Origin of the sequence: Stenotrophomonas sp. STK16_22 (assembly GCF_051984505.1) — a bacterium.
Lineage (GTDB): Bacteria > Pseudomonadota > Gammaproteobacteria > Xanthomonadales > Xanthomonadaceae > Stenotrophomonas > Stenotrophomonas maltophilia_A.
Window position 1 is genome coordinate 1,443,441 of sequence record NZ_CP196972.1, and the last position, 446,880, is coordinate 1,890,320.

At 66.1% G+C, this 446,880-nt stretch carries 411 protein-coding genes, 17 tRNA genes, 1 other RNA gene and 1 riboswitch (2 of these 430 running past the window's edge); of the genes, 255 read left to right on the forward strand and 174 right to left on the reverse strand.

Going from position 1 to position 446,880, the window contains the following annotated elements:
- The 5 genes in view from ACSYAO_RS06575 to dapE are tightly spaced (at most 31 nt apart) and all read left to right on the forward strand, a layout consistent with a single transcriptional unit that may run on beyond the window.
- Positions 1-106, forward strand: the end of a protein-coding gene (locus ACSYAO_RS06575) for a [protein-PII] uridylyltransferase (protein ID WP_049399523.1). The gene continues 2,522 nt to the left of window position 1, outside the view; only the last 106 of its 2,628 coding nucleotides appear in the window; the start codon falls outside the window, past its left edge; it ends in the stop codon at positions 104-106.
- Positions 106-1,185 carry a 2,3,4,5-tetrahydropyridine-2,6-dicarboxylate N-succinyltransferase gene (gene dapD, locus ACSYAO_RS06580; RefSeq protein WP_032127931.1) on the forward strand — a complete coding sequence of 360 codons (1,080 nt, stop codon included), beginning with the start codon at positions 106-108 and terminating at the stop codon, positions 1,183-1,185. Before ACSYAO_RS06575 ends, dapD begins: the two co-directional genes overlap by 1 nt.
- Positions 1,186-1,187: 2 nt before the next feature.
- Positions 1,188-2,054, forward strand: coding sequence for a hypothetical protein (locus ACSYAO_RS06585; protein WP_197655696.1), 867 nt, complete (start codon positions 1,188-1,190; stop codon positions 2,052-2,054).
- Between the two features lie 31 nt (positions 2,055-2,085).
- Positions 2,086-2,457, forward strand: coding sequence for a Spx/MgsR family RNA polymerase-binding regulatory protein (locus ACSYAO_RS06590; protein WP_197655695.1), 372 nt, complete (start codon positions 2,086-2,088; stop codon positions 2,455-2,457).
- Positions 2,454-3,590: a succinyl-diaminopimelate desuccinylase gene (gene dapE / locus ACSYAO_RS06595; RefSeq protein WP_134952040.1), complete on the forward strand. Its 1,137-nt coding sequence runs from the start codon at positions 2,454-2,456 to the stop codon at positions 3,588-3,590. The genes ACSYAO_RS06590 and dapE overlap by 4 nt, the downstream gene beginning before the upstream one ends.
- 66 nt (positions 3,591-3,656) lie before the next feature.
- On the opposite strand, the gene ACSYAO_RS06600 is transcribed toward dapE, so the two are convergent.
- Positions 3,657-4,535, reverse strand: coding sequence for a tetratricopeptide repeat protein (locus ACSYAO_RS06600; protein WP_197655711.1), 879 nt, complete (start codon positions 4,533-4,535; stop codon positions 3,657-3,659).
- Between the two features lie 338 nt (positions 4,536-4,873).
- On the opposite strand from ACSYAO_RS06600, the gene asnB reads away from it, so the two are divergent.
- Positions 4,874-6,565 carry an asparagine synthase B gene (asnB, locus tag ACSYAO_RS06605; RefSeq protein ID WP_134952039.1) on the forward strand — a complete coding sequence of 564 codons (1,692 nt, stop codon included), beginning with the start codon at positions 4,874-4,876 and terminating at the stop codon, positions 6,563-6,565.
- Between the two features lie 100 nt (positions 6,566-6,665).
- On the forward strand, positions 6,666-8,051 hold the full coding sequence (locus ACSYAO_RS06610) for a cation:proton antiporter domain-containing protein (RefSeq protein WP_197655694.1): 1,386 nt from the start codon (positions 6,666-6,668) through the stop codon (positions 8,049-8,051).
- Between the two features lie 82 nt (positions 8,052-8,133).
- Here the strand turns inward: ACSYAO_RS06610 and ACSYAO_RS06615 are convergent, their stop codons facing one another.
- Positions 8,134-10,461 carry a penicillin acylase family protein gene (locus tag ACSYAO_RS06615; RefSeq protein ID WP_197655896.1) on the reverse strand — a complete coding sequence of 776 codons (2,328 nt, stop codon included), beginning with the start codon at positions 10,459-10,461 and terminating at the stop codon, positions 8,134-8,136.
- 123 nt (positions 10,462-10,584) lie between these two features.
- Between ACSYAO_RS06615 and bfr the strand changes: the two genes are divergently transcribed.
- A complete protein-coding gene (gene bfr / locus ACSYAO_RS06620; RefSeq protein ID WP_004151115.1) occupies positions 10,585-11,073 on the forward strand; it encodes a bacterioferritin in 489 nt (162 codons plus the stop codon).
- Between the two features lie 397 nt (positions 11,074-11,470).
- Here bfr and parC read toward each other — a convergent pair whose 3' ends face one another.
- Positions 11,471-13,714, reverse strand: coding sequence for a DNA topoisomerase IV subunit A (parC, locus tag ACSYAO_RS06625; RefSeq protein WP_134951891.1), 2,244 nt, complete (start codon positions 13,712-13,714; stop codon positions 11,471-11,473).
- Between the two features lie 60 nt (positions 13,715-13,774).
- The gene (locus ACSYAO_RS06630; RefSeq protein WP_005408765.1) at positions 13,775-14,656 is read right to left on the reverse strand and encodes a helix-turn-helix domain-containing protein; all 882 of its coding nucleotides are present in this window, start codon (positions 14,654-14,656) and stop codon (positions 13,775-13,777) included.
- 172 nt (positions 14,657-14,828) lie between these two features.
- Here ACSYAO_RS06630 and emrR point away from each other — a divergent pair, with 172 nt between their 5' ends.
- The 4 genes from emrR to emrB are packed head-to-tail and all read left to right on the forward strand — an operon-like array spanning position 14,829 to position 19,546.
- A complete protein-coding gene (gene emrR / locus ACSYAO_RS06635; RefSeq protein WP_099523437.1) occupies positions 14,829-15,272 on the forward strand; it encodes a multidrug efflux system transcriptional regulator EmrR in 444 nt (147 codons plus the stop codon).
- Complete coding sequence (gene emrC, locus ACSYAO_RS06640) at positions 15,269-16,762, forward strand: multidrug efflux transporter outer membrane subunit EmrC (RefSeq protein ID WP_197655897.1); 1,494 nt, start codon at positions 15,269-15,271, stop codon at positions 16,760-16,762. Before emrR ends, emrC begins: the two co-directional genes overlap by 4 nt.
- Before the next feature lie 11 nt (positions 16,763-16,773).
- On the forward strand, positions 16,774-17,952 hold the full coding sequence (emrA, locus tag ACSYAO_RS06645; protein WP_049399501.1) for a multidrug efflux MFS transporter periplasmic adaptor subunit EmrA: 1,179 nt from the start codon (positions 16,774-16,776) through the stop codon (positions 17,950-17,952).
- A 7-nt stretch (positions 17,953-17,959) separates the two neighbouring features.
- Positions 17,960-19,546, forward strand: a complete 1,587-nt coding sequence (gene emrB, locus ACSYAO_RS06650) for a multidrug efflux MFS transporter permease subunit EmrB (RefSeq protein ID WP_032127920.1) — start codon at positions 17,960-17,962, stop codon at positions 19,544-19,546.
- Positions 19,547-19,656: 110 nt separating this feature from the next.
- Here emrB and ACSYAO_RS06655 read toward each other — a convergent pair whose 3' ends face one another.
- The 3 genes from ACSYAO_RS06655 to ACSYAO_RS06665 all read right to left on the reverse strand — a co-directional run bounded on the left by ACSYAO_RS06655 (position 19,657) and on the right by ACSYAO_RS06665 (position 21,294).
- Positions 19,657-19,935, reverse strand: a complete 279-nt coding sequence (locus ACSYAO_RS06655) for a hypothetical protein (RefSeq protein ID WP_197655898.1) — start codon at positions 19,933-19,935, stop codon at positions 19,657-19,659.
- Positions 19,936-20,259: 324 nt separating this feature from the next.
- Positions 20,260-20,344, reverse strand: a tRNA-Leu gene (locus ACSYAO_RS06660).
- Between the two features lie 50 nt (positions 20,345-20,394).
- Complete coding sequence (locus ACSYAO_RS06665; RefSeq protein ID WP_121503834.1) at positions 20,395-21,294, reverse strand: LysR family transcriptional regulator; 900 nt, start codon at positions 21,292-21,294, stop codon at positions 20,395-20,397.
- Between the two features lie 99 nt (positions 21,295-21,393).
- On the opposite strand from ACSYAO_RS06665, the gene ACSYAO_RS06670 reads away from it, so the two are divergent.
- Positions 21,394-22,140, forward strand: a complete 747-nt coding sequence (locus ACSYAO_RS06670; protein WP_107433349.1) for a sulfite exporter TauE/SafE family protein — start codon at positions 21,394-21,396, stop codon at positions 22,138-22,140.
- Positions 22,141-22,218: 78 nt separating this feature from the next.
- Here ACSYAO_RS06670 and ACSYAO_RS06675 read toward each other — a convergent pair.
- Positions 22,219-22,303, reverse strand: a tRNA-Leu gene (locus tag ACSYAO_RS06675).
- Between the two features lie 163 nt (positions 22,304-22,466).
- Positions 22,467-22,551, reverse strand: a tRNA-Leu gene (locus tag ACSYAO_RS06680).
- A 128-nt stretch (positions 22,552-22,679) separates the two neighbouring features.
- On the opposite strand from ACSYAO_RS06680, the gene rnr reads away from it, so the two are divergent.
- From rnr to rlmB, 3 genes are all read left to right on the forward strand, one after another.
- Complete coding sequence (gene rnr / locus ACSYAO_RS06685) at positions 22,680-25,145, forward strand: ribonuclease R (protein WP_049421611.1); 2,466 nt, start codon at positions 22,680-22,682, stop codon at positions 25,143-25,145.
- A gap of 94 nt (positions 25,146-25,239) precedes the next feature.
- Positions 25,240-25,734, forward strand: coding sequence for a GFA family protein (locus tag ACSYAO_RS06690; protein ID WP_197655899.1), 495 nt, complete (start codon positions 25,240-25,242; stop codon positions 25,732-25,734).
- 93 nt (positions 25,735-25,827) lie between these two features.
- Positions 25,828-26,571 (forward strand): 23S rRNA (guanosine(2251)-2'-O)-methyltransferase RlmB, encoded by a 744-nt coding sequence (gene rlmB, locus ACSYAO_RS06695; RefSeq protein WP_005408775.1) that lies wholly within the window; start codon positions 25,828-25,830, stop codon positions 26,569-26,571.
- Positions 26,572-26,730: 159 nt separating this feature from the next.
- On the opposite strand, the gene ACSYAO_RS06700 is transcribed toward rlmB, so the two are convergent.
- From ACSYAO_RS06700 to ACSYAO_RS06710, 3 genes are read right to left on the reverse strand one after another with little or no spacing between them, the layout of a single operon-like run.
- A complete protein-coding gene (locus tag ACSYAO_RS06700; RefSeq protein WP_414574457.1) occupies positions 26,731-28,167 on the reverse strand; it encodes an efflux transporter outer membrane subunit in 1,437 nt (478 codons plus the stop codon).
- A gap of 2 nt (positions 28,168-28,169) precedes the next feature.
- A complete protein-coding gene (locus tag ACSYAO_RS06705) occupies positions 28,170-30,128 on the reverse strand; it encodes a MacB family efflux pump subunit (RefSeq protein WP_032127910.1) in 1,959 nt (652 codons plus the stop codon).
- The gene (locus ACSYAO_RS06710; RefSeq protein WP_032127909.1) at positions 30,125-31,366 is read right to left on the reverse strand and encodes an efflux RND transporter periplasmic adaptor subunit; all 1,242 of its coding nucleotides are present in this window, start codon (positions 31,364-31,366) and stop codon (positions 30,125-30,127) included. The genes ACSYAO_RS06705 and ACSYAO_RS06710 overlap by 4 nt, the downstream gene beginning before the upstream one ends.
- Positions 31,367-31,570: 204 nt before the next feature.
- Here ACSYAO_RS06710 and ACSYAO_RS06715 point away from each other — a divergent pair, with 204 nt between their 5' ends.
- The 3 genes from ACSYAO_RS06715 to ACSYAO_RS06725 all read left to right on the forward strand — a co-directional run bounded on the left by ACSYAO_RS06715 (position 31,571) and on the right by ACSYAO_RS06725 (position 36,919).
- Positions 31,571-32,299 (forward strand): response regulator, encoded by a 729-nt coding sequence (locus ACSYAO_RS06715; protein ID WP_005408779.1) that lies wholly within the window; start codon positions 31,571-31,573, stop codon positions 32,297-32,299.
- 6 nt (positions 32,300-32,305) lie between these two features.
- The gene (locus ACSYAO_RS06720; protein WP_440566711.1) at positions 32,306-33,715 is read left to right on the forward strand and encodes an ATP-binding protein; all 1,410 of its coding nucleotides are present in this window, start codon (positions 32,306-32,308) and stop codon (positions 33,713-33,715) included.
- Between the two features lie 177 nt (positions 33,716-33,892).
- Positions 33,893-36,919, forward strand: coding sequence for a ligand-binding sensor domain-containing diguanylate cyclase (locus tag ACSYAO_RS06725; protein ID WP_049422051.1), 3,027 nt, complete (start codon positions 33,893-33,895; stop codon positions 36,917-36,919).
- A gap of 95 nt (positions 36,920-37,014) precedes the next feature.
- On the opposite strand, the gene rnt is transcribed toward ACSYAO_RS06725, so the two are convergent.
- The 11 genes from rnt to pstS (ACSYAO_RS06780) all read right to left on the reverse strand — a co-directional run bounded on the left by rnt (position 37,015) and on the right by pstS (ACSYAO_RS06780) (position 46,692).
- Positions 37,015-37,665: a ribonuclease T gene (rnt, locus tag ACSYAO_RS06730; protein ID WP_014036542.1), complete on the reverse strand. Its 651-nt coding sequence runs from the start codon at positions 37,663-37,665 to the stop codon at positions 37,015-37,017.
- 169 nt (positions 37,666-37,834) lie between these two features.
- Positions 37,835-38,356 (reverse strand): HvfX family Cu-binding RiPP maturation protein, encoded by a 522-nt coding sequence (locus ACSYAO_RS06735; protein ID WP_121503829.1) that lies wholly within the window; start codon positions 38,354-38,356, stop codon positions 37,835-37,837.
- Positions 38,357-38,382: 26 nt separating this feature from the next.
- Positions 38,383-39,138 carry an HvfC family RiPP maturation protein gene (locus ACSYAO_RS06740; RefSeq protein WP_197655839.1) on the reverse strand — a complete coding sequence of 252 codons (756 nt, stop codon included), beginning with the start codon at positions 39,136-39,138 and terminating at the stop codon, positions 38,383-38,385.
- Positions 39,131-40,006, reverse strand: coding sequence for an HvfB family MNIO-type RiPP peptide maturase (locus ACSYAO_RS06745; protein ID WP_121503827.1), 876 nt, complete (start codon positions 40,004-40,006; stop codon positions 39,131-39,133). The genes ACSYAO_RS06740 and ACSYAO_RS06745 overlap by 8 nt, the downstream gene beginning before the upstream one ends.
- Positions 39,993-40,349 (reverse strand): HvfA family oxazolone/thioamide-modified RiPP metallophore, encoded by a 357-nt coding sequence (locus ACSYAO_RS06750; RefSeq protein WP_032127903.1) that lies wholly within the window; start codon positions 40,347-40,349, stop codon positions 39,993-39,995. Before ACSYAO_RS06750 ends, ACSYAO_RS06745 begins: the two co-directional genes overlap by 14 nt.
- A 259-nt stretch (positions 40,350-40,608) precedes the next feature.
- Positions 40,609-41,316, reverse strand: a complete 708-nt coding sequence (gene phoU / locus ACSYAO_RS06755; protein WP_008265615.1) for a phosphate signaling complex protein PhoU — start codon at positions 41,314-41,316, stop codon at positions 40,609-40,611.
- Between the two features lie 97 nt (positions 41,317-41,413).
- Complete coding sequence (pstB, locus tag ACSYAO_RS06760) at positions 41,414-42,244, reverse strand: phosphate ABC transporter ATP-binding protein PstB (RefSeq protein WP_005408788.1); 831 nt, start codon at positions 42,242-42,244, stop codon at positions 41,414-41,416.
- 19 nt (positions 42,245-42,263) lie between these two features.
- Complete coding sequence (gene pstA / locus ACSYAO_RS06765; protein WP_032127902.1) at positions 42,264-43,127, reverse strand: phosphate ABC transporter permease PstA; 864 nt, start codon at positions 43,125-43,127, stop codon at positions 42,264-42,266.
- Positions 43,127-44,095, reverse strand: coding sequence for a phosphate ABC transporter permease subunit PstC (gene pstC / locus ACSYAO_RS06770; RefSeq protein WP_008267250.1), 969 nt, complete (start codon positions 44,093-44,095; stop codon positions 43,127-43,129). Before pstC ends, pstA begins: the two co-directional genes overlap by 1 nt.
- An 82-nt stretch (positions 44,096-44,177) precedes the next feature.
- Positions 44,178-45,266, reverse strand: a complete 1,089-nt coding sequence (gene pstS, locus ACSYAO_RS06775; protein WP_049463601.1) for a phosphate ABC transporter substrate-binding protein PstS — start codon at positions 45,264-45,266, stop codon at positions 44,178-44,180.
- A 409-nt stretch (positions 45,267-45,675) separates the two neighbouring features.
- On the reverse strand, positions 45,676-46,692 hold the full coding sequence (pstS, locus tag ACSYAO_RS06780) for a phosphate ABC transporter substrate-binding protein PstS (RefSeq protein WP_049463600.1): 1,017 nt from the start codon (positions 46,690-46,692) through the stop codon (positions 45,676-45,678).
- 552 nt (positions 46,693-47,244) lie between these two features.
- On the opposite strand from pstS (ACSYAO_RS06780), the gene ACSYAO_RS06785 reads away from it, so the two are divergent.
- Positions 47,245-48,477, forward strand: coding sequence for a carbohydrate porin (locus ACSYAO_RS06785; protein WP_197655838.1), 1,233 nt, complete (start codon positions 47,245-47,247; stop codon positions 48,475-48,477).
- Positions 48,478-48,558: 81 nt separating this feature from the next.
- Here the strand turns inward: ACSYAO_RS06785 and nth are convergent, their stop codons facing one another.
- From nth to ACSYAO_RS06800, 3 genes are read right to left on the reverse strand one after another with little or no spacing between them, the layout of a single operon-like run.
- The gene (nth, locus tag ACSYAO_RS06790; protein ID WP_049463598.1) at positions 48,559-49,251 is read right to left on the reverse strand and encodes an endonuclease III; all 693 of its coding nucleotides are present in this window, start codon (positions 49,249-49,251) and stop codon (positions 48,559-48,561) included.
- A complete protein-coding gene (locus ACSYAO_RS06795; RefSeq protein WP_049399879.1) occupies positions 49,251-49,604 on the reverse strand; it encodes a hypothetical protein in 354 nt (117 codons plus the stop codon). Before ACSYAO_RS06795 ends, nth begins: the two co-directional genes overlap by 1 nt.
- 4 nt (positions 49,605-49,608) lie before the next feature.
- Positions 49,609-50,391: an enoyl-CoA hydratase/isomerase family protein gene (locus ACSYAO_RS06800; protein ID WP_032127897.1), complete on the reverse strand. Its 783-nt coding sequence runs from the start codon at positions 50,389-50,391 to the stop codon at positions 49,609-49,611.
- A gap of 167 nt (positions 50,392-50,558) precedes the next feature.
- Here ACSYAO_RS06800 and ACSYAO_RS06805 point away from each other — a divergent pair, with 167 nt between their 5' ends.
- The 3 genes from ACSYAO_RS06805 to ACSYAO_RS06815 all read left to right on the forward strand — a co-directional run bounded on the left by ACSYAO_RS06805 (position 50,559) and on the right by ACSYAO_RS06815 (position 53,099).
- Positions 50,559-51,260, forward strand: coding sequence for an FKBP-type peptidyl-prolyl cis-trans isomerase N-terminal domain-containing protein (locus ACSYAO_RS06805; protein WP_032127896.1), 702 nt, complete (start codon positions 50,559-50,561; stop codon positions 51,258-51,260).
- A gap of 136 nt (positions 51,261-51,396) precedes the next feature.
- Positions 51,397-52,200, forward strand: a complete 804-nt coding sequence (locus ACSYAO_RS06810) for a CoA pyrophosphatase (protein ID WP_032127895.1) — start codon at positions 51,397-51,399, stop codon at positions 52,198-52,200.
- On the forward strand, positions 52,197-53,099 hold the full coding sequence (locus tag ACSYAO_RS06815) for a sulfurtransferase (RefSeq protein ID WP_197655837.1): 903 nt from the start codon (positions 52,197-52,199) through the stop codon (positions 53,097-53,099). The genes ACSYAO_RS06810 and ACSYAO_RS06815 overlap by 4 nt, the downstream gene beginning before the upstream one ends.
- 169 nt (positions 53,100-53,268) lie before the next feature.
- On the opposite strand, the gene ACSYAO_RS06820 is transcribed toward ACSYAO_RS06815, so the two are convergent.
- Positions 53,269-53,835 carry an N-acetylmuramoyl-L-alanine amidase gene (locus ACSYAO_RS06820; RefSeq protein WP_197656003.1) on the reverse strand — a complete coding sequence of 189 codons (567 nt, stop codon included), beginning with the start codon at positions 53,833-53,835 and terminating at the stop codon, positions 53,269-53,271.
- Positions 53,836-53,907: 72 nt separating this feature from the next.
- Between ACSYAO_RS06820 and ACSYAO_RS06825 the strand changes: the two genes are divergently transcribed.
- On the forward strand, positions 53,908-54,435 hold the full coding sequence (locus tag ACSYAO_RS06825) for an alpha/beta hydrolase (protein WP_049399884.1): 528 nt from the start codon (positions 53,908-53,910) through the stop codon (positions 54,433-54,435).
- 145 nt (positions 54,436-54,580) lie between these two features.
- A complete protein-coding gene (rlmKL, locus tag ACSYAO_RS06830; protein WP_049423319.1) occupies positions 54,581-56,719 on the forward strand; it encodes a bifunctional 23S rRNA (guanine(2069)-N(7))-methyltransferase RlmK/23S rRNA (guanine(2445)-N(2))-methyltransferase RlmL in 2,139 nt (712 codons plus the stop codon).
- Positions 56,720-56,874: 155 nt separating this feature from the next.
- Here the strand turns inward: rlmKL and ACSYAO_RS06835 are convergent, their stop codons facing one another.
- From ACSYAO_RS06835 to ACSYAO_RS06865, 7 genes are all read right to left on the reverse strand, one after another.
- Positions 56,875-57,204, reverse strand: a complete 330-nt coding sequence (locus tag ACSYAO_RS06835; protein ID WP_049399886.1) for a DUF3325 domain-containing protein — start codon at positions 57,202-57,204, stop codon at positions 56,875-56,877.
- Positions 57,201-58,838 carry a PepSY-associated TM helix domain-containing protein gene (locus ACSYAO_RS06840; RefSeq protein ID WP_197656005.1) on the reverse strand — a complete coding sequence of 546 codons (1,638 nt, stop codon included), beginning with the start codon at positions 58,836-58,838 and terminating at the stop codon, positions 57,201-57,203. Before ACSYAO_RS06840 ends, ACSYAO_RS06835 begins: the two co-directional genes overlap by 4 nt.
- On the reverse strand, positions 58,835-59,149 hold the full coding sequence (locus tag ACSYAO_RS06845) for a DUF3649 domain-containing protein (protein WP_032127889.1): 315 nt from the start codon (positions 59,147-59,149) through the stop codon (positions 58,835-58,837). Before ACSYAO_RS06845 ends, ACSYAO_RS06840 begins: the two co-directional genes overlap by 4 nt.
- A 107-nt stretch (positions 59,150-59,256) precedes the next feature.
- On the reverse strand, positions 59,257-61,482 hold the full coding sequence (locus ACSYAO_RS06850) for a TonB-dependent siderophore receptor (protein ID WP_032969404.1): 2,226 nt from the start codon (positions 61,480-61,482) through the stop codon (positions 59,257-59,259).
- Between the two features lie 291 nt (positions 61,483-61,773).
- Complete coding sequence (locus ACSYAO_RS06855) at positions 61,774-63,060, reverse strand: DUF445 domain-containing protein (protein ID WP_049463589.1); 1,287 nt, start codon at positions 63,058-63,060, stop codon at positions 61,774-61,776.
- 118 nt (positions 63,061-63,178) lie between these two features.
- Positions 63,179-64,057 carry a plasmid replication/partition related protein gene (locus tag ACSYAO_RS06860; protein ID WP_197655851.1) on the reverse strand — a complete coding sequence of 293 codons (879 nt, stop codon included), beginning with the start codon at positions 64,055-64,057 and terminating at the stop codon, positions 63,179-63,181.
- 63 nt (positions 64,058-64,120) lie between these two features.
- On the reverse strand, positions 64,121-65,473 hold the full coding sequence (locus tag ACSYAO_RS06865; RefSeq protein WP_197655850.1) for an aspartate aminotransferase family protein: 1,353 nt from the start codon (positions 65,471-65,473) through the stop codon (positions 64,121-64,123).
- A gap of 104 nt (positions 65,474-65,577) precedes the next feature.
- On the opposite strand from ACSYAO_RS06865, the gene ACSYAO_RS06870 reads away from it, so the two are divergent.
- Entirely contained in the window at positions 65,578-67,074 is a 1,497-nt protein-coding gene (locus ACSYAO_RS06870; RefSeq protein ID WP_197655849.1) for an aldehyde dehydrogenase, read from the forward strand.
- A 229-nt stretch (positions 67,075-67,303) separates the two neighbouring features.
- On the opposite strand, the gene ACSYAO_RS06875 is transcribed toward ACSYAO_RS06870, so the two are convergent.
- A complete protein-coding gene (locus ACSYAO_RS06875) occupies positions 67,304-67,945 on the reverse strand; it encodes a hypothetical protein (RefSeq protein ID WP_134951121.1) in 642 nt (213 codons plus the stop codon).
- A 147-nt stretch (positions 67,946-68,092) separates the two neighbouring features.
- Here ACSYAO_RS06875 and ACSYAO_RS06880 point away from each other — a divergent pair, with 147 nt between their 5' ends.
- The gene (locus ACSYAO_RS06880) at positions 68,093-69,394 is read left to right on the forward strand and encodes an MFS transporter (RefSeq protein ID WP_032127882.1); all 1,302 of its coding nucleotides are present in this window, start codon (positions 68,093-68,095) and stop codon (positions 69,392-69,394) included.
- Here the strand turns inward: ACSYAO_RS06880 and ACSYAO_RS06885 are convergent.
- From ACSYAO_RS06885 to ACSYAO_RS06895, 3 genes are all read right to left on the reverse strand, one after another.
- A complete protein-coding gene (locus ACSYAO_RS06885; protein ID WP_004151683.1) occupies positions 69,375-69,836 on the reverse strand; it encodes a bacteriohemerythrin in 462 nt (153 codons plus the stop codon). The genes ACSYAO_RS06880 and ACSYAO_RS06885 overlap by 20 nt on opposite strands.
- An 85-nt stretch (positions 69,837-69,921) precedes the next feature.
- The gene (locus ACSYAO_RS06890) at positions 69,922-71,265 is read right to left on the reverse strand and encodes a diguanylate cyclase (RefSeq protein ID WP_032127881.1); all 1,344 of its coding nucleotides are present in this window, start codon (positions 71,263-71,265) and stop codon (positions 69,922-69,924) included.
- 95 nt (positions 71,266-71,360) lie between these two features.
- Complete coding sequence (locus ACSYAO_RS06895) at positions 71,361-72,914, reverse strand: MASE1 domain-containing protein (RefSeq protein ID WP_134951120.1); 1,554 nt, start codon at positions 72,912-72,914, stop codon at positions 71,361-71,363.
- Between the two features lie 517 nt (positions 72,915-73,431).
- On the opposite strand from ACSYAO_RS06895, the gene ACSYAO_RS06900 reads away from it, so the two are divergent.
- A complete protein-coding gene (locus tag ACSYAO_RS06900; RefSeq protein ID WP_262220668.1) occupies positions 73,432-73,890 on the forward strand; it encodes a hypothetical protein in 459 nt (152 codons plus the stop codon).
- Positions 73,891-74,049: 159 nt separating this feature from the next.
- Here the strand turns inward: ACSYAO_RS06900 and ACSYAO_RS06905 are convergent, their stop codons facing one another.
- Positions 74,050-75,678, reverse strand: coding sequence for an MASE1 domain-containing protein (locus tag ACSYAO_RS06905; protein WP_180845030.1), 1,629 nt, complete (start codon positions 75,676-75,678; stop codon positions 74,050-74,052).
- A 188-nt stretch (positions 75,679-75,866) separates the two neighbouring features.
- Positions 75,867-77,105 carry an NAD(P)/FAD-dependent oxidoreductase gene (locus ACSYAO_RS06910; RefSeq protein WP_262220678.1) on the reverse strand — a complete coding sequence of 413 codons (1,239 nt, stop codon included), beginning with the start codon at positions 77,103-77,105 and terminating at the stop codon, positions 75,867-75,869.
- A 200-nt stretch (positions 77,106-77,305) separates the two neighbouring features.
- Between ACSYAO_RS06910 and ACSYAO_RS06915 the strand changes: the two genes are divergently transcribed.
- The 3 genes from ACSYAO_RS06915 to ACSYAO_RS06925 all read left to right on the forward strand — a co-directional run bounded on the left by ACSYAO_RS06915 (position 77,306) and on the right by ACSYAO_RS06925 (position 80,662).
- Positions 77,306-78,067 (forward strand): gamma-glutamyl-gamma-aminobutyrate hydrolase family protein, encoded by a 762-nt coding sequence (locus ACSYAO_RS06915; protein WP_121503810.1) that lies wholly within the window; start codon positions 77,306-77,308, stop codon positions 78,065-78,067.
- Positions 78,064-79,461 carry a glutamine synthetase family protein gene (locus tag ACSYAO_RS06920; protein WP_049423285.1) on the forward strand — a complete coding sequence of 466 codons (1,398 nt, stop codon included), beginning with the start codon at positions 78,064-78,066 and terminating at the stop codon, positions 79,459-79,461. The genes ACSYAO_RS06915 and ACSYAO_RS06920 overlap by 4 nt, the downstream gene beginning before the upstream one ends.
- A 91-nt stretch (positions 79,462-79,552) precedes the next feature.
- Entirely contained in the window at positions 79,553-80,662 is a 1,110-nt protein-coding gene (locus ACSYAO_RS06925; protein ID WP_134951116.1) for a polyamine ABC transporter substrate-binding protein, read from the forward strand.
- A gap of 39 nt (positions 80,663-80,701) precedes the next feature.
- Here ACSYAO_RS06925 and ACSYAO_RS06930 read toward each other — a convergent pair whose 3' ends face one another.
- Positions 80,702-82,102, reverse strand: a complete 1,401-nt coding sequence (locus ACSYAO_RS06930) for a flavin-containing monooxygenase (protein ID WP_197655847.1) — start codon at positions 82,100-82,102, stop codon at positions 80,702-80,704.
- 272 nt (positions 82,103-82,374) lie between these two features.
- On the opposite strand from ACSYAO_RS06930, the gene ACSYAO_RS06935 reads away from it, so the two are divergent.
- From ACSYAO_RS06935 to ACSYAO_RS06950, 4 genes are all read left to right on the forward strand, one after another.
- The gene (locus ACSYAO_RS06935) at positions 82,375-83,511 is read left to right on the forward strand and encodes an ABC transporter ATP-binding protein (protein WP_032130239.1); all 1,137 of its coding nucleotides are present in this window, start codon (positions 82,375-82,377) and stop codon (positions 83,509-83,511) included.
- Positions 83,508-84,440 (forward strand): ABC transporter permease subunit, encoded by a 933-nt coding sequence (locus ACSYAO_RS06940; protein ID WP_049399899.1) that lies wholly within the window; start codon positions 83,508-83,510, stop codon positions 84,438-84,440. The genes ACSYAO_RS06935 and ACSYAO_RS06940 overlap by 4 nt, the downstream gene beginning before the upstream one ends.
- Positions 84,437-85,279: an ABC transporter permease subunit gene (locus ACSYAO_RS06945; protein ID WP_008267688.1), complete on the forward strand. Its 843-nt coding sequence runs from the start codon at positions 84,437-84,439 to the stop codon at positions 85,277-85,279. The genes ACSYAO_RS06940 and ACSYAO_RS06945 overlap by 4 nt, the downstream gene beginning before the upstream one ends.
- 83 nt (positions 85,280-85,362) lie before the next feature.
- Positions 85,363-86,727: an NAD-dependent succinate-semialdehyde dehydrogenase gene (locus tag ACSYAO_RS06950; protein WP_197655846.1), complete on the forward strand. Its 1,365-nt coding sequence runs from the start codon at positions 85,363-85,365 to the stop codon at positions 86,725-86,727.
- A gap of 74 nt (positions 86,728-86,801) precedes the next feature.
- Here ACSYAO_RS06950 and ACSYAO_RS06955 read toward each other — a convergent pair whose 3' ends face one another.
- The 7 genes from ACSYAO_RS06955 to ACSYAO_RS06985 all read right to left on the reverse strand — a co-directional run bounded on the left by ACSYAO_RS06955 (position 86,802) and on the right by ACSYAO_RS06985 (position 92,729).
- Positions 86,802-87,824: a magnesium and cobalt transport protein CorA gene (locus ACSYAO_RS06955; RefSeq protein WP_012510579.1), complete on the reverse strand. Its 1,023-nt coding sequence runs from the start codon at positions 87,822-87,824 to the stop codon at positions 86,802-86,804.
- A 6-nt stretch (positions 87,825-87,830) separates the two neighbouring features.
- Positions 87,831-89,081: a lipoprotein N-acyltransferase Lnb domain-containing protein gene (locus ACSYAO_RS06960; protein ID WP_100434371.1), complete on the reverse strand. Its 1,251-nt coding sequence runs from the start codon at positions 89,079-89,081 to the stop codon at positions 87,831-87,833.
- Positions 89,078-89,959: an HlyC/CorC family transporter gene (locus ACSYAO_RS06965; protein WP_005408827.1), complete on the reverse strand. Its 882-nt coding sequence runs from the start codon at positions 89,957-89,959 to the stop codon at positions 89,078-89,080. The genes ACSYAO_RS06960 and ACSYAO_RS06965 overlap by 4 nt, the downstream gene beginning before the upstream one ends.
- 64 nt (positions 89,960-90,023) lie before the next feature.
- Positions 90,024-90,611 carry a hypothetical protein gene (locus ACSYAO_RS06970; RefSeq protein ID WP_197655543.1) on the reverse strand — a complete coding sequence of 196 codons (588 nt, stop codon included), beginning with the start codon at positions 90,609-90,611 and terminating at the stop codon, positions 90,024-90,026.
- Complete coding sequence (locus tag ACSYAO_RS06975; protein WP_197655542.1) at positions 90,611-91,219, reverse strand: hypothetical protein; 609 nt, start codon at positions 91,217-91,219, stop codon at positions 90,611-90,613. The genes ACSYAO_RS06970 and ACSYAO_RS06975 overlap by 1 nt, the downstream gene beginning before the upstream one ends.
- A 41-nt stretch (positions 91,220-91,260) precedes the next feature.
- Positions 91,261-91,746: an rRNA maturation RNase YbeY gene (gene ybeY, locus ACSYAO_RS06980; protein ID WP_049399905.1), complete on the reverse strand. Its 486-nt coding sequence runs from the start codon at positions 91,744-91,746 to the stop codon at positions 91,261-91,263.
- The gene (locus ACSYAO_RS06985; RefSeq protein WP_197655541.1) at positions 91,743-92,729 is read right to left on the reverse strand and encodes a PhoH family protein; all 987 of its coding nucleotides are present in this window, start codon (positions 92,727-92,729) and stop codon (positions 91,743-91,745) included. Before ACSYAO_RS06985 ends, ybeY begins: the two co-directional genes overlap by 4 nt.
- Positions 92,730-93,212: 483 nt before the next feature.
- Here ACSYAO_RS06985 and ACSYAO_RS06990 point away from each other — a divergent pair, with 483 nt between their 5' ends.
- The 3 genes from ACSYAO_RS06990 to ACSYAO_RS07000 are packed head-to-tail and all read left to right on the forward strand — an operon-like array spanning position 93,213 to position 96,222.
- The gene (locus ACSYAO_RS06990; RefSeq protein WP_197655540.1) at positions 93,213-94,169 is read left to right on the forward strand and encodes an HlyD family secretion protein; all 957 of its coding nucleotides are present in this window, start codon (positions 93,213-93,215) and stop codon (positions 94,167-94,169) included.
- A gap of 20 nt (positions 94,170-94,189) precedes the next feature.
- Positions 94,190-95,113, forward strand: a complete 924-nt coding sequence (locus ACSYAO_RS06995) for an ABC transporter ATP-binding protein (protein WP_049399907.1) — start codon at positions 94,190-94,192, stop codon at positions 95,111-95,113.
- Complete coding sequence (locus ACSYAO_RS07000; RefSeq protein WP_049463571.1) at positions 95,110-96,222, forward strand: ABC transporter permease; 1,113 nt, start codon at positions 95,110-95,112, stop codon at positions 96,220-96,222. Before ACSYAO_RS06995 ends, ACSYAO_RS07000 begins: the two co-directional genes overlap by 4 nt.
- A gap of 79 nt (positions 96,223-96,301) precedes the next feature.
- Here ACSYAO_RS07000 and miaB read toward each other — a convergent pair whose 3' ends face one another.
- Both miaB and ACSYAO_RS07010 read right to left on the reverse strand, forming a co-directional pair.
- On the reverse strand, positions 96,302-97,720 hold the full coding sequence (miaB, locus tag ACSYAO_RS07005; RefSeq protein ID WP_049463570.1) for a tRNA (N6-isopentenyl adenosine(37)-C2)-methylthiotransferase MiaB: 1,419 nt from the start codon (positions 97,718-97,720) through the stop codon (positions 96,302-96,304).
- 202 nt (positions 97,721-97,922) lie between these two features.
- Positions 97,923-98,543, reverse strand: coding sequence for a glutathione S-transferase family protein (locus ACSYAO_RS07010; RefSeq protein ID WP_012510589.1), 621 nt, complete (start codon positions 98,541-98,543; stop codon positions 97,923-97,925).
- Between the two features lie 80 nt (positions 98,544-98,623).
- On the opposite strand from ACSYAO_RS07010, the gene ACSYAO_RS07015 reads away from it, so the two are divergent.
- From ACSYAO_RS07015 to ACSYAO_RS07045, 7 genes are all read left to right on the forward strand, one after another.
- Positions 98,624-99,592, forward strand: a complete 969-nt coding sequence (locus ACSYAO_RS07015; protein ID WP_197655539.1) for a helix-turn-helix transcriptional regulator — start codon at positions 98,624-98,626, stop codon at positions 99,590-99,592.
- Between the two features lie 46 nt (positions 99,593-99,638).
- Entirely contained in the window at positions 99,639-100,565 is a 927-nt protein-coding gene (locus ACSYAO_RS07020) for a lytic transglycosylase domain-containing protein (RefSeq protein ID WP_049463568.1), read from the forward strand.
- A 200-nt stretch (positions 100,566-100,765) separates the two neighbouring features.
- Positions 100,766-101,386 carry a ubiquinol-cytochrome c reductase iron-sulfur subunit gene (gene petA, locus ACSYAO_RS07025; protein WP_010486121.1) on the forward strand — a complete coding sequence of 207 codons (621 nt, stop codon included), beginning with the start codon at positions 100,766-100,768 and terminating at the stop codon, positions 101,384-101,386.
- The gene (locus tag ACSYAO_RS07030) at positions 101,386-102,645 is read left to right on the forward strand and encodes a cytochrome b (protein WP_032128877.1); all 1,260 of its coding nucleotides are present in this window, start codon (positions 101,386-101,388) and stop codon (positions 102,643-102,645) included. The genes petA and ACSYAO_RS07030 overlap by 1 nt, the downstream gene beginning before the upstream one ends.
- Positions 102,638-103,387, forward strand: a complete 750-nt coding sequence (locus tag ACSYAO_RS07035; RefSeq protein ID WP_032128878.1) for a cytochrome c1 — start codon at positions 102,638-102,640, stop codon at positions 103,385-103,387. Before ACSYAO_RS07030 ends, ACSYAO_RS07035 begins: the two co-directional genes overlap by 8 nt.
- A gap of 134 nt (positions 103,388-103,521) precedes the next feature.
- A complete protein-coding gene (locus ACSYAO_RS07040; protein WP_005408842.1) occupies positions 103,522-104,157 on the forward strand; it encodes a glutathione S-transferase N-terminal domain-containing protein in 636 nt (211 codons plus the stop codon).
- Between the two features lie 84 nt (positions 104,158-104,241).
- On the forward strand, positions 104,242-104,694 hold the full coding sequence (locus ACSYAO_RS07045; RefSeq protein WP_019659028.1) for a ClpXP protease specificity-enhancing factor: 453 nt from the start codon (positions 104,242-104,244) through the stop codon (positions 104,692-104,694).
- Positions 104,695-104,779: 85 nt separating this feature from the next.
- Here ACSYAO_RS07045 and ACSYAO_RS07050 read toward each other — a convergent pair whose 3' ends face one another.
- The 4 genes from ACSYAO_RS07050 to ACSYAO_RS07065 form a co-directional block, all read right to left on the reverse strand.
- Positions 104,780-105,130 carry a DUF3301 domain-containing protein gene (locus ACSYAO_RS07050; protein WP_049423257.1) on the reverse strand — a complete coding sequence of 117 codons (351 nt, stop codon included), beginning with the start codon at positions 105,128-105,130 and terminating at the stop codon, positions 104,780-104,782.
- A 67-nt stretch (positions 105,131-105,197) separates the two neighbouring features.
- Entirely contained in the window at positions 105,198-106,199 is a 1,002-nt protein-coding gene (locus ACSYAO_RS07055) for a DUF2272 domain-containing protein (RefSeq protein ID WP_134951966.1), read from the reverse strand.
- Between the two features lie 75 nt (positions 106,200-106,274).
- Complete coding sequence (gene nadC, locus ACSYAO_RS07060) at positions 106,275-107,126, reverse strand: carboxylating nicotinate-nucleotide diphosphorylase (protein WP_049463565.1); 852 nt, start codon at positions 107,124-107,126, stop codon at positions 106,275-106,277.
- Complete coding sequence (locus ACSYAO_RS07065) at positions 107,123-107,392, reverse strand: Trm112 family protein (protein WP_005408847.1); 270 nt, start codon at positions 107,390-107,392, stop codon at positions 107,123-107,125. The genes nadC and ACSYAO_RS07065 overlap by 4 nt, the downstream gene beginning before the upstream one ends.
- A 58-nt stretch (positions 107,393-107,450) precedes the next feature.
- Here ACSYAO_RS07065 and purE point away from each other — a divergent pair, with 58 nt between their 5' ends.
- The 3 genes from purE to ACSYAO_RS07080 all read left to right on the forward strand — a co-directional run bounded on the left by purE (position 107,451) and on the right by ACSYAO_RS07080 (position 109,553).
- Complete coding sequence (purE, locus tag ACSYAO_RS07070; RefSeq protein ID WP_005412808.1) at positions 107,451-107,954, forward strand: 5-(carboxyamino)imidazole ribonucleotide mutase; 504 nt, start codon at positions 107,451-107,453, stop codon at positions 107,952-107,954.
- Complete coding sequence (locus tag ACSYAO_RS07075) at positions 107,951-109,099, forward strand: 5-(carboxyamino)imidazole ribonucleotide synthase (RefSeq protein ID WP_032128885.1); 1,149 nt, start codon at positions 107,951-107,953, stop codon at positions 109,097-109,099. Before purE ends, ACSYAO_RS07075 begins: the two co-directional genes overlap by 4 nt.
- A gap of 112 nt (positions 109,100-109,211) precedes the next feature.
- A complete protein-coding gene (locus ACSYAO_RS07080; protein ID WP_004152082.1) occupies positions 109,212-109,553 on the forward strand; it encodes a carboxymuconolactone decarboxylase family protein in 342 nt (113 codons plus the stop codon).
- Positions 109,554-109,667: 114 nt separating this feature from the next.
- On the opposite strand, the gene ACSYAO_RS07085 is transcribed toward ACSYAO_RS07080, so the two are convergent.
- Positions 109,668-110,246, reverse strand: coding sequence for a superoxide dismutase (locus tag ACSYAO_RS07085; RefSeq protein ID WP_032128886.1), 579 nt, complete (start codon positions 110,244-110,246; stop codon positions 109,668-109,670).
- Between the two features lie 120 nt (positions 110,247-110,366).
- On the opposite strand from ACSYAO_RS07085, the gene grxD reads away from it, so the two are divergent.
- The 11 genes from grxD to ACSYAO_RS07140 all read left to right on the forward strand — a co-directional run bounded on the left by grxD (position 110,367) and on the right by ACSYAO_RS07140 (position 124,681).
- On the forward strand, positions 110,367-110,687 hold the full coding sequence (grxD, locus tag ACSYAO_RS07090) for a Grx4 family monothiol glutaredoxin (RefSeq protein WP_049463564.1): 321 nt from the start codon (positions 110,367-110,369) through the stop codon (positions 110,685-110,687).
- On the forward strand, positions 110,684-111,460 hold the full coding sequence (locus ACSYAO_RS07095) for an SDR family NAD(P)-dependent oxidoreductase (protein ID WP_049399918.1): 777 nt from the start codon (positions 110,684-110,686) through the stop codon (positions 111,458-111,460). The genes grxD and ACSYAO_RS07095 overlap by 4 nt, the downstream gene beginning before the upstream one ends.
- Before the next feature lie 232 nt (positions 111,461-111,692).
- Complete coding sequence (locus tag ACSYAO_RS07100) at positions 111,693-114,941, forward strand: TonB-dependent receptor (RefSeq protein WP_080355163.1); 3,249 nt, start codon at positions 111,693-111,695, stop codon at positions 114,939-114,941.
- A gap of 252 nt (positions 114,942-115,193) precedes the next feature.
- Positions 115,194-116,582, forward strand: coding sequence for a nucleotide 5'-monophosphate nucleosidase PpnN (ppnN, locus tag ACSYAO_RS07105; protein WP_197655538.1), 1,389 nt, complete (start codon positions 115,194-115,196; stop codon positions 116,580-116,582).
- 161 nt (positions 116,583-116,743) lie between these two features.
- The gene (locus ACSYAO_RS07110; protein WP_049399921.1) at positions 116,744-117,259 is read left to right on the forward strand and encodes a GspH/FimT family pseudopilin; all 516 of its coding nucleotides are present in this window, start codon (positions 116,744-116,746) and stop codon (positions 117,257-117,259) included.
- Positions 117,256-117,726 (forward strand): type IV pilus modification protein PilV, encoded by a 471-nt coding sequence (pilV, locus tag ACSYAO_RS07115; protein WP_049399922.1) that lies wholly within the window; start codon positions 117,256-117,258, stop codon positions 117,724-117,726. The genes ACSYAO_RS07110 and pilV overlap by 4 nt, the downstream gene beginning before the upstream one ends.
- A 53-nt stretch (positions 117,727-117,779) precedes the next feature.
- Positions 117,780-118,907, forward strand: a complete 1,128-nt coding sequence (locus tag ACSYAO_RS07120; RefSeq protein ID WP_440566734.1) for a PilW family protein — start codon at positions 117,780-117,782, stop codon at positions 118,905-118,907.
- Positions 118,908-119,007: 100 nt separating this feature from the next.
- On the forward strand, positions 119,008-119,406 hold the full coding sequence (locus ACSYAO_RS07125) for a pilus assembly PilX family protein (RefSeq protein ID WP_440566736.1): 399 nt from the start codon (positions 119,008-119,010) through the stop codon (positions 119,404-119,406).
- A complete protein-coding gene (locus ACSYAO_RS07130; RefSeq protein ID WP_134951441.1) occupies positions 119,403-124,094 on the forward strand; it encodes a pilus assembly protein in 4,692 nt (1,563 codons plus the stop codon). Before ACSYAO_RS07125 ends, ACSYAO_RS07130 begins: the two co-directional genes overlap by 4 nt.
- Positions 124,095-124,117: 23 nt before the next feature.
- Positions 124,118-124,531, forward strand: coding sequence for a type IV pilin protein (locus tag ACSYAO_RS07135; RefSeq protein ID WP_049399924.1), 414 nt, complete (start codon positions 124,118-124,120; stop codon positions 124,529-124,531).
- A 73-nt stretch (positions 124,532-124,604) separates the two neighbouring features.
- Positions 124,605-124,681 (forward strand) — tRNA-Asn (locus ACSYAO_RS07140).
- Between the two features lie 60 nt (positions 124,682-124,741).
- On the opposite strand, the gene ACSYAO_RS07145 is transcribed toward ACSYAO_RS07140, so the two are convergent.
- A complete protein-coding gene (locus tag ACSYAO_RS07145) occupies positions 124,742-125,266 on the reverse strand; it encodes a GspH/FimT family pseudopilin (RefSeq protein ID WP_197655537.1) in 525 nt (174 codons plus the stop codon).
- Between the two features lie 128 nt (positions 125,267-125,394).
- On the opposite strand from ACSYAO_RS07145, the gene uvrB reads away from it, so the two are divergent.
- From uvrB to ACSYAO_RS07160, 3 genes are all read left to right on the forward strand, one after another.
- The gene (gene uvrB, locus ACSYAO_RS07150; RefSeq protein ID WP_121503792.1) at positions 125,395-127,419 is read left to right on the forward strand and encodes an excinuclease ABC subunit UvrB; all 2,025 of its coding nucleotides are present in this window, start codon (positions 125,395-125,397) and stop codon (positions 127,417-127,419) included.
- Positions 127,420-127,526: 107 nt separating this feature from the next.
- Positions 127,527-127,601 (forward strand) — tRNA-Val (locus ACSYAO_RS07155).
- Between the two features lie 98 nt (positions 127,602-127,699).
- A tRNA-Val gene (locus ACSYAO_RS07160) sits at positions 127,700-127,774 on the forward strand.
- Positions 127,775-127,872: 98 nt separating this feature from the next.
- Here the strand turns inward: ACSYAO_RS07160 and ACSYAO_RS07165 are convergent.
- The gene (locus ACSYAO_RS07165; protein WP_197655536.1) at positions 127,873-128,205 is read right to left on the reverse strand and encodes a hypothetical protein; all 333 of its coding nucleotides are present in this window, start codon (positions 128,203-128,205) and stop codon (positions 127,873-127,875) included.
- Between the two features lie 182 nt (positions 128,206-128,387).
- Between ACSYAO_RS07165 and ACSYAO_RS07170 the strand changes: the two genes are divergently transcribed.
- Positions 128,388-128,528: a hypothetical protein gene (locus ACSYAO_RS07170; RefSeq protein ID WP_165929929.1), complete on the forward strand. Its 141-nt coding sequence runs from the start codon at positions 128,388-128,390 to the stop codon at positions 128,526-128,528.
- 44 nt (positions 128,529-128,572) lie between these two features.
- Here ACSYAO_RS07170 and ACSYAO_RS07175 read toward each other — a convergent pair whose 3' ends face one another.
- Positions 128,573-128,857, reverse strand: a complete 285-nt coding sequence (locus ACSYAO_RS07175; protein ID WP_032128898.1) for a hypothetical protein — start codon at positions 128,855-128,857, stop codon at positions 128,573-128,575.
- A 30-nt stretch (positions 128,858-128,887) separates the two neighbouring features.
- A complete protein-coding gene (locus ACSYAO_RS07180) occupies positions 128,888-129,655 on the reverse strand; it encodes a MipA/OmpV family protein (protein ID WP_049412592.1) in 768 nt (255 codons plus the stop codon).
- 145 nt (positions 129,656-129,800) lie between these two features.
- Here ACSYAO_RS07180 and ACSYAO_RS07185 point away from each other — a divergent pair, with 145 nt between their 5' ends.
- From ACSYAO_RS07185 to ACSYAO_RS07265, 17 genes are all read left to right on the forward strand, one after another.
- Positions 129,801-130,472 carry a response regulator transcription factor gene (locus tag ACSYAO_RS07185; RefSeq protein ID WP_032128900.1) on the forward strand — a complete coding sequence of 224 codons (672 nt, stop codon included), beginning with the start codon at positions 129,801-129,803 and terminating at the stop codon, positions 130,470-130,472.
- Between the two features lies 1 nt (position 130,473).
- Entirely contained in the window at positions 130,474-131,826 is a 1,353-nt protein-coding gene (locus ACSYAO_RS07190; protein WP_049462677.1) for a sensor histidine kinase, read from the forward strand.
- A 58-nt stretch (positions 131,827-131,884) separates the two neighbouring features.
- A complete protein-coding gene (locus ACSYAO_RS07195; RefSeq protein WP_262220670.1) occupies positions 131,885-134,290 on the forward strand; it encodes a DNA internalization-related competence protein ComEC/Rec2 in 2,406 nt (801 codons plus the stop codon).
- A gap of 3 nt (positions 134,291-134,293) precedes the next feature.
- Positions 134,294-134,956 carry a MotA/TolQ/ExbB proton channel family protein gene (locus tag ACSYAO_RS07200; RefSeq protein WP_019337175.1) on the forward strand — a complete coding sequence of 221 codons (663 nt, stop codon included), beginning with the start codon at positions 134,294-134,296 and terminating at the stop codon, positions 134,954-134,956.
- 3 nt (positions 134,957-134,959) lie between these two features.
- On the forward strand, positions 134,960-135,382 hold the full coding sequence (locus ACSYAO_RS07205) for an ExbD/TolR family protein (protein ID WP_032128903.1): 423 nt from the start codon (positions 134,960-134,962) through the stop codon (positions 135,380-135,382).
- Complete coding sequence (gene msbA, locus ACSYAO_RS07210; RefSeq protein ID WP_032128904.1) at positions 135,379-137,127, forward strand: lipid A export permease/ATP-binding protein MsbA; 1,749 nt, start codon at positions 135,379-135,381, stop codon at positions 137,125-137,127. Before ACSYAO_RS07205 ends, msbA begins: the two co-directional genes overlap by 4 nt.
- Positions 137,127-138,146 (forward strand): tetraacyldisaccharide 4'-kinase, encoded by a 1,020-nt coding sequence (gene lpxK, locus ACSYAO_RS07215; protein WP_032128905.1) that lies wholly within the window; start codon positions 137,127-137,129, stop codon positions 138,144-138,146. The genes msbA and lpxK overlap by 1 nt, the downstream gene beginning before the upstream one ends.
- Positions 138,147-138,220: 74 nt before the next feature.
- Complete coding sequence (kdsB, locus tag ACSYAO_RS07220; RefSeq protein ID WP_197655534.1) at positions 138,221-138,994, forward strand: 3-deoxy-manno-octulosonate cytidylyltransferase; 774 nt, start codon at positions 138,221-138,223, stop codon at positions 138,992-138,994.
- Complete coding sequence (locus tag ACSYAO_RS07225; protein ID WP_197655533.1) at positions 138,991-139,479, forward strand: low molecular weight protein-tyrosine-phosphatase; 489 nt, start codon at positions 138,991-138,993, stop codon at positions 139,477-139,479. Before kdsB ends, ACSYAO_RS07225 begins: the two co-directional genes overlap by 4 nt.
- Positions 139,476-140,888 (forward strand): hypothetical protein, encoded by a 1,413-nt coding sequence (locus ACSYAO_RS07230; protein WP_197655532.1) that lies wholly within the window; start codon positions 139,476-139,478, stop codon positions 140,886-140,888. Before ACSYAO_RS07225 ends, ACSYAO_RS07230 begins: the two co-directional genes overlap by 4 nt.
- Positions 140,885-142,729, forward strand: a complete 1,845-nt coding sequence (gene uvrC, locus ACSYAO_RS07235) for an excinuclease ABC subunit UvrC (RefSeq protein WP_197655531.1) — start codon at positions 140,885-140,887, stop codon at positions 142,727-142,729. The genes ACSYAO_RS07230 and uvrC overlap by 4 nt, the downstream gene beginning before the upstream one ends.
- A gap of 18 nt (positions 142,730-142,747) precedes the next feature.
- Positions 142,748-143,374 carry a CDP-diacylglycerol--glycerol-3-phosphate 3-phosphatidyltransferase gene (pgsA, locus tag ACSYAO_RS07240; RefSeq protein WP_012510614.1) on the forward strand — a complete coding sequence of 209 codons (627 nt, stop codon included), beginning with the start codon at positions 142,748-142,750 and terminating at the stop codon, positions 143,372-143,374.
- 237 nt (positions 143,375-143,611) lie between these two features.
- Positions 143,612-143,687, forward strand: a tRNA-Gly gene (locus ACSYAO_RS07245).
- 137 nt (positions 143,688-143,824) lie between these two features.
- Positions 143,825-144,931: an NAD(P)/FAD-dependent oxidoreductase gene (locus ACSYAO_RS07250; protein ID WP_197655530.1), complete on the forward strand. Its 1,107-nt coding sequence runs from the start codon at positions 143,825-143,827 to the stop codon at positions 144,929-144,931.
- A 157-nt stretch (positions 144,932-145,088) separates the two neighbouring features.
- Positions 145,089-145,406: a helix-turn-helix domain-containing protein gene (locus ACSYAO_RS07255; protein ID WP_049463689.1), complete on the forward strand. Its 318-nt coding sequence runs from the start codon at positions 145,089-145,091 to the stop codon at positions 145,404-145,406.
- Positions 145,399-146,682, forward strand: coding sequence for a type II toxin-antitoxin system HipA family toxin (locus ACSYAO_RS07260; RefSeq protein WP_197655529.1), 1,284 nt, complete (start codon positions 145,399-145,401; stop codon positions 146,680-146,682). Before ACSYAO_RS07255 ends, ACSYAO_RS07260 begins: the two co-directional genes overlap by 8 nt.
- Before the next feature lie 114 nt (positions 146,683-146,796).
- A tRNA-Gly gene (locus ACSYAO_RS07265) sits at positions 146,797-146,872 on the forward strand.
- A 67-nt stretch (positions 146,873-146,939) separates the two neighbouring features.
- Here ACSYAO_RS07265 and ACSYAO_RS07270 read toward each other — a convergent pair.
- Positions 146,940-147,287: a hypothetical protein gene (locus ACSYAO_RS07270; RefSeq protein ID WP_262220673.1), complete on the reverse strand. Its 348-nt coding sequence runs from the start codon at positions 147,285-147,287 to the stop codon at positions 146,940-146,942.
- Positions 147,288-147,477: 190 nt separating this feature from the next.
- On the opposite strand from ACSYAO_RS07270, the gene ACSYAO_RS07275 reads away from it, so the two are divergent.
- From ACSYAO_RS07275 to ACSYAO_RS07290, 4 genes are read left to right on the forward strand one after another with little or no spacing between them, the layout of a single operon-like run.
- Positions 147,478-148,941, forward strand: coding sequence for an efflux transporter outer membrane subunit (locus ACSYAO_RS07275; protein ID WP_134950606.1), 1,464 nt, complete (start codon positions 147,478-147,480; stop codon positions 148,939-148,941).
- Entirely contained in the window at positions 148,938-150,077 is a 1,140-nt protein-coding gene (locus tag ACSYAO_RS07280) for an ABC transporter permease (RefSeq protein WP_197655528.1), read from the forward strand. The genes ACSYAO_RS07275 and ACSYAO_RS07280 overlap by 4 nt, the downstream gene beginning before the upstream one ends.
- A gap of 10 nt (positions 150,078-150,087) precedes the next feature.
- On the forward strand, positions 150,088-150,816 hold the full coding sequence (locus ACSYAO_RS07285) for an ABC transporter ATP-binding protein (protein WP_032128913.1): 729 nt from the start codon (positions 150,088-150,090) through the stop codon (positions 150,814-150,816).
- Entirely contained in the window at positions 150,813-151,727 is a 915-nt protein-coding gene (locus tag ACSYAO_RS07290; protein ID WP_134950608.1) for an HlyD family secretion protein, read from the forward strand. The genes ACSYAO_RS07285 and ACSYAO_RS07290 overlap by 4 nt, the downstream gene beginning before the upstream one ends.
- A 10-nt stretch (positions 151,728-151,737) precedes the next feature.
- On the opposite strand, the gene ACSYAO_RS07295 is transcribed toward ACSYAO_RS07290, so the two are convergent.
- From ACSYAO_RS07295 to ACSYAO_RS07305, 3 genes are all read right to left on the reverse strand, one after another.
- Complete coding sequence (locus ACSYAO_RS07295; RefSeq protein WP_262220674.1) at positions 151,738-152,220, reverse strand: hypothetical protein; 483 nt, start codon at positions 152,218-152,220, stop codon at positions 151,738-151,740.
- Between the two features lie 64 nt (positions 152,221-152,284).
- Positions 152,285-152,728 (reverse strand): hypothetical protein, encoded by a 444-nt coding sequence (locus tag ACSYAO_RS07300; RefSeq protein ID WP_049463680.1) that lies wholly within the window; start codon positions 152,726-152,728, stop codon positions 152,285-152,287.
- Complete coding sequence (locus tag ACSYAO_RS07305; protein WP_049463679.1) at positions 152,721-153,122, reverse strand: hypothetical protein; 402 nt, start codon at positions 153,120-153,122, stop codon at positions 152,721-152,723. Before ACSYAO_RS07305 ends, ACSYAO_RS07300 begins: the two co-directional genes overlap by 8 nt.
- Before the next feature lie 130 nt (positions 153,123-153,252).
- Between ACSYAO_RS07305 and ACSYAO_RS07310 the strand changes: the two genes are divergently transcribed.
- From ACSYAO_RS07310 to ACSYAO_RS07320, 3 genes are all read left to right on the forward strand, one after another.
- A tRNA-Gly gene (locus ACSYAO_RS07310) sits at positions 153,253-153,328 on the forward strand.
- A gap of 142 nt (positions 153,329-153,470) precedes the next feature.
- Positions 153,471-153,546 (forward strand) — tRNA-Gly (locus ACSYAO_RS07315).
- Between the two features lie 66 nt (positions 153,547-153,612).
- A tRNA-Cys gene (locus ACSYAO_RS07320) sits at positions 153,613-153,686 on the forward strand.
- Between the two features lie 77 nt (positions 153,687-153,763).
- On the opposite strand, the gene ACSYAO_RS07325 is transcribed toward ACSYAO_RS07320, so the two are convergent.
- Entirely contained in the window at positions 153,764-154,168 is a 405-nt protein-coding gene (locus ACSYAO_RS07325; RefSeq protein WP_032128919.1) for an NUDIX hydrolase, read from the reverse strand.
- Between the two features lie 107 nt (positions 154,169-154,275).
- Here ACSYAO_RS07325 and ACSYAO_RS07330 point away from each other — a divergent pair, with 107 nt between their 5' ends.
- On the forward strand, positions 154,276-154,797 hold the full coding sequence (locus ACSYAO_RS07330) for a GNAT family N-acetyltransferase (RefSeq protein ID WP_049461948.1): 522 nt from the start codon (positions 154,276-154,278) through the stop codon (positions 154,795-154,797).
- Positions 154,798-154,807: 10 nt separating this feature from the next.
- On the opposite strand, the gene ACSYAO_RS07335 is transcribed toward ACSYAO_RS07330, so the two are convergent.
- A complete protein-coding gene (locus tag ACSYAO_RS07335) occupies positions 154,808-155,452 on the reverse strand; it encodes a flavin reductase (RefSeq protein WP_197655527.1) in 645 nt (214 codons plus the stop codon).
- A gap of 105 nt (positions 155,453-155,557) precedes the next feature.
- Between ACSYAO_RS07335 and ACSYAO_RS07340 the strand changes: the two genes are divergently transcribed.
- Together ACSYAO_RS07340 and ACSYAO_RS07345 are read left to right on the forward strand one after the other, a co-directional pair.
- Positions 155,558-156,262: an ArsR/SmtB family transcription factor gene (locus tag ACSYAO_RS07340; RefSeq protein WP_049399948.1), complete on the forward strand. Its 705-nt coding sequence runs from the start codon at positions 155,558-155,560 to the stop codon at positions 156,260-156,262.
- Between the two features lie 122 nt (positions 156,263-156,384).
- Complete coding sequence (locus tag ACSYAO_RS07345; RefSeq protein WP_032128923.1) at positions 156,385-156,654, forward strand: hypothetical protein; 270 nt, start codon at positions 156,385-156,387, stop codon at positions 156,652-156,654.
- A gap of 17 nt (positions 156,655-156,671) precedes the next feature.
- Here the strand turns inward: ACSYAO_RS07345 and ACSYAO_RS07350 are convergent, their stop codons facing one another.
- From ACSYAO_RS07350 to ACSYAO_RS07360, 3 genes are all read right to left on the reverse strand, one after another.
- The gene (locus ACSYAO_RS07350) at positions 156,672-157,436 is read right to left on the reverse strand and encodes a thioesterase family protein (RefSeq protein WP_134950610.1); all 765 of its coding nucleotides are present in this window, start codon (positions 157,434-157,436) and stop codon (positions 156,672-156,674) included.
- A 118-nt stretch (positions 157,437-157,554) separates the two neighbouring features.
- Complete coding sequence (locus tag ACSYAO_RS07355; protein WP_197655526.1) at positions 157,555-157,755, reverse strand: hypothetical protein; 201 nt, start codon at positions 157,753-157,755, stop codon at positions 157,555-157,557.
- Between the two features lie 88 nt (positions 157,756-157,843).
- The gene (locus ACSYAO_RS07360) at positions 157,844-158,920 is read right to left on the reverse strand and encodes an alpha/beta hydrolase family protein (protein WP_197655525.1); all 1,077 of its coding nucleotides are present in this window, start codon (positions 158,918-158,920) and stop codon (positions 157,844-157,846) included.
- Positions 158,921-159,181: 261 nt separating this feature from the next.
- Between ACSYAO_RS07360 and ACSYAO_RS07365 the strand changes: the two genes are divergently transcribed.
- Both ACSYAO_RS07365 and ACSYAO_RS07370 read left to right on the forward strand, forming a co-directional pair.
- Positions 159,182-159,694: an AAA family ATPase gene (locus ACSYAO_RS07365; RefSeq protein WP_107432313.1), complete on the forward strand. Its 513-nt coding sequence runs from the start codon at positions 159,182-159,184 to the stop codon at positions 159,692-159,694.
- Between the two features lie 96 nt (positions 159,695-159,790).
- On the forward strand, positions 159,791-160,624 hold the full coding sequence (locus ACSYAO_RS07370) for an AraC family transcriptional regulator (RefSeq protein WP_134950611.1): 834 nt from the start codon (positions 159,791-159,793) through the stop codon (positions 160,622-160,624).
- Between the two features lie 3 nt (positions 160,625-160,627).
- Here ACSYAO_RS07370 and crcB read toward each other — a convergent pair whose 3' ends face one another.
- Together crcB and ACSYAO_RS07380 are read right to left on the reverse strand one after the other, a co-directional pair.
- Positions 160,628-161,020, reverse strand: a complete 393-nt coding sequence (crcB, locus tag ACSYAO_RS07375) for a fluoride efflux transporter CrcB (protein ID WP_032128929.1) — start codon at positions 161,018-161,020, stop codon at positions 160,628-160,630.
- Between the two features lie 82 nt (positions 161,021-161,102).
- Positions 161,103-161,166: riboswitch (Fluoride riboswitch) on the reverse strand.
- A 22-nt stretch (positions 161,167-161,188) separates the two neighbouring features.
- Positions 161,189-161,590: a transcriptional regulator gene (locus ACSYAO_RS07380; protein ID WP_010486043.1), complete on the reverse strand. Its 402-nt coding sequence runs from the start codon at positions 161,588-161,590 to the stop codon at positions 161,189-161,191.
- 111 nt (positions 161,591-161,701) lie between these two features.
- Here ACSYAO_RS07380 and ACSYAO_RS07385 point away from each other — a divergent pair, with 111 nt between their 5' ends.
- Both ACSYAO_RS07385 and ACSYAO_RS07390 read left to right on the forward strand, forming a co-directional pair.
- Positions 161,702-161,911: a hypothetical protein gene (locus ACSYAO_RS07385; protein WP_032128930.1), complete on the forward strand. Its 210-nt coding sequence runs from the start codon at positions 161,702-161,704 to the stop codon at positions 161,909-161,911.
- Positions 161,912-162,264: 353 nt separating this feature from the next.
- Complete coding sequence (locus ACSYAO_RS07390; RefSeq protein WP_032128931.1) at positions 162,265-162,501, forward strand: hypothetical protein; 237 nt, start codon at positions 162,265-162,267, stop codon at positions 162,499-162,501.
- Between the two features lies 1 nt (position 162,502).
- On the opposite strand, the gene ACSYAO_RS07395 is transcribed toward ACSYAO_RS07390, so the two are convergent.
- Together ACSYAO_RS07395 and ACSYAO_RS07400 are read right to left on the reverse strand one after the other, a co-directional pair.
- Complete coding sequence (locus ACSYAO_RS07395) at positions 162,503-163,552, reverse strand: 4Fe-4S dicluster domain-containing protein (protein ID WP_197655524.1); 1,050 nt, start codon at positions 163,550-163,552, stop codon at positions 162,503-162,505.
- A complete protein-coding gene (locus tag ACSYAO_RS07400) occupies positions 163,549-163,836 on the reverse strand; it encodes a hypothetical protein (RefSeq protein ID WP_010486039.1) in 288 nt (95 codons plus the stop codon). Before ACSYAO_RS07400 ends, ACSYAO_RS07395 begins: the two co-directional genes overlap by 4 nt.
- A gap of 179 nt (positions 163,837-164,015) precedes the next feature.
- On the opposite strand from ACSYAO_RS07400, the gene ACSYAO_RS07405 reads away from it, so the two are divergent.
- The 3 genes from ACSYAO_RS07405 to ACSYAO_RS07415 all read left to right on the forward strand — a co-directional run bounded on the left by ACSYAO_RS07405 (position 164,016) and on the right by ACSYAO_RS07415 (position 167,055).
- Positions 164,016-164,456, forward strand: a complete 441-nt coding sequence (locus ACSYAO_RS07405; protein ID WP_049399954.1) for a group III truncated hemoglobin — start codon at positions 164,016-164,018, stop codon at positions 164,454-164,456.
- A gap of 44 nt (positions 164,457-164,500) precedes the next feature.
- Entirely contained in the window at positions 164,501-165,910 is a 1,410-nt protein-coding gene (hemN, locus tag ACSYAO_RS07410) for an oxygen-independent coproporphyrinogen III oxidase (protein ID WP_032128948.1), read from the forward strand.
- Between the two features lie 389 nt (positions 165,911-166,299).
- Positions 166,300-167,055 (forward strand): phage tail protein, encoded by a 756-nt coding sequence (locus ACSYAO_RS07415; protein WP_223224655.1) that lies wholly within the window; start codon positions 166,300-166,302, stop codon positions 167,053-167,055.
- Here the strand turns inward: ACSYAO_RS07415 and ACSYAO_RS07420 are convergent.
- The 5 genes from ACSYAO_RS07420 to ACSYAO_RS07440 all read right to left on the reverse strand — a co-directional run bounded on the left by ACSYAO_RS07420 (position 166,979) and on the right by ACSYAO_RS07440 (position 172,902).
- Entirely contained in the window at positions 166,979-168,223 is a 1,245-nt protein-coding gene (locus ACSYAO_RS07420) for an HlyD family secretion protein (RefSeq protein ID WP_049461940.1), read from the reverse strand. The two genes, ACSYAO_RS07415 and ACSYAO_RS07420, sit on opposite strands and share 77 nt — an antisense overlap.
- On the reverse strand, positions 168,220-170,337 hold the full coding sequence (locus tag ACSYAO_RS07425; RefSeq protein WP_149908622.1) for a peptidase domain-containing ABC transporter: 2,118 nt from the start codon (positions 170,335-170,337) through the stop codon (positions 168,220-168,222). The genes ACSYAO_RS07420 and ACSYAO_RS07425 overlap by 4 nt, the downstream gene beginning before the upstream one ends.
- 157 nt (positions 170,338-170,494) lie before the next feature.
- Positions 170,495-170,788: a hypothetical protein gene (locus ACSYAO_RS07430; protein ID WP_134950612.1), complete on the reverse strand. Its 294-nt coding sequence runs from the start codon at positions 170,786-170,788 to the stop codon at positions 170,495-170,497.
- 93 nt (positions 170,789-170,881) lie between these two features.
- Positions 170,882-171,043: a hypothetical protein gene (locus ACSYAO_RS07435; protein WP_157805894.1), complete on the reverse strand. Its 162-nt coding sequence runs from the start codon at positions 171,041-171,043 to the stop codon at positions 170,882-170,884.
- 1,772 nt (positions 171,044-172,815) lie between these two features.
- A tRNA-Leu gene (locus tag ACSYAO_RS07440) sits at positions 172,816-172,902 on the reverse strand.
- Between the two features lie 131 nt (positions 172,903-173,033).
- Between ACSYAO_RS07440 and ACSYAO_RS07445 the strand changes: the two genes are divergently transcribed.
- The 4 genes from ACSYAO_RS07445 to ACSYAO_RS07460 all read left to right on the forward strand — a co-directional run bounded on the left by ACSYAO_RS07445 (position 173,034) and on the right by ACSYAO_RS07460 (position 177,141).
- On the forward strand, positions 173,034-173,468 hold the full coding sequence (locus ACSYAO_RS07445) for a BLUF domain-containing protein (RefSeq protein ID WP_032128935.1): 435 nt from the start codon (positions 173,034-173,036) through the stop codon (positions 173,466-173,468).
- A gap of 142 nt (positions 173,469-173,610) precedes the next feature.
- Positions 173,611-174,897: a nucleotide sugar dehydrogenase gene (locus ACSYAO_RS07450; protein WP_032128936.1), complete on the forward strand. Its 1,287-nt coding sequence runs from the start codon at positions 173,611-173,613 to the stop codon at positions 174,895-174,897.
- Between the two features lie 55 nt (positions 174,898-174,952).
- Positions 174,953-176,575: an FMN-binding glutamate synthase family protein gene (locus ACSYAO_RS07455; RefSeq protein WP_049420983.1), complete on the forward strand. Its 1,623-nt coding sequence runs from the start codon at positions 174,953-174,955 to the stop codon at positions 176,573-176,575.
- A gap of 104 nt (positions 176,576-176,679) precedes the next feature.
- Complete coding sequence (locus tag ACSYAO_RS07460) at positions 176,680-177,141, forward strand: GNAT family N-acetyltransferase (protein WP_049399957.1); 462 nt, start codon at positions 176,680-176,682, stop codon at positions 177,139-177,141.
- Positions 177,142-177,241: 100 nt separating this feature from the next.
- Here the strand turns inward: ACSYAO_RS07460 and ACSYAO_RS07465 are convergent, their stop codons facing one another.
- Both ACSYAO_RS07465 and ACSYAO_RS07470 read right to left on the reverse strand, forming a co-directional pair.
- A complete protein-coding gene (locus ACSYAO_RS07465; protein ID WP_049461934.1) occupies positions 177,242-178,489 on the reverse strand; it encodes a TIGR03862 family flavoprotein in 1,248 nt (415 codons plus the stop codon).
- Positions 178,476-178,910, reverse strand: coding sequence for an FKBP-type peptidyl-prolyl cis-trans isomerase (locus tag ACSYAO_RS07470; protein ID WP_049421508.1), 435 nt, complete (start codon positions 178,908-178,910; stop codon positions 178,476-178,478). Before ACSYAO_RS07470 ends, ACSYAO_RS07465 begins: the two co-directional genes overlap by 14 nt.
- Before the next feature lie 71 nt (positions 178,911-178,981).
- Here ACSYAO_RS07470 and ACSYAO_RS07475 point away from each other — a divergent pair, with 71 nt between their 5' ends.
- The 4 genes from ACSYAO_RS07475 to ACSYAO_RS07490 all read left to right on the forward strand — a co-directional run bounded on the left by ACSYAO_RS07475 (position 178,982) and on the right by ACSYAO_RS07490 (position 182,166).
- Entirely contained in the window at positions 178,982-179,347 is a 366-nt protein-coding gene (locus ACSYAO_RS07475) for a DUF6164 family protein (protein WP_032128940.1), read from the forward strand.
- Positions 179,348-179,637: 290 nt separating this feature from the next.
- Positions 179,638-180,405 (forward strand): sulfurtransferase, encoded by a 768-nt coding sequence (locus ACSYAO_RS07480; RefSeq protein WP_049462709.1) that lies wholly within the window; start codon positions 179,638-179,640, stop codon positions 180,403-180,405.
- Between the two features lie 199 nt (positions 180,406-180,604).
- A complete protein-coding gene (locus ACSYAO_RS07485) occupies positions 180,605-181,600 on the forward strand; it encodes an LLM class flavin-dependent oxidoreductase (protein ID WP_049400370.1) in 996 nt (331 codons plus the stop codon).
- Positions 181,601-181,668: 68 nt separating this feature from the next.
- The gene (locus tag ACSYAO_RS07490) at positions 181,669-182,166 is read left to right on the forward strand and encodes a pyridoxamine 5'-phosphate oxidase family protein (RefSeq protein WP_049400371.1); all 498 of its coding nucleotides are present in this window, start codon (positions 181,669-181,671) and stop codon (positions 182,164-182,166) included.
- A gap of 92 nt (positions 182,167-182,258) precedes the next feature.
- On the opposite strand, the gene ACSYAO_RS07495 is transcribed toward ACSYAO_RS07490, so the two are convergent.
- Positions 182,259-182,918, reverse strand: a complete 660-nt coding sequence (locus tag ACSYAO_RS07495) for an exopolysaccharide biosynthesis protein (RefSeq protein WP_032128944.1) — start codon at positions 182,916-182,918, stop codon at positions 182,259-182,261.
- Positions 182,902-184,206, reverse strand: a complete 1,305-nt coding sequence (locus ACSYAO_RS07500; protein WP_049462710.1) for a hemolysin family protein — start codon at positions 184,204-184,206, stop codon at positions 182,902-182,904. The genes ACSYAO_RS07495 and ACSYAO_RS07500 overlap by 17 nt, the downstream gene beginning before the upstream one ends.
- A gap of 292 nt (positions 184,207-184,498) precedes the next feature.
- Between ACSYAO_RS07500 and ACSYAO_RS07505 the strand changes: the two genes are divergently transcribed.
- Positions 184,499-185,125, forward strand: a complete 627-nt coding sequence (locus tag ACSYAO_RS07505) for a DUF47 domain-containing protein (RefSeq protein ID WP_004152833.1) — start codon at positions 184,499-184,501, stop codon at positions 185,123-185,125.
- A gap of 13 nt (positions 185,126-185,138) precedes the next feature.
- The gene (locus ACSYAO_RS07510; protein ID WP_032128946.1) at positions 185,139-186,260 is read left to right on the forward strand and encodes an inorganic phosphate transporter; all 1,122 of its coding nucleotides are present in this window, start codon (positions 185,139-185,141) and stop codon (positions 186,258-186,260) included.
- A 379-nt stretch (positions 186,261-186,639) separates the two neighbouring features.
- On the opposite strand, the gene ACSYAO_RS07515 is transcribed toward ACSYAO_RS07510, so the two are convergent.
- The 3 genes from ACSYAO_RS07515 to parE all read right to left on the reverse strand — a co-directional run bounded on the left by ACSYAO_RS07515 (position 186,640) and on the right by parE (position 190,861).
- A complete protein-coding gene (locus tag ACSYAO_RS07515) occupies positions 186,640-188,136 on the reverse strand; it encodes a S10 family peptidase (RefSeq protein ID WP_049462711.1) in 1,497 nt (498 codons plus the stop codon).
- A 109-nt stretch (positions 188,137-188,245) separates the two neighbouring features.
- Positions 188,246-188,824, reverse strand: a complete 579-nt coding sequence (locus ACSYAO_RS07520) for a GNAT family N-acetyltransferase (RefSeq protein ID WP_049421510.1) — start codon at positions 188,822-188,824, stop codon at positions 188,246-188,248.
- 147 nt (positions 188,825-188,971) lie between these two features.
- On the reverse strand, positions 188,972-190,861 hold the full coding sequence (gene parE / locus ACSYAO_RS07525; protein WP_197655749.1) for a DNA topoisomerase IV subunit B: 1,890 nt from the start codon (positions 190,859-190,861) through the stop codon (positions 188,972-188,974).
- Positions 190,862-191,033: 172 nt separating this feature from the next.
- Here parE and ACSYAO_RS07530 point away from each other — a divergent pair, with 172 nt between their 5' ends.
- The 10 genes from ACSYAO_RS07530 (at position 191,034) to truD (ending at position 198,927) form a co-directional block, all read left to right on the forward strand.
- Complete coding sequence (locus tag ACSYAO_RS07530; RefSeq protein ID WP_005416022.1) at positions 191,034-191,267, forward strand: hypothetical protein; 234 nt, start codon at positions 191,034-191,036, stop codon at positions 191,265-191,267.
- Between the two features lie 400 nt (positions 191,268-191,667).
- Positions 191,668-193,332 (forward strand): CTP synthase, encoded by a 1,665-nt coding sequence (locus ACSYAO_RS07535; RefSeq protein ID WP_032130113.1) that lies wholly within the window; start codon positions 191,668-191,670, stop codon positions 193,330-193,332.
- Positions 193,333-193,421: 89 nt separating this feature from the next.
- Positions 193,422-194,252, forward strand: coding sequence for a 3-deoxy-8-phosphooctulonate synthase (gene kdsA, locus ACSYAO_RS07540; RefSeq protein ID WP_014036736.1), 831 nt, complete (start codon positions 193,422-193,424; stop codon positions 194,250-194,252).
- Complete coding sequence (locus tag ACSYAO_RS07545; RefSeq protein WP_049462712.1) at positions 194,249-194,596, forward strand: hypothetical protein; 348 nt, start codon at positions 194,249-194,251, stop codon at positions 194,594-194,596. The genes kdsA and ACSYAO_RS07545 overlap by 4 nt, the downstream gene beginning before the upstream one ends.
- A complete protein-coding gene (locus tag ACSYAO_RS07550; RefSeq protein ID WP_049400376.1) occupies positions 194,596-194,925 on the forward strand; it encodes a hypothetical protein in 330 nt (109 codons plus the stop codon). The genes ACSYAO_RS07545 and ACSYAO_RS07550 overlap by 1 nt, the downstream gene beginning before the upstream one ends.
- Before the next feature lie 96 nt (positions 194,926-195,021).
- Positions 195,022-196,314 carry a phosphopyruvate hydratase gene (eno, locus tag ACSYAO_RS07555; RefSeq protein ID WP_032130116.1) on the forward strand — a complete coding sequence of 431 codons (1,293 nt, stop codon included), beginning with the start codon at positions 195,022-195,024 and terminating at the stop codon, positions 196,312-196,314.
- 4 nt (positions 196,315-196,318) lie between these two features.
- Complete coding sequence (ftsB, locus tag ACSYAO_RS07560; protein WP_032130117.1) at positions 196,319-196,672, forward strand: cell division protein FtsB; 354 nt, start codon at positions 196,319-196,321, stop codon at positions 196,670-196,672.
- Positions 196,669-197,367 (forward strand): 2-C-methyl-D-erythritol 4-phosphate cytidylyltransferase, encoded by a 699-nt coding sequence (gene ispD / locus ACSYAO_RS07565; protein ID WP_049462713.1) that lies wholly within the window; start codon positions 196,669-196,671, stop codon positions 197,365-197,367. The genes ftsB and ispD overlap by 4 nt, the downstream gene beginning before the upstream one ends.
- Positions 197,368-197,401: 34 nt before the next feature.
- Positions 197,402-197,899, forward strand: coding sequence for a 2-C-methyl-D-erythritol 2,4-cyclodiphosphate synthase (gene ispF, locus ACSYAO_RS07570; protein WP_005409005.1), 498 nt, complete (start codon positions 197,402-197,404; stop codon positions 197,897-197,899).
- Positions 197,896-198,927, forward strand: coding sequence for a tRNA pseudouridine(13) synthase TruD (gene truD / locus ACSYAO_RS07575; protein WP_049400378.1), 1,032 nt, complete (start codon positions 197,896-197,898; stop codon positions 198,925-198,927). Before ispF ends, truD begins: the two co-directional genes overlap by 4 nt.
- Positions 198,928-198,996: 69 nt before the next feature.
- Here truD and ACSYAO_RS07580 read toward each other — a convergent pair whose 3' ends face one another.
- Positions 198,997-199,536, reverse strand: coding sequence for a Smr/MutS family protein (locus ACSYAO_RS07580; RefSeq protein WP_049462714.1), 540 nt, complete (start codon positions 199,534-199,536; stop codon positions 198,997-198,999).
- Positions 199,537-199,745: 209 nt separating this feature from the next.
- Here ACSYAO_RS07580 and surE point away from each other — a divergent pair, with 209 nt between their 5' ends.
- The 5 genes from surE (at position 199,746) to ACSYAO_RS07605 (ending at position 203,277) form a co-directional block, all read left to right on the forward strand.
- A complete protein-coding gene (surE, locus tag ACSYAO_RS07585) occupies positions 199,746-200,525 on the forward strand; it encodes a 5'/3'-nucleotidase SurE (RefSeq protein ID WP_049462715.1) in 780 nt (259 codons plus the stop codon).
- A complete protein-coding gene (locus tag ACSYAO_RS07590) occupies positions 200,522-201,199 on the forward strand; it encodes a protein-L-isoaspartate(D-aspartate) O-methyltransferase (RefSeq protein ID WP_010485977.1) in 678 nt (225 codons plus the stop codon). Before surE ends, ACSYAO_RS07590 begins: the two co-directional genes overlap by 4 nt.
- An 18-nt stretch (positions 201,200-201,217) precedes the next feature.
- Entirely contained in the window at positions 201,218-201,832 is a 615-nt protein-coding gene (locus tag ACSYAO_RS07595) for a YqaA family protein (protein WP_014036746.1), read from the forward strand.
- Positions 201,829-202,614 (forward strand): peptidoglycan DD-metalloendopeptidase family protein, encoded by a 786-nt coding sequence (locus tag ACSYAO_RS07600; protein WP_049462716.1) that lies wholly within the window; start codon positions 201,829-201,831, stop codon positions 202,612-202,614. Before ACSYAO_RS07595 ends, ACSYAO_RS07600 begins: the two co-directional genes overlap by 4 nt.
- Positions 202,615-202,788: 174 nt before the next feature.
- Complete coding sequence (locus ACSYAO_RS07605) at positions 202,789-203,277, forward strand: hypothetical protein (RefSeq protein WP_049462717.1); 489 nt, start codon at positions 202,789-202,791, stop codon at positions 203,275-203,277.
- 26 nt (positions 203,278-203,303) lie between these two features.
- On the opposite strand, the gene ACSYAO_RS07610 is transcribed toward ACSYAO_RS07605, so the two are convergent.
- Both ACSYAO_RS07610 and yhbY read right to left on the reverse strand, forming a co-directional pair.
- Positions 203,304-203,678, reverse strand: coding sequence for an Mth938-like domain-containing protein (locus ACSYAO_RS07610; protein WP_012510659.1), 375 nt, complete (start codon positions 203,676-203,678; stop codon positions 203,304-203,306).
- A gap of 13 nt (positions 203,679-203,691) precedes the next feature.
- Positions 203,692-203,997, reverse strand: a complete 306-nt coding sequence (gene yhbY / locus ACSYAO_RS07615; RefSeq protein WP_004152868.1) for a ribosome assembly RNA-binding protein YhbY — start codon at positions 203,995-203,997, stop codon at positions 203,692-203,694.
- Between the two features lie 65 nt (positions 203,998-204,062).
- Here yhbY and rlmE point away from each other — a divergent pair, with 65 nt between their 5' ends.
- The 15 genes from rlmE (at position 204,063) to ACSYAO_RS07690 (ending at position 219,419) form a co-directional block, all read left to right on the forward strand.
- Entirely contained in the window at positions 204,063-204,695 is a 633-nt protein-coding gene (gene rlmE, locus ACSYAO_RS07620; RefSeq protein WP_005409014.1) for a 23S rRNA (uridine(2552)-2'-O)-methyltransferase RlmE, read from the forward strand.
- Between the two features lie 69 nt (positions 204,696-204,764).
- Positions 204,765-206,699: an ATP-dependent zinc metalloprotease FtsH gene (gene ftsH / locus ACSYAO_RS07625; RefSeq protein WP_010485966.1), complete on the forward strand. Its 1,935-nt coding sequence runs from the start codon at positions 204,765-204,767 to the stop codon at positions 206,697-206,699.
- A 102-nt stretch (positions 206,700-206,801) separates the two neighbouring features.
- Positions 206,802-206,987: a hypothetical protein gene (locus tag ACSYAO_RS07630; protein WP_005409016.1), complete on the forward strand. Its 186-nt coding sequence runs from the start codon at positions 206,802-206,804 to the stop codon at positions 206,985-206,987.
- A 579-nt stretch (positions 206,988-207,566) separates the two neighbouring features.
- Positions 207,567-208,463, forward strand: a complete 897-nt coding sequence (gene folP, locus ACSYAO_RS07635; RefSeq protein ID WP_049461273.1) for a dihydropteroate synthase — start codon at positions 207,567-207,569, stop codon at positions 208,461-208,463.
- On the forward strand, positions 208,463-209,416 hold the full coding sequence (miaA, locus tag ACSYAO_RS07640) for a tRNA (adenosine(37)-N6)-dimethylallyltransferase MiaA (protein WP_049461275.1): 954 nt from the start codon (positions 208,463-208,465) through the stop codon (positions 209,414-209,416). Before folP ends, miaA begins: the two co-directional genes overlap by 1 nt.
- A 96-nt stretch (positions 209,417-209,512) precedes the next feature.
- Entirely contained in the window at positions 209,513-209,788 is a 276-nt protein-coding gene (hfq, locus tag ACSYAO_RS07645) for an RNA chaperone Hfq (RefSeq protein WP_004152891.1), read from the forward strand.
- A 14-nt stretch (positions 209,789-209,802) separates the two neighbouring features.
- On the forward strand, positions 209,803-211,113 hold the full coding sequence (gene hflX, locus ACSYAO_RS07650; RefSeq protein WP_032128411.1) for a ribosome rescue GTPase HflX: 1,311 nt from the start codon (positions 209,803-209,805) through the stop codon (positions 211,111-211,113).
- A 121-nt stretch (positions 211,114-211,234) separates the two neighbouring features.
- A complete protein-coding gene (locus tag ACSYAO_RS07655) occupies positions 211,235-211,729 on the forward strand; it encodes a CinA family protein (RefSeq protein ID WP_010484249.1) in 495 nt (164 codons plus the stop codon).
- A gap of 34 nt (positions 211,730-211,763) precedes the next feature.
- On the forward strand, positions 211,764-213,446 hold the full coding sequence (gene ubiB / locus ACSYAO_RS07660; RefSeq protein ID WP_049461320.1) for a 2-polyprenylphenol 6-hydroxylase: 1,683 nt from the start codon (positions 211,764-211,766) through the stop codon (positions 213,444-213,446).
- A gap of 213 nt (positions 213,447-213,659) precedes the next feature.
- Positions 213,660-214,295, forward strand: coding sequence for a transcriptional repressor LexA (lexA, locus tag ACSYAO_RS07665; RefSeq protein WP_032128412.1), 636 nt, complete (start codon positions 213,660-213,662; stop codon positions 214,293-214,295).
- A gap of 204 nt (positions 214,296-214,499) precedes the next feature.
- Positions 214,500-215,537: a recombinase RecA gene (gene recA, locus ACSYAO_RS07670; RefSeq protein ID WP_005412937.1), complete on the forward strand. Its 1,038-nt coding sequence runs from the start codon at positions 214,500-214,502 to the stop codon at positions 215,535-215,537.
- Between the two features lie 110 nt (positions 215,538-215,647).
- Entirely contained in the window at positions 215,648-216,139 is a 492-nt protein-coding gene (recX, locus tag ACSYAO_RS07675) for a recombination regulator RecX (RefSeq protein ID WP_005409024.1), read from the forward strand.
- Positions 216,140-216,248: 109 nt separating this feature from the next.
- The gene (gene alaS / locus ACSYAO_RS07680) at positions 216,249-218,897 is read left to right on the forward strand and encodes an alanine--tRNA ligase (protein WP_049461276.1); all 2,649 of its coding nucleotides are present in this window, start codon (positions 216,249-216,251) and stop codon (positions 218,895-218,897) included.
- A gap of 147 nt (positions 218,898-219,044) precedes the next feature.
- A complete protein-coding gene (gene csrA / locus ACSYAO_RS07685) occupies positions 219,045-219,248 on the forward strand; it encodes a carbon storage regulator CsrA (protein ID WP_004152909.1) in 204 nt (67 codons plus the stop codon).
- Positions 219,249-219,326: 78 nt separating this feature from the next.
- A tRNA-Ser gene (locus tag ACSYAO_RS07690) sits at positions 219,327-219,419 on the forward strand.
- 84 nt (positions 219,420-219,503) lie between these two features.
- Here the strand turns inward: ACSYAO_RS07690 and ACSYAO_RS07695 are convergent.
- Positions 219,504-219,959, reverse strand: a complete 456-nt coding sequence (locus ACSYAO_RS07695) for a DUF4189 domain-containing protein (protein WP_049461278.1) — start codon at positions 219,957-219,959, stop codon at positions 219,504-219,506.
- Between the two features lie 120 nt (positions 219,960-220,079).
- On the reverse strand, positions 220,080-222,410 hold the full coding sequence (locus ACSYAO_RS07700) for a TonB-dependent receptor (protein ID WP_197655748.1): 2,331 nt from the start codon (positions 222,408-222,410) through the stop codon (positions 220,080-220,082).
- A gap of 139 nt (positions 222,411-222,549) precedes the next feature.
- Between ACSYAO_RS07700 and ACSYAO_RS07705 the strand changes: the two genes are divergently transcribed.
- A complete protein-coding gene (locus tag ACSYAO_RS07705; RefSeq protein ID WP_049422688.1) occupies positions 222,550-223,488 on the forward strand; it encodes a helix-turn-helix transcriptional regulator in 939 nt (312 codons plus the stop codon).
- A 111-nt stretch (positions 223,489-223,599) separates the two neighbouring features.
- Entirely contained in the window at positions 223,600-225,771 is a 2,172-nt protein-coding gene (gene fauA, locus ACSYAO_RS07710; RefSeq protein WP_049461282.1) for a TonB-dependent alcaligin siderophore receptor FauA, read from the forward strand.
- A 17-nt stretch (positions 225,772-225,788) separates the two neighbouring features.
- Here fauA and ACSYAO_RS07715 read toward each other — a convergent pair whose 3' ends face one another.
- The 4 genes from ACSYAO_RS07715 to ACSYAO_RS07730 all read right to left on the reverse strand — a co-directional run bounded on the left by ACSYAO_RS07715 (position 225,789) and on the right by ACSYAO_RS07730 (position 231,860).
- Positions 225,789-226,895 carry a YdcF family protein gene (locus ACSYAO_RS07715; protein ID WP_049461284.1) on the reverse strand — a complete coding sequence of 369 codons (1,107 nt, stop codon included), beginning with the start codon at positions 226,893-226,895 and terminating at the stop codon, positions 225,789-225,791.
- Positions 226,895-229,390, reverse strand: coding sequence for a TonB-dependent receptor (locus ACSYAO_RS07720; protein ID WP_049461286.1), 2,496 nt, complete (start codon positions 229,388-229,390; stop codon positions 226,895-226,897). Before ACSYAO_RS07720 ends, ACSYAO_RS07715 begins: the two co-directional genes overlap by 1 nt.
- Before the next feature lie 86 nt (positions 229,391-229,476).
- Positions 229,477-230,634 carry an ROK family protein gene (locus ACSYAO_RS07725; protein WP_049461288.1) on the reverse strand — a complete coding sequence of 386 codons (1,158 nt, stop codon included), beginning with the start codon at positions 230,632-230,634 and terminating at the stop codon, positions 229,477-229,479.
- Positions 230,631-231,860, reverse strand: a complete 1,230-nt coding sequence (locus ACSYAO_RS07730; RefSeq protein ID WP_049461291.1) for an MFS transporter — start codon at positions 231,858-231,860, stop codon at positions 230,631-230,633. The genes ACSYAO_RS07725 and ACSYAO_RS07730 overlap by 4 nt, the downstream gene beginning before the upstream one ends.
- 189 nt (positions 231,861-232,049) lie before the next feature.
- Here ACSYAO_RS07730 and ACSYAO_RS07735 point away from each other — a divergent pair, with 189 nt between their 5' ends.
- Positions 232,050-232,532 (forward strand): hypothetical protein, encoded by a 483-nt coding sequence (locus ACSYAO_RS07735; RefSeq protein WP_049461293.1) that lies wholly within the window; start codon positions 232,050-232,052, stop codon positions 232,530-232,532.
- Between the two features lie 51 nt (positions 232,533-232,583).
- On the opposite strand, the gene aceE is transcribed toward ACSYAO_RS07735, so the two are convergent.
- Together aceE and ACSYAO_RS07745 are read right to left on the reverse strand one after the other, a co-directional pair.
- Positions 232,584-235,256 carry a pyruvate dehydrogenase (acetyl-transferring), homodimeric type gene (gene aceE / locus ACSYAO_RS07740; protein ID WP_049461295.1) on the reverse strand — a complete coding sequence of 891 codons (2,673 nt, stop codon included), beginning with the start codon at positions 235,254-235,256 and terminating at the stop codon, positions 232,584-232,586.
- Between the two features lie 244 nt (positions 235,257-235,500).
- Positions 235,501-235,800: a hypothetical protein gene (locus ACSYAO_RS07745; RefSeq protein ID WP_032128423.1), complete on the reverse strand. Its 300-nt coding sequence runs from the start codon at positions 235,798-235,800 to the stop codon at positions 235,501-235,503.
- A gap of 138 nt (positions 235,801-235,938) precedes the next feature.
- Between ACSYAO_RS07745 and ACSYAO_RS07750 the strand changes: the two genes are divergently transcribed.
- The 4 genes from ACSYAO_RS07750 (at position 235,939) to ACSYAO_RS07765 (ending at position 242,154) form a co-directional block, all read left to right on the forward strand.
- Complete coding sequence (locus ACSYAO_RS07750; protein WP_049400446.1) at positions 235,939-236,454, forward strand: RNA polymerase sigma factor; 516 nt, start codon at positions 235,939-235,941, stop codon at positions 236,452-236,454.
- Entirely contained in the window at positions 236,451-237,473 is a 1,023-nt protein-coding gene (locus tag ACSYAO_RS07755) for a FecR family protein (RefSeq protein WP_049461297.1), read from the forward strand. The genes ACSYAO_RS07750 and ACSYAO_RS07755 overlap by 4 nt, the downstream gene beginning before the upstream one ends.
- Positions 237,474-237,614: 141 nt before the next feature.
- Entirely contained in the window at positions 237,615-240,548 is a 2,934-nt protein-coding gene (locus tag ACSYAO_RS07760) for a TonB-dependent receptor (RefSeq protein WP_197655816.1), read from the forward strand.
- Positions 240,549-240,558: 10 nt separating this feature from the next.
- Positions 240,559-242,154, forward strand: coding sequence for an alkaline phosphatase D family protein (locus ACSYAO_RS07765; RefSeq protein WP_197655815.1), 1,596 nt, complete (start codon positions 240,559-240,561; stop codon positions 242,152-242,154).
- Between the two features lie 102 nt (positions 242,155-242,256).
- Here the strand turns inward: ACSYAO_RS07765 and ACSYAO_RS07770 are convergent, their stop codons facing one another.
- Both ACSYAO_RS07770 and ACSYAO_RS07775 read right to left on the reverse strand, forming a co-directional pair.
- Positions 242,257-244,365, reverse strand: coding sequence for a phosphocholine-specific phospholipase C (locus ACSYAO_RS07770; RefSeq protein WP_414574468.1), 2,109 nt, complete (start codon positions 244,363-244,365; stop codon positions 242,257-242,259).
- A gap of 8 nt (positions 244,366-244,373) precedes the next feature.
- Positions 244,374-246,752, reverse strand: coding sequence for a TonB-dependent receptor (locus ACSYAO_RS07775; protein WP_197655813.1), 2,379 nt, complete (start codon positions 246,750-246,752; stop codon positions 244,374-244,376).
- 150 nt (positions 246,753-246,902) lie between these two features.
- On the opposite strand from ACSYAO_RS07775, the gene ACSYAO_RS07780 reads away from it, so the two are divergent.
- Entirely contained in the window at positions 246,903-248,432 is a 1,530-nt protein-coding gene (locus ACSYAO_RS07780) for an OmpA family protein (protein ID WP_197655812.1), read from the forward strand.
- A gap of 12 nt (positions 248,433-248,444) precedes the next feature.
- Here the strand turns inward: ACSYAO_RS07780 and ACSYAO_RS07785 are convergent, their stop codons facing one another.
- Entirely contained in the window at positions 248,445-249,377 is a 933-nt protein-coding gene (locus ACSYAO_RS07785; protein WP_262220676.1) for a c-type cytochrome, read from the reverse strand.
- On the reverse strand, positions 249,374-250,720 hold the full coding sequence (locus ACSYAO_RS07790) for a c-type cytochrome (protein ID WP_049422673.1): 1,347 nt from the start codon (positions 250,718-250,720) through the stop codon (positions 249,374-249,376). The genes ACSYAO_RS07785 and ACSYAO_RS07790 overlap by 4 nt, the downstream gene beginning before the upstream one ends.
- A 185-nt stretch (positions 250,721-250,905) precedes the next feature.
- Between ACSYAO_RS07790 and ACSYAO_RS07795 the strand changes: the two genes are divergently transcribed.
- Positions 250,906-252,024: an alpha/beta fold hydrolase gene (locus ACSYAO_RS07795; RefSeq protein ID WP_197655810.1), complete on the forward strand. Its 1,119-nt coding sequence runs from the start codon at positions 250,906-250,908 to the stop codon at positions 252,022-252,024.
- Between the two features lie 82 nt (positions 252,025-252,106).
- Here ACSYAO_RS07795 and ACSYAO_RS07800 read toward each other — a convergent pair whose 3' ends face one another.
- Entirely contained in the window at positions 252,107-253,246 is a 1,140-nt protein-coding gene (locus ACSYAO_RS07800; RefSeq protein WP_197655817.1) for an MFS transporter, read from the reverse strand.
- A gap of 184 nt (positions 253,247-253,430) precedes the next feature.
- Here ACSYAO_RS07800 and ACSYAO_RS07805 point away from each other — a divergent pair, with 184 nt between their 5' ends.
- A complete protein-coding gene (locus ACSYAO_RS07805; RefSeq protein WP_197655809.1) occupies positions 253,431-254,126 on the forward strand; it encodes an alpha/beta hydrolase in 696 nt (231 codons plus the stop codon).
- 147 nt (positions 254,127-254,273) lie between these two features.
- Positions 254,274-256,478, forward strand: a complete 2,205-nt coding sequence (locus ACSYAO_RS07810) for a TonB-dependent siderophore receptor (protein WP_197655808.1) — start codon at positions 254,274-254,276, stop codon at positions 256,476-256,478.
- 115 nt (positions 256,479-256,593) lie between these two features.
- On the opposite strand, the gene ACSYAO_RS07815 is transcribed toward ACSYAO_RS07810, so the two are convergent.
- Positions 256,594-257,295: a pirin family protein gene (locus ACSYAO_RS07815; RefSeq protein WP_012510689.1), complete on the reverse strand. Its 702-nt coding sequence runs from the start codon at positions 257,293-257,295 to the stop codon at positions 256,594-256,596.
- A gap of 140 nt (positions 257,296-257,435) precedes the next feature.
- On the opposite strand from ACSYAO_RS07815, the gene ACSYAO_RS07820 reads away from it, so the two are divergent.
- On the forward strand, positions 257,436-258,356 hold the full coding sequence (locus ACSYAO_RS07820; protein ID WP_049400457.1) for a LysR family transcriptional regulator: 921 nt from the start codon (positions 257,436-257,438) through the stop codon (positions 258,354-258,356).
- 814 nt (positions 258,357-259,170) lie between these two features.
- Positions 259,171-260,085: an IS110 family transposase gene (locus ACSYAO_RS07825; RefSeq protein WP_107314970.1), complete on the forward strand. Its 915-nt coding sequence runs from the start codon at positions 259,171-259,173 to the stop codon at positions 260,083-260,085.
- A gap of 289 nt (positions 260,086-260,374) precedes the next feature.
- On the opposite strand, the gene ACSYAO_RS07830 is transcribed toward ACSYAO_RS07825, so the two are convergent.
- From ACSYAO_RS07830 to ACSYAO_RS07875, 10 genes are all read right to left on the reverse strand, one after another.
- Positions 260,375-260,451: transfer RNA gene (locus tag ACSYAO_RS07830), tRNA-Arg, on the reverse strand.
- A 32-nt stretch (positions 260,452-260,483) separates the two neighbouring features.
- Positions 260,484-260,560: transfer RNA gene (locus tag ACSYAO_RS07835), tRNA-Arg, on the reverse strand.
- Between the two features lie 69 nt (positions 260,561-260,629).
- Positions 260,630-260,706, reverse strand: a tRNA-Arg gene (locus tag ACSYAO_RS07840).
- On the reverse strand, positions 260,697-261,623 hold the full coding sequence (locus tag ACSYAO_RS07845; protein WP_049463691.1) for an alpha/beta hydrolase family protein: 927 nt from the start codon (positions 261,621-261,623) through the stop codon (positions 260,697-260,699). Before ACSYAO_RS07845 ends, ACSYAO_RS07840 begins: the two co-directional genes overlap by 10 nt.
- Positions 261,620-262,429 carry a bifunctional hydroxymethylpyrimidine kinase/phosphomethylpyrimidine kinase gene (thiD, locus tag ACSYAO_RS07850; RefSeq protein ID WP_049400932.1) on the reverse strand — a complete coding sequence of 270 codons (810 nt, stop codon included), beginning with the start codon at positions 262,427-262,429 and terminating at the stop codon, positions 261,620-261,622. The genes ACSYAO_RS07845 and thiD overlap by 4 nt, the downstream gene beginning before the upstream one ends.
- A gap of 64 nt (positions 262,430-262,493) precedes the next feature.
- On the reverse strand, positions 262,494-263,162 hold the full coding sequence (locus tag ACSYAO_RS07855; RefSeq protein WP_049463692.1) for a YoaK family protein: 669 nt from the start codon (positions 263,160-263,162) through the stop codon (positions 262,494-262,496).
- Positions 263,163-263,174: 12 nt separating this feature from the next.
- Positions 263,175-263,681, reverse strand: coding sequence for a hypothetical protein (locus ACSYAO_RS07860; RefSeq protein WP_197655993.1), 507 nt, complete (start codon positions 263,679-263,681; stop codon positions 263,175-263,177).
- Positions 263,678-265,078 (reverse strand): PhoH family protein, encoded by a 1,401-nt coding sequence (locus tag ACSYAO_RS07865; RefSeq protein WP_010484287.1) that lies wholly within the window; start codon positions 265,076-265,078, stop codon positions 263,678-263,680. Before ACSYAO_RS07865 ends, ACSYAO_RS07860 begins: the two co-directional genes overlap by 4 nt.
- A gap of 84 nt (positions 265,079-265,162) precedes the next feature.
- Positions 265,163-265,642: a peroxiredoxin gene (locus tag ACSYAO_RS07870; protein ID WP_049445310.1), complete on the reverse strand. Its 480-nt coding sequence runs from the start codon at positions 265,640-265,642 to the stop codon at positions 265,163-265,165.
- A 79-nt stretch (positions 265,643-265,721) separates the two neighbouring features.
- Complete coding sequence (locus ACSYAO_RS07875; RefSeq protein WP_005409051.1) at positions 265,722-266,282, reverse strand: glycine cleavage system protein R; 561 nt, start codon at positions 266,280-266,282, stop codon at positions 265,722-265,724.
- A gap of 164 nt (positions 266,283-266,446) precedes the next feature.
- Here ACSYAO_RS07875 and dapA point away from each other — a divergent pair, with 164 nt between their 5' ends.
- Together dapA and ACSYAO_RS07885 are read left to right on the forward strand one after the other, a co-directional pair.
- Positions 266,447-267,340, forward strand: coding sequence for a 4-hydroxy-tetrahydrodipicolinate synthase (gene dapA, locus ACSYAO_RS07880; protein ID WP_049423505.1), 894 nt, complete (start codon positions 266,447-266,449; stop codon positions 267,338-267,340).
- 32 nt (positions 267,341-267,372) lie between these two features.
- Positions 267,373-267,888, forward strand: a complete 516-nt coding sequence (locus ACSYAO_RS07885; RefSeq protein WP_006432432.1) for a hypothetical protein — start codon at positions 267,373-267,375, stop codon at positions 267,886-267,888.
- A gap of 242 nt (positions 267,889-268,130) precedes the next feature.
- Here ACSYAO_RS07885 and fdxA read toward each other — a convergent pair whose 3' ends face one another.
- A complete protein-coding gene (fdxA, locus tag ACSYAO_RS07890) occupies positions 268,131-268,454 on the reverse strand; it encodes a ferredoxin FdxA (protein WP_004153066.1) in 324 nt (107 codons plus the stop codon).
- A gap of 192 nt (positions 268,455-268,646) precedes the next feature.
- Between fdxA and ACSYAO_RS07895 the strand changes: the two genes are divergently transcribed.
- Positions 268,647-270,071, forward strand: coding sequence for a sugar porter family MFS transporter (locus tag ACSYAO_RS07895; RefSeq protein WP_071229267.1), 1,425 nt, complete (start codon positions 268,647-268,649; stop codon positions 270,069-270,071).
- A 111-nt stretch (positions 270,072-270,182) separates the two neighbouring features.
- Here ACSYAO_RS07895 and ACSYAO_RS07900 read toward each other — a convergent pair.
- Together ACSYAO_RS07900 and ACSYAO_RS07905 are read right to left on the reverse strand one after the other, a co-directional pair.
- A protein-coding gene (locus ACSYAO_RS07900) for an IS3-like element ISStma2 family transposase (RefSeq protein ID WP_197656034.1) occupies positions 270,183-271,534 on the reverse strand; the annotation gives its coding sequence in 2 pieces (ribosomal slippage) (positions 270,183-271,087 and positions 271,087-271,534; 1,353 coding nt in all).
- A gap of 486 nt (positions 271,535-272,020) precedes the next feature.
- Positions 272,021-272,095: transfer RNA gene (locus ACSYAO_RS07905), tRNA-Glu, on the reverse strand.
- 52 nt (positions 272,096-272,147) lie between these two features.
- On the opposite strand from ACSYAO_RS07905, the gene pcnB reads away from it, so the two are divergent.
- From pcnB to ACSYAO_RS07950, 9 genes are all read left to right on the forward strand, one after another.
- Entirely contained in the window at positions 272,148-273,527 is a 1,380-nt protein-coding gene (gene pcnB / locus ACSYAO_RS07910) for a polynucleotide adenylyltransferase PcnB (RefSeq protein WP_440566776.1), read from the forward strand.
- 3 nt (positions 273,528-273,530) lie between these two features.
- Positions 273,531-274,016, forward strand: a complete 486-nt coding sequence (folK, locus tag ACSYAO_RS07915; RefSeq protein ID WP_262220541.1) for a 2-amino-4-hydroxy-6-hydroxymethyldihydropteridine diphosphokinase — start codon at positions 273,531-273,533, stop codon at positions 274,014-274,016.
- 34 nt (positions 274,017-274,050) lie between these two features.
- Positions 274,051-274,866, forward strand: a complete 816-nt coding sequence (gene panB / locus ACSYAO_RS07920; protein WP_005416119.1) for a 3-methyl-2-oxobutanoate hydroxymethyltransferase — start codon at positions 274,051-274,053, stop codon at positions 274,864-274,866.
- Positions 274,863-275,702, forward strand: coding sequence for a pantoate--beta-alanine ligase (gene panC, locus ACSYAO_RS07925; RefSeq protein WP_197655953.1), 840 nt, complete (start codon positions 274,863-274,865; stop codon positions 275,700-275,702). The genes panB and panC overlap by 4 nt, the downstream gene beginning before the upstream one ends.
- A 66-nt stretch (positions 275,703-275,768) precedes the next feature.
- Positions 275,769-276,266, forward strand: coding sequence for a hypothetical protein (locus ACSYAO_RS07930; RefSeq protein ID WP_197655952.1), 498 nt, complete (start codon positions 275,769-275,771; stop codon positions 276,264-276,266).
- A gap of 87 nt (positions 276,267-276,353) precedes the next feature.
- A complete protein-coding gene (gene panD / locus ACSYAO_RS07935) occupies positions 276,354-276,734 on the forward strand; it encodes an aspartate 1-decarboxylase (protein WP_032128853.1) in 381 nt (126 codons plus the stop codon).
- A complete protein-coding gene (pgi, locus tag ACSYAO_RS07940; RefSeq protein ID WP_197655951.1) occupies positions 276,731-278,245 on the forward strand; it encodes a glucose-6-phosphate isomerase in 1,515 nt (504 codons plus the stop codon). Before panD ends, pgi begins: the two co-directional genes overlap by 4 nt.
- A 316-nt stretch (positions 278,246-278,561) precedes the next feature.
- Positions 278,562-278,768, forward strand: a complete 207-nt coding sequence (locus ACSYAO_RS07945) for a DUF6229 family protein (protein ID WP_010484314.1) — start codon at positions 278,562-278,564, stop codon at positions 278,766-278,768.
- A gap of 81 nt (positions 278,769-278,849) precedes the next feature.
- Positions 278,850-281,747, forward strand: a complete 2,898-nt coding sequence (locus ACSYAO_RS07950; RefSeq protein ID WP_197655950.1) for a type 2 lanthipeptide synthetase LanM family protein — start codon at positions 278,850-278,852, stop codon at positions 281,745-281,747.
- An 18-nt stretch (positions 281,748-281,765) separates the two neighbouring features.
- On the opposite strand, the gene ACSYAO_RS07955 is transcribed toward ACSYAO_RS07950, so the two are convergent.
- Together ACSYAO_RS07955 and ACSYAO_RS07960 are read right to left on the reverse strand one after the other, a co-directional pair.
- Positions 281,766-282,335, reverse strand: coding sequence for a response regulator transcription factor (locus ACSYAO_RS07955; RefSeq protein WP_012510702.1), 570 nt, complete (start codon positions 282,333-282,335; stop codon positions 281,766-281,768).
- The gene (locus ACSYAO_RS07960; RefSeq protein WP_032128856.1) at positions 282,332-283,558 is read right to left on the reverse strand and encodes an ATP-binding protein; all 1,227 of its coding nucleotides are present in this window, start codon (positions 283,556-283,558) and stop codon (positions 282,332-282,334) included. The genes ACSYAO_RS07955 and ACSYAO_RS07960 overlap by 4 nt, the downstream gene beginning before the upstream one ends.
- Before the next feature lie 114 nt (positions 283,559-283,672).
- Here ACSYAO_RS07960 and ispG point away from each other — a divergent pair, with 114 nt between their 5' ends.
- From ispG to ACSYAO_RS07975, 3 genes are all read left to right on the forward strand, one after another.
- Positions 283,673-284,938 (forward strand): flavodoxin-dependent (E)-4-hydroxy-3-methylbut-2-enyl-diphosphate synthase, encoded by a 1,266-nt coding sequence (gene ispG / locus ACSYAO_RS07965; RefSeq protein ID WP_414574493.1) that lies wholly within the window; start codon positions 283,673-283,675, stop codon positions 284,936-284,938.
- Positions 284,919-285,668 (forward strand): phosphatase PAP2 family protein, encoded by a 750-nt coding sequence (locus ACSYAO_RS07970; RefSeq protein ID WP_032128858.1) that lies wholly within the window; start codon positions 284,919-284,921, stop codon positions 285,666-285,668. Before ispG ends, ACSYAO_RS07970 begins: the two co-directional genes overlap by 20 nt.
- 201 nt (positions 285,669-285,869) lie before the next feature.
- Positions 285,870-286,517, forward strand: coding sequence for a response regulator (locus tag ACSYAO_RS07975; protein WP_004153112.1), 648 nt, complete (start codon positions 285,870-285,872; stop codon positions 286,515-286,517).
- Positions 286,518-286,849: 332 nt separating this feature from the next.
- Here the strand turns inward: ACSYAO_RS07975 and eda are convergent, their stop codons facing one another.
- From eda to zwf, 5 genes are all read right to left on the reverse strand, one after another.
- Positions 286,850-287,509, reverse strand: a complete 660-nt coding sequence (gene eda, locus ACSYAO_RS07980; protein ID WP_049460644.1) for a bifunctional 4-hydroxy-2-oxoglutarate aldolase/2-dehydro-3-deoxy-phosphogluconate aldolase — start codon at positions 287,507-287,509, stop codon at positions 286,850-286,852.
- Between the two features lie 205 nt (positions 287,510-287,714).
- On the reverse strand, positions 287,715-289,631 hold the full coding sequence (edd, locus tag ACSYAO_RS07985) for a phosphogluconate dehydratase (protein ID WP_099562576.1): 1,917 nt from the start codon (positions 289,629-289,631) through the stop codon (positions 287,715-287,717).
- A gap of 58 nt (positions 289,632-289,689) precedes the next feature.
- The gene (pgl, locus tag ACSYAO_RS07990; RefSeq protein WP_076739263.1) at positions 289,690-290,412 is read right to left on the reverse strand and encodes a 6-phosphogluconolactonase; all 723 of its coding nucleotides are present in this window, start codon (positions 290,410-290,412) and stop codon (positions 289,690-289,692) included.
- On the reverse strand, positions 290,409-291,416 hold the full coding sequence (glk, locus tag ACSYAO_RS07995) for a glucokinase (protein WP_005412971.1): 1,008 nt from the start codon (positions 291,414-291,416) through the stop codon (positions 290,409-290,411). The genes pgl and glk overlap by 4 nt, the downstream gene beginning before the upstream one ends.
- Positions 291,413-292,849, reverse strand: coding sequence for a glucose-6-phosphate dehydrogenase (gene zwf, locus ACSYAO_RS08000; protein ID WP_005409072.1), 1,437 nt, complete (start codon positions 292,847-292,849; stop codon positions 291,413-291,415). The genes glk and zwf overlap by 4 nt, the downstream gene beginning before the upstream one ends.
- A gap of 352 nt (positions 292,850-293,201) precedes the next feature.
- On the opposite strand from zwf, the gene ACSYAO_RS08005 reads away from it, so the two are divergent.
- Positions 293,202-294,284 carry an ABC transporter ATP-binding protein gene (locus tag ACSYAO_RS08005; RefSeq protein WP_076739262.1) on the forward strand — a complete coding sequence of 361 codons (1,083 nt, stop codon included), beginning with the start codon at positions 293,202-293,204 and terminating at the stop codon, positions 294,282-294,284.
- 127 nt (positions 294,285-294,411) lie between these two features.
- Here the strand turns inward: ACSYAO_RS08005 and ygfZ are convergent, their stop codons facing one another.
- Entirely contained in the window at positions 294,412-295,287 is an 876-nt protein-coding gene (gene ygfZ, locus ACSYAO_RS08010) for a CAF17-like 4Fe-4S cluster assembly/insertion protein YgfZ (RefSeq protein ID WP_076739261.1), read from the reverse strand.
- 39 nt (positions 295,288-295,326) lie between these two features.
- On the opposite strand from ygfZ, the gene ACSYAO_RS08015 reads away from it, so the two are divergent.
- From ACSYAO_RS08015 to ACSYAO_RS08060, 10 genes are all read left to right on the forward strand, one after another.
- Positions 295,327-295,497, forward strand: a complete 171-nt coding sequence (locus ACSYAO_RS08015) for a DUF1674 domain-containing protein (protein ID WP_005409075.1) — start codon at positions 295,327-295,329, stop codon at positions 295,495-295,497.
- 56 nt (positions 295,498-295,553) lie between these two features.
- Positions 295,554-295,946, forward strand: a complete 393-nt coding sequence (sdhC, locus tag ACSYAO_RS08020) for a succinate dehydrogenase, cytochrome b556 subunit (RefSeq protein WP_005409076.1) — start codon at positions 295,554-295,556, stop codon at positions 295,944-295,946.
- Positions 295,943-296,329, forward strand: coding sequence for a succinate dehydrogenase, hydrophobic membrane anchor protein (gene sdhD / locus ACSYAO_RS08025; protein ID WP_005409077.1), 387 nt, complete (start codon positions 295,943-295,945; stop codon positions 296,327-296,329). The genes sdhC and sdhD overlap by 4 nt, the downstream gene beginning before the upstream one ends.
- 31 nt (positions 296,330-296,360) lie before the next feature.
- Entirely contained in the window at positions 296,361-298,151 is a 1,791-nt protein-coding gene (gene sdhA, locus ACSYAO_RS08030; protein ID WP_005409078.1) for a succinate dehydrogenase flavoprotein subunit, read from the forward strand.
- Between the two features lie 66 nt (positions 298,152-298,217).
- Positions 298,218-299,003: a succinate dehydrogenase iron-sulfur subunit gene (locus tag ACSYAO_RS08035; RefSeq protein WP_005409079.1), complete on the forward strand. Its 786-nt coding sequence runs from the start codon at positions 298,218-298,220 to the stop codon at positions 299,001-299,003.
- Positions 299,004-299,100: 97 nt separating this feature from the next.
- Entirely contained in the window at positions 299,101-299,349 is a 249-nt protein-coding gene (locus ACSYAO_RS08040) for an FAD assembly factor SdhE (protein WP_049406791.1), read from the forward strand.
- Complete coding sequence (locus ACSYAO_RS08045; protein ID WP_076739260.1) at positions 299,300-299,749, forward strand: hypothetical protein; 450 nt, start codon at positions 299,300-299,302, stop codon at positions 299,747-299,749. The genes ACSYAO_RS08040 and ACSYAO_RS08045 overlap by 50 nt, the downstream gene beginning before the upstream one ends.
- Before the next feature lie 23 nt (positions 299,750-299,772).
- Positions 299,773-301,014: a lipoprotein-releasing ABC transporter permease subunit gene (locus ACSYAO_RS08050; protein WP_049395491.1), complete on the forward strand. Its 1,242-nt coding sequence runs from the start codon at positions 299,773-299,775 to the stop codon at positions 301,012-301,014.
- Complete coding sequence (lolD, locus tag ACSYAO_RS08055) at positions 301,007-301,720, forward strand: lipoprotein-releasing ABC transporter ATP-binding protein LolD (protein ID WP_076739259.1); 714 nt, start codon at positions 301,007-301,009, stop codon at positions 301,718-301,720. The genes ACSYAO_RS08050 and lolD overlap by 8 nt, the downstream gene beginning before the upstream one ends.
- Before the next feature lie 221 nt (positions 301,721-301,941).
- Entirely contained in the window at positions 301,942-302,400 is a 459-nt protein-coding gene (locus ACSYAO_RS08060; protein WP_060379931.1) for a DUF6491 family protein, read from the forward strand.
- Positions 302,401-302,496: 96 nt separating this feature from the next.
- On the opposite strand, the gene ACSYAO_RS08065 is transcribed toward ACSYAO_RS08060, so the two are convergent.
- The 3 genes from ACSYAO_RS08065 to ftsY all read right to left on the reverse strand — a co-directional run bounded on the left by ACSYAO_RS08065 (position 302,497) and on the right by ftsY (position 305,296).
- Positions 302,497-302,766, reverse strand: a complete 270-nt coding sequence (locus ACSYAO_RS08065) for an oxidative damage protection protein (RefSeq protein WP_005409085.1) — start codon at positions 302,764-302,766, stop codon at positions 302,497-302,499.
- Between the two features lie 5 nt (positions 302,767-302,771).
- Positions 302,772-303,896 carry an A/G-specific adenine glycosylase gene (gene mutY, locus ACSYAO_RS08070; RefSeq protein ID WP_065183333.1) on the reverse strand — a complete coding sequence of 375 codons (1,125 nt, stop codon included), beginning with the start codon at positions 303,894-303,896 and terminating at the stop codon, positions 302,772-302,774.
- Positions 303,897-303,979: 83 nt separating this feature from the next.
- Positions 303,980-305,296, reverse strand: coding sequence for a signal recognition particle-docking protein FtsY (gene ftsY / locus ACSYAO_RS08075; protein WP_012479774.1), 1,317 nt, complete (start codon positions 305,294-305,296; stop codon positions 303,980-303,982).
- Positions 305,297-305,425: 129 nt separating this feature from the next.
- Here ftsY and ACSYAO_RS08080 point away from each other — a divergent pair, with 129 nt between their 5' ends.
- On the forward strand, positions 305,426-305,725 hold the full coding sequence (locus ACSYAO_RS08080; protein ID WP_012479775.1) for a hypothetical protein: 300 nt from the start codon (positions 305,426-305,428) through the stop codon (positions 305,723-305,725).
- 139 nt (positions 305,726-305,864) lie between these two features.
- On the opposite strand, the gene htpG is transcribed toward ACSYAO_RS08080, so the two are convergent.
- Entirely contained in the window at positions 305,865-307,757 is a 1,893-nt protein-coding gene (htpG, locus tag ACSYAO_RS08085; RefSeq protein WP_076739258.1) for a molecular chaperone HtpG, read from the reverse strand.
- A gap of 670 nt (positions 307,758-308,427) precedes the next feature.
- On the opposite strand from htpG, the gene rsmD reads away from it, so the two are divergent.
- The 6 genes from rsmD to ACSYAO_RS08115 all read left to right on the forward strand — a co-directional run bounded on the left by rsmD (position 308,428) and on the right by ACSYAO_RS08115 (position 313,244).
- Complete coding sequence (gene rsmD, locus ACSYAO_RS08090) at positions 308,428-309,006, forward strand: 16S rRNA (guanine(966)-N(2))-methyltransferase RsmD (protein ID WP_099562575.1); 579 nt, start codon at positions 308,428-308,430, stop codon at positions 309,004-309,006.
- A 26-nt stretch (positions 309,007-309,032) separates the two neighbouring features.
- The gene (gene coaD / locus ACSYAO_RS08095) at positions 309,033-309,542 is read left to right on the forward strand and encodes a pantetheine-phosphate adenylyltransferase (protein WP_005409091.1); all 510 of its coding nucleotides are present in this window, start codon (positions 309,033-309,035) and stop codon (positions 309,540-309,542) included.
- Between the two features lie 60 nt (positions 309,543-309,602).
- Positions 309,603-310,094, forward strand: coding sequence for a hypothetical protein (locus ACSYAO_RS08100; RefSeq protein ID WP_005409092.1), 492 nt, complete (start codon positions 309,603-309,605; stop codon positions 310,092-310,094).
- Between the two features lie 132 nt (positions 310,095-310,226).
- Complete coding sequence (locus ACSYAO_RS08105; protein ID WP_004153175.1) at positions 310,227-310,508, forward strand: YfhL family 4Fe-4S dicluster ferredoxin; 282 nt, start codon at positions 310,227-310,229, stop codon at positions 310,506-310,508.
- Positions 310,505-312,235, forward strand: a complete 1,731-nt coding sequence (gene ggt / locus ACSYAO_RS08110; protein WP_005412983.1) for a gamma-glutamyltransferase — start codon at positions 310,505-310,507, stop codon at positions 312,233-312,235. The genes ACSYAO_RS08105 and ggt overlap by 4 nt, the downstream gene beginning before the upstream one ends.
- A 121-nt stretch (positions 312,236-312,356) precedes the next feature.
- Complete coding sequence (locus tag ACSYAO_RS08115) at positions 312,357-313,244, forward strand: MBL fold metallo-hydrolase (RefSeq protein WP_005412984.1); 888 nt, start codon at positions 312,357-312,359, stop codon at positions 313,242-313,244.
- Between the two features lie 308 nt (positions 313,245-313,552).
- On the opposite strand, the gene ACSYAO_RS08120 is transcribed toward ACSYAO_RS08115, so the two are convergent.
- On the reverse strand, positions 313,553-313,846 hold the full coding sequence (locus tag ACSYAO_RS08120; protein WP_005412985.1) for a PsiF family protein: 294 nt from the start codon (positions 313,844-313,846) through the stop codon (positions 313,553-313,555).
- A 60-nt stretch (positions 313,847-313,906) separates the two neighbouring features.
- Between ACSYAO_RS08120 and ACSYAO_RS08125 the strand changes: the two genes are divergently transcribed.
- Together ACSYAO_RS08125 and ACSYAO_RS08130 are read left to right on the forward strand one after the other, a co-directional pair.
- Entirely contained in the window at positions 313,907-314,332 is a 426-nt protein-coding gene (locus ACSYAO_RS08125) for an ArsR/SmtB family transcription factor (RefSeq protein WP_223846393.1), read from the forward strand.
- Positions 314,313-314,792 carry an SRPBCC family protein gene (locus tag ACSYAO_RS08130; protein ID WP_024956419.1) on the forward strand — a complete coding sequence of 160 codons (480 nt, stop codon included), beginning with the start codon at positions 314,313-314,315 and terminating at the stop codon, positions 314,790-314,792. The genes ACSYAO_RS08125 and ACSYAO_RS08130 overlap by 20 nt, the downstream gene beginning before the upstream one ends.
- A gap of 63 nt (positions 314,793-314,855) precedes the next feature.
- On the opposite strand, the gene upp is transcribed toward ACSYAO_RS08130, so the two are convergent.
- On the reverse strand, positions 314,856-315,488 hold the full coding sequence (gene upp, locus ACSYAO_RS08135) for a uracil phosphoribosyltransferase (RefSeq protein WP_005409099.1): 633 nt from the start codon (positions 315,486-315,488) through the stop codon (positions 314,856-314,858).
- Between the two features lie 216 nt (positions 315,489-315,704).
- On the opposite strand from upp, the gene ACSYAO_RS08140 reads away from it, so the two are divergent.
- Genes ACSYAO_RS08140 through ACSYAO_RS08155 form a run of 4 tightly spaced genes read left to right on the forward strand, consistent with a single transcriptional unit; the run spans position 315,705 to position 321,346 of the window.
- Positions 315,705-318,239, forward strand: coding sequence for a TonB-dependent receptor (locus ACSYAO_RS08140; RefSeq protein ID WP_194434587.1), 2,535 nt, complete (start codon positions 315,705-315,707; stop codon positions 318,237-318,239).
- A gap of 29 nt (positions 318,240-318,268) precedes the next feature.
- Positions 318,269-319,354: a phytase gene (locus ACSYAO_RS08145; protein ID WP_032966030.1), complete on the forward strand. Its 1,086-nt coding sequence runs from the start codon at positions 318,269-318,271 to the stop codon at positions 319,352-319,354.
- Between the two features lie 14 nt (positions 319,355-319,368).
- Complete coding sequence (locus ACSYAO_RS08150) at positions 319,369-320,718, forward strand: purple acid phosphatase family protein (protein WP_194434588.1); 1,350 nt, start codon at positions 319,369-319,371, stop codon at positions 320,716-320,718.
- A 13-nt stretch (positions 320,719-320,731) separates the two neighbouring features.
- Entirely contained in the window at positions 320,732-321,346 is a 615-nt protein-coding gene (locus ACSYAO_RS08155) for an inorganic diphosphatase (protein WP_065183328.1), read from the forward strand.
- Positions 321,347-321,365: 19 nt separating this feature from the next.
- Here the strand turns inward: ACSYAO_RS08155 and ACSYAO_RS08160 are convergent, their stop codons facing one another.
- Positions 321,366-321,950 carry a hypothetical protein gene (locus tag ACSYAO_RS08160; protein ID WP_076739255.1) on the reverse strand — a complete coding sequence of 195 codons (585 nt, stop codon included), beginning with the start codon at positions 321,948-321,950 and terminating at the stop codon, positions 321,366-321,368.
- Between the two features lie 109 nt (positions 321,951-322,059).
- On the opposite strand from ACSYAO_RS08160, the gene ACSYAO_RS08165 reads away from it, so the two are divergent.
- Together ACSYAO_RS08165 and ACSYAO_RS08170 are read left to right on the forward strand one after the other, a co-directional pair.
- A complete protein-coding gene (locus ACSYAO_RS08165; protein WP_060380712.1) occupies positions 322,060-323,475 on the forward strand; it encodes a cryptochrome/photolyase family protein in 1,416 nt (471 codons plus the stop codon).
- Between the two features lie 139 nt (positions 323,476-323,614).
- Positions 323,615-324,310 (forward strand): OmpA family lipoprotein, encoded by a 696-nt coding sequence (locus ACSYAO_RS08170; protein ID WP_005409106.1) that lies wholly within the window; start codon positions 323,615-323,617, stop codon positions 324,308-324,310.
- Positions 324,311-324,489: 179 nt separating this feature from the next.
- Here the strand turns inward: ACSYAO_RS08170 and ACSYAO_RS08175 are convergent, their stop codons facing one another.
- Positions 324,490-325,521, reverse strand: coding sequence for a LysR family transcriptional regulator (locus ACSYAO_RS08175; protein ID WP_005409107.1), 1,032 nt, complete (start codon positions 325,519-325,521; stop codon positions 324,490-324,492).
- A gap of 147 nt (positions 325,522-325,668) precedes the next feature.
- Here ACSYAO_RS08175 and ACSYAO_RS08180 point away from each other — a divergent pair, with 147 nt between their 5' ends.
- From ACSYAO_RS08180 to ACSYAO_RS08205, 6 genes are all read left to right on the forward strand, one after another.
- Entirely contained in the window at positions 325,669-325,896 is a 228-nt protein-coding gene (locus ACSYAO_RS08180; RefSeq protein WP_005409108.1) for a hypothetical protein, read from the forward strand.
- Complete coding sequence (locus tag ACSYAO_RS08185; protein ID WP_005409109.1) at positions 325,893-326,663, forward strand: SDR family NAD(P)-dependent oxidoreductase; 771 nt, start codon at positions 325,893-325,895, stop codon at positions 326,661-326,663. Before ACSYAO_RS08180 ends, ACSYAO_RS08185 begins: the two co-directional genes overlap by 4 nt.
- Before the next feature lie 91 nt (positions 326,664-326,754).
- Positions 326,755-327,978, forward strand: a complete 1,224-nt coding sequence (locus ACSYAO_RS08190) for an efflux RND transporter periplasmic adaptor subunit (protein WP_005409110.1) — start codon at positions 326,755-326,757, stop codon at positions 327,976-327,978.
- 112 nt (positions 327,979-328,090) lie between these two features.
- Complete coding sequence (locus ACSYAO_RS08195; protein ID WP_005409111.1) at positions 328,091-331,261, forward strand: efflux RND transporter permease subunit; 3,171 nt, start codon at positions 328,091-328,093, stop codon at positions 331,259-331,261.
- Between the two features lie 64 nt (positions 331,262-331,325).
- Complete coding sequence (locus ACSYAO_RS08200) at positions 331,326-332,063, forward strand: SDR family oxidoreductase (RefSeq protein WP_005409112.1); 738 nt, start codon at positions 331,326-331,328, stop codon at positions 332,061-332,063.
- Positions 332,057-333,478, forward strand: a complete 1,422-nt coding sequence (locus ACSYAO_RS08205; RefSeq protein WP_076739253.1) for an efflux transporter outer membrane subunit — start codon at positions 332,057-332,059, stop codon at positions 333,476-333,478. The genes ACSYAO_RS08200 and ACSYAO_RS08205 overlap by 7 nt, the downstream gene beginning before the upstream one ends.
- Before the next feature lie 41 nt (positions 333,479-333,519).
- On the opposite strand, the gene ACSYAO_RS08210 is transcribed toward ACSYAO_RS08205, so the two are convergent.
- Entirely contained in the window at positions 333,520-333,897 is a 378-nt protein-coding gene (locus ACSYAO_RS08210) for a VOC family protein (RefSeq protein WP_076739252.1), read from the reverse strand.
- Positions 333,898-334,036: 139 nt separating this feature from the next.
- Here ACSYAO_RS08210 and ACSYAO_RS08215 point away from each other — a divergent pair, with 139 nt between their 5' ends.
- Positions 334,037-334,300, forward strand: a complete 264-nt coding sequence (locus ACSYAO_RS08215; RefSeq protein ID WP_005409115.1) for a hypothetical protein — start codon at positions 334,037-334,039, stop codon at positions 334,298-334,300.
- Between the two features lie 19 nt (positions 334,301-334,319).
- On the opposite strand, the gene ACSYAO_RS08220 is transcribed toward ACSYAO_RS08215, so the two are convergent.
- From ACSYAO_RS08220 to ACSYAO_RS08245, 6 genes are all read right to left on the reverse strand, one after another.
- Positions 334,320-335,174 carry an endonuclease/exonuclease/phosphatase family protein gene (locus tag ACSYAO_RS08220; protein ID WP_076739251.1) on the reverse strand — a complete coding sequence of 285 codons (855 nt, stop codon included), beginning with the start codon at positions 335,172-335,174 and terminating at the stop codon, positions 334,320-334,322.
- 156 nt (positions 335,175-335,330) lie between these two features.
- Entirely contained in the window at positions 335,331-335,573 is a 243-nt protein-coding gene (locus ACSYAO_RS08225; protein WP_005409117.1) for a hypothetical protein, read from the reverse strand.
- 134 nt (positions 335,574-335,707) lie between these two features.
- Entirely contained in the window at positions 335,708-335,941 is a 234-nt protein-coding gene (locus ACSYAO_RS08230) for a hypothetical protein (protein WP_006433851.1), read from the reverse strand.
- Between the two features lie 87 nt (positions 335,942-336,028).
- Positions 336,029-336,733 (reverse strand): PA1136 family autoinducer-binding transcriptional regulator, encoded by a 705-nt coding sequence (locus ACSYAO_RS08235; RefSeq protein ID WP_076739250.1) that lies wholly within the window; start codon positions 336,731-336,733, stop codon positions 336,029-336,031.
- 5 nt (positions 336,734-336,738) lie between these two features.
- The gene (hchA, locus tag ACSYAO_RS08240) at positions 336,739-337,611 is read right to left on the reverse strand and encodes a glyoxalase III HchA (protein ID WP_059034103.1); all 873 of its coding nucleotides are present in this window, start codon (positions 337,609-337,611) and stop codon (positions 336,739-336,741) included.
- A gap of 84 nt (positions 337,612-337,695) precedes the next feature.
- Positions 337,696-339,717 (reverse strand): esterase/lipase family protein, encoded by a 2,022-nt coding sequence (locus tag ACSYAO_RS08245; protein ID WP_076739249.1) that lies wholly within the window; start codon positions 339,715-339,717, stop codon positions 337,696-337,698.
- A gap of 153 nt (positions 339,718-339,870) precedes the next feature.
- Here ACSYAO_RS08245 and ACSYAO_RS08250 point away from each other — a divergent pair, with 153 nt between their 5' ends.
- Positions 339,871-340,332 (forward strand): methyltransferase family protein, encoded by a 462-nt coding sequence (locus ACSYAO_RS08250; protein WP_024956434.1) that lies wholly within the window; start codon positions 339,871-339,873, stop codon positions 340,330-340,332.
- Between the two features lie 13 nt (positions 340,333-340,345).
- On the opposite strand, the gene ACSYAO_RS08255 is transcribed toward ACSYAO_RS08250, so the two are convergent.
- Positions 340,346-340,828, reverse strand: coding sequence for a hypothetical protein (locus tag ACSYAO_RS08255; protein WP_076739248.1), 483 nt, complete (start codon positions 340,826-340,828; stop codon positions 340,346-340,348).
- 154 nt (positions 340,829-340,982) lie between these two features.
- Positions 340,983-341,336, reverse strand: a transfer-messenger RNA (tmRNA) gene (gene ssrA / locus ACSYAO_RS08260).
- A 219-nt stretch (positions 341,337-341,555) separates the two neighbouring features.
- On the opposite strand from ssrA, the gene ACSYAO_RS08265 reads away from it, so the two are divergent.
- Positions 341,556-342,128: a hypothetical protein gene (locus tag ACSYAO_RS08265; protein WP_005409230.1), complete on the forward strand. Its 573-nt coding sequence runs from the start codon at positions 341,556-341,558 to the stop codon at positions 342,126-342,128.
- A gap of 125 nt (positions 342,129-342,253) precedes the next feature.
- On the opposite strand, the gene smpB is transcribed toward ACSYAO_RS08265, so the two are convergent.
- Complete coding sequence (smpB, locus tag ACSYAO_RS08270) at positions 342,254-342,757, reverse strand: SsrA-binding protein SmpB (RefSeq protein ID WP_005409231.1); 504 nt, start codon at positions 342,755-342,757, stop codon at positions 342,254-342,256.
- A 57-nt stretch (positions 342,758-342,814) separates the two neighbouring features.
- Here smpB and ACSYAO_RS08275 point away from each other — a divergent pair, with 57 nt between their 5' ends.
- On the forward strand, positions 342,815-343,240 hold the full coding sequence (locus ACSYAO_RS08275; protein ID WP_005409232.1) for a type II toxin-antitoxin system RatA family toxin: 426 nt from the start codon (positions 342,815-342,817) through the stop codon (positions 343,238-343,240).
- Positions 343,241-343,243: 3 nt separating this feature from the next.
- Positions 343,244-343,501 carry an RnfH family protein gene (locus ACSYAO_RS08280; protein ID WP_005413005.1) on the forward strand — a complete coding sequence of 86 codons (258 nt, stop codon included), beginning with the start codon at positions 343,244-343,246 and terminating at the stop codon, positions 343,499-343,501.
- A gap of 36 nt (positions 343,502-343,537) precedes the next feature.
- Here ACSYAO_RS08280 and ACSYAO_RS08285 read toward each other — a convergent pair whose 3' ends face one another.
- Entirely contained in the window at positions 343,538-343,930 is a 393-nt protein-coding gene (locus ACSYAO_RS08285; protein WP_005409234.1) for an outer membrane protein assembly factor BamE, read from the reverse strand.
- 103 nt (positions 343,931-344,033) lie between these two features.
- On the opposite strand from ACSYAO_RS08285, the gene fur reads away from it, so the two are divergent.
- Positions 344,034-344,441 (forward strand): ferric iron uptake transcriptional regulator, encoded by a 408-nt coding sequence (gene fur / locus ACSYAO_RS08290; protein ID WP_005409235.1) that lies wholly within the window; start codon positions 344,034-344,036, stop codon positions 344,439-344,441.
- Between the two features lie 75 nt (positions 344,442-344,516).
- Here the strand turns inward: fur and ACSYAO_RS08295 are convergent, their stop codons facing one another.
- Positions 344,517-345,782 (reverse strand): SGNH/GDSL hydrolase family protein, encoded by a 1,266-nt coding sequence (locus ACSYAO_RS08295; RefSeq protein WP_076739239.1) that lies wholly within the window; start codon positions 345,780-345,782, stop codon positions 344,517-344,519.
- 97 nt (positions 345,783-345,879) lie between these two features.
- Here ACSYAO_RS08295 and ACSYAO_RS08300 point away from each other — a divergent pair, with 97 nt between their 5' ends.
- Positions 345,880-346,797, forward strand: a complete 918-nt coding sequence (locus tag ACSYAO_RS08300; RefSeq protein WP_005409237.1) for a LysR family transcriptional regulator — start codon at positions 345,880-345,882, stop codon at positions 346,795-346,797.
- 109 nt (positions 346,798-346,906) lie between these two features.
- On the opposite strand, the gene recN is transcribed toward ACSYAO_RS08300, so the two are convergent.
- Entirely contained in the window at positions 346,907-348,568 is a 1,662-nt protein-coding gene (recN, locus tag ACSYAO_RS08305; protein ID WP_076739238.1) for a DNA repair protein RecN, read from the reverse strand.
- Positions 348,569-348,683: 115 nt separating this feature from the next.
- Here recN and hrcA point away from each other — a divergent pair, with 115 nt between their 5' ends.
- The 4 genes from hrcA to dnaJ all read left to right on the forward strand — a co-directional run bounded on the left by hrcA (position 348,684) and on the right by dnaJ (position 353,711).
- Positions 348,684-349,748, forward strand: a complete 1,065-nt coding sequence (gene hrcA, locus ACSYAO_RS08310) for a heat-inducible transcriptional repressor HrcA (protein ID WP_005409239.1) — start codon at positions 348,684-348,686, stop codon at positions 349,746-349,748.
- 63 nt (positions 349,749-349,811) lie between these two features.
- Positions 349,812-350,327: a nucleotide exchange factor GrpE gene (gene grpE / locus ACSYAO_RS08315; RefSeq protein WP_049460534.1), complete on the forward strand. Its 516-nt coding sequence runs from the start codon at positions 349,812-349,814 to the stop codon at positions 350,325-350,327.
- 182 nt (positions 350,328-350,509) lie between these two features.
- A complete protein-coding gene (gene dnaK, locus ACSYAO_RS08320; RefSeq protein WP_059034049.1) occupies positions 350,510-352,432 on the forward strand; it encodes a molecular chaperone DnaK in 1,923 nt (640 codons plus the stop codon).
- A gap of 154 nt (positions 352,433-352,586) precedes the next feature.
- Entirely contained in the window at positions 352,587-353,711 is a 1,125-nt protein-coding gene (dnaJ, locus tag ACSYAO_RS08325) for a molecular chaperone DnaJ (RefSeq protein ID WP_005409242.1), read from the forward strand.
- A gap of 60 nt (positions 353,712-353,771) precedes the next feature.
- Here dnaJ and ACSYAO_RS08330 read toward each other — a convergent pair whose 3' ends face one another.
- Entirely contained in the window at positions 353,772-354,569 is a 798-nt protein-coding gene (locus tag ACSYAO_RS08330; protein WP_005413009.1) for an AraC family transcriptional regulator, read from the reverse strand.
- A gap of 72 nt (positions 354,570-354,641) precedes the next feature.
- On the opposite strand from ACSYAO_RS08330, the gene ACSYAO_RS08335 reads away from it, so the two are divergent.
- The 3 genes from ACSYAO_RS08335 to ACSYAO_RS08345 all read left to right on the forward strand — a co-directional run bounded on the left by ACSYAO_RS08335 (position 354,642) and on the right by ACSYAO_RS08345 (position 358,442).
- Positions 354,642-355,841, forward strand: coding sequence for an MFS transporter (locus ACSYAO_RS08335; RefSeq protein WP_076739236.1), 1,200 nt, complete (start codon positions 354,642-354,644; stop codon positions 355,839-355,841).
- 571 nt (positions 355,842-356,412) lie between these two features.
- Positions 356,413-357,321: a pyridoxal kinase gene (pdxY, locus tag ACSYAO_RS08340; RefSeq protein WP_099562573.1), complete on the forward strand. Its 909-nt coding sequence runs from the start codon at positions 356,413-356,415 to the stop codon at positions 357,319-357,321.
- Positions 357,318-358,442, forward strand: coding sequence for a prephenate dehydrogenase (locus tag ACSYAO_RS08345; RefSeq protein WP_076739234.1), 1,125 nt, complete (start codon positions 357,318-357,320; stop codon positions 358,440-358,442). The genes pdxY and ACSYAO_RS08345 overlap by 4 nt, the downstream gene beginning before the upstream one ends.
- A 268-nt stretch (positions 358,443-358,710) precedes the next feature.
- On the opposite strand, the gene ACSYAO_RS08350 is transcribed toward ACSYAO_RS08345, so the two are convergent.
- From ACSYAO_RS08350 to ACSYAO_RS08370, 5 genes are all read right to left on the reverse strand, one after another.
- Positions 358,711-358,905 (reverse strand): hypothetical protein, encoded by a 195-nt coding sequence (locus ACSYAO_RS08350; protein WP_005409247.1) that lies wholly within the window; start codon positions 358,903-358,905, stop codon positions 358,711-358,713.
- Between the two features lie 70 nt (positions 358,906-358,975).
- The gene (locus ACSYAO_RS08355; RefSeq protein WP_005413014.1) at positions 358,976-360,748 is read right to left on the reverse strand and encodes an ABC transporter transmembrane domain-containing protein; all 1,773 of its coding nucleotides are present in this window, start codon (positions 360,746-360,748) and stop codon (positions 358,976-358,978) included.
- A complete protein-coding gene (locus ACSYAO_RS08360; protein ID WP_005409249.1) occupies positions 360,741-361,337 on the reverse strand; it encodes an IMPACT family protein in 597 nt (198 codons plus the stop codon). The genes ACSYAO_RS08355 and ACSYAO_RS08360 overlap by 8 nt, the downstream gene beginning before the upstream one ends.
- A 40-nt stretch (positions 361,338-361,377) precedes the next feature.
- A complete protein-coding gene (locus tag ACSYAO_RS08365; RefSeq protein WP_076739233.1) occupies positions 361,378-362,391 on the reverse strand; it encodes a hypothetical protein in 1,014 nt (337 codons plus the stop codon).
- Positions 362,388-362,906, reverse strand: a complete 519-nt coding sequence (locus tag ACSYAO_RS08370) for an RNA polymerase sigma factor (protein WP_229295586.1) — start codon at positions 362,904-362,906, stop codon at positions 362,388-362,390. Before ACSYAO_RS08370 ends, ACSYAO_RS08365 begins: the two co-directional genes overlap by 4 nt.
- A 292-nt stretch (positions 362,907-363,198) precedes the next feature.
- On the opposite strand from ACSYAO_RS08370, the gene ACSYAO_RS08375 reads away from it, so the two are divergent.
- Positions 363,199-365,997: a bifunctional diguanylate cyclase/phosphodiesterase gene (locus ACSYAO_RS08375; RefSeq protein WP_224481947.1), complete on the forward strand. Its 2,799-nt coding sequence runs from the start codon at positions 363,199-363,201 to the stop codon at positions 365,995-365,997.
- A gap of 19 nt (positions 365,998-366,016) precedes the next feature.
- Here ACSYAO_RS08375 and ACSYAO_RS08380 read toward each other — a convergent pair whose 3' ends face one another.
- Complete coding sequence (locus ACSYAO_RS08380; RefSeq protein ID WP_005409253.1) at positions 366,017-366,610, reverse strand: TIGR00730 family Rossman fold protein; 594 nt, start codon at positions 366,608-366,610, stop codon at positions 366,017-366,019.
- Positions 366,611-366,793: 183 nt separating this feature from the next.
- Positions 366,794-368,290, reverse strand: coding sequence for an aminotransferase class III-fold pyridoxal phosphate-dependent enzyme (locus ACSYAO_RS08385; protein ID WP_076739231.1), 1,497 nt, complete (start codon positions 368,288-368,290; stop codon positions 366,794-366,796).
- Positions 368,291-368,501: 211 nt separating this feature from the next.
- Between ACSYAO_RS08385 and queA the strand changes: the two genes are divergently transcribed.
- From queA to fabV, 6 genes are all read left to right on the forward strand, one after another.
- Entirely contained in the window at positions 368,502-369,569 is a 1,068-nt protein-coding gene (queA, locus tag ACSYAO_RS08390) for a tRNA preQ1(34) S-adenosylmethionine ribosyltransferase-isomerase QueA (protein ID WP_012479927.1), read from the forward strand.
- A 177-nt stretch (positions 369,570-369,746) separates the two neighbouring features.
- A complete protein-coding gene (tgt, locus tag ACSYAO_RS08395) occupies positions 369,747-370,877 on the forward strand; it encodes a tRNA guanosine(34) transglycosylase Tgt (RefSeq protein WP_005409256.1) in 1,131 nt (376 codons plus the stop codon).
- A 133-nt stretch (positions 370,878-371,010) separates the two neighbouring features.
- The gene (gene yajC / locus ACSYAO_RS08400; protein WP_005409257.1) at positions 371,011-371,355 is read left to right on the forward strand and encodes a preprotein translocase subunit YajC; all 345 of its coding nucleotides are present in this window, start codon (positions 371,011-371,013) and stop codon (positions 371,353-371,355) included.
- A 61-nt stretch (positions 371,356-371,416) separates the two neighbouring features.
- Positions 371,417-373,273, forward strand: coding sequence for a protein translocase subunit SecD (secD, locus tag ACSYAO_RS08405; protein ID WP_043035689.1), 1,857 nt, complete (start codon positions 371,417-371,419; stop codon positions 373,271-373,273).
- A gap of 16 nt (positions 373,274-373,289) precedes the next feature.
- Positions 373,290-374,270, forward strand: a complete 981-nt coding sequence (gene secF / locus ACSYAO_RS08410) for a protein translocase subunit SecF (RefSeq protein WP_005409259.1) — start codon at positions 373,290-373,292, stop codon at positions 374,268-374,270.
- Between the two features lie 686 nt (positions 374,271-374,956).
- Complete coding sequence (fabV, locus tag ACSYAO_RS08415; RefSeq protein ID WP_076739230.1) at positions 374,957-376,216, forward strand: enoyl-ACP reductase FabV; 1,260 nt, start codon at positions 374,957-374,959, stop codon at positions 376,214-376,216.
- A gap of 107 nt (positions 376,217-376,323) precedes the next feature.
- Here the strand turns inward: fabV and ACSYAO_RS08420 are convergent, their stop codons facing one another.
- The 3 genes from ACSYAO_RS08420 to ACSYAO_RS08430 all read right to left on the reverse strand — a co-directional run bounded on the left by ACSYAO_RS08420 (position 376,324) and on the right by ACSYAO_RS08430 (position 380,214).
- Positions 376,324-378,393 carry an EAL domain-containing response regulator gene (locus ACSYAO_RS08420; protein WP_005413024.1) on the reverse strand — a complete coding sequence of 690 codons (2,070 nt, stop codon included), beginning with the start codon at positions 378,391-378,393 and terminating at the stop codon, positions 376,324-376,326.
- 91 nt (positions 378,394-378,484) lie between these two features.
- Positions 378,485-379,669, reverse strand: a complete 1,185-nt coding sequence (locus ACSYAO_RS08425) for an NAD(P)/FAD-dependent oxidoreductase (protein ID WP_076739229.1) — start codon at positions 379,667-379,669, stop codon at positions 378,485-378,487.
- Positions 379,666-380,214 carry a YaeQ family protein gene (locus ACSYAO_RS08430; protein ID WP_005409263.1) on the reverse strand — a complete coding sequence of 183 codons (549 nt, stop codon included), beginning with the start codon at positions 380,212-380,214 and terminating at the stop codon, positions 379,666-379,668. Before ACSYAO_RS08430 ends, ACSYAO_RS08425 begins: the two co-directional genes overlap by 4 nt.
- A 125-nt stretch (positions 380,215-380,339) precedes the next feature.
- Here ACSYAO_RS08430 and ACSYAO_RS08435 point away from each other — a divergent pair, with 125 nt between their 5' ends.
- Positions 380,340-381,218, forward strand: coding sequence for a pseudouridine synthase (locus ACSYAO_RS08435; RefSeq protein ID WP_076739228.1), 879 nt, complete (start codon positions 380,340-380,342; stop codon positions 381,216-381,218).
- Between the two features lie 6 nt (positions 381,219-381,224).
- Here the strand turns inward: ACSYAO_RS08435 and ACSYAO_RS08440 are convergent, their stop codons facing one another.
- Positions 381,225-381,713 carry a YaiI/YqxD family protein gene (locus ACSYAO_RS08440; protein ID WP_076739227.1) on the reverse strand — a complete coding sequence of 163 codons (489 nt, stop codon included), beginning with the start codon at positions 381,711-381,713 and terminating at the stop codon, positions 381,225-381,227.
- Between the two features lie 301 nt (positions 381,714-382,014).
- Here ACSYAO_RS08440 and ACSYAO_RS08445 point away from each other — a divergent pair, with 301 nt between their 5' ends.
- The 4 genes from ACSYAO_RS08445 (at position 382,015) to ACSYAO_RS08460 (ending at position 385,952) form a co-directional block, all read left to right on the forward strand.
- Positions 382,015-382,224 carry a cold-shock protein gene (locus ACSYAO_RS08445; RefSeq protein WP_004153307.1) on the forward strand — a complete coding sequence of 70 codons (210 nt, stop codon included), beginning with the start codon at positions 382,015-382,017 and terminating at the stop codon, positions 382,222-382,224.
- Positions 382,225-382,407: 183 nt separating this feature from the next.
- Entirely contained in the window at positions 382,408-383,097 is a 690-nt protein-coding gene (locus ACSYAO_RS08450) for a glutathione S-transferase family protein (RefSeq protein ID WP_005409266.1), read from the forward strand.
- Between the two features lie 32 nt (positions 383,098-383,129).
- Complete coding sequence (locus tag ACSYAO_RS08455; protein ID WP_005409267.1) at positions 383,130-384,695, forward strand: protein adenylyltransferase SelO; 1,566 nt, start codon at positions 383,130-383,132, stop codon at positions 384,693-384,695.
- 720 nt (positions 384,696-385,415) lie between these two features.
- Entirely contained in the window at positions 385,416-385,952 is a 537-nt protein-coding gene (locus ACSYAO_RS08460; protein WP_005413028.1) for an adenine phosphoribosyltransferase, read from the forward strand.
- 174 nt (positions 385,953-386,126) lie between these two features.
- Here ACSYAO_RS08460 and dbpA read toward each other — a convergent pair whose 3' ends face one another.
- Together dbpA and ACSYAO_RS08470 are read right to left on the reverse strand one after the other, a co-directional pair.
- Positions 386,127-387,503 carry an ATP-dependent RNA helicase DbpA gene (gene dbpA / locus ACSYAO_RS08465; RefSeq protein WP_012479936.1) on the reverse strand — a complete coding sequence of 459 codons (1,377 nt, stop codon included), beginning with the start codon at positions 387,501-387,503 and terminating at the stop codon, positions 386,127-386,129.
- 152 nt (positions 387,504-387,655) lie between these two features.
- On the reverse strand, positions 387,656-388,735 hold the full coding sequence (locus tag ACSYAO_RS08470) for a YeiH family protein (protein WP_012479937.1): 1,080 nt from the start codon (positions 388,733-388,735) through the stop codon (positions 387,656-387,658).
- 102 nt (positions 388,736-388,837) lie between these two features.
- On the opposite strand from ACSYAO_RS08470, the gene ACSYAO_RS08475 reads away from it, so the two are divergent.
- Together ACSYAO_RS08475 and ACSYAO_RS08480 are read left to right on the forward strand one after the other, a co-directional pair.
- Positions 388,838-389,713 carry a LysR family transcriptional regulator gene (locus ACSYAO_RS08475; RefSeq protein WP_099490225.1) on the forward strand — a complete coding sequence of 292 codons (876 nt, stop codon included), beginning with the start codon at positions 388,838-388,840 and terminating at the stop codon, positions 389,711-389,713.
- Positions 389,714-389,863: 150 nt separating this feature from the next.
- Positions 389,864-391,747: an ATP-binding cassette domain-containing protein gene (locus ACSYAO_RS08480; RefSeq protein WP_005409272.1), complete on the forward strand. Its 1,884-nt coding sequence runs from the start codon at positions 389,864-389,866 to the stop codon at positions 391,745-391,747.
- A 181-nt stretch (positions 391,748-391,928) separates the two neighbouring features.
- Here the strand turns inward: ACSYAO_RS08480 and ACSYAO_RS08485 are convergent, their stop codons facing one another.
- Positions 391,929-392,390: a c-type cytochrome gene (locus tag ACSYAO_RS08485; protein WP_005409273.1), complete on the reverse strand. Its 462-nt coding sequence runs from the start codon at positions 392,388-392,390 to the stop codon at positions 391,929-391,931.
- Positions 392,391-392,399: 9 nt separating this feature from the next.
- Positions 392,400-392,789 carry a c-type cytochrome gene (locus ACSYAO_RS08490; protein WP_005413034.1) on the reverse strand — a complete coding sequence of 130 codons (390 nt, stop codon included), beginning with the start codon at positions 392,787-392,789 and terminating at the stop codon, positions 392,400-392,402.
- Positions 392,790-392,994: 205 nt separating this feature from the next.
- Between ACSYAO_RS08490 and ACSYAO_RS08495 the strand changes: the two genes are divergently transcribed.
- The 3 genes from ACSYAO_RS08495 to ACSYAO_RS08505 are packed head-to-tail and all read left to right on the forward strand — an operon-like array spanning position 392,995 to position 400,747.
- Positions 392,995-394,146, forward strand: a complete 1,152-nt coding sequence (locus ACSYAO_RS08495) for an efflux RND transporter periplasmic adaptor subunit (RefSeq protein WP_021204157.1) — start codon at positions 392,995-392,997, stop codon at positions 394,144-394,146.
- Entirely contained in the window at positions 394,143-397,664 is a 3,522-nt protein-coding gene (locus ACSYAO_RS08500) for an efflux RND transporter permease subunit (RefSeq protein WP_076739222.1), read from the forward strand. The genes ACSYAO_RS08495 and ACSYAO_RS08500 overlap by 4 nt, the downstream gene beginning before the upstream one ends.
- On the forward strand, positions 397,661-400,747 hold the full coding sequence (locus ACSYAO_RS08505) for an efflux RND transporter permease subunit (RefSeq protein ID WP_076739221.1): 3,087 nt from the start codon (positions 397,661-397,663) through the stop codon (positions 400,745-400,747). Before ACSYAO_RS08500 ends, ACSYAO_RS08505 begins: the two co-directional genes overlap by 4 nt.
- 140 nt (positions 400,748-400,887) lie before the next feature.
- On the opposite strand, the gene ACSYAO_RS08510 is transcribed toward ACSYAO_RS08505, so the two are convergent.
- The 6 genes from ACSYAO_RS08510 to ykgO form a co-directional block, all read right to left on the reverse strand.
- Positions 400,888-402,108, reverse strand: coding sequence for a TraB/GumN family protein (locus ACSYAO_RS08510; RefSeq protein WP_005409278.1), 1,221 nt, complete (start codon positions 402,106-402,108; stop codon positions 400,888-400,890).
- 4 nt (positions 402,109-402,112) lie between these two features.
- Positions 402,113-402,643 carry a GNAT family N-acetyltransferase gene (locus tag ACSYAO_RS08515; protein WP_005409279.1) on the reverse strand — a complete coding sequence of 177 codons (531 nt, stop codon included), beginning with the start codon at positions 402,641-402,643 and terminating at the stop codon, positions 402,113-402,115.
- A 14-nt stretch (positions 402,644-402,657) separates the two neighbouring features.
- Complete coding sequence (locus ACSYAO_RS08520) at positions 402,658-403,545, reverse strand: carbon-nitrogen hydrolase (RefSeq protein WP_049397762.1); 888 nt, start codon at positions 403,543-403,545, stop codon at positions 402,658-402,660.
- Between the two features lie 161 nt (positions 403,546-403,706).
- Positions 403,707-404,744, reverse strand: coding sequence for an agmatine deiminase family protein (locus ACSYAO_RS08525; protein ID WP_049397761.1), 1,038 nt, complete (start codon positions 404,742-404,744; stop codon positions 403,707-403,709).
- 39 nt (positions 404,745-404,783) lie between these two features.
- Positions 404,784-405,083 (reverse strand): hypothetical protein, encoded by a 300-nt coding sequence (locus ACSYAO_RS08530; RefSeq protein ID WP_227837998.1) that lies wholly within the window; start codon positions 405,081-405,083, stop codon positions 404,784-404,786.
- Between the two features lie 176 nt (positions 405,084-405,259).
- On the reverse strand, positions 405,260-405,385 hold the full coding sequence (gene ykgO / locus ACSYAO_RS08535; RefSeq protein WP_005409283.1) for a type B 50S ribosomal protein L36: 126 nt from the start codon (positions 405,383-405,385) through the stop codon (positions 405,260-405,262).
- A gap of 197 nt (positions 405,386-405,582) precedes the next feature.
- Here ykgO and cmk point away from each other — a divergent pair, with 197 nt between their 5' ends.
- The 8 genes from cmk to galU all read left to right on the forward strand — a co-directional run bounded on the left by cmk (position 405,583) and on the right by galU (position 413,869).
- Positions 405,583-406,260, forward strand: a complete 678-nt coding sequence (gene cmk, locus ACSYAO_RS08540; RefSeq protein WP_005409284.1) for a (d)CMP kinase — start codon at positions 405,583-405,585, stop codon at positions 406,258-406,260.
- A gap of 198 nt (positions 406,261-406,458) precedes the next feature.
- The gene (rpsA, locus tag ACSYAO_RS08545) at positions 406,459-408,144 is read left to right on the forward strand and encodes a 30S ribosomal protein S1 (RefSeq protein ID WP_005409285.1); all 1,686 of its coding nucleotides are present in this window, start codon (positions 406,459-406,461) and stop codon (positions 408,142-408,144) included.
- Positions 408,145-408,232: 88 nt separating this feature from the next.
- A complete protein-coding gene (locus ACSYAO_RS08550) occupies positions 408,233-408,538 on the forward strand; it encodes an integration host factor subunit beta (RefSeq protein WP_005409286.1) in 306 nt (101 codons plus the stop codon).
- 76 nt (positions 408,539-408,614) lie between these two features.
- Entirely contained in the window at positions 408,615-408,899 is a 285-nt protein-coding gene (locus ACSYAO_RS08555) for a LapA family protein (protein WP_076739220.1), read from the forward strand.
- 6 nt (positions 408,900-408,905) lie between these two features.
- Positions 408,906-410,084 carry a lipopolysaccharide assembly protein LapB gene (gene lapB, locus ACSYAO_RS08560; protein ID WP_049428020.1) on the forward strand — a complete coding sequence of 393 codons (1,179 nt, stop codon included), beginning with the start codon at positions 408,906-408,908 and terminating at the stop codon, positions 410,082-410,084.
- A 3-nt stretch (positions 410,085-410,087) separates the two neighbouring features.
- Entirely contained in the window at positions 410,088-411,077 is a 990-nt protein-coding gene (locus ACSYAO_RS08565) for an MraY family glycosyltransferase (protein WP_049397758.1), read from the forward strand.
- 3 nt (positions 411,078-411,080) lie between these two features.
- On the forward strand, positions 411,081-412,994 hold the full coding sequence (locus tag ACSYAO_RS08570; RefSeq protein ID WP_005413043.1) for a polysaccharide biosynthesis protein: 1,914 nt from the start codon (positions 411,081-411,083) through the stop codon (positions 412,992-412,994).
- Positions 412,991-413,869, forward strand: a complete 879-nt coding sequence (gene galU, locus ACSYAO_RS08575) for a UTP--glucose-1-phosphate uridylyltransferase GalU (protein ID WP_005409291.1) — start codon at positions 412,991-412,993, stop codon at positions 413,867-413,869. The genes ACSYAO_RS08570 and galU overlap by 4 nt, the downstream gene beginning before the upstream one ends.
- Before the next feature lie 637 nt (positions 413,870-414,506).
- On the opposite strand, the gene ACSYAO_RS08580 is transcribed toward galU, so the two are convergent.
- The 3 genes from ACSYAO_RS08580 to ACSYAO_RS08590 all read right to left on the reverse strand — a co-directional run bounded on the left by ACSYAO_RS08580 (position 414,507) and on the right by ACSYAO_RS08590 (position 418,880).
- Positions 414,507-415,715, reverse strand: a complete 1,209-nt coding sequence (locus ACSYAO_RS08580; RefSeq protein WP_019661304.1) for an acetyl-CoA C-acyltransferase — start codon at positions 415,713-415,715, stop codon at positions 414,507-414,509.
- A gap of 99 nt (positions 415,716-415,814) precedes the next feature.
- Positions 415,815-418,187, reverse strand: coding sequence for a 3-hydroxyacyl-CoA dehydrogenase/enoyl-CoA hydratase family protein (locus ACSYAO_RS08585; protein WP_012479946.1), 2,373 nt, complete (start codon positions 418,185-418,187; stop codon positions 415,815-415,817).
- A gap of 39 nt (positions 418,188-418,226) precedes the next feature.
- Positions 418,227-418,880 carry a TetR/AcrR family transcriptional regulator gene (locus ACSYAO_RS08590; protein ID WP_005409294.1) on the reverse strand — a complete coding sequence of 218 codons (654 nt, stop codon included), beginning with the start codon at positions 418,878-418,880 and terminating at the stop codon, positions 418,227-418,229.
- A 313-nt stretch (positions 418,881-419,193) separates the two neighbouring features.
- Here ACSYAO_RS08590 and ndk point away from each other — a divergent pair, with 313 nt between their 5' ends.
- The 7 genes from ndk to der all read left to right on the forward strand — a co-directional run bounded on the left by ndk (position 419,194) and on the right by der (position 425,825).
- Complete coding sequence (ndk, locus tag ACSYAO_RS08595; protein ID WP_005409295.1) at positions 419,194-419,619, forward strand: nucleoside-diphosphate kinase; 426 nt, start codon at positions 419,194-419,196, stop codon at positions 419,617-419,619.
- Positions 419,620-419,629: 10 nt separating this feature from the next.
- A complete protein-coding gene (gene rlmN, locus ACSYAO_RS08600; protein WP_005409296.1) occupies positions 419,630-420,835 on the forward strand; it encodes a 23S rRNA (adenine(2503)-C(2))-methyltransferase RlmN in 1,206 nt (401 codons plus the stop codon).
- A complete protein-coding gene (locus ACSYAO_RS08605; protein WP_005409297.1) occupies positions 420,822-421,607 on the forward strand; it encodes a tetratricopeptide repeat protein in 786 nt (261 codons plus the stop codon). Before rlmN ends, ACSYAO_RS08605 begins: the two co-directional genes overlap by 14 nt.
- 18 nt (positions 421,608-421,625) lie before the next feature.
- Entirely contained in the window at positions 421,626-422,498 is an 873-nt protein-coding gene (locus ACSYAO_RS08610; protein WP_005409298.1) for a RodZ domain-containing protein, read from the forward strand.
- A 65-nt stretch (positions 422,499-422,563) separates the two neighbouring features.
- A complete protein-coding gene (locus tag ACSYAO_RS08615) occupies positions 422,564-423,202 on the forward strand; it encodes a YfgM family protein (protein ID WP_005409299.1) in 639 nt (212 codons plus the stop codon).
- Positions 423,202-424,410 carry an outer membrane protein assembly factor BamB gene (bamB, locus tag ACSYAO_RS08620; RefSeq protein WP_005409300.1) on the forward strand — a complete coding sequence of 403 codons (1,209 nt, stop codon included), beginning with the start codon at positions 423,202-423,204 and terminating at the stop codon, positions 424,408-424,410. Before ACSYAO_RS08615 ends, bamB begins: the two co-directional genes overlap by 1 nt.
- Positions 424,411-424,427: 17 nt before the next feature.
- Positions 424,428-425,825, forward strand: a complete 1,398-nt coding sequence (gene der, locus ACSYAO_RS08625) for a ribosome biogenesis GTPase Der (RefSeq protein WP_005413118.1) — start codon at positions 424,428-424,430, stop codon at positions 425,823-425,825.
- Between the two features lie 135 nt (positions 425,826-425,960).
- Here der and ACSYAO_RS08630 read toward each other — a convergent pair whose 3' ends face one another.
- From ACSYAO_RS08630 to ACSYAO_RS08640, 3 genes are all read right to left on the reverse strand, one after another.
- On the reverse strand, positions 425,961-426,710 hold the full coding sequence (locus ACSYAO_RS08630; protein WP_049460623.1) for a hypothetical protein: 750 nt from the start codon (positions 426,708-426,710) through the stop codon (positions 425,961-425,963).
- Positions 426,711-426,804: 94 nt separating this feature from the next.
- Entirely contained in the window at positions 426,805-427,440 is a 636-nt protein-coding gene (locus tag ACSYAO_RS08635) for a LysE family translocator (RefSeq protein WP_049397574.1), read from the reverse strand.
- Between the two features lie 74 nt (positions 427,441-427,514).
- Entirely contained in the window at positions 427,515-428,330 is an 816-nt protein-coding gene (locus ACSYAO_RS08640; RefSeq protein ID WP_049460620.1) for a helix-turn-helix domain-containing protein, read from the reverse strand.
- A gap of 88 nt (positions 428,331-428,418) precedes the next feature.
- Between ACSYAO_RS08640 and moeB the strand changes: the two genes are divergently transcribed.
- The 7 genes from moeB to ACSYAO_RS08675 all read left to right on the forward strand — a co-directional run bounded on the left by moeB (position 428,419) and on the right by ACSYAO_RS08675 (position 440,224).
- Positions 428,419-429,555, forward strand: coding sequence for a molybdopterin-synthase adenylyltransferase MoeB (moeB, locus tag ACSYAO_RS08645; RefSeq protein ID WP_076739218.1), 1,137 nt, complete (start codon positions 428,419-428,421; stop codon positions 429,553-429,555).
- A gap of 249 nt (positions 429,556-429,804) precedes the next feature.
- Positions 429,805-431,637: a monovalent cation:proton antiporter-2 (CPA2) family protein gene (locus ACSYAO_RS08650; RefSeq protein ID WP_099562828.1), complete on the forward strand. Its 1,833-nt coding sequence runs from the start codon at positions 429,805-429,807 to the stop codon at positions 431,635-431,637.
- A gap of 691 nt (positions 431,638-432,328) precedes the next feature.
- Complete coding sequence (gene folD / locus ACSYAO_RS08655; protein WP_012479956.1) at positions 432,329-433,207, forward strand: bifunctional methylenetetrahydrofolate dehydrogenase/methenyltetrahydrofolate cyclohydrolase FolD; 879 nt, start codon at positions 432,329-432,331, stop codon at positions 433,205-433,207.
- 491 nt (positions 433,208-433,698) lie between these two features.
- A complete protein-coding gene (gene guaB, locus ACSYAO_RS08660) occupies positions 433,699-435,156 on the forward strand; it encodes an IMP dehydrogenase (protein ID WP_049483302.1) in 1,458 nt (485 codons plus the stop codon).
- A gap of 103 nt (positions 435,157-435,259) precedes the next feature.
- Complete coding sequence (gene guaA / locus ACSYAO_RS08665) at positions 435,260-436,825, forward strand: glutamine-hydrolyzing GMP synthase (RefSeq protein ID WP_076739215.1); 1,566 nt, start codon at positions 435,260-435,262, stop codon at positions 436,823-436,825.
- Positions 436,826-437,233: 408 nt separating this feature from the next.
- The gene (locus ACSYAO_RS08670) at positions 437,234-438,475 is read left to right on the forward strand and encodes a DUF4297 family anti-phage-associated protein (RefSeq protein WP_143578705.1); all 1,242 of its coding nucleotides are present in this window, start codon (positions 437,234-437,236) and stop codon (positions 438,473-438,475) included.
- Positions 438,476-438,484: 9 nt separating this feature from the next.
- A complete protein-coding gene (locus ACSYAO_RS08675; protein ID WP_414574451.1) occupies positions 438,485-440,224 on the forward strand; it encodes an ATP-binding protein in 1,740 nt (579 codons plus the stop codon).
- A 253-nt stretch (positions 440,225-440,477) separates the two neighbouring features.
- Here ACSYAO_RS08675 and ACSYAO_RS08680 read toward each other — a convergent pair whose 3' ends face one another.
- Both ACSYAO_RS08680 and ACSYAO_RS08685 read right to left on the reverse strand, forming a co-directional pair.
- The gene (locus tag ACSYAO_RS08680) at positions 440,478-440,834 is read right to left on the reverse strand and encodes a hypothetical protein (RefSeq protein WP_049427767.1); all 357 of its coding nucleotides are present in this window, start codon (positions 440,832-440,834) and stop codon (positions 440,478-440,480) included.
- Between the two features lie 542 nt (positions 440,835-441,376).
- The gene (locus tag ACSYAO_RS08685; RefSeq protein WP_076739212.1) at positions 441,377-442,300 is read right to left on the reverse strand and encodes a LysR family transcriptional regulator; all 924 of its coding nucleotides are present in this window, start codon (positions 442,298-442,300) and stop codon (positions 441,377-441,379) included.
- 98 nt (positions 442,301-442,398) lie between these two features.
- On the opposite strand from ACSYAO_RS08685, the gene ACSYAO_RS08690 reads away from it, so the two are divergent.
- The 3 genes from ACSYAO_RS08690 (at position 442,399) to ACSYAO_RS08700 (ending at position 444,622) form a co-directional block, all read left to right on the forward strand.
- Entirely contained in the window at positions 442,399-443,238 is an 840-nt protein-coding gene (locus tag ACSYAO_RS08690; RefSeq protein ID WP_076739211.1) for a type 1 glutamine amidotransferase domain-containing protein, read from the forward strand.
- Positions 443,239-443,336: 98 nt separating this feature from the next.
- Positions 443,337-444,068, forward strand: a complete 732-nt coding sequence (locus tag ACSYAO_RS08695) for a hypothetical protein (RefSeq protein WP_076739210.1) — start codon at positions 443,337-443,339, stop codon at positions 444,066-444,068.
- Positions 444,069-444,142: 74 nt separating this feature from the next.
- The gene (locus ACSYAO_RS08700) at positions 444,143-444,622 is read left to right on the forward strand and encodes a hypothetical protein (RefSeq protein ID WP_224481843.1); all 480 of its coding nucleotides are present in this window, start codon (positions 444,143-444,145) and stop codon (positions 444,620-444,622) included.
- Between the two features lie 126 nt (positions 444,623-444,748).
- On the opposite strand, the gene ACSYAO_RS08705 is transcribed toward ACSYAO_RS08700, so the two are convergent.
- Positions 444,749-446,125 (reverse strand): hypothetical protein, encoded by a 1,377-nt coding sequence (locus ACSYAO_RS08705; protein WP_076739208.1) that lies wholly within the window; start codon positions 446,123-446,125, stop codon positions 444,749-444,751.
- Positions 446,126-446,291: 166 nt separating this feature from the next.
- On the opposite strand from ACSYAO_RS08705, the gene ACSYAO_RS08710 reads away from it, so the two are divergent.
- Positions 446,292-446,771, forward strand: a complete 480-nt coding sequence (locus ACSYAO_RS08710; protein WP_158230118.1) for a tetratricopeptide repeat protein — start codon at positions 446,292-446,294, stop codon at positions 446,769-446,771.
- 60 nt (positions 446,772-446,831) lie between these two features.
- On the forward strand, positions 446,832-446,880 hold the start of the coding sequence (locus ACSYAO_RS08715) for a 3-hydroxybutyrate dehydrogenase (protein WP_076739206.1). The gene runs 734 nt beyond the window's last position; only the first 49 of its 783 coding nucleotides appear in the window; the start codon lies at positions 446,832-446,834; the stop codon falls past the right edge of the window.

A 446,880-nucleotide genomic window follows, 5' to 3' on the forward strand; every position in this document is an offset into this window, starting at 1 on the left:
CAGTGACGAACACGACCTCCCCCTGACTGAACCTGCCCGGCAGCAGCTGCATGACGCGATGCTGGCCTGCCTGGACCCTGATCGAAACGCCGGAGACCCCGCCTGATGGCCACCAAGCCCGCCAAGAAGACCGCCGCGACCCCCAAGAGCGCAGCGGCCCGGAAACCTGCTGCTGCCGCACCGGCCGCGAAGAAGACCCCTGCGCCGAAGAAGGCCGCTGCGGTGACGGCCCCGGCGAAGAAAGCGGCTGCGGTGAAGCGTGCTGTGAAGAAGCCGGCGCCGGCCAAGAGTGCCGAAGCGGTCCGCGCCGAAACCATCGCCCGCAAGTCGCTGCGCAAGCCGTCGGCCCCGGGCGTGGAAGAGCTGAAGTTCGGCATCGAGAGTGCCTTCGAGCGCCGCGCTACCTTGACCCTGCACGAGCTGGAAGGCTCGACCAAGCCGCTGGTCAACCGCGTGATTGACGGCCTGGAGAGCGGTGAGTTCCGTGTTGCCGAGCCGGACGGCCAGGGTGGCTGGAAGGTCAACGAGTGGCTGAAGAAGGCCGTGCTGTTGTACTTCCGTGTCAATGACATGGCCGTGGTCGACGCCCGTCCGGCGCCGTTCTGGGACAAGGTCGAATCGCGCTTCGCCGGCTATGACGAGGCGAAGTTCCGCCGTGGTGGCGTGCGCGTGGTGCCGGGCGCGATCGCCCGCCGCGGCACCTACTTCGGCAAGGACGTGGTGCTGATGCCGAGCTTCACCAACATCGGCGCCTACGTCGGCGAAGGCACCATGGTCGATACCTGGGCCACCGTCGGTTCCTGCGCGCAGATCGGCCAGCACTGCCACCTGTCCGGCGGCGCCGGCATCGGCGGCGTGCTGGAGCCGCTGCAGGCCAGCCCGACCATCATCGAGGACCACTGCTTCATCGGTGCGCGCTCGGAAGTGGTGGAAGGCGTGGTGGTTGGCCACCACAGCGTGATCGGCATGGGCGTGTTCCTCAGCCAGAGCACCCGCATCTACAACCGTGCCACCGGCGAAATCACCTACGGTTACATCCCGCCGTACAGCGTGGTGGTGTCCGGCTCGCTGCCGAGCAAGGACGGTACCCACTCGCTGTACTGCGCGGTGATCGTCAAGCAGGTTGATGCCAAGACCCGCAGCAAGACCAGCGTCAACGACCTGCTGCGCGGCCTGGCCGACTGAAGGTGACTGCGCCGGAGGATCTGGCGCAGTCCGCGATCTACCGGCATCCGTCCGACACCCTGGTCGGGCGGATGCTGCCGCGCCTGCTGCACGCCCCGCGCTGGACCCGGCTGCGCCGTGCACTGTCGCGGCGCTGGCCGATGCCGGCGCTGGTCAGTGACGTGCGCGATGTGGTCTACGTGAGCTGGTGGGTCGACGTGCGTCACGCACCAATGCCACCGCCGGGCCATCATTACGTGGTCCATGCCGGACGCACGCCTTACACCATCCTCAGCTACCGGCACGGACACTTCGGGCCCGCGCTGGCCGGGCCGCTGCGTTCCCTGATGCCGTCGCCACGGCAGAGCAACTGGCGCTGGTACCTGCGTCGTGACGACGATCCGGACGGGACGCCGGTGGTGCTGTTCGACCGCAACGTGATGGACCAGCTGGCCTTCGTCGCCGGCGCGCGCGTTTTCAGCGATGCCATGCAGCCGCACCTGTCGGTGCGCTTCACGCATGCGCTGGATGCCGAAGGCAGTGGCCACACGCGGATCGAGGGCCGGCAGGGCAGTGCCCCGGCGCTGCACCTGCAGTGGCAGGCCGCTGCGGGCTGGGACGTTGCCGGGTGGGCGGCGGCCTTCGGCAGCCATCAGGCCCTGCTGCGTTTCCTGACCTGCCAGGACGAGGCCATCGCCCGTACCTGCGACCAGCGCTGGGCCAGCACCCGCATCGCTCTGCCGGTGGACATCGCACAGCTGCAACCGCTGCAGCTGGAAGGCGAACCGCAGTGCCCGCGCCTGCAGGCGATGGGCGTGGCGCTGCACGAGGGGCTGGCCTTCCGGCTGCCACGGGTGCCGTTCCGGGTCGTGTCCGAGCGCCTGTTGTGAGATTCTGGCCCTCTGTTTTCCAGCATCACAGATGGCCATGAGCACCACTGTCTACGGTTTGAAGAACTGCGATACCTGCAAGAAGGCGACCAAGTGGCTGGACCGCTTCGGCGTGCCTTACACCTTCGTCGATTACCGCGAGAACAAGCCGAACCCGGAAATACTGCTGGCGTGGGCTGGGCAGCTGGGGGGCCTGGCCGCGATGGTGAACAAGTCGTCCACCACCTGGCGGCAGTTGCCGGACAACCGCAAGGCCGCCGACTCCGAGGCCGAATGGAAGCTGCTGCTGCGTGAATACCCGCAGCTGATCAAGCGCCCGCTGGTGGTCACGGCCGATGGCACGGTCAGCCAGGGCTTCAGCGACAACGGTTTCAAGGCCCGCTTCGGCGTGGGTGACGCATGAGTGCGGTCCTCGACCTGACCTGCGAACTGATCGCACGACCCTCGGTGACGCCGGATGATGCTGGCTGCCAGACACTGCTGGCGGCACGCCTGAAGCAGGCCGGGTTCCAGTGCGATCACCTGCGCCTGGGCGAGGTCGACAACCTGTGGGCGACCCATGGCCAGGGCGCGCCGGTGCTGGTGCTGCTGGGCCATACCGACGTGGTGCCGACGGGCCCGCGCGAGGCCTGGGCCAGCGACCCGTTCACGCCGCAGATCCGTGACGGCGTGCTGTACGGCCGTGGCGCCGCCGACATGAAGGGCAGCGTGGCGGCGTTCGTGGTCGCCGCCGAGCAGTTCGTCGCCGCACATCCCGATCACCCTGGCACGCTGGCGGTACTGCTGACCAGCGACGAGGAAGGCGATGCCATCGATGGTGTGCGTCACGTTGCACGGCTGTTCGCCGAGCGCGGCCAACGCATCGACTGGTGCATTACCGGTGAACCGTCGTCGACCGCGATCCTGGGTGACCTGCTGCGCGTGGGGCGTCGTGGCAGCCTGTCGGCCAAGCTGCGCGTGCAGGGCGTACAGGGCCACGTGGCGTACCCGGATAAGGCGCGCAACCCGATTCACCAGGCTGCTCCGGCCCTGGCCGAACTGAGCGCGCGGCGCTGGGATGACGGCTACGAGAGTTTCCCGCCGACCAGCCTGCAGGTCTCCAACATCCATGCCGGCACCGGTGCCAACAACGTGATTCCCGGCGAGCTGGAGGTGGATTTCAACATCCGCTACAACCCGCACTGGGATGCACCGAAGCTGGAGGCGGAGATCACCGCATTGCTGGGCCGCCATGGCCTGCAGTACACGCTGAAGTGGCACCGCAGCGGCGAGCCGTTCTACACCCCGGAAGGCACGCTGCGCGCCACCGCGCGTGCGGTGCTGGCCGAGCACATCGGCCGTGCGCCGGAAGAAAGCACCGGCGGCGGCACGTCAGATGCACGCTTCATCGCGCCACTGGGTGCGCAGTGCATCGAAGTGGGGCCGGTCAACGCCAGCATCCACCAGGTGGATGAGAACGTGCGCGTGGACGATCTGGAAGCGTTGCCGGGGCTGTACCAGCGCCTGGTGGAACGGCTGCTGGTGGGAACCCCATGACGGAATGAATCCCGCGAGGGTGGGTGCCGACCGTTGGTCGGCACGCCTCCCGCCGGGGCCGCTTCTCTACTCGGAAAAAATGAAGAACGGCGGCTCGACCGCTTTCTTCCAGTAACTTGGCGCGGCCATGTAGAAGTGTTGCGCCTCGGCCCTGGCGAACCAGCGCGCCGCCGCGTCGGTGTCTTTCTCCACACCCGGCGCACTGCGGCCCAGCAGCAGACCGGCGAAGTACTGGCCGAACACATTGCCCTTCTCACCGGCGCGCTGGTACAGCTGCAGCGCACGCACCGGATCGCGCGGCAGTCCCATGCCCTTTTCCAGCAGCGCGCCCAGGTCGACCTGCGCTTCGGCGTCGCCGTGCTCGGCACGACGCTGGATCTGCGCCACCAGCGGATGCACGGTGTCACCCTGTGCGGCCACCGCATCCGGCAGTCGCGACGACGAACTCGGGTAGCGCTTGTTGATCATTCCGCGCAGGTCCCAGCGCAGCGCCTGCTGCGCGTCGCCTCGCTGGCGATAGGCCTTGGCGAGCCCGTAGAACGCATAGGGATTGCCGTGGTTGGCCGCCGCCAGATACGCACGTTCACCGCGTTGCCAGGAGGCGCGCAGCACCGGAGCCGGATTGATGTGGGGGCTGTCGGCATGCTGCAGCGTGCCGGAGGTCCAGATCCGGCCCAGTGCTTCTTCCGCTTTGGTGTTGCGGAAGGTCCAGGGCGTGATCGCGGCAGCACGCTCGTAGTAGGCGACGGCGCGCGGATCGTTGAAACGTTCGAAGGTCTGCGCGGTGTCCCAGGCACCGTCGAAGCTGCCGTCGGTGCCGCGTTGTTCCAGTGCCTGCTGCTGCGCCAGCGGCAGCGTGGAAGGCGGAGGCAGGGTCTGGCAGGCCGCCAGGCCCAGGCAGAGCAGGGCGGCCAGCGCCGCGTTGCGTCCAGTGCGGTGTTGCATTTCCATTACACGTTTCACGGCGGGCCATTATGCGCGCCGGGGAGTGGTTGCCAACGCAACGGTTGCGCCGTGCCGGAAACCGGGGTAGGGTCGATGCCATGTCGATCCGCCTGGCCACCGCCGTCAATAACAACAACCGCAATAATCTGCGCGCGAATAATCGTGCGCGGCCGATGCGGGACTGCGCCCTGGGTAGATAGACAGCAACACACGCCCGGACACCAGAAAACCCGCATCAGCCGATGCGGGTTTTTTTGTGCCCGGCGCAGCCCCACCCGGGCCTGGATGGCCGGTCGAACACCCTCCCACCCGTGAAATCCCCCAACAGGAGCTCTCCCATGTGTTCGATCTTCGGAATCTTCGGCCTGCAGGCCGGTGACGATCTTCCCGCCCTGCGCCGCCATGCGCTGGAACTGTCGCAGCGCCAGCGCCACCGTGGCCCGGACTGGAGCGGCGTGTACCTCGACGAAGGTGCGCTGCTGGTCCATGAGCGGCTGGCCATCGTCGACCCGGCCGGTGGTTCGCAGCCGCTGCTGTCGGCCGATGGCCAGCTGGCGCTCGCGGTGAACGGCGAGATCTACAACCACCAGGCATTGAAGGCGGCGCTGACCACCGCCTACGACTTCCAGACCGGCTCGGACTGCGAGGTGATCAACGCGCTGTATCGCCAGGGCAGTTCGCCGGCGCAGTGGCTGGAACAGCTCAACGGCATCTTCGCCTTCGCGCTGTGGGACCGCGACAGCGGGCGCGTGCTGGTGGCGCGTGACCCGGTGGGCGTGGTGCCGCTGTACTGGGGCCACGATGCCCAGGGGCGCCTGCGGGTGGCCTCGGAAATGAAGGCGCTGGTCGATACCTGTGCCGACGTCGCACAGTTCCCGCCGGGTCACTACTTCGACAGTGCCAGCGGTGAGCTGGTGCGCTATTACCAGCAGCCGTGGCGCGACTACGCCGACGTGCAGGGCCGCCAGGCCGACCTGGCCGAACTGCGCCAGGCCTTCGAGCATGCGGTGGAGCGCCAGCTGATGAGCGACGTGCCGTATGGGGTGCTGCTGTCCGGTGGCCTGGACTCGTCGCTGGTGGCGGCGGTGGCCGCGCGCTATGCGCGCCGCCGCATCGAGGATGGCGGGCAGACCGAAGCCTGGTGGCCGCGCCTGCATTCGTTCGCGATCGGCTTGAAGGGCTCGCCCGATCTGGCGGCCGCGGCGATCGCTGCCGAGGCACTTGGTACCGTGCATCACGGCTTCGAATACACCTTCGAGGAAGGCCTCGACGCGCTGCCGGAAGTGATCCGCCACATCGAAACCTACGACGTCACCACCATCCGCGCCTCGACGCCGATGTTCCTGCTGGCACGGCGGATCAAGGCGATGGGCGTGAAAATGGTGCTGTCCGGCGAGGGCAGCGATGAGATCTTTGGTGGCTACCTGTACTTCCACAAGGCGCCGGATGCACGTGAATTCCACGACGAGCTGGTGCGCAAGCTGGACGCGCTGCACAACTACGACTGCCTGCGTGCCAACAAGTCGATGATGGCCTGGGGCGTGGAGCCACGCGTGCCGTTCCTGGACCGCGAATTCCTCGACGTGGCGATGCGCTTCGATGCTGCGCACAAGATGGTCGGTGCCGGGTTCGGTGGCCGTCGCATCGAGAAGGCGGTGCTGCGCGAGGCATTCGACGGCTACCTGCCGGACAGCATCCTGTGGCGTCAGAAGGAGCAGTTCAGCGATGGCGTCGGCTATGGATGGATCGACGGCCTGAAGGCGCATGCCGAGGGGCAGGTGAGTGACCGCGTGCTGGCGGCGGCCGACAAGCGCTTCCCGCACAACCCGCCGCAGACCAAGGAGGCGTATTACTACCGTCACCTGTTCGAGCAGTTCTTCCCCAGCCGTGCGGCCGCGGAGACCGTGCCGGGCGGCAAGTCGATCGCCTGCTCGTCGCCGGCCGCCATTGCCTGGGACGCCAGCTTCGCCGCGGCGGCGGACCCCTCGGGCCGCGCGATCGCCGGGGTGCACGAACAGGCACTGGCCTAAGCCCCCAAAAAGGGGACGGAGGGGATTAAGTCGTTTGTGCCACTAACGACTTAATCCCCTCCGTCCCCTTTTTGTATGATCGCCCCCTGCGCATTGGGGAATGTTCATGGACGTACAGGCAGGTGGCGACGTGCCGCCCACGAAATGGGGATGGCGTTATCTGGCCTGGGCCGGGGTGCCGTTGCTGGCTGGCGTACTGCTGGCGCGGTATGCCGGGCCGGCGGCGCCCGAGGCGGTTGCCCGCGCCACCGCCGCCGAAGGCAGCTGGGCGCAGCACCTTGCCTCACCGCTGGGCCTGTTCCTGCTGCAGCTGCTGGTGCTGCTGCTGGTGGCCAAGGGCGCGGGTGCGCTGCTCAAGCGCTTTGGACAACCGGCGGTGATCGGCGAGATGGCCGCTGGCCTGATGATGGGGCCGCTGGTGCTCGGCAGCCTGCTGCCGCAGCTGCATGGTGCGTTGTTCCCGGCCAGCTCGCTGGGTCCGCTGGGCATGCTCAGCCAGCTGGGCGTGCTGATGTTCCTGCTGGTAGCCGGTGCCGAGCTGGACCTGGCGGCGCTGCGTGGCCGCCGGCGCTTCGCCTTCACGGTCAGCCATGCCGGTATTGCAGTGCCGTTCGTGCTCGGCGTGGCGCTGGCGATCTGGCTGTATCCGCAGCACGGTCCGCAGGGTGTGGGCTTTACTGCATTCGCATTGTTCGTCGGCATCTCCATGAGCATCACCGCGTTCCCCGTGTTGCTGCGCATCCTTGCCGATCGTGGGATCACACAGACGCCATTGGGCCAGACCGCGATCGCCTGCGCGGCATTGGGCGATGCCACCGCCTGGTGCCTGCTGGCCTTGATCGTCGCCGCCGCCCAGGCCAGCGGCTGGTTGCCGGCCAGCCTCAACCTGCTGTGCGTGGTCGTGTTCGTGGCGCTGATGCTGGGGCTGGTGAAGCCGTGGTTTGCCCGCCAGCAGATCGCGCCGGGCCGTGAGGGACGTTGGTTGCTGGGTATCCTGCTGCTGTCACTGGCGAGTGCGCTGGTCACCGAGATGCTGGGCATCCACGCGTTGTTCGGTGCATTCGCTGCGGGCGTCGCGGTATCGTCCAACGCGCAGCTGCGCGACCTGTTGATGGCCCGCGTCGAACCGTTCGCGGTGACCCTGCTGCTGCCACTGTTCTTCGCCATGACCGGCCTGCGCATGCGCGCCGATGCGCTGCAGGCCAGCGATATCGTGTTGTGCGTGGTGGTGATCGCGGTGGCCACGGCCGGCAAGCTGCTGGGCACATTCAGTGCCGCTCGCAGCGCGGGCATGCCCACGCGCGAAGCGTGGCGGTTGGGGGCGCTGATGAACACGCGTGGTCTGATGGAGCTGATCGTGCTCAACCTGGGCTACGAGCTGGGCCTGCTCGGCGATCGGCTGTTCGCGGTGCTGGTGATCATGGCGCTGGTGACCACGGCGATGACCGGGCCGCTGCTGAACCTGATCGAGCGACGCCGGGGCTGAGCGCTGGACGGTAGTGCCGGCCGCTGGCCGGCATCCAGGCTGGTGTGTCCAGCATCATGAGGTTGCCGGCCAGCGGCCGGCACTACCTCGCTGGCACCAGCGTCATCGTGTGCTGCGCCTTGCCGGGCAGGAACGGTGTCGGCCGCCCATGCACCCAGTCTTCGTGGCCGGCGCCCCAGTACGGCGACAGCGGATGGCCGCTCTGGCCGCCGGGCATGTGCACGATGCCGTCGGCCTCATGTCCGGGCGAAACCACCATGCGTTCGGAGGCGCCGAAGTTCGGCGTCTGCACGCGCGGCATGTCACGGTCGCCGGGCAGCGGGTCGGCGGGCATGCACAGCCAGCGCTTGGCGATGTCCGGCAATGCACGCGCGATGGGATGGCAGAGCGCCGCGGTGTTGCGCTCTCCCCAGGTGCGCTGGGCCAGTGGGCCCTGCTTGGCCAGCTCGCTCTCGGTGCGGCGTGCGGCATCAAGCAGCAGCGCGTCCCAGCTGTCGTAGGCCGGTGGCAGCAGGTTGGCGGGGCGTTGCTGCAGCATCGGCCAGGCAACGCCTTCCAGTTGTGCCAGGCGCGGGTCCAGATAGTCATCGCCCAGCTGCGCGTTGGCCGGCGCCAGCAGTGCATCGGACAGGGTATCCATCACCTGCGTGCGGAACGCGCGCACCACCCGGTAGCTGACCGAGCCGGCCGAGGCCCGGCCGCCCCATTGATGGCTGACCGCCTTCAAGCGCTTCAGTGCTGGGTCGTCACTGCGTTCGATGACGTCATGCAGCAACGCCCACCAGCGCTGCAGAAACACGGCGCGATCATCGAGCTGGATCGCCAGCAGGTCGTGTTCGTCGAAGCGGTCCTGGATGGCGAGCAGGTCGCGGATCTGCTGCGCACGCGCGCCGAGGTCATAGCCACCGTTGCCGACGCTGGCCAGCGCCTCGCAGTCGAGGACGCGACCGTTGGCGGTCCACAGGCGATGGTTGGGGGGATCGATCAATGCCGGCGAGGCATCGCTGCGGATCGGCCACGGTGCGCAGTCCTGGTTGCTGGCGGCCGTGAAGCCGGCCGGCGCACAGCCGGGGCCTCGGTCGGGGCGGGCGCCGATCAGGCGCCAGGCGATGCGTCCGCTGCGGTCGCCGACCACCAGGTTCTGCGCGGGAATGCCGGCGCGGTCGGCGAAGTGCAGTGCACCGTCCAGGTCACCGGCGCGGGCCAGATCAGCGAAATCCAGGCGTACGGCGCCGGGCAGGTGTGCGACCCAGCGCAGGGCATCGCCACTGCCATCGGCATGGGTGTGCAGGATCGGCCCCCAGGCGGTTTCGCGTACCGGGAACAGCACGTCGGCCTGGCCGGCCACCGCAATGCGTTCTTCGTGCACGGTCACCGTGGCGTTGGCCGGTTCCGTGCGGTAGTCCGCCGTGTCGATGTAGCTGTTGGTGAAGCCCCAGGCGACGTGGCCGTTGCTGCCGACGATCACCGCCGGCAGGCCAGGGAGCGAGAAGCCAGTGACGTCGACCTGGCCGCCGGCAGCCTGCGGGTCCGGATAGCGCAGGCGCACCCGGAACCACAGCCCCGGCGCACGCAGGCCCAGGTGCATGTCGTCGGCAACGATCGCGCGGCCGTCGGCGGTGAGTGCGCCGGCCACCGCGAAGTTGTTGCTGCCGATGACGTCCGCCTCCTCCTGCTCGGTGCCCGGCTTTCCCTTCAATGTGCGCAGATCGAGCTGGCTGGCATCGGGCAGAATCGCATTGCCGGTGGCTTCGCCAAACAGCGGTGCATCCCATTCGGTGCCGTCGTGGGCAATCAGCGCGTACAGCGCCGGCGGCACCACCGCACGGATGCGGCTGAGGGCAAGCTCGGTCTGGTTGTTCGGGTCCTGCAGGTCGGCGTACATGGCCAGCCCGGCCAGCACGCTGTCGCTGGCCTGCCACGGTTGCGGTGACTGCCGCAGCAGCAGGTAGGCCCATGGCCGCACGGAGAGATCGGTAAGGCCTTCGTTGACGCCATCCACATAGGCGCGCACGACCGCGCCGTTGTCGCCCAGCGCGGTATCCAGATGCGCCTCGGTGCGGGCGCGCAGGCGGTGCACGCGCATGCGCTTGTCAGCTTCAATGGCCTTCGGCCCGAACAATGCCGACAGCTCGCCGGCGGCACTGCGGCGCATCAGGTCCATCTCGAAATAGCGTTCCTGCGCATGCACATGGCCGAGTGCGCGCATCGCGTCGGCCTGACTGCCGGCAGTGATGGTTACCACCCCCAGCGCATCGCGCTCGATGGTGACCGGCTTGGCCAGGCCCGGCAGCGCATGCTCGCCGTCCAGGTCGGCCAGGCTTCCGCGCAGCAGCAGCCACAGGGCCAGTGCGGTGACCAGCACGATGGCGACCAACACACCCAGCACCCAACGCCATGTACGTCGCATCGCACGTCCTTTCCGAACTCGTGGGCCGATTGTAGCCGCAGGCGCAACTGCGACTGATTCCGATTAGATCACCGCATTTTGAAATGCGGCACCCTATGCCACATCGATTCACAGGAGCCCCCCATGAAAGGCAACCCGGACGTCATCGCCTGCCTGAAGGAACTGCTGCGCGGCGAGCTTGCTGCCCGCGACCAGTACTTCATCCATTCCCGCCGCTACGAGGACCAGGGCCTGTTCGCGCTGTACGAACGCCTGAACCACGAGATGGAAGAGGAAACCCAGCACGCCGACGCGCTGCTGCGCCGGATCCTGTTCCTCGGCGGCGACCCGGACATGCGCCCGCATGCCACCGAGCCGGGCAAGACCGTGGAAGAGATGCTGCAGAAGGATCTGGATACTGAATACGCAGTCCGGAACAATCTCGCCGCCGGCATGAAGCTGTGCGAAGAGAAGGGTGACTACGTGAGCCGCGACATGCTGCTGGCGCAGCTGAAGGACACCGAGGAAGACCACGCCTGGTGGCTGGAGCAGCAGCTGGGCCTGATCAAGCGCATCGGCCTGGAGCTGTACCAGCTGAGCAAGATCGACGGCAACGGCGCCCCGGCGCACTGAGCCGGCACCGCGATCCGGTAGGGCCGACTGTTAGTCGGCCGCTCTCCAAACGGCAGCCGACTAACAGTCGGCTCTACCAGAGGCAAAAAGCAGCCGACCAGCGGTCGGCTCTACCAGAAGAAGCACAGCGTTCTGTCGCCCGCCAGCACCGGAGCATCGCCAGCCAGCCTTCGCCAGCCAGCTGCTCCATCGCCCGCCAGCCGACAACGAAAAAGCCGGGGAATGCCCCGGCTTTTTCGTGTCCGGGGTCGGATCCGTTTTCAACGAAAACGGCTCTGACCCCATTGGGATCAAAAACGCCAACCGAGGTTGGCGTTTGCCGGGGTAATGCGTGTCAACCAAGGTTGACACCCACCTCAACCAAGGTTGACACCCACCAGGGGCAGGGCCCAAGCCCTTATTCCACCGACAACCCTTCCACCTTCTGCCAGCCGCGCGGCAGCAGGTGGCCGCGGGTGGCGCGGGCGCCGAGGTAGGCGTCAAGTTCGTTGAACTTCAGGCCCATCGTGCGCTGGCCACTGCGCACCTGCAGGGTCTGCCCCGGGCTGATGGCCACGATGGCGACCACGCGTTCGGTGGCGAGCTTGGCCTTGGGGATCTCGATGATCTTGTTGCCCTTGCCCTTGTCCAGTTCCGGCAGGTCGTTGGCGGCGATCGCCAGCAGGTTGCCCGAACTGGTCACCGCCACGATGCGGTCGGTGGCGACGTTGGCCACCACCGACGGGGTCAGCACGGTCGAACCGGCTGACAGGTTCAGCATCGCCTTGCCGGCCTTGTTGCGGCCGATCAGGTTCTCGAAGCGGGTGACGAAGCCGTAGCCGTGGGTGGAGGCCAGCACGAAGCGGGTGTCCGGCTCGGCGCTGGCCAGGGTCACGAAGCTGGTGCCCGCTGCCGGCGAGAAGCGGCCGGTCAGCGGCTCACCGTTGCCACGCGCGGAGGGCAGGGTGTGCACCGGCGTCGAGTAGGCGCGACCTTCGCTGTCGAGGAACGCGACCTGCTGGGTGCTGCGCGCACGCACCGCGCCCTGCAGGGCGTCACCATCGCGATAGGACAGGGCGGACGCATCGACGTCGTGGCCCTTGGCGGCACGGATCCAGCCCTTCTCCGACAGCACGACGGTCATCGGCTCGCTCGGCACCAGCTCGGTCTCGTCGATGGCCTGCGCGGCCTGGCGCTGCACCAGCGGCGAACGGCGCGCGTCGCCGAACTTCTTGGCGTCGGCCGTCAGTTCGTCGCGGATCAGCTTCTTCAGCTTGGCCTTGCTGTCGAGGATGCCGAGGATCTTCTCGCGTTCCTTGGCCAGCTCGTCCTGCTCGCCGCGGATCTTCATCTCTTCCAGGCGGGCCAGCTGCTTCAGCTTGGTTTCCAGGATGTACTCGGCCTGTTCCTCGGACAGGCCGAAGCGCGCGATCAGCGCCGCCTTCGGTTCGTCCTCGGTACGGATGATGTGGATCACCTCGTCCAGGTTGAGGAAGGCGACCAGCAGGCCTTCCAGCAGGTGCAGGCGGCGCTCGACCTTCTGCAGGCGGTGCTGCAGGCGGCGGGTGACGGTGTTGCTGCGGAAGGTCAGCCATTCGCTGAGCAGCATCTTCAGGTTCTTCACCTGCGGACGGCCGTCCAGCCCGATCACGTTGAGGTTGACGCGGTAGCTGCGCTCCAGGTCCGTTGTCGCGAACAGGTGGCCCATCAGCTGGTCGGCGTCGACGCGGTTGGAACGTGGCACCAGCACCACGCGCACCGGGTTGGCGTGGTCGGATTCGTCGCGGATGTCTTCCAGCCACGGCAGCTTCTTGGCGCGCATCTGCGCGGCGATCTGCTCGATCACCTTCGACGGCGACACCTGGAACGGCAGCGCCGTCACCACGATGTTGTTGGCTTCCTTGTTGAAGGTCGCACGTGCGCGCACGCTGCCGTTGCCGGTTTCGTAGATGTTCCGCAGATCGTTGGCCGCGGTGATGATCTCGGCGCTGGACGGATAGTCCGGGCCCTGCACGTGCTCGCACAGGTCGCGCACGCTGGCATCGGGGTTGTCCAGCAGGTGCAGCAATGCGCTGACGATCTCGTTGAGATTGTGCGGCGGCACGTCGGTGGCCATGCCCACGGCGATGCCGGTGGTGCCGTTCAGCAGCAGGTGCGGCAGCCGTGCCGGCATCCAGGTCGGTTCCTGCAGGGTGCCGTCGAAGTTCGGTGCCCAGTCGGTGGTGCCCTGGCCCAGTTCGCCCAGCAGCACTTCGGCAATCGGGGTCAGCTTGGATTCGGTGTAACGCATCGCCGCGAACGACTTCGGGTCGTCGCTGGAGCCGAAGTTGCCCTGGCCCTCGATCAGCGGGTAGCGGTACGAGAACGGCTGTGCCATCAGTACCAGCGCCTCGTAGCACGCGCTGTCGCCATGCGGGTGGTACTTACCGATGACGTCACCGACGGTGCGCGCGGACTTCTTCGGCTTGGACGCGGCATTCAGGCCCAGCTCGCTCATCGAATAGATGATGCGGCGCTGCACCGGCTTCAGGCCGTCGCCGATGAACGGCAGGGCGCGGTCCAGGACCACGTACATCGAGTAGTCGAGGTAGGCGCGTTCGGCGTACTCGCGCAGCGGCAGTTGTTCGAATCCGTGGAACACGGGGCGGGCAAGTTCGGTCATGCGGCGTTGTTACCTGTTGTCGGGAGGCGGCGACGGCGGTCGCCGCTCGCAATCCTGTGATTATCCGGATGCGGCGGGGGATGCCAAGCCACGTGCAGGGTCCAGCCCGGTTTCGAGGCCATGCCCGGCCCGCGCCAGATAACGCCCCGGTGGCAGCCCGAAGTGGCGGCGGAACACGGTGACGAAGGCACTGGCGCTGCTGAAGCCCAGTGCATGGGCGATGTCGGCCACGCTGCGGCCATCGGTCAGCTGGCGCAGGGCTTCGGACAGGCGGGCCTGTTGCCGCCACTGGGCGAAGCTGAGCGTGGTCTCGTCGCGGAAGTGACGGGTCAGGCTGCGCGGCGACAGGCCGGCCCAATGCGCCCATTCGGCCAGGCTGCGCTCGTCGGAGGGGTCGGCCAGCAGCTGCGAGGCGATCTTCAGCAGGCGCCGGTCGTGCGGCATCGGCAGGTGCATGCGCTGGCGCGGCGCGGTGCGGATCTCGTCCAGCAGCACCTCGATGATGTGCTGGCGCTCGGGTGTGGTGTCATAGCCCAGCGGCCATTCGCAGATGCGGTCGGCCAGCGCCTGCGCCAGCTTGGACAGGCCCAGTACGCAGGGATCGGCGGGGAGGGTGGCGCAGGCCGGCGCGGCCAGCGCCATGCCCCAGCCGCGCAGCGGACCGTCCAGGGTCACCGTATGCGGCTCCAGCGGCGGCATCCAGCCGGCCGAACCCGGCGCCAGCGACCACGTCCCGTGCGAGGTGCGGGTGGTCAGCAGGCCACGCTCGACACAGATCAGCTGGGCGCGCTGATGGTGGTGCCAGTCCACTTCCCGGACCAGCCCCTGCGGGCTGTCGAAGCGGAAAGCGACCACCGGTGGGCCATCGTTGCGCTCGAACCAATCCAGTGCGTCGTCCCTGAGCAGGCGCTTGGGAGCGGGAATTTCTGCCTTGTTCATCATGTCCGCTGGCTGAAATGTGTCATCCATTGGCTGAATTGTACTACCGGGCCACCTGACCAGATCATTAAGGTAGGCGCCTTCATTGATCCAGCCCACTGCTGCAACACAGCATTCGATGCCAGATCGAATATTTCCATTGAGAAATATTTTTTTTGGAAGAGAATGCTCCCCCATGATCTGTCCTGCAACCACTCCCCCCAGCTTCGGCCTGCTGCTGCGCCAGGTGCGCGACGGCCTGGTCCGGCAACTCGACGCGTCCATGGCTGAAGAAGACCTGGGTATCGGCTTCACCCACTACATCGGGTTGAAGGTGCTCTCGCACATGGCCCCGTGTACGGCCAACGAACTGGCCCAGGCCATCGACCAGGTACCCAGCGCAGTCACCCGCCTGCTGGACAAGCTGGAGTCGCTGGGCTGCGTCCGCCGCGAACCGCATGCGCAGGACCGGCGTGCGCTGCAGATCGTGCTGACCGATGAAGGCCGTGCATTGTGGGCGCGGTTGAAGCTGCGTGGCGACGCGGTGATGGATTACGCCCTGCGTGATCTTTCCGCCGACGAGCGCACGCTGCTGCTGTCCCTCCTTACCCGAATCCGCGATTCCCTGACGACCCCATGAACCCGATCCCGCATTCCACTCTCCGCCGGTCCGGGCGCGCGCTGCTGGTGTCAGCGCTGGCCCTGGCCCTGGCCGCCTGCGCCAGCAGTCGTGGCCTCAACCCGCAGGGCCACATGCTTGACGTGGACAGCCTGCACAGCGAACGCACCCTGGCCGACACCGACCTCAGCGCCACCGGCTTCCCGGCGCAGGACTGGTGGAAGGCGCTGGGCGATGCGCAGCTGGACGCGCTGGTCGCCGAGGGCCTGGCCGGCCACCCGAGCCTGGACGCTGCCGATGCGCGCCTGCGCCAGGCGCAGTCGCAGGTCGGTACCGCGCGTGCCGATCGCCTCCCCAGCCTGTCGGTGTCCGGTGGTTACACCGGTCTGCGCCTGCCCGAGTCGATGGCCGGCAGCGAGATGGGTGGCCATTACGCTGGCAGCAGCCAGGTCGCGTTTGATTTCAGCTATGGCGTGGACCTGTGGGGCGGCAAGCGCGCTGCCTGGGAAGCGGCCGTGGACGGCGCCCATGCCGCCACTGTCGAAGCCCAGGCTGCACGCCTGAACCTGTCCACCGGCATCACCCAGGCCTATGCCGACCTGGCGTATGCATGGCAGCTCAATGACGTGGCCGAAGAAGAGCTGGGCCGCTCGCAGAAGTCGCTGGAACTGACCCGCCAACGCCGCAGCGCCGGCATCGACAGTGATCTGCAGGTGCGCCAGGCCGAGGCCCGCGTGCCCGCCGCGCAGCAGCAGGTGCAGGCCGCGCAGCAGCGCATCGATGCGGCCCGCACCGCGCTGGCCGCGCTGGTCGGCAAGGGTCCGGACCGTGGCCTGTCGATCCAGCGCCCGCAGGCGTTGAATCCGATGGCGCTGCAGCTGCCGGGCGTGCTGCCCAGCGAACTGTTGGGTCGTCGCCCGGACATCGTTGCCGCGCGCTGGCGCGTGGAAGCGGCCGACAAGCAGATCAAGGTCGCCAGGACCAAGTTCTACCCGAGCTTCAACCTGACCGCACTGGCTGGCGTCGTCGCACCGAACGTGGGCGATCTGCTGAAAAGCAGTTCGACCTTCGCCTACATCGGACCGGCGCTGAGCCTGCCGATCTTCGAAGGCGGCAAGCTGCGCGCCAACCTGGCCAACACCGATGCGCAGTACGACCTAGCGGTGGCCAACTACAACCAGACCGTGCTCGATGCACTGCGCGACGTGGCCGACCAGGTCAACGCGGTGCGTTCGCTGGCACAGCAGGCGCATTCGCAGCAGCAGGCGGTGGATACCGCACGTTCGGCCTTCGACCTGGCCCAGCAGCGCTACCGCGCCGGCATCGGCAGCTACCTGGACGTGCTGACCGCGCAGTCCACCCTGCTGCAGTCGCAGCAGCAGCTGGCCGGCCTGCAGTCGCAGCAGGTGCAGACCTCGGTGCGCCTGAGCAAGGCGCTGGGCGGTGGTTTCCAGCCCTCTGACGCCGACCGCGCACCGATCGCCTCCCATTCCGATTCCTCGCATTCCTGAAGACTTCCGCCATGAGCCAGACCCAAGACACTGCGGCCCCGGCCGCCCCCAACCGCCGCGGCAACCTGCTGCGCGGCCTGTTCGTGATCGTCGTGCTGCTGCTTGCCGCACTGGCGCTGTGGTACTTCATGTTCGGCCGTTGGTTCGAAGAGACCGACGACGCCTACGTGCAGGGCAACCAGGTGCAGATCACCCCGCTGGTGGCCGGTACCGTGGTCGCCATCAACGCCGATGACGGCATGCGCGTGGAGCGCGGCCAGCTGCTGGTGCAGCTGGACCCGTCCGACACGTCGGTGGCGCTGCAGCAGGCCGAAGCCAACCTGGCCAAGACCGTGCGCCAGACCCGTGGCCTGTACCGCAGCGTGGAAGGCGCACAGGCGGATTTGAACGCCCGCCAGGTGACCCTGAAGCGGGTGCGCGACGATTTCGCCCGCCGCAAGGATCTGGCCGCCACCGGCGCCATTTCCAATGAAGAACTGGCCCATGCCCGTGACGAGCTGGCCGCTGCCGAAGCCGCCGTGGCCGGTTCGCGCGAGACCGTCGAGCGCAACCGCGCGCTGGTCGACGACACCGTGATCGCCACCCAGCCGGACGTGCAGGCGGCCGCCGCGCAGCTGCGCCAGGCCTTCCTCAACAATGCCCGCGCCGGCATCGTCGCGCCGGTCACCGGTTACGTCGCCCGTCGTTCGGTGCAGGTTGGCCAGCGCGTGCAGCCGGGCAATGCCCTGATGGCGGTGGTGCCGACCGAGCAGATGTGGGTCGAGGCCAACTTCAAGGAAACCCAGCTGCGCCACATGCGCCTGGGCCAGGAAGTGGAGCTGAAGTCGGACCTGTACGCCGGTGACGTGAAGTACAAGGGCCGCGTCCAGAGCCTGGGCCTGGGCACCGGCTCGGCGTTCTCGCTGCTGCCGGCACAGAACGCCAGCGGCAACTGGATCAAGATCGTGCAGCGCGTGCCGGTGCGTATCGCCATCGATGCCAAGCAGCTGGCCGAACATCCGCTGCGCATTGGCCTGTCGATGAAGGCTGAAGTGAGCCTGCGCGACCAGAAGGGCGAAGTGCTGCCGAGCACCCCGGCCAAGGGCACGGTGTTCGACACCGACGTGTATGCCAAGCAGCTGCATGATGCCGACGAGGTGATCCACACGATCATCCAGGGCAACCTGCCGCAGCAGGCGAAGGTGGGCTGAGGTCGCCATGTCCGCACAAGCTCCAGCCGCGCCCGGTGCTCCGGGTGCCCCGGCGGCGCCGGGTGCGGCCTCCGGGTTCCTGCCGCCCAGCGTCGCCCTGTGCACCGTGGGCCTGGCGATGGCGTCGTTCATGCAGGTGCTCGACACCACCATCGCCAACGTCTCGCTGCCGACCATCGCCGGTAACCTCGGCGCCAGTTCGCAGCAGGCGACCTGGGTCATCACCTCGTTCGCGGTCAGCACGGCCATCGCGCTGCCGCTGACCGGCTGGCTCAGCCGCCGCTTCGGCGAACGCAAGCTGTTCGTCTGGGCCACGCTGGCCTTCGTCATCACCTCGCTGCTGTGCGGCCTGGCGCAGAGCATGGGCATGCTGGTGCTGTCGCGTGCGCTGCAGGGTTTCGTGGCCGGCCCGATGTACCCGATCACGCAGTCGCTGCTGGTCTCGATCTATCCACGGGAGAAACGCGGGCAGGCACTGGCGCTGCTGGCGATGATCACGGTGGTGGCGCCGATCTGCGGCCCCATTCTCGGTGGCTGGATCACCGACAACTACAGCTGGGAATGGATCTTCCTGATCAACGTGCCGCTGGGCATCTTCGCCGCGCTGGTGGTAGGCAACCAGCTGAAGGGGCGCCCGGAGCACATCGAGAAGCCGAAGATGGACTACGTCGGCCTGGTCACCCTGGTGATCGGTGTCGGTGCGCTGCAGCTGGTGCTCGACCTGGGCAACGACGAGGACTGGTTCTCGTCGATGAAGATCGTGGTGCTGGCGTGTGTGGCCGTGGTCACGCTGACGGTGTTCCTGATCTGGGAACTGACCGACAAGGATCCGATCGTCGACCTGAAGCTGTTCCGGCATCGCAACTTCCGCGCCGGTACGCTGGCGATGGTGGTGGCCTACGCGGCGTTCTTCAGCGTGGCGTTGTTGATTCCACAGTGGTTGCAGCGTGACATGGGCTACACCGCGATCTGGGCGGGCCTGGCGACAGCGCCGATCGGCATCCTGCCGGTGATCATGACCCCGTTCGTGGGCAAGTATGCATCGCGCTTCGACATGCGCATGCTGGCTACGATTGCGTTCATTGTGTTGTCGATGACCAGCTTCCTGCGTTCGAACTTCAACCTGCAGGTGGACTACAACCATGTGGCGGGCGTGCAGCTGATCATGGGCATCGGCGTCGCGCTGTTCTTCATGCCGGTGCTGCAGATCCTGCTGTCGGACCTGGATGGGCGCGAGATCGCGGCGGGCTCAGGCCTGGCCACCTTCCTGCGTACGCTGGGCGGCAGTTTCGCGGCGTCGCTGACGACGTGGCTGTGGGCGCGGCGCACCCAGGTGCACCATGCCGACCTGACCGAGCACATCTCGGTCTATCAGCCGGGCATGCAGGACCAGGTGACAGCGATGGGGCAGGGCGACCTGCAACATGGCGCAGCGGTACTGAACAACATGATCAACCACCAGGCATCGCAGATGGGCTTCAACGACATCTTCTTCCTGCTGGGCTGGATCTTCCTGGCGATCATCGCGTTCCTGTGGCTGGCCAAGCCGCCGTTTGGCGCAGGCGCAGGTGCGGCCGCCGGTGGCGGACACTGAAACTCCCTGGAAACACGTGCTGTATTTTGACCCCGCCGCAAGGCGGGGTTTTTGTTTGTGCACCGCGGGTCGCACGGGCCCTGCCGTTGGGATCGTGCCGCGGCGCAGGTTCAGCGGGTGCGATAGACGCGCTTGAACACCACCCGATCGCAGAACAATCGGGTGGTGGCCCACATTCCCGCCACAAGTACGGCGCCGCATGTGAGCCAGCCAGCAGTGGCCTGCAATCGGCTGCCGACCAGTGCGCCGCAGATGATGGCGGCAACAAAGACCAGCATTACGGCCTCCTTCGATGCGCCGTAGTGGACCTCGGCCTGGCATCCCACGCATACGCGTACGCCGTGGTTCGAGCCGGTATGGCAGTGAGGGCAGATGATGCTGCGCTGCATGGGTGCGTCCTTTGGGGAAGGGGGAGGGCGCTGGTCAGGTCGTGGCGATACACCTGCAACCGGCTTCTGTAAATCTGCCTTCCACCGAAAAGGAATCGGGTAAATCTCGACTAGGAAAAGTACGAATTGAACGGCTAACGTGAAACTCGACCCAAAAGGGGGCCGTTCAAGGTCTGGTAACGACGCGCCGGGAGGAGATATGCAGCAGCAGGCGACTGCCGGGTGGTGCGAGATACGACAGTTCCAGCGGTAGATGCGATGCCAGGCTCGCCAAACCCCGGAAACGAAAAAACCCGCTTTCGCGGGTTTCATCATCTTGAGTCATGGTGCCCAGGAGAGGACTCGAACCTCCACGGTTTTACCCGCTAGTACCTGAAACTAGTGCGTCTACCAATTCCGCCACCTGGGCGACTCAGGAGATGAATTGTGCGGTACGGCAGAGGATGTGTCAACAACATTTCACACCTTTTTCTGCGGCTGCACGCCCAGGTGAAGCAGCAGGCTGCGCATTGCCGATGACAACTGCGCCCATTCGGCAAAACAGGCGCACAGGCGGCGCTGTGCCCATGCATCGGCGAGCGGTACGGCGACGGTATGCGTGCTGCGCCGATGCTGGCGGGCGATGGTCCGCGGCACGATGCCGACACCAATGCCGTGGCCGACCATGATGCATACGCCTTCGAAGGTCTTCATGCGGATGCGTACATCCAGGCGGCGCCCGATGTCGCGCGCCTGGTCCTCGATGTAGGTCTGCAGTGCATTGCCATCGGCCAGTGCGACGAAGGTCTCGCCGGCAACATCGGTGAAGGCCACGCTGCGCCGCGATGCGAAGCGGTGGTCTGCGGGCAGCAGCATCACCAGCGGATCTTCGGCGACCACATGCTGCTGCAGGCCGGCAGCGTCGACGGCATCGCTGATGATGCCGGCCTCGGCCTGGCCAGCACTGATCGCACGCACGACTTCAGGGCTGGTGCGCTCCAGCAGTTCCACGTGCAGGCGCGGGCGTTCGGCCAGCCATGGTGCGAGCCGCGAAGGCAGGTAGTTGGTCAGCGCTGCGGTGTTGGCATACAGATGCAGGGTGCCGCGCGCACCGTGCGCGAACGCCTGCAGTTCACCGCGCAGCTGTGCCTGCTGCTGCAGGATCAAGCGTGCATGGTGGGCGAGCGCGGCACCGGCTTCGGTCAGGCTGACGCCGCGTGGGTGCCGGTTCAACAGCGGGGTACCGGCATCGGCTTCGATCGTGCGCAGGCGCTCACTGGCTGAGCCCAGTGCCAGGTTTGCCTGCGCGGCACCGGCCGTGATGCTGCCCGCCTCGGCAATGGCCAGGAACAGGCGCAGGTCGGCGATATCCATCCGCATGTGATGCCCTCATCGCAACGCCTGCGCCTTCGGATCAGCCGAAGGCGAGGCCGGGAAGACCGCATTGTGCGCCGAGCGGCCGGCCGATCCAATGAAGGCATGAATGAATCGATGTACTTCTACGTGCTGCTGGTGGTGGTGTTCGTGCTGGCCGGTGTGGTCAAGGGCGTGACCGGCATGGGGTTGCCGACAGTGGCGATGGGTCTGCTCGGTGGCGCGCTGTCGCCGGTGGCGGCGGCATCGATGCTGTTCATCCCCACCTTCGTCACCAATGCGTGGCAGCTGTTGTCCGGCCCCTCACTGGGCCACATCGTGCGGCGCCTGTGGCCGATGATGCTGGCCGTGGTGGTGGTGACGCTGGGTTCGGCGGCGCTGCTGGTGCGGGTCGATCGCACCTGGTCGCGTGTTGCGCTGGGCGTTGCGCTGGTGGTTTATGCGGCCTATGCCCTGCTTGCGCCGGTGTTCCGCGTGCCGCAGCGGCGCGAGCGATGGCTGGGGCCGCTGGTGGGGGCGTTGTCGGGTGTGGTGACCGGCGCCACCGGCGTGTTCGTGATGCCGGCGGTGCCGTACCTGCAGTCGCTGGGGTTGCAGCGCGAGGAGCTGGTGCAGGCGCTGGGACTGGCGTTCACTGTGTCGACGATTTCGCTGACCACTGGCCTGGTGCTGCACGGCGCATTCGGCATCCAGCAGCTGGGGCTGAGTACGCTGGCGGTGCTGCCGGCATTGCTGGGCATGTGGCTGGGGCAGGTGATCCGGCAGCGCATCAGTGCGCGGGTGTTCCGCGCCTGCTTCCTGGGTTTCCTGCTGCTGCTCGGGCTGGAGCTGGTGCTGCGGCCGCTGTTGTGATGCCGGCCGCCGGTCGCGGCGATGCCGAATCACGGGCATGAAAAAACCCGCTTTCGCGGGTTTTTCTCATTCTCGACGTGGTGCCCAGGAGAGGACTCGAACCTCCACGGTTTTACCCGCTAGTACCTGAAACTAGTGCGTCTACCAATTCCGCCACCTGGGCGTCGAGGAGCGAGATTATGGGGTGTTGTTACGGGGGTGTCAACACCCTTGTGAAGATCATTGCCGATACCGGGTCGGAGTTCCTTCCTGGAGGAGTAAGAGTCGAGCCTCAGGGCCGGATTACAGGCAAAAAAAATCCCCGCCGAAGCGAGGAGTTTTTTCGTTGGTGCCCAGGAGAGGACTCGAACCTCCACGGTTTTACCCGCTAGTACCTGAAACTAGTGCGTCTACCAATTCCGCCACCTGGGCGTTCCAGAGGCGCAATTGTGAAGATGAATCCGCAGGCTGTCAACGACTTCCTGAATATTTTTCATGCAAGGCCTTCAAGACAGCCGCTGACCCGTTCTGCACGCCGTCAGCGGCTACCATGTAGGGCGATGACTACCAAAAAACCAAGCAAGGGCGGGAGCACCTCCCGCAGCCAGGCCCCGAAGAAGGGCGCCAAGGCGGGCACGGCCCGCACCACCAAGCCGGGCAAGCCGTTGCCGGGCTGGTTCCCCGAATTGAATGAAGGCGGCGCACCACCGCGTGGTCGCAAGGTCCGCAGCGCCGATGCCGCCGCTCCGGGCCCGGCCCCGGGCCGCAAGCTGCCGCCGACCGGCAAGGTGATCGACGATCCCTATGCCGCCCGCGAAGCCGAGAAGTACGAACAGCCCATCGCCAGCCGCGAGGCCATCCTGGCCCTGCTGGAGCGCTGCGAAGGGCCGCAGACCGCCGAAGAACTGGGCGCGCGCCTGGGCCTGACCGCGCCGGACCGGGCCGAGGCGCTGTCGCGCCGGCTCGGTGCCATGGTCCGCGACGGCCAGTTGGTGCAGAACCGTCGCGGCGGTTTCGCCCCGATCCAGACCCTGAATCTGGTCACCGGCGTGGTGATTGCCAACCCGGAAGGGTTCGGTTTCCTGCGCCCGGTCGAGGGCGGTGACGACCTGTTCCTGCCGCCGTATGAAATGCGCAAGGTCATGCACGGCGACAAGGTGCTGGCCCGTGTGACCGGCATCGACCATCGTGGCCGTCGCGAAGGCAGCATCGCCCGCGTGCTCGAGCGCGGCATGACCCGCCTGATCGGCCGCTTCAGCATCGAGATGGGCATCAACTACGTGGTGCCCGACGACAAGCGCGTGCAGCGCAACGTGCAGGTGCCGCCGGACCAGACCGGTGGTGCGCGCGATGGCCAGCTGGTGGTCTGTGAACTGACCCAGGCGCCGGACAGCCGCCGCCCGCCGATCGGCCGCATCATCGCCGTGCTCGGCGACAAGCTGACCGCCTCGCTGGTGGTGGAAACCGCCATCCACGGTCATGAGCTGCCGTTCGAGTTCCCGCAGGAAGTGCTGGACGAAGCCGCCTCGGTACCGCTGGTGGTCGAACCGGCGATGATCGGCGACCGCGTCGACCTGCGCAGCACGCCGCTGGTCACCATTGACGGCGAGGATGCGAAGGACTTCGACGACGCGGTGTATTGCGAGCCGAATGCCGAGGGTTTCCGCCTGGTGGTGGCGATCGCCGATGTCTCGAACTACGTGCGCCCCGGCACGCCGCTGGATGAGGAGGCGCAGAAGCGCGCCACCTCGGTGTACTTCCCGGGCTTCGTGGTGCCGATGCTGCCGGAGACGCTGTCCAACGGCATCTGCTCGCTGATGCCGAAGGTCGACCGCATGTGCTTTGTCTGCGACATGCAGATCGACCGCGACGGCCTGGTCACGCATTCGCGCTTCTACGAAGCGGTGATGAACTCGCACGCGCGCCTGACCTACACCCAGGTGTGGAAGGCGGTGGGCGAGGACGATGCCGATACCAAGGCCTGGATGGGCGACCTGCTGCCGCAGGTGCAGCGCCTGCACCAGCTGTACAAGGTGCTGTCCAAGGCACGTGCCAAGCGCGGCGCCATCGAGTTCGAAAGCAGCGAAGTGCGCTTCGTGCTGGACAACCGCGGTGAAGTCACCCAGGCCGGCATGCTGGTGCGCAATGACGCGCACAAGCTGATCGAGGAATGCATGATCGCGGCCAACGTCGAGGCGGCCAGGTACCTGCTGTCGCGCCATGTGCCGGCCCCGTACCGCATCCACGAGAAGCCGCCGGAAACCAAGTACGCCGACCTGCTGGAATTCCTCAAGGAGTTCAAGCTGAGCCTGCCGCCGTGGTCCAAGGTGCGTCCGGGTGATTACACCAAGCTGCTGAAGAAGATCCGCGACCGCCCCGATGCCACGCTGCTGGAATCGGTGCTGCTGCGCAGCCAGAGCCTGGCGATCTACAGCCCGGAAAACCACGGTCATTTCGGCCTGGCACTGGAGGCGTACGCGCACTTCACCTCGCCGATCCGCCGTTACCCCGACCTGCTGGTACACCGCGCGATCAAGCACGCGTTGTCCGGCAAGCCGCTGGACAAGTTCACCTACAACGCGCGCGAAATGGCTGCACTGGCGCTGCAGTGCTCCGAGCGTGAGCGCCGTGCCGATGAGGCCGAGCGCGAGGTCGACGAGCGCTACCGCGCCGCGTGGATGGAAAAGCACGTAGGCGGGCAGTTCGACGGTGTGATCAGTGGCGTGACCAGCTTCGGCCTGTTCGTGGAGCTGGACGAGTCGAAGGTGCAGGGCCTGGTCCATGTGACCCAGCTGCCGCAGGACTATTACAAGTTCGACGCGACTCGCAAGACGCTGACCGGCGAACGCCGTGGCAGCAGCTACCGGCTGGGGGATCGCGTGCGCATCCTGGTGCTGAAGGCCAGCATGGAAGAGCGCAAGATCGACTTCCGCCTGGTCGAGCATAAGGGTGAGGATGAAGGCGATGGCCTGCCGCCGCTGCCCGAGCGTGGCAAGCCGGCCAAGCGGAAGAAAGAGAAATACTGATGACCGTGGTAGTGCCGGCCGCTGGCCGGCATCCATGGCACCCTCGGCACCGACGGGTTGCCGGCCAGCGGCCGTCACTACCAGGAGACATCGCATGCAGGGCCAACCCGAATACAGCGGCGGCTGCCAGTGCGGCGCGATCCGCTTCCAGGCGCGAGGCGAGCTGACCGACAGCTCGATCTGCCATTGCCGGATGTGCCAGAAGGCCTTCGGTGCCTACTATGCGCCGCTGGTGTCGGTGCGCGGCGTGCAGTTCAGCTGGACCCGCGGCCAGCCACGCTATTTCCAGTCGTCCAACGTGGTGCGGCGTGGCTTCTGCGCCGACTGCGGAACGCCCCTGACCTACGAAGCCCCGGATGGCGTGGCCGTGGCCGCCGGTGCCTTCGACGAGCCGGAACGCCTGCCACCGACCATCCAGTACGGGGTGGAGCGCAAGCTGCCGTTCGTCGACAGTTTGTCCAGCCTGGCGGCGCGACGTACCGAGGAAGACGTCGCGGCGCTGGAGTTCCTGGCCACCATCGTGTCCCACCAGCATCCGGACCACGACACCCCGCACTGGCCGCCGCGCAGCCGCTCCGCCGAAGGCTGAGCGGCGGGTAGCGCCGGGCCGTGCCCGGCGAGCGCGCAGCGCGGTCGGCGCCGATGCTCTACCATAGCCACCCCCTTTCCGGTCCCCGCCCGCATGAGCAAGAACAGCCAGTGGATTGTCGGCGTCAACGCCGTCGCCTCCTCCATCGAGAACGACGCCGAGAACGTCCGCGAAGTGCTGGTCGAGGCCGGTGCGAAGAACCCGCGCCTGACCGAGATCGAGGAAAACGCCCGCCGCAAGGGCATCGACGTGCGCAAGGTGAACAGCCAGGCGCTGGACGGTGTCGGCGGTTCGGTACGCCACCAGGGCGTGGCCGCGCGCTATGCCGCCGCCCGCACCTACAGCGAGAACGAGCTGGAAGGCCTGGTCACTGCAGCCGAGGGCAAGGCCCTGCTGCTGGTGCTGGACGAGGTGCAGGACCCGCACAACCTGGGCGCCTGCCTGCGCTCGGCCGCTGCCGCCGGCGCGACTGCCGTGATCATCCCCAAGGACAAGTCGGCCACGGTCAATGCCACCGTGCGCAAGACCTCGGCGGGTGCCGCCGATCTGATCCCGGTGGTGGCGGTGACCAACCTGTCGCGCTGCCTGAAGGACCTGCAGAAGCAGGGCGTGTGGATCTACGGCCTGGCCGGCGAAGCCACCGCCTCGCTGTACCAGCTGGACCTGAAGGGCAACATCGCCCTGGTGCTGGGCGGTGAAGCCGATGGCCTGCGCCGCCTGACCCGCGAGAACTGCGATGGCCTGGTCAAGATCCCGATGCCGGGCGAGATCGAGAGCCTGAACGTCTCCGTCGCTGCCGGTGTCAGCCTGTTCGAGGCCGTGCGCCAGCGCGGTTGATCGGCTTTCCGGTAGCGCTGGGCCATGCCCGGCGGATTGCTTCGCCGGGCATGGCCCGGCGCTACCGGCGATCCGATTCACGCATGGCGTGGATCGGCCGTGTCGACCAAGGTCGACACCTACCGGTAGTCGCCAACCTTGGTTGGCGCTCTTGCCGCCTCACCCCGCGCTGCCGCCCAGTGCCTTGAACAAGGTGACGTCGTTGTTCAGCTGGCCCTGGCGCACGCGCGCCAGCGACAGCTCGGCATCGCGCCGGGTCTGCTGCGCTTCCAGCCAGGTGCGCAGGTCGGTGGCACCCACGCGGTAGCGCACTTCCTGCGCCCGTTCCACTTCCACCGCTTCGTCGTACGAAGCCTGCGAGGCCGCCACCTGGCGCGCCAGCTGCTCGCGTGCCGACAGCGCGTTGTCCACTTCCGAGAGCGCGGTATACAGCGTCTTGCGGAAATTGGTCGCGGCGATCTGGTAGGCGGTGCCGGCGATATCGGTATCCAGCTGCGCGCGCTGCAGGTTGAGGAACGGAAGCGACAGGCCGGCGCCCAGCGTGGCCACCGGGTTGCGCAGCACGTCACCCAGCGACGTTGCACTGGAGCCGAGGCTGCCGGTCAGGCTCAGCGCCGGGTAGTACTGGGTAGCGGTCACCTTGATGGTCTTCAGGCTGTTGCGCAGGCGCAGTTCGGCCGCGCGCAGGTCGGGACGGCGACCGAGCAGGTCGGTCGGCAGGCCCTCCGCGATGCTGGGGCTGCGTGCGCCGAGCAGGTCCTGCGGTTCGTCCTGCTGCGGCCAGGGCGTGCCGTCCAGCAGCACGGTCAGTGCATTGCGGGCCTCCACCCGCTGCTGTTCCAGCGCACTCTGCGAGGAACGCTGCGACTGCAGGTTCTGCAGTGCCTGGCGTACTTCCAGTCGCGATACTGCACCGGCGTCGAAGCGGGCCTGGACCAGTTCGCGGGTACGTTCCAGCCGCTCCAGGTTGGCCTGGCCGGTGGCGATGGACTGGTTGAGATAGGCCAGGTTCCAGTATTGGTTGATGGTGTCGCTGATCACCAGCAGCGCGGTGTTCTGCCGGTCTTCCTCGCTGGCCTCGGCTTCCCAGCGGGCGATGTCGCGCTGGGTGCGCAGGCGGCCCCACAGGTCCACTTCCCAGCCCAGCGAGACGCCGGTGGAATAGCTGCGGCGCCAGTCGTCGGCCTGGTCGGTGGCGCGACTGGCGTTGCCGCTGACGCCGGATGACGAAGGCTGCGGCCACAGCGCGTTGCTGGCCAGGCCGGCCTGCAGACGCGAACGCTGCACGGCCAGGCCGGCGGCGGCCAGATCGCTGTTGGCCGCCAGTGCCTGCGCCACCAGGCGGTCCAGGCGTTCATCGCCGAAGCCGGTCCACCAGGTGTCCTGGCGGATGTCGCGGCCGGGCGTATCCAGGCTGCTGCGCGGATCGTCGGCCGGGGCGTTGAGGGTGGCATCGCCGCGCCCGTAGCGGGCCGCCACGTCGGGATCCTGCACCGGATAGCGGCCGACCGACGCACAGCCGGACAAGGCGAGCAGTACAGCACCTGCCAGCAGCAGGCGCGGGGAAGCAGGGAAGGGCAGTCGGATCATCATCATCTTCATTCGCGGGCCAAGGCCTCCACCGGGTCGAGCTGCGCGGCATTGCGTGCGGGCAGGAAGCCGAACGCCACGCCGATCAGGGTCGAGCAGGCAAAGGCGGCGACGATCGAGGCGGTGGAGAACAGCACCTGGAAGTCGCTGGCGAAGCGGCCGATCATCGAGCCCAGCAGCAGGGCCAGGCCGATGCCGAGCACGCCGCCGAGCAGGCACACCAGCACTGCTTCGATCAGGAACTGCTGGCGGATATCACTCTGCCGTGCACCGACGGCCATGCGCACGCCGATCTCACGGGTACGCTCGGTCACCGACACCAGCATGATGTTCATCACACCGATACCACCGACCAGCAGTGCGATGGCGGCGATGGCGCCGATCAGCAGGGTCATCGTGCGCGTGGTCTGCTCGATGGTCTGGCGGATTTCGGCGCTGTTGCTGAGGAAGAAGTCCTCGGTGCCATGGCGCATGGTCAACAGTCGGGTGATCGCTTCCTGTGCGGCATCCATCGGCGTGGCGTCGTCCACGCGCACGGTGATGCTGGACACGTGGCTCTGGCCGAGCATGCGCGACATCACCGTGGTGTACGGCAGCCACACGCTCAGGCTGGTGCTGCCGCCGAACCCGAAGCTCTGGCGCTTGGCCACGCCGACCACGCGCGCCGGCACGTTGCCCAGCAGGATCACCTGGCCGATCGGATCGACATCGGGGAAGAACTGGGTCTGGGTGTTCTCGTCGATCACCGCCACCTGGCCGAGGCCCTTCACTGCATCGGCATCGAAGAAGCTGCCGCTGAGCAGGGTCACGCCCTTGACCCGGAAGAACTGCTCGCCGACGCCGCTGACCTGGGCGGTGGAGGACTGGTTGCGGTAACGCGCGGTGACCGAGGTCGACACGCTGGGCGTGGAGCTGTCGACGTAGCTCTGCCGGGCCAGCGCATCGGCATCACTGGCTTTGAGCGTCTGCACGCGGGCCGAGCGCATGTCGCCGAAACCACGGCCGGGGTAGACATCGATGGTGTTGGTGCCGAGCGCGCTGATGTTCTGCAGGATCTGCTGCTGCGAGCCGTTGCCCAGCGCCACCACCGAGACCACCGAGGCGATGCCGATGATGATGCCAAGCATGGTCAGGAAGGTGCGCAGCCGATGTGCATTCATCGCCAGCAACGCCATGCGGAATGCTTCGGTGAAGCGGTCGCGCGCGGCTCGCCAGCTGTTGCCGCGGGCGACGCCGGTGCTGGCCTCGCGCTGCGCGCGGTAGGTCGGTGCATTCGGGTTGGCGCGGTCGGCGATGATCTCGCCGTCGCGGATCTCGATGATCCGCTGCGCGTGTTCGGCCACGCTCATGTCGTGGGTGACGATGATGATGGTGTGGCCTTCGGCGTGCAGCTCGCCGAGGATCGCCATCACTTCCTCGCCGGATTTGGTGTCCAGCGCGCCGGTCGGTTCGTCGGCCAGGATCACCTCGCCGCCGTTCATCAGGGCACGGGCGATCGACACGCGCTGCTGCTGGCCGCCGGACAGCTGGCCCGGCTTGTGGTGCATGCGGTCGCTCAGGCCCAGCCGCTGCAGCAGCTGCTCGGCACGCGCGTTGCGCACCGGGCCGGGGCTGCCGGCGTACACCGCCGGCACTTCCACGTTGCCGCGCGCATCGAGGTCGCCCAACAGGTGGTAGCGCTGGAAGATGAAGCCGAAATGCTCGCGGCGCAGTTCGGCCAGCTCGTCCGGCTCCATCTTCCCGGTTTCGCGGCCGGCCACCTGGTAGCTGCCACGGGTGGGACGATCGAGGCAGCCGAGGATGTTCATCAGCGTCGACTTGCCCGAGCCGGACTGGCCGACGATGGCCACCATCTCACCGGCGTGGATGTCCAGGTTGACGTCGCGCAGCACGGCGATCACATCGTCGCCGGCCGGGAATTCGCGTCGCAGGTCGCGCAGGCGCAGCAGCGGCGCCGTCGTGCTCATCGGCGCCCCATGCCCGGGCCACCGACCCGCATCTGCATGCCGCCGCGGTTGCCGCCGCCGGCGCTGGCACCGGCCGCACCGGCTTCGCCGACCACCACGCGCTCGCCTTCCTTCAGTCCCGACAGGATCTCGGCCGAGGCGCCGTTGTTGATGCCCACGGTAACCTTGCGCGGCTGCGGCTGGCCCTTGTCGTCCAGCACCCGCACCATGCGCTCGTCGCCACGGCGCTTCGGCCCCAGTGCCACTGCCGGCACCATCAGCACGCCCTTGGCCTGCTTCAGCAGTACCGAGACCTGTGCGGTCATGTCGATGCGCAGGGTGCCATCCGGATTCTCCACGTCGAACAACGCGTTGTAGTAGACCGCGCTGCTGGAACTGGAACTGGACGAACTGCTGGAACTGGACGAACTCTCGTTGGCGATCGAGGCCGGCGCCGGATTGATCTGGCGCAGCGTGGCGTGGTACTTGCGGTCCGGGTCGCCCAGCGTGGTGAAGTACACCGGCATGCCGGCCTTGATCTTGACCACGTCGGCCTCGGAGATCTCGGCATTGACGGTGACCACGTCCAGCCGTGCCAGCATGACGATGGTCGGTGCGGTCTGGTTGGCGTTCACGGTGCGACCTTCCTCGGCCACCACTGCCACCACGGTGCCGTCCATCGGCGCGGTGATGCGGGTGTAGGCCAGGTTGGCGCGGGCGGTGCCCAGCTCGGTTTCGCGGCCCTTGATCTGCGCCTCGTAGGACTGCAGCTGGGCACGGGCGGTCTTCAGCTGCGCCTCGGCGGCATCGTATTCCTGGCGCGAGGTGGCCTCGGCGGCCAGCATCTGCTGCTGGCGCGCGAATTCCAGTTCGGCCTGGCGCAGGGTGGCCTGCTGCACGGCGCGCTGGGCGGTGACCTGGTCCAGCGAGGCCTGCGCATTGAGCACCTGGTTCTGCTGGGTGGTGGCGTCGATCTCGGCGATCAGGTCGCCTTCCTTCACGGTGTCGCCTAGCTGCACCTTCAGCGACTTGATCTGGCCCGAGGCCTGGGCACCGACGCTGACCAGCTTGTAGGCGTCGATCACGCCAGTGGCTTCCACCGTCTGCTCGATGTCACCGCGGCTGACCGGCGTGGTCGCCACCGCCGGGGCGGCGGGCTTGCGCAGCAGCCACCAGGCGGCTGCGGCAACGGCAAGGGCGAGCAGGGCGATCAGTATCAGGCGACCCCGGCGGGTCGCGGGCAGCAGGCGGAACGTCACGTCGTGGCTTCACTCTCGGGGCCGCGGTGGCGGCGTTGGTGGGCATTGTGAAGACCGGGCGATGGGCGGCTCAATCCTCGGGGTATGTCTCTATGTAACACTGTCGGTGAATACGCGTAACCACAGGTATCCCGCCCATGGCTGGATACACTGGTACGCATTGCCCCGGATGCGGTTCAGCTGCCGACACGGGATGATCGCGACATGGAGACTGAAAACACGATGCATCGACTGCTGATCGTCGACGACGACAACGACATCCGCACCCTGCTGGCCGAACAGCTCGGCCGGGCCGGCTACCAGGTGAGCACGGCCGCAGACGGCACCGCCATGCGCCAGCTGCTGGACCGCGAACACGTGGACCTGATCGTGCTCGACCTCAACCTGCCGCGCGAGGATGGCCTGACCCTGTGCCGCGACCTGCGCGCGCGCTCGAACACACCGGTGATCATGCTGACCGCGCGTGCCGAGCCGATCGACCGCGTGCTGGGCCTGGAAATGGGCGCCGACGACTACCTGGCCAAGCCGTTCGAACCGCGCGAGCTGCTGGCACGCATCCGCAACGTGCTGCGCCGGACCGAGGCGCTGCCGGCGAACCTGGAGCCGCTGGCGGTGCGCCGTGCGCGCTTCTCGCGCTGGGTGTTCGATCTGGAGCATCGCCACCTGGTCGATCCGGACGATCGCGTGGTGGTGCTGTCCGGCGCCGAGTTCCGCCTGCTGCGGGTGTTCATCGCCCACGCCAACAAGGTGCTGTCGCGCGAGCAGCTGGTCGCGCTCAGCAGCGGCCGCAACTACGAGGCACAGGACCGCGCCATTGATCTGCAGGTCAGCCGGCTGCGCAACAAGCTGGGTGACGACGGTGGCCCGGACGGACTGATCAAGACCGTTCGCAACGAAGGCTATGTACTGGCCTCCTCGGTGAACCTGGAATAAGCCGCGATGAAGCGCCTGCGCCATTTCCTGTCCTCGATGGTCGGGCGGTTGTTCGTGATCCTGCTGCTGGGCATGAGCGTGGCCGCGATCGGCGCGACCATGCTGGCCACCTCCAAGCGCCAGCAGGAGTTCGAGCGGCAGAACCTGAACCGCATCGCCGACCGCCTCCAGGGCTACGTCAACCTGCTCGACGGCAACCCCGAACTGCGCGAGCGCCTGCTCGAAATCGGTGGGCGGAGCGTGCGTGCGCTGCAACCCGGCGCACGCCTGGGGCGGGCCGATACCGCGTTGATGGAAGTACTCGATGACCGGCCCGGGCCGGTCGCACGCGCGCATGTGCACTTCGCTTCGTTCCGCTCCTGCATTCCCAAGCTGCAGGACCTGCTGCCCCCGCCGCCACCGGGGCATCGAAAGCATCCGCGCGAACGTGATCCGGCGTTCATCCCGCCCAAGTGCCGTGCGGTCGACGTGACCCTCAACGACGGCACGCTGCTGAAGCTGGCGCTGGATTCGCCGGCGGTGGCACACAACGGGATCCTCGCCGTGGACCCGTGGTTCCTGACCCTGCTGGTGCTCGCGATTGCGGTGCTGGCCTATATCGTCGCGCGCATGGCCAGCGCGCCGCTGCAGGAACTGGCCGCAGCCGCCGAAGACCTGGGCGACGACCTGCAGCGCGATCCACTGCCGCTGCGCGGCCCGCGCGAAGTGCAGCGCGCCGCAGAGGCCTTCAACGCCATGCAGCATCGCCTGCAGCGGCACCTGGCCGAGCGCACGCAGATGCTGGCGGCGATCACCCATGACCTGCAGACCCCGCTGACCCGGCTGCGCCTGCGCCTGGAGAATGTCAGCGACGAGGTGCTGCGTGAGCGCCTGATCGGCGATCTGGCCGCGATGCAGGCGTTGGTGCGCGAAGGCCTGGAGCTGGCGCGCAGCGCGGAGAGCGCCGAGCAGCGCGCCGCACTGGACCTGGATTCGTTGCTGGAGAGCATCGTTGAAGACACGGCCGAGGGCGGCGGAGATGTCGTCTTTGAAGGTGGCAGCGGAGCGGTGTTGATGTTGCGTCCGCTGGCCATGCATCGCCTGTTTTCCAACCTGGTGGACAACGCGGTGATGTATGCCTACCGGGTGCGGGTACGGGTCGAGCGTAGTGGTGGCGCGATCACCGTGGTGGTGGCCGATGACGGCCCGGGCCTGGCCGAGGATCAGCTGGAAGCCGTGTTCGACCCGTTCGTGCGGGTGGAAACCTCGCGTTCGCGCGAAACCGGCGGCGCGGGTCTGGGCCTGACCATCGCCCGCGCCCTGGCTGAGAAAGACGGGGCGCGGCTGTGGCTGCGCAACCGCGTCGAAGGCGGGCTGGAGGCGGTAGTGCAGTGGCCGGCCAGTGCACAGGTGACGCCGCCGGGCCGCGCGGGCTGAGCCTTCGCGGCTGGCGATGGTGACGCCGTGGGCCGGGTTTGGCCTATCATCTGCGCATCTTCCCAGTTCCCCCCCGATGAGCCAGCCCGTTCCCGCCGGCATGCCGTCCCGCGCTGCCCGGCAGTTCCCGCATGCTGCCAGGCCCGGCAGCCCTGCCTGGCCGCCGCCGCTGCACTGATGGCCGGACAGGGGGACATCGGGCGCTGGGTGGAGCGCTGCGGATCAGATATCGGTCGATGGCTGCGACAGGGCCTGCTGTGGCTGCTGCTGGCCCTTGCACTGCCGGTGGCAGCGCAGGAGGGGGCTCCGCCACTGCGCGACTACGCCATTGATGTATGGACGTCGCGCAACGGCCTGCCGCACAACTCGCTGCGCGACATCGCGCAGACCCCCGAAGGCCACCTCTGGTTCGCCACCTGGGAAGGCCTGGTGCGTTACAACGGGCTGGATTTCACCGTGTTCGACCGCAGTACCCGCCCGGGCCTGCGCGACAACGGCATCGGCGCGCTGTTCGTCGACCGCCAGGGTGGGCTGTGGATCAGTGATTCGCGGGGCAATGTCAGCCATCGCGGCAATGACGGCCAGTGGCGGGTCTGGGAGCACCAGGCCGATACCCCGCAGGTCCTGATCCAGTCCATGCAGATGGACAGCCAAGGCCGCCTGTGGCTGCTGTATGAAGGCAAGGGCATCGGCTATCTGACGCCGGACACCGGCATCGTCTACCAGGCTCCGGCCGCCGACCTGCCGATGGCGATGAGCTTCACCAAGCTGGTGGTCGACGCGCAGGACCGGGTCTGGGCCGGCACGTTGGATGGACTGGTGCTGCGCGACAACGATGGCGTGCTCAAGCGGGCGCCCGCGGCGTGGGGGCTGGGCGCCGGCAGTGGCCTGTCGTGGCCGTACCGCGCTCCGGATGGCGCGCTGTGGATCGTCGCCGGCGAGCGCCTGTACCGGGTGGAGGATGATCAGCTGGTGCTGATGCACCGCCTGCCGGGGCAGCTGCACCTGACCTCGATGCTGCAGGATCGCCATGGTGACCTGTGGCTGGGCACCGAGAACCAGGGCCTGCTGCGGATCTCAGCGCATGGCCTGGAGCGCCTGCCGGCGGGCCTGAACCTGCCGGGTGGGCGCGTGGTCAGCCTGCGCGAGGATGCCGAGGGCAGCATCTGGGTGGGTGCCAACGGTGGCCTGTACCGCCTGCGCGAAACACTGTTCAGCAGCTACACCGAGCGCGATGGCCTCAGTGGCGACTATGTGCGCACCGTGTTCGAGGACCGCGATCGCCAGCTGTGGGTCGGCAGTGCCAGCGGCCTCGACCTGCAGACTGCTGATGGCCGCTTCCGCGCGATGCCGCTGCACAACCGCGGCGGCAAGGCACCTTCGGTGCTCAGCCTGGCGCAGGGCCCGGACGGTGACCTGTGGGTCGGAACGTTCGGTGATGGCGTCTACCGTCTTGGCCCCGATGGCCGGCTGCGGCACAACTATGCCGCCGCCGATGGCATGCCGGGCGGCAACATCCGCGCGATCAGCGTGGACCCGCAGGGTGTGGTCTGGGCCGGCACCCAGAAGGGCGTGGTCCGCATCGACGGCGACCGCGTGCAGGTATCAAGCGTTGCGGGTATGCCCAGCGGCCTGATCACCGCGCTTGAGCACGATCACCAGGGCAACCTGTGGATCGGCACCATCGAGGGCATCCGCGTACTGCGCGGCGATCACGTGCAGTCGATCGACCTCGCGCCGATGGGCGGTGGCCGCAGCGTGTTCGGCTTCCATCAGCTGGGTGACGCGATGTGGATCAGCAGCGACCGTGGCCTGTACCGCTGGCGCAACGGCACGCTGGCACGGGTGGGGCTGGAGCAGGGCATGCCGGTGGATGCGGTGTTCCAACTGGTGCCGGATCGCCTTGGCAACGTGTGGATCAGCAGCAACCGCGGCGTGCTGCGCACCGACATGGCCACCCTCAACGCCGTGGCCGATGGCCGCGCACCCCGGGTGGTGGTGGAGCGCTACAACGAGATTGACGGCATGGCCAACGCGCAGGCCAACGGCAGCTCCGGGCCATCGGCGATCCTGCGCCAGGACGGCACGTTCTGGGTGGTCACCGCCGGAGGCCTGAGCACCGTCGATCCGCAACGCCTGCAGCGTTTCCGCGAGCGTCTTTCACCGCCGGCAGCGATTGAAAGCGTGCAGGTGGATGGCGCACCGGTGCATTGGGAAGGCCCGGACCGCAACTACATTCCCGGCGGCCGCCGCTTGGCGGTGAGTTATGTCGGCCTGAGCTACCTGATGTCTGACCGGATCCGCTACCGCACGCGGTTGGACGGCCTGGATACGGGGTGGGTCGAACGCGGCCCGCAGCGCAGCGTGGAGTTCGTTGGCCTGCCGCCGGGCGACTACACCCTGCACGTGGCCGCTGCCCATCCGGGTGGCAGCTGGGGCCAGCAGGAAGCGGTATGGAGCTTCACCGTGGAGCCGTTCTGGTGGCAGCGACGCAGCGTGCAGGTGCTGGGTGGCCTGTTGCTGCTGGCCGGGCTGGTGGCGCTGTACCGGCTGCTGCTGCAGCAGCTGAAGGCCAGCAACCTGCGCCTGGCACGGCGCGTGGACGAGGCGACCTTCGACCTGCAGGCCAAGACCGTGCACCTGCAGGCGCTGAACCAGGAAAAGACCGAACTGGCCGAGCGCCTCGCACGCCAGGCCGAGGCATTCGAACGGCAGGCCCGCGAGGATGCACTGACTGGCCTGGCCAACCGCCGTGCCTTCGATGAAACGCTGGCGCGCGACTTTGCACGTTCGCAGCGCAGCGGTCATCCGCTGTGCCTGGTGGTGCTGGATATCGACCACTTCAAGGACGTCAACGACCGCCACAGCCACAGCATCGGCGATGCCGTGCTGGTGCAGGTGGCGCGGTTGATCGCCGCCGCCAGCCGCGACTCGGACCTGCCGGCGCGCACCGGCGGCGAAGAGTTCGCGCTGCTGCTCAACGACACCCGTCTGGAGGAAGCCGCACAGCTGTGCGCGCGCCTGCGCGGCCTGTTCCACGACCACCCCGACTGGGCCGGCGTGGACGGCCTGCGCGTGACCTTCAGCGCAGGGCTGGTGGAGCTGGATGCCGACGACCGTACCCCGGCGTTGCTGTACCAGCGTGCCGACCGCGCGTTGTACCGCGCCAAGAGCGATGGCCGGGATCGAACGAGCATCGGTTGATTGCATCCACGCATGGCGTGGATCTACCGTCCGGTGAGTGGTGGGTGCGGACCGTTGGTCCGCACTGCGTGGATGCGGTTGCGCCGTTGGCTGGCTTACCGCGGCCAGGCGTTGGCGATCGTGCAGAACAACCGCGCGGTCTGCTCGGTGTCATATACCGCGCTATGCGCCTCGTTGGCATCCCAACCCAGCCCGGCGGCGGTGGCCGCACGCGCCAGCACGGTCTGCCCGTAGGCGATGCCGGCCAGGGTCACCGTGTCGAACACGCTGAACGGATGGAACGGGTTGCGCTTGTGCCCGGTCCGCGCCACCGCCGCGTTGACGAAGCCCAGGTCGAAATGAGCGTTGTGGCCGACCAGGATCGCGCGCTGGCAGCCGTACTTCTTCATCGCCGCACGCACCGGGGTGAAGATGTGGTCCAGCGCGGCCTTCTCTTCCTTGGCCAGCCGGAACGGATGGTCGAGGATGATGCCGGTCACTTCCAGTGATTTCGGGTCGATCTCCAGGCCCTCGGCCGGCACCACGTGGGCGCTGGCGGTCTGGCCGGGGTAGAGCAGGCCGTTCTCGTCCATCTCGATCGGCACGGCGGCGATTTCCAGCAGTGCGTTGCGCTGGCTGTCGAAGCCGCCGGTTTCCACGTCCACCACCACCGGCAGGAAGCCGCGGAAGCGTTGTGACATCGCGCGCTGCGCCTGGGGGACTGCGGAATCGGGAGCGGCGGCAGGTGCGGGGGTGGGGTCAGTCATGCGTGAATTCTAGCAGAGCGACCCTGAGCGCCCGGCCAGCCTTCGGTGCATGCGTTCCCTGCGCGGGCGTGTGTCGACCAAGGTCGACACCTACCGGGACACCGCGCGCTCAGAATTCCGGTAGGTGCCAACCCTGGTTGGCACACGGTGCGCCGACCAGGGTTGGCGATTACCGGACTGCTGGCCGTGCAGGCGTGGCCGAGGGAGACCACCGCGCCAACCACGCATCCACGCTCAGCCTGCCGGCGCCGGTGAAGATCAGCGGCAGCAACATGGCCATGAACAGCACCGGCAGCTTGAAGTTGCCGAAGCCCTGGTCAGTGATCGCGTAGCCCATGGCCAGGTCGGCCAGCGAGTTCCACTCCATCGGCCAATGCACCGCATAGGTGGCCACTACGGTCAGCACCAGCAGGCTGGCGGCGGCAAACCGGGTGCCGAAGCCAACCAGCAGGCAGGCCGCGCCAATCAGCTCGAACCAGGTGGCAAGCTGCCAGTTCAGGGTGGCCGGCAGCTGGTCGAACGGGAACGGGAAAGCGTCCTGCAGGTCGGCGAACCAGTTCTGGCCGTGCAGCTTTTCGCGGCCGGATTCGAAGTATTCCCAGGCCAGCAGCAGGCGCAGGCCGAGCGGGGCCAACCAGGGGGCGAGACGGTCCAGCTGGCCGCGCGCGGCGGCCAGGGTCGGAAGGTTCATCGGTGGTTCTCCGGGGGGAAGGGGCGTCAGCCAGGGACTGTGAGCGGGCCGATCACGCCGGCCTGCAGGAACTGCTGCAGCAGTGCAGCACCGGGTTCGGCCAGCGCCTCCTCAGCCAGGCCGTGCGCGGCGGCCAATTGCCGCAGATAGGCATGTCCATCGAGGCCGGGTTGTTCGCCGATGCTGGACAGCAGGTATACCGCCAGCGGGCTGAGTGCGGCGAAGCGCACTTCGCCGTCAGCCTCACGGCGCACCAGCAGGCCGGTCGGCTCGGTGGGCGGCTGCATTGGTGCATCCTCGGCACCCAGCCGGTGAACCGGCCACTGGTACAGCAGCGGCCACGCCAGCGGCGAGCGCTGCAGTGGTACCTGCAGCGGATCGATGTTGCCCGGCGCCGGCAGCGGCTCGGCAGGAAGCTGGTACAGCGCGGTTTCCACCCACTCGTAGTGGGCCAGCTCGGCCAACGCCGGGTGCGACAGCTGCGGCTGTGCCTGCAGCCACTGCACGAATTCGGCGGCCAGTTCGGTGAACAGCGGCGTCTGGCAGCGATGGGTGGCGAAGTAGTGGCGCACCAGGTCGCTCCAGGCCGGTTCGCCGAGCAGGCGCACGCAGACCGGGAAGCCGTTGCTCAACAGGCCCAGCAGATTGTTGAACAGCAGCCGTTGGTACACCGCGACCCGGCGTGGCTCCAGCCCGACCGGCGGTGGCACACCCTGCGGATCGCGCAGGTGTGCGGTGAACGCATGCTGCTGTGCGCGCAGAGTGTGGGAGGTATCAGCCATGGGCGATACCGGCATGGCTGGACTGCAGGCGGCGGATGGTCTGCAGTTCGCCCTGCAGCTCGGCGTACGGGGGGAAGTTGAAATCGCGTTCGAGCAGGGTGGGGCGTGGGCCGATGCGCGCGTAGGTACGCGCCAGCAGCTCCCAGACCGGGTCGATCACCGCGCTGCCATGGGTGTCGATCTTCAGGTCCGGTGCCTCGTCCAGGTGCCCGGCCACGTGCAGGCAGACGATGCGCTCTGCGGGTAGCCCGGCAATGAAGCTGTCGGCATCGTAGCCGTGGTTGCAGGCGTTGACGTAGACATTGTTGACGTCCAGCAGCAGATCGCAGTCGGCTTCGGCAAGCACGGCGTTGGTGAAGGCCAGTTCGTCCATCGCCGGTTCCGGCGCCAGGTAGTAGGACACGTTCTCCACCGCGATGCGGCGACCCAGCAGGTCCTGCACATGGGTGATGCGTGCGGCGGTATGGCGCACGGCTTCGTCGGTGAACGGAATCGGCAGCAGGTCGTACAGGTGGCCGTCGTCGCTGCAGTAGCTCAGGTGCTCGCTGTACAGCGGCACGCGGTGCTTTTCCAGGAACTGGCCGACCTGTTCCAGCAGCTGCGTATCCAGTGGCGCGCTGCCGCCCAGCGACAACGACAGGCCGTGGCAGCTCAACGGGTGGCGCTGCGCCAGTTCGGCCAGTGCATCCCCGGCGGGACCACCGACATGGATCCAGTTCTCCGGCGCGCATTCGAGGAAATCGAAGTCACCGGCCGGTGCATCGCGCAGATCCTGCAGCAGCGCCCGGCGCAGCCCCAACCCGGCGGCCGCCGCACGAAGCGGCGACCGCAGGTGGACGGCGCTGGCGCGGACGTCAGTGCTTGGCACCGCACTTGCCTTCGCCGCACTTGCCCTCGGCCGACTTCTTGTCGCCGCTCTTGGCCTTGGCGCCTGCCGCAGCACCGGCGGCCTTGCCCTTGTCGGCGCCGCATTTGCCTTCGGCACTCTTGCCGTCGGCACCACATTTGCCTTCGGCGTGCTTGGTCGCGTCCGCGGCCATCTTGGTGTCCGCTGCCTTGGCATCGGTGCTGGCCTTGGCGGCCTGACCAGCGACCAGATAGCCCTGGGCCAGGTCGCTCATGCTCAGGGCCGAGGCACTGGCGGTCATGCCCAGGCCGGCGGCCAGGGCGGTAGCAGTCAGCAGGGACAGGGTCTTGTTGGAACTGCTCATCGGTGGTGCTCCTGGGTGGTGTGGGCGGCTGCCCGGGTCGCCGGCAGGGTTGCCGGTGGAAACGATGGTGCAGCGATCCTACTCAACGAATCCTCGCCAAGACCTCAAATTTTCGTGAGGTTTGTTACAGAAGGGGAACACGGTTTCCGGTAGATCCACGCCATGCGTGGATGAATTGCCGGAATGCCCAGAAACAAGAAGGCCGCTGTCACCAGGACAGCGGCCACCTTGGAGTCAACTCCGGTGTTGCAGTGCAGCGTCAGGGCTGTCCGGTGCTGGAGGTCTCGTCGCGTTTTTCACGCGGCGGCAGTGGCTGCTCGCCATGCACCAGGAACCACACGTTCTCGGCGATGTTGGTGGCGTGGTCGCCCACGCGCTCCAGGTTCTTGGCCATGAACAGCAGGTGGGTGCACGGGGTGATGTTGCGCGGGTCTTCCATCATGTAGGTCAGCAGCTCGCGGAACAGCGCGGTGTACTGCGCGTCCAGGCGGGCGTCGTCCTCGCGCAGCGCCAGCGCAGCATCGGCATCGTTGTCGCGGTAGGCGGCAATGGCGCGGCGCACCTGCTGCGCGGCCAGGCGGCCGAGCGCCCGCAGGCCCTGGATCTGCGGCAGCGGCGGTACCTTGCCCAGCGCGATCGAGCGCTTGGCGACGTTGGCGGCGTAGTCACCGATGCGCTCGATGTCGGCCGGGATGCGCAGGCCGGCCAGGATCTCGCGCAGGTCGCGTGCCATCGGGCCACGCAGCGCCAGGCGCATCACGTCGTGGCTGATCTGCTGCTCCAGCGCATCGATCGCTTCGTCGTTGGCGATGATGCGATGGGCGGCGTTCTCGTCGCGCTTCTCGATCACGTCCATCGCCGCTTCGAGCTGAGCGACGGCCATCTCGCCCATGCGCACGATTTCGGCCACCAGCCGCTGCTGTTCTTCGTCGTAGCTCTTGACGATGTGGTCGTTGGGAAGATTCATGGTCTGCAATCCGGGTAGAGCCAGGCCATGCCTGGCTGGCGTGATTTGTAGAGTCGAGCCATGCTCGACTGACATTGTCTGTCTGTCGACTGCCGTTTCAGCCGAAGCGACCGGTGATGTAATCCTCGGTCTGCCGCTGCGACGGCTGCGAGAAGATCACTTCGGTGCGGTCGTGCTCGATCAGGTCGCCCAGGTACATGAAGGCGGTGTAGTCGGACACGCGCGCGGCCTGCTGCATGTTGTGGGTGACGATGACGATGGTGTACTCGTGCTTGAGCTCTTCCACCAGCTGCTCGATGCGGCTGGTCGAGATCGGATCCAGCGCCGAGGTCGGCTCGTCCAGGAGCAGCACCGACGGGCGCAGGGCCACGGCGCGGGCGATGCACAGACGCTGCTGCTGGCCACCGGACAGGCCCAGTGCGCTCTGCCCCAGCTTGTCCTTCACTTCGTCCCACAGCGCGCCCTGGCGCAGCGCCTGCTCGACGCGGTCGGCCATGTCGGCCTTGCTCAGCTTCTCGTGGTGCCGGATGCCGTAGGCCACGTTCTCGAAGATGGTCATCGGGAACGGCACCGGCTTCTGGAACACCATGCCGACCTTGCTGCGCAGGCGGTTCATCGGGTACTTCGGCGACAGGATGTTCTCGCCGTCCAGCAGCACTTCACCACGCGCCTCCAGCTTCGGGTACAGCGCGTAGATGCGGTTGAAGATGCGCAGCAGGGTCGACTTGCCGCAGCCGGAGGGACCGATCAGCGCGGTCACGCGCTTTTCCGGGATCTCCAGGTTGATGCCCTTCAGGGCATGGAACTTGTCGTAGTAGAAGTCCAGTCCACGCGCAGCCAGCTTCACCGGCGACGGCGTGTGCAGGCTCTCGTGCGAGGACGGCACGGCGATGCGCTGCATCGGCACGGCGTTGGAAAGGTCGTTCATGGCGTTATCCACGGAAAGGTCAGTCATGGGAGATACGGTTGCGCAGCAGGATGCCGCGGGCGGCAAGGCTGACCAGCAACACGAAGACAGTCAGCACCAGGGCACCGGCCCAGGCCAGCACCTGCCAGGATTCATACGGGCTGCCGGCGAACTGGTTCATCACTACCGGCACCGAGGCCATCGGCTGGAAGATGTTGTTGTTCCAGTACTGGTTGCCGAAGGCAGTGAACAGCAGTGGTGCGGTCTCGCCGGAGATTCGGGCCAGCGCCAGCAGGATGCCGGTGATGATGCCGGCCGAGGCACTGCGGTACAGCACCTGCACGATCACCTTCCACTGCGGGATACCCAGCGACAGGGCTGCCTCACGCATCTGCGAGGGCACCAGGCGCAGCATTTCGTCGGTGGTGCGCACCACCACCGGCAGCACGATGAAGGCCAGCGACAGTGCACCGGCGAACGCCGAGAAGTTGCCGCCGGTCTGCATCACGTACAGCGTGTAGACGAACAGGCCAAGCACGATGGATGGGGCCGACAGCAGGATGTCGTTGACGAAGCGGACCACGGTGCCGGCCTTGCGGGCGTTGCCGTACTCGGCCAGCCAGGTGCCGGCCAGCACGCCCAGCGGGGTGCCGATGCCGATCGCCAGCGCACACATCACCGCACTGCCGAAGAAGGCGTTGGCGAGACCGCCTTCCTGCATCGGCGGCGGCGTCATCTTGGTGAACAGATCCCAGTTGATGCCGGCCAGGCCCTTGGAGGCCAGGGTGAACAGGATCCAGCCCAGGAAGAACAGGCCGAACAGGGCGGTGGCGCAGGAGGCGGTGATCGCAACGACGTTGCCGATGCGACGGCGCAGGTACAGCGAATCAGCGGTGGTGGACATCAGTTGCCCTCCTTGCGGGACAGGCGCATCAGCATCAGGCGGGCGATGGCCAGCACCACGAAGGTGACGATGAAGAGGACGAAGCCGAGCAGCAGCAGGGCCGAGCGGTAGGTTTCAGTGGCTTCGCCGAAATCGTTGGCGATCAGCGCGGCGATGGTGGTGCCCGGTTCCAGCAGCGACGGCGACAGACGCACGCTGTTGCCGATCACGAAGGCCACCGCCATCGTCTCGCCCAAGGCGCGGCCGAGGCCGAGGAAGATGCCACCGATCACCGCCGAGCGGGTGTAGGGCAGGACGATGTCCCAGCTCACTTCCCACTTGGTGGAGCCCAGTGCATAGGCCGATTCCTTCAGGCGGGTCGGCACGGTCAGGAACACTTCGCGCATCACCGAGGAGATGAACGGAATGACCATGATGGCCAGCACGAAACCGGCGGTGAGCATGCCGATGCCCAGCGGCGGACCCTGGAACATCGGGCCGATGATCGGCCATTCGCCCAGCGTCTCGTTGAGGAACGGGGTGACGTACTCGGTCATCACCGGCACCAGCACGAACAGGCCCCACATGCCGTAGATGATCGAGGGAATGCCGGCCAGCAGTTCGATGGCGGTACCGACCGGGCCACGCAGCCAGCGCGGCGCGACTTCGGTGAGGAAGAAGGCGATGCCGAAGCTGACCGGCACGGCGATGACCATCGCGATGAGGGCGGTGACCAGGGTGCCGTAGATCGGGGCGAGGGCGCCGAACTTGTTTTCGACCGGATTCCAGTCGGCGGAGAAGAAGAAGCTCAGGCCCTGCATCTGCAGGGCATGGCGGCCGCCCCACAGCATCGACAGCGCGGCGCAGGCCAGCGCGATCAGGACGAAGATGACGGTGCCGACCAGCACCCATCGGAACAGTTTGTCGTTGCGGGCATCACGCGCATCACGCGTGGACGGGGCGGCTACAGGCTGGGCGATGGCATTCATGGGGACGGCAGGGCCAGGAAGGGGCGGGGCGGCACGGCGTGGAAGAAGCGGTGCCCGCTCGGGGCGGGCACCGTCGTGTCCATCACTTCAGGTCGGTCGCCCAGTAGGCCTCGATCTGCTTGACCAGTTCGGCCGGCAGCGGCACGTAGTGCAGCTCGTTGGCCTGGGCCTGGCCGTTCTCGAAGGCCCACTTGAAGAAGGCCAGGGTGTCCTGGTTGCGCTTGGCGTCCTTCGGCTGCTTCTGCATCAGCATGAAGTTGGTGGCGGTGATCGGCCACGCCTGCTCGCCCGGGGCGTTGGTGATGACCAGGTTGAAGTCCTTGGCGCTGGCCCAGTCGGCGCTGGCGGCCGCAGCGCCGAAGGTTTCCGCGCTCGGCTCGACCCAGTTGCCGGCCGCGTTCTGCATCGCGGTGTACGGCATGCCGTTCTGCAGCGCGTAGGCCAGTTCGACGTAGCCGATCGAGCCCTTGATCTGCTTCACGTAGGAAGCGACGCCTTCATTGCCCTTGCCACCGACGCCGTCCGGCCACTGCACCGAGGTGCCTTCGCCGACCTTGCTCTTCCACTCCGGGCTGACCTTGGACAGGTAGTTGGAGAAGTTGAAGGTGGTGCCCGAACCGTCCGAACGGTGGACCAGGGTGATCTTGCCGTCCGGCAGCTTCACGCCCGGGTTGGCGGCGACGATGGCCGGGTCGTTCCAGGTCTTGACCTTGCCCAGGAAGATGTCGGCCAGCAGGGCGCCGCTCAGGCGCAGCTTGCCGGTTTCCAGGCCTTCGATGTTGACCACCGGCACCACGCCGCCGATGGCGGACGGGAACTGGGCCAGGCCGGCCTGGGCCAGCTCTTCGCTGCTCAGCGGCTTGTCGGAGGAACCGAAGTCGACGGTGCCGGCCTTGATCTGGGCGATACCGCCACCGGAACCGATCGACTGGTAGTTGATCTTGGCGCCGGTGCTGGCGTTGTAGTCAGCCGACCACTTGGAGACCAGCGGGAAGATGAAGGACGCGCCCGCGCCGGACACTTCGGCGGTCACCTTGGCACCGGCAGCGGCCGGGGCGGCGGCACCGTCGGCAGCCGGCTGCTGCGCGGCCTGCTTGTCGCCACCGCAGGCCGACAGGCCCAGGGCGATGGCCAGGGAAAGGGCGGCGAGGCCGGCCGAGTGCAGTTTCATGGTCACTCCATAGCGGGGTAGAGCCGACGGCGTCGGCGGATGCGGCTATGAAATGATGTTTTTGTTACAGCCGTATTACGACCATGACAGAGGTGTCCTGGATCACGTTCTGACAAGGGTTTCACGGGGTTGGCCACGGTCCGGGAGACCCCCGGAGACCCCGGATCTGCGCACCGATATGACCGCCGGTTGGCCGTGCAGCGTCGAGCTTGCTCGACTGCCTTTGGCCCTTCGTAGAGTCGAGCTTGCTCGACTGATGTCCACCGCGAGCAGTCGAGCAAGCTCGACTCTACACGCCCGTGCGCCGCAAACGAGAAAGGCGCGAGATCTCGAGGATCTCGCGCCCGGGGTGGGATCGGCGGGGGAGAGAGGACCCGCCGATCCCGTTCCTGCGGGGGAACGCGCTTGCTTACTTCAGGTTCTGCGACCAGTAGGTCTCGATCTGGCGGACCAGGCTGTCCGGCAGCGGCACGTAATCCAGCTGGCGGGCCTGGGCATCGCCGCTCTTGTAGACCCAGCGGAAGAACTCCTGGGTGGCCTTGCCGTTGGCAGGGTTCTTCGGCTTCTTGTGCACCAGGATGAAGTTGGTGGCGGTGATCGGCCAGGACTCGGCGCCCGGGGCGTTGGTCATCACCAGGTAGAAGTCCTTGGCGCTGGCCCAGTCGGCGCTGGCAGCAGCGGCGGCGAACGAGGCGTCGCTCGGCTGCACGAAGCGGCCGGCGGCATTCTTCATCGCGGTGTACGACAGCTTGTTCTGCAGCGCGTAGGACAGTTCGACGTAGCCGATGCCGCCCTTGATCTGCTTCACGTAGGCAGCAACGCCTTCGTTGCCCTTGCCGCCGATGCCGGCCGGCCACTGGACCGAGGTGCCTTCACCGACCGAGCTCTTCCACTCCGGGCTGACCTTGGACAGGTAGTTGACGAAGTTGAAGGTGGTGCCCGAGCCATCCGAACGGTGCACGACGGTGATCTTGGCGCTCGGCAGGGTCACGCCCGGGTTCAGTGCGGCGATGGCCGGGTCGTTCCAGGTCTTGATCTTGCCCAGGAAGATGTTGGCCAGCACGGTGCCGTCCAGCTTCAGCGCGCCCGGGGCGATGCCGGCCACGTTGACCACCGGCACCACGCCGCCGATCACCGACGGGAACTGCGCCAGGCCCGCAGCGGCCAGTTCTTCCGGCTTCAGCGGGGCGTCGGATGAGCCGAAATCAACGGTCTTGGCCTTGATCTGGGCGATACCACCGCCGGAGCCGATCGACTGGTAGTTGACCTTGTTGCTGGTGGCGGCGTTGTAGTCGGCCGACCACTTCGACATCACCGGGTAGATGAACGAGGCGCCCGCGCCGGTGATTTCAGCGGCGTTGGCGGCGAACACGGACGACGCTGCGAAGACGGCAACGGCAACGCGCGACTTGAAGGCGTGGATCACGGGGTGGCTCCTGGGTTGATTGGGATGCGGGGTTACCCGCCCGGCGCACATTCCATAACGGTTCGATGACAGCGCAGGGACCGTTGTATGACGCAACCGTTACAGCGCTGCCCGGCGCCCGCACAGCCAGGGGCGTGAAGGTTCTGAGTGCTGCGGGCAACGTGATGACCATGCGCCGGAGACGGACGTGGCCCGGTTGCGATCACGTTCTACATGTCGCTGATGGACTGCCCGGTGTGGTCGTCAATGCCATCCCGGCCTGGCATTCCGCAGTGATGCCGCGTCATCCACACGAAACCATCAATGCAGGTGAGCGCTGCGCGGCGGTCGGCCCGGGCCGGGACGCTGATACGTGACGCCATATGCGGCAAGGGATCGACAAGCATGTGGCGGCAAATGAGTCGTACGCATGACCGCACGAAGAAATCTGTGGTTGGTGCTCAGGTTGTCATTCGGCTGTCATGGTTTTAACGGAATGTTCGCAAAACGCTTGACCGGCCAGCCGGCGTGGCGTTCTGCCCAAGCCATTCCAACCCTCTGGAGAAATCCAAAATGCGTTCCCATTTGCTCGCCGCCGCGGTCGTTGCAAGCCTCGGTCTGGTTTCCGCCGACGCCTTCGCAGCTCCCGCCAGCACGGGCGTATCCCAGGCACAGCTGCAGCAGCTGCAGGCGCAGATCGCTGCCCTGCAGGCCCAAGTCCAGCAGTTGCAGAACGATTCGCAGGCGCTGCAGGCACAATCTGACGCGCAGTCCGAAGTGAACATCACCCAGGCCCAGGCCCTGGAAGGTGCACAGAAGACCCAGACCAGCGTCGACAAGCTGGCCAAGCTGGTCAATGACAACAAGATCGGCGGTCGCATGTTCTTCGACCTGACCAACATCGACAAGACCAGCAACGGCAAGGACACCGCCGCCAGCGGCACCGGCCTGGACGTCAAGCGCTTCTACCTGACCGTCGACCACAAGTTCAACGACATCTGGTCGGCCAACCTGACCACCGACTTCCAGTACAGCTCGGCCATCGGCAACACCGAACTGTTCGTCAAGAAGGCCTACGTGCAGGGCAGCTTCGACCCCGCCTTCAACCTGCGCGTCGGTGCCGCCGACATGCCGTGGATTCCGTACGTCGAGAAGTTCTACGGCATGCGTTATGTCGAGAACACCCTGACCGATCGCCTGAAGTACGGCAACTCGTCCGACTGGGGCCTGCATGGCTTCGGCAACCTGGGCAACAACTTCAACTACGCGGTCTCGGTCGTGTCCGGCGCCGGTTACAAGAACCCGACCCGCAGCAAGGGCATGGACGTGGAAGGCCGCGCGGCCTATACCCCGAACGAGAACTTCGTGGTTGCCGTCGGTGGCTACAGTGGCAAGCTGGGCAAGGAAACCGACATCCAGAGCGCCGAGAACACCTACACCCGCGCCAATGCGATGGTGGCCTACGCCAGCAGCGACTTCCGCGTCGGTGGCGAGTACTTCCAGGCCAAGAACCTCAACAACGTGATGACCGTTGCCACCGACAAGACCAGCGGCTGGTCGGTGTGGGGCAGCGTGCGCGTCACCGACGGCGGCATCAACGTGTTCGGTCGTTACGATGACACCGACGTCAGCAAGACGCTGGACCCGACCCTGAGCGACAAGTACTGGAACGTCGGCATCGAGTTCCCGGTCATGAAGAACCTCAAGCTGTCGACCGTGTACAAGTACACGCACCTGGCCAACGCCAGCGACAAGAAGAACGACAAGACCAAGGAGTTCGGCGTCTGGGGCGACCTGTCGTTCTGATGTCCTGAAGCACTCTTGTCTACAAGCAAAGACGGCGGGCCCTGTGCCCGCCGTCCTTGTTTTGTCACACCACGAACGCGTTCACGCCTCGGCCGTGGTCTTTTCCTTGAACCGGCACAGGTCGGCGATCACGCAGCCCGGGCAATCCGGCTTGCGCGCCTTGCACACATAACGTCCGTGCAGGATCAGCCAGTGATGCGCGTCGAGCAGGAACTCGGCCGGAATCACCTTCACCAGTTTGTCTTCCACTTCGCGCACGTTCTTGCCCGGGGCCAGGCCGGTACGGTTGGAGACGCGGAAGATATGCGTGTCCACCGCCATCACCGGCTCACCGAACGCAGTGTTGAGCACCACGTTGGCGGTCTTGCGGCCCACGCCCGGCAGCGCTTCCAGTTCATCGCGATCGCGCGGCACTTCACCGCCGTGCTTCTCCAGCAGGATCGCGCAGGTGGCGATCACGTTCTTCGCCTTGGCGTTGAACAGACCGATGGTGGCGATGTACTGCTTCAGCCCGTCCTCGCCAAGCGCGAGGATCTTTGCCGGGGTATTGGCCACCGGGAACAGCCGGCGCGTGGCCTTGTTGACGCCCACGTCGGTGGCCTGCGCCGACAGCGCGACCGCCACCAGCAGTTCGAACGGCGAGCTGTACTCCAGTTCGGTCTTCGGGTGCGGATTGAGTTCGCGCAGGCGGGTGAACATTTCCACCACATCGGCGCGCGGCATGCTGCCACCGCGTCGCGCCGGCGCGCGCGGGGTCTTCTTCGCAGCGGCCATTACTGCTCCTTGCCGGTGGCGCGGGCCTTGGCCCGGGCGAGAATCGCGGCGGCGGCCGGGGGCAGGGCGGGCTTCACGTCCGGCGCCGGGGCTGGCGTGCGTCGCGCATCGCGTTCGGCCTCGCGGCGCGCCAGGCGCACGGCACGGGCACGGTAGCGTTCGCGTGCGGCCCAGGCCGCGTGCAGCTGCTGCTGGGCCTGCTGCAGGCGTCGTGGAAGGTCCGGGTGGCCGGGCAGCAGCTGTTCGTCGCCGGCACGGGCAACGTAGTCCATGAGACCGGCCTGCAGGGCGCCATCGAGATCGTCTGCCTGGACCCGGGCGAACAGCTGCGCGGGGTTGGGTCGGGATGCCATGGCGTCAGCGGTTCTGGAAGGCCGGCGGGCGGCGCTGCAGGAAGGCGCTGGTGCCTTCGCGCATGTCTTCGGTGGCGAACAGCAGGCCGAACTGCGCGCTTTCGTACTCCAGCCCAGCCTCCAGGCTGCATTCGCCACCCACGTGTACCGCGTCGAGCAGGCCACGCAGGGCCAGCGGGGCCGAGCGTGCCAGCTGGCGCGCGATGTCCTGTACACGGTTGTCCAGCGCATCGGCGGGCACCACCTCGTTGACGATGCCCAGTTCCAGCGCACGCGCGGCGTTGATCGGTGCGCCCAGCAGGCACAGCTCCAGAGTGGCGGCGCGGCCGCACAGGCGCAGCAGGCGCTGGCTGCCGCCGAAGCCGGGAATCAGGCCGAGATTGATCTCAGGCTGCCCGACCTTGGCCGTATCGGCAGCGATGCGCAGGTGGCAGGCCATGGCCAGCTCCAGCCCGCCGCCCAGGGCGAAGCCGTTCACGCGTGCGATCACCGGCTTGGGCATGCGCTCGATCTGGCGCATCAGGGCTTGGCCGAGCAGGGAGAAATCACGTCCCTGAACCGCACTGAGTGTGTTCATCTCGGCGATGTCGGCCCCGGCCACGAAAGCCTTCGGACCGGCACCGGTCAGCACCACCACGCGCACGTCCGGGTCGGCTGCGGCGGCGCTGAACGCCTCGGTCAGCGCCTGCAGGGTCGCGGCATTCAAGGCGTTGAGCTTGTCCGGGCGCTGGACGGTCACGGTGCGGATGGCGCCGTCGTCGGCGACAGCGATCAGGGCATCGGCCACGGGGAAACTCCTGAAACGTTAAAAAAAAGTGAGATTGAACTCCGCAAACGCAGACGGGTCTTAGCCTGCATCGTGAGTAGCGGTTACACGTTGTGCCCGTTATCCTAACCCGTCGCCTCAGGGCGGCGCAGAACGTCCCTGAGTTACCACCCCTGGAGAACTGTTTGATGAAGTTGCGTTCTATCGCGGTCGCCGTCGCGGCCCTGGCCCTGACGGGCAATGCCTTCGCCCAGGACGTCTCGTCCGAAAAGGGCAAGCTGAGCTACTACTTCGGTTACGACTACGGCAACAACCTGGCGGAGCTGACCGGTCGTGGTGAGCAGCTGGACATCAACTCGGTGGTGAAGGGTCTGCAGGACGCCTACGCCAAGAAGCAGCCGGCGATCACCGCCGACCAGCTGAAGCCGGCCGTTGAAGCGTTCCAGAAGCGCGAGCAGGGCCGTGCCCAGGCTGCCAAGGCCGAGTACGAAAAGGCTGCTGCCGAAAACAAGACCAAGAGCGATCAGTTCATCGCGGCGAACAAGGCCAAGGCCGGCGTGCAGTCCCTGCCGAGCGGCGTCCAGTACCGCGTGATTGAAGCCGGCAAGGGCGCCAAGCCGACCCAGGCCAGCACCGTGCAGCTGGAAGTGGCCGGTCCGTTCCCGTACGGCCAGCGCCCGACCGAAGCCCGCCCGGCCCAGCAGATTCCGTCGATCAAGGTCAGCGAAGTCGAAATGAAGGCCATGCGCGAGACCCTGCTGCAGATGCCGGCTGGCTCGAAGTGGGAAGTCACGCTGCCGCCGGACCAGGCCTACGGTGCCGACCCGCGCACCCCGTTCCCGCCGAACGTGGCTGTGCAGTTCGAGATCAAGCTGGTCAGCGTCAAGTAAATCGAAGCGGTAAACGAAACGCGCCGGTGATCCCACCGGCGCGTTTTTGTTTGCGCGGAGCGCGACGCTGCCGTGCACTGCATATTGACCCCGCGCAAGTTCAGCCCGATCGCGCTACTGTTGTCGGGTGCAAACAATGGAAAAAACGGCGCGTGTTGTCGCAAGTCCCTGCATCGGAGTGTGCACGCTGGATCCGCACCGGCAATGCACCGGCTGCGGGCGGCATATCGATGAGATCGCGCGGTGGTCGTCGATGAGCAACGAGGAACGCAGCCGCATCCTGCATCGCGTGCAACCTCTGCGGGAACAGCTGCAGCAATCACTGCGCGGCTCGCTGGCTGATCACGAGCGCCTGATGCGCGCGCTGCATCCACTGGCCGAGCCGCCGGCCGGCGACGGCTGGAACCGCAGTGAACTGATCGATCTGCTGCCGCCCGGGCCCCCGGTGGAAGCCGCCGTACTGGCCGGCATCGTGCCGCGCGCCAACGGCGCACAGGTCATTCTCACCCGTCGCACCGAAACCCTGCGTACCCATGGTGGCCAGGTCGGTTTCCCCGGTGGCCGCACCGAACCCGATGACCGCGATGCGTTGGCCGCTGCACTGCGCGAGAGCCAGGAGGAAATCGCATTGGCGCCCGGCCAGGTGCAGGCGCTGGGCTATCTCGATCCCTTCGTGACGATCACCGGCTACCGGGTCACGCCGGTGGTGGCCGTGGTCGATCCGGATTTCGTGCCGGTGCCACAGCCCAGTGAAGTGGCCGAAGTGTTTGAAGTGCCGCTCGATTACCTGATGGCAGCCGACAACCTGCACCAGGTCGAAATCAATCATCGCGGCCGCGTCCGCCACGTCCTCGAATATGGCTGGCCCGGCCAGCGCATCTGGGGCGCCACCGCCGCCATCCTCTACAACCTGCGTCGCCGCCTGGAGCAAGTGCAATGAAGCCGATCGATCCGCCGTGGACCACCCTGGTCGATGTCGCCACCCTGGCCGCTGCATTGGGCGAGGGCGTTCGCGTGGTCGACGCACGTGCTACTGCCAGTACCGCCGTACGCGTGGTCGATGCACGTTCCTCGCTGGCCGATCCGCAGGCGGGTAACGGCCAGTATCTGGCGGGGCATGTTCCGGGCGCGGTGTATGCCGACCTCAATCGGGACCTGTCGGATCTGACCCGCAGCGGCCACGGCCGTCACCCGCTGCCGGACAGCGATGCCTTCGCCGCGAAACTGGGCCAGCGGGGCATCGGTCCCGACACCCAGGTGGTGGTCTACGACGGCAGCGATGGCAGCATGGCCGCCTCGCGCCTGTGGTGGCTGCTGCGCCTGATCGGGCACAGCAAGGTGGCCGTGCTTGATGGTGGCATCGCCGCATGGCAGGGCGCAGGGCATCCCTTGGCGACGGGGCAGGATGAGGTGACCGCGCTGCCGGTTTACCCGGGCCGTTTCGACACCACCCAGATCGCCAATGCCGAGGAAATCAGCGCACGCCTGAAGCACGCGCCGGGCTGGTTGGTCGACGCACGCGCAGGCGAGCGCTTCCGCGGCGAAGTGGAGCCGCTGGACCCGGTCGCCGGCCACGTGCCCGGCGCGGTCAACCGTCCGTTTGCGTTGAACGTCGCCGACGGCCGCCTGCGTGATGCACAGGAACTGCGCGCCGAACTGCAGGGTGTGATCGGCAACCGTGAGCCGCAGCAGGTGGTGCTGATGTGCGGCTCCGGCGTCACCGCCTGCCACCTGTTGCTGGCGATGGAAGCGGCCGGTCTGTCCGGCGCACGCATCTACGCCGATTCCTGGAGCGGCTGGGTCAGCGACAGCAGCCGCCCGGTGGCGACCGGCGCCTGAGCCGCGCGGGGTCGGATCCGTTTTCCAACGGAAAACGGATCCGACCCCATCGAGCGTAAATCGGGGTCAGAGCCCGTTGCGTAGCAACCGGACCCGCCCCGCCATCCTGCGGAATGCCAGCTCTTGACGTTGATGTTGCTTCTGCGGGTGCAGGGCGCAGCCCTGCCGCTTACCCAAACGGCTGCAACGGCACCTTCGCCAGCACCCGCGCCCACGGGAACAACGGCCCCGGATCACGCTTGCGCGCCACCATCAGCGCCGGGTCATCGCTGGCCGGCACCTGCTCCAGGTCCAGCTGGTCATGCCCGGCAATCCGCCGCAGCGACGGATAGTGCGCCACCAGCGCCTGCAGCAGGCCTTCCAGCGCCTGCAGCTGTGCCTCGGTGTAGGGCTCGTCCATCGCCTGCTGGCGGCTGTCGAACCAGTGCGGGTAGCGCCCGGTGTTGACCAGCTCGATGCCCAGCGTATGCGCGTTCATGCCGCGCACGTGATGCGCCACGCGTTCCGGTGCCACGTACTGCACCACGCTGCCATCGCGGTCGATGTAGAAGTGGCCGCTGTTGCCGGCACCGCTGTCGTACAGCACACGCTCACCGTACTCGCGGGCCATCGCCAGGTCGGGCAGCTCGGTGCAGTGGATCACCACCATCTCCAGCGTGGCCGGGTCGCGCAGTGGCAGACGGTCTTCGTAGGGCAGGGGCTGCAGCTGCAGGCCGGGCAGGAGCGGGTTGGGCATCCGGCGATGCTAGCATTGCGGCATGAACCTGCCTTCCCTTTCCTCGTCGGCCTGCTCCCATGGAGCGCGCGCATGAGCCGCGGCCACTGCATCCTGTCCCACGGTTTCGAGAGCGGCCCGGAGGCGACCAAGGTCACCGCGCTGGCCGACGTGGCGCAGCGCCTGGGCTGGACCCATGAGCGCCCGGACTACACCGACCTGGACGCGATGAGCGAGGTCAGCCGGGTGGGCGATGTGCCGACCCGCCTGCGCCGCCTGGTCGAACGCACCGCCATCGCTGCCCAGCAGGGCCCGGTGGTGCTGGCCGGCTCCAGCCTGGGTGCCTACATCTCTGCCATCGCCTCGCTGCAGGTGCCGGTGGCCGGCCTGTTCCTGATGGTGCCGCCGACCACCATGGGCCCGATGCCGGCGCTGGACGCCGCCGCCGTGCCGACCACCGTGGTCCAGGCCTGGCATGACGATGTGGTGCCGGCCGCTGGAGTGATCGCCTGGGCCCAAGCGCGTTCGGCGCAGCTGCTGCTGGTCGACGACGGCCATCGCCTGGAGCACCACGTGGAGGCCTCCGCGCAGGCCTTCGAGCGCTTGCTGCGGCAACTGTGAAGCCCGGGCGCACGGCGCGCCCGCCCGCATTGACTACAATGGCAGCCCCGCCGCCCCCGGCGCGGGCCTGCCGGCCGTGCCTACGGCCCTCCTTTCCGACTGGCCCGGCCCCTGTGCCGCGCCCGACCACCTGCGAACCGATCCTGTGAAATTCTTCGTCTCCTGCGCCAAGGGCCTGGAATACCTGCTTGCCGATGAACTGTCGGCCCTGGGCCTTGGCAAGGCCACTGCCACCATTGCCGGCGTCAACGCCGAGGGCGAACTGGAGCAGGCGCTGCGGATCGTGATGTGGTCGCGCCTGGCCAGCCGCGTGCTGTGGCCGATCGACGAGTTCGACTGCCCGGACGAGCAGGCCCTGTATGACGGCGTGCGTGCGCTGCCGTGGCACGAGCACATCAAGCCGGAGATGACCCTGGCGGTGGACGCGCACGTGTCCGGCGACAAGATCACCCATGCCCGCTTTGCCGCGCAGCGGATCAAGGACGCCATCGTCGACCGCATGCGTGATGAAGGTCTGGAGCGTCCGTCGGTCAACACCGACCTGCCGGATGTGCGCGTCAACCTGTCACTGCGCAAAGGCCGTGCCTCGCTGTCGATCGACCTCGGCGGCGGCCCGTTGCATCGCCGTGGCTGGCGCGGCGCCGCTCACGAGGCACCGCTGAAGGAAAATCTGGCCGCCGCGCTGCTGCTGCGCGCGCAGTGGCCGCGGCTGCACGCCGCCGGTGGCGGCCTGCTGGACCCGATGTGCGGCAGCGGCACGCTGCTGATCGAAGGCGCGCTGATGGCCGCCGACGTCGCGCCCGGCCTGATGCGCCACGGCAGCTTGCCGCCGAGCCGCTGGCTGGGCTTCGACAAGGCCGCTTGGAAGAGCATCCAGAGCGAGGCGCGTGACCGCGAAGCGGCTGGCCTGGCCGCGCTGAAGCCGGTCATCCACGGCAGCGACATCGACCCGACCGCGATCCAGGCGGCACGCGAGAATGCCGAGGTGGCCGGTGTCGCCCACGCGATCCGCTTCACCCGCGCCGATGTGGCCGACCTGGCCGCACCGGAGCAGGAGATCGGTGCGGTGGTCTGCAACCCGCCGTATGACGAACGCCTGGCCGCCGACCCGGCGCTGTACCGCGCACTGGGCAATGCCCTGCAGAAGGCGGTGCCGCAGTGGCGCGCCAGCCTGCTGTGCGGCAACGACGAACTGGCTTTTGCCACCGGCCTGCGTGCGGGCAAGAAATACCAGATGTTCAACGGTGCGCTGGAATGCGCGCTGATCGTCTGCGACCCGATCGCCGTGCCGGGCCGCGACCCGGCGCAGCCGCGCGAACTGAGCGAAGGCGCGCAGATGGTGGCCAACCGCCTGCGCAAGAACCTGAAGAAGTTCAAGAGCTGGCGCGCCCGCGAGGACATCACCTGCTTCCGCGCCTACGACGCCGATCTGCCGGAGTACGCGGCGGCCATCGATGTCTACGAGGAAGACGGTGGCAAGCGCCGCACCTTCCTGCATGTGCAGGAATACGCTGCACCGGCGGCGATTCCGGAGAACGACGTGCGCCGCCGCCGCAACGAGCTGCTGGCGGCCGCGCGCGAAGTGTTCGGCGTGCCGCCGGAACAGGTGTCGATGAAGTCGCGCGAGCGCGGCAAGGGCGGCAGCAAGTACGGCCGCTTCGAGCAGCGTGACGAGTTCATCGTGGTGCGCGAGAACAACGCGCTGCTGCAGGTGAACCTGTTCGACTACCTGGACACCGGTCTGTTCCTCGATCACCGCCCGCTGCGCCGGATGATGGCCGAGCAGGCGCGTGGCAAGCGTTTCCTCAACCTGTTCTGCTACACCGGCGTGGCCAGTGTGCAGGCGGCGGTGGCCGGTGCGGCCAGCACCACCAGCGTCGATCTGTCGGCCACTTACCTGCAGTGGTGCTACGACAACCTGGCGTTGAACGGGCAGGGCGGCAACCAGCACCTGCTGGTGCAGGCCGATGCGATGGCCTGGCTGGAAGGCGACCGTGGCCAGTACGACGTGATCTTCTGCGACCCGCCGACGTTCTCCAACTCCGCACGCGCCGATGACTTCGACGTGCAGCGCGAGCAGTTGAAGCTGCTGCGCGCGGCGGTGGCGCGGCTGGCGCCGGGTGGCGTGCTGTACTTCTCCAACAACTTCCGCCGCTTCAAGCTGGAAGAGAACGCCATCGCCGAATTTGCCCAGTGCCGCGAGATCACCGCACGCACCATCGGCCCGGATTTCGAGCGCAACGCGCGCATCCACCGCGCGTGGGAACTGAAGCGGTTGGGGTAAGTCCGGTAATGCCGGCCGCTGGCCGGCAAGGGTGTCAGATCCGCAGAGGGTTCATGGGATGCCGGCCAGCGGCCGGCACTCCCCATATCTGGCCGGTACATCCACGCCATGCGTGGATGGCTGTTCAGTAGATCCACGCCATGCGTGGATGGCGGTTACAGCAACGCCACCAGCAGCCCGGCCACGGGCAGCGCGATCGCCAGCGGCGCGATCCATTTCGGCCGGTACGGGTACAACCCGAACGACAGCACCACGCCGCCCACGGTCATCACGCCCAGCCACAGCACCGGGCCCATCGCCCAGCCGTGGTCGACCACGCACAGTGCAAACGCTACCGTCAGCAGCACCCAACCCAGCACCCGCCACTGCGTGCGCCGTGCCGGGGTGGCTGCAGCCTTGCCGTGCAGGTCGTGCTGGTGCTTCTCCATCGCCAGCGACAGCGCGGTGAACGCAGAGAACGACAGGGTCAACGCCAGCAGCATCATGCGCTGGCCTCCGCTTCGGCGGTTTCTGCAGCGTCCACCGGGGTCTTGGGCGCCGCCGCGGCAGCCGCACGTTTCTTTTTCTCGGCCGCGCTCAACGGTGGCGTCCAGCGCTGCATGCGCCAGCCGCACAGCGCCAGCATCGCGCCGAACGCGATCATCGACAGATCAAAGCCAGCCAGCACCCAGTCCCCGTTGCGCAGGGTGATGCCCAGGTGCGCATGCGTGGTCAGCGCATTGACCACCGGCACCAGCGCGAACGCGGCTGCGCCCAGGTACAGCTGCCAGGCCCACATCATCCGCTTCGGCCAGATGAAGGCGGCCAGCAGTGCCGCGCCCCAGGCGTAGAAGAACACGTTGGCCTCGGCGCTGGAGCGTTCGGCGATGTCCAGCGGCAGCAGGCGGTTGCCCCAGAAGTACGCTGCAAAGGCGATCGGCAGGCCGGCCACGGTACCGATGTTCAACGCATCGACCAGGCGCAGGCCGAAGCCTGTGCGGCCACTCTTGGCGTGCTTGGGCCGTTCCTTCACCGCCCACAGCACCACGCCGCTGGCCACCATCAGGCAGCCGACCAGGCCGGACAGGAAGAACAGTGCGCGCAGGCCCCAGTCGGCGAAGCGCGCCAGGTGCAGGCCGTACAGCACGCCGCGGGTGGCGGTGGCGCCACCGGAAGGCGGTGTTTCTTCCAGCAGCGTGCCGTTGACCATGTCGTAGCGCACGGCCGGGGTGTCGGTGGACAGGCGCTTGCCGTCACGCTGGCGGATGTCGATCACTGCATTGGCCGCGCCCGGGTTGGACACGGTGAAGCCGGCCACTTCCACGCCGTGCCAATGCGCTCGCGCGCTGTCCAGCAGCTGCGCGATCGGCAGCGGGGTGGCGCGGCCTTCGGCAGGTGCAGTCACCTCCGGCATGCCACCGAAGGCCTCGCTGTAGAAGGCATCCTCGTCCTGCGGGTAGGCCACCTTCACGCCCCACGGCAGGTACATGATCATCAGGGTGACGATGCCGGTGTAGGTGATCATCGCGTGGTAGGGCAGGGCCATCACCGCGCTGACGTTGTGGAAATCGAGCCAGGACCGCAGGCCCTTGTCCTTGCGGAAGGTGAAGAAGTCCTTGAAGATTTTCTTGTGGGTGATGACGCCGGTGATGATTGCCACCAGCATGAACATCGCGCAGAAGCCGACCAGATAGCGCGCCCACAGCACCGGGATGTAGTGCAGGTCGAAATGCAGGCGGTAGAAGAAATCACCGCCGCGGGTCTCGCGGGCCTTCAGTGCCTGCCCGGTGTTCGGGTCCAGTGTTGCGTCGCCGAAGCCCCCTCGACGGCCACGGCTGGGGTCGGCCAGCTCCGGCGGCAGCCGCCAGAACATCTGCATGGCGGGATTGCGCGGCTGCGGCAACGTTACGAACCAGTTCTCGGCCTGCGCGGCATTGGCCTGCAGGTAATCCACGGCACGCTGCGCGGCGACGTCGATGCTGACGTTGCTGGAGGGCAGCTCAGGACGCATCCAGCGGCTGATTTCCTCGCGGTAGTAACTGGCCGTGCCGGCCATGAAGATCAGCAGCAGCAACCAGCCGACCAGCAGGCCGGTCCAGGTGTGCAGCCAGGCCATCGACTGGCGGAATCCGTTCTTCATGCCCAAGCCCCCAGCATGCGCGCGATGACTGCCATCAGCAGGGTGGGGGCGAGGATGCCGACCCACGCACGCAGCGCACTGCGGGTGGCGAACGCCCACAGCGCCGCGCAGGCGGCCACCAGAATGGCCAGCAGCATGCCGGTCAGCACGGTCTGGCCACGTGCGCCGGGCAGCGCCACCGCGCAGAATACGCTGGTCACGGAAGCCAGCGCGTAGCCGCCGAAGATCGCCGCCAGCGAGCGTGACAGCACGCCCCAGCGCGGGTTGGAGAAGAAGGTGCGGGGGCTGGCGGTTGCGGGCGAGCGGTCCACGGCGTTCCTGCAGGTTTCAGTGAAAAGGAACCGGCGCACCGCAGCGCGCCGGGGTTGGCCATCCGTGGCCGGGCACCGGTCGCAGAACCGGTGCCATCCATCGAGGGTCAGAGCTTCCAGCGCAGTGTCATCGTCACATTGCGCGGTTCGCCCCAGAACACGCCGTCATAGAAACCGACGCGGTTGTAATACTTCTTGTCCAGCAGGTTGTTCACGTTTACCTGCGCGGTGAAGTTCTCGTTGAAGCGATAGCCCGCCGACAGATTGAGCAGGTAGATGTCGCCCTGTTCGATTGCCACGCGGTCGCGCTTGCCGCTGGTCAGGAAATCCGCACGCGGCTTGTTGCTCAGGCTCCAGATTCCGCTCTGCCAGGTGGCGCCACCGCCCAGCCAGAAGCGGCCTTCAGCACCGCCCGGTCGCCAGCTGGCGTTGAGGCGGAACAGATCGACCGGGACGACGGTGTTCTGGCGCACGCCCTGCGCATTGCGGCTGACGGTGTGGGTGAAGCCGGCCGCCAGGTTCCAGTTCTCACCAAGGCTGCCTTGTGCTTCGATCTCCCAGCCCTTGACCTTGTTGCCCTTGCCGGTGGAGCGGTAGGCACTGACCCCACCCGGCAGCGAGTTTTCCGGCACCGAGTCGTCGAGCTCGGCAACGTTGTCCTTCTGGCCCTTGAACACGGCCGCGGAAGCATTCAGCAGACCGTCGAAGAACTCGGCCTTGACGCCGGCCTCCCACATGTCACCGACCACCGGTTCGAGGTAGTTGTTGTCCCGGTCACGGTAGTTCTGCGGCTGGAAGATGTCGGTGTAGCTGACGTAGCCGCTGAAGTAGCGGTTGAAGTCGTAGATGAAGCCGGCATACGGAGTGAGCGAGTCGTCCGGCTTGTAGCCGCCGCGACGCGTATCGGTCAGGCGACCGGCGGCGTCATGGGTGTAGTTCCAGGTGCGCGTTTCCCAGCTGCCGTAGCGCGCGCCGAGCACCGCGGTCAACGGATCGGCCAGCTGCAGGCGCGTCGCCAGATAGGCCGCGCGCTGGCGCAGTTCGTCTTCAGAAGCCAGATAGCCCAGGCGGGTGACCTGCAGCGGCGCGACGTCGCCGTTCCAGCGATGCCAATCCGGTACACGGGTGTAGCTGTCCGGGTAGGCAGCAGTGTCGGTGGCAGGCACTTCACCCTTGCGCACCGATTGGCCGAAACCGAGCACCAGCTCGTGTTCCCGGCCGAACAGCCGGAACGGACCGCCAACGTTGAAGTCGAACACCTGCATGTCGCCGTTCTCGCCGAAGCTGCCGACGAAGGCGCTGATGCCGCTGCCATCGGCATTCGGGTAGCCGGAGGCCCCGTACCACACCGCACCGTCGGTTTCGCGCTTGGAGCGGGTATAGGCGGCCTTGGCGGTCCAGCCGTTGCCCAACTGCTGCTCAAGGCGTGCGAATGCGCTCTTTTCGATGATCGGCCAACTGCTCCAGCGGGCGGACAGGTTGGTCGAGCGCGGCAGGTTGGCGGGCTGGCCATCGGACCCCCAGTACGGCACCACGCCCCAGGTCACGCCTGTGGTGCGCGGCGACTGGTATTCGTAGCCGGCCTCGAGCAGGGTCGTGTCGGTGATGTCGGCCTGGACGATGCCGTAGAACACGTCCTTGTCCAGTTTGTAGACATCGCGGAACGAGTCACTCTGTTGTTTGGCCGCCACCACGCGCGCGCGGATGCGGCCGTCGAGCGCAACCGGGCCACCGAGATCGGCCTCCAGGCGCTGGTTGCCCCAACGCCCGAGGGTCAGGTTGGCGCTCATCTGGAAGCTGTCGGTAGGACGCTTGCGCACGAAGTTGATGGTGCCCGAGGGATCGCCGGCACCGGTGGTCAGGCCGGTTGCGCCGCGCACCACTTCGATGCGGTCATAGATCACGCTGTCGGTGTTGGTCTTGATGTACCCACCGAAGGTATTGAGCATCCCATCGACCTGGAAATTGGTGATGTTGTAGCCGCGCGAGACGTAGTTGATGCGCTCACTGTCGGTAACCGATACCGCCACGCCGGTGACCTGGCCCATCACATCGGACAGCGAGAACAAGCCCATGTCATCCAGGCGCTGGCGGGTGACCACGGTCATCGACTGCGGCGTCTGGCGCAGCGACAGGCCGAGCTTGGTGGCCGTGCTGGCACGCTTGACCGTATAGCTGTCGACGATATCGCCGTCAGCGGTGACCTGGACCGTATCCAGAGTGCGCGCGGAAGGATCGGCAGTGCCGTCGGCATGGGCCAGCGGGGCGATCATCAGTGCGGTCACGGCCAGGGCCAGCAGAGTGGGACGAGGGTGGTTCAACGGCATTGCCATCGGTGCGATTCCATGCAGGACGAAACAGGCGATGGAATGCGCAGACACAGCAGCCATGCGCTTCGCGCACGTCGCCCAGCGAGTCCCATCGACGGTGCGCCACCCGCTTGGTGCGGGCGACCCGGTAGTCGGGGGATGTACACGGGCGAAGGGGCGGGTGGGTGCGTGCTTCCGTGCCCCGCTTGGCTAAGCGTACAACCGATCGGCAAATGATAGGCATTCGCATTTCGTTAATCAAGCGTGACGAATTCCGTCTCCACGCAGAGCGTGGATCGACTGCCGGATGGGGGCCTAGAACCTGAACACCACCGTCGCGGCGTGCAGCAGCAGGCCGATCAGGCCGCCCACCAGGGTGCCGTTGAAGCGGATGAACTGCAGGTCGCGGCCCACGCTCAGTTCCAGCTGTTCGACCAGATGCCGTTCGTCCCAGCTCTTCACGGTCTGCGCGATGTGCGCGGTCACGCCTTCGCGCAGGCGGCCGGTGAGGCGCTGGGCGCCCTCCAGAAGATGCTGGTTCAGCGCGTCGCGCAGGGCCGGGTCGGCCTGCAGGCTGCTGCCCAGTGACGCGAGGCTGCGCTGCAGGTGCCCGACCAGCGCCGAATCCTCACGCTGCAGGTCGGCACGCAGGCTGGCATGGATGCGCGCCCACAGCCCCTGCACGTACTCCTGCAGGGCGGGGTGATCGATCATTTCCTGTTTGAGCTGTTCGATGCGCTCGGCCAGGGCCGGGTCCTCGCGCAGGCGCTGCACGTAGTTCTGCAGCCAGCTCTCGTAGTCCTGGCGCAGCGGATGCTGCGGCTCGGCCAGCACCTGCTGCAGTTCTTCCAGCACCGCCCGCGCCAGTCGCTCGGCCAGGCTGTCGCCGATCTCGTCGATCGGCTTGACCCAGTTCACCGTGCTCGACAGCGTCGGCCACTCGCGCTGGATGTAACGCACGATCAGCTGCGAGGCGCGCTCCTTCACTTCCGGCTGCTCCAGCCAGCGCCCCAAGCGCTGCAGGCCCTCGTCCAGCACGCGCTGGTGGCGCCCATCGGCGGTCAGCAGGGCCAGCAGCTCACCGGCGGTGGCGGCGGCATTCCACTGCCGCAGCTGCTGCACCACGAAGGCGTGCAGCTGCCGACGCACCGCGGTTTCGTCGAAGAAGTCCAGTGCCTGCAGGGCCCAGCCGCGGGCCATGTCGGCCAGCATCCGCGAACGTGCAGGGTCGGCCAGCCAACTGCCGAGACGGCTGGCCGGGTCGAATACCTGCAGCTTTGCCAAGAGGACCTGTGGTTCAAGGAACTGGTCGCGCACGAACAGGGCCAGGCTGTCGCCGATGCGTTCCTTGCTGCGTGGGATGATTGCCGTATGCGGGATCGGCAGGCCCATCGGCCGCCGGAACAGCGCGACGACCGCGAACCAGTCGGCCAGTGCGCCTACGGCCGCTGCTTCGCAGAAGGCCGAGACCCAGGCCCAGATGCCGCGCTCGCCCTGCCAGTGGCTGACCGCGAAACCGGCCAGCATCAACAGCAGCAGTCCCAGCGCGAGGGCTTTCAGGCGCCGCAGCTGTGCGCGGCGCGGATCGTTGGCAGACGTCATGCCGGAAGTCTAACCGGCACGGCATGAGCATCTGGTAGTGCCGGCCGCTGGCCGGCATCCGCAACGCACCCGGAACGTCCATGGGGTTGCCGGCCCGCGGCCGGCACTACCCGTTGGTTCAGAGCGCTTCGAGCTGCTTGCGCAACGCCGCCAGCTGCGCGCGCAGGGTGTCGTTCTCGCGGGTCAGCGCGACCACGCGGCGGCGCAGCGCCGGGGCATCCTCGCCCAGCTGCTCCAGTGCCGACAGCACCTCGGCGTCGCGGCTGGCGATCTGCTCTTCGTCCGCTTCCTCGAAGTCCATCTCGGCTGCTTCCGGCTTCGGTGCGCGCGGCTTGCGCTTGGACTCGCGCACGCGCTTGGCGGCCTGCTTCAGCTCATCCTTGCCACCGGCGGCGGCGGCGCGCTGCTCGTCTTCCGGCAGGTCGGCCACGGCAGCAGCAGCGCTGATCGAGATCACGCCGGCCTTCACCGCTTCCACCACCTCGGCCGCGGCCTGGGCGTGGATGCGTTCGATCATGCCGACCTGGCTGGTGCTCAGCTTGGCCTCGCGGGCCAGCTCGGCGCGGCTGATCTTCGGTGCCGGTTCCCACGGCGGGCTGTCCTCACCCGCGTCCTCGATGGCTTCGGCGGTGCCGTCGCTCTCTCGCTGCAGCTGCGCCTGCTCGACCTGCTTGCGGGCGGCCAGGATGTCGCGCTTGCGCAGCGCCAGCACACCGCGCTGGAAATCGGACACGCTGCGGCGGCCCAGGTGCTGCTCGATCATCCACAGGTGCACGTCTTCCATGCTCTGGAAGCGGGTGTTCTGCACGGTATTGAACGGCAGACCGTGCTTCTGGCAGATGCCGAAACGGTTGTGGCCATCGACCAGCACATCACCCCACAGCACCAGCGCATCGCGGCAGCCTTCGGCCAGGATGCTGCGCTCCAGCGCGTCATGTTCGTCCGCGGTCAGCGGGTCGATGTAGGCCTTGAGTTCTTCTTTGACGACGATATCCATGGGCACGGCAGCGAGCAGGAGCGGAACCGCCCATTGTACCCGCTCGCCACCGCCGGCCCGGGCTCAGGCGGTGGCCCGGATCATCTCGCCCAGAGTGCCGGTTATCTGGTCGATCTGCGCCTTGTCCACGATCAGTGGTGGCGACAGCGCGATGATGTCGCCGGTACAGCGCACCAGCAGCCGGCCGTCCTGGAAGCAGCGCCGGAACACTTCGTAGCCGCGGCTGCCGGGGGCATCGCGGCGCGGCGCCAGCTCGACCGCGCCGACCAGCCCGAAGTTGCGGATGTCGATCACGTTGGGCAGGCCCTGCAGCGCATGCAGCCGTTCCTGCCAGTATTCGCCCAGCTCGATGGCACGCTCGAACAAGCGCTCCTCGGTATAGACGTCCAGCGTGGCCAGCGCCGCCGCACAGGCCAGCGGATGCCCCGAGTAGGTATAGCCGTGGAACAGCTCGATGGCCTGTGGCGGTGCCTGCATCAGGGTTGCATGCACGGCGTCGCTGGCCAGCACGCCACCCAGCGGCACCGCGCCGTTGCTGACCGCCTTGGCGAAGGTCAGCAGGTCCGGGGTGACCCCGAAGCGCTGCGCGGCGAAGGGCATGCCGACCCGGCCGAAACCGGTGATGACCTCGTCGAACACCAGCAGGATGCCGTGGTGGTCGCACAGCTCGCGCAGGCGCTGGAGGTAGCCGGGCGCGGGCAGGATCACCCCGGCCGAACCGGCAATGGGCTCGACGAACACCGCCGCGATGGTCGAGGCGTCGTGCAGCGCGATCAGCCGTTCCAGGTCGTCGGCCAGTTCCGCGCCCTGGCGTGGCAGGCCCTTGCTGAACGCATTGCGCGGCAGGTCCAGGGTATGCCGCAGGTAGTCCACGCCGCCCAGCTGCAGGCCGAACGCCCTGCGGTTGTTGGGCAGCCCACCCAGCGCCATGCCGCCGAAACCGACCCCGTGGTAAGCCTTCTCGCGGCTGATGAAGCGGGTGCGCTGGCCCTCGCCACGCTGGCGGTGATAGGCCAGCGCGATCTTCATCGCGGTATCCACCGCCTCGGAGCCGGAGCTGGTGAAGAACACATGGTTGAGCGGGGCAGGCGCCAGTGCGGCCAGCCGCTGCGCCAGTGCGAAGGCCGGCGGCGAGCCCATCTGGAAGGCCGGCGAATAGTCGAGCGTGCGTGCCTGCTCGACGATGGCCTCGACGATGCGCGGGCGGGCGTGGCCGGCGTTGCAGCACCACAGGCCGGCGGTGCCGTCGAGGATCTGGCGGCCGTCAACGTCCTCGTAGTGCATGCCTTCGGCGCGTACCAGCATGCGCGGCGCGGCCTTGTACTGGCGGTTGGCGGTGAACGGCATCCAGTACGCGTCCAGTGACTCGGGACGCTGGGTGGCCAGGTCGTGCAGGTCGCTTTCGGGACGCTTCATGCCAGCTCCATCGGGTCCGATGCGACGAATGTAGCGCAGCCGCGTCACGGTGGAGTCGCGGCGGTCCCGGTATAACCAAAGCTCGTTGACCGCTGGAGCTTCCCATGGCCGATTTCCCCGACCGCAGCCACTGGCAGGCGCTGTCCCTTCAGCTCTCGATGCCGGGCCAGGCCTTCATCGATGGCCGTTATGTCGATGCCGCCAGCGGCGCCCGCTTCGACTGCATCAGCCCGATCGATGGTCGCGTGCTGGGCGCGGTTGCCGACTGCGACGCGCAGGATGTCGAACGCGCGGTACTGGCCGCGCGGCGCAGCTTCGAGGCGGGCCACTGGTCGCAGGCGAGCCCGGCGCATCGCAAGCGCGTGTTGCTGGCGCTGGCCGCGCTGGTGGAAGCGCACGTCGATGAACTGGCGCTGCTGGAAACCCTGGACATGGGCAAGCCGGTGCGTGACGCACGCCGTATCGACCTGCCCGGTGTGGTGCGGTGCCTGACCTGGACCGCCGAAGCGGTGGACAAACTGTATGGCGAGATCGCGCCGACTGGCCCGCACGAACTCGGACTGGTCACCCGCGAAGCCGCGGGCGTGGTGGCGGCCATCGTGCCGTGGAATTTCCCGTTGCTGATGGCCTGTTGGAAGATCGCGCCGGCGCTGGCGATGGGCAACTCGGTGGTGCTCAAGCCTTCGGAGCGGTCGCCGCTGAGTGCGCTGCGGCTGGCGGCGCTGGCCGCCGAGGCGGGCCTGCCGGAGGGCGTGCTGAACGTGCTGCCGGGCCATGGCGCGCGCGTTGGCGAACCGCTGGCCCTGCACATGGACGTGGATGTGTTGGCGTTCACCGGTTCCACTGCCACCGGCGCGAAGCTGCTGGAGTATTCCGGGCGATCCAACCTCAAGCGGGTCTGGCTGGAATGCGGCGGCAAGAGCCCGCACGTGGTGTTCGCCGACGCTCCCGATCTGGACGCGGCGGCCAAGGCCGTGGCGCAGGGCATCTTCTTCAACCAGGGCGAAGTCTGTACCGCCGGGTCGCGCTTGCTGGTGCAGCGCTCGATCCGTGAGGATTTCATGCACCAGGTGGTTGCTTATGGCCAGCACATGCAGCCGCAGCATCCACTGGACGCCGACGCGCCGATGGGCGCGCTGGTGGACGCCGCGCATCTGGACAAGGTGATGCGGGATATCGCACGCGCCGAAGCTGAAGGTGCTCGCCTGCTGCTGGGCGGGCATCGTGCCGAGGTGGAGGCGGGTGGCAGCTATGTGCAGCCCACGGTGTTCGACCAGGTGCGCCCGGAGCAGGCCTTGGCACGCGAGGAAGTGTTCGGGCCGGTGCTGGCGGTGCTCGGTTTCGACGACGAGGCCGAAGCCGTGCGCGTGGCCAACGACAGCCGCTACGGACTGGCCGCCGGTCTCTGGACACGCGATCTGGGCCGCGCGCATCGGGTTGCGCGCCAGCTGCGCGCCGGCAGCATCTGGGTGAATGGCTGGGACGGCGGGGACATGACCGCACCGTTCGGCGGCTACAAGCAGTCCGGCAACGGCCGCGACAAGTCACTGCACGCCTTCGACAAGTACAGCGAGATCAAGGCCACCTGGATCCAGTTGTAACGACGTGGCTGCTTGACCGCTGTTCGCTCTTTGTAGAGTCGAGCCATGCTCGACTGCTTTTCGTTCTTCGGTAGAGCCGAGCCATGCTCGGCTGCTTCTCGTTCTTCGGTAGAGCCGAGCCATGCTCGGCTGCTTCTCGTTCTTCGGTAGAGCCGAGCCATGCTCGGCTGCTTCTCGCGAAGAGCAGTCGAGCATGGCTCGACTCTACATAAAGCATATAGCTGTCGAGCTACCGGCAGCGGGCACTCACCTGCAGCACTGCCGCACGCAGCATGTCGCGGTCGGCTTCTTCGACGGCATTCTGGAAGTAATCCATGTCCTGCCGGCCCAGCTCGCAGGGGTCGACGATGTATCCCGGTGGCCACAAACCCAGCAGTTGCGCTACGCCATGCACGATCTGCTCCGGCGTCATCTGCCGGCGGATCCGGAAGTAATTGCGGCGCGGCGCGAATGCCGGGTGTATCTCGCGGCGACCAATAAGGCGCGGAGCGACACCCGCAGCGCTGATGCCGTCGCCACCGTCGATGCTGCCCGCCGGGAGGCCCAGGATCAGCGGCGCCGCAACGGCCGTTTCCTCTGCGGCTGGTAGGGTGGAATCTGTCTGGGCAGCCGGGGCAGGACGTGGCATCGCCGACGCGGACGGACGCGTCACCGGTGCGGAGCGCAGGGTAGGCTGTAGAGGCGCCAGCGTCGGCGGTTCCGGTGGCAGCCAGCGCAGCGAGATCCTTGCGCCTTCGTCGCTGCGCAGCGTCATCCTACCGCTGCCCAGCAGCCACACTGCCATCAACCCATGCACCAGCAGCACCACCAGCCATGCCGCCATGCGCGGCAGCTTCTGCGAATCGGACCACGACAGCGCGACTGCAGTCATCGGCAAAGCATCCATGCAGGGACCGGTGGCGCAGCCTAGCGGGTGGCCCGAAAAATTCCGTTGGCATCGGTGTCGGCTGAAACCATCGCCCCGTGCGGCCACCGGCCCGTGGCAGAATCGGGCGATCCGCCGTTACCCGTGTTGCCGATGTCGACGATCACCGCTGCCGCGCCGTCCGTGAATTCCCCCAGTCGAGTCCTGCTGGCCAGCCTGATCGGCACCACCATCGAATTCTTCGATTTCTACATCTACGCCACGGCCGCGGTGCTGGTGTTCCCACACCTGTTCTTCCCGGACAGCAGCGAACAGGCGGCGCTGCTGCAGTCACTGGCGACCTTCGCGGTCGCGTTCATCGCGCGTCCGGTGGGCTCGGCAGTGTTCGGCCACTTCGGTGACCGTATCGGCCGCAAGGCCACGCTGGTGGCCGCGCTGCTGACCATGGGCCTGTCCACGGTGCTGATCGGTTTGCTGCCAACCCACGCGCAGATTGGCTTATGGGCCCCCGCGTTGCTGGCGCTGTGCCGCTTCGGCCAGGGCCTGGGGCTGGGCGGCGAGTGGGGTGGGGCAGTGCTGCTGGCCACCGAGAACGCACCGCCGGGCAAGCGCGCCTGGTACGGCATGTTCCCGCAGCTGGGTGCGCCGCTCGGCTTCCTGCTGTCGGCCGGCATTTTCCTGGTGCTCGGCCGCTGCCTGAGCCAGGACGACTTCCTGCAGTGGGGCTGGCGTATCCCGTTTGTGGCCAGCGCACTGCTGGTCGGCCTCGGCCTGTGGGTGCGCCTGAACATCCACGAGACGCCCGATTTCAAGAAGGCGCTGGAGCGCAAGGCGCCGGTGCGGCTGCCGATGTGGACGGTGCTGCGTGACCATCCGGTACCGATGCTGCTGGGTACCCTGGGCGCGTTCGCCACCTTTGTGCTGTTCTACCTGATGACGGTGTTCAGTCTCGGCCATGGCACCGCGGTGCTGGGCTACAGCCGCGAGCAGTTCCTGCTGATGCAGATGGCCGGCATGCTGTTCTTCGCGCTGGGTATCCCGCTGTCGGCGCGCTATGGCGACCGTTGGGGCACGCGACGCACGATGATCGTCGCCAGCGTACTGATCGTCGGTTTCGGTGTGCTGTTCGCGCCGCTGTTCCAGCCGCACAGCCCGTGGCTGGTCACTGGCTTCCTGTGCCTGGGCCTGTTCCTGATGGGCCTGACCTACGGCCCCTGCGGCACCTTCCTGGCCGAGATCTACCCGGTGGAGGTGCGCTATACCGGCGCGTCGCTGTCTTTCAACCTGGCCGGCATCCTTGGCGCGGCACCGGCGCCGTACCTGGCCACCTGGCTGGCCGAACGCTTCGGCCTGGTCGCGGTGGGTTACTACCTGTGCCTGACTGCGGTGGCGACCCTGTGCGCGCTGGTGGCACTGCACCGGCGCGCCCTGAGGCTCAACCAAAGAAGCGCTTGAGCGTACGCCCCAGCCAACCGCCCCCTTGGTGCTCGCGGGCGAACTGGTTCAGGTGCGCCTTGACCTGTTCGGCATAGGCCTGGTCATCACCGCGGATGTGATTGAACAGCCAGCGTGAGAGCATGGTGCGCAGTTCGTCGCTGATGTCCTCGCCGGCCTGGAAGCGCATGCGGTATTCCGATACCCGCTTGATGAAGACCTCATGCACGCGCTTGTGCGCGGCGCAGAACGGGTAGCCCGCTTCTTCCATCAACTCTTCTTCGAACGCGAAGTGCGACATGGTGTAGTCCACCACCTCGTCGATCACTTCACCCACCGCCGCACGCTGCATGCTGGCCTGGGCCACGTGCAGGTGGTTGAGCATCTCGATGATGCGGCGATGTTGCTGATCGATCACATCGATGCCGATGTTCAGATCGTCCTGCCAGACCAGTAGTGCCATCCCCGGCTCCCCTTCATGCGTATGTCGGGGCCGACTGTAGAGCCGCCGCGCGGGTGCGGCGTTGATCTGGATCAAAGCGGGCCGGTCAGGGTAGCGCAGGCTCGCGCGGGCGCAGCGGGCTGGCCACCGTGGTGCAGCTGACCCGGTTGCGGCCACCGGCCTTGGCCAGGTACAGCTGGCGATCGGCCTCGGAGATCAGCCGATGCAGTGCATCACGCTGCGGGCGCAGGCAGCACAGGCCGATGCTGACGGTCATGCGAAGCGTCGCGGTGCCGATGTCCACTTCCAGTGCGGCGATGCGCTGTCGCAGTTCCTCGAAGTACTGCAGTGCCTCGTCCTGTTCCATGTCCGGCACCAGCAGGCAGAACTCCTCGCCACCGAAGCGTGCGATCAGGTCCTGGCTGCGTGCATGCGCGGCCACCGCACCGGCCACCGCACGCAGCGCATCGTCGCCGGCCTCGTGGCCGTGGGTGTCGTTGATGTGCTTGAAGTGGTCGATGTCGATCATCGCCACCGCCACGCACTGGCCATGCAGCTGCAGCTGCGGCAGCTGGCGCTGGCTCTGTTCCAGGAAGCAGCGGCGGTTGGGCAGGCCGGTAAGGAAGTCGCGGGTGGCCAGATCCTGCAGGGTGCCGATCAGTTCCAGCTGGTCCACGTTCTGCGAGACACGGCAGAAGAATTCCTCGCGCGAGAATGGCTTGCGCAGGAAGTCATTGGCACCGTTCTTCAGGAAGCGCGGGATCAGCGATGCGTCGGTGTTGCCGGAGATGCCGATCACCGCCACCTTGTCGCGTGAGCGCAGGGTGCGCAGGCGGCGGGTGAATTCCACGCCCTGCATGCCGGGCATTTCCTGGTCGACCACCGCCAGGCGGATCGCCGGATGCGCCTCGATCGCGGCCAGGCCCTCGTTGCCATCGGCCGCTTCGTGCACCTCATGGCCATACATGCGCAGCAGGGCGGCGGCATAGCCGCGCGCGGACGGCGAATCGTCCACCACCAGCGCCGCGATGCGACGGTTGCGTTCCAGCCGCTGTACCAGCCACACCAGGTAGTCGATGCTGCCGGGGGTGTTCTTCAGTACGTAGTCGATGATCTGCTGCTGCAGCACGCGCTTGCGCAGGTCCTCGTCGTACACGCCGCTGACCACCACGGTCGGCAGGTCGCGCTTGAGGAAGAACTCGACCACCGCATCGCGGTCGCCGTCGGCCAGCACCAACCCGGTCAGCACCAGGAACCAGCCGCCACCCTCGCTCAGCAGACGATCGGCCTCGGCCAGGGTGGAGGCGATCACCACCGGCAGTTCCAGGCGCTGCTCGATGGCTTCGCGCAGCATGCCGGTAAAGGCACGGGAATTTTCGACCAGCAGGATCCGCTGCGGCAGCGGATCGGCCAGGTCGCCATCGACGGCGGCCTGCGGCAGGACGGGCATGATGCGGTGGCTCACGAAGGAGGGCTCGGCACGGATAGCGGCGGTTTCGGGCGTAACTTTAGAGGCGAACGCTGTGCGCCGGGCAAGATTCCGTATCAGGCCGCCGCTGGCGACGCGTGGGTGATCGATTCATGCAGGACCAGTCGCAGGCGATTGCCTCGGCAGTGGACCGTTCCGCCGTAGGCAAGCATCCGTCCGGCCAGACGCTCGACGGCCTGGTCGGTGGTGCGTGCCGATAGCGTGCAACCACGGTCGAGCAGGCTCACGATAGCAACGATGCCGCGACGTCCGCCCGCCTGGCCACTTCGGGCACGCACGCAGACCTGCCCAGTCTCCAGCTCCAGCAGCAGTGACACCGCCTCGATCAAGGAGCGGTAGATGGCCAGTTGCAGATCCACAGTCAGCAGGCAGGGGTTACCCGCCAGCCTGGGCGGAATGACGCGATGCGTGTTGTTCCAGATCTCGCATGCGCCGCCTGCTTGCAGCGCGATGTACAACCCGACCTGTTCCAATCCAGTGGGGTAGACCATGCTGGCCTGCTCGCGGAACAGACGTGAGTGCACGGATGACGCGTGTTGCAGGCTGTTCGCCACGGCATGATGGCCCTGCGATTTGAGCCAGCTGACCATTTCAACGAGCGAGCTGTCCATGCCGTCGCCCAGACGCTTCAGATGGGCGGCCCGTTCACGCAGCTCACGTTCGCTGGTCTGGTGGGAACTGCGTGCCAGGCGCAGCGTCGTTTCTTCGGCCAGGCCGCGGGACCGGGCGCGCTGATGGTGGTAGCTGATGCTGGACCCGAGCGCGAGCAGCGCGACACTCATCACCGCCATGTTCTGCTGGGTGGCGAACGTACCGAGGTCGAAAGAGGAGGGCAGGCCGGTACTGGGCGTAGCGCCGTGAAGTGGGAGATTCAACAGCGGAATCGCGATGGCAGCGCCGCGCCAGCCATGCATGAAGGTCAGGGCGATGGCAGGTAGAGCCGCCAGCAGGACAAGGTGTGTGCGGGTGGTATGTGCGCTACTGTCTGTCAGCTGCATGCCCAACCCCAGTATCAGCATCGCCAGGATCGCCGCAGCTGTAGGCGCAACAAAGCGGGTGCTCCACCTGGGATCCGCGTGCCGCTGCGCCCAAAGGAAGGCCAGCGGGAGCAGGGTAATGATGGCCGCGAAGTGACCAAAGAGCGTTCGGTCGACCGCGTCCAGCAGGTTGCTCGGCGGAGGGTTCGACCAGAGGACATATGAAATGCTCAGGTTGAGACCCGGGACGAACAGTGCCGTGCAGATCGACAACGACAGCAGCCAGAGACCGGTGGCGGCCTCGGACGGTATTCTCCTGAGGTGAAGGTGGACCACCAGCATCGCCATCGGCATCAACAGTGTTGACGCCAGGATGACCCACGCCAAGCCGTAGGCATCAATCATGGGGATGCGCAGCGTCGCGAAGTAGATGTATTCGCCCAGCAACAGGTAGGGCCACAAGCGGGGCGGGACGATCAGCAGTGCTGCTGCCCGGATGCCTGCGGGCAGGAAGAACTGATCGAGCGAGAACTGACGCGATATGAGGCAGCTGGCAGCATAGACGGCGGCCAGCACAAGACCGACCGGACGGATCCGGAAGCTCAGTTCAATTGCCTTATTGAATCGGTCCAAGTCCGAACCTCTCGTCTCCCAGCCAATAATGGCTGGCTACTTCCGCAGACACTATCGGCAGTTGGAGATAGGTGCAATCGAGGTGTCTGGCCCCCCTCTGAGCTGCCATCGGCCGCTTCTCATAAATCGTGACCTTAAACGCGCAGTAGCGTGGCGGCTTGGCCACGTGCGGACGGTGAATCATCCACAACCAGTGTGGCGACGCTCTGATCGCGTTTCAGCCGCTGTACCAACCATACTTGGCGGTTGATGTTGTTCGGCGTGCTATCGCCGCGAGCAGCATGCCTGCGAACGCACCCGGATGTTCACCGACACGGGGGGCACCGTGGTCGCCATCGATAGCGACCTACAGCACGGCAGGCTTGGGGCGCTAGCTCGATTGCAAATGTTTTGGGACAGGTATCGGCGGCTTCGGACGCAACTGGGGCATGGGTTTGCATGGCCCCAGCGGATTATGTCCGACAGACACTACGGAGTGCGCCCCGGTATATGCTGATGGAATTGGGTAGCATCCTTCATGATGCAAATTGCATCCAACCTGGAGGTCAGTGTGAGAAATTCACGAATTCATGCATTTGCTGGTGCGTTGATGTTGGTGCCGTTGTCCGTTTTTGCTTTAGCCCCGGGTGATGACCATGGAGTCAAGATGGCTGCCCGAGGACTCGGCCAGTCGATTCCGCTGGCGGAAAACCTGAGCGTGGATCCCGGTTGGCTGGTCTACGGGTTCGAGCGCGATGGCATGGACTATTTCCAGGTGAATGATCTCGCGGGGCGCGTGCACATTGTGATCGGCAATGCTGCCGGAACGTTCTGGGTACTGCCTGCAGGTGATCCATCCGCAAAGGTATCGTTGCCGGAACAGCGCCTGCCTGTTCCCAGTAAGGGCACCAGAACGGTTATCTATCGGGCTGCTGCATTCACGCTCGTCAGATATGCGAGCGGAGCTGATACGTTGTGGGCGGTAGAGGCACCTTGATAGGGCTTGTTGCCGGGATTTCGGCGAGCCTCAGCATCGGATTGCATGGGCGCCCGGTGCTCGCCGGGTGCCCGTGACATCCTGGAACAGGGTGGTGTGAGACATCCTGATGCCATTTCACTGTTTTGGCTCGATCCGGTCGCTTAACTGTGAAATGCACTACTGCAGCGCAGAAGGTGAGGGACAGTTGTACGGCGGTGGATTGCTGGGCGTGGCCTCAAGATTGGTTTCGCGGTCGAGGAACAGAATCCTGACCCGGTTGCGATAGCAGTCAACGGTCCCGTCATAGGCGAGGGTTCGCCCGGTCAGTCGCTCGAACGCGGTCATGGTTGTCTGCTGGGAAAGGCGCCCATGCGGATCCAGTAGTGACACGACCATGAGGATTCCGCGCCTTGAGCCCATTCTGCCGCATCTGGCACGAATGCGAATTTGACCACCTTCATGCTTGAGAAGAATGGAGACCGCATCAATGAGTGTCCGGTAGGCAGCCAACTGCAGTTCCACGCTCAGGTTACAGGGGTCACCTTTCAGATCCGGGCGAAGAACGCGCTCCGTCAGCTTCCATGACTCACGGATGCCACCAGCCTGCAAGGCCACGTACAGCCCAAGGTGCTCCAAGCCCGAGGGATAGACCATGCTTGTCTGTTCGCGAAACAGCCGCGAATGGACATTTGAGGTATGCAAAAGGCTGCTGGCCACTGCGTGATGTCCCTGGGCCATGAGCCAGTTGGCCAGTTCAACCAGCGAAGTATCGATGCCGTCGCCGAGCTTGCGAAGATGCAGGGCGCGTTCACGCAGCTCCATCTCGCTGGCTAATTGCGAGCTCCTGGCAAGATGGATAGCGTCCCTTTCTCCCATCTCGCGCAGTCTGTAGCGGTGGTAGAAGTGGGTAATGCGTGACCCGAGCAGTAGCAATGCGATGCCGCTGATCGCCATGATCTGCTGAGTGATGAAGGCCGCTGGATCGAATGCGGTTGGATGGGTGTTGGGCGTGGTCAGACCGATAACCATGTTGATTGCCGGAACTGCAAGGGCAGCGCCCTTCCAGCCGTACAGGCAGGTAAGCGTGGTCGCTGGGAGTGCCAACAGCAGCAGGAACGTTGCCTTCAATGCAATCCACTCTGTGGGCAGTTGAGTCGCAGCTATCCCGATCAGCAGCATCAATGAAAGTGATGCCAGCATCGGGACTTTTCTTAGCCCGCTCCACTGCTGCTCCACGTCCTGTCGCGCCCACAGCATGGCGATGGGGACCACCGTCAGAATGCCGATGAAGTCACCCACACTGTAGCGAGCCGCATTGGTCAGGAAGGGCGTGGATGGGGGCGTTGGCCAAAGCAGATGGGAAAAGCTCAGGTTGAGCAGAGTGATAACGACACTGGAAGCGGCGGCAACCAGCAAAAGGCCGATCGTCTGCGACTCTGCCATCAGCCGCCGTTGCAGCTTCACAATCAACATCACCGCTGGCATGAGGAACGCGGAGGCAACGATGACCCACGTCAGGCCGTACTTCTCGATCATCGGCACACGGGATTGTGCAAAGTACGCATATTCGCCCAACAGCAGATAGGGCCAAAGTCGCGGCGGGCACAGCAGCACGGCTGCCACCCGGATGCCGGCTGGTAAATAGAATTGATCAAGCGACAACTGTCGGGTTGCCCAATAAGCAACTGCATAGATCAAGGCCAGCATCAGGCCAGCCGGACGAATGCGCACCTTCAGCAACAATCCTTCTTTCCACCAGTCCAATCGCGCGTCCCCTTCTCCTACGTGTCCCCTGTCAGCATCCATTCGCCGCGGGGCCCGGTTTTCAGGACGGTATCGGTCTGCGAACGATTATGCAATTGCGCAGCTACGCATTTAGGAAACTGAGGAACCGTCCATCACAGATGTTGCGTGAAAATCTGTGACGCGTGCTGCACGATGAGCGCTTCGATGTGTTCTTCAAAACGTTCCATACACGCGTAAATGCCGGATGTTCACCACAACGCATCCCGCAGCTTGTACCACGACATCGCCGCCACCAGCAGCGGCGTGCGCAGCAGCCGGCCACCGGGGAAGGGCGCATGCCGCAGGCGCTGGAACACGTCCAGGCGCTCGCTCTGGCCGGCAATGGCGGCGGCGATCACCTCGCCGGCCAGCCCGGCGGCGGCCACCCCATGGCCGGAGAACCCCTGCGCGAAGTACAGGTTGCCGTCCAGCCGGCCCCAATGCGGGGCGCGGTTGCGGGTAATGTCCACATAACCACCCCAGACCTGGTCCAGTGCCACGTCGGCCAGCTGTGGGAACACCTGGTGCATGCGCCGCTGCATCACCCCGCGCAGGCCCGGTGGGGGCAGGGCCGAGTAGCTGGCGCGGCCGCCGAACAGCAGGCGGTGGTCGTGGCTGAGGCGGAAGTAGTCCAGAGCCCATGCGGTGTCGGCCACGGCCATGTTGTTGCCGATCAGGGCCCGGGCGCGTTCAGCACCCAGCGGCTGGCTGGCGCCGATATAGGTGCCCACCGGCATGATCCGCCGTTCCAGCTCGGGCAGCAGGCCCTGCAGCCAGGCGTTGCCGGCCACCACCAGATGCGCAGCGCGCACGCTGCCCTGAGCGGTATGCAGGGAAGGCTGTGGTCCCCGCTGCACGCGGGTCACCGCGGAGTTCTCGTGGATCACCACGCCGGCCGCGCGCGCCGCATCGGCCAGGCCGCGTGCATACGCCAGCGGTTGCAGGTGCGCGCTGAGCGGATCGAACATCGCGGCGCGGTAGCGCGGGCTGTCCAGCTGTGCGCGCAGGGCATCACGGTCCCACCATTGCATCGGGTAGTCGTAGTGGCGCTGCAGGTGCTCGCAGTTGGCCAGAAGTTCACGCTCATGCCGTTCGCGGATGGCGACGCTGGCATGGCCTTCCACCCAATGGCAGTCGATGCCGTGGCGATCGATGCGGGTGCGCATCGCCTGCACCGCGTCACGCGACCAGTCGAACAGGTGGCGCGCGTCGTCGTGGCCGAGCTGGCGCTCCAGCTCGTCCACCTCGCAGCCATAGCCGACCAGCGCCTGGCCACCGTTGCGGCCGGACGCGCCCCAACCGATCCGCTGGGCTTCCAGCACCACTACGCGCTGTCCACGCGCGGCCAGCTCCAGCGCGGCGGTCAGGCCGGTGTAGCCGGCGCCAAGTACCGCGACATCGGCCTGCACATCGCCCTGCAGTGGGGGCAGTGCGGGTGGTTCGGGCAGGCTGGCGGCATACCAGCTGGGCGGGAAGGCGGCGCTCACCGCCGGCCTCGCAGGCGCAGTACGGAAGGACGGAGCGGGGGAGGACGATCAGTGTTCACGCGACTAGTTTCGCCGATGCGTGACGGCCATGGTGTGACGGCGACGACTTGCCGCATTCGCGGGCCGACGGGTAACGTGTCGGCACGCCAAGGAGTTTTCCCATGCGCCGCCTGCCCTGGGTGGGCCTGCCCACCGACAGCACCGTGCTCGGCCATCACCGCTTTGCGGTGGCCGGCGAGAAGTACGTGCGCGCGCTGGCCGAGGCTGCCGAAGTGACCCCGGTTGTATTGCCGAGCCTGCAGCCTCCTTTGCCGGCTGGCGACTGGCTGCAGGGGCTCGATGGCCTGCTGTTGACCGGCGCGGTCAGCAACATCGAACCGCAGCACTACGAGGGCGGCCGCAGCTGGCCAGGCAATCCGCACGACCCGGCCCGCGATGCCAATGCCTTCGGGCTGCTGCGCGAAGCGCTGGCGTTGGACCTGCCGGTGCTGGCGATCTGCCGCGGCTTCCAGGAATTGAACGTCGCGCTGGGTGGCAGCCTGCATCCGCAGGTGCATGCGGTGCCTGGCCTGGCCGACCACCGCGAAGACCCGCAGGCGCCGGTGGAGGTGCAGTACGGGCCGGCCCACGCGGTCACCCTGGCCGCTGATGGCTGGTTGGCGCGGTGGAGCGGCAGTGACCGGACGCAGGTCAATTCGGTACACGGGCAGGGTATCGCCCGCCTGGCGCAGGGGCTGCAGGTCGAAGCCGTGGCCGATGATGGCCTGGTCGAGGCGGCACGCAGCCTGCACCATGATTTCGTGCTCGGCGTACAGTGGCACCCGGAGTGGCGTGTCATGGATTCGCCGTTCTATCACGCTATTTTCCGTGCGTTCGGCCAAGCTTGCCGGCAGCACCAACAGAACCGACTGGATTCCCGATGAGTTCCCGAACGCGCCCGCGCAAGACGGCTACGCCCCCCGCACCGCAGGAAAGCAGTCTGCTGCGTTGGCTGAAGGAGCGGCGCATCACCGAGGTCGAGTGCCTGGTGCCGGACATCACCGGCAACGCGCGCGGCAAGATCATTCCGGCTGACAAGTTCTCGCACGACTACGGCACGCGGCTGCCCGAGGGCATCTTCGCCACCACCGTCACCGGCGAATTCCCTGACGATTACTACGACCTGACCTCGCCGTCGGACTCGGACATGATGCTGCGCCCCGATCCGGACACCGTACGCATGGTGCCGTGGGCGGCCGATGCCACCGCGCAGGTCATCCACGATTGCTACACCAAGAGCGGTGAGCCGCACGAGCTGGCACCGCGCAACGTGCTGCGCCGCGTGCTGGCGGCCTACGCCGAGTTGGGCCTGCGCCCGGTGGTGGCGCCGGAGCTGGAGTTCTTCCTGGTGCAGAAGAACACCGACCCGGACTTCCCGCTGCTGCCACCGGCCGGCCGCTCCGGGCGTCCGGAAACCGCGCGGCAGTCGTACTCGATCGATGCGGTCAACGAATTCGACCCGATCCTCGACCTGATGTACGACTACGCTGATGCGATGAAGCTGGACGTGGACACGCTGATCCACGAATCCGGCGCCGCGCAGCTGGAGGTCAACTTCACCCATGCCGATGCGATGGACCTGGCCGACCAGGTATTCCTGTTCAAGCGCACCATGCGCGAAGCGGCGATGCGCCACGGGGTGTATGCCACGTTCCTGGCCAAGCCGATGGAAAACGAGCCGGGCAGCGCCATGCACATCCACCAGAGCCTGGTGCGGGTGAGCGACGGCAGCAACGTGTTCGCCGGCGAGACCCATGCCGAGGGCGAGTTCAGCCCGGTGTTCGGCCACTACCTGGGCGGCCTGCAGAAATACGTGCCGCAGGCGATGGCCTTCTTTGCGCCGAACGTGAATTCCTATCGCCGGCTGGTGTTCGGCGAGGTCTCGCCGAGCAACGTGCACTGGGGCTATGACAACCGCACCTGCGGGCTGCGCGTACCGCTGGACACGCCGGAGAACATGCGCGTGGAAAGCCGCTTCGCCGGTTCCGATGCCAACCCGTACCTGGCGATGGCGGCGACCCTGGCCTGCGGCCTGCTGGGCATCCGCGAGCGGCTGGCACCGGATGCACCGGTGACCGGCAGTGCCAAGGAACTGGGCTACAACCTGCCGCGCTCGCTGGGCGAAGCACTGGACGGCCTGGAGCAGTGCAGCGAGCTGCAGGCCCTGCTGGGCGAGCGCTTCTGCCGCGCCTACATCTCGGTCAAGCGCAAGGAATACGAGACCTTTTTCCGCGTCATCAGCTCGTGGGAGCGCGAGTTCCTGCTGCTGAACGTCTGAGCACCTGGAATAGAAAAATCCGCCGCCGGGGGGTAGGCTGGCACCCGTCGCCGGCCCCGCCGGCCCCCCTTTCCGCATTCTGGAGCACCCGATGAAGCTGCGTATCCTCACGCTCGGCCTGGCCTCCGCCATGCTTGCCGCCTGCAGCGGTGGCAACGGCGGCGCGCAGGACAGCCAGGTCCTGAACGTCTACAACTACAGCGATTACATCGCCGAGGACACCATCCCGACCTTCGAGAAGGAGAGCGGCATCAAGGTGACCTACGATGTGTTCGACAGCGACGAGATGGTCGAGACCAAGCTGCTGGCTGGCAACAGCGGCTATGACGTGGTAGTGCCGACCCTGAACTTCTTCGGCCGCCAGATCCAGGCCGGCGTGTTCCTGCCGCTGGACAAGAGCAAGATCCCGAACCTGGCCAATCTGGACCCGGCGGTGATGAAGCGCATCGCCACCCAGGATCCGGGCAACCAGTACGGCGTGCCGTACATGATCGGCACTACCGGCATCGGCTACAACGTGGAGATGCTGAAGCAGCGCTTCGACGGCAGCACCGACATCGCCAACAGCTGGGACCTGGTGTTCAAGCCGGAGAACATCAGCAAGATGAAGGACTGCGGCGTGACCATCCTGGACACGCCGGCGGACATGATCCCGATCGCGCTGCATTACCTGGGCCTGGACCCGCACAGCGGCGACCCGGCCGAGCTGCAGAAGGCGGCCGACCTGCTGAAGTCGATCCGCCCGTACGTGCAGAACTTCCACTCCTCGCAGTACGTGGGTTCGCTGGCCAACGGCGGTACCTGCCTGGTAGTCGGCTGGTCGGGTGACATCATCCAGGCCCGCGACCGTGCCGAGGAAGCCAGCAATGGCGTGCACGTGGCCTATTCGATCCCGAAGGAAGGCGCCCCGCAGTGGTTCGATATGCTGGCGATCCCGAAGGATGCCAAGCATCCGGAAGCCGCGTACGCGTTCATCAACTACCTGCTGCAGCCGAAGGTTGCCGCGGCCAACACCAACTTCATCCACTACGCCAACCCGGTGCCGACCGCGACCCCGCTGGTGGATGAGGCGATCCGTACCGACCCGACCATCTACCCGCCGGCCGACGTGGCCGACAAGATGTTCACCTATTCGATCAATACGCCGGAAACCGACAAGCTCTACACCCGGCTGTGGACCGAGGTGAAGACCGGCCGTTAAGCCGGTCTGGCGCCGCCGGGCCATGCCCGGCGGATTGCTTCATCCTTGGCCGGGCGCGGTACCGCCGCCCTGGCCAAGGTGCCGCAGGATCGCCGGCAACAGGTCACGTGCATCGCGACCGCCATTGCACAGGAACGACGAACTCATCCGCTGCAGGTTGTGCATGCCGATGAAGAACAGCCCCGGATGCGGTGAAACGCCGAACTCGCCGAGCGGATAGCCATGTGCGTCCAGCACGCCCTGCACGTCGAGCCAGGGCCATTCGGCGACGAAGCCGGTGGCCAGCACCACCGAGCGGATGCCTGCGGCCTGCAGATCCAGTTCACGCGGGGCGGCGTCCGGCTCCCAGTGCAGATAGACCTCTTCGGGAATGTAGCGGGCATCGTCGGTGCGCGGTTCGGGCCGCGTGGCGTAGTACGCGCTGGCCAGCGAATCGAGATAGGCATATTCGGTCCGTGTCGCCTCGATCGCGGTGCGCAGCTGCGGGCGCACATCGGCGAAGCGGGCGACATTTCCATCGAAGCCCTGCAACCGGCCCAGCAGCCTGATGCCTGCGCGGTGCATCGCCAGCAGGCTGATCGAGCTGCCCAGGCCGGCACGTCCCTTGCCGGAAATCAGCGGGAATTCGGCGGTGCGGGCCTTGCGCAGCGCATCCGGTTCTCCGGCCAGGACGGCGGCCGCTTCACTCACGTGCTGGTGGATGCGCCCGGCCATGTCCCACCAGGTCATCGAGTCCTTGCCGCGCAGCCGGCGAGTATGCGAATGCCGCTGGGCCAGTGACCAGTGCACGCTGCGACCGCTGTCGCGCAGGTCCTGGGCGATCTGCGCGCCGGACTGGCCACCGCCAATGACCAGCACGCCGCCGTCGGGCAGCTGGCGGGGGCTGCGGTAGTCGCCGGAGTGCAGCACCGTCAGACCCGGTGCGGGCGCGAAGGGGACCCGCGGCATCCGCGCGCGGCGGTACTCGCCGGTGGCGACCACAACCGCCCCAGCCCGGATCAATCCGTGGCTGGTTTCGATGGCATAGCCGCCCGATTCGGGCGTGACCCGCTGAACCGCACAACCTTCGCTGATCGGCAACGAACGTTCGTCGGCATAGTCGCGCAGCCGCCGGATCACCTCGGGGGCCCCCATGAAACCTTCCGGGTCGTCGCCCGCATAGGCATGGCCGTGCAGGGCCATCGTCGCGTTGGCGGTGTTGGTCTGGAATGAATCCCAGCGCCGCTGCCAGCTGGCGCCCACGGTTTCGGCCTCCAGCACGCGATGCTCGACGCCGGCTTCCTGCAGGAGCGCGCTGAGGGACAGCCCGGCCTGGCCGGCGCCGATGATGACCAGCGGCAGCGTTGCAGGCAGGGAGCCCGGCAGGCGGGGCGGGAAAGGGGAGGGGCGGTCCGGGGAAGTCACCAGGATGGGTCCATGCAGGGGCTTGATCCGGGCCATTGCGCGGGGAATGCCCCGGGCCTTCAACAGATCCGGTTCTGAAAAACGTTGCAGATCGAGGCGTCGCCTGTGGTGTCTGGCCGGGACGGCGGCATGGACGACCGGGCAGCCGCGGCCTTGGAGCGGACAGGCCACCATGGCGGGGGAAAACCGACACTCCCAGGGCCCCCGGGGCTGGCCAGCGGCCGCTTCCGCCTGCCGCCGTCATATCCCCTGGGCCCCCCGGCCGTTAGAATGGCGGCCGCTGTCCACCGCCCGCTCCCGGAGCCCCCATGCCCGTTGAAGCCCAGCCGGTAGCCACCGTCGTCGACACGACCGGTGCGCCCGGCTATCTCTCCATTCGTGACCTGCGCAAGGAATTCGACGGTTTCGTCGCCGTTGACGACGTCAATCTGGACGTGCGCAAGGGCGAGATCTTTGCCCTGCTCGGTGGCTCCGGCAGTGGCAAATCGACCCTGCTGCGCTGCCTGGGCGGCTTCGAGACGCCCACCAAGGGCAGCATCACCCTCGATGGTCAGCGCCTGGACGCGCTGCCGCCGTACCAGCGGCCGGTCAACATGATGTTCCAGTCCTATGCCCTGTTCCCGCACATGACGGTCGAGCAGAACATTGCCTTCGGCCTGAAGCAGGATGGCCTGGGTAAGGACGCGATCAGCAAGCGCGTGGGCGAGATGCTGGACCTGGTGCAGATGGGGCACCTGGGCAAGCGCAAGCCGCATCAGCTGTCCGGCGGCCAGCAGCAGCGCGTGGCGCTGGCGCGGTCGCTGGCCAAAGGGCCGAAGCTGCTGTTGCTGGACGAGCCGATGGGCGCGCTGGACAAGAAACTGCGCTCGCAGATGCAGCTGGAACTGGTCAGCATCATTGAATCGTCGGGTGTGACCTGCGTGATGGTCACCCACGACCAGGAAGAAGCGATGACCATGGCCACCCGCATCGCGGTGATGGATGCCGGCTGGATCCAGCAGGTCGGCAAGCCGGACGAGGTCTACGAGCAGCCGGCCAACCGCTTCGTCGCCGAGTTCATCGGTTCGGTCAACCTGTTCGACGGGGTGATCGACGAGGACCTTCCCGAGTACGTGACCGTGCGCTCGCCGCTGTTCCCGGCGCCGATCTACATCGCCCATGGCATCACCGGCTATGAAGGGCAGCCGGTCGCGTTCGCGCTGCGCCCGGAGAAGGTGATGATCGGCAAGGATGAGCCGGAAGGGCACACCAACAAGGCGCAGGGCGTGATCGAGGACATTGCCTACTTCGGCAGCCATTCGGTCTACCACGTGCGCCTGCCCAGCGGTGCCAAGGTACTGGCCAACTTCGCCAACTCGCAGCGCTGGGCCAGTGATGGCCTCACCTGGGGCGACGAGGTGTGGGTGCACTGGCGCGACAACGACGGCGTGGTGCTGACCTCATGAGCGTCGCCGGCCTGAAGCGCTGGCTGCCGGGGCTGCGTGCCACGGTGATCGGCATTCCGTATCTGTGGCTGCTGCTGTTCTTCGCAGTGCCGTTCCTGATCGTGCTGATGATCAGCTTCTCGCTCAGCCGGGTCGGCTCGCCGCCGTACACCTGGCTGCTGCAGTATGCGGACGGCGGCTTCTCGCTGAAGCTGAACCTGGAAAACTACCTGGCGCTGTTCCGCGACTCGATCTATGCGCAGGCGTTCCTGAGCTCGATCAAGATCGCGGCGATCTCTACTTTCCTGACCCTGCTGATCGGCTACCCGATGGCCTATGCCATCGCCCGCCTGTCGCCCGCCGCACGCAACGTGGCAATGATGCTGGTGGTGCTGCCGTCGTGGACCTCGTTCCTGATCCGCGTGTATGCATGGAAGGCGATCCTGGACCGCAACGGCCTGCTCGACCAGTTCCTGCAGTTCACCGGCCTGCAGACGCTGATGACGTCGATGGGCCTGCCGAAACTGCAGCTGATCGACACCCCGACCGCCGCCTATATCGGCATCGTCTACTGCTATCTGCCGTTCATGGTGCTGCCGCTGTACGCCAATCTGGTCAAGCATGACCACCGCCTGCTGGAAGCCGCCTACGACCTTGGTGCCAAGCCGTGGCAGGCGTTCCTGCGCATCACCCTGCCGTTGTCCAAGGCGGGCATCATCGCCGGCTGCATGCTGGTGATGATTCCGGCCATTGGTGAATTCGTGATCCCGGAAATGCTGGGTGGCTCGGAGACGCTGATGGTGGGCCGCCAGCTGTGGAACGAGTTCTTCAACAACCGCAACTGGCCGGGCGCCTCGGCGATGGCGGTGGCGATGATCCTGTTGCTGCTGGTGCCGATCCTGCTGTTCAACCGTTCCCAGCAGCGCCTGCTGGAAGGGAAGCAGGCATGAGCCCGCGTAGCGCAAAGGGCCTCGGGCTGGGCGTGCTGCTGCTCGGCTTCGCCTTCCTGTACCTGCCGATCCTGTTGTTGATGTTCTATTCGTTCAACAGCTCGCGGCTGGCGATGGTCTGGGCCGGGTTCTCCACCCGCGCCTACAGCGACCTGTTCGCCGACCGCGCGCTGATGGATGCGATGTGGACCAGCCTGGTGGTCGCGTTCTGGACCGCCTGTACCGCCACCGTGTTGGGCACGCTGGCGGCAATGGTGATGACGCGCTTCAAGCGCTTCCGTGGCAAGCCGCTGTTCGGCGCGCTGGTGACCGCGCCGCTGGTGATGCCGGATGTGATCCTGGGCTTCTCGCTGATGGCGCTGCTGGCCTCGATGGGCGCGATTCCCGGCTTCCCGGCGCGTGGCCTGACCACCATCTGGATCGCCCACGTCACCTTCACCCTGTGCTTCGTCACCGTGGTGGTGTCCTCGCGGCTGCAGGAAATGGACCTGTCGCTGGAAGAAGCCGCGATGGACCTGGGCGCGAGCCGGCTGACCGTGTTCGGGCGCATCACCCTGCCGATCATCGCGCCGGCGCTGGTGGCCGGTTGGCTGCTGGCGTTCACCCTGTCGCTGGATGACGTGGTGGTGGCCAGCTTCGTCGCCACGCCGGGCTCGACCACGCTGCCGATGAAGGTGTTCGCCTCGGTGCGCATGGGCATCAGCCCGAAGATCAACGCGTTGGCCACCCTGCTGGTGTCGGCGGTGTCGATCGCCGCGGTGATCGGCTGGTACATCAACGCGCGTGCCGAGAAACGGCGCCAGCGCGACCTGCAGCTGGCACGCCAGGACAACGGCTGAGCACACGGTTTGTCGACAGCGTCGGCAACACCCGGCTCACGGCCGGCGGCGCACAATGGGGGTCTTCCAGATGGAGATCCCCCATGACCGTCGAGATTGTCGACCCGGCCACCGGCCAGGTGACCTACCGCCATGAACTGATGGGTGCTGCCGACATCGAGCAGCGCCTGCAGGCTGCTGCCGATGCATTCCCCGGTTGGGCCGAGCGCTCGCTGCAGGAGCGGGGGGCGATCCTCAAGCAGATCGCTGGCCAACTGCGTGCGCGCCGCGACGATCTGCAGCAGGCGATGACCCACGAGATGGGCAAGCTCAAGGCAGAGGCGTTGGCCGAGGTCGACAAGTGCGCGGCGGCCTGCGAGTTCTACGCCGACCACGCCGCCGACTATCTCAAGCCGCAGCTGATCGACACCGAAGCCCAGCGCAGCTATGTGCGGTACGAGCCGATCGGCTGCGTGTTCGCGGTGATGCCGTGGAATTTCCCGATCTGGCAGGTGTTCCGTTTCCTCGCCCCGGCGTTCATGGCAGGCAACGTGGCCCTGCTCAAACACGCCAGCAACGTGCCGCAGTGCGCCGACCTGATCCTGGCGGTATGCCGTGACGGTGGCCTGCCTGACGGCGTGTTCGATGTACTGCACATCGACAACGACCAGGCGGCCGAGGTGCTGCGCGACGCACGGGTGAAGGCGGTGACGCTGACCGGCAGCGAGCGGGCAGGGCGCTCGATCGCGTCCAACGCGGGCAGCCAGCTGAAGAAGTCGGTGATGGAGCTGGGTGGCAGCGATGCCTTCGTGGTGCTCGACGATGCCGACCTCGACAAGACCGTGGCGGCGGCGGTGAAGTCGCGCTTCGATAACAGCGGGCAGACCTGCATCGCGGCCAAGCGCTTCATCGTGGTCGAGGCGGTGGCCGATGAGTTCACCCGGCGCTTCGTGGAAGCCGCGGCCGAGCGCCAGTACGGTGATCCGAACGAGCGCGGTACCACGCTGGCGCCGATGGCCCGTGCCGATCTGCGTGACGAACTGCACAAGCAGGTGCAGGCCAGCGTGGCCAAGGGTGCGCGGGTACTGCTGGGTGGTGAGCCGATTGCGGGTACACATGCCGGCTATCCGGCCACCGTGCTCGATCAGGTCGGCCCGGGCATGCCGGCCTACGACGAGGAGCTGTTCGGGCCGGTGGCTGCGGTGATCCGTGTCGCTGACGAGGCCGAGGCACTGCGCGTGGCCAACGACACCCGCTTCGGCCTGGGCGGCAGCGTGTGGACGCGCGATCCGGTGCGCGGCGAACGTTTCGCGCAGCGCATGGAATGCGGTGCCGCGTTCGTCAACGCCATCGTCAAGAGCGACGCGCGGCTTCCGTTCGGCGGCAGCAAACAGTCCGGTTTCGGCCGGGAGCTGGCCGACCACGGCATCCATGAGTTCATGAACATCAAGACCGTCTACGTGGCTTGATGCCGAACGGTAGTGCCGGCCGCTGGCCGGCATTGCCTGGTTGCCGGCCAGCGGCCGGCACTACCCAAAGCGGGCTACAACCACTTCGCGCGCTTGAACAACCGGTACAGCCCCACGCACACACCGCCCACGCCCACGATCATCAGCGGGTACGACCACGGCTCGCTCAGCTCCGGCATGTGGCTGAAGTTCATGCCGTACCAGCTGGTGATCAGCGTCGGCGCCGCCAGCAGCGCGGCCCATGCACCCAGCCGCTTGACCGTCTCGCCCTGCGCCAGCGTCACCAGCGACAGGTTCACGCTCAGCGCGGTGCCGAGCATCTCGCGCAGCGTGTCGATCACATCGCTGATGCGTACCGCGTGGTCGTGGACGTCGCGGATGTACAGCTTCACTTCGTCGGGGATCAGCTCGCCCTGGTAGCGGCGCAGCTGCGCCAGCACATCCTGCAGCGGCGCCACCGCCATCCGCATCTTGTTCAGTTCGCGCTTGAGCTCGTACAGCCGCACCACCGTGCTGCGCTTGTAGGTGTCGGCGAAGATGTCCTTCTCCAGCAGCTCCAGGGTGTCGCGGAAGCGGTGCACGATGGGCAGGTAGTTGTCGACCACGAAGTCGGTCACCGCGTACAGGCAGTACGACGGGCCCATCTTCAGCAGCTGCGGCTCGCGTTCCACCCGCGCACGCACCGGGGCATAGGACAGCGACGCGCCATGGCGTACCGTCACCAGGAAGCGCGGGCCGAGGAAGGCATGGGTTTCGCCGTACTGGATGCGCTCGTCGACCATCTGCGCGGTGGTCACCACCACGAACATCGAATTGCCGTAGGTCTCGACCTTGGGCCGCTGGTGCGCGTTGCGCGCATCCTCGATGGCCAGGTCGTGCAGGCAGAACTCTTCCTGCAGTTTCAACAGCACATCATCATTGGGGTCGTACAGGCCGACCCAGACGAAGCCGTTGCCACTGGCAATGACATCGCTGATGGCGTCCAGGGTGATGTCGTGGCGTTTGCCCTCGTCATCGTAGTGGACGCAGTTGATGACGCAGGCGGGGTTGGCCGAGGCGGGCGCGGCAGCAGAGGCGGGCAATGACATGCCCGCCATCGTGCGTCAGGGCTGTGTTTTGGACAAGTGAGGAGTACGCCCCAGCACCCATGCCAGCGCGACGTGGACGGGCAGCAGCAGCACGATCCACTGCACGTTGTACTGGGCCTGCAGGCTCAGCCAGTGCAGTACCAGCGCGGCCACCGCCTGTACCGCCAGCAGCCACAACACGATCCTGAACATGCGGCCCGGCACGCGACGGCGCAGCAGGGCGATTGCACCCGGCAACAGCAGCACGGCCAGCGGCGAAAGCAACAGCAGGTTGCGATTGGCCCACGCGGCGTAGTGGATGCTGAAGCCCCACAGGAACACCAGCACGCCACCAAACAGGGCGCACAGCAGCCAGAACGGCAGGGCCAGCCCGGCCAGCAGGCGCGGGCGGTTGCGCAGCGCCAGCACGCCGCCGGCCACGATCAGCCCGAGCAGCAGCCATGGCCACCAGCGGCGCGCGAATTCCTTCGGCTCCGCATCGATACGGTGCGGCAGCAGTTCCTGTTCGGACTGCACCAGCGGACGGCCATCGCTGTTGCGTGCCTGGCGCAGCGCATCGGCCAGGCGCATCGGCACGAAGGCTTCCTGCCAGCGCGACAGCGGCTGGTCGGCGAACGGCCCAAGGCCGACATCGAAGCCCAGCCACATCCACGGTGCCGGCGACGCCAGGCGGACCGATTCACTGCGGTAGGTGTTGCCGCGCGAGCGCCCCGACAGCTGCGACTGCAGGCCGCCACCCAATGCCTTGTCCACCGTGTCGCGCACCATCGTGGCGCAGTTGGCGGTGTAGTAATCGTAGTGGTAGCGCGCGTTTTCCGGCTTGGCCCGCTCGGCCAGGTCGGCGGCCAGCGCACGCGCCTGGTCCGGGCGCAGGTCCAGCCACTGCACGCTGGCGCCACGGCCGGTCTCGTCGTAGTAGGACAGGTCCTGCTGCAACGGCAGCGCCACCAGGTAATACATCATGTCGCCGCGTGCGAAGCGGCTGATGAAATCGTCCTCGGACGGATCGAAGTAGCCGAAGTTGTACGAGGTTGCCTCGCCGCTGACCGGATCGACCACGACGATGGCGTCGTGGCCGAAGCGTTCGAAGAACACGGTGCCCGGCTGCATGGTCACCACGCCGATGCGCGGGGCAGGGGCTTCAGCGTTGGTCGCGGGTACGGCAGGTGTGGCTGCCACCGGCTGCGCGAAGGCGGCCAGCGGCAGGGCCATGGCCAGCACGCACAGTGCCAGCCACACCATGAGGATCAGGCCGCGGCGCTTCAAGCGTCGTCCTGCGCGTCCGGCGGCAGCACGGTCACGTGGAAGGCCTGTACCCGACGCGCATCGGCGCGGGCCACGCGGAACATGAAGCGATCCAGCGCCAGCTCGTCACCGACTTCCGGCAGATGGCCCACGGCCTCGGTGACCAGGCCGCCGATGGTGTCGTAGTCCTCGTCGGAGAACGTCGCGCCGAAACGCTCGTTGAAGTCGCCGATCGGGGTCAGCGCGTCGACCACGTACTGGCCGTCGGACTGGATGGCGATCTGCGCCGAGGGATCTTCAGCCTCGTCATGCTCATCGTCGATCTCGCCGACGATCTGTTCCAGCACGTCCTCGATGGTGACCAGGCCGGCGACACCGCCGTACTCGTCCACCACGATGGCCATGTGGTTGCGCGACAGGCGGAATTCCTTCAGCAGCACGTTGAGCTTCTTCGCTTCCGGGATCAGCACCGCCGGGCGCAGCAGCTCGCGCACGTTGGCCGGGCCGTTGTCGGCGACCACGCCGCGCAGCAGGTCCTTTGCCAACAGGATGCCAAGGATGTCGTCCTTGTTCTCGCCGTGCACCGGGAAGCGCGAATGGCCGGATTCGACCACCTGCTTCATCAGTTCCAGGAAGGGCGCTTCAACCGGCAGCGAGACCATCTGCGAGCGCGAAATCATCACATCGCCCACGGTCAGCTCGGCCACCGAAATGGCGCCTTCCATCATCTTCAGGGTATCGGCGGCGATCAGACCCTCTTCCTGCGCGGTGTGCAGGACAGCGACCAGCTCGTCGCGGGTATGGGGTTCGCCGGAGAAGGCGGAGGTCAGGCGTTCAAGCCAGCCGCGCTTCTTTTCACTGTGCTCCGCAGGGGAGCTACTACTGTCGTCTTCTGACATCTCTGGAAAAAAGGCACCCGGCAGGCCGGGCGTTGACCCAAGTCTAGCAGGATGTGACGGCCTGTCAGTGACTGCCGGTGGCCGGGGTTGGGACGGCCGGGGCCGGCTCCTCCTCGGGCAGGTCCAGGCTGTAGGTGCAGCCGGCCAGGGTCTTGCCGGGGTGGGAGGCCACGGTGGAGACGCTGAGGATGATCGACTCGATCTGGGCCTCGCCGGTCTTCGGGTCGGTCACGTCGCGGCTGACCAGCTCGCGGCCGGCCATGAACTTGCCGTCCTGGTCGTAGCCGGTCTCCAATTCCAGCCGTTTGGCCAGCGGGCGTGGGTCGGCCTGGTCGAGCACCGCCATGATGCTGGCGCCGGCCACCGCCACCCGCTCGGTCTGTTGGCCGAAGACGGTGATCGGGCCGGCCAGCCGGAACTCGCTCATGAACTGGTTGCCCTGCGGCAGCGGCTGCAGGCCCTGGGCCACGGCCTTCAGCGGATCGGCCAGCAGCGGCGCCAGCGCGGCCTGCTCGGCCACGCCCTGGCGGCATTCGATCAGGGCCGGCAGGTCCAGGCTGGTGGCGAAGGCGGCGGGAGCGGCGAGGGCACAGAGCAGGGGCAGGCAGCAGCGCAGTGACACGGTCGGTTTCCGCAGGTGAAGGGCCGCCATCATAGCCCCGGCGAGCGCCTGAACAGCCCGGTGAGAAGGCGCAGGAAACCGGTCATCGCCCGCCGCACGACCATCAGTGAGAGGGTCAGCACGACCGCAAGCATGGCGACCTGCATCGATTGCCCCGCGATGCGCGCCACCGCCGGCCACAGGCCCGGGCTGGTCAGCCAGGGCATCAGTTCCGCTGCGGCGGTCCTGGCCACTTTCATGTAGATCACAGCCAGCACGAACAGCACCAGCAGCGAGGTACGGCTGGCGTGGAAGAACGGGAGCGAGTTCACGGGGCGGCCCAGGCGGCGGTGCACGATCATCCGCCACAGGAGCGGAAGGGTCAGTGCACCCACCAGCGTCAGCACCATCGACGTTTCAAGCAGACCGGGGAGATGGGCCGGTTCCAACCGTCCGCTGAGGTGCGGGCCGATCATGCCGATCGCCAGCCCGGCCAGCAGGCACACGGGCGAGAGCAGGGCCAGGCTGCGCAGCAGCCAGTGCCTGCCGCTGGGTTCGCGGGCACTGATGCGGCGCAAGGCATACGCGCCCAGCACCAGCAGCATGGCGAACAAGGTGGCGCCGATCACAAACATCATTGAGCTGTTTCCCGAGGTCATCCTTGTTCCTCTCGTGTTCCTGGCGACGGGCGGTGGCCCGCTCAGCGCTCGCCCGCGTATGGATCGTCGATGCCCAGTTCGGCCAGGATTTCCCGCTCCAGCTGCTCCATCGCCTCGGCTTCCTTGTCGTCCTCGTGGTCCCAGCCGAGCAGGTGCAGCACGCCGTGCACGGTCAGATGCGCGTAATGGGCATTGAGCGCCTTGCTCTGTTCGTCGGCCTCCCGTGCCACGACCGGAGCACAGATCACCAGGTCACCCAGCAGCGGGAATTTGACGCCCTTGGGCAGGCCTTCGGGCACTTCGGCCGGGAAGCTGAGCACGTTGGTGGCGTAGTCCTTGCCGCGGTAATGGCGGTTCAACGACTGTCCTTCCTTGGCATCGACCACGCGGATGGCCAGATCGGCCTCGCGGATGCGGCCCTTCAACGCGGCGGCCACCCACTTGCGGAAGCTCACTGCCGCCGGCAGGCCGGCGCGCGGCAGGGCATAGCTGACGGCGACGTCCAATCGCACGGGACCACGGGTCATGGAGTTGCTCCAGGTTGGATCTGATTCAGGTCGCGGCGGTCGTACGCGCTCACGATGCGCGCGACCAGCGGGTGGCGGACCACGTCACGGGATTCGAAGAAGGTGAAGCTGACGCCCTCGACCTCACGCAGCACGTCGATGGCGTCGCGCAGGCCGGACTTCACGTGCTTGGGCAGGTCGGTCTGGGTCAGGTCACCGGTGACCACCGCAGTGGAGCCGTAGCCCAGGCGGGTCAGGAACATCTTCATCTGCTCGATGGTGGTGTTCTGTGCTTCGTCCAGGATCACGAACGCATCGTTGAGCGTGCGGCCGCGCATGTAGGCCAGCGGCGCGATCTCGATGACGTTCTTCTCCAGCAGCTTGACCACCTTTTCCACGCCCATCATCTCGTACAGGGCGTCGTACAGCGGTCGCAGGTAGGGATCGACCTTCTGGCTCAGGTCGCCGGGCAGGAAGCCCAGCTTCTCGCCGGCCTCCACCGCCGGGCGCACCAGGATCAGGCGCTGCACCCGCGATTCGTTCAGGGCTTCGACCGCGCTGGCTACGGCCAGGAAGGTCTTGCCGGTACCGGCCGGGCCGATGCCGAAGTTGATGTCGTGGGTGGCGATCTGGTGCAAATAGCGGCCCTGGTTGGCGCCGCGGCCGCGCACCGTGCCGCGCTTGACCTTGATCGCAACCTCCTGCGCTTCGTAGGAGCGCTCGGCGATCTGCTCGACATTGGCCTGCGCCAGGCGCAGGTGGATGGCATGGTTGTCGAAGGTCGTTTCGCCGGCTTCGGCGTACAGCGCTTCAACCAGCTTCTGCGCCTCGACGATGGCTTCGTTGGGGCCGCTGATGCGGAACACGAAGCCACGATTTGCGATCTCCACGCCGAGCTTCAGCTCGATCTGGCGCAGGTGCCCGTCGAAGGGGCCGCACAGGTTGGCCAGTCGCTCGTTGTCTTCCGGCGACAGGGTGAAGTCTCGATGATCGATGCTTTTCATTGCTTGGGGTGGGGCGGACGCCTTCCACCGCAGTGTATTCAGGGAGGACAAGGGTAGCGCGCGTGCGGGGCACACGGCCAGCAGACGGTCGATACAGCGTTTTCCACACCCGGTGTGGACGGGGCACGCGGAAACCTGTGGATAGACCTTCGCAATGCTTGTGCCACAAGGCCCATGAGGTCCTGGTGAAAAAAGCGTCATGGTCGCCGGTCGCTACGGCAGCACTGCCACGGGTGGCCTGCGCGGGGGGCATTCATCGTGATGGCAGTGCAGGTTTCGTTGCCCGGCGAGCAACAGCGCGAGGTCGTGCCGGATTTCCACAACGGTTGTGGAATGATGCCGAATCAACCTGTGGATAGGTGGTGCGGAGCCTTGCAGCAAAAGGCTTGCCCACGCGTGGTGAAAAAACCGTCAGGGCTGATTGGAATCATTGAGGGTGCACGGGGCACATGGCACCGTGTCGCCGTCGCAGGAGGGGATGGCATGGGCATCGGCAACGGGATGCGTGGAATCGGACTGGCGGGCATCGGCATGCTGGTGGGGTGTGGGCAGTCAACGCCGACTGCGCTGGGCACGCTGGAGTGGGACCGGATCACGGTGCCGGCACCGGCGGCCGAAGTGATCGCCACGGTGGAGGTGCGCGAGGGCCAGCAGGTCAAGGCCGGGACCGTGCTGATGCAGCTGGACCCGGCGCGGGGAGACGCGCAGTTCGCCGCAGCGCAGGCTGATACGGCGCGTGCGCAGGCGCAGCTGGAAGAACTGCAGATCGGCCCACGCCAGGAGCAGATCGCTCAGGCCCAGGCACAACTGGCCGCGTTGCGCGCACAGGCTGCCGAAGCAAGTGCCTATTACCGACGGGTCCAGCCGTTGGCACAGCAGCGCTTGATTGCCGCCGCTGAACTGGATCGAGCACGCGCCGCCGCCGGCAATGCCGAAGCCAGCGTGCGTGCTGCCGAGCAGGCCTGGCTGGAGCGGGTGCACGGCAGCCGTGTGCAGGATATCGCCCAGGGCCAGGCGGCCGCCGATGCCGCACGGGCACAGCAGGTGGTACAGAGCGTGAACCTGCAGAAGCTGCAGTTGCGTGCACCGCGCGACGGGGTAGTCGATGCATTGCCCTACCGGCAGGGTGACCAGGCACCGATCGGTGCGCCGCTGGCAGTGATGCTGGTCGGCGAGCGCCCCTATGCGCGCGTCTACCTGCCGCAACCGCTGCGTCTGCAGGTCAAGGTCGGGCAGGCCGCGCAGATACAGCTGGAAGGCGGCAACACCGTGCTGAAGGGGCATGTACGTGCGATCCGTAGCGAACCATCGTTCACGCCGTACTACGCACTGACCGGCGATGACGTCGAACGGCTGAGCTATCTGGCCGAGATTGAAGTGGACGGGAACAGCGACATGCAGAAACTGCCAGCGGGTCTTCCGGTACAGGTGCGCTTCTGAACACCGGTGCGGACATCGCGGTGCATGCGCAGGGCCTGACCCGCCGCTTCGGCGAGCTGCTGGCCGTGGACAACGTCGACCTGACCGTACCGCGCGGACAGGTATACGGTTTTCTGGGCCCGAACGGGTCTGGCAAGTCGACCACCATCCGCATGCTGTGCGGCCTGCTGGAACCCAGCGCAGGGCAGATCGAGGTGCTGGGGTTGGCGGTTCCCGAGCAGGCCGAAGCGCTGCGCCGACGCATCGGCTACATGACCCAGCGCTTCTCGTTGTACGAAGATCTGTCGGTGCGCGAGAACCTGGAGTTCCTCGCCGCCATCCAGGACCTGCCGCGCGCACAGGCCCGGCAGCGGGTCGACGAACTGCTGCAGCAATACCGGCTGCAGGACCGCCAGCCACAACTGGCTGGCACGCTCAGTGGTGGCCAGAAGCAGCGCCTGGCCCTGGCCGGTGCCGTGGTGCATTCGCCCGAACTGCTGTTCCTGGACGAGCCGACCAGTGCGGTCGATCCCGAATCGCGCCGCGATTTCTGGGAAGCCCTGTTCGAGCTGGCCGATGCCGGTACGACGGTGCTGGTGTCGACCCACTACATGGACGAGGCCGAGCGTTGCCACCGGCTGGCGATCCTTGATCGAGGCGCGCTGGTCGCCGACGGCACGCCGGCCGAACTGTGTGCACGGCTGGACGGCCGCACGCTGCAGGTCACCTCGACGCAGCCGCGCCAGGCCAGCCGTGCATTGTCTGAGCTGCCCGGCGTGCTGAGCGTGGCGCAGATCGGCACCCAGCTGCGAGTATTGTGCAGCGAGGATGTCGCGGACGCCGCCGCATTGCGGCGCGCGCTGGCCAGCGCCGATCCGCAGGCCCGCATCGAGGCGGTGGCACCGAACCTGGAAGACGTGTTCGTGGCGGCCACCCGCGGCCGTGGCCGGGAGCCGGCGGCATGAACCTGCGCCGCCTGTGGGCGATCATGCTCAAGGAGCTGCGGCAGCTGCGCCGCGACCGCATCACGCTGGCGATGATCGTCGGCATTCCGGTGATGCAGCTGCTGCTGTTCGGCTACGCGATCAATCTCAACCTGCGCCATCTCAACGCCGGTGTCGCCGACCAGGCCAACAGCGCGGCGTCACGCGCGCTGGTGCAGGACATGGTCGCCACCGGCGTGATCACGCCGCGCAGCGAGGCGTACACGCCCGATCAACTGATGCAGGCGCTGCGCCGTGGCGAAATCAGTGTCGGCATCGTGGTGCCGGCCGACTTCGAGCGGCGCCGTTTCGATGGCCGTGAGGCAGTGCAGGTACTCGTCGATGGCAGCGACACCGTTGTACAGAGCGCAGCGATCCAGCTGGCACAGGTGCCGCTGGATACGCGCCCGGCCAGCAACACGCGGCCGCTGCGCGAAGGCAGCATCGCTGGTGGTCCGATCAGCGTGACCAGTTTCTACAACCCGCAGCGGCGTTCGGCGGTGAACATCGTGCCGGGCCTGATCGGGGTGATCCTGACCATGACCCTGGTGATGTTCACGGCCGTAGCGGTGGTGCGCGAACGCGAGCGCGGCAACATGGAACTGCTGATCGCCACACCGGTGTCGCGCAGCGAACTGATGGTCGGCAAGGTGCTGCCCTATGCGGCTATCGGTCTGCTGCAGACCACGCTGGTATTGGTGCTGGGCACCTGGCTGTTCCAGGTGCCGATCCGCGGCAGCCTGCTGGACATCTATCTGGCCGCGGTGCTGCTGGTGCTGGCCAACCTGGCGCTGGGCCTGCTGATCTCCACGCGCGCGCGCTCGCAGTTCCAGGCGATGCAGATGACGCTGTTCCTGTTCCTGCCGTCGATCCTGTTGTCGGGCTTCATGTTCCCGTTCGCCGGTATGCCACGGCCGGTGCAGTGGCTGGCCGAAGTGCTGCCGCTGACCCACTTCCTGCGCCTGGTGCGCGGCATCATGCTGCGCGGCGCCTCGCTGTGGGAGCTGTGGCGCGATGCACTGGCGCTGCTGGCCTTCATCGTGGTGATGATGACGCTGGCGATCCTGCGTTTCCGCAAGCGATTGGATTGAGGCATGCCATCCGGTAGTGCCGGCCGCTGGCCGGCATCAACTCCGGTGGGTGCCGACCGTTGGTCGGCACACCCTAGCCTTATTCCGCCACCACGCGCGCGCGCAGCGAATTGGTCAGCGCTTCGGTGATCACCACGTCCACGAACTGGCCGATCAATCGTGCCGGCGCCGGGAAGTTCACCGAACGCATGTTCTCGGTCTTGCCGGTCAGCTCGTTCGGGTTCTTGCGCGAAGGGCCTTCCACCAGCACGGTCTGCACGGTACCGACCATCTTTTCGGAAATGCCGGCAGCGTGCGCATTGATGCGCTCCTGCAGGCGCGACAGGCGCGCGTGCTTCTCGGCATCGCTGATCGTGTCCTCCAGGTCCGCAGCCGGCGTACCCGGGCGACGCGAATAGATGAAGGAGAAGCTGTGGTCGAAGCCGATGTCCTCGATCAGCTTCATGGTCTTCTCGAAATCGGCATCGGTCTCGCCGGGGAAGCCGACGATGAAGTCCGAGCTGATCGAGATGTCCGGGCGCACCGCGCGCAGCTTGCGGATCTTCGACTTGAATTCCAGTGCGGTGTAGCCGCGCTTCATCGCCGACAGTACGCGGTCGCTGCCGGCCTGCACCGGCAGGTGCAGGAAGTTGGCCAGCTGCGGCACGTCGCGGAACGCATCGATCAGCGAATCGCTGAACTCCAGCGGGTGCGAGGTGGTGAAGCGGATGCGGCCGACGCCGTCGATCTCGGCGATGGTGCGGATCAGCAGGCCGAGGTCGGCAAACTCGCCGTCCCCATAGGGCCCACGGTAGGCGTTGACGTTCTGGCCGAGCAGGTTGATCTCACGCACGCCCTGTGCAGCCAGCTGCGCCACCTCCACCACCACGTCCTCGAACGGGCGGCTGACTTCGGTACCGCGGGTGTAGGGCACCACGCAGAACGAGCAGTACTTGGAACAACCTTCCATGATCGAGACGAAGGCCGAAGCACCTTCGGCGCGTGGCTCGGGCAGGCGGTCGAACTTCTCGATCTCGGGGAAGCTGATGTCCACCTGCGGGCGCTTCTGCTCGCGCCGTGCACGGATCAGTTCCGGCAGGCGGTGCAGGGTCTGCGGGCCGAACACCAGGTCGACGAACGGCGCGCGCTTGATGATTGCCTCGCCTTCCTGCGAAGCGACGCAGCCGCCCACGCCGATGATGACCTCGCGGCCCTTGTTCTTCAGGCCCTTCCATACGCCCAGCTGGCTGAATACCTTCTCCTGCGCTTTCTCGCGGATGGAGCAGGTATTGACCAGGATGACGTCGGCGTCGTCCGGGCTGTCGGTCAGTTCCAGGCCATCGCTGGCGGCAAGCACGTCGGCCATCTTGGCCGAGTCGTACTCGTTCATCTGGCAACCGTGGGTCTTGATGTACAGCTTGCCTTTCACCTGGTCGGGCTTGCGCGGACCGGTGGGCAGGGCAACGAGCGGGGTACCGCCCGGCGTGGCGGGCGGAAAGACGTCTGGCGTCCCGGTCATGGCGCTTAATCCATTCGGGTGGCGGGAAAGCGGGCAATTCTACCCGCATCCCAGCGCGTGCGCCGGCCCAGTAGAGCCAGGCCATGCCTGGCTGCTTTCCGTCCCGCAGGCACGGCGGGCGGGTCATCCACGCATGGCGTGGATCTACTGGAATTCCGGGTCCGCCCCCCCGGTAGCGCCCGGCCGCGCCCGTCGGCATGCCTCAGGCCGCTGCCAGCTCCGCATCGATCTGCCGCGAACGGTCGAAAGCGGTCATCGCACTCATCCGTGCAATGTAATCAGCCGTTGCCGGCGCCGGCTGCACCAGGCCAAAGGCGGTGGTCCAGGCCAGCGCATTGCCCCACAGCACGTCGGCGGCGCTCATCGTCTCGCCGAGCAGGTACGGCCCCTGTGCCAGCTGGGCTTCGATCACCTGCAGCACCGTCTCCGCGTCGTTGTAGGGCGACATCAGGCGCGGCGGCGGCTCGCGGTGCATTGCCTTGTCGATCATCGCCGGCTCGAAACAGGCGCCGTAGAAGGCCATCCAGCGCAGGTAGGGGCCGCGCAGGGCGTCGCCGATCGGCGGGGCCAGCCCGGCTTCCGGGTACAGGTCGGCCAGGTACAGGTAAATCGCCACCTGCTCGGTCACCAGTGCGCCGTTGTGGACGATGGCCGGCACCTTGCCCATCGGGTTGATGGCCAGGTAGGCCGGGGCCAGGTTGGCGCCGGCCTTCAGGTCCAGCACCTGCATGCGGTAGTCGGCACCCAGCGCTTCGAGCAGGGCCACGGCGCCGCTCGAGCGTGAACGGGCGGCGTGGTACAGGGTGATCTGGCGGGATGTCATGGCATTGCTCCTTGCGGTGGGTGGTGAACTGGAGCTCATCCTGGGGCACTATTGCGGACGACTTCTGTCCTCGATCCTTCATGCGCCATACCGCCCATCGACTGTTGCGCCTGATCGCCCTGCTGCAGGCCCGCCGCCAGTGGTCCGGGGCCGAACTGGCCGAGCGCATGGGTGTGGACCGGCGCAGCATCCGCCGTGACATCGAGCGCCTGCGCGAGCTGGGTTACCCGGTACAGGCCTCGGCCGGCGTTGGTGGCGGCTACCAGCTGGGGTCCGGCGCGCCGGTGTTGCCGATGCTGCTGGACGAGGAGGAGGCGACCACCCTGGCCATCGCGCTGCGCGCGGCCTCGGCCACCGTCGCCGGCATTGACGACACCGCGCGTGGCCTGCTGTCCAAGCTCGATCCGCTGGTGCCGACCCGTCGCCGCCAGCCGGCCGGCGAGGTGCATGCAGCGACGGCCACCCTGTCCGATCTTCCGTCCACCGATGCGCGCGTGCTCGGGCGGCTGGCCCAGTACTGCCGGCAGGCGTCACGGCTGGCCTTCGAATACCGCAGCGCACAGGAGGCCGTCACCCAGCGCGAGGTCGAGGCCCAGCACCTGGTCAACTACGGGCGGCGCTGGTACCTGCTGGCCTGGGATCTGGGCCGGCAGGACTGGCGCACCCTGCGCGTGGACCGGATGGGCGCGGTGCGTGAGTGCTCCGAGCCGGGCATGCACCGGCGCACCCCGGCGCCGCCGGATGTGATGGTGCGGCAGGCGGTCAGCCAGGCCCCGTTCGCGCTGCAGGCCATCGTCCGTCTGGCCGGCAGTCGCGCCGAGCTGGAAGGCCGCATTCCGCCCTGGTGCGGGGTGCTGGAGGCGGACGGCGCCGAGCACTGCCTGCTGCGCATGGGTGCTGAGAGCCGGGGCATGATGCTGGCGCAGATCCTGAGCCTGGACCGCGTGCCGGTGGCGCTGTGGACCACGCCGCCAGGCCTGCGCGACGAACTGGCCCAGCGCCTGGCCGGGCTGGGCCAGGTGCTGGCTGTGCCGCCGGTCACAGGCTGAGCCACATCGCTTGGCAAGCCCCGACGAAGCTGGGACACTCGCCGCCATGAAGGGGATACTGGGGACAACGGCGATCATCATCGCTGCGCTGACCGCTGCGCCGGCCAGCGCCGGAACCCTGTACAAGTGCCAGGGCCCTGACGGCGTCACCAGTTATGTGAGCAAGCGGGTGGCCGGTGCGCGCTGCAGCACCATCAGCTACAGCCGCGACACCCGTCCGGCGCCGCGCCCGGTGGTGGCCGCGCCAAGGCCGACGCCGACCGCGGTGGCCAGCATTGAACGCAATCCGGTGGCCGTTGCCGCGAGCGCCGCAACGCCGGCAGCGGCCGCGCCGACACCCGCATCCGCGCCCGCAGCTGCTCCAGCACAGCCGGTCGCCCCGCGCGCCGGACGCATGGTCAGCGGCCAGGTCTATTCCTTCATGAAGGACGGCGTGCGCCACTACACCAGTGCGCGCCCGACCCAGGTGGCCAACCTCGGCCCGGTGCGGACCATCCGCTACAGCTTCATGGAGCGCTGCTACGCGTGCGGGGTCAATCCACGCGTGGACTTCGGCACCGTGCGCCTGAACACCTCGGCCTTCCAGGCCGAGATCACCTCGGCCGCGCGCGAGTTCGGCGTGGAAGAGGCTGTGGTGCGCGCGATCATCCACGCCGAGTCGGCCTACAACCCGACCGCGCTCAGCCGCGCGGGTGCGCAGGGCCTGATGCAGCTGATGCCGCCGACCGCTGCCCGCTTCGGGGTCAGTGATTCCTACGATGCCGGGCAGAACATCCGTGGCGGCGTGCAGTATCTTGCGTGGCTGCTGAAGCGCTTCAATGGCGATCTGACTCTGGCGGCGGCGGGCTACAACGCCGGCGAAGGCGCGGTCGACCGTCATGGTGGCGTACCGCCCTACAGCGAAACCCAGTACTACGTGCGCCGGGTCGGGCAGCTGGCCGAGCGTTACCGCACCGCATTGACGCACCAGTAGTGCCGGCCGCTGGCCGGCAACCCCTGGGCAATGGCCGGTACCGACCGGCCGCTGGCCGGCAACCCCGCAATCAATGTTGTTGCAATGCGTTGTGTGGCGCGCGACGGTTCCGCTACACTCGACCGTGATTCAATGCGGCTCTGGCCCCCACCGGATCCGCTGGCAGCCTTAAAGCTACCTAATCAATATCGGAGTGCCGGATGGCCAACGATGGGGTACACGATCCAGTCAACACCGGACGTCGGCGTTTTCTTTCTGCCACCACAGCCGTGGTGGGCGCCGTCGGCGTCGGATTCACCGCAGTTCCTTTCATCAAATCCTGGAACCCCAGTGCCCGCGCCAAGCTTGCCGGCGCACCGGTGGTGGCCGACATCAGCGCCCTGCAGGAAGGCCAACGCCTGATCGTGGAATGGCGTGGCCAGCCGATCTGGATCGTCAAACGGTCCAAGGCGATCCTCGATGCGCTGCACGGGCTGGATGGCCGTCTCAAGGACCCCGAGTCCGGCGAGAAGGACCAGCAGCCGGAGTACGTGCTGAAGCAGAACCCCGAGCTGCGCTCGATCAAGCCGGACATCTCCGTGCTGGTCGGCCTGTGCACGCACCTGGGCTGCTCGCCGGAAATGGTCGCCGAGATCCGGCCTGAACCCTACGACCCGCAGTGGAAGGGCGGTTACTTCTGCCCCTGCCACAAGTCGCGCTTCGACATGTCCGGCCGCGTCTTCAAGGACGTGCCGGCGCCGATCAACCTGAAGGTGCCCGCGCACCACTACCAGGACGACAACACCATCATCATCGGTGTCGATCCGCAGGGGGCTGCCTGATGGCCAATATCCTCAGCCGTACCGCCAGCGGCGTGGCCGACTGGGTCAATGCCCGGGCACCGGGCCTGATGCCGGTGTACCGCAAGCACGTCAGCGAGTACTACGCGCCGAAGAACTTCAACATCTGGTACTACTTCGGTTCGCTGGCGCTGCTGGTGCTGGTCAACCAGATCGTCACCGGCATCTTCCTGACGATGCACTACAAGACCAACGCCGCCGAGGCGTTCGGTTCCATCGAATACATCATGCGTGATGTGGAGTGGGGCTGGCTGATCCGCTACATGCACTCCACCGGGGCCTCGCTGTTCTTCATCGTGGTCTACCTGCACATGTTCCGCGGCCTGCTGTACGGCAGTTACCAGAAGCCGCGCGAGCTGGTGTGGATCCTGGGCATGCTGATCTACCTGGTGCTGATGGCCGAAGCGTTCATGGGCTACGTGCTGCCGTGGGGCCAGATGTCGTTCTGGGGCGCCAAGGTGATCATCTCGCTGTTCGGCGCGATACCGGTGATCGGCAACGGCCTGACCGAATGGATCATGGGCGACTACCTGCCCAGTGACGCCACGCTCAACCGCTTCTTCGCGCTGCATGTCATCGCATTGCCGCTGGTGCTGTTGCTGCTGGTGGTGCTGCACCTGGGCGCGCTGCACGAAGTGGGTTCGAACAATCCCGATGGCGTGGAGATCAAGAAGGGGCCGAAGGGCAACCGCTGGTCGCCGAACGCCCCGGCTGACGGTATCCCGTTCCACCCGTACTACACGCTCAAGGATGGCGTCGGCGCCGGTTTCCTGCTGATCATCGCCGCCTTCATCATCTTCTTCGCGCCCGGTTTCGGCGGCCTGTTCCTGGAGCACGACAACTTCACCGAGGCCAACCGCCTGGTGACCCCGGAGCACATCAAGCCGGTCTGGTACTACACGCCGTACTACGCGATGTTGCGCGTGGTGCCGAACAAGCTGGGCGGCGTGCTGGTGATGTTCTCGGCCATCGCGATCCTGTTCCTGGTGCCGTGGCTGGACAAGGCGAAGGTGAAATCGGTGCGCTACCGCGGCTGGATCTCGAAGGTGATGCTGGGCGTACTGGCGGTGTGCTTCGTCTGGCTGGGCGTGATCGGTTCCGGCCCAGGCACCGACGTGCACGAGACCTACATCGGGCGGGTACTGACCTTCCTGTACTTCGCGTTCTTCATCACCATGCCGCTATGGACAAGGTTGGACAGGACCAAGCCGGTACCGGAGAGGGTGACCACCCATGACTGAACGCTGGATGGTCCGGCTGGCCCTGACGGCCGCCCTGATGCTGGGCAGTTTCCTGGCCTCCGCCGCCGAGGGCGGCACCAAGCTGCTGCAGGCCGGCAACGATCTCGGTGACCGTGCCTCGCTGCAGCGCGGCGCGCAGCTGTACATGAACTACTGCTCCGGCTGCCATGCGCTGAAGTACCTGCGCTATTCGCGGATGGCGCAGGATCTGGGCCTGACCGAGGAAGAGGTGATGAACAACCTCAACTTCACAGGCTCGGCGATCGGTGACCCGATTCCGGTGGCGATGCCCAAGGAGAACGCCGAGAAGTGGTTCGGCAAGATGCCGCCGGACCTCAGCCTGATCGCGCGCGTGCGCGGCAGTGACTGGGTCTACACCTACCTCAAGTCGTTCTACCTGGACAGCAGCCGGCCGCTGGGCTGGAACAACGCGCTGTTCGCCAACGCGTCCATGCCCAACCCGCTGTGGGAAATGCAGGGCCTGCAGCATGCCGTGCATGGCAAGCCGGAGGCGCCGGGCATGGACCCGCCGGTGACCGGCCTGCGCCTGGAAACGCCAGGCAACGTCGATGCCGGACAGTACGACCAGGCCGTGCGTGACATCACCAACTTCCTCGAATACGCCGGCGAACCGGCCGCGCTCAAGCGCCAGCAGCTGGGCGTGTGGGTGATCCTGTTCCTGGCCCTGCTGACCTTCCTGCTGTACCTGCTGAAGAAGGAATACTGGAAGGACGTTCACTGAATCTGCCGCCGGCCATCGCACGGGCCTATTGGCTTTTGTGATGGTCGGTTGCACACTCGGGGAGGAGTCGATCGCTGGCACGGTGCCGGCGGCGCCGATGCGGCAGGCGGTCTCCTGTCGTGGGAGAGCCTTTGATGGCGGCGAGCGTACGCATGCGCAATACACTGACGCTGTTTTCCTCGAACGACGACGTACTGTGCCACCGTGTACGCCTGGTCCTGGCGGCCAAGGGTGTGACCTTCGACTTCGTTCCGGTCGATCCACAGAACCCGCCTGAAGACCTGATCGACCTCAATCCGTACCACTCGGTGCCGACCCTGGTCGAGCGCGAGCTGGTGCTGTACGCGGCGTCGGTGGTCAGCGAATACCTGGACGAGCGCTATCCGCATCCGCCACTGATGCCGGTTGATCCGCTGTCGCGTGCCCGCATCCGGTTGGCCATGCTGCGCATCGAGCACGACTGGGTGCCGCAGGTGCAGGCCATCCAGCTGGGCAACAAGACCCAGGCCGAGGCCGGTCGCAAGCGCCTGAAAGAACTGCTGACGGCCTCGTTGCCACTGTTCAAGGCCAGCAAGTTCTTCCTCAACCCGGAAATGAGCCTGGCCGACTGCGCGATGGCGCCGATCATCTGGCGCCTGCAGTCGCTGGATGTGCCGCTGCCGAAGGACGGCAAGGCGATCGAGGACTACGGCAACCGCATCTTCCGCCATCCCGGTTTCGTCCGCAGCCTGACCGATCAGGAAAAGAAACTGCGCGATCTGCCGGTCTGATCCGGCCCCGCATTAGCCGTCTGCACGCCGACCGGCGTGCAGGCGATCCGCCCCGGCGGGGCGCCGGGCGCGTACACTTCACGCATGACCGAAGACTTCTTCCACATGACCAGCCACCGCCCGTACCTGCTGCGGGCGCTGGTGGAATGGATCAACGACAACCAGCTGACCCCGCACATCCTGGTCGACGCCGGCGTCCCCGGCGTGCAGGTCCCGCCTTCGGCGGTCAAGGATGGCCGGGTTGTGCTCAACATCGCCGAACGCGCTGTCGTGCGGCTGATGATCGACAACGAGATGGTGAGCTTCTCGGCGCGCTTCTCCGGCACCAGCTACCCGGTGCAGGTGCCGATCAGTGCCGTGCTGGCCGTCTATGCCCGCGAGACCGGGCAGGGCATGGCACTGCCGGATGACATTCCGGGCAGCGAAACCGCGCCGACCAGCGACGAACTGCTGCACGAGGAAGGCACGCCGCCGGACGATACCCCGCCGGCCAGTCCGCCGCCCAAGGGTCGCCCGAACCTGCGCGTGGTCAAGTAATCCCTCTGACGCCGCCCCGATGGGCGGCGTTTTCCTTTACAGGATTTACCGGTGGGTGCCGACCGTTGGTCGGCGCTCAAAGCCCTTAGACATCCTCGGCATCCTCCGCATCCGGCCGGATCTGGCTGATCCGCGCCGCGCCCGGGCCAGTGAACGAGATCAACTGGTCGCCGCGCAGCACCATGCGGCCCACGTGGCGATCGATGCCATCGTAGGAATACTCGAACTTGAACGTGCGCTCGAAACCGAGCCGGCCATCCTCGCCGCGCGACAGGCGCAGGCCGGTGGCATGCACTGCCTGGTCCAGCCATTGCACGTCGGCTGCGCGGCAGGCATTGCGTCCCAGCTCGACCGCGCGCTCGGCGGCCGAACGCGCAGCGTTCCAGAAGAAGTAGATGATTCCGCCGGCAATCAGCAACAGCAGCAGGGTGGGCATGGCGTCAGCCGTCAGAGGTCGGTTCCGCAAAGATGGCGGCGAACGTGCGCTGGATCAAGCGCTGGATTCACCGCCGCGGCTGCGGTTCGCTGGATACCGGTTGCGCGGGCACGATGACCGGTTGCGGTGTCGGGGCGGGCTGCATCGGCGTCGCAGTGGGCGAGGGCATCACCAGCGGTGATGTGGCGGTCAACTGCAGCAGTGCTGCCCAGTCCTGGCGGTTGAAGCTGCATTCGTCCTCGCGGCCCGGCGTGCAGCTGGGGTCGATGCCGGTGCTGTTGCGTTCGCGCGCGGGCGGCAGCTTGATCAGCCCGGTGCGGTCCAGCTGCAGCAGCCGCATCGCCACGGTGTTCATCACGTTGCCGCCGACCAGGTACAGGGTCTGGTCGCCGCCAAGATTGGCCGCTACCACCACTTCGCAATGTGATTTCCAGTGGCCCACCGAGCCATTGCCCAGTGCCTGCACCAGCCCGCTGTAGCTGAGCGTGGTGCTGCGGTCGCGCAGGAAGCACAGCAGGTCGCCCGGTGCGGGCTTTGCGGTCGCGGGATCGACCAACCGGTACGGCACGCCCGAGGGGCCGGCCTGGTACGCGGCACGGATGTAGTCGATGTGGCGTGGCGAGGTGTTGAAGCCGGGAACGCCGGACTGCACCATCACCCAGGAAATGAACGCGGCCGACCAAGGGTTGTCGACCAGGAAGGCGCGGCAGTCGCTGTCGGTGTAGCGCGTGCCCAGCGGTGCCAGGCAGCTGCTGGCGCCGGCGATGCTGCCCATTGCGTTGAGCGTGCCGCTGTTGCGCCAGTAGCCGGCCACGCGCTGCCAGGCGATCAGGCCGTTGTCGGCCAAGTGATCGCTTTCGGCCTCGGTGACACTGAGGCTGGCGGCGCGGCCATCGCGATCAATGAAGGGCCGGAACCACAGCCGGTGCTCGTTGCAGGCGGTATTGCGGATGGCCACCGCCAACGGGCTCAGGCCGAAGCGGGGCGGCACATCGCAGGCTTCGGCGGCCGCTGCGGACAAGGGGGCTGCGGCCAGCAGCAGGCAGGCAGGCAAGAGCATCCGGCGCATGCGCGGCTCCTGTGGGGGATGACCGCAGCGTCGCAGCGCTGTCGTGAACGCCGGGTGTGAGAACCGGGTCAGGCCTCAGCCCGGCGGCGGGCCCAGCTTCAGCGACAGATCAATCGCCTGCACGTGCTTGGTCAGGCCGCCAATGGAAATGCAGTCCACGCCGTCCTCGGCGATCGAACGCAGGCCACCCAGTCCGACGCTGCCGGAGACTTCCAGCGGGATGCGGCCCGCCGTGATGCGCACCGCCTCGCGGCGCAGGTCGGGGCTGAAGTCATCCAGCAGGATGCGTTCGCAACCAGCCTCCAGCGCCTGGCGCAGCTGCGCAAGATCCTCGACCTCGACCACCAGCGGCAACCCAGGCCATTGCCGGCGTGCGGCAGCCACGGCTGCGGCCAGTGAACCGGCAGCGCGGATGTGGTTTTCCTTCAGCATCACCGTGTCGTACAGGCCGAAACGATGGTTCTCTCCACCGCCGCAGCGCACCGCGTACTTCTGTGCCAGGCGCAGGCCGGGCAGGGTCTTGCGGGTGTCGAGGATGCGCGTGCCGGTGCCGGCCACGGCCGCCACGTAGCGCGCGGTGGTCGTGGCGGTGCCGGACAGCGTCTGCAGGAAGTTCAGCGAAGTGCGCTCGGCGCTCACCAGGCTGCGGCTGCGCCCGTGCAGCAGCGCCAGTACGGTGCCGGCGGTGACCGTGTCGCCCTCGGAGACATGCCATTCGATGCGCACGTCCGGATCGAGTGCGCGGTGGGTGGCGTCGAACCAGGGGCGGCCGGCGATCACCCCGTCCTGCTTGCACAGCAGGTAGGCGCTGTCGGCCTGGTCGGGCAGCAGGGCGGCGGTGACGTCGCCGCTGCCCAGGTCCTCGGCCAGCGCACGCGCGACATCGGCGGCGACAACGGCCGCATCCGGCGTCGGCAGCGCGCTCATGCGGCCGGGAAGTCGGCGATCTGGGCGGTCGGGATGGCTTCCTCGGCCAGCAGCACCGGGATGCCGTCGTCAACGCGGAACACCTGCTTGCGGTCGCGGGTGACCAGCGCTTCGCGCAGCGGCTGCGCCAGCGGGTTGCCATCGGCCTTGTTCACCGCGCCGGCGGAAATGGCCTTGTTGAGGGCTTCCAGGCCCTTGCCATCCAGCAGGGACAGGGGCTGGCGGGTGTCCGGTGACACCAGCAGGTCGAGCAGCTTGCGATCCATGGTTCTTCGTCTTGCGTGGAAGATGGCTAGAATACGTCTTTAAGGCAGGTGACGGCCAATGACCCCCAACCCGATCGCGCCGCTTGTCGGCATCGTCATGGGTTCCCGTTCCGACTGGGAAACCATGCAGCACGCCGCCCAGAAGCTTGAAGCTCTGGGTGTTCCGTTCGAAGTGAAGGTAGTGTCCGCGCATCGGACGCCGGATGTGTTGTTCAGTTACGCCGAGCAGGCGGGCCCGCGTGGCCTGCGCGCGATCATCGCCGGTGCCGGCGGGGCCGCGCACCTGCCGGGCATGATCGCCGCCAAGACCGCCGTTCCGGTGCTGGGCGTGCCGGTGCAGTCCAAGGCCCTCAACGGCATGGATTCGCTGCTGTCGATCGTGCAGATGCCAGCCGGCATCCCGGTCGCCACCTTCGCCATCGGCAATGCCGGCGCCTCCAACGCCGCGCTGTTCGCCGCCGCAATGCTGGCCAGTGACCAGCCGGCGATCGGCCAGGCGCTCGACGCGTTCCGCGCACGCCAGACCGAAGACGTGATGGCCCACGACGATCCGCGCCAATGAGCCTGACCGTAGGCATCCTGGGTGGCGGCCAGCTCGCCCGCATGATGGTACTGGCCGGTGCGCCGCTGGGATTGCGCTTCGAACTGTACGACCCCGCAGCCGACGCCTGCAGCGGCCCGCTGGCGCCGCTCACCGTCGGTGCCTTCGATGACCGCCAGGCGCTGGCGGATTTCGCGGCCAAGGTCGACGTGGTCACGTTCGATTTCGAGAACGTGCCGGCCGACAGCGCGCAGTTCCTGGCCGACCGCGTGCCGGTCTACCCGCCGCCGGCCGCACTGGCCGTGGCCCAGGACCGGTTGAGCGAGAAGACCCTGTTCCAGCAGCTGGGCATTCCGCTGCCGGCCTTCGCTGACATCCGCAGCCGTGACGAGTTGGCCGCGAAGGCTGCCGAGTTCGGTCTGCCGTGCATCCTCAAGACCCGCCGCCTCGGTTACGACGGCAAGGGGCAGTTCCGCCTGCGCAGCGAGGCCGACATCGATGCCGCATGGGATGCGCTGGGTGCGCAGGTCGAGCGTACTGGTCTGATCCTGGAAGGCTTCGTGGCCTTCCAGCGGGAGGTCAGCGTGGTTGCCGTGCGTGGCCGCGATGGCAGCTTCGAGGCCTGGCCGGTCACCGGCAACTGGCACGTCGACGGCGTGCTGTCGGCCAGCGTGGCGCCGGCCGTGTTGTCGGCCGCCGAGCACGAGGCAGCGATCGGCTATGCCCGTCGCGTCGCCGAGCACCTGCAGTATGTCGGCGTGTTCGCGCTGGAGCTGTTCTGCCGCGATGGCGAGCTGTTGGCCAACGAGATGGCGCCGCGCGTGCACAACTCCGGCCACTGGACCATCGAAGGCAGCGAGACCTCGCAGTTCGAGAATCACCTGCGCGCTGTGCTGGGCCTGCCGCTGGGCAGCACCCGCATGCTCGGCCATGCCTGCATGCTGAACTGGCTGGGCGCGATGCCGGACCCGGCGCCGGTGCTGGCCCAGGCCAGCGGCCACTGGCACGACTACGGCAAGGAGCCGCGTGAGGGCCGCAAGGTCGGTCATGCCACGCTGCGCGATGATGCTGCTGATGCACTGGCCGATGCACTGGACCAGGTGGGTCTGGAGCTGGGTCGCCAGGCCCAGGTGGCGCCGGCGGTACACGCGCTGCGCAACCGCTGAACCCGGTAGCGCCGGCCGCTGGCCGGCAATGCAACGATGTGGCGCGCCGGTGCAGGCATCGGCGCAACATTCCCGGTGGTAGCGTGGAGCTCCTTTCACAGGAGTCACGACCATGCTCGACTGGAATGCCTACCGCAAGGAACTGAAGGGCCGCATCGGCGAGATCGGCAAGCTCTCGCCGGATACGGTCAAGGGCTATGCCACCCTGGCCAATGCCGGCGCGCAGACCAACCACCTGGATGCCAAGACCCGCGAGCTGATCGCGCTGGCCGTGGCAGTGACCACCCGCTGCGACGGCTGCATCACCGTGCATGTGGATGCAGCGCTGAAGCACGGCGCCAGCCGCGAGGAAATCGCCGAGGCGCTGGGCGTGGCAGTGTCGCTCAATGCAGGCGCCGCGCTGGTGTACTCGGCACGGGTGATGGACGCGGTGGCCGCGCACGAGAGCGCGTGAAGCTCCGTACTGTTTCCCGGTAGTGTCGGCCGCTGGCCGGCAGATCGGGTATGTTCGTGCGCGTATGGGGATGCCGGCCAGCGGCCGGCACTACCCCGTGGCGGAGCCGCTGCCTCAGCGCAGCTGGCTTTCGGCGAATTCCCAGTTGACCATCTGCCAGAACGCGTCCAGATAGCGCGCGCGATCATTCTGGTAGTCGGTGTAGTAAGCGTGCTCCCAGACGTCGCAGCACAGGAGCGGGGTGCTTTCGCCGGTCAATGGCGTGCCGGCGTTGCGGGTGGCCTGCAGGCCCAGCTGCCCGCCCGGATGCTGCACCAGCCACACCCAGCCCGAGCCGAACAGGCCCAGTGCGGTGCGGTTGAATTCCTCGCGCAGGCGCTGCACGTCGCCGAACTGGCGCTTGACCAGCTCGCCCAGCCGCCCCTGCGGCTCACCGCCGCCGCGCGGGCGCAGGCACTGCCAGTAGAAGCCATGGTTCCAGGCCTGTGCGGCGGCATCGAACAGCGTGCCCTGGGCGTGGCGGACGATCTCTTCCAGTGACGCTTCCTCCCACTCGGTGCCGAGGATGCCGGCGTTGACGGCATCCACGTAGGCGCGATGGTGGCGGCCGTGATGCAGTTCCACGGTCTGTGCGGACAGATGCGGCTGCAGGGAGCCGGAAAGGTAGGGCAGGGCAGGCAATTCGACAGGCATGGACAGGTTCGTGGCCAGGGGGCGGCGGCAGCCGGTTCCATCCGCTTACAATGGCGGCTACCGTGGGCAGTCTAGCCGACCATCACGGTCGGTTTGTCCGGCGAAGCAAGGAGTGTGGTTGTGGCGGTAATGCAGCAAATCCAGGCCGAGGTCGATCGTTACCCGCTCGTGCTGTTCATGAAGGGCACCCCGCAATACCCGATGTGCGGCTTCTCCAGCCGCGCCATACAGGCATTGATGGCGGCCGGCGCGGTCACCCTGCGCACCGTCAACGTGCTGGAAGAGCCCGAGATCCGCGCCAACCTGCCGCGCTTTTCCAACCTGCCGACCTTCCCGCAGCTGTTCATCAACGGTGAGTTGATCGGTGGCTGCGACATCGTGCTGGAGCTGTTCGAAGCCGGCGAGCTCAAGCGCATCGTCGAAGAGGCGACCCAGGGATGAGTGCCTGGCCATCGACGTCACCGACCGACGGGGCGCTCGATGGCCGCCCGTTGCAGGATCGTGTGGTGCTGGTTGCAGGCGCCGGCGGTGGCTTGGGCAGTGCGGCGGCCGTTGCGGCCGCAGCGGCCGGTGCCACCGTGGTCCTGTTGGGCCGCAAGCCGCGCCGCCTGGACCGTGTCTATGCCCAGGTCCAGGCGGTCGGCCCGGAACCCCTGCTGTACCCGCTGGACCTGGAAGGCGCCGGCCCCGATGACTATGCCGAGCTGGCCCAGGCCCTGCAGCGCGAGCTGGGGCGGCTGGACGGCCTGCTGGTCTGTGCCGCCCACTTCCCGGGCCTGACCCCGTTCGAGCTGGCCGACCCGGCCAGTTTCGCCCGCGCGGTGCACGTTACCCTGACCGCGCCGGCCTGGCTGGCCCAGGCCTGCCTGCCACTGCTGCGGCAGCGCGAAGATGCGGCGCTGGTGTTTGCGGTCGATGCCCCTGACCGGGTCGGGCAGGCTTACTGGGGCGGTTACGGTGTGGCCCAGCATGGCCTGCGTGGCCTGATCGCCAGCCTGCACGACGAACTCGGCCGCAGCCCGGTACGGGTCAGTGGCCTGTACCCCGGCCCACTGCGCACAGCCCTGCGGGCCCGGGCGTATTCCGTCGACCAGGACCCGGCCGCCCAAGGCCCGGAGGCCGCCGCCGCTGCGGCCGTGACCCTGTTGTCCGGTGCTGGCGCCACCTGGCGCGGCCGGATTCTCGATGCCAGCGGGGCGTCCCCGGCCGAGTGAGCGCCGGGGAAAGGCGGAGTGAAGAACCCGTCACGATTGCGTTGCGATCCGGTGCCGTTTGTCGCACAACCGTCACATTGATGGCGTAGCGTGTTAATCTAGTGTTAACCGTTGTGGCTTCCTTCAGCCAAGCGGTAGGGAACCCCAGATAAATGTCCGACCAGCCACCCGCAGGGCTGTTTGGATGCGCTTTTTTTCCGCCATCGCCAACTCGCATCGAGGCTACCGAAAAATGACCCACCCACTCCGGATGTCCAAGCTCACCCTTGGTCTCGTGGCTGCGCTCGCCGCCGCTCCCGCCTTCGCCCAGAGCACCTCTGCCGGTGTCGGCGGCCAGGTGATGTCCTCTGCAGGCCAGCCTGTCGCTGGCGCTGAAGTCACCATCACCCACACCGAGTCGGGCACCGTTTCGCGTGCCACCACCGACGCGTCGGGTCGTTACAACGCGCGCGGCCTGCGCGTGGGTGGCCCGTACACCATCACCATCACCAAGTCCGGTGAAGGCACCAAGACCGAAGAAGGTGTCTACCTGAACCTGAACCAGGTCAACACGGTCAACGCCAGTCTCGGCGGCGACCTGGCCGCCACCAACCTGGACGCCGTGAACGTTGTCGCCACCGCCGGCGGCCTGGACCTGTTCAGCGCCACCAAGATGGGCAGCGGCACCAACGTGACGCGCGAAACGATGGACGCGCTGCCGTCGGCCAACCGCAACATCCAGGACTACATCCGCCTGGATCCGCGTATCTCGCAGGTCAGCAAGGCTGACGGCGCGATCTCGGCCGGTGGCCAGAACACCCGTTACAACGCCATCCGCATCGACGGCATCAGCGCCTCCGATCCGTTCGGCCTGGGCTCCAACAACCTGCCGACCGAGCGTCAGCCGGTGTCGATGGACGCCATCCAGGAAATCAACATCGACCTGGCCAACTACGACACCACCATCGCTGGTGGTACCGGTGCGGTGATCAACGCCGTGACCAAGTCGGGTACCAATGAATTCCACGGCACCGTGTACGGTTCGTACCGCGACAAGGACATGGTCCGTTCGCGCCTGGAAGGTGACAAGCAGGACTTTAACGGCTTCAAGGACGAGAAGACCTACGGCATGACCTTCGGCGGCCCGATCGTCAAGGACAAGCTGTTCTTCTTCACCAACTACGAAAAGTACGAGCGTAGCGGTGGCGGCGTCAGCCTTGGCGAAAGCCCCTACAACAAGGCTGGCGGCATCAGCGATGCTGATATCGCCCGCGTCCAGAAGCGCATGTCCGATCTTGGCTATCAGGTCGGCGGCGTCGGTGCGCTGAACAACAAGACCGAGATCGAAGAGTACGCGGTCAAGCTGGACTGGAACATCAACGAGAACCACCGTGCGGCCTTGCGCTACAACAAGATGAAGCAGGACGTGGTGCGTTTCCCGAAGGTCAGCAACAGCGAAATTTCGCTGAGTGACTTCTGGTACACCCAGCCGACCGAGTATGAGACCTGGATGGGTGAACTGTTCAGTGACTGGTCCGAGAACTTCTCGACCGAGTTCAAGGTCTCGCACAAGGACTACTCGTCCAACCGCGTTGCCGCTTCGCACCTGCCGCAGATCCGCGTCCGCTTCGACAACAACAATTCGCTGTACCTGGGTACCGAGCAGAACACCCACACCAACCTGGTCGAGTCGAAGGAACTGAGCGCCTTCGGTGCCGGTACCTGGTATGTCGGTGACCACACCGTCAAGTTCGGCTTTGACTACACCGACAACGACCTGATGAACTTCTACGGTCGCAACCTGTACGGCGCGTATGAGTTCGCCAACCTGGCTGCGTTTGAAGCCGGCACCCCGTCCGCGTACCAGGTGCGCGTGCCGCGTGCTGGTGGCAGCCTGGATGACATTCCGGCGAAGTTCCACCTGAAGAACACGGGTCTGTTCATCCAGGATACCTGGGCGATCAACTACAACCTGAGCCTGATGTTCGGTGTCCGCGTTGACATGCCGGACTTCAGCACCCAGCGCCTGTACAACCCGCGCATCGAGCAGCTGTACGGCTTCAACAACACCAAGCTGGTCGACAAGAAGCTGTTCCAGCCGCGCGTCGGCTTCAACTACACCTTCGATAGCGACCGCCCGACCCAGCTGCGCGGTGGCGTGGGCCTGTTCGGCGGTGCTGCCCCGAACGTGTGGCTGGCGGGTGCCTACCAGAACACCGGCCTGAACTACGCCGAGTACAACCTGACCCGCAATCCGGGTGGTTTCAGCTTCGATGCTGACAATCCGTTCATCCCGGACCCGTCGCTTGCTTCGGCACGTCAGAACGTCGACCTGATCGCTCCCGGTACCCGCCTGCCGTCGGTCTGGAAGGCCAATCTGGCCTTCGATCACGAACTGCCGTGGTACGGCATCGTGGCGTCGGCCGAGCTGCTGGTCACCAAGGTCAAGGATGGTCTGTACTTCGATCGTCTGGACGTCATGACCCCGAATGCCAACCGCTCGGTTGGTCAGGACGGTCGTGCGCTGTACTGGAACGACTACGGTATGAACGGTGCCAATGCTGGCTCGAACGGCATGCAGGCTGGCCAGAAGAACGGTCGTGCCTGCTCGGCCACCGATCAGACCTGCCCGAGTGACCGTGTCAACCGTCCGAGCGATATCGGCGACGTGATCCTGCTGCGCAACACCGACAAGGGTCGTGGTTCCCAGGCTACGTTCTCGCTGGCCAAGCCGCTGACCGAGAACTGGGGCTGGTCGCTGGGTTATACCTACACTCAGGCGAAGGAAGTGAGCCCGCTGTCCAGCTCGCAGAACACCTCGAACTGGAACAATACGCTGAGCCTGAACGCCAACGACAACGTTGCGTACAACTCGCGCTATGCGATCAAGGACCGCATCACCGGTACCCTGGAGTGGAAGCACAACTTCTTCGGTGACAATGCCACCCGCGTCGGCCTGTTCTATGAAGGCCGTTCGGGTCGTCCGTACAGCTACGTGTTCTATAACGACGTGAACGGCGACGGCGCAGGCACCAACGATCTGTTCTACGTGCCGAAGGGCCCGGGTGACGTGATCTTCACCGGCGGCGCCGACATGGAGAAGAAGTTCTTCGAATGGCTGGCGCAGAATCCGGAGCTTGATGCCTACCGTGGCAGCGTGGTCCCGGCCAACGCGCACCGCGCCAAGTGGGTCAACAGCTTCGATGTCCGCATCAGCCAGGAGTTCCCGGGCTTTGCGAAGACCCACAAGGGCGAGATCGCGCTGGACATCATGAATGTCGGCAATCTGCTCAACAAGAAGTGGGGTCTGATCGACGATTACGGCTTCTACGCCACCCGTCGCGTTGCCAACTACTCGGGTATCGACCCGGCTACCGGCAAGTACCTGTACAACTTCACCGGCCGTACCGACAACTCGTCGATCCAGGAAAACAACAACGACAAGGGCAACACCGCCGTGTCGCGCTGGTCGATGCAGCTGACCGTGAAGTACAAGTTCTGATCCGTCAGAGCCTGAAGCAGTAAGTGAAAACGGCCGGGGAAACCCGGCCGTTTTCCGTTCATGCGAAAGTCCTTGCAGGTCACCTGGCATCGGCGTAGCATCCGGAAATGTGCGCGGTGCCAACGCCGCCGATGCGGTCCCGGAAAGGCGAACGCGGGAAGCACACATCCAACGGTCGGGCTTCCCGGCCGTTTTGCTTTTTAAGGGGGCGGCAGTACAGTCGGAAACCTTGAAGGAAGCGAAAAATTGGACATGACCACGAACGAAAAATCAGCCCGTGCATTGCCGGTGCAGGACGCGCGGATCTACCCGCGCGGTGGGCTGGATGTGCTGTCGCGGGCCGAAGTGGCCCGCCTGCGCGATGCGTCTGCCGGCGGTATGCACGAGCTGCTGCGCCGCTGCGCGCTGGCCGTGCTGACCAGCGGCAGTGCCTCTGACGATCCGCGCGCAGCGCGCGATCTGTATCCTGATTTCGACATCCAGGTGGCGCAGCAGGATCGCGGCGTGCGCATCGATCTGGTCAATGCACCGGCGATGGCCTTCGTCGATGGCGAGATCATCCGCGGCGTCGCCGAACTGCTGTTCGCCGTGGTGCGTGACCTGGCCTACATGGCCATCGAGATGGGCCCGGCCTACGCGGCCGAGCTGGAGTCGTCCGAGGGCATCACCAACGCGGTGTTCGGCCTGCTGCGCAATGCGCGCATCCTCAACCCGGGCGACCCGAACCTGGTCGTGTGCTGGGGTGGCCATTCGATCTCGCGCGACGAGTACCTGTACACCAAGCAGGTGGGTTATGAGCTGGGCCTGCGCGGCCTGGACATCTGCACCGGCTGCGGTCCAGGCGCGATGAAGGGCCCGATGAAGGGCGCCACCATTGCCCACGCCAAGCAGCGCCGCACCGTGACGCGCTACATCGGCCTGACCGAGCCGGGCATCATCGCGGCCGAGTCGCCGAACCCGATCGTCAACCACCTTGTGATCATGCCGGACATCGAGAAGCGCCTTGAGGCCTTCGTCCGCATCGGCCACGGCATCATCGTGTTCGCCGGTGGCGTCGGCACCGCCGAGGAAATCCTGTACCTGCTCGGCATCCTGCTGCGCGAGGAAAACAAGGACCTGCCGTTCCCGCTGATCCTGACCGGCCCGACGGTGGCAGCGCCGTACTTCGAGCAGATCGATCGCTTCATCCGCCTGACCCTGGGCGATGCAGCCGCCGAGCGCTACGAGATCGTCATCGGCGACCCGGTGGCGGTGGCAAAGAAGATGGCCAACGGCATCAAGCGCGTGCGTGAGCACCGCCTGGCACAGAAGGACTCGTTCTTCTTCAACTGGTCGATCGAGATTCCGTGGGAGTACCAGCAGCCGTTCGTGCCGACCCACGAGGCAATGGCCGCGCTGGACCTGCACCACGGACGTGCCCCGCACGCGCTGGCGGCCGACCTGCGCCGGGCGTTCTCGGGCATCGTTGCCGGCAACGTGAAGGAAGACGGCATGCGCCGCATCGAGCAGTTCGGGCCGTTCCAGATCCACGGTGACCCGGACATGATGCAGGCCCTGGACTCGCTGCTGCGCGCCTTCGTCGAACAGCGCCGGATGAAGATCTCCGGCGAGTACCAGCCCTGCTACCAGGTGCTGGCCTGAGCCTGCGCCGGCGCGATGGGGATCGCGCCGGGACAGGCAGGGGAGGGCGGGCCGTCAAGGCGTTGACGCCCGTCACCCCGGAATGACCGTTCATCCTGCCGCCGCTTGCCGGTGGCAGGGCGATGGCCCATCGTGGCCATCAACACGCTGGGGAGCGTCCAATGTCTTTGCGCCGGCAAAACGGCTTTACGCTGGTTGAGTTGATGGTCACGGTTGCCGTGCTGGCGATCCTGAGCACCATCGCCTATCCCAGCTTCCAGAGCACGATCCGCTCAAATCGTGTGGCCACGACGACCAACGAACTGATCGCGTCGCTGGCACTTGCCCGTTCCGAGGCAATAAAGAACACGCATGGTGGGGCTGTATGCGCATCCACAGCGGGCAAAGAATGTGATGGCAGCAGCTGGACCGACGGCTGGATGGTCTGGGAGGATCGCAACGGTAACGGGTCGCTTGATTCCGGTGAGAACGTGCTGCGCTACAGCGAAGGTCGCCCGACCATGAAGTCCGCAACTGAAACGTTGACCATCGGCTTCGATGGACGTGGCCGCAATCGCGCCAACGCGGAAGTGGATGTGACACTTCGCCCTGAGAAGTGTGGCGACCAGCCCCTGCAGCGGACGCTACGCATATCGCCTACGGGACAGGTCCGGCTGTTGAAGGAGAGTTGCTCATGAGAAGGATCGGCTTCCAGCCTCACCGTACCGCGCAGGGGGGCTTTACCCTGATCGAGGTCATGATCGCGATCCTGGTGATGGGTATCGGCCTGCTGGGCTTCGCGCTGCTGCAGACGATGAATGTACGGTTCGTGCAGAGCGCGAACTACCGCACCCAGGCCACCAACCTGGGGTACGAGCTGCTTGATCAGATCCGGGCCAACCGGATCAACGCGCTCAGCTATGCCGGTACCTATGCTGCTACCACTGGCAAGGGGGACTGCGCGCCGTCCATTGGCAAGGATATCGGCAAGGATGACTTCACCCGCGACTGGCGCTGTCGCCTGGGCCGCGCACTGGGTGACTCGGCATCCGGAACGGTAACCGTCAATGACGGTCGGGTACGGGTGTCGGTCAGTTGGGGCGATGAGCGTTGGAATCCCGATTCGAAGGCTGACACCACCTTTGCTGCCGAGAGCCTGCTGTGATGACCAGAATGCGCTCCCGCCAAACGATGAGTGGCCTGTCGTTGATCGAGTTGATGATCGCCCTGACCATCGGCCTGATCATCATGCTGGGCGTGGTCCAGGTGTTCGCCGCTTCACGCACGGCCTACCAGCTGTCTGAAGGGCTGGCGCGGGTCCAGGAGAACAGCCGTTTCGCGATGGATTCCCTGCAACGCGAACTGCGCATGGCCGGACACTTCGGCTGCGTGAATGATCAGGCGCATGATCCGCAGGGCACCTTGGCAACCACCTTCGCTGGGGGAGGCCACCCCGCGCTGGACTTCGCGCGGTCGATCCAGGGCTACGAAGCAACGGATACCAAGCCGGGCGACACAGTGACGTTGGCGGCAACGCCGTCAACGGGGGGCAACAAGTACTCCCCGGCGTTGCCGAGTGAGTTCGCCGCGGCCATCAAGAACCGGGTCGACGGCAGCGATATCGTCGCTCTGCGCTATCTGGTGCCGACCGGTGTGCCGGTCACGGCGGTAGCCGGAACGGTTGCCCAGCCGGTTTTCAGTTTTGATCCCAAACGTCTTGCCGTGCTTGATAGCGGAGTTACCGAACCGGGGCTGTTCGGTGTGGCTGACTGCATTTCCGCCACGGTCTTCCAGGCTCGTGCGATCGATGCAAAGGCCGGCACCGTGACGGTGGGCACTGCACCCAACAACGACGTGGCCATCGCCCGCAACTACGAGCCCGGCCAGGCGGTGCTGTATCGCGCCGAGACGTCGATCCTGTACGTGGGCTACGACGCTACGACCAAGCAATCGTCGTTGTATCGCCTTCGTTTCACCGCCAAGCCCGGTGCTGCCCTGGTGGCGGGACCGGCAGAGGCGCTGGTCGAAGGCGTGGAGAACATGCAATTGCTGTATGGCCAGGATCACGGTCTGAGCACGGTGTCGCCCACCGGCTACATTGATCGCCAGGGTACCGCGACCGATGTTCAGGCCTCCATCGTGCCGGCCTCGCGTGGCTGGCAACGTGTGGGCACGGTGCAGCTGGGGCTGGTGGTATCCAGTCCAGATCCGGCCGCATCTGTCCAGGCCAGTTCGAGTGCGCCGCTGACCGCGCTCGGCGTGACCTATACCGCGCCCTCTGACGGCCGCATGCGCGCCGCCTACCAGAGCACGATCGCTCTGCGCAATCGCCTGTATGGCAACTGAGGCCACCATGCGTACCCATCCCGCCCGCCGCCGCTCTCTGCATTCACCGCGTTCCCAGCGGGGCGCGGTGCTGTATGTCGTGCTGATCATGCTTGTACTGATGGCCCTGCTGGGTATCGCCGGCATGCAGGTCACGAGCATGCAGGAACGGATGGCCGCCAACTATCTGCGCAGCAACGTTGCCTTCCAGAACGCTGAGGCCGACGCCCGGCAGACCGAGAAATCCATCGAGAAGGCACTGGCTGACGGGGGCATCTTCAAGGCCAACCAGGAGGAATGCAGTCCCTCCTACGATCCGCAGACGTGGGCCGATGGTCTCAGTGAAACCAAGTCCACCTACACGCGTCGCATCGACAAGTGCTTTGCGGCGTCCAGCCGGCGCACCGGCGGCCGACAGAACGAAGAAACCGGGAACATCTACCAGGTCACGGCGCTTGCCAGTGACGATCCCTCCAATGCGTCCGCCAGTGCGGTCATCGACACGATCTTCATCCCATGAACAGCGAGCGCCGTTTCCTTCGACTTCGTTCCTCCACCTGGCTGCGGGCCGGTGTGGGTGTTGTTGCGCTTGCGGGCCTTGCCGCGTTGATCATTCCACTGCAGGCCGCGCTTGGTGACTACGACATCGCGCAGGAGCCGCTGTACAGCAAGCAGAGCCAGCCGCCATTGATGATGATGGTGATGTCGCGCGACGAGCAGCTGTTCAACAAGGCCTACAGCGACTACAGCGACCTGGATGGGGACGGGGTGCTGGATATCACCTACCAAGACAAGTTCGATTACTCAGGCTACTTCGACTACAACCTCTGTTACTCGTACAACAGTGGTGTCTTCAAGGCCAATGCAGAGGCAAAGGGCGCCAACAAGCACAGTTGCAGCGGCGCGTGGTCGGGCAACTTCCTCAACTGGGTGACGATGAGTCGTCTGGATGTGATGCGCTACGTTCTGTACGGCGGTCAACGCTTCACCGATACGAAGGAAAAGACGGTGTTGGAGCGGGCACCGATCCCCAGCGATCTGCATGCGTGGGTCAAGGTCTACAGTGGGTCGAATCTTCGCGAGTTCGCCAACCTTCCTGGAAGCGGGACAGCTTTCAGCTTCTGCAGCGTAACGCGTTCGGACAAGGGGGCGCCCTTGATGCGTGTGGCAGAAGGTTCATTTACCGAATGGGCTTCGACTGCCAGCAATCAGTGCGATACCGGACGAGCCAGCAACGCCGATGGCTACGCCGACATTCCCCGCTCGACCTCGGTCCCAGACTACACGGTACGTGTCGAGGTGTGTGATGCCAACTCCACAGTGCGCGAGAGTTTCTGCCGCAAATACAACGATGGCATCACCGACCGCTTCAAGCCGGCTGGGCTGCTGCAGACCTACGGTGAGAGCGGGCGACTGCGCTTTGGACTCGTGACGGGAACCTACGCCAATCCGCGGGATGGTGGTGTCCTGCGGCGGAACATCGGCAAGATCGCGGGCAACGGTACGAAATTCTGCGGCACGGGTGATGAAATCGACCTGTCTACGGGGCAGTTCTGCTACCTGAACCTGACGGGAAGTGCCAAGGCCGACGACGAGGGGGTGATCAACGCGATTTCCAGCTTCCGTTTGGACAACTGGAACTGGTCCAACAATTGGAATGACTGCAACACCTACGGCATCCTCAATCGTCAGGACCAGAAGGGAAATGGCAACCTGGCCGACCCGGGAACCGGTGGCCAGAAGTGCAGCGCCTGGGGCAACCCGTTGGCGGAAATGTATGCTGAAGCACTGCGCTACATCACGGCGGGCTCCAAGATCTACAGCGACAGCGGAGATCTCAGCGGCCTGCCGACCAATATCGGCTGGAAGGATCCCTATCGCTTGCCCGCAGATGGAGGCAACTCCTATTGTGCGACCTGCAACATTCTGGTGCTGTCTTCGGGTCTGCCGTCCTTCGACAGTGATAACGTCGGTTCCGTGACCGGCCTCGCGTCTGCGGAGTCCGCGACCGATGCAGTCGGCACGGCCGAAGGAATCGCCGGCAAGAGCTACATGATCGGTCGCGTGGGTGATACACCGCGCGGTGCTTCGCTTGATACCCACAGTGATATCTGCCAGGGGCAGACAATCGGCAGCCTCAGCAAGGCGCGCGGTATCTGCCCGGACATTCCCTCCATGGAAGGCAGCTTCCTGATGGCGGGGCTGGCCAAAGCGGCCGCGGTGACCGATCTGCGCCCCAACGTGCAGAACAAGCCAGGTACGTACAAGGTCACTGCCACCACCTACGCCGTTGCCATGGCCGAGAATCTCCCGCAGTTCGAGATCGCGGTGGGCAACAGCAAGATCGGATTGGCTCCGCTCTGCCAGGCCAACAACACCGGTGGCGCAACGGCAGCGAGCGCTGGCTGGCGCAGCTGCTTCCTGGGCTCGGTCGGCATTGGCACCAAGCAGGCCAACGACACCGGCGGAAAGCTGGTCTATGGCCGTCCTTACCGTACAGATGCGAAGTCCGGCAGCTTCTCGCTGGTGTGGGAAGACTCCCTGTGGGGCAATGACCATGACAACGACGTCGTTGCCATGCTGAGCTACTGCGTGGGTGCGGCGTGCAACGACACCGGGGATTTCAACGACATCTGCTGGCGTGCTGATGCGAAAGTGAGCAACAGTGCTGCCGGCAATACACGACTGTGCAACTACACAACCGTGGTAAAGAATAGAGTGGAGAGCTGGATCGGTACGACCCTGGCTGGCAAGGTTGAAGAGGATGAGGTACTCGTCCGCATTGAGAACCTGTCGGCCTACGCGGGCAACGCAATGTTGACCGGCTACACGATCACAGGCTCGAATGCCTCCAGCACAGTGCAGCGTCTGGCGCTGCGCCCGGGCAACAGCAATGGCTCTGTGCTGACCAGCACAAATAACTTCCGCGATGATTGGCAAAAGCCGGTAGTCATCAAGTACAAAGCCTCTACCACTGCCGCTGGCCAGCTTGAAAGCCCGCTCTGGTATGCCGCCAAGTACGGTGTCCCGGCCGGTAAGAAGTGGGACAGCAAGAAGCCAGGCGTGCCGGATAACTACTTCCTGGCACGCAATCCGACCAAACTGAAGGAGGCGTTGGAGGCGATCTTCAACAGTGCAGCGGAAGGTGATGCGCCGGTCGGTGGCAGCGGCAGTGGCGCGCGTATTTCGACCAACTCGTTCACCGTATCGTCCCACTACAGCGTGCCCTCGGGCACTGTGGACTGGACCGGTGATGTCATTGCCACCCAGGTCGACGGCCAGGGTGCGGATGGTGCCGTGCTGTGGAAGGCGTCCAGCAGCATCGGCAGTGCCACGCGCCGCATCTACATGGCGACGTCCCCCACCAGGACTGCGTCCGATGGCACGGTGACCCCGGTCAATGCGACCGAGTTCCTGGCCACCAATCTGCCGGGCACCGATGAGCGGGCGAAGCTGTCTGCGTTGGGATTCAGCGACTCGATTCCTGCCTGGTTCGGCAAGATGACCTCGACCAATCTGGTCAACTATCTGCGGGGGGCAGCGGTGAGTGGCCTGCGTTCGCGCACGTCGCCGCTGGGTGACATCGTCAATTCCACCACCGAGATCGTCTCCAAAACGGATGACTTCGGCTATGCAAGCTGGGCGAGGCAGTCGACAGTCAAGTGGAAGGCGACGCTGGGCACGTCTTATGACAGCTTCCTGAAAGCGAAGCGTGCGACATCAGGGCCGCCGACGATGATCTATGTTGGCGCCAATGACGGCATGGTGCATGGTTTCAACGGTTCGAATGGGGCGTCCGGCGGCACGGAAGAGCTGGCCTTCATTCCCTCAGCTGCGATGCAGCACATCGCTGAGCTGGCCAATCCCAAGTATGGGCATCGCTACTATGTGGATGGCCCACTAACGTCGTCCGACGTCTACTACGGGGATGCCTGGAACACGGTGCTGGTGGGCACTACGGGTGGTGGTGGGTCCAGCAAGGCGCCCAATGCGGCGAGCGTAGGCAATGGCTCTGTGTTCGCGCTGAATGTCAGCGATCCGACCGCGTTCGGTGCATCGAGTGTGTTGTGGGAAGTCTCGGGCAAGACGGAGTCGGATCTTGGGTTCGTGCTGGGCAAGCCGGCTGTGGTGGCGGTGAAGGGCGCCGATGCCAATGCTGCGCCGCGTTTCGTCGCGATCTTCGGCAATGGCGTCAACTCCACCAGCGGCAAGGCAGCGCTGTTCGTGGTCGATATCCAGACCGGCAAGGTGCTCAAGCGGCTTTCGCCGGTAGGTGCCAAGTACGCGGCACGCAACGGCCTGATCAACATCGCCACGGTGGCGTTGAAGAACAATGACGGCATCACCGACACTGTGTATGGCGGTGACATGCAGGGCAATATCTGGAAGTTTGATCTTTCCAGCACCGATCCGGCCGATTGGAACATCGCCCTGTCTGGAACTCCGCTGTTCACCGCAACGCGCAACAACAGCCCGCAGCCGATCATGAGCGGCATCGAGATCAGCACGGGCCCAGGCGGTGGCATCAGTCTATTCTTCGGTACCGGTCAGTATTTCGCCGCCGATGACAATGCGGTCAGCAGCACTTCGCCAGTGCAGTCGCTGTATGGCATATGGGACAACCTCGCCAGTGCGGTTGGCACGCGCGACAACCTGGTACAGCAGGTGATCACTACTGGTACATCGGCCAGCGGCTATCAATTGCGTGATGTCACCCGCAATGCGGTGAACTACGGTTCGGCCCGCGGTTGGTACGTGGACCTGCAGGCCGGATCGGCAGTCGAGGGCGAGCGCTTCGTCGGCAACCCCCGTGTGCAGAACGGCATCGTGTTCTTCACGTCCTATGTGCCGGGTACCGCCATCTGCGGCAGCGGCGGTGGCGTGAACTGGCTGTACGGTCTCAACCTGCTGACCGGTGGTGGCCAGATGTCCGGCCTGAGCCCAACGATCGGCGGAGAAGCGCTGTGCACCGGCAACTGCGGTGGTGTCGCCCTGACCAAGAAGGGTGACCTCAGCCAAGGGCCGCCAGTGAAGGACACCAACATCTTTGTGCCCAAGCTTACGCCCTGCAAACCAGGCGACACGGGATGCACGGTCGACAAGATGCTGCAGGCCAGCCAGTGTACGTTCGTGCTGCGTGCGGCCGGCGCCGATCCGCTTTACATGCCTCGGCCCTGTGGACGACAGTCGTGGCGGCAGATCCGTTGATGAATCCGATATCGAGGTTGCCCATGCATGTGTACAGCAGGCGTCGAACCGCCACCGGCTTCACCCTGATCGAGCTGATGATCACCGTGGCCGTGGTTGCCATTCTTGCTGCCATCGCGTTGCCTTCGTACCAGGCCTATGTGCGCAAGGCCAATCGTGCCCAGGCCAAGGCCGATCTGGTCGAGCTGGCGCAGATGCTGGAGCGGCGGCATACCGTGGAGAACACCTATGCGGGCATGACGCTGCCGTTCTCCCAATCGCCACGAGACGGTACCGCCAGATACACGCTTTCCTATGTGGGAACTCCGAACGGCACCTCCTTTACCCTCCAGGCTGCACCGACCGAGATCCAGAAGAAGGACGACTGCGGCACACTGAGCCTGGACCAGGCCGGACGAAAGACGCCGAATGCCAGCAAGGGGCCGGGATGCTGGTAAAGCGCAGGGCTTTGGGCAGCATCGCAGAAAAGGCTTGCACTCCCCTGCAAACGCTGGCTAAAATGCGCACCCCGCCCGAATAGCTCAGCCGGTTAGAGCACTTGACTGTTAATCAGGGGGTCGTTGGTTCGAGTCCAACTTCGGGCGCCAGATTCGAAAAAGCCGCGAGAAATCGCGGCTTTTCTCGTTTCCACGATGGCATTGCAGGTATCAGCAGGGGGTGGACCTGCGCGGGCGCTGGCTCCTGACCCGTCCGGGGACGCTGATGATGACGCGGCTGTGCTCCTGTCCATCCACGCACAACACGATGGACTGGTTGGTACCGGCATTGCGGCCGTCGGGCCGGAACCGCACGTCGGGCCGATGATCGCTGGTGCGCAGGTCGACATGACGCTGGCGTGTCCTGTGCACGCGCAGTTCCCTTGCGGCGGCGGTCGCGCTGTTGGCCGGTTCGACCTGCACCCGCCAGCCCTGGCTCCATGCCTGGTCACACATCATGCCGTCCGACGATCCGCAGACCGTCACGCGGCGGTGTTCGGTGATGGCGGCGCTGCGCGCCATCGACAGGCTGGCGACCAGTTCGGCGCGCAGCGCTTCCGCCTGGAAGTGCCGCAGCGTGCGTTGCCAAGGGCCCCAGGCCAACGCCAGCAGGACCGACAGCACCATGACGGCGACCAGCAGCTCGATCAGATGGAGCCCGCGGTGGAGCCGGGCAGGGCGAAGACGATGGGACATGCCTCCAGCCTCGACGTACGCCGGGGCATTCACCATCAGCCAACGCCGCGCTCACCTGCCCGGAAACCCCTCAGCGGGCCGTCACTCCATGCCCCGTATACTCATCACTCCCGGGAACTGGCACCACCATGAGCGACCGTTTTGAACTCGTCTCGCCGTATTCACCGGCGGGCGACCAGCCTGATGCCATCGCGAAGCTGACCAGCAACTTCGAAGCGGGCATCGCCAAGCAGACCCTGCTGGGCGTCACCGGCTCGGGCAAGACCTACACCATCGCCAACGTCATCCAGAACGTGCAGAAGCCGACGCTGATCATGGCGCCGAACAAAACGCTGGCGGCGCAGCTGTATGGCGAGTTCAAGGCGTTCTTCCCGCACAACGCGGTGGAGTATTTCGTCAGCTACTACGACTACTACCAGCCGGAAGCCTACGTGCCGTCGTCGGACACCTTCATCGAGAAGGACAGTTCGATCAACGAGCATATCGAGCAGATGCGCCTGGCGGCGACCAAGACCCTGCTGTCGCGCCCGGACGCGATCGTGGTGGCGACAGTGTCGGCGATCTACGGCCTGGGCGCGCCGGAAGACTACCTGTCGCTGCGCCTGATCCTGTCCAAGGGCGAGCGCATCGACCAGCGCGACCTGATCAACCACCTGACCCAGCTGCAGTACACGCGCAACGAGTACGAGCTGCAGCGCGGTACGTTCCGCGTGCGTGGTGAAGTCATCGACGTGTTCCCGGCCGAGTCGGACAGCGAGGCGCTGCGCCTGGAGCTGTTTGATGGCGAGGTCGAGAAGATCACGTTGTTCGATCCGCTCACCGGCGAGACGCTGCGCAACATGCAGCGCTTCACGGTCTACCCGAAGACCCATTACGCCACCACGCGCGAGCGTGTGCTGGCGGCGATCGAGACGATCAAGGTCGAGCTGAAGGAGCGCCTGGAGCAGCTGTACGCGCAGAACAAGCTGGTGGAGGCGCAGCGCCTGGCGCAGCGCACCCAGTTCGATCTGGAAATGATGGCCGAGGTCGGCTACTGCAACGGCATCGAGAACTACTCCCGGCACCTGACCGGCAAGAACGCCGGCGAACCGCCACCGACGTTGTTCGACTACCTGCCAGCCGACGCGCTGCTGGTGATCGACGAATCGCACGTGACCATTCCGCAGATCGGTGCCATGTTCAAGGGCGACCGTTCGCGCAAGGAGACGCTGGTCGAGTTCGGGTTCCGGCTGCCCTCGGCGCTGGACAACCGGCCGCTGCGCTTCGAGGAGTGGGAAGAGCGCTGCCCGCGCAGCATCTATGTGTCGGCCACGCCAGGCCCCTATGAGTACCGCGAGGCCGGTGACGAGATCACTGAACTGGTCGTACGCCCCACCGGGCTGATCGACCCGGTGGTGGAGATCCGCCCGGTGGGCACCCAGGTTGACGACCTGATGAGCGAGGCCAACGCGCGCATCAAGGCCGGTGACCGTGTGCTGGTCACGACGCTGACCAAGCGCATGGCCGAAAATCTCACCGAATACCTGACCGAGCACGGCATCCGCGTGCGCTACCTGCACTCGGACGTGGACACGGTCGAGCGCGTGGAGATCATCCGCGACCTGCGCCTGGGCAAGTTCGATGTGCTGGTGGGCATCAACCTGCTGCGCGAGGGCCTGGACATGCCCGAGGTGTCTCTGGTGGCGATCCTGGATGCCGACAAGGAGGGCTTCCTGCGCTCGACCGGCTCGCTGATCCAGACCATCGGCCGTGCCGCCCGCAACGTGCGTGGCAAGGCGATCCTGTATGCGGACAAGATCACCCGTTCGATGCAGGCGGCGATCGACGAGACCGACCGCCGTCGCGCCAAGCAGGTCGAGTACAACGAGCAGCACGGCATCGTGCCGCGCTCGGTGGCGCGTCCGATCACCGACGTGCTGGAAGGCGCGCGCTCCGATGCGGCCGAGAAGGAAGCAAAGAAGGGCAAGGGCAAGGGCAGGCCCGGCGTTGCCGAGGAGGGGAGTGACTATCGATCCCTCAGCCCGGCCCAGCTGGCGTCCCGTCTCAAGGCGCTGGAGCAGCAGATGTACCAGCACGCCAAGAACCTGGAATTCGAGGATGCCGCCCGCGTGCGTGACCAGATCCGGCAGCTGAAGGAAGCGAGTCTGGGCTGAACGCGGCAGTGCAGCATCTTCTTCACAAAAGTGTTGCGCTTCACGGCCGGCATCCGTAATATACGCGGCCTGCACCGACGCAATCGCGGACGTTCAGAAGCAAAATCGGGCGGTTAGCTCAGCGGTAGAGCACTACCTTGACATGGTAGGGGTCACAGGTTCGAACCCTGTACCGCCCACCACGAAGTCCCTGGAAGGGGGCTGTCGTGAACTGCAAAGCCCGGCCCTGGCGCCGGGTTTTTACGTAGCAAGGCCAGCTTTCGGGCGGCAAGAACAAGATGGGCGGTTAGCTCAGCGGTAGAGCACTACCTTGACATGGTAGGGGTCACAGGTTCGAACCCTGTACCGCCCACCACCTGGCTCCCGGCATTGCCGGTGCAGCGGTGGATCACGACGGAAGCCGGCCTTGTGCCGGTTTTTCTCGTTTCAGGCATCGATCACGGTTCCACATGGTCAGCGTTGCACGACCAGGTCTTCGACGCTGATCATCCGCTGCAGCTTCCAGTGACCGTCCACGCGCTCCCAGAGCTGGGCGACGCGAACCGTCGCACCACGCGTGGGCTGGGCAACGCCGGGTTCGTGTTGCAGGGGCTGCTTGGCCAGCCTCAGGACCCGGTCCTGGCGCAGCCGGTAAAGCAGCAGGGAGGGCGAACCGCAATCCTGTCGTACGACGTCCGGCTGCTGGGTTTCGGCACGCAGGATCTGGCTGCGAAGGGCCTCTTCAGTGGGCCCGTTGCCAGCGCCGAACAGGCTGGAGAGCAGCAGCATCAGGGCAAGCATCGGCATGGCACGGTGCTCCAGCGGGAAAGTGCACGCAGGCTGGCATGACATGTGGGGTGCTGCAGCCGGCCTGCGACGAAGGCCGGAATTGAACCGCCAAAGACGGCCGGGGGGCGATGAATCCGGGCCGTGCAGGCGTAGACTCCGGTCTACCGCGCAATCGCGCCGTCACTGCAAGGAGCTGCCGTATGAGTGATCACGTTCCGGTTTCCCGGCCCAATCCCATCATCGAACTGCTGTTCGGCGGCAACATGCTGGAGGGTACCTTCAAGGCGGTGATCTGGGTGGCCCTGCTGGCGGCAGTGCTGGCGTGGACCACGTTCCGCTGAGTCTTCCCGCTGCCTGCGGCAGCGGCGGCGTCGCTGGCCTGCGCTCAGGCGCTGAAGGCCTGGCGCAGGCTGCGCAGCGTGGCCTGGCGATGTTCCTTTGCGGTCGCTTCGCCCATCTCCAGTTCCTGCAGGCGCAATCCCACCAGCGTCATCGACAACGCGTAGCCGCGTGCCGCATCGGCAGCACGCGAAAGGCCCAGTGCGCGGCGCGTCAGCGCGTTCACGTGTTCCAGGTCGGGCAGCAGCCCCAGGTAGACGCGCTCGGCGCTGTCCAGGTCGGGGGCACGCAGGATCGCGTGCGCTTCAGCAGCAGGGGAGACGGAGGCCATGGGGGGTCCTTGTCCGTTGCGGGCGCTCGATCAGAACGAGCGCATCAGGGAAACGAAGGCCGACGTCTGCGTACCGCGACGGGCCATCGGGCTGTCCTTTACTGCATCGCCGAACCACTGGTTGGCGACGACGCCGGTCGCGCGCCACTTCGTGCCCAAGGGCGTGCTGACTGCGATCTGCAGGCTCGGTGATGTCGCGCTGCCCGGGTTGTAGGCGGCAAGTCCCGAGCGCAGCGCTTCTTCGTCGGTGATGCCGTAGTAGTAGTCGAGCAGGCGCGCACTGGAGTGCACCACGCCGACCTTGGGCACCCAGGTGAAGCGACCGGCCTGGATCGGATAGCTGTAGTGCAGGCGCGACTCCATGCCACCTCCGTGCCCGGTGACCTCGCGCATCACGCTGGCCTCGACGATGCCCCAGTCGGCGCTGTACTCACCGTTGATGCCGGCCATGGCCGACATCTGCCGGCTGTGCAGGCGACGCAGCTGCGGATCGTTCACGTCGTCGGTCTTGAAGCGCAGCGTGTAGGGCGTGACTGCCGCCGACAGGCGCAGGCCCTCGCGCTTGTACAGGTACATGCCCAGCGAGCCCGGGCTGGCGAAGAAGCGCTCGCCCTGCCAGGCAATGGACGGTACGACCAGCGGCTTGACGTCGTAGTGGGCGTACGCCCCCGAGGTCGCGCCGGCACTGATACCGGCCTGCACGCCCGGGTTCCGGTCGGCGGCGTGGGTGATCAACGGCAGGCCGATGGCAGCGGAGAACAGCAACGGGCGCAGCAGGGTCGGGGACAGCGACGGCATCGATCAACCACTTTGCGGGGGATGGCTGTGCATGGTGCGGGTACAACATTGTCAGAACATTGCGCCTTCGCAACTGGCACACGAAGACGCCCAAACCTGGCGCCAGGCACTATGATCGGCACCGTTTCCGGTAGCCGAGCCCCTGATGCGCATTCTCCTGGTCGAAGACGATCCCGATCTGTCCCGAGCCCTGCAGTCGGGCCTGGAGCGGCAGGGCGTGGTCGCCGACGTGGTCGGCAGCCTGGCCGAAGCCGCGGTTGCGCTGCGCGAGCCGGTGCACCAGCTGATGCTGCTGGACCGCCAGCTGCCCGATGGCGATGGCGTGGCTTTCGTCGCCACCGCACGCGCGCTGCGCCCGAACCTGGCGGTGATCATGCTGACGGCCAAGGGCAGGTTGTCAGACAAGGTCGAGGGCCTGGATGTCGGTGCCGACGACTACCTGGTGAAGCCGGTGGCGATCGAGGAGCTGATGGCGCGGATCCGTGCTGTCTCGCGGCGGCCCTCGGCCATGGTGACACCGAGCCTGCATCTGGGCCGGCTGGAATTCGACTTCGAATCGCTGCAGGCACAGGTGGAGGGCCAACCGCTGGCGCTGCCGCGGCGCCAGGTGCTGGTGCTGCAGGCACTGGCGATGCGCCAGGGGCGCACGGTCACCCGCACGGCACTGGAGGCCGCGGTGTACGGCTTCGACGATGAGATCCAGTCCAATGCGCTCGATGCGCACATTTCCAAGCTGCGCAAGGCGCTGCAGCAGGCCGGGGCGGGCGTTGAAATCCATGTGATCCGGGGCGTCGGCTACCTGCTGGCGGAGGCCTGAGATGGCGCGTCCGACACGTCCGATCCGTTCCATCACGCTGGGGTTGGCCTGGCGGTTGTTCCTGGCGCAGGCCTTCACCGTGCTGTTCGCAGTTGTTGCGCTGATCCTGACCTGGGGCGACAAGGACACCTGGGGCATGGACATGTTCATGGCCGAAGCCGTGGCCAAGGCCGTGCACAGTGAAGGCGGGCGGTTGGTGCTGGACCAGGCGCGCTGGAACAAGCTCGACGCCGAGGCCGGGGGCAACCTCTGGTTCGCGGCGGTCGACGACAAGGGTGTCTGGCTGGAACGCGGCACGATTCCGGCGATCCACGCCCCGCTGCTCGCGCGCCTGCCGACGCTGGGTGCCACCGAACTCGGCTCGCTGGTGCCGCCGTACCTGGACGTGGCGCGGGTCATGATCCGCAAGGAGGACGGGCGGCGCATCACGGTGATGGTGGGTGGGGCGCCGAAGGGCGGGTTGCTGGACGGTGCGCTGATGGTGCTGCGCCTGATCGGGCTGTGGTTTTTCCTGCCGCTGATCGTGATCACGCTGCTGGTCATGCCGACCGTGATCCACCGCGCGATGCGCGGCGTGCGCCGCTCCGCACAACAGGCCAAGGAGCTGGATATCGGCCAGCCGGGGGCGCGTCTGGATGCGCAGCTGGTGTCGACCGAGGTCGCACCGCTGGTGGAAGCCTTCAACGACGCGATCGACAAGGTGCAGCAGGGGTATGCCGCGCGTGACAAGTTCCTCGCCGATGCCGCGCACGAACTGCGGGTGCCGATTGCAGTGGTGCAGGCGCGCCTGTCGCAGTTGCCGCAGGGCGAGCTGAAGTCGCAGCTGCTGACCGACGTGGCGCGGCTCGGTAACGTTGCCGAGCACCTGCTTGACCTGCAGCGACTTGATCGTAATGTCGGCGCACTGCAGCGGCTGGATCTGGCGTTGCTGGTGCGCGAAGCGGCCGCCGATCTGGCGCCGCTGGTGGTGGGGGCCGGTTACGGCTTCGAAGTGGATGCGCCCGAGATGCCAGTGTGGATCCATGGCGACAGCCTGGCGCTGGGGCGGGTGATCGCTAATCTGGTGCACAACGCCATCGTCCACGGCGGCGGACGCGGCACCATTTGCGTGCGCCTGGATGCACGTGGCCTGCTGGAGGTCAGCGACCAGGGCGCCGGCATTCCGGTGGGCGACCGTGAAGCGATCTTCGAGCCGTTCCATCGTCTGCGCGCAGCGGGTAGCGGCAGTGGCCTGGGCCTGCATCTGGTGAAGGAAATCGTGCAGCACCATGGCGGATCGGTCAGCGTCGGCGAGGCGGCCGGTGGTGGCGCCAGTTTCCGTGTCAACTTCCATCGCGGTAGCGTCCGCCGCTGACGCCAATACGGGCTAAAGCCCGATAGGCACGCTGCTGCCCCGGCGGCAGGCTGGCGTGATGGTCGCCGAACGATCCGCTCCACCGCTGTTTGGCAGTGGTTGTGCCGCCGGTCTAGTGCTGGGTGCGCTGGCCTGCGTGCAGCTGCCGGTGCTGCCGCCGCTGTGGCTGTGCATGCCGTTGGCCATTGCCAGCGCCACAGGCTGGATCGTGACTTGGCGCGGCCGCGCCTGGACGGCTGCGCTGTTCGGCCTGTCGTGGGCGGCATTGCACGGACACTGGGTCCTGCAGGGCCAGCTTCCACCCGGAGGGCCCGCGCAGGACGTGCAGGTCCTTGGCCGAGTGGTTGATCTTCCACACAGTGGCCCCGGCTATACCCGTTTCGTGTTGAAGGTCGACGAGGCCGATGCGCTGCCCTCGTTGCGTGGCAAGCGCCTGCAGGTCACCTGGAACGACCCGTGGCGCGGATCGCCAGCGCACGAGGCGGAGGGCGGGCGCCACGCGGTTCGTGCGGGATCACATTGGCAGTTGTCGTTGCGCGTGCGCGCGCCACGCTCGCGGATCAATCCTGGCGGCTTCGACGGCGAACGCCATGCATTGCTGCGCGGTATTTCCGGCAATGGCACGGTGCGCGACCCCGGCGCGGCGCGTGAGCGCGCGCCTGCACAGGGCCTGCCGGCCTGGCGCGAGCGCAGCAGTGACGCCATCGCCACCCAGGTGGCCCATCCTGCCGCTCGCTTCGTACAGGCGCTGGCACTGGGCGATACCCGCGGCTTGTCCGATACCGACTGGGAACACCTGCGCGCGCTGGGCCTGACCCATCTGGTCGCCATCTCCGGTTTCCACGTGGGCGTGGTGGCTGGCTTCGGTGTACTGCTGTGCCGCGTGTCGTGGTGGCTGTGCCCGGTGCTGGGACGGTTCTGGCCTCGGCCGCAGGCGGCGGCATGGGGTGCGGCGCTGGCCGCAGCCGTCTATGCCGTGGCCGCCGGCGGCGCGCTTCCAACAGTGCGTGCGGCGCTGATGATAGGGCTGGTGGCACTGGCCCGTGCCGGGCGTCGCCCGGTGGGTGCGGGGCAGGGACTGGCCCTGGCCGCGATGGTGATGCTGCTGCCGGCGCCGCTGTCGGTGCTGTCGGCCGGCTTCTGGCTCAGTTTCGGGGGCGTGCTGTGGCTGCTGTGGTGCCTTCCACGAACCGGGCCGGACGGCGTCGGTGGGGGCCTGCGCGGCTTTATGGCCGCCCAGGGCGTGGCCAGCCTCGGCCTGTTGCCGCTGTGCGTGGCCCTGTTCGGCGGCACCGCGCGCTTGGGGCCGCTGGTCAATCTGCCGATCATTCCGTGGTGGACCCTGCTGGTGGTGCCGTTGTCGCTGCTGGGTACCGGCCTGCACGCGTTGCAGGATGGCGCCGGGCGCTGGGCATGGCGCGCCGCCGCCTGGCTGTTCGAGCTCAGCTGGCAGGCCCTGCAGCCACTGGCGCTGCACCCGCAGGCGATGTGGTGGCTGGCCGAGGCACCGCGCTGGGCGGTGCCGGCGGCAGTGGCGGGGGTGTTCTGGTGGCTGCTGCCACGCGGCGCTGGCGCTGGCGGTGGCCTGGCAGGCCTGCTGCTGTGCCTGCCGCTTCTGTGGCCCGCCCGGCATGCACCGGCTGAAGGCGAACTGGAGCTGCTGGTGCACGACGTAGGGCAGGGCACCGCGGTGCTGGTGCGTACGGCGCGGCACGCGCTCTGGTACGACGTGGGGCCGCCGACCGGCGGCGACGGCAACGAACGCATTCTGGTCCCGGCCCTGCGCGCGCTCGGACAGGGGCCGCCGCAGCAGGCGATGCTCAGCCATGACCATCTTGATCACACCGGCAGCCTGCCGGGCCTGCGAAGGCAGTTGCCCGGGCTGCAGCTGCTGGCGCCACCGGGCAGCACCATCGCCGGCGCCACGCCCTGCCAGCAGGGGATGCGCTGGCAGTGGGACGGGGTTGATTTCCAGGTCCTGCACCCGGCGCCGGGCAGCCGCCAGGCCGAGAACGAGGACAGCTGCGTGCTGCGCGTCGCCAGCCGTCACGGCGTGGTCCTGCTGCCTGGCGATATCGGCCGCCCGGCCGAGCAGGCGCTGCTGAAGGCATACCCGGCAGCGCTGAAGGCGGATGTGGTGCTTGTGCCGCACCATGGCAGCGGTGGCAGTTCCAGCGCGCCGTGGGTCGAGGCCGTGGCGCCACGGCTGGCGGTGGTCTCGGCTGGGCACCGCAACCGCTTCGGGCACCCCCGCCAGGACGTGGTCCAGCGCTGGCAGGCGCAAGGGGCCGAGGTGCTGGCCACGGCCGATTCCGGGGCGATCCGCATATGGCTTGGCGCACAAGGGCTGCAGCTGCGTGAACAGCGCATCCACGCATCCCGGTGGTGGGATGCCGCTGGGCGGGCGCGGTCGGCTGCTATCCTATCGCCGATCGAACAAGCGGCCGTTGGGCCGGAGGGTTGAAACGTGTGGGAACTGGTCAAGGCCGGTGGCTGGCCGATGGTGCCGCTGCTGCTGTTGGGCGTACTGGCTTTGGCGATCATCCTGGAGCGTTTCTGGTCCCTGCGACGTACTGAAGTGCTGCCGCCCGGCCTCGGCCAGGAAGTGCGCAACTGGGCGGCACGCGGCAAGCTCGACCCGGCCCACCTGCAGACCCTGCGTGCGAACTCGCCGCTGGGCGCGCTGCTGGCCGCCGCGCTGGAAGCACGCAACCGCCCGCGCGACCAGATCCGCGAGCGCATCGAAGACACCGGCCGCCACCTGGTGCACCGCATGGAGCGTTTCCTCAACGCGCTGGGCACCATCGCATCGGCCGGGCCGCTGCTGGGCCTGCTGGGCACGGTGATCGGCATGATCCAGATGTTCCTGGGCATCCTCGACCATGGCGTGGGTGATGTGAACCAGCTGGCCGGTGGTATCGGCAAGGCGCTGGTGTGCACCGCCACCGGCATGATCGTCGCCATTCCAGCGCTGATGTTCCACCGCTACTTCAAGGGCCGTATCCACGGTTACGTGGTAGAGATGGAGCAGGAAGCCAGCGCGCTGCTGGATACGCTGGATGGCCGCCCCGGCGTGATGAACCCTGCTGCTGCCACGCGCCCGGCCGGCGCGGCCACGGCGAAGGCCTGATCGATGCGTATCGGCAACGACCGATCCCAGGATGAGCCGCATATCGACCTGGTGCCACTGATCGACGTCATCCTGGTGCTGATCATCTTCTTCGTGGTCACCACCACCTTCGATGCGCGCTCGACACTCCAGGTGGAGCTGCCTACGGCCAGCCAGCAGCCCAGCAATGAGCCGCCGCGCTCGCTCAGCGTGTTGATCAACGCCGAAGGCCGCTACTTCATCAATGACCAGGAAGTGCTGCGCAGCGACGTCGAGTCGGTCAAGCAGACCATCGCGGCCGTTGCCGGCAGCGACCGCACCCAGCCGGTGCTGTTGCGTGCCGATGCCCGCACGCCCTATCAGGCCGTGGTGACCGCGCAGGATGCGCTGGGTCAGCTCGGCTTCCGCCGTATTGCCATTGCAACAGCACCCGAGGTGCGTCCATGAGTTCCAAACACGCGCCGGTGTGGCCGATCTACAAACGTCTGCTGGGATACACCCGTGCCTACTGGGGCATGATGGTCGCCGCCGTCATCGCCATGGCGGTGGAGTCGGTAGCCGGCTACCACTTCACCAAGCTGATGGAGCCGCTGGTCAACCGTGGCTTCGTCAATCCCGAACCGAAAATGGCGGTGATCCTGCCGCTGACCATCCTTGGCCTGTTCCTGATGCGCAGCGCCGCCACCTGGGTGAGCGACTACGCGCTGGCCAAGACCGGTCGCAGCGTGGTGCGCGACCTGCGTGAACAGGTGCTGGCCAAGTACCTGCACCTGCCGTCCTCGCATTTCGATACCGAATCGACGCCGGTGATGGTCAGCCGCCTCAACTTCGATACCGAGCAGGTCACCCAGGCCAGCGCCGATGCGCTCAAGACCGTGGTTGCCGACACCCTGACCATCATCGCCATGCTGGCGGTGATGCTGCAGATGAGCGTCAAGGTGACCGTGGCCATGCTGGTGGTGGTGCCGATGATCGGCGTGATCGTGTCTTACGTGGGCAAGCGCTACCGGCGCATCAGCCGCGGTATCCAGGACGGCATGGGCACGATGGCGCAGACCGCCGAGCAGTCACTGGCGGCCCAGCAGGAAGTGAAGGTGCACGGCACCCAGCAGCATGAGATGTCGCGCTACTCGCGCCTGGCCAACCGCATGCTGGCGCTGAACATGAAGGTGGAAATCACCCGTGCCGGTGCCTCCAGCGTGGTCCAGTTCCTGGCCGCGCTGGCGCTGGCGGTGATCGTCTGGGTGTCGACCCGTGAAGCACTGGCAGGGCGCCTCAATGCCGGCCAGTTCATGGGCCTGATGATCTCGATGACGGCGATCATCCCGTCGCTGCGCCGCCTGACCAGCGTGCAGTCCTCGATCTCCCGCGGTGTGTCCGCCGCCGAGCGCCTGTTCGACATCCTCGACATGCCGGTCGAGCGCGACGAAGGCCGCAACACGGTGCAGCGCGTGCGTGGCGAACTGGCCTTCGAGCACGTCATGCTGCGTTACCGCGAAGACAGTGGCATCGCCCTGGACGACATCAGCTTCGTGGCCAAGCCGGGTACGGTCACCGCCATCGTTGGTCGATCCGGCAGCGGCAAGACCAGCCTGATCCGGCTCGTGCCGCGCTTCTACGAACCCAGCGGCGGGCGTATCACCCTCGACGGGGTGGCACTGGACGACTATCCGCTGGCCGACCTGCGTCGCCAGGTGGCGATGGTCGGGCAGAAGGTCATGTTGTTCGACGACACCATCGGCGCCAACATCGCCTATGGCATGGACGCGACGGATGAACAGATCCGAGCGGCAGCTGAAGCCGCGAATGCCTGGGAGTTCATCGCACGCATGCCGCAGCAGCTGCAGACCCCGGTGGGCGAGAACGGCGCGCTGCTGTCCGGTGGCCAGCGCCAGCGCCTGGCGATCGCGCGTGCGATCCTGCGCGACGCGCCGATCCTGATCCTCGATGAAGCCACCGCAGCGCTGGACAACGAGTCGGAGCGCCTGGTGCAGGACGCGCTGCAGCGATTGATGCCCGAGCGCACCACGCTGGTCATCGCGCATCGCCTGTCGACCATCGAGCATGCAGACCAGGTGCTGGTGATGGACCACGGTCGCATCGTCGAGCGCGGTACCCACAAAGAGCTGCTCACCATGGGTGGCCTGTACCAGCATCTGCACAGCATGCAGTTCCGCGAAAGGCAGGACTGATGGCCGGCAAGGGTACCCAGACCCCGCCGTACTGGTACGACGGCACCCCGGTTCCGTGGGCGATGCGCCTGCTGGCGCCGCTGTATGCCGGCGTCACCGCGCTGCGCCGGCGCGCCTATCGGCGTGGCTGGCGCAAGCGCTACACGCTGCCGGTGCCGGTCATCGTGGTTGGCAACATCACCGCCGGTGGAACTGGCAAGACGCCGCTGACCATCGCGCTGGTGGAGCGCCTGCGTGCCGCTGGTTGGAAGCCGGGCGTGGCCAGTCGTGGCTACGGCCGCGAAGATGCCGACAAGCCGCTGTGGGTAAAGGCCGATACGCCGACCGCCAAGGGTGGCGACGAGCCGGTGCTGATTGCCTGGAAGACCGGCGTGCCGGTGCGCGTGGACAGTGATCGTGTTGCAGCCGGCAAGGCGCTGATCGAGGCCGGCTGCGATGTGATCGTCTGCGACGACGGCCTGCAGCACTACCGGCTGGCACGCGACATCGAGATCGAAGTGGTCGATGCGCAGCGCCGCTACGGCAATGGCCGGATGATTCCGGCCGGGCCGCTGCGTGAGCCGGTCAGCCGCGCCAGCGAGTGCGATTTCCGCGTGGTCAACCTCGGCCAGGCCGATGAGGAGACTGCAGCACAGGCCTGCGGCTTCGGCCAGTGGCCGATGGCCCTGCACATCGACAGCGCACAACCGCTGGCCGGTGGCCGTGCCCGTCCGCTGTCGTATTTCAAGGGCCAGCGCGTGCACGCCGTGGCCGGCATCGCCCACCCGCAGCGCTTCTTCGACATGCTGCGCGCGCGTGGCATCGGTGTCGTGCCGCACGCCTTCGCTGACCATCAGGCCTATCAGCCGCAGGACCTGTCCTTTGGCAGCCAGCTGCCGGTGCTGATGACCGAGAAGGACGCGGTGAAATGCCGCGCGTTCGGCAATGACTGGCACTACGCGGTCCCGCTGCGCGCCGAGCTGCCTGCCGCATTCTGGGTGGCGCTGACCGACCGCCTGGACAAGCTGCGACCGAACTGAGTGGCGCGGCGGCGCTTGCATTCATACGCCGCCGGCCGCATTCCCGTTGTAACGAGCCTGCCGAGTACCGCCCCATGACCGAATTCGTCGTCGCCATCCCGGCCCGCTATGCCGCCTCGCGGCTGCCGGGCAAGCCGCTGCGCCCGCTGGGCGGTGAGCCGCTGGTGCTGCACGTGGCGCGTCGCGCGCTGCAGGCCGGTGCCGGCGAGGTCTGGGTCGCCACCGACGATCAACGCATTGCCGACGCACTGTCCGGCCTGGCCGAAGTGAAGGTGGCGATGACCGCCACCTCGCATGCCTCCGGTACCGACCGCCTGGCCGAGTGCGCGCGCATCGCCGGCTGGGCCGATGACACCGTCGTGGTCAACCTGCAGGGCGACGAGCCGTTCGCGCCGGCGGCGGGTATCGGCGCGGTGGCCCAGGCACTGGTTGAAGGCAATGCACCGATGTCGACCCTCGCCACGACCGTCGAAGACGCGCATACCCTGTTCGACCCGAACGTGGTGAAGCTGGTGCGCAACGTGCGCAACGAGGCGATGTACTTCAGCCGCGCCCCGATCGCCTGGCACCGCGATGGCTTTGCACGCAGCCGTGACACGCTGCCGGCCGGTCACAACTGGCTGCGCCACATCGGCATCTACGGCTATCGCGCCGGTTTCCTGCAGCAGTTCGCGGCGATGCCGCCGGGCCAGCTGGAGCAGATCGAATCGCTGGAACAGCTGCGCGTGCTGGAAGCGGGTTTCCCGATCAGCGTGGCGATCTCGCCCGAACCGTTCCCGCCGGGCATCGACACGCCCGAGGACTTGGAACGCGCTGAAGCATTGCTGCAGACGCTGGCTGCCCGATGAAGCTGCTGGTCGTCTGCCTCGGCAACATCTGCCGTTCGCCGATGGCCGAAGGAGCGCTGCGCGCGCGCCTGGACGCCTCGCCGCTGGCTGGTCGGGTGCAGGTCGATTCGGCCGGCACCGGCGACTGGCATGTGGGCGAGCCACCGGACCGGCGAGCGATCGGCTGCGCGGCCGGGCATGGCGTGGACATCGGCGGCCTGCGCGCGCGCCAGCTGCAGGTCGCGGATTTCGACCGCTTCGACTGGATCCTGTGCGCCGATGAGGCCAACCTGCGCGATGCGGGTCGGCTGGCCACACCCGCCCAGCGCGAACGCCTGGCGCTGTACCTGCCGTGGTCCGGCGGGCAGGGCAGGGGTGCGATCCCGGACCCGTACACCGGCGGAAGTGAGCATTTCGAACAGGTCTGGACATTGGTCGACGATGCTGCAAAACGTGCCGTGGCACGACTGTTGCATGACGCCGACTCCGGCATAATCGGGCCATGAACGTCCAGCCCGTCCCGGACCTGCCCGAGTTCGCCACCTGGCTCAACGCCACCCCCTGCACCCTGACCGAACTGCGCGGTCGGCCGGTGGCGCTGTTGTTTGTCAACGCCGCCTCCGCCTGGAGCGCGCAACGCCTGGCCGAGTTCGGCCAATGGCTGTCGCGCCACCCCGGCAAGCTGCAGCCGCTGGTGCTGCAGGTGCCGCGCTTCGATTTCGAACGCGAGGCCGGCGCCGCATTGAAGCTGCTGCGTCGCCAGGGCCTGACGATGCCGGTGCTGCTTGATGCCGACTGGGATGGCTGGCGCCGCTTCGGCATCACCGCCTGGCCGACCCTGGTGCTGCTGGATGCGCAGGGCCGCGAACAGCAACGGCTGGTCGGGCAGGGTGCACCCGGTGAGCTGGAGCGTGCCTTGAACGCGCTGTGCGAAGGCGCACCGTCGGCGCCGCCGCGTGGCGGCAGCGAACTGCACCCGGAACCCCGCCAGGCGCTGCGCTTCCCGCTGGGCCTGGCGGTCAGCACCGAACGGCTCTACATCGCCGACAGCGGCCATCACCGCATCCTCGAATGCAGCCATGGTGGCCGCATCCTTCGCCAGTTCGGGCTGGGCACCGCCGATTTCATGGACGGCAACCTCGCCGAAGCCGCGTTCCACCGCCCGCAGGCGCTGGTGCTGGAGCGCGATTCGCTGTACGTCGCCGACACCGGCAACCACGCGGTGCGTCGTATCAACCTGCTGACCGGGATCGTCGATACCCTGTGCGGCAACGGCCGTCCCGGTGCACCGATGGAAGGCCCGGTCGCGCAGGCGCGGCAGGTTGCGCTGGACCATCCGGTCGGCCTGGCCATTGCCGACAACCAGCTGCACATCGCCATGGCTGGCGACAACCGCATCTGGAGCTACCACCTGGGCCAGCGCAGCCTGCAATGGCGCGCGGGCAGTGGTTCCATCGACGAGCGTGATGGTAGCGGGCATCTGGCTGCCTTTGCCCAGCCGACTGCGCTGGCCGTGGTGCAGCAGGTGCTGTACGTGGCCGATGCGCTGGGTTCCTCGATCCGCGCGCTGCAGTTGCGCGGCGATCTGGTGCAGACCTTGGTCGGGCAGGGGCCGTGGCGCTTCGGCTGCGAAGACGGTCCGCGTTCGGACGCCAGCCTGCAGTTCCCACAGGCCATCGCGCTGAGTCCGGATGCGCCGCTGTTGTGGATTGCCGATACCGGCAACGGCCGCCTGCGCACGCTGCGCCTGGGCGGTGGCGAACTGACCACCCAGCCGTTGCCACGACGCCTGCATGGCCCGGCGGGGTTGGCGGTAGGCGCCGGTGCGGTGTGGATCGCCGAGACCGACGCCCATGCCGTGCTGCGATTCGACCCGGACAGCGGCGTGCTCAGTGAAGTCCCGATCAGCGAATGACAGACGTTCCCGCCCCGGCCTTCGACGGCAAGGCCTTCGCGGCCCAGCTCAGTACCGCCCCTGGCGTGTACCGCATGTACGCCGCCGACGACACGTTGCTGTACGTGGGCAAGGCGCGCGCGCTGCGCAACCGTGTCGGCAGCTATTTCAACGGCAGCCCGAAGAACGCGCGGATCATGTCGATGATCTCGCAGATCGCGCGCATGGACGTGACCGTGACGCGCTCGGAAGCCGAGGCGCTGCTGCTGGAAAACCAGCTGATCAAATCACTGTCGCCGCGTTACAACGTCTCGTTGCGCGACGACAAGACCTATCCGCACGTGCTGCTGACCCGAGAGGACTGGCCGCGCATCGCGCTGCATCGCGGTCCGCGCGCCATTCCCGGCCGCTACTTCGGGCCGTATCCCGGCGTTACCGCCGTGCGCGAAACGCTGAACCTGATGCACAAGCTGTTCAAGCTGCGCAGCTGCGAGGACAGCGTGTTCCGCAACCGCTCGCGGCCGTGCCTGCAGTACCAGATCGGTCGCTGCAGCGCGCCCTGCGTGGAGCTGGTGCCGGCGCCGGACTACGCCGAATCGGTGCGTCGCGCCGCACTGTTCCTGGAAGGCAAGAGCGACGAGCTGACCCGCGAACTGGGCGAGCAGATGCAGGCCGCCAGCGAGGCACTGGAGTTCGAGCAGGCCGCGCGCCTGCGCGACCTGATCTCCTCGCTGCGCAGCATGCAGACCCGCCAGTACGTGGATGGCCGTGCCGCCGATCTGGACGTGCTGGCGGTGGCCATGCAGGGTTCGCAGGCCTGCGTGCTGCTGTTGGCTTTCCGCGATGGCCGCAACCTCGGTACCCGCCCGTTCTTCCCACGCACCAACGGTGAAGATAGCCCGGAGGAAGTGCTGGCCGCGTTCGTCTCGCAGTACTACATCGAATTCGAGCCGCCGCGCGAGATCCTGCTGGATCGCGAGATTCCCGATGCCGACCTGCTGGTGGCCGCGCTGTCGGCCTCGGCCGAGCGCAAGGTGCAGCTGAAGTGGAACGTGCGCGGCGAACGCGCCGGCTATGTGGAACTGGCCAGCCGCAACGCGCAGCTGACCCTGGCGACCGAACTCAACAGCCGCAACGCGCAGCACGCGCGCAGCGACGCGCTGCGCGACATGCTGGGCCTGGCCGAGCCGGTCAAGCGTGTTGAATGTTTCGATATCAGCCATACCATGGGTGAGGCCACCGTGGCCTCATGCGTGGTGTTCGACGCCGCCGGTCCGGTGCGCGCGCAGTACCGCCGCTTCAATATCAGCGGCATCGAGCCGGGCGACGACTACGCCGCCATGCGCCAGGCCATCGACCGCCGCTTCCGCCGTGCAGTGGAAGAGCAGGGCGTGCTGCCGGACGTGCTGCTGATCGACGGCGGCGCCGGCCAGTTGGCCCAGGCCCAGGCCGCGCTGGCCGACCTGGGCGTGGAAGGCGTGTTGCTGGTGGGCGTGGCCAAGGGCGTGGAACGCCGCGCCGGCCACGAAGCGCTGGTGATGCCCGATGGCCGCGAGCTGCGCCCGGGCGCGGCCAATCCGGCGCTGCAGTTCATCCAGCAGGTGCGCGATGAGGCGCACCGCTTCGCCATCACCGGCCACCGCGGCCGCCGCCAGAAGGCGCGGATGACCAGCAAGCTGGAGGACATCCCTGGTATCGGGCCGCGCCGCCGCGCCAGCCTGCTCAAGCATTTCGGCGGCCTGGTCGGCCTGAAAGCCGCTGGTGAAGCGGAAATCGCCAGGGTGGAAGGTATCAATGACGCCCTCGCGGCACGTATCTACGCTAACCTGCACGGGTTGGCCACGCCTGATCCGGCCGAGTAGAGAGAGAAGCACGCAAGCATGAAGTTGACCCTGCCCACCTGGCTGACCTTGTTGCGGATCGTGATGATCCCGGTGCTGGTGCTGGTGTTCTACCTGCCCTACACCTGGACCAACTTCGCTTCGGCGGCGATCTTCGGCCTGGCCGCGATCACCGACTGGCTCGATGGCTGGATCGCACGCCGTTACCAGCTGGAATCGGCCTTCGGCGCCTTCCTCGACCCGGTCGCGGACAAGCTGATGGTGGCGGTGGCGCTGTTCCTGATCGTGCAGGGTCACCCGACGCCGTGGATGGCGTTCTGGGCGGCGGTGATCGTTGGTCGTGAAATTGCGGTATCGGCGCTGCGCGAATGGATGGCCGAACTCGGCCAGCGCGCCAAGGTGCGCGTGGCGATGATCGGCAAGGTCAAGACCACCGCGCAGATGGTCGCGCTGCTCTGCCTGCTGTATTCGGTGGCACCGAACGTGCCGGTGGAAGACATCTGGATGGGCTGGCCGGTGTTCCATATCGGCGACTGGACCCTGGCGATCGCCGCGGTGCTGACCCTGTGGTCGGGCCTGCAGTACCTGCACGCCGCCTGGCCGAGCCTGCGCGATGACGAGCGCGCTGCGCGCGAGCGTGCGCGGCAGAAGAAGCTGGGCAACTGAGCCCTGGGGGCGGATCCCTTTCCTCAGGAATGGGCTCTGACCCCATCGGTGCGTTTATCCACGCATGGCGTGGATCAACTGTAAATGCCGCATCCACAGATGATGCGGATCCATCGGTTTGCGGGGATGCCATAGTAGATCCATGCCATGCGTGGATACGCAATGCAAGGTGCCACGCAGACCCTGAGAAAAAGCGCTTGACGCCATTCTTGGAATAGGTAAAATTTCGCCTCCCAAGCGGGAATAGCTCAGTTGGTAGAGCGCAACCTTGCCAAGGTTGAGGTCGCGAGTTCGAGTCTCGTTTCCCGCTCCAGATTCAAGAAAAACGCTCCCGCAAGGGGGCGTTTTTCGTTTGCGTCCAACGCGCTTCATTGCCACTTCACCGTCGCCCCATCGCCCCACCACATGAAGGTTGGATGCTGCATCCTTCGTTCCAAGGGTGACGCCGCGATGCCTCATCAATCCTCCGCCTACGACCACGACGTGGTCATCGTCGGCGCCAGTTTCGCGGGTACCGCCTGCGCGTTGGCTGCCGCCCAGTATGGCTTGCGCGTCTGCGTGCTCGAACGCAAGGCCGACCCCGGCGAACGCCTGCACACCACCGGCATCGTGGTGAAGGAAGCGATGGAGCAGACCTGGCTGGGGCGCATGCCCGAATGCCTGGTGCAACGCGTTGCCAATGTGCGGCTGTATGCGCCGAACCTGCGCAGCGTGTTGTTGGCCGCGCCGGGCTATTACTTCCTCACCACCGATACGCCGAACCTGATGCGCTGGCTGGCCAGCGAGCTGCGCGCGAATGGTGTCGACCTTCGCCTGCAGCAGTCCTTCACCGGCGCCCATCGCAGTGGTGACGGCTGGCAGGTGGAAGGGGCAGGGCGGTGCGCCTACCTGGTCGGTGCCGATGGTGCACGCTCACGCGTTGCCCAGCGCACCGGGCTCGGCAAGGTGCCTGACAACCTCTACGGCGTGGAACGTGAGTTCGCCGGCCTCCAGTTGCCGCAGGGCGACGCACTCCATTGCTTCGTCAGCAAGCGCTTTGCACCGGGTTACATCGGGTGGGTCGCACAGAACCCGACCGGGCTGCAGGTCGGCTTGGCGCTGCGCCATGACCCGAACCAGGTGCGGCCGCCTGATATCGATGGCTTTCTTGAGCACGTGCGCGATGTGGTCGGCATTCCGCCTTCGGCGCGTCCCTCGGCCACCCGCGCAGGGCTGGTGCCCTGCGGCCGGCCGGATGGGCCGTTCACCGGCCAACGCGTGATCCTGACCGGCGACGCGGCGGGCATCGTCTCACCACTGTCCGCCGGAGGCATCCATTCCTCGTGGCGGCATGGCTGGGCGGTCGGCGAGGCGATTGCCCGCCATCTGCGTGGGCAAGGGCGGGAAGCGGAACGGGTGGCGCGGCAGGTGGCGCCGGCATTCCATGGCAAGCGCCTGCTGCGCTGGGCGATGGATCATCTGCAGGCCGACTGGCCGTTCGATGCGCTGCTGCATACGGCGGCCACGCGGCGCATCGCTGAGCAGGTCTACTTCCATCGCCGTGGCCTACGCACGTGATGCGCAATTCGATGGCTATCTAATTCCATGATTCTGTATTTATTTACGTGAATACGCATATAAGCCACAAAATTAGGGAATTAAATTCATTGAACAGCGGTGGTGCCGATTCTATAATTTGGGTGCCAACTGGAATGGGAAGAGGGTGGTGAGCGCTATGTTGGATTTGGGCTTCAGCAAGCCCGGCGAGGTCGTCAAGCGACTCTGCGAGCGCTTGCGCATAGAGCGCATGGCGTTGGGCATGACACAGTCGGATCTGGCCGGGCGTGCCGGCATCGGGACCAACACCGTGTCCAACCTGGAGGCCGGGCGCAATGTTGGCTTCGAGGCGGTGGTCCGCGTGGCGATGGTCCTTGGTCGGATCAACGAGCTCGAAGGCCTGTTCCAGCCAAAGCTGGACAGCATCGAAGACATTCGGCGCTACGAAGAGGCCGCGAATCGCCTCCGGACGAAGAGGAAGCCCCGCAATGCCTGAGCAAGTGAATGTCTTCTACGAGGGGTGGGGAGAGCGATGGCTCTGGGGAACGCTGGTCTCCACCACCGCCCTGACCGGTCGCCCGCTGATCGCGTTCGAGTACAGCAACGAGGCCAGGCAAAGGGGGCTGGAGCTGTCTTCGTACAAGCTGCCGCTGGCCGGCCCTCCGTTGCGGCGGGATTTTCCGGACCATCAACTGCAACTGCCCGGGCCCGTGTATGACGCCTTGCCAGACGGCTGGGGCATGCTGCTGATGGACCGCATGTTCAGGCGCCGAAGGATCAGCACAGCACGCATCGGCCTGCTCCAGCGTTTGGCCTGCATCGGTGGCAACGCGATGGGGGCCATGACGTTTGAACCTGTGGCACCCGAGGGCGAGGCGCCGCAGGTCCACGTCCCGCTGGAGCAGCTTGCCGCTGAAGTGCAGGAGGTGCTCCGGGGAGAAGGTGGCGAATTTCTGCAGACCTTGCTGCTGGTGGGCGGCTCACCCCAAGGTGCAAGGCCCAAGGCACTTGTCTATCGCGATCCGCAGTTCGGTGGGTTCACCACGGCTACCGCGCCAGAGTTCGAAGCCTGGCTGGTCAAGTTCCCGGCCAGAGAAGAGCATGCCGAGGTGTGCGCCATTGAAATGGTCTACGCCGAGTGCTTGCGCAGGTGCGGCATCGAGACCCCGGACACGCAGTACTTCAGCCTGCCCAATGGGCTGGCCGCGTTCGCCAGCAAGCGCTTTGATCGCCACGATGGGTTGCGTGTACCCATGCAGAGTCTTGCCGCATTCACGGGCGCCAACTACCAGACGGCGGGGTCCTTGGACTATGTCAACTTCCTGCGCGCGACCCAGCTGTGTACCAATGACGTGCGGCAAATGGTCGTGGCCTTCGAGCGTGCGGTCTTCAACGTCGCCTTCAACAACCGGGACGACCATCCGAAGAATTTTGCCTACATCATGTCGCCGGATGGGCAATGGCGCTTGGCCCCGGCCTACGACGTGACCTTCTGCGAAGGACCCAACGGATATCACCAGATGGACGTCATGGGGGAGGCACTGGCGATTTCCCGTGCTGACATGCTTCGGCTTGCCGAGGAAGCAGAAGTGCAGCAGGGTGACGCCAGTCTGGCGATTGACAGCATCTGCGAGGTGGCCAGCCAATTCACCGAAATCGCCAACGGCATGTATTCAAGCGTTATTGCTCAAGACACCCTGAGCATGATCCAAGGGCGTATCAACGAGAACGTGGCTCTGCTGCGGCAAGTCCGGCCTGGCCTGCGGACCTGAGGCCCGGGCGCAGGGGCCTGAACGCCGCCCCACAATGCACGCGAAAATTCCTGTTGACGCCGTGCAGCAATATCGACACAATAGCGCTCCTTCGACGCAGGTCGAACGGAATCTGCGGGAATAGCTCAGTTGGTAGAGCGCAACCTTGCCAAGGTTGAGGTCGCGAGTTCGAGTCTCGTTTCCCGCTCCAGATGCAAGAAGAACGCTCCCGCAAGGGGGCGTTTTTCGTTTGTCACACCGGTTGCACCACCGCCGCGCTAGCGTGCCTTGCCGGGCAGGGCGCTGCACCAGATCCGGGCATCCTGCCGGTGGAAACCGGGGCAGCGGTTGTCCTGCGGGATGTAGACGTAGGGAGCGTCATCTTCGTAGGTGAAGTGGTAGTAGTAGGTCCGGTCCTTCCCGTACAACCAGTAGTTCGACGAGCCCTGGTTGATGGCATACGGCTCGAACGTGAAGATCGAGGATTCGGCGGGAATGAAGTTGCTGCGCTCCATCAGTAGCAGCGTGGCGTTCGAGACCAGTGGGGTGGTCAGGACGAGCACGATCACACCGACAGTCTCTGTCGTGATCGAGCCAATCAGCAGCCAGCGGCGGGGGCGTTTCACGGTCGGGCAGCATCGAAGCAAGACAATGCCGCAATGTGCAATACGCTGTGAAAGTCGTCCAGTGTTCCGTGCCGGGAACGCATTGAAAGCGTAGTGAAAGACTGGGTCGGCGTTGCCTGAACCGCACGCGTGCTGTGACCTTTTTCGGACGATTTCTCCATGTTCGCTCCACAATCGCACGGTAGCCTTCATGCTCCTTCTACACGTTGGCGGGCTGGTGGTCAGGCGTATCACTTCAGTGGCAGTGCCCAGGACCGGGCGCGGACTCACCCTGCATGCAGTGCTGCGCCCTGGTGCGTTGTTGGCAACCCTGGCCCTGGCCGGTTGCATGTCGGTGCCTGTTCCGGACCTGCCTGACCGCACGCCCAGCACCTGGACCCAGGTGCCGCAGGGCCAGGGCGTGGCAGTGGATGCCAGACAGTGGTGGAAAGTGCTGTCCGACCCGGCACTGGATGGCCTGGTCGACCAGGCCATCGCCGGCAATCTGGACCTGCAGCAGGCTACGCTGCGCCTGCAGGCCGTTCGGATCGTCGCCGGCACTTCCGACTCGCGTTTCCTGCCGGAGATCTCGGCCAGCGCCAAGCAGGTGCAGGACGCCGCCGCCGTCGATACCTACTTCCATGCCGGCATCGAAGCGATCTGGGACCTGGGCCTGTTCGGTGCCGCCGAGAGCGCGCAGTTGAGCGCGCAGGCTTCGGCCGGCAATGCCGAGGCGCTGCGCAATGCCGCGCAGGTGGCGGTGATTGCCGACGTGGTGCGCAGCTATCTGGACCTGACCGTGGCACAGGCCCAGCAGGACCTGCTGGCCCGGCAGCAGGCCGTGGATGACCGCGGCGAACAACTGGCCCTGGTCCGTCAGCGCCTGCGCCTGGATGAGCCCGGCGAACTGGATCGCCTGCGTGCACGCCAGGCCGCGACCCGCGCCGCCATCGCACAGGCCCGGGAAAACGCTGACAACGCGGCCCGCGCGCTGGCATTGCTGCTGGGCCGCGATGGCCCGGATCCAGCTTGGCGCACCTATCGCGCGCCGCCGAAGCTGGGCACGTTCTCCCTGCAGCAGGTACCGGCCGATCTGCTGCGCCACCGTCCGCAGATTCTGTTGGCCGAATCTGAAGTGATGCAGGCCGCGGCCAGCAAGGGCTCCGCACGTGCCGCGATGTATCCGCGGGTCAGTCTTGGTGGCTCCATCCTGTACGCGTACAACCTCACCCAGAACGCCCGCTCCAACTCCGATTCCAGTCCGTCGATCGGCCCGTACGTCGATATCCCGCTGTGGGATTGGGGCCAGCGTCGTGCGCGCTTCAATGCCGATGAAAAGCAGTTGGATGCCGCGTTGCTCGGTTATCGCAAAGCGGTACTGGAAGGCGTGAGTGAGGTGGAAGGCGCACTCGGCAGCCTTGCACGCCAGGACAGCAGCATCCAGTCGCTGCGTGCGTCCAATGATGCCGCCGGCCAGCAGCTCAAGCGCCAGGCACGGCAGGTGCAGCTGGGTTTGTCCAGCGAGTTCGATGGACTGGACACGCAGCGTGCCGCGCTTGCCTCGCAGGCTGATCTGATCGGTGCGCAGGGCGCACGCGTGCTCGCTTTTGCTTCGCTGTACCGCGCGCTTGGCGGTGCACCGCTGCCGGCTGAGGGTGAGGGCGAACAGCAATGATCGCGCTGGCCCGCAAGACCCTGGCCTATGAGTGGCGCCGGTTCCTGCCGGTAGTGCTGGCGATGTGCTTCGCTGGCGTGCTGCTGATCGTGCAGGCGGCGCTGGTGCTGGGTATCTTCGGTACCGCCGCGATCTACGTGAAGGCATCGTCGGCTGATATCTGGGCCGGTTTCCCCGGCACCCAGAGCGTGAACTACGGCCATGCAATCAGTGCGGATGTGGAAAGCCACCTGCGCATGGACCCGGATGTCACCCGCGTCGAACCCTACGAGTGGGTCGATGGCGAATGGCGCTCCAGCGCGCAGGGTACCGGTAACGTGTCTGTGTATCTGTCCGGCATCTCCACCCAAGGCGACGCGATGATGTTCGCGCGTATCCTGCCCGCCGACCTGCGCGCGCAGCTGCGCGAACCCGGTGCGGTGATCGTCGATAGCGCCGATCTGGATACGCTGGGCGTGGGCCTGCAGAACAACCGTGCGTGGATCAATGGCAAGGCGGTGCGCGTGGTCGCGGCACAACCGGGCCTGCGTGGCCTTGGTGGCGTCAACGTGCTGGCCTCGCTGGATACCGCGCGCGCCATCGCGGGTACCGATCCGCACGAGGGCAGTACCTATTTCGTGGCGGGCCTGCGTTCGCCGGACCTGGCCGACCGTGTGCGCGACCGCCTGGCCACGTCGATGGGGCAGGCCACGCCGGTCGAGTTCTGGACGGCACCGGAGTTCGCCAGCCGCTCGCAGCAATACTGGCTGTTCGATACCGGTGCCGGCATCGCAGTGTTGTTCATGGCGGTCATCGTCTGCTTCGTCGGCGCGGTGATCACCAACCAGTCGTTTGCTTCGGTGGTGGCCGGTTCGGTACGCGAGTACGCCACGCTCAATGCACTTGGTGCCGGTCGCTATGCGCTGGCGCGGGTGGTGTTCGAGCAGGCGCTGCTGATCGGCGGCGTGGGCATGTTGCTGGCGGCGGCGTTCAGCACCGTGGTGTTGTTGATCGCACAGACCCAGCGCGTGCCGGTGCAGCTGACACCGATGGTGATCATCGGTTGCGTGGCGCTGGTCGCGGTGATGGCCATGCTGTCGAGCATCATGGCGGTACGCAGTGTCGTCCGCTCCGATCCATCGTTGCTGCTGCGTTGAGGACCGGCCGATGACTTCCATACGCGCCGTCGCCCCGACCCTGCAGGCCGACGCACTGGAAAAGGGTTTCATGTCCGGCGACGTGCAGGTGCCGGTGCTGCGTGGCCTGTCACTGGACATCTATCCCGGTGAACTGACCCTGGTATCGGGCCCATCCGGTTGCGGCAAGAGCACGCTGCTGTCGTTGCTGTCTGGGTTGTCTGCGCCCGATGGCGGCCGCGTGCACGCGCTCGGGCAGGATGTGGGCCACATGACGCGCAGCGAAGTGGAGCGCTTCCGCCTGCACCATGTCGGCTTCGTGTTCCAGGGCTTCAATCTGTTCCCGGCACTGACCGCACTGGAACAGGTGCAGCTGCCGCTGGGCTATCGCGGCATGAGCAATCGCGAAAGCGAACCGCTGGCCCGCAAGGCATTGGACGAGGTGGGTCTCAGCCACCGCAGCCACATGCGACCGGCGCAGCTGTCCGGTGGTGAGAAGCAGCGCGTGGCCGTTGCGCGCGCCTTCGCCAAGTCGCCGACGCTGATCTTCGCCGACGAACCGACCAGCGCGCTGGATGCCGAGAACGGCCAGCGCGTGATCGACATCCTGCATCGCTACGCACGTGCGCATGGCGCCACCGTGCTGTGCGTGAGCCACGATCCGCGCCTGATCCGGCATGCCGATCGGGTGATCGCCATGGAAGACGGCATGGTCCGTGATGACCGCCGCCAGAACGAAACTGTAGAGTCCGCCCCATGACCAAGACGTTGCACCTGCTTCCATTCAGCCTGGTACTGTCCGCGGCGCTGCTGCTCGGCGCCTGTTCCAAGGACGCGCCTGCCCAAGCACCTGCAGGTAAAGCCGGCACTGCCACCGCCGGCAAGGTCGCGGTGGCGCGCGGCATCATCGACGTCGAGGGGGGCCTGATCGCGCTGGCGCCGCCGGTGGATGGCTCGATCACTGCCGCGCCGGTGAAGGAGGGCGCCACGGTGAAGAAGGGACAGCTGCTGCTGTCGCTGGATGGCGCCCTGTTGCAGCAGGAGGTGGCGATGGCCACTGCCGATCTCGCCTTGGCCAATGACCGTCTGAAGGGCAGCCAGGCGCAGCTGCGCGAACTGGAGCGCAACGCCACCCGTCTGTCCACCGGCGCCAGCGAAGGCGTGTCGTCCAACCAGCAGGCCGATGCGGCCAAGCAGCAGCTGGCAGGTGTGCGCGCCGATGTCGATGTGGCCGGTGCGCAGGTCGACATGGCCCAGCACAAGCTGGAACACGCCAGACTGAAACTGCAGCAGATGTCGCTGAGCGCGCCGGAAGCCGGCACCGTGGTCGGCCAGGTGCCGGGCCTCGGTGCATTCGTGCAGGCTGGCAAGCCGGCGATCTCGCTGCTGCCGGCCCGCCCGCTGCAGGTGCGTGCAGAACTGAGCGCCGCCTATGCCGATGCCGTACAGGTGGGCATGAAGGCCACCGTCGTGCCGGACAGCGATGGCGCCGAGAACACCGGCTCACTGCCACCCGCGCGCGTGGTGCGCATCAGTCCGGTGTTCGCGCAGGCGCGCCTGCCTGAAGATGCCGGGCGCGGCGTGGCCAAGGTGGTGGAGTGTGTGCTGGAGTTCGACGGCGCGGCCAAGGCGCGCTTCGGCCAGCATGTGCGGGTGGAGTTCCGGAAGTAGGGCGCGGGCCTCAGTTCCCGAGCCAACGTCGCAGGCTAGGCCAAAGCGAGGCCGGCACAACCACGAGCAGTGCAAGCAGCAGGAGGGCGCTCATGCCGAGCAGCCAGTTCGAGTGGACGTCGCGCACGGGGGATTGATGCATGGCAGCCAAGCCCCATAGGACGTTCCACCCCAGCCATGGAATGAGGCTGATCAGGATCCGCAGCCACAGGCGGCGGAACCGCCATGGCTGCACAGCCAGGCCCAGCGCTGTCATTTCCACGAGGACGATCAGCGCGAACGTGATCACCGAGCCGATGGGATAGGGCAGTGTCCCGGACTCGGTGTGACGCAGTTGCCAGTAGTCTGGCTTGAAGCCGGCATGGATGAGTGCGGCAACCAGCAGCAGCCAGATGAGTGATGCCAGCAGCCAGAAGGAAGGGGGAGCACGGAATGCGATGGGCAGGGGCACGATGCAGGCGTTCGTCGCTGGCGGATCCTCAACTTCCTGCATCGGCCTGCCGCAATCCATGCAAGAGATCCGAAAATGAAGCGGTGAAGCCCTCGGATCCAGCGCCTTAAGGAACCGCAGTCGGGGTCTTCTTCCTGCCGGAAATGCGTCCCAGGACGCTGACCAGCGACACCACGCACAGCGCCAGCAGCAGTCCCACGTCCAGCAGCAGCAACCACAGCAGATGCATGCCGTGCACCGGCGGCTGATGCATGGCCGACAGCATCCACGGTACCGACCACGCCAACAGCAGAACGAAGGCAATCAACAGGCGCAGCCACAGCCGCTTCAATTTCCACGGTCGCACGATCAAGGCGGCCACGACCAGTTCAACCGTGCCCAGCAACGCGAACACGATGACAGTGCTGGTCGGGTAGGGCAGCTCGGCGCCTTCCAGGCGGTGCAGCAACCAGTAGTCCGGGGTGAAGCCGGCATTGACCAGCGCGACGATCAGCGCCAGCCAGGTCAGCGCGACCAGCAACCAGAACAGGCGGATGTAACGTCTAGGCATCGGCGGTGTCCATGGTAGCGGGCAGGCGGCTGCGTGATGCATAGCACACCGATGTGGCGATCGCGGCCAGCGCCAGCAGGCCAGGCCCGACAGTGAAGTACAGCAGGCGCAGCGGGTGGTTGTGCATCAGCGTCCAGGTCGCGAACGTCAGCGGAACCGCCAGCACCAACAGTTTGGCGAACAGCGGCCGCAGCACCGCAATCAGTGGCTGGGCGCCGAGGAACATATGGAACAGATAGAACTGGGCGATGCCAAGGCCGATGTCGCGATGCGAGGTGAAGCCGAAATTGTCGCGATACCAGTTCATTCCCAGCGGAATCAGTGCCCAGTACAGCAGCGCTACTACCAGATGCAGCAGCAGGGCGATCAACAGGGGCTTGCCGCGAAGGAACATGGGCGCACAGGGCTGGGCGGGGCAGCGTACCCCAGTGCGGACGCCCATGACCGCATCGTGTGAAGACTGTTGACGGCGTGAAGGAATTTGGACACAATAGCGCTCCTTCGACGCAGGTCGAACGGAATCTGCGGGAATAGCTCAGTTGGTAGAGCGCAACCTTGCCAAGGTTGAGGTCGCGAGTTCGAGTCTCGTTTCCCGCTCCAGATTCTACAGGGCCCCGGTAGGGGCCTTGTTTTTCTCCCGCCACGGCAAGGCGGGGCACGTTGGGCCACAAGGCTTTACGCGCAGTCAGAAAAGTGAAATCGCTGGTGTGTGTTCCGGATTTCCGGTACCATGGCGGCTTATGCGGGAATAGCTCAGTTGGTAGAGCGCAACCTTGCCAAGGTTGAGGTCGCGAGTTCGAGTCTCGTTTCCCGCTCCATGTTCCGACAGGCCCCATCATGGGGTTTTGTCTTGTCAGGGCTCCGTTCCTGGCGCGCAGTACGTTGGCCTCATGGCAGAGTGGCTATGCACCGGATTGCAAATCCGTTTACAGCGGTTCGATTCCGCTTGAGGCCTCCAATTGAAAAGCCCTGACTCCGGTCAGGGCTTTTTTGTTTGCCTGGATGCCAGCTAACCTGCGTCCGGATCGATATCCGCTACAGCCTGGCCAGCGCCTGCACCGTGGCCTGGGTCAGTGGCTGGGGCAGCGCATCCAGCGCGAACCAGCCCAGGCCGGTCTGCACACCCGGCTCCTGGATGGAGGCCTCGGCACCGGCAGGTGCCCGAGCCTCGAAGATCGGCGCAACCCAGTGCTGCGCAAGTGTCGGCTCGAAATGATCGGCCACGCACAGCAGGCGCAGCAGCGTCACTTCCAACGCCGTCTCCTCGCGAGTTTCGCGGACCACGGCAGCCTCCACCGTTTCCATCCAGTCGACTTTGCCGCCGGGCAGGCCCCAGTGCCCGCGCTCCGGATCGCGTCCGCGCTGGATCAGCAGGATGCGGCCGTCGGCATCACGGACGACGGCGCCGCATCCAACGCGGGGAATCTGAAGTTCAGTCATGGCAGAGAATGAAGAAGGAGCCGTCTTCATTCTTGCATGCACACCGTATCAGGCGAACCCGCGCTAGGCTGGGCACCTGTGCATCAGCATCCTCACAGGTGTGTCGCATGCTTCTCCGGCAACTCAGCGCTGACGACGCCGATATTCTCTGGCAAGCACGGTTGCAGGCCCTTCGCGAGTCGCCCGCGGCGTTCCTGTCCACGCTGGCCGAGGCGCAGGATGACTCGGCGGACGTGATGCGCGCCCAGCTTGCCGATCCCGGCACGCGCTACTTCGGCACGTTCGTTGACGGCATGCTGGTGGGCTTCCTGCGTTACGTACGCCCGGTGCGGATGGCGCGACGGCATACGGCGGAAGTGCACAGTGTCCATGTGGGTGCTGGCCATCGAGGCCAGGGTGTCGCCCGTCAGCTTCTTCTTGCCGCGTTCGCGGCTGCGCGCGCGGAAGGCATCGAATCGCTAACTCTCACGGTACTGGCGGACAACGCCGCCGCGCGCGCGCTGTATGAATCGCTGGGTTTCACCGAATCCGGCGTCGAGCCGCGCGCGGTGAAGCGCGACGGCCGCTATGTGAACATGGTGTCGTACTGGATTTCAGTGACCAGTCACCGACCATCGCCGGCACCTTGAATCACCCGCTCTACGCCGGATCGTGGACCGGCGTCTGCGCGCGGAAGTTGCGCCCGACTGGTTCACCCACGCTCAGGTAGTGGCGGAACAGATAGATCAACGGTTTCCAGTGGGCGACATCGATGTGCTGGGTGCCAGCCACGGTGATCGCTTCGTGCGCATGCACGCAACGGATCCGTCCTTCGACGATCACGAAGCCCTGACCGTCATCCTCGCCGGGCGGGTGCATCGCCATCACGCTGACTTCCACCTGCAGCGGGCACTCGGCAATCGCCTCTGGTGCGACGTGCGTCGAGGCGACCGCACTGAAGCCCCCCAGCGCGAACTTGTCGCGGACGTGCACGTAGCCCATCGCCTGTTTGGCAGTGGGTACCGGGTGGCAGCCTGTCGCGCGCGCGATGGCCTCGACCTGTGCGGCCTGCGCGGAGGATGGGAAGTTCAGTACGCACTCGTTGCGCAGCTGCAGGTTGCGATAGCCCTGACCCTGCACGCCGAGGCCCAGCACTACCCGGTTGCCCAGGGCCCAGAACGAAGACAACGGACTGATGTTGCTGCTGCTGCCGTCGTCGTTCAGCGTGGTCATCAGCAACACAGGCGTGCCCGGGTACAGGACCGAAGGGGTGATGCAGCGGCGGGGAATCGGAGCGGAATTCATGGCAGGCCTTGCACTATCGGGGGGACCACTGTGCCGTGGCAGCGGGTGCCGACGCTTCGGCCTGCATCGAACTGTCGGCCTGCAACGGCGTGCCACAATGCGGGCATGGTCCACACCTCCGGTTCCCTTGTCAGCGTCGGTGCCCTGGTTGGTGACCAGGCGCGCGCATCCATGCTGCTGCAGTTGATGGATGGGCGTGCGTATACCGCGACGGAGCTGGCACGCGTGGCTGGGGTAACACCGCAGACGGCGAGCACGCATCTGCGCAGGCTGGTCGAGGGCGACCTGCTGGTCGCTGTCGCGCAGGGGCGCCATCGCTATCACCGGCTGGCCTCGCACGAAGTCGCCGACATGCTGGAGGGCATCCTGCGCGTTGCGGACCGCACGCCGTCCTGCACCGCTGAGGCATCACGCAGCATGCCGGCGTTGCGCCAGGCGCGTTCCTGCTACCGGCATCTGGCCGGTGTGCATGCGGTGGCGATCACCGACCGCTTGTTGCAGGCAGGGCACCTGGTCCCGCACCAGGCGCATTGGCAGGTGAGTGTGGAGGGCGCAGCGTTCCTGCAGGAGCTCGGCCAGCCGCTGGCAGAGCTGCTGCGGCTTCCCGTGACGGTCAAGCCTGCGCGCTACTGCCGAGGATGCCTGGACTGCACCGAGCGGCGCCCGCATCTGGCCGGGCTGGTCGGCGAGGCGATGCTGGACAGCTTCGTGAAGAACGATTGGCTTCGGCGGGTTGAGGGTCGACGCGAACTGCGCCTGACGCAGCCGGGGCGCGAAGCGCTGTGGACGCGGTTCGGCCTGGCGACATAGGGCCCCTCCCGTCTCATTCGCCCACGACATGGCAAGGCGCTATGGTCGAGTTCCAAGTCTTAGGGAGCTGCAATGGCGAGCAAGGACATGAACGATCGCGGCACGCTGGCGGTATGCCGGCAATGAGCAAATCTTCTGTGGAAGTACGTTGGCTGACGTTCCGGCTGATGAACGGCCAGTCGATCGGACCGGATCGGCTGAAGGATGGATGGGTGATTGCTTCGGAGACTCGCCACTGTGGCGTGCGGCGTGAAGCCATCGAAGGCGCGGGCGTGGTCTACGCGCTGTATGCACCGGCCAACCTGGCCTCACCGCGGCGCGCGGAGATGCGCATGCGCGAATTCCTGATGAGCTCCGGCTACACCTTCACCATGGGTACGCTGGGCGGCTGACGCCGCCCTTTTGGGGATTACGGGCGTACGGTCAGTGCCTGGCCGAGCATGCCGATCGGACCGCGCGCATCGTGCAGCACGGTGCTGGTCAAGCCGAGACCCTGGTGGCCAAACGACACCGACGTGTCGAAGCCCAGCCACTCGCCTTCGGGCATGCCGAACAGGTGCGCGGTCAGATCGAGGTTGGGGAAGGCGACCTCCTTCGGATCGGCGCGCACGGCCATGCCATTGGACAGATCGAACAGGGTGGCGGCACGGGCCAGCGGACTGACCGGCTCGCCGTCCAGCAGCCCGTGCTTCGCGCGCGCCCAGTAGGTGGCACGGCCGGTCCCCTGATCATGTCGGCGGATCTCCACGCTCTTGATGAAACCACCTGGCCAGACCGTACCTGGGTCCCACGCGGGCATTGATTCCGGCGGAGCAATGCCGGTGATCGGCGTGCCGGCGATGGCCTGCGTATCGTTCGGGCGCATCAGCCATGCACGCACGCGCAGCGCCGGGCGATCGTCATGGCGCAGCGTGGCTTCGACCAGTTCGATGGTGCGACCACCGCGCAGCACCTGTACGTGGGCCTCCATCGCTTCGATCGGAATGGTGCCGAGGATGTCGTAGGACAGGCGCGCGATCAGAAAACCGTGCCCACGCGCTGCGGCGTCACGTTCCAGGTGGTGCGCCAGCAGCCCGATCGCAGGTGCGATGTGTTGTTCGCGGATGTTCCAGGCGCCGCCCGTGTGTTCGGTCGGCAGGTAGCGGGTGTCGCTCAGTCGTTCGAAGAAGGCCATCGTATGCGTTGTGTCAGCAAGGAGGGGAGGCGGCAGATGCTGCGCGGGTCCCTGCATCGTAAGCGTTTGGCAGCGTGGCCGGCTGAGCCGGCTCCCGCAGGAGCCGGCCGGATGCCGGTCAGGAGGACTGGCAATCCATTTCGCGGCACATCTTGTACTGGGCCAGGCATTCTGCGGGTGTCTTGGCCAGTGGGCCTGAGGTTGCGCGCAGACAATATTCGTACTGCTGGCTGCAGAATTCACAGGGGCCCGCGGCGAAGGCCAGCCCGGTCACGACCATGCCAAGGAACATCACGGTCTTCAAGGTCGTCTTGATCATCACGTCAGTCCTTTGTGTGCCCGTCAATGGGCCCGGCCACCATAGCAGTCCTTATGGTGCGCCCCTGATGCGCTGCGACACGTTGAGCTCAACGCTGGATTGCCTTCAAGGCGTCGACAACCTGTGCTTCAGAGAAGCCACAATGCCCTTCGCCCACCGGCGGGAGCACGCGCGGGTGTGGTCGCGCGCCGCCCTGTGCGGCCATCTGCGGATACATCGCCTGCATGTGCGGCACGATGGTGGGATCGTTGTTGTTGAACTGGACCACCAGCGGTCGCTTCAACGCGCCGCTCAGTGCCAGCTTCGCGCGGACATCGGCCTGTGCCGCAGGCACGGGAGCGATGCGCTGCACGCCGGCATTGAACGCTGCGTCGTCACCGAATCCGCTGTACACCACACCAAGGTTGCCGGCCGGCATGCCGCCGCTGCGCGTGGCCAGTTCATGCAGGACCAGCGTGTGCAGGCTGATTGTCCCGGCCAGTGCATCCGGAGCGACCTGCAGTCGCTTGGCGAGCACGTCGGCATGCTGGGGATTCCGTTGCAGCGCGTCGGCGATGCCCTGATAGAGCACTCCCTGCGGCAGCACGGCCGCTTCATCCGAAGCCAGTCCGGTGGCCGGCAGGCCTGCAGCGTTGGGGAAAAAGTAATCGAAGGCGACCAGCGTGGTCAGCAGATCTGCGGCGATCTGTTCGCCACTGAGATTGGCACCGCACAGCGAGACGCCGCCGGTGTAGTGCTGCGGGAAGCGCTCGAGGCTGGCGAGTGTCACCGCGCCGCCCATCGAGAATCCGAGCAGCCAGGTGTGGCGCACGCGCTTGAGTTCGCCCAGCGCGTGCTGGCGCAGGCGCTCCATGTCGGTGATCGCATCGGCCACTGCCCAGCCCTGGCTGGCGTAGGCACTCTGCGCGACGGCGTAGCCTGCGGACAGCAGCGTTGCGGTGCTGTCATTGGCGGTCATCGGCGTAGTGCGTGGCACGCCCACCGGCTCGTAGCCGTGCGCCAGCATCACCAGGTCGCCGTTCCAGTCAGCCGGCACGTCCAGGCGCCAGGGTGCGCCCTGCAGCTCACCGCTGAGCATGCGTGGTGCCGTGGGGGGCGCAGCCAGCAGCGATGCCGCAGGCAGCAGAAGGCCGAGGGCGAGGGCGCATCGAAGCAAGGGTCGCATCGTGGTCATTCCATGCGGGAATCGCGCCGAGCATAGATCCCCGCAAAACCTTGCGCGCGCTGCACTGCCGCAGGGGATTGCCCGCCGGCCAGGCTGCGCTCTACGCTGGCGGCATGGTCCTGCACAGCATCGCGTCGATTATCCGCATTCCCCACGGGAAGGCGGGATAGCGCGCGGTCGCCACGGCCATGCAACCCGCCCGGGAAGGCGGGTTGCATGCGGCGCTCTCCCGGGTACTGGAATCCATCAAGGAGAACGCAGATGCATCATCTTTCATCGACCGACAATGCGCCGACCCTGCACCTGGTGTGCGGCAAGATCGGTGCCGGCAAATCCACCCTGTCGCAGCAGCTGGCGGCGCAGCCACGTCATGTGCTGATCAGCGAGGACGCCTGGCTGGCCGCGCTGTATCCCGACCAGATCCACTCCGTTGCCGATTACCTGCAGCGCGCGGCCGCGCTGCGCGGAGCGCTGACGCAGCATGTATGCGCGATCCTGCAGGCCGGCGTTTCGGTCGTGCTCGACGTTCCGTTCAATACGCGGGCCGCCCGTGCATGGGGCCGCGAACTGTTCGAGTCGGCCGGTGTTGCCCACCAGCTGCATTTTCTCGATGTTGCCGACGCCATCTGCAAGGCGCGGCTGCATGCCCGCAACGCGCGCGGCGAGCACCCGTTCCAGCCCAGCGACGAAGCCTTCGAGCAGATCACCCGTCACTTCGTGGCACCTGCACAGGAAGAGGGCTTCGTGGTGATCCGTCATTCACAGGAGGCTTGAGGGCGCGGAGAGGGCGGCGTTCAGTCGACCATCTCGGTGGCGATTCCGATACGATCTGTCGCATTGAGCTCGCCTCGCTTGACCCGGAGTCCCGTCATGGTCGACCGTCTCGCCATACTGCTTGAACGTTTTGCGGTGACCGCCTCGATATTCCATGCCGGTGCGCTGTGCGGCATCAACACGCTGGAGGGAGAAGACGAGGCGGGTCAGCTGCACCTGGTGCGGCGCGGGCCGGTGCAGGTCAGCCACGGGCAGCAGACCGTGCAGGTCGAAGTGCCGAGCCTTCTGCTGTATCCGCGGCCGATGCCGCATCGCTTCAGCACCGACCCGCAGCAGGGCGCCGACATGGCCTGCGCCAACCTGCATTTCGAGGGCGGTCGGCTCAATCCGATCAGCGCCGCGCTGCCTGATTTCATCTGCCTGCCGCTGGCCGATCTGTATGGCGGCAACGCGGCGCTGGAACTGCTGTTCGAAGAAGCGTTCGAGCAGCGTTGCGGGCGGGCGGCGATGGTCAACCGGCTGTTCGAGGTGGTGATGATCCAGGTGCTGCGTCAGCTGATGGAAGGCGGCGAGATGCGTGGCGGCCTGTTCGCCGGGCTGGGTCATCCGCGGCTGCGGTTGGCGCTGGTGGCGATGCATGAAGCGCCGGCGCAGGCGTGGACGCTGGAAGACCTGGCCGAAGTGGCCGGCATGTCACGCAGCGTGTTCGCCGCCAGCTTCCGCGAGGCGATGGGCACCACGCCGGGCCAGTACCTGCAGGGCTGGCGGGTGGGGCTGGCGCAGCAGGCACTGCGCCAAGGCAGACCGCTGAAGCGGATTGCCGACGATGTGGGGTACGGCAGCGAAGCGGCGCTGTCGCGCGCGTTCAAGGCGCACACCGGGCAGTCGCCGCGGGAATGGCGGGGACAGGCCCGTGCCAGTGCGGCCTGAGCGTCAGCCGAGCACCAGCCGGGCCAGCTTCATCCCACCGAACAGGCCGGCCAGGCCCAGTGCCACCGAGCCGCCGGCATACAGTGCCGCCAGCCCATGCTGGCCACGCTGCAGCAGCAGGCCGATCTCCAGCGCATAGGTGGAAAACGTGGTGTAGCCGCCGAGGATGCCGGTGGCCAGCAGCAGGCGCAGCTGCGGCGAGGCGCCATTGCGCATCGCGAAGACCTCGACCACCACGCCCATCAGCAGGGCGCCGCTGACGTTGATCAGGAAGGTCGACCAGGGCCAGGGACTGCCGACGGCCACCCGCGCGCCGATCAGGTTGCAGGCATGGCGCAGGCAGGCACCGATGCCGCCTCCGACGAAGACCAGGAAGTAATTGTTCAGTGTTTGCATGGCGTGCCTCGAATGCGGGTTCGCAGGGTCAATGGCGAACGCCGAGGGCAGGCACGACCTGCCGTCGACGAACACCGGGTTCGTCCTGGCAGGAGCCATCAGCCTTCTCAGGCGGTTATCGGGGGAGCCCCATCCCCATCGCGGTCCATGCTACCAGCGGCGGTGCATTCACGTCATCGAGGTCGTCAGCACGCGGGCGACCTTGCTGCGGCTGAAGCCATCCATCAGCAGTTCGAACGCGAGCAGATCCAACGCTGCATGGCGGCGATGGTCGATCTCCAGCCCGTTCTCGGCCACCAGGTGACTGACCAGCTCGTAGGCGTCCTGCCAGACATCCAGATGGGCCTGGCTGGGGATGTAGGCACTGCCAGGCTCACCGACGCCGAGCCCGCTGACCCCGTACAGCAGCTCGCGTGCGTCCAGCTTGGCCGCATCGGCGATGCGGAACAGCTGTTCGGCTTTCACGTGCGAGGCGCTCACGTGGTCGTTGAGCCAGTTGCTGATGGTTGCTGTCGTTGATTTGGCGGCGCGTGCCAGATCGGCCGGGCGTGGGTGCCCGGCTTTCTTCATGGCTGCCGCGAGTCGTTGGCCGAGAGTATTCATCTATGCAAGCCAGCTTAACGCGTGGATTGCGAAGAAGCCTTGTCGCAAGAATCAGTCTGGTTAACAGAAGGACCGACCGTGACCGAATTCTGGAGCAAGCGGCAGGTGCGCACCCGGCTGGGATTCCAGACCGATGCCGAACTGGCCCGCTTCTTTGGCATCAGCCGTTCCGCAGTGTCGCAATGGCCGAAAGATTTCCCGATTCCGGCCCTGCGGCAGTACATCCTGCATCAGCGCTATCCGAACCTGTTCCCCACGACAGAAGCGTCGGCGGGCGAATCCATCTGACTTGCGCCGCCTTTTGTCGCATTTAGCACGCTAAGTGCAATTTGCTAAGTATGCTTAGCAAAATAGGCATGATCGATCGATCTGAGGGTCACAATCGGCGCCATCTACTGGAGGCATCGGTCCATGGTTCCCGCGGCCTGTCGGCTTCACCCCATCCGGGGGCCCCGGGGTCCCGTATGTAGTTTCGTGAACGATTAATAATTTCAATCGCTAAAGTCGCCGCATGTAATTGACCTGTCGTGAAATCTATGACTAATTGGAGTCAACCAGGCGTGAAGCCTGGGAGTCTTTCAGTAGCACGCAAGTGAGTCGGTAGACCGTCAACAATGCAGAACAAGTCCAACGGAGGTCGTATGGAATACGGCATGCATGGCTTGGCTGAACGGGTACGCCGCGAACTGGAAGCCAGTTACCACAAACACGGATGCGGTCCGGCGTTCTGGGATACCTACCAGCAGGTGCTGGACCGTCTGGTCCCGCAGGGGACCGAGCGTACCGAAGTCACCAACGAAATGGCGCTGATCATCGAACAGCTGGGCATCGTCCGGCGTGCGCAGCTTGTGCCGCCGCACGCCAGCGGGTCGCGTTGATTCAGAGCAGGCGCCAGGCGCCGCAGGCAAGCAGCGCCAGCAACAAGGACAGCAGCGCCAACGTCCGGGGTCGCCACAGGCGCTTCGGTTGTCCGGCCATTGTCTGCGGACTGCAGTAGCGCACCAGCGCCGGACCGAAACCGGCCCGGTGCTGCTGTTGTGCGCAGGCCTCCAGGCAGGCACCGCAGGCCAGGCAATCGGCTTGCGGTCCCTGTCGGATGTCCAGTTGCATCGGGCAGGCAATGACGCAGGCCGCGCAATCGGTGCAATCACCCAGACGGTCGGCGCTGAAGGTCGGCATCGGTCCAGCCAGCAGCGGATGCGCGGCGCGGAATACGTAGTCCTGCGCAGTGGTCGGGTCGAGCAGGCCGCGGCCACGGCCCAGCACCCCGCCAAGCCCGGATGGACGTGGCCCGCGCGGCTCACCGCGACGGGCGTCGTACAGCATGCGCGGCGTATGCGGATCGGTCAGCAGTGGTTGCATGCGTGCGAACGGGCACAGCGAACGGCAGACCTGCTCGCGCAGGAAACCGGCGTTTCCCCAAGTGGCAGCGGCATAGAACAGTACCCAGAACGTTTCCCAGCCGCTCCAGCCAGCGTTTGGCGCGGCGGCCAGCAAGCCGGTGATCGGGCTGAACAGGCCGACGAAGGTAATGCCGGTCCACACTGACAGCAGTCCCCAGGCCAGCTGGGTGACCGGGCGTACAGCAGGTGCCGGCAGCATGCGGGCCGCGCTGCGGGCGATCCAGTCGAAGGCGAGCCGCCACAGCGTCTGCGGGCAGGCATGGCCGCACCAGATGCGTCCGGCGAGGTGGGTAAGCAGCGCCAGGCCGACGGCCAGTACCGCCAGCAGGCCGATCAGTACGCCGACGTCGCCGGGCCACAGGGTCCAGCCGAACAGGTCGAATCGCCGCGCGTTGATGTCCAGCAGCAGCGCCTGGCGGCCCTCCCAGCGCAGCCACGGCAGTGCGTAGAACAGCGCCAGCAGGGCGGCGCTGAGCGTGCCGCGCCAGTGCCAGGGACGGGGAGTCCGGGTACATGACGTGCTCATCCCAGCGGCAGCTCGTCGTCGTCATCGCTCGGCATGGGCCGCTGCAGGTACCAGGTGACCGCGCTGGACAGTGCCGTCACCGACCAGAACATGAAGAATCCCGCCGTGTAACCCAGTTCGCGGCTGATTGCGGTGCCCGGGAAACTGATGGCCTGCAGGCGCAATGGATCGACGAAGGCGAAGAACACCACGCTGGCCACGCCGGCGGCGATGAAGCTGGGCCAGAGGATGGCGCCCCACTGCTGGATCAGCCGCTGGCGGCGGTTGGGAGAAGGTCTGTTCATGCTGTCCCGGATCGAAAAGTGGGCGGCGCGTATACTTCGCCAGGGTCGGCGCCGCATCCGCAGGGCATGCTTCCTGCAAGCGTGCCAGCCTAGGCGCAGCGGACTGCGCCGACATTGATCTGGATCAACGGTGGTGATGGCCGGCTGCGGCACACTGCCGGCACGCTTTGGGTACCCCGATGAACGCAACACCGCCGCCTGTCCTCCCCGTCGCCTCGCCCGAGTTGTGCACCGAGCAGGAAGTGACCCGCCTGGTTCACGACTTCTATGCGCGCGTGCGCGAGGAAGAGCGGCTGGGGCCGGTGTTCGGCGCGCACGTCCACGATTGGCCCGAGCACCTGGCGCAGCTGGTCGACTTCTGGTCGGCGATGCTGCGCGGCACCCGCCGGTTCAAGGGCTCGCCGATGTCCAAGCACATGGCCATCGAGCTGGACAAGGACCTGTTCGACCGCTGGCTGGTGCTGTTCCGGATCACCACCGCCGAATGCAACAACCCGCCGATGCAGGAGCTGGCCAACGACGTGGCCGCGCGCATCGGTGACACCTTCTGGAAGCGCTACCAGATGCTGCGCTGGCCGCAGGTCGGCCTGCCGGTGCTGGGGATCCCCGGCAAGGATTGATCTGGGTCAAGGCGGCGCGGGCCGCCCGGCGCGATGCTGGCGGCATGGACACGTTCTCTCCCGCCGCCGGTGGCCTGGCCTGGACCTTCGACCCCGATCTTCTGCGCCGGCACGACCGGCCGGGCCCGCGCTACACCTCGTACCCGACCGCGCCGCATTTCCATGATGGCTTCGACGCGCCGGCGCTGCGCCAGGCGATCGCCGACAGCAACCAGCTGGCCCGCGCGCTGTCGTTGTACGTGCATGTGCCGTTCTGTTCCAGCCCCTGCTTCTACTGCGGCTGCAACCGGGTGATCACCCGTGATCGCGGTCGTGGCCACAGCTACGTCTCACGCGTGCTGGCCGAGGCCGACCTGCTGGCGCCGCAGTTCGATGACGGCCGTGAAGTGATCCAGCTGCACCTGGGCGGTGGTACGCCGAACTTCCTCGATGCCGAAGCGATGACCACGCTGGTGGAAGGATTGCGCCGGCGCTTCGATTTCAGTGATTCGCCGCAGCGCGATTTCTCGATCGAACTCGATCCGCGCTTCATCGACACCCGCGACGTCGCCATGCTGGCGCGGCTGGGGTTCAACCGGGCCAGCCTGGGCGTGCAGGATTTCGATCCGCAGGTGCAGGAATCGATCAACCGCGTGCAGGGCGTGCAGCAGACGCTGGACATCCTGCGCGCCTGCCGCGACAGCGGCATGCGTTCGGTCAACGTCGATCTGATCTATGGGTTGCCGGGACAGAGCCTGGAAGGCTTCGGTCGCACCCTCGAGCTGGTGCTGGCGCTGCGCCCGGACCGCCTGGCGGTCTACGGCTACGCGCACCTGCCGCATCTGTTCCGCGCGCAGAAGCAGATCGACGAAAGCCGCTTGCCGTCACCGGAAGACAAGCTGGCGCTGCTGGGCCTGGCGGTGGAGAGGCTCTCGTCGGCCGGCTACCAGTACATCGGCATGGATCACTTTGCGTTGCCGGAAGAGGATCTGTCGCGCGCACAACGCGCCGGCCAGCTGCATCGCAACTTCATGGGCTATACCACCCACGCCGATACCGATCTGCTCGGCCTGGGCGTGAGTGCGATCAGCCACATCGGTGCCACCTACAGCCAGAATCCGCGCGACCTGCCGTCGTGGGAGGATGCGGTGGACCAGGGCCAGCTGCCGGTCTGGCGCGGCGTGGCGTTGAGTGCCGACGACCAGTTGCGCGCGGAACTGATCCAGCAGCTGATGTGCCAGGGCGAAGTGGATGGCACGGTGCTGGGCCAGCGTCACGGCGTGGATTTCGAGCAGTACTTTGCCGAGGACCTGCGTTCGGTACAGCGGCTGCAGGAAGACGGCCTGGCCGAATACCGCGATGGCGTGGTGCGTGCCAGTGAACCCGGGCGACCGCTGCTGCGGTTGCTGGCGATGTGCTTTGACCCGTATCTGCGTGCAGCACATGAGCAACCGCGTTACTCGCGGGCGATCTGATTCAGGGGGCAACGTGCTGGCGACGCCAGTCTAGCCGCCACTCCTCTTCTCGTCATCGGCCCAACGTAGGACCTCGGACCTCTTCCACTTTTCTCGTTTCCGATCTGGAGTGGGGCAGGGAAGCTGGGGCGGCAAGCCAACCTTTCGAGGAAGCCCCGCCCATTGGGCCTTGCCTCCGGCGTCGTCAGGCCCAATAGGACTGCACAGGAATCTGCACTGAGCCAGCGCTCGCCCTCGATCATCGCGGCCAGGACTGTAATTGACGGGCCCGGAACAGTAGGTTCGATCATGGCGCCTCCTCAGCCGAGCTCAAGATGCTGGAAGCTGCGCCGGGCTTGCGCGGGTGCGACGGGTACTCAAGCCACTGCAGTACCTCGGCCATTTCCTGGATGGTCTGTTCGAACGAGTCTCCAGGCGCCACGGAATGTGCGACCTCTGGCCATTCCTGCGCCATCATCTGTGCCGATGCACGGGCTTGGTTGATCTTGGCTCCGTCGGCAGCGGCGAAGATCCCAAACCTGATTGCGCGCCGGATAGGCAACCATATCCTCTACAGCGAGAACCTGGAGACGGAGATAGTCACGTTCGAGGTCGGGCTGGATGCCCTGAACTGCATGCCGGGCGACGTGATCCAGGTGGCCGACGCCAACCGCGCCGGCCGCCGGAACTCCGGCCGGATCAGTGTCGCCAGTGGGAATAGCCTTACGCTGGACGTGGTGCCGCCCACGATGGAGGTCGGAGACCTGCTGCGCGCCACGCCGCCGAACGAGCGGCGAGCGGGAGACTTCCACATGACGAGCGACAACCGGATCTTCATTTCCCGGCTGCAGACGGTTCAGCAGACCATGATCTCCAACATGTTCCCGGTGGTCGGCGCGACAAATGGGGCAGCAGAATGCCACGATCTTCATCGTGGACCTGACCGAGGTGCCGCTGGGGTTCGGGTGAGGGTAGCCCCTCACTCCGCCGCAACGGACGCTGCGGCCAGATGGCATCCATACGCTATCCCGCCCAGATCACCGCTGCCTACCTACATGGCCAATGGATCACGCTTCGAAGTCAGGGAGCCTAACCGCCAACTTTTCCTACCACCGAGTAAAGTGGCTCTAGGACCCATTCGTACAGTCGCCTGCGCTCTCCCATAATGTCCGCCTCCAAGCGCATTCCCGGACGCAGCGCTTCTGGTGTCCCATACGCCAGAACACTTTGCTTATCCAAGGAAACAAGCACCCGGTAGACGGGTTCTCCCCCTTCCCCTTTGGAACTGGCAGCTGCAATTGCACTTCGAGAAACACGAATGACCGTACCTTCGTGACTACCAAATTTCTGATATGGATAGGCCAAGTAACGCAAGAGCACGCGATCGCCGGGCTTGACGAATCCAATTGCGGCGCTCGGGACCAACAATTGTGCGCGCAACTGTGATCCTTCAGGCAGCAGACTAAGAATCGGCTGGCCGACTTGCACCGCCTGTCCCGCTTCTACCAACCTACTGGCAACGAGACCAGAGACCGGAGCACGCAGCAGCAACTCGCCGCTGGCCTCGGCCTGAACGGACTCCTGGTTGAGCGTCGCCAAGTCACGTTCGCTTGTAGCCCGGGCAGCACGCCGCTGCTCGGGGAGTTCCGCAAGCGACTGGTCCAGTTGAGCTAGCGTCCGGCGCATCGACGTTGCTTGACGCTGTAGAGACTGCTGTGCATTGAGCATGTCCAGCATCGATTGCTCCTGCTGACCAAGTTGTATCAGGCTGACATAACGTTGATCGACGACTTGGCGGAAGCGCTGAACGGTTTCCTGGCCAATGCGCACCTGCTCCCCACGAGTGTGGATTTCGCCTTCGATTTGCTTTAACTCGCTACGCAATGCGTCGCGTTGCTGCTCAATACCACGCTGCTGAACCTGCAATTGTCTATCCTGCGCGTCCTGAAGCGTGCCCAGGCTCACGGCCCGAGTTTCTTGCCCATCACGCATGACCTTAAGTGCATCGTCGCCAGCTGCAGTGACTCGCGGCACGTTGATCAAGAGCAGTGCGGCCTGCTGTTGGACGTGGTCGCCTTCTTCTGCATGCAGAGTGGCGACAACACCTGCAGAAGGTGCTACCACGGTGGATAAGCCGAGATCCGGAATCAGCTCACCTTCCACCCTGGAACGTCGGGTGTACTCTCCAAAGGTGAAGAAGCCCAGCACGACGGCAGCAGAGGTGGCCGCCAAGGCTGCGAGCACCCACAACCTTATGGGCTGAGCAAGTGAGATGCTTCCAAGCCAATTTCCTCGCTTCGCTTCAAGGACTTCCCGGCGAAACAGCCCGTTCATGCAAGCACTTCAGTGGTCACTGACTGTTCGCACTCTCGGCTTGTCGAAGAGCACAGTTCGCGAACAATAGCGCCGGCATGCATGACCAGCACTCGATCGGCGCTGGCAATCGTCTCCGGACGATGCGCGATGATGACGCGCGTCAGGTCGAGCTGACGCACCGCATCGTTGACCAGGCGTTCGCGCTCCACGTCAAGGTGGCTGGTGGCCTCGTCCAAGAACAATAGCTGGGGTTTCCGGTACAAGGCTCGCGCCAGGATCACCCGTTGCTTCTGTCCACCAGACAAGGAGGTGCCCATATCAGCAATCAAGCTGTTGTATCCCATAGGCATTGCTGCTATGTCGTCATGAACCGCTGCGAGTCTGGCAGCTTCCATGATGCGATCTTCGTCTACGTTTTCGTTCTCAAAGCTGATGTTATCGCTGATGCTTCCTGCAAAGAGTTGATCGTCCTGCATTACGGCCCCAATGACGCGACGATAGTGCTCCATTCCTATTTTATGCATGGGAATACCTCCTATCCGGATCTGCCCTTCGGTTGGCGTTAGCAGCCCAAGCAACAGCTTCAGTAGTGTGGTCTTCCCGCACCCAGATGCTCCAATAATCGCCACCGACTCTCCGGGGCCGATCGTCAGGTTGCAATTGCGGAGTACCCAGGGCTCTCCCGATGCGTATCGAAAGCCCAGGCCTTCCACCTCTATGCGTAGCTCCGCAGGCAAGTCCTGTCCGCAAGACCGCTCTCCGGTAGCTTCAGGCTCGGTCAGTACAATGTCAGACAAGCGCTCTCCATGCAGTCGCAGCATTCGGAATTCCATCCATTTGTCGATCAGACCGCCAATCCTTTGAGCAAACTGGTCCTTATAGGCAAGGTAGGCGATGAGCATGCCAACAGAGAAAATGTTCTGCATCGCCAAGACTGCGCCGATCCAGACGACCGCGATACGCTCCATGCCAAAAATGAGCTGACTGGTGCTGTTGAACGCCAGCCCAAATCGCGCGAGCCAAACATCGCGATTGATCGTTTCATTCATCAGGTTGTAGTAGCCCGAGCTACGTAGCGTTTCTCTGCCTGCAATCTTGATGGACTGCACACCGCGAATTGACTCCATTAGATGACTTTGCTGATGGGCCGATGCGATCAGTTGCCGCTCAGTGCCGTTGCGAAACGCGCGAAATGCCAAGGCGCGTGCAGACAGGTAGAGGCCGACGGCGAGCAGCGTCACCAAGGCAAGCTTCCAGCTGTAAAGTAGCATCATGCCAAGCGTAACGATTGCCATGACGCCATCAATCAATGCTTCCACAAAGCTTGTCGTAAGGGTTCGTTGGATGGCCTGCACGCTGCCCATGCGTGAGGTGATATCACCCAGGTGACGCTTCTCGTAAAAATCAACTGGGAGCCGAATCAGATGGCTAAACACGTTTCCTGTCCATTGCAGGCCGAGCCGATTGGAGAGATGGATGACAGCCCACCCCCGCACCACTCCAATACCGATCTGCAGTAGCAGTGCAAACCCAAACCCGATGCCGAGGACCGTCAGCAGATCACGATCGGCCGCGATCAACACCTGATCGACGACCCACTGCATGAAGAATGGGGCCAGCAGCACAAAGACCTGCAACGCCAGCGATAGAAGAAGAATGAGTCCAAGTGCACGCCATAGACCACTGACTCTGCCGGTCAATTGTGAGATTGCGATCGCGGGTGGCGGCGCAGATGGACGCATATCAGCACCAGGGCTGAGCTCCAAAGCAATTCCCGTGAAGTGCTGCGAAAAATCAGCCAAGGCCAGAACGCGTTTTCCAAGTGCCGGATCAAGGACCGTAACGTGGCGCTTGTGGACGCGCGTGAGCACAACGAAGTGATTGAGGTCCCAATGCAGAATGCACGGGAGCTTCAGTTCTGCCAAATGCTCCAAATCCAATCGCAGTGGACGGCACATGAAACCCATCTTCGCGGCGATGTCCATCAGCTGCGAAAGCGTTGCGCCTTTGAGAGATAGCGAATGCTGCCGGCGAAGCTCACGTAGACCTATGCGATTGCCATGGTGGGAGGCGACCATGGCCAAGCAAGCAAGGCCGCACTCCGCAGCTTCGGATTGCACAATGGCGTCCATGCGTGCTCCGTCTTTATTTCGGTTTTGCGAGTGAGGCGTGACTGCCGCAGGCGTCACCGTTATAACTCGGAATGAACGATGCCTCGCACCTGATCATCTATCCATCGCGGCGCGTGTGATCGCTACTCCCTTGTGCTGGAGGGTCCTGCAATTTATATCAGGATGATTGCGCTTTTGCAGGACACATTTCCGATGATGAGGTTGCTGCATCTCTCTTCGCCATATCTTTCCCGACATGGTACGCGCCGACCAGTGCCAAAAATCCCAAGCAAAGTGCCGCATAAATGGTGATAGCTTTGCGATCCTTTAGGCCAATGAAAGCTACGCAAAGGAAAGCACCGATAAAGAAAGTGGCGCTGACGGATAAGCCCAAAATGATCAGCGCAAAAACACTCAATATCGCTATCTCGCGATGCGCACTTGATCCTGCAGAGAGAGGGGCCTCTTTCATGGTGTCTCCAGTGGTGTGCTTACGCCTCATAGCGTCAGCGCCCTCGAAAAGGCGCTGACGTTTTTTTTGCAAAGTACTACTGGTTAAGCCAAATTAGCGAGCAGGGCACTGGAGAGCGTCACGCGCCGCCATATCTTTCCCTACCTGATAGGCAAAGGCCAATACTGCGCCAACGGTGCCGGCTACTACCAGCGGGTTGCCGCCGGAAACTTGCTCGACTTCATTCATGTCGAGTTCGATAACTTCATTGTTCATGGGCACGTCCTTTTGATGTGGGGTCACTGGATGATTAGCATTGATTGTTTGCGTAGTAACCGAGCAGAAGCATTGCGCCTACTACCGGGGACGCCACGAACGTCCCTGCGATAATCGTCTTTGTCGTACTTCCCATTCCGCCGGAAACGCTTAGAACCTGTTCATTCGTCAACGTATGCATTGCTTCACTCTCCTGTGTTGGCGCAATTCCCTGCGCCTGGGTGTCGGGGCTTCCGACGACTCCTTGCTCCGTCTCATTCTTGCGCAATGCTACCCAAGGGCTGATTTATCAATCTAGCGAAGGGTTGGCTTGGATTGGAGGTAAACATGGGGGGGGCTTGGAGTCAAGTGTTTTCTTAGGTGTTCCGGGTTTCGATCTGGAGATGGAGATGGAGATGGAGATGGAGATGGGGATGGAGAGGAAGGGGCTGTGCTTGGCAAGAATTTTTTGTGCCTCGCCCTTTGTGCGATGCAACGCTGGTCTTGGCAGTCCTCGCTTTGTATCCGCAATGGGGAGTGGAAGTTGTGGGCATCGTTTTTTTTGCAATTTGTTGCAGTTGTTGGCTCAAGTGACATCTACAACTGGTGTTTGCCCGGTTTGCCGTTGGGGGCCTAACTCCCGGGATCGGCGTTATCGGCTTGTCGTTCCCTTGGTGGTCCTGTCAGAGGTGAGCGGCAATCTCCCTGCATTGGTTAGGAACCCAATCGAGCTAGACAGATTTTCCCTGGTGACACCGTCTTGCCACCTCCATTTCCGCGCACCCGTAACGGTCTAGCTGCGTGTCTGGTTGTTTGCCTGCACCTGGGAGGCCGGATGGGATGTGGTCATCCCCCCAACTGCGGGCGATCTCAGAAGCTGGCTCGTGGTAGTAGAGCATCAAAGACTTGAGGTCTCGATGTTCGGTGATTCTGGCCAGCTGCAGGATGTCGAGCTTCTTCGATAGCCTCCAGATAGCCTCTGCACGGCTGTCGTGGAAATGCACTTCCCGATCGCCCGCTGAGTCGCGGACCTTCCGCCAGAGCGCATCACGAACGCCTGACGTGATCTGGAGATGGGCCCGAAGCCGAGGGGTAGTGTCTTCAGAGACTCGCAGGCCCGCCGACTAAGCGGTACGTCTCTCGCGTCGCCGTTCTTGCTAAGCTGGAGATACGCGTCGTGACCGGCCTTTCTGCTGCTGTGGCCAGCGAACGTCCGACATGGCGCTTTACTTGATCCACTTCCATTCCCGGGGCGTAGTCTCGAACACAGGCCGCATCAGGTTCATTTCACGAGCAACCGTCCCCGGCTTGACCTGCCTAAGCCTGGTATCTCGCCAAGCGATGATGTCCGAACTGTCGACTACCGCGATGCGCCGGTCCAAGAGCGGCAGAGATCTCCCAAGTCGCGATGCGGACCGACTCCCATCGCTCGCCAGTTCTCTTGGGCGCTTTCTCCTTGACTTAGTGGCGCATGGCTTCGCGCAGAGATTTGTCCGGAAGCTTCCCACCTCGCAGCTCGGCCTCTCGTTCTAAAGCCCACTTGGCAGCTTCCTGCTTCGTGTGCTTTGTAGTGGAGTCACGAACGCCGACGATACACACCAGCACGTGCCACTTGTTCCCTGATCGTTGGATGCTGGCCATGGCTGCATCATATGGGGAAAATTTGGGGAGAGTGGCCGGGCAAGTCCGGGCGAATCGTGGTGATCGCGAAGAACTCGATCAACCTAAGTGCCTGATTGCGTGCCGATTCGGGGTGAATCGTAGCGAACACGTAGGCTCCCCAAAACATGCGCTGGTGCCCGGAGCCGGAATCGAACCGGCATGGGGTTGCCCCCGGCGGATTTTAAGTCCGATGCGTCTACCAGTTTCGCCATCCGGGCCTGCAGCGCGGCGCCGATTGTAGCCCACCTGCGGTTCCGCAACCGGATTGCATCATGGCCGCGGCGTGCTTAACTGTCGATCGCATTCATGTCATAGTCCCTGCCATCGTTCCCAGGGGGGGAGCCACCTGATGTCGCTGCACGCGATTGCCTATGCCAGTGAGGCCCGCGCCGATCTGCAGACAACCGATCTTGACCGCCTGCTGGCCGACGCCACGGCATTCAATCGTGTGGCCGGTGTCACCGGTGTGCTGATGTTCGACGGAGCGCGCTTCCTGCAGTATCTCGAGGGCCCGGAGGACGGCATCGATTCGGTGTTCCAGCGCATCCTCAATGCGCGCAGCCACGGGCAGCTGAAAGTGTTGTGCCGTGCCCCCGTGGTGCAGCGCGCATTTCCGCGCTGGTCGATGGGCACGCGGCGGATCGAACCGGAGCTGCTGGCACAGATCGTCGACGCCGCGTGGCCCGGCTTCCTGCTTGGCAGCGGTGGATTCGAGCGCCTGCTGCAGGCCTGGACCGGCGCCGACGGCGAACTGGAACCGGCCGCGGTGGCGTTGGGGTCCTGAGCCCGCCTTGGCGGCAGGGCGCCGGGGCCGGTAGGCTGTAGCCTTTCTGGCGCAGGTTTTCCGGAGTGGTGCAGCAGATGAGTGTGTTGGCCGAGGCCATGGCAGCGTATGTGCGATCGCATCCGTTGCGCGGGATGTGCCGATGAGTGCGCCGGTAGCGGCGGCCAGCGCACCCCGGTTTGCGGTGATCGGCCTGGGCTACGTCGGCCTGCCGTTGGCGGTGGCGTTTGGCCGGCAGTGGCCGACGTTGGGTTTCGATATCGATGCCGGTCGCATCGCCGAGCTGCGCAACGGCCAGGACCACACGCTGGAAATGGAATCCGACGAGCTGGCCAGTGCGCAGCTGCTGCAGTACGGCAGCGATCCGGCACTGCTCGATGCCTGCAACGTCTACATCGTCACCGTGCCGACCCCGATCGATGCTTACGAGCAGCCCGACCTGGAGCCCCTGCGTTCGGCGACACGGCTGATTGCCAGTCATCTTCGCGCCGGCGACCTGGTGATCTACGAGTCCACGGTCTACCCCGGTACCACCGAGGAAGTGTGCGTGCCGCTGCTGGAGCAGGGTTCGGGCCTGCGCTTCAACGAAGACTTCTATTGCGGCTACAGCCCGGAACGGGTCAGCCCCGGCGACCGCCAGCGGCGCCTGGCCGACATCCGCAAGATCACTTCCGGCTCGACACCGGAAGTTGCTGCGGTGATTGATGGTCTGTACCAGCGCATCATCGCCGCCGGTACCTTCCCGGCACCGTCGATGCGGGTGGCCGAAGCGGCCAAGGTGGTCGAGAACATCCAGCGCGACGTCAACATTGCGCTGGTCAACGAGCTGGCCCTGATCTTCGACAGGCTGGGCATCGATACCCAGGACGTACTGGACGCCGCCGGCAGCAAGTGGAATTTCCTGCCGTTCCGGCCGGGGCTGGTCGGCGGCCATTGCATCGGCGTGGACCCGTACTATCTGCTGCACAAGTCCGAGAGCGTGGGCTATCACCCGGACCTGATCCACACCGCACGACAGGTCAACAACCGCGTCGGCGAGCACGTGGCGGCGCGGGTGCTGGCGATGCTGGCCGAGCGTGGCCGTGCGCCGGCGGACGCACGCATCCTGGTGCTGGGCGTGACCTTCAAGGAGGATTGCCCGGACCTGCGCAACAGCCGCGCGCTGGAACTGGCGCAACGCCTGCGTGATGCCGGTGCGCAGGTGGAGGTCAGCGACCCCTGGGTCGGCCCGGCGGCGTTGACCGGCGAGGGCCTGGATTGGCTGGCCGATCCCGGGGCGGGGTGCTATGACGCGGTGGTGCTGGCAGTGGCCCACGCCCGTTTCAAGGCGATGGATGAATCCGCAATCCGGGGGCTGCTGGCGCCGGGAGGCCTGGTCTACGACGTGAAATCGGCCTGGCCGCGCAACGTGGTTGACGATCGCTTGTAAGCCTTGGCAGCGGGCGGCGCGGTAGACTCGGGGGCAGTTGCAACCGAGGAAAGCCATGCACCGGTATATCGTCTACCTGCTCGCCATCCTGATGTTCCCGATATGCCTGTGGCTGGCCACGATCTGGCCGGCCTGGTACTGGGGCGTCGGCCTGACTGCCGCGATGGTGGCGCTGGGGACCTGGGACCTGCTGCAGAAGCGCAGCACGCTGCGCCGCAACTATCCGGTGATGGCGCACTTCCGCTACGGGCTGGAATCGATCGGCCCGGAGATCCGCCAGTACTTCGTGCAGAGCGACCTGGAAGACGTGCCGTTCTCGCGCCAGCAGCGTGCACTGATCTACCAGCGCGCCAAGAACGAGATGGACACGGTGCCGTTCGGCACCCTGCGCAGCACCTATGCGGTGGATTACGAGTGGATCAACCATTCGCTGGCACCGACCGCCATCGCCAAGCATGACTTCCGTGTGTTGATCGGCCCGAACTGTGCCAAGCCCTATTCGGCCAGCGTGTTCAACATCTCGGCGATGAGCTTCGGTTCGCTGTCGGCCAATGCCATCCGCGCGCTGAACGAAGGCGCACGCCGCGGTGGCTTCTATCACGACACCGGCGAAGGTTCGATCTCGCCCTACCACCGCGAGATGGGCGGCGACCTGGTGTGGGAGATCGGCTCGGGCTACTTCGGTTGCCGTGACGAGAAGGGCGGTTTCAGCGAGGAACGCTTCGTTGCCAATGCCACCCATGATCAGGTCAAGATGATCGAGATCAAGCTGTCGCAGGGCGCCAAGCCCGGCCACGGTGGCGTGCTGCCGGCGCCAAAGGTGACCGCCGAGATCTCGGTGACGCGTGGCGTGCCGATGGGTGTGGACTGCGTGTCACCCTCGCGTCACTCGGCGTTCTCGACGCCGGTCGAGCTGCTGCAGTTCGTTGCACGCCTGCGCGAGCTGTCCGGTGGCAAGCCGGTCGGTTTCAAGCTGGCCATCGGCCACCCGTGGGAGTGGTTCGGCATTGCCAAGGCGATGCAGGAAACCGGGCTGCTGCCGGACTTCATCGTGGTCGACGGCGCCGAGGGTGGCACGGGTGCGGCACCGGCGGAGTTCGTCGACCATGTCGGCGTGCCGATGCACGAAGCGCTGCTGTTGGTGCACAACACCCTGGTCGGCCTGGATCTGCGCGATCGCATCCGCATCGGTGCGGCCGGCAAGATCACCAGCGCGTTCGACATCGCGCGGACCATCGCGCTGGGGGCTGACTGGTGCAATGCCGGCCGAGGCTTCATGTTCGCGCTGGGCTGCATCCAATCACTGAGCTGCCATACCGACAAGTGCCCGACCGGCATCGCGACCCAGGACCCTGCACGCTGGAAGCATCTGGATGCACCGGACAAGGCCACCCGTGTGTACAGCTACCACGAGCACACGCTGCACGCCCTGAAGGAGCTGCTGTGTGCGGCGGGCCTGAACGATCCTGCCGAGCTGGGGCCGGAGCACATCCTGCGCCGCGTCTCACCGGTGGAAATCCGTTCGCTGGCCTCGTTGTATCGCTACCTGGAACCAGGCGAACTGCTGCACAAGGTGCCCGACCATGCGGTGTTCCATGCGTTCTGGGCCGATGCACGCAGCGACTCGTTCCAGCCGCCGCCGAAGATCCAGGCGCTGCGCGCCAGCAAGTCGCGGTAACCGTTGCTGTAGCGTCGAGCCCTGCTCGACTGCCTTTCAATCAGGCATCGCGCTGTTGGAACGAAGAACAGCCGAGCATGGGCTCGGCTCTACAAGGAGGCGTCATGCAGTTCAGGACCGGCACCATGGATGATGTGGCCAGGCTGTGGGCCCTGCGCACGCGCTGTGTGCGCGAGACCTGCAGCAGCCATTACCCTCCCGAGGTCATCGCGCCCTGGTCTGCCTCGCCGCCACCGTCGCAGTACGCGCGGCTGTTGTCGCAGGGGGGCTGCGTGGTGGCCGAGGACGGGCAGGGTGTCCTGCTCGGGTTCGGCGTGTTTGATACCGATGCCAACGAGGTTGATGCGTTGTTCGTCGATCCGGATCGCGGCGGCAAGGGCATCGGCCAGGCGCTGATGCAGCGCCTGCTGGCGATGGCCGATCGTGATCGTGAGGTAGTGCTGTCGGCCTCGCTCAATGCCGTGCCGTTCTATCAACGGCACGGGTTCATCAGCGTGCGCGAGGAGACCTATCCGCATCCCAGTGGCGTGGCGCTGGCCTCGGTGAGCATGCGCCGGCCGTGGTGATGTAGCGTCGAGCTTGCTCGACTGCTGTTGATTCAAGCCAAGTGTGGCTCGGCTCTACAGCGCGAAGCAGTCGAGCAAGCTCGACTCTACCGGGCCGGTCCTACCGCGCTGCCAGCCACCCGATCACGCCTTCCGCAGCACGCAGGCCACTGGCGTAGCACGCGGTCAGCAGGTAGCCACCTGTCGGTGCCTCCCAGTCCAGCATCTCGCCGGCACAGAACACGCCGGGCACTGCCCGCAGCATCAGGCCATCGTCCAGCGCATCCAGGCGCACGCCACCGGCGGTGCTGATCACCTCGGCCATCGGCCGGGGGCGCAGCAGGCGCAGGGGCAGGCGCTTGAGCGTAGCTGCCACGGCAGGCAGGTCGTTGCCCGCTTCCTTGCCCAGCATCTCGAACACCAGTGCGGCTTTCACTGCATCCAGGCCGGCCTGGCGGCGCAGGTGCTCGCCGAAACTGCGACCCTTGCGCGGGCGTGACAGGTCGGCCAGCAGGCGTGCTTCATCGCGGCCCGGCACCAGGTCCAGCCACAGCATCGCGTGGCCATCGCGGTTGATGGTCTCGCGCAGGTCTGCGGCCAATGCGTAGATCAGGCTGCCTTCGATGCCGTACTCGCTGGCCACGCACTCGCCCTGCAGCGACTGCGGTTGTCCCGCCAGGTCCAGCCAGTGCGCGACCACCGGCTTCAACGGTGCGCCGGCATTGCGCTCGGCGAAGAACGGCGTCCAGTCCACGTCGAAACCGCAGTTGGCCGACTGCAGCGGTGCGATGTCCACGCCACGTGCCTGCAGTGGCGAGACCCAGGCGCCGTCGCTGCCCAGCTGCGGCCAGCTGCCGCCGCCCATGGCCAGCACGGTAGCATCGGCATGCACTTCAACGGCGCCGTCTTCGGTTTCAAATCGCAGGGCGCCGTCGTCGCTCCATCCGATCCAGCGGTGGTTGGCGTGCAGGCGCACACCCTGTTCTTTCAGGCGGCGCACCCAGCCGCGCAGCAGTGGGGCTGCCTTGCGGTCGACCGGGAACACGCGGCCGGAGCTGCCCACATAGGTCTCCACGCCAAAGCCGGCAGCCCAGTCGCGCAGCGCCTGCGCGTCGAAGCCGTCCAGCCAGCGTCCCACGGTAGAGGCCTGCTCGCGGTAGCGGCTGTCGAACAGCGGCCGCGGATCGGAATGGGTGAGGTTGAGCCCGCCCTTGCCGGCGATCAGGAACTTGCGGCCGGGCGAACCCTTGGCCTCGTACAGGTCCACGTCCATCCCAGCGGCGCGCAGGCGCTCGGCGGCAAACAGGCCGGCCGGGCCGCCGCCGATGACGGCGACCCGTGGAGGCGTTGCGGTATTACGGTTTGACATCGAGCAGCTCGACATCGAACACCAGCGACGAGCCGGCCGGGATCGGGCCAACCCGGCGGTCGCCGTAGCCGTAGTCCGGCGGGATCATCAGCGTGCGCTTGCCGCCGACCTTCATGCCGGCCACGCCCTCATCCCAGCCGCGGATGACCTGGCCGGCGCCGAGCGCAAAGGTGAACGGTTCGCCACGGCTGACCGAGCTGTCGAAGGTCTTGCCGTGCTTGGTTTCGGTGCGGTTGTCGTAGATCCAGCCGGTGTAGTGCACGGTGACCTTGTTGCCGGCAACGGCTTCGGCGCCGGTACCCGGGACGGTATCGATGCGCTCGAAGGTGGTCAGGGTGCCACCCGGCGGTGGGCCGGACGGTTCGGTCGAGCAGCCAACGGCGGCGAGGGACAGCAGCAGGGGAAGCAGCAGGCGGCGCATCGGGCGTCTCCGGAAGGGCGCAGGGCGAGGGCGGCAAGGGTAGCGCATCGGCGCCGGGTATCATGGGGGGCATGGCAAAACTCCTGCTCAATCTGCGCAATGTCGGCGACGACGAATACGCCGATGTCTGCACGCTGCTCGACCAGCACGGCATCGCCTGGTATCGCACCGAACCCAGCCCCTGGGGCATTTCCAACGGCGGCCTGTGGCTGCGCGAGGACGCCGATCATCCGCGTGCGAAGGCGCTGATGGCCGAGTACCAGGCCGAACGCGGGCCGCGCATCCGTGCCGAGCGCGAGCAGGCGTTGCGCGAGGGGACGGCGGAGACCTTCGGCAGCCTGTTCCGGCGCCGGCCGGTGTATGTGGTGCTGGTGCTGCTGGCGATGGCCGGTGCGGCGGCGCTGGTGCTGCTGCCGTTCGTGCTGTTGCGGGGATAAGGGGTTTCGGCCGGGTTGCACCCGGCACCCGCCGATGCTAGGGCAACTGCAACAGCAACAGCAACAGCAGGCAATCCGTGGTGGGCAGGGCGGTGCGGGCAGGCGGGACACGCCGTAAACCCGTCCATGGGGGCTCGATGGCGCCATCCATGGCGCCAACGGTCCCGCCTGCCCACACCGCCACGCCTCTGACAGATTCCGGGTGCCTGCCGGGGTCGGATCCCTCTGCTGCGCAGAGGGCTCTGACCCCTGAATCTGTCCGTGCGGGCGGGAGGCGCTAAAATGGCGGGATGATCGCCAATACCGCTGCCTACCATTTCGCCGTCATCGACGCCCCCCAGGCCCTGTGCGACCAGTTGCTGGCGCGTGCCGAGGCGGCGCAGCTGCGCGGTACGATCCTGGTGGCGGGCGAGGGGCTGAACCTGTTCCTGGCGGGTGGGCCGGAGGCGGTCGAAAGTTTCTATGCGGCGCTGCATGCCGATGCGCGCTTTGCCGATATGCGGGTCAAGACCAGCCTGAGCGAGCATCAGCCGTTCGCGCGGCTGAAGGCCAAGGTGAAGGACGAGATCATCAGCTTCCGCCGTGATGACGGCCAGCCGCTGGAGTATCCGCGTGCACCGGCGGTCGATCCGGCTACCGTGCAGCGCTGGTTGCGGCAGGGGCATGATGACGCCGGCAAGCCGGTGGTGATGCTTGATACGCGCAACCAGCAGGAAGTGGAGTACGGCACCTTCAAGGATGCGCTGGTGCTGCCCATCCACAAGTTCACCGACCTGCCCGAGGCGCTGGCGCCGCACCGCGAGGCGCTGAAGGAAAGCACCGTGGTCAGTTTCTGCACCGGCGGCATCCGCTGCGAGAAGGCCGCGCTGTGGATGGTCAACGACGGCATGGACAACGTGCTGCAGCTCGACGGCGGCATCCTCGGCTACTTCGAGGAGGTGGGCGGCGAAGGTTACGAAGGCCGCTGCTTCGTGTTCGACGAGCGCGTGGCGCTGGATGCCGAACTGAAGCCGATGGTCGACCAGCCGCTGCCGGAGCCGCGCCCCAGCGCGTTCTAAGCCGGGACGTCGATTCCCCGGTAGAGCCGGCCGCTGGCCGGCTGCCAGGGCAGGTTGCCTGCCGGCCAGCGGCCGGCACTACCGGATCAGCGCGGTCAGCCCTGAACCCGTCCCACGGGAATCAGCATCCCGCCACCGTCACTGGCCGCCGCGCCCGACCGACCCCATGCATGGGGGATCCTGTGACGGAAAACTGCTGATGATCCCGTTGTCGATCCTTGACCTGGCCCCGGTCTGCGAGGGCAGTGACACCACCGCTGCCTTCGCCAACATGCTGGAACTGGCCCAGCACGCCGATGCGCTGGGCTACCGCCGCTACTGGCTGGCCGAACACCACAACATGCCTGGCATCGCCAGCGCGGCCACCGCCGTGCTGATCGGTCACGTGGCGGGTGGCACAAAGCGCATCCGCGTCGGTGCCGGCGGCATCATGCTGCCCAACCATGCGCCGCTGCAGGTGGCCGAGCAGTTCGGCACGCTCGCCTCGCTGTATCCGGACCGCATCGACCTCGGCCTGGGCCGTGCGCCGGGCACCGATCAGCCGACCGCGCGTGCACTGCGCCGCTATTTCGACAGCGCCGACCAGTTCCCGCAGGACGTGCGCGAGCTGCTGCATTACTTCGAACCGGTACAGCCCGGGCAGGCGGTGCAGGCGGTTCCGGGTGGTGGCCTGCGGGTGCCGACCTGGATCCTCGGTTCCAGCCTGTTCGGTGCGCGCATGGCCGCGTCGATGGGCCTGCCATACGCGTTCGCCTCGCACTTCGCACCGGACGTGATGGACGAAGCGCTGGCGGTGTACCGCCGCGAATTCCGCCCCTCGGCCACGCTGAAGCAGCCGCACGCGATGCTGGCCCTGAACGTCGTTGCCAGCGACAGCGAAGCCGAATCGCGGCGCCTGTTCACCAGCCAGCAGCAGAGTTTCGTGAACCTGCGTCGTGGCCGACCGGGCAAGATTCCGGCACCCATCGACGACATCGAGTCCTTCTGGGAGCCGCACGAAAAAGTGGGCGTGGAGCGGGCACTGGCCTGCACCGTGCTGGGAGATCCGCAGCAGGTGGCGGAAGGCATCGCCGCGTTTGTCGAGCGCCACAAGCCGGACGAGCTGATGCTCACCGCCAACCTGTATGACCACCGTGCGCGCCTGCGCTCGTTCGAACTGGCGATGCAGGCCTGGCACGCCCGCCACGCGGGCTGAACAATTGCGTCACGGCCCATTGCGGCCGAACCGCGTCTGATGGGGGCTCATATCGAAGGAGCCCCCACATGGCCGACACCCGCGCCGAACACATTGCCCAGCTGGCAGAACTGATCAAGGACGTGGAGGTGGCGATGTTCACCACCACCGGCGTCGACGGCCGCCTCTACAGCCGGCCGCTGGCCACCCAGCAGGTCACCTTCGACGGTGATCTGTGGTTCGTCATCACTGCCGACAGCCCGAAGGTGGCCGAGATTGCGCTCGACCCGCGCGTCAACGTGGCCTATGCCTCGCCATCGAAGAACACCTATGTGTCGGTGGCCGGGCGCGCGCGCGTGGTTGATGATCGCGCGAAGATCGAGGAACTGTGGTCGCCAGCGATGAAGCTGTTCTTCCCGGGCGGCAAGGACGACCCGAACCTGCGCCTGATCCAGGTGCGCGCCGACTCGGCCGAGTACTGGGATGGACCGGGCACGCTGCTGGGCACAGCGCTGAGTTTCGTGCTGTCAGCCGTGCAGGACGAACCGGCGGCGTTGGCCGACAACGGATTCATCGACCTTCGATGATGGCCGATGTCCGGTATTGGTAGTGCCGGCCGCTGGCCGGCAAACCTGGAAACGTGGCAGCCGGCCAGCGGCCGGCTCTACCGGATTCCGGCTCAGAACCAGCGCTGGAACAGCTCCACCGTGTAGCCCACCAGCTGCCCCGAACTGAAACCGAAGAACGCGATCGCCGCCAGCGCCGCGATCCAGTTGAACAGCATCAGCGCGCCATCGCGTTCCAGCAGTGCCAGCGAGAACAGCAGCAGCTGGAAGCCGAACAGGAAGTTGGTGAACGGAATCGGCAACGACAGCAGCAGGCCCAGCAACACCAGCAGCAGGCCGCTGAAGGCATGCGCCGGCAGCGGTGTCAGCAGCTGCGGCAGGCGCGGTTTCAGCATCTTGTCCAACCGCCGCAGCGGGCGGTCGATGCGGTCCAGGAAGCGGTGCATGGTGCCGCGCTTGGGCCCGCGGCGGGCGATGAAGCCGGGCAGCCACGGCCGGCGCAGGCAGAACAGCATCTGCAGGCCGATCAGGATCACCAGCGGGCCGCTGACCGCGCCGCCCATGCCCGGGATCGGGATGAACGATGGCAGGATCGCCACGAACAGGAACACGCCGAACGCGCTCTGCTGCAGGTTGCACAGGATCTGGCCGAGCGGCATGTGCTCGGCCGGGTCGCCGGAGGCGAACATCTCCAGCAGGGTGCGGATGCCCTCGTTACGGTAGGCCGGGCGCTCAACGCCCGGACCCTGGCCGGCCTCAGGCGGTGAGCTCATCGGCCTGCTCGTCGGACAGCGTGCGCAGCAGCAGCTTGTCCACCCGCGCACCATCCAGGTCGACCACCTCGAAGCGCCAGCCGGCCCAGTCGAAGTACTCGCCCGCGTGCGGGATGCGGCCGAAGTAGTGGATGCACATGCCGGCCAGCGTGTAGTAATCGCCATCCTCGGCATCGGGCAGATCGTTGCTGCCGATCAGCTCGCGCAGGTCCTCGATCGGCAGCGAGCCGTCCACCAGCAGCGAACCGTCTTCGCGGGTCACCACCAACGCATCTTCATCGGCGTTCTCCACCGCCTGCAGGCGGCCGACCACCGCGCCCATCAGGTCGCTGATGGTCACCAGGCCCTGGATCTCGCCGTACTCGTCCACCACCAGCGCCATCGACTGCTGTTCCTCGCGGAAGATCTCCAGCAGCTTCATCGCGTGGGTCGATTCGGAGACGTACAGCGGTTCGCGCAGGGTCTGGAACAGCGCGTTGTCGCCACGCGCCATGCGTGTGGCCAGCGATTTCAGTTCCAGCACGCCGACCACGTCCATGTCATTGTCGCGCAGCACCGGGTAGCGCGAGAACTCGTGCTCGGCCATGATTTCCAGGTTGCGCTCCAACCCAGCCTGGGTATCCAGCCAGGCGATGCGGTTGCGCGGGGTCATCAGGCTGTCGGCGGTGCGGTCGCCCAGGCGCATGACGCGGTTCATCATGTCGCGCTCGTGGGCGTCGATCACACCGGCCTCGTGGCTCTCGGCCACCAGCATGCGGATCTCTTCTTCAGTCACCGAGGCGACTTCATCCTTGCCCAGGCCGAACAGGCGCAGCACCAGCTGGGTGGTCTTGGACAGCAGCCAGACGAAGGGCAGGGCCAGCTTGGCCAGCCAGCTCATCGGCATCGCCACCAGGCCGGCAATGGCCTCCGAGCGGGTCAGTGCCAGGCGCTTGGGCACCAGTTCGCCGAAGATCAGCGTGATGAAGGTGATCAGGCTGACCGCCAGCGTGGTACCGACGTTGCCGGCGTAGGCAAAGCCCGGCATCAGGCCCTGGATCCAGCCGGCGAAGGCTTCACCCAGTGCTTCACCACCGAGGTAGCCGGTCAGCACGCCGATCACGGTGATGCCGATCTGCACAGTGGACAGGAAGCTCTCCGGCTTCTCCGACAGCTCCAGCGCCTTGGCGGCACGCTTGGAGGTGGCGGCCATCTGCTTCAGGCGGCTCTTGCGCGAGGTCATGACCGACATCTCGGACATGGCGAAGAAGCCGTTCAGCAGAACAAGCGCGAAGACAATCAGGATCATTTCAAACACGGGCGTCGTCCCCGGTTGGTGGCAGGGAGGGCGGGTGCTTGCGATGGCGGCTGGCGCTCAGGAACAGGGTCCGGCGCGGCGCAGGGGGGTAAGAGTCGTCGTCCATAAGGTGCGCCCGAAGGCGCGCTGGCATCTTAGCAAAGGGGCGTGGCAGGGTGGCAACCGCCTGTTCAGGTTGGGGCTTCCAGAGCCCCGGAAGGGGGCAGGGATACCCGTGATGGTCATCTAGCCGTCATAATTCCGTCTGGTGCCGTCCTTCCCGCGACGGCTGACAGGTTTCTCAATGTTCTCTCTGCAGACCATTTTCGGTTCCGGCAAACAGTTCTACACCCTGCTCGATGAGGCTGCCGTCGCGGCTTCCGACGCCGCCAAGGCGCTGCATTCCATGCTGCGCGAGGCCGACCGCCAGCCCGCGCTGGACGCCTTCAAGCTGGCCCGCCTGCGCGAACGCGCGGCCTCGGACAAGATCAGCCAGGCGCTGGTGGACAGCTTCATGACCCCGATCGAGCGCGAAGACATCGAAGCGCTGGGCTCGGCGCTGTACAAGATTCCGAAGCAGATCGAGAAGTTCGCCGATCGCTATTCGCTGGCCACGACCCACCTGGAGCACATCGACTTCGCGCCGCGCGCGGCGATGCTGGAACAGGCTGCCGGCGTGGTGGTGGAGATGGTGGCCGACCTGCGCCACATGAACCTGGACCGGATGACCGCTCTCAACGAGAAGCTGCGTTCGCTGGAGAACGAGGCCGACCGCCTGATGCTCGAGCTGTACCGCGACATCTACTCGGGCCGCCTGGACAACCTGCAGATGTTCCTGCTGAAGGAATTCTTCGAGATCCTGGAAAAGGCCATCGACCGCTGCCGCGAGGCCGGCGTGGTGGCGTACCAGATCGTGTTGAAGAACAGCTGACGGACGCCGCCGCATGTTGACCCTTGTCCTGGTGGTGATCCTGGCCGCGCTCGTCTTCGAGTTCATCAACGGCTTCCACGACACCGCCAACTCCATTGCCACCGTGGTGGCGACCAAGGTGCTCTCGCCCGGCTGGGCGGTGATGCTGGCCGCCTTCATGAACCTCATCGGTGCACTGACCGGTACCGCGGTGGCGCTGACCATCGCTTCGGGCCTGCTCAACACCAACGTGGTCGACGTCACCCCGCAGGTGATCCTGTGCGCCCTGCTGGGCGGCATCATCTGGAACCTGATCACCTGGTGGAAGGGCCTGCCGTCCTCGTCCTCGCACGCCCTGATCGGTGGCCTCTGCGGCGCCGGCCTGGCCGCTGCCCACAACAACTGGGACGCGCTGATCTGGTCCGAGCGCCTGGGCAGCTGGGCGCAGAACAAGGGCCTGCTGTGGAAGGTGTTCGTGCCGATGATCACCTCGCCGATCGCCGGCTTCCTGCTCGGCATCGTGGTGATGGTGCTGCTGTGGGGCCTGATCGCCGGGCTGGCCAAGATCGGTGGTGCCATCGGTCGCCTGGCCCGCCCGCGCATCGTCAACGCCTTCTTCGGCAAGGCGCAGATCGCCTCGGCGGCCTACATGGGCTTCGCCCACGGCCACAACGACGCGCAGAAGACCATGGGCATCATCGCCATGACACTGATCGGTGCCGAGGCCACCGGTGCGCTGGATGACCTGCCGTCGTGGCTGGCCTTCATGCACCCGGACGCCAGCGCCGGTGACGGCATCGCGATGTGGATCGTGCTGACCTGTGCGGTGGTGATGGCGGCCGGTACCGCCTCGGGCGGCTGGAAGATCATCAAGACCCTGGGTCACAAGATGGTCAAGCTGCACCCGATCCACGGCTTCGCCGCGGAGACCAGCTCGGCCACCATCCTGACCCTGGCCGCCCACTTCGGCATGCCGGTCTCGACCACGCACAGCATCTCCACCGCGATCATGGGCGTCGGCTTCGCCAAGAACCCGCGCTCGCTGAAGTTCGGCGTGATCGAACGCATTGTCTGGGCCTGGATCCTGACCATCCCGGCCGCAGGTGGTTGTGCGTACCTGATCCTGAAGCTGTTCGAACTGTTCGGCTGGACCTGATCGCCGCGCCAAGGTGCACACGAAAAAGCCCGCCGGATACCGGCGGGCTTTTTTCATGGGCAGAGAATTCTTCCGGACACATCGTGTCGACCAAGGTCGACACCTACCAGAGCAGAAACAGGGATCCGCCCTCGTGCCGACCAACGGTCGGCATCCACCAACAGCGCACGGAAACTGTCGAAGGCGGGGTGGGATGGGCAGGCGGGGGCGCAGAGCGCCATGGATGGCGCTCTACGAGGCACGCAGGAGCAGTTTTTGCCGTCCCCCGCCTGCCTATCCCACCCCGCCAACCCACGGAAACCCTGCTTTTGCCGTTGCCGTTGCCGTTGCCGTTGATCCGGCGGGTGCCGGGCCGCAGGCCCGGCCACCACCACCACCCTCAGTTGCGCTGGAACAACGCCTGCACATCCCTGCGGAACGCCGCCTGGCTGTCCGCCCGGCTGTAGAACATGTGCCCGCCCGGATAACTGCGCACCTGCACCCGGTCCGGATTGCTGCCCATCGCCGGCATCTGGTCCACCGTCAGGATCGAGCCCATGAACGGGCACGACAGATCATTCCAGCCATGCACGATCAGCACCTGCAGATGCGGATCGATCGCCACCGCCTGCCGCAGCTGGGTCACCGCGCCCTGGCGCAGCTCGCCGTTGCGGTCCCACAGCCGGTTCACCTCGTAGTTCAGCGCCTGGTAGCGTGCATCCACCTTCCAGCCAACCACCCGCGTCACGAAGTCGACCATCGCGGTGGTGGTTGGTGCAATGATGCTGTCCAGCAGCGGATCGTTGGCGCGCTGTTCCGGATCATTCGGGAACGGGTCGAATGCGGTTACGTTGGAGTCGTAGCGGCTGCCCAGCGTGCCCTTGTCGCGGAACACCTCACGCAGATAGGCCTGCGTCTCCAGTCGGCCACCGGCGCGGCGCACGAACTGCGGGTCCAGCCCGGTCAGCTCGGTCACTCGGCGCAGCATCGCCTCGGTCGCCTGCGGATCGCTGCGGCCCTTCATCAGCGCAGTGGCGTAGTCGCCGCGGGTGTATTCCACCACGTCGCGCATCGCCGCATCGGTCAGTTTGCCCTGGCGCTCCAGGTGCGCTGCAGCGATCGACGGCAGCGTCTGCATCCACGCCATCGGCGAGACATCGGCGTTGTCTTCCAGGGTCGGGCTCAGGTAGGGCGACACCAGCACCAGGCCGTTCATCGCCACGCCCAGGCGGGTCTGCAGGAAGTGGGTGATGCGCGGGCCGCGGTAGCCGCCGTAGCTCTCGCCGGTCAGGTACTTGCGTGCACCCATGCGCTGGTTGCGCAGCAGCCAGTCGTAGATCGAGCGCGACAGGTATTCGATGTCGGCGCTGGGGTTGTACAGCTGCTTCTTCGCCTCGTCATCGCCGATGCGCGCACGGCTGAAGCCAGTGCCGACCGGGTCGATGAACACCAGGTCGGTGAAGTCCAGCCAGGTGCCGGGGTTGTCGTGCAGGGTGGCCGGCGCCGATGCGCTGTCACCCTCCGAACCAAAGGTGACCACCTTGGGCCCGATCGCGCCCATGTTGAGGTAGACCGAAGATGCACCCGGGCCGCCATTGAGCGCGAAGGTCACCGGCCGGTCCTTGCCCGGCATCGTGTAGGCGGTGAACACCACGTCGGCGATCACCTTGCCCTTGGCATCGCGTACCGGCAGGGTGCCGACGGTGGCGGTGTAGTCCAGGGTGCGGCCGGCCAGGCGCATGCTCTGGCGGGCCGACGCATCGGCGGGCAGCGCGGGCGCTTCGGTCTTGTCGTCTTTCGGATCGGGCTTGGCCTCGGCGTCGGGCGCGGCCAGCACGCTGGCTGGGGCGATGAGCAGGCCGACGCAGAGCGCGGCAGTGTGCAGCAGGGACTTCATGGCACCGGATCGGCAGCGGAAGGGGGTTCCGATGCTAGGCCGGTGGAGGGCATGTCGTATGTGTCCAAAGGCATGGCCGCGCGTCGAGGCCGCCACTGGCCAGATTGGGTCAAGCGGGCAGGGGTGTACGCACGTCGTCGTCAGCCAGCAGGCCGTATACCGCCGAATCGGACAGTTCGCCCTGGATGCGCCAGCGCTGCCGCAGCACGCCCTCCAGGTGGAAGCCCAGCCGTTCAAGCACGTGTGCCGAGGGCCGGTTGCGCGGGTCGACTTCGGCTTCCACGCGATGCAGGCGCAGAGTCTGGAACAGGTAGTCCAGCAGATGCTGCAGCGCTTCGTGCATGTAGCCCTGGCCTTGCCTGTCGGGGGCCAGCAGGTAGCCGATCTCGGCACGAGCGGCATCGCGATCCAGGGCGAACACCACGCAGATGCCCAGCAACGGGCCATCCAGCGTTTCGCGCACGGCCAGCTTGAGCTGGGTGCCGGTGGCCTGTGCCGCCAGGTCATCGTCGATCTGCGCGCGCGCTTCGGCCGGTCGTGTCCACGCCGGGTGGTTCCAGAACCGCATCACGTCCGGATCGGACTGGATCGCGAACAGGGCGGCCGCATCGTCGCGGCGGATCGGGCTCAGGACCAGGCGCGCGCTGTGCAGCGGCAGGCCCGGGAACAGCAGCGAGTGGCTGGCCAATACGATGGTCCACACAGATGGACGCGCATTATGGCGCCGCCGGGTTTGCCGATGGGGGCGTAATGCCAAGGGCACATGAACCGGCATTACCGGGCGATGGGGCCAGAGCCGTTTCCCTGCAGGAAACGGATCCGGCCCCGCGTCGGGTCAGACTTCCAGCGAAGCCAGATCGCCCTTGCTCTCCAGCCAGCCCTTGCGGTCGGAGGCGCGCTTCTTGGCCAGCAGCATGTCCATCAGCGAACGGGTCTGCTCGCCGTCGTCCACGGTCAGCTGCACCAGGCGACGGGTGTCGGGGTGGATGGTGGATTCACGCAGCTGTGGCGGATTCATCTCGCCCAGGCCCTTGAAGCGGGTGACGTTGATCGCGCCCTTGATCTTCTCGCGTTCGATCTTGTCCAGCATCGAGCGCTTCTCTTCTTCGTCCAGGGCATAGAACACCTGCTTGCCCACATCGATGCGGAACAGCGGTGGCATCGCCACGAACACGTGGCCGGCATCGACCAGCGCCGGGAAGTGCTTGAGGAACAGCGCGGTGAGCAGGGTGGCAATGTGCAGGCCGTCCGAGTCCGCGTCGGCCAGGATGATGACCTTGCCGTAGCGCAGGCCAGCAATGTCGTCCTTGCCGGGGTCGCAGCCGATGGCCACGGCCAGGTTGTGCACTTCTTCCGACGCCAGCACGCTGTTGGAGGACACTTCCCAGGTGTTGAGGATCTTGCCGCGCAGCGGCAGGATCGCCTGGAAGTCCTTGTCACGCGCCTGCTTGGCGCTGCCGCCTGCCGAGTCACCCTCCACCAGGAACAGCTCGGTGCGCGACAGGTCCTGGCTGATGCAGTCGGCCAGCTTGCCGGGCAGGGCCGGGCCCTGGGTGACTTTCTTGCGGACGACCAGCTTTTCGGTCTTCAGGCGCGCGCTGGCGCGCTCGATGGCGATCTGCGCGATCTTCTCGCCCAGCTCCACGTTCTGGTTCAGCAGCAGGCTGAACGCATCGTGGGCGGCGCCTTCGATGAAGCCGGCGGCCTGGCGCGAGGACAGGCGTTCCTTGGTCTGGCCGCTGAACTGCGGGTCGGTCATCTTCAGCGACAGCACGAACGACACGCGGTCCCACACGTCTTCCGGGGCCAGCTTGACGCCACGCGGCAGCAGGTTGCGGAAGTCGCAGAACTCGCGCAGCGCCTCGGTCAGGCCGGTGCGCAGGCCGTTGACGTGGGTGCCGTGCTGGGCAGTGGGGATCAGGTTGACGTAGCTTTCCTGCACCAGTTCGCCTTCCGGCAGCCAGGCCACGGCCCAGTCCACGATCTCGGTGTCTTTCCTCAGGTTGCCGACGAACAGTTCGGCCGGCAGCATCTCGCGATCGCCCAGCTCCAGCTTCAGGTAATCGCGCAGGCCGTCTTCGTAGTACCAGGTATCGACTTCACCGGTGGCCTCGTCGGTCAGCTTCACGGTCAGGCCCGGGCAGAGCACGGCCTTGGCGCGCAGCAGGTGCTTGAGCGCGCGCACAGCGAACTTGGGCGTGTCGAAGTACTTCGGGTCCGGCCAGAAGCGCACGCGGGTACCGGTGTTCTTCTTGCCGACGCTGCCAACCACTTCCAGCGGGGTGGCGCGGTCGCCGTTGCGGAAAGTGATGCGGTGCTCGGCACCTTCGCGCTTGATGTGCACCTCGACCAGGGTCGACAGCGCATTGACCACGCTGACGCCGACGCCGTGCAGGCCGCCGGAGAAGGTGTAGTTGTTGTTGCTGAACTTGCCGCCGGCATGCAGGCGGGTGAGGATCAGCTCGACGCCCGGGATCTTCTCTTCCGGGTGGATGTCCACCGGCATGCCGCGGCCGTCATCGCTGACCTCCACGCTGCCGTCCTTGTACAGGGTGATCTCGATCGAGCGGGCGTGGCCAGCGAGGGCCTCGTCCACCGAGTTGTCGATCACTTCCTGCGCCAGGTGGTTCGGGCGCGCGGTGTCGGTATACATGCCGGGACGGCGCTTGACCGGGTCAAGGCCGGACAGGACTTCAATATCGGCGGCGTTATAACGGGCGTTCATCTGTCTTCGAAAGCTTGGAGCGACGGGCAAGTGTGGGGTCTGGCACGGGATTTTGCACGCCTGCGGTTCAGTCTCGGCGACGCAGAGGGGGTAAAATGGCAGCTGCTGGAATCTGAACACCGGCGACCCCCGTTGGGTCGAAACATCCAAGCCATACCGCGAGGAGGACCTCATGAAGAAGTTGCTGACCATTGCGATCCTGGCCGCTGCCGCCGTTGCAGTGCCGCTGGTGGTGGCGCAGAACGCCGGCCAGCCGGCCCCGCAGCAGGGTGACCAGGCCGACAAGGCGCAGGCCGAGGCCGATGCCAAGGCCAAGCGTCGGGCCCAGGCCAATGCCGAAATGAAGGCGCAGGGCCAGCCGGCCCCGCAGCAGGAAGAGGAAGAGGAAGCGCGCAAGAAGCGCTGATCCCGCCCCCTGCCAGGCGCCCTTGCGACAAGGGTTGCGCTCCGGAACGCCCCGCTTTGCGGGGCGTTTCTTTTTAGTGGCGTGCCATCTGCCTCTTGGGTTGGCGGCCATCAATCTGTAAACTATGGCTTTCCGGGAGTAAGTGCGTGTCCACCATTTGCGAATGGGCTGGAGCGGCCAAGCGTGGCTTCCAGCATGGCGGGTCGCAGGTGACGGTCGATTTGACCGGCACGGTCGCCCCGACCTCGCACGGTGGTCCCCGTCCGGCGCCTGCCGTCGCACGGATCCGCACCTCCCTCGCTGCCACAGCGAACCGGAAAACCCCCTCTGAGCACCATGCCTGCCCTCCGGGCGCGCGTGGTGCTGCCGTTTTCCATTTCCAGACAGGATGCTTGCAGCCATGACTCCCTTGATTTTCGTAACCGGCGGCGTGGTGTCCTCGCTCGGCAAAGGCATTGCCGCCGCGTCGCTGGCCGCCATTCTCGAAGCCCGTGGCCTGAAGGTCACGATGATGAAGCTCGACCCGTACATCAACGTCGACCCGGGCACCATGAGTCCGTTCCAGCACGGTGAGGTCTACGTCACCGACGACGGCGCCGAGACCGACCTCGACCTGGGCCACTACGAGCGCTTCGTGCGCACCCGCCTGAGCCGCAAGAACTCGGTCACCACCGGTCGTATCTACGAGAACGTGATCCGCAAGGAACGCCGCGGCGACTACCTGGGCGCGACCGTGCAGGTCATTCCGCACATCACCGACGAGATCCGCCGCTGCATCGACGAGGCCACCGAAGGCTACGACGTGGCGCTGGTCGAGATCGGCGGTACCGTCGGCGACATCGAGTCGCTGCCGTTCCTGGAAGCGATCCGCCAGGTGCGCACCGAGCGTGGTCCGGAGAAGGCGCTGTTCATGCACCTCACCCTGGTGCCGTACATCGGCGCCGCCGGTGAGCTGAAGACCAAGCCGACCCAGCACTCGGTGAAGGAACTGCGCTCGATCGGCATCCAGCCGGACGTGCTGCTGTGCCGTTCGGAACAGGCTGTGCCGGATTCGGAGCGCCGCAAGATCGCCCAGTTCACCAACGTTTCCGAGCGCGCGGTGATCAGCGTGCCGGACGTGGACGTCCTGTACCGCATTCCGTCGGGCCTGCATGCGCAGGGCCTGGACGAGATCGTCGTCAACCAGCTGAAGCTGGCCGACAAGGTCGGTCCGGTCGATCTGTCGATGTGGGAAGACGCGGTCGATGCGACCCTGCATCCGCTGGACGAAGTGACCATCGCCGTGGTCGGCAAGTACGTCGATCACCAGGATGCCTACAAGTCGGTCGGCGAAGCGCTCAAGCACGGCGGCCTGCGCCAGCGCACCAAGGTCAACCTGAAGTGGCTGGAAGCACAGGACCTGGAAGGCACCGACATGGCCGCACTGGCCGATGTCGACGGCATCCTGGTGCCGGGCGGCTTCGGTGACCGTGGTTTCGAAGGCAAGGTGCTGACCTCGAAGTTCGCCCGCGAGCAGCACGTGCCGTACTTCGGCATCTGCTACGGCATGCAGGCGGCCGTCGTCGATTACGCCCGCAACGTGGTCGGCCTGGAAGGTGCCAACAGCACCGAGAACGACCGCCAGTCGCCGAACCCGGTGATCGGCCTGATCACCGAATGGCGCACGGCAACCGGCGACGTCGAAAAGCGTGATGACAAGAGCGACCTCGGTGGCACCATGCGCCTGGGCCTGCAGGAACAGCGCCTGAAGCCGGGCACGCTGGCCCGTGAGCTGTACGGCAAGGACGTGGTTGCCGAGCGCCACCGCCACCGCTACGAGTTCAACAACCGCTACCGCACCCAGCTGGAAGATGCGGGCCTGGTGATCGCCGGCAAGTCGATGGACGACACCCTGGTGGAAGTGGTGGAGCTGCCGCGCGATGCGCACCCGTGGTTCCTGGCCTGCCAGGCGCACCCGGAATTCCTGTCCACGCCGCGTGACGGCCACCCGCTGTTCATCGGTTTCATCCGTGCCGCACGCGAGCGCAAGGCTGGCGGCAAGCTGCTGCAGGAAGCCCGCGCCTGACTTGTGATGGGGGTCGCCGGCCCCCATCTTGCACGCTTCAACCCCCAGCGCACCGGCCCGGCCGGTGCCGCGGACAACAAGGAAACGCCATGAAACTGTGTGGATTCGAGGTCGGGCTGGACCAGCCCCTGTTCCTGATCGCCGGCCCCTGCGTGATCGAGTCGATGCAGCTGCAGCTCGATACCGCCGGCAAGTTGAAGGAAGTCACCGACAAGCTCGGCGTCAACTTCATCTTCAAGTCCAGCTTCGACAAGGCCAACCGCACTTCGGGCACCGCATTCCGCGGCCCGGGCATGGAAGAGGGCCTGAAGGTCCTGGCCGAGGTCAAGAAGCAGATCGGCGTGCCGGTGCTGACCGATGTCCACGAATACACTCCGATGGACGAAGTGGCCTCGGTGGTGGACGTGCTGCAGACCCCGGCGTTCCTGGTCCGCCAGACCGACTTCATCCGCAAGGTGTGCTCGGCCGGCAAGCCGGTCAACATCAAGAAGGGCCAGTTCCTGGCACCGTGGGACATGAAGCCGGTCGTGGAGAAGGCCAAGGCCACCGGCAATGAGCAGATCATGGTCTGCGAACGCGGTGCCAGCTTCGGCTACAACAACCTGGTCAGCGACATGCGTTCGCTGGCGGTGATGCGCGATACCGGTTGCCCGGTGGTGTTCGACGCCACCCATTCGGTGCAGCTGCCGGGTGGGCAGGGCACCAGTTCCGGTGGCCAGCGTGAGCACGTGCCGGTGCTGGCCCGTGCCGCCGTGGCGGTGGGCATCTCCGGCCTGTTCGCCGAGACCCATCCGGACCCGTCCAAGGCGCTGTCCGATGGCCCCAATGCGTGGCCGCTGGACCAGATGGAAGCGCTGCTCGAGACCCTGATGGAACTCGATGCGGTGACCAAGAAGCACGGCTTCTCGCGCTTCGCGTGAGTCGTGACCCGCGGGGGGCGCTGGAAGCCCAGCGTCACCGCCGGCACTGGAAACGGTGGCCCTGGGGCCTGATCGCACTGGGTCTGGCCGTGCTGTTCACCGTGGGCATGTTCGGGCTGGTACTGATCGGCGCTGCGTCGGTGCGGCCCCCCGGTGATGGCAGCAGTGCGCTCGATCTGCGGGCGTACTTCATTGCGCTGCTGGTGGCGGAGCTGCTCGGTGCGGTGGGATGCGTCGCTGCCGCTGTGCTGGCTTGGCGGCTGAATCGCGGCAAGGTCACGGCTGGCCTGGCGATCATCCTGCTCTCGCTGTGGCTGGGCGCCCTGTTCTACGGATTGCTTTGATGAATACGACCACATCGGCGCGTGGCTGGCCCTGGGGCCTGATCGCCCTGGGGCTGTCCGTGTTGACCTGGATCGCCCTGGTGGTGGGCGTGCTGGCCTTCACGTCCGGTTTCCGGCCGCCGGGGGATGGAAACAACGGCGTGCAGGCCACGCAGTGGTGGCTGCTGGGCGCGCTGGTCACGATGGTGCTGTCCTTCCTGGGCAGCCCGGTGGCGATGGTGCTGGCCTGGCGACGGCGGCGTGGCCCCATCCTGGCAGCGATTGCCGGTGCATTGCTGGTGATGCTGGTGTCGATGATCCTGATCGTGATCGGGTCCAGTTGGGGCTGAAGCCGCCCACGCCATTTGGCAAGTGGCGGGCAGCCGGGGATAATCACGCGGCATTCGTTTTGTCGCCCCCTCTCCATACAGGTAACCGGCCCGACCATGAGTACGATCCGCAGCATCCACGCCCGTGAAATCCTCGACAGCCGTGGTAACCCCACGCTGGAAGCCGAAGTCATCCTGGAGGACGGTTCGTTCGGTCGTGCCGCGGTTCCCTCCGGCGCCTCGACCGGCACCAAGGAAGCGGTCGAGCTGCGTGACGGCGACAAGACCCGTTACCTGGGCAAGGGCGTGCGCAAGGCTGTCGACAACGTCAACACCACCATCGCCAATGCGCTGAAGGGCTTCGAAGCCACCGACCAGGCCGGCCTCGACCGTCGCCTGATCGACCTCGACGGCACCGAGAACAAAGGCCGCCTGGGTGCCAACGCGCTGCTGGGTGTTTCGATGGCCGCCGCGCACGCCGCCGCTGCATCGAACAAGCAGGCGCTGTGGCAGTACCTTGCCGCCAAGACCGGCGTGACCCCGTCGCTGCCGGTGCCGATGATGAACATCATCAACGGCGGCGCGCACGCCGACAACAACGTCGACTTCCAGGAGTTCATGGTGCTGCCGGTCGGCTTCACTTCGTTCTCCGAAGCGCTGCGCGCGGGCACCGAAATCTTCCATTCGCTGAAGTCGGTGCTGAAGGGCCACGGCCTGAGCACGGCGGTCGGCGACGAAGGCGGCTTCGCACCGGACTTCCGCAGCAACGTCGAAGCACTCGACACCATCCTCGAAGCGATCGGCAAGGCTGGCTACACCGCCGGTGAAGACGTGCTGCTGGGCCTGGACGTGGCCTCCAGCGAATTCTTCGAAAACGGCAAGTACAACCTGGTCGGCGAGAACAAGCGCCTGACCTCCGAGCAGTTCGTCGACTTCCTCGCCGACTGGGCCGCGCAGTACCCGATCATCACGATTGAAGATGGCCTGGCCGAGAACGACTGGGCCGGCTGGAAGCTGCTGACCGACCGCATCGGCAAGAAGGTGCAGCTGGTGGGCGACGACCTGTTCGTGACCAACCCGAAGATCTTCCAGGAAGGCATCGACTCTGGCACCGCCAACGCGATCCTGATCAAGGTCAACCAGATCGGCACGCTCAGCGAAACCCTGGAAGCGATCGCGATGGCCGACCGCGCCGGCTATGCCGCCGTCGTCTCGCACCGTTCGGGCGAAACCGAAGACACCACCATTGCCGATATCTCGGTGGCCACCACCGCCACCCAGATCAAGACCGGCTCGCTGTGCCGCAGCGATCGCGTGGCCAAGTACAACCAGCTGCTGCGCATCGAGGAAGCCCTCGGCGCCGGCGCGCGTTACGCCGGTCGTGACGCGTTCGTTTCGCTGAAGCGCTGAGCCGATGCGCGACTGGCGCTGGATGCTGCTGGTGCTGGCCCTGCTGCTGGGCTGGCTGCAGTACCGCTTCTGGTTCGGTCCTGGCAACTCGGGTGAAGTGATGATGCTCGAAGCCCAGGTCGCCAACCAGGAGCGGGACAATGAGGGTCTGCAGCAGCGCAACGACGCGCTCGCTGCCGAAGTGAAGGACCTCAAGGAAGGCCAGTCCGCCATCGAGGAACGCGCGCGCAGCGAGCTGGGCATGATCAAGCCCGGCGAGAAGTTCTACCGCGTGGTCGAGGATGCGCCGGTCCACCCGGCGCAGCCTGCTGCCGGCGTCACTGCCCAGGCGGGCGAACACCCGGCAGACGTGCCATGAGCGCGGCGATCTGGGTCGTTGTTCCGGCCGCCGGCCGTGGCACCCGCTTCGGTGCGCCGCTGCCCAAGCAGTACCTGCAGGCGGGCGGGCAGATCCTGCTCGCCCACACGCTGGACGCGCTGCTGGCGCACCCCGCCGTGGCCGGAGCGATGGTGGTGATCGGCCAGGACGACGCCGACTGGCCGGGCTGGAATGAGTGGTCGGGCAAGCCGGTGCTGACCTGCATCGGCGGCGCGACCCGTGCCGCCTCGGTGCTGGCCGGGCTGCAGGCGCTGCCGGACTCGGTGCGCGCCGACGAATTCGTGCTGGTCCACGATGCCGCGCGACCGAACCTGTCGCTGGCCGATCTCGGTCGTCTGCTTGAAGTCGGTCGTGCCGACCCGGTCGGGGCGATCCTGGCTGCGCCGGTGCGCGACACCCTCAAGCGCGCTGGCGACGACGGCGGCATCGATGGCACCGAGCCACGCGAGCGCCTGTGGCGCGCACTGACGCCGCAGCTGTTCCGCCGCCACCAGCTCAGCCGCGCGCTGTCTGACGCTGCGGCCGCCGGTGTTGACGTCACCGACGAGGCCATGGCCATGGAACGTCAGGGTCAGCGCCCGCTGCTGGTGGAAGGCAGCGAGGACAACTTCAAGGTCACCACCCCGGCCGATCTGGACCGGTTCGAATTCGTACTTTCCCGCCGCGCCGGCTGACCGTCCGCGCGGCCCTGTTGCAAGGGTTGCATCCATGAGCACCGCACCGTTCCCGCCCGTCCGTATCGGCCAGGGCTACGACGTCCATGCCTTCGGTGAAGGCGACCACATCATGCTTGGCGGCGTGAACGTGCCGCACAGCTGCGGCGTGCTCGCGCACAGCGATGGCGACGTGATCCTCCACGCCCTGTGTGATGCGATGCTCGGCGCGTTGGCGCTGGGCGATATCGGCCAGCATTTCCCGCCGAGCGACGACCGCTGGAAGGGCGCCGACAGCAGTGATTTCGTTCGCCATTGCGACAGCCTGCTGCGCGAGCGTGGCTGGCGCGTCGGCAACACCGACATCACCGTGATCTGCGAGCGGCCGAAGGTCGGTCCGCATGCGCTGGCCATGCGTGAGCGCATCGGTGGGTTGCTGCAGTTGCCGCTGGATGCGGTCAGCGTCAAGGCCACAACGTCTGAGAAGCTGGGCTTCACCGGCCGTGGCGAAGGCATCGCCGCACAGGCGGTGGTACTGCTGGTGGCGGCATGATTCCGCTGCCGTTGGCGTTTGGTGCACCGTTGCTGACGGCGCGCATCCGCACCACGCCGGACGATTTCCAGGTTGACGAACTGCCGGCCTTCGAGGCGACCGGTGAAGGCGAACACCTGCTGCTGCACATCCGCAAGCGCGGTGCCAACACCGTGCATGTGGCCAAGCTGCTGGCCAAGTGGGCAGGCCTGCCGGAAATGGCGGTGAGCTACGCCGGCATGAAGGATCGCCATGCGGTCACCACCCAGCGTTTCAGCGTGCACCTGCCCAAGCGCATCGCGCCGGACTTGGCCGAGCTGGCCAGTGACGAGATCGAAGTGCTCGAAGCCACTTGGCACAACCGCAAGCTGCAGCGTGGCGCACTGGCCGGCAACCGCTTCAAGCTGGTGCTGCGCGAGGTGCAGGGTGATGCCACGGCGATCAGCGAGCGTCTGCAGCAGATTGCCGAGCGCGGCCTGCCGAACTGGTTCGGCGAACAGCGCTTTGGCCGCGACGGCGGCAACGTGCCGGCGGCACTGGCGATGTTCGGTGGCCGCCGCATGCGCAAGGACCAGCGTTCGCTGCTGCTCTCTGCAGCCCGCTCGGCGCTGTTCAACCGCGTGCTGGCCGCGCGCGTGGAGCAGGGCAACTGGGATCAGCCGCTCGATGGCGAAGTGTGGATGCTCGATGGCAGCCGCAGCGTGTTCGGACCCGAGCCGTACACCGACGTGCTGGCCGAGCGGCTGGCGCGTTTCGACATCCATCCCAGCGCGCCGCTGTGGGGCGAAGGCGAGCTGCGCAGCGCCGACGCGGCACGTGAGCTGGAGCTGGCCGCGCTGGACGACGAGGAGTCAAAGGCACTGCGGGCCGGCCTGGAAGACGCACGGCTGAAGCAGGAGCGCCGCGCATTGCGCCTGCGCCCGGCGCTGCTGCAGCACCAGTGGCTGGCCGACGACGTGCTGGAACTGTCGTTCGCGCTGCCGCCGGGCTGCTACGCCACCGCCGTGCTGCACGAGCTCGGCCCGGTCGAAGACGCCTCTCAGGCCTGACAGGAAAAGGGGACGGAGGGAATTAAGTCGTTTGTGGCACAAACGACTTAATTCCCTCCGTCCCCTTTTTCATCTGCGCGCCAGCAGCACCAGCATCGCGCCGGTACCGCCTTGTCCGGTCGGTGCCGAGTGAAATGCCAGCACGTCGTTGCGCAGCCGCAGCAGGCGATCGACCAGGTTCTTCAGCACCGGCGCACCGCCATCAGACTGCAATCCCTTGCCATGGATGATGCGCACGCAGCCATAGTCGTGTGCATGTGCCTCCAGCAGGAACTGGCGCAACAGCGTCTCGGCCTGCGCAGCGGTGGCGCCGTGCAGGTCCAGCTCGTCCTGCACCGAGTACTGGCCACGCTTGAGGCGCTGGAACAGGCGTGGTGGCAGATTGTCTCGGCGATAGCTGGCTACGTCACCGGCTTCCAGCGGCGTACTGTCGCGCAGCAGCCGGGCGAATTCGCCGGCGGCTTCGGCCTCGTCACGTTCGGCCATGCGCGCGCGCGGCTTCGGCCGGGGCGCGGCAGGCGCCGGCTCGGCATCCTTGCGCAGCGGCGTCACTTCGCCGATGGCCGCACGGAACAATGCGGCCGGATCTTCGTCTTCAGGGTGCGACATGCGCACAGGGTAAACCGCCGGCGCAGCTCTGCCTATGACGGTTCGATGTCGGTCATGACCGCCGACAGGGTAGGACCGGCGGCTCGCATGCGGCACAATAGACGATGCCCTTGCAGGGTCGACGGCTTCCGCAGGGGAGTACGGCGGTCCCGCCCACACTGCACGGTGACGGAATCGAATTCTTGGAAAATCAAGCGGTTAAATCGAAGATGCGAATCCTGGTCAGTAACGACGATGGCGTCGACGCCGCAGGCATCCGGATGCTTGCCTCGGTGCTGCGCGAGGCCGGCCACGAAGTGACGGTGGTCGCCCCCGACCGTGACCGCTCCGGTGCCAGCAACTCTCTGACCCTGGACCTGCCGATCCGCCTCAAGCGCATCGACCATTACACCGTTTCGGTGGCCGGTACCCCGACCGACTGCGTGCACCTGGCGCTGACCGGGCTGCTCGAGTTCGAGCCTGACATTGTCGTGTCCGGCATCAACAATGCCGCCAATCTCGGTGATGACGTGATCTACTCCGGCACCGTTTCGGCGGCGATGGAAGGCCGCTTCCTTGGCCTGCCGGCGGTGGCGGTTTCGCTGGTCAGCCGCAACCACGATCCGAAGCACTTCGAAACCGCCGCGCGCGCCGCAGTCGAGATCGTCGCCCGGCTCAAGGCCGACCCGCTGCCGGCCGACACCATCCTCAACGTCAACGTGCCTGATCTGCCGTGGAGCGAGGTCAAGGGCTTCGAGGTCACCCGCCTCGGCAACCGCCACCGCGCCGAAGGCTGCATCGCGCAGAAAGACCCGCGCGGCAACGAGGTGTACTGGATCGGCCCGGCCGGCCGTGAGCAGGATTCCGGCCCCGGTACCGACTTCCATGCGGTGCGCACCGGGCATATCTCGATCACCCCGATCCAGGTGGACCTGACCCGCTACCAGGCACTGGAGAAAGTGGCCAGCTGGGTCGGCGGCCTCAGTGCCGCGCTGGACCAGCCGGCATGAGTCCACGCCTGCGCCTGCAACCGGAAGCCGTCGGTATCGGCATGACCTCGCAGCGTGTGCGTGACCGCCTGGTCGACCGCCTGCGCGAAGCCGGCATCGTCGACGAGCCGACCTTGAATGCGATCCGGGTGGTGCCGCGCCATCTGTTCATCGACGAGGCACTGGCCTCGCGCGCGTATGAAGACACTGCGCTGCCGATCGGCCACGGCCAGACCATCTCGCAGCCCTGGGTGGTCGCGCGGATGACCGAGGCGGTCCTCCAGGTCGCACCGAAACGGGTGCTGGAAGTCGGCACCGGTTCCGGTTACCAGGCCGCCATCCTCGGTGCGCTGGGCCTGGAGGTCTACACCGTGGAGCGCATCGGCGATCTGCTGCGACAGGCCCGCAAGCGCTTCCGTGCGCTGGGAATGAACATCCGCACCAAGCATGACGACGGTCGCGTCGGCTGGGCCGAGCACGGTCCGTTCGATGCCATCGTGGTCACTGCGGCGGCGCCGGCACTGGTCGACGCCCTGATCGAGCAACTGGCCGAGGGCGGCCGCCTGGTGGCGCCGGTCGGTGGCCCCGGGGCGCAGTCGCTGGTACAGCTGGACCGCAAGGCCGACGGCAGCATCGAACAACACGTGCTGGCGCCGGTCACGTTCGTGCCGCTGCTGTCTGGCATGCTCGACTAATCCACGGAGCAGGGTTGCATGAAGATTTTCGGGCCGCTGTACGAGCGGGCGATGAAGTGGGCGGCGCACGAACGCGCGCCGACCTACCTGACGGTGTTGAGCTTCTTCGAGGCGATCATCTTCCCGGTGATGCCGGAGGTGATGCTGGCGCCGATGTGCGTGGCCCAGCCCAAGCGCGGTTGGTGGTTCGCCACCCTGAGCCTGGCCGGCTCGATGGTCGGCGCACTGGTTGGCTACGCGCTGGGTCATTACGCCTTCGAGGCGATCAAGCCGCTGTTCGAGGCGCTGGGTATGCTGCCGGCCATCGAGCAGGGCATCACCACCGTGCAGGCGAAGATGGCCGAGTCGCCGTGGGCAGTGTTCACCTTCCTGGTGCTGGGCGGATTCATGCCCATCCCGATGAAGGTCTTCACGTGGGCATCGGGTATCGTCGGTGTACCGATGCCGCAGTACCTGTTGAGCATGCTGATCGGTCGTGGCAAGCGCGTGTTCGTGCTGGCTGCGGTCATCCGTATCGGTGGTGCGCGTGCTGAAGCGGCACTGCGTCGCTGGATTGAACCGCTGGGCTGGATCGCCACCGCGCTGGTGGTGGTGCTGATCGCCTGGCTTGTATGGAGGTCGAAGTTCGCATGAGTCCTGATCGTCTGAGCAAGGGAGTGCGCATCGGCGCGCTGGCGTTGCTGGTTTCCACCCTGGCCGCCTGCGGCACCGCCACCGTGGTTCGTCCTGGTGGTGGCAGCGCCGGTGGCGGTGTGACCACGCCGAAGACCTCGGTACCCAAGCCGGGGCAGACCGTGGTGGTGCGCAAGGGCGACACCATCTATGCGCTGGCCCGCATCCATGACATCACCCCGGCCGACCTGATTGCCTGGAACAGCCTGGACAACCCCTCGACGATCTATCCGGGGCAGGTGATCCGGCTGTATCCCGCCGGTGCCAGCGGCGGCCGCGCGCCCACCACGGTGGTCACCCCGCCGCGTTCCGGTGGCAGCAGTGGCGGCAGCACCACGCCGGCCCCGGCGCCGGTCGGTCCGGTGAAGAGCAACATCGCCTGGCGCTGGCCGGCTGATGGCGCCATCGTTGGCCGTTACGTGGCTGGTGATGCGACCAAGCAGGGCGTCGACATCGCCGGCACCAGCGGCCAGGCGGTCAAGGCCACCGCCAACGGCGTGGTGGTGTATTCCGGCGCCGGCCTGGTGGGCTACGGCGAGCTGATCATCATCAAGCACAGCGACCAGTGGCTGTCGGCCTATGGCCACAACCGCAAGCGCCTGGTGAATGAAGGGCAGAGCGTGAAGGCCGGTGAGCAGATCGCCGAAATGGGCCGTACCGGTGCGAACCGCGACATGGTCCACTTCGAGATTCGCTACAACGGCAAGCCGGTCGACCCGCAGCAGTACCTGCCGGCACGCTGATCGTCAGATGCGATAGCGCCGGGCCATGCCCGGCGTTCCTGACCTGTAGAGTCGAGCCATGCTCGACCCGGGTACCGCAGAGTGGTCATTTGCGATCTTGTGTGTCGCAGGCTCACCTTCACGGCGGACGGGATACCCGGCATTCTTGATCGGTCCCAGTCGATCCGGTGCCCCATGCTCCGTCCTGCTTCCACTCTCGCGTTGCTCATCGTCGCGCCGCTGGCCTCCGCAGCCAGCGATCCGCGCGACGTGGTCACCCGTCTTTACGCGGCCGTCCAGGCGCCGGCTTCGGACGAAGCGACCATTCCGCCGTTGCTGGGCGATGCGCTGCGCTCAGCCATCGATGCGCAGCGCGCTTACGAGCGGACCTGTGCGGTGCTGGCCGCGCATGACGAGAAGCCGCACATGCTGGACCAGAGCCCGTATCTCATGGCGCCGGATCGGCCGGAAACGGTAAAGGTGGGGCTGCCCGCGACGAGCGGCGATGGCAGTTGGGTACCCGTCGAAATGGCGGTGGGCGACTATCGCTGGACCGACCGTGTCCTGCTGCAAAGGCAGGGCCAGGACTGGAAGGTCATGGACATCCGCTGGGGCCAGAGCGGCAACCTGATCGGGCGGCTGAAGCAGTTCTCGGCCTTCCGTTGCACCGCTTCTGGCGGCTAGCGCCGGGGCGCGCCCGACGCCTCGACTCAGCCTTCCAGAATGAAAGCGGCCGCGACCTTGCGGCCTTCGCCCGCCAGGATGTTGAAGGTGCGCGCGGCGGCCGGATTGTTCATCACTTCCAGGCCGATGCCGCGTGACAGGCAGGCAGCCATCACCACTGCCGGCGGGAATACCTGGCGGTCACCCGTGCCGAGCACGATCAGCGCCGGGTTCAGCGCCAGGATCGGCTCCAGGTCAGCCAGCTGCAGTGCGGTGGCGCTCACTACCGGCCATTGCGTGACCAGCTGGTCCGGGGTCAGGAAGAAACTGCTGCCCAGCACCTGGTCATTCACCTTGGCCGAGCGGCCATCGGCGGCGCGCAGGCTGTAGGCGTAATCGGGCGGTTCGTGGTTCAGCTGCATGGCAGTAAGGCGATCAGCCGCGCGGCAGCACGATCTGGCGCTGTTCCTTGCTCGGGCGGTACAGCACGGCGACGTGGCCGATGCGCTGTACCAACGCGCTCTCGGTGGCTTCGACGATCTCGCCGATCATCACGTCACGGGCGTCGCGGTCTTCGGCAGCGACCTTCACCTTGACCAGCTCGTGGCGCTCCAGCACTTCGTTCAGCTCAGCGATGAAGGCCGGGGTCACGCCCTTGCCGCCGGTCTGCAGCAGGGCCTTCAGGTCGTGGGCTTGGCCGCGCAGGAAACGGGTCTGGGAAGCGGTCAGGGCGATGGACATGCAGGAAAACACGGTTGAATGGGGCGATCAGGGTATCATGAGGACCCCATCAGCCCCTATTTTCAATGGCTACCCGCAGCAAAAGCAGCCAGCGCTGGCTCAAGGAACACTTCTCCGACCCCTTCGTGAAGAAGGCCCAGGCCGAAGGCATGCGCTCGCGCGCGGCCTACAAGCTCGAAGAGCTGCTGGAACGTGACCGGTTGCTGAAGCCGCACATGGTGGTGGTCGACCTCGGCGCGGCTCCGGGCGGCTGGTCTCAGCAGGTTAGGAGACAGATCGGCGATACCGGCCGCGTGCTGGCACTGGATATCCTGGACATGCCGCCGCTGGCCGGCGTGGAGTTCCTTCATGGTGACTTCAGGGAAGAAGCCGTTCTATCGCAGTTTGAAGCCATGCTCGGGGATCAGCCGGTAGACCTTGTGCTGTCGGACATGGCCCCCAATAAGAGTGGTGTAGGCGCGGTCGACCAGCCGCGGATGATGCACCTGGCGGAGCTGGCCCTGGATTTTGCCGACAACCACCTGAAGACCGGTGGGGCATTCCTGATCAAGCTGTTCCAGGGCGAGGGCTTTGACGACTACGTGCGCGACATGCGCCGCCGGTACGACAAGGTCTCCATCCGCAAGCCGGAAGCCTCGCGCAAGCGCTCTCCCGAGGTGTATGCCTTGGGTCAGGGAAAACGCGCCCACATGAAGTAAGCTCGCAACGTACGCAAGTTCGACCCCAACGCAACGCCAGCACTGAGAGGAACACCGGAGCCAATGAGGATGAACGACTTGACCAAGAACCTCCTGCTATGGGTGGTCGTCGCCGTCGTGCTGATGGTGGTCTTCCAGAGCTTCTCGCCGAAGTCCTCCGGGGCCGGCGCGCAGGGCGCGTCGTACTCGCAGTTCCTGGACCAGGTGGACAGCGGCAACGTGCAGAAGGTCGCCTTTGGCGGCGACATGCGCGGCGGCACCAGCCAGCTGACCTACACCACCCGCGGTGGGCAGTCGTCCACCATCACCGCACCGTTCGATCGTGACCTGATCAACGTGCTGCGTACCAAGAACGTGGAGATCGTGCAGGAGGAGCCGTCCAGCGGCATTTCCCTCGGCGCGATCCTGATGAATTTCCTGCCGGTCATCCTGATCATCGGCTTCTGGTTGTTCATCATGCGCCAGATGCAGGGCGGTGGCGGCGGTGCCAAGGGCGCGATGTCCTTCGGCAAGTCGCGCGCCAAGCTGCAGGGCGAAGACCAGATCAAGGTCACCTTCGCCGACGTCGCTGGCTGCGACGAGGCCAAGGAAGAAGTGGGCGAGCTGGTCGACTTCCTGCGCGACCCGTCCAAGTTCACCAAGCTGGGCGGCAAGATTCCGCGCGGCGTGCTGATGGTCGGCCCGCCGGGTACCGGCAAGACGCTGCTGGCCAAGGCCATCGCGGGCGAAGCCAAGGTGCCGTTCTTCTCGATCTCCGGTTCGGACTTCGTGGAAATGTTCGTCGGCGTCGGCGCCAGCCGCGTGCGCGACATGTTCGAGCAGGCCAAGAAGCACGCCCCCTGCATCATCTTCATCGACGAAATCGACGCCGTCGGTCGTCACCGTGGCGCCGGCCTGGGCGGCGGTCATGACGAGCGCGAGCAGACCCTGAACCAGCTGCTGGTCGAAATGGACGGTTTTGAAGGTGGCGAAGGCGTGATCGTGATCGCTGCGACCAACCGTCCGGACGTGCTGGATCCGGCGCTGCTGCGCCCGGGCCGTTTTGATCGCCAGGTCGTGGTCGGCCTGCCGGACGTGAAGGGTCGCGAGCACATCCTGAAGGTGCACATGCGCAAGCTGCCGCTGGCCGACGACGTCGAGCCGATGGTGATCGCGCGTGGTACCCCGGGCTTCTCCGGCGCCGACCTGGCCAACCTCTGCAACGAGGCTGCCCTGTTCGCCGCGCGTGGCAACGAGAAGGAGGTCCGCATGGACCACTTCGACCGTGCCCGCGACAAGATCCTGATGGGTGCCGAGCGCCGCTCGATGGCCATGAGCGAGGAGGAGAAGACCCTCACCGCCTACCACGAAGCCGGCCACGCCATCGTCGGCCGCCTGGTGCCCGAGCATGACCCGGTCTACAAGGTCACCATCATTCCGCGCGGCCGTGCGCTGGGTGTGACCATGTACCTGCCGGAAGGCGACAAGTACTCGATGAACCGAGTGGCGATCAAGTCGCAGCTGTGCTCGCTGTACGGTGGCCGCGTGGCCGAAGAGCTGATCTTCGGTGCCGACAAGGTCACCACCGGCGCCTCCAACGACATCGAGCGCGCCACCAAGATGGCCCGCAACATGGTCACCAAGTGGGGCCTGTCCGACCAGCTCGGCCCGATCGCCTATGGCGAAGAGGACGACGAGGTGTTCCTGGGCCGTTCGGTCACCCAGCACAAGAGCGTGTCCAACGACACCGCGCGCCGCATCGACGAGGAAGTGCGCAACATCCTCGACGAGGCTTACGCACGCACCACCGAGCTGATGACGGCCAACCTGGACAAGCTGCACGCGATGTCCCAGTTGCTGCTGCAGTACGAGACCATCGACGCGCCGCAGATCGACGCCATCATGGAAGGCCGCGATCCGCCGCCGCCGGCCGGTTGGAACAAGTCGAACAAGGATGGTGGCAACGACAAGGGCGGCGACGCCCGTCCGCTGCCGCCGATCGCAGGCCCGGCAGAATCGCACTGACGGCCCGCTGCACGTGACACCAGACGAGGCCGGGGCAACCCGGCTTCGTCGTTTCCGGGCCACTGGCCCATCCCGAAGAACTGATCTGACGCTGGAGCCCGCATGTCCGCCCCGAAGCCCGAACCGATTTCCCACACCGCCGAAATGGTGATCGCCACCGTGGTCGGCGTGGGTGTGGGCCTGGGGGCCGACAACCTGCTGCTGGGCTGCGTGGTGGGTATCGGGGTCGGCATCGTGCTGAGCATCGCCAAGACCCTGTACGTGGACCGCAAGCGCCGCCGCCGTTGAGGGGGTGTCGGCAGGGCTGCGCCCTGCACCCGTGGTAGTGCCGGCCGCTGGCCGGCAACCTCAACAGCAACAGCGAGTTTCTGGGGATGGCGGGGCGGTGTGGGTTGGCAGGACACGCCGTAAACCCGTCCTTGGGGGCTCGATGGCGCCATCCATGGCGCCAACGGTCCTGCCAACCTACACCGCCCCACCCCTGACAATTTCCTGCTGCTGTTGGTAGGTGTCGACCTTGGTCGACACGATAGATCCACGTCATGCGTGGATGAATCTTCATCGAAATTGAATATCTCGATATCTGTGAGATCTGAGCCGAGCATGGCTCGGCTCTACAGAAATGCCGACAGATCGCAGAAATCTGTCGAAGGCGGGGTGGGTCCGGTTGCGGGGGCGTGAGCCGCATGGATGCGGCGACCGAGCTTACATGGACGTACTTGCAGCGTCTCCCGCAACCGGACCCACCCCGCCATCCCTCAGTAAACCCGCTGTTGCTCCGGCTCTTGCTGTAGCTCTGGCCTCTGCGGGTGCAGGGCGCCGCCCTGCCGAACTAAACTACCCGCCGTTGTCCCTGCAGGATTGCCCATGTTCGATACCTCGCCCCAGCTCGATTGCGCCGGCCGCATCCTGCGCCTCGACCGTGCCCGGGTCATGGGCATCGTCAACGTCACCCCGGATTCGTTCTCCGATGGCGGCGCGCACGACACCACCGAGGCCGCGGTCGCACATGGCCTGAAGCTGGTCGAGGAGGGCGCGGACCTGCTCGATATCGGCGGCGAATCCACCCGTCCGGGCGCCGCCCCGGTATCGGTCGATGACGAGCTGCGCCGGGTGATTCCGGTGATCGAGCAGCTGGCCGCCCGTACCCAGGTGCCGATCAGCATCGATACCTTCAAGCCGGAGGTGATGCGTGCGGCGGTGGCCGCTGGCGCCGGCATGATCAACGACATCTACGGCCTGCGCCAGGAGGGGGCGCTGGACGCCGCCGCTGTAGCCGGCGTGCCGGTGGTGCTGATGCACATGCGGGGTGAGCCGGGCCACATGCAGGCCGATCCACACTACGACGATGTGGTCGCCGAGGTGCATGGCTTCCTGGTGCAGCGCCTGTTCGCTGCCGAGATGGCCGGCATTGCGAAGAAGAACCTGCTGGTCGATCTCGGTTTCGGCTTCGGCAAGACCACCGCCCACAACATGACCCTGCTGGCGCGCTCCGAGCGCTTCCTGGAACTGGGCGTGCCGATGCTGGCCGGCTTGTCGCGCAAGCGCAGCCTGGGGGAACTGACCGGCCGCGACACGCCGTCCGAACGCGTGGCCGCATCGGTGGCCGCGCACCTGATTGCGGTGCAGCGTGGTGCGCGCATCGTGCGCGTGCATGACGTAGCCGCCACTGTGGATGCGCTGAAGATCTGGCAGGCGGTCGAGGCGGTGCCGACGCCACGCGCTGACGCCACGCCGACGATCCGCTGGCCGGACGAAGACTGATGGGCATCGACCGGCGGCCGCTGGCGATCGCCGTGATGGGGCCGACCGCCAGTGGCAAGACCGCCACCGCGATCGCCCTGGCGAAGCAGCTGGATGGCGAGATCGTCAGCGTCGATTCGGCGCTGGTGTACCGCCACCTGGACATCGGCTCGGCCAAGCCGGATGCGGCCGAGCGCGCGCAGGCCCCCCACCATCTGCTGGACCTGCGCGATCCCTGGCAGACCTACTCGGCAGCCGAATTCGCCGCCGATGCCGGCCGGGTCGTGGCCGACATCGTGGCACGCGGCAAGATGCCGATCCTGGCCGGTGGCACTGGCCTGTACTTCCGCGCCCTGTTGCAGGGCCTGTCGCCGATGCCGGAGGCCGATCCGGCGACGCGCGAAGCACTCAGCGCCGAGGCGGCCGAGCGTGGCTGGGCGGCACTGCACGCAGAGCTGGCCCAGGTCGATCCGGCGGCGGCCGCACGCATCCATGCTACCGACCCGCAGCGCATCCAGCGGGCGCTGGAGGTCTATCGCCTGACCGGCACACCCATCACTGAATGGCAGCGCCGGCCGGGCGTCGCGCCATTGCCGGTGCGCACCCTCAAGCTGATCCTCGCCCCGCGTGACCGCGCGGTACTGCACCAGCGCATCGAGGCGCGCTTCGACGCCATGCTGGCGCAGGGCTTCCTGGACGAGGTGCGGGCACTGCGTGCAATGCCGGAAATGGCCGCCGTGACGGCGCCGCTGGACCTGCCGGCGGTGCGCGCGGTTGGCTATCGCCAGGCCTGGGAATACCTGGACGGGGAGGGTGATGCCGCCCGTTTCCGTGACAAGGCAATCTTCGCCACCCGGCAGCTGGCCAAGCGCCAGCTGACCTGGCTGCGCGGCGAGCTTGATGCGCGCTGGTTCGACCCCCATGTCGATGGGGAGCGCCTGGCCGGCGCGGTGTCGACCTTCGTCGCACGCTGAACCCCCGCCAGCCGTGTAACATCATCGGTCGGCGGGCGGCTCGGGGGCCGTGGCAACCGTCGGCAACCCAATAAGAACAATAATCAGGAGTGTGCAATGTCCAAGGGGCAATCGCTGCAGGATCCTTTCTTGAACGCACTGCGGCGCGAACGCGTGCCGGTTTCGGTGTACCTGGTCAACGGCATCAAGCTGCAGGGCACGATCGAGTCGTTCGACCAGTTCGTGGTCCTGCTGCGCAACACGGTCAGTCAGATGGTCTACAAGCACGCCATTTCCACGGTCGTTCCGGCACGCAACGTGAAGGTCGGTCCGGGTGGCGGTTACGTGCAGTCGGGTGAAGGTGGTCAGGCAGGTGATGAAGCAGACGAGTAATACCGGAGCGGTGAATGTTTGACCGCTCGAAAAAGGGTGAACACGCCCTGTTGATCCAGCCCCATTTCGGCAAGCTGGAAGACGATGTGCTGGAAGAATTCGGTGATCTGGCCCGCTCGGCTGGGGCCAGCATCGCCGCGACGATCACCGCGCGCCTGGATCGTCCGAATCCGTCGACCCTGATCGGCAGCGGCAAGCTGGACGAGATCAAGGCCGCGGCCGACGCCAGCGGTGCCGACCTGATCCTGGTCAACCATGCGTTGAGCCCGGGCCAGGAGCGCAACCTGGAACGCTTCCTCGAGCGCCGGGTGATCGACCGAACCGGCCTGATCCTGGACATCTTCGCCCAGCGTGCGCACAGCCACGAGGGCAAGCTGCAGGTTGAGCTGGCACAGCTGCGTCACCTGGCCACGCGGCTGGTGCGCGGCTGGACCCACCTGGAGCGCCAGCGCGGTGGTTCGATCGGCCTGCGTGGCCCGGGTGAAACCCAGCTGGAAACCGACCGCCGCCTGTTGCAGAAGCGGGTCGAGCAGCTGCAGAAGCGGCTGGAAAAGGTCGAGGTGCAGCGCACCCAGATGCGCCGTGCGCGCGTGCGCAGCGAGCTGCCGCGTGTCGCCCTGGTGGGCTACACCAACGCCGGCAAGTCGACCCTGTTCAACGCCATGACCGGCGCCGAGGCTTATGCCGCCGACCAGCTGTTTGCCACGCTGGACCCGACCGTGCGCCGCATCGCGGTGCCGGGCGGCAACGTGGTGCTGGCCGACACCGTCGGCTTCGTCCGCGATCTGCCGCATGACCTGGTCGCTGCCTTCCGCTCGACCCTGTCCGAGGCGCGCGAGGCCGATTTCCTGCTGCACGTGGTCGACGCCGCCGATCCGCACCGCGAGGAGCGCATCGCCCAGGTGGACGAGGTGCTGACCGCGGTCGGTGCCGGTGATCTGCCGCAGTTGCTGGTGTTCAACAAGATCGACCGCATCGAAGGTGCCGACGTCCGCCACGATGGCCAGGACGGTATCCCGGATGAGTCGCGCCGGGAGCGGGTGTGGATTTCCGCGCGTGACGGGCAGGGCCTGGAGCTGCTGCAGGCGGTGCTGGGCAAGCGCCTGGGCCTGCAGCATGTCACCGGCGAACTGCGCCTGCCGCCGGATGCCGGCCGCCTGCGTGCGCGCCTGCACCAGCTGGAAGTGATCCGCAGCGAGCAGGCCGACGAAGACGGCTGGCTGCTGCAGGTCGACCTGCCGATTGCCGAAGCCGAAAAACTGGCTGCCAGTGCCGACGGCGCGCCGATCCGGGCGCTGCTGCCGGAGAAACTGCCGGAGTGGTGAGGTAGCGGCCCATGCCCGGTAGTGCCGGCCGCTGGCCGGCAGCGCAACCATGCGAAGGGGCGCGACATCCGGCTGTCATCTGCGGTACAACGTGCAGGTTCTTCACCCCACCGTCATGCCGATGTCCATTCCCACCGATGCTGAACTCAACGCCCAGTCCGCCGCGCTCGGGCAGCGCCTGCAGCAGGCTTCGCTGCAGCTGGTGACCGCTGAAAGCTGCAGTGGTGGGTGGATCGCCAAGTGCATGACCGACATCGCCGGTTCCTCGGCGTTCTTCGACTGCGGCATGGTGGTCTACAGCTACGAGGCCAAGCAGCGCCTGCTGGGCGTGCGTGCGCAGACGCTGGAGCAGTTCGGCGCGGTCAGCCGCGAAACCGTGCTGGAAATGGTGTCCGGTGCGCTGGTCAATTCCGGCGCCGGTATCGCCGTGGCGGTGACCGGCATCGCCGGTCCTGGTGGCGGCAGCCCGGACAAGCCTGTCGGCAGCGTCTGGATTGGCTGGAAGCGCCGCGGTGGCTACGCCCGTGCCGAGCTGTTCCAGTTCGACGGCGACCGCGAAGCCATCCGCCGGCAAACCGTGGCGGCGGCATTGCGCGGTATCGACGCCCAGCTGTGACATGCTGCTCCGGTAATCGTCCGGAGCACGCATGATGTGGGAAACGCTGGGCACGGTCCGTGACCTGGGCCGACTGCAGGAAATCGCCGTTGTCCTGATCCGCTATGGCTTCGGCGACGTGGTGCGGCGCATCGGCCTGGCCAGCACGCTGGAGCGGGCAGGGCGCCTGCTGCACTGGAACGAGGAGCGGCAGGAACTGTTGCGGATGACCGCGCCGGTGCGCGTGCGCAGCGCGATGCAGGATCTCGGCCCGACCTTCGTCAAGCTCGGCCAGGTACTGGCGACGCGCGTCGACCTGCTGCCGCCGGAATGGATCGCCGAGCTTTCTGAACTGCAGAACGCAGTGCCGGCGCTGCCGTACGCGGATATCCGCGAGCAGCTCGAGGCCGACCTTGGCGCATCGCCTTCAGAAGTGTTCGCCTTCCTTGATGAAACCCCGATGGCCGCCGCCTCGTTGGCGCAGGCCCACCGCGCGCGCCTGCATGACGGTCGCGAGGTGGTGCTGAAGGTGCGTCGCCCCGGCATCCGCGATGTGGTCGAGGCCGACCTGCGGCTGCTGGCCCGCTTGGCGGAGATCGTCGAGGCGCGCCTGCCGGACCTGCGCCGCTATCGCCCGGCCGAGGTGGTGCAGCAGTTCACCGTGTCGCTGCGTCGCGAGCTGGATTTCGCCGCCGAATGCCGCAATGCCGAGCGCATCGCGCGCAACTTCAAAGGCCGCGACGACATCCTGATTCCCGACGTGCACTGGCAGTGGACCTGCGAAAGCCTCAACGTGCAGGACTTCGTCGACGGCATTCCAGGGCGTGATCTGGCTGGCGTTGATGCGGCAGGACTGGACCGGCGCGAACTGGCGCGACGCGGTGCGGACATCGTGCTGAAGATGGTGCTGGAGGACGGCAGCTTCCACGCTGATCCGCACCCGGGCAACATCATCTACCTGCGTGACGGCCGCATCGGTGTGATCGATTTCGGCATGGTCGGTGCGCTGTCCGAAGTGCGTCGTTTTCAGGTCGCGCAGCTGCTGCACGGGCTGGTCGAGCAGGACCCGCAGGGTGTGGCCGACGTGCTGCTGGACTGGGCCGGCGGCGTGGAAGTGGACGAGAACCGGCTGCAGCACGACATCAGCCAGTTCGTCGACCAGTACCGTGGCGTGCCGCTGAAGGACCTGCGCATCGGTCTGATGCTGGGCGACATCACCCAGCTGCTGCGCAGCTACAGCCTGACCCTGCCGGCCGACCTGGCGCTGATGATCAAGGCGTTCCTGACCCTGGAAGGCATGGGGCGGCAGCTGGACCCTGATTTCGACATGGCCAGTGCCGCGCGCCCGTTCCTGGAACGGGTGGTGCTGCAGCGCTATGCGCCCAGGGCCCTGCTCAAGCGCGGCCGCCGCAGCTTGCTGGGCCTGGTCGACTTCGCCGGTGAACTGCCCCGCGACCTGCGCAAGCTGGTCCAGGCCGCCCGCCGTGGGCGTCTGCAGCTGAAGGTGGAAACCACGGCGCTGCAGGGCTTCGGCGAGCAGGTCAACCGTGCGGCGAACCGGCTGGTGATGGGCATCGTCACTGCCGCCCTGATCATCGGCTCGTCGATCGTGATGCACAGCGTTGGCGGCGTCTCCAGCCGTTGGCTGCTGGCACTGGGCGTGTGCGGCTTCATCGGCGCCGGCTTCTGCGGCGTCTGGATCCTGTTTTCGATCTGGAGAAGCGGCAAGCACACATAGTGTGCTTGCCGCAGCGGTTCCCAACGGGAGCCGCGGAATCGCTGCGCGATTCCTGTAGAGCCGACCGCTGGTCGGCTGCTTCTGCTCTCGCCTTTGTCTCTGCCAGCCAGGCCAAGCCCGGCGACGATTACCGAGCACAGCTCGGCACCACAGCTGTCGCCGTGTCGCCCCCGGCACTTGCAGTTCCGCTCATTAGTAGTAATACTACTAACCATGGACCTGACCGACACCCAGCAGGCGATCCTGCAGTTGATCGCCGAGCGTATCGAGAGCGAAGGCGCGCCGCCGTCGCAGACTGAAATCGCACGTGCGTTCGGCTTCAAGGGCGTGCGCGCGGCCCAGTACCACCTGGAAGCCCTGGAGCAGGCCGGTGCGATCCGTCGCATCCCGGGCCAGGCCCGCGGCATCCGCCTGGTACAGGCGCCACCGGTCGAGAAGCTGGCCGAGCCGGGCCTGCCCGACAGCGTCCTGCGCCTGCCGGTGCTGGGCCGTGTCGCAGCCGGTCTGCCGATTGGTGCTGATATCGGCTCGGACGACTTCGTGGTGCTGGACCGGGTGTTCTTCTCGCCGGCACCGGATTACCTGTTGAAGGTGCAGGGCGATTCGATGATCGACGAGGGCATCTTCGACGGTGACCTGATCGGCGTGCACCGCACCCGCGATGCCCATTCCGGACAGATCGTCGTGGCCCGCATCGATGACGAGATCACCGTCAAGCTGCTGAAGATCGCCAAGGATCGTATCCGCCTGCTGCCGCGTAACCCCGACTACAAGCCGATCGAGGTGCTGCCTGACCAGGACTTCTCGATCGAGGGCCTCTATTGCGGCCTGTTGCGACCCAACCGTTGACCCGTTCCATAGCGCATTACCCCGCGGTCTTTTGTGGCGATTCTCTGGTTCCACTGAGGTTGGTACGGATGTCCGATAATTCTTTTCAGAGCGCCGGGCAGAATCTCAGCCTGTGCGATACGTCCGACTTAAAGTGAACCCATGGCAAAGAAGACCCCCAAAGACAGCACCTCCAACGACACGACCTCTGCAAGGACCAATCCGATGGACGAGAACAAGAAGCGCGCCCTCGCTGCAGCTCTGGGCCAGATCGAAAAGCAGTTCGGCAAGGGCTCGGTGATGCGCATGGGCGACCGCGTGGTCGAGCCCGTCGAAGCCATCCCGACCGGTTCGCTGATGCTCGACATCGCGCTGGGCATTGGTGGTCTGCCGAAGGGCCGTGTCGTTGAGATCTACGGGCCGGAATCCTCGGGCAAGACCACCTTGACCCTGCAGGCCATCGCCGAATGCCAGAAGATGGGCGGTACCGCGGCCTTCATCGACGCCGAGCACGCGCTGGACCCGATCTACGCCGCCAAGCTGGGCGTGAACGTGGACGACCTGCTGCTGTCGCAGCCGGATACCGGTGAGCAGGCGCTGGAAATCGCCGACATGCTGGTCCGTTCGGGTTCGGTCGACATCCTGGTGATCGACTCGGTTGCCGCGCTGACCCCGAAGGCCGAAATCGAAGGCGAGATGGGCGACCAGCTGCCAGGCCTGCAGGCGCGCCTGATGAGCCAGGCGCTGCGCAAGCTGACCGGCAACATCAAGCGCTCCAACACCCTGGTGATCTTCATCAACCAGCTGCGCATGAAGATCGGCGTGATGATGCCGGGCCAGAGCCCGGAAACCACCACGGGTGGCAACGCGCTGAAGTTCTACGCCTCGGTCCGCCTGGACATCCGCCGTATCGGCGCGATCAAGAAGGGTGACGAGATCATCGGTAACCAGACCAAGATCAAGGTCGTCAAGAACAAGCTGGCACCTCCGTTCAAGCAGGTCATCACCGAGATCCTGTATGGCGAAGGCATCAGCCGTGAAGGCGAGCTGATCGACATGGGTGTGGATGCCAAGCTGGTCGAGAAGGCTGGCGCCTGGTACAGCTACGGTGAAGAACGCATTGGCCAGGGCAAGGACAACGCCCGCGGCTACCTGCGCGACAACCCGACTGTCGCCGCCAAGCTCGAGGCCGAGCTGCGCGAGAAATTCCAGCCGGCCGAAGCGGCCCGCGAGGAAGGCGACGACGAAGGCGAAGACGAATAAGGCTTGCTGTGGGGCAGGGTGGCGCCGTCAGTGACGTCGCCCTGTCCCGCAGGTTCGAATCGCCCAGGGATGGGCTGGGCGCCACGGATGGCGCCACCCTTGGAGTACCCATGTCCGACGCCGAAGACATTCCGACCGGCCGCAAGCGCCGGCCGCGTGAGCAGACCCCCGTGCAACGGGCGCTGGGCCTGCTGGTCCGCCGCGAGCACTCGCGCAAGGAACTCACCCGCAAGCTGACCGCCCGTGGCATCGAAGACGAAGCCGCGCAGGCCGCTGTCGCCAAGTTGACCGAGGCCGGCTGGCAGGACGACACCCGTTTTGCCGAGAACCTGGTGAGGATGCGCGCCAACACCGGTTATGGGCCGATCCATGTCCGCGCCGAGCTGGGGACCCACGGCCTGGACAGTGCCGCGATTGCCGCAGCGATGGACAGCTACGAAGGCGACTGGCAGGAAAACGCCCGTGATCTGGTCCGCCGACGCTTTGGCGAGGCCGGCCCGCAGGACCTGACGCAGCGGCGCAAGGCCGCCGATCTGCTGGCCCGACGGGGCTTCGACGGCGACAGCATCCGCCGCGCAACCCGCTACGACCCGGATGACTGAGACTGGCGGCGCCGGGCCTGATACCCTTTAGGTTTTCGGCGGTCCCTCGCGACCCTGGCCAACGCGGCCGGTGGTCCGGGTCCGCCGGCCCGCAGACTGCCAGCCCCCAATGAACGCATCCGCCAAATTCACGACTTCCCAGATCCGCAGCGACTTCCTTGAATTCTTCAAGGGCAAAGGCCACACCATCGTGCCGTCGGCGCCGCTGGTGCCGGGCAATGATCCGACCCTGCTGTTCACCAACTCCGGCATGGTGCAGTTCAAGGACGTGTTCCTTGGCGCGGAGAAGCGCAGCTACGTGCGCGCGGCCGACGTGCAGCGCTGCCTGCGCGCCGGCGGCAAGCACAACGACCTTGACCAGGTCGGCTACACCGCACGCCACCACACCTTCTTCGAAATGCTGGGCAACTGGTCGTTCGGCGACTACTTCAAGAAGGACGCGATCGCCTGGGCTTGGGAGCTGCTGACCCAGGTCTGGAAGCTGCCGGCCGAGCGCCTGCTGGTCACCGTCTACCAGACCGACGACGAGGCCTACGCGCTGTGGCGCGACATGGTTGGCGTGCCGGAAGAGCGCATCGTGCGCATCGGCGACAACAAGGGCGCACCGTTCGCCTCGGACAACTTCTGGCAGATGGCCGACACCGGCCCGTGCGGCCCGTGCACCGAGATCTTCTACGACCACGGTGACCATATCGCCGGCGGCCCCCCGGGCTCCCCGGATGAGGACGGCGACCGCTTCATCGAAATCTGGAACCTGGTGTTCATGCAGTTCGACCGCCAGCCGGATGGCACCCTGGTGCCGCTGCCGGCACCGTGCGTGGATACCGGCATGGGCCTGGAGCGCCTGGCGGCGATTCTGCAGCACGTGCACACCAACTATGAGATCGACCTGTTCCAGGCGCTGATCCGCAAGGCGTCCGAACTGACCGGTACCGCCGATCTGGAGAACAAGTCGCTGCGGGTGATCGCCGATCACATCCGTGCCTGCTCGTTCCTGATCGTCGACGGCGTGCTGCCGTCCAACGAAGGCCGCGGCTACGTGCTGCGCCGTATCATCCGCCGCGCCCTGCGCCACGGCTGGATGCTGGGTGTGCGCCAGCCGTTCTTCAGCAAGCTGGTGCCGACCCTGGTCGAGCAGATGGGCGAGGCCTATCCGGAACTGCCGGCGGCGGTGGATACCGTCACCCGTGCGCTGCAGGCCGAGGAAGAGCGTTTCGCTGAAACCCTCGATGCCGGCATGAAGATCTTCGAGGACGTCGCGGGCAAGGCCAGCAATGGTGTGATCCCGGGTGTTGACGCGTTCCGCCTGTACGACACCTATGGCTTCCCGCTCGACCTGACCCAGGACATCGCCCGCGAGCGCGACCTGACCGTCGACATCGCCGGCTTCGATGCGGCGATGGAGCAGCAGCGAGAAACCGCGCGCGCGGCCGGCAAGTTCGGTGGTGGCGTGACCCTGCCTGCCGAGCTGGTGGCGACCCTCAGCCCGACCGTGTTTCTGGGGTATGACCGCCTGCAGGCCGACGGCCTGACCGTGCTGGCCCTGCTCAAGGACGGTCGTCCGGTGCAGTCGGCCGATGCCGGTGATGCGGTCATCGTGATCACCAACCAGACCCCGTTCTACGCCGAGTCCGGCGGCCAGGTCGGCGACACCGGCGTGCTCACCGGCAACGGCGTGCGCCTGGCGGTAGAAGACACCCAGAAGTTCGCCGGCCAGTTCCATGGCCACGTCGGCACCCTGTCCGAAGGCGGCCTGAAGGTCGGTGATGTGCTGTCCGGCCAGGTCGATGGCGAGCGCCGTGGCGCCACCATCCTCAACCACTCTGCCACCCACCTGCTGCACGCCGCCCTGCGCGAAGTGCTCGGCACCCACGTGCAGCAGAAGGGCTCGCTGGTGGCGCCGGATCGCCTGCGCTTCGACTTCTCGCACTTCCAGCCGATCAGCGCGGAAGAGCTGGCCGTGATCGAGCGCAAGGTCAACCAGCAGGTGCGTGCCAACAACGCTGCCGAAGTGCACAACATGGGCATGCAGGAAGCGCTGGACTTCGGCGCGATGGCCCTGTTCGGCGAGAAGTACGGCGAACACGTGCGCGTGCTGAAGATGGGTGACTACTCCACCGAGCTGTGCGGCGGTACCCACGTCAACCGCACCGGCGACATCGGCTTGTTCAAGATCACCTCCGAGGGCGGTGTCTCCGCTGGCGTGCGCCGTATCGAAGCGGTCACCGGCCAGGGCGCCCTGGACTACGTGGACGCCGAAGAGGCTCGCCTGGCCGAAGCCGCCGACCTGCTCGGTGGCAGCGCTGCCGACGTGGTCGAGAGGATCCGTGCCCTCGGCCAGCGCCAGAAGCAGCTGGAGCGCGAACTGGACGCCGTGAAGGCCAAGGTTGCCGCCGGTGCTACCGCCGACCTGTCCGGCCAGGCGGTCGAGGTTGCCGGTGTGAAGGTGCTGGCCGCCCGTCTGGAGGGCTTCGATGCCAAGGCCCTGCGTGACGCCATGGACCGCCTGAAGCAGCAGCTGGGCGATGCGGTGGTCGTGCTGGCTGGCGCCCAGGACGGCAAGGCCGCCCTGGTCGCAGGTGTGAACGGCAGCGCAATGGGCAAGGTCAAGGCCGGGGAACTGTTGTCCCATATCGCCGGTCAGATCGGGGGCAAGGGCGGCGGACGCCCGGACCTCGCCCAGGGTGGTGGCGAGGACGGGCCCGCCCTTGCCACTGCGCTGGCTGCAGTCGTCGAATGGGTCAGCCCCCGCCTGTGATGAACCTGGCCGTCCCCCTCCTTGTAGGAGCGGGACGGCTGACGGTACCATTGCGAATCTTTTCCCTTTGTCGTGGTAGCGCTTCTTGACGGAGCGTCAAGCCGGTGGGGGATACCCTTCCACACGGTTCCATGGAGACTTACAAAAATGTTGATCCTGACTCGCCGCGTCGGCGAAACCCTGATGATCGGTGACTCGGTGAGCGTCACCGTGCTTGGCGTCAAGGGTAACCAGGTGCGTATCGGCATCACCGCGCCGAAGGACGTCGCTGTGCATCGCGAAGAGATCTACCAGCGCATCCAGCGTGGTGATGAAGCCGGTGGCACCGGTAGCGAAAATTCTGCCGAATAACGCTTTACCTTCGCACTCGATTAACGTTATGATTCACGCCCCGCTGAGGTGCAACGCACCAGACGCGGAGAAAACCCCGGAGTGATGCCCGAGTGGCCGAAGGGGCTCCCCTGCTAAGGGAGTATAGGGTCAAAAGCTCTATCGAGGGTTCGAATCCCTCTCACTCCGCCAGATACAAAGAAGCGCCTGCAGATCCTCGATCTGCAGGCGTTTTTCTTTATCCGACACTCGAAAGTACAGCCGGCGTGGAGCTGGCTATTCTGGCTGATCGGTGCGGATGGCAGGCGTTGGCATGGGCGTCGCCGCTGGTGCCGGAGCGGGCGCACCGGGCAGCTGTGGCGGTTCAAGATAGCGAGGTGGGGTTTCCCGCCACAGCAAGGCAAGCGTGCAGTCGTTGGCACGTTCCCTGCACATTCTTTCGGCCTTCCGCTGCGCGGCGTCCGCCGTCTTCTCACCCAGTGCAAAGCCCAACGCAATCGTGCCGGTCGCTATGGCCGAATAGCCTTCGCTGGTGGTGCTGGCGGACTGACCGCAATTGCGCGATCGCGCTGCGCAGTAGTGCAGCGACTGCTGCATCGCAGTGGTGAGGGAAGACTGGTTCATCGAATAGCCGTAGCGGCCATCCTTGTCGTAGGTGATCGCAGACGCAGCACTTGCGGCTGATGAAACGGACAACAACAGCGCCAGTGAAACTGCATGCTTCCAGTTCATCACGCTCTCCTCTTTTGCCGATGGTGAATCAACCGGTGAATGTTGCGCAACCCCGCAGGGGGGCGGGGGAGAACGCCTGCAGGCCATTTGCCCGCAGGCGCGTACCGACGCGTTCGATCCTCAGAGCTTCACCGTCACGCCCACCTGGAAACCGCGCCCGGGCAGCGGCGCGATGTACTTCAGCGGCGAGTTGTGCGGCCGTGCTTCTTGATTGAGCAGGTTGCTGCCGTTGACGAACACCTCCATGCCGGCGATGTAGCTGTTGCGTACCGGCAGCTCACGGCTGATCTGCAGGTCGACCAGGTTGAACGCATCCAGTGGCACTTCCTGGCTGACATTGCGGCCCAGGTACTTCTGCGTGTCGTAGTAGGTGCTGGACAGCTGCGCCTTCCAGCCTTCGCGCTGCCACTGCAGGGTGGCACCGTAGCGGTTGGTCGGCATGTTCGGCAGGTACTTGCCGTCATTGTGGGCACGCAACGAATCGGGGCGGTCGGCCTTGTTCTTCACCAGGTCGGCGAAGGCGGACACGTTCAACGTGCCGTAGCGGCCCAGGTCCAATGCCTGCGAGGCATCGATCTCGAAGCCCTTCACCGTGGTGTCGGTCTGCTTCCAGTACTTCAGCGGCAGGCGGTTGGCGGTCTGCACGCCCGAGTAACCCAGGTACAGATAGTTCTGGTACTTCATCCGGTACGCGGTGGCCGACAGTTCGAAACCACCAAGGTGGAACAGGCCGGTCAGTTCCAGGTTCTTCGCGCGCTCCGGTTCGAGGTTCTGGTTGCCTTCTTCCTGGGTCATCACCGAATAGTGGGCATTGCTCGCATACAACTCGTTGATCTCCGGTGCGCGCTGCGAGGACGAGTAGCGCACCTTGGCGACGAACAACGGACCGAGCTCGACATACGATCCCAGGCTGTAGCTGTTGAGCCGGTAGTCGCGGTCCTGCAGTTTCGCGTTGGCGGCATTGCGCGCGGTCTTGAAGCGGCTTGGTCGCAGGTCATGGTCAACGCGCTCGTGGCGCACGCCAGCGTCGAAACTGGCCCAGCCGAAGTCCAGCGTCTCCTTCAGGAACACCGCATTGCTGCGCGTGTCCACGTCCGGCAGGTAGCGCTGCGAGCCGCTGCCGGTGACATCACGCGACTGATGGCTGAAACCGAGCAGGCCGCTGAGCGGGCCGATGCGTTGATGGCTGAGCAGCAGCTCGGCCTGGGTGCTCTCGAAATCGTAGTCGTTGGCCTTGGTGGCGCCCAGCCGCTCGCCTGAGGTGTTGTCCAGCTTGGAAACACGGAGTTCCGCGCGCTCGAACCACGGCAGTGGATCACGCAGCAGGGCTTCCAGCGCGTAGCGCTGTTGCTTGATCACCACGCCCACCGGCAGGCCATCGGCATAGTTGGAACCGAACGACAGGTTCTGCATCGAAAAGCCCGGTACGCCGTACTCGCTGTCCTTGGCATCGATGCTGACACCCACGTAGCCACGGTCGAAGAACAAGGTCGAGCCGAAGGCCACCTGACTGTTGCGCGCATAGCTGTTGCCCAGCCGGTGATGGTAGTCGGGTGTGACATCGTTGTTGATCTGCTTCTGCACGTACGACGGCGTGCCGGGCACGTAGGCCGGGTTGACCGGATTGATGTAGGTGCGGCGCTGCCAGACCGAGATCGGATTGTTGGTGTAGAACGAGAAATCACCATCGGCCCAGTCCGGGTTCTCGGTCATGAACTGGTCGATGTATGGCTGCGAGGCTTTGTTGTAGATCTGCTGGACGCGCGCCTCTTTCTGGCAGGCGTCGGCCAGTGCCGAGTTGACGCCCCCGCCTGCCGGGAACAGCCCGGTGTTGCAGACGCTGGCCTTGCTGTTGCCGGGGATGTCGTAGTGCGAGATGCGCTGCCGCGACACCTGCAGATTGGTGGAGATGTTGCGTTGATTGTTGAAGTTCATGCGGAAGCCCTGCGCGTCGGCCGCGTTGAAGCCCTTGCGCAGGACCAGTTCCATCGACTGATCCCTGTCTTCCATGCTGCGCGAGATCAGGCCCGAGTCGATCTCCACGCTGCCGCCGATCGCATTGCCCCCATAGCGCACGGTGTCGGAAGACTTGTTGACGGTGACACTGCGTACGAACAGCGGATCGAACGGGATGTTGATGTCACCGCTGATCGCGTTCATGCCCAGAATCGATTGGCCGTCCTGCAGGATCTGCACGCGGTTGCCGCTGAGGCTGCGGATGACCGGGGCGCCCGCATTCGGCCCGAAGGCGCTGCTCTGCACACCGGAGACGTGTTCGAGCAGGCCGCCGAGGGTGCGGTTCTGCGCCTGCGGATTGTCGACGGTGACCCGGCTGTCGATGCGCGAAGGCTGGGTGGCCTGGACCTGGAGGGTGGGGAGGGTGGGTTCGTCCGCGGCCTGGGCGGTGTGGACGGCGAACAGAATGGCTGCAGCAAGGAGATGGCGGCGCATGACACGACCCGTGAAGTTGATGTGAAATGTTATAACGTAACTATTTGTATCGACAAGGGCGGATTGGGCCTTGCCGCCAGGGCTGGATATGAGAACGCTTCTCATATGAGAATGGCGGGTGATTCTTCACGGGCGCACCATGCACAGCCTCACCCTTGCCGACCTGGACCGCTTGGGCCGCAGCAGTGGTTTTCGCTATCGGCTGCCAGCACTCGCGTCCGCCGCCGATTCGGGCGCGCTGTGCGTGGTCGAGGGCAGGGTGGAACAGCGCTGCTTGCGCCCTGGCATCAGCCTGGCGCTGTCGGACGTGGTCGCGCATCAGCCGTTCGAGGCGACTTCGGAGGCACCCCCGCCGTTCGCTGCGATCGTGATGCTGGAAGGTCGTGCCGGAGCACGCCTGGAAGGGCAGGCTGTGATCGGCATGAACCGCGGCGCCGGCGCGATGGTGTTGGCCGATGCCACGCCGATGACTGCGATTCATCCGGCCGGTCAACGGATGCGCAGTCTGAATGTCTCGCTGGATGCACCGGCCGAGATGGATGATCCGGTGATCAGCGAACTGCTGTTGCAGGCTCATCGCCATGGTCGCCGGCGGCTGCACAGCTGGCAGGTACCCGCGCATCTTGAACATGCCGCCGAACAGTTGCTGTCGGGGACCTGGCAGGGCGCAATGCATGCGCTGCTGTGCGAGGGTGTGGGCCTGCAGATGCTGGCGATGGCGTTGGGTGCGCCTGCCCAGGAGGCATCGCCGGACCAGCGTGTTTCAGCACGTGATCGCCGCATGCTGCAACGGGTGATCGACTGCCTGCAGGCATCACCTGCGGCTGACCACAGCCTGGAGGATCTGGCGCGCCTGGCCTGCATGAGCCCGAGCAGCCTGCGGCTGAAGTTCCAGCAGGTGCACCGGTGTTCGGTGTTCGCCTGGCTGCGCGAGCGGCGCCTGCAGCTGGCCTGCGAGCAGCTGCGGCAGGGCTGCAGCGTGCAGCAGGCCGCACATTTCGTCGGCTACCGGCACGCCACCAATTTCGCGACCGCATTCCGCGCGCGCTACGGCATCGCGCCCAGCGAGCTTCGCTGAGTCCGGGCCACCGTCGGCAGTGCGCATACGCCTGCTGCGTCCGCGCATACGTGCGCTCACGCTCAAATGACAATAATTCTCATCCAGCCTTTCCTTCCCGCTGGATCTCCCATGCCTGCCTGTTTCCGCCCGTGTGCCCTGGCTAGCGCCATCGGCACGACCCTGGCGCTGTTCAACGCTGCCCACGCCGCCGAGCGCACTCCGTCCGTAACGCCTTCCCAGCTTCCAACCGTGCAGGTCACGGCCGACCTCGATGGCAGCACCGAAACGTCGCGTTCCTACACCACCGACTCGATGGGCACGGCGACCGGACTGTCGCTGACCTCGCGGCAGACCCCGCAATCAGTCAGCGTGGTCACCCGCCAGCAGATCGAGGACCGTGGCCTGCTCAGCACCGCCGATGCCTTGGCGACCGCACCTGGCATCTCGGTCACGCGCAGCGACGCCAACCGCTACTCGTTCTCCGCACGCGGCTTCGACATCGACAACTACCAGTTCGATGGCGTGGTGATGCCGGTGTTGTCGCCATGGAACTTCGGCGAGAACAATCTGGACATGGTGGTGTACGACCGCATCGAGATCGTGCGCGGTGCCAATGGCCTGATGACCGGCGCCGGCAATCCCTCGGCGGCGGTGAACTATGTGCGCAAGCGCCCGCTGCGCGGGTTTGCTGCCAGTGGTGGCATCAGCCTCGGCAGCTGGGACGCACGGCGCGTGTGGGCGGATGTGTCCAGCCCGTTGAGCCGGGAAGGACGCGTGCGTGGTCGCCTGGTGGCGGCGCACGCAGAGGGCGACAGCTACACCGCTGGCCTGGACAGCACCGCAAGGACACTCTACGGCGTGGTCAGTGTGGATCTGGGCGAGGACACCGGATTGATCGCCGGTATCTCCTACCAGGGCAACGACAACCGTGGCTTCGGCAGCGGCTTCGCGTTGTTCAACGCCGACGGCACGCGTACCCGCTTCGACCGCTCGGTATCAGCCACCGCGCCGTGGGCACGGATGAGCACCGATACCCGCAACGGCTTCTTCGATTTCAACCATCGTTTCAGCAACGACTGGCAGGCGCGCGTCTCCTACAGCCGATCGCATACCGACATGGAAATGAAGCATCTCTATCGCGGTGGCTACCCCGACCCGGTCACTGGCGCCATGCCCAATGGCAACAGCTTCACCCGCTACGACGGTCCGGTGCGCCGCGAAGCGATCAGCGCCAGCCTGACCGGTCCGTTCCAGCTGTTCGGCCGCCAGCACACTGCGTCCATCGGCTGGTCGCGCTCACGCGATGAAATCGCGCTGGGGCAGTACCGCGCGCTGGCGCCGCTGCCGCCGTTGGCCAGCTATCTGGACTGGCACGGGCCGGGCACGCCGGAGCCGACGTGGGCCAGCAGCAAGACCCAGGCCGATGACCTGGACAACCATCAGAGCGGTGCCTACGCGGTGGCGCGGCTGTCGCTGGCCGATCCGCTGCACGTGATCGTCGGTGGCCGCATGAGCAACTGGGAGACCGACCAGGTCTACTTTGGCACCAAGCGGAAGTACCGCTACCGCAACGAGTTCGTACCGTATGCCGGCGTGGTCTGGGATTTCAACGGCTACAGCAGCGTGTACGCCAGCTACACCGGCATCTTCAAGCCGCAGAACAACCGCAACGAATCCGGGCAGATCCTCGATCCGGTCAGTGGCCGCAGCTATGAGCTGGGCCTCAAGGGCAGCTGGCTGCAGGAGCGCTTGAATGCGTCGGCGGCGCTGTTCCGCACCCAGCAGGACAACCTGGCCGAGGCCACTGGTGGTCTGGTCGAAGGCAGCACGCAGGCGGCCTACCGTGCGGTGAAGGGCGCAACCGTGGATGGCCTGGAACTGGAGCTGGCCGGCGAGCCGCTACCGGGCTGGAGCCTGGGTACCAGCTTCACCACCTTCATCGCGCAGGATGCACAGGGACGGGCGATCAACACCGCCAAGCCGCGCAGCCTGTTCAAGCTGTTCACCACCTGGCGGCTGCCGGGTGCCTGGGACCGGCTGACGATCGGCGGTGGCGTTGACTGGCAGAACCGCATGTACCAGACCGCCACCGCGCCAGGGAACCGCCGTGTGCCGGTGGAGCAGCCCGGCTACGCGCTGGTCAACCTGATGGCGCGCTATCAGTTCAGTTCCAATGTGTCGGCCGCAGTCAACATCAACAACCTGTTCGACCGCCACTACTACTCGCAGATCGGCTTCTACAACCAGGGCTGGTACGGCGCGCCGCGAAACGTGATGTTCACGCTGAAGGTCGGCTATTGAGGCGGCAGTGGCGAGGTTCAGGGATCCAGTGGATCCATCGGGTCGATGCGAAGTGATTCGGGCGCTGGCACGAAGGTGATCGCGTACGGTGAAATGCGTGAACCGACCTTGCCGGGAACGTAGCCCAGCTCACGGCGGTTGCGGTCACTGAACCCGCTGCTGGCGACCGAATCGATATGCGACGGACTGCTGACCACCAGTGCCGGTTGCCGCGGCGGTGCCTGCAGGGCCGCCAGCAGCCGGGCTGCATTGCGCAGGTTGGTGGTGGTGTGGCGGGCATACGGTTCGATGATGATCGCATCTGCGGGAATGCCGAAGCGCGCGATCAGCGCTTCGCGCATCTGCACCGCTTCGACGCTTCGGGTGCCGCGTGGATGCACGGCGCCACCGGAGACGATGATGAAAGGTGCATCGCCCGCCGCATAGCGCTGCGCAGCGGCTTTCAGGCGCAGCTTGCTGCCAGCGCTGAGTGGGGTGGTCAGCTCGTCCGGTCCCTGGCCCAGCACGATGATCGCTGTGTACGGATGCGCATTCCAATCGAACTGCCGCGCGCGCGCGAATGGCGCGGCGTTCATTCCCGCGTTGATGGGCTCGAAGCGGATCGCATCGAGGCGGTCATTGGTATCAAGCAGGCCCACCGCCACGGCGATGCTGCGATCGAATGCGGTGTAGGCCGCGCCGGCGTCCACTTCGCTCATCTGCATGGCAATGGCAACATCGCCGGCCAGTCGCGTGCTGCCTGCCGCGCCGACCGGGCCGTCGATGGCGTCGTAGCGGGGCGGCTGGCCGTGGCCGTAGACGGAGAGGATGTTGTTGAGGCCCGCAAGCTCCCTTTCGATGGCTGCAGCGCGCGCCGGAACCGCGGTGGTCAGCAGGCCTGCCTGCGCCGGCGTCCAGTGTGCCGCCTCGAGTGTGCAGGCCGCCGTCCGGCAGCCAGTCATGCGCTGGGTGCGTTCGACCATGAGGGCGCGTGCAGGGGCGGGCAGTGCGTCGTGCTTCAGCTGCACCAGGGTTGGAAACAAGCGCCCGGCCAGTACCGTGCTGTCGCGGTCGTCGGCTGCCGCTGCAAGCGGCAGCACAGCCGTGGCCAGCAGGGCGAGGGACAAGCTCAATCGTCGGTGCATCACCAGCTCCTGCTGACCATCAGGCGGACGTTGCGGCCGAACAGCGGCCGCCCATAGATTGCCTCGGCCGAACCCTGTCCGGCCAGCGCGTCGGTGCGGGTGTTGCCCTCGGTGAGCCCCTTTTCATTGGTCAGGTTGTCGCCCACCAGCTGTGCGCCCCAGTTGCCGCGCTTCCATGAAACGCCCAGACCCAGGGTCTGGTAGGCAGGCAACGCGGTCTGGTTGAACAGATCGACATAGGACTTGCCGACCACGTCATAGCGCAGCCAGGTCTCGAACTGGTCCTGGCCGTACTGGAAACTGAAAGTCGGTCGCAGGTTGCCGTAGAGCTTGGGTTCGCGAACGATCTGCTTGCCGTTGACCGCCGCCGGATCGGCACCGGAATCGTTCTGCAGGCTGTCGTACTGCGGATCGCTGACCGTGATCGAACCGGCGATGCTGAACCAGTCCAGCGGCCGGAACAGGCCATCCAGTTCGATGCCCTTGGAGACGGCGGTACCGATGAAGGGCACCGACTGGTCATTGCGGCCGGTCGTCGGATTGAAGGCAACGAAGGACGCGTTGAGTGGATCGAACTTCGTGTAGAACGCGGTCAGGTACAGATAGGACCGGCCAAAAGCCGCCTTCAGGCCCAGCTCGTACTGGTCCAGCTGGGTCTGCACGATGGTGGGGTCGATCGAGCGTGCCACCGATGAGTTGGGAACGATCTCCATGTGCGACACGCGGGCATAGGCGCCTACGGTGGCAGTGAAATCGTAGTTGGCACCGACCGTCCAGTTGGTGGCGGTCGGGTTCAGGCGATGGCTCTGGACGACGCCGGTGAACCGGCGCGTGGTGTTGTCGGCCAGTGTGTTGCGGTCGCCGAGGTCGACCTGGGCGGTCTGCTCGGCATAGCCCTCGTAGCGGTAGCGCTCATGGCGGATGCCGGCATCAAGCTTGAAGCGGTCCGTCAGTGCCCAGGTGTCATTGGCGTAGACCGCGAACATGCGGGCATCGACCTTGCCGCGATTGAGGGTGGTGGTGTAACGCAGCGTGCCCTTGTCGGTGACATAGCCCAGTGGGGCGCCATCGTTACCGTAGGCCACCAGATCAAGCAGGCGTGGCTTGCCCCGCATCTCCATCAGCATGTCCTGGTACAGGCTGAAGGACGTGGTGCCGAAGAAGGCGGTGTACGCGCCGATGTTCAGATCGTGGCTGCCCCAGGCCGTTTCAAACAGCCGCGTCGCACTGAAATCGGCCTGACCGGAGTAGAAGTCCGAATCAGCAGCACGGTACTGGGCCGAGATCACCAGGCCGGAGTCGGCGTAGGGATCGTAGGCAGTGGCGCCGTTGCTGCCGGCCAGCGCGTAGCCCATCCGCGCGACACCGGCACCGAAGGCGGTACGGGCCGCGCCCAGATAGCCGTTGGCGAAGCTGCGTGCGTCGACCGGATTGGTGGTCGAGTACAGCGCGTCGAAGGTATTGCGGCCCTTGGTGTAGCCGGATTTCAGCGAGATCGTCCAATCGCTGGCGGTGTTCTCGTACTGGAAGCCGATGTTGCCGAAGCGCATGTGGCGTCCATCGGCCAGATCGCGGTTCATGCCCTGCAGGACACCGCCGCCATCGAGGTACTTCAGGTTGACACTGCGCAGCGAGGGCGAGTTCAGGGTGCCGTCGAAGTAGTCGATGTAGGGATCCAGCGGGACGCTGGGATTGCGAGGGTCGGCGACCGGGATCGGCAGGTAGAACGTATTGTGGTCGTCAACGAAGGTGCCGCTGACCTTGAACCAGCTGGTGTCGTCGAAGTAGTGCTTGATGTTGCCACGGATCTGCCCGCCCTTGTCGTTCGGGAAGCCGTTGTCGCGGTAGCCATCGTGCTGGCGCAGGAAGCCACCGACGGCGTAGAAGGTGTCCTTGCCCAGCGCGCCGGACTGGTACATCTCGCCGCGGTACAGCCCGGTATCGCCGATGGTCAGCTGCGCCTTGCCGTGGGTCTCTTCCGAGCCCTCGGCCAGGATGTTGTTGACGATGGCGCCGCCGCTGCTGGCATAGATGGGCGCCGGGCCCCCACGTACGATCTCTACCCGCTGGTTCATCACGTCGAACCGGTTCATGCCGTCGCCGGAATTGAAGAAGTGGCCATCCAGCTCCTGGTAGAGCGGCAGGCCGTCCTGCTGGAAGGCAATGAAGCCGCGATCAGTGGGAATGCCACGCAGCCGGGTGATGTTCTGCACCTCGCCGCCGGTGGCCTCGACATGGATGCCGGGAACCGAGCCGAGCAGGTCGGCGTAGCTTTTCGGTGCGAGTTTCTGCACGTCTTCGCGGCTGAGTGAATTGACCGCGAAGGACGCATCGAAGCGACGCTGGGTGCGTGCCGCACCGGTGACCACCACCGCATCCAACGTTGCAGCGTCGGCACTGTCCTTGTTCTGGACAGGGGCGTCCTGCGCAGACGCACTGCCGTGCAGGGTGATCAGGGCCAGGGAGATGCCCAGGACCAGAGGGCTGATGTTCATCGGAGGGCGGCCATGCAGGAAAGGGGGACCGCTGCACGGTAGGTCCGGGCGATGACGGAATTGTTTACTTCGGCGGAAATAAACAATTAAGTGGCGGCATCGGCACCCAGCTGATGGATAGGCAGCAGGGCCGCGCCCACCGATACCGCGGATCCTCCCAACCGTGACACATGCACCTGTGGCAGGCGCAGACTGTCCAGCGCACTGCTCCAGCGTGCCGGTTGCTGCAGGTGTTGCCCCAACACTTCCAGCACCTGCCTCGGCAGTGAGCCGGACAGGATCAGGGCGCCAGGATCGAGCCATGCCACACCGGTATTGGCCGCGACGCCCAGCTGGTTGCCTGCACGTTCTGCCCAGGCATTGATGATGCCGGCATGGGTTTCCAGGCAGGACTCAAGTTCGAACAGTGAAGGAATGCCGGCGCCGGCGTCGCGCAACGTGGCCAGCAGGTCGATGCCCGAGGGACGCGGTGCGTCCATGCGGAACAGGCGACCGATATCCCCGGCATTGCCGAACTCACCGCGCATCACATCACGTCGATGGATCACGCCACCGCCCACGCCGTGGCCGACATACAGCAACAGCGCCGACGCGCAGTCGCGGATCAGTCCGCTGTCGTAGTATTCCGCCAGGGCCGCCAGGGTTGCATCGTTCTCCACCCAGACCGGGAAGCCGAAGTAGTCTTCGAAGAACTGGTCGTTGTCGATATCGCGCCAGCCATGCAGCCAGTCCACCGCGTGCCGGCGTGCCGGACCGGTTTCGACCACGGGCCCGGGAACCGCCACGCCGAGGCCGAGGAAGCGCGCGCGCATGAGCCCGGTGCGGCTGGTGAGGCTGCGCAGGCGCTGGTCCACCGCGTGTACGAAGTCGTAGGGATCTGCGCTGTCGAATGCGGTTGCATCGCGGGCGATGACCTGGCCGGCAAAATCCACCAGCGCGATCTCCAGCCAACCGGGGTGCACCGTGGCACCGGCGGCATAGCCACCCCGCCCGGACAGTGCCAGTGGCACCGATGGACGCCCCCGTTGGCCATCGGACAGTTGTCCCTGTTCCTCGATCACCTCCAGCATCAACAGTTCACGCGCCAGGCGGGTCAATGCACCGTTGTGCATGCCCAGCTGGTGGGCAATGGTGATGCGGGGAACAGCGCCCATCGTGCGCAACAGCCAGATGATGCGCTTGTGGTCGGCATCCAGCGCGATCAGCGGTTTGCGGCGCAGCCGCGATGTAGGAGCCAGGTTCATGGGTGCAGGCCCTCGGTATGCGGAAGCGCGACCGGCCAGGCCAATGCGGCCAGCGACAGCAGACTGCCGACGGCAACCAGCGAGACCAGTACGGCAGAGGTGCCCGGATCACCGGCCTGTATGCCGGGCAGCAGCTGGCCCAGCAGCAATGAGGAGGCGGCAATGGACAGTTTCATGGTTCCAGTGAGCAGCGCAAAACAGCTAAGGTCATCCTCGCGCCCGCTGCGGGCGGCATGGCGACGGGCGATCAGCGCGGTGCGCCGCCACAGCACCAGGCCGACACTGGCTACCGCCGCCCCATGGACAGCGGCACACGCAATCGCGACAGGCAGGGAGGGCTTGGCCTGGTAAACGCAGACGGCAGCGATGACCAGCACCGACATCAGCGCGATCAGGCCTGTCTCGCTGCACAGCGGGGGGCGCAGGCGCAGATGGAGCCAAGGCGCGACCACCATGCCCGCGACCATGGCGAAGGTCAGCGCTGCGCCCTGGTCGGCAAAGGGAAACAGACGCCCGGCCAGGCCCACCAGCGCCGTCTCTACCGCTGCGGCCAGCAGAACCGGCAGCAGTGCCGGCAGCGGCAGGGCGCCGGCAACGGGCCTGCTGGTTGTGGCGGGCTGTGCGGGCGTGGCGACGCAGGCCAGGGGAAGCGCGGCGGCCGCGATCAGGATGCCGATGATCATGCAGATCAGCAGCGCGCTGCCACTGCCTGCAGATTCAGGTGCACCGACCACGCCGAACAGTGCTGCAGCGATGCACAGCTTGGAGATCGGTACCACTACCGCGCGAGCGGAAACGTAGCGCATGGCCTCGTTCTCGTCGCGGGGCAACAGCGAAGTCAATGCATTCTGGGCCACGTCGTAAACCGCGTAGCAGGTACGGAACAAGAGCGAGGCGGCCAGCAGCGGCAGGAAGGCGGGCTCGGTCGCGGTGCTGGGGCTGAACAGCAGGCAGGCGCTGGCGGCGGCGCCGAGCCCGCCGATCAACTGCAGGCGCAAGGCGAGGCGACGCTGGTCGTGCAGGCGGGTGAACACGGCGGCCAGCAGCAGGTCGAGCACGCTGCTGTAGGCCAGGGAGATCGCCAGCAGTTGGCCGGTGTGGGCAGCCGACAGCCCCAGCCGCGCGTGCAGGTAGTAGCCGAGTGCCAGGTCCACGAACGACCAGACCAGAGTGCGGGCGAAATGGCCGGCGGCATAGAGCTGCCGCAGCGATGGCTGCGCGTTCAACGCTGTTTTTGGGGGAGGAGGCCGGAGATCCGGGATCGTTCTACTACCCCTGTGTGACAGCGGTCTGACATGGTGCGAGGTCGGCCATTCAGCGAGTGGCTTGCAGCACACGCCGTGGGCGAGCAGCATTGACCGTGCTGCGCCCCACAACGCCTCACGCAGAGCCTTCTTCGCCGAATGGAGCAACGTATGAAGCTGTTGTCCGCTGTGTTGTTGTCTGCGCTTTCACTCCCCGCCGTTCCGGCGCTGGCAATGGAGGCATCTCCTTCGCCGCTGTTGGGGCGCTGGTCGCTGGATATCGCCACGTCCGCGCTACCCGAAGCGCAGCGCCCGAAGCATGTGGTGCTTGAGTTCAAGGACGCCGGTGCGGGGCGTTGGAGTTCACACGTGGACATCGTCCTGCACGACGGCAAGACCATGAAGTCCGACGGCACGCTGGCGCTGGACGGCACGCCGGGGCCCTTGTCCGGCACCTATGGCGCAGACAAGGCCAACCTGAAACTGCCAGCGCCGAACACCCTGGTGATGCAGCTGGTGGACCACGGCACGCCGGCCTCCACCCGTATCTATACCGTGGCGGCTGACCGCTCGACGATGACCGAGACCAAGGCGTTCTACAGCCACGATGGTACGCCGATCCTGCAGACCAATCTGTTCAAGCGGATGCCTTAGCGTTGCCACCGGCACCACGCCCGCAGAACGGGCGTGGTGAATGCTGCAGCCTTACACCGCGGCCGGGTCGCGCTTGCCGGTGTCGATGCCGTACTTGTCGATGGCGTCCTGCATCCGCGCGCGCTCGATGCGGCCTTCGTCGGCCAGCGACTTCAGGGCGGCCAGCACGATGAAGTGACGATCCACTTCGAAGAACGTGCGCAGCGACTCACGCGTGTCGGAGCGGCCGAAGCCATCGGTACCGAGTGCGGTGAAGCGGCGGTCGTTGATGAAGGGACGGATCTGGTCGCCGACGATCTTCATGTAGTCGGTGGCCACCACCACCGGGCCTTCATGGCCCTGCAGGCACTGCTGCAGGTAGGGCACGCGGGGCTCCTCGGCCGGATGCAGCAGGTTCCAGCGCTCGGCAGCCAGGCCATCGCGGCGCAGTTCGGTCAGGCTGGTCGCGCTCCACACATCGCTGGCGATGCCGAAGTCCTGCTGCAGCAGTTCTGCCGCGGCTTCCACTTCGCGCAGGATCGAACCGCTGCCCATCAGCTGCACGCGTGGCTGCGAGTCGCTGTCGGCGGCCGCCGGGTGCAGCAGGTACAGGCCCTTCAGGATGCCGGCCTCGGCGCCCTCGGGCAGCGCCGGCTGCGGATAGTTCTCGTTGAGTACGGTGATGTAGTAGTAGATGTCTTCCTGCTCGACGTACATGCGGCGCAGGCCGTCGTGGATGATCACCGCCAGCTCGTAGTTGTAGGTCGGGTCGTAGGATACGCAGCTCGGGATGACCGACGACAGCACGTGGCTGTGGCCGTCGTCATGCTGCAGGCCTTCGCCCATCAGCGTGGTGCGGCCGGAGGTGGCACCCAGCAGGAATCCACGGGTGCGCGCATCGGCGGCGGCCCAGGCCAGGTCACCGACGCGCTGCAGGCCGAACATCGAGTAGAAGATGTAGAACGGGATCGTCGCCAGGCCGTGGTTGCTGTAGGCGGTACCGGCGGCAATCCACGAACAGATCGCACCGGATTCGTTGATGCCTTCCTGCAGGATCTGGCCGTCCTTGGCTTCCTTGTAGTAGCTCAGCTGGCCGGCATCCTGCGGGGTATACAGCTGGCCCAGGTAGGAGTGGATGCCGATCTGGCGGAACAGGCCTTCCATGCCGAAGGTGCGCGATTCATCGGGCACGATCGGAATCACCAGCCTGCCCAGGTCCGGGTCCTTCAGCAGGCTGGTGAGGATGCGCACGAAGCCCATGGTGGTGGACTGGCCACGATCGCCACTGCCCTGCAGCTGGGTGCTGAAGATCGACAGTGGTGGCAGCGGCAGCGGATCGACCTTGGCCAGGCGCGCTGGCAGCTGGCCACCCTGGATGCGGCGGCGCTCGGCGAAGTAGGCCGCCTCGGCGCTGCCAGGTTCGGGGCGCAGGTAGGGCATTTCTTCCAGCTGGTCGTCGCTGACCGGCAGGTTGAAGCGGTCACGGAAGGCGCGCACCGCGTCGGCGCTCATCTTCTTCAGCTGGTGGTTGATGTTCTGGCCTTCGCCGGCTTCGCCCATGCCGAAACCCTTGACCGTCTTGGCCAGGATCACCGTCGGCCGGCCGCTGGTGTTCACGGCCTGCTGGTAGGCGGCGAACACCTTCTGCGGATCATGGCCACCACGCGCCAGCGCCCAGATGTCGTCGTCGCTCATGTGCGCGACCAGCTCCAGCAGTTCGGGGTAACGACCGAAGAAGTGCTCGCGCACGTAGGCACCGTTCTGCGACTTGAAGGTCTGGTAGTCGCCGTCCACGCATTCCATCATGCGCTGGCGCAGCAGGCCGCTGTGGTCGCGGGCCAGCAGGTCGTCCCAGCCGCTGCCCCAGATCAGCTTGATCACGTTCCAGCCAGCGGCGCGGAAGGTGCCTTCCAGTTCCTGGATGACCTTGGCGTTGCCACGCACCGGACCGTCCAGGCGCTGCAGGTTGCAGTTCACTACGAACACGATGTTGTCCAGCCGCTCGCGGCCGGCCAGCGAGATCGCCGCCAGCGATTCGGGCTGGTCCATCTCGCCGTCGCCGAGGAAGGCCCAGACCTTGCGGCCCTGGTGCTCCTTCAGGCCGCGGTACTCGAGGTAACGCATGTAGCGTGCCTGGTAGGCGGCGGTCAGCGGGCCCAGCCCCATCGATACGGTGGGGAACTGCCAGAACTCCGGCATCAGGCGCGGGTGCGGATAGGAGGACAGGCCTTCGCGGCCCGCTTCGCGGCGGAAGTTGTCCATGCGCGCCGGATCGATGCGGCCTTCCACGTACGCGCGGCCATAGATGCCCGGCGCGGAGTGGCCCTGGATGTAGATCATGTCGCCGTCGAAGGTCTCGGTACGGCCACGGAAGAAATGATCGAAGCCCACGTCGTACAGTACTGCCGCCGACTGGTAGGTGGCGATGTGGCCACCGACGTTCGAATGCTTGCCGGCACGCAGCACCATCACCATCGCATTCCAGCGGATCATCGCGTTCAGGCGGCGCTCGATGGCCAGGTCACCCGGGTAGGCCGGCTGGCGCTCGGGCGGGATGGTGTTGACGTAGGCGGTCCAGGCACGGGTATGCAGGTCGCCGTGCTGCTGTGCATCCAGCTCGCTGAGCTGGTCGATCAGGTAGTGCGCGCGCGGCCGGCCACCGGTCTGCATCACCGCTTCCAGTGATTCACGCCACTCGCGGGTTTCCAGCGGATCGGTGTCGAAGGGAATGAGCGCTTGGTTCATGACTGTCTCCAGAGGGCGCCGGTCGGACTTCTGCCTGGGCGACAACACCGGCAGGGCGCACAGCACTGGAGCGGGGTCGCAACGGCGGGGCCGTGACGCGAAGGGCGACCGTGGCGGCCGCCGAGAAGACAAGCGTAGGCCTGGCCCCCCGGCTTCGATAGGCGGGCAGGGCTTGGGTCTCTGGCAAGCAAGGGTTGGCACGGCGCGCCGTATCATGGGCGGGCGCGCCGGGTGCGGCCGCTGATCAGGCCGGGGACAGGCCCGGGAAGAACATCGGGATGACCGCCACACCAACCCCCAGCAGGCACCAGGCCACGATCGGCAGCCAGCCTGAGAGCTGCTGGCAGCGTTCCGGCAAGCGGCGTCCTCCGATCCACAGCAGCAGGGTGAGCAGGCCCAGCGCGTAGGCGAGGGCGACGACCACCGGATGCACGTGGACGACACGGCTGGGCGGCCACATCTGCTGCTGGTAGGCGGTGGTGTGTGCGACCAGCAGCAGGAACAGCAGGCTGCTGAGGGTGTTGATGGCGGTGCGGGCGTTCATTGCGGGGCACTCCTTGTGCCGGCTGCCGGAAACTGCAGAGGCGGCATTCTAGCGGCTGCCTGCCGGCAGTTGAAACGCCACTGTCATCGATGGCCGTCACCCTGCGGGGCTTTCCAGCCTTGGGGTGGTTGGCCGGCCGTGAACAGCGTGAGGATCTGGGAGAAGAGCTATGCGCTGCGGCGGCGGCTGCTGCGCGGCTTCTTCCTGCGCCGGGGTTCTGCCAGCGAAGATGCCGAAGATCTGGCGCAGGAGGTTTACCTGCGGCTGCTGCGCAGCACCGGTGAGCATGCCGACGCGGTCGAGAACCCGGAAGCCTACCTGTTCACCGTGGCGGCCAACCTGGCGCGCGAGCACGCGCGCGCGCGTTCGTCGCTGCCGCCGCTGGAGGACGTCGACCTCCTGGCCGAAGTGCTGAAGAGCGAAGAAGACATCGAAGGCGAATTCGAGCGCGCGCAGCGGTGGAACGATATCCGCACCACCATCGCACGGCTGCCGGCGACCACGCGGCGGGTGATGGAGCTGCATTACCGCGACGGGCTGGACTGCCCGGCGATCAGCCAGCAGTTGCAGGTGTCGGTGCACATGGTGCGCAAGCATATCGGCAAGGGGCTGGACGCCTGCAGGAAGGCGCTGGGCGCCAGGGAGCTCACATGAAACGGAATCCATCGGGTGCGGCCGACGACGCGATCGCCAGCGAGGCCATGGACTGGTTCCAGCGCAATCGCGAGGGCGTGCTGGGTGACGCCGAGCGGGTTGCGTTGCTGGACTGGATGAAGCGCTCGCCGGAGCATGTGCGCGCCTATATGCACGCGCTCGCACTGCACCGGCAGGTTGGTGAGGCGCTGCAATCGGCATTGGCTGAAGAGGCCTCGGTGCCGCCACAGCAGGCCGCTGCCAAGGTCGTGCCGCTGTTCGGACACGCACAGGCCCCGCTGCGCAGTGCGCCGCACAGCCGTCGCACGCGTTGGTGGGTGGCGGCTGCCGCAGCCTGTATCGCCCTGCTCGGCGTGGGCCTGGTACCGCAGCTGATGCCTACCGAGCAGCTTTACAGCGCCGGACATGGAGAAATTCGCGACCTGGTGCTGCCCGACCAGACCCAGGTGCGGCTCAACGCGGACAGCCGCCTGCGGGTGCGCATGGGCGGGTTCAGCCGCAGGGTGGAGCTGCTGCAGGGCGAGGCCACGTTCGACATCGCCCAGGACCGACGGCCGTTCGAGGTGCGGGTGAACGGATTGCAGATCCGCGATATCGGCACGGTGTTCGACGTGTCGCGACGGCTGCAGGGCACCCGCATCGGTGTGGTTTCCGGCGAGGTGGAAGTGTGGAGCCACGGTGCGGATGTGCGGCGTCTTGCACAACTGGGTAAAGGCCAGGTGGTGCAGGTCGACGCGCGCAGCCATGCGGTCGAGTCGTTGGATGTGCCGTTGTCGATGCTGCTGGACTGGCAGCAACGCAAGGTCTCTTTCCTGGACGAGCGGCTGGATGAGGTGGCCGCCGCCTTCAACCGCCACAACCAGGTGCAGGTGCGGGTGCTGGATGAAGGTGCGGCGTCGGCGCGGTTGTCCGGCAGCCTGGACGCGCATCGCATCGGTGCGCTGCAGGCCTTCCTCGAGCGCGACCCGCGCTTCGTGGTGCGGCGCGAAGGCGACACCGTGCGGGTTGGCAGTCGCTGAGGTCGACATGGCCGTGGGTTGTCAGAAAAAATTCATCAAATCCGCGTTCTCCACTTCGGTGGATGCGGGCTCTTACTTGGGAGAAGCCGCTGCCGAGTCACGCAGCGGCACCTGCTGCTTTCTCTCTTCCAAGGACCCGTGATGCGCAACACGCTTTACCTGTCGATCATCCTCGCGCTGTCTCCCTGCAGCGTGCCGCTGGCGGCTGCGGCCACTGCCGATGGCCTCGAGGCCCGCGTTTCGGCGCCGATCGCGGCGCAGCCGCTGGCGCGCGCGCTGGAGCAGTTGTCGCGCAGTTCCGGCGTGCAGTTCCTGTATTCGGGCAGCGGTGACGTGCACATGGCCGGTGCGGTGCCGCGCGGTGCCACCGTCAAGCAGGCGCTGGACGCGCTGCTGGCAGGGACCGGCCTGGGCTACACCGTGGTGGATGGCAACGTCATCGCCATTGATCCTGCGCCGGCACACAACGAACCGAAGCCGGCCGCGCCGAAGCCGCGCGAGGCCGAAGCGGTGGTGGCGCCGACCCTGGGCACGGTGAAGGTGATTGCTGCGCATGAGGTGATCGACCAGAAGAAGACCTCGCCGGTGATCAAGGATTCGGTGGTCTACGACGAGATGGACAGCTACGGCGACGAGACCCTGGCCGAGAGCCTGATGGCCGCGCCGGGCCTGAGTGCCGTGGAGGATGCCGGTGAGCCCCGTTACGTGACGGTGCGGGGCGTGCAGGCCAACCTCAACTACACCACCATCGATGGCATCGCGATTGCCAGCGTGGGGGGCAGTGGCTCGGGTGAGCGCATGAACAACCTGCAGCTGATTCCCAGCGACATCGGCACCCGCACCGACATCTACAAGAGCTTCAGCGCGGAGCAGGCGCCGGATGCGATCGGCGGCGTGATCGACATCATCAGCCGCAGTGCCTTCGACCGGTCCGGCAAGTACGTGTTCGCCGATGTGGCCGGCATCTATTCCACGGCCGAGACCAATGTCGAGCGCAGTGCCGGTGGCAACCACGAGACCCTGGGGCATTTCGGCAAGAGCGCCAAGATGGTGTTCTCCAACCAGTTCGGTGCCGACCAGGAATTCGGCCTTGTTGCGGTAGCGCGCTATGAGCAGCGTTCGCGCAACAGCGTCAAGCGCTGGGTGGAGTCGAACTACTACTACAACGACGCTGGCAAGTACCTCACCGACGGCACCACCGGGCCGGACGAGGCCAAGGGCTGGAACGGGCTGCGTGCGCCGGGCAACTTCAGCACCGGCACCTACACCAACTTCATCACCAACTTCGGTGGCTCGGCCAAGCTGGAATGGAAGCCATCGGATGATCCCTTCTACGCATCGTTGCTGCTGTACTCGTACCGGTTCTACGAGAACTCGACGATGAACAAGACCGATCTGTACGGCAACGCCAAATTTCCGATCCGCAACCAGACCGAAGACAGTGGCACCACCCAGATCAACAGCATCTACATCAAGAACCGCCACGACCGCTGGGACCGCAGCAACCGTGGCGCCATCGCCAGCCTCAACTGGGATATCGGTGATCGCTCGCGGCTGACCCTGCGCGGTGGCCACACCGAAGAGACCTTCCACAACAACCAGGTCTACTGGGGTGTGCGCGCCTACCCAAGCAATCTGTTCGTCGACTACGAGAACGACAGCCACGGCTTCCCGAACGCAGTGGCGGTTTCCGATTCCAGCCTGCTGACCAGCTCGGCGTTCAAACTCAACCCGGCACAGGCCTATGTCTCGCCGCGCGACGCCAAGGAGAGCATCGACAACCTGCGTGCCGACTTCAGCTACAACATCGACGCCGATGCGCGTGGCTTCGGCCTGGCCGCCGGCGCCGAATACCGCCATCTGAAGATCTGGCAGGACATAGACTTCGACTACTTCAAGAGCAGTGCCACGCTCAACGATTACCTGTATCCGGGTTCGACGCTGCTGGGCAGCGTGCCGGGCTTCCCGCTGATCGACAACCGCAAGTGGAACGAGGAACTGCTGCCGAAACTGGGCAACAACAATGCGGCGTATCCAAATGCCAACTTCACCAGCGACTACAAGTACGTGGAGGACATCACCAATGCCTACGTGTCCGCACACTACGCCTGGGACCGACTGCTGCTGATCGGCGGCCTGCGCTACGACCACACCCGCTTCGATGCCTACAGCCCATTCAGCGATGATGGCGGCACTACGTATACCTCTGCCTTCCGCAATACGAGCGGTGGCTACAACAACCTGCTGCCTTCATTGAATGCGACGTTCAAGTTGAGCGAGGACCAGCGCCTGCGCTTCTCCGCCAGCCGAACGCTGGGCCGGCCGACACCCAGCAACATCGCCCAGGCCACCAGCACCAGCTGTGGTGATGACGAGGAGGGCAGGGGCTTCTGCACCATCAAGCAGGGCAACGCCAACCTGCAGCCGCGCCGTTCCACCAACATCGACCTGGCGTGGGACCTGTACTTCAACGGCAATAACGGCCTGGTCTCGGTGGCACTGTTCGACAAGGTGATCAAGGACGACATCTACACCCTGACCACCTTCGAGAACGTGGGTGACACGCGCTACCGGGTCACCCAGCCGATGAACACCGATGAGTCCAGGCTGCGCGGCGTCGAGTTCGCGGTCGCCAATCGCAACCTGCAGTGGGGCCGCCAGCGCTTCGACATGTACTTCAACGCCACGCGGCTGGAAGGCCAGACCAACTACCGCATCAGTGATGGCACCGAACGCCGCCTGGACCGCCTGCTGTACCAGCCGGACTGGTCGCTCAATGGGTCGGTGATCTGGCGCATGCCGTGGAAGAGCGCACAGCTGCGCCTGTCCGGTACCTACCGCAGCCGGATGCTGGTCGACTTCGGTGATACCCAGTGGCTGGACTCGTACTACGACCCATACATGACCTTCAACTTGGCCTTCAGCCACAAGGTCAGCAAGCACGTGACGCTGAAGTACGAGGCCAAGAACCTGTTCAACACGCAGCCGACCTACAGCACTGGTCCCAATGGTCGCTTCCGCACCGAGATCGACGACTACGGCCGCTTCTTCTACTTCCACATCATCTACAACTGAGGGCGCATCCGTGGATACGATCAATCGCAGGCGATTCCTGGCCCTGGCCGGTCTGTCCGCCGCCGGCGCCTGGATGGGCACGGCACGGGCGCTGGCCGCGCAGACCGATTCCTCCGCGCTGAACCCGCGCAACCTGCTGGCATCGCCGCGGTTCGCCAGTACACCGTTCACCCTGGGCGTGGCCTCGGGTGATCCTTCGGCTGATGGCATGGTGCTGTGGACACGGTTGGCGACCGAGCCGCTGGTGTTCGGCGGTGGCATGCCGACCCGGCCGATGGTGGTCGAATGGCAGCTGGCGGCGGACGAGGGCATGCGCAGGGTGGTACGCCAGGGTTCGGCGATGGCGCATCCCGAACTCGGCCACGCTGTGCACGTGGAGCTGGGTGGGTTGGCGCCCGCACGGCCTTACTGGTACCGCTTCACCGTAGGCGGCCACGCCAGTGCGGTCGGTTGCACCCGCACGCTGCCCGCAGCCACGGCCGCAGTGGATCGCGTGCGTTTTGCGGTGGCCGGTTGCCAGCACTACGAAGAAGGCCACTACACCGCATGGCGGCGCATTGCCGAGGAACCGCTGGATTTCGTCTTCCACTACGGTGATTACATCTACGAAGGCGAAAGCCAGCCGGGCCTGCGGAGAATGAACGGCCAGCCGTTCACCAACCTGCGCAATCATGTCGGGCCGCAGACCTACACGCTGGACGACTACCGTCGCCGCTACGCCCAGTACAAGAGCGATGCCGACCTGCAGGCCGCGCATGCGTCGGCGCCGTGGTTCGTCACCTTCGATGACCATGAAGTGGACAACAACTGGGCCGGCGCTGAAGACCAGGACGATACGCCCAGCGAAGTGTTCCTGCTGCGCCGCGCACAGGCCTTCCAGGCTTACTACGAGAACATGCCGCTGCGCCGATCGGCGCTTCCCCGCAACGGCCACATGCAGATGTATCGGCGTGCCCGCTATGGCACGCTGATGGACCTGCACCTGCTCGACACCCGCCAGTACCGCAGCAAGCAGGTGAACATGGCGCTGCGTGAGGAAGTGGAATCACCGGCGCGCAGCATCGTCGGTGCGAAGCAGGAGCGCTGGCTGTTCGACGGACTGGCCGATGCCACGCCACGTTGGCACACCATCGCCCACCAAGTGGCACTGGGCAACTACATGCGCGAGAAGGATGGTGTGGTGCAGTCGTCCGACGACCAGTGGTCGGGCTATCTGGACAGCCGCCGGCGCCTGCTTGACCACATCCAGAAGGTTGGCTTCGGCAATGTAGTGACCGCCTGCGGCGACGCGCATCGGCACTACGCCAGCGACCTGGTGCAGGACCATCGTGATTCAGGCGTGGTCTCCAGCGAATTCCTCGCCACCTCGATCACCTCCGGTGCCGACGGCCAGGGCGTGGATGCATATGCCGAGAACCAGCTTGCGCACAGCCCTTACTTGAAGGCGACCACAGACAAGCGCGGCTATGTGCTGTGCGATGTCACCCGTGATGCGTGGATCGGCGACATGAAGTCGCTGGATACCGTGATGCAGCCGAACGGAACGGTGCAGAGCTGGAAGCGCTACGCGGTGGAACACGGCCGGCCGGGGTTGCAGGAGGCCTGATCAGCCAGCACCACTGTAGAGTCGAGCCATGCTCGACTGCTTTTTCCGGTAAATGATCGAAAAGCAGTCGAGCATGGCTCGACTCTACAACAGCGCGACGGTTCAATCGTGCTCGAACCGCAATGGTTCGCTGCCCATCGCGGGGTCGCTGGTGCCAGGGCGACCATCCTCGGCACGCCCGGCCAGACGCAGCATGCTCTCACCCGCGCCGACCTGCAGGTGGTACCAGCCCGCGGTAGGCGCTGCATCCCACGCCAATGCGGTCTCCGCATGCGCCGGCAGCACCAGCGTCTGTTCCGGCATGTGCCCGGCATAGGCGCCGGCATGCACGCGCAGCTGCTGTGCGGTATCGCTGAGATTGCGCAGGTGCAACCGCAGCTGGCCGTCGGCGCGCTCGACCGACGCCTGCACAACGGGTCCTTTGGCAGCGCCCAGGAAGTGACGGTGGAAGCCGTTCGGGCCAAGCAGCCACAGGTCGTAACGCCCCTGTGCATCCAGCGCCCAGCGTTCGCGCAGCGGCGTGCCCGGTACCAGCGTATAGCGGCGTGGCACCGCACCCAGCCGCAGTCGGTCGTACACATGCAGCACCGCCGCTGCACCTTCGCAGGACAACGTCAGATCCAGGCCCGATGCGTCGATCGCAGCAATCGATGCCTGCGGCCGGTAGGGCAGGGCGCGTGCCGGGCGTACGCCGCTTTCCTGTTTCGCCGGCTTCAGTCCCTCCGGCAACGCCGGCACGGTGCGCCCCAGCAGGGCGGCGGCGCGTGCGGCAACGGCGCTCACGTCGGGCAGGCCGCGTACGAACGGGCGGGTATCACGCTGGGCGAAGTCGAAGGCGTTGCTCAGGTCACCGCAGACCGCGCGGCGCCACGGCGAGATGTCCGCGGCGGCCACGCCGAAGCGGCGTTCGATCAGGCGTATGACCGAGGTGTGGTCGTACACCTGCGAATCGACCCAGCCACCGCGGCTCCAGGGCGAGATCACATACAGCGGCACGCGCGGCCCCAGCCCATACGGGCGACCGCGCAGGTCTGCGGCGTCGTACTTCTCATCCCCCGGTGCCGGATGACGGTGATACTCGCCTTCGGTACTGACCGAAGACACACCCGCCCAGCCACCGTTTTCCGGTGAAGGCGGTGCCGGTGGCGGCATGTGGTCGAAGAAGCCGTCGTTCTCGTCGAACATCAGCAGCAGGGCGGTGCGGCTCCAGACCTCCGGATCGGCGGTCAGTGCATCCAGCACGCGCGCGGTGTACGCCGCGCCCTGGGCTGGGCTGGAAGGGCCGGGATGCTCGCTGCCGGCCGCGTCGGCGATGATGAAGCTGACCTGCGGCAGGCGCCCGTCGACCACGTCCTGGCGCAGTTGTGCCAGCCCACGCGTGCTGACCCCACGAGCGCGCAGCTGCGGGTCATGCCCCGGCGCAGCACGGTAGGCCTGGCGGAAAGACTCGAAGCCGGCCAGTGGGTTGTCGGTGAAGTTGTCAGCCATGTCCTGGTAGATCTGCCAGGACACTCCGGCCTTCTGCAGGCGTTCGACATAGCTGGTCCATCGGTACGACGCCGGATACCCGCCATGTTCCGGGAAGTTGTCGTGCGAGTTGGCGATCACCGGGCCACCGGCGCGCGCGGCCGCATCGTTGTGGCCGGTCCACAGGAACACCCGGTTCGGGTTGGTCCCGGCCTGCATCGCGCAGTGGTAGGCGTCGCAGATGGTGAAGGCATCGGCCAGCGCGAACTGGAAGGGCAGGTCGCTGCGCTGGAAATAGCCCATCGAATGGTTCTGCTTGGCCTTCGGCCATTGCCCCATGCGCCCGTGGTCCCAGGCGCGCTGCGCATCAGGCCAGGTATGCGGCGTGCCTTCCACGCGCATGTAGCCGAAGTGCGCGGCGGTATCCAGCGGGAACGGTGCGATCGCGCGCGTGCCGCTCGCGTCGGGTTGCAGCCAAAGGCTGCGGGTGCGGCCGCCGGCCTGCAGCGCGGGCGCCGGAGCGACGAAGCGGTCGCCGAAGCCACGTACCCCCGGCAGCGTGCCGAAGTAGTGGTCGAACGAGCGGTTCTCCTGCATGAACACCACGATGTGCTGCAGGTCTTCCAGGCTGCGCGTCTGCGCGGCGGGTGCGATCGCTGCAGCCCGGGCGATGCTGGGCAGCAGCGGGGAAAGGCCGGCGGCAGCGCCGGCCTGCAACAACCGGCGTCGGCCGATATCGGTCACGGGTTCACTCACAGGTCCACACGGAAGGAGATGCCGACGGTACGCTGTGCGCCGATGAAGGCGTTGTCGCGGCCGTCCACCCCTGCAAGATACCGCTTGTCGGTGAGATTGTTCACCACCAGGTTGGCGCCCATGCCCTTCAGGCGCGGCGACAGGCCCTGCAGGTCGAAGCCGATATTGGCGTTGAACACGGTGGCCGAGGGCAGCTTGTTGACGTTGGCGGCATCGAGGTAGCGCGTGCCGAGGTAGCGACCGGACAGGCCGAAGTTCCAGTTTTCGCCCTGCCAGTCGGCCGACAGCACCAGGGTCTGTTCGGGCTGGCCGATCACCTTGGCACCGTCGACGATGCCCAGCTGGGTATCACGTGCGGCATCGCCACTGCCCAGGTACTTGGAGCGGTTGTAGGTATAGGCGGCGTTGAGGCGCCAGCCATTGTCCCAGCCGTAGCCGAACGCCGCCTCCAGGCCGTTGCTTTCCACGCCACCGAAGTTCTCGTAGACACCGTCGGTCTCGCCCAGGTAGTCGATGCCGCTGACGAAACCGGCCGGCAGATAGACGATGCGGTTGTCGAACTTGATGTTGTACAGGGTGATCGACGCGGTCAGCGGCCAGCGGCTGATGCGCATGCCGACTTCGATGTTGTCGGCGGTCTCCGGCTCGACGTTGCGGAAGCGCTGCGGGTCGGTCTCGCCGAGCACGCCGGAGGGAATGGCGGCGAAGTTCTGCGAGAAGCCAGCGAACAGCTCCATGCCTTCCACACCGGGCGCCCAGGTGAAGCCGGTGGACAGCAGCGGATCGGACTTGGAATCGGATTTGACGTGCTCGCTGGCACCGATCACGCGGCGGCGCGACTGGTCGACGAAGAACTGCTTCACGCCCAGGCGTGCGCTGAACGGGCCGAAGCGGGCGACGTCCTCGACGTAGTACATCTGCTCGTCAACCTTGTACTTGTCTTCGAACTGCACCCAGTACGGCTGATGGTCGAAGGCGATGTCCTGGCCTACGTTGAGCAGGCGATGCCAGTCGCGGCGCGCCGAGCGGTCCAGCTTTTCCACCCACAGGCCGCCGCGGATCGTGTTGTCGACGGCACCGAAGGTCTGCCGCCATTCGACGTCGGCGGTCACGCCCATGCGGTCGTTGTCGTAGTGGGTGTGGCGGTAGGACTGCGCGCCCAGCACGTTGCCCGCGTAGCAGTTCGGATCGTACTCGGCAGTGAAGCCCAGCCGTGGGGTGCAGCTGGCCAGGCGCTGCGCGGCGCTGCCATCGGGATTGACGAAGAAAATCTGGCCGCGGTTACTGCCACCGTACACGGTCTTTCCACCGATGTACTCCGACTCCGGGCGACCGGCACCATCATCGCTGACCTGCGCCAGGTAGGGGGGCAGCCAGTCGCCACGACCTTCCATGCGGTGCCCGTAAGCCGCCACCGAGGCCTTGAAGCCGTTGCCGCCGTCGAAAGCCGCGCGCAGGTAGCCGAAGGTGTTCTCGCGCAGCGCACGCGAGCCGGAACGGTAGTTCTGGTCCAGGTACGGAATGCCGGTGAGGGTGCCGACCAGGTTGTCGCGGTCCGGATTGGTGGCGAAGCCCTTCGGCGAGACGCTGGTGTACTCCGGCTCGTCGGCATCGTTGTAGGACAGGTAGCCGGTCAGCGTCCAGCGATCCAGCTCGGTGATGAACTTGCCGGCGATGTGGTCATTGCTGGTCTTGCCGCTGCCATCGATCCAGTCGTGCACACGTGCGGAAGAAGCGCTGACCCAGGCGCGGGTATGGCCGCCGAGCAGGCCGGTGTCGTAGCGCACGTAATACTTGCGCGCTTCGTTGTCACCGGCACCGACCACGAAACGCAGGCGGCTGTCCTGCAGCGGATCGCTGGTGAGGAAGTTCAGGGTGCCGCCGAGGGCTTCGTTCGAGCGCGAGGAGATATCGGCGGTGCCCTGGCTGACTTCCACTGTTTCCAGGTCCAGGGTATCGATGTAGCGGTTGGCCAGCGAACCGCCACCGTAGCCCGAGCCGCCATTGGGTAGGCCGTCGATGGTGGTGCCGATCTGCTGGGTGTCACGGTTGGTCACGAAGCCGCGCATGCTGATCTGCGTGCCCCACACCGACGAACCGGTGGCATCGGCCTCGCTGACCACCACGCCGGGCACTTCGTTGAGCGCGTCGTTGACGCTGCTCATCACCGTCTGCCGGTTCAGTGTTTCCGCGCGCACCGACGTCTTCGCGTAGCTGGTGGCCTGACCAATCACCTGTACCTGGTCGAGGGTACGCGCATCGCTGCTGCGCGCTTCGCCCGTATCGCCCTGCGGTGCTTCTGCGAGGGCGTCCAGGGTGGGGGCGATCAGCAGGGCCAGCAGCGAGACACGGGGAAAACGCGCAATCGTTCGCATCGAAACCGGACCTTCAGAGGGAGGAAACCCCGGAGTGTCGGCAGCGCCAATGACATCGGCATGACGTGGCAGCGCAGGAACGATGGCACTGTGGGGGCGGTCACGGCCTTCGGGTATGCTCGGCGCTTCAATGGACCTGAGGTGGTGGCGATGCAGAAGCGATCGAAGATCTGGCTGGGAGGTGCAGCCCTGGTGCTGCTGGCAGGGTGCAACCGGACGCCCTCGGATGGAGAGGTGGCACCGCCTGCGCCAGCCACGGCGGACGAGGCCGCAGCACCGGCCGCCGCCCCAGCGGGTTCAACGGCCGCCGCCGACGGCACAGCACTCACCGACCGCGATGGCAAGCCGGTGCCGCTGGTGCCTTTCGACACCAGCAGCGTGCCGCTGAGCGACACCGCGCTGGGCGGACTGCCGTTCTTCAGCCTGCCGCAGGGCTACGCGCCGCAGAACGCCCCGCACCCGCGCGCCTGGGCGCGCTTCCCGTTCCGGATGGGCGAGGGTGTGCATTGGGTGGAAGGTCCGAGCTGGTCGGCACGCATCGTGACCGACAGTGAGGTGGCCCCCGACAAGGCGTTCTCTGCGCTGGAAGTGCAGCGCAACTTCGACGGTGTGATCACCGCGGCTGGCGGCCGCAAGGTCTTTGAAGGCACGCTGCTGCGCGACATCTACTACGGCCCGCAACTGGAAGGCGAGATCGGTGGTGGCTTCATCGATGCGGTGAACGGTGAACAGGACGCACCCACCACCGTCTACGTACTGCGCCAGGTCAACCGCACCGTGTGGGTGCAGCTGGCAGTGGACAGCAACGGCGCCGGTCTGGTGGTCGTGGATGACGTGCCGTTCAAGGCCACCGCGCAGTGGTCGGACCGTTTCCCGCACCTGTCCCTGCCGGCCGGCTATCGTGAGCGCAACACGCCCGAGCAGCGTGATTTCGATGCCTTCCCGTTCTGGACCGGAGATCACTTCGAACCGGTCGAGGGCCGCACCTTCGCTGCCGATTTCGACAAGGGCGAGCGCGAATACTCGATGCATGAAGTACGCCGCAACCTTGAGGCGATGATGGCCCAGGTCAACGGCACCAAGGTGTTCGAGGGGCGCATCCCGCACGAGGCGGCCGAGGGCGTGTCGAAGCAGGTGCAGTCGTCCTACGGCAACGCGGCCAGCTACAGCTGGGACAACTACGACACCGTGGTCTATCGCGTCGATCTGGCTGATGGCCGCCAGGTGTGGGTGCATGCTCGCCTCGAATACCTCAGCGCAGGCTGGGTCGTGGTCGAGCGCAAGGGTTTCACCCAGACCGCGGCGCTGCTGCCGGCCGATGCGTTGAAGAAGAAGCTGGACAGCGACGGCCGCGTGGCGATCCAGGTCAACTTCGCCACCGACAAGGCGCAGATCCTGCCGACGTCCGAACCGCAACTGGCGCAGGTGCTGGACCTGTTGCGTGCCGACCCGTCGCTGAAACTGTCGATTGAAGGCCACACCGACAACAGTGGCGCGGCCGCGCACAACCGCAGCTTGTCCGAGGATCGGGCGCGGTCGGTGGTGGCGGCGCTGACCGCCAAGGGGGTCAACGCCGACCGCCTGCAGGCGGCCGGCTTCGGCGCCGACAAGCCGGTGGCCGACAATGGCAGCGAGGAAGGCAAGGCGCGCAATCGCCGGGTCGAGCTGGTCAAGCGCTGAACCACGCCCTCCTCAGTACCGCGCGTCCTTGGGTTTCGGGTCGCGCGGCCAGTCCTTGGCCTTGTTGGCGAAGTCCGGCCGCGGTTGGTTGATGAAGTAGCTGGCGATGTCCACCGCATCCTGGTCGGGCATCACCTGCTGCCCCAGTGGCGGCTCGCGGGTCACCGCCGGCGGCATGTTGTGCTTGACGAAACCGGCCGCCTTGTACAGGCGCGCCATGCCGGCGCCGATGTTGAAGCTGTGGTCGCCCCACAGCGGCGGGAAGGCGATATCACCGCTGGCGTCGCGCCGGCCTTCGCCGTTGTCGCCATGGCAGGCGGCACACTGCACGGCGTACAGCGCCTGGCCACGGATCGGGTCCGGGGTCAGCGTGCTGTCGATGGGGCCCTCGCTGGGGGCGGCCACCTTTGCACCGTCTGGCACTGGACTGCTCAGCCACGCCATGTAATCGAGCATGGCGCGCATCTGCGGTGAGTCTTTCGGCAGCGGCTTGCCGTTCATTGAGCGCTGCAGGCAGCCATTGATGCGCTCGGTCAGCCCGATCACCTTGCCCGGGCGCGGCATGTAACGCGGATAGGCGCCGCCGCCCGTATTGAAGTAGTGGTTGCCGAACGGTCGCTTGCCCTCGGCCATGTGGCACGAATTGCAGTTCAGATCGTTGCCGACGTTGTCCGGCAGCAGCCGTGCGGTCTCGTTGAGGAGGCGGCGGCCAAGCATCACCGATTCGGCATTGCCGAGCCCGGCGATCTCTTCGGCGCTGGGTGCGTGGTAGTGGCCGACTACCTTGCCCTGCGCATCGAGGATATCGATCGTGCTGGCTACGGCAGCATCCAGGTCCGGGTACAGATGGCGATAGGCGAGGGCGCCGGCACCGGCACCGGCCAGCAGCATGAGGGTGACCACGCTGCCGACCAGCAGGCGGGAGCGTTTGCGCGAACGTTTCATCGTGCGGCCTCCTGCGGAACGTAGTGCACCGGCTTGTCACGCACCACCCGGCGCATGCGCGCCACGTCGACCTCGCTCACCGCGCTGGCCTGGTTGCCCCAGCTGCTGCGGATGAAGGTCAGGATCTGTGCCAGCTGTGCATTCGGCAGCTGCTCGAAACCGGGCATGGTGAAGGCCATGCGGTCGTGCGGGGTATGCGGCGTGCGGCCGCCGATCAGGGTTACCTGTACCAGCGAGCTGGGGTCATCGGCGAACACGATCGAGTTGCCGGCCAGGGCCGGGTAGACGCGGGGCATGCCGCGCCCGTCGGCACGGTGGCAGGCCTGGCAGTGCTCGGCATAGGCCAGCGAACCGGCAACACGGTAGTCGCCGCTGCGCAGTGCGGCGGTGGTGGTGTCGGTACCCGGTGACCACTGTGCACTGCGGCCCTCGCGTGCCGGCAGCTGTTTCAGGTAGCGGGCCATCGCCAGCAGGTCGGCGTCGGACAGGTACTGCGTGCTGTGCTCGACCACGTCGGCCATGCCGCCGAAGGCCGCGGAGCGATCGGTGCGTCCGGTGCGCAGGAAGTCGACGATCTCGCCCTCGTTCCAGCTGGCCAGACCGGTTGATTCATTGCGCAGGTTCTTCGCATACCAGCCTTCCAGCACCGAGCCGGACAGGAACTGGCGGCTGCCATCATCGGCCATCGCCTTTTCCTGGAACGCCAGGCCACGTGGCGTGTGGCAGGCACCGCAGTGGGCCAGGCCTTCCACCAGTTCGGCGCCGCGCTGCTGGCCGGCATCCAGCGACGGATCCGGGTTGAACGTGCGCGGGCGTGCGAACACCAGCTGCCACCAGGCCAGTGGCCAGCGCATGTTGGCCGGCCACGGGATCGTGCTGTCGGCGTTGCCCTGCTTCACCGGCTGCACCGAGCCCATGAAGTAGGCGTACAGCGCCTTGATCTCGGCATCGCTGGCGATCACGTATGAGGCATACGGCATTGCCGGATACAACGGCTGCCCGTCGTGACGGATGCCGCGACGGACCGCGCGCTCGAAGTCGGCGTAGTCGTAAGCGCCAATGCCGGTGTCCGGATCGGGCGTGATGTTGGTCGAGTAGATCGTGCCCATCGGCGTCTGCATGCCGAGGCCACCGGCGAACGGCTTGCCGCCCGGCGCAGTGTGGCAGGCGGCGCAGTCGGCGGCGCGCGACAGGTACTGTCCCTGCGCGATCAGCGTCGGATCGTGGATGTCGACCTGCGCCGTCTGTCGCGGTGCGAACCAGTAGGGCGTGGTGCGGGCGATGCCGTAGGCGGCGGCCAACGTGGCGGCCAGGGCAATGGCGAGCTTGAGCGAGGTGCGCATGGCGGCACTGTGGGCAATCCCGCGCGCGCGTTCATTGATCCGGATCAATGACTGAACGGATACAGCTTGTACACCAAGCTGAATCGTTCCTGCGTTGTCATCAAGCCGTCACCCGCGCGCGATAGATGACCGGTCTACCGGGGCGTTAACGTCCCAGCCTGTCTGATTCACCCCAATGACGTGATATGAAGCGCCTGCTGCTGCTGTTGCTGGCGTGCGCCGGCCTGTGGCTGGCTGCATGCTCCTCCTCCATCAATGCCTCGTCCACCTCGCTCGCCGACAGGCTGATCGCGCCAGGTGGTGTATCGACCCTGCTCGATCGCCCGCGCATCGCAGCGGCCATCGCCGAACTGCCCAACCGCCATGGCTTCGCGCCGGGCCGCGATGGCGTGCCGATCTTCTGGCGTGTGTTCGATCCCGGCGACTACGGCGCGCGTTATCACTACCTGCCGCAGCGCCACGAGAACGGCCTGCCGCTGGATACCGGCCTGAGCCTGGCAGTACCGCAACCGTTCCGCGCGCAGGCCCCGCGCGGCACCGTGGTGCTGCTGCACGGTTGGATGATGAACGGCGATTCGATGCTGCCGTGGTCGCTGCAGCTGGCCGAATCCGGCTATCGCGTGATCACGCTGGACCTGCGCAACCATGGGCAGTCCGGTGCAGGTCCGTCCGGATACGGCACCTATGAATCCGACGATGTGGTGGATGTAATCGGCGAGCTGCGTGCACGTGGTGAAGTAACCGGCCCGCTGTACCTGTTCGGCGTGTCCTATGGCGCCGCCACAGCGGTGTTCACCGCCGACAAGCTGGGCGACCAGGTGGAAGGCGTGGTGGCGATGGAATCGTTCGCCAATGCCGGTGTGGCGATCCGCACGATGATTCCGCACCTGATGGGACTGCAGCCGGAAGGCCTGAAGGCGCAGGCGGTGGCGTCGTACGCGCGCTGGCGCTACGGCGGCCAGGACATCAACCAGGTGATCGCCGCCGCCAGCCGCCGCATCGACGTCGATCTGGACCGCGTGGATGTAGCGCGCGCGCTGGCCGATACCCGCGCCTGCGTACTGCTGCTGCACGGGCAGGGCGACCAGCACATTCCGGTCAGCCAGGGCCGCGAACTGGCCCAGGCCAACCCGCGCGCACACTACATCGAGATGCGCGGCGAGGACCACATCACCCTGCCGCTGCGGCTGGACCTGCTGGCCGGAGTGGTCGATGACTGGATGGCGCGCGACCAGCACCACCCGCAGAGCACGTGCCCGGCGCCCCAGCTGCCGGCCCAGGCCGAGTGGCTGACACGCAGCTGAGAAAAGGGGACGGAGGGGATTAAGTCGTTTCCCGCACAGCTGGGCCAGAAACGACTTAATCCCCTCCGTCCCCTTTTTTCTGTCAGGCCACCCGTCTTGCCAGCGAGCGCGCAGACGCCGCGACGCCCAGCAGCAGCGCGGCCACGCACAGGAAGGCGAAGCCGAGGCTGGTGGCGTGTGCGAGTGCGCCGATCGCTGCCGGTCCGGCGAGGATGCCGGCGTAGCCCAGCGTGGTGACCGCAGTGATGGCGATGCTCTCCGGCATCACCCGCTGTTGGCCGGCCATCGAGAACAGCGCCGGCACGATGTTGGCGCAGCCCAGCCCAACCAGTATGTAACCGGCCAGCGCCACCGGAAACGATGGCACCAGCGTGGCCAGGGTGAAACCCGCAGCAGCGGTGATGCCGCCGAAGACCAGGGTGCGGGTCCGGCCGAGGCGCTCGACGATGCCGTCGCCGAACAGGCGCATCGCGGTCATCGCCAGGGTGAACAGTGCAAAGCCGGCACCGGCCTGGTCACGTGGCACCTGCCGCACTTCGGCGAGGAACACCGCGCTCCAGTCCAGCATCGAGCCCTCGGCGAGGAACACCACGAAGGCCAGCACGCCGATGAACAGCACCACGCCATGCGGCAGTGCCAGCAGGGGGCCTTCATGCAGGATCCGTTGCGGGCGCCAGTGCGGTGCCGACAGCACTGCCACCAGCAGCAGTGCGGCCACCGAAACCAACGCGGCCAGCCACAGCGGCGTACCCAGGATCAGCATGCCGGTCATGCAGCCGGCACCGACGAAGCCGCCGATGCTGTAGAAGGCATGGAATCCGGACATCATCGCGCGCCCGGCGTCGCGCTCGACCGCGACCGCCTGCATGTTCATCGCACAATCCAGTGCACCGACGCCGGCGCCGAACACGAACAGGGCCGCGCCCAGCGCTACCGGAGAGGGCGCCAGCACCAGCAAGGGCAGGGCGCACAGCATCATCACGCAGGTGATCACCATCACCCGGCGGCATCCCAGCCGCCCGGTCAGCGCACCTGCCAGTGGCATCGCCAGCAGTGAGCCGAGCCCGAGGCACAGCAGCACTGCGCCGAGGCTGGCGTCGGACAGCCCGGCCTTGGCCTTGGCGTAGGGCACCATCGGTGCCCAGGCGGCGGTGGCGAATCCGGGAATGAAGAAGGCAGCGCGGGTGGCGTGCTGCTGGGCACGTGGGGATGAAGGCGTCATGCGCGATACGAAGCTCCAAGGATCATCCATGAAAACGTTTTCAAGCGGGATCGGCAAGTGCCATGCATGACATCCAGCGACGCATACGATTGCAGTGACCCGAATGCGTCACCGCTGATTAACGCCAAAGACGGACAGTGGCGACACGGTCGGCATTCCGCCGGCCGCTGCCGGAGATCCGTACATGAGCACGACACCGACCATCCTCCTCGTCCATGGTTTCTGGGGCGGGGCCGCACACTGGGCCAAAGTGATCCTGGAGCTGCATCGCAACGGCCATGACCGCGTGCAGGCGGTGGAACTGCCACTCACCTCGCTGGCCGACGATGCCGGCCGCACCCATAAAATGATCCGGCAGATCGACGGGCCGGTGCTGCTGGTCGGCCACTCCTACGGTGGTGCGGTGATCAGCCAGGCCGGCAACGAGGCCAACGTGAAGGGCCTGGTCTATATCGCAGCGTTCGCCCCGGATGCCGGCGAGAGCCCCGGTGGCATCACCCAGCAGCATCTGCCGGAAGCGGCACCGAACCTGGCGCCGGACAGTGATGGTTACCTGTGGCTGCGCGCCGACAAGTTCCATGAAAGCTTCTGCCAGGACCTGAGCGACGACGAGGGCCGGGTGATGGCGGTGACCCAGAAGGCGCCGCTGGCCAGCACTTTCGGTGATGCGGTGAGCGACCCGGCGTGGAAGCACAAGCCGAGCTGGTACCAGCTGTCCCGCCATGATCGGATGATCGCGCCGGAGAACCAGAGGGCAATGGCCACGCGCATGCAGCCCAAGCGACTGCTGGAGCTGGATGCCAGCCATGCCTCGCTGGCCTCGCAGCCGAAGGACGTGACCGCACTGATCCTGGAGGCCTGCGCCGCCATCGGCGGCTGAGCCTGCGGCAGCGCGCCGCACCACAGCACACCGCACGACAGCCGGGGCGCAGGGGAGTACACTCCTGCGCCTGCGGCCATCCGGCCGCGTCCCCGTCTTCCCTCCAGCCGCCGCCAGAGGATCCCACCCGATCGTGGAGGTCCCGCCGTGCTGTCTGTGCCTGATGCCCGTATTCCGTCCCAATTGCCGCGTCGCCGTGCGTTGCCGCAGGCGCTTGCCCAGGGCCTGCTGATCACCGCACTGGCCAGCAGCGGCATCGCAGCCGCGCAGTCCGCCGCCGAGCCGGACAAGGCCGCCGAGGCCCCGGCGTCGCAGACCCTGCAGACCGTGCAGGTCACCGCCAACCTGCTCGGCACCATCACCGAGGGCAGCGGCGCGTACACGCCCGGCACCATCGCCACCGCCACCCGCCTGGTGCTGACGCCACGGCAGACCCCGCAGACCATCAGCGTCATTACCCGCGCTCAGATGGACGACTTTGGCCTGAACGGCATCGATGACGTGATGCGGGTGACCCCGGGCATCAGCATCGTCACCTACGACAGCGAGCGCACCGAGTACTACGCACGTGGATTTGCCGTGCAGAACTTCCAGTACGACGGCATCCCGATGTCGCGTGACTCGGCCTATTCGGCGGGCAACACGCTCAGCGATACCGCGATCTATGACCGCATCGAAGTGCTCAAGGGCGCGACCGGCCTGCTCACCGGCATGGGCGATCCCGGCGCGACCATCAACCTGGTGCGCAAGAAGCCGGGCAAGGAGTTCGCCGGCAGTGCCACGCTGGGTGTGGGCCGCTGGGATGACTATCGTGCCGAGATCGATGTTGGCGGTCCGTTGACCGCCGATGGACGTGTGCGCGGTCGCGCGGTGGGCGCCTGGCAGGACAAGCATTCCAATCTCGACTTCTACCAGCGCACCAGCAAGGTGGGCTACGCGGTGCTGGAAGCCGATCTGGGCGAGCGCACGCTGCTGACCGTGGGTGGCGATGCGATGGACAGCGACCCGAAGGGCTCGACCTGGGGTGGCATCCCTCTTCTGGACAGTGCCGGCAACTTCAATGACATGCCGCGTTCGTTCAACAACGGCACCCGCTGGAGTGGCTGGCGCCAGTATGTGCGCACCGGCTTCGCCACGCTCGAGCATACCTTCGCCAACGACTGGGTGGCCAAGCTGCAGCTCAACCACCAGGTCAACGGCTATGACGCGGCACTGGCCGGTGCCGCCGCCGGCAATCCCGATCCGTTGACCGGCGAGGGCGTCAGCCTGTGGCTCGGCAAGTACGTTGGCAAGACCGTCAGCAATGCGGCCGACTTCTACCTGAGCGGTCATTTCGGCCTGTTCGGCCGCGAGCATGAGCTGGTCGTCGGTGGCAGCGCCTCGCGCAAGCGCTGGACCAACACCGGCTACGGCCCGCAGGCGGGGTTCCCGGATACCGTGCCGGACTACAGAACCTGGAATGGCGACATTCCCGAGCCGGAGTGGCAGCGCAGCTACAGCAACAACGAAGTGACGCGTGAGAACGGCCTGTATGTGGTCGGCCGTTTCGACGTGGCCGATCCACTGAAGGTGATCGTGGGCAGTCGCCTGGCCAGCTACCGCTCGCCGGACACGCGCGAGACCGGCGTGTTCGTGCCGTATGCCGGTGTGGTCTACGACCTCGGTGAGCACTATTCGGTGTACGCCAGCTACAGCACCATCTTCAAACCGCATAGCGAACGCGACGAGCAGGGCAAGGCACTGGATCCGCTGGAAGGCCGCAGCTACGAGATGGGCCTGAAGGCCGAGTTCCTCGATGGGCGCTTCAACGCCAGTGCGGCGCTGTTCCAGCTCGACCAGGACAACTTCGCCCAGCCCACCGGCAGCAAGACGCCGGACGGGCAGGATGCGTATCGCGCCCTGATGGGCGTGCGTACCAAGGGCTACGAGCTGGAAATGTCGGGCCAGCTGGCCGAGGGCTGGCAGGTGCAGGGTGGGTTCTCGCACAAGATCGCCCGCCAGGCCGGTGCCAAGGTGACCACACTGGAGCCGGAAAACCAGTTCAGCCTGCACACCAGCTACCGCCTGCGCGGCGACTGGAAGGGGCTGACGCTGGGCGGTGGCGCGCGCTGGCAGGATTCCACTTTCGGTGAGATCACCAACCCGGCCACGCAGGCCAAGGTGGTGCATCGCACCCAACCCTACTGGCTGCTCGATGCAATGGCGCGCTATGAATTCAACGATCGCCTGTCGGCCACGCTCAACGTCAACAACCTGCTGGACAAGCTTTACTACACGATCTTCAGCTGGTACAGCACCTACACCTGGGGTGAGCCGCGCAATGTGCGGTTGGCGATGACGTACAAGTTCTGACGCCGGTGGTGCTGTAGAGCCGAGCCCGCGCTCGGCTGGCTGTCAAACCGCAGCCGAGCATGGCTCGGCTCTACAAATACGCCCGCGATGCTTTTCGGCATCGCGGGCGTTGTCGTTACAGCGGCAGGTCGAACACCAGCACTTCGGCGTCGTTGCCGTTCTCCAGGGTCAGCTGCGCTTCGTCGCTGACCTGCAGTGCATCACCGGCTTCCAGGGTGATGCCATTGACCTGCAGCTGGCCGCGGGCCACCTGCACATAGGCGCCACGGCCGTTGCCGAGGGCGTGGTGCAGCTTCTGGCCGCCATCGAGGATGGTGGCGAAGATGCGGGCATCCTGGTGGATGCGCAGCGAACCATCGGCACCGTCCGGCGAAGCGATCAGGCGCAGCTGGCCGCGCTTGGTTTCCGGGGCGAAGTGGGTCTCCTCGTAGGACGGCGTGATGTTCTCCGCGTCCGGGAAGATCCAGATCTGCAGGAAGTGCACGGTCTCGTCGGCCGAGTGGTTGAATTCACTATGGCTGACACCGCTGCCGGCGCTCATGCGCTGCACGTCGCCGTAACGCAGCACCGAGCCGGTGCCCATCGAGTCCTTGTGCTCCAGCGCGCCGCCCAGCACATAGGAAACGATCTCCATGTTGCTGTGGCTGTGGGTGCCGAAGCCCTGGCCGCCGATCACCTTGTCTTCGTTGATCACCCGCAGCGGGCCGAAGCTGACGTAGCGGGGGTCGTAGTAGTTGGCGAAGGAGAAGGTATGGCGCGAGGACAGCCAGCCATGCTCGGCCAGGCCACGGGTAGCGCTCTTGCGGATCTGCAGCATGATGGAATCTCCTTGTTCGATGGTTTCGATGGGGCGGGGTGGGCTGGTATCCGCTGTGTTTCCCCGTTGGAGTGAAGTATCCGCTTGCGCCCAGGGTTTGAAAAACGGATAGTTTTGACAGTCATCATCGAAAAATTCGAATGCTCAAACTCAGTCTCGATGCCCTGCAGATCCTGGACGCCATCGACCGCCGCGGCTCGTTCGCCGGCGCCGGCAAGGCTCTGCACAAAGTGCCTTCGACCATCTCCTACACCGTGGCCAAGCTGGAGGAGGACCTGGGCGTACAGCTGTTCGACCGGGTCGGCCCGCGCGCCGAGCCGACTGAGGCTGGCCGCGCGCTGCTGGACGAAGGCCGCCACCTGCTGCGCGCAGCCCGGGAGCTGGAACTGCGGGTGCGCCGGGTGGCGTCGGGGTGGGAGACCGAACTGACCCTGGCGGTGGACTCGGTGTTCCCGACCTGGCTGCTCGGCCCGGACATCGCCGCGTTTCGTGAGGCCGAGGCGCCGACCCGGCTGCGGTTGATCGGTGAGGCCCTGTCCGGTACCTGGGAGGCCTTGCTGGACCGCCGTGCCGACCTGCTGGTCGGTGCGCCGGGCGAGGGTCCCAGCGGCGGCGGTTACGTGGTCGAGCCGCTGGGCACGGTGGAGTTCGTGTTCGCGGTCGCCCCCGATCATCCGTTGGCCGCAGTGCCGGGCGTGCTCGGACGCGAACAGCTGGTCGAGCACTGCGCGATCGCGGTCTCCGATTCGGCGCGGCGGCTGCTGCCGCGCACGGTCGGTCTGTTGATGGGGCAGGAGATGCTGACGGTGCCGGACATGGCCAGCAAGCTGAAGCTGCAGTGCGAAGGCGTGGGCTTCGGTTTCCTGCCCGAGCCGTGCGCGCGCGCGGCGGTGGCGCGTGGCCAGCTGGTGATCCGCGAGGTGGAGGAGCACAAGCCGGAAGAGACCTTCTGGCTGGCCTGGCGCACCGGCGAGGATGGTGCCGCACTGCGCTGGTGGCGAGAGCGCCTGCGCAGGCCGGAGCTGCTGTCACAGTGGTGGCAGTCAATGGCCAGGGGGTAGGGGTTTGGCAGGGCTGCGCCCTGCACCCGCTGCGAGCTGGAGCAACAGCAACAGCAACAGCAACAGCAACAGCAACAGCAACAGCAGAAGCTGGTTTCCTGTGGGGAGGCGGGGTGGGTCTGGTTGCGGGGGCCGCTGCAAGTCCCCCTCCGGGGCCCGGCCCAGCCGCTGGCGGCTGTGCGTTCGGGCGCTTGCGAAGCAATGCTTCGCAAGCAAAGCGCCCTCACCCATGTAAGCTCGGTCGCCGCTTGCTCGTGTGCGCGTTCCTGCGCACACGGCAAGACCGGGGTTGGGCGTCCTGCCCAACCCGCCCGAGGCATGCCTCGGGCCCATGCGGCTCACGCCCCGCAACCGGACCCACCCCGCCTTCGACAGTTTTCCGCGATCTGTCGGAACGGCGTACTGCTCTGGTAGGTGTCGACCTTGGTCGACACGGTAGATCCACGCCATGCGTGGATGACTCATTCGATATCTGACAGATGTGTCGACCAAGGTCGACACCTACCAACAGCCGCGTGGACCTGTCGAAGGTGGGGCGGTGTCGGAGTGCGGGGTGTCAGCCGCATGGATGCGGCGGCCAAGCCTTATCTGATCGGAATCTGGCAGCGTAGGCGTCGAGAGCCGGCGTGGGCCGCCGTGCGAGCCTAGATCTCGACGGTCCGTAACCAGGATCGCGACGATCGCCATGTAGCTTGGCGCCCACGCCGGAATCTCCCTTGATCCGCCCGAACAGTTGCTGGAGCGACCACTCGAAGCGATAAGACTGGGCAAGCGGGGGAGCTCTCGACCCTTCCAGACTATACGGAGTCAGGTGATGAACGGGATCGGGATTGATGTCAGCAAGCGTCAGCTGGATATCGGTACGACGGACGGAGAAACCCTGCAGGTCAGCAACAACCGCTCCGGGTTTTCTGAGCTGGATGTTTGGCTGAAGAAGCGTCCGACCCGCCAGATCGTGCTTGAAGCCACGGGTGGCTATGAGCAGCCGGTGCTGGATTTCCTGCACAAGGCCGGTCATCCGGTGGCCCGTGCCAATGCCTTGCGCGCCCGGAAACTGGCTCAGGGGTTGGGTCAGATTGCCAAAACCGACCGTTTGGATGCCTACGCGTTGGCGCAGATGGCCGCCCTGGTGAAGCTGCCTCCCTATCAGCCGCTGCAGTCTTGGCAGCAGAAGATGCGGGAGTTCGTTCGGGCACGTCGGCAGGCGATGGACGCCCTGACCATCGCGCGGCAGCAGCAGGAAATGGTGCTTGATCGTGAACTGCGCCGACTACTGCAGGGCAACATCACCCGCCTACAAACGTTGGTTGAGCGTCTGGGCAAGCAGATCGTCGAGCAGGTTGGTCAGCAGCCTCAACTGAAGATGCTGAAGTCGATGAAGGGCGTAGGGCCTGTGCTGCAGGCAGTTCTAGCCAGCTATCTGCCAGAGCTTGGCAGGATCACTGGCAAGCGCATCGCCAGCCTGGTCGGGGTAGCCCCGATGTCCCACGACAGCGGCACGATGAGAGGAAAACGAAGCATCCACGGTGGAAGAGCCGAAATCCGGCAAGTGCTCTACATGGCGGCAATGTCGGCCATGCGGCATGAACCTCGGCTGCGCGATTTTTACCAGTCGCTACGAGCCCGCGGCAAGGAAGGCAAGGTGGCCATCGTGGCAGTGATGCGGAAGATGCTGGTCATCCTCAACGCCCGTGTGCGCGACGCTGAAAGCGGGCTAGTCCCCGCCTGAGGCGAGCCAGGGTGAAAGACCAAAGGCTGCCGGCCAGCGGCCGGCACTACCGTGCCCGTTTACCTGACGGGCCTGAGACTCTCCAGCAACACAGTTGCTACAGGGACGTACTTGCGGCGTCCCCGCACTCCGACACCGCCCCGCCAACCCACGGAATGCCAGCTTTTGCTTTTGCTTTTGCTGTTGAGGTTGCCGGCCAGCGGCCGGCACTACCAGGGGTGCAGGGCGCAGCCCTGCCGAAAAACACGCATAAAAAAACAGCAGGCCGAGGCCTGCTGTTTCGGTGTAATGGTGCGCCCGGAGAGATTCGAACTCCCGACCGCCTGGTTCGTAGCCAGGTACTCTATCCAACTGAGCTACGGGCGCCAATTACATAAACTTGTTGTGCTGACTGTGTATGGTGCGCCCGGAGAGATTCGAACTCCCGACCGCCTGGTTCGTAGCCAGGTACTCTATCCAACTGAGCTACGGGCGCGCGGTACACAATCAAGTTACTGCTAAATTTTACTGCATTTCCAGCGGCGGATGCTGAAAACCTGTCGAGTGGTGCGCCCGGAGAGATTCGAACTCCCGACCGCCTGGTTCGTAGCCAGGTACTCTATCCAACTGAGCTACGGGCGCCCTGCGACAGGAGCGGAATTATGCGGATGTCGGCGCGTACCGTCAACAGTTTTGTGAAAATTTTCATCCAACTGAATGAAAAAGCTGTCAGCTACGGCCTCCGGCGCCTTCAGCCACGCGAAATGATCGGCGCGCGTGCCCAATTCCTGCACGGACAGCACGCGCAGCTGCGCGTCCACATTCGGCAGCTTCGCCAGCAGCGTCTGCATCGATCCGGTCGGTGCCAACCAGTCGTGCTCCATCAATACGGCCTGTGCGCTGCCATGCACGCGCGCCATCTGCGCATCGAGGTCTTCGTTCATGCCGGCCGCGGCGTAGTGGTTGTTCAGGCCAACGCGTGCCCAGTCGGCAATCAGCCCGCGCGCTTCGGTGCCACCAAAGCCGAGGCGCCGCCCATGCAGCACGCCCTGGCGTTGCGCGATCCACGGCAGGAAACGATAGACCAGTGGCAGCAGCCAGCCACGCGGTGGCGGGAAGCCGCGCCAGAACGGTGAGCCGCTGGCGGCCAGCCACAGCCGGTTGAAGTGCTGCGGGTTGCGGCCGGCATGCACGCAGGCCAGCTGCCCGCCCAGACTGTGTCCACCGATGATCCAGGGCAGGGCGTCGGTGGCGTCATCGGCTGCGGCCAGGACGGCCTGGCTGGCCGGCAGATCCTGTTCGAGTACCTCGCGATAGCCCCAGTCCTGCGTGCGCGAGGGGCGCAGTGAGCTGCTGCCGTTGCCGCGCCACTCATGCAGGTAGACCGCCACGCCCTTCGCCGCCAGCGCCAATGCCAGTGGCAGGTAGTGACGCGCGGCCACGCCCAGCGCTGGCAGCCACAGCAGGCGCGCGATGGGCTGTGCGGGCACGCAGGCGATCACTTCGTAGAGATGGCCGTCGTCGCACTGCACGGCGAGGACGCTCGACGTCAGGCTCATGCGTGCGGTGCCGCGCCGAAGTGATCGAGCACCAGCACCTCGCTGCGGCCAGGCGCGTAGCCCTGCTGCAGGCCGCGCGCAACGTAGTCGATGCCGGCTTCGCAGGCATTGGCCAGGCTCAGGCCGTTGCACAGCTGCGCGGCGATGGCCGAGGCGAGCGTGCAGCCTGTGCCATGTGCGTCCAGCGGCAGGCGGGCGTGGATGAATTCTTCGCTGCTGACGCCGTCGAAGTAGCGATCGATCACGCGGTTGCCTTCCTGCAGGTGGCCACCCTTGAGCAGGACTGCGCCGGCTCCGAGATCGAGCAGGGCAGAGGCAGCCTGTTCGGCGTCATCGCCGTTGGCGATCTTCCGGCCGATCAGGAGTTCTGCTTCCGGGGTATTGGGCGTAACCAGCGTCGCCAACGGCAGCAGGCGTTCGCGCATGGCCTTGAGCGCACTTTCCTCCAGCAGGCGCGCGCCGCTGGTGGCGACCATCACCGGGTCCAGCACCACGTGCGGCGGGCGATGCTTTTCCAGTGCGTCGGCGACGGCATGGATCACCTCGGCGTTGGCCAGCATGCCGAGTTTCACGGCATGGATATCGAAGTCATCGAAGCAGGCTTCGATCTGCGCCTGCAGGAATGCGATCGGTGGCACATGCACGGCGGTGACGCCACGGGTGTTCTGTGCAGTCAGCGCGGCGAACACGGCCAGGCCATGCACGCGGTGCGCGGCGAAGGCCTTGAGATCGGCAGGGACACCGGCGCCACCGCCGGAGTCGGAGCCGGCGATGGTGAGGGCGGAAACGGGAGTGGTCGGGCTCATCAGTTGATTGTGCCGTGGTCCCGCAGGGGAAGGTAGATCCACGCCATGCGTGGATGTCCTTGATTCAATGCCGCCAACGCGCCCACTGCTGGTACACCACATAACCCAGCCCGGTCAGGCCGGTCAGCAGGGCGGGGGCGAGCAGGGCGTCGTATTGCCAGCGCATGAACAACCAGGCGCCGAGGATGCCGCCGGCGAGGAAGCCGCTGATGATCAGGCCGCTGAGGGTCAGCCGCCGTACCTGCAGCGGCAGTCCGCGCAGCAGGTGGCCCAGGCCGATGCCGAGGTCGGTGAACATGCCGCTGAGGTGGGTGGTGCGCACCACCGCGCCACTGAAGGTGGTGGCCATCGCGTTCTGCAGGCCGCAGGCCATGGCGGCGGCCAGTGCGCCCCAGATCTGATGCTGTTCGAACAGCGGAATGGCCACCAGCAGCAGTGCGGATTCCAGCGCCAGCGCGACGCCGTAGCGGCGGCCCAGCTGCAATGCGCTGTCCTGGATCAGCAGGCCGCTGAGCATCGCGCCCAGCGAAAACGCGATCAGCAATCCCCACAGGTGGCCGACCGCGCGCCAGTCACCCTGGGCCAGCGCCATGCCCAGCTGGCTGGTGCTGCCGGTCATGTGGCTGACCGCCTGGTGCTCGAAACCGAGGAAGCCGACCACGTTGACCATGCCGGCCACGCACGAGAGCGCGACCGCGCCGATCCAGACCCAGGTGGGCAGGCGTATTCCCATCGGCGGGGCCCCTCAGGGCCCGCCGAAGCCGCCGTTGAACTGCAGCTCGCTGAAGGTGTTGCTGGCGGGGTCGAATACCGCGCCCCAGAACTGCGTGCCACCGTCACAGACGCGGATCGCTTCCCGTGTCGGGTTGATGCCGCTGTCGTCGGGCAGATGGAAGGCGTTGATGTAGATCAGCCGCTTGCCGGTGCTTTCGATGCCGACGTATTGGCGGTCGAAGTCCAGCACCTTCGGTACCTGTGACTCCAGCGACGACAGCTGCGCTTCCAGCTGGTCGATCTGCTGCCGGCTGGGTGCCCAGTAGCCGCTGACCCGCCCGGCCTCGCGGCCGGGACTGGGGCGCGAGCAGGTGTCGAGCACCTGCGCGGCGATGATCGGGCGGGTGACCACCCAGGATTGGCCGGTACGCTCGGCGGTCGGCACGCTGGCCGGGCCGCGCGTGGTGGTGCAGGCACCCAGGGCGGTTGCGAGGGCGATCGCAGCCGTGGGCAGCAGCAGGCGGGTGCAGCGGTTCACAACACCTCCGAAGCGTAATCGGCCAGGCGTGAGCGTTCGCCTCGGCGCAGGGTGATGTGCGCACTATGCGGCCAGTTCTTGAAGCGATCCACCGCGTAGGTCAAGCCCGAGGTGGTCTCGGTCAGGTACGGGGTGTCGATCTGCTCGACGTTGCCCAGGCAGACAATCTTGGTGCCGGGGCCGGCACGGGTGATCAGCGTCTTCATCTGCTTGGGGGTGAGGTTCTGCGCCTCGTCCAGGATCAGGTAGCGCGACAGGAATGTGCGGCCGCGCATGAAGTTCATCGAGCGGATCTTGATGCGGCTGGCGAGCAGGTCGTTGGTCGCCTGGCGTCCCCAGGTGCCGCCTTCCTGGTTGTGCGTGAGCACTTCCAGGTTGTCGGTCAGTGCACCCATCCACGGCGTCATCTTCTCTTCCTCGGTGCCGGGCAGGAAGCCGATGTCCTCGCCGACGCTGACCGTGGCGCGGGTCATGATGATCTCGCGGTAGCGCTGCTGGTCCATCGTCTGCGCCAGGCCGGCGGCCAGCGCCAGCAGGGTCTTGCCGGTGCCGGCGGTACCCAGCAGCGTGACGAAGTCGATCTCCGGATCCATCAGTGCGTTGAGGGCGAAGTTCTGCTCGCGGTTGCGTGCGCTGATGCCCCACACGGCGTGGCTGCCGTGGCGGAAATCATCGACCAGTGACAGCACCACCTTGCCGTCGCCGACCACGCGGCTGACGCGCAGCTCGACTTCATCTTCGCCAGGCAGGTAGACGTACTGGTTCGGGTACCACTCCTCGCCATCCTGCGCCAGGATTTCGTAATGCGTGCGGCCCTTGTCGCTCCAGCTGCGCAGGTCATCGCCGTGGCGCTTCCAGAAGTCTTCCGGCAGCTCGGTGGCGCCGGTGTAGAGCAGGCTGAAATCGTCCAGCGCGCGGTCGTTCTCGTAGTCCTCGGACACGATGCCGGCGATCGCGGCCTTGATCCGCAGGTTGATGTCCTTGGAGACGAACACCACCGGCAGGTCCGGGGTTTCTTCCTTCAGTGCCAGGATCGCGCCGAGGATGGCGTTGTCCGGGATGACCTTGCCGAAGCTCTTGCCGGCGTCGAAATGGCTGGTCTGGAAGCGCAGCTTGCCGGCGCTCTGCTTGCCGCGCAGCTGCAGGCCATTGGGTCGCTGCAGCGGAATGCCGTCGGCCAGGTTGTCCAGGCCGGATTCCTGCACCAGCTCGTTGAGGAAGCGGCTCACCTGGCGGGCGTTGCGGCTCGCTTCGGAGGTGCCCTTCTTGCCGTTGTCCAGCTCCTCGATCACCTGCATGGGCAGGTAGACGTCGTGCTCCTCGAATTTGAACAGCGCGGTGGGATCGTGCATCAGCACGTTGGTATCCAGCACGTAGATGCGCTTGCCTCGGGTCATCGTCGATTCCTGGTTACGGACAGGGAAAAACCACCACGGCCTGCTGCGGGGCAGGGTGATGGCAGACACAGTAGGCAGTGGGACTCACTTGGACTGGGAGGCCTTCAGTTCGGCGAGAACGGCATCGGCATGGCCGGCAACCTTGACCTTGCGCCAGGACTGCACGATACGGCTGTCGGGGGAAATCAGGAAGGTGCTGCGTTCGATGCCACGTACCTGCTTGCCGTACATGTTCTTCATCTTGATCACGTCGAAGGCGCTGCACAGTGCTTCGTCGCCATCGCTGACCAACGGGAAGTTGAAGCCCTGCTTGGCACAGAAGTTGTCGTGCGACTTCACCGAGTCGCGCGAGACACCGAGTACCACCGCGCCTGCCTTCTTGAATTTCGGCAGCAGTGCGTTGAAGTCGATGCCTTCGGTGGTGCAGCCGGGGGTGCTGTCCTTGGGATAGAAGTACAGCACCAGCCAGTGGCCGGCGTAGTCGCCGAGAGTGGCCTGTTCGCCACCGGACAGCGCCAGCGGCAGGGAGAGGGTGGTGCTGTCCAGGGTATCGCCGTTGTTCATGAGGTCCTTCTGTCGAGCCTGGGTTGTTTCTACGACAATTGCATGAAACGCCACGCGCCCGTGAGAGGCGCGCGAAGAATCAGAATTTCATCGGGTCCATGATCGCGTCCAGGTTCAGGTGGTCGCAGAATTCAAGGAAGTCGTCGCGCAGCGCGGCGATGTGCATGTTGGCCGGCACGCCAATGGTGACCTGCGCGCTGAACATCTCCGCACCGGTCTGCATGGCGCGGTAGCGCGTGCTCTGCAGGTTCTCGATGGTGATGCCCTGGCGGTCGAAGAAATCGGCCAGCTGGAACAGGATGCCCGGCTTGTCGGCGGCGATCACTTCGACGATGTACGGCAGCAGGTTGGACTGCGCCTGTTTGGCGGCGGTGCGGTACCAGACCAGTTTCAGGCCCTCTTCGCGCTCCAGCCGGGTCAGCATCGCTTCCAGCTTGGCCACCGAGTCCCAGGAGCCGGTGGCCAGGGCGGTGACCGAGACATCGCGGCCGACCGTGGCCAGGCGTGCGTCCACCAGATTGCAGCCGCTGTCGGCAATGCGGCGGGTGACGGACAGCAGGGGGGACTCCGGATGCGTCGTGTAGGCGTTGATCAGGAGGTGGTTTTCGCTCGGCGCGGGGCGCGGGGTGGTGTCGGTCAAGGCGATTCCGGGTAATGCATGCGTTAGTCTGAATGCCCGCCAGAGGCGGGGATCCACCGGTGTCCAGCATACTTGCCCGTGCTTTCGCGCCGCAAGTAACATTCAGGTCGCCCCCGGCCTTTCGTGGCGGGCGTTTTCCCTTTCCAGCCAAGAGCAGCACGTCCTTGTCCCTTTCCGGCCTCATCACCGCGCTGGCGACCCCGTTCCGGGCCGACGGCGCCCTCGATCCCGACGGTTGGCAGCGCCTGCTGCACCTGCAACTGGAAGGTGGCGTCCATGGCGTTGTCGTAGCCGGCTCGACCGGTGAAGCAGCGACCCTCACCGATGCCGAGTACGACCTGCTGCTGGCCAGCGCGGTCGAGCGCATCGGCGGCCGCATCCCGGTCATGGCCGGTACCGGCCTGTCGGGCACCGCCAAGACCATCGAACAGACCCGCCGTGCCGCCGCGCTTGGCGCCAGCCACGCGCTGGTGGTCACCCCGCCGTACGTGCGGCCGACCCAGGCTGGCCTGATCGCCCACTACCGCGCGGTTGCCGACCAGGGCGGGCTGCCGGTCGTGCTGTACAACGTGCCCGGCCGTACCGGGTGCGACATGCAGCCGGAGACCGTGGCCGAACTGGCCAGCCATCCCAACATCGTCGGCATCAAGGAGGCGGTGGGTGACACCGGCCGGGTGCAGGCGCTGCTCGCCCTGCGCAGCCCGCAGTTTGCCGTGTTCAGTGGCGACGACGGTACGGCGGCGCGCTCGATCCAGGCCGGTATCGATGGCCTGATCTCGGTCGGCTCCAACGTGCTGCCCGGCGCCTACCGCCGGATGTGCGAGCTGGCTGCCGCCCACGACCACGAAGCCACCGGGTCCTGGGATGCGCGCCTGCAGCCGTTCCATGATTTCTGCGGCGTTGAGCCGAACCCGATTCCGGTCAAGGCGTTGCTGCGCCGTATCGGCATCGGTCACGACCTGCGCCTGCCGCTGCTGCCGCTGTCGGTGGCGCACCATCCGGCGGCCGATCACCTTGCCGGCGACATCGCCGCCCTCGAAGCCCTTTCCAGCCACTGACCTTCCGTCTTGGTCTGACCCAGGAGATTCACATGCGTCAATCCGTATCCACCGTCCGCGTGCTGTCCTACGCCCTGCTTGCGGTGGCCGTTGCCGCCGGCACCACCGGCTGCTTCAAGCGTGGCGTCAAGGGCGACTACGCCCTGGCCCCGGAAATGCGTCCGCTGGAAGTGCCGCCGGACCTGAACCTGCCCAACGCTACCAGTGACAACAAGGTGCCGACCCTTGCCTCGGCGACCAAGCCGGCGGCCCCGGTGGCTGCGGCCCCGGCCGTGGGCAACACCGGTTTCACCATCGCCGGCGGCAAGGACGAGGCTTTCGCCAAGGTCGGCACCGCGCTGGAAGGCGTGGAAGGCGTGACCATCGCCAGCCGCGCGCAGCTGCTGGGCTCGTATGACGTGGCCTACGAAGGCAGCAACTTCCTGGTCCGCGTGGTCGCCGTCGATGCCGGCGCCTACATCTCCGCGGTCGACCCGCGTGGCCTGCCGGCCACTGCAGAAGCGCCGGTGAAGCTGATCGCCGCGCTCAAGGCAAAGCTGGCCCAGTAAGGGCCGGTCGGGTGGGTGCGGGCCCAGGTCCGCACGTGCCCGGGTAGAGGCCGACCTTGGTCGGCGCTTCTGTGCCAACCAAGGTTGGCACCTACCGGATCCTGCAGTTGGCACCTACCGGATCTTGCGGTTGGCAGCTACCGGATCTTGCGGTTGGCACCTATCGGATCGCGCGGATGCTATCTGCCGAGCAACGAAAAGGGCGCCATAGGCGCCCTTTTCGTTGCGGCAAGAGGCGCTTCTCAGCGCTCCAGCAGCTTCAGCTTGTCCGGCTTGCCGTCCCATTCGCCGGCGTCGGCGGGCGGGTCCTTGCGCACGGTCAGTACCGGCCACTCCTTCGCCAGCTCGGCGTTGAGGGCGACGAAGCTCTCCTGGCCGGCAGGAACATCGTCCTCCGGGAAGATCGCGTTGACCGGGCATTCCGGTTCGCAGAGGGTGCAGTCGATGCACTCATCCGGGTCGATCACCAGGAAGTTCGGGCCTTCGTGGAAGCAATCCACGGGGCATACTTCCACGCAATCGGTGTGTTTGCACTTGATGCAGTTTTCGGTGACGACAAAGGGCATGGGCTGGGGGTGGATCGATTCCTGAACCCGCCAATTCTAGAACAGGTTGGCCCCCGGTGTCGGCGCGGGGCGGAAATCGGGCGTCTGGCAGGCGCGGCCGTGGTGGTCGTTGGCGGCAGGGTGAGGCCTGTGCGACGCTGCGGGTCAGCCGGCTGCGTTGGATGGCCGGACCCCTTCCCAGCAGGATCGTTCATGTCCCCAGCCCAGCCCAACATCGCCTCCCATGGTGGTGAGAACACTGCATTCATCGTCCTGATCAGCTGCGTGGCCACGCTGGGTGGATTCCTGTTCGGCTTCGACAGTGGTGTCATCAATGGCACGGTCGATGGCCTGCGCCAGGCCTTCAACTCCAGCGAGGCGGCGCTCGGTTTCGAAGTGGCCTCGATGCTGCTGGGCTGCGCGATCGGTGCCTTCCTGGCCGGCTGGCTGGGGGATCGCCTGGGCCGCCGTGGCGTGTTGATTGCCTCGGCACTGATGTTCCTGGTCTCGGCGCTGGGCGCCGGTGCCGCACACGCTTCCTGGCTGTTCATCGCCGCACGGGTGCTCGGCGGCTTCGCGGTGGGCGCTGCCAGTGTGATGTCGCCGGCCTACATCGCCGAAGTGGCTTCGGCACGCTATCGCGGTCGCCTGGCCACGGTGCAGCAGATGGCGATCATCTGCGGCCTGTTTGCCGCCTTCCTCAGCAATTACCTGCTGGCCCGCGCGGCAGGGGCCTCCACCGAGCCATTGTGGCTGGGGCATGAGGCCTGGCGCTGGATGTTCTGGATGCAGGCGCTGCCGTCCGGGCTGTTCCTGCTGTTGTTGCTGGTGATTCCGGAAAGCCCGCGCTTCCTGGTCCTGAAGGGGCGTCAGCAGCAGGCGAGGGCGGTACTGTCGCGGCTGTACGGCGAGGCGGCAGCGGCGACCAAGCAGGCCGAGATCGAAGCCAGCCTGGCCCAGGATCAGCACAAGCCGCGCTTCAGCGACCTGCGCGACACGGTCACCGGCAAGCTGCGCCCGATCCTCTGGGTAGGCATTGGCCTGGCCATGTTCCAGCAGCTGGTCGGCATCAACGTGGTGTTCTATTACGGCGCGGTGCTGTGGCAGGCGGTGGGCTTCTCGGAAAGCGACGCGCTGCTGATCAACGTGCTGTCCGGCGCGCTGAGCATCGGCGCCTGCCTGCTGACGGTACTGTTGATCGACCGCATCGGGCGCAAGCCGCTGCTGTGGATCGGCTCGGTTGGCATGTCGGTGGCGCTGGTGCTGATGGTGGTGGCGTTTGCCAGCGGCAGCCTGGCCGATGGTCGCCTGCAGCTGTCCGATGGCATGGGCCGGCTGGCGCTGGTTGCGGCCAACGTCTATGTGGTGTTCTTCAACATGTCCTGGGGCCCGGTGATGTGGGTGATGCTGGGCGAAATGTTCCCGAACCAGATCCGCGGCCCGGCGTTGGCCGTTGCTGGTGCGGCGCAGTGGACGTCGAATTTCGCGATCACCGTGACCTTCCCGATGCTGCTGGCCGGCATCGGCCTGGCCGGGGCCTACGGCATCTACGCTGTCGTTGCGATCCTCTCGATCTTCTTCGTGGTCCGTTACGTACGCGAGACCAAGGGCAAGGAGCTGGAGCAGATGGAAGGCTGACGGCCGGCCTGTGTTTCAGCGCCTCCTTTCTCCGTGGGGAGACTGCTGGCCAGCCGATCCAGGACACGCCGTAAACCCGTCCATGAAGTGACCCCCGAGACTTGGACGGGGTCAGGCGGCCGATTGGGCCTGCTCCCGGTACTTTACCGGGCTCAGACCTTTCAGTTTCAGTTTGATGCGCTCTTCGTTGTAGTACTGGATGTATTCCACCAGCCCAGCTTCCAGACTCTCGATGCTGTCAAAGCTGTTCAGGTAGAAGAATTCCGACTTCAGCGTCCCAAAGAAGCTTTCCATCGCCGCATTGTCCAGGCAGTTGCCGCGCCGGGACATGCTTTGTTTCAACGAGTGCTTTTCCAGCATGTGCCGGTAGTTTTCATGCTGGTACTGCCAGCCCTGGTCGGAGTGGATCATGGGGCGCTCATCCGGGGGAAGCTTCTTGATGGCCTCCTCCAGCATTTGACCCACCAGATCAAATACGGGCCGACGCTTGATCTGATAAGCCACGATTTCGCCGTTGTAGAGGTCCATGATCGGCGACAGGTATAGCTTCATGCCCTGCACCTTGAACTCGGTCACGTCAGTCACCCACTTCTGGTTGGGCCGCTCGGCATGGAACTGGCGATTGAGGTCATTGCCAACCACAACATTGGCCGCCCCCTTGAAGGCCTGGTAGCGCTTTACGCGCACCCGCGATTTCAGTCCCATCTCCCCCATCAGGCGCTGAACCCGCTTGTGATTGGTCCGATGACCCTGATTGGCTAATTCCAGCGTCACCGTGCGATAGCCATAGCGCCCTTGGCTTTGATCGTAGATTGCACGGATGCGCTCGCACAGGGCTGCCTCATCCTGATCCGGATGGGCCAGGACATGGTTCTGGTAATAGAACGTACTGCGTGACAGCTCAGCTGCTTCGAGCAGAAGCGACAGCGTATGAACCTGCCTCAATCCTTGGACGGCTTGCGCTTTGCGTCCTGCGCCGCCTGCTCTTCCCGGATCAAGGCATCGAGTTTTTTTAGGTAGTCGGTCTCCGCACGCAGATAGGCGACTTCCTTGAGCAGCTCATCGCGGCTCATATCTTCAGGCGGCTTGGACGAACGGGTCTTCTTCATCGGCTTTCGGGGCGGCGGCGGAGGGGGTGCCAACGCTTGGGCACCGCCTTGAGCATACAGGCGCCGCCATCGCCCCACCGCGCCGGCATCGCCAATTTGAAAGTAGGTGGTGGCCTCGCGCCCGGACAGGCCGTCCTGGCTCATTTTCTCCAGGACAGCCAGCTTGAACGGGAGGTCATAGGACCGGGCCTGGCGATGAAATCCCCGCCTACCATGCAGCCGATAGGTCGCCACCCAGCGCCTGACCGTGGAGAACTCCAGGCCGTGGCGACGGGCAATGGCTTTGACCGATGTGGAGGTCTTGCAGGCCTCTTTGGCGACCTGCAGTTTGAAACGCGCGTCGTATTTGTTCATGTATCCCTCGGGGTTGGATCTGGTGTCCAACTCCCGGGGGTCACTTCACCATGGGGGCTCGATGGCGCCTTGCTCGCGTGCGCTGTCCTGCGCACTCGGCAAGACCAGGGTTGGGCTCCTTGCCCAACCCGTCGGGCGCATGCGCCCAACCCATGGCGCCAACGGTCCTGGATCGGCGGGCCTGCAGCCTCTGGTCAGATCATGGGTTGCGCGGACGCGGCGCAGCACGTCGGGGTCGAGTTTGCCGCGAGTACGGAAACTGTGAAGAGTGCGGGCAAGGCCATCCAGGGCAGGACCGTGAGCGCCATGGATGGCGCGACCGAGCCCCCAGGGATGGGTTTACGGCGTGTCCTGCCCTGGATGGCCTTGCCCGAGCTCCTTTCGGGAGGGTTGGCGCTACAGCGATCAAGCGGGCGGGGTGCGCCAAATCCGGAAAACAGAAAAGCCCGCACAAAGGCGGGCTTTTTCGGTTCCTGCTGCGGCGACTGGCGCTCCCTAGGGGACTCGAACCCCTGTTTTAGCCTTGAGAGGGCCACGTCCTAACCACTAGACGAAGGGAGCGTAACTGTGTCGCTGCCGAGGCAGGAGCGCTAGTATATGCACCTCGATGCCATTGGGCAATCCCGAAACTTCAACCGGAAGCGCCAACATCATTTCCTCTGCTACATCACCGTTCAGCCTGCGCGTCATCCCGCGCGACCAGCACACGATCTCCCGCAAGGACATCAGCCCGAACTCCCTGCGCGTGCTTTATCGCCTGCGCGATGCCGGCTTCGGCGCCTACCTTGTCGGCGGCGCGGTGCGCGATCTGCTGGTCAATGGCCAACCCAAGGATTTCGACGTGGCCACCGACGCCACGCCCGAACAGGTCAAGCAGCTGTTCCGCAACTGCCGCCTGATCGGTCGCCGGTTCCGCCTCGCCCACGTCGTGTTCGGCCGCGAGATCATCGAAGTCGCCACCTTCCGTGCCAACAGCGATGACGGCAGCGGCGACCGCGAGATGGAAAACGGCATGCTCGTGCGCGACAACGTGTACGGCACCATCGAAGACGACGCCATCCGCCGCGACTTCACCTGCAACGCCCTGTACTACGCCATCGAGGACTTCTCGGTGCGTGATTACACCGGCGGCTTCGAGGACGTCCAGGCGCGCCTGATGAAGCTGATCGGCGACCCCGAGCAGCGTTATCGCGAAGATCCGGTGCGCATGCTGCGTGCGGTGCGCCTGGCGGCCAAACTCGGCTTCCAGATCGAAGAGGGCACCGCCGCGCCGATCCCGCACCTGGCGGGCCTGCTCAACGAAGCCGCACCGGCGCGCCTGTTCGAAGAAGTGCTCAAGCTGTTCCTGTCCGGGCACGGCGTGGCCAGCTTCGAAGGCCTCGAACGTTACGGCCTGCTGGACGTGCTGTTCCCGGAGAGCGCCAAGGCGCTGAAGTCCAACCGCACCGGCGCGCTGCGCCGCATGCTGGTGGAGGGCCTGGCCAACACCGATGCACGCGTGGCCAACGATGAACCAGTCTCGCCCGCGTTCCTCTTTGCGCTGCTGCTGTGGCCGGCGTTCTGCCGAGCCCAGGCAACCCTGCTCAAGCAGGGCGTGGCACCGGAAGAGGCGCAGCGCCGTGCGGCCGACCGCGTCACGGTGCAGCAGCTGAGCACCATCGCGCTGCCGCGCCGCTTCTCGCTGCCGATGCAGGAAATCTGGCTGCTGCAGTCGCGCTTCAGCTCGCGCCAGCGCAAGCGCGTGTTCCGTACCCTGACCCATCCGCGCTTCCGCGCTGCGTTCGACTTCCTCAGCCTGCGCCAGGTGGCCTCGGCCGAGCACGCCGCCGATGTCGAGTTCTGGCGTGAGGCGCAGGCGCAGTCCGGTCGCGAGCTGGAATCGTCGCTGGACGTGATGCACAGCGAAGAGGGGGATGACGAGAGCGGGGCACCGCGCAAGCGCCGCCGTCGCCGCCGTCGTCCGGGTGCCCCGGCCGGTGCGGCTGGCGAGTAAACGATGACCCTTGCCTGGATCGGCCTCGGCGCCAACCTTGGCGACGCGGCCGCCACCGTCGGCGCGGCGATTGCCGCGCTCGACGGCCTGCCCGATACCCGCCTGCGCCAAGCCTCAAGGCTGTACGCCACGCCGGCCTGGGGCAATGAAGACCAGCCGCCGTTCGTCAACGCGGTGGCCGCGGTCGAGACCACGCTGCCCGCCGATAGGCTGCTGCAGGCGATGCTGGCGCTGGAGCAGCGTTTTGGTCGCGTACGCGATCCGGCGGTGCACTGGGGCCCGCGCGCGCTGGACCTGGACCTGCTGCTGTATGGCGCGCAGGTGCTCGACCAGCCTGGTCTGCAGGTGCCGCATCCTTACCTGCACGAGCGTGCCTTCGTGTTGGTGCCGCTGGCCGAAATCGCGCCGGATCTGGCCATTCCCGGCCATGGCCGCGTGCGGGATGCAGTGATGCGGGTGGATGCCTGCGGGATTGCGCCGATAGGGTGATAATGCCCGGGTTATCTCCCCCGGTTATCAGCACATGAGCACCCACGCAGACAGCAAGCCCTGGACCGTTCCCGCCCTGGCCGAGGCCAAGCGCAATGGCCAGAAGCTGGTCATGTTGACCGCCTACGACGCCGGCTTCGCCCGCACTTTCGATGCCAACGGCGTCGACCTGATCCTGATCGGCGATTCGCTGGGCATGGTCGTGCAGGGCCATGATTCGACTTTGCCGGTGACCGTGGCCGACATGGTCTACCACACCCGCGCCGTGGCCCGCGTGCTGCAGCGTGCGTTGCTGGTGGCCGACCTGCCGTTCGGCGCCGATGCCACCCCGGAGCGCGCGCTGGATGCCTCGTTGCAGCTGCTGCAGGCCGGCGCCGAGATGGTCAAGATCGAAGGTGCCGGCTTCAAGGTCGACATCATCCGCTACCTGGTGGAGCGCGAGATTCCGGTCTGCGCGCATCTGGGCCTGACCCCGCAGTCGGTGCTGCGACTGGGCGGCTTCAAGATCCAGGGTCGTGGCGATGCCGCGCGCCAGCTGGTGGAAGATGCCAAGGCTGTGGCCGCTGCCGGCGCCAGCATCATGGTGCTCGAATGCGTGCCGACTCCGGTCGCCGCCGAAGTGACCGCTGCGGTGGATGTGCCGACCATCGGCATTGGCGCAGGCCCGCAGTGCGATGGCCAGGTGCTGGTGCTGCATGATTTCCTCGGCCTGGACAGTGGTCATCGCCGTCCCAAGTTCGTCAAGGATTTCCTTGCCGAAGGCGGTTCGGTGGCCGGTGCCACCCGCGCCTATGCCGACGCCGTGCGCGACGGCAGCTTCCCCGACGAACAGCACGCCTACGCCCAATGATCCAGACCTTCAACGAGCTCGGCGCACTGCGCGGGCAGATCGCCCAGTGGAAGCGCGAGGGCCTGCGCGTGGCGCTGGTGCCGACCATGGGCAACCTGCATGGGGGTCACCATTCGCTGGTGACCCTGGCCCGCCAGTACGCCGACAAGGTGGTGGCGAGCATCTTCGTCAACCCGACCCAGTTCGGGCCGAACGAGGATTTCAGCCGCTACCCGCGCACGCCCGAGGCCGACGTGGCCGGGCTGGAGCAGGCCGGCTGCGATGCGGTGTGGCTGCCCAGCGTCGAGGTGATGTACCCGCTGGGGGTGGACAAGACCACGCGCATGCACGCGCCGGGCGTGAGTGAAGTGCTGGAAGGCGCCAGCCGTCCGGGGCACTTCGATGGCGTGTGCACGGTGGTGGCGCGCCTGTTCCTGCAGGTGCAGCCGGATGTGGCCGTGTTTGGCCGCAAGGACTACCAGCAGCTGGCCGTCATCAAGCAGATGGTGGCCGAACTGTCGTTCCCGATCCAGATCGTCGGTGCGGACATCGTGCGCGACGAGGATGGCCTGGCCAAGAGCTCGCGCAACCAGTACCTGAGCGCCGAACAGCGCCCGCTTGCGACCACCATCCACCGTACCCTGCTGGGCATGCGCGAAGGCTACGTGGCCGGGCAGGCACGTGATCGCATCGAGGCCGACGCCACGGCGGCATTGCAGGCGGCCGGTTTCCAGGTCGACTACGCCGTGTTGCGCACGCCGGAACTGGCCGAGCCGACCTTCGACGGCGGTGGCCGCGTGGCGCTGATCGCCGCACGCCTGGGCAGCACGCGCCTGATCGACAACCTGGAGTTCTGAGCCGCATGCGGCTCCGGGGCGCCCGCAACGGGCGCCTCTCGACTTCCCACGGACGGGAGACCGGAAATGAAGACCCCCAGCACCGATACTGGCCGTCTTGCCCAGGCCTCGATCCTGGCGGTGCTGGCCGCCGGCATGCTGCCGGCCCAGCTGTTTGGCGGGCTGTTGTTCGCGCTTGAATTCAGGCGCACGCCGATGCCTGCGCTCACCGGCGGTGGGCTGATGTTCGTGCTGGCCGTGTGCAATGCGATCGCGGTGTTGCTGCCGATGGCGCTGATCCTGCAGTCTCAACAGCGGCTGCGCCGGACTGGATTCGTGCTGGTCGGCTTCGGGCTGGGCGCGCTGGCCATGGCCACCTGCACCTGGCCGGGCGCGGACAGTGGTCCGCTGCTGCAGCGCCTGCGCTATGTCGACACCTTCGACGTGATCAGCTATGCCTTGCAGGTGCTGGCCGCAGGTGGCTTCGGCCTGGTCGCCGGGCTGGCCTTCCATACGGTGTTCCGGCTGTCTCTGGAGGGCAGTTCCGGGCATGCCGCGCCGCCGCCGCCGGGGGAGGGGGCCTGAACAGCCTTCAGCGTCCTGCTGCGGCCCCGTGACGATGGCCAAGCGGGTGCTAGAATCCGCTCTTTCCTTTGCCGTTGCAGCGCCCCCATGCACCTGTCCCTGCTCAAGACCAAGATCCACCGCGCCACCGTCACCCATTCCGAGCTGAACTACGAAGGCTCGATCGCCATCGATGACAACCTGCTGGCTGCCACCGGCATCCGCGAGTTCGAGCAGGTGCACATCTGGGACGTGACCAACGGTGCGCGCTTCTCGACCTACGCCATCCGTGCCGAAGCCGGCAGCGGCGTTGTCTCGCTCAACGGTGGTGCTGCGCGCCACGTGCAGGTCGGTGACATCATCATCATCGCCGCGTTCGCCAGCATGACCGAGCAGGAAGCTGACAGCTTCAAGCCGAAGCTGGTGTACGTTGATGGCAAGAACCAGATCTCCCACACCAACGACACGATCCCGACCCAGGCCGCATGACAACGAACAACGGATTCGACTCGCTGCATTCCCACGCCCAGCGCCTGAAGGGCGCAAGCATTCCCAGCCTGCTCGCCGCCGAACCCGGCCGCGTGCAGGACCTGGCGCTGCGGGTCGGTCCGTTGTATATCAATTTCGCGCGGCAGAAATACGATGCCGCGGCGTTGCAGGCCCTGCTCACGTTGGCCGCCGACCGTGATGTCGGTGGTGCCATCACCCGCTTGTTCCGTGGCGAGCAGGTCAACCTGACCGAAGGTCGCGCCGCGCTGCATACCGCGCTGCGCGGCGACGTGGTCGATGCGCCGGTGGCGGCCGAGGCCTATGCCACCGCGCGCGACATCCGCCAGCGCATGGGCGTGCTGGTGCGTGCGCTGGAAGACAGCGGCGTCACTGACGTGGTCAGCGTCGGCATCGGTGGTTCCGATCTCGGTCCGCGCCTGGTCGCCGATGCGTTGCGCCCGGTCACCGGCGCGCGCCTGCGCGTGCATTTCGTATCGAACGTGGACGGCGCCGCCATGCAGCGCACACTGGCCACGCTGGATCCGGCGAAGACCGCCGGCATCCTCATCTCCAAGACCTTCGGTACCCAGGAAACCCTGCTCAACGGCCAGATCCTGCACGACTGGCTGGGTGGCAGCGAGCGCCTGTACGCGGTCAGTGCCAATCCGGAACGTGCCGCCAAGGCCTTCGCGATCGCTGCCGATCGCGTACTGCCGATGTGGGACTGGGTCGGTGGCCGTTATTCGCTGTGGTCGGCCGTTGGTTTCCCGATCGCGCTTGCGATCGGCTTCGAGCGCTTCGAGCAGCTGCTGGACGGCGCCGCGCAGATGGATGCGCACGCGCTGGATGCACCGCTGGAGCGCAACCTGCCGGTGCTGCACGGCCTGACCGACATCTGGAACCGCAACGTGCTGGGCCATGCCACGCATGCGGTGATGACTTACGACCAGCGCCTGGCGCTGCTGCCGGCCTACCTGCAGCAGCTGGTGATGGAAAGCCTGGGCAAGCGCGTGCAGCGTGACGGCCAGCCGGTCACCACCGACACCGTGCCGGTGTGGTGGGGCGGCGCGGGCACCGATGTGCAGCACAGCTTCTTCCAGGCACTGCATCAGGGCACCAGCATCGTTCCGGCCGACTTCATCGGCTGCGTGCACAACGACGATCCCTACACGATCAATCATCAGGCCCTGCTGGCCAATCTGCTGGCGCAGACCGAAGCACTGGCCAATGGCCAGAGCAGCGACGACCCGCACCGTGATTACCCGGGCGGCCGCCCGAGCACGCTGATCCTGCTCGACGCGCTGACCCCGCAGGCGCTGGGTGCGCTGATCGCCATGTACGAACACGCCGTGTACGTGCAGTCGGTGATTTGGAACATCAATGCCTTCGACCAGTTCGGTGTCGAGCTTGGCAAGCAGTTGGCCAGTGGCCTGTTGCCGGCGCTGCAGGGTGAGGATGTGGCGATTGCCGATCCGATGACCCGCGAGATCCTGGCGCAGCTGAAGGGCTGACCCGGGCTGCGGATGTGCCGGCGCCCGCCGGCCATCCGATGCCTCTCCGGTTGCCTTCGATCCGGTCGCGCAGGAATGGCGGCGCGGCCACTCATTCCACGTCACCTCCGTACTTCACGTGCAGCGTATTCGTGCGCCCTGCCGCAGCGCAGCTTGACGCACTTCACACGCGGATGCAGTGTGCACGGGCGGCTGTACCTGTCATCCAGTATCGCTCGCAGCATGATGTTGATGCCAGGGACTGGCCGTATCCGAAGGGACGTGGAATCGATCCATGTCCTCAACGCCTCATGTTGTGAATGACAGGAGATTGCGAATGGATCTGAACGACGATGTTGTGTCCGGCTGGCTCAATGGCTCGGACGATGTGGATGGGTGTGCCAACCCTGCGGGTTCGCTGTTCATCTACGGTGCGGCAGCCACCGAAGCGGCCCTCACCGGAGCTTCGGACACCATGATCACCGGGGGCACCAACGAGTGCACCACCACGGTATCGGTGATCAACCACTGCCTGTGTTGCTGATGTAACCCGAGCCGGCACGCAGAGGCATGCAGCTGCGTGCCGGCGACTGGAACAGACTCTCGATATCTCGCAGGGGGCGTAATGACCGCTTCTCCGGCTGCGGCCGCGTTTGCGTGCATCACCGAACATTTCCTTGCCCAGGCGCGCGCTGCGCTGGTTGCCGGCCTGCATGATCCCGCCATTGCTCTGCAGCCTGGCGAGCGCGATCTGCTGCATGCACGGGGCGATGCGGCACTGCGTGAGCATGCCCAGCTCAAGCTCAACCGCGTGCTGCTGCTGGAACTGCACGCCGCTGCGCGCAGCGGTGACATCGGCCCGCTTGACAGCGCTGGGGTGCTGGACGAATTCGTTGCCCTGGCCACCAGCGAGGGCTTCCGCACGCATCTGCAGCGACGCTATCCGGTGCTGCTGCCGCGCCTGACGCGCATGCTCGTAGGACAATGTGCGGCTGTGGTGGAGCTCGCTGTTCGCATCGGCAGCGATCGTGCGGCGCTGGCAGAGTTGCTGGGTGCGCCGGCGGGCACGCTGCATGCCGTTGCATTGGGACGCGGTGACCTGCATGGTGGCGGCCGGACTGTGGCACGGCTGCAGTTCGATGGCGGCACGGTGATGTACAAGCCACGCTCATTGCGCATCGATGCGACGCTTGATGGCCTGTTGTCCACGGTCTTCGGTGACGGCCCTGACCGCGTATGCGTGCCGAAGGTGATTGATCGTGGCAGCCACGGCTGGGCCGCCTTCGCCGCGCACCGCTACTGTGCCGATGACCTTGAACTGCGTGCCTACTACCGCGGTCTTGGCCATTGGCTGGCAATCCTGCGCCTGGTCGGTGGCACCGACATCCATCTGGAGAATCTGATCGCGGTCGGGCCGGTGCCGGTTGTGGTCGACGCCGAAAGCGTGTTCTCCCGGGTAATCGACATCGAGCCATCAGGGCTTGGCGATGCGTACGACACCGCCGTCAAGCTGATGCGTAATTCAGTGCTGCGTACCGGAATCGTGCCATTCCGTACTGCCGGCCTGGGCATGGAAGGCGTGGATCTGTCCGCAGCCGGCGCACTGCCGGGCGAGCAGCCGCGGGTACAGGTGCCGGTGATTGTCGAGGATGGGACGGAACCGGCCCGCTTGGGCATGGTTGAGGCCGAGGTCTCCGTTGCGCAGAATCATCCCAGCGCGCAGCCCGATGTGTCGTTGTACTGGGATCACATCAGCGAGGGCTTCATCGACGCCAGTGGGCGCCTGCGCGCGCTCGATGCGAAGGGTGAACTGATGCCGCTCCTGGCGGCTTTCGAGGGCTGCCAGGTGCGCGATGTGCGGCGGCCGACCATGGCGTACGCCGAGCTCGGGCGAATGCTCTGGCATCCGGCATCGCTGCACAACGAAGCCCAGGCGGTTGAACGCGCGATCGACCTGCTGGTGCGCAATGCGGCGGTGTCACCGGCCGCGCCATCGGACCTGGAGACCGTGCGCGGCGAAGTGGACGACCTGCGCCACGGTGACATTCCGATCTTCGCATCGCAGCTGGACGCGGCCCGCATCCGCTCCATCACCGACAACTGGCGTGCGATGCGCATCGACCTGGAAGACGTGACCATCCGCAGCACGCTGGTAGCCACCGACCTGAACCAGCATGCGCTGGCCCGCGCCGAGGCTAGATCCGGCCACAGCTATGCAGCACAGCATCCGCGTGCGGACGACCTGGATGCACGCCGTCGCACGCTGGCCGCGCGCGCGGTGGAGAGCCTGCTGCGGCTGGCGGTGCACGGCGAAGACGGTTCGATGACCTGGATCACGCCCGAGGTGACCCGTACCGGATGGACCGTCCAGCCGGTGCAGCCCGACCTGTATTTCGGGCTGGGAGGCATTGCGTTCGCACTGGCGGCCTACTGCCGGGAAGTGGAGCAGGGGCGTGCCGACCCGGTAGTGGGGCTGGCCCCGGCCATCGATGGCGCCCTCGCGGTGTTCCAGACCATGTGTGAGCGGCATCCCGCCGAGATCGATGGTGGATTCGTCGGAACCGGTTCGCAGATCTGGACATTGCTGGCATTGAACGACCTGTTGCAGCGACCGGCGCTGCTGGCGCTGGCGGAGCGCTGCGCAGAAGCCGCAGAGCGTCGCGGATTCCAGGAGGCGACGAAGTTCGAACTGATTGATGGCGTGTCCGGCATGATCCTGCCGTTGTTGTCGCTGGCCGGGGCTACCGGAAACGCGCGCTGGCTGGAGCTGGCGGCCGCAGCGGGACGTCGCCTGCAGGATGCTGCGATCGTCGACACGGACGGTGCGCGCTGGCCGACGCCACAGTTCCGCGAGCCGATTGGTGGCTTCGGCCACGGCGCGATGGGCATGGGCTGGGCGCTGGCACGGCTGGCGCGTTCGGATGCCGGCAGTGTGCCTGAGCGGGCCGCCTGGCGGCAGCTGGCCGAAGGAGCCTTTGCGTTCCAGGCGGCGCTGTTCGAGTCGTATACCGGGCGCTGGCGCGATATCCACCTGGAAGACGGGCAGAAGAACTTCCCGACCTGGTGCCATGGCAGCGTCGGCATCGGTCTGGCGGCGGCGGATCTGTATGCCCGCACCGGCGATCCCGCGCAGCTGCGTGACATGCGGCGGGCTGTGGCCGACGCGCGCGGCAAATGGGGGTTCAGCCACACCCTGTGCCACGGCGATGTGTCCACCCGGGAGCTGCTGGTTCTTGCGGCTGCGCTGGATCCGGAGGGATGTCCCTATCCGCAGGATGAGGCCGCCATCGAGATCGTTTCTTCGATCGAGGAGCACCAGGGCATGGTCGGCGGGTTGACCCGCGCGGCCTTTACTCCGGGCCTGATGATCGGTCTGGCAGGTACGATCTATGGCTTCCTGCGCATGCATCCGGCCTGCACGCTGCCGTCGCCGCTGCTGCAGGAGACGGTAGCGGCGCGGGTCGATGCGTCGGCGTCGCGCTCCAGCGCCGCGCAGGACCGAGCAGTGCTGGCCGAGGTCTGAGCCGGACGGGTCCGGCGATCAACGGCTGGGATCGCGTTCCGGGCTCGGCCGCTTGGCCAGCTTGCGCTGCAGTGAACGCCGGTGCATGCCGAGCAGGCGGGCGGCTGCGGACACGTTGCCGCCGGTCTCGTGCATCGCCTGCTGGATGTGTTCCCACTGCAGGCGGCTGATCGGCGTCATCGCATCAGGCACTTCCATTTCACCATCATCGGCCGGGCCGTCGTCTTCCTCGCCGAGCGCGCGCAGGATCATCGGCACCGTGGCCGGCTTCGGCAGGTAGTCGTCGGCACCGAGCTTGATCGCCTCCACCGCGGTGGCGATGCTCGCATAGCCGGTCACCAGCAGGATGCGCATGTCCGCGCGCAGGGCACGCAGCGGCTGGATCAGTGCCAGGCCGGAATCGCTGCCCAGCTTCAGGTCGATCAGCGCGAACGCCGGCGGATGCTGGCGGGCCAGCGCCAGCGCACTGGCGGCATCCTGTGCGGTCTGCGTTTCAAGCCCCTTGCGGGCCAGGCTGCGCTGCAGGGTACGCAGGTACAGCTCGTCGTCGTCGACCAGCAGGCCCAGGGTGGAGTGATGAAGGCTCATGGGGTGTCCTCACGTGGGGTCAGCGGCAGGCGGAAGCCGACGCGGCTGCCGGCCCCCTGGGCCGGGCGCATCCACATCTCGCCGTCGAGGCGTTCGATGGTGGCATGGGACAGGGCCAGGCCGACGCCCATGCCCTCGCTTTTGCTGCTGCCGAACAGCTTGCCCGGCAGCACCGCGGCACGGGCGTCGAAGCCGTGGCCGTAGTCGCGGACTTCGCCGATCAGGTCGTCGCCTTCGATGCGCAGGTCCAGGTCCACGCGCGGCCGGCCGGCCTGCTCGCCGGCATCGGCGGCATTGTTGAGCAGGACCATCAGCAGATGGCCCACGCCCGGGTCGAGTGGTAGCCGCAGCGGCGCATCGTCATTGCGATGCAGGTCGATGGTCGGCCGCACCAGGCGCCACTGTTCCAGTACCTGCTGGGCGCTGGAGTGGCTGCGACCCGGTGCATCGGCCGAGGCCGGTGCGGCCAGCGCCAGCACGCGCTCGCGGCACTGCACCAGCAGCTCGCGCAGGGTTTCCATGTCTTCGCGTACTTCGGGCTCTTCGCTGCGCTCGGCGACGTCATCGGCGAGCAGGGTCATGGTCGCCAGCGGCGTGTTCAGTTCATGCGCCACCGAGGCGGCATGGGTGGCCAGGGCGACGATGCCCTCGTTGCGGGCGAAGCGTTCGCGCAGGGCCGACAGTTCCAGTTCGCGCTGGCGCAGCGCCAGTGCCAGGCGGGTGGAAAAGGTCAGCACGACCGCTGCGGAAATCAGGAAATTGGCGACCACGCCCCAGCGGTTGAGGTCCTGGGCGCGGAAATAGCCATCCGGCAGCGACTGGCCGAAGATGCCGCTGGCGGCGTAGCCGAGCAGGCAGGCCAGCGCCACCGCCAGTGCCCAGCGCAGGGGCAGGGCGAACGCGGCGAGCGCGATCAGGATCAGGAACAGCGAACTGAACGGGTTGGCCATGCCGCCACTCCAGCCCACCATCCAGGTCAGGATGATCACGTCCACCAGAATGTGGCCGAACGCGGTCAGTGGCGCGGTGTCGGCCGCCTCCGGGCGCAGCTGGGTGTAGATGTTGAACAGGGTCAGCACGGCCACGCCCGCCCACAATGGCAGTTGCGGCAACGGCAGGCCCAGCACCCAGGTGGCAACCAGGATGGTGGCGGCCTGGCCACCTACGGCAAGCCAGCGCAGGCTGCACAGGGTTCGGAGAAACGGGGCGTCGGGACCGGTCATTCACGCTCATCGTATGCGTTCACGCGTGACCGTGCCTGCGACAATCGGCCGCAGCCGTGCCGCCGGCTGAATGCGAGTCACCCGGAATGCGGAGGCGGGCGGTAGAATGCGCCCATGCACGACGCCGTTACCCGCCCGACGCCCCCTTCCGATGCCACTGCCTGGCCCCGCCGCCAGACCCATGCCGTCCAGATCGGCGGGGTCACCGTAGGCGGAGGCAAGCCGGTCGTGGTGCAGTCGATGACCAACACCGATACCTCCGACGTGGCCTCCAGCGTGAAGCAGGTGGCCGAGTTGTGGCGTGCGGGTTCGGAAATGGTGCGGCTGACCGTCAATACCGTGGAAGCGGCTGCGGCGATCCCGCGCATTGTCGACAAGCTGGCGATGATGGGCATCGACGTGCCGCTGATCGGTGACTTCCATTACAACGGCCATCAGCTGCTGACCGCCGAACCGGCCTGTGCCGAAGCGCTGGCCAAGTACCGCATCAACCCGGGCAATGTCGGCTTCGGCAAGAAGAAGGACCTGCAGTTCGCCCAGTTGATCGAGTTCGCGATCCGCTACAACAAGCCGGTGCGCATCGGTGCCAACTGGGGCTCGCTGGACCAGGCCCTGGCGGCAAAGCTGATGGACGAGAACAACCTGCGTGAGCAGCCGTGGGACGCCGGCCGCGTGCTGCGCGAGGCGCTGATCCGCTCGGCGCTGGATTCGGCAGAGCAGGCGGTGGAGCTCGGCCTGCCGCGCGACCGCATCGTACTGTCGGCCAAGGTCAGTGGCGTGCAGGAGCTGATCGCGGTGTACCGCGACCTGGCCCAGCGCTCGGATTTCGCCCTGCACCTGGGCCTGACCGAGGCCGGAATTGGCAGCAAGGGCATCGTCGCCTCGTCCGCGGCGCTGAGCGTGCTGCTGCAGGAGGGCATCGGTGACACCATCCGCATCTCGCTGACCCCGGAACCGGGCCAGTCGCGTACGCAGGAAGTGATCGTCGCCCAGGAGCTGCTGCAGACCACCGGCCAGCGCGCCTTCACGCCGCTGGTCACGGCCTGCCCGGGCTGCGGCCGCACCACCTCCGAGTTCTTCCAGGAGCTGGCCAAGGTGGTACAGAACCACGTGCGCGAGAAGATGCCGCTGTGGAAGATCCACCACCCGGGTGCGGAGAACATGACCCTGGCGGTGATGGGCTGCATCGTCAACGGACCGGGTGAGTCGCGCCATGCCAATATCGGCATCTCGCTGCCCGGCACGGGTGAAACGCCTGCAGCGCCGGTGTTCGTCGATGGCGAAAAGAAGGTGACCCTGCGTGGCGAGAACATCGCCCAGGAATTCGTCGCCCTGATCGACGATTACGTCGAACACACGTATGTCCGAAGCGCCGGATAAGCCTGCGATCCTCGCTGCACCGGAGTCCGCCTCCGGCTTCCGCCACTGGATGGCGCGCAATGCCTGGCGCCTGGTCCTGCTGTTCGGTGGCGTGCTGCTGCCGCTGGCCGGCTTCGTCGCCCTGGCTGACGAGGTGCACGAGTTTGAATCGTTCCATTTCGATGCGCCGCTGCTGTGGCAGATGCATGGCCTGCATTCGCCGCTGCTGGACCGCTTCTTCGTGCTCATTTCCAGACTGGGCTACGAATGGTTCCTGATCCCGGCCGACGTGCTGATCATCGGCGTGCTGCTGGGCTACCGGCGGTGGCGCGAGGCGACCTTCGTGGCGGTCAGCTTCGTCGGCTCTGCGCTGCTGAACATGGGCAGCAAGCACTTCTTCCAGCGCCAGCGCCCCAGCCTGTGGGAATCGATCGCGCCGGAATCGACGTTCAGCTTCCCCAGCGGCCATGCGATGGGCTCGATGACCCTGGCAGTGACCCTGGTGCTGCTGGCCTGGAACACCCGCTGGCGCTGGCCGGTGCTGCTGCTGGCACCGGCATTCAGCCTGCTGGTCAGCGTGTCCCGGGTCTACCTGGGGGTGCATTACCCCTCCGATATCCTGGCCGGATGGTGTGCCGCGCTGGTTTGGGTGGTAGGGTGCTATCTGGTCATGTTCAGTCGCCGGCACCCATGGCGACGTCACGGCTCGCCGCCAGCGAAGGCCAGCGAAGCATCATCACAGGGGGATTGACGTGGATGGCCCTTGAGGGACGTCTACGTGATAGATCAGTTGTTTCGTTGCAGCAGGTTCTGCAAGACAGGGGGCAAGCACAACGCGCGGTAGTGTGATGCGCAAGGCAGATTGCCGGGGTCGCATTCCGAACGCGCTTGCAGGGGTATCGGCACCCTGCCTAGCTTGACCTGCAATGGCCGCATTCGAAGAGGTACGTGAATGACGATTCGAGTCTACCTGGTGGATGACCACGCGCTGGTCCGCACCGGGATGAAGATGATTCTGTCGGGGGAAACCGACATCGAGGTGGTGGGCGAAGCCGAGACCGGCGAAGACGCGCTGCGTGAAGTCCGCCAGCTGCTGCCCGATGTGGTGCTGTGTGACCTGCATCTGCCGGGTGTGAGCGGCATGGAAGTGACCGAGCGCATCGTCCGCAGCCACCGCAATACCCGCGTGGTGATCGTGTCGGTGCTGGAAGATGGCCCGCTGCCGAAGCGGCTGCTCGAGGCTGGCGCCGCCGGTTACATCGGCAAGGGCTGCGATGCGCAGGAGCTGTTGCGCGCAGTGCGTGACGTGGCCGGTGGCCGCCGTTACCTGGGCACCAGCATCGCGCAGAACCTGGCGCTGTCGACGGTGGAAGGCAACGGTTCGCCGTTCGACAGCCTGTCCCCGCGCGAGCTGGAAGTGGCACTGCTGCTGACCCAGGGCCTGCGCCAGGAAGACATCGCGCGGCGGCTGAGCCTGAGTGCGAAGACGGTGAACACGCACAAGGCGCGGTTGTTCGAGAAGATGGGGATCCACGACAACATCGCGTTGGCGCGGATGGCGAGCCAGTACGGGCTGGTGGATCCGGCACGGCCGCTGTAAGGGTTTCGGCCAACGGCTGAGCCCCTCGCGGTGTGCGGCAGGATTCGTGGGGTTGGCCCTGCGGAGGGATTGCGCAGGGCCAACCCCACGAATCCATCCCTGGAGGCTCGGGCGCGCCATCCATGGCGCTTACGCCCCTGCGCAATCCCTCCGCAGGGCCACGGACAGGTTCCGTGCGCGTCCACCGCGGAATGAAGAAGGAAGAGCAGGAGCGGGTCGCGCGCTGTGTGCGCTCGTCGCCCGGGGTCGGATCCCTTTCCCGGTGGGAAAGGGCTCTGACCCTTGATGATGCCGGAGCCGAGCGTGGGCTCGGCTCTACCCCTTTGCCGGGCTCAGTGGCCGCGCACGCGCTTGATGATCTTCGCGGCGTCGGCGGCGCTGGCGCGCACCTTGTCCCATGCGCCGTCGGCGATCCAGTTGCCCGGCACCATCCACGAACCGCCGATGCAGACCACGTTCTTCTGCTCCAGGTATTCGGCGGCGGTGTTTTCGGTGATGCCACCGGTCGGGCACAGCTTGAGATCGGCGACCGGGCCGGCCAGACCCTTGATCATCGCCAGCCCGCCCACGGCCGTGGCCGGGAACAGCTTGCACACGCGGAAGCCGCGCGCATACAGCGACAGCAGCTCGGTCGGCGTCGCCGCACCCGGCACTACCGGCAGCGGTGCCGCCGCCAGTGCATCGGCCAGCGCCGGTGGCGTACCCGGGGTCACCAGGAAGTCCGCGCCCGCATCGATCGACTGCTGCATCTGCTCCACGGTCAGCACCGTACCGGCGCCCACCACCACGTCCGGCAGCTCACGCTTGAGCATCGCCAGCGCTTCCATTGCCACTGGCGTACGCAGGGTCAGCTCGATCGCCGGCAAGCCACCTTCCAGCAGCGCCGCGCTGACTGCACGCGCCTGGTCCAGCGTATGAATCGTCACCACCGGCAAGATGCCCGCCGCATGCAACAGCTCCGCCGCCTTCACCTGATGTTGTTCGATACCCATGCTTTTGCCCTTGCCTTTGCTCTTCTTGATTCAGTGGCCGCAGCGCAAATGACGCGCCGGGAATTGTCCAAGGGCAGTAGAGCGCCCTGGCCGGGACCGTGAGCGGCATGGATGCCGCGATCGAGCCCCCATGGATGGGTTTACGGCGTGTCCCGGCCAGGGCGCTCTACTGCCCAGGCCGGGAAGCCTGCCGCGGCTTTTCGCTTCAGGCGTCCTTCGCCTCATGCGGCGCCGCCGCCGCTGCGGCATCGTGCCCCAGCTCATATTCCGCGTCATACTCCCACGGCCCGCCATCAGCCGCCGCCGGCCCGCACGAAATCGAAATCGCACCCTGATCAGCCGGACCCACCACGCGACGGTTGATCGCGAACAGGTTGCGGCCCAGGTCATGCGCAGCCGGTGCTGTGTTCGGCGCCAGCGGACGTGCCGCCCATTCGGCCGCGTCCACCAGCACTTCCAGCGTGCCAGCCTCGCCATCCAGGCGGATCATGTCGCCCTCGCGGACCTTGGCCAGCGGACCGCCGCGTGCCGCTTCCGGCGTCACGTGGATCGCCGCCGGAATTTTGCCCGAGGCGCCGGACAGGCGACCGTCGGTGACCAGCGCCACGCGCCGGCCCTGGTTCTGCAGCAGTCCCAGCAGCGGCGCGAGCGAATGCAGTTCGGGCATGCCGTTGGCACGCGGGCCCTGGTAACGCACCACCGCCACGAAGTCCTGCGGCAGCAGGCCACCGGCGTGCAGCTTGTTCAGCACCTGCGGTGCATCGACCACCACGGCCGGCGCTTCGATCGTGCGGTACTGCGGCTTCACCGCCGACAGCTTGATCAGAGACTTGCCGAGGTTGCCGCGCAGCAGGCGCAGGCCGCCCTGGTGCTCGAACGGATTGTCGACGCCACGCACCACTTCGTCATCGGCGCTGCGTTCCAGGCCCGGCAGGTAGACCAGCTGGCCATCGCGCAGCTGCGGTTCGCGTGCGTAGTCGGCCATGCCGCCGCGCGCCACGCTGACCAGATCGCCGTGCATCAGGCCCGCCTTGATCAGCTCGCCAAACACGAACGCCGGGCCGCCAGCGGCCGCGAAGCGGTTCACGTCGGCCTCGCCGTTCGGATAGACGCGGGCCAGCAGCGGAATCAGCTGCGACAGTTCGTCGAAGTCGTCCCAGGTCAGCACGATACCGGCGGCACGCGCCACTGCGATCCAGTGGATGGTGTGGTTGGTCGAACCGCCGGTGGCCATCAGCGCGATGACGGCGTTGATGATCGCGCGCTCGTCGATGATCCGGCCCAGCGGACGGAAGTCGTCGCCCAGTGCGGTGATGTCCAGTGCACGTTCGGTCGCTTCGCGGGTCAGCGCGTCGCGCAGCGCCGTGCCCGGATTGACGAACGACGCGCCCGGCAGCTGCACGCCCATTGCTTCCAGCAGCACCTGGTTGGAATTGGCGGTGCCGTAGAAGGTGCAGGTGCCGGCGCCGTGGTACGAGGCGGACTCGGCTTCCAGCAGCTCTTCGCGGGTGGCTTCGCCGGCGGCATAGCGCTCGCGCACTTCCGCCTTCTGCTTGTTGGGGATGCCCGGGGTCATCGGGCCGGCCGGCACGAACACCGCCGGCAGGTGGCCGAAGGCCAGCGCACCGATCAGCAGGCCGGGCACGATCTTGTCGCACACGCCGAGGTAGACGGTGGTATCGAACATGTCATGGCTGAGGCCGATCGCCGTGGCCTGGGCAATGACATCGCGCGAGAACAGCGACAGTTCCATGCCGCCGCGGCCCTGGGTGACGCCGTCGCACATCGCCGGCACGCCGCCGGCCACCTGTGCCGTAGCACCGAGCTCGCGGGCGATCTCGCGGATCTGCTCGGGATAGGTCTCGAACGGCTGGTGCGCCGAGAGCATGTCGTTGTAGGCGGTGATGATGCCCAGGTTCGGCGTTACGCCGCCGCGCAGGCGGCTCTTGTCGGTGCCGCCACAGGCGGCGAATCCGTGGGCGAGGTTGCCGCAGCTCAGGCGGCTGCGGAACGGGCCTTCGCGCAGGGAGGCGTCGATCGCGGCCAGGTAGGCGGCACGCGAGGCGGCGCTGCGGCGGATGACGCGCTCAGTGATGGCTTGCAGTTGCGGATGGAGGCTCATTGGCTACCGGCGTTCAAGGTGGCGAGAGGCAAGCGGCGGCAGGGCGCCGCCGCCGACATCAATCAGCCCAGTGGACGCGCAGGCGCGCGCCTTCCAGGTTGATCGCGTTGAGGATCGGGTACTGCTGGGGGTCGTTGCTGTCCAACGCCTGGCGCAGCACCTGCAGCTTCTGCTTGCCGCGCAGCAGCAGCAGGCGCTGGCGGCATTGGCGCAGCCCCTGCGGGGTCAGCGTGATGCGCAGCGGCCACTGGTTCGCGCCCGGGCAGCCGGTGGCATCCAGCGCGGCATAGGGCAGGGCGCTTTCCAGTGCGCGGGCCAGGTCCTTCGAGCCCGGGAACAGCGAGGCGGTGTGGCCATCGTTGCCCATCCCCAGTGCCACCAGGCTCGGCGGCTGGCTGTGCTGGGCCTGCAGGTTGGCGGTGTAGACGCATTCCTGCAGCGGCTTGCCGATGCGCACCAGCGGATCGAAATGCGCACCTTCGGCACGCTTGAGCAGGTGCTCGCGCACCAGCCATGCGTTGCTGTCGCGATCCTGCGGCGACAGCCAGCGCTCGTCGGCCAGGCTCACTTCAACCCGGTCCCAGTGCACGTCCAGTTCGGCCAGCGCCTGGTAGACCGGTGCCGGCGTGGTGCCGCCGGACAACAGGATGCGGGCGCGGCCCACTTCATTGATGTCGTGGTTGAGGGTCTGCGCCATCTCGGCGGCTACCGCTTCGATCCAGCCGTCGGCATCGCCGTGGTGGATGAACTCGACGCGGTCGTCGTGGAAGGTGGGGCTCATGCGGCAACTCCAGGTGCGTCACGTTCGGCATCGGCGGCATAGGCGGCGGCGCCCAGCAGTCCGGCATGGGGATGCATCACGGCCAGCGACGGCACCCGCGCCATGATCGAAGAGAACCGCCCCTTGTGTTCGAAGCGCTGGCGGAACCCGGAGTGCTGCAGCGAATCGAGCATCTTCGGGGTCAGTCCACCGGTGAGGAACACGCCGTCCCAGGCGCCCTGGGTCAGTACCAGGTCGCCGGCAATGGCGCCGAACACGGCGCAGAACACATCGACGGTGCGCATTGCCTGCGGATCGCCATGCAGGGCGCGGGCGGTCACGTCCACCGGCTGCAGCTGGCCCGGGTCGATACCGGCCATCTCGCACACCGCGCGATGGATGTTGACCAGGCCGGGGCCACAGATCAGGCGCTCATTGGAGACGCGGCCGAATTGCTCGGACAGGATCTCCAGGATGCGGATCTCCTCCGGCGTTCCCGGCGGGAAGCTGACATGGCCGCCTTCGGTTTCCAGCGGGTAGCAGCGGCCGTGGCGCAGGATCAGGCCCCCGACGCCGAGCCCGGTACCGGGCCCGATCACCGCATAGTTGCGTGGCTGGCCCGGCTTGCCCGGGACCCAGGCGGCGCCACCGACCTGGACCACGTCCTCGGGTTGCAGCAGCGAGATCGCCATTGCCTGTGCGGCGAAGTCGTTGATCAGGTGCAGCTCGTCAAAACCAAGCATCGCCGCGGTGCGGCTGCGCGAGATCACCCACGGATGATTGGTGATGCGTGCCTCGTCACCGTCTACGCGGCCGGCCACCGCGAACACGCCGCGGCTGGCGGCAGCGCCGATCTGCTCAAGGTGATGGCGGGCGGCATCGCCAAGCGACGGGAACTCCGCCACTGCGTACTCGCGGATGCTCTCCTTCAGCAATGGCGCGTCCAGCGAGGTGTCGGCCAGGGCGAAGCGGGCGTTGGTGCCACCGATGTCGGCGACCAGCACCGGCTGCGAGTTGGCACTCATGCCGACGCCTCGCTGTCCGGTGCGTCCACGCCCTGCGGCAGGAACTCCGTTGCGTTGCTCGGGCCCCATTGGCCGGCGGGATAGGGTTCCAGCGGCAGCTTGGCCTCCTTCCAGGCGTCGGCCACGCTGTCGATCCACGCCCAGGCGGCGCGCACTTCGTCGTCACGCACGAACAAGGTGTGGTTGCCGTTGAACGCATCCAGGAACAGGCGTTCGTACGCGATGCGGCGATGCAGGCCGGTCGGCACCGACAGTTCCAGTTCCAGCGGATGCAGTTCCAGCGCGCCCCATTCCGGGCCGGCCAGGCTGCTCATCAGTCCCAGTTCGATGTTCTCCTGCGGCTGCAGCTGGAACACCAGGCGGTTCGGTGCGGCCTGGGCGCGCTGCGGGCGCTCGAACAGCCAGTGGGTGACCGGCTTCAGCGTGACCACCACGCGGGTGGTGCGCTCGGGCAGGCGCTTGCCGGTGACCAGGTGGAACGGCACGCCGCTCCAGCGCCAGTTGTCGATGTGCGCGGTGACGCCGGCGAAGGTTTCCACGTCGCTGCCTTCCGGCGGCTGGTAGGCCTGCGCCGGCTGGCCGTTGATGGTACCGGCGGTGTAGCGGCCGCGGATGCTGTCACGCGCGGCGTGCCTGGCATCAAGCGGACGCAGCGCGCGCAGCACCTTGACCTTCTCGTCGCGGATGCGATCGGCTTCCAGCGAGGCCGGCGGCTCCATCGCCACCATGCACAGCAGCTGCAGGATGTGGCTCTGCACCATGTCGCGCAGCGCGCCGGAGCGGGCGTAGTAGGCGTCGCGGCCATCCACGCCTTCGCTCTCGGCCACCAGGATGTGCACCGATTCGATGTAGTTGCGGTTCCATACCGCTTCCAGCAGCGTATTGCCGAAGCGCAGGGCGATCAGGTTCTGCACCGCCGCCTTGCCCAGGTAGTGGTCGAGACGGAACACACGGTCCTCGTCGATCCACTGGCCGATGGTGCTGATGATTTCCTCGGCGCTCTCGCTGTCGCTGCCGATCGGCTTCTCCAGCATCAGGCGTGCCGGCGCGGCGAGGGCGCCACCCTTGGCCAGGCCTTCGCAGGTGGAGATGTACAGGCCCGGCGGAATGGCCAGGTAGCTGACGCACTTGCGATGCACCAGATCGGAGACGGCGGCGGCGACAGAGTCGACGTCGCGCAGGTCGACCGAACGGTAGTCGATGCGGCGCAGCAGGCCGTTGATGTCGTCCTGCGAGGCCATCGGCATGGCCTGCTGCAGGCGCGGGCGCAGGATGTCATGGAAGGCTTCGGTGTCATGCCCGGACAACGCCAGTGCGCGGATGCGGAAGTCCTCCGGCAGCAGGCCGTCGCCAAGCAGGCGAAGCAGCGAAGGGAACAGGTAGCGCTGGGCCAGATCACCTGTGGCACCGAACAGGAAGAGGGTGTCGTGCATCGCTCGAGTTTCAGATCCGGGTGACATCGTTGTCAATCGCTTCATGGCTGGGTTCGGGGGACATCCGCGCAACTGCCTGTCCGAGGTTCGTTGGGGGCGTTCTCCGGGGCACCGGAAGACCGTTCCATTCGAAACCACTACCCCGGCGGAACCTTCGTTCAACCGCCGACGCAGATCGGTGCGCACCGATCATCGGATAGTGCCACGTGAAAACGTTTACATGGCAGAATGGGCAACTGTATTCGATTGCAGTGCTCGCCGTCATGCGGCAAGCGCGCAATCATCACTGCCATCGGGAGGGCCGAGGCAGTCCCAAAAGACAGCCCGGCTTCGGGCGGACCGGATAGGTGATATGGCAAAAGTGCAGTTGCAGGGTGTGCGCAAGGTCTATGACAACGGCCAGGTCGCGGTGAAGGACGCCACCTTCGAGGTCGCCGATGGCGAGCTGATGGTGCTGGTCGGTCCCTCCGGCTGTGGCAAGTCGACCCTGCTGCGGATGGTGGCTGGCCTGGAAGAGATCAGCGGCGGCACGCTGACCATCGGTGATCGCGTGGTCAACGATGTGGCGCCGAAGGATCGCGACATCGCGATGGTGTTCCAGAGCTACGCGCTGTACCCGCACATGACGGTGGCCGAGAACCTGGCCTTCGGCCTGAAGCTGCGCGGCCATGACAAGGCCACCATCGACAAGCGCATCGCCGAGGCGGCGCAGACGCTGGGCCTCACCGAGATGATGGACAAGCTGCCCAAGGCGATGTCCGGCGGCCAGCGCCAGCGTGTTGCGCTGGGCCGGGCGCTGGTGCGCGAGCCGGCGGTGTTCCTGCTCGACGAGCCGCTGTCCAATCTGGATGCCAAGCTGCGCCACAGCGTGCGTACCGAAATCGCGCAGCTGCACCGCAAGCTGGGCACCACCATGATCTACGTGACGCACGATCAGGTCGAGGCGATGACCCTGGGCCAGCGCATCGTGGTGCTGAAGGACGGCATCATCCAGCAGATCGATACGCCGATGGCGCTGTACGACCGCCCGGCCAACCTGTTCGTGGCCGGCTTCCTCGGCAGCCCGGCGATGAACGTGCTGCGCGGCACGCTGCAGGGCGACGCCGGCGGCGTGACCGTGGTCGACGGCGAGTGGCGTGCACCGCTGGGCCAGGCCACGATCGATCCGGCATGGCTGCAGAAGCCGATCGCGGTGGGCGTGCGTCCGGAACACCTGCAACCGGCGGTCGCCGATGATACGCATGCATTCACCGCGCGCATCGAAGGCATCGAGCCGGTCGGCAACGAGATCTTCGTCAACCTGAGCAGTGGCCAGCACGCGCTGACCATGCGCGTGGCGCCGCAGGCGCTGCCGGCGGTGGGCGAGCAGATCCGCGTGGCGATCCACCCGCAGGGCCTGCATTTCTTCAGCGCGGAAACCGGCGAGCGCCTGTAACGGGTAGGGCCGGCCGCTGGTCGGCAGCCTCAACCGTGCTTGGTTGCCGGCCAGCGGCCGGCACTACCATTTCAGGCGTGCGGACCAACGGTCCGCACCCACCAGTGCAGATCCCCACCAACCTGCTTCAGCGTGCCAATCCATCCAGCAACGGCACGCGCTGCGCGATGGCATCACCCACCTGCAGGTCAGCATCACCGGCCTCCAGCGGCAGCACCGCCAGCGCCAGGTCGCCGGCCACGCTGGCGATCGTGCCCAGCGCCGCGCCATCCTGCTGCACGCCATCGCCGGCCTGTGCCGGTGTTGCGGTATGCAGCAACTGCACCGCGCGCTTGGCCTTGCCGAGGAAGTGGGTGCGGGCGACGATTTCCTGGCCGGGATAGCAGCCCTTCTTCACGCTGTAGCCGTTCAGGCGGTCCAGGCCCAGCTGCTGCGGGGTCCACACCTCGCGCTGGCCTTCTTCCAGCCGCGGCAGCCCGTAGCGCAGGTCGGCCTGGCGCCAGGCCAGGGCGAAAGCGGCCTCATCGGTTTCGCTGCCGGCTGCAAAGGCATCGGCGGCGCCAATGCGCAGGGTGCGCGGCAGGGCATCGCTGCCCAGGTCCAGTTCCCAGCCATCACCTGCGGCCTGCGCAATCGCAGCGCCGCTGGCGGCCTCGGGCGCAGTGAATGCCCCGGCCGCCGCCAGATCATCGCGCACCAGCACCTTCACCTTGCGGCGGAACACGAAGCGCTGCAGTTGCGACGCAATCGCATCGGCATCGCCATCCGCCAGCACCAGCATCAGGTGGTCGTCGGCCAACCGCAGCAGCTGGAACACCGCCAGGGTGCGGCCCTTGGCGCTCAACCAGGCACTCCACTGCCAGTGCAGCAGGGGCAGGGCGGTGACATCGCTGCTGAACTGGGCGTGGGCAAAGACAGCCGCATCCGGGCCCTGCAGGCTCAGCAGCTGGTGGCCGGGCAGGCGCGGATATCCGACGAAAGCAGGGGGCAGGTTGTCAGGCACGTGAACGAGGTCTAAAATTTGTGCGTTGCGAGACCGAACATGATAGGCCAAACAACCCCCACTCCCGACGACGAATCTGAAGCCCCGCTGGTCCCCGCGGCACCCGTGCCCGTGGAACAGGAAAAAGCAGAAGAATTCGGCGGCCGCGGCGGACTTGATCCGGTGCGGTATGGCGATTGGGAGAAAAACGGACGCTGCATCGATTTCTGATCAGCATTGAGCCAACGCGGCCGCGTGCCGCCCAGCCGAGACAACGAGCCCAGCGAATGGCGACCAGACAACGCCCACTTTCCCCGCACCTTCAGGTGTATCGCTGGCAGATTCAGATGGCCACCTCGATCCTGCATCGAGCCACTGGCGTCTTTCTGTCTGTTGGTGCCCTCATCATCGCTGCCGGCCTGCTGGCCCTGATGATGGGGCCCGAGTCCTGGAACTGCTTCACCGGCCATGCCGGGGCCTGGTATGGCCGCGTGTTCCTGTTCGCGTGGACATGGTCGTTCGCCTATCACCTGTGCAATGGCATCCGCCATGTGGTGCAGGACTTCGCCATCGGCTTCAGCATCCCCGCCTTCATCCGCAGCAGCTGGCTGTCGGTCACCGGCAGCCTGGTGATCACCCTGCTGGTGTGGGCCTATGTGATGTTCGGAGGTGCCGCGTGAGCAAGTTCCGTACCCCGTTGAAGAACGTGCGTGGCCTTGGCTCGGCCAAGACCGGCACCGAGCACTTCGTGCATCAGCGCCTGACTGCCGCCGCGCTGGTGGTGCTGGGTATCTGGTTCCTGGTCTTCGTGCTGGGCCTGCTGGGCTCGGACTACGCGACCGCCGCCGCCGCCGTGGCCAAGCCGTGGAACGCAGTGCCGCTGATCGGCCTGCTGATCGCCATGTTCTGGCACGCGCAGCTCGGCATGCAGGTCGTGCTGGAAGACTACATCCACGAATCGCTGCTGGCCCTGGTGCTGCAGACCGCGGTGAAGTTCGTCGCCGTGCTCGGCATGATCGTCAGTGTGTTTGCGGTGGGCCGCATCGCCCTCGGCGTTGCCTGAGCCCAGGCACCAACACAGGAATCCAGATTAGATGTCCGCTTACAAGATCACCGAACACAAGTACGACATGGTCGTGGTCGGCGCCGGCGGCGCCGGCCTGCGCGCCACGTTCGGCCTGGCCGCCAAGGGCCTGCAGACCGTGTGCCTGACCAAGGTCTTTCCGACCCGTTCGCACACCGTTGCCGCCCAGGGCGGTATCTCGGCCGCACTCGCCAACATGGGCGAAGACGACTGGCGCTACCACTTCTTCGACACCATCAAGGGGTCGGACTGGCTGGGCGACCAGGACGCCATCGAGTACATGTGCCGTGAGGCCATCCCGGCCATCATCGAGCTCGAACACTACGGCGTGCCGTTCTCGCGCACCGCCGAAGGCAAGATCTACCAGCGTCCGTTCGGTGGCATGACCACCAAGTACGGCGAAGGCCCGGCGGCGCAGCGTACCTGCGCGGCGGCCGACCGTACCGGCCACGCGATGCTGCACACCCTGTACCAGCAGTCGCTGAAGCACGATGCGCGCTTCATGATCGAGTACTTCGCGCTCGACCTGATCTTCGACGACGAAGGCGCCTGCCGCGGCGTGCTGGCCCTGGACATGTCCGACGGCACCCTGCACCTGTTCCGCGCCCAGGGCGTGGTACTGGCCACCGGCGGCTACGGCCGTGCCTACTTCAGCGCCACCTCGGCACACACCTGCACCGGCGACGGTGGCGGCCTGGCCATGCGTGCCGGCATCGCCATGCAGGACATGGAGTTCGTGCAGTTCCACCCGACCGGCATCTACGGCGCCGGCTGCCTGATCACCGAGGGTGTCCGCGGTGAAGGTGGCATCCTGCGCAACAGCAGCGGCGAGCGCTTCATGGAGCGCTACGCGCCGCACTACAAGGACCTGGCCTCGCGCGACGTGGTCAGCCGTTCGATGACCATCGAGATCCGCGAAGGCCGCGGCGTCGGCGAGCACAAGGACCACATCCTGCTCGACCTGACCCACCTCGGCCCGGGCGTGATCGACGACAAGCTGCCGGGCATCGCCGAAAGCGCCCGCATCTTCGCTGGCGTCGACGTGCACAAGCAGCCGATCCCGGTCATCCCGACCGTGCACTACAACATGGGCGGCATCCCGACCAACTACCACGGCGAAGTGGTGCAGAAGGTCGGCGACAACGACAATGCCGTGGTGCCGGGCCTGTACGCCATCGGTGAAGCGGCCTGCGTGTCCGTGCACGGCGCCAACCGACTGGGCTCGAACTCGCTGCTGGACCTGGTGGTGTTCGGTCGTGCGGTGGCCAACCGCTGCGCCGAGACCATCAAGCCGGGCGCATCGCACAAGCCGCTGCCGGCCGATGCCTGCGACAAGGCGCTGGGCCTGCTGGACAAACTGCGCCACGCCAACGGCGATACCCCGACCTCGGTCATCCGCGATCGCATGCAGCGCACCATGCAGGCCGACGCGGCCGTCTTCCGCACCAGCCAGACGCTGAAGGAAGGCTGCGAGAAGATGGACAAGATCTTCGACTCGTTCCAGGACGTGAAGGTCTCCGACCGTTCGCTGGTGTGGAACTCGGACCTGATCGAGACCTACGAGCTGAACAACCTGCTGCTCAACGCGGTGGCGACGATCAACTCGGCCGAACAGCGCAAGGAAAGCCGTGGTGCGCATGCGCATGAGGACTATCCGGACCGCGACGACGTCAACTGGCAGAAGCACACCCTGGTCAGCGTCGACGAGAAGGGCAAGTGCAGCTTCGACTACCGTCCGGTGCACATGTACACGTTGACCGACGACGTGTCCGTGGTGCCGCCGAAGCCGCGCGTGTACTGATCCGACCCCGCCTACCATGCAATCCGCGCCCAAGGGCGCGGGCCGCCTGAGCCAACGAGAGCAGCCATGGCCGAGTTTTCACTCCCCAAGAATTCCAAGATCACGAAGGGCAAGCACTTCCCCGTCAAGAACGGCGGGAAGAACGTGCGCACCTTCAAGATCTACCGCTGGAGTCCGGACGACGACAGCAACCCGCGCACCGATACCTATGAAGTTGATCTGGACGCCTGTGGCCCGATGGTCCTGGACGCCCTGATCAAGATCAAGAACGAGATCGACCCGACCCTGACCTTCCGCCGCTCCTGCCGCGAAGGTATCTGTGGTTCGTGCGCGATGAACATCGATGGCACCAACACCCTGGCCTGCACCCGAGCCATCTCGGACTGCGGCAAGAAGGAAGTGCCGATCTACCCGCTGCCGCACATGAACGTGGTCAAGGATCTGGTTCCGGACCTGACCCACTTCTACGCGCAGTACGCCTCGATCAAGCCATGGATCCGCACCCAGACCCCGGCACCGCCGGACCGTGAGCGCCTGCAGTCGCCGGAAGACCGCAAGAAGCTGGACGGCCTGTACGAGTGCATCCTGTGCGCCTGCTGCTCGACCAGCTGCCCGAGCTACTGGTGGAACGGCGAGCGTTACCTGGGCCCGGCGATCCTGCTGCAGGCCTATCGCTGGATCATTGACTCGCGCGATGAGGACACCGGTGCGCGCCTGGACGATCTGGAAGATCCGTTCAAGCTGTACCGCTGCCACACCATCATGAACTGCGCCCGGACGTGCCCGAAGGGCCTGAACCCGGCACTGGCGATCGCCGAGATCAAGAAGCTGATGATGGAACGCCGCGCCTGATACGGTCCGGCTGTACCCGGTAGAGCCACGCCATGCGTGGCTACACCTCCCAGCAGAGCCACGCCATGCGTGGCTTTGCTGCATCTGGAGAAACACGATGGAAGAAGACGTTCTGCTGAAGAAGCTGCGCTGGCGCTGCCGCCGCGGCATGCGCGAGCTGGACCAGCTGTTCGGCCGTTACCTCGACCACGAATGGAGCACTGCGCCGACCGAGGAGCGCGAGGTTTTCCTGTTCCTGCTCGACTGCGAGGACGATAAGTTGTGGCGCTGGTTCATGGGCTACGAGGCCTGCCCGCATGCGCACGCAGTCCCCCTCATGCAGAAGATCCTCGCCCTCAAGCCTTGAGTGGCGGCCCTCACGGCTGCAGGCCGCCGCCCAGCTGGCGGTGCTGCTGGCCGCGCCCTGGCTGCTGCGCGCATCGGATCTACCGCCCCGGCTGCTGACGCCCGCGGTGTTGCTGGCCTGGGGCATCGGGTTGGCCGAACTGGCCTGGCGCCAGCGTAGGCCACGCGTGCAGGTGCTTCTGCCGGTACCGCCCGAGCCGCTGCAGGTGGCCGGGCAGGGCGTCGATGCACCACAACTGGTCGTGCGTGGGCCATGGCTGTTGTTGCTCTGGCGTGAGGATCGGCGCCGTCGGCGCCTGCTGTTCTGGCCGGATGTGCTCGATTCCGGGCAGCGACGTGAACTGCGACTGGCCGTCGCCGCACGCGGCGTTTCCCGTCGGCCCCGGTCGATGGCACCATAAGCTGAATTGACCGGCGTGCCTGCATGTTCAAACCCATTCCCGTGGCCATTGGCCTGCGCTACCTGCGCGCCAAGCGCCGCAACGGCTTCATCTCCTTCATCTCGATGGCATCGATCCTGGGCATCGCGCTCGGCGTGACGGTGCTGATCACCACCCTGGCGGTGATGAGCGGTTTCCAGAAGGAAATCCGCAGCCGCCTGCTGCAGATGACCGCGCACACCACCATCAGCCGCGACGGCGAGCCGATGCCGGACTGGATGCGCGTGGTCGACGTGGCCAGCAAGGACCCGCGCGTGGCCGGTGCTGCGCCTTACATCGAGATCCAGTCGATGATCAGCGGCCCGCGCGTGCAGGGCGCAATCATCCAAGGCATCGATCCGGCGCTGGAGCCGAAGGTGTCGGTGATCGACAAGAAGGTCACCAAGGGCAGCTATGACAGCCTCAAGCCGGGCAGCTTCAACGTGCTGCTGGGCAAAGAGCTGGCGGTCTGGCTGGGCGTGGACGTTGGCGACCAGGTGCTGGTGACCTTTGCAGAAGTGCAGGGCACGCCTGCTGGCGCAGTGCCGCGGATGAAACGCTTCACCGTCAGCGGCATCTTCGAGGCCGGCTACAACGAGGTCGACCGCGGCGTCGGCTTCGCCAACATGCAGGACCTGGAGCGCGTGCTGCGTTCCGATGGCGCTACCGGCGTGCGGCTGAAACTGCACGACATGGACCGCTCGCTGGAAGTGGGCGTGGACCTGGCGCAGAGCCTCGGCGGCGCGTACCGGGTAAGTGACTGGACCCAGCAGAACGCCAACCTCTACCACTCGCTGCGCATGGAGAAGGTAGTGATGGGCATCCTGCTGTCGCTGATCATCGCCATGGGCGCTTTCAACCTGGTGTCGTCGCAGGTGATGCTGGTCACCGACAAGCAGGCCGACATCGCCATCCTGCGCACCCTTGGCCTGACTCCGGGCGGGGTGATGCAGGTGTTCATGGTGCAGGGTTCGCTGATCGGCATCTTCGGCACGCTGGCCGGCCTGATCGGCGGCATCACCCTGACCCTCAACCTGGAGCGCATCCTCGGCGCCATCGAGAGCGTGTTCAACGTCAAGCTGCTGCCGGAGGATGTGTACTACATCACCGGCCTGCCGACCGACATGCAGACCGGCGACGTGGTGGCGATCACCGTGGTCGCGCTGCTGATGAGCTTCCTGGCCACCCTGTATCCCGCCTGGCGGGCAGCACGCACCCAGCCGGCGGAGGCCCTGCGTTATGAATAAGGTCTTCAACCGCGGCGACGAAGTGATCCGCGCCGAAGCACTGGGCAAGACCTACGCCGAAGGGCGCATGCAGACCCCGGTGTTCGATGGCCTGGACCTGACCGTGACCGCCGGCGAGACGGTGGCGATCATCGGTGCCTCCGGCGCCGGCAAGAGCACGCTGCTGCACCTGCTGGGCGGCCTGGACATTCCAACCGCCGGCGAGGTCTACGTGACCGGGCAGCGCATGTCGGCGCTGTCGGATACCGTGCGCGGTCTGCTGCGCAACCAGGCGCTGGGCTTCGTCTACCAGTTCCATCACCTGCTGCCGGAGTTCACCGCGCTGGAAAACGTGATGATGCCGGTACTGCTGGCTGGCACTGCGGTAGCAGAAGCGAGCAGCCGGGCCACCACGCTGCTGGAAGCGGTCGGCCTCGGCCACCGCCTGGATCACAAGCCGGGCGAGCTGTCTGGTGGTGAGCGGCAGCGTGCTGCGGTGGCGCGGGCACTGGTCAATCACCCAGCCTGCGTGCTGGGTGACGAGCCGACCGGCAACCTGGATGACCGCACGGCCGCCACGGTGTTCGAGCTGATGCTGGAACTGAATCGTGCGCGTCACACCAGCCTGGTGCTGGTCACCCACGACCGCAGCCTGGCGCGCCGCCTCGACCGGGTGCTGGAGCTGCGCGAAGGGCGCTTGCACGCACTGGCCCATGCCGACGTCTGAGGCGCCGGGGCCGCTTTGGTGGAAGCCGACCCTGGTCGGCTGCTCCTGCAGGGCAGGCGCCAACCAAGGTTGGTGACTTCCGGAATCCGGGGCCTTGGGTCTGCTCTGGTAGAGGTCGGCCTTGGTCGACCGCCGACCAGCGCCTGAATGGGGCTGTCGGTCGTCGCGCCGGCGTTGCCGGCCCGGGCGCATGATGGCGACAGTTCCCCGAGGAGATCGCCATGAAGACCCCGTTCCTGGTGGCCGGACTCTGCCTGGCGCTGGCCGCGTGTGCGACCACTGGCCGGCTCAGCAGCGCCGAGAAGCTTGACCTGTACCGTGCCCATGCCGGTGCGCCGCAGAACGACATGCAGTTCTTCGGCACCCTCAATGGCTGGACCGAGCTGGGTGACAGCGCGCTTGCGGTATGGACGCGTCCCAGCGAGGCCTACCTGCTGGAGTTGAGGGGGCCCTGCCAGGATCTGCCATATGCCACCGCCATCGGCCTGACCAGCCAGATGAATCGTGTTTCGGCGCGTTTCGACAAGGTGCTGGTGCGCGACCCTACCGGCGGCCCGCGCCTGCCGTGCTTCATCGACAGCATCCGCAAGCTGGATGTGAAGGCACTACGCGCTTCCGAGCAGGAGCTGCGCCAGGCGCAGGTGCAGGAGCGCGAGGAAAACACCGCGCCGGCGAAATGATCAAAAAAGGGGACGGAGGGGATTAAGTCGTTTGTGGTACAAACGACTTAATCCCCTCCGTCCCCTTTTTTGTTCGCAGCCGGCACTACCTGTGCGTCAGGCTTCCGGAGTGAAGCCGGCCGGCTTTTGCGCGTCCTTCTCGAACAGGAACTTGACCAGTTCGCCTTCAAGGAACGCGCGATGTTCCGGCGTACGCGGCGACAGGCGGTTCTCGTTGATCAGCATGGTCTGGTGCGCCAGCCACGCAGCCCAGGCCTGCTTGCCGATGTTGTTGAAGATGCGCTGGCCCAGCTCGCCGGGGTAGGGCACGAAGTCCAGGCCCTCGGCATCGCGTTGTTCGTACTGGCAGAAGACGGTTCGGGGCATGGCACTCACTCGTGGTTGCGGGGTTTCTTGGAAGTTCGTTTTGGCGTCTTGATCGTCGCGCCGTCGAGCAGTTTGCGGATCGGCGCGGGCAGGCCCAGCGCGCGCAGTTCATCGTAGGCGACCCAGCGCAACGTGGGTTCTTCCACGCGCAGGCCGTTCACCTGGCGCGACAGTACCTGCAGGTGCAGCCTGTAGTGACTGAAGGTGTGCTGCAGCACTGGCAACTCCTCGGCGTCTTCCAGCGAACCTTCAACATGCGCATCGAACCAGTCCTGCAGGTCGCTGCCGGCCTCGGCCTGCGGCAGCGTCCACAGTTGCGCCCAGATGCCGGTGTCCGGCCGCTTCTGCAGCAGCACGCGCTGCTGGGGGTCGCGCAGCAGCAGGGCCACTGCTTCTCGTTCGGGCAGGGTCTTGCTGGGCTTGGGCGTCGGCAGTTCGGCAGTGCGGCCTTCGCGGCGCGCCACGCACGCGTCCTGCAGTGGGCAGATCACGCAGGCGGGTCTGGCGCGGCTGCACACGGTCGCGCCCAGGTCCATCTGCGCCTGGGTGTAATCGGCCATGCGCCCGGTCGGCACCTGCGCCACGTGCGCCTCGGCGATCGCCCACAACTGCTTCTCGATGGCCGGAAGGCCCGGGAAGCCGTCGATGCCGTGGTAGCGGCTGAGCACCCGCTTGACGTTGCCATCGAGGATCGCGAACGGGTCGTTCCAGGCCTGGCTGAGGATCGCACCGGCGGTGCTGCGGCCGATGCCGGGCAGGGCATGCAGCGCGTCGAAGTCACGTGGCAGGTCGCCGTCGTGCAGTTCCACGCAGCGCTTGGCTGCCGCGTGCAGGTTGCGTGCGCGGGCGTAGTAGCCGAGCCCGGCCCACTGCGCCATCACCGCGTCATTGCTGGCGGCGGCGAGGTCGGGCAGGGTCGGGAAGTGCTGCAGGAACCGCTGGAAGTACGGGATGACCGTACTCACCTGGGTCTGCTGCAGCATGATTTCCGACAACCAGACCCGATAGGGGCTGCGCGGATGCTGCCAGGGCAGGTCGTGGCGGCCGTGGTCGTCGAACCAATGCAGCAGGTGGGCGACGAAGTCGTCGGTCTGCGTGGTTCCGGCGCTGGCGTGCGGCTGGCGGGGCATCGGTATTCCGGAGGTGGGCAGCCACCCATGGGGGGCTCTACCGGGCTGCAGTAGAGCCACGCCATGCGTGGCTGCACGGTCTATCAGGCACCCAGCGCTTCGGGCAGCAGGGCGTCAACGAAGGCTTCCGGATCGAATACGCGCAGGTCTTCCGGGCGCTCGCCGATGCCGGCGAAACGGATCGGAATGCCGAACTCGCGGGCCAGCGCGAACACCACGCCGCCCTTGGCAGTGCCGTCCAGCTTGGTCACCACCAGGCCGGTCACGTTCACCGCGGCATTGAACTGGCGCAGCTGCGACAGCGCGTTCTGGCCGGTGGTGCCGTCGATTACCATCAGTACTTCGTGCGGTGCAGTGGCGTCGATCTTGCCGAGCACGCGGCGGATCTTGCCCAGCTCGTTCATCAGGCCGGACTGGGTGTGCAGGCGGCCGGCGGTATCGGCGATCAACACCGAGGTGCCACGGGCCTTGCCGGCCTGCAGCGCATCGAATGCCACCGAAGCGGCATCGGCGTTCTGCCCTTGGGCGACCACGGCCACGCCGTTGCGCTCGCCCCAGGCCTGCAGCTGTGCGACGGCGGCGGCGCGGAAGGTGTCGCCGGCGGCAAGCATCAGGCTGTGGCCTTCATCCTTGAAACGCTTGGCCAGCTTGCCGATGGTGGTGGTCTTGCCAACGCCGTTGACGCCGACGGTCAGCACCACGAAGGGCTTGGCATTGCGGTCGATCACCAGCGGCTTGGCCACCGGCTGCAGGATCGCGATCAGCTCGGCGCGCAGCGCGGCCAGCAGCGCATTTGCATCTGCGAACTCGCGCGACTTCATGCGCTTGCGCAGCCCCTCGACCAGATCGGTGGTGGCACCCACGCCGACGTCGGCGGTGATCAGGGCGGTTTCCAGCTCGTCCAGCAGGTCGTCGTCGAGTTTTGGGTTGCGCGAGAACAGGCCACCGAAGCTGCGCGCGATGACGCTGTTGCGCAGGCGTTCGCGCCAGCCGGGCTTGCCGGCAGGAGCCGGAGCAGCGTCGACCGAGGCGGCAGCAGGCAGGTCGTCGGTGACCGGTGCCGGGGTGGGCTCGGGCAGCGGTGCGGGTGCCGGTTCGATGGCCGGGGTCGCGATGGGGGCGACGTCGATCTGCGCCGTCGGCGCAGGAGCTGCCGGAACCGCTGCGGCTGGGGCCGGAATCGCCGGGGTGGGCTCGACAGCGACCGGAACGGCGGTTGCCGGGGGCGGCTCGACCGGTGCAGGCTCGGCCGGTACGGCTACCGGTGCCGGCTCCTTGTCCTCGACCGGCGCGGCCGACGGAAACGCCGCCGCCAGCTCTTCAGCCGAGTAGTGCTGGGTCTTGGGTGCCTCCGTTGCGGGGGCATCCTGGGGCTTCTTGCGGCGGAAAAAACTGAGCATTGGCAAAAGGCGCTGAAATCAGAGGGATATGCTACCACTCAGGCCTGTCGGGCCGATGTGGACTCAAGGTCGCGGCCGGCCGGCCGTTAACCGGTCCGGAGGGCTGCGCAGGGCGGTCCGGAGACCGCCATGAACAACGTGATGGGAATCGCCCTCGGCGGGATGCGTGCGGCCCAGCAGGGCGTGCAGGTGGCCGCGCACAACGTGGCCAACCTGGCGACTCCTGATGCCCAACGCCTGCAGCTGCAACGCAGTACGGTGGAGCAGGGCGGGGTGCAGGCCGCGGTGACCCCTACCGGCGCCGATGTCAGTGCACCACTGGGTGATCTGCTGGCAGCGAAAGCCGAGGTGGTGGCTTTCGCTTCCAACGCCGCGGTGATCCGACGCCAGGACCAGATGCTGGGCTCGCTGCTGGATCGCGAGGCCTGAACCCGCTCGCCAAGTGCCAACCGCCGCCTGTGGTGGGTGCCAACCTTGGTTGGCACGCTCGATCCGCCCTGGCAGGTGCCAACCAAGGTTGGCCTCTACCAGAGCATCGCCGGGCCATGCCCGGCGACCACCTTGTCGATCAGGCCGACAGCTCCAGCAGCAGCTTGTTCAGGCGCGCCACATAGGCGCCCGGATCCTTCAGGCTGTCGCCGGCGGCCAATGCAGCCTGGTCGAACAGCACCCGGCCCAGATCGTCGAAACGCGCGCCATCGGCTTCAGCATCCAGCTTGGCGATCAGCGGATGGCCCGGGTTGATCTCCAGCACCGGCTTGCTGTCCGGCACCTTCTGCCCGCTGGCTTCCAGGATCTGGCGCATCTGCAGGCCCAGGTCCTGTTCGCCGATGGCCAGCACCGCCGGCGAATCGGTCAGGCGGTGCGAGACGCGCACGTCGGCCACGTCATCGCCCAGCACCGTCTTCAGTCGCTCGACCAGGCCCTGCTTGTCCTTGGCCGCTGCTTCCTGTTCCTGCTTGTCCGCTTCGGTTTCCAGCGCGCCCAGGTCGAGGTCGCCGCGGGCGATGTCGACGAAGCCCTTGCCGTCGAAATCGGTCAGGTAGCCCATCAGCCACTCGTCGATGCGGTCGGTCAGCAGCAGCACTTCCACGCCCTTCTTGCGGAACACTTCCAGGTGCGGGCTGTTGCGCACCTGGCTGTAGCTCTCGCCGGTCAGGTAGTAGATCTTGTCCTGGCCTTCGGCCATGCGGCCGAGGTAGTCAGCCAGCGACACGTTCTGCGCATCGCCGTCGCCACGTGTGGAGGCGAAGCGCAGCAGGCCGGCCATCTTCTCGCGGTTGTTGTAGTCCTCGGCCGGGCCTTCCTTCAGCACCTGGCCGAATTCCTTCCAGAACGTGGCGTACTGCTCCGGCTTGTCTGTGGCCAGCTTTTCCAGCATGTCCAGCGAGCGCTTGGTCAGCGCGGCCTTCATCGAATCGATGACCGGGCCGGACTGCAGGATCTCGCGCGAGACGTTCAGCGACAGGTCGTTGGAATCGACCACGCCCTTGATGAAGCGCAGGTACAGCGGCAGGAACTGCTCGGCCTGGTCCATCACGAACACGCGCTGCACGTACAGCTTCAGGCCCTTGGGGGCATCGCGGTGATACAGGTCGAACGGCGCGCGGCCGGGCACGTACAGCAGCGAGGTGTATTCCAGCTTGCCTTCGACCTTGTTGTGGCTCCATGCCAGCGGATCGCTGTGGTCGTGTGCCACGTGCTTGTAGAACTCGGTGTACTCGGCGTCGCTGATCTCGGTGCGCGGGCGGGTCCACAGCGCGCTGGCGCGATTGACGGTTTCCCATTCGACCGCGGCGCCTTCTTCGCCACCTTCCTTCGGCATCTGGATCGGCAGGCCGATATGGTCCGAATACTTCTTGAGGATGCCGCGCAGGCGCCAGCCATCGGCGAAGTCGTGCTCGCCGTCCTTCAGGTGCAGCACGATGCGGGTGCCGCGCTCGGCCTTGTCGATGGTGGCCACTTCGAAATCGCCTTCGCCGCGCGAGGTCCAGCGCACGCCTTCGCCTGCAGCCAGGCCGGCGCGGCGCGAGGTCACTTCCACTTGGTCTGCAACGATGAAGGCACTGTAGAAGCCGACGCCGAACTGGCCGATAAGCTGCGAATCCTTTTTCTGGTCGCCGGACAGCTGGCGCAGGAAATCGCCGGTGCCGGACTTGGCGATCGTGCCGAGGTGGGCAATGGCCTCGGCGCGGCTCATGCCGATGCCGTTGTCTTCGATGGTGATGGTGTGGGCGGCGGAGTCGAAGCTGACGCGCACGCGCAGCTCGCTGTCACCTTCAAGCAGGGCCGGCTGGGTCAGGGCTTCGAAGCGCAGCTTGTCGGCAGCGTCAGCGGCGTTGGAGACCAGCTCGCGCAGGAAGATCTCCTTGTTGGAGTACAGCGAGTGGATCATCAGCTGCAGCAGCTGCTTGACTTCGGTCTGGAAGCCAAGGGTTTCGGTCTGGGTGGTCTCGGTCATCGATAGGGCTCCATGTGCAATGCCGCGCCAGCGCGTGCGGCCTCGCCAAGGGGTATGGCTGATTGTCCCGAAATCAAGGGGTTGGTCGGCAGGGCTTGCAGCCCTGCACCTGCAGAGGCCGATGCAACAGCAACAGCAACATCAACAGCAGCAGCAGCAGCAGCAGCGGGCTATCCGTGGGATGGCGGGGCGGTGTGGGTTGGCAGGACACGCCGTGAACCCATCCATGGGGGCTCGATGGCGCCATCCATGGCGCCAACGGTCCTGCCAACCCACACCGCCCCGCCTCTGACAGGTTCACGCGGCTGTTGGCAGGTGTCGACCTTGGTCGACACATCTGTCAGATATCGATACATCAAATGGGGTCAGATCCGTTTTCCGCAGGAAAACGGATCTGACCCCAAGAGACGTTCCGGCAGATCGCAGGAAACTGTCGAAGGCGGGGTGGGGCAGGTTGTGGGGGTGTCCGCGGCATGGATGCCGCGGCCAAGCCCCCATGGACGGGTTTACGGCGTCCCCCACAACCTGGCCCACCCCGCCTACCCACAGGAAACCAGCTTTTGCCGTTGCTCTGGCTGTTGCTTCGGCCTCTGCGGGTTCCGGGCGCCGCCCGGACGACTACAATCCCGCTCATGCTGAAATTCTCGAATGAACCCCGCCGGGGGCGCCTGTGAGCGGCCGTGGGAGCAATGACGGCCAGGTCCGCATCATCGGCGGTCGCTGGCGCAATACCCGCCTGCCGGTGCCGACCCTGCCGGGGCTGCGGCCCAGCAGTGACCGCGTGCGCGAGACCCTTTTCAACTGGTTGATGCCCAGACTGGGCGGCGCGCGGGTGCTGGACCTGTTCGCCGGCAGTGGCGCGCTGGGCCTGGAGGCGGTCTCGCGCGGTGCCGCCCACGCCACCCTGGTCGAGCGCGACGCGCAGCTGGGACGCAATCTGAGCGCGGCCGTGGCGAAGCTCCAGGCCGCCGATCAGATCACCGTGGTGCAGGCCGATGCCCTGCGCTGGCTGCAGGGCGCGCCCGCGCAGCAGGCCGATCTGGTCTTCATCGACCCGCCGTTCGCCGATGGCCTGTGGCAGGACGTGCTGGCGCAGCTGCCGCGGCACTTGGCCGCCGATGCCTGGCTGTACCTGGAATCGCCGGCCGGCCACGTGCCGGTGCTGCCGCCGGACTGGCTGCTGCACCGCGAGGGCGGCACCCGCGAGGTGCGCTTTGCCCTGTACCGCCGCGCCACTGCTACACTTTGACCTCATCTGAACATCTGCATCCGCCCATGACCGTGGCCAACCGCCGCATTGCCGTCTATCCCGGCACGTTCGACCCGATCACCAACGGTCATATCGACCTGGTCAGCCGGGCCGCGCCGCTGTTTGAAAAGGTCGTGGTGGGCGTGGCGCAGAGCCCGTCCAAGGGCCCGGCGCTACCGCTGGAGCAGCGCGTGCAGCTGGCGCGTGGCGCACTCGGCCACCATGGCAACGTCGAGGTCATCGGCTTCGACACCCTGCTGGCCCATTTCGTCCGTTCGGTCCAGGGTGGGGTGCTGCTGCGCGGCCTGCGCGCGGTGTCCGACTTCGAGTACGAGTTCCAGATGGCCAGCATGAACCGCCACCTGATCCCCGAGGTCGAGACCCTGTTCCTGACCCCGGCCGAGCAGCACAGCTTCATTTCGTCCTCGCTGGTCCGCGAGATCGCGCGCCTGGGCGGCGACGTGTCCGGCTTCGTGCCGGCCGCGGTGCTCGAAGCCCTGCGCAAGGTCCGCGAAGCGAAGGCGGCACAGTCGTAAGCCCCGCTGTACCCGCACCCCATTACGTACAACACCACGCACCATTCCGGGAGGAAACCCATGAACACCACCATGCGCGCGATGCTGATCGCTTCGTTGGCCCTGGCCTTCACCGCCTGCAAGAAGGAAGAGGCCGCTCCGGTCGACGAGGCCAAGCAGGCTCTGGTCGCCCCGGCCAAGGATGATGATGCAGGCTGGAAGAAGTACCTGCAGGAAGTGGCCATCCAGAACATGGGCAATATCACCAACAGCCCGTTCCTGTACTACCTCTCGCCGGAATCGGACCCGGACTTCCAGGCCAAGTACGAGCGCCAGACCGAGAGCGCGACCCAGGCCGTGGCCCGTGGCGTGCAGCCGGGCAACATGCTGGCCTTCGGTTCGTCGGCCTCGGGCAAGATGGCTGACATGATCCAGGCCGTGTTCAAGGACGTGTCGCCGGATTCGATGAAGGGCGTGCGTGTCGTCTTCATCGGCCAGTCGGCCGACAACGCCCGCGTGCAGGCTGCCATCCAGCCGACCGGTGCCGAGTACATTTTCGTCGAAGCCAAGTAATACCGAGCCATGGCGGCCATGCTCCGGCATGGCCCGGGCGGCGTCCTGCAAGGGCGCCGCCGATGACCTGACCGGCCCGCGCGCCCGCGCTGGCCGGTCCTTTGTCCCAGGGCGCGGGCGAGGAGTATCGCCGTGTCGCTGAAAATCAACGAGCTCTGCGTCAACTGCGACGTATGCGAGCCGGCCTGCCCGAACCAGGCCATTGCGATGGGTGAAACCATCTACGTGATCGACCCTGCGCGCTGCACCGAATGCGTGGGTCATTTCGACGAGCCACAGTGCGTGGTCGTCTGCCCGGTCGAGTGCATCGATCCGGACCCGGAGATCGTGGAAACGGAAGACCAGCTGCTGGCCAAGCTGCGCCAGCTGCAGCACGATCACCCCGAACTCTATGCGGAGCCCCCATCCGAATGAAGACGCTGATCGTCCGCCCCCTGTTGCTGCTCGGCCTGCTGCTGAGCCCGATTGCCTGGGCCGACAGCCCGGCCCGTGCCGAGCGCCCCGACGGCGCGGCCATTGCCAGCGGCCACGCGCTGGCCACCCAGGCCGGCATCGACATCCTGGCGCAGGGCGGCAACGCCTTCGACGCCGCGGTGGCGGTATCGTCCACGCTGGCGGTGGTCGAGCCGATCAGTTCCGGGCTGGGTGGCGGTGGCTTCTTCCTGCTGCACGACGCGGCCACCGGCAAGGACGTGATGCTGGACGCGCGCGAGACCGCGCCGGCCGCGGCAACGCCGCAGGCCTTCCTCGACAAGCAGGGCAACCTCGACCGTGACCGCTCGGTCAACGGTGCGTGGTCGGCCGGTATTCCGGGCCTACCTGCGGCGCTGGTCGAGCTGTCGGCCAAGCACGGCAAGCTGCCGCTGTCTGCATCGCTGCAGCCGGCGATCCGCATCGCGCGCGAAGGCTTCCCGGTCTACGACCGCATGGCCAAGGGCTATGCCTCTCGCCGTGAGGTGATGGAGCGCTATCCCGGCACCCGTGAGGTCTACCTGCGCAACGGCAAGCCGATCACCAGCGGTGACCTGTTCAAGCAGCCGGAGCTGGCACAGACGCTGGAGCGCTTGGCCGCAGGTGGCTTCGATGGCTTCTACAAGGGCCAGACCGGAAAGCTGTTGCTGGCCGGCGTGAAGCAGGCCGGCGGCCAGTGGACCGCTGAAGAGCTGGCCGGCTATCGCGTGAAGCAGCGCGAACCGATCGTGTTCAACTACAACGGCTGGAAGATCACCACCGCTCCGCCGCCGTCGTCCGGTGGCATCGCGCTGGCCAGCATGCTGCAGATCCTGGAAGGCTGGGACATCAACAAGATGGACCCGGCGCACCGCACCCACCTGGTGGTGGAGTCGATGCGCCGTGCCTACCGCGACCGCACCTTCTTCCTCGGCGATCCGGACTTCGTGCAGATCCCGCAGAAAGTGCTGACCAGCAAGGACTACGCACAGGGCCTGCGGGCGACCATCCATCCGGAGAAGGCCACGCCCAGCGACCTGCTGTCGGGCAACCCGACGCCGCTGGAAGACGACGAGACCACGCACTTCTCGATCATCGACCGTGACGGCAACCGGGTCGGCGCGACCCAGACCGTCAACCTGCTGTACGGCTCGGGGCTGATTCCGAAGGGCACCGGCGTGCTGCTGAACAACGAGATGGACGACTTCGCGCTGAAGCCGGGCACGCCCAACGCGTTCGGCGTGATGGGCTACGAGGCCAATGCGCCGAAGGCGGGCAAGCGCATGCTCAGCTCGATGACCCCGACCTTCATGGAGAACGCCGACAAGGTGGTGGTGCTGGGCACCCCGGGTGGCAGCCGCATCATCACCATGGTGCTGCTGGGCATCCTCGGCTACGACGCCGGCCTGGACGCGCAGCAGGTTGCCGCGCTGCCGCGCTATCACCACCAGTGGCTGCCGGACCTGATCGAAGCCGAGGACGATGCATTCGACGCGGCCACGGTGAAGCAGCTGCAGGCGATGGGTCACAAGATCGACCTGCCGGGCAATGTGGCCGCCGGGGGCCGCGGGTCCAGCCACGTGTGGGGCAACCTGCAGACCGTGGAATGGGACCGGAAGGCCAACAAGCTGTTTGGCGGCAGCGACCCGCGCAACCCGGTGGGCAGCGCCCTGGTCGTGCCGGCACGCTGATCCGGTCGTGCCGGCCGCTGGCCGCCAATCTGGCTGTTTACCGAAAACCCCGCCCTTGACGGCGGGGTTTTCTGTTTCCTTTCTAGCGATTATTTAACGAGCCGGCGCCGATAATCGACACATGAAACTCTGGTCTATTCGTGGAAACTCGCAGCGCCTCGACGGCGGCGCGATGTTCGGCAACGCGCCGCGCGCGTTGTGGGAAAAATGGGCGGCACCGGACGAGCTCAATCGCATCGAGCTGGCCTGCCGTGCGCTGCTTGCCAGCCCGCTGGAAGGCAAGACCGTGCTGTTTGAAACCGGTATCGGGGCGTTCTTCGATCCGCGCATGCGTGAGCGCTATGGCGTGCAGGAAAGCCAGCACGTACTGATCGATTCGTTGCGCGAAGCAGGTTTCGAGCACGAGGACATTGATGTCGTCGTGCTCAGCCACCTGCATTTCGATCATGCCGGTGGCCTGCTGGCGGCATGGAGCGAAGGGCGTGAGCCGGAACTGCTGTTCCCCAATGCGACCTATGTGGTCGGTGCGCAGCATTGGCAGCGCGCCATGCAGCCGCATCCGCGCGACCGTGCCAGCTTCATTCCGGAGCTGCCTGGCCTGCTGCAGGCCAGCGGTCGCCTGGAAGTAGTGGACGGCGAGTATTCGAAGGTTCTGGGTCGCAGCGTTCGCTTCAGCTACAGCGATGGCCACACGCCGGGGTTGATGCTGGCCGAGATCGTCGGCCACGCGCACGCCGGCGAAGATGCGCACGGCGGGGTGGTGTTCTGTGCCGACCTGATCCCGGGGCGCTCATGGGTACACGTGCCGATCACCATGGGCTACGACCGCAATGCCGAGCTCCTGATCGACGAGAAGCGGCAGTTCCTTGAGGACAAGCTGGCGCGCAACGTGCATCTGTTTTTCACCCACGACCCGCAGGTGGCGCTGGCGCAGCTGGGTCGCGATGACAAGGGGCGTTTCGTGACCCTGCACGAGCAGGGTGAATTGAAGGCGCGCGCGCTGGGGTGACGGGTGTTCGGCAGGGCTGTTCCCTGCACCTGCAGAAGCCGAAGCAAGATCAAGAACGGCATTCCGTGGGATGGCGGGGCGGTGTGGGTGGTCAGGACACGCCGTAAACCCATCCATGGGGGCTCGATGGCGCCATCCACGGCGCCTGCCCACCCACACCGCCCCCACCTCTGACAGGTGGCCGGTGGCTATTGGTGGGTGCCGACCGTTGGTCGGCACATCTGTCAGATATCGATATTCAAATGGGGTCGAATGCCATTGCTGTGCAACGGGCTCTGCCCCCATTCGATTGAACTGGACGAGCGATGCTACGACGCCTTCAGGCAGCTGCTCATGAAGGTCTTGCGCGCGTCACCGGCCAGCTTCTTGGCACCCGCGTCAGCGTTGCACTTGCGCATGCGTTCCTGTTGCGCGTTGGCCGGCTTGGCTTCGGCAGCGTGGCCACTGAGGCAGGAACTCTGCGCGGTCTTGTAGGCGTCACCCTTCAAGCCCTTGTTCTTGGCCGAGCAGTCGGCCATGCGCTGCTGCTGCGGCGTGGTGGCATTGGCAGCCAGGGGCAGGCCGACCAGCAGGACAGCGGCCAGCAGGAAAGAAGCTTTCATCGAGAGCACTCCAGGCGGTGGCGGGTGCGCGGAGCATTGGCCTGCAGGCAGCAACGCCACGTGAAGAATCGTGCCTCGGCAGCGACCGCTTGCAGGGGCATTCAGATCGGCGTATTAATTAGCCATATGGGTAAGTATGATCCCGCCATTCAAGACGTGTTCCAGGCACTGGCCGACCCCACCCGATGCGCGATCGTGGCGGCGCTGGGGCAGGGGCCGCGCACGGTGTCGACCTTGGCCGAGCCTTTTGAGATGGCCTTGCCCTCGCTGATGAAGCATCTGGCCGTGCTGGAGCGCAGTGGCGTGGTGCGCAGCCGCAAGCAGGGGCGTGTGCGCACCTGCGAACTGGTGCCGGAACGGTTGGGCCAGGCCGAGCAATGGCTGGCCGAACAACGTGCCATATGGGAAACGCGCGCCGACCGCATGGTCGAGTTTGTCGAAACCCTTCACCGACAGGAGCAGGCCCATGGCCGTAGACGCAGGTAACAACCCCGAGACCGATCTGGTCATCAGTCGCGTACTGAACGCACCGCGCGCCGCCCTGTGGCGGGCGTGGACCGACCCGGAGCTGCTGCGCCAGTGGTGGTGCCCGAAGCCGTGGTCCACCGAAGTGCGTGCCTTCGACCTGCGCCCGGGCGGCGCCTTCCACACCTTCATGCAGGGCCCCGACGGCGGCAGCAGTGACAACCCGGGCAGCTTTCTGGAGATCGTGCCGCAGCAGCGTCTGGTGTTCACCTCGATGCTGGGCCCGGGTTGGCGGCCGCAGTCACCGTGGCTGGGCTTCACCGCCATCATCTCGATGGAGGATGAGGGCCAGGGCTGTCGTTACACCGCGCAGGTGATGCACCCGGACAAGGCCCTGCGCGACCAGCATGAGCAGATGGGCTTCTTCGACGGCTGGAACACCGTCATCGGCCAGCTGGAAGCGTTCGCGGCCGGCCTGTAGGCCGGCATCCGGGGTGGGGTCAGAGCCCTTTCTGCGAAAGGGATCCGACCCCGGTTCGGCGGCTCAGCCGACGCGGGTACCGAAGATGCGGTCACCGGCATCGCCCAGGCCGGGCAGGATGTAGCCCTTGTCGTTGAGCTGGGCATCGATGGCCGCGGTGTAGATTTCCACGTCCGGATGCACGGCCTTGACTGCTTCGATGCCTTCCGGCGCGGCCACCAGGAAGATGCCCTTGATGCGGCGGGCGCCGGCACGCTTGAGCATGTCGATCGTGGCGATCAGGGTGCCGCCGGTGGCCAGCATCGGGTCCAGGATCAGCGCGTCGCGTTCTTCCAGGCGGCCGGTCAGGCGCTCGAAGTAGGGCACCGGCTGCAGCGTTTCCTCATCGCGCTGCAGGCCGACCACGCTGACGCGTGCCGCCGGGATCAGCGACAGCACGCCGCTGAGCATGCCCAGGCCGGCGCGCAGGATCGGCACCACGGTGATCTTGGCGCCGGCGATGCGCTGCACGGTGACCGGACCGGCCCAGCCGGGCAGGGTGTGCGGCTCGGTGTCCAGGTCGGCGGTGGCCTCGTAGGCCAGCAGCGTGCCGAGCTCGTTGGCCAGTTCGCGGAAATCCTTGGTGCTGAGCGCAGCGTTGCGCATCAGGCCGATCTTGTGCTGCACCAGCGGGTGGCGCACTTCGACGATCTTCATGGTCGGGAAGGGGGATAAGGAGAGAGGACGCCATTTTGCCGGATTGGGCGCCCAACCCCAAACCGGGGCCGGAGACGGCCCGCATGAAATGTGCAGATGCATGTCATTGCCATGCAACCTTGCGGACATACCGTGCAGACCCATTCTTAACAGGAATGGGGATTCCCAGTGCATATCAAGACTCCGTTGGCCGTTGCCATCACCCTGACCCTGGCGATGGGGGCTGCTGCACCACTGCAGGCCGCCGGGCAGCAGGCGGTTGCCGCCACCGGTGCAGTGGCCGCCGATGCGGTCGACCTGGACCGCATTGAAGTGCGCGCCCAGCTTGAATCGCAGATCCGCGCGGTGGACCTCAAGCGCAGCAGCAACGCCATCGAGGATGCGGTGTCGTCCGACGCGCTGGGCCAGTACCCGGACAAGAACGTGGCCGAGTCGCTGCAACGCCTGCCGGGCATCAGCGTGACGCGCGACCAGGGCGAGGGCCGCTACGTGGTCGTGCGCGGACTGGATGCCAACCTCAACAGCGTCAGCGTCGACGGCATCGCCATCGGCACACCGGACAACTCCAGCCGCGCCGCACCGATGGACGTGATCCCGTCCGATTCGACCGAGCGCCTGCGCGTGGTCAAATCACCGACCCCGGACATGCCGGGCGACGCCATTGGCGGCGCGATCCTGGTCGAGACCGCCTCGGCGTTCGACCGCGAGGGCCGCAGCCTGCGTGGCAAGATCGAAGGCAGCCACCAGCAGCTTTCGGGCGAGACCAGCCCGAAGGCCGCTTTCAACTACAGCGAAGTGTTCAACGACACCTTCGGCATCGCCGCCGGCGTGAACTACCAGAAGCGGACGTTCGAATCGGACAACAGCGAAGTGGAGTACGGTGATGTCAGCGGGAACAAGGATCCGACCACCACCCGCCCGGGCGAAATCACCGCGCTGAACCTGCAGAACCGCAAGTACGAGATCGAGCGCAAGCGCATCGGCGCCAACCTCAATTTCGACTGGCGCCCGAACGAGGACAGCCGTTACTACCTGCGCACGCTGTACAGCCAGTTCGACGATGCCGAAACCCGCCAGCGCGTGATCTTCAACTTCAACAGCGCCGACATGATCGCCACCGGCACCGACCAGTATCGACTTGCCGGCATGCCGAAGGATTCGATCGACAAGCGCATGCGCTACCGGACCAAGGAAGAGAACACCTTCGCCGCCAGCCTGGGTGGCGAGAACAAGCTGACCGACGCGGTACTGGACTACAAGATCGGCTATACCCGCACCGAAGAACGCGTGGACGACGAGATCGAATCGCGCTTCAAGCTCAACGGCAAGGCCTTCAATGGCACGCTGGACCAGCGCAGTCGCCTGCCCGCCTACACCTTCGACAACGACCAGTGGCTGGACAACGCCAACTACAAGTTCGACCGTGTGGTGGCCAAGCCGAAGAAGGTGGACGACGAGGAGCGCAGCGCGCAGGTCAATATCCGCTTCGACGGCGACAACAGCAGCTACAAGTTCGGCCTGCTCGGGCGCTGGCGCGACCGTGACGTGAATGTCGATGAGGCGTCGCTGCGCGTGGGTCCGGCGATCAAGCTCAGTGACTGGACGACCGGCTCGCCGGAACATCGCCACGGCCCGATGGGGCAGGGCATGGACTCATCGGCGATGCGCAGCTACTGGTCGCAGCACGGTGGCGAATACAGCGCGCGTCCGCAGGATGTCGGTGGCAACGCCGCGACGTCTCTGGAAGGCGACTACACCGCGCGCGAAGACGTGTTCGCCAGCTATGCGATGGGCACCTGGGACATCGGTGCGCTGCGCGTGATCGGCGGCGTGCGTGTGGAGAACACCCGCTTCAGCGCCACAGGCAATCGCGTGGACGTGGCCAAGGACGGGCGCTCCTACACCGCGACCCGGGTCACCGCCAGCAAGAGCTACAACAACGTACTGCCGGGCCTGCACCTGCGTTACGACGCCAGCGACGACTGGGTGTTCCGCTTCGCCGCCAACAAGACGGTGGCGCGCCCGGGCTTCGGCGATGCCTCGCCGCGCATCGGCCTGGCCCGCAACGACAATGAAGTGCGCCTGGGCAACCCGGAGCTGGATCCGTACGAGTCGACCAACATCGACCTGTCGGTGGAGAAGTACATCGGCGAAAGCGGCATCCTCTCGCTGGGCGTGTTCCACAAGTCGATCGACGGCTACATCGTGCAGGTCCGCCAGGCCGGCGCCGACGGCATCTACGACGGCCTGCCGGTGGTGACCTCGGTCAATGGCGACAAGGCCAAGGTGCGTGGCGCCGAGTTCAACTGGCAGCAGCAGCTGTCGTTCCTCCCGGCTGGCTGGGATGGCCTGCTGGTGGGTGCCAGCGGCACCTGGCTGGACACTGATTTCGACCCGGGCCTGGCCAAGCGCGCCGGTGAGGACTTCACCCTGCCGCGCGCCTCGAAGAACGTGTACAGCGCGCACATCGGCTATGAGAAGTACGGCCTGAGCACCCGCGTGGCAGCCGTACACCGCAGCGAGTACCTGGATACCCTTGGTGCCGGCCGTGCCTTCGACATCTACGTAGCGCCGAACACCCAGCTCGACTTCTCGCTTGACTACAGGTTCACTCCGCGCGTGAGCATGTATTTCGAGGCACAGAACCTGCTGGACAAGCCGCTGGAACTGTACCAGGGCACGCGCTCGCGCACCCTGCAGATGGAAGAATATGGCCGCACCTACGCACTGGGCCTGAAGGTGGCACTGTGAGCGGGCCTCGCATCACCCTGCTGGCCACCATGCTGGCCGTGACGTTGGTGGCCGGCTGCACGCCGGCCAACGGCAATGATCCGGCCGTGGCCAAGCCCGGGGCGAAGGCCACGAACGAGCGTGCGGTGACCACCATCGCCGAGGCATTCCTTTCACCGATGACGCCGGCTGACAACATCGATTCGCCTGCCGCCTGGCGTGCACCTGACGGAAAGCTCTGGCTGATCGCCACTGCCAAGGCCACCGACAAGCTGGTGGTCTACGACGGCAGCAGCGGCCAGCACCTGCGCGACGTAGGCAGCAGCGGCACCGCGCCAGGGCAGTTCGATCGCCCAAACGGCATCGCGGTGACCGACGATCTGCTGTGGATCGTGGAGCGCGACAATCACCGCGTGCAGGTGCTGAGCCTGCCGGACTTCACTCCACTGGCGACCTTCGCTGCGGACGACCTGCGCAAGCCGTACGGGCTGTGGGTCGACCGCCGTGCCGATGGCTACAGCGTCTACGTGACCGACTCCTGGGACAACGGCGAGGATGCACAGGGCCGTGACATCCTGCCGCCGCTGACCGAGCTGGACAAGCGCGTGCGCCAGTACCAGGTGACCCGCGATGGCGCGAAGGTCGAAGCGAAGCTTGTGGCCAGCATCGGTGATACCACTGAGGCGGGTGCCCTGCGCGTGGTCGAGTCGATCTGGGGCGACCCCGAGAACGATCGCCTGCTGATCGCCGAAGAGGACGAGGGCTACGCCAGCGAGTTCAAGGTCTACACGCTGGCCGGGCGTTTCACCGGCACCACCTTCGGCCGCGACGTGTTCAAGGCGCAGGCCGAAGGCGTAACCCTGCGCACCTGCGGCAAGGATGGTTGGTGGATCACCACCGAACAGGGCAAGCAGCGCAGCGTGTTCCACCTGTTCGACCGCCACACCCTGAAGCCGGTCGGCGCGTTCCAGGGCAATACCGTGGCCAACACCGATGGCATCTGGATGATGCAGCAGCCCAGCGCGCGCTTCCCGCACGGCGCGTTGTATGCGGTGCATGACGACCAGGGCGTGGTGGCGTTCGACTGGGAGAGCATCGCCAAGCAGTTGGCATTGCCGCTGGAGTGTGGTTCGTGAGCGGTCGTTGCCTGATGCGTACGTTGGCGCTGGGCCTGCTGCTGGCGGTGCCGTCGTTGTGCTTCGCGGCGGCTGAAGCGAACACCCAGGTGCCGCCGGGCAGCCGCCACTACGCAGCGACGACGGTGCCGGACCGCATTGTCGCTTCGCCGGCAGTCGATCCCGGCCATGGGTTCGCCGTGGCCTGGCGCACCGACGGCAGCGTGCAGGCGCCGCTGCTGGAGATTGCCCTTGCCGGTGATTCACCGGCCATCGAGGGCATCCGCCAGGTGCGCGCCACGACCCGCGCGCTGCAGACCGAGAACGGGCTGTCGCACCACCACCGCGCTGATGTCAGCGGCCTGCGGCCCGATACCCTGTACGTCTACCGCGTGCAGGGCAACGGCAGCTGGAGCGCCTGGAACCAGCTGCGCACGCTGGCTGCGCCCGACCAGCCGCTGACCCTGCTGTACTTTGGAGATACCCAGAACAAGAACGTGAGCCATGTCAGCCGCGTGGTGCGCGCCGCGCAGAAGGCCGCACCCGAGGCGCGCCTGAGCCTGTTCGCTGGCGATCTGGTCAGTGGGGGCGATGGTGCCGATGACAGCGAGTGGGGCGAATGGTTTGCCGCCGCCGGTTGGCTGGCGCAGGAAACCCTGGTCGCGCCGGCGATCGGCAACCACGAGTATGTCGAGGAGTTCGAGGACACTCCGCAGGAACGCCGCGTGCTGGGCAGGCACTGGCCGGTGACGTTCGCGCTGCCGGGCAATGGGGCATCCGCCGCACAGCAGACCAGCTACTGGTTCGATGCGCAGGGCGTGCGCGTCGCCGTGGTCGATGGCACGTCGGCACTCGACCTTGGCACGGCCAAGGCGCAGGCCCAGTGGCTGGACAAGGTACTGACCGGCAATCCGCAGCCGTGGACGCTCGTGCTGCTGCACCAGCCGTTCTATTCGCCGCGCGAAGGGCGCGAGAACGGCGCATTGCGTGACGTGCTGCTGCCGGTGGTTCGTCGCCACAACGTCGATCTGGTGCTGCAGGGCCACGATCACACCTATGGCCGCCGTGGTGAAGGACAGGCCGCGACGCCGCAGTATGTGGTGACCGTGGCGGGGCCGAAGCAGTACCGTCTCTCCGACGAGGCACGTAGGACGATGGATCCGGTGGCCGAGGACACCCAGCTGTTCCAGGTGTTGCACATCGATCCGCAGCACCTGCGCTATGAAGCCCGCACGGTGACCGGGCGACTCTACGATGCCTTCGAGCTGCGTCGCGACGCCAAGGGCGGCAAGCAGCGCACGGAGCTGACCGAAGGCCGCATCACGCCGCGTGACTGCCCGCGCGCGCAGACTGCCAAGGGCCGCGCCGATCGCTGCTGGGAATGAGGAGGAGATCCAGATGAAAACCGTACACCGTCTTGTCCCCATGGCTGCCATCGGCGGGGCCCTGCTCCTGCTCGCGACCGCGGTGGCCGCCGCCGATGGCGTGCTGCACCCGTTCCTGGTGGCGCAGCCGAAGCAGGCGCCGCAGGAAGTGAACCTGGCGGTGGAGATTCCGGCCGGCAGCTTCACCAAGTACGAGATCAAGGAGGACGGCCTGGTGCATGTGGATCGCTTCCAGTCGATGCCGGTCGCCTATCCGGCCAACTACGGTTCGATGCCGCGCACGTTGGCTGGCGACAACGATCCGCTGGACGCGCTGGTGCTGACCCGTGAACCCCTGCATCCGGGCGTGATCGTGCGCTTCCGGCCGATCGGCTACCTGAAGATGGTCGACGGCGGCGAGCACGACGAGAAGATCATCGGCGTGCCGACCGACACGGTTGACCCGACCTACGCCAACATCCGCGACCTGGCCGATCTGCCGGAGATCGAACGACAGCGCATCGAAGCGTTCTTCCGGGTCTACAAGGACCTGCCGGCCGGGCGCAACCCGGTGCAGCTCAACGGTTGGGGCAACGCTGCCGAGGCGCGGACGCTGATCAGCGAAGCGATGAAGCGCTTCGAAAAATAGATCCACGCCATGGCTGGATTCAGTCCAGCAACGTCTCGATGAACGACTCGGCCTGCAGGCGGTCGCCCAGTACCCGGGCCACCGCCTGTACGGCTGCCTCCTGGTGTTCAGGACGGATGCCGCCATCGTCATCGTCGTTGTAGAGGTCATCGCCGGCATCGAGGTACACCGTGCCTGCAGCAGCCAGAGCCGCCATCAAGGTTGGCACATCGGCAGTGATCTCGCCGGCATCCAGCAGGCCGGCGCCGTGATGGCTGAACAGCACACGGCCGTCGTCCAGGTCGAGGATGAACGGATCAGCGCCGCGATCGGCAATCACCAGCCAGTTCGATGGCCAGTCGTTGATCCGTTCGCCGCTGACGCCATGCCATCGATAGCCGGCCTGCTGGCTCCACAGGCGCTGCAGTGGCGGTATCCAGACATCAAGGCCGGGAACGGTGATGCCGGCGCGGCCAACCCTGGCATTGATCTCTTCGCCCAGCGGCCCGACCTGCGCGTAGAACGACGCCAGTGCCGTGGGCAGCGGGAACGGGCCCTGCCAGTCACGCTCGTGCTGCGCATGCAGCGGCCCGAAGCGGGCGAATGAGGCGTGCAGATCATCCATGTCAGAGTCCAACGGGTAGCGGCCGTGCAGCCTAGCAGACGGCGTCTGCGCGCATCCCCTTCACCACCGCTGGCTATCATGTGCGCCTTCCACAACGAAGGCAGTACCTGTGTCGGTAGCGTTGGTATGGTTCCGCCGTGATCTGCGGCTGCAGGACAATCCGGCCCTGCAGGCCGCGCTGGATGCCGGTCACGACGTGGTGCCGGTCTACATCCATGCGCCGCACGAAGAAGGTGAGTGGGCGCCGGGTGCTGCCTCCGATGCGTGGCGCCACCGTTCACTGGCCGCGCTGGATGCGGACCTGCGCACGCGCGGTTCCTCGCTGGTGCTGCGCAGTGGTGACAGCCTGCCGGCCCTGCAGTTGCTGATCGCGCAGACTGGCGCCGAGGCGGTGTACTGGAACCGCAAGTACGAACCGGCCACCCAGCCACGCGACGCCACCATCAAGCGCATGCTGCGCGAGCAGGGCATCGATGCGCAGAGCTGCAATGGCAGCCTGTTGTTCGAGCCTTGGGACATCGCCACCCAGCAGGGCCAGCCGTACAAGGTATTTACGCCGTACTGGCGCAACGTGCTCAGTCATTGGCGCCTGCCGGCACTGCAGGCCGCACCGGAAGCACTGGCGCCGCACGCGGCCGACAGCCTGGCATTGGATGACCTCCAGCTGGCGCCGACGCTGGACTGGGATACCGGCTTCTGGGAGCACTGGCAGCCGGGTGAAGCCGGTGCGCTGGAAGCACTGTCCGTCTTTGAAGACGGTGCCCTGCGCGGGTATCGCGAGCAGCGTGACCTGCCGGACCGTGTCGGGACCTCGCGGCTGTCGCCGCACCTGCATTTCGGCGAAATCGCACCCTGGCGGATTGCCCATGCGCTGGAAGGGCTGCGTAGTGCCGGCACCGACGCCGACATCGACGGCTACCTGCGCCAGCTGGGCTGGCGTGACTTCGCCTACCACCTGCTGCATCACTTCCCGAAGACGCCCACCGACAACCTCAACCCGCGTTTCGATCGCTTCCCATGGGCAACGCCCAGTGAGGCGCAGCTGTACGACTGGCAGCGCGGCAACACCGGCGTGCCGATCGTCGATGCCGGCCTTCGCGAGCTGTGGCACACCGGCTACATGCACAACCGGGTGCGGATGATCGTGGCCAGTTACCTGTGCAAGCACCTGCGCGCGCACTGGCTGCATGGCGCACGCTGGTTCTGGGACACCCTGGTCGATGCCGACCTGGCCAACAACACCATGGGCTGGCAGTGGGTGGCCGGGACCGGTGCCGACGCGGCACCGTACTTCCGTGTGTTCAACCCCGTGACCCAGGCCGAGAAGTTCGATCCGCAGGCACGGTACATCAGCCGCTGGGTGCCCGAACTGGCCGCGCTGCCGGTGAAGGCCCGGTTTGCGCCCTGGCAGCATCCGCTGCTGCTGGCGACACATGCCCCGGGCTATCCGCCTACGCCGCTGGTGGACCTGGCCGCGGGCCGCGACGCCGCATTGGCGGCTTACCGCCAGTCGGGGGCGGGGTAAAGGGCGACCTGAGTGATCTGGTCAGTTAGCTGAACGCGGCCCTGTCGGTGTGCCCGATCATCATTCCGGCATCGCATCGGGCTGTTTATTCTCTTTGCGCCCGCAGGCCGCCGGCCGACCGGAAACCAAGGAGAACCTCATGATCCGCAACACCACCCGCAACGTCGCACTGGCCCTGATGAGCGCGGCCGTCCTGTCGGCCTGCGCCACCGGCGGCTCCTACGTACAGAGTGACCAGTACGGCAACCCCACCGAGCAGCAGAACCGCACCGGGCGCAACGCCCTGATCGGTACCGCCATCGGCGTGGCAGCCGGCCTGCTGACCGGCGACAGCGCCACCGAGCGACGCCAGCATGCCCTGATCGGCGCCGGTATCGGTGCGCTCAGCGGCGCCGCCGTCGGCCAGTACCAGGATCGCCAGGAACGCGCACTGCGCGAGCGCACTGCCAACACCGGCATCGATGTGCAGCGCCAGGGCGACAACATCATGCTGAACCTGCCGGACGGCATCACTTTCGACTTCGGCAAGTCGACCCTGAAGCCGCAGTTCTACGGCGCGCTCAATGGCGTGGCAGGCACCCTGCGTGACTACAACCAGACCATGATCGAAGTGGTCGGCCACACCGACAGCATCGGCAGCGATGCGGTCAACAACCGCCTGTCGAAGGAACGTGCCGACTCGGTCGCGCAGTACCTGATCGGCCAGGGCGTGCAGAGCGTGCGCATCGAAACGCTGGGCGCCGGCAAGTCGTACCCGATTGCCGACAACAGCACCGACGCCGGCCGCGCCAAGAACCGCCGCGTCGAGATCCGGGTGATTCCGCTCAAGCAATAACGCGTAGCGTTACTGCTTGAGCCTGTCCGGCCATCGGCCGGAACGAAAATGCCGCCCTTGCAGGCGGCATTTTTGTGGGTGCCGAGCGTTGCTCGGCACGCCGATAGCGCATCCCTCTGTAAGCCATGCCGACCAAGGTCGGCAACTACCAGGAGATGGGTAGGCGCTCTTGTTGCAGGCTACGCCGCAGAAGCGGCCACCTTCTCCAGGATCCGCTTGCCGCTGCTTTCCAGTGCGGCGTCTTCCTTTTCCTTCTGCTGCTGCGCCAGCTTCGCACCCGGACACTGCGCCAGCATGTAATTGGCGTCGAAGTTGAGCTTTTCGACCAGGAAGTCGACGAACGCACGCACCTTTGGCGAGACCAGGCGGCCGCCGGCGAACACGGCGTTGAAGTCCACTTCCGGGCCGGTCCAGCCGGCCAGCACGCGGCGCACCATGCCCGATTCAACGAACGGCTTGGCCATCACGTCGCCGGTCAGCAGCAGGCCTTCGCCACAGACCAATGCACCATTCAACGCAGACATGTCGTTGGCGGTCATCAGCGGGGTGACCGGGAAGTCACGCAGCTCGCCGCCGTTCTCGCCCAGCTGCCAGGTGAAGCGCGGCGAATTTCCGGTGTGGTACGGCTTGCGCATCGCCAGGATGCGATGGAACTGCAGCTCTTCCGGATGCAGCGGCTCGCCGTAGCGCTCGATGTAGGCCGGGCTGGCGAATACCTGCGTGCGCAGGCTGCCCAGCTTGCGCGCGACCAGGTTCGAATCGGGCAGGGCCCCCACGCGCAGCGCAAGGTCCGCTTCACCTGCAATCAGGTCCAGCTTCTCGTTGCCCATGTGCATGTCCAGGCGGATTTCCGGGTACTGCGCATGGAACTGGCCCAGCAGCGGGGCGATCCAGGTGATGCCGATCGAATAGGGCACGGTGAAGCGCAGCCAGCCGCGCGGGCCGGACTGCAGCTGGCTCACCGCGCTCTCGGCCTCTTCCAGTTCGCGCGCGATGCGCTGGCAATGTTCGTGGTAGATCGAACCGGCTTCGGTCAGGCCGAGGCGGCGCGTGGTCCGGTGCAGCAGGCGCGCGCCCAGGCGCGTTTCCAGCTCCTGCACTTTGCGGCTGACCGTGGTCTTGGGCAGGCCGAGCGATTTGGCAGCGGCAATGAAGCTGCCTTGCTCGACCACTTTGACGAAGATCAGCGTCTCGTTGAGATCGTGGGACATGGTCGGGGATCCTGGACGTCGGGGATGGGACAATCGTGACAGAACGATTGGACCGGGAGCGGGATGATTATTCCCCTTAATCAGGACTAATCAAGTAAAGGTTTGAGGTCTATCGTGGCGCCATTCGTTAATTGGAGCCCGTCCGCCATGAGCCTGCGCAACATTCTTGCCCGACTCCGGAACGCCGGCCAGAACACCCTGGACCTGGCGATGACCGTCGAAGCCCGTCCGAGTTCCTTGGTACACAAGGACTTTCGTGAGTTTACCGCGCCCATGCGTCAGCAGCGTGGCGGTGCCATCCGCCTAGCCCCTCACAAGGGTGACCGCCTGCGCCGAATCGGGACTATCCCGGATTTGGGAGGAAATGTCCCGTGAATGGGATGCTGACGCCTGAAGTCCTGGTCCTGGGCGGCACCGGTGCCGTCGGCCAGGGTGTGGTTGGCGCGCTGCTGGAGGCCGGCAGCCCGGTACTGGTTGTCGGCCGCGATCCGGGCCGGCTGGCGGCGCTGCACGAGCAGTTCGCTGACGAGCCGGGCCTGGAGACGCTGCTGGGGTCGCTCAGCGACGACGGATCGGCGCGCGCGCTGGCCGAACGCATCGCGCAGCGCCCGCGCCCGTTGGCGGCGGTGATCGCCGCAATGGGTGGACCGTACCGCCGCGGTCGCGTGGTCGACCGCAACGGTGACGAACTGATGGGCGCGATGCAGGCCGATCTGATGCCGCACGTGCACGCGGTGCGTCACCTGCTGCCGCTGCTGCAGGACAACGTGCATGCGCGCCGCTACGTGATGATCGGCAGCCCGGCCAACGCCAAACCATGGGCGGGCTACGGCGAGACCTCGATCACCACCGCCGCGCTGCGCATGTACGCGCAGGTCGTGCACCAGGAAGCGCAGGCGCTGGGCGTGCGCGCGCAGATGCTGGAAGTCTGCAGCCCGGTGTGCACCCCGGCCAACGCGGCCAATGCCTGCATCGAGTGGCCGAGTTCGCTGCTGGTGGGTCGTCGCGTTGTGTCGCTGCTGGATGGTTGCCGCGACAACCGCGCCATCGTCCGCTGCGACAGCAGCGATGCCGAACTGCCGCGCGGCCTGCTGCACCTGGAAGTTCCCCCTTTGTGGCGCGATACCGCAGGCGTTGCTTGACCTCGACCAAGGTTGAGGTCGCAGGATACGCCGCCGATTTTTGCAACACGTTCTCATATAGCTGTACCACCCCTCCGTACGGATGCATGCCATGACTTCCCCCAATACCACCCCACATCGTTTCGGCCATCGCATTGCGATGGTCGGCGTGTCGATCCTCGCCGCAGCCGTGCTTGCGGCCTGCAGCGGCGGCCACGCCGAAGAAGCCGGTGCACCGCCGCCGCCGCAGGTCAGCGCCGCGCCGGTACTGGTCAAGCAGGTCAGCCAGTGGGACGAGTTCAGCGGCCGCGTCGAAGCGGTGCAGAGCGTTGAACTGCGCCCGCGCGTGTCCGGCTACATCGACAAGGTCAACTACGTCGAAGGCCAGGAAGTGAAGAAGGGCGAAGTGCTCTTCACCATCGACGCGCGCAGCTACCAGGCCGAGTACGATCGAGCGGCTGCCGAGCTGGCCCGCGCCCGCACCCAGGCCACGCTGGCCCGCAGCGAGTCCGAGCGCGCCAAGCGACTGTCCGAGCAGCAGGCGATCTCCACCGAGACCGCCGAACAGCGTCGCGCGGCCGCCGACCAGTCCGGTGCCGCCGTGCAGGCCGCGCAGGCTGCGCTGGACGCGGCCCGGCTCAACCTGGAGTTCACCAAGGTGCGTGCACCGATCGACGGCCGTGCCGGTCGCGCGATGGTCACCGCCGGCAACCTGGTCACCGCCGGCGACAGTGCCAGCGTGCTGACCACGCTGGTCTCGCTGGATACCGTCTTTGTCTACTTCGATGCCGACGAAAGCACCTTCCTGCGCTACGCCCAGATGGCACGCAAGGGCGAGCGCCCGAGCGAGCGTGACAGCGAACTGCCGGTGAAGGTTGGCCTGTCCGGCGAAGAGGGCTACCCGCACTCGGGCAAGGTCGACTTCCTCGACAACCAGGTCGCCCGCAGCACCGGCACCATCCGCGTCCGCGCACTGCTGGACAACGCCGACCGCCAGTTCACGCCGGGCCTGTTCGCCCGCGTGCAGCTGCTCGGCAGCGGCCAGTTCCAGGCGCTGCTGATCGATGACAAGGCCGTGCTGACCGACCAGGACCGCAAGTATGTCTACGTGGTCGACAAGGATGGCAAGGCCCAGCGCCGCGACATCCAGCTAGGTCGCACCGCTGATGGCCTGCGCATTGTCGAACACGGCCTGGCTGCGGGCGACAAGGTGATCATCGACGGCGTGCAGAAGGTCTTCATGCCGGGCATGCCGGTGCAGGCCAAGGCGGTGGCGATGCAGCCACAGCCGGCGCCGGCACCGGGCCGCGATGCCACCGCCGCCCTGAAGCACTGATCCGCGTCCCCGCTTAGCTGCCGGCGCCAGCGGCAGCCTTCCCTGCCTTCGTCATTTCGGCGAGGGGCAGGGTGGCTGTTGCCCGCCGAATGCCTTTCCCAGGAATTCCTCCATGGACTTTTCCCGTTTCTTCATCGACAGGCCGATCTTCGCGGCGGTGCTGTCGATCGTGATCTTTGCCGCAGGCCTGATCACGATTCCAATCCTGCCGATCAGCGAGTACCCGGAAGTGGTGCCGCCGTCGGTGGTCGTGCGCACGGTCTATCCGGGCGCCAACCCCAAGGTCATTGCCGAGACCGTCGCCACGCCGCTTGAAGAAGCCATCAACGGCGTCGAAGGCATGATGTACCTGAAGTCGGTCGCCGGTTCCGACGGCGTGCTGCAGATGACCGTCACCTTCCGCCCGGGCACCGACCCGGACGCAGCGGCGGTGAAGGTGCAGAACCGCGTGGCGCAGGCGCAGGCGCGCCTGCCCGAGGACGTGCGCCGGCAGGGCGTGACCACGCAGAAGCAGTCGCCGACCTTCCTGATGGTGGTGCACCTGACCTCCCCGCAAGGCAAGTACGACACCCTGTACCTGCGCAACTACGCCCGCCTGCACGTCAAGGATGCGCTGGCGCGCATTCCGGGCGTCGGTGATGCGCAGATCTTCGGTGGTGGCGACTACGCCATGCGTGCCTGGCTGGATCCGGACAAGGTGGCTTCGCGCGGCCTGACCGCCAGCGACGTGGTGCGCGCCATGCGCGAGCAGAACGTGCAGGTGTCGGCCGGCCAGCTCGGCGCCGAACCGCTGCCGGACAGCAAGTTCCTGACCCTGATCAATGCCCAGGGCCGGCTCAAGACCGAAAAGGAATTCGGCGACATCGTGCTCAAGAGCGGCACCGATGGCGAGATCGTGCGCCTGTCCGACGTGGCCCGCCTGGAACTGGGTGCGGGTGACTACACCCTGCGCTCGCAGCTGGACGGCAAGAACGCGGTCGGTATCGGCATCTTCCAGTCGCCGGGTGCGAACGCGCTGGAAATCCGTGACCAGGTCATCTCGACGATGGACGAGATGCAGAAGACCATGCCGGCCGACGTGAAGTACGAAGCGGTGTATGACACCACCATCTTCGTGCGGGACTCGATCAAGGCCGTGGTCTCCACGCTGCTGGAAGCGATCGCGCTGGTGGTGCTGGTGGTGATCCTGTTCCTGCAGACCTGGCGTGCCTCGATCATCCCGTTGATCGCGGTGCCGGTGTCGGTGGTGGGTACCTTCGCCGCGCTGTACCTGCTGGGCTTCTCGATCAATACGCTGAGCCTGTTCGGCCTGGTGCTGGCGATCGGCATCGTGGTCGACGACGCGATCGTGGTGGTGGAGAACGTCGAGCGCAACATCGAGGAAGGTCTGTCGCCCACCGCCGCGGCCCACCAGGCCATGCGCGAAGTGTCCGGCCCGATCGTGGCGATCGCGCTGGTGCTGTGTGCCGTGTTCGTGCCGATGGCGTTCCTGTCCGGTGTCACCGGCCAGTTCTACAAGCAGTTCGCGGTCACCATCGCCATCTCCACGGTGATCTCGGCGATCAACTCGCTGACCCTGTCGCCGGCCCTGGCCGCGCGCCTGCTGAAGGCCCACGGCGCACCGAAGGATGGCCCGAGCCGCCTGATCGACCGCCTGTTCGGCTGGGTGTTCCGCCCGTTCAACCGCTTCTTCAAGTCCAGCTCGGAGAAGTACGAGCGTGGCGTGGCCCGCATCCTCGGCCGACGTGGCGCGGTGTTCGTGGTCTACGCGATCCTGCTGGTCGGTACCGGCGTGATCTTCAAGCTGGTGCCGCCGGGCTTCATCCCGACCCAGGACAAGCTGTACCTGATCGCCGGCGTGAAGCTGCCGGAAGGTTCGTCGATCGCGCGTACCGATGAAATGCTGCGCAAGGTGGCCAAGATCGCCCAGGAAACCGATGGCGTGGCCCACACCATCTCGTTCCCGGGCCTGAACGCGCTGCAGTTCACCAATACGCCCAATACCGGTGTGGCGTTCATTCCGCTCAAGCCCTTCGCCGAGCGTCATGGCCGTACCGCTGCGCAGATCAATGCCGAGATCAACCAGAAGATCGCCGGTCTGCAGGAAGGCTTCGCCTTCGCGATGATGCCGCCGCCGATCCTCGGTCTGGGCAACGGCAACGGCTACCAGATGTTCATCGAGGACCGCGGCAACCTGGGCTACGGCGCGCTGCAGAATGCGGTGCAGGCGATGCAGGGCACCGTGGCGCAGACGCCGGGCATGGCCTTCCCGATTTCCAGCTACCAGGCCAACGTGCCGCAGCTGGATGCCGAGGTCGACCGCGTCAAGGCCAAGGCACAGGGCGTGCAGCTCACCGAACTGTTCGACACCCTGCAGACCTACCTGGGTTCGGCCTACGTCAACGACTTCAACCAGTTCGGCCGTACCTGGCAGGTGATCGCCCAGGCAGACGGTCCGTTCCGCGAGACGGTCGAGGATATCGGCAAGCTGCGTACCCGCAACGACCGCGGCGAGATGGTGCCGATCGGTTCGATGGTCACCATCAAGCAGACCTTCGGCCCGGACCCGGTGCTGCGCTTCAATGGCTACCCGGCAGCGGACCTGGCCGGTGAAGCCGACCCGCGTTTGCTGTCCTCGGCCGAGGCGATGACCAAGCTGACCGAGATCGCCGGCAAGGTGCTGCCGGTGGGCATGACCACCGAATGGACCGACCTGAGCTACCAGCAGGCGACCCAGGGCAAAGCCGCCTTCATCGTGTTCCCGGTGGCGATCATGCTGGCCTTCCTGGTGCTGGCCGCGCTGTACGAGAGCTGGTCGCTGCCGCTGGCGGTGATCCTGATCGTGCCGATGACCCTGCTGTCCGCGCTGTTCGGCGTCTGGCTGACCGGCGGTGACAACAACGTGTTCGTGCAGGTCGGCCTGGTGGTGCTGATGGGCCTGGCGTGCAAGAACGCGATCCTGATCGTCGAGTTCGCCAGAGAACTGGAGATGGGCGGCAAGGGAATCGTTGAAGCTGCGCTGGAAGCCTGCCGCCTGCGCCTGCGCCCGATCGTGATGACCTCCATCGCGTTCATCGCCGGCACCGTGCCGCTGGTGCTGTCGCACGGTGCAGGTGCCGAGGTGCGCTCGGTGACCGGTATCACCGTGTTCGCCGGCATGCTGGGCGTGACCCTGTTCGGCCTGTTCCTCACCCCGGTGTTCTACGTGGCCCTGCGCAAGTTCGTCACCCGCAACGGTGGTGGCCAGCTGGTGCAGCACGGCGAGCCGACCATCCACCACTGACATGGAACCCCGTCGCCGCCGGTCAATGGCCGGCGGCGGCTTCCCCCTCACAAGGCATGCATCCATGAATACCCATCAGAACAAGATCGCGCTGGTCACCGGCGCCACCCGTGGCATCGGCCTGGAAACCGTGCGCCAGCTGGCCCAGGCGGGCGTGCACACGCTGCTGGCCGGTCGCAAGCGTGAGACCGCCGTTGAGCTGGCGCTGAAGCTGCAGGCTGAAGGCCTGCCGGTTGAAGCCCTGCAACTGGACGTGACCGACGCGGCCAGCATCGCCGAAGCGGTCGAGCAGGTGCGCCAGCGCCATGGCCGCCTCGACATCCTGGTCAACAATGCCGGCATCATGATCGAGAATCCCGCGCAGGCGCCGTCGGAGCAATCGCTCGAGACCTGGAAGCGTACCTTCGACACCAACGTGTATGCGCTGGTGGCGGTGACCCAGGCATTCCTGCCGCTGGTCAAGCAGGCCAAGTCCGGCCGCATCGTCAATGTGTCCAGCATGCTCGGCTCGCAGACCCTGCACGCGGATCCCTCCTCGGGCATCTATGACTTCAAGATTCCGGCGTACAACGCCTCCAAGGCCGCGGTGAACAGCTGGACCCTGAGCCTGGCCTACGAACTGCGCAACACGCCGATCAAGGTCAATACCGTGCATCCGGGTTACGTCAAGACCGACATGAACGGCGGCAACGGCGAGATCGAAATCAGCGAAGGCGCGCGTTCCAGCGTGGAAATGGCACTCATCGGTGAATCCGGTGCCAGTGGCAGCTTCACCTACCTGGGCGAGGTGCTGCCATGGTGATCCGCACGTTGGCGATGGCCGTCTCCAGCCTGGTGCTGGCGGGCTGTGTCAGCGTCGGTCCGAACTACAAGGCGCCGGTGCAGGAACCGGTGGTGCTGCAGGGGGCGCAGCAGCCGGTGTTCAGCACTACCTCGCCGGTGGCCAGCTGGTGGGCGCAGTTCGATGATCCGGTGCTGGAAGAACTGGTGCACGGCGCACTGTCGGACAACCTGGACCTGCGCGTGGCCGTGGCCCGCGTCAGCCAGGCCCGCGCGGTGTTCGTCGAAAGCCGCTTCGACCAGGCCCCGCACATCACCGCGGGCGGCAGCTACGACCGCCGCAAGCAACCCGATCCGCAGCTGGGTGGGCAGCGGGTGTTCAGTGAAAGCTATCAGCTCGGCTTCGATGCCGGCTGGGAGCTGGATCTGTTCGGCCGCAAGCGCCGTGCAGCAGAAGCCGCGCGCGCCGACCTGGACGCCGAGCAGGCCAACCTGGCCGATGCGCAGGTACTGGTCGCCGCCGAAGTGGCACGCAACTACTTCGAGCTGCGCGGTACGCAGAAGCGCATCGCGGTGGCCCAGCACACCCTGGTCAACCTGCGCGATACGCAGAAGCTGACCGAGGCGCGCTGGGAGCTGGGCGCCGGCAGCGAGCTGGACGTGCAGAGCAGTCGCGCCCGGCTGAAGGCGATCGAGGCCGATATTCCGCTGCTGGAAGTGGCCGAAACGCAGTCGCGCAATCGCCTGGCGGTTCTGCTGGGCCAGCGTCCGGAAACGCTGACCGCCATGCTTGCGCCGCACGACGTGCCGGCATTTGCCAAGGCGCTGCCGCTGGGCGATACCCGCGAGCTGCTGCGCCAACGCGCCGACGTGCGCGTGGCCGAGCGTCGCCTGGCCGCTGCCACCGCGCGGGTGGGCGTGGCCACTGCGGACCTGTTCCCGCGGCTGTCACTGTCCGGTTTCGTCGGCTTCCTTGGCGGCGACGCCAGTGGCCTGGTCAATGGCAACAACAAGGCCTGGTCGCTGACGCCGTCGCTGAGCTGGGCCGCGTTCGACTTCGGCACCGTGCGTGCACGCCTGCGTGCCAGCAAGGCTGAAGCCGAGGGTGTGGCTGCGCAGTATGAGCAGGCCGTGCTGCTGGCGCTGGAAGACACCGAGAACGCGCTGACCCGCTATTCCAAGCAGCAGGCGCGGCTGGCGATCGTGGTCGAGCAGGCGCAGGCGGCACGCCGGGCTGAGTCGCTGGCGCAGATCCGCTACCGCGAGGGCTCGGAAGACTTCCTGACCCTGCTGGATGCGCAGCGCACGCAGCTGGCGGCCGACGATGCGTTGGCGGCGGCTGAGTCCGAGGTCAATGTCAGCGTGGTGGGCGTGTACAAGGCGCTGGGTGGCTGGGGGCAATCGCCGCAGCAAACCAGCGTGGCGCAGGTGCAGTAACCGCACGGGACGGAAGCAGTGGCTTCCGTCCCTTTCTTCTGTCAGGGCCAGTGATTGGCCGGTGTGTCGCGCTCGCGCATGCGCACGATGCAGAAGCGATGGCCGGTGGGTGCTTCCATCACCCACCAGCGTTTGACGAAGCCGATCCGGCGCGCGCCGAGTTTTTCCAGTCGATCTGCCTCGGCATCGATGTCGTCGCTCTCGATGTCCAGGTGCACCCGTGAGGGGTGAGCGACACGTTGCACTTCCACGTTCAGGCCTGCGGGTGCGCCCTGCAGGCCGGCGTACTCGGCGCCATCTTCGCCATACGATGGCTGCGCCTGCAGACCGAGGGCGGCCGCCCAGAAGCGTGCGCCTTCGTCAGCGGGCGTGTCCTGGCAGTCGATGATGAATCCGGCCAGACGGCTCTGGTGCGCCATGACGTCCTCCGCAGATCGGGAATGGAGGAAGGGTAGCGCGTCGCGTGCTGTGGACGTTGTCACAGTCATGACGTTTCTGACTCTGCCAGAACCGGGGCCTGCGGTGTAACTAGTGGCGCAGATTCCGGGAGGGATGGCGATGAGCGACGACAAACGTGATACCCAGCGCATGCTGTTTGGTGATCCGGGACCGCCTGGCGCAGGGCTGTCGGTAGCGGTCGTAGTGCTGATGGTGTTGGCTACCATGGCGGCTGCGATCGGCTTCATGCGCCTGCCGGACCAGATGCTGGGGCTGGGCCTGATCGGCATCTCCGTGTTTCTGGCGGTCGGTGCCCGCATCTGCCAGGCACGCAACCAGCATCAGGCGCTGTACCGGCTGATGTCGCGACAGCCGCCGCCGTAGCTGCGGCTGCCGTACAGGTTCAGTGCTTCGGCCAGTCCAGCTCGACCACCAGCGGGAAATGATCCGACGGCAGCACGCCGTCGATGCGACGGTCATCGGTCAGGAAGCTGCGTGCATGGAAGCCACGCACCAGCACCCAGTCCAGCTGCACGGTGGCCTTGCCGGTGAAATCGTGGAAGGTCAGGCGTGGCCCCTGCGGAACCTTCACCTGGGTACGGGTGTCCTGCAGCAGGCGGGTGAATGCCTTGTAGGTGTCACCACCGGGCTCGCTGTTGAAGTCACCCGTCAGGACCACCGGCAGATCGGCCGGCAGGGCTTCCACGCGCTTGCCGATCAGCTCGGCACCCTTCACCCGGCGCGGTTCATCCTCGTCGCGGTAGGGCAGGTGGGTATTCATGAAATAGAAGCGACGGCCATCGTCCAGGCGGCGGAACAGGGCCCAGGTGACCATGCGCGGGTACAGGTTGCCCCAGGTGATGCTGCCGGGTGCGTCGGGTGTATCGGACAACCAGAAGTTGCCGGACTCCTCGATGGCCAGCACCTTGCTGTCGTAGAACACGCCCATGTGTTCGTCACCGCTGCCACCACGGCGGCCTTCGCCGAACCAGCGGTAGCCGGGCAGGTGTTCGGACAGGTAGTCGGCCTGCTCCTTCACCAGTTCCTGGGTGCCGATCACAGCCGGGTGCGCATCGAGGATGACCTTGACCATGGCATCGCGGCGGTCGGGCCAGCGCTTGCCCGGTTCGGTATCGGCCGGGGTGCGTACGTTGAAGGACATTACTTTCAGTGGCGCCGGTGCAGCAGCCCAGGTGACGGCAGGCAGAGCAAGCACCAGCAGCGCACACAGCGCGGGGCGACGGAAACGCGACAACATCGTGGAATCCCTCCATTCCATGAAAACGGTTTCATGGAGCATGCCATGGAAGGTGGGGGCAGCGGTATGCCGGGATGGGCGACTGGGAGATGCCGGACGGGCGGTGAAAGCGCCGCCCGGCGGATCGCGCGGGCGCGATCAGGAGGTCATGGGTGCTCAGTCGGCAGGCAGGTACCACTGGCCATTCTGGTCAATCCAGTACACCCGGATGTAGGGAGTGCCGTCCTCGTCGAAGTACGTCACTTCGCAACGTTGATGGTAATAGGGCCCCATCTTGACCCGGACGCAGTTCGTGTTCTCCGGACCACCGCCACCACCGCCGGCGGTGGCCTGGGACGGCGTGGAGAGAGCTCCCACGGCAAACATCAGTGCGGCCATCGAGGCCAGGTGCAGTTTCATGGGCATCATCCTTGTGTCTGCAATCGCGCATCTGCGCGGTGTCATGCAACTACCCCCGGTAGATCAGGCGACCGTGCGGCAGCTGCTGCGTACGCGCCGGCCCGGCTGGCGGCCCGACGCGGTCTCCACCCGGCTCAGTCGCGCAGGTAAGGGTTGCCGTACTCGTCAATCCAGTATTCGGCGGTGTAGACGTTGCCGAATTCATCGGTGTAGGTTTCCGTGCAGTGGTGGTGGACGCGGTTGCGATCCACATTCACTGGCACACAGGAAACATTCTCTCTCGGGACCCCTGTGTTGGCGTCCGCCACCGGAGCCAGGGTTGCAGTTGCCACCACCAACGCGGCCATCGCGGCCAGTTGCAGTTTCATAAGCATCATCCTTGCTTTCTGCAATCGCGCACATGCGCATGGCGTGTGTAACACGCGAGCCAAACCGCCGGAAGTGCCTCGCCGCGATCAGTCCTCGATCTCGCCGCGTCGATTGGCAGCACGCACTGCCTGCGCGGTGGTTGCCACACCCAGCCGTTGCCGCGCGTGGCGCAGGTGGTTCTCCACGGTGCGCGTGGAAAGCCCAAGCGTGGCCGCGATCTCAGCTTGGCGACGGCCAGCGGCGACCCAGCGCAGCACTTCGCGCTCGCGGTTGCTCAGTGCGCTTCCCGAAAGCTCGGCAGGCGATTCGGCCAGATGGCGAGCGGCACGGAATGCTGCAGCTGCAGCAGCTTCCAGCTGCAGGCGCGCGCTGGCCGATGCATCGATCGCTGTCCCGGCAAAACTGATCGCGCCTTCCAGACCGGTGGTGCCGAACACCGGCACCTGCAGACCGTGCAGGCCTTCACCACGTGGCTGCTTCACCACCTGATAGCGTTCGCCGCGAACACCCTGGCGCTTGCTCCAGAAGAACGGCGCGTCACTGTCCAGTACGTGCCGATTGACCGGGCAGGCGTGCAGGTAGCGCGCGAGGTCGGTACTGCCGCCGTCGCCGAACCAGTCGCCCTCGATCCAGTACACGCGCTGTGTACCGCGCTCCAACCCCGTGCCGGTGGCGAACACCAGCACGCGGTCGTAGCCGAGCGGTGCAGAAATGCTGCGTAGTACGGCGCCCACCGCACTCAGTGAGCGGGCGCGTTCCAGTTCCAGCAACGCCTGCACCAGTTCGCTCATCCGGGTCAGCGCCCGGCCAGTGCGTCGAGCAGCGTGCGTGCGGCCAGCTTGCCCAGCGCATTACCGGCCAGCGGGCTGTCGCCGGTCAGCAGCAGGCGATCCTGCAGCACGCTGCCATCGATGCCGTCATTGACGATCTGCACGCCCTGCTGCGCCAGGCGCTCACCGAAGAACCACGGCAGCTGCCCGGGCATGTAGCCGATCTCCGGCGTCTGCCGGTCCATCGCATCGGGGAAGGCACAGATGCGGTAGCCGCGGAACAGCGAACCACCATCGGCCTCGTCAACGCCTGCGGCCAACAATGCGGCCGGGCCGTGGCAAAGGGTGATGATGTGACGTTGCTCGGCCATCGCCCAGTGCAGGGCTGCCTTTACCGCGCGACTCTGCGGCAGTCCGATAAGGGCGCCATGGCCACCGGGAATGAACACGGCGGCATAATCCGATGCGGCATCGAGGCCTGCCACCACCTCATCCAACGGCAGCGGCTGGCGGAAGCGCGACTCGTAACGTTCGTACAGTCCACCGATCTCCGTGTCCTCACGCGGGAACGCCCACCACTCGAACTTGGCGGCGTTGCCCGACAGCGTGGCCACATCGATGTCGAAGCCGGCCTTGTCCAGGTGGTACATCGGCAGCAGGGTTTCCACCGGATGGTTGCCGGTGGAGAACAGGTGGCCGTTGGCAGTGGGCAGATAGCGTTCGTCCGCAGCGATCATCAGCACCTTCCAGCGGCCATCGCGGCGCGCGTCGGGATAGTCGGCACCGGACAGGTTGCTCTTGGGCGATGTGAACTGCGACAGCGAGTAGGGCGACGGGAAGAAGGCGTCGCGCTCGGCCGGGTCGGGGCTGGGCTGGCGGCTGGGCTCTTGCGTGTTCATGCGGACCTCCAGTGGGGTGGTGGGATCCAGCATAGAAGAGCTGATGCGTACAGGCGATGAGGGTTTTCCCTCAGCCGCGAGCAGCTACTTCACCATGGGCGAATGCTGCTGCATGTCTTCATGCAGGATCCGCCGCAGTTCGACGATGGCCGGCGTGGCTTCCTGCACGCTGTGCCCGGATACGATTACCTTCTCCGAATCCGCGTGCGGCAGGTGCGAGCTCCAGTAGGGCACCAGCCCGTCGTCGGTTTTTTCCAGCGGCCCATCGGCCTTGGCGCGCGCGATGATCGAGTGGTAGTGCACCTTCGGCGACATCGGCAGGTCGGCCACCGCGCGGACGAAGGGATCGTCCTTGTCCAGATTCTGGATGCTGTTCATCTGGTAACCGTGCTTGCCATCATTGCGGTCGATCTGGCCGTCGTTGGCGATGGTGGCGACGTCTTCCAGCACGGTCAGCGGCAACCGCACCAGGCGACCGATCCAGCGGCCCAGGCGGGTGCCCGCCACGTCGGTGCCGCGGTGTGGCGTGGCGATGAATACCACGCGCGATACTTCCGGTTCCGGCAGGAAAGTCAGCACCGGTGCGCCCTTGGTACGCAGCAGTTCACGCTGTGCCGGCGTCATCTGCGCAGTCTCCAGCAGGGTGTCGACCAGATGATCGCCGGAAGAGGAGATCATCAGCCGCGCGATCACGCCACCCATGCTGTGCCCGACCAGCACCATGTCATGCGAAGCCTGCGCCTTGCCGCTGGGGTCGAAATGCTTGAGCACTTCGGACAGTGTATGACGCATCGCATCGTGGCTCATCGCGATGGGCATGTTGGTCGGGTAGTAGAACTGCCAGACCTGGAAGTCCTGGCGGATCTCGTCGTCGCGCATCAGTTCGTTGGCGACGTTCACCCAGGCTTCCGGGCTGCTGGCCAGGCCATGGATCATCAGCAGCACGCGGCGGTTCGGATCGTAGGGCTGCATCATGTACAGGTGCGGCGTGTCGATGCCGCCCTTGCCACCGAACAGCGAGCGCAGCGACTGGTGGCTGAAGTTGGAACGGGCCAGCCACAACGCATAGCCGGCGGTGAAGTTCGCGGCCAGCGGAACCTGTTGGCCATGCAGGGTGACTTCCGTGACCTGGTAGGGATCGTGGATCTCCAGCTCAGGCTCGTCGTCGTGCAGCACTTCCCACAGGTTCTTTCCCGAGAAGCGCAGCAGCACCGTCATTGAAGGGGAGGGCATCTCGCTCCAGCTTTGCGCGGCCGATGTGCTTGCCTGCGCGGCGGGCGTCGCTGCCGAAGGCGGGGTGGCCATGCTGCCAGCCGGATCGTTCATCACCGCCACCAGTTCGGCACCGAAGCCATCGCGGCGATGCACGCTGCGCAGCGTGCCAGTGAACGACAGCGAGGCCGCCGGTACCAGTTCGGTAGGGGTACGCGTATCCAGCGGTGATGCTTCGCCTGAAGGGGCCAGTACGAAGGTCCAGCGGCCCAGCTGGAAGTGGCTGGCCTGGCCGTGCACGCGGCCCGTGGCATAGGCGTCGTACAGCTGTACCGAGGCTTCCTGCACGGCCAGGTTGTAGTAGTCGCGCACCTGGGTCTGGCGATCTTCGAAGCCGCGCTGGTTGGCAGTGCGCTCGGTGAAGAACAGATAGGCATAGGCCTGGCGCGCGACCTGCATCCACGCATCCAGGCGCGGTTGGAAATCGGCATCCAGCTCGGTGATCGCGCTCTTGGCGCGGCCGGATGCCGAGTACTCACGCTTCGGCGCCGGCAGGGTCATCGCATACTGCAGCCACAACTCGGCCAGGCTGGAGCGTTTGTCCTCCTCGCGCACCACGATGCTGCTTTCCATCGCCTCGATGCAGGGCAGGCCCGGTTTGGCGCATACGCCTTCATCGAGGCCGGCCACCCGCAAGGTCTCCGTGGTCGCCGCGCTGAGCTTGCCGGAAGTGAGGATGTCACCGCGCTTGAGCGCGATGTACTGGCCGGGCGTGACCGAGGCCACCTGCACCGACGGCCCGAACTGGCGCAACGTGGCGCAGCCGCCCAGGGTGAGCAGCACAGTGATGATGAGGGTCGTGCGGCCGATGAAGCCCAAGCCCGTGGTTGCCATACGATCCTCCTGCGCGGTGGCGCCACTCTAGCGGTCGGCATGTCAAAGCGGAAGATACCGGGCGGTCGGTTTGGGGCGCTCAGGCGCTGCCATCCAAGCGATTCAGCCGGTTCCGTGTGACACTGGGGTGAATGGAGTTATGCAGGGACTGCGATGACGTGGCTTGAGACCCGGATCCCGCCGCCGCTGGTGATGCTGCTGTGCGCGGGGATCGGCTGGCTTGGGAGCCGACTGTGGCCGGAGGCGGTCTTGCCACTGCCGATGCGGGCGCTGATGTCAGGCGGGGTGATTGGGATCGGTGTGGCGCTGAACCTGCTGCCGAAGCTTGCGTTCCAGCGGGCGCGCACCACGGTCAATCCGCTGCGCCCTTCGGCATCAAGCGCGCTGGTCACGCGCGGCATGTACCGTTACACGCGCAATCCGATGTATCTAGGCCAGGCAACGATCCTCACTGGCGCAATGTTGTACCTGCAGAACACGATCGCGTTGCTGGCTGTGCCGTTGTTCGTGCTCTACATCACCTGGTTGCAGATCATGCCGGAAGAGCGGGCGTTGCTGGCCCGCTTCCCCGACGTGTATCCGATGTTCCGCCAACGTGTGCGGCGTTGGCTGTAGCGGGCTTCACCCGTTATCGCGAGATCTGGCACTTCACGGCAGCGGAATAGCCTTCGTAGTCATCGCCTGCGATCACGTGCAGGGTGTGGCGCTTGTCGGTGGTCTTCACGTATGAAGGTTCCTCCGTGTTGGCGTGTTCGTTGACCGTGTTCACTGACCACGCTTTGGCCAGATGCGTGGCGTCAACGCCGTTCAAGTAGACGAAGAGGCTCTTCTCGCCCTCGGCCACGTTCACATCGGCACTGGTGACGGTACCGCCGAGCAGGGCGACCGGCTTGTCCTCCGGCTCGAAGGTGCCACCCGGTTTCCTGGCCAGGCCAGCGGCCTGGAGTGCATCGATGGCGTCGGCCTCGCTGAAGTCCGAGCCGGCCTTGCAGGCCAGCAGGGCTTCCAGCGTGGCGGTGCCGGGGGGCGCGATGGCCGGTGCCGCGGCGTGCGTGGCTGGGGTTGCGGCGAGGGCGGTAAGGAGTACGGAAATCGTGAAAGCAGCTTTCATGGCAGATCCTTCTGGCGGTCGCGGGGTGGGGCTGCAGTGTGGAGGTGTCATCCCGATTATGCGCCACGCGTCCTGCGCGACGTGCAGGCACAAAAAAGCCGGAACTCCATTGACGGGAGATCCGGCTTCTTGCGGCCTCGACAGGCCATACAGATGGTGGAGGTGGGCGGAATTGAACCGCCGTCCGAAGGCACTCCATCCCCAGCACTACATGCTTAGCTCACCGTTGGATCTCGTCCCCGAACAGCACGGCGTGCAAAGCGCATCCGGGAACCAGCCTGTTGTGTTCTAGTGCCGGACTGACAGGCAGCCACCCAGCGCGATTCCATGATAGTGACTCTACACCGCGAGCATGGACACAAGCGGTTTCGAGGCTTAGGCCTTAAGCGGCCAGAGCGTAGTTGTCGTCGTTGGCAACTAGAGTTTTGCAGCTGGATTTACGAGGAAAGCTACCCCCTCGGCATGCGCCAGGCGACTTCACAACCCCCGTCGAAACCAATGCACCCCCGGTTTCTACAGTGCTGCAAGGTACAGGGCCGATCCCGCGTTGCCACGGTCAGGGCCTGCCCAACGGTTGCAATGCTACGGCAAAACAGCTGAACAGTCACCTTTGCAATCCACAACACGATGTAGAGCCGCCGTCATAGCGGATTGGTAACGTCATTGGCACGAATTTGCGACACACTGGCGACGACCATCCGAGCCAGGACAGACACGGAGACTGTGGGTGACCGATGCAAGCCAACAACGCAGCCTGCGACAGCTGATCGGGCCGGTCGGTGCCGACTATCAGCGGCGCGCGTTGCCGCCCGGCTGGGTCTGGGCCGTGCTGGCGGTGCTGCTGGCGGCCACCTGGGTGACGGAGTTGCCGGCCACGGCCGCGGCGGCACTGGTCGCCAGCGCGGTGGTGGTGCACTGGTCGCAGCGCGGTCGCATCCATTGGCTCGGCTGGCGCCTACCGGGCCTGGCCGTACTGGCGGCCCTGCTGTGGGGGCCGGAAGTGCTGTCGCAGTGGTTCGAGCACGGGCTGGCCGTGGTCCTGATGTCGCTGGCCAGTCTCAGTATTGGCGTGCACGTGTGGCAGTCGCGGCAGTTGGCGCGCCAGCTGCAGGGCGCCGCCGATGCGCTGGATGATGCCCAGTTGCTGTCGTTGCTGCCCGATGATGCCGCGCAGCTGGCCCAGCAGTGGCGGGAAGGCGATGACCGCTACGCGCCGGAACTGGCGGTGGTGATGCACCTGGCGGTGATGCACGCGGCGCTGGCGCCGCGCATGCGCGGGCAGGGCATGCTGGCGGGGTGACCCGCCTTTTGTAGCGTCGAGCCATGCTCGACTGCTTTTCTTACCGAAGCCGAGCATGGCTCGGCTCTACAGAAGACCAAGACAGCCGAGCATGGCTCGGCTTTACAGGGTGATGCGCAGCGGCCTTACGCGTCGCGGTTGCCGCGACGCATCACGCGCTGCTTCTCGATTGCCCAGTCGCGGTCCTTGGCGGCATCGCGCTTGTCGTGGGTCTGCTTGCCCTTGGCCAGCGCGACTTCGAGCTTGATCTTGTTCTTGCTCCAGTACATCGCGGTGGGCACGATGGTGTAGCCATCGCGCTCGACCTTGCCGACCAGCTTGTCGATCTCGCTCCGGTGCAGCAGCAGCTTGCGCTCGCGCCGGTCGTTGGCCACCACGTGGGTGGAGGCCTGGATCAACGGGGTGATCTGGGCGCCGATCAGGAAGATCTCGCCGTGCTTCACGTAGGCGTAGGCATCGATGATGTTGCCGCGGCCAGCGCGGATCGACTTCACCTCCCAGCCCTGCAGTGCCAGGCCGGCCTCGAAGCGTTCTTCGATGTGGTACTCGTGGCGGGCACGCTTGTTCAACGCGATGGTCTTGTTGGCCGTCGCGCTCTTTGCTTTATCCTTGCCGCTGTTCTTGCTCATTTCCGTATTGTCTCCGATTCGGGCCCGCCCGGTCGATTGCCGAAACGTCCTGTATTCATGCCTACTATCCGCCGCAGCGCCCTGGTCGAACATTCGTCCGCGCGCATGTTCGACCTGGTCAACGATGTCCAGGCCTATCCGCGCCGCTTCCGCTGGTGCTCGGCTGCCCAGATCCTGGAGCAGGGCGAGGACCGGCTGGTGGCGCGCCTGGACCTGGGCCTGGGTTCGTTCAGCACCTGGTTCCAGACCGAAAACACCCTGCAGCGCCCGCACAGCATCGACATGCAGCTGCGCGATGGCCCGTTCAAGCAGTTGCACGGCCGCTGGGAATTCCATGCGCTGGCCGAGGACGCCTGCAAGGTCACCCTGACCCTGGAATTCGAGCCCAGCTCGCGCCTGCTGGGGCCGGCCCTGGCGATCGGCTTCCAGGGTCTGGCCGATCGGATGGTCAATGATTTCGTCCGCGTCGCCGACGAGGCCTGAGCGATGATCGAGGTCGAGGTGGTGCTGGCCTGGCCGCAGCAGGTGCTGTCGCGCCGGCTGCAGCTGGACGAGGGCGCGACCGTGGCCGATGCCATTGCCGCCGCCGCGCTGGAAGGCGGTGACCGATGCCCGGCCGTGGCCGTGCATGGCGTACTGGCGCGCCCGCAGCAGGTGTTGCTGGAGGGTGACCGCATTGAGCTGCTACGCCCGTTGCTGGCCGACCCCAAGGACAACCGCCGGCGACGCGCGCTCGGCGGTTGATGCCCGCAACCCGTCCGTGGGGACGGGCAGGGGGCCTCAGCGGCCCTTCTTCTTCTTGTCCTTCGGCAGGTTGCGGCCGAACTGGCGCACGGTCTGCTGGGCCAGGGCCTTGTCGTTACCCGGGAAGTAATCGCCTTCCCAACGGGTCACGGTGTCATTCTCGAAGAACACCACGAAGTTCTTCACTTCAGTACGTCCCAGGCGGTTCACCCGCTGGCTGGAGGTGTAGTCCCAGCGCTGGGCGTGGAACGGATCGGGAATGGACGGGGTGCCCAGCAGCGCGGTGACCTGCTGCTTGCTCTGCCCGACCTGCAGCTTGGCCACGGCATCTTCCCGGATCAGGTTGCCCTGATAGATGGGTTGCTTGTAGATGATGCCGCACCCGGTGGTGGACAGGGCGACGGCGGCGACCAACAGGAGATTGCGCATCGGGACTGGCGGTTGGGGAAATCAAACCGATGATACACTCCCGGCGTGCCACCGCGACCCAATCCGAGGCAGCTGGCGCTAAATCGCCAATGAACGGAGACCTATGGAAACCCACGACCTGCGTAAAGTCGGCCTGAAGGTGACCCATCCGCGGATGCGGATCCTGGCGCTGCTCGAGCAGCGCAATGCCCAGCACCACATGACCGCCGAAGACATCTACCGCCAGCTGCTGGAGCATGGCGACGAGATCGGCCTGGCGACGGTGTACCGGGTGCTGACCCAGTTCGAGGCCGCCGGCCTCGTGCTCAAGCACAATTTCGAGGGCGGCCAGGCGGTCTACGAGCTTGACCGTGGCGGCCACCACGACCACATGGTCGACGTGGACAGCGGCAAGATCATCGAGTTCGAGAGCCATGAGATCGAGGAGCTGCAGCGCAAGATCGCAGCCGACCACGGCTACGAACTGGAAGAGCACTCGCTGGTGCTGTACGTGCGCAAGAAGCGCAAGTAAGCCGATCCAGCCAGCCAGATGCGACGAAACCCCGGGCCTGCCCGGGGTTTTTCGTTGCCGGGTCGCGTGCTGGGGTCAGAGCCCTTTGCTGGCGCAAAGGGATCCGACCCCGGCCGACCCCTGACCTCCAAGCAGCACGTCCAGATCCACCGCCTCGGCCATCGCCCGGTTCCCCGCATCACCCGGATGCAGGTGATCGCCGGAGTCGTAGGCAGCGGCCATCCGTGACGGATCGGCCGGATCGCGCAGGGCCGCGTCCAGGTCGATCACCGCGTCGAACGGCCCGTCGGTGCGCAGCCAGGCATTGAGCTGGCGGCGCAGGGCGTCCTTGTCCGAGTGGTAGTAGTCGTCCAGCGGCGTGCCGGGCAGGGCGCCGGCGAACGGCATCAGGGTGGCGCCGAGGATGCGTAGACCCCGCCGATGGGCCTGTTCGGCCAGGGCGCGGTAGCCTGCCTGCAGCTCGGCAAGCGCGGGCCGCGCCTGCTTGCGGGCGAAGGCGGTGCCGGGCCAGCTGATGTCGTTGATGCCGATCAGCACGATCACGCTGGACACGCCAGGCTGATCCAGCACATCGCGTTGGAAGCGCGCCGGCGCGGATTCCCCCATGCCGTCGTGCAAGAGGCGGCCACCGGAGATGCCGGCATTGACCACGGCGATGCCCCGCGGTGCCAAACGCGCGGCCAGATGGTCGGTCCAGCGCTGGTCCTGGTCGAGGCTGGCGGTGGCGCCGTCGGTGATCGAATCGCCGATCACCACCACGCTGCGTGCGCTGGTCGGCGCCTCGACCTCGATGCCGGCCAGGAACAGGCGGGCCGTGGTGCTGCTGGCCCCGTTCAGTGTCTGGGCCTGGCTCTGGTCGCCAGGCGCAATCCAACTGGTCTGCCTGCCCTCCCAATGGAACGTCTGTACCGGCATCGGTCCCGGCACGAAGACGCTGACCTGCAGCGCCTGCCGGTCAGCCGTGGCCAGTGGCAGCGGATCGCTCAGCCGTTCCTGCCCGGGGCCGATCAGCACTCCGGGCTGGCCTTCGAAACTGAGCGGCTGCGGGGTGTCCCCCGCCCGGGCGGCCACGCTCGCCGCCCCGATCCGCAGTGGTTGAGTGCCGTAGGCATTGCTCAGCCGCACCCGCAGCCGAGACCCGCCCAGGCTGATACGTGCCGTCTGGCGGAAGGTCTGGTCCTGCAGTGCGGCTGGGACCAGGGTCGGAAACAGGAATTCCGGGCCCCAGACCGGTTGCGGGCTGGCCTGCCAGCTGGCGACCCAGTGCGGCGCAGGGGCGGCGCTGGCGGCACTGGACAGGCCGATCAATGCGGTTGTGACGAGCTGGCTGAAACGATTCATCGGGCAATCCCGGGTGGAGGGAAGGCCATGGTGATTCCGTACTCATCTGTGAACTAGACTGCGCATGGACAATCATCTGTGAACTGGATTCATTGCCATGGCGCGCTCCGACATCAACCGATCCGGCGAACTGGAAGTGTTCGTGCGGGTGATCGAGACCGGGGGCTTTTCCGCAGCCGCCCGAACGTTGGAGATGACCCCGTCGGCGGTCAGCAAGCTGGTGGCGAGGCTGGAACAACGGCTGGGGACGCGCCTGCTGCAGCGTTCCACCCGCCAGCTGCAGCTGACTCCCGAGGGCTGCGCGTTCTACGAGCGCGGCCTGCGCGTGCTGGCCGACCTGGACGAGGCCGAGCGCTGTGCCAGTGCTCACGCCGAGCCGCGTGGACGCCTGCGGGTCAATTCCAACGTGCCGTTCGGCCAGCATTTCCTGTTGCCGTTGCTGCCGGCGTTCCTGCAGCGCAATCCGCAGGTAGGCGTGGACCTGACCCTCAACGACGAGGTGATCGACCTGCTGGAGCAGCGCACCGACGTGGCGGTGCGGGCCGGTCCGCTGAAGAGCTCGAGCCTGGTGGCGCGGCGGCTGGGCGCGACGCGGATGATGATCGTGGCTGCACCGGCCTACGCGCAGCGGCACGGGCTGCCACGCACTGCCGAGGAGCTGCAGTCGCACAACCGGCTGGATATCGGCCATGCGCGCGCGATGCAGGGCTGGCCGCTGCTGCAGGACGGGCGCGAACGCATGCTGCTGCCCAGTGGCAACGCGCGCGCCAGCAACGGCGATGCGCTGCGCCAGCTGGTGCTGGGTGGGTTGGGCATGGCGCGGCTGGCAGCATTCCAGGTGCAGCAGGATATTGCCGCCGGGCGCCTGCTGCCGGTGCTGGAAGAGGCCAACCCCGGTGACCTGGAAGAGGTGCACGCGGTGTTCCTGGGGCAGGGCGGCTACCTGCCGCTGCGGGTGCGCGCGTTTCTTGATTTCCTGGTGGAGAACGTCGACCTGACGCAGCCACGGGGGTAGTGCCGGCCGCCGGCCGGCAACCTCGCGATCTTCGACCCCTCGCATCGGTTGCCGGCCAGCGGCCGGCACTACCGTGCGGAAGCCGGGCCCACGCTCTGCTCTGCCGGCCTCAGGCCTGCAGCAGCTTGCGCGCGGCGGCGCGCGCTTCCTTGCTCACTTCCACGCCGCCGAGCATGCGCGCCAGCTCTTCCTCGCGCGCCTTGCTGTCCAGCTTTTCCACGGCGCTCTGGGTCATGCCTTCCACCGGGGCCTTGCTGACCCGGTAATGGGCATGGCCCTTGGAGGCAACCTGCGGCAGGTGGGTCACGCACAGCACCTGGCGCTTCTCGCCGAGCGCGCGCAGCTTCTGGCCGACGATGTCGGCTACCGCGCCGCCGATGCCGGAGTCGACTTCGTCGAACACCATGGTCGGTACGGCATCCAGGTCCAGCGCGGCCACTTCGATGGCCAGCGAGATGCGTGACAGTTCGCCGCCGGAGGCCACCTTGCGCAGGGCGCGCGGCGGCTGGCCGGCATTGGCTGCGACCAGGAATTCCACGCGCTCGGCGCCCTGCGGGTCGGGCTTGCCGGCGTCCTGCGGTTCCAGCTCGATCAGGAACTGGCCGCCGCCCATGCCCAGCTCGGCGATGATGCCAGTGGTGGTGGCCGACAGCTCGGCAGCAGCGCTGCGACGGCTGGCGGTCAGCACTTCGGCCTGTGCGCGCCAGGCGGCGGCGGCCTTGTCGATCTCGCCGGCCAGGCGCTGCAGGCGTTCGTCGGCGCCGCGCAGCTGTTCCACTTCGGCGTGCATGCGCTCGCGCTGCGCACCCAGCTCGTCCATCGGCACGCGGTGCTTGCGGGCCAGGTCGTGCAGACGGCCGAGGCGGCGCTCGTTCTCCTCGAACTGTTCCGGGTCGGCGTCGAGGTCGTCATGCACCCGATCCAGCAGCGACAGGGCTTCGTGCAGCTGGATCGAAGCGTTCTCGATCAGGCCATCCACCTCGCCCAGGCGCGGGTCGTGCTCGATCAGGCGCGACAGCTCGTGGCGCACCTGCTGCAGCAGGTCCAGCGCGGAGTTTCCGTCGTCGCCGTTGAGCTGGTTGCTGGCGGCCTGGCAGGCGCTCAGCAGGGCGCTGGCATGGGCCTGGCGGCGGTGGCTGGCGCCGAGTGCGGCAATCGACTCCGGCTCCAGGTCTTCACGGTCCAGCTCGCGCAGCTGATGCTCCAGGAAGCCGATCCGGTCACTGACGTCGCCCTGTTGCGACAGCGCCAGCGATTCATCGACCAATGCCTGCCAGGCCGCGGCGGCGCGTCGCACCTGGCGGCGTTCGTTCTCGTTGCGCGCATAGGCGTCGAGCAGGGCCAGCTGCGACGGGCGTGTCAGCAGGGCCTGCTGTTCGTGCTGTCCGTGGATCTCCACCAGCAGCGAGGCCAGGTCGCCCAGTTGCGCCAGGGTCACCGGGCGGCCGTTGATCCAGGCCCGCGAACCGCCATCGGCGCGGATGACCCGGCGCAGCTGGCACTGCTCCTCGTCGTCCAGCTCGTTGTCGGCCAGCCACTGGCGTGCAGCCTGCAGCTGCTCCAGCGCAAACTCGGCCGAAAGCTCGGCGCGCGCGGCGCCGTGGCGGACCACGCCGCTGTCGGCGCGCAGGCCGGACAGGAAGCCCAGCGCGTCGACCATCAGCGACTTGCCGGCGCCGGTCTCGCCTGAAACCACGGTCATGCCTGGCCCGAACTCCAGTTCGGTGGCGCGGACGACGGCGAAATCCTTGATCGAAAGATGTCTGAGCATGGGTAAGGGGGTATCAGCAGCCGCGCAACGCTAGCACGCGGGCGAGGGAGGTCCAATGACTTGCCAAGGTGATGCGCCGCCATTATCTAGTGTCCGTGTCTCACAGGTTGATTCCATGCACGGTTCTCCCGACCAGCTTGCCCCGCGTGCGCGCCATCTGCTGCGCACGCTGATCGCGCGTTACATCCAGGACGGCGAGCCGGTCGGCTCGCAGACGCTGGCGCGCGTGGCCGGGCTGGAGGTCAGTCCGGCCACCATCCGCAACATCCTGGGTGACCTGGAAGACCTGGGGCTGCTGGCCTCGCCGCACACCTCCGCCGGGCGCGTCCCGACCGCACATGGCTACCGGGTCTTCGTCGACAGCCTGCTGCAGATGCAGCCGCCGGGCGAAGGCGAGCTGGCCCGGTTGCGCCAGGAACTGGCTGGCGGCGGCAGCACCCAGGCCCTGCTCGGCAGCGCCTCGGAGCTGTTGTCGGCGATGAGCCACTTCGTCGGCGTGGTCAGCGCGCCGCGACGCGAGCAGTTCGCCTTCCGCCAGATCGACTTCGTGGCGCTGGACGGGCGCCGGGTGCTGGCGATCCTGGTGTTTGCCGACAACGAGGTGCAGAACCGCGTCATCGAGACCCGGCAGGAGTTCGCGCCGGGCCAGCTGGAGCAGGTCGCGAACTACCTCAATGCCCATTTCGCCGGCCTGCCGATGGCCGAGATCCGCACCCGACTGCTGCTGGAACTGCGCGATGCCCGCTCCGAGCTGGAACAGCTGCTGGCGCACAGCATCGAGCTGGCCGAGCAGGCCCTGCAGCCGGCGGCCGACGACATGCTGGTGGCCGGCCAGACCCGCCTGATGGGGGTGCAGGACCTGTCCGACCTGGAGCGCCTGCGCGAGCTGTTCGAGCTGTTCTCCAGCAAGCGCGAGATCCTGCAGCTGCTGGAGCGGACCATCCAGGCGCCCGGCGTGCGCATCTTCATCGGCGAGGAGACCGGGATGATGCCGCTGCAGGGCGTCTCGCTGGTCACTGCCCCTTACACGGCCAATGGTCAGGTGCTGGGCGTGCTGGGGGTGATCGGCCCCAAGCGGATGGCCTACGACCGCGTGATCCCGCTGGTCCAGGCTACCGCCGATGTGCTGGGCGCGGCGTTTTCGCCAGCCGGCCGCCCGCCGGGAACATCCGACGCTTGAAACGCAGCATCCCGCCCACACTAGGGTGGGTGGAGGCGGAGATTGACCGCCAGGGACCCAGACATGAACCACGAACAGCCAGATATCGAATCCCAGCAGAGTGCCGCTGATGCGGCCGCCACCGCCGGCGTCAACGACGAAGTCGAGCGCCTGCGCGCCGAAATCGAACAGGTCAAGGCCGATGCCCTGCGTGAGCGCGCCGACCTGGAGAACCAGCGCAAGCGCGTTGCCCGTGACATCGAACAGGCCCGCAAGTTCGCCAACGAGAAGCTGCTGGGCGATCTGCTCCCCGTGTTCGACAGCCTGGATGCCGGCCTGAAGGCCGCCGGCGACGAACCGCACCCGCTGCGCGAAGGCCTGGAGCTGACCTACAAGCAGCTGCTGAAGGTGGCCGCCGACAACGGACTGGTCCTGCTGGACCCGATCGGCCAGCCGTTCAACCCGGAACACCACCAGGCCATCAGCCAGGTGCCGACGCCGGGCGCCGCCCCGGGCAGCGTGGTGACCGTGTTCCAGAAGGGCTACCTGCTCAACGAGCGCCTGCTGCGGCCGGCGCTGGTGGTGGTGGCCGCCGATTGATGGACCAGGCCGGGCTTTGCCCGGTCCCGGTTGTGCCAGGCCATGCCTGGCAAGGTTTTCCAGGCGCTGAACACAGCGTTCGGGAGACGGCTTGAATGTTCCACGAGCCTCCCCCACATCGTATTCATCCACCGGCCGAACGGCCGGACTGACACCAACAAGCATCCTCAGGAGTCTCCCCCATGGGCAAGATCATTGGTATCGACCTCGGCACCACCAACTCGTGCGTGGCGATCATGGACGGCGGCAAGGCCCGCGTCATCGAGAATTCGGAAGGCGATCGCACCACCCCGTCGATCGTCGCCTACACCAAGGACGGCGAAGTCCTGGTCGGCGCCTCGGCCAAGCGCCAGGCCGTGACCAACCCGAAGAACACCTTCTACGCGGTGAAGCGCCTGATCGGCCGCAAGTTCACCGACGCCGAAGTGCAGAAGGACATCGCGCACGTCCCGTACAGCATCCTGGCCCATGACAATGGCGACGCCTGGGTGGCCACCAGCGACGGCAAGAAGATGGCCCCGCAGGAAATCTCGGCCAAGGTGCTGGAAAAGATGAAGAAGACCGCCGAGGACTTCCTCGGTGAGAAGGTCACCGAAGCGGTCATCACCGTGCCGGCCTACTTCAACGACAGCCAGCGCCAGGCAACCAAGGACGCCGGCCGCATCGCCGGCCTGGACGTCAAGCGCATCATCAACGAGCCGACCGCGGCCGCGCTGGCCTATGGCCTGGACAAGGGCGACAACAAGGATCGCAAGATCGTGGTGTACGACCTGGGCGGCGGCACCTTCGACGTCTCGGTGATCGAGATCGCCAACGTCGACGGTGAAAAGCAGTTCGAAGTGCTGGCCACCAACGGCGACACCTTCCTGGGTGGCGAAGACTTCGACAACCGCGTCATCGAGTACCTGGTTGAAGAGTTCAACAAGGACCAGGGCATCGACCTGCGCAAGGATCCGCTGGCCCTGCAGCGCCTGAAGGATGCTGCCGAGCGCGCCAAGATCGAGCTGTCCAGCGCCCAGCAGACCGAAGTGAACCTGCCGTACGTCACCGCTGACGCGTCGGGTCCGAAGCACCTGAACATCAAGCTGACCCGCGCCAAGCTGGAAGCCCTGGTGGACGACCTGATCAAGAAGTCGATCGAGCCGTGCCGCGTCGCCCTGAACGATGCCGGCCTGCGTTCGAGCGACATCAGCGAAGTGATCCTGGTCGGCGGCCAGACCCGCATGCCGAAGGTGCAGCAGGCGGTGACCGAGTTCTTCGGCAAGGAACCGCGCAAGGACGTCAACCCGGACGAAGCCGTGGCACTGGGTGCTGCGATCCAGGGCGGCGTGCTGGGCGGCGACGTCAAGGACGTGCTGCTGCTGGACGTGACCCCGCTGTCGCTGGGCATCGAGACCATGGGCGGCGTGTTCACCAAGATCATCGAGAAGAACACCACCATCCCGACCAAGGCCTCGCAGGTGTTCTCCACCGCCGAGGACAACCAGTCGGCCGTGACCGTGCACGTGCTGCAGGGTGAGCGCGAACAGGCCCGCTTCAACAAGTCGCTGGCCAAGTTCGACCTGTCCGGCATCGAGCCGGCCCCGCGTGGCCTGCCGCAGGTGGAAGTGTCCTTCGACATCGACGCCAACGGCATCCTGCACGTGTCGGCCAAGGACAAGAAGACCAACAAGGAACAGAAGGTCGAGATCAAGGCCGGTTCGGGCCTGTCCGAGGAAGAGATCGCGCGCATGGTCGCCGACGCGGAAGCCAACCGCGAAGAAGACAAGAAGTTCCAGGAACTGGTGCAGGCCCGCAACCAGGCCGACGCCCTGATCCACGGTACCCGCAGCGCCATCACCGAGCACGGCAGCAAGGTCGGCGGCGATGTCATCGGCAAGGTCGAGGCGGCCCTGGCCGACCTGGAAACCGCGATGAAGGGTGACGACAAGGCACAGATCGAGGCCAAGTCGAAGGTGCTGGAAGAAGCCGGCCAGTCGCTGTTCGCCGCTGCTTCGGCCGACCAGGGCGGTGCCCCGGGTGCCGACGCCGGCAATGCCGGCAAGGCGCAGGACGACGTGGTCGACGCCGAGTTCACCGAAGTCAAGGACGACAAGAAGTCCTGATCCGGACCGACACGGGACGCTGGCCACCAGCGTCCCGTTGTCGCATCAGGGTCCTGACCGCCCACCGGCGTGTCGGGGCGCCCGACGCAAGAGCGGACCTGGTTCCGCTCTTCCGCTTTGACGAATCCCGACTTTCCGGAACCAGATCCACGATATGAGCAAGCGCGATTATTACGAAGTGCTGGGCGTTGCCCGCACCGCCACCGACGACGAGCTGAAGAAGGCGTACCGTCGCTGCGCGATGAAGTTCCACCCGGACCGCAACCCGGGTGATGCGGCGGCCGAAGCCTCCTTCAAGGAGTGCAAGGAAGCCTACGAAGTGCTGTCCGACGGCAACAAGCGCCGCATGTACGACAGCCATGGCCACGCGGCGTTCGAGCACGGCATGGGCGGCGGCGGGCCGGGCGGCCCGGACATGAACGATATCTTCGGCGATATCTTCGGCAACATCTTTGGCGGCGGTGGCGGTGGTCCGCGCCAGGCGCGTCGCGGCGCCGATATCGGCTACGTGATGGAGCTGGACCTGGAAGAAGCCGTGCGCGGCGTCGAGCGCCGCATCGAGATTCCGACCCTGGCCGAGTGCGGCGACTGCGATGGCAGTGGCTCGGAAGACGGCAAGGTCGAAACCTGCAATGTGTGCCATGGCCGCGGCCAGGTGCGCATCCAGCGCGGCATCTTCGCCATGCAGCAGGCCTGCCACAACTGCGGCGGCCGTGGCCAGATCATCGCCAAGCCCTGCAAGACCTGTCACGGCAACGGCCGTGTCGAGGAAGACAAGGTGCTGTCGGTGAAGGTGCCGGCCGGCGTCGATACCGGCGACCGCATCCGCCTGCAGGGCGAGGGCGAAGCCGGTCCGGCCGGTACGCCACCGGGCGACCTGTACGTGGAAGTGCGCGTGCGCGAGCATGCGATCTTCCAGCGCGATGGCGACGACCTGCACTGCGAAGTGCCGATCCGCATCTCGCAGGCGGCACTGGGTGACACCGTGCGCGTGGCCACCCTCGGCGGCGAAGCGGAGATCCGCATTCCGGCCGAGACCCAGACCGGCAAGCTGTTCCGCCTGCGCGGCAAGGGCGTGCGTTCGGTGCGCAGCCGCAGCGAGGGCGACCTGTACTGCCGCGTGGTGGTGGAGACTCCGGTCAACCTCACCCCTGAGCAGCGCAAGCTGCTGGAACAGTTCGAAGCCACCTTCGTCGGCGAGGAAGCACGCAAGCATTCGCCGAAGTCGGCCACCTTCATGGATGGCGTGAAGGGCTTCTGGGACCGGATGACGTCCTGAGTTTTTCAACCGAAGCGTTGAGCGGTAGCGCCGGGCCATGCCCGGCGTTTTCGTTTGCGATCAGCGGAAAAACGCCGCCGGCGTCTGCGCCAGCTGGCGCTTGAACATGCTGGTGAACGCGCTGGGGCTGTCGTAGCCCATCGCCAGCGCGACATCGATGACCTTGTCGCCGACCGCCAGCCGCTCCAATGCGGCCAGCAGTCGCGCCTGCTGTCGCCACTGGCCGAAGGTCATGCCCAGCTCGTGGGCGAAGTGGCGCTGGATGGTTTTCACGTCCACTTCCAGCGCCTGTGCCCAGTCCTGCAGCGTGGCGTCGTCGCCGGGGTGCTTCTGGATGTGCTGGCAGATCCGCTGCAGGCGCGGGTCGGTGGGCGAGGGCAGGTGCAGCGGGAGCACGTCCATGCGATGCAGTTCGTCCAGCAGCAGGCGTACCACGCGGCCATCGCGGCTGTCTTCGATGTGCTCGCCCTTGATCAGGGTGGCTGCCTGCAGCAGTTCGCGCAGCAGCGGTGCCACCTGTACCGCGAACGGTTCGGCCGGCAACTGCGGGGCGAACGACGGATCGATGTACAGGCTGCGCATGTGCACGGCGGCAATGCAGTCCACCGCGTGCACCATGCCCGCCGGCATCCAGATCGCACGGGTGGAGGGCACGACCCAGCGACCGACTTCCGAGCGCACCACCATCAGCCCCGAGATGGCATAGACCAGCTGGTGGCGCTGGTGCTTGTGGCCTGCGATATGGGTGCCTGCCGGGTACTGGGTAACCCGGTAGGTGACCGGACGATGCAGTGGCACATCACGCCACGGCGCAGCCGGGTCGACATCGCCGGCAATGTCCTTTTTGCGATAGGCCATGACCCGAACGCGGCAGAAGGGAGGGGAGGGCAACCGTAGCATGCGTGGCTCGCCCCCAACCTGACTGCGTCCATGTCCGCCTTGGCTTCTCCCGCAACGACCTCACGTCCGGTGGCTCCCGGTGTGCTGGCAGCTATTTCCACCTCGCATGTCGTCAACGACATGATGCAGTCGCTGATCCTGGCCATCTATCCAGTGATCAAGGGCGGCTTCAACCTGAGCTTCACCCAGATCGGCCTGATCACGCTGACCTATCAGCTGACCGCTTCGATCTTCCAGCCACTGGTTGGCGCCGCCACCGACCGTCGCCCGGCGCCGTACTCGCTGCCGATCGGCATGGCCTCGACCCTGTGCGGCATGCTGCTGCTCGGCTTCGCGCCGAACTATGCGGTGGTGCTGATGGCTGCGGCGATGGTCGGCATTGGTTCGGCCATTTTCCATCCGGAAGCATCGCGCATTGCGCGGCTGGCCTCGGGTGGCCGCCATGGCTTCGCGCAGTCGGTGTTCCAGGTGGGCGGCAATTTCGGTACCGCGCTCGGTCCACTGATTGCTGCAGCCGTGATCGTGCCGCATGGCCAGCATGCCGCGTCGTGGTTTGCCGGCGCCGCGCTGATCGGCATTGCACTGCTGACCTATGTCGGCCGCTGGTACGCGCTGCACCTGGGCACCCCGCGCCCGGCCAGCACCGCCTCGATGGCGCCGCGCCATCCCCCGCGCACCGTGGCCAAGGTGCTGGCGATCCTGCTGGTGCTGATCTTCAGCAAATACTTCTACATGGCCAGCATCGGCAGCTACTTCACCTTCTACCTGATCCACCATTTCGGCATTCCCGTGGCGCAGGCGCAGCTGCATCTGTTCGCATTCCTGGTGGCGTCCGCCGCCGGCGGCTTCCTCGGCGGCCCGCTGGGTGACCGCATCGGCCGCAAGCCGATCATCTGGACCTCGATCCTGGGCGTTGCCCCGTTCGCCCTGATGCTGCCGCATGCGGATCTGTTCTGGACCACGGTGCTGGCGGTGCTGATCGGTTTCGTGTTGTCGTCGGCGTTCTCGGCGATTGTGGTGTACGCACAGGAAATGATGCCGCACCGCATCGGCATGGTGTCCGGCCTGTTCTTCGGCTTTGCGTTCGGCATGGGTGGACTGGGTGCTGCCGTGCTCGGCCTGCTGGCGGACAAGACCAGCATCGAGTACGTCTACCAGTTGACTGCGTTCCTGCCGCTGCTCGGCATCGTGGCGGCGTGGCTGTCGCCGTCGCGGCCTGCTGTTCACTGAGGGGTGCTTCTTTTTGCAGGGCTGCGCCCTGCACCCGCAGAGGCAACGGCAAAAGCCAAAGCGCGCTATCGGTGGATTGGCGGGGTGGGTCCGGTTGAGGGGGACACTGCAAGTACGTCCATGTAGCTCGGTCGCGCCGTTTTCCGCGATCTGTCGGAACAGCGTTCTGCTTTGGTGGGTGCCGACCGTTGGTCGGCACGGGGTCGGATATCGATATTTGACAGACGTGTCGATCAACGGACGACACCTACCAACAGCCGCAGTTGCCAGTAGAGCCACGCCATGCGTGGACGAATTCATTCGGTATCCGACAGATGTGCCGACCAACGGTCGGCACCCACCAGCAGCTGTCGGCCAACTGTCGAAGGTGGGGCGGTGTGGGTGCGCAGGACCGTTGGCGCCATGGATGGCGCCATCGAGCCCCCATGGATGGGTTTACGGCGTGTCCTGACCACCCACACCGCCCCGCCATCCCACGGACAGCCCGCTCTGGCTTTTGATGTTGACGTTGATTCTGCAGGTGCAGGGCTGCAAGCCCTGCCGAAAACCCCCTTGAGCGTAGAATGCGGCCATGAGCGAATCCCTTGATAACCACCTGGTCCACGGCCGCCGCCAGCGGCCCGACGGCCCGTCGCCGATCGATGTCATCTCGGTCCAGTCGCAACTTGTCTACGGCCACGCCGGCAACAGCGCCGCCGTGCCGCCGATGCGCGCTCTCGGCGTGCGCATAGCAGAAATTCCGACCGTGTTGCTCAGCAACGCGCCGTTCTACGACACCACGCGCGGTCGCGTGCTGCCCGCCGACTGGTTCGCCGACCTGCTGCTGGGCACCCACGAGCGCGGCCTGCCGCAGCGGGCGAAGATGCTGGTGTCCGGCTACTTCGGCAGCACCGCCAACGGTGCCGCCTTCGCCGACTGGCTGGACGACATCCTGCCGGCCTGCCCGCAGCTGCGTTACTGCCTGGATCCGGTGATTGGTGATACGCACACCGGCCCCTACGTGGAACCGGGCCTGGAAGCGATCTTCGCAGAGCGCCTGCTGCCGCATGCCTGGCTGGTCACCCCGAACGCCTTTGAACTCAATCGCCTCACCGGTATGCCGGCGCTCGCCGAGGTCGATGCCATCGCCGCCGCACGCACGCTGCTGGATCGTGGCCCGCACTGGGTGATCGCGCACAGCGTGGGCGGCACCCCGGGTGAACTGGTGACCCTGGCTGTCGGCCGCGAGGAGACCTGGCGCTGGACCTCGCCCCTGCTGCCGGTGGACGTGGCCGGTACGGGTGATGTGCTGATGTCGCTGGTGGTGTCGTTCCTGCTGCGCGGCGAATCGATGCAGCAGGCGATCTCGCGTGCGATTGCCGGCACCCACGCGGCCCTGGAGGCGACCCTGGACAACGGCTTCGAAGAATTCGACGTGATCGCTGCAGCGCCTGCCGCGCTGGCCGAGGGGACGCGCTTCCGCGCCGAACGCGTGGCATGAGCGGCCTGCTCGAACGCACGCCGCGCACGGTCGGCATCGTCGGCAGTGCCGGCGCCTACGGGCGCTGGCTGACCCGCTTCTTCCAGCAGCACATGCAGCTGCGGGTCATCGGCCATGATCCGGCTGATCCGGGCTCGCATACGCCGGAACAGCTGCTCGCGCAGGCCGATGTGCTGGTGTTCTCGGCGCCGATCCGGCATACGCCCGCGTTGATCGCCGAGTACGTGCGGCAGTCGGCCGGCCGCGAGCAGGACCGGCTGTGGCTGGACGTGACCTCGGTGAAGGAGGCACCGGTGCAGGCGATGCTGGCCTCGCAGGCCGAGGTGGTCGGGCTGCACCCGATGACCGCGCCACCGAAAGCGCCGACCCTGAAGGGTCGGGTGATGGTGGTCTGCGAAGCGCGGCTGCGGCACTGGCAGCCATGGGTCGATTCGCTGTGCACGGCGCTGCAGGCTGAGTGCGTGCGGGCCACGCCGCAGCATCACGACCAGATGATGGCGCTGGTACAGGCGATGGTGCATGCCACCCACCTGGCCCAGGCCGGCGTGCTGCGCCAGTACCAGCCGCAGCTGGGCGACCTGGCCGCGATGATGCCGTACCGGTCGGCATCGTTCGAACTGGATACGGCGATCATCTCGCGCATCCTGTCGCTGAACCCCGCTATCTACGAGGACATCCAGTTCGGCAACCCGTACGTGGCGCCGATGCTGGAGCGCTTGGTCGGCCAGCTGCAGGCCCTGCAGGCCCAGGTCGGACAGGCCGACGACACTGCACGCAGTGCATTCCGTGAGCAGCTGCTGTCGGCCAGCCGCAGTGCCTTCGGCGAGCAGGCACTGGCCGAGGGCAACTACACCTTTGAACGCGTGGGCTATCTGCTGGCTGACCTGACCGAGCGCAATGCGTTGTCGGTGCACCTGCCGGAAGACCGGCCGGGCTCACTGCGTGAACTGCTGAATGTGTTCGAGCAGCACCGCATCAGCCTGGCCTCGATCCATTCCTCGCGCACGCCTGGCGGCGAAGTGCATTTCCGGATCGGGTTCGTGGCCGGCAGCGATCCGGGGGCGATCAGTCGCGCGGCCGCTGAAGTGGACGCCAGCGGCATCGGGCGGGTGCTGGGCTGAGCACATTCATCCACAGGCGGTGTGGATGATTTCTGAGCAAAGGTGTGGATAACCTCGCTCAGCCCTTGGTAGTAAAGGCTGTCAAGATGCTTGGTCAAAAATTGATCACGCTTTTTGTAGGGTCGAGCCATGCTCGACCGCCTTTGGCAAAAAGCGTGTCGACCAAGGTCGACACCTACCAGAGGCAAAAGGCGTGTCGACCAAGGTCGACACCCACCAGAGCGGAGCGGTACGAAATCCGGTGGCGCCGGGCCATGCCCGGCGAACCTCAGATCGTCAGCCTCAGCTCACCGCCACTGGTGGTGAACTCGCGGCCGTCGCGTACCAGCGGCCGTCCATCATCCAGTTCGTAGCGTGGCGTGGCTTCGGAATGGTGCCCGCTGCCATTCGCCTCGGGCTTGAACTCGATGATGATGTGGCTTTCGCCGTTGCTGTCGACGGCGGGGAACTGACGGAACGACATCGTGCACCTCCTTCAGCGGATGCTGCTGTTGCGCGGCCAGCTTGGCCGCGCCGATGTTAGGCGGACGTCATCAATCGATGAACTGCAGGCGTGCAAGTTCAGCGTACAGTCCGCCTTCGGCCAGCAGCTGCGCGTGCGTGCCCTCGGCGACGATGCGGCCCTGGTCCATCACCACGATGCGGTCGGCCTTGAGCACGGTGGCCAGGCGGTGGGCAATGACCAGCGTGGTGCGGCCCGCCATCAGGCGTTCCAGCGCTTGCTGCACGCTGTGCTCGCTCTGCGCGTCCAACGCGCTGGTGGCTTCGTCCAGCAGCAGGATCGGCGCATCCTTCAGCAGTGCGCGGGCAATCGCCACACGCTGCTGCTGGCCACCGGACAGGCGGGCGCCGCGCTCGCCCAGCTCACTGTCATAGCCCTGCGGCAACGCGCGCAGGAATCCGTCCGCCTCGGCGGCGCGTGCGGCATCTTCCACCTCGCTGTCGCTGGCCTGCAGGCGGCCATAGCGGATGTTGTCGCGCGCGCTGGCGGCAAACAGCGTCGGCTGCTGCGGAACCAGCGCCAGCTGTCCGCGCAGTTCGGCCGGGTCGACCTGGCGCACGTCGATGCCATCCACGCAGATGCGGCCACTGGCCGGATCGTGGAAGCGCAGCAGCATCGACAGCACCGTGCTCTTGCCTGCGCCGGACGGGCCAACCAGGGCCACCGTCTCGCCCGGGCGCACGTGCAGGTTGAAATGGTCCAGCGCCGCCTGGTCAGGCCGCTGCGGGTAATGGAACACCACGTCGTCGAACCGGATCTCGCCACGCAGCGGCTGCGGCAGCACGTGCGGCTGCGCCGGCGCGCGGATCTCGATGTCTTCCTGCAGCAGTTCGCCGATGCGGCCCATGCCGCCGGCCGCGCGCTGCAGTTCGTTCCAGACTTCGGCCAGCGCACCGACCGAACCACCACCGATCAGCGCGTACAGCACGAACTGGCCAAGGGTGCCTGCGCTGAGGCGGCCGTCGATGACATCGTGCGCGCCCAGCCACAGCACGCCGACGATGGCGCCGAACACCAGCAGGATGGCGCTGGCGGTGACCAGCGACTGCGCACCGATGCGGCGGCGGGCGGCCTTGATGGCATCGCCCAGTGCATGGTCGAAGCGGCCGCGCTCGTAGGGTTCGCGTGCATGCGCCTGTACCGTCCTTACGGCGCCCAGGGTCTCGCTGGCCAGGCTGTTCGCATCGGCGATGCGGTCCTGGCTGCTGCGCGCGACGGTGCGCAGCTTGCGCGCACCGATAATGATCGGCAGTACCGCAAGCGGAATGCCCAGCAGCGACCACGCCGCCAGCCGCGGGCTGGTGACGAACAGCATCGCCAGACTGCCGACCACCGTGACGCTGCTGCGCAATGCCACCGACATGGTCGAGCCGACCACGCTGCGCAGCAGCTCACTGTCGGCGGTCAGGCGCGAGACCAGCTCACCGCTGCGGCTGCGGTCATGGAAGCCGGCACCGAGCTGGATGAGGTGTGCGTAGAGGCGGCTGCGCAGGTCAGCCACGACCTTTTCGCCCAGCAGCGACACGAAGTAGAAGCGCGCGGCGGTGGCCAGGGCCAGCACCACGGCCACCAGCATCAGCAGGGCGAAGGCACGGTTGATCTGGCCGCCGCTGCTGAAGCCATGGTCGATCATCTGCTTGACCGCCGGCGGCAGGCTCAGCGTGGCCGCCGAAGACACCGCCAGGGCCATCAGCCAAGCGGTGAACAGGCCACTGTGGCGGCGCACGAACGGCCATAGCGTGCGCAGGCTGCCAAGGCGGCGCAGCGGCGGGGGCGAGGCGGGGGCGCCGTCCTTGTCAGTCATCCTGGTGGTCGTCTTCTATGCGGATACGGTCACGAGTGGCGTCGCGCAGGCGGATTTTCAATGCGTCGACCTGATCGGCCGGCAATTCGACCCGCAGGCACACCCCGTTCGCGTCGAACTGTTCATCGCGCTTCTCCGCGCCGAACCCCGGCAGGGCCGCATGCAGGGTGCCCAGGTCTTCGAAGCCGGCCTGCAGCTGCAGCCGTGCCATGGCGACCAGCGCCAGCCGCGGCGCGGTGCGCAGGCATTCTGCGGCGGCGCCACCGTACGCCCGGACCAGGCCGCCGGCGCCGAGCTTGATGCCACCGAACCAGCGCGTCACCACCACCATCACCCGATCGAAGCCCTGCCCGTCGATCGCGGCCAGGATCGGCCGCCCGGCGGTGCCTGCCGGCTCGCCATCATCGCTGGAGCGGTAGTCCTGGCCATGCCGGTAGGCCCAGCAGTTGTGCGTAGCGTCGGCCACGGCAACCTGTTGCAGGAACGCCAGCGCTGCGGGGGCGCCGTCGATCGGCGCGGCATGGGCGATGAAACGGCTGTGTTTGACTTCCAGCGTGTGGCTGACGGGCTGGGCGAGGGTATCGAGCATTCCCGCCATTCTACGGTGTTGCCGGGTACCCCCGCCCGTTTCAGTCGTCCAGCAGCGGGCGCAGGTCGCGCGGCAGGCGCGCTTCCGGATACTGTTGGATGTAGCGTTCCAGGCTGGCGCGGGCGAGGTCGCGCTGGTCCTGGTCACGGCGCTCGCGGATTTTCTGCAGCCACTGCCGGCGTGGCAGGCGCGCGTCGGCGTCCACCTCGGCCTGCACGGTATCCGCGCTCAGGCCCGCATCGCTGCCGCGGCGCATGATGCCCGGAGCCGAACGGCTGGGAGCCTCACGCTTCATCGAGGTGATCTCCACCCGATCCAGCGCCTCCGCCCGCTCGACCTCGGCGGCATTGGCTGCCGGTGCAGGTGCCGCGGCCGTGCGTGCTTTCAGTGCCCCGGACGCTGCCGGCGCGAATGCCGGTGCAGGTGCCGGTGCCGAGTAGGCGGCGGATGCCGGTGGCGCAGGCGGCGCTGCGGCCGGTGCTGCCGTCGGCGCTGGCGGGAGGGCCGCAAAGGCGGTATCGGCGGCCGCATCCGCAGCCATCGATCGTGCAGCCTGGGCCGGCGCTTCAGCGGTCTCGGCCGGCGCCGGCTCGGGCGCGCGTGCGATGGCCGGTGCCGGGGCAGCGGCAACAGGGGCGGCCTCGGGTGCTGCGGGCGCAGCGCTTGGTTCGGCGGCCGCCACAGCGCTGTCGGCTGCACTGCGGTCAGCGGCCTGATCGGCAGCCGCAACGTCTTCTGCCGCTGCCGGTGCCGCAGCAACAGCGGCCTCACCGGCCGGAACCGGCGGCGGTTCCGGACGCAGCTGCCAGGCGATGCCGATGGCAAACACCATCGAGGCGGCGATGCCGAACACCGCCGGCCAACGCGGGCGTGTGCGCTGCGTGCGCGGCGCCTCGGGAGAGGCGACCGCATCGGCCGCCGGCGCGTCCACGGCGGCGCGGGCCGCGGCCAGGATGGCAGCGTCCAGTGCGGCGGGCGGAGCCTGCTCGGCGCGACGGCCGAGCAGCCGGGCCAGCTCGCGTTCTTCCGGCGTCAGCGGTTCGTCTCGGTTCATGCGTTCAATCCCGCACGCAGCTTGTCCATCGCATAGCGCAGCCGCGATTTCACGGTTTCCCGGCCTACGCCGGTGATCTGGCCGATCTCCTCCAGGCTCAGTTCCTGATCCAGCCGCAGTTGCAGCACTTCGCGCTGCTCAGGCGGCAGTTGTTCCATCGCCAGCTGGATGCGGCGACGTTGTTCGAATTCGGAAAGCTCGCCTTCCGGGGTCTGCCCATCCTCGATCGCGGCCAGGCGCAGATCGGCATCGGCCGGGGCAGCCGGGCGGTGGCGGGCGGCGCGCCAATGGTCGTTCAGGCGGTTGTGGGCGATGCGGAACAGCCAGGTGCTGAACGCCGCGTCCGGTTGCCACCCGGCACGGGCGCTGATCACCCGCTGCCAGACGTCCTGGAAGATCTCCTCGGCCAGCGCGGTGTCGCGCAGTTGCCGCAGCAGGAAGCCGAACAGGCGCTTGCGGTGGCGCCCATACAGGCTTTCGAACGCGCGCAGGTCGCCACCGGCCCAGGCCAGCATCAAGGCTTCATCGGTTGGCAGTGCGCTGGCTTCCACGGCGTACAGGGTAAGGCCTGCAGGCGGTGGCGCATAGCCGGTGGCAGGGGCGGGCAGGGCGAGGTTCATGGCATGGAAGCAGCTACGGACAGCACGAAAAACGTACGGGCGCACGATTCGGGGTTTACGGGCTTCCATTGCCCCCCGGGTGGCGCGCTATGCTCGGCGGCTCAGGGGAGGCGACGCACAGACGGCGCCAAGAGATTGTCATTTGTCCACGCATGCTGAATCGGCGGAAGAGCCACTACACGAGGCCGTGTTGAGCACGGCGCTGGTGCGCGCGTTGCATGCGCTTTTGCCGGAAACGGCCGTGGTCCGCGTTGGCTGGGACGACCCGCAGCTGGGGAGTGGCCGAGGGGGCTGGCCCTTGCATGCGATTGACAGCGCTGCGTCCGTGGAGCCCGCCACCGGCGATGGCCAGCACGGCTGGGAGTATGACGGTGCGCGGCTGCTGCTGTCGGTTGCGGGCGCGGTGCCTTCACCCGCTTGGTGGGGGCTGGCCCGGCAGGCGATTGAGCTGGCGCTGCAGCGCGGCCGCCAGGCCGGCCAGATCAAGGCACTGGAAGAGGCCGAACGGCTGCAGCAGGCCCTGTTCCAGATTGCAGATCTGGCCGGTGCCGACCTGGAAATGCCCGAGATGCTGCGCCACGTGCATGGTGTGCTGGGCACGCTGATGTATGCCGAGAACTGCTACATCGTGGAATACGACGATGTGCGCGACCAGATACGCTTCCTGTACTTCGCCGATCAGGTCGATGACTTCGTCGCCGATCCCACGCAGAGCCATGACGCCAGCGAGATGCCGCGCAGCCTGACCGTGGCGCTGTTGCGCCATGGCAAGCCGCTCAGTGGTCCCTCGCGCAGGCTGCTGGCGCAGGTGATGGAACAGGAGCACGACCCGCAGCGTGGGCCCGAAAGCCTGGACTGGCTGGGCGTGCCGATGCTGCGGGACGGCCGCGTCTGCGGCGCCATCGTGGTTCAGAGCTATGAACAGGCAGCCCGCTATGGCGAGGCCGAGCGCGCATTGCTGGGCTTCGTTGCGCAGCACGTACAGACCGCGATGGACCGGCGCCAGGCGCAGGTGCGGCTGGAGCAGCAGGTGGCGCGGCGCACCCAGGAACTGCAGCGCGCCAACCGCAGCCTGCAGGATGAGGTGGCCGAGCGTCGCCGTGCCGAACAGTTGCAGACCGCGCTGTACAACATCGCCGAGATGGCGATGTCTGCCGACAGCCTGGACCAGTTCTATGGTCAGGTGCATGGGGTGGTCGGGCGCCTGCTCGACGCACGCAATTTCTACATCGCCCTGGTCAACCCGGCCGGCAACGGCCTGGACTTCGTGTATTCGGTGGACGAGCACAATGCCAGCCGCGCGCCACGGCCGTTCAGCCGGGGCCTGACCGAATACGTGGTGCGCAACCGGCGCCCGCTGCTGGCGTCACGCGCGCAGATCGATGCGCTGCTGGCCAGTGGTGAAGTGCGCGAGTCCGGCGCGCGCTCGCATTGCTGGCTGGGCGTGCCGTTGCTGCGCGACGATGAGGTGGTGGGTGCGATCGTGGTGCAGAGCTACAGCGAGAACAGCACGTTCAGCGTGCACGATCAGCGGCTGCTGACCTTCGTTGCGCAGAACATCGGAACCGGGCTTGCGCGCCAGCGCGACCAGCAGCGGCTGCGTTCGGCACATGCCGAGCTGGAAAAGCGCGTTGAGGAACGCACCCGCGAACTGGCCGAGGTCAACGAAAAGCTGCTTGGGCAGATCGGTGAGCGCCTGCGTGCCGAGCAGCGCCTGACCCACCAGGCCATGCACGATGCGCTGACAGGCCTGCCCAACCGCCTGCACCTGCTGGATCGCCTGCAGGATTCACTGTCGCTGGCCAAGCGCGAGGGCGGACCGGTGTTCGCCGTGCTGTTCCTCGATCTGGACCGCTTCAAGCTGGTCAACGACAGCATCGGCCATGCCGCCGGCGACCGCATGCTGGTGGAAGTGGCCAAGCGCATCGTGTCGATGGCAGGTGCCGAAGATGTGGTGGCCCGGCTTGGCGGTGATGAGTTCGCTGTGCTGCTGCAGTGCCCGCAGGGCCTGGCGCAGGCACTGGATTTCGGCCAGCGGCTGCTGCTGGCGTTGCAGGAATCGATGTGGATCGCCGGGCGCGAACTGTTTCCGTCCGGCAGCCTGGGCATTGCCCTGTGGAATCCGCGCTACCGCACCGGAGAAGAGCTGCTGCGCGATGCGGATGCGGCCATGTACCGGGCCAAGGCGCAGGGCCATGACCGCTGTGCGATCTTCGACGAGGACATGCGCGAAGAAGCCATGCGCAGCCTGGACCTGGAAGCCGACCTGCGCCGTGCGATCAACAACCGCGATTTCGTGCCGTTCTATCAGCCGATCGTGCGCTTGTCCGACGGCGAAGTGGTCGGTCACGAGGCGCTGCTGCGCTGGCAGCATGAGCGCCGTGGCCTGCTGCTGCCCGGCGCGTTCCTGGAGCTGGGTGAAGAGAGCGGCCTGATCGAACAGGTGGACTGGCTGATCTACGAGCAGGTCATCGCGGGGCTGGCACGGGGAGGCGAAGGCTACGTCTCGGTGAACGTATCGCCCCGGCATTTCCGCTCGGCAGAGTTCAGTGATCGCCTGTTCGGCCTGCTCGACAGCTGTGGTGCCGATCCGCGCCGGCTGCGCCTGGAAATCACCGAGGTGGCGTTGCTGGACGACGGCCCGCACACGCTGCGTATCCTGCAGGGCCTGCGCGAGCGCGGCATCCAGGTGCAGCTGGACGATTTCGGTACCGGGTTCTCCGCGCTGTCCTACCTCCACCGTTTCCCGATCAGCACGCTGAAGATCGACCAGAGCTTCATCGCCGGCCTGCACGGTCCGGAAGTGCAGAGTACGCGGGCGCTGGTGGAAGGCGTGCTGTCGCTGGCGCGCACGCTGGGCATTGAGACCATTGGCGAAGGCATCGAGACCGACGCGCAGCGGCAGACCCTGCGTGAACTGGGCTGCGACTACGGCCAGGGCTACCTGCTGGGGCGGCCCGCGCCGTGGGCGCACGCGGCGGCCTGAGCCACCGCGTGCAGCTGCATCATCGCAGGGCGGCGCGGCGCTTCTCGTCGATCCACTTCGAGGCCTGGGCCGGCTGGTAGTTCTTCATCCACTCCAGCATCTCTTCGATGTCCGAGCCGTACCACAGGTCCTGGCGCTGGTCCGGATGCAGGAAGCGTTCTTCCACCATGCGATCGATCATGCCGATCAGCGGGGCGTAGAAGCCGTCCACATCGAGGAATGCGCATGGCTTGTTGCCGATGCCCAGCTGGCGCCAGGTCAGCATCTCGAAGATCTCTTCCATGGTGCCGAAGCCGCCGGGCAGGGCGACGAAACCGTCGGCAAGATCGAACATGCGCGACTTGCGCTCATGCATCGAACCGACGATCTCCAGTTCGGTCAGGCCACGGTGCGCCACTTCCCAGTCGGCCAGCTGGCGCGGGATCACGCCGGTCACCTCGCCGCCAGCGGCGAGCACGGCATTGGCCACGGTTCCCATCAGGCCGACGTTGCCGCCGCCATACACCAGGCGCAGGCCGTCGCGGGCGATGCGGTCACCCAGGGCAATGGCGCGTTCGGTGTAGGCCGGCTTGCTGCCAGCGTTGGAACCACAGTACACACAGATCGATTTCATGGATCTTCCTGTCTCTTGGCCGGAAACGAAAACGCCCCGTCGCCAACCGCAGGGCGGTCGGGGACGGGGTGTCCTTGGATTATGAGCCCTTCTGTAGAGCCGAGCCATGCTCGGCTGATCTTCGTTCAGATCGCGGCAAAGGCCGAGTCGAGCACGGCTCGACTCTACAAACGCCAAGCAGGCTTACGCGGCAGCGGCCTGCTCGCGGCGCGGGCCTTCACGCAGGGCGCGGCCGACCATGCCCACCAGCAGGTCCAGCTCCTCGCTGTCCATGCCGAAGTGCGGGGTGAAGCGCAGCGAGTTCTCGCCGCCGTGGATCACGTTGATGCCGTGCTGGCGCAGCCATTCCTCGGTCGAGTTGGCACCGTAGCACTTGAACTGCGGGGCCAGCTCGCAGGAGAACAGCAGACCGGTGCCCTGCACCTTGGTGATCAGCCCGCCCAGCTCGTTCTTCAGCTGTTCCAGCCTGCGCACGGCCTCGGCACCGCGTTCGGCGATGTTGGCGCGCACCTGCGGGGTCAGCTGGGCCAAGGTGGCGCAGGCCACGTCCAGCGCACGCGGGTTGCTGGTCATGGTATTGCCATAGATGCCCTTGCGGTACAGCTGCGCGGCATGCTCGGTCACCGCCAGCACCGACAGCGGGTACTGCGCGGCGTTGAGGGCCTTGGAATAGGTCTCCATGTCCGGCGGGTCGAGGCCTTCGAAGCCCGGGTAATCGACCACCGACAGCACGCCATGCGCGCGCAGGCCGGCCTGGATCGAGTCGAGCAGCAGCAGGCTGCCGTGGGCACGGGTCAGTTCGCGGGCCACGGCATAGAACGACGGCGGCACCGAACGGCCCGGATCGCCTTCGCCCATCACCGGCTCCAGGAACACCGCCTCGATGAACCACTGGTTGCGCGCGGCGTCCTCGAACACCTTGCGCAGGCCGGCTTCGTCGTACGGCGCCACGGTGATCACCGAGTCTTCGCCACGATAGCTGGCCAGGTGCTGCATGTAGCTCTTGCGGCTGGAATCGGAATACAGGGCAGGGCGGTCGGTACGGCCATGGAAGCTGCCCTTGACCACCACGCGCTTGATCGCAGCGCCAGCGTGGCGCGCACCCGGGTCGGTCTGCAGCTTGGCGTTGACATCGGCGATGCGGGCCGCCAGGCCGACCGCTTCGGAACCGGAATTCAGGCACATGAAACGGGTGAACGGGCAGCCGCCACGGCGGTGGCCGATCTCGGCGCGCAGGGCGGTGATGAAGCGCTGCTGCGACAGGCTGGGGGTCATGATGTTGGCCATCACCTGCGGGCGGGCCATCGCCTCCAGCACGGCGTCCGGGGTGTGCCCGAAGCCGAGCATGCCGTAGCCGCCGGCGTCGTACAGCACGGCGCCCTTCAGGGTGACCACCCATGGGCCGCGCGCAGCCAGTGCCACGTACGGGGTCACCGCGTCATCGGCATAGAAATTGACGAAACCGTCCTGCATCGCGTCGATCTGCGCCTGTTCGTCCTGCGCCAGCAGCGGCCCCAGGTCGGCCTGCACGCGCGCGAACTCCTCGGCAGCGGCGTCCACCGCAGCGATCAGCTGCGGGTGGTTGGCGGACAGGGCGGTCAGGGTGGCATCGTCCAGCCCGGTGGTGAGACGGGTGCCGGGCTGGCTGCGCAGGGGGGCGAGGCGTTCGATGAAGCTCATTGCAGATCTCCTGAAACAATGGGTCGCACGGGTCTTCAAAAGCAAAACGCGCGTCATCACGCGCGCTTGGGGGCAGGCTCGTGCAGCGGACTTCCGGCTCGATGCTAGCACTTGTTTTTTTGCGCGATAACCCCGCAGAAACCTGCTGCATAGCAGCATTTTCCGCGACGTTCGCCGCGAAGCACGCCGGCTCGCAGACGCTGGACGTACAATGCGCGCCATTGTCGACCTGTTGCCGCCCACTGCCTTGAAGAAGTCCGATTTCCATTACGACCTGCCGGCTGAACTGATCGCGCAGGCCCCGCTGGCCGAACGTTCCGCAAGCCGCCTGCTGCTGGTACCGCCGGCGCCCGATGCCTTCACCGACCTGCAGGTGCGCGACCTGCCGTCGCTGCTGCAGCCGGGCGACCTGCTGGTGTTCAACGACACCCGGGTGATCCCGGCGCGCCTGTTCGGGCAGAAGGCCAGCGGTGGCCGCGTGGAGATACTGATCGAGCGCCTGCTGGGCGGCCAGCAGGCACGTGCCCAGGTGGGCGCCAGCAAGTCACCGAAGGCCGGCAGCCGCATCGCGCTGGATGCCGGCGGTGAAGCAGAGGTGCTGGGCCGCGATGGCGAGTTCTACGTACTGCAGTTCCATGTGCCGGAATCGCTGGAACAGTGGCTGCTGCACGCCGGCCGCCTGCCGCTGCCGCCGTACATCCAGCGCGAGCCGGGCGTGGACGACCGCGAGCGCTATCAGACTGTGTTCGCGCGCGAAGTGGGGGCGGTGGCGGCGCCGACCGCCGGCCTGCATTTCGACGAACCGCTGCTGGCCGCACTGAAGGACAAGGGCGTGGAGTTCGGGCACGTCACCCTGCACGTGGGTGCAGGCACCTTCCAGCCGGTGCGTGCCGATGACCTGAAGGACCACGTGATGCACCGCGAGTGGCTGAACGTGGGTGCCGAGCTGGTGCAGCAGGTGCGGCGCACGCGCGCCGCCGGCGGCCGCGTGATCGGCGTCGGCACCACCGTGGTGCGCGCGCTGGAAAGCGCGATGCGCGACGGCGAGCTGCTGCCGTTTGCCGGTGAAACGCAGATCTTCATCACCCCGGGTTACCGCATCCGCAGCGTCGACGCGATGGTGACCAACTTCCACCTGCCGGAAAGCACGCTGCTGATGATGATCTCCGCGTTCGCCGGCAAGGAGCGCGTGTTCGAGGCCTACCGGCACGCGATCGAGCAGCGCTACCGCTTCTTCAGCTACGGCGACGCGATGCTGCTGTTCCCGCAGGCGGGGTAGGGCGCTGACCTCTGCCTGCTTGTGGTGGGTGCGCACCGTTGGTGCGCACTTGCAGGTGCCTGGAGACCAGGAAAGCCACGCATGGCGTGGCTCTACTGCCGTGCCGTTCAGGCCTGAATGGGCGGTCGAGCCGGTTTTGGGAGACAATGAGCAACTATTTGCCCGAATGACCGCTCCATGTCCCGACTGCAGTTCCAGCTCCAGACCCGCGACGGCCGTGCCCGCCGTGGCCGCCTGACCTTCCCGCGTGGCACGGTGGAAACACCGGCCTTCATGCCGGTCGGGACCTATGGCTCGGTCAAGGGCATCCTGCCGGACCAGGTGCGTGCGCTGGGCGCCGAGATCATCCTCGGCAACACCTTCCACCTGTACCTGCGCCCGGGCCTGGACATCATCGCCGACCACGGCGGCCTGCACGGCTTCTGCCGCTGGGACGGCCCGATCCTGACCGACTCCGGTGGCTTCCAGGTGTTCTCGCTGGCCCACCGCCGCAAGATCACCGAGCAGGGCGTGACCTTTGCCTCGCCCACCGACGGCGCCCGTGTGTTCCTGGGCCCGGAAGAGAGCATGAAGATCCAGAAGGTGCTCGATTCGGACGTGGTGATGATCTTCGACGAGTGCACCCCGTACCCGGCCACCGAGGATGTGGCGCGCCGGTCGATGGAGCTGAGCCTGCGCTGGGCCCAGCGCAGCCGCAACGCGCATGACGAGCTGGGCAATGACGCGGCCCTGTTCGGCATCGTCCAGGGCGGCGTGCACACCGACCTGCGCAGCCGCTCGGCCGAGGCCCTGCAGGCGATCGGCTTCGACGGCTATGCCATCGGCGGCCTGGCCGTGGGCGAGCCGGAGCACGAGCGCAACGCCATGCTCGACCACCTGGACCCGGAGCTGCCAAGCGACCGTCCGCGCTACCTGATGGGTGTGGGCCGGCCGGAGGACCTGGTCGAGGGTGTCGCACGTGGCGTGGACATGTTCGACTGCGTGATGCCGACGCGCAACGCCCGCAACGGCCACTATTTCACCTCGTTCGGCACCGTTCGCATCCGGAATTCCCAGTATGCGCGGGACATGGACCCGATCGAGCCGGGCTGCGGCTGCGTGGCCTGCACCGGCGGTTACACGCGTTCCTACCTGCGCCACCTGGACCGCTGCAACGAGATGCTGGCGCCGATGCTCGGTACCCTGCACAACCTGTTCTATTACGAAAAGCTGATGGCCGACATCCGCGCGGCCATCGAGGCGGGAACCTTCCTGGCCTTCCGCGAGTCCTTCTACGCGGCACGCGGGGCGGTGGCCCCGCCCCTGTAACCCGAACGCCCCTGCCAAACGGCCCAAGGACGAACGCCCGGGGCCGTGGCATACTTCAAGGCTGACCCAGATCCGCGGTCGACACCTCGTGCCCGTGAAAGGGCTGAAGCGCCGCCCAACCAAAGGACCAACGATGAACCTGCTTGCTTTCCTGATTCCCGCCGCCCACGCCCAGGCCGCCGGCGGCCAACCGCAGGGCATGGGCCTGACCACGCTGCTGTTCCCGGTCATCCTGATCGCCATCATGTACTTCCTGATGATCCGCCCGCAGATGAAGCGGCAGAAGGAGCACAAGGCCATGCTGGAGAAGATCAAGCGTGGCGATGAAGTGCTGACCAACGGCGGCATCGCCGGCATCGTCACCGACATCGGCGACAACTTCATCACCATTGAAGTGGCTGACAACGTGCGCATCCGCGTGCAGAAGGGCGCTGTCGGCAACGTGCTGCCGGCCGGTACCCTGAAGTCGGCCCAGTAAGCCACTCCCTTTCCGATGCACAACCGCGGCGCCGGGGATGGCGCCGCGCGGGACCCAAGCAATGCTCGAATTTCCACGCTGGAAGTACGTCGTCATCCTGATCGTACTGGCGCTCAGCGCGCTGTACGCGCTGCCCAACATCTACCAGAAGGACCCGGCCCTCCAGATCACCGCCAACCGTGGCGGGCAGATCGACGATGCGCTGCGCGACCGTGTGCTGGCCGACCTGAAGACGGCCGGTGTCACCCCCGTCGGTGTCGAGAAGGAAGGGGAAAGCCTGATTGTCCGCCTGCCGGACCTGAAGGCGCAGTCCGCTGCCAGCGACGCCCTGCGCGACACCGTCGGCGAAAAGTACACCGTGGCCCTGAACCTGGCCTCGACCGTGCCGGACTGGCTGGCCAACCTCGGTGGTCGCCCGATGGTGCTGGGCCTGGACCTGCAGGGTGGTGTGCACTTCGTGCTGCAGGTCGACCAGAAGGCCGCCCTCGACAAGCGCCTGGACGCCTACACCGAAGACGTGCGCAGCACCCTGCGTGACGCGCGCATCGCGTACCAGTCGGTGGAGCGTCGCGCGGACAACAGCATCGTGGCCAACCTGAGCCCGTCCGCCGGTGATGACGCCGCACAGCGTGCCCGTGCGGCGCTGGTGAAGGCGCAGCCGACGCTCGGCTACGACGTCAGCGGCAACCGAATCACGGTGACCGTGCCGGAGACCGAGATCGCGCAGATCGCCAATGGCGCCATCGAGCAGAACATCAACACCCTGCGCAACCGCGTGAACCAGCTCGGCGTGGCCGAGCCGATCATCCAGCGCCAGGGTGCCGACCGCGTGGTCGTGCAGCTGCCCGGCGTGCAGGACACTGCCGAAGCCAAGCGCATGATCGGCGCCACCGCCACCCTGGAATACCGCGCGGTGGTCGAGGGCAATGCCCAGGACGCCATCGACTCCGGCCGCATCCCGCCGGAAGCGAAGGTCTATCAGCGCCGTGACGGCGGCGGTCCGATCCTGCTGAACAAGCGCGTGATCGTCACCGGCGACCAGATGGTCGGCGCGCAGGCGGTGACCGACTCCACCAGCGGTGCCCCGGCGGTCAGCGTGACGCTGAACAACGTCGGCGGCCAGCGCATGTTCGACTTCACCAGCGCCAACGTGAACAAGCCGATGGCGGTGGTGTATACCGAACGCGTGCCGACCGTGACCCTGGTTGACGGCCAGGAAGTGCGTGGCTTCAAGGTCAACGAGGAAGTGATCTCGGTGGCCAACATCAACGGCGTGTTCGGCAAGAACTTCCAGACCACCGGCCTGCAGAAGAAGGAAGCCGACGACCTGGCCAAGCTGCTGAAGTCCGGCTCGCTGGCCGCGCCGATGGACTTCGTCGAAGAGCGTGTGGTCGGCCCGAGCCTCGGCGCCGAGAACGTCAAGAACGGCATGCGCGCAGTGGTGTTCGCGTTCCTGTTCACCCTGGTGTTCTTCAGCGTCTACTACCGCATGTTCGGTGTGATCACCTCGATCGCGATGCTGTTCAACCTGCTGATCGTGGTGGCGGTGATGTCGCTGTTTGGCGCGACCATGACCCTGCCGGGCTTCGCCGGCCTGGCGTTGTCGGTCGGCCTGTCGGTGGACGCCAACGTGCTGATCAACGAGCGTATCCGTGAAGAGCTGCGTGCCGGTGTGCCGGGCAAGACCGCGATCGTGACCGGTTACGAGCGTGCCTCGGGCACCATCCTCGACGCCAACCTGACCGGCCTGATCGTCGGTGTGGCGCTGTTCGCATTCGGTACCGGTCCGCTGAAGGGCTTCGCACTGACCATGATCATCGGTATTTTCGCCTCCATGTTCACCGCGATCACCGTGTCGCGTGCGCTGGCGACGCTGATCTACGGCCGTCGCAAGAAGCTCCAGAACGTGGCCATCTGACGGGACGACACGCACAATGAAACTGTTTCCGCTGCACATCCTCCCGAACGACACCAAGATCGACTTCATGCGCTGGCGCCATGTCGCCATGGCAGTCACCATCGTGGTGTTCCTGGCCTCGGTCGCCATCATCGGCATCAAGGGCTTCAACTATGCGCTGGACTTCACCGGCGGCACCCTGATCGAAGCCCGCTTCGACAAGCCGGTGGACGTCGAGCAGGTCCGCAACAAGCTCGAGCAGAGTGGCTTTGAGGGCGCCCAGGTCCAGAGCGTCGGTGGCAACACCGACCTGCTGATCCGCCTGGCCCCGCACGGTGAGCATGCGCCGGGTACCGGTGACGCCGCCGCCGAGGACAAGGCCACCGCTGCCGCCGTGGTGAAGGCGCTGTCTTCTGCCGACAATCAGGCCACCGTGCTGCGCAACGAGTTCGTAGGCCCGCAGATCGGCAAGGATCTGGCGATGAATGGCCTGTACGCGACCATCTTCATGCTGGCCGGCTTCCTGATCTACATCGCAGTGCGCTTCGAGTGGAAGTTCGCGGTCACCGCCAGCATCGTGGCGATGTTCGACCTGATCGTGACGGTCGCTTACGTGTCCCTGCTGGGTCGTGAGTTCGACCTGACCGTGCTGGCCGGCCTGCTGTCGGTGATGGGCTTTGCGATCAACGACATCATCGTGGTCTTCGACCGCGTCCGCGAGAACTTCCGCAGCCTGCGCGTGGACTCGATGGAAGTGCTGAACCGTTCGATCAACCAGACGCTGTCGCGTACGGTGATCACCGCGGTCATGTTCTTCCTGTCGGCGCTGGCCCTGTACATGTACGGCGGCAGCTCGATGGAAGGCCTGGCCGAGACGCACATGATCGGTGCGGTGATCGTGGTGCTGTCCTCGATCCTGGTGGCGGTGCCGATGCTGACGATCGGTTTCCTGCGCGTCAGCAAGCAGGACCTGCTGCCGAAGGCGAAGGACGTCGAGGCCCTGGCCCGTCGCCCGTAAACGCCTGCTGCACGCAGCACACAGAGAACCCCGCGCAAGCGGGGTTTTTTGTTGGCAGGGCTTGCAGCCCTGCACCTGCAGAGGCAACAGCAACAGCAACAGCGGGCATTCCGTGGATTGGTGGGGCGGTGTCGGAGTGCGGGGGCGCCGCAAGTACGTCCCTGTAGGCTTGGCAGCCGCATCCATGCGGCTGACACCCCGCACTCCGACACCGCCCCACCTTTGACAGATTCCTGCGGCTGTCGGTAGGTGTCGACCTTGGTCGACACATCTGTCAGATATCGAATGAATTCAACCGTGTCGACCAAGGTCGACACCTACCAAGGCCGCACGCCGTTCCAACAGATCGCGGAAGTCTGTCGAAGGCGGGGTGGGTCCGGTTGAGGGGGCGTGAGCCGCATGGATGCGGCGACCGAGCTTACATGGACGTACTTGCAGCGTCCCCCTCAACCGGACCCACCCCGCCCACCCCCAGGAACCCAGCTTTTGACGTTGCTCTGGCTCTGGCCGTTGCTCAGGCCTCTGCGGGTGCAGGGTGCAACCCTGCAAAAGAAACACCACCCTACGCCAGCGTCGGTTGTGCATTCGGCCCCCGCGCACTACGATCCTGCGGTTCGCGCGCGCAGGCGCGCGCCCGTATTCCTGCTGAGCGCCCCGTGCGCCGCATCTGCCAACCCGAGGTATCCATGGTCATCAAACCGCGCGTCCGCGGCTTCATCTGCGTCACCACCCACCCGACCGGCTGCGAGGCCGCGGTCAAGCAGCAGATCGACTACATCCGCGCGCGTCCGCCGATCCAGAACGGCCCCAAGCGCGTGCTGGTGATCGGCGCCTCCACCGGCTACGGCCTGGCTGCGCGCATCACCGCTGCCTTCGGCAGCGGCGCCGCGACCCTGGGCATTTTCTTCGAGCGCCCGGGTACCGAATCCAAGCCGGGCACCGCGGGCTGGTACAACTCGGCCGCGTTCCACAAGTACGCCGACGAAGCCGGCCTGTACGCCAAGAGCATCAACGGCGATGCCTTCTCCGATGAAGTGAAGGCGAAGACTATCGAAATGATCAAGGCCGATCTCGGCCAGGTCGACCAGGTCGTCTACAGCTTGGCGGCGCCGCGTCGCAAGCACCCCAAGATCGGTGAAGTCATCAGCTCCACGCTGAAGCCGATCGGCGAGCCGATCACCCTGCGCGGCCTGGATACCGACAAGGAAGTAATCACGGAAACCACCCTGCAGCCGGCTACCCCGGAAGAGATCGCTGGCACCGTCGCGGTGATGGGTGGCGAAGACTGGCAGATGTGGATCGACGCGCTGGCCGACGCCGGCGTGCTGGCCAACGGCTGCACCACCACGGCCTTCACCTACGTGGGCGAAGAGATCACCCAGGCGATCTACTGGAACGGCTCGATCGGCGCCGCCAAGAAGGACCTGGACACCAAGGTGCTGGGCCTGCGCGAGAAGCTGGCGAAAATCGGCGGCGACGCGCGCGTGTCGGTGCTGAAGGCCGTGGTCACCCAGGCCAGCTCGGCCATTCCGACCATGCCGCTCTACCTGTCGCTGCTGTTCAAGGTGATGAAGGAAAAGGGCACCCACGAAGGCTGCATCGAGCAGCTGGACGTGCTGTACGACATCCTCTACGGCGGCAAGGCCGACGGCGTGGCGATCGATCGCCTGCGCCACGATCTGGTCGATGGCGATGGCCATACCGTCGCGCTGGTCGACGAGGAAGGCCGCCTGCGTGCCGACTACAAGGAAATGGCGGCAGACGTGCAGGGCAAGGTGGTCGCGCTGTGGCCGCAGGTCACCAACGAGAACCTGTACGAGATCAGCGACCTGGCCGGCTACAAGGCCGACTTCCTGCGCCTGTTCGGTTTTGGCGTGGAGGGTGTCGACTACGAGGCCGACGTCAATCCGGACGTGAAGATCGATAATCTGGTCGACATGACCTGATCAATGAAAAGGCCGGCGAAAGCCGGCCTTCTCTTTTGGTGGGGCCGGCCGCTGGCCGGCAACCCTGGGTACCAAAGGCTGCCGGCCAGCGGCCGGCACTACCGCGGTCACCCGAACTCGAACCCCATCTCCGGCAGCGCCGGGCCGACGAAATCGCCCTGCACGTAATCCACGCCGGCACTGAACAGCAGGGTCATCGAATTGGCGTCGCTGACGAACTCGGCGATGGTGCGGATGCCGGCCTCCTGCGCGCGTGCGGTGATCTGGCTGATGCGGTCGATGTTCTCGCGGGTGGCCGCCAGATCGCTGGTGAAACCGCGGTCCAGCTTGAGGAACTGCGGCTGGAAGTGGGCGAGCAGCTGGAACGAGTCCAATCCCGAACCGAACTGCTCCAGCCCGATGCGGCAGCCCAGTGGCGCCACTTCGGCAAGGAACTGCTGCGCACTGCGCAGGTGGGTGAACACCTTCGCTTCCGGCGCATGCAGCCACAGCCGTTCGCCGGGCACGCCCTGCGCCTGCAGCTCGCGCCGCAGGGTGGCGATCATCTCGGGGTCGTCGAACGATTCCGGCGTCACCTTCACCAGTACCTGGGTGGCGTGGCCCTGGCGTGCGCGCTGACCCAGTACGGCGATGGCCTGCGAAACCACCCAGCGGTTGATCTCCGCCAGCAGGCCGTACTCCTCGGCGATGCCCAGGAAGGCGGTCGGGCTCAGCAGTTCGCCGTTGTGCTCCAGGCGCAGGTAGGCCTCGTACAGCTCCAGCGGCTCGCCCTGCAGGTTCAGCACCGGCTGGTAGTGCAGCTGGAAGCCGTCGCCGGCCAGTGCTTCACGGATACGGGTGACCCAGCGCAGCACGCGTTCTTCCTCGACGCGGTCGGCCGCAGCCGGGTCGAAGATGCGGCAGGTATTGCCCAGTTCGGCGGCGGCATGCGTGCACTCGCTGGCGCGTGCGAGCACCTGGCCGATGCTGGCGATCTTCTCGCCCACCTGCACGCCACCGATGCTGACCGTCACCGTGGCCGAGCGCGCGCCGATGCTGAACACATGCGCTGCATACGCTTCGCGGATGCGCTCGGCCAGTGCCACGGTCTGCGCGTAGGGCCCGGCCTGCAGTACGGCGAAATTGTGTTCGCCGAAGCGGGCCAGCTGCGCGTCCTCGCCAACGACCTCGGCCAGCAGGCCGGCAAGGGCGCCGATCAGCGCGTCGGCCGAGGCCAGGCCGATGTCCGGCAGCAGGCGCGCGTAGTGGTCCGGCTCGATCAGCAGCAGGCCGAACTGGCCTTCGCTGCGCCCGGCCTGTGCCACTGCGCTTTCCAGCTGCAGCATGAAGGTCGGGCGGTTGAGCAGGCCCGTGACCTGATCGCGCTGGCGCAGGTCCTCGACCTCGCGGGCCAGCTCCGGATCGAACTCCATGCGGCGGCGAAGCACCACCTGCAGGCAGGATTCGCCTTCGTAGGTGGCGGCGGTGAATTCCATGGTTGCCGCGAACGTACTGCCATCCTCGTGGCGGGCATCGAGCTGGTACTGCGGCGGCGGCGCCTCGCCACGGCTCAGGCCCTTCAGCAGCTGCTTGAAGCCTTCCACATGCTGCGCGGCGACCATGTCCAGCAGCGAGATGCCTTCGATGTCGTCGAACTGCTCGTAGCCGAACATTTCCAGGTAGGCATCGTTGGCACGGATGTGCATGCCTTCGTGCACGTAGGCGATGGGATCGCGCGAAGAGGCGATCAGCGCATCGCAGCGGCGCTCGGTCTCGCGCATCTGCGCTTCGATGCGGCGCAGGCCGCGACGGGCCTGCAGGTCCACCCATTGGTCGCGGACCACGGCCAACAGATGCTCGGAGCGCTGGCGCAGGGCGAGGGCACGGATGCCGTGGCTGCTGGCCTGCACCAGCTCGTCCTCGTCGATGCGATCGGCCAGCAGCACCAGCGGAATGTCCTTGCCGCTGGCGGCGATGTGCTGGGCCACCAGCGGCAGCGGGATGCCTTGCGAGGGGGACGCCAGCACCAGGTCGATGGCCTGGCTGGACAGCACCTGGGACAGCTCGGCCGCATCCTGCGGACGCCAAGGGCGCACCGCGATGCCGCTGTTGCGCAGCGTGCTGACGATGGCTTCGGCATTCTCGCCGCTGTCATCGACGATCAGCAGGCGGATGGTGATGTCGTTCGCGTTCTGCATGCACTGCTCCCCAATCTGCGAATCTAGATACACGATGCGCGGCGAACCGTCCATGCGCGCGCCCCTTGCACGCATCGAACGGCGATCTGGTTCACACCACGCCACCGGCCGCGTGGCCGCTGGCCCAGGCCCACTGGAAGTTGTAGCCGCCCAGCCAGCCGGTCACATCCAGCACCTCGCCGACGAAATGCAGGCCGGGTACGCGCTTGGATTCCATTGTCGAGGACGACACCTCAGCGGTATCCACGCCGCCCAGGGTGACTTCGGCGGTGCGATAGCCCTCGGTGCCGCTGGCCACCAGCGGGAACGCGCCCAGCAGCTGCGCGGCCTGGCGCAGCACCGGCTCGTCCAGCTGGCGCACAGGCCGGTCGGGCAGCCAGTGCTCGCACAGGCGCTGCGCCAGCCGCTTCGGCAGTACCTCGGCCAGCACCGTGCGCAGCTCGGCGGCCGGGCGCTCGCGCTTCATCTGGCGCAGCCACTCGCCGGCATCCTGGCCGGGCAGCAGGTCCAGCTCCAGCGCATCGCCGGGTTGCCAGAACGAGGAGATCTGCAGGATCGCCGGGCCGCTCACGCCGCGATGGGTCAGCAGCATGAAGTTCTGGAAGCTCTTGCCGTTGCAGCGCGCCTCGATCGGCAGGGCGACACCACTCAGATCAGCCAGCCGTTCCTGGTGCTTGCCGCTGAGCGTCAGCGGCACCAGCCCGGCGCGGGTCGGCAGCACCTGATGGCCGAACTGGCGAGCAATCTCGTAGCCAAAGCCGGTGGCGCCCATGCTCGGAATCGACAGGCCGCCGGTGGCAACCACCAGCGAGGCGCAGTGGAACAGGCCCTGCGTGGTGTGCACGCGGAACCCGTCGCTGCCGTGCTCGATGCGCTGCACGCTGCATTCGGTGCGGATCTGGGCACCGGCCTCCTGGCATTCGTCCACCAGCATCTTCACGATCTGCTTGGACGAGATGTCGCAGAACAGCTGGCCCAGCTCCTTTTCGTGATAGGCGATGCCGTGCTTGCTGACCAGCTCGATGAAGTGCCAGGGCGTGTAGCGCGCCAGCGCCGATTTGCAGAAGTGCGGGTTGGCCGACAGGAAGTTGGCCGGGGTGGTGCCGGTGTTGGTGAAGTTGCAGCGGCCACCGCCGGACATCAGGATCTTCTTGCCGACCTTGTTGGCATGGTCGATCACCTGCACCTGGCGGCCGCGCTGGCCAGCCGTGATCGCGGTCATCAGCCCGGCCGCGCCGGCGCCGATGACCACCACGTCGCAACGGATCGTGCTCATGCCTTGGCGCGCTTGCGCCAGTTCGGGACCACGTCGAGCTGCATCTGATCGTTGAGCAGCTGCACTTCACCGTCCTGGATAAGTACGCTCCAGCGCATCGCGCGCTGGATCTGCTGGCCCCACAGTTCGACGAAGGCACCATCGAGGTCAACCACCGACAGGTTGTCGAAGCGCGCCAGGCCCTTGCCCTGCTTGCCCCACCAGATCTCCGAGGCGTTGCCGCCGTAATTGACCACCTGCACCTGTCGGCTGCGGTTGCTGGCCTTGCGGATGCGGGATTCGTCGGGATGGCCCAGGTCGATCCATTGCAGGATGTCGCCGGTGTAGTCGTGTTCCCACAGGTCCGGCTCATCGTCGGTACTCAGGCCGCGGCCGAATTCCAGGCGGTCGCCGGCGTTCAGCGCGAAGGCGAGCAGGCGCACCATCAATCGTTCGTCGGTCTCGGACGGGTGCTGGGCCAGGGTCAGGTTGTGGGTCGCGTAGTAGCCGCGATCCATGTCGCTGATCTGCAGTTCGGCCTTGCGGATGGTGGCGGTAAGAGCCATGGGGGATCCGTGGACTAAAGACGTCAATGATAGAGGTTTGCTCCAAGGGTGTCCGTTGCCGCGCTGTCTGCGCAGTGTCAACGGTGGCACTCTTGGCGCTCTTTCCCGTGGCCGGAATGGACGCCATGACCCTGCCCAGCCACCTGCAGCTGCCACCCGGCCACTGGCCCAGCCTGCTCGATGGCCTGTGCGCGCGTTTCCCGCGCATCGGTCGCGCGCGATGGCAGGACCGCTTCGCCCGAGGCCGTGTGCAGGATGCGCAGGGCAGGGCACTGGCGCCGGACATGCCCTGGCAGGTGGGGCTGGAAATCCAGTACTTCCGCGAGGTTGCCGACGAGCCGGTGATTCCCTTCGCCGAGACCATCCTGCATCTGGATGCGCACCTGCTGGTGGCCGACAAGCCGCACTTCCTGCCGGTAACGCCGGCCGGTGGGTATGTGCGCGAAACCCTGCTGTCGCGCCTGGTCGCACGCACCGGCAACACCGAACTGGCGCCGTTGCACCGCCTGGACCGGCTGACCGCCGGCCTGGTGCTGTTCTCGACCCAGGCGGCCACGCGTGATGCCTATCAGCGGCTGTTCCGCGAGCGGCGCATCGAGAAGACCTATGAGGCGCTGGCACCGGCGCTGCCCGGGCTGGCGTTTCCGTTGCAGCGGGACAGCCGTCTGGTGCCGGGGGAGCCGTTCTTCCGCATGGCCGAAGTGCCGGGCGAGCCCAATGCGCGCAGCCTGATCGAGCCGATCGAGGCCGAAGGGCCGGTCTGGCGCTACCGGCTGAAGCCGGAAACCGGTCGCAAGCATCAGCTGCGCGTGCACATGGCCGCGCTGGGCGCACCGATCGAGGGCGACGACCTTTACCCGCAGCTGAGGCCGCGCCGGGATGACACGTTCGAGTCGCCCCTGCAGCTGCTGGCGCAGGGGCTGGCCTTCGATGACCCATTGAGCGGGGAGCCACGGCGGTTCAGCAGCCAGCGCCGCCTGTGCCGAATGGAGCAGGGCGGCTAGCGCGGGTCAGCGGGCCGGGCGCCGCGCCAGCCAGCGGTCCAGCTCGGCGGCGAACAGCTGCCGGTCGCGCTGGCCCAGTGGCGGCGGGCCGCCGGTCTGGACCCCGGCGCCGCGCAGTTCTTCCATGAAATTGCGCATCGACAGCCGCTCGGCCATGTTGTTCGGCGTGTACAGCTGGCCGCGCGGGTTCAGCGCCACGGCCTTCTTCTCCAGCACCAGCGCGGCCAGCGGGATGTCCTGGGTGACGACCAGGTCTCCGGAAGCGACCCGTTCGACGATGGCGCTGTCGGCCACGTCCAGGCCTTGCGGCACCTGGATCGAACGCAGCCAGCGTGAGGGCGGGGTGCGGATCCACTGGTTGGCAACCAGGGTCAGTTCGATGCCAACGCGTTCAGCGGCACGGAACAGGATGTCGCGAATGACGGTGGGGCAGGCGTCCGCGTCCACCCAGATGCGGGGGAGGGCGGGTTCAGCTTGGGTTTCAGCTTCAGTCATTTACCCAGTGTAGGGTAGGAAAATCCTGAATGGGGACTCGGGGTTAGCCTCGATCGGCTGCCAGCCCTTGTCACGTCTAGCGGGCGGGGCCAGCCGATGAACGTCCGGGCTATCGCTTTTTGCAGAAAACACGCGTATCGTTCGTCCCACTGTGTTTGCTAGGGTCACCGTGAATCGTGGCCTGGTGCAGTTGATCTCACGATCCGCTCATCGATCCGCTTTACCAACGCCTGCAACTCAGTCTCGGCCCCGATACCCGGTGGCTGCGATTTTTTCAACATGTGTTTCAGGAGTTAGTCAAATGTCTGATCGTCAGACCGGCACCGTCAAGTGGTTCAACGACGCCAAGGGCTTCGGCTTCATCACCCCGGAAAGCGGCCCGGACCTGTTTGTGCACTTCCGTGCCATCCAGGGCACCGGCTTCAAGACCCTGCAGGAAGGCCAGAAGGTTACCTTCATCGCCGTCCAGGGCCAGAAGGGTATGCAGGCTGACCAGGTGCAGGCGGTCTAATCCGTCTGCTACCGTTTGGTAGCCAGAACGCCGGAAGCGAAAGCTTCCGGCGTTTTTTATTGCCTGCTGCTTTGTAGAGTCGAGATTGCTCGACTGTCTCTGGAAAGCAGTCGAGCACGCTCGACTCTACAAAGGGCATGCAGCTGGCGCGGTACGATGCAGGCCTCCCCAAGGATCATCCCCATGCGCATCGTCCACCACCTGGAAAACTCCCGTTCCCTGCGTGTGCTGTGGATGCTGGAGGAGCTGGGGCTGGACTACGAACTGCGCCGTTATCCCCGCGATCCGAAGACGCTGCTGGCACCGCCCGAACTGCGTAACGTGCATCCGCTGGGCAAGTCGCCGGTGCTGCAGGATGGCGAGCTGGTACTGGCCGAGTCCGGCGCGATCCTCGACTACCTCGCAGACCGCTACGACACCCAACGCCAGCTGTCGCCGTCACCGATGCCGGCCGATGGCGCCGAGCGCATTGCCTACCGCTATTGGCTGCACTACGCCGAAGGCTCGGCGATGCCGCCGCTGCTGCTGACCCTGGTGATGGGCCGCATCCGCAACGCGCCGATGCCGTTCTTCGCCCGCCCGATTGCGCGCAGCATCGCCGACAAGGCCGAGCGTGGCTTCATCGGCCCGCAGCGACGACTGCACCTGGACTGGATGGAGCGCCGCCTGTCTGAAAGCCCATGGTTCGCCGGCGAACGCTTCAGTGCGGCCGACATCCAGATGAGCTTCCCGATCCAGGCGGCCGCCGCGCGCGGCGGTGGCCTCGACGACAAGCCGGCGCTGCGTGGCTTCCTCAAGCGTATCGGCGAGCGCCCGGCCTACCAGCGTGCAGAGGCCCACGGCGGTCATCTGCAGGCGCTCAGCGGCAATTGAGGCGGGCGGCGGTCGTCCCCATCTTCAGCACCATGGATACCGACAGCCCCCGTTTCGACAACCGCCTGCTGCACACCCTGCCGGGCGACCCCGAATCCGGCCCGCGCCGCCGCGAAGTGCTGGGCGCGGCCTGGTCGCCGGTGATGCCGACTCCAGTGACGGCGCCTACGCTGCTGGCTTGGGCGCCGGACGTCGCCGCGATGCTCGGCTTCGATACCGCTGAAGTCGAAAGCGAAGGCTTCGCGCGGGTGTTCGGCGGCAATGCGCTGTACGCCGGCATGCAGCCGTGGGCGGCCAATTACGGTGGCCATCAGTTCGGCCACTGGGCGGGCCAGCTCGGCGACGGCCGCGCGATCTCGCTGGGCGAACTGGTCGCACCGGATGGCCGTCATTGGGAACTGCAGCTGAAGGGTGCCGGTCCCACGCCGTATTCGCGGGGTGCTGATGGCCGCGCAGTGCTGCGCTCATCCATCCGTGAATTCCTGTGCAGCGAAGCGATGCATCACCTGAGCGTACCGACCACGCGCGCGCTGTCGCTGGTCGGCACCGGCGAAGACGTGGTACGCGACATGTTCTACGACGGCCACCCGCGTGCCGAGCCCGGCGCCATCGTGTGCCGGGTATCGCCCTCGTTCCTGCGCTTTGGTTCATTCGAACTGCCAGCGTCACGCGGCGAAACTGCCTTGTTGCGGCAGCTGGTCGACGCGTGCATCGCCCGCGACTTTCCGGAGCTCGAAGGGCAGGGTGAGGCGCTGTACGGCGACTGGTTCGCGCAGATCGCGGTGCGCACTGCCGAGATGATCGCGCACTGGATGCGCGTCGGTTTCGTGCATGGCGTGATGAACACCGACAACCTGTCCGTGCTCGGCCTCACGCTCGATTACGGTCCTTACGGCTGGGTCGAGGACTTCGACCCGGACTGGACGCCGAACACCACCGACGCGCAGGGCCGCCGTTATCGTTTCGGTACCCAGCCGCAGGTGGCGTACTGGAACCTGAGCCGGTTGGCGCAGGCGCTGTCGCCGTTGTTTGCCGATGTGGCGCAGCTGCAGGCCGGTCTGGCGGCCTACCAGTCCACCTTCGTGGCCTGCACCCGACGCGATGCCGCAGCCAAGCTGGGCCTGGCTGCCGCCGACGATGACGACCTGGGGCTCTACCAGCGCTGGCAGCAGCTGATGCAGGACGGCGGCATGGATATGACCCTGGCCTGGCGTGCGCTGATGCGGGTTGATCCAGCGGCGCCAGACGTGGGCGTGCTGGATGCGGTGTACTACGACGAGTCGCGCCAGCAGGCGGTGCAGGCGCCGTTGCAGCAGTGGCTGCAGGACTACGCGGCGCGGTTGCAGGCCGATCCACTTTCGGCCAGTGAGCGCGCGGCGAAGATGGCCAAAGCCAATCCGCTGTATGTGCTGCGCAACTGGCTGGCCCAGGAGGCGATCGACCGCGCAGAGCAGGGTGACCTCGGCGGTGTTCACGCACTGCAGGACGTGCTGCGCGATCCATACACCGAGCGTGCGGGGCTGGAACACTTCGCCGGCAAGCGCCCGGCGTGGGCAGACAACCGCGCTGGCTGCTCGATGCTGTCCTGCAGTTCCTGAGGGGGGGGGCGGCAGGGCTGCGCCCTGCACCTGCAGAGGCCACCGCACAAGCAACGGCCAAAGCCAAAGCGGCTCTGGATTGCTGATGGTCTGGCGGGACGGTGCGGGGCTGCAGGACACGCCGTAAACCCGTCCATGGGGGCTCGATGGCGCCATCCATGGCGCCAACGGTCCTGCAGCCCCACACCGCCCCACCTCCGACAGATTCCCGCGGCTGTGGGTAGGTGTCGACCTTGGTCGACACGGTAGATCCACGCGATGCGTGGATGCTCTTCGTTCAATTCTCGAAATGTTCGATTTCGATAGAGATTCATCCACGCATGGCGTGGATCTACGACAGATCGCAGGAAACTGTCGAAGGCGGGGTGGGTCCGGTTGCGGGAGTGTCCGCGGCATGGGCCCGAGGCATGCCTCGGGCGGGTTGGGCAGGACGCCCAACCCCGGTCTTGCCGTGTGCGCAGGACAGCGCACACGAGCAAGCCGCGGCCAAGCCCCCACGGACGGGTTTACGGCGTCTCCCGCAACCGGACCCACCCCGTCATCCCACAGGAAACCCGCTGTTGCCCTTGCTGTTGCTGTTGCCCTTGCTGTTGCCGTTGAGGTTGCCGGCCAGCGGCCGGCACTACCGCAGGTGCCGGGCGCAGCCCGGCCGAACACCCCCAACAGGCAGGCGGCGCCCGGAACAGGTACCCTATGCCGCCATCAGATAGCCAATGTGACATGACCGACGCCCTCGTCGCTCCGCAGTGGGCCTCCCGACTGCGCGACATCGCCGACTTCCCCAAGCCCGGCATCCTCTTCAAGGACATCATGCCGCTGCTCGCCCATGGCGAGGACTTCCGCGGTGCCATCACCGCGATGGCCGACCGTTGGCGCGACCAGAAGCTGGACGCGGTGATCGGTATCGAATCGCGTGGCTTCATCCTCGGCGCCGCGATGGCGCTGGAACTGGGCGTGGGCTTCGTGCCGGTGCGCAAGCCGGGCAAGCTGCCGGGACAGGTGCTGCGCGAGGAATACACGCTGGAATACCGCAGTGACTGCATCGAAGTGCACGCCGACGCCCTGCCGGCCGGGGCCCGCGTGGCGATCATCGACGACGTGCTGGCCACCGGCGGCACGCTGGTCGCTGCGCTGTCGCTGGTGCGCCGCCTGGGCGTTGACGTGGTCGGTGCCGGCGTACTGGTCGAACTGGACGGCCTGGGTGGTCGCGCCCGCTGGGAATCGGATCTGCCGCTGCACACCGAACTCGTGTTCTGATCGAAGGGCAGGTGCCAACCAAGGTTGGCATCTACCAGAGCGAATGGCCGGGAACCGGTAGTTGCCAACCTTGGTTGGCAGCGCTTTTCGCGATTGACGCCACGGATGGGCCAACCAAGGTTGGCCACTACCAGGTCAGATCATTGCCAACCGTGGTTGGCAACGCTGCTTCAATCACATCATCCGCACGCGGAAACGACGGCCCTTGATCTTGCCGGCTTCCAGTTTCGCCACGGCCTTGTTGGCCTGCTCGCGCGCGATCGCCACGTAGGAGCGGGTCGGGAAGATCGCGATCTTGCCGATGAACTTGCTCGACAGGCCGGCATCACCGGTCAGCGCACCGAGGATGTCGCCTGGGCGCAGCTTGTCGGTCTTGCCACCGTCGATCCGCAGCGTGCGCATCGCGGCCTGCGGCAGTTCGGCCGGGCGCGAGGTTGCCAGCGGCGTCTTCTGCCAGTCCAGCGGCTGCCCCATCTGCGCTTCGATGGCTTCGGCGCGGGTCTTCTCGCGGCCGGCCACCAGGCTGATCGCCAGGCCACTGGCACCGGCACGGCCGGTACGGCCGACGCGGTGCTGGTAGCTTTCCACGTCGGTCGGAAGCTCGTAATTGATCACTGCCGCCAGATCTTCCACGTCCAGGCCACGTGCGGCCACGTCGCTGGCCACCAGCACGTTGCAGCTGCGGTTGGCCAGCAGCAACAGCACTTCCTCGCGGTCGCGCTGTTCCATGTCGCCATGCAGGGCAAGCGCGGAGAAGCCGAACTGCTGCAGAGAGTTGGCTACTTCGTCCACGTCTTTGCGGGTGTTGCAGAACACCACCGCCGATTCCGGCGTGTACTTCAGCAGCAGGCCGGCCAGCGCCTTCTGGCGATGCGCCGGTTCCACCTCGCAGAACAGGTGGCGGATGGCCGGTGCCTGGTCGGCGCCTTCCACGGTCACTTCCACCGCATCGCGCAGCAGGTCACGCGCCATGGCGCGGATGCTGTCGGGGAAGGTGGCCGAGAACAGCAGGCTCTGGCGGTCCTTGTGGGTGCGGCCGGCGATCTCGCGGATCGGCTCCTCGAAGCCCATGTCGAGCATGCGGTCGGCCTCGTCCAGCACCAGCGTGCGCACCGCGCCAAGATTCAGCGCGCGCTTGCGTGCCAGCTCCTGCACGCGGCCGGGCGTGCCGACCACAACGTGTGGGTCATGGCCTTCCAGCGAGGCCAGCTGCGGGCCCAGCGGCACGCCGCCGACCAGCAGCAACAGCTTCAGGTTGGGGATGCCGGTGGCCAGCTTGCGGATCTGCTTGCCGACCTGGTCGGCCAGTTCGCGGGTCGGGCACAGCACCAGCGCCTGCACGCGGATCAGGCTGGGGTCGATGGACTGCAGCAGGCCCAGGCCGAAGGCGGCGGTCTTGCCGCTGCCGGTGGGTGCCTGTGCGATTACATCGCGGCCATTCAGGATGGCCGGCAGGCTCTGCGCCTGCACGGGGGTGAGGGTGGTATAGCCGAGGGCATCCAGGCCGGGCTGCAGGGCCGGGCTCAGCGGCAGGGTCGAGAAGTCAGTCATGGCGCATTGTACCTGCCTGCACGGCCGGTCCCGCCTAATGGGGTGGGGACGGATCCCTTTCCGCAGGAAAGGGCTCTGACCCCGTCGGAGTCGTCATCCACGCACGGCGTGGATCTACTGGTATGTGCCGCCCCTGGTCGGCACGCTCCTGATCAGCCCAGCACCGCCAGCACACCCTGGTGGATTGCCAGGCCGCCGAACAGCAGCCAGGCGAACAGAATCAGTGCCAGCAGCAGCGGCTTCAGGCCTGCCTGGCGCAGCGCCGAGACGTGGGTGGTCAGGCCCAGCGCGGCCATCGCCATCGCCAACAGCACCGTGTCCAGCTGCACCAGCCCGGCCTGCAGGCCGGCCGGCAGCAGATGCAGCGAGTTGAAACCGGCCACGGCCACGAAACCGAACGCGAACCACGGCACCACGATGCGCGCCTTGCTGCCATCGGCGCTGGCCTTGCCGCCACGCGCCAGCCACAGTGACAGCGCGATCAGGAACGGCGCCAGCAGCATCACCCGCACCATCTTGGTGATCACCGCCGTGTCAGCTGCCGCTTCGTTGACCGCACGGCCGGCCGCCACCACCTGTGCCACTTCATGCACCGTCGCACCGGTGAACAGGCCGTACTGCCGCGCGTCCATCGCCAGCCAGCCGTGCGACTGCACCAGCGCATACAGCGCCGGGTACAGGAACATCGCCAGCGTGCCGAACACCACCACCGTCGAGACCGCGACGGTGACATGCGCAGCGCGGCCACGCACCACCGGCTCGGCGGCCATCACCGCTGCCGCACCGCAGATCGCGCTGCCAGCGCCGATCAGCATGGCTGCCTCGCGCTCCATCTTGAACACGCGCACGCCCAGCCAGCAGGCGAGGCCGAAGGTACTGGCAACCACCAGCACGTCCATCAGCACGCCAGTGACGCCGACATGGCCGATGTCCTGGAAGGTCAGGCGCAACCCGTACAGCACGATGCCGGCGCGCAGCAGCCAGTGCTTGGAAAAGCCGACACCGGCCGCGCTGCCCGGTGCCAGCCGCGGGTAGAAGGTGTTGCCGACCACGATGCCGGCGACGATCGCCACGGTCAGCGCGCTCAAGCCGTGCGCCTGGAGCCACGGAAGCTCGGCCAGATACAGCGACGCCGCCGCGATCAGGCCTACCAGCACGAGGCCGGGCAGACGCGGCTGCCAGCGTTGGCGCAAGGCGGGCAGGGACCAGGGGGAGAGGGCAGGGGCATTCATGGCAGGGGCAGGGCTTGAGTGATGGGGCAAGCGTGCGCGTCTGTCGCTGACCTGTAAAACGAATAATATGGGTGAAACCTACCCATCAAGAAGGTAAGTGCCATGCGCCTGACCTTGCGCCAGCTGCAGGTTTTCGTCGCCATCGCCGACCATGGCAGCACCACCGCTGCCGGCCAGGCCATTGCGCTCTCGCAGTCGGCCAGCAGCGCCGCCCTGCAGGAGCTGGAGGCGCACTTCGGCACCCCGCTGTTCGACCGCATCGGCCGCCGCCTGGCGCTGAACGGGCACGGCCGCGCACTGCTGGAGCCGGCGCGCACCTTGCTGGTCAACGCCGCCGACCTGGAGCGGCAGCTGGCCGCCGGCGGCGACCCATCGCAGGGGGCACCGCTGCGGCTGGTGCTGGCCGCCAGCACCACCATCGGCAATTACCTGCTGCCGCCACGCATCGCCGAACTGCTGCGGCAGGCGCCGCAGGCCGAGGTCGACCTGCGCATCGACAACAGTGCCGGCGTGGTCGCTGCCGTGCAGCGCCTGGACGTGGACGCCGGCCTGATCGAAGGCCCGTGCCACGAGCGCGGCCTGCAGATGACCGCCTGGCAGCAGGACCCACTGGTGATCGTTGCTGCCGCCGATGCCCCCGCCAGCTGGTCGCTGGACGAACTGCGTCGCGCACGCTGGCTGCTGCGCGAGCCCGGCTCCGGCACCCGCGAAGCCGTCGAACAGGCGCTGCTGCCGCACCTGCGTGGCTTCGCCCAGACCCTGCAGCTGGGCAATACCGAAGCAATCAAGCAGGCCGCCATCGCCGGCCTCGGCCTGGCCTGTCTTTCGCGTCACGCGCTGGAAGAGCCATTGGCCCTGGGCCGCCTGCGCGTGCTCGAAACCCCGCTGCCGGCCCTGCAGCGCACGCTGTGGCTGGTACGGCATCCCGGCAAGCAGTGGCTGCCGGGGTTGCAGGCGCTGCTGGGGGACGTGGAATAAGCCATCAGATCCCCAGTCGATTCCAACCATCCCGCCATCCCACAGGAAACCAGCTTTTGACGTTGCCGTTGAAGTTGCCGGCCAGCGGCCGGCACTACCGCGGGTGCCGGGTGCAACCCGGCCGACGCCCCCAACCCGTACAATATCCGGATGCCTCTGATTACTCTGCAGAACGTCGACTTCAGCGTCGGCGGCCCGTTGTTGCTGGAAAAGGCCGAACTGTCGATCGAGCCGGGCGAACGCATCGCCCTGATCGGCCGCAACGGCGCCGGCAAATCCACCCTGCTCAAGCTGCTGTCCGGCGACCACAAGCCCGATGACGGCGAAGTCCGCGTGCAGCAGGGCGTGCGCGTCACCCGCCTGGAGCAGGAAGTGCCGCACGGCGCGGCCGGCTCGGTGTTCGACGTCGTCGCCGACGGCCTTGGCGAGCTGGGCCAGTGGCTGGCCGAATTCCACCACCTCAGCCATGCCGAAGTCTTCGATGGCGAAGCCCTCGGCAACGTGCAGGCCAAGATCGATGCCGCCAACGGCTGGGGCCTGGACCAGCGCGTCAGCGAAACCCTGACCAAGCTCGACCTGGATGGCGAGGCCGAGTTCGGCCGCCTGTCCGGCGGCATGAAGCGCCGCGTGCTGCTCGCCCGCGCGCTGGTGTCCAGCCCCGATGTGCTGCTGCTGGACGAACCGACCAACCACCTGGACATCGAGGCCATCGACTGGCTCGAAGCGTTCCTGAAGGGCTGGAGCGGCAGCGTGGTGTTCGTCACCCATGACCGTCGCTTCCTGCGTGCCCTGGCCACCCGCATCGTCGAGATCGACCGCGGCCAGGTCACCAGCTGGCCAGGCGACTGGGCCAACTACGAGCGCCGCCGCGAGGAACGCCTCAATGCGCAGGCGCAGGAAAACGCCCGCTTCGACAAGCTGCTGGCGCAGGAAGAAGTCTGGATCCGGCAGGGCATCAAGGCCCGTCGCACCCGCGACGAAGGCCGCGTGCGCCGCCTGAAGGCGATGCGCGTGGAGCGTTCGCAGCGTCGCGACCTCAGCGGCAACGTCAAGATGGAAGCCGCACAGGGCGTCAGTTCCGGCAAGAAGGTCATCGATGTCAAGGACATTTCGTTCGCCTTCGGCGAGCGCACCATGGTCCGCGATTTCACCACCACCATCATGCGCGGCGACCGCATCGGTCTGATCGGTCCCAACGGCAGCGGCAAGACCACGCTGCTCAAGCTGCTGCTGGGCGAACTGCAGCCGGCCAAGGGCGAAGTCAACGCCGGCACCAACCTGCAGATCGCGTATTTCGACCAGTACCGCGCGGTGCTGCGCGAAGACTGGAGCGCGATCGAGAACGTCGCCGAAGGCCGCGATTTCCTCGAGTTCAACGGCAAGCGCAAGCATGTGCATGCCTATCTGCAGGACTTCATGTTCACCCCGGAACGCGCGCGTGCGCCGATTACCCGCCTGTCCGGTGGCGAGCGCAACCGCCTGCTGCTGGCCAAGCTGTTCGCGCAGCCGTCCAACCTGCTGGTGATGGACGAACCGACCAACGACCTGGACGTGGAAACCCTGGAGCTGCTGGAAGAGCTGCTGGGCGAGTACACCGGTACGCTGCTGCTGGTCAGCCACGACCGTGACTTCATCGACAACGTGGTGACCTCCACGCTGGTGATGGAAGGCGACGGCGTGATCGGCGAGTACGTAGGGGGCTACAGCGACTGGCAGCGTTATGCGGCCAGCATCGCAGCGCCTGCCGCGGCCCCTGCCGCCAAGCCGGCGGCCGCTGCGCCGGCCACCCCGGCTACCGCAGCACCTGCCGCACCCAAGCGCAAGCTGGCCTACAAGGAAGCGCGCGAACTGGAGCAGCTGCCGAAGACCATCGAGAAGCTGGAAGGCGATGTCGAAGGCCTGACCTCGGCGATGAACGACCCGTCGTTCTACACCCGCAGCAGCGCCGAAGTGACCGCGCACACCCAGCAGCTGGCCAAGGTGCAGGCCGAGCTGGATGCCGCTTACGCGCGCTGGGAAGAGCTGGAAGGCTGAGTATCGGTCGGCGCCAGAAGTGCGCCGATTGATCGAGTCGAGAATCAGTAGATCCACGCCATGCGTGGATGGTGGCATCAGTGCGGACCAAGGACCGCACCCACCGAAGCCGGTTACACCTGCGTACGGACCAACGGTCCGCACCCACCAATCAACGATCCGCACCCACCGGGGCCTGCGGTCATTTGACCCCGTGCAGATCCCGCAGCTGGCTCGGCCGGCTGCCGAAATACGCCGCCAGATCGGCGATGTCCTGATCACTCAGGTCCTTCGCCTGTGGCGTCATCAACATGTGCTGGCGGTCACCGGCGCGGTAGGCCTGCAGCGCATGCGCCAGGTAGTCACCGTACTGCCCACCCAGCTTCGGATAGGTCGGATCGATCGGCGCATTGCCATCGGCCCCGTGGCAGTCGATGCAGCTCTGGTTGGTGGCCTTGCCCTTCACCTTGGCGCGGGCTTCACCGGCGGCCTCGCGACCTGCAGGCAGGCCAGCCGAAGAAGAAGAGCCGTGTTCGCCACTGGCATGGCCCGGGTCGGCGGCGGATTTCTCGCTGTTTTCCACCTGCGACTGTGAACAGGCCGCCAGCAGCAGGGCAACGGACAGGGCGATGGCGTGACGCAGCGGATGCGCGGCTTTCGACATGGGCGGGCCTTACTTGACGGTGGACAGGTAAACAGAGAGATCGGCGATCTCCTGTTCGCTGAAACTCATCGACTGCGCCTGCATCGTCGGATGCCGGCGCTTGCCCTGGCGGTACTCGGTCAGGGCCTGGGCCAGGTACTGCTGGGTCTGGCCGCCGATCTTCGGCACCCGGTAGCTGGGGTAGGCGTTCTTGTAGCCGGTGATGCCGTGGCACCCCTGGCAGGTGTAGGCCAGCACGCGGCCATTGTCGAAGTTGCCGGTGGGCGCGGCAGGCGCCGGCGCGGCGGCAGGAGCCGGGGCCGGAGCGGGTGTGGCAGGAGCAGGAGCGGGCTGTGCGGCGGCCCCAAGGGGCAGGAGGACGGCCAGAGCGAGACAAGCGGCGAGCGGCTGCGGGCGCATGGTGTCGTTTCCGGGGATTCGGGTCTGGTCGTTCCGGCGTGGGGTACGGAACGCCCCGAGTATAGCCTCAGGTTTCATCTAGCTGAAATGGGGTCGGGCCGACCAGCGGCGTGAAGACACCATGACCTTTGGGATATGGTGTTGCCGTGAAGTGGTGAATTACTTTGCTACCACACCTGTCCACGCATCCTCCAGGGACCTGACGATGTCGCACCCAACCTTCCTGTCCGGCCGTCGCAGCGGAATCTGCGCTGCCGCACTGCTGATCTCCACCTCCCTGCTGCTGGGCGGTTGCGCCGCAGGGCCCAATTCCGAAGCCAAGGCCGCCGAGACCAAGGAGGAGAAGAAGGTCGATGCGGTCCCGGTCGAAGTGGCCGTGGCCAGCCATCGCGCGGTCGCGGCCAGTTACACAGGCACCGCCGCGCTGGAACCGCGCGCCGAGTCGCAGGTGGTGGCCAAGACCTCCGGTGTGGCGCTGGCGGTGCTGGTCGAGGAAGGCCAGCGGGTCACCGCCGGCCAGCCGCTGGTGCGCCTGGACCCGGACCGCGCACGCTTGGCCGTAGCCCAGAGCGAAGCGCAGATGCGCAAGCTGGAAAACAACTACCAGCGTGCACAGAAACTGGTTGGCCAGCAGATGGTCAGTGCTGCCGATGTCGATCAGCTGCGCTTTGATCTGGAAAACGTCCGTGCGCAGTACCGCCTGGCCACGCTGGAACTGTCCTACACCACGGTGGTGGCACCGATCTCCGGCGTGATCGCATCGCGCTCGATCAAGACCGGCAACTTCGTGCAGATCAACACGCCGATCTTCCGCATCGTCGACAACTCGCGCCTGGAAGCCACCCTCAACGTGCCCGAACGGGAGCTGGCCACGCTGCGTGCCGGCCAGCCGGTGACGTTGGCCGCCGATGCGCTGCCGGGCCAGAGCTTCACCGGCACCGTCGATCGCATCGCGCCGGTGGTGGATTCGGGCAGTGGCACGTTTCGCGTGGTCAGCGCCTTCGATGGCGCCGCGCACGCGCTGCAGCCCGGCATGTTCGGGCGCATCCGCATCGATTACGACCAGCGTGCCGATGCGCTCGTGGTGCCGCGCCTGGCGCTGCTCGACGACGGTGAGCCGGCGGTGTTCCGGGTGCGCGAAGGCAAGGTCGCACGCGTTCCGGTCAAGCTGGGTTACGCCGAGGGCCCGTGGGTGGAGATCCGTGATGGCCTGGCGGCCGGTGATCAGGTGGTCACCGCCGGCAAGGTCGCGCTGCGCGACGGTACCGCGGTGCAGGTGATCGCCGATCCGAAGGCAAAGGCGAAGACGGTCGCAGCGGCCGCCAAGCCGGCAGACAAGGCCGGGAGCAAGCAATGACCGCCCCGGGCCACGACCACGGTGCCTCGCCGGCGAGCGATGGCGCCGCCGCCGGCATGCGCGGCGGCCTGGTGGAATTCGCCACCCGCCGCCGCGTGACCATCGCCATGTGCACGGTCACCCTGCTGCTGTTCGGCCTGATCGCGCTGGGCAACCTCAAGGTCAACCTGTTGCCCGACCTGAGCTACCCGACGCTGACCGTGCGCACCGAGTACACCGGTTCGGCGCCGACCGAAATCGAAACCCTGATCACCCAGCCGGTCGAAGAGGCGGTCGGCGTGGTCAAGAACCTGCGCAAGCTGAAGTCGGTCTCGCGCACCGGCCAGAGCGACGTGGTGCTGGAGTTCGCCTGGGGCACCAACATGGACCAGGCCAGCCTGGAGGTGCGTGACAAGATGGAAGCGCTGAACCTGCCACTGGAGGCCAAGGCCCCGGTGCTGCTGCGCTTCAATCCGTCCACCGAGCCGATCATGCGCCTGGTGCTGTCGAACAAGGTGGCGCCGGCCAGCGATGCCGATGCGGTCCGCGAGCTGACCGGCCTGCGCCGCTATGCCGATGAAGACCTGAAGAAGAAGCTGGAGCCGGTTGCCGGCGTGGCAGCGGTCAAGGTCGGCGGTGGCCTGGAAGACGAGATCCAGGTCGACATCGACCAGCAGAAGCTGGCCCAGCTGAACCTGCCGATCGACACCGTCATCAAGCGCCTGAAGGACGAGAACATCAACATCTCCGGCGGTCGCCTGGAGGAGGGGTCGCAGCGCTTCCTGGTGCGCACCGTCAACCAGTTCGCCGACCTGGAGGAGATCCGCAACCTGCTGGTCACCACCCAGGGTTCGAATGGAAGTGCAGCCGACTCGGCATTGCAGCAGATGTTCAACATCGCCGCGTCGACCGGTTCGGCCGCGGCCATCGCAGCGGCCTCGGCGGCGCAGAGCGCATCGTCCGGTGGTGGCTCCAGCGTGGTCGCCAATGGCGTGCCGGTGCGCCTGAAGGACGTGGCCACCGTGCGCCAGGGTTACAAGGAACGCGAAGCGGTGATCCGCCTGGGCGGCAAGGAATCGGTTGAACTGGCCATCTACAAGGAAGGCGATGCCAACACCGTCTCCACCGCCGAAGCGCTGCGCAAGCGCCTGGAGCAGATCAAGGGCACGTTCCCGTCCGACGTCGAGATGACCACCATCGAGGACCAGTCGCGCTTCATCGAGCACGCCATCGCCGACGTCAAGAAGGATGCGGTGATCGGTGGCCTGCTGGCGATCCTGATCATCTTCCTGTTCCTGCGTGACGGCTGGAGCACGTTCGTGATCAGCCTGTCCTTGCCGGTCTCGATCATCGCCACGTTTTTCTTCATGGGCCAGCTCGGCCTCAGCTTGAACGTGATGTCGCTGGGCGGCCTGGCATTGGCCACCGGCCTGGTGGTGGACGACTCGATCGTGGTGCTGGAGAGCATTGCCAAGGCCCGCGAGCGTGGCCTGGGCGTCCTGCAGGCAGCGATCGTCGGTACCCGCGAAGTGAGCATGGCGGTGGTTGCCTCGACCCTGACCACCATCGCCGTGTTCCTGCCGCTGGTGTTCGTCGATGGCATCGCCGGCCAGCTGTTCCGCGACCAGGCATTGACCGTGGCGATCGCCATCGCGATCTCGCTGCTGGTATCGATGACGCTGATTCCGATGCTGAGCTCGCTGAAGGGCCGGCCGCCGCTGGCATTCCCGGAAGAGGCGCCGAACGAACCGTGGCAGCCGCAGAACCGCTGGCAGAAGCCGGTGGCGCTGGGCCGTCGTGGTGCCGTCGCAACCGCGCGCTGGAGCTTCTATGCGCTGGCCTGGCTGGTCGTACGTGCGTGGCGGGGCGTCGTGGCAGTGGTCGGCCCGGTGATGCGCAAGGCCAGCGACCTGGCAATGAAGCCCTACGCCGGTGCCGAGCGCGGCTATCTGCGCCTGTTGCCGAGCGCGCTGGCCCATCCGGGCAAGGTGCTCGGCGTGGCCACGATCATCTTCGTGGCGACCATGGCGCTGGTGCCGATGCTCGGTGCCGACCTGATCCCGCAGCTGGCGCAGGACCGTTTCGAGATGACGGTGAAGCTGCCGGCCGGCACACCGCTCAAGCAGACCGATGCGCTGGTGCGTGAGCTGCAGCTGGCCCACGGCAACGGCGAGGGCGTGGCCTCGCTGTACGGTGTCAGTGGCAGCGGCACCCGCCTGGATGCCAGCCCGACCGAGAGCGGCGAGAACATCGGCAAGCTGACCGTGGTGATGGAAGGCGGTGGCAATGCACGCACTGAAGCCGAGATCACCGAGCGCCTGCGTGACAGCATGGGCCAGCATCCGGGGGCACAGGTCGACTTCGCGCGGCCGGCGTTGTTCAGCTTCTCCACGCCGCTGGAAATCGAGCTGCGCGGGCAGGACATGGCGACGTTGGAAGTGGCTGGCCAGCGCCTGGCGGCGATGCTGCGTGGCAATGCGCACTACGCCGACGTGAAGTCCACGGTGGAAGAGGGCTTCCCGGAAATCCAGATCCGCTTCGACCAGGAACGTGCCGGTGCGCTGGGCCTGACCACCCGCCAGATCGCCGACGTGGTGGTGAAGAAGGTGCGCGGCGACGTGGCCACCCGCTACAGCTTCCGCGACCGCAAGATCGACGTGCTGGTGCGTGCCCAGGAAGGCGACCGCGCCAGCGTGGAGAGCATCCGCCGGTTGATCGTCAATCCGGGCAGCACCCGGCCGGTCACGCTGGATGCGGTGGCCGACGTGGTTGCCACCACCGGCCCCAGCGAGATCCATCGCGCCGACCAGACCCGCGTTGCGGTGGTCTCGGCCAACCTGCGCGACATCGACCTCGGCGCGGCCATGCGCGAAGTGCAGCAGATGGTGGCCGAACAGCCGCTGGGCGCGGGTGTCGGCCTGCACATCGGTGGCCAGGGCGAGGAACTGGCGCAGGCGGCGAAGTCGCTGATCTTCGCCTTCGGCCTGGCGATCTTCCTGGTCTACCTGGTGATGGCCTCGCAGTTCGAATCGCTGCTGCATCCGTTCGTGATCCTGTTCACCATCCCGCTGGCGCTGGTCGGCGCGATCCTGGCACTGATGCTGACCGGCAAGCCCATCTCGGTGGTGGTGTTCATCGGCCTGATCCTGCTGGTCGGCCTGGTCACCAAGAACGCGATCATCCTGATCGACAAGGTCAACCAGCTGCGCGAGGCCGGCGTGGCCAAGCACGAGGCCCTGGTGGAAGGTGCACGCTCGCGCCTGCGGCCGATCATCATGACCACGCTGTGCACGCTGTTCGGCTTCCTGCCGCTGGCGGTGGCGATGGGCGAGGGCGCCGAAGTACGCGCGCCGATGGCGATCACCGTGATCGGTGGCCTGCTGGTGTCGACCCTGCTGACCCTGCTGGTGATCCCGGTGGTCTACGACCTGATGGACCGCCGTGGTGACGCCTACTACCGCGAGCGTGGCCGCAAGCACGCCGGCGAGATCGAGTCGGGCGCGGCAGGCAGCGCGGCGGGTGCGGAGGAGCCGGCATGAGTGTTGCCGAGTTCTCCATCCGCCGCCCGGTCACCACCATCATGTGCTTCGTGTCACTGGTGGTGATCGGCCTGATCGCCTCGTTCCGGTTGCCGCTGGAAGCGTTGCCGGACATTTCCGCGCCCTTCCTGTTCGTGCAGATTCCGTACACCGGTTCAACCCCGGAGGAAGTGGAGCGGACCATCATCCGCCCGGTGGAGGAATCGCTGGCGACGATGACCGGCATCAAGCGCATGCGCTCGTCGGCCACCTCCGAGGCGGCGCTGATCTTCATCGAGTTCAGCGACTGGGACCGCGACATCGCCATCGCCGCCTCCGATGCACGCGAACGCATCGATGCAATCCGCAGCGATCTGCCCGACGACCTGCAGCGCTACAACGTGTTCAAGTGGTCCAGCAGCGACCAGCCGGTGCTGAAGGTGCGCCTGGCCAGCACCAGCGACCTGACCACCGCTTACGACATGCTCGACCGCGAGTTCAAGCGGCGCATCGAGCGTATCCCCGGCGTGGCCCGCGTCGACATTACCGGCGCGCCGCCGAACGAGGTGGAGATCGCCATTGATCCGAACCGGCTCAACGCGCATGGGCTGAGCATCAACGAGCTGAGTGACCGCCTGCGCACGCTGAACTTCTCGATCTCGGCCGGGCAGATCGACGACAACGGCCAGCGCGTGCGCGTGCAGCCGGTGGGCGAGATCACCGACCTGCAGGAAATGCGCGACCTGGTGATCAACGCCAAGGGCCTGCGCCTGGGCGACATCGCCGACGTGCGCCTGAAGCCGGCGCGGATGAACTACGGGCGCCGCCTGGACGGCAACCCGGCGGTCGGGCTGGATATCTTCAAGGAGCGCAGTGCCAACCTGGTGGAGGTGTCGCGCGCGGCGCTGGCCGAGGTTGAAGCGATCCGTGCCGAAGCGTCGATGCGCGACGTGCAGATCAAGGTGATCGACAACCAGGGCAAGGCGGTGACCTCCTCGCTGCTGGAACTGGCCGAGGCCGGTGCGGTCGGCCTGATCCTGTCGATCACGGTGCTGTTCTTCTTCCTGCGCCATTGGCCGTCCACGCTGATGGTGACCCTGGCCATTCCGATCTGCTTCACCATCACCCTGGGTTTCATGTACTTCGTCGGGGTGACGCTGAACATCCTGACCATGATGGGCCTGCTGTTGGCGGTGGGCATGCTGGTCGACAACGCCGTGGTGGTGGTGGAGAGCATCTACCAGGAGCGCGAGCGCATGCCGGGACAGCCGCGCCTGGCCTCGATCATCGGCACCCGCAACGTGGCCATCGCGCTCAGCGCTGGCACCTTGTGCCATTGCATCGTGTTCGTGCCGAACCTGTTTGGCGAGACCAACAACATCAGCATCTTCATGGCGCAGATCGCGATCACCATCTCGGTCTCGCTGCTGGCCTCGTGGCTGGTCGCGGTCAGCCTGATCCCGATGCTGTCCGCGCGCATGGCCACGCCCAAGCTGGTGCACTCGCAGACCGGCCTGATCGCGCGGCTGCAGCGCCGCTACGCCAGGCTGCTGGACTGGTCACTGCACCATCGCGGCTGGAGCCTGCTCGGCATCGTGCTGGTGGTGCTGGTCAGCCTGGTGCCGATGAAGCTGACCAAGGTCGACATGTTCGGTGGGGATGGCGGCAAGGACATCTTCATCGGCTACATGTGGAAGGGCGCCTACACCTATCGGCAGATGTCCGAGGAAGTGGCGCGCGTGGAGAACTGGATCGACGCCAACCGCGAGCGCCTGCACGTCAAGCAGGTGTACTCCTGGTACAGCGAGCAGGAAGGCAGCTCGACCGTGGTCACCCTGGACGAGAAGTACGCCAAGGACATCAAGGCGCTGCAGGAAGAGCTGCGCAAGGGCCTGCCGAAGTCGGCCCGCACCGACTACTTCGTTGGCAACCAGGGCGGTGATGGCGGCGGTGGCGGCAACCAGGGCGTGCAGGTGCAGCTGGTGGGCGACTCCAGTTCGATGCTGCAGGAGATCGGCCAGGAAGTGGTGCCGCTGCTGGCCCAGCGTGCCGAGCTGCGCGACGTGCGCATCGACAACGGCGAGAAGGGCGGCGAGCTGAAGGTGCGCGTCGACCGCGAGCGTGCCGCCGCATTCGGCTTCAATGCCGAGCAGGTCGCCAGCTTCGTCGGCCTGGCCCTGCGCGGTGCGCCGATGCGCGAGTTCCGCCGCGGCGACAATGAAGTGCCGGTATGGGTGCGCTTCGCTGGCGCCGAGCAGAGCAGCCCGGAAGACCTGGCCGGCTTCAGCGTGCGCACCGGCGACGGTCGCAGCGTGCCACTGCTGAGCCTGGTCACCGTTGACGTCGGTTCATCGGCGACCCAGATCGGTCGTACCAACCGCCAGACCACGCTCACCATCAAGGCCAACCTGGCCGAGAAGGTCACCGCGCCCGATGGCCGCAAGGCGATGGAATCGGTGCTCAAGCCGATGAACTTCCCGGCCGGCTATGGCTTCACCTTCGATGGCGGCGACTACGGCAACGACGACGAAGCGATGCAGCAGATGGTGTTCAACCTGCTGATCGCGCTGGTGATGATCTACGTGGTGATGGCGGCGGTGTTCGAGTCGCTGCTGTTCCCGGCGGCGATCATGAGCGGCGTGCTGTTCTCGATCTTCGGTGTGTTCTGGCTGTTCTGGATCACCGGCACCTCGTTCGGGATCATGTCCTTCATCGGCATCCTGGTGCTGATGGGCGTGGTGGTGAACAACGGCATCGTGATGATCGAGCACATCAACAACCTGCGGCGCGGCGGCATGGGACGCACGCAGGCGCTGGTGGAGGGCTCACGCGAGCGATTGCGCCCGATCATGATGACGATGGGCACGGCGATCCTGGCGATGGTGCCGATCTCGCTGACCAACACGCAGATGTTCGGCAACGGCCCGGAGTACGCGCCGATGGCGCGCGCGATTGCCGGCGGCCTGGCGTTCTCCACGGTGGTCAGCCTGCTGTTCCTGCCGACCATCTATGCGGTGCTGGATGACCTTCGCAGTGCCGTGACGCGGCTGGTCCGCCGCGCACGCGGCCTGGAGATGGTAGAGCCGGGCGCTGCCCGGCTCTAATACACGTCAACGTGTTGTGGTGTGGGGGAGGCCGGTCGTAGTGGGGCGGCCTCCCCCTTTTTTTGCCGGGCATGGCGTGGCAACCAAGGTTGGCACCTACCAGAGCGCAGTCGAGCTTGGCTCGACGCTACACGGAACAATCAACCCGCCACCTTGCCCCACACCTTGAACGTGGTCAGCCACAGGCCGAGCATGCTGCCGATGTTGGTCAGCATGAACGTCAGCACCACGCGCGTGACCCGATTGCGGTACCAGCCCTTCAGGCTCTGCGCGTCGTCGCGCAGCTTCAGGAAGTCTTCGTACGCCGGCTTGCGCAGGCGCGCTTCCACCAGCGCCGAGAATGCGCCGGTCGGGATGCTCAGGCGGAACGGCTTGAACGGGGCCACCGCGATCGCGGTGAGGATGCTCAGCGGGTGACCGCCTGCCAGCAGGCAGCCCAGGCCCGCCAGGCCGCCGGTATACATCGCCCAGGTCGCCAGCAGTTCGGTCCCCACGCCGAGGCCGCCGCGGTAGAAGCCCACGCCGATGCCGGTCGCCACGATGGCCAGGATGCCCAGCGTGAACCACGGAATGTTGCGCTTCTTCGGCACCGCCTCCAGCTCGGCGCGCAGCGGTGCCGGTGCCTCGGTGTCGGTTTCCAGGTAACGCGCCAGGCCTGCCAGGTGACCCGCACCGACAACCGCCAGCACTTCACGCTGCTGCGGGTTGTGTTCCTCGCGCAGGCGCGTGGCCATGTAGCGGTCGCGCTCGCCGATGATGGTCTCGTACAGTGCCGGGCTCTCGCTGGCGAACTCGCCGAAGCTCGATTCCAGCATGTCGCCCTGCTTGAGCTTCTCGATCTCATTCTCGCCCACCTCCTCGGACGAGAACAGACCGGCGCCGAGACCGGCAACCAGCTTCAGCTTGCCGAAGAAACCCAACCGCTGTGAGGCGCGGCGGAAGGTCAGGCCGACCTCGCGGTCGATCAGGTGCACCGGCAGGTCGCGTTCGCGCGCCAGTTCCACCGCGCGCTTCAGTTCCGCGCCCGGCTCGATGTCGAGCTGTTCGGCCAGGCGGCGCTGATAGGCGGACAGTGCCAGGTTGGCGGCGAACAGGGCGACGCGGCCCTTGCGGATCACCTCGACCAGGTCGAGCTTGGCCAGCGTGTCCGGGTCGCTCAGCGCCTGCAGGCGCTGCGGGTCCAGTTCAACGGCCACCGCGTCGAAGCGACCGCTGTCGATGGCTTTCTCCACCGCCTCGACGCTGGCGCGTGAGACATGGGCGGTGCCCAGCAGGGTGTAGCGCACGCCGTCGCGTTCAACAACGCGTACCGGCTGGCCGGCGAACAGGTCGTCGCCGGTCTCGGGAAGGGTTTCGGTCATGGGTTCATTCATTGGAAGGTGCAGTGTCGGCGCCATCGCCGAGCGCGCGCTGCATCTGCACGGTATCCAGCCAGCGGCCATGCTTGCGGCCGAGGCCACGGAACACGCCGACCAGCTCGAAGCCGAAGCGTTCGTGCAGCTTGATTGAAGCGGTATTGGTCGGTTCGCCGATCACCGCCACCATCTGCCGGTAGCCACGCGCCACGCAGGCGTCGATCAACGCCTGCAGCAGGCCGGTGCCGACGCCCTTGCCCTGGAACGCGGCATCGACGTAGACCGAGTTTTCCACGGTCCACTGGTAGGCAACGCGGGTGCGGTAGGTGTTGGCGTAGGCATAGCCGGCCACCTGGCCGTCAATCTCGGCGACCAGGTAGGGGAAGCCGCGGTCGATGATGTCGCGCATGCGGCGCAGCATCTCGGACGCGTCCGGGATGTCGTACTCGTAAGTGTTGACGAAGTCGGTCACTTCCACCGCGTAGATCGCGGTGATCGCGGCGATGTCGGCCGGACCGGCATCACGGATGAGGACGGCCATGCGCGGACTCCGGCTCAGTCGATGTAGCGCTTGAGCAGGTCGCCGTAGGCATCGATGCGGCGGTCGCGCAGGAACGGCCAGATGCGGCGCACATGCTCGCTGCGCTGCAGGTCGACATCGCACAGCAGAACCGTGGCATCGGTGCCGGCTTCGGCCAGGAACTCGCCCTGCGGGCCCAGCACGTGGCTGTTGCCCCAGAACTGGATGCCGGAGGCGCCCAGCGGCGAGGCCTCGTGGCCGACGCGGTTGCAGCTCAGCACCGGCAGGCCGTTGGCCACGGCGTGGCCGCGGTGGCTCAGCACCCAGGCGTCGCGCTGGCGGGTCTTCTCGTCCTGCACGTCGTCCGGGTCCCAGCCGATTGCGGTCGGGTAGAGCAGCAGTTCGGCACCGGCCAGCGCCATCAGGCGCGCCGCTTCCGGGTACCACTGGTCCCAGCACACCAGCACGCCAAGGCGACCCACCGAGGTATCGATCGGCTTGAAGCCGATGTCGCCCGGGGTGAAGTAGAACTTCTCGTAGAAGCCCGGGTCGTCCGGAATATGCATCTTGCGGTACTTGCCGAGCAGCGTGCCGTCCTTCTCGAACACCACGGCGGTGTTGTGGTACAGGCCGGCGGCGCGGCGCTCGAACAGCGAGCCGACCAGCACCACGCCATGCTGCTTCGCCAGCGCGCCCAGGCGCTCGGTGCTGGGGCCCGGAATCGGCTCGGCCAGGTCGAATTCGTCCACCGATTCGTGCTGGCAGAAGTACGGACCGTTATGCAGTTCCTGCAGCAGCACCAGCTTGGCACCCTGCGCAGCCGCCTCGGCCACGCGTGCTTCGATCACCGCCAGGTTGGCGGCGGCATCACCGTGGTTGCGCTCCTGGATCAGGGCGACGGTAAGGGGGCTGCGCGAGTTCATGCGGGGCGTTCCTGCGGGGGAAAACCAGCATGTTAGCGCGGATGGACGGCGACGGCGTGTCGCGCGCTGAATGGCTGCGATCGGTAGTGCCGGCCGCGGGCCGGCAATCCCGTGGATCCATCAGGCAGTGCGGGGTTGCCGGCCAGCGGCCGGCACTACCGTCATGCCTTCAACAGCCCTTCCGGCAGCTGCATGGTGATGCAGTGCAGGCTGCCGTTCTGCCAGATCAGCGAGCGGCAGGGCACCTGCACGATCTCGCGGCCCGGGTGCGCCTGGGCCAGCACATCGCGGGCCAGGTCGTCGGCCGGGTCGCCATAGGCAGGCATCAGCACCGCACCATTGACGATCAGGTAGTTGGCGTACGACGCAGCCAGGCGGCGGCCTTCGTCGATCACCGGCTGTGCCCACGGCAGCGGGAACAAGCGGTACGGCTGCCCATCCTTGGTGCGCAGTGCGGCCAGCTCGTTGCCCATCGCCTGCAGTTCGGCGAAGTGCGAGTCGCTCTCGTCGTCACAGGCCTGGTAGACGATGCTGTCGGCCGAGGCGAAGCGGGCGAGGGTGTCGATGTGCGCGTCGGTGTCGTCGCCTTCCAGGTAGCCGTGGTCCAGCCACAGCACGCGGTCCTGCTGCAGCCAGTCGGCCAGGTCGGCGCTCAGGCTGGCGCGGTCGCGGTCCGGATGGCGCTCGTGCAGGCACTTCCAGGTGGTCAGCAGGGTGCCTTCGCCATCGGTCTCGATGCCGCCGCCTTCCAGCGCGAACGGGATGCTGCGCACCGGCGCGTCGTTGAACACGCCGGCGTGGTCCAGCACGCCCACCAGCTGGTCATCCAGGGTGGCGTCGAACTTGCCGCCCCAGCCGGTGAAGCGGAAATCCAGCAGCTGGAAACCGCCGTCGGCACGGCGCAGGGTGATCGGGCCGGAGTCGCGCAGCCAGGTATCGTCGTAGGCGGCCGTGGTGAAGTGGACCTTGTCCATGTCGATGCGGTTGGAGCGCAGCCGCATTTCGGCATAGGTCTCCACATCGTCGTCGGCCACGCAGATCAGCACCGGCTGGAAGCGGGTGATGGCCGCGACCAGGGCGATGTAGGTCTCTTCCACCTGGCCCAGGCGGTCGGCCCAGTCGGTGTCGGCGGTGGGCCAGGCAATCAGGACGCCGCTCTGGGCTTCCCACTCGGCAGGAAAACGAAGGGTCTGGTTCATGGTCTCGCTACACAGGCCCGCCCACGGCGGGTAAAGGGATCAACGGATCGGCGGTTTCGGGCCGATTTCGTTCGGGTCCGCCTGGTTGGCCACCACGTCGATCACCTTCTGCTTCTCGAAGTAGACGGTGAACTGCGGGTACACCCAGCGGTTGATGGTCGGCCATTGCCGCTTCTGCCCGCCACGCGGCTGCAGCTGTTCGCTCGGCGCGCCGAACTGCGCCTGTACCTGCTGCATGCTCTGGCCGCGCACGGGCAGGGCACCGGCCGGCTTCTCGCGGGCGCGGTCGACAAGCAGGGTATCGGCCAGCGCCGGTGTGGCGGCGGCCAGGGTGGCCATCACGGCCAGGGCGGACAGGTAACGCTTCATCTCGATCTACTCCCCAGTGGTCAAGAAAGGCGATTACAGCAAAATCAGCAGGAAAAAGCCGCATAAACAAAAAACCGCCCGAAGGCGGTTTCTTGCATCGGGTCGGCCCCGCGTAGGGCCAGCCGCAGCCGTGAAGGCTGTTGGGCTTAGCGCTGACGCGCCTTGAAACGCGGGTTCGACTTGCAGATGACGAAGATCTTGCCGCGACGACGGACGACCTTGCAGTCGCGGTGACGGGCCTTCGCCGACTTCAGGGAGGACAGGACTTTCATGGCATACCTCGGCGTAAACAGTAGTTGTTCGGGTGGAGCGTGGCCGCGATATGCGAAAGACAATCGGCAGTTGACGCTCGTTCAAGCCCGCCATTCTACCGGGCTTTTCCTCGTGGTTTCAAGTGGTTGCACAAAAGATCCCGCTGGGGGTGTCTGGCAGGGGCTAGAATGACCCCTTCACACGCTCTGGGAACCCCATGAATCCACTCGCTCCCGTCCTGACCATCGACGGCCCTTCCGGGGCCGGCAAGGGTACCATCAGCCGCATCATCGCGCGCCGGATGGGCTGGCATTACCTGGATTCGGGGGCGCTGTACCGCGCGGTGGGCGTGGCCGCGAGCTGGGCCGACATCGACACCTCTGACGCCTCGGCGCTGGTGCGCTGCACCTTCGACACCCATGTTCAGTTTGTTGAACAGGGCGAGTCGATGCGGGTCATGGTCAACGGCACCGATGCCACCGACGAGCTGCGCCTGGAGACCACCGGCGCGCTGGCCTCGGCCATTGCCGCAATTCCTGAGGTCCGGGCCGCCCTGAAGGAGCGCCAGCGCGCATTCAGGGAGCTGCCCGGCCTGGTCGCCGATGGCCGCGACATGGGTACGGTGATCTTCAAGGACGCCCCCTACAAGGTCTTCCTGACCGCCAGTGCCGAGGAGCGCGCCGAGCGCCGGCATAAGCAGTTGAAAGACAAGGGGGTTTCTGTTAACTTTGATGACCTCCTGCGCGAGATCATGGCCCGCGACGCCCGTGATGCCCAGCGTACCGTGGCGCCCCTGAAGCCGGCAGACGATGCTGTCCTCATCGACACCACAGGCATCGGCATCGATGATGTCGTTGCCCGAGTGATGGATCTGCTTCCGGTTCCGGCTGCCTGATCCGTTCGCGCGGGAGCACTGCCAGCTGCATCGGTGGTGGTCGCGCAAAGCAGTGCTGTACCAGCTCCGTCGCGCAATGATGCGTGGCGGTTTTCCTACTACACACGACCTGCGTTTCCGGGGTCGACCAACAGGCGGGCGGTCGCCATTCCCCTGAAGGGGACGCCACCGACCCATGTGTCCAACAGAGTAAATCTAATGACCGAATCATTTGCCGAACTGTTTGAAGCCAGCCAGGCCAACCTGGCCAAGCTGAAGCCGGGCGCCATCGTCAGCGGTACCGTTGTTGAAGTCCGCGGCGACGTCGTGGTGATCAACGCTGGCCTGAAGTCCGAAGGCATCGTGCCGATCGAACAGTTCCGTAACGACGCTGGCGAAATCGACGTCGCCGAAGGCGACATCGTCAAGGTCGCCCTCGACTCGATCGAGAACGGCTTCGGCGAAACCGTCCTGTCGCGCGAGAAGGCCAAGCGCGCGATGGTGTGGGACGAGCTGGAAGAAGCGTTGGAAAAGAACGAAACCATCACCGGCCGCATCAGCGGCAAGGTCAAGGGTGGTTTCACCGTGGACATCAAGGATGTCCGCGCCTTCCTGCCGGGTTCCCTGGTCGATGTGCGCCCGGTGCGCGATCCGGCCTACCTGGAAGGCAAGGAACTCGAGTTCAAGCTCATCAAGCTGGACCGCAAGCGTAACAACGTCGTGGTCTCGCGCCGCGCTGTCGTCGAAAGCGAGCACTCGGAAGAGCGCGAGCAGCTGATGGACAAGCTGCAGGAAGGCGCGATCCTGAAGGGTGTCGTCAAGAACCTGACCGATTACGGCGCGTTCGTGGACCTGGGCGGCATCGACGGCCTGCTGCACATCACCGACATGGCGTGGAAGCGCGTGCGTCACCCGTCGGAAGTCGTGAACGTCGGCGACGAGCTGGACGTCCGCGTGCTGAAGTTCGACCGCGAGCGCAACCGCGTTTCGCTGGGCCTGAAGCAGCTGGGCGAGGATCCGTGGGACAACATCGGCCGTCGTTACCCGGCCAACAGCCGCGTCTTCGGCAAGGTCTCCAACGTCACCGATTACGGTGCGTTCGTTGAGATCGAGCCGGGCGTCGAAGGCCTGGTGCACGTCTCCGAGATGGATTGGACCAACAAGAACGTCAACCCGTCCAAGGTTGTGCAGGTTGGTGACGAAGTCGAAGTGATGGTGCTGGACGTCGATGAAGAGCGTCGCCGTATCTCGCTGGGCATGAAGCAGGTTGCCGCCAATCCGTGGGAAACCTTCGCTGCCACCCACAAGAAGGGTGACAAGGTGTCGGGCCAGATCAAGTCGATCACCGACTTCGGCATCTTCATCGGCCTGGACGGCGGCATCGACGGCCTGGTCCACCTGTCCGACATCAGCTGGAACACCACCGGCGAAGACGTCGTTCGCAACTTCAAGAAGGGCGATACCCTGGACGCCGTCGTCCTGGCTGTCGATCCGGAGCGCGAGCGCATCTCCCTGGGCGTGAAGCAGCTGGAGCAGGATCCGTTCGGGCAGTACATGGCTGCCAATCCGAAGGGCTCCAAGGTCGAAGGCGTGGTGAAGGAAGTCGACGCCAAGGGCGCGATCATCGAGCTGGCTGACGGCATCGAGGGTTACGTTTCGGCTCGCGACATCGCCAACGAGCGCGTTGACGACGCCACCCAGCACCTGAAGGTCGGCGACAAGATCGAAGCCAAGTTCGTGGGCATGGACCGCAAGGGCCGCACCCTGCAGCTGTCGATCAAGGCCAAGGACGACGCGGAAATGCGCGAAGTGCTGGAGGAATACCAGTCCTCTTCGGCTTCCAGCGGCACCACCCAGCTGGGCGCGCTGCTGCGTGCACAGCTGAACGGCAACAAGTCCGAGTAATCGGCCTTACGCTGTTTGTTGTTTCCTGGACGGCCCGGGCTTCTGCCCGGGCCGTTTCAGGCTGAGATGCCCCTGATGTGAGCCGGTAATGACCAAATCCGAACTGATCGAAATCCTTGCGCGCCGCCAGGCGCACCTGAAGGCCGATGATGTCGATCTGGCGGTGAAGTCGTTGCTGGAAATGATGGGCGGATCGCTGTCCGCCGGGGATCGCATCGAAATCCGTGGTTTTGGCAGCTTCTCGCTGCACTATCGTCCGCCGCGCCTGGGTCGCAACCCGAAGACCGGCGAATCGGTTGCCCTGCCGGGCAAGCACGTCCCCCATTTCAAGCCGGGCAAGGAACTGCGCGAGCGGGTCAGCAGTGTGCTGCCGCTGGACGCCGATCCGGCCTGAGCCTCCGTCGCGCCACCGCGTGCGAATCCAGCCGCGGGTCGGATAAGCTACGGACTCCTGCCACTGGAGCTGTCGCATGAAGGTCTTTCGTCTGCTGGTCCTGCTGGCGGTCCTGATCCTTGGGCTGATCATTGGTGCGGTCAACATGACCGCGATGTCGATCAACCTGCTGTTTACCCAGTTGAATACCTCTGTCGGCGTGGCGCTGATCGCGGCCCTGCTGATCGGTGTCATCGTCGGTGCCGGCCTGGTACTGGTGAGCGTGGTCATTCCGCTCTACGGTCAGCTGCGCCGTGCCAACAAGTCCGTGGCGGCAACGCCGGCCGCGGGTGTTTCCCCCCAATCTTTTGATGGACGCTGATCGAAGATGGATTTCGTCACCGAGTGGCTGTGGTTTTTCCTGTTCGTTCCGCTGGCCGCACTGGCCGGGTGGGTGATCGGCCGGCGTGGTGGCCAGCGCCACGGTGACAACCAGGTCAGCCGCCTGTCCAGCACCTACTTCCGTGGTCTGAACTACCTGCTCAACGAGCAGCCGGACAAGGCCATCGAACTGTTCCTGCACATCGCCGAGCTGGACAAGGAAACCTTCGAGACCCAGGTCGCGCTGGGCCACCTGTTCCGCCGCCGCGGTGAAGTCGACCGCGCCATCCGCCTGCACCAGGGGCTGGTCAACCGCCACGACCTGAGCGACGCGCAGCGCGTGCAGGCCCTGCTGGCGCTGGGCGAGGACTACATGAAGTCCGGCCTGCTGGACCGCGCAGAGACCGTGTTCACCGAGCTGGCACAGCTCGACCAGCGCGCCCCGCAGGCGCTCAAGCACCTGATCGGCATCTATCAGGCCGAGCGTGACTGGGAAAAGGCGATCGACAACGCCACCCGCTTCGAAGACGTCACCGGCGAGCCGATGGGCAAGCTGATCGGGCAGTTCGAATGCGAACTGGCTGAACGCTTCCGCGGTGCCGGCAAGCTGGAAGAGGCGAGGGCGGCGATCGCCCGCGCCTACCAGGCCGACGCCATGTCGGTGCGCGCCGGCATCATCGAAGGTCGCCTCGAGACGGATGCGGGCAACGCTGAAGCCGCGGTGCGTGCATTCGAACGTGCCGCGCGCAACGACCCCGAGTACCTGCCCGAGCTGCTGCCGGCGTTGATGGAAAACTATCGCAAGGTCGGCGACCTGGGCGGCGCACGTGCGTTCCTGTCGGAAATGACCGAGCACTACCGTGGCATCGCCCCGGTGCTGGCCCTGACCCGTCTGATGGAAGAGCAGGAGGGCGTGGCTCCGGCCCGAGCCTACCTTGGCCGCCAGCTCAAGGATCGTCCGTCGGTGCGTGGCGAATCGGCGCTGATCGACCTGACCCTGGCCGAGGGCGCCGATTCCACAGCGACCCTGCATGACCTCAAGCACATCACCGACCAGCTGCTGGTGCGCAATCCCGCTTATCGCTGCACCCGTTGCGGGTTCGGTGCACGTACCCACCATTGGCAGTGCCCGAGCTGCAAGGAATGGGGCACGGTCAAGCCACTGCTGAACTACGCGGTGCTCTGATCCATGCCGTGGCTCGTGATGGGCGCGCTGCTGGGGCTGGCCCTGCTGAGTGCGGGGTTGACCTGGGCGGCACGGGGTTATGCCCTGCGCCAGCAACTGCTGGACCAGCCCGGCGAGCGTCGCAGCCATAGCGTGGCAACGCCGCGCGGTGGTGGCATCGCCATCGTCATCAGCCTGCTGGTCACCGCCGGTGCAGCGATGTGGGTCTGGCCTGAATCGACACCGAGCCTGCTGGTGGCCAGCCTGGGCCTGGTGCTGGTGGCGGGCATCGGCTGGTGGGACGACCACCGGCCGTTGCCGGCCATGCGCCGCCTGCTGGTGCACTTCATTGCCGCCGCGCTGCTGGCCGCCCTGGTCAAGGTGCATGGTGGAAGCTGGTTGCTGGCCGGGCTGGTGCTGGTATTCACCGCCTCGTTGATCAACATCTGGAACTTCATGGATGGCATCAACGGTATTGCCGCCAGCCAGGCCATTGTTGTTGCGCTGGGCCTGGCGCCGGTGCTGCCCTGGCCGTATTCGCTGGCCGCGGTGGCGCTGGGCCTGGCCTGCCTGGGCTTCCTGCCGTTCAATTTCCCGCGGGCCCGGATCTTCATGGGTGATGTCGGAAGTGGCGCGCTGGGCTATGCAGTCGCCGTCGTCCTGGCCATCGCTGCGGTGCGTACCGATATCAACTGGATCCTGCTGCTGGTGCCGGCTTCGGCGTTCCTCGTGGACGCGGGCTTCACACTGGCGGCGCGCATCATCTCCGGACAACGCTGGATGGAACCCCATACCCAGCACGTCTACCAGCGGGCGGTGCAGGCAGGAGCCAGCCACGCCCAGGTGACAGGGATGTACTTTGCTTTGGGCCTGTTCAGTATTACAGTGCTTAATGTCTGCTCCAATTTGCAGCCGAGGTGGGAGGCTGTCCTGGCGGTCGCGTGGTTTCTCGCGCTGAGCGTCCTCTGGATCCTCCTGCGCAATGGATTGCGTCACCGACAAGGAAATACCTGACTTATGGCTTCACCCTGGCGGGACAGAATCCTCGGCCTGATGCCGCGTTCGGCCATCGTCTGCCACGACCTGTTCATGGTCTGGGCATGCTGGCAGCTGCTCCACGCCGGGCGGTACTCGATCCTCCCCAACGCGCCTTCGCTTCCGCTCTGGAATGTCGACACCACCCTGGTGCTGCTGCTGCAGGGCCTGGTGTTCTGGCGCGTGGGCCTGTATCGCGGGCTGTGGCGTTTCGCCAGCGTCAGCGACCTGCTGAACATCTTCAAGGCCAGCTTCATCGGCCTGGTCGGCATCGTGCTGGTGCTGATGTGGAAGCGTTTCGACGGCGTGCCGATGTCGGTGCTGGTGATCTATCCGTTCGCGCTGTCGGCGCTGCTGGGCGCGCCGCGCCTGCTGTACCGGGCCTGGAAGGATTACCAGGCACTGCAGTCGGATTCGAGCGCGCGCCGCGTGCTGATCCTCGGTGCGGGGCAAGCCGCCGAGACGCTGGTCCGCGATCTGCGCCGCTCCGGCAACTTCGAACCGGTCGGCCTGCTGGACGACGCACCGCACCTGCGCGGCGCCAAGCTGCAGGGCCTGCCGATCCTGGGCAGCCTCGATGATGCCCCGGCGGTGGTCCGCGAGACTGCGGCCAAGTTGCTGGTGATCGCCATGCCCTCGCTGGATGCCGCAGGCATGCAGCGGGTGGTCGCCATCTGCGAAAGCACCGGCGTGCCGTTCCGCACCGTGCCCAAGCTGAGCGACATCCTGCAGGGGCAGTCGCTGCCCGGCCAACTGAAGGAAGTGGCGATCGAGGATCTGCTCGGCCGCAAGCCGATCACCCCGGACTGGAACCTGATCCGGGGCTGGTTGGGCGGTCGCACCGTGATGGTGACCGGTGCCGGTGGCTCGATCGGCTCGGAGCTGTGCCGCCAGTGCGCGCGCCACGGTGCCGGCCGCATCATCCTGCTGGAGATCAGCGAACTGCTGCTGCTGACCATCGAGGGTGAGCTGCGTCGCAGCTTCCCCGATATCGAGATCGAAGCGGTGCTGGGCGACTGTGGCGATCCTGCGGTGATCCGCCATGCGCTGTCGCTGCATCCGGTCGACACCGCGTTTCATGCCGCAGCGTACAAGCATGTACCGGTGCTGGAACGGCAGCTGCGCGAAGCTGTGCGCAACAACATCCTGGCGACCGAGAACGTGGCCCGCGCCTGCCTGGAAGCGCGCGTCGAGCATTTCGTGTTCATCTCCACCGACAAGGCGGTCGATCCGGTCAACGCGCTGGGTGCCAGCAAGCGCTATGCCGAGATGATCTGCCAGAGCCTGGACCAGAAGTCCACGCACACCCGTTTCGTTACCGTGCGCTTCGGCAACGTGCTGGCCTCGGCCGGCAGCGTGGTGCCGCTGTTCCGCGAGCAGATCCTGCGCGGTGGTCCGGTCACGGTCACCGATCCGGAAGTCACCCGCTACTTCATGACCATCCCCGAGGCCTGCCAGTTGATCCTGCAGGCCGCAGCCTCGGCCTCGCACGGTGCGATCTACACGCTCGACATGGGCGAGCCGGTGCCGATCCGGCTGCTGGCCGAGCAGATGATCCGTCTGGCGGGCAAGCAGCCGTACAAGGATGTGCAGATCATCTATACCGGCCTGCGTCCGGGTGAGAAGCTGCACGAGACGCTGTTCTATTCGGACGAGGACTACCGCGCAACCGCGCATCCGAAGGTCCTTGAGGCCGGCGTGCGCATGTTCTCGCGCGATCTGGTGCTGGGCAACGTCCCGCGCCTGCGCGAGGCGGTGTGCAGCTACGACACCGAAACCATCAAGGAAGTCCTGTTCGCGACGATGCCCGAGTTCTCGCCAATCGAACAGGATGCTTACATTTCATCCGCTAAAGTCGTGCCCTTTCCCGCACGCGAGGCCAACAGGCACCAATGAGCAAGCGAATTCGCAAAGCAGTTTTCCCCGTAGCGGGTTTGGGGACGCGTTTTTTGCCAGCAACCAAGACCGTGCCGAAGGAGATGCTGCCGATCATTGACCGGCCGCTGATCCAGTACGCCGTGGATGAAGCAATCGAGGCCGGCTGTGACACGCTTGTGTTCATCACCAACCGCTACAAGCACGCGGTCGCCGACTACTTCGACAAGGCCTACGAGCTGGAGCAGAAGCTCGAGCGCGCCGGCAAGCAGGAGCAGCTGGAGCTGATCCGTCACGTGCTGCCCAATGGCGTGCGCGCGATCTTCGTGACCCAGGCCGAGGCGCTGGGCCTGGGCCATGCGGTGCTGTGTGCCAAGGCCGTGATCGGTGACGAGCCGTTCGCGGTGCTGCTGCCGGACGACCTGATCTGGAACCGCGGCGACAGCGCGCTGAAGCAGATGGCCGATCTCAACGAAGCCAGCGGCGCCAGCGTCATTGCCGTTGAAGATGTGCCGCACGACAAGACCGCCAGTTACGGCATCGTCGCGACCGAGGCCTTCGATGGCCGCAAGGGCCGTATTTCGCAGATCGTGGAGAAGCCGAAGCCGGAGGACGCGCCGAGCGACCTGGCCGTGGTCGGCCGCTACGTGCTGAGCCCGAAGATCTTCGAGCTGCTGGAGCAGACCGGCAGCGGTGCCGGCGGCGAGATCCAGCTGACCGATGCGATCGCGCAGCTGCTGAAGACCGAAGAGGTGGATGCCTACCGTTTCGAGGGCACTCGTTTCGACTGCGGTACGCACCTGGGGCTGGTGGAAGCGACGATCCGCTTCGCGCTGGACAACCCGAAGCTGGCAGGGCCGGCGCGGGAGAAGCTGACGGCGATGTTGGCGGAATAAGGTTTATCAAGCGCTCCGTTCGCGGCGCCTTGATTGATACGTGGTGGGCGGTACGGGTGGGCCTTTGCAGGACACGCCGTAAACCCATCCATGGGGGCTCGATGGCGCCATCCATGGCGCCAACGGTCCTGCAAAGGCCCACCCGTACCGCCTGTCAGATTTCCTGCGGGCGCGGACGGGAAGGGCGGAATCAAGGGCAAGAGCAAAAGCAAAAAAGGCAGCCTATGGCTGCCTTTTTTGATTGTTGGGGTCAGATCCCTTTGCGCAGCAAAGGGCTCTGACCCCAGCTTTTGACCTTGCTTTTGCTAAACCCTCCGCCGCGCGGAATGTTGGGTGGCGCGGGTGGGTGAGGCTGACCGGGACTGTCAGCGGCATGGGCCAGGCGCATGCGCCTGGCGGGTTGGGCAGGGCGCCCAACCCCGGCCTTGCTGCGTGCGCAGGATTGCGCACGCTAGCAAGCCGCTGCCAAGCCCCCATGGGTGAGGGCGCTTTGCTTGCGAAGCACTGCTTCGCAAGCGCCCGAACGCACAGCCGCCAGCGGCTGGGCCGGTCTGGGGGTTCACGGCGTGTCCCGGGCAGCCTCACCCCACCCGGGCCCCACAGCCAACCGACACTCCAGCCGGCAACGCCTTGATCCTTACAGCGCCTCGAAAATACCCGCCGCGCCCATGCCGGTGCCGATGCACATCGTCACCATGCCGTACTTCTGCTGGCGACGACGCAGGCCGTGCAGCAGGGTGGCGGTACGGATCGCGCCGGTCGCGCCCAGCGGGTGGCCCAGGGCGATCGCGCCGCCCAGCGGGTTGACCTTGGCCGGGTCCAGGCCGCAGTCGCGGATCACCGCCAGCGACTGCGCGGCGAAGGCTTCGTTGAGCTCGATCCAATCCAGCTGGTCCTGGGTCAGGCCGGCCTGCTTCAGTGCCTTCGGAATCGCAGCGATCGGGCCGATGCCCATCACTTCCGGGCGCACGCCGGCCACCGAGAAACTGACGAAACGGGCCAGCGGGGTCAGGCCGTAGTCCTTGATCGCCTGTTCCGAGGCCAGCAGCACGGCACCGGCGCCATCGCTCATCTGCGACGAGTTGCCGGCGGTGACGGTGCCGCCGAACTGGCCGTTGCGGAACACCGGGCGCAGCTTGGCCAGGCCTTCAGCCGAGGAATCCGGGCGCGGGCCTTCGTCGGTGTCGGCGATCTTGTTGCGGGTGATGATGCGCTGGCCGTCGGCCAGGTCCGGCAGGTGCGAGACGATCTCGTACGGGCTGATCTCGTCCTTGAACTCGCCGTTCTGGATCGCGGCCATGGCCTTCTGGTGCGAGGCGAGGGCGAAGGCGTCCTGGTCTTCGCGCGAGACCTTCCACTCTTCGGCGACCTTCTCGGCAGTGATGCCCATGCCGTAGGCGATGGCCACGTGGTCGTTGTCGAACACGCTCGGCGCCATGGCGATCTTGTTGCCCATCATCGGCACCATCGACATCGATTCGGTGCCGCCGGCCAGCATCAGGTCGGCATTGCCCAGGCGGATCGCGTCGGCGGCCTGCGCCACGGCCTGCAGGCCGGAGGAGCAGAAGCGGTTCACGGTCTGTGCGGCGATGGTGTTGGGCAGGCCGGCCAGCAGCACGCCGATGCGCGCCACGTTCATGCCCTGCTCGGCTTCCGGCATGGCGCAGCCGATGATCGCGTCATCGATGCGGTTGACGTCCACGCCCGGGGCCTGGGCGACGACGCTGCGCAGCACGTGCGCAAGCATGTCGTCGGGGCGGGTGTTGCGGAACATGCCCTTGGGCGCCTTGCCGACCGGGGTGCGGGTGGCGGCGACGATGTAGGCGTCCTGGATTTGCTTGGTCATTGCAGTGATCTCTCGAATTTTTTAGCCGGGGTGCCGACCAACGGTCGGCACCCACCAGAGGCAGAGGAGTGCCAACCAGGGGTCGGCACCCGCCATCAATCAGTTACGCAGCGGCTTGCCGGTCTTCAGCATGTGCGCGATGCGGGCCTGGGTCTTTTCCTGCTGGGCCAGTTCGACGAAGTGCTTGCGCTCCAGGGTCAGCAGCCACTCTTCGTCCACCAGGGTGCCGCGGTCGACCTTGCCACCGCACAGCACGGTGGCGATGCGTTCGGCGATCTCGTAGTCGTACGGGCTGATGAAACGGCCTTCCAGCATGTTGACCAGCATCATCTTGAAGGTGGCGATGCCCACGTCACCGGCCACCTGGATGCGGCGTGCCGGCAGCGGCGGACGGTAGCCCGCTTCGGCCAGTGCACGGGCTTCGGCCTTGGCGATGTGCAGGGCCTCGTAGCTGTTGAACACCACCTTGTCGGTACTGCGCAGCAGGCCCAGTTCCTTGGCGTTGACCGCCGAGTTGGACACCTTGGCCATCGCCACGGTCTCGAAGGTCTTCTTCAGTTCGGCGAACACGTCACCGCCCGGGCCCGCGGCCTGAGAGGCACGCACGGCCAGTTCCTTCAGGCCGCCACCGGCCGGCAGCAGGCCGACACCGGCCTCGACCAGGCCGATGTAGCTTTCCAGGAAGGCCACGGTCTTGGCGCTGTGCATCTGGAACTCGCAGCCGCCGCCCAGGGCCAGGCCACGCACCGCTGCCACCACCGGCACCAGCGAGTACTTGATGCGCTGGCTGGTGCGCTGGAAGTTGGCGACCATTTCCTCGAACTGGTCGACCTTGCCGGCCTGCAGCAGGCCCAGTGCACCGGCCAGGTCGGCACCGGCGGAGAAGGGCTCCTTCTGCTGCCAGATCACCAAGCCCTGGAAGTCCTTCTCGGCGCGGCTCACGCATTCCTGCAGGCCGTCCAGCACCTGGTCGGACACGGTGTTCATCTTGGTCTTGAAGCTGACCACGGCAATGCCATCACCGTCGTGCCACATGCGCAGGCCGTCGTTCTCGAACACGGTCTCGCCCGGCGCGAACTTCTCGCCCAGCAGCGGATCCGGGAAGCGCTGGCGCTGGTACACCGGCAGCGACGAGCGCGGCAGCTTGGCGTTGCGCGACGGGCTGTAGCTGCCCTCGGCGGCGTGCACGCCGTCGCGGCCGTCGAAGACCCAATCCGGCAGCGGGGCATTGCTCATGCTCTTGCCGGCGACGATGTCATCGGCGATCCACTGCGCCACCTGCTTCCAGCCGGCGGCCTGCCAGGTTTCGAACGGGCCCAGCGACCAGCCGTAGCCCCAGCGGATGGCCAGGTCGACATCGCGCGCGGTCTCGGCAATGTCGGCCAGGTGGTAGGCGCTGTAGTGGAACAGGTCGCGGAAGGTCGCCCACAGGAACTGCGCCTGCGGGTGCTGGCTCTCGCGCAGCTTGGCGAACTTCTCGGCCGGGTTCTTGATCTTCAGGATCTCGACCACGTCCGGTGCGGCAGTGCGGTCGGCCGGGCGGTAGTCCTGCTTCTCCAGGTCCAGCACGACGATGTCCTTGCCGACCTTGCGGAAGATGCCGGCGCCGGTCTTCTGGCCCAACGCGCCCTTGGAAATCAGCGCGTCCAGCCACTTCGGCGACTTGAAGAATTCATGCCACGGGTCATTCGGCAGGGTGTCGCCCATGGTCTTGATGACGTGGGCCATGGTGTCCAGGCCGACCACGTCGGAGGTGCGGTAGGTGGCCGACTTCGGGCGACCGACCAGCGGGCCGGTCAGGCCGTCCACTTCATCGAAGCCCAGGCCGAACTGCTGGGTGTGGTGGATGGTGGACAGGATCGAGAACACGCCGATGCGGTTGCCGATGAAGTTCGGGGTGTCCTTGGCGTACACCACGCCCTTGCCCAGGGTGGTGACCAGGAATGCTTCCAGTCCTTCCAGCACGGCGGCATCGGTGGTGGTGGCCGGGATCAACTCGGCCAGGTGCATGTAGCGCGGCGGGTTGAAGAAGTGCACGCCGCAGAAGCGGTGGCGCAGCTGCTCGGGCAGCACGTCGGCCAGCTTGTTGATGCCCAGGCCCGAGGTATTGGAGGCCAGCACCGCGTGGTCGGCCACGAACGGGGCGATCTTCTTGTACAGGTCCTGCTTCCAGTCCATGCGCTCGGCGATGGCCTCGATGATCAGGTCGCAGTCCTTCAGCTGCTCCAGGCCGGACTCGTAGTTGGCCGGGGTGATGGCTTCGGCCAGCGACTTGCTGGCCAGCGGCGCCGGGCTCAGCTTGCCCAGGTTGGCGATCGCCTTCAGCACGATGCCGTCGGCCGGACCTTCCTTGGCAGGCAGGTCGAACAGCACGGTGTCGACGCCAGCGTTGGTGAGGTGGGCGGCGATCTGGGCACCCATGACGCCGGCACCCAGCACGGCGGCGCGGCGGACTAGCAGGGAATTGGACATGGTGTAGGGCCTTTGTTGGTCAGCAGTTACTGGGTGGAATCAAAGGGAAGCGGGCAGGGCGCTGGCGCGTGCGGCGGCGCGGAACCCGGCTTCGGCGAAATGGATCAGTTCGTGGGCGGCATGGGCACGATGCGCCGCTTCGGTGACACCGGCGGGACGCTTGATCAGCCCGAAGTCGGCCATCGCATAGGTCAGCGAGCCGGCCAGGAAGTCGAGGCGCCAGTACAGCTCCTCCTTGCTCAGGTCCGGCACGCACTCGCCGATGGCCTTGCCGAACGCACGCAGCACGTGGCCGTAGTGGTCGGACAGGAACTTGCGCAGGTTGTCGTTCTTCTCGGCGTAGGCGCGGGCGATCACGCGCACGAAGGCGCCGCCGTTCTGGCGGTCCTGGGCCAGCGCCAGGGCCGGCTCGACGAAGGCAGCCAGCACCGGGCGCAGTTCACCCGGGTGCTCGGCGCGGGCGCGCTCGAGCTGCGACAGGCGGGCACCGGTCATCTCGTCCATGCGGCGGCGGAACACCTCGTTGACCAGGTTTTCCTTGGAGCCGAAGTGGTAGTTGACCGCGGCGATGTTGACGTCGGCCTGGCTGGTCACCTGGCGCAGCGAGGTGCCAGCGAAGCCGTGCTGGGCGAACAGCTCCTCGGCCGCGCCGAGGATCCGGTCCTTGGTCGAGAAGTGGGCGGGCTTGGCCATCGGTGGGCGGACCTTAATCAAACGATTGTTTGATACTAGGACCAGACGGTACCGTATGGCATTTTGCAGTGCAGCAAAATCGGCCGATCCGGTCAGATTTCACTCAGGTGGGTGAATGGGGTAGTGCCGGCCGCTGGCCGGCAGCCCCGAGGTTGAATGGCGCCCAATGCCGGCCAGCGGCCGGCACTACCATGCCGCCGCTTTATCTTTTACAATTCGCCTACGTTTATCAGGCTAAGCCCGCGTCCCGACGCGGGTTTTTTTCATGTTACCCTTCGGGCCATCAGCGGCCCGATTCCATTGGAGACATCCCATGGCGCTGGAGCGCACCCTTTCGATCATCAAGCCGGACGCCGTTGCCAAGAACGTCATCGGCGAAATCTACGCCCGCTTCGAGAAGGCCGGCCTGAAGGTCGTGGCCGCCAAGTACAAGCAGCTGTCGCGTCGTGAAGCCGAAGGCTTCTACGCCGTGCACCGCGAGCGTCCGTTCTTCAACGCGCTGGTCGAGTTCATGATCTCCGGCCCGGTGATGATCCAGGCCCTGGAAGGCGAGAACGCCGTCCTGGCCCACCGCGACCTGCTGGGCGCCACCAACCCGAAGGAAGCCGCGCCGGGCACCATCCGCGCCGACTTCGCCGAATCCATCGATGCCAACGCCGCCCACGGCTCGGACTCGGTCGAGAATGCCGCGATTGAAATCGCCTACTTCTTCGCCGCCACCGAAGTCGTTTCGCGCTGAGAGTAATGCCGTGAACGAGGTCGTACAGTCCCCCGCCATCCAGCCGCTGCCGAAGTCGGCACCCACGGCTGGCAAGCAGAACCTGCTCGACCTCGATCGCGCGGGCCTGGAGAAGTTCTTCGTCGAGGTTCTCGGCGAAAAGAAGTTCCGTGCCCATCAGGTGATGAAGTGGATCCACCATCGCTACGTCACCGACTTCGATGAAATGACCGACCTCGGCAAGGTCCTGCGCGCCAAGCTGCAGGCCCATGCCGAGGTGCTGGTTCCCAACATCGTGTTCGACAAGCCCTCCGCCGACGGCACCCACAAATGGCTGCTGGCGATGGGCGTGGATGGCAAGAACGCCATCGAGACCGTGTACATCCCGGACAAGACCCGCGGCACGCTGTGCGTGTCCTCGCAGGTCGGTTGCGGCCTGAACTGCACGTTCTGCTCCACTGCTACCCAGGGCTTCAACCGCAACCTGACCACCGCCGAGATCATCGGCCAGGTGTGGGTTGCCGCGCGCCACCTGGGCAACGTGCCGCACCAGATGCGCCGCCTCACCAACGTGGTGATGATGGGCATGGGCGAGCCGCTGATGAATTTCGACAACGTCGTGCGCGCCATGAGCGTGATGCGCGACGACCTGGGCTACGGCCTGGCCAACAAGCGCGTGACCCTGTCGACCTCCGGCCTGGTGCCGCAGATCGACCGCCTGTCTGCCGAAAGCGACGTGTCGCTGGCGGTGTCGCTGCATGCGCCGAACGACGCGCTGCGCGAGACCCTGGTGCCGCTCAACAAGAAGTACCCGATCGCCGAGCTGATGGCCTCGTGCGCACGCTACCTGCGCGCCAACAAGCGCCGCGAATCGGTCACCTTCGAATACACCCTGATGAAGGGCATCAACGACAAGCCCGAGCATGCCCGCGAGCTGGCCCGCCTGATGCGCCAGTTCGACAACGCGGTGCAGGCCAAGGATTCGGGCAAGGTCAACCTGATTCCGTTCAACCCGTTCCCGGGTACCCGCTACGAGCGTTCGGAAGAGGCGCACATCCGCGCCTTCCAGAAGATCCTGCTCGACAGCAACGTGCTGACCATGGTCCGCCGTACCCGTGGCGACGACATCGACGCCGCCTGTGGCCAGCTCAAGGGCCAGGTGATGGACCGCACCCGCCGCCAGGCGGAGTTCAACAAGACGCTGCAGGCGGGGAAGGGGAGCGATGCCGCGGCCTGACCGCCTCTGGCTGGTTCTGCTCGCAGGCACGCTGGCCCTCGCGGTCGGCGGCTGCAAATCCCATCCCAAGGCCAAGCTTGGCCCGAGCGAGGCGCCGGTCTACTCCGTCCGTGATCCGGAAGGGGTGCGGCAGCAGGTGCGCTGGCAGGAGTTGCTGACCCTGGCCGGCCGCGACATCCAGGGCGGCAATCTCGATGCTGCCGAGCGCAAGGCGCGCGAAGCCCAGAAGCTGGTGCCGACGGCCCCCGACGGCCTGGTCCTGCTTGCGGGCATCGACGAGCGTCGCGGTCGCAGCCAGCAGGCCGGCGAGAACTTCCGCAAGGCTGCCGAGCTGGCGCCGCAACGTGGCGACGTGCTCAACAACTATGGTGCCTGGCTGTGCCAACAGGGCCAGGCGGCCGAATCGCTGGTGTGGTTCGATCGTGCCCAGCGGGCGCCGGGCAATCCCGCCGTCGCCGAAGCGCAGTCCAATGCCGGCAGCTGTGCGCTGGATGCAGGCCAGTTCGAGCGTGCCGAGCGCGACCTGCGCGCGGCGCTGTCGGCGCTGCCGGGAAACCCGGTCGCGCTGGAGGCCATGGCCCAGCTCAGCTTCCGCCAGGGCCGCTACATGGAGGCCCGGGCCTTCGCCGAACGTAGGATTGCGGCTGCACCCGCAACGCGTTCCGTGTTACAACTTGCGTCTCAAATCGAAGCGCGGCTGGGTGATCGGGCGGCATCTGACCGCTATCTTCAGCGCATTCGACAGGAATTTCCGCAGGAAGCGGGCTCCTAACTCCAGGGTTGATGCATTGTGATTGATGACCAGACTGTGAGCGCTCTCGAGACTGCGGCCGGCTGCGGCACCCGCCTGCGCCAGGCCCGTGAAGCGGCCGGACTGACCCTTGAGGATGTCGGCTCGCGCCTGCGCATGCCGGTCCAGGTGGTCAGGTCGCTGGAGGAAGAGCAGTGGCAGAAGCTGGGCGCGCCAGTCTTCGTGCGCGGCCAGTTGCGCAGCTACGCGCGCCTGCTCGACGTCGATGTGAGCCAGCTGCTGGAGCAGGCCCAGGTGGGTCCTGTCGTGCCGCCCACCCTGGTCAGCCATACCCATACCCCGCGTGCGCGCCGCATTGCCGAGAATCTCGGCCGGCGCGTGCTGTACGTCGGCATCACCGCCGTGCTGGCCGTGCCGGTGTGGTTCGCCACCCGCGGCCATTTCGATGGCAGTGCCACGCCGTCGCCGAACACGGCCTCGCTGGACGCGATCCCGGCCGCTGTGCCGGTGGCCCCGTCCGCTGCGGGTGTCGAGCCGGCAGCCCCGGCTGAAGTCGCGAGTGCCCCGGCCAGCAAGCCGGCCGCAACCCCGTATGTCGCTTCGCTGTCCCCGGTGCCGCGTTCGGCACCCGCTGCGCCCGCAGCCGCCAATACGCTGGAGATGCAGTTCAGCGGCGACAGCTGGGTCGATATCGGTGGTCCGGACGGCGCCACGGTCGAAAAGGCGCTGATCAAGTCCGGCGAGAGCCGCAGCTTCACGCCGGGCCAGGTGACCCGGGTGACCCTGGGCAACGCCTCGGCGGTCCAGGTTCAGCAGAACGGCGCTATCGTCGATCTGACCCCCTACCAGCGAGCCAACGTGGCACGCTTTCAGGTATCCTCTGAAGGCTCCGTAGTCCCGGTTTCGCACTGAGGCGCGGTTTCACCACCTTCGATTAAACCCAATGGTCCCTCCCGATGGGCGGGGCGAGAGTACGCATGGCGATCGACGATCTGCTCGACGAGCACGAACAAAGTGAACGCGTCCGCAGCTGGCTGCGGAAGAATGGCGCCAGCATCCTCGGTGGCGTAGCCATCGCGATCGGTGCCATTGCCGGCTGGCAGTGGTACCAGAAGGATCAGGGCGGCAAGCTGGCCTCGGCCAACGTGGAATACCAGAAGGCCCTGGTCGGTCTTCAGCAGAACAAGCTCGACGACGCTGCCAAGGCAGTGAAGGCGCTCGAAGCGGGCCCGTCCAGCATCTATGGCGACCTCGCGGCGCTGCAGCTGGCCAAGGCCCAGGTCGACGCCGGCAAGAACGAAGAAGCGCTGGCCACCCTGCGCGCCGTGAAGGTCGAAAGCGACCTGCAGCGCGTGGTCGACCAGCGTGTGGCCCGCCTGCTGGTGGCCACCGGCAAGAGCGACGAGGCGATCAAGCTGCTGGGCAGCGCCACCGACAGCAGCAGCCTGGAAATCCATGGCGATGCGCTGATGGCGCAGGGCAAGCGCGATGACGCCCGCGCACAGTACGAGAAGGCGCTGAAGTCGCTGGACGTGGCAGCGCCGCAGCGGCGCCTGCTGGAAACCAAGGTTATGGATGCCGGCGGCACGGTCGCCGCCCCTGCGGAGTCGGTTTGATGAGTCAGAAGGTCATGATCACCCGCGTCGCCACCGTGCTCCTGATGGGCATGGCCCTGACCGGCTGCAGCACCATGAAGGGCTGGTTCGCCGGCAAGGACGCGGCAGCGAAGAAGGCCCAGGAGCCGGCTGAGCTGGTCAAGTTCGAGCCGAGCGTCAAGGTCAACAAGGCCTGGTCGGTCAACCTCGGCAAGGGCGAGCGCCGCATCGGCGTGCGCCAGGGCCCGGCGGTGGCCAATGGCCACGTGTTTGCCGCGGCGATCACCGGTGGCGTGCACGCCATCGACCTGCAGACCGGCAAGAAGGTCTGGACCTGGGAGCCGCAGAAGGAAAAGAAGAAGCCGAAGCTGCGCCTGTCCGGCGGCCCGGGTGTCGGTGAGAACCTGGTCGTGATCGGCACGCTCGATGGCCAGGTCATCGCCCTGGACATCAATGACGGCAGCGAGAAGTGGCGCGCCCGTGTTCCGGGTGAGGTCATTGCCGCGCCGGCCGTGGCCCAGGGCCTGGTGTTCGTGCGCAGCAACGACGGCCGCGTCACCGCGTTCGATGCCGGCAACGGCACGCAGAAGTGGTTCAACCCGAGCGAACTGCCGGCGCTGACCGTGCGCGGCAACGCGCCGGTGGTCACCGGTCCGGGCGTGTTGTTCATCGGCAAGGACGAAGGCGCGGTTGCCGCGCTGGCCATGCAGGATGGGCGTACCCTGTGGGAACAGAACCTTGGCAACGGCGAAGGCCGTACCGAGCTGGACCGCATGGCCGATGTCGACGGTGCCCCGGTGCTGGAGGGCAACACCCTCTTCGTGAGCAGCTTCAAGAACCAGACCATGGCCATCGAAGGCCCGACCGGTCGCCCGCTGTGGGCGCGCGACCATGGCGGTGCAGGTGGCGTGGCAGTGTCGTCGGGCAATGTGTTCGTCACCGACAACAAGGGTGGCGTGTTCGGCTTGGACAAGGCGACCGGCGCTGCCATGTGGTCGCAGACCGAGCTGGCGCGTCGTTCGCTGACCGGCCCGGCGCTGCACGGTGATTACGTGGTCGTCGGCGACTACAAGGGATACGTGCACTGGTTGAAGACCTCCGATGGTGCGATGGCGGCACGGGCGAAGAGCGGCGGTGACGCCCTGCTGGCCCAGCCGGTCGTCGTCGACGGGGTGCTGCTGGTGCAGAACGTGGATGGCAAGCTGACCGCCTTCCGGTTGGCAAATTAAAAATTGGAGTAATCGCGATGCTGCCTTTGGTCGCCCTGGTTGGACGGCCGAATGTCGGCAAGTCGACTATTTTCAATGCGCTTACGCGCACCCGCGACGCGCTGGTCCATGACCAGCCCGGCGTCACCCGTGACCGCAACTACGGCGTCTGCCGCCTCGACGAGGACAACCATTTCCTCGTCGTGGATACCGGCGGTATTGCCGGGGAAGACGAAGGCCTGGCGGGTGCCACCACGCGCCAGGCCCGGGCTGCGGCGGCCGAAGCCGATCTGATCCTGTTCGTCGTCGACGCCCGCGAGGGCACCTCGGCGCTGGACGACGAGATCCTGGCCTGGCTGCGCAAGCTGTCGCGCCCGACGCTGCTGCTGATCAACAAGATCGACGGCACCGACGAGGACAGCGTCCGTTCGGAGTTCGCCCGTTACGGCTTCGGCGAGATGCTGACCGTCTCGGCCGCGCACCGCCAGGGCCTGGACGACCTGCTTGACGAAGTGATCCAGCGCCTGCCGGAAGAAGGCAGCGGCGAAGAACTGGACAACGATCCGAACCGTATCCGCATCGCCTTCGTCGGACGTCCGAACGTGGGCAAGTCGACCCTGGTCAACCGCATCCTCGGTGAGGAGCGCATGATCGCCTCCGACGTGCCGGGCACCACCCGCGACTCGATCGCGGTGGACCTGGAGCGCGACGGACGTGAGTACCGGCTGATCGACACCGCCGGCCTGCGCCGCCGTTCGCGCGTGGACGAGGTCGTCGAGAAGTTCTCGGTGGTCAAGACCATGCAGTCGATCGAGCAGTGCCAGGTCGCCGTGCTGATGCTGGACGCCACCGAAGGCGTGACCGACCAGGACGCCACCGTGCTCGGTGCCGTGCTCGACGCCGGCCGCGCGCTGGTGATCGCCATCAACAAGTGGGATGGCCTGACCGAGTACCAGCGCGAACAGGCTGAAACCATGCTGTCGCTGAAGCTGGGCTTCGTGCCCTGGGCCGAATCGGTGCGCATTTCGGCCAAGCACGGCTCGGGCCTGCGCGAGCTGTTCCGTGCGGTGCACCGCGCGCACGAATCGGCGAACAAGACCTTCACCACCAGCGAAGTGAACAAGGCGCTGGAAGTGGCGTACGAGACCAATCCGCCGCCGACCATCCGCGGCCACGTCTCCAAGCTGCGCTACGTGCACCCGGCCGGTTCCAACCCGCCGACCTTCATCGTGCACGGCACCCGCCTGAAGGAACTGCAGGAGTCGTACAAGCGCTACCTGGAGAACTTCTTCCGCAAGCGCTTCAAGCTGATCGGTACGCCGGTGAGCTTCATCTTCCGCGAGGGCACCAACCCGTACGAGGGCAAGAAGAACGTCCTCACCGAGCGGCAGGTCAAGGCCAAGCGGCGCTTGATGAAGCACGTCAAGGGCAAGTGATTCACGGGAAGGCGGCCGCAGGGCCGCCTTTTTTGTCTGTGGTAGTGCCGGCCGCTGGCCGGCAACCCGATGCCTGGCGTGTTCACGAGGTTGCCGGCCAGCGGCCGGTACTACCCCTACGTCTACAGTCCTCAATCATGGCGAACTGTTGCGACGAGCGCGGCAATGCGGCAACGCGCATGGGGCGCTGCGGGGCGCGGCGATCATCGATTCGGGTAGCTGCGCCTGTCCCGTGAGGCTTGCCCAGACCAGGGTGGTACCCAGTACCCCTGCCAGGTACGCCACCGACACCGCGCCGATCACCAGGCCCGCGGCATGCTCCAGCCACGGAAGCGATCGGCAACACCCCTGTGCCCAGCGCGGATGGCTGCCGAGCCACGCCATCAGCAGGCCGAGCGACAGCGCGACGCCGCCCAGGCAGGCCACGTAAGCGGCCTTTGTATCCATGTCGGCAACGAGGCCGCTGACCAGGGCTGCAACCGCGAACTGCAGCGTCCAGTTGTTGATGCTGGCGAGCGCCAACAGGCATCCAGCCTCGGCGTGCGGCCAACGGGAGCGGGCCTTCAGGCCCCGGGGCATCTGCAGGGAAAGCGGAGAGAGGGAGGTCAGCCCGGCGTCGCGCAGGCACATGCCCGCCAGGCGCAGCAGCAGCAGGCAGCCCGCGCACTGCATCGCCAGCGTCCACAGGCCGCGGTTTCCCAGCATGCCCGCCGCAACGAAGGCCGTGGCGCAGATGATGCCCGTACCGATGGCGATACCGAACGATGCGGCCATGGCGGCGTGCCCGCCCGCGCCCATCGCGGTGCGCAGGATCTTCGCGTGATTCGACGCAGGCAGGAGCAGGGCGAAGCCGTACAGCACCGCGACGATGAAGAACTGCTGCACGAAAACCTGCCACCAAACTACAGAAAGTGCCGAATGTGGGCTGCGCTGGACGCGCCGTATTGAACGCTATTGCGACAGGCGCGAATTACCGGCATCAGCCCAGCCACAGCGACACGGCGATCCATAGCGCCAGCGCAATCATCAGGAGCCCTGCGGCCCGTTCCAGCCAGGGCAGGGCACGCGCGAATCGACCCAGCACCCACGGGTGGCCAACCAGCGCGGCAACCAGCAGATCCCATAGCAGGACGATGCCGAACATCCACGCGCCATAGAAGAACTTCGTTGCGGCGCTGGGCTGCGGACCGTTGAGCATTGCCGCCAGCGTTGCGTAGAACAGCGCATTCTTCGGGTTCAGCAGCGCAGACAGGGCACCCAGCGCTGCCGCCCTCCACCATCCCTGGGCCCCACCCGCTGGCGATCCGGCGGCAGCTTCAGGTGCCTGCAACGTCGTCGAACCCGCATGGCGCAGGAACAGCGTGCCGAGGTACAGCAGGAACCCGCAGCCCGCCAACTGCACCGCAATGAACCCTGCGCTGCCTGGGCGCAGCATGGCCGTTCCGGTGAAAGCGGCCACGATGAAGACGCCATTGCCGACGGCGATGCCTGCGCAGGCACCACTGGCGGTGCGCCAGCCCGAGGTGATCGCGGTGCGTGCAACGAGGAAGAAGTCGGGGCCGGGTGAGAGCAGGGCGAGAAAATGTACGGTGGCGATGACCAGGAACTGTTCCATCGGGTCCGGCGGCGGCTGGCTGGGGCGCCAGTCTGCGGATGCCCCGCGCGATGGTATTGAACGTTATTGCAGGCTCAGCGCCGGTATTGGCCCGGGGTTGCACCGGCGTGGGCCTTGAAGACCCGCTGGAAATGGCTCTGGTCGGCAAAACCCAGCGCATGCGCGACCACGGCCAGTGCCTGCCCTTCGCACAGCCGCCGGCGGGCCTCCTGGATGCGTTGATCGATCTGCCAGGCGTGCGGTGTCAGGCCCGTAGCGCGTCGGAAGGCGCGGATCAGCTGGTAGCGGCTCATGCCTGCCAGCGATGCCAGCTCCTGCAGGGCCGGGGTGTGTTCGAGCCGCTGGCGCAGAACGTCCATCACCGGCTGCAAGCGCTGCTGTAACGCGGCATCTTCAAGCGGGCCGGCGACGGCTACACCATCGTGTTCCTCCAGATCGCCGACGAACGCGATCAGCGCCGCTTCCTTGACGCTGACCGGGTCGTCGGAGAACAGCGTCTCGTTGAGCTGGCAGTACTGCTGGTAGCGAGGGCGATGGTTGGAAATCCGGATCGGTTCCTGCTGCCAGTCGGGTTCGGGCAGGTCGTCATACTCGGCGCGGACCTCGGCCATCCAGCGCGGGTCCAGATGCAGCATCTGGTAGCTCCAGAGCTGGCCGGGCAGGGGGTTGCAGGCGTGCACGCGGCCTGCGGGCACGCCGACCAGACTGCCGGGCTGCAGCAGACGCGGCCCTTTCGCGGCGCCGGTGAACACGCTGCTGCCGGCGTCGACGGCGCCGATCGAGAAGGTGTCATGGCTGTGCGGGCGATGGCAGGCGCGGCTGTCGCACGCCCGTCGGCTTTCGACGAAGGGCATGCGCGGGTCACGCCAGAATTCGGTGGCAGAGCGCATGCAGCGGTTCCGGGATGCAGGGGCAACGCCCGCATGGTGCCATGTTCGGGGCAGGGCGCGTCGAGGGTGTCTGCGCGATAATGCGGCCATGAGCATCCAAGAGCTTTCCCCCGCGCAGGCGCGCGAGCGCCTGGCCCACGGCGCGGTGCTGATCGATGTGCGCGAGGCGCACGAGCGGGCCGGCGGGATGGCCGAGGGCGCGCGCGGCGTGGCCAAGGGCGAGCTGCAGGCCGACCCGGCCGCACACCTGCCGCGGCACGACCAGGAGATCCTGCTGATCTGCCAGAGCGGCAAGCGCTCGGCCGATGCCGCGCAGTTCCTGCTGCAGGCCGGCTACACCCACGTCGCTTCCGTGACGGGGGGTACCGTGGCCTGGCGCGAGCAGTCGCTGCCGCTGGTGCAGCCGCTGGCCAGCGCCGCCGACCGTGACTTCTACGACCGCTATTCGCGGCACCTGCTGCTGCCGCAGGTGGGCGAGGCCGGCCAGCGCCGGCTGCAGCAGTCGCGCGTGTTGGTGCTGGGCGCGGGTGGGCTGGGCGCACCGGCTGGGTTCTACCTGGCTGCCGCCGGGGTGGGGCACCTGCGCTTCGCCGACCACGATCGCGTGGAGCGCAGCAACCTGCACCGGCAGATCGTGCATACCGAAGCCAGCGTCGGCCAGCTCAAGGTCGATTCGGCGCGCGAGCGGCTGCTGGCGCTGAACCCGTCGATCGAGGTGGAGGCCGTGCCGGAGCGGGTCACCTCCGAGAACGTGGATGCGCTGTTGGACGGCGTGGACGTGGTGCTGGATGGCTCGGACAACTTCCCGCTGCGCTACCTGCTCAACGACGCCTGCATCAAGCACGCGATACCGATGGTGTACGCCGCCATCGAGCGCTTCGATGGCCAGGTAAGCGTGTTTGACGCCGGCCGCCAGCGCGGCGTGGCGCCGTGCTACCGCTGCCTGTTCCCGGAGCCACCGCCGCCGGAGTTCGCGCCGAACTGTTCCGAGGCCGGTGTGCTGGGTGTGCTGCCTGGCCTGGCCGGCGTGCTGCAAGCGACCGAGGTGCTGAAGCTGCTGCTGGGCATCGGTGAACCACTGGTCGGCCGCCTGCTGCGCTTCGATGCGCTGGGCATGCGCTTCCGCGAGACCGGCATCCGGCCGGACCCGCAGTGCCCGGTGTGCGCGCCGGGCGTGCCGTTCCCGGGGTATATCGATTACGCCGCGTTTTGCCGGGGTGGGTGAGGCTGGCCGGGGAATGCCTTGGTAGATGCCGACCTTGGTCGGCGTTTTCGTGCCAACCAAGGTTGGCACCTACCGAAGCGGGTGCATGGTGGCACCCACCGACGCGGATGCATGGTTTCGGGATGATGCTGGGGGTAGCTCCCTACATCGTTCCACCTCCAAGACAATCCGGCGCAACATGCGTGCTATTGCCGTCATCGGCATTGCTCTATTGTTGAACCCGATTCTGGATCTTGGGGAACACACCGCATGGCGGTAGAAGCAGCGACCAGCGAGCTGGTCAAGGTCGTCGCCCTGTTGGGCGCGGCGGTGGTGATGGTGCCTTTGTTCCGCCGGGCCGGCCTGGGCTCGGTGCTGGGCTACTTCGCCGCCGGCCTGGCGATCGGACCGTTCGGGCTGGGCTGGTTCTCCGACCCCCAGGCCATCCTGCATACCGCCGAGCTCGGTGTGGTGATGTTCCTGTTCGTGATCGGCCTGGAAATGCGGCCCTCGCACCTGTGGAGCCTGCGCAAGGAGATCTTCGGGCTGGGCACGCTGCAGATCGTCACCTGTGCGCTGGTGCTGACCAGCATCGCCAAGTTGTTCGGCCTGCCCTGGCAGGTGGCCTTCATCGGCGCCACCGGCTTCGTGCTCACCTCCACCGCAGTGGTGATGCAGTTGCTGGCCGAGCGTGGTGACATCGCGCTGCCGTCGGGGCAGAAGATCGTCTCCATCCTGCTGTTCGAAGACCTGCTGATCGTGCCGTTGCTGGCGCTGGTGGCCTGGATGGGCCCGAGCGCGGGCAGCGCCGATGGCGAGGGTTCGCGTTGGCTGTCGGTGGCGATCGGCGTCGGCGCCATCGTTGGCCTGGTGCTGGTCGGCCGCTTCCTGCTCAACCCACTGTTCCGCGTGCTGGCCGAGTCGAAGGCGCGCGAGGTGATGACCGCCGCCGCGCTGCTGGTGGTGCTGGGTGCGGCGTTGCTGATGCAGCTGTCCGGCCTGTCGATGGCGATGGGCGCGTTCCTGGCCGGCGTGCTGCTGAGCGAATCGACCTTCCGCCACCAGATCGAAGCGGACATCGAACCGTTCCGCGGCATCCTGCTGGGCCTGTTCTTCCTCAGCGTCGGCATGGCGCTGGACCTGGGCGTGGTGGCCGGCAACTGGCAGCTGATCCTCGGCCTGGTGCTGGCGCTGATGGCAGCCAAGGCGCTGTGCATCTACATAGTGGCGCGCATCATGGGCAGCGACCACGCGCAGGCGCTGGATCGTGGCGTGCTGATGGCGCAGGGCGGCGAGTTCGCCTTCGTGCTGTTCTCTGCCGCCGCATCGGCCGGCGTGATCAACCTGGAGATCAATGCCAACTTCACCGCCGTGGTGGTGCTGTCGATGGCGCTGACCCCGCTGGTGGTGCTGCTCTACAAGCGCGTGGCGCCGAAGCCGACGGTGAACATGGACGGCGTGGACGAGGCCGATGGCCTGTCCGGCAGCGTGCTGCTGATCGGCTTCGGTCGCTTCGGCCAGGTCGCCAGCCAGTCGCTGCTGGCGCGCGACGTGGACGTGACCATCATCGACAACGATGTGGAGATGATCCAGAGCGCGGCGCGCTTCGGTTTCAAGATCTACTACGGCGACGGTACGCGACTGGACGTGCTGCATGCCTCGGGCGCGGCGACTGCACGTGCGATTGCGGTCTGCGTGGACAAGGCCGAGGCCGCCGACCGCATCGTTGAACTGGTGGCACACGAGTTCCCCCAGGCCAAGCTGATGGTGCGCTCGTTCGACCGCGAACATTCGCTGCGGCTGATCCATGCCGGTGTCGATTTCCAGATCCGCGAGACGTTTGAATCGGCAGTGCTGTTCGGCCAGGCCGCGCTGGTGGAACTGGGTGCGGACGAGGACGATGCGATCGAAATTGCCGAGCAGATCCGTCGCCGCGATGCCGAGCGTTTCGAGCTGGAGATTGCCGGTGGTGGTCTGAATGCCGGCGCCAAGATGGTGTTTGGCAACTCCGGCCAGGGCGTGCCGACGCCGACACCGTTCACCGCGCCGAAGCGGGCAAGCAAGACGTTGAACCCGCAGGACGTGCCGGAAGAGGAAGAGTAAAGCCCGGTCGTGCCGGCCGCTGGCCGGCAGATACGGAAACGTTTCGACGTCATGGGGTTGCCGGCCAGCGGCCGGCACTACCGTGTGGGGAATTGCCGAAGCCGGTGGTTGGTAGTGCCGGCCGCTGGCCGGCAGATACGGAAACGTTCCGACGTCATGAGGTTGCCGGCCAGCGGCCGGCACTACCGTGTGGGAATTGCCGAAGCCGGTGGTTGGTCGTGCCGGCCGCTGGCCGGCAGGTACGGAATCGTTCCGACGTCATGGGGTTGCCGGCCAGCGGCCGGCACTACCGTGTGGGGAATTGCCGAAGCCGGTGGTTGGTAGTGCCGGCCGCTGGCCGGCAGATACGGAAACGTTCCGACGTCATGGGGGTGCCGGCCAGCGGCCGGCACTACCCGGGTCGGGAATTGCCGAAGCCGGCGGTTGGTCGTGCCGGCCGCTGGCCGGCAAATGCGCAAACGTTCCGACGTCAGGAGGTTGCCGGCCAGCGGCCGGCACTACCGTGTGGGGAATTGCCGGAGCCGGTGGTTGGTCGTGCCGGCCGCTGGCCGGCAGATGCGCAAACGTTCCGACGTCATGGAGTTGCCGGCCAGCGGCCGGCACTACCGGTGCGCGGTGTCGGCGCGCGGCGGTGGGCGAGGGGGCCTGAATCGGGGACAATAGCGTCCCCGCCGCCCCACGCCCGCTCCCGATGACCGATTCCGCCCCCCTACATCCTGCCCGCATCCTTGATGGCCGCCGTATCGCCGAGGACCTGCTCGACAGCCTGAAGGTGCGCGTCGACGCTCGCGTGGCCGCCGGTGGCAGCCGCCCGGGCCTGGCCGTGGTGCTGGTCGGTGGCGACCCGGCTTCGACCGTGTACGTGCGCAATAAGCGCCGTGCCGCGGAGAAGGTCGGCATCGAAGCGCATGACTACGATCTGCCGGCCGGTACTACCGAAGCCGAACTGCTCGACCTGATCGACCAGCTCAATGCCGATCCGAAGATCAACGGCATCCTGATCCAGCTGCCGCTGCCGGGCATCCCCGACGCGCGCCGCCTGATCCAGCGCATCGACCCGCGCAAGGACGTGGACGGTTTCCACCCGGAAAACGTCGGCCACCTGGCCCTGCGCGAGTTCGGCCTGCGCCCGTGCACCCCGCGCGGCATCACCACGCTGCTGGGCCACACCGACCAGCCGGTACGCGGCCGCAACGCCACCATCGTTGGCGTGAGCAACCATGTCGGCCGGCCGATGGGCCTGGAGCTGCTGATTGCCGGCTGCACCGTGACCAGTTGCCACAAGTTCACCCCCAAGGACGTGCTGGAGCAGGCCGTGCGCAACGCCGACATTCTGGTGGTGGCGGTGGGCCGCCCGGGCATCGTGCCGGGCGAGTGGGTGAAGCCGGGCGCGGTGGTGATCGACGTGGGTATCAACCGGCTGGATGACGGCCGGTTGGTGGGCGATGTCGGGTTTGAAGCGGCCGCCCAGCGGGCCAGCTGGATCACCCCGGTGCCGGGCGGCGTCGGCCCGATGACCGTGGCCACGCTGATGCAGAACACCCTGGAAGCGGCGGAAGCGCTGAGCTGACCTGCGATTGGGGAGATCTGCTGTTGGTGGGTGCCGACCGTTGGTCGGCACAATGCCGGGGCAGGCCGATGACCCGCTCCTGGTAGGTGCCAACCTTGGTTGGCACGATCCGTCCGGCACCTGGACCCCAGGTGGGGTGAAGGCCTCTGGCTGTTTGTGCCAACCAAAGTTGGCACCTACCAAAGGCGCTCCAGGGCTGGCCCGAGTGATCCTCTTAAGGTGGGTGCCGACCGTTGGTCGGCACAATGCAGGAGACACAGGTGTCTGAAGGGTAGTGCGGACCATCGGTCCGCACCCACCAAAGGCAGGCCGATGACTCGCTCCTGGTAGGTGCCAACCAAGGTTGGCACCTACCAAAGGCAGTATGCCGCCGGCCCGGATGGCCCCCTGAACCAATCACCGCCCGCGCGACACTGCGTCGCATTTACCCCCTGCCACGCGGCGCGAAAACAGGGTAAAATGTCGCGCTTCCCCACATCTCGGGTATGCCGATGCTGCGCATCCAGGCTGAAGCACTCACTTACGACGACGTCTCGCTCGTCCCCGCCCACTCGACCATCCTGCCCAAGGACGTCAACCTCGAAACGCGGTTGACGCGCGACCTGAAGCTGAAGCTTCCGATCCTGTCCGCAGCCATGGATACCGTCACCGAAGCCCGCCTGGCCATCGCCATGGCCCAGCTCGGCGGCATGGGCATCATCCACAAGAATCTCAGCCTGGAACAGCAGGCCGCGGAAGTGGCCAAGGTCAAGAAGTTCGAGGCCGGTGTCATCCGCGACCCGATCACCGTCGGCCCGGAAACCACCATCCGCGACGTGCTGGCCCTGACACAGGCGCACAACATCTCCGGCGTGCCGGTGGTGGGCAGCGACGGCCTGCTGGCCGGCATCGTGACCCACCGCGACATGCGCTTCGAAACCGAGCTGGACGATCCGGTCCGCCACATCATGACCAAGAAGGATCGCCTGATCACGGTCAAGGAAGGCGCCGCGTCGGATGAAGTGCTGCAGCTGCTGCACCGCAACCGCATCGAAAAGGTGCTGGTGGTCAATGATTCGTTCGAACTGCGTGGCCTGATCACCGTCAAGGACATCCAGAAGAACACCGACTTCCCCAACGCTGCCAAGGATCTGTCGACCCGCCTGCTGGTCGGCGCTGCCGTCGGCGTGGGTGGCGATACCGATCGCCGCGTGGAAGCGCTGGTCGCCGCCGGCGTGGACGTGATCGTGGTCGATACCGCGCACGGCCACTCGCAGGGCGTGCTGGACCGCGTCAGCTGGGTCAAGAAGAACTTCCCGCAGGTGCAGGTCATCGGTGGCAACATCTGCACCGGCGAAGCCGCACTGGCGCTGCTGGACAGCGGCGCGGACGCCGTCAAGGTCGGCATCGGCCCGGGCTCGATCTGCACCACCCGCGTCGTCGCCGGCGTCGGTGTGCCGCAGGTCACCGCCATTGATCTGGTGGCCGAAGCCCTGCAGGACCGCATCCCGCTGATCGCCGATGGTGGCATCCGCTACTCGGGCGATATCGGCAAGGCGCTGGCCGCCGGTGCCTCGACCATCATGGTCGGTGGCCTGCTGGCTGGTACCGAAGAATCGCCGGGCGAGACCGAGCTGTACCAGGGCCGTTCGTACAAGAGCTACCGCGGCATGGGTTCGCTGGCTGCCATGGAGAAGGGGTCGAAGGACCGCTACTTCCAGGACGCCGCCACCGCCGACAAGCTGGTGCCGGAAGGCATCGAAGGCCGCGTGCCGTACCGCGGCCCGGTGGGCGGCATCATCCACCAGCTGATGGGCGGCCTGCGCGCCACCATGGGCTACGTGGGCTGCGCCACCATCGAAGACATGCGCAGCAAGCCCAAGTTCGTGAAGATCAGCGGCGCCGGCCAGCGTGAGAGCCACGTCCACGACGTGACGATCACCAAAGAGCCGCCGAACTACCGCGCCTGATGCGGGCCGAGCAAAGAGGAACGGGGAAGCACTTCCCGTTCCTCTTTCTCCATCTGCCGCCGTAAATCTGATTTCGTTTTCCCTACTGCATTGCCGGGGCGCCATGACCAACATCCATAACGACAAGATCCTCATCCTCGATTTCGGCGCGCAGTACACGCAGCTGATCGCCCGCCGCATCCGCGAGCTGGGCGTCTACTGCGAAATCTGGGCGTGGGACCACAACCCGGCCGAGATCGCCGGCTTCGGCGCCAAGGGCATCATCCTGTCCGGTGGCCCGGAATCGACCACGCTGCCGGGTGCGCCGGCCGCGCCGCAGGAAGTGTTCGACAGCGGCCTGCCGATCTTCGGCATCTGCTACGGCATGCAGACCCTGGCCGCGCAGCTGGGCGGTGCCACCGAAGCCGCTGACCAGCGCGAGTTCGGCCACGCCGAAGTGAACGTGATCAACCCGGATGCACTGTTCAAGGGCCTGAGCGACCACGGCGGCGAGCCGAAGCTGAATGTCTGGATGAGCCACGGCGACCACGTCTCCGTTGCACCGCCGGGCTTCACCATCACCGCCACCACCGACCGCATTCCGGTGGCCGCCATGGCCAACGAAGAAAAGCGCTGGTACGGCGTGCAGTTCCACCCGGAAGTGACCCACACCCTGCAGGGCCAGGCGCTGCTGCGCCGCTTCGTGGTGGATGTGTGCGGCTGCCAGACCCTGTGGACCGCCGCCAATATCATCGACGACCAGATCGCTCGCGTGCGCGAGCAGGTGGGCGATGACGAAGTGATCCTGGGCCTGTCCGGCGGCGTCGATTCGTCCGTGGTGGCTGCGCTGCTGCACAAGGCCATCGGCGAGAAGCTGACCTGCGTGTTCGTGGATACCGGCCTGCTGCGCTGGCAGGAAGGCGACCAGGTGATGGCGATGTTTGCCGAGCACATGGGCGTAAAGGTCGTGCGCGTGAATGCCGCCGATCGTTACTTCGCCGCGCTGGAAGGCGTGAGCGACCCGGAAGCCAAGCGCAAGATCATCGGCAACCTGTTCGTTGAGATCTTCGACGAAGAGTCGAACAAGCTGAGCAACGCCAAGTGGCTGGCGCAGGGCACCATCTACCCGGACGTGATCGAGTCGGCCGGCAGCAAGACCGGCAAGGCGCATGTGATCAAGAGCCACCACAACGTGGGCGGCCTGCCGGAGCACATGAAGCTGGGCCTGGTGGAGCCGCTGCGCGAGCTGTTCAAGGACGAAGTGCGCCGCCTGGGCGTCGAGCTGGGCCTGCCGCGGACCATGGTCTACCGCCATCCGTTCCCGGGCCCGGGCCTGGGCGTGCGTATCCTGGGCGAAGTGAAGCGCGAGTACGCCGAGCTGCTGGCCAAGGCCGATGCCATCTTCATTGATGAGCTGCGCAAGGCGGACCTGTACGACAAGACCAGCCAGGCGTTTGCCGTGTTCCTGCCGGTGAAGTCGGTGGGCGTGGTGGGTGATGCGCGCGCTTATGAGTGGGTGATTGCGCTAAGAGCGGTGGAGACGATCGACTTCATGACCGCGCACTGGGCGCATCTGCCGTATGAGTTCCTGGGTACGGTGAGCAACCGGATCATCAATGAGTTGCGGGGGGTGTCGAGGGTGGTTTATGACATCTCGGGGAAGCCGCCGGCGACTATTGAGTGGGAATGAGTTGAAAGAACGAGGGCGCCGAAAGGCGCCCTTGTTGTTTGTGGCTTGATCGAGTGACCTGCAACTTCTGGGCCTCAATAGCTGTACGTGATCGTTGGGAAACTGCGAACGAGCCGGAGAGACTGTGTCTTGTAGGAGTGCTTGGGGTCACGTAACTTCATCTCAGTAAGTTTGACGGGGGGGGGGCTACGCCGGATGCGGATCTTCCGGATGCATGAACTTTTGTGTAATGTCGCATGAGTCCAGCTCTTGGGGGCGTGGCTGCTGTTGTGCTGAGTAACCATTTTGGTTGCTTTTGCGCGATAGCAATGGAAACCAGCTTCAATATTTGTCTAACGATCTTGTGACTAGAAATGGCGCGAGCTACCGGGCCAATCAGGGACTGATTCGGAGGCTAGGATGCTGGAGGTGGACAAGAAGCGCGAGGCGACAGCTTCGATCAGAGGGTACTTTTACCAACTCGACGCTGCCTTACTCGAAATCTTGCGCGCGGGCCTGAACGATGACATCGTCATTGAGGGTGTTGAAGATTTTGATCGTTACACGGATGAAGGTGTAATTTACGGCCAGGTAAAGTACTACGCGGAGCAGAACTTAACAGACTCAGTGCTGCGTGATCCTCTGTACAAGCTCTTTGTTCATTTCCATGGGCTCGAAGAGGGGCAGCGCGCAGGTAGAAAATACATCCTGTACGGGCACTTTTCAGAAGTTAAGATCGATATTGGTGAGCTTTCCGTCGAGCGATTTAAGTCGGTGATGGAATACCGCAAGGAGGTGAGGGCTGCTGATGGGACGATAACGTACGAGAAGAAATCCCTGCTCAATGGATCCACAGCGCCGGATGAATTGATCGAGGCGTTCTGCAAGAATTTCAGTATAAAAATTGCTGCTGAATATTCTGAACATCGAAACAGCGTTATTGAGGCCATACGGAAGAGCCAAGGTGTCTCAGTTCTTGAGGCTGAAGGATTTCACTATCCAATAGCCCTCGATTACATTGCGACACTGGCCACAAAAAAAGATCACAACGATCGAAGGACTACCCGTCGTGATCTGCAGGAAGTGCTCAAGGGCGCCCAGGTCGTCCATCATCGTTGGCTTCTCCGAGAGAAGGAGGAGGTCGAGTACGCGAAGCATATGAAGCGCCTGTACTTCTCGCCGACGAACGGCGCGGGAATGGTTCGCGCTTTCATTATTCAGTGTGATACCGGAACAGACCCTTCGGATATCTGCGATCAACTCAGGTCCATCGGTAAAAACTGGAGTTCCGCTAAGAATCGTCGCATCCAAAATTCCGACCGCTACGCTCCATTTATCCTGCTGCGCGGTGCGGATGAAGAATTTATTCTGCAGGTAAAGAACGATCTTTTCGATACTGGAATAATTTTCGTGGACGGCTTCCCGTATCGCGGATCGCCATTCCGCATTGATCACCTCCATAGCCTGCAGACTCAACAGCATCAGATCGAAATTCGCTTTGTCGACGACGAAGTGCAGTTGCAGACGGCCCTCGATGGCATGGGGCGGAAGTCGTGCCACATCTATGACTTCTTCCTTGAAAGCCCTGTGACCATGGATATGCCGGGTCCAAAGAGTCGGCTGTACTCGATCCCCGTCAGCAGCATCTCCACAATCAAGAAAATTATTTGAGGACGTACAATGACTGAGGAAATCGCAAATGCCGAGGTTGTGGCGGTTTACCCCAATAAGGTTCGAGTAGCCGTTGACGATCTGTTGAACTTCCAATCAGCCGGTGAGGCTCTTCGCGTTGGATCATTTCTTAAAGTATCGGACAACGAAAACGTCTCTCTTATTTGCATCATCGAAAGCTTTTCAATCGAAATGAAGGAGGTCAAAGGAGGCGAAGGTGGTGACTACAGGCGTGTCTATATGATTGACGCCTATCCTCTTGGGACCCTTAAGGAAGGAAAGTTCAATCGTGGCGGCGACGAGTTGGCAATTCCACCGAAGAAGGTCGTCCCGGCAACGAAGGTGGAAATCGCAGCCATCTATGCAGACTGCTATGCGGCTGAAGACCGCTTTTGCTTTTCTTCACTGACCCGGCAACGTGATATCGTCGTGCCCGTTCACGGCGACCGGTTCTTCAACAAGCATGTCGCCGTTGTCGGTGCTTCGGGATCCGGAAAATCGTCAAGTGTGTCTTCTATTCTGCAAAGGGCTGTATCAGCCAAAGCTGGCGAGTACCAGGGTCTTAATAACTCACATATTCTTATATTCGATCTTCACTCTGAGTACGCCGCAGCTTTTCCGAATGCAAGCGTAATTACCGTCGATGATCTTGTCCTGCCGTATTGGCTGCTAAACGAAGACGAGATGGAGGACATGTTCCTCGAGTCAGGCGATAACAACAATTACAATCAGGAGGCATTGCTGAGGCAGGTTGTTACCATCGCAAAGAAAATCAGTAACCCCGGTGTCGAGAAGGTAAATTTCGACAGTCCCCTTCCGTACGAGATCGATCATGTCGCGAATGCGTTCAGAAATCTAACTAGAGAGGCAAAGAATGCTGACAATTCTTTGTTGATCAAGTTTAAGGACGGCTCGGAAGTCGAATTCGAAGACGTCGATGCCCAGATCGAACACTACTGTAAAGAGTTGCGCGAATTTGCACCGACAAAACGTAGTGAGATTAACAAAGGGCCGTATGCCGATGGCTCGATCGATAAGTTCGAACGGCGGGTCAGATCGAAGATTGGAAATGCGCGGCTTGGGTTCATCTTTGGCCAGAAGGCTAGGAAGGCTTCTTTGGAGGATGTGCTTAGACAGTTCACCGGCTACAACGTCGGAGGTGAGTCGAATGTCACCATTATCGACCTTAGCGGCATCCCCTTTGAACTGCTCAGCATAACCGTTTCGCTCATCTCCCGTCTGATGTTCGATTTTTGCTACTACGCACGGCGCGTTGAAACCAAAACCGAACAGCCATTCCTGATGGTCTATGAGGAGGCGCACAAGTATGCGCCGAAGAGTGGACTTGCGCGCTATAAAGCTTCACTGGGTGCGATCGAACGCATAGCCAAAGAAGGTCGAAAGTACGGCATCAGCCTGCTTATTTCGAGTCAGCGACCGTCTGAAATTTCAGAAACTATCTTTTCGCAGTGCTCCAATTTCTTGGCGATGCGTCTTACTAATCCCGATGATCAGGGCTATGTCCGCCGACTACTGCCGGATACGCTTGGCAACCTAACAGAGGGTATGCCCGCACTGGAGCAAGGGGAAGCACTTCTGATTGGTGATGCCGTGATCATGCCGTGCGTTGTGTATGTAGAGAAATGTGATCCTGAGCCCTCGTCTAGTGATGTGAAGTACCTTACGCTCTGGAAAGCAGAATGGAAGAATATCGACTTCGAAAAGCGTGCCGACAACTGGCGAGGGTGATGATCAAGGATCGCAGATCCAGGTCGTTGATAAAGATGGATGATCAGAACCCAGTGGCACGGGGCTGTCCCAGAGCTTCGTGAAATCAACCGCCTTCTTGATCGGAATCAACAATGAGTTTGGCGCGAGCTAACGTACTGCCCGCGCTCCGTCCGTCGATGGCGACTACTTCGTTATGTATAGGGGCATTTTCGAGGCAATGGGTGCGAGCTCACCTTGAAGCTGGTTTCATACACTGTGAGCGTTTGCCGTCTCACTCTGGTCTTACCTCGTGACAAGCCCACTCAACCAACCCCCGGCAAGCCAGAAACAGCCCATCCACAACTCCCTCATCCAAATGCCGTTCCGGGTCCGCTGCCACCCGGCAGCGGTCTGCCGCGTGCAGCAGCTCCAGCACCGTCAGTGCGCCAACCATCGCGCGCTCACTTCTAGCCAGGCTTACGCGGCGGCCGGGCGACACATCGGTTTCTGGCCATGGGTGCCCATCGGCTCCCTCGCAGCCGCGCATGCGCTTGAGGATGCCGAGGAGGTAGTTCAGGTCGGGCAGGGGAGTGTCGTCGTTGATGGGCTCAACAACGGTGTAGGAGGAGAAGGTGTCGGATTCGTTCATGGCGTCGGCTTCCATGGCTGTGCTTAACAGCGCCACCGCGTAAGCGGGTGGCGGACGGTGCGTGGCTGCAAACCGGACGTCAGTTGTCAGTACCCGGCGGGCCCGAAGACCCCCACGCACCGTCCGCCAGAAAGGCCGACGGATTACCCGCCGGCACCGGTTAAGGACGGTGCCGACGGGTAAGCGTAAACAACTAACAGTTCGGGTTTGCAGGCCCGGCCACCCGTTGTCGGTGGCGCGCTATGGTGTTTACGCCGTCGCTCCGAATACCAATAGAAATTCGCGAAGGAATCGCGGAATCCGAGAGCGAAGAACTATTGTTGCATGCACCAATCGTGCAACACACGACGCCAGCAGACGCATTCGCGCAGCCGCTCTGCTGATGGCGAATCAAAGTGGCGCAATCGCCCATGCCACAAGCGAATAGCGCGACAGCCTTCTTTGCAACAGTTCTTAATCCGCACCGAGTGGCAACGGCGCGTGATCAGCCACACACCCCGAAAAGCGGTTCAAACCCGACATCGCCAGCGAACCTCGCGGCCTCAGCCAGCGCCATCCTCAGCATGCCCCGCATTCCCCACCAGCAACTCAATCATCGCCCGCGCCGCCGCCGACTGCCGCCGATGCGGCGCATAGATCACCGAGAACGGGCGCGACCGCCCGCGCAGCTGCGGCAGCACTTCCACCAGTTCCCCACGCCGCAACCGCTCCAGCACGATGAACTCGTAACTCTGGCAAATCCCGATGCCCTGTTCGGCCAGCGAAACCACGCCCAGCACATCGTCGGAGGTCTCGATGGACGAACGCGGCAGCCAGTCCACGTCGCGCCCGGCGTCGCGGAAGATCCACGGCGCCAACCGTCCGGTGCGCGGCATCACGAACGGCAGGCACAGGTGCTGCTGCAGGTCGTCCAGCGTCTGCGGCGTGCCGCAGCGCTGCAGGTACTCCGGCGCGGCCACCAGCACCAAAGGCGCATCTTCCAGCTTCCGCCCCACCAGCCCGCTGTCCGGCAGCTGGCCCAGGCGGATGGCCAGGTCGAAGCCTTCGGCCACCAGGTCCACGTTGCGGTTGGTGATGTTCAGTTCCACCTGCACCTGCGGGTACTGCTGCGCAAAGCGCGCCAGCACGGGCGGCAGCCGGTAGTGGCCATAGGTGGTGGGCACGCTCAGGCGCACGCGGCCGGCCAGCGCGCCGTCCTGGGCCAGTACGTCGCGCTCGGCGTCGTCCAGCAGGCCGAAGGCGGTGCGCACCTGTTCCAGATAGAGCCGCCCGGCGTCGGTCAGGCCCACGCGGCGGGTGGTCCGCTGCAGCAGCTGCCGGCCCAGCCGCGCTTCCAAGCGGGTGACCGCACGGCTCAGCACCGAGGGCGTGGTGGACAGCGCCACCGCGCCGGCGGTGAACGAGCCGTGCTCGACCACCGCCAGAAACACCTCCACATCGCCCAGGTAGTCGAACTTGCGGCTCATTTGGCTCTCCGGGGAACAGATGTTTTGCGATGGGGCCAATTTATCGCCGCTGGGGCGATGAATAAAGTGGCCGCCATTCCCCGATTAGGAGCTCCCCCATGAACCTGATGACCCGGCTGGCCGCAGCGCTGGCCCTGACCCTGGCTGCCAGCGGCGCGCAGGCCGCCAACGTGCTGGTGGTGCTGTCCGACGAAAACCACCTGGACCTGAAGGACGGCAAGGTGCTGTCCACCGGCTTCTATCTCAACGAGCTGATGCAGCCGGTCAAGCTGCTGCTGGACGCGGGCCACGAGGTGACCTTCGCCACGCCGCAGGGGCGGGCGCCGACGGTGGATGCGTCTTCGGTGACGCCGGCGTACTTCGGCAACGATGCCGCGCAGCTGACGCTGCACAAGGAACTGCTGGAGAAACTGGCGCTGACCTCGGCGACGGCCTCGCCGGTGGTCAGCCTGGCACGCATCGAGCAGCAGGGCTACGCGCGTTTCGATGCGGTCTACATTCCGGGTGGCCACGCGCCGATGCAGGACCTGCTGAAGAGCCCGGCGCTGGGCCGGCTGCTGGCCGACTTCCACCAGCGCAACAAAACCACCGCGCTGGTCTGCCACGGGCCGATCGCGCTGCTGTCCACGCTGCCGGATGCTGCGGGTTTCGTGGCGAAGCTGGAAACGGGTGCGATGCCGGCCATGCCGAAGTGGATCTACAGCGGCTACCAGATGACGGTGATCAGCAACCAGGAAGAAGAGCAGGCCAAGCCGTTGCTGGGTGGCGGTGAGATGAAGTTCTACCCGCAGACCGCGTTGCAGCGGGCGGGTGCGCGGTTCAGCAGCAATGCCACGCCGTGGATGGGGCATGTGGTGGTGGACCGTGAGCTGATTACCGGGCAGAACCCGGCTTCGGCGCTGGAGGTGGGGCAGCGGTTGGTGGAGCGGTTGAAGTAAGGCGGGGTCTGCATCGCGTGCCGTGTCGTGGCAACATGGTGGGCTGGCCTCGTCCTTCTGGGCGGGGCCGGTTTTCCAGGCAAGCCCTCGAACACGACATGCGAACGTCTTTTTTCATTCTCTCCGCCCTGTGCCTTGGCCTACTGTCTGGCTGTGCCAGTGGCCCGGAGGAGCACGCTTCCAGCCGCGAGATAACCAGTGCGTTCGTGGCCGACGACGGCCAGCTGTACCTGTTGCCGCGCTATGACGAGCCGATGCGCTTCAATGCCGCGCCGTTCCGCGAGTACCGCGCGCTGATGGACAGCCCGCTGCGCGAGGCGGTGGCCTGCGCGCAGATGTACTTCCATGAGGACTGGCGCGACCCGGCCAACAAGGCCAAGGTGCACGGCAGCTATGCGCTGCTGCTGCTGCCGGAGCAGGTGACGGCAGAGCTGGCCGGACAGTTCAAGCTGGAGCGGATTGAGGTGCTCCCGCGTGAGGCCAAGGCCGTGGAGGAGCGGGCGCGCTACTACCTGCCGATGGACCGGACCCGTTACGCGCTGGCGTTTGACCGCGCCTGCAATCTTTCAAGGAAGGGCGGCAGCTATTACAGCGCGCTGTTCGAGGGCGACGGCGAGCGGGTGCAGTTGCCGGATGCTGCGGCACTGGCGGAGAAGGGGAAGCTGGAACAGCCGATTAATGCGCGGGCGCAGCGGATCCTGCCGGAGAGGGAGGGCAAGCCGGGTGCGGGTTCGGCGGCGGGCAAGGTGCTCGGCGCGGCGCTGATCCCTGTGGCCGTGCCGGTGTTTGTGCTAAGCCTGCCGTTCCTGGGGCCGGATCATTGGAAGTGAAAAGGCGTTGGGGGAGAGTCATCCACGCATGGCGTGGATTGGGCATCGCCTGAAAGTTCATCCTGGAGATCTGTGTGCCAAGCACGCTGGAAACTGTTTTGAAGACTGCAGGCTTCATTGTCGTTGCGGCGCTTCCGTTGGTGATCCTCTGGCTCATCCTTCGGCGAATGTCAGCGACCGCGCGTTCTGCATTGGGATCAGGGCTGCGTTTGAATCCCCCTCGCCGGATTTCCGGCACGTCCATGACCTTGGTGATGGTGGATGGCAAAGAGGATCGCGAGCACTACTTCTTTGATACAGAATCCTTCCACCTGCGGCGGGGGGCGGTGCCCACGGCAGTTCCGCTTTCGCAGATCACCTCAGTCACACGAACGTCCGACAGGATCTACGGGCGTTATGTCTGGCAGGTGTGCTTCAGCAGAGCATCGGGCAGAAAGTGCGTGACGTTCACCAACAACCTGACGCTGTTCAACCGCGACTTCCTGCTGTTCCTGGAGGCGGTGCGGAAGGCCAATCCTCTGGCGACCGTCGATCAGGCGGGTCTGTTCTTCTGATTGTGCGGGGACATCAGCGGCGCTGATTGGCAAATGGAGGGGCCAGGGGGCGAGTCGCCTTGGACACGGTGCTGGGCGATTCAGTTGTGCGGGCGTTGAGGGAGTGAATCCACGCATGGCGTGGATCTACTGGCACCTCTGCCTGCCGCCAGCCACACAGCTTGCCCGCCAATGCTCCCAGGTCTTGAGATCGATGCCGGCTTTCAGCGCAATGCCCTGCAGCTCTGCCCAGCCCTTCGGCGAAGGAGAGGCCAGCAGCCCACGCATGAAGGCCTGCATCTTTGCCTCACCCACCTGCTTCTCCAGCGAAAGCAGCAGCAAAGGGGCATAGACGTAGCGATATATCTCGCCCAGATCGGAGTTGCCATCGATGGCATCGAACGGGGGTAGCGGCTTGTCGTGCGTATCGACGGCCGATTGCAGTCGTGCGATGTAGCGATCGGCCGCGGCATCGCCACTGATCTCACGCAGCGCCTTGATCGACAGGAACTCGGCGCTGGACTCCAGCAGAACCCAGAAGTAGGGGCCCTGCGGACGGTTCAGCGTGCCGAAGTAGTAATGGCCCATTTCGTGTGCGATGTACTGCACGCGCCGTTCAGCATGTTCGCCACCAGCCAGCAGGGAGTCGGCCACATTGCCGATGCTGCCGCTCATGGCGATGGTGGGCCAGGTGGCAAAGCCCCACTCGCTGCCTTCGCGGTCGCGCTCGATCTGGTTGAGCGTGACCATGCGCAGGAAAGTGGGGCGGTCGGCCAGCGGCATGCCCATGTAGCGGCTGTGCACGTCGGCTACCTTCTGCAGTGTGCTGGACAGTGCCTGGACCTTGGCCGAGGGCAGGGTCTCGTTAAGGATCGTGACCTGCGCGGTGCGGGTGATCGGGCCGCCGCCGCCGAACAGCAGGATCGGCCGTGCGTTGTCGCTGCGGAATCGCCCCTGCGCGCCTTCGATGGCCGGGCTGCCGTTGAGATACAGAAAGCGGCAGCCGGCGCAGTCCACCTGCAGGTCGTAGCGGCTTTCGTTGCTGCGCACGCGGGCCTTGGGGTCGAATGCCTGCGGCAGCCATGCGGACTGTTCGGTGAAGCGGGCGCTGTCGCCGTTGAAGGCCATCATGCCCTTGAAGTCGCCCATGGCATCGTGCTTCGGGTACAGCGGGAACGCGCCCACGTACTGCACGCAGAGCGTGGCGGTGGGCTCGGCCAGGGTGTAGACGCGCGCCTCGCCATCCACGCCCGGGTCGTACCAGCCATCGAACCCTACCGGCTTGCCGTCACCGTCGGTGACCCGCGCGACGTTCAGGCCGGCGTTGAGTACGAACGCGCCCCTTGATTCGGCTGGGAGGTTGGACACGCAGACATTGCCTTCGACGCGGCCGCTGGCAATATCCAGCCGCACGCTGCCGGTGGTGAGCGGCGTGGCCGCCTGCGCGGTCGGTGCGGCCACGCTGGTGGCGGGGGCGAGCAGTGCGGTCAGGGCGGCAGGCAGCAGGGCGGTGCAGGGGTTCATCGGGCCATCTTTGGGTGGATGGCGTTGACTATAGGGCCAACATCGATGGACGCGGAGAGTCTTCTGGTCACCCGGCCTTGTGGGGCTGGTGCAATGCCCTGGCCTGGTGCAGGCATAATGCCAGCGGGGCGAACGGATGCCCGCGAACAGGACGGACGCCTGCGCCATGACGAACATGCCAACCCAGCTCACGACCGACTTCGATGCGATGCTCGACGGTGGTGACATTGCCGAGGCGCGGCGGCTGTTGGCCCCGCAGCTTGCACGCGGCTGTGCTGAAGCGTTGTTCCTCTCTTCTTCGATGCCTGTGGGGGAGGACGACGCACATGCCGAGGCGGACAGCTTCGCGACCCTCAAGCAGGCCGCAGAGAAGGGTTATATCCCGGCAATCCATGCGATAGGGCTGTGCCTGCTGACCGGTGACCGCGTCGAGCAGGACGTCATGCGTGCGGCCGCGCATTTTGAGCGGGCATCGGAGGCCGGCTATCCGTCGGCCATGTACGAGTTTGGCCTGGCGTTGTTCCATGGCATGGGTGTTGCCAGGGACGTGCCGCATGCGGTGTACCTGATCCGCGCTTCGGCGCAGTCGGGGAATGAGTACGCCAGGGAATTCCTGCTGACGTACTCGTTGGACGTGGGCACGTAGGAGGAGGGTGCGGAGGCCGGTAACGCTACACTGGCGGCCTACCCCGATGGAAGCTCGCCCATGTTCAGTGGAAAAGTTGCGGTGGTCACCGGCTCCACCAGCGGTATCG

Bases quoted from the DNA above. Each gene is read 5' to 3' on its own strand.
- ACSYAO_RS08120 (WP_005412985.1), bottom strand. From the start codon at position 313,846: ATGAAAGCTTCTTTCCTGCTGGCCGCTGTCCTGCTGGTCGGCCTGCCC.
- ACSYAO_RS08380 (WP_005409253.1), bottom strand. From the start codon at position 366,610: ATGAAATCGATCTGTGTGTACTGTGGTTCCAACGCTGGCAGCAAGCCG.
- ACSYAO_RS08490 (WP_005413034.1), bottom strand. From the start codon at position 392,789: ATGCGCCCGCAGCCGCTCGCCGCTTGTCTCGCTCTGGCCGTCCTCCTG.
- ACSYAO_RS07415 (WP_223224655.1), top strand. From the start codon at position 166,300: ATGGTCTGTTCGAACGAGTCTCCAGGCGCCACGGAATGTGCGACCTCT.
- yajC (WP_005409257.1), top strand. From the start codon at position 371,011: ATGAACCTGCTTGCTTTCCTGATTCCCGCCGCCCACGCCCAGGCCGCC.
- folK (WP_262220541.1), top strand. From the start codon at position 273,531: ATGACCCTTGCCTGGATCGGCCTCGGCGCCAACCTTGGCGACGCGGCC.
- ACSYAO_RS07180 (WP_049412592.1), bottom strand. From the start codon at position 129,655: ATGCCGTCGCTGTCCCCGACCCTGCTGCGCCCGTTGCTGTTCTCCGCT.
- guaB (WP_049483302.1), top strand. From the start codon at position 433,699: ATGCTGCGCATCCAGGCTGAAGCACTCACTTACGACGACGTCTCGCTC.
- ACSYAO_RS06795 (WP_049399879.1), bottom strand. From the start codon at position 49,604: ATGGCATCCCGACCCAACCCCGCGCAGCTGTTCGCCCGGGTCCAGGCA.
- ACSYAO_RS06715 (WP_005408779.1), top strand. From the start codon at position 31,571: ATGGAGACTGAAAACACGATGCATCGACTGCTGATCGTCGACGACGAC.
- hflX (WP_032128411.1), top strand. From the start codon at position 209,803: ATGTTTGACCGCTCGAAAAAGGGTGAACACGCCCTGTTGATCCAGCCC.
- ACSYAO_RS07785 (WP_262220676.1), bottom strand. From the start codon at position 249,377: ATGAAACGTTCGCGCAAACGCTCCCGCCTGCTGGTCGGCAGCGTGGTC.
- ACSYAO_RS08035 (WP_005409079.1), top strand. From the start codon at position 298,218: ATGGCCGAGTTTTCACTCCCCAAGAATTCCAAGATCACGAAGGGCAAG.
- mutY (WP_065183333.1), bottom strand. From the start codon at position 303,896: ATGCCCCGCCAGCCGCACGCCAGCGCCGGAACCACGCAGACCGACGAC.
- purE (WP_005412808.1), top strand. From the start codon at position 107,451: ATGACCCCCAACCCGATCGCGCCGCTTGTCGGCATCGTCATGGGTTCC.
- sdhA (WP_005409078.1), top strand. From the start codon at position 296,361: ATGTCCGCTTACAAGATCACCGAACACAAGTACGACATGGTCGTGGTC.
- ACSYAO_RS07955 (WP_012510702.1), bottom strand. From the start codon at position 282,335: ATGAGCCTTCATCACTCCACCCTGGGCCTGCTGGTCGACGACGACGAG.
- ACSYAO_RS07100 (WP_080355163.1), top strand. From the start codon at position 111,693: ATGACCCACCCACTCCGGATGTCCAAGCTCACCCTTGGTCTCGTGGCT.
- ACSYAO_RS07735 (WP_049461293.1), top strand. From the start codon at position 232,050: ATGAAGCTGTTGTCCGCTGTGTTGTTGTCTGCGCTTTCACTCCCCGCC.
- ACSYAO_RS07175 (WP_032128898.1), bottom strand. From the start codon at position 128,857: ATGGCCTCCGTCTCCCCTGCTGCTGAAGCGCACGCGATCCTGCGTGCC.
- ACSYAO_RS08330 (WP_005413009.1), bottom strand. From the start codon at position 354,569: ATGGCCTATCGCAAAAAGGACATTGCCGGCGATGTCGACCCGGCTGCG.
- ACSYAO_RS06740 (WP_197655839.1), bottom strand. From the start codon at position 39,138: ATGGCTGATACCTCCCACACTCTGCGCGCACAGCAGCATGCGTTCACC.
- ACSYAO_RS08640 (WP_049460620.1), bottom strand. From the start codon at position 428,330: ATGCGCTCTGCCACCGAATTCTGGCGTGACCCGCGCATGCCCTTCGTC.
- ACSYAO_RS07930 (WP_197655952.1), top strand. From the start codon at position 275,769: ATGAAGACCCCCAGCACCGATACTGGCCGTCTTGCCCAGGCCTCGATC.
- ACSYAO_RS06735 (WP_121503829.1), bottom strand. From the start codon at position 38,356: ATGAACCTTCCGACCCTGGCCGCCGCGCGCGGCCAGCTGGACCGTCTC.
- petA (WP_010486121.1), top strand. From the start codon at position 100,766: ATGGCCAACGATGGGGTACACGATCCAGTCAACACCGGACGTCGGCGT.
- ACSYAO_RS07110 (WP_049399921.1), top strand. From the start codon at position 116,744: ATGTCTTTGCGCCGGCAAAACGGCTTTACGCTGGTTGAGTTGATGGTC.
- ACSYAO_RS06750 (WP_032127903.1), bottom strand. From the start codon at position 40,349: ATGAGCAGTTCCAACAAGACCCTGTCCCTGCTGACTGCTACCGCCCTG.
- ACSYAO_RS07300 (WP_049463680.1), bottom strand. From the start codon at position 152,728: ATGCCTAGACGTTACATCCGCCTGTTCTGGTTGCTGGTCGCGCTGACC.
- emrA (WP_049399501.1), top strand. From the start codon at position 16,774: ATGAGCCAGACCCAAGACACTGCGGCCCCGGCCGCCCCCAACCGCCGC.
- ACSYAO_RS07225 (WP_197655533.1), top strand. From the start codon at position 138,991: ATGAAGCTGCTGGTCGTCTGCCTCGGCAACATCTGCCGTTCGCCGATG.
- ACSYAO_RS07705 (WP_049422688.1), top strand. From the start codon at position 222,550: ATGCACAGCCTCACCCTTGCCGACCTGGACCGCTTGGGCCGCAGCAGT.
- ACSYAO_RS07365 (WP_107432313.1), top strand. From the start codon at position 159,182: ATGCATCATCTTTCATCGACCGACAATGCGCCGACCCTGCACCTGGTG.
- ACSYAO_RS07135 (WP_049399924.1), top strand. From the start codon at position 124,118: ATGCATGTGTACAGCAGGCGTCGAACCGCCACCGGCTTCACCCTGATC.
- rlmE (WP_005409014.1), top strand. From the start codon at position 204,063: ATGGCTACCCGCAGCAAAAGCAGCCAGCGCTGGCTCAAGGAACACTTC.
- ACSYAO_RS07455 (WP_049420983.1), top strand. From the start codon at position 174,953: ATGCACCGGTATATCGTCTACCTGCTCGCCATCCTGATGTTCCCGATA.
- ACSYAO_RS06725 (WP_049422051.1), top strand. From the start codon at position 33,893: ATGGCCGGACAGGGGGACATCGGGCGCTGGGTGGAGCGCTGCGGATCA.
- ACSYAO_RS08150 (WP_194434588.1), top strand. From the start codon at position 319,369: ATGCGTACGTTGGCGCTGGGCCTGCTGCTGGCGGTGCCGTCGTTGTGC.
- ACSYAO_RS07760 (WP_197655816.1), top strand. From the start codon at position 237,615: ATGCGCAACACGCTTTACCTGTCGATCATCCTCGCGCTGTCTCCCTGC.
- ACSYAO_RS07745 (WP_032128423.1), bottom strand. From the start codon at position 235,800: ATGAACGCCCGCACCGCCATCAACACCCTCAGCAGCCTGCTGTTCCTG.
- ACSYAO_RS07870 (WP_049445310.1), bottom strand. From the start codon at position 265,642: ATGAACAACGGCGATACCCTGGACAGCACCACCCTCTCCCTGCCGCTG.
- ACSYAO_RS08480 (WP_005409272.1), top strand. From the start codon at position 389,864: ATGCCTCTGATTACTCTGCAGAACGTCGACTTCAGCGTCGGCGGCCCG.
- ACSYAO_RS07380 (WP_010486043.1), bottom strand. From the start codon at position 161,590: ATGAAGAAAGCCGGGCACCCACGCCCGGCCGATCTGGCACGCGCCGCC.
- ACSYAO_RS08530 (WP_227837998.1), bottom strand. From the start codon at position 405,083: ATGGCCACCCTGGCCGCCGCCACACCGGCGCTGGCCGATACCCTGCTT.
- lpxK (WP_032128905.1), top strand. From the start codon at position 137,127: ATGGCCGGCAAGGGTACCCAGACCCCGCCGTACTGGTACGACGGCACC.
- ACSYAO_RS08045 (WP_076739260.1), top strand. From the start codon at position 299,300: ATGCGCACGCAGTCCCCCTCATGCAGAAGATCCTCGCCCTCAAGCCTT.
- ACSYAO_RS06935 (WP_032130239.1), top strand. From the start codon at position 82,375: ATGCCCGTTGAAGCCCAGCCGGTAGCCACCGTCGTCGACACGACCGGT.
- ACSYAO_RS06965 (WP_005408827.1), bottom strand. From the start codon at position 89,959: ATGTCAGAAGACGACAGTAGTAGCTCCCCTGCGGAGCACAGTGAAAAG.
- hchA (WP_059034103.1), bottom strand. From the start codon at position 337,611: ATGAACACGCAAGAGCCCAGCCGCCAGCCCAGCCCCGACCCGGCCGAG.
- rnr (WP_049421611.1), top strand. From the start codon at position 22,680: ATGACTACCAAAAAACCAAGCAAGGGCGGGAGCACCTCCCGCAGCCAG.
- ACSYAO_RS08440 (WP_076739227.1), bottom strand. From the start codon at position 381,713: ATGACTGAAGCTGAAACCCAAGCTGAACCCGCCCTCCCCCGCATCTGG.
- ACSYAO_RS08080 (WP_012479775.1), top strand. From the start codon at position 305,426: ATGAACAACGTGATGGGAATCGCCCTCGGCGGGATGCGTGCGGCCCAG.
- ACSYAO_RS06870 (WP_197655849.1), top strand. From the start codon at position 65,578: ATGGCCGATTTCCCCGACCGCAGCCACTGGCAGGCGCTGTCCCTTCAG.
- ACSYAO_RS07535 (WP_032130113.1), top strand. From the start codon at position 191,668: ATGACTCCCTTGATTTTCGTAACCGGCGGCGTGGTGTCCTCGCTCGGC.
- ACSYAO_RS08155 (WP_065183328.1), top strand. From the start codon at position 320,732: ATGAAAACCGTACACCGTCTTGTCCCCATGGCTGCCATCGGCGGGGCC.
- sdhC (WP_005409076.1), top strand. From the start codon at position 295,554: ATGGCGACCAGACAACGCCCACTTTCCCCGCACCTTCAGGTGTATCGC.
- ACSYAO_RS08515 (WP_005409279.1), bottom strand. From the start codon at position 402,643: ATGGCCGTCCTCATCCGTGATGCCGGTCCGGCCGACATCGCCGCGATC.
- ACSYAO_RS08245 (WP_076739249.1), bottom strand. From the start codon at position 339,717: ATGGCAACCACGGGCTTGGGCTTCATCGGCCGCACGACCCTCATCATC.
- coaD (WP_005409091.1), top strand. From the start codon at position 309,033: ATGACCGTGGCCAACCGCCGCATTGCCGTCTATCCCGGCACGTTCGAC.
- ACSYAO_RS06785 (WP_197655838.1), top strand. From the start codon at position 47,245: ATGCGTTCCCATTTGCTCGCCGCCGCGGTCGTTGCAAGCCTCGGTCTG.
- secD (WP_043035689.1), top strand. From the start codon at position 371,417: ATGCTCGAATTTCCACGCTGGAAGTACGTCGTCATCCTGATCGTACTG.
- ACSYAO_RS08615 (WP_005409299.1), top strand. From the start codon at position 422,564: ATGGCGATCGACGATCTGCTCGACGAGCACGAACAAAGTGAACGCGTC.
- ACSYAO_RS07055 (WP_134951966.1), bottom strand. From the start codon at position 106,199: ATGCGCCGGATGCTCTTGCCTGCCTGCCTGCTGCTGGCCGCAGCCCCC.
- ACSYAO_RS08280 (WP_005413005.1), top strand. From the start codon at position 343,244: ATGATCGAGGTCGAGGTGGTGCTGGCCTGGCCGCAGCAGGTGCTGTCG.
- ACSYAO_RS07395 (WP_197655524.1), bottom strand. From the start codon at position 163,552: ATGAGCACGTCATGTACCCGGACTCCCCGTCCCTGGCACTGGCGCGGC.
- ACSYAO_RS07195 (WP_262220670.1), top strand. From the start codon at position 131,885: ATGGTCGCCGAACGATCCGCTCCACCGCTGTTTGGCAGTGGTTGTGCC.
- ACSYAO_RS08345 (WP_076739234.1), top strand. From the start codon at position 357,318: ATGAGCGGCCTGCTCGAACGCACGCCGCGCACGGTCGGCATCGTCGGC.
- ACSYAO_RS07775 (WP_197655813.1), bottom strand. From the start codon at position 246,752: ATGCGAACGATTGCGCGTTTTCCCCGTGTCTCGCTGCTGGCCCTGCTG.
- ACSYAO_RS07330 (WP_049461948.1), top strand. From the start codon at position 154,276: ATGCTTCTCCGGCAACTCAGCGCTGACGACGCCGATATTCTCTGGCAA.
- ACSYAO_RS07550 (WP_049400376.1), top strand. From the start codon at position 194,596: ATGAATACGACCACATCGGCGCGTGGCTGGCCCTGGGGCCTGATCGCC.
- ACSYAO_RS08675 (WP_414574451.1), top strand. From the start codon at position 438,485: ATGACTGAGGAAATCGCAAATGCCGAGGTTGTGGCGGTTTACCCCAAT.
- ACSYAO_RS08430 (WP_005409263.1), bottom strand. From the start codon at position 380,214: ATGGCTCTTACCGCCACCATCCGCAAGGCCGAACTGCAGATCAGCGAC.
- kdsB (WP_197655534.1), top strand. From the start codon at position 138,221: ATGACCGAATTCGTCGTCGCCATCCCGGCCCGCTATGCCGCCTCGCGG.
- ACSYAO_RS07895 (WP_071229267.1), top strand. From the start codon at position 268,647: ATGTCCCCAGCCCAGCCCAACATCGCCTCCCATGGTGGTGAGAACACT.
- ACSYAO_RS07805 (WP_197655809.1), top strand. From the start codon at position 253,431: ATGAGCACGACACCGACCATCCTCCTCGTCCATGGTTTCTGGGGCGGG.
- ACSYAO_RS06915 (WP_121503810.1), top strand. From the start codon at position 77,306: ATGCGCCGCCTGCCCTGGGTGGGCCTGCCCACCGACAGCACCGTGCTC.
- ACSYAO_RS07480 (WP_049462709.1), top strand. From the start codon at position 179,638: ATGATCGCCAATACCGCTGCCTACCATTTCGCCGTCATCGACGCCCCC.
- ACSYAO_RS07130 (WP_134951441.1), top strand. From the start codon at position 119,403: ATGAACAGCGAGCGCCGTTTCCTTCGACTTCGTTCCTCCACCTGGCTG.
- dapD (WP_032127931.1), top strand. From the start codon at position 106: ATGGCCACCAAGCCCGCCAAGAAGACCGCCGCGACCCCCAAGAGCGCA.
- guaA (WP_076739215.1), top strand. From the start codon at position 435,260: ATGACCAACATCCATAACGACAAGATCCTCATCCTCGATTTCGGCGCG.
- recN (WP_076739238.1), bottom strand. From the start codon at position 348,568: ATGCTCAGACATCTTTCGATCAAGGATTTCGCCGTCGTCCGCGCCACC.
- secF (WP_005409259.1), top strand. From the start codon at position 373,290: ATGAAACTGTTTCCGCTGCACATCCTCCCGAACGACACCAAGATCGAC.
- ACSYAO_RS08435 (WP_076739228.1), top strand. From the start codon at position 380,340: ATGACCCTGCCCAGCCACCTGCAGCTGCCACCCGGCCACTGGCCCAGC.
- bfr (WP_004151115.1), top strand. From the start codon at position 10,585: ATGAAAGGCAACCCGGACGTCATCGCCTGCCTGAAGGAACTGCTGCGC.
- ACSYAO_RS07485 (WP_049400370.1), top strand. From the start codon at position 180,605: ATGATCCCGTTGTCGATCCTTGACCTGGCCCCGGTCTGCGAGGGCAGT.
- surE (WP_049462715.1), top strand. From the start codon at position 199,746: ATGCGAATCCTGGTCAGTAACGACGATGGCGTCGACGCCGCAGGCATC.
- parC (WP_134951891.1), bottom strand. From the start codon at position 13,714: ATGACCGAACTTGCCCGCCCCGTGTTCCACGGATTCGAACAACTGCCG.
- pilV (WP_049399922.1), top strand. From the start codon at position 117,256: ATGAGAAGGATCGGCTTCCAGCCTCACCGTACCGCGCAGGGGGGCTTT.
- ACSYAO_RS07865 (WP_010484287.1), bottom strand. From the start codon at position 265,078: ATGACCCGAGGCAAGCGCATCTACGTGCTGGATACCAACGTGCTGATG.
- ACSYAO_RS07125 (WP_440566736.1), top strand. From the start codon at position 119,008: ATGGCCCTGCTGGGTATCGCCGGCATGCAGGTCACGAGCATGCAGGAA.
- miaA (WP_049461275.1), top strand. From the start codon at position 208,463: ATGGGCATCGACCGGCGGCCGCTGGCGATCGCCGTGATGGGGCCGACC.
- ACSYAO_RS08585 (WP_012479946.1), bottom strand. From the start codon at position 418,187: ATGTCCAATTCCCTGCTAGTCCGCCGCGCCGCCGTGCTGGGTGCCGGC.
- htpG (WP_076739258.1), bottom strand. From the start codon at position 307,757: ATGACCGAGACCACCCAGACCGAAACCCTTGGCTTCCAGACCGAAGTC.
- ACSYAO_RS08300 (WP_005409237.1), top strand. From the start codon at position 345,880: ATGGCGCGCTCCGACATCAACCGATCCGGCGAACTGGAAGTGTTCGTG.
- ACSYAO_RS08015 (WP_005409075.1), top strand. From the start codon at position 295,327: ATGATAGGCCAAACAACCCCCACTCCCGACGACGAATCTGAAGCCCCG.
- ACSYAO_RS07725 (WP_049461288.1), bottom strand. From the start codon at position 230,634: ATGAACCTGGCTCCTACATCGCGGCTGCGCCGCAAACCGCTGATCGCG.
- ACSYAO_RS07630 (WP_005409016.1), top strand. From the start codon at position 206,802: ATGTCCGCCCCGAAGCCCGAACCGATTTCCCACACCGCCGAAATGGTG.
- hrcA (WP_005409239.1), top strand. From the start codon at position 348,684: ATGCACGGTTCTCCCGACCAGCTTGCCCCGCGTGCGCGCCATCTGCTG.
- ACSYAO_RS07040 (WP_005408842.1), top strand. From the start codon at position 103,522: ATGGCGGCGAGCGTACGCATGCGCAATACACTGACGCTGTTTTCCTCG.
- ACSYAO_RS06690 (WP_197655899.1), top strand. From the start codon at position 25,240: ATGCAGGGCCAACCCGAATACAGCGGCGGCTGCCAGTGCGGCGCGATC.
- ACSYAO_RS07605 (WP_049462717.1), top strand. From the start codon at position 202,789: ATGCTCCGTCCTGCTTCCACTCTCGCGTTGCTCATCGTCGCGCCGCTG.
- emrB (WP_032127920.1), top strand. From the start codon at position 17,960: ATGTCCGCACAAGCTCCAGCCGCGCCCGGTGCTCCGGGTGCCCCGGCG.
- ACSYAO_RS06890 (WP_032127881.1), bottom strand. From the start codon at position 71,265: ATGCCCGTCCTGCCGCAGGCCGCCGTCGATGGCGACCTGGCCGATCCG.
- ACSYAO_RS07960 (WP_032128856.1), bottom strand. From the start codon at position 283,558: ATGACCGGTCCCGACGCCCCGTTTCTCCGAACCCTGTGCAGCCTGCGC.
- ACSYAO_RS08470 (WP_012479937.1), bottom strand. From the start codon at position 388,735: ATGAATGCCCCTGCCCTCTCCCCCTGGTCCCTGCCCGCCTTGCGCCAA.
- ACSYAO_RS07030 (WP_032128877.1), top strand. From the start codon at position 101,386: ATGGCCAATATCCTCAGCCGTACCGCCAGCGGCGTGGCCGACTGGGTC.
- dnaK (WP_059034049.1), top strand. From the start codon at position 350,510: ATGGGCAAGATCATTGGTATCGACCTCGGCACCACCAACTCGTGCGTG.
- hemN (WP_032128948.1), top strand. From the start codon at position 164,501: ATGGACACGTTCTCTCCCGCCGCCGGTGGCCTGGCCTGGACCTTCGAC.
- ACSYAO_RS07425 (WP_149908622.1), bottom strand. From the start codon at position 170,337: ATGGACGCCATTGTGCAATCCGAAGCTGCGGAGTGCGGCCTTGCTTGC.
- msbA (WP_032128904.1), top strand. From the start codon at position 135,379: ATGAGTTCCAAACACGCGCCGGTGTGGCCGATCTACAAACGTCTGCTG.
- ACSYAO_RS07695 (WP_049461278.1), bottom strand. From the start codon at position 219,959: ATGAACTGGAAGCATGCAGTTTCACTGGCGCTGTTGTTGTCCGTTTCA.
- ACSYAO_RS07405 (WP_049399954.1), top strand. From the start codon at position 164,016: ATGAACGCAACACCGCCGCCTGTCCTCCCCGTCGCCTCGCCCGAGTTG.
- ACSYAO_RS07290 (WP_134950608.1), top strand. From the start codon at position 150,813: ATGACCAAGACGTTGCACCTGCTTCCATTCAGCCTGGTACTGTCCGCG.
- glk (WP_005412971.1), bottom strand. From the start codon at position 291,416: ATGAGTGCCAACTCGCAGCCGGTGCTGGTCGCCGACATCGGTGGCACC.
- ACSYAO_RS07000 (WP_049463571.1), top strand. From the start codon at position 95,110: ATGAACCTGCGCCGCCTGTGGGCGATCATGCTCAAGGAGCTGCGGCAG.
- parE (WP_197655749.1), bottom strand. From the start codon at position 190,861: ATGAACGCCCGTTATAACGCCGCCGATATTGAAGTCCTGTCCGGCCTT.
- ACSYAO_RS07170 (WP_165929929.1), top strand. From the start codon at position 128,388: ATGAGTGATCACGTTCCGGTTTCCCGGCCCAATCCCATCATCGAACTG.
- ACSYAO_RS08115 (WP_005412984.1), top strand. From the start codon at position 312,357: ATGAAACTCTGGTCTATTCGTGGAAACTCGCAGCGCCTCGACGGCGGC.
- asnB (WP_134952039.1), top strand. From the start codon at position 4,874: ATGTGTTCGATCTTCGGAATCTTCGGCCTGCAGGCCGGTGACGATCTT.
- ACSYAO_RS07610 (WP_012510659.1), bottom strand. From the start codon at position 203,678: ATGCAGCTGAACCACGAACCGCCCGATTACGCCTACAGCCTGCGCGCC.
- truD (WP_049400378.1), top strand. From the start codon at position 197,896: ATGATTCCGCTGCCGTTGGCGTTTGGTGCACCGTTGCTGACGGCGCGC.
- ACSYAO_RS08335 (WP_076739236.1), top strand. From the start codon at position 354,642: ATGTCCGCCTTGGCTTCTCCCGCAACGACCTCACGTCCGGTGGCTCCC.
- ACSYAO_RS08370 (WP_229295586.1), bottom strand. From the start codon at position 362,906: ATGCTGGCCTGGGCCGGTGGCGACCTGCGCGCGTTCGAAAGCCTGTAT.
- ACSYAO_RS08495 (WP_021204157.1), top strand. From the start codon at position 392,995: ATGTCGCACCCAACCTTCCTGTCCGGCCGTCGCAGCGGAATCTGCGCT.
- ACSYAO_RS08230 (WP_006433851.1), bottom strand. From the start codon at position 335,941: ATGAAACTGCAACTGGCCGCGATGGCCGCGTTGGTGGTGGCAACTGCA.
- grpE (WP_049460534.1), top strand. From the start codon at position 349,812: ATGAACCACGAACAGCCAGATATCGAATCCCAGCAGAGTGCCGCTGAT.
- ACSYAO_RS08220 (WP_076739251.1), bottom strand. From the start codon at position 335,174: ATGTTGTCGCGTTTCCGTCGCCCCGCGCTGTGTGCGCTGCTGGTGCTT.
- ACSYAO_RS07600 (WP_049462716.1), top strand. From the start codon at position 201,829: ATGAGTCCTGATCGTCTGAGCAAGGGAGTGCGCATCGGCGCGCTGGCG.
- ACSYAO_RS08235 (WP_076739250.1), bottom strand. From the start codon at position 336,733: ATGAGCGAACTGGTGCAGGCGTTGCTGGAACTGGAACGCGCCCGCTCA.
- ACSYAO_RS08520 (WP_049397762.1), bottom strand. From the start codon at position 403,545: ATGAACTCGCGCAGCCCCCTTACCGTCGCCCTGATCCAGGAGCGCAAC.
- phoU (WP_008265615.1), bottom strand. From the start codon at position 41,316: ATGAATCTTCCCAACGACCACATCGTCAAGAGCTACGACGAAGAACAG.
- panC (WP_197655953.1), top strand. From the start codon at position 274,863: ATGATCCAGACCTTCAACGAGCTCGGCGCACTGCGCGGGCAGATCGCC.
- ACSYAO_RS07275 (WP_134950606.1), top strand. From the start codon at position 147,478: ATGCTCCTTCTACACGTTGGCGGGCTGGTGGTCAGGCGTATCACTTCA.
- ACSYAO_RS07715 (WP_049461284.1), bottom strand. From the start codon at position 226,895: ATGCACCGACGATTGAGCTTGTCCCTCGCCCTGCTGGCCACGGCTGTG.
- ACSYAO_RS06970 (WP_197655543.1), bottom strand. From the start codon at position 90,611: ATGGCGGCCCTTCACCTGCGGAAACCGACCGTGTCACTGCGCTGCTGC.
- pgsA (WP_012510614.1), top strand. From the start codon at position 142,748: ATGAAGTTGACCCTGCCCACCTGGCTGACCTTGTTGCGGATCGTGATG.
- ACSYAO_RS07345 (WP_032128923.1), top strand. From the start codon at position 156,385: ATGAGCAAATCTTCTGTGGAAGTACGTTGGCTGACGTTCCGGCTGATG.
- rpsA (WP_005409285.1), top strand. From the start codon at position 406,459: ATGACCGAATCATTTGCCGAACTGTTTGAAGCCAGCCAGGCCAACCTG.
- ACSYAO_RS07250 (WP_197655530.1), top strand. From the start codon at position 143,825: ATGCCTCATCAATCCTCCGCCTACGACCACGACGTGGTCATCGTCGGC.
- ACSYAO_RS06945 (WP_008267688.1), top strand. From the start codon at position 84,437: ATGAGCCCGCGTAGCGCAAAGGGCCTCGGGCTGGGCGTGCTGCTGCTC.
- ACSYAO_RS08195 (WP_005409111.1), top strand. From the start codon at position 328,091: ATGGACTTTTCCCGTTTCTTCATCGACAGGCCGATCTTCGCGGCGGTG.
- ispD (WP_049462713.1), top strand. From the start codon at position 196,669: ATGAGCGCGGCGATCTGGGTCGTTGTTCCGGCCGCCGGCCGTGGCACC.
- ACSYAO_RS07015 (WP_197655539.1), top strand. From the start codon at position 98,624: ATGCGCCATACCGCCCATCGACTGTTGCGCCTGATCGCCCTGCTGCAG.
- ACSYAO_RS06930 (WP_197655847.1), bottom strand. From the start codon at position 82,102: ATGGCCCGGATCAAGCCCCTGCATGGACCCATCCTGGTGACTTCCCCG.
- ACSYAO_RS07145 (WP_197655537.1), bottom strand. From the start codon at position 125,266: ATGTCCCATCGTCTTCGCCCTGCCCGGCTCCACCGCGGGCTCCATCTG.
- recX (WP_005409024.1), top strand. From the start codon at position 215,648: ATGTCCGACGCCGAAGACATTCCGACCGGCCGCAAGCGCCGGCCGCGT.
- galU (WP_005409291.1), top strand. From the start codon at position 412,991: ATGAGCAAGCGAATTCGCAAAGCAGTTTTCCCCGTAGCGGGTTTGGGG.
- ACSYAO_RS07355 (WP_197655526.1), bottom strand. From the start codon at position 157,755: ATGATCAAGACGACCTTGAAGACCGTGATGTTCCTTGGCATGGTCGTG.
- ACSYAO_RS07120 (WP_440566734.1), top strand. From the start codon at position 117,780: ATGATCGCCCTGACCATCGGCCTGATCATCATGCTGGGCGTGGTCCAG.
- ACSYAO_RS07430 (WP_134950612.1), bottom strand. From the start codon at position 170,788: ATGAAAGAGGCCCCTCTCTCTGCAGGATCAAGTGCGCATCGCGAGATA.
- moeB (WP_076739218.1), top strand. From the start codon at position 428,419: ATGAGCATCCAAGAGCTTTCCCCCGCGCAGGCGCGCGAGCGCCTGGCC.
- ACSYAO_RS08130 (WP_024956419.1), top strand. From the start codon at position 314,313: ATGGCCGTAGACGCAGGTAACAACCCCGAGACCGATCTGGTCATCAGT.
- ACSYAO_RS07420 (WP_049461940.1), bottom strand. From the start codon at position 168,223: ATGAACGGGCTGTTTCGCCGGGAAGTCCTTGAAGCGAAGCGAGGAAAT.
- ACSYAO_RS08285 (WP_005409234.1), bottom strand. From the start codon at position 343,930: ATGCGCAATCTCCTGTTGGTCGCCGCCGTCGCCCTGTCCACCACCGGG.
- ACSYAO_RS07230 (WP_197655532.1), top strand. From the start codon at position 139,476: ATGAACGTCCAGCCCGTCCCGGACCTGCCCGAGTTCGCCACCTGGCTC.
- folP (WP_049461273.1), top strand. From the start codon at position 207,567: ATGTTCGATACCTCGCCCCAGCTCGATTGCGCCGGCCGCATCCTGCGC.
- ndk (WP_005409295.1), top strand. From the start codon at position 419,194: ATGGCGCTGGAGCGCACCCTTTCGATCATCAAGCCGGACGCCGTTGCC.
- dbpA (WP_012479936.1), bottom strand. From the start codon at position 387,503: ATGACTGACTTCTCGACCCTGCCGCTGAGCCCGGCCCTGCAGCCCGGC.
- ACSYAO_RS06940 (WP_049399899.1), top strand. From the start codon at position 83,508: ATGAGCGTCGCCGGCCTGAAGCGCTGGCTGCCGGGGCTGCGTGCCACG.
- ftsH (WP_010485966.1), top strand. From the start codon at position 204,765: ATGAACGACTTGACCAAGAACCTCCTGCTATGGGTGGTCGTCGCCGTC.
- ACSYAO_RS08650 (WP_099562828.1), top strand. From the start codon at position 429,805: ATGGCGGTAGAAGCAGCGACCAGCGAGCTGGTCAAGGTCGTCGCCCTG.
- lapB (WP_049428020.1), top strand. From the start codon at position 408,906: ATGGATTTCGTCACCGAGTGGCTGTGGTTTTTCCTGTTCGTTCCGCTG.
- lolD (WP_076739259.1), top strand. From the start codon at position 301,007: ATGAATAAGGTCTTCAACCGCGGCGACGAAGTGATCCGCGCCGAAGCA.
- cmk (WP_005409284.1), top strand. From the start codon at position 405,583: ATGAATCCACTCGCTCCCGTCCTGACCATCGACGGCCCTTCCGGGGCC.
- ACSYAO_RS08355 (WP_005413014.1), bottom strand. From the start codon at position 360,748: ATGACTGACAAGGACGGCGCCCCCGCCTCGCCCCCGCCGCTGCGCCGC.
- ACSYAO_RS06835 (WP_049399886.1), bottom strand. From the start codon at position 57,204: ATGATGCTGCTGGCGTTGACCCTGTCGTTCTCTGCGTTCACCGCGCTG.
- ispF (WP_005409005.1), top strand. From the start codon at position 197,402: ATGAGCACCGCACCGTTCCCGCCCGTCCGTATCGGCCAGGGCTACGAC.
- ACSYAO_RS07800 (WP_197655817.1), bottom strand. From the start codon at position 253,246: ATGACGCCTTCATCCCCACGTGCCCAGCAGCACGCCACCCGCGCTGCC.
- ACSYAO_RS07165 (WP_197655536.1), bottom strand. From the start codon at position 128,205: ATGCCGATGCTTGCCCTGATGCTGCTGCTCTCCAGCCTGTTCGGCGCT.
- ACSYAO_RS08210 (WP_076739252.1), bottom strand. From the start codon at position 333,897: ATGGCGCACCAGAGCCGTCTGGCCGGATTCATCATCGACTGCCAGGAC.
- ACSYAO_RS07780 (WP_197655812.1), top strand. From the start codon at position 246,903: ATGCAGAAGCGATCGAAGATCTGGCTGGGAGGTGCAGCCCTGGTGCTG.
- ACSYAO_RS08140 (WP_194434587.1), top strand. From the start codon at position 315,705: ATGGGGGCTGCTGCACCACTGCAGGCCGCCGGGCAGCAGGCGGTTGCC.
- smpB (WP_005409231.1), bottom strand. From the start codon at position 342,757: ATGAGCAAGAACAGCGGCAAGGATAAAGCAAAGAGCGCGACGGCCAAC.
- ACSYAO_RS06610 (WP_197655694.1), top strand. From the start codon at position 6,666: ATGTTCATGGACGTACAGGCAGGTGGCGACGTGCCGCCCACGAAATGG.
- ACSYAO_RS08420 (WP_005413024.1), bottom strand. From the start codon at position 378,393: ATGCAGAACGCGAACGACATCACCATCCGCCTGCTGATCGTCGATGAC.
- ACSYAO_RS08570 (WP_005413043.1), top strand. From the start codon at position 411,081: ATGGCTTCACCCTGGCGGGACAGAATCCTCGGCCTGATGCCGCGTTCG.
- ACSYAO_RS08255 (WP_076739248.1), bottom strand. From the start codon at position 340,828: ATGAAAGCTGCTTTCACGATTTCCGTACTCCTTACCGCCCTCGCCGCA.
- ACSYAO_RS06670 (WP_107433349.1), top strand. From the start codon at position 21,394: ATGAATGAATCGATGTACTTCTACGTGCTGCTGGTGGTGGTGTTCGTG.
- crcB (WP_032128929.1), bottom strand. From the start codon at position 161,020: ATGCAAACACTGAACAATTACTTCCTGGTCTTCGTCGGAGGCGGCATC.
- pgi (WP_197655951.1), top strand. From the start codon at position 276,731: ATGACAACGAACAACGGATTCGACTCGCTGCATTCCCACGCCCAGCGC.
- ACSYAO_RS08365 (WP_076739233.1), bottom strand. From the start codon at position 362,391: ATGAACCGAGACGAACCGCTGACGCCGGAAGAACGCGAGCTGGCCCGG.
- recA (WP_005412937.1), top strand. From the start codon at position 214,500: ATGGACGAGAACAAGAAGCGCGCCCTCGCTGCAGCTCTGGGCCAGATC.
- pgl (WP_076739263.1), bottom strand. From the start codon at position 290,412: ATGAGCCCCACCTTCCACGACGACCGCGTCGAGTTCATCCACCACGGC.
- ACSYAO_RS07035 (WP_032128878.1), top strand. From the start codon at position 102,638: ATGACTGAACGCTGGATGGTCCGGCTGGCCCTGACGGCCGCCCTGATG.
- ACSYAO_RS06815 (WP_197655837.1), top strand. From the start codon at position 52,197: ATGAAGCCGATCGATCCGCCGTGGACCACCCTGGTCGATGTCGCCACC.
- ACSYAO_RS07975 (WP_004153112.1), top strand. From the start codon at position 285,870: ATGACGATTCGAGTCTACCTGGTGGATGACCACGCGCTGGTCCGCACC.
- ACSYAO_RS07720 (WP_049461286.1), bottom strand. From the start codon at position 229,390: ATGAACATCAGCCCTCTGGTCCTGGGCATCTCCCTGGCCCTGATCACC.
- ACSYAO_RS06820 (WP_197656003.1), bottom strand. From the start codon at position 53,835: ATGCCCAACCCGCTCCTGCCCGGCCTGCAGCTGCAGCCCCTGCCCTAC.
- ACSYAO_RS08160 (WP_076739255.1), bottom strand. From the start codon at position 321,950: ATGGATGATCTGCACGCCTCATTCGCCCGCTTCGGGCCGCTGCATGCG.
- ACSYAO_RS07500 (WP_049462710.1), bottom strand. From the start codon at position 184,206: ATGATCCTGATTGTCTTCGCGCTTGTTCTGCTGAACGGCTTCTTCGCC.
- ACSYAO_RS07065 (WP_005408847.1), bottom strand. From the start codon at position 107,392: ATGGATCGCAAGCTGCTCGACCTGCTGGTGTCACCGGACACCCGCCAG.
- ACSYAO_RS07970 (WP_032128858.1), top strand. From the start codon at position 284,919: ATGTCCGAAGCGCCGGATAAGCCTGCGATCCTCGCTGCACCGGAGTCC.
- fauA (WP_049461282.1), top strand. From the start codon at position 223,600: ATGCCTGCCTGTTTCCGCCCGTGTGCCCTGGCTAGCGCCATCGGCACG.
- ACSYAO_RS08605 (WP_005409297.1), top strand. From the start codon at position 420,822: ATGCCGCGGCCTGACCGCCTCTGGCTGGTTCTGCTCGCAGGCACGCTG.
- ACSYAO_RS07280 (WP_197655528.1), top strand. From the start codon at position 148,938: ATGATCGCGCTGGCCCGCAAGACCCTGGCCTATGAGTGGCGCCGGTTC.
- nadC (WP_049463565.1), bottom strand. From the start codon at position 107,126: ATGAGCGCGCTGCCGACGCCGGATGCGGCCGTTGTCGCCGCCGATGTC.
- ykgO (WP_005409283.1), bottom strand. From the start codon at position 405,385: ATGAAAGTCCTGTCCTCCCTGAAGTCGGCGAAGGCCCGTCACCGCGAC.
- ACSYAO_RS07255 (WP_049463689.1), top strand. From the start codon at position 145,089: ATGTTGGATTTGGGCTTCAGCAAGCCCGGCGAGGTCGTCAAGCGACTC.
- ACSYAO_RS08190 (WP_005409110.1), top strand. From the start codon at position 326,755: ATGACTTCCCCCAATACCACCCCACATCGTTTCGGCCATCGCATTGCG.
- ACSYAO_RS08550 (WP_005409286.1), top strand. From the start codon at position 408,233: ATGACCAAATCCGAACTGATCGAAATCCTTGCGCGCCGCCAGGCGCAC.
- ACSYAO_RS06905 (WP_180845030.1), bottom strand. From the start codon at position 75,678: ATGGATGCTGACAGGGGACACGTAGGAGAAGGGGACGCGCGATTGGAC.
- ACSYAO_RS07460 (WP_049399957.1), top strand. From the start codon at position 176,680: ATGCAGTTCAGGACCGGCACCATGGATGATGTGGCCAGGCTGTGGGCC.
- aceE (WP_049461295.1), bottom strand. From the start codon at position 235,256: ATGAACCAAGCGCTCATTCCCTTCGACACCGATCCGCTGGAAACCCGC.
- ACSYAO_RS06955 (WP_012510579.1), bottom strand. From the start codon at position 87,824: ATGGCGGGCATGTCATTGCCCGCCTCTGCTGCCGCGCCCGCCTCGGCC.
- ACSYAO_RS07475 (WP_032128940.1), top strand. From the start codon at position 178,982: ATGGCAAAACTCCTGCTCAATCTGCGCAATGTCGGCGACGACGAATAC.
- ACSYAO_RS08705 (WP_076739208.1), bottom strand. From the start codon at position 446,125: ATGAACCCCTGCACCGCCCTGCTGCCTGCCGCCCTGACCGCACTGCTC.
- ACSYAO_RS06920 (WP_049423285.1), top strand. From the start codon at position 78,064: ATGAGTTCCCGAACGCGCCCGCGCAAGACGGCTACGCCCCCCGCACCG.
- ACSYAO_RS07845 (WP_049463691.1), bottom strand. From the start codon at position 261,623: ATGAGCCTGACGTCGAGCGTCCTCGCCGTGCAGTGCGACGACGGCCAT.
- ACSYAO_RS08175 (WP_005409107.1), bottom strand. From the start codon at position 325,521: ATGTCCCACGATCTCAACGAGACGCTGATCTTCGTCAAAGTGGTCGAG.
- ftsB (WP_032130117.1), top strand. From the start codon at position 196,319: ATGCGCGACTGGCGCTGGATGCTGCTGGTGCTGGCCCTGCTGCTGGGC.
- fur (WP_005409235.1), top strand. From the start codon at position 344,034: ATGGAAACCCACGACCTGCGTAAAGTCGGCCTGAAGGTGACCCATCCG.
- ACSYAO_RS06810 (WP_032127895.1), top strand. From the start codon at position 51,397: ATGGAAAAAACGGCGCGTGTTGTCGCAAGTCCCTGCATCGGAGTGTGC.
- ACSYAO_RS07590 (WP_010485977.1), top strand. From the start codon at position 200,522: ATGAGTCCACGCCTGCGCCTGCAACCGGAAGCCGTCGGTATCGGCATG.
- ubiB (WP_049461320.1), top strand. From the start codon at position 211,764: ATGTGGGAAACGCTGGGCACGGTCCGTGACCTGGGCCGACTGCAGGAA.
- ACSYAO_RS07010 (WP_012510589.1), bottom strand. From the start codon at position 98,543: ATGACATCCCGCCAGATCACCCTGTACCACGCCGCCCGTTCACGCTCG.
- pdxY (WP_099562573.1), top strand. From the start codon at position 356,413: ATGAGCGAATCCCTTGATAACCACCTGGTCCACGGCCGCCGCCAGCGG.
- ACSYAO_RS07515 (WP_049462711.1), bottom strand. From the start codon at position 188,136: ATGAAGTCCCTGCTGCACACTGCCGCGCTCTGCGTCGGCCTGCTCATC.
- eno (WP_032130116.1), top strand. From the start codon at position 195,022: ATGAGTACGATCCGCAGCATCCACGCCCGTGAAATCCTCGACAGCCGT.
- ACSYAO_RS06590 (WP_197655695.1), top strand. From the start codon at position 2,086: ATGGCCATGAGCACCACTGTCTACGGTTTGAAGAACTGCGATACCTGC.
- ACSYAO_RS07465 (WP_049461934.1), bottom strand. From the start codon at position 178,489: ATGTCAAACCGTAATACCGCAACGCCTCCACGGGTCGCCGTCATCGGC.
- ACSYAO_RS06950 (WP_197655846.1), top strand. From the start codon at position 85,363: ATGACCGTCGAGATTGTCGACCCGGCCACCGGCCAGGTGACCTACCGC.
- ACSYAO_RS08455 (WP_005409267.1), top strand. From the start codon at position 383,130: ATGGATACCGACAGCCCCCGTTTCGACAACCGCCTGCTGCACACCCTG.
- ACSYAO_RS08050 (WP_049395491.1), top strand. From the start codon at position 299,773: ATGTTCAAACCCATTCCCGTGGCCATTGGCCTGCGCTACCTGCGCGCC.
- ACSYAO_RS07335 (WP_197655527.1), bottom strand. From the start codon at position 155,452: ATGAATTCCGCTCCGATTCCCCGCCGCTGCATCACCCCTTCGGTCCTG.
- ACSYAO_RS08710 (WP_158230118.1), top strand. From the start codon at position 446,292: ATGACGAACATGCCAACCCAGCTCACGACCGACTTCGATGCGATGCTC.
- ispG (WP_414574493.1), top strand. From the start codon at position 283,673: ATGCACGACGCCGTTACCCGCCCGACGCCCCCTTCCGATGCCACTGCC.
- ACSYAO_RS07360 (WP_197655525.1), bottom strand. From the start codon at position 158,920: ATGCGACCCTTGCTTCGATGCGCCCTCGCCCTCGGCCTTCTGCTGCCT.
- ACSYAO_RS08690 (WP_076739211.1), top strand. From the start codon at position 442,399: ATGAACCTGATGACCCGGCTGGCCGCAGCGCTGGCCCTGACCCTGGCT.
- ACSYAO_RS07190 (WP_049462677.1), top strand. From the start codon at position 130,474: ATGGCGCGTCCGACACGTCCGATCCGTTCCATCACGCTGGGGTTGGCC.
- bamB (WP_005409300.1), top strand. From the start codon at position 423,202: ATGAGTCAGAAGGTCATGATCACCCGCGTCGCCACCGTGCTCCTGATG.
- csrA (WP_004152909.1), top strand. From the start codon at position 219,045: ATGTTGATCCTGACTCGCCGCGTCGGCGAAACCCTGATGATCGGTGAC.
- ACSYAO_RS08225 (WP_005409117.1), bottom strand. From the start codon at position 335,573: ATGAAACTGCACCTGGCCTCGATGGCCGCACTGATGTTTGCCGTGGGA.
- pstS (WP_049463601.1), bottom strand. From the start codon at position 45,266: ATGAAACTGCACTCGGCCGGCCTCGCCGCCCTTTCCCTGGCCATCGCC.
- ACSYAO_RS07885 (WP_006432432.1), top strand. From the start codon at position 267,373: ATGCGTCAATCCGTATCCACCGTCCGCGTGCTGTCCTACGCCCTGCTT.
- ACSYAO_RS06875 (WP_134951121.1), bottom strand. From the start codon at position 67,945: ATGACTGCAGTCGCGCTGTCGTGGTCCGATTCGCAGAAGCTGCCGCGC.
- yhbY (WP_004152868.1), bottom strand. From the start codon at position 203,997: ATGTCCATCGCCCTGACCGCTTCCCAGACCCGTTTCCTGCGCGGCCAA.
- ACSYAO_RS06885 (WP_004151683.1), bottom strand. From the start codon at position 69,836: ATGGCACTACTGGTCTGGCAGGACGATCTGAACATCGGCATCGATGTG.
- ACSYAO_RS08060 (WP_060379931.1), top strand. From the start codon at position 301,942: ATGAAGACCCCGTTCCTGGTGGCCGGACTCTGCCTGGCGCTGGCCGCG.
- ACSYAO_RS06900 (WP_262220668.1), top strand. From the start codon at position 73,432: ATGATGCAAATTGCATCCAACCTGGAGGTCAGTGTGAGAAATTCACGA.
- ACSYAO_RS08065 (WP_005409085.1), bottom strand. From the start codon at position 302,766: ATGCCCCGAACCGTCTTCTGCCAGTACGAACAACGCGATGCCGAGGGC.
- ACSYAO_RS07390 (WP_032128931.1), top strand. From the start codon at position 162,265: ATGGAATACGGCATGCATGGCTTGGCTGAACGGGTACGCCGCGAACTG.
- ACSYAO_RS07825 (WP_107314970.1), top strand. From the start codon at position 259,171: ATGAACGGGATCGGGATTGATGTCAGCAAGCGTCAGCTGGATATCGGT.
- emrC (WP_197655897.1), top strand. From the start codon at position 15,269: ATGAACCCGATCCCGCATTCCACTCTCCGCCGGTCCGGGCGCGCGCTG.
- ACSYAO_RS06880 (WP_032127882.1), top strand. From the start codon at position 68,093: ATGTCGACGATCACCGCTGCCGCGCCGTCCGTGAATTCCCCCAGTCGA.
- ACSYAO_RS08580 (WP_019661304.1), bottom strand. From the start codon at position 415,715: ATGACCAAGCAAATCCAGGACGCCTACATCGTCGCCGCCACCCGCACC.
- ACSYAO_RS07050 (WP_049423257.1), bottom strand. From the start codon at position 105,130: ATGCCCACCCTGCTGCTGTTGCTGATTGCCGGCGGAATCATCTACTTC.
- ACSYAO_RS08215 (WP_005409115.1), top strand. From the start codon at position 334,037: ATGAGCGACGACAAACGTGATACCCAGCGCATGCTGTTTGGTGATCCG.
- ACSYAO_RS07435 (WP_157805894.1), bottom strand. From the start codon at position 171,043: ATGAACAATGAAGTTATCGAACTCGACATGAATGAAGTCGAGCAAGTT.
- ACSYAO_RS08475 (WP_099490225.1), top strand. From the start codon at position 388,838: ATGCGCCTGACCTTGCGCCAGCTGCAGGTTTTCGTCGCCATCGCCGAC.
- kdsA (WP_014036736.1), top strand. From the start codon at position 193,422: ATGAAACTGTGTGGATTCGAGGTCGGGCTGGACCAGCCCCTGTTCCTG.
- ACSYAO_RS07260 (WP_197655529.1), top strand. From the start codon at position 145,399: ATGCCTGAGCAAGTGAATGTCTTCTACGAGGGGTGGGGAGAGCGATGG.
- ACSYAO_RS06855 (WP_049463589.1), bottom strand. From the start codon at position 63,060: ATGACGTCTGCCAACGATCCGCGCCGCGCACAGCTGCGGCGCCTGAAA.
- ybeY (WP_049399905.1), bottom strand. From the start codon at position 91,746: ATGACCCGTGGTCCCGTGCGATTGGACGTCGCCGTCAGCTATGCCCTG.
- ACSYAO_RS07470 (WP_049421508.1), bottom strand. From the start codon at position 178,910: ATGCGCCGCCTGCTGCTTCCCCTGCTGCTGTCCCTCGCCGCCGTTGGC.
- alaS (WP_049461276.1), top strand. From the start codon at position 216,249: ATGAACGCATCCGCCAAATTCACGACTTCCCAGATCCGCAGCGACTTC.
- ACSYAO_RS07370 (WP_134950611.1), top strand. From the start codon at position 159,791: ATGGTCGACCGTCTCGCCATACTGCTTGAACGTTTTGCGGTGACCGCC.
- ACSYAO_RS07305 (WP_049463679.1), bottom strand. From the start codon at position 153,122: ATGTTCCTTCGCGGCAAGCCCCTGTTGATCGCCCTGCTGCTGCATCTG.
- ACSYAO_RS08205 (WP_076739253.1), top strand. From the start codon at position 332,057: ATGGTGATCCGCACGTTGGCGATGGCCGTCTCCAGCCTGGTGCTGGCG.
- ACSYAO_RS07580 (WP_049462714.1), bottom strand. From the start codon at position 199,536: ATGTCGCACCCTGAAGACGAAGATCCGGCCGCATTGTTCCGTGCGGCC.
- ACSYAO_RS08180 (WP_005409108.1), top strand. From the start codon at position 325,669: ATGAGCCTGCGCAACATTCTTGCCCGACTCCGGAACGCCGGCCAGAAC.
- zwf (WP_005409072.1), bottom strand. From the start codon at position 292,849: ATGCACGACACCCTCTTCCTGTTCGGTGCCACAGGTGATCTGGCCCAG.
- pstA (WP_032127902.1), bottom strand. From the start codon at position 43,127: ATGTCCACCACCGCTGATTCGCTGTACCTGCGCCGTCGCATCGGCAAC.
- ACSYAO_RS08635 (WP_049397574.1), bottom strand. From the start codon at position 427,440: ATGGAACAGTTCCTGGTCATCGCCACCGTACATTTTCTCGCCCTGCTC.
- ACSYAO_RS07045 (WP_019659028.1), top strand. From the start codon at position 104,242: ATGACCGAAGACTTCTTCCACATGACCAGCCACCGCCCGTACCTGCTG.
- ACSYAO_RS08445 (WP_004153307.1), top strand. From the start codon at position 382,015: ATGTCTGATCGTCAGACCGGCACCGTCAAGTGGTTCAACGACGCCAAG.
- ACSYAO_RS08350 (WP_005409247.1), bottom strand. From the start codon at position 358,905: ATGTCGTTCCGTCAGTTCCCCGCCGTCGACAGCAACGGCGAAAGCCAC.
- pstB (WP_005408788.1), bottom strand. From the start codon at position 42,244: ATGAACGACCTTTCCAACGCCGTGCCGATGCAGCGCATCGCCGTGCCG.
- ACSYAO_RS07950 (WP_197655950.1), top strand. From the start codon at position 278,850: ATGACCGCTTCTCCGGCTGCGGCCGCGTTTGCGTGCATCACCGAACAT.
- hfq (WP_004152891.1), top strand. From the start codon at position 209,513: ATGTCCAAGGGGCAATCGCTGCAGGATCCTTTCTTGAACGCACTGCGG.
- ACSYAO_RS08005 (WP_076739262.1), top strand. From the start codon at position 293,202: ATGGCAAAAGTGCAGTTGCAGGGTGTGCGCAAGGTCTATGACAACGGC.
- tgt (WP_005409256.1), top strand. From the start codon at position 369,747: ATGTCCCGACTGCAGTTCCAGCTCCAGACCCGCGACGGCCGTGCCCGC.
- ACSYAO_RS07530 (WP_005416022.1), top strand. From the start codon at position 191,034: ATGAAGAAGTTGCTGACCATTGCGATCCTGGCCGCTGCCGCCGTTGCA.
- ACSYAO_RS06700 (WP_414574457.1), bottom strand. From the start codon at position 28,167: ATGATGATGATCCGACTGCCCTTCCCTGCTTCCCCGCGCCTGCTGCTG.
- ggt (WP_005412983.1), top strand. From the start codon at position 310,505: ATGAAGACGCTGATCGTCCGCCCCCTGTTGCTGCTCGGCCTGCTGCTG.
- panD (WP_032128853.1), top strand. From the start codon at position 276,354: ATGCACCTGTCCCTGCTCAAGACCAAGATCCACCGCGCCACCGTCACC.
- ACSYAO_RS07855 (WP_049463692.1), bottom strand. From the start codon at position 263,162: ATGGGAATACGCCTGCCCACCTGGGTCTGGATCGGCGCGGTCGCGCTC.
- ACSYAO_RS08200 (WP_005409112.1), top strand. From the start codon at position 331,326: ATGAATACCCATCAGAACAAGATCGCGCTGGTCACCGGCGCCACCCGT.
- ACSYAO_RS07185 (WP_032128900.1), top strand. From the start codon at position 129,801: ATGCGCATTCTCCTGGTCGAAGACGATCCCGATCTGTCCCGAGCCCTG.
- ACSYAO_RS07445 (WP_032128935.1), top strand. From the start codon at position 173,034: ATGTCGCTGCACGCGATTGCCTATGCCAGTGAGGCCCGCGCCGATCTG.
- ACSYAO_RS06615 (WP_197655896.1), bottom strand. From the start codon at position 10,461: ATGCGACGTACATGGCGTTGGGTGCTGGGTGTGTTGGTCGCCATCGTG.
- ACSYAO_RS07020 (WP_049463568.1), top strand. From the start codon at position 99,639: ATGAAGGGGATACTGGGGACAACGGCGATCATCATCGCTGCGCTGACC.
- ACSYAO_RS07755 (WP_049461297.1), top strand. From the start codon at position 236,451: ATGAAACGGAATCCATCGGGTGCGGCCGACGACGCGATCGCCAGCGAG.
- ACSYAO_RS08145 (WP_032966030.1), top strand. From the start codon at position 318,269: ATGCTGGCCGTGACGTTGGTGGCCGGCTGCACGCCGGCCAACGGCAAT.
- ACSYAO_RS06825 (WP_049399884.1), top strand. From the start codon at position 53,908: ATGAGCCGCGGCCACTGCATCCTGTCCCACGGTTTCGAGAGCGGCCCG.
- lexA (WP_032128412.1), top strand. From the start codon at position 213,660: ATGGACCTGACCGACACCCAGCAGGCGATCCTGCAGTTGATCGCCGAG.
- ACSYAO_RS08100 (WP_005409092.1), top strand. From the start codon at position 309,603: ATGAACACCACCATGCGCGCGATGCTGATCGCTTCGTTGGCCCTGGCC.
- ACSYAO_RS07400 (WP_010486039.1), bottom strand. From the start codon at position 163,836: ATGAACAGACCTTCTCCCAACCGCCGCCAGCGGCTGATCCAGCAGTGG.
- ACSYAO_RS08360 (WP_005409249.1), bottom strand. From the start codon at position 361,337: ATGCTCGATACCCTCGCCCAGCCCGTCAGCCACACGCTGGAAGTCAAA.
- ACSYAO_RS06665 (WP_121503834.1), bottom strand. From the start codon at position 21,294: ATGCGGATGGATATCGCCGACCTGCGCCTGTTCCTGGCCATTGCCGAG.
- ACSYAO_RS07795 (WP_197655810.1), top strand. From the start codon at position 250,906: ATGAAGCGCCTGCTGCTGCTGTTGCTGGCGTGCGCCGGCCTGTGGCTG.
- ACSYAO_RS07595 (WP_014036746.1), top strand. From the start codon at position 201,218: ATGAAGATTTTCGGGCCGCTGTACGAGCGGGCGATGAAGTGGGCGGCG.
- ACSYAO_RS07095 (WP_049399918.1), top strand. From the start codon at position 110,684: ATGAGTGCCTGGCCATCGACGTCACCGACCGACGGGGCGCTCGATGGC.
- uvrB (WP_121503792.1), top strand. From the start codon at position 125,395: ATGAGCGACCGTTTTGAACTCGTCTCGCCGTATTCACCGGCGGGCGAC.
- panB (WP_005416119.1), top strand. From the start codon at position 274,051: ATGAGCACCCACGCAGACAGCAAGCCCTGGACCGTTCCCGCCCTGGCC.
- ACSYAO_RS08460 (WP_005413028.1), top strand. From the start codon at position 385,416: ATGACCGACGCCCTCGTCGCTCCGCAGTGGGCCTCCCGACTGCGCGAC.
- rlmB (WP_005408775.1), top strand. From the start codon at position 25,828: ATGAGCAAGAACAGCCAGTGGATTGTCGGCGTCAACGCCGTCGCCTCC.
- ACSYAO_RS08250 (WP_024956434.1), top strand. From the start codon at position 339,871: ATGACGTGGCTTGAGACCCGGATCCCGCCGCCGCTGGTGATGCTGCTG.
- ACSYAO_RS06860 (WP_197655851.1), bottom strand. From the start codon at position 64,057: ATGGATATCGTCGTCAAAGAAGAACTCAAGGCCTACATCGACCCGCTG.
- ACSYAO_RS06985 (WP_197655541.1), bottom strand. From the start codon at position 92,729: ATGAAAAGCATCGATCATCGAGACTTCACCCTGTCGCCGGAAGACAAC.
- der (WP_005413118.1), top strand. From the start codon at position 424,428: ATGCTGCCTTTGGTCGCCCTGGTTGGACGGCCGAATGTCGGCAAGTCG.
- ACSYAO_RS07655 (WP_010484249.1), top strand. From the start codon at position 211,235: ATGTCCATTCCCACCGATGCTGAACTCAACGCCCAGTCCGCCGCGCTC.
- ACSYAO_RS06840 (WP_197656005.1), bottom strand. From the start codon at position 58,838: ATGAAGAACGGATTCCGCCAGTCGATGGCCTGGCTGCACACCTGGACC.
- ACSYAO_RS07075 (WP_032128885.1), top strand. From the start codon at position 107,951: ATGAGCCTGACCGTAGGCATCCTGGGTGGCGGCCAGCTCGCCCGCATG.
- ACSYAO_RS07505 (WP_004152833.1), top strand. From the start codon at position 184,499: ATGTTCTCTCTGCAGACCATTTTCGGTTCCGGCAAACAGTTCTACACC.
- ppnN (WP_197655538.1), top strand. From the start codon at position 115,194: ATGACCACGAACGAAAAATCAGCCCGTGCATTGCCGGTGCAGGACGCG.
- fdxA (WP_004153066.1), bottom strand. From the start codon at position 268,454: ATGCCCTTTGTCGTCACCGAAAACTGCATCAAGTGCAAACACACCGAT.
- fabV (WP_076739230.1), top strand. From the start codon at position 374,957: ATGGTCATCAAACCGCGCGTCCGCGGCTTCATCTGCGTCACCACCCAC.
- ACSYAO_RS06705 (WP_032127910.1), bottom strand. From the start codon at position 30,128: ATGAGCACGACGGCGCCGCTGCTGCGCCTGCGCGACCTGCGACGCGAA.
- ACSYAO_RS06975 (WP_197655542.1), bottom strand. From the start codon at position 91,219: ATGACCTCGGGAAACAGCTCAATGATGTTTGTGATCGGCGCCACCTTG.
- ACSYAO_RS08450 (WP_005409266.1), top strand. From the start codon at position 382,408: ATGCGCATCGTCCACCACCTGGAAAACTCCCGTTCCCTGCGTGTGCTG.
- ACSYAO_RS07085 (WP_032128886.1), bottom strand. From the start codon at position 110,246: ATGCCTGTCGAATTGCCTGCCCTGCCCTACCTTTCCGGCTCCCTGCAG.
- ACSYAO_RS08040 (WP_049406791.1), top strand. From the start codon at position 299,101: ATGGAAGAAGACGTTCTGCTGAAGAAGCTGCGCTGGCGCTGCCGCCGC.
- upp (WP_005409099.1), bottom strand. From the start codon at position 315,488: ATGAAGATCGTCGAAGTGCGCCACCCGCTGGTGCAGCACAAGATCGGC.
- ACSYAO_RS08485 (WP_005409273.1), bottom strand. From the start codon at position 392,390: ATGTCGAAAGCCGCGCATCCGCTGCGTCACGCCATCGCCCTGTCCGTT.
- ACSYAO_RS08525 (WP_049397761.1), bottom strand. From the start codon at position 404,744: ATGAACCAGACCCTTCGTTTTCCTGCCGAGTGGGAAGCCCAGAGCGGC.
- ACSYAO_RS06865 (WP_197655850.1), bottom strand. From the start codon at position 65,473: ATGAAGCGTCCCGAAAGCGACCTGCACGACCTGGCCACCCAGCGTCCC.
- ACSYAO_RS07790 (WP_049422673.1), bottom strand. From the start codon at position 250,720: ATGCGCACCTCGCTCAAGCTCGCCATTGCCCTGGCCGCCACGTTGGCC.
- ACSYAO_RS07450 (WP_032128936.1), top strand. From the start codon at position 173,611: ATGAGTGCGCCGGTAGCGGCGGCCAGCGCACCCCGGTTTGCGGTGATC.
- ACSYAO_RS07080 (WP_004152082.1), top strand. From the start codon at position 109,212: ATGCTCGACTGGAATGCCTACCGCAAGGAACTGAAGGGCCGCATCGGC.
- ACSYAO_RS08685 (WP_076739212.1), bottom strand. From the start codon at position 442,300: ATGAGCCGCAAGTTCGACTACCTGGGCGATGTGGAGGTGTTTCTGGCG.
- ACSYAO_RS06925 (WP_134951116.1), top strand. From the start codon at position 79,553: ATGAAGCTGCGTATCCTCACGCTCGGCCTGGCCTCCGCCATGCTTGCC.
- ACSYAO_RS07205 (WP_032128903.1), top strand. From the start codon at position 134,960: ATGCGTATCGGCAACGACCGATCCCAGGATGAGCCGCATATCGACCTG.
- ACSYAO_RS07295 (WP_262220674.1), bottom strand. From the start codon at position 152,220: ATGCAGGAAGTTGAGGATCCGCCAGCGACGAACGCCTGCATCGTGCCC.
- uvrC (WP_197655531.1), top strand. From the start codon at position 140,885: ATGACAGACGTTCCCGCCCCGGCCTTCGACGGCAAGGCCTTCGCGGCC.
- eda (WP_049460644.1), bottom strand. From the start codon at position 287,509: ATGGGTATCGAACAACATCAGGTGAAGGCGGCGGAGCTGTTGCATGCG.
- ACSYAO_RS08275 (WP_005409232.1), top strand. From the start codon at position 342,815: ATGCCTACTATCCGCCGCAGCGCCCTGGTCGAACATTCGTCCGCGCGC.
- ftsY (WP_012479774.1), bottom strand. From the start codon at position 305,296: ATGCTCAGTTTTTTCCGCCGCAAGAAGCCCCAGGATGCCCCCGCAACG.
- queA (WP_012479927.1), top strand. From the start codon at position 368,502: ATGCGCGCCATTGTCGACCTGTTGCCGCCCACTGCCTTGAAGAAGTCC.
- nth (WP_049463598.1), bottom strand. From the start codon at position 49,251: ATGGCCGCTGCGAAGAAGACCCCGCGCGCGCCGGCGCGACGCGGTGGC.
- ACSYAO_RS06655 (WP_197655898.1), bottom strand. From the start codon at position 19,935: ATGCAGCGCAGCATCATCTGCCCTCACTGCCATACCGGCTCGAACCAC.
- ACSYAO_RS07815 (WP_012510689.1), bottom strand. From the start codon at position 257,295: ATGCTGCAGATCCGCAAGAGCGCTACCCGTGGCCTGGCCGAGCATGGC.
- ACSYAO_RS07350 (WP_134950610.1), bottom strand. From the start codon at position 157,436: ATGGCCTTCTTCGAACGACTGAGCGACACCCGCTACCTGCCGACCGAA.
- ACSYAO_RS08565 (WP_049397758.1), top strand. From the start codon at position 410,088: ATGCCGTGGCTCGTGATGGGCGCGCTGCTGGGGCTGGCCCTGCTGAGT.
- folD (WP_012479956.1), top strand. From the start codon at position 432,329: ATGACCGATTCCGCCCCCCTACATCCTGCCCGCATCCTTGATGGCCGC.
- ACSYAO_RS08170 (WP_005409106.1), top strand. From the start codon at position 323,615: ATGATCCGCAACACCACCCGCAACGTCGCACTGGCCCTGATGAGCGCG.
- dapE (WP_134952040.1), top strand. From the start codon at position 2,454: ATGAGTGCGGTCCTCGACCTGACCTGCGAACTGATCGCACGACCCTCG.
- ACSYAO_RS08680 (WP_049427767.1), bottom strand. From the start codon at position 440,834: ATGAACGAATCCGACACCTTCTCCTCCTACACCGTTGTTGAGCCCATC.
- rnt (WP_014036542.1), bottom strand. From the start codon at position 37,665: ATGACTGACCCCACCCCCGCACCTGCCGCCGCTCCCGATTCCGCAGTC.
- ACSYAO_RS07945 (WP_010484314.1), top strand. From the start codon at position 278,562: ATGGATCTGAACGACGATGTTGTGTCCGGCTGGCTCAATGGCTCGGAC.
- ACSYAO_RS07490 (WP_049400371.1), top strand. From the start codon at position 181,669: ATGGCCGACACCCGCGCCGAACACATTGCCCAGCTGGCAGAACTGATC.
- ACSYAO_RS08385 (WP_076739231.1), bottom strand. From the start codon at position 368,290: ATGAGCTTCATCGAACGCCTCGCCCCCCTGCGCAGCCAGCCCGGCACC.
- ACSYAO_RS06805 (WP_032127896.1), top strand. From the start codon at position 50,559: ATGAAGTTGCGTTCTATCGCGGTCGCCGTCGCGGCCCTGGCCCTGACG.
- dnaJ (WP_005409242.1), top strand. From the start codon at position 352,587: ATGAGCAAGCGCGATTATTACGAAGTGCTGGGCGTTGCCCGCACCGCC.
- thiD (WP_049400932.1), bottom strand. From the start codon at position 262,429: ATGAGCCCGACCACTCCCGTTTCCGCCCTCACCATCGCCGGCTCCGAC.
- ACSYAO_RS08295 (WP_076739239.1), bottom strand. From the start codon at position 345,782: ATGAATCGTTTCAGCCAGCTCGTCACAACCGCATTGATCGGCCTGTCC.
- ACSYAO_RS06850 (WP_032969404.1), bottom strand. From the start codon at position 61,482: ATGGCAATGCCGTTGAACCACCCTCGTCCCACTCTGCTGGCCCTGGCC.
- ACSYAO_RS07510 (WP_032128946.1), top strand. From the start codon at position 185,139: ATGTTGACCCTTGTCCTGGTGGTGATCCTGGCCGCGCTCGTCTTCGAG.
- ACSYAO_RS08695 (WP_076739210.1), top strand. From the start codon at position 443,337: ATGCGAACGTCTTTTTTCATTCTCTCCGCCCTGTGCCTTGGCCTACTG.
- ACSYAO_RS07325 (WP_032128919.1), bottom strand. From the start codon at position 154,168: ATGACTGAACTTCAGATTCCCCGCGTTGGATGCGGCGCCGTCGTCCGT.
- emrR (WP_099523437.1), top strand. From the start codon at position 14,829: ATGATCTGTCCTGCAACCACTCCCCCCAGCTTCGGCCTGCTGCTGCGC.
- ACSYAO_RS06630 (WP_005408765.1), bottom strand. From the start codon at position 14,656: ATGATGAACAAGGCAGAAATTCCCGCTCCCAAGCGCCTGCTCAGGGAC.
- ACSYAO_RS08500 (WP_076739222.1), top strand. From the start codon at position 394,143: ATGACCGCCCCGGGCCACGACCACGGTGCCTCGCCGGCGAGCGATGGC.
- ACSYAO_RS07285 (WP_032128913.1), top strand. From the start codon at position 150,088: ATGACTTCCATACGCGCCGTCGCCCCGACCCTGCAGGCCGACGCACTG.
- ACSYAO_RS08425 (WP_076739229.1), bottom strand. From the start codon at position 379,669: ATGAGCACGATCCGTTGCGACGTGGTGGTCATCGGCGCCGGCGCGGCC.
- ACSYAO_RS08555 (WP_076739220.1), top strand. From the start codon at position 408,615: ATGAAGGTCTTTCGTCTGCTGGTCCTGCTGGCGGTCCTGATCCTTGGG.
- ACSYAO_RS06720 (WP_440566711.1), top strand. From the start codon at position 32,306: ATGAAGCGCCTGCGCCATTTCCTGTCCTCGATGGTCGGGCGGTTGTTC.
- ACSYAO_RS07820 (WP_049400457.1), top strand. From the start codon at position 257,436: ATGCTCAAACTCAGTCTCGATGCCCTGCAGATCCTGGACGCCATCGAC.
- miaB (WP_049463570.1), bottom strand. From the start codon at position 97,720: ATGACCGGGACGCCAGACGTCTTTCCGCCCGCCACGCCGGGCGGTACC.
- pstC (WP_008267250.1), bottom strand. From the start codon at position 44,095: ATGAATGCCATCGCCCAGCCTGTAGCCGCCCCGTCCACGCGTGATGCG.
- ACSYAO_RS07495 (WP_032128944.1), bottom strand. From the start codon at position 182,918: ATGAGCTCACCGCCTGAGGCCGGCCAGGGTCCGGGCGTTGAGCGCCCG.
- ACSYAO_RS07340 (WP_049399948.1), top strand. From the start codon at position 155,558: ATGGTCCACACCTCCGGTTCCCTTGTCAGCGTCGGTGCCCTGGTTGGT.
- ACSYAO_RS06600 (WP_197655711.1), bottom strand. From the start codon at position 4,535: ATGCAACACCGCACTGGACGCAACGCGGCGCTGGCCGCCCTGCTCTGC.
- ACSYAO_RS08590 (WP_005409294.1), bottom strand. From the start codon at position 418,880: ATGGCCAAGCCCGCCCACTTCTCGACCAAGGACCGGATCCTCGGCGCG.
- ACSYAO_RS06990 (WP_197655540.1), top strand. From the start codon at position 93,213: ATGGGCATCGGCAACGGGATGCGTGGAATCGGACTGGCGGGCATCGGC.
- ACSYAO_RS08510 (WP_005409278.1), bottom strand. From the start codon at position 402,108: ATGACCGAAACCCTTCCCGAGACCGGCGACGACCTGTTCGCCGGCCAG.
- edd (WP_099562576.1), bottom strand. From the start codon at position 289,631: ATGAGCCTCCATCCGCAACTGCAAGCCATCACTGAGCGCGTCATCCGC.
- ACSYAO_RS07700 (WP_197655748.1), bottom strand. From the start codon at position 222,410: ATGCGCCGCCATCTCCTTGCTGCAGCCATTCTGTTCGCCGTCCACACC.
- ACSYAO_RS08505 (WP_076739221.1), top strand. From the start codon at position 397,661: ATGAGTGTTGCCGAGTTCTCCATCCGCCGCCCGGTCACCACCATCATG.